Raw genomic sequence first — 461,373 nt, 5'->3', positions numbered from 1 at the left:
TATAGCTTGAGTGCTGGGGCTGTAGCATCGCTCCTACGTTGAGGCGCCATTTCGTGCGGTTCATGCGCAGCATGAGCTGGATGTTCTGCGTGTAATTCTTGTACTCGGAGTATCTGCTGAGGTCCTGGTCGAAATAGTTGTCAATCTGATTAGGGAGCAACGACAGATAATTGTTCCACGAACGGTAGGCCGGTGTGATTCCGGCGAATGTTCCCGCGGGCAGTTCCGAGAAGTCGTATGTGGCCCTGTCGCTCTTCGTGAAGGCATATTTCCACTGATAGGAGAACTGAAGATACGTCCTGAAGGCTATAGGCTCGCTGTAGGTAGCCTGCAAAGCGTAGTTCCACGACTTCGTAGGCATGGTGTTGAAGCGGTAGGCCCGGTATGTCGAGTCGTCGCCGAGGGCGTTGGCGAGCTGGAAGAACTGCAGGTCCTGGGTAGAGAATGTCTTTGAATCCTCGTCGTCATAACCTGCGTCGACGCGTGCCGTGATATTCCGTCCGCCATGTCCGAGCTTACGGTTTATCTGCAACATACCATTGAGTTTGGTCGCATCGCCGTATGTGATATTCGTTGTGCGCTGCGTGTTGACCATCAGTCCCTTCTCGTCGAGCTTTGCAATCTCCTCCTCGTCGAGCGGTGATGAGGTGTAATCGTACGGATCCTCATTGTACGATGCCGACGTGCTGACCGTGTTTCCGTCGCTTTTGGTGAGCGTGATGTTCGGTCGGAACATCACATCCCAGTTGCTGTCGGGAGTCCATTCCAGCCTGAACCGTCCGTCCCAGGAGTTCGACCGTGTGTAGGTCTGCGACAGACTGGCACCGTAGGAGCCCTGTGTGGCGACGAAATTCTCCGTCGACACCTTTGTGCGCTGGTCGCCGTCGGAGTGGTTCCAGCGTATGGAGCCATCCCACTGCAGCGTCTTGCCGTTATTGTAGTTGAGGTTCAGACCGAGCATCTTTGTGGCGTTGAGGCCCTGGCGCATAGCCCCGAAGCCTCCCCGCGGTCCGCCTCCGAATCCCATGTCGTTGACATTGTTGGCATTGCCGAACATCATCATCCTGAACTTGTCGTTGAAGTAGGCAGCCATACCCCTCTCGGCATACCTTCCGTGGGTGCCGATGCCGAGGTCGATGTTCGAGAAGAGTCCCTTGTTCATGCCTTTCTTCACTCCGAAATCGAGAACCGTCTGCTCCTCACCGTCGTCGATGCCCGTGACGCGGCTGAGATCGCTCTGCTGGTCGTAGGCCTTGACGGTGTTGACGATGGATGTCGGCAGGTTCTTCATGGCCGTTTTCGTGTCGCCGGTCATGAATTCCTTACCGTCGATGAGTATCTTCTTTACTTGTTTTCCATTGATTTTTATTGTTCCGTCGTCGCTGACCTCAGCACCGGGGAGCTTCTTCACGAGAGCCTCTAAGGTGGAGCCCTCCGGCACCCGGTAAGCCGCGGCATTGTACTGGAAGGTGTCGTTCTTCACGACAACCTTCGGGGGAGTGGCCGTAACGGTCACCTCCTTCAGTGTGTGGCTGTCGCTGACGAACTCCAACGTTCCGATTTTCACATTCTGATTGTTCGAAACGGTGACGTTCTGCACTATCGTCTTGTAGCCCACATAGCTCGCGCGGACGAGATAACGTCCGTTGGCCGGTGCTACGAGTGCAAACTGACCCTTCTCGTCGGTCGTCACTCCCGTGACATAAGTCGAGTCGGCGTTGTCCTTCAGGAGCTGTACCGCAGCATAAGGTACGGCCTCCTTCAACTCACCGTCGTAAAGACTTCCGCTGATGGTGCGCGTCTGGGCTTCCGCACCAATCATCACAGACAGCAGGAAGAATAAAAGTAGATATTTTCTCATTCGTTTATTGATTTTGTTGCAAAGGTACTGGTTTTTCGTGGCGTGGCCTATTTTTTTCAGCGAACACTCATTATTTTTCAATAAATATACCATTCGGGGGGCTGTCGGGTAAATTAATTTATCATAAAAAGTGTGGATTTGTTGTAAGTTAGGAAATAAATGCCTAAATTTGCCTATCGCAACGCTGAATAGTGGAAAAAGACTATAAACAATAGAACATAAACAATAAAAACACAGACTATGTTAGACGTAAAAGCAACACTGAAAGACGCTGAGACACGAATGGACAAGTCGGCAAACTATCTTGAGACTGAGCTCTCGCGTATCCGTGCCGGCAGGGCCAATGTGGCTATCCTCGACCAGGTCCGCGTCAACTCCTACGGACAGATGGTTCCACTGAACCAGGTAGCAACAATCAGCACTCCCGATGCACGTACCATTGCCATCCGCCCTTGGGACAAGAAGGCAATTCGCGACATCGAGAAGGGTATCATGGACAGCGATGTGGGCATCACGCCTGAGAACAACGGCGAAGTGGTCCGTCTGGCCATCCCTCAGCCTACCCAGGAGCGCCGTAAGGAACTCGTCAAGCAGTGTAACAAGATTGGCGAGAAGGTGAAGGTGGAGGTGCGCAACGCCCGTGCCGAGACCAAGGACAAACTCAAGAAAGCCATCAAGGACGGCCTCTCGGAGGACAACGAGAAGGACGCTGAGGCAGAGCTCCAGAAGATTCACGACAAGACAATAAAGAAAATCGACCTCCTCTTAGCCGACAAGCAGAAGGAGATTATGACTGTTTAAACGAACAATAATGGGTGGGGGAAGACGCCGTACCGTCAGCACAAAGGCTGCCGGAGGTGTCTGTCCTCACTTTTTTGTATCCATAATCTATGCACGGATTAGTAATCAAGAACACCGGAAGCTGGTACACCGTCAAGACCGACGACGGCGAGATGGTGGAATGCAAGATTAAAGGCAACTTCCGCCTCAAGGGCATCAGGAGCACAAACCCCGTGGCCGTCGGCGACAAGGTGAGCATTGTGCGCAACAACGAGGGTACGGCGCTCATCACCGACATCGACGACAGGAAGAACTACATCATCAGAAAGTCGCCGAACCTGTCGAAGCAGAGCAGCATCCTCGCTGCCAATATCGACCAGGCCTTTCTCATCGTCACCGTTGCCCATCCCGAAACCTCCACGACATTCATCGACCGCTTCCTTGCCGGAGCCGAGGCTTACCGGGTGCCGGTGACGCTGGTGTTCAACAAGACCGACCTCCTCGACGATGACGAGCTGAGATATCAGAAGATGATGATCAACCTCTATGACTCCATTGGCTATAAATGCATAGAGACAAGTCTTGCGCCCGCGACCACCGCAGGGCCGTCGGCGATCGCCGATGACGACCGCCTCAGGGCCTTCGAAGCAGGTATCGCTACGATAAGCAAGGACATTGAGGGCAAGGTGACGCTCCTCTCGGGCAACAGCGGGGTGGGGAAGTCGACACTCATCAACCGCCTTATACCCGGTGCCGGGCGCAAGACGGCCGAGATAAGCGACGCCCACGACACGGGAATGCACACGACAACCTTCAGCGAGATGCTCGAGTTGCCTTCAGGGGGATATATCATCGACACACCGGGAATAAAGGGTTTCGGAACCTTCGACATTGAGAGGACGGAGCTCACGAGCTACTTCCGTGAGATTTTCAAGTTCTCGGCCGACTGCCGTTTCTCCAACTGCACACATACCAACGAGCCCGGTTGTGCCGTAAAGAAAGCCGTGGCCGACCATTACATTGCCGAGAGCCGCTACAACTCCTATCTCTCCATGCTCGACGACAAAGACGAAAGCAAGTACCGCGAGGCCTTCTGACCCCCGTGGATTACTTAATCCTGTGTGCACCAAAATGGCAAGTGGCAATGGTCACACCTTGTAAAGAGGTGCGCGTAACACCTTGATAACTAATGTGTTGTGCGCATTTGTCGTAGGAACGAGGTCTATCCGTGTCCTCGCATTAGCATGTCATTTCTTTAAAAAACTTGTCAGTTGCTGGCAGGACGGGGATAAATCCCGTACCTACGGCGGTAGAATGCTGCAAGCGTTTAATTATCAATGGTTTGCATAAGATACTTTTCTTGCCAAGAGAGTAGTGACAGCCATGGTATTACGCAGTCCGACGGTTGCACTATCTCGTAACTTCAGCCATTGGATAATGACGATTCTCGATTATCCACTCCACAGTCTCAAATATGTGAAATATCTTTACACCATTTCAATACATGCCGTTTTGGCTTGCGAAACGGTCCATTTCGTCGTCTAAAACGGTCCGTTTTGCAAGCTGAAACGGGCTGTTTCGCAACGCAAAAAGGCATGATTTGTAAGTCGTTGATAATCAGATAGTAGCAGAGGGGAGTCCAAATTGTGTGATTGCTGAAATACTTTTACATTATGATAGCGGATTTATGCCCTTATTTGTTGCCCGCTTTACTCATCGTTTACGGCATAGCAACGTAAGCCAAAGGGCATTGCGGTCTCGGCAGTGCCTCTTTGCTAATACGGAAAAGGGTGGCAAAGAATTTCTCTTTACCACCCTTTGGCAGAATGAAAAATGTCCGTAAATGATTGATAATCAAACTCGATGACTAATTCAAATAGAGCTTGCCGATGTCAGAACTTATTCCGAAGGAAATGCAGCATAACCGTAGTCGACATTATTCTTCCTTGATTTCCTTGGCGTGGTTCCATCCGAAAGCAGCCTTATAAGCATCGCCCGAACCTTTGGGTACCCACAGCGTGATTTTGTCGGAGATGCGGAAGCGCGACAGAACTGGCGGCATAGGCCATTTGATGTGGATGTTCCTTGCCGCCACATTGCCAAGTATGCCGTTATTCTCGACTACCTCCAATGAGGCAGGAAAGGTGATGGTGTTGAGTTCTGAGCCCGTGGCGAGGGCATAAACGCCAAGGCTTTTCAGAGCCGAATTTTCCGGAATGCGTATTTCTTTCATGCCCGTGCAGTTTTGGAAGGCATAGCTTCCGATGGTTGTCACGGTCGCTGGAATGTCGATGTAAGACAGGTTCCCGCACATCCTGAAGGCATCGTGGCCAATTTCGGTGAGGCTCTTGGGCAGGACGATGCTGTCGAGCTTGCAACCAGCCACGAAGAACGCGCGGTCGCCCAAGACGTTCCGCCTCTGCACGTAGCTCCTGTCGACATCCTCAATGCACTCTTCGACGGCCGTGTCGCCATCCTCGACTAATTCGCAGTCGCCCATATCCAACTGCCGCAGGTTCATCGTCGAGGCCGTACTTATCTCCACCTTGCCGCCATTGGCATCGCGGTAGGTGGTCATCGACCTTACGCTGCGCTTGAGGAGGAGGCGCAGTGTGCGCATGTCGGCCGTGTTGAGCTGTCCCGTGAGCTTCAGCGATGTGAGGTTTGACCACGCTGCCACGTTCCCGCCCATGAGTACAGGCAGCTGACCGGGGTGCCCGACATTGATGGTCTCGGATGATTTGAGGTTGCGCGGCCACTGGTGCAGCGTGACCTTCACGGGCTTGCCCAAGTGCAGACCACCGTCCTTATAATAGTTAAAGGTGATGGTGGCCTCGCGACCCAATCCTTCGTTCTTGTCGACGTCGAGAACATAAACCATGTCGTAATAGCCTCTGTATACGGCCCTTGACCCTTTGGCATCAGCAAATTGCGGGCTCTCTCCCCTCATCTGATGGCTCTCCTCCTTCACCCACGCTGCGTCGACCGACAGCTTTGAACCTTGTGGTAAGCCGTAGAGCGTGGAATAGACTTTTATAAAGACGTAGGCTTTGCCTCCTTCGCCCTCGATGTCGACGTGGGGAGTTTCGGCTATCACCTTCTGGTCTACGGTATCGGTTTCCTCTGTTGGCTTGTCGGGTGTTACGGGCGTGTCCTCGCTGTCCTTGCATGAAGCCAATGACAGGAGTGTGAGGAGAGTGGCAAAAAGGCAGGCGGCAGTGCGGCCTTTGCTGAATACAGCGATATGTTTCATGTTTCCTTAATTATTAGTTTCAGCTTGTGCTTCGTTGTTAATGTTTTTTGTAAGTTTCTGAGGAATAAAGAGTTACTCAGGCCTCATCGATCTGTGGGCTTTGTGCTGACTTCATGGTGCCTGACCAAAAAGAAATACTATCCACAATGACAAGACAAAGGTAGCAATAAATGCTGATAATAGTATCGTCGATGCTGGATTTTTTTATTATTTGAATGGTGATTGCTCCAAACATGTTGCTATCTTGCGCCAACAGAACAGCGGTTGCGGCGCTGGAGGCTCGCCGCATGTGTGCCTTCGGCACTTTCTTGCGGGTGATACCGGTGTGGAAATCTGATTTCTCAGAATTCGTTTTGATATTTCCCCATCGACCGGTATCGTTCGGTGCAGATTTGCCTTTTATAAAAGAAGAAATGAAGATTTCTCCGGATTTTATCTTCTATAGAAGAAATTCTTTGTATATTTGCACGGTTTATTAATTATAGAAGATATGGGGAATATCATAAGGAAACCTTATCTTGACAAGATAGAGCAGGCTTTTGGTAAGGACACCATTATCGTCCTTGTAGGTCAGAGGCGTATTGGTAAGAGCTATCTGCTCAGACAACTGAGGGATGAAAAGGCCAAAGACGGTTCCAACAACATCATCTTTGTAGATAAGGAGAAGAAGGATTTTGACGCCATCAGAGACTATCGGGATCTGAACGCCTTCATTGATGAACATCGTGTGGAGGGTAAGACAAACTATATCCTTGTGGATGAAATTCAGGATATAGAGGAGTTTGAACGTACTGTGCGAAGCTATCGTGAGGAACCCGACACGGAAATTGTCATCACGGGTTCTAACAGCCTTATGCTCAGCAGTGAACTGACAACGTTGATAGGCGGCCGGTATAAAGAGATATATATTCAGGCGCTGAGTTATAACGAGTTTCTGACTTTCCATCAGCTGCCCGACAACGACGAGAGTCTGTCAGAGTACATCAATCTCGGCGGGCTGCCGGGATTGCAGAAGATAGGGCTCGACGAGAATGACGCACGGGAATATCAGCAGGATGTGCTGAACACGGTTTTGCTCAAGGATGTCATTATGCGCAACAATATCCGCAATCCTGTCTTTCTCGAGAATCTGGTGCGATTCCTTGCTGACAACACGGGGAAGATTATTTCGGCCAACAGCATCTCAAAGTTTATGAGAGGGCAGGGCCAGAAAATCACCTCTACGGCCGTCATCAACTATATCAAGGCTCTGTGTGAGACATACGTTATCCATAAAGTCAGCCGTTATGACATCCATGGCAAACGGCTCTTTGAGACTAACGACAAATACTACTTTGAGGATAACGGCATCCGTAACTGCTTGGGAGGCGGCAACCGTGAGGGCGATATTGAGAAGGTGATGGAAAATGTAGTCTATAACCATCTCGTACGCTTAGGCTATGAGGTGACCGTAGGACAGCTGCAGGCATCAGAGATAGATTTCGTCTGCTCGAAACCAACCGGAGAGCGCGTTTACGTGCAGGTGGCATATATCATCGCCGACGATGCTACACGGCAACGGGAGTTTGGCAATCTGCGTGCCATCAATGACAATTATCCCAAATACGTCATTTCCATGACACCACTTGTGAACCGTAACGACGATAACGGCATAATACATCTGAACCTGAGAAAGTTCCTGACGGAGGGACTGGTATAAGAGCAACAGCTCAGGTTGGGTGTCATGTATGGAATTGTTATTTCCAAGATGCCTTTCCCCTATGGCTGCGGAGTGGAGAAAGAGGACCGGAAGAGGTTGTCTGGGGTGGTTTCAGACCAAGGGCGTAGACGTGACAACGAATTATTTGCAGGCAAATTCAAGCATTAGAAAATAATTTCATACCTTTGCATATTGAACAATAAAAACGACGACTATGCGCCCGATCATCACTCATTTTACTGACGACGACCTTTATAAGTTTACTATGTGCTGCGCCGTGATAGACAACTATCCGCGTGCGCAAGTGAAGTATGTGTTCAACGACCGCGACAATACCGTCTATCCCGACGGCTTTGCAGCGATGGTTATGGAGCAGGTGGGCTATCTCGAAGAGCTGCGCATCACCGATGAGGAGGTGGCTTTCATGAAGCGGAAATGCTACTACCTGCCCGACTGGTTCTATATCTATCTGCGCGGATTCAGATACAAACGCGAGTGGGTAAAGGCCTGGCAGGACGACGAGGGTCACCTGCATATAGAATTTGAGGGCCAGTGGGCCGAGGTTATACTCCTCGAAGTGAAGGTGCTCGCCATCGTCTCCGAACTCTACTATATCGTTACCGGTCAGGACGGGAAATTCGACTACGACAGCTATTACGCCAAGGCGCAGAAGAAAGCCGAACGGCTCATCGCCGCCGGCTGCAAGTTCTCCGATTTTGGTACGCGCCGCCGTGCGTCATTCCGGACCGAGGATGTGGTGGTGAGGGCCATGAAGGACGCTCGCCAGGGACCGGGACTGTTTGTCGGGACGAGCAATGTCTACCTCGCCATGAAGCATGACCTCACTCCCGTCGGTACTATGGCCCACGAGTTCATTGCCGCCATCGGCGGAATGTATGGTCCCCAGATGGCCAACCATATAGCCATGAACGCATGGCGCCACACTTTCAGCGGGGCTCTCGGTACGTTTCTCTACGATACCTTCGGGTGGAGTATTTTCGCGCTGAATTTCTCGGAGGACTTTGCCAACCTGTTCAAAGGCCTGCGCGTCGACTCCGGTGACAATATGGACCAGCTGCGGAAAATCTGTGCCAAATATGAGTCGTTAGGTATCGATCCGAAAACTAAACAGGTGATATTCTCCAATGCCCTCGACACCGATTCGGTGATCGACCTGCAGAAGAAGGCCGAAACGATGGTGCAGCCGTCGTTCGGCATAGGAACGAATTTCACCAACGACTACGACGGCATCCACCCCATGAACATCGTTATCAAACTTGTGGCGGTGAAGATTACGGAGTCGTGGCCTTTCTACAACGATACGTGCAAGATTAGTGAGGACGACGGCAAGCACACGGGTAAGCCCGAGGTGATCCGCCGGTTTATGGATTCCATACACCTGAAATAACCTGGCGGAGCCGGAAAACGGCTGCGCTGGCAGCAGGAAAACAAAAAAACGGGATTCCTCCTCCGTGTGTTACCCGTCGGCGATGGATTTGCCGGCCGATACAGCACGGAGGGGGAATCCCGTTTTTAGGTGTTAATCAGAAGGTTTACTTCATCTGCAGGACGACGATCGACAGTGCCGGCAGAGTGGCAGTAACGCTGCCTCCTGACTTTAGCGTTGCGTCACCCAAAATCTCCTACATGTCAAATAAAGGCTTGATCTGCCCCTGCTCGTCGGTCAGAAATAAGGTTTTATTGATGATTTTACCATTGGGCAGCTTTACATATACAGTTGGAATCGTCTTGGCAATCTTTAGAACCTTGTCTACACTCATGTGTATGCCATATGATGGCAGCAGCCTCTGTAATTCCTTATATACTTTGTAAGCAATGAAGCAAATGCAGACATGCGCTTCGATACGTCTTTCGGTAAAATGGAACATAGGTCTCATCTCCAAATTGCCCTTGCTGATTCTAAAGGCACGTTCAACCACCCACAACCCGGTATACTGTTTTATGACATCCTCACCGCTTAAGTCTGTGTTGGTTATGTAGCCTTTCAGGCCATCCCACTTTGCATCCTCGTCAATTTTCTCTTGATTAATAGTGACTTCCACGCCCTTGCTTATTTCAAGGAATTTATTGTAGCCACGCTTGTTAATCTTGTCTTTTGTGATTTTTCCACTTTTGAATGACTTGCGCAGTCTTTCAACTCCTTTGTTGCGGTTGTAAGCATCTTTCTTGGCGCGCTTTTCGGAATAACTGACAACCAGTCTCTCGCCATCGCCGTGAGATGTCTCGTATACCTTCTTGTCCTCCTTTTCCAAGGCCAAAACCCAATCGCGTATTTTCACATTCTCATTCTTTATTCTCGCACCGATGACATATTTGTATTGGGCTGATTTAAGCAGTTCAATGTTTTTTGAGCTCATCAGACCAGCGTCTGCAACGACAACAAAATCCTTCAGGGAGAACTTCCTGACAAAATCGTCTATTACAGGTATCATGGTGAATCCTTCATACTGGCTTCCGTTGAATATGGAATATGACAAGGGGTAGCCATCTTCACTAACAAGCAGACCCAGTACAATTTGTGCCTCCTTACTCTTACCGTCCTTGGAGAATCCTGCCTGCCGCATGTCTGCCTCTGGGCCTGGCGATGCCTCGAAGTAAAGGGTGGTTACGTCGTAGAACATTATCTCTATCTTTCCACCGAGAATCTTCTTCGTATGTTCGACGCTTATCTGTTGTACAAGTTCCTGTCGGGTGTTGTAGAGCTTGTCCATATACCTGTATATTTGGAAATGGCTTATGTCTTCGTCGAAGTAAGACTTCAGGTAGGCAGAAGTAGCAAGCTTGCTTTGCGGCTCGCAACATCTGGCTATAACAAGATGCCTGAGAATGTCATCTCCCACCTTGTCAAAGCCTATGCTGTCATAGACACGTCCAAGTATAGTTTGAGGAGCGTTCAATAGGAATTTGCTTATGTGCGACAAGGCATAGTCAATATCGGCCTCTGTCTTGTCCGTCCCGTCAAAGTCCAAGTACTGCATACCTCCATAACGGCGGAGCCACAACTGTGCGTCCTTAACCAGCGCATCAGCTTCCTCATCAGTAGATGCCACACCAAACTTCTTTACTTCACGGAACTTGCCGCGGCTCTTGTCCACTACAATCACACTAATGGTGCCTGACCTATTCTTCTTTTTGCGTATAAACATGACGCAAAGGTAATCAAAATCGAGTTTGCGTCACCCTAAATTCAAGGGTAATTTTATAACTACTTCATTATCAAGTAGTTAAAAATGTAAATATTTTTTGCGCTAAAGTCAGGAAAAAAACGGGATTCCTCCTCCGTGTGTTACCCGTCGGCGATGGATTTGCCGGCCGATACAGCACGGAGGGGGAATCCCGTTTTTAGGTGTTAATCAGAAGGTTTACTTCATCTGCAGGACGACGATCGACAGTGCCGGCAGAGTGGCAGTAACGCTGCCTTTCTTCATCTTGAAGTTCTTGAAAGGAGTTTCCTTGATTCTGTCGGGATGCTGGAAGTCGTTGTAGGCGGTGAGTGCCGGTGTCGTCAACTGCGAACCGCTGACGCTGCGTACGCTGCCGTTGTCGAGGCTGACGGTGACCGTCTGCTTCTTGTCGAGCGAGGTGTTGGCCAGCGCTACGACGATGCTGCCGTCCTTGGCCTTTGCCGTCGATACCGATACGTCAGGAATCTTGCCGTCGACCATGCTGGCCATGTGGCCACCCTCAACAGTCATCGAGTCGGTATGGACATCGGCCGGGAGGTAGGTGGCATCCTGGAACGGACGGTACATGTGGAAGACGTGGTAGGTAGGTGTGAGTACCATGTGGCCTTTGCCGATGGTGTCGGTGAGAATCATCGACTGCAGGACGTTGACCACCTGAGCGATGTTCGCCATCTTGATGCGGTCGGTATGACGCTGGAAGATGTTCAGCGACAGTGCGGCGACCATGGCATCGCGCATGGTGTTCTGTTGATAGAGGTGGCCGCGGATGGTTCCCGGCTCCTCATCCCACCATGTACCCCACTCGTCGACCATCAGTCCGACCTTCTTCTGCGGGTCTTTCTGATCCATGATGGCGGTGTGCTTCTTTATTACGTCCTCTATCTGCATGCTCTTGCCGATGGTCCAGTAGTACTCCTGTGGTGTGAACTCGGTGGAGGCGCCCTTCGATCCGCTCCATCCCTTCACGGTGTAGTAGTGGAGCGAGATGCCGTTCATGCGGTTGCCGACACGGTCCATGAGCACTTTTGTCCAGTTGTAGTCGTAGTCGCTGGCACCGGAGGCAATCTTGAAGAGGTTGTGGTGGTCGTAGTTGCGGCAGTAGGTGGAATAGCGGCGGTAGAGGTCGGCATAGTATTCCGGCCGCATGTTGCCGCCACAGCCCCAGCTCTCGTTGCCCACACCGAGGTATTTGACGTTCCATGAGTGCTGGCGTCCGTTCTTTCTGCGGAGGTTGGCCATCGGTGTGTCGCCGTCGCTGGTCATATACTCTACCCATTTGGCCAGTTCCTCAACGGAGCCCGAGCCTACGTTGCCGCTGATGTAAGGCTCGCAGCCGAGGAGCTCGCAGAGGTTCAGAAATTCGTGTGTGCCGAAGGAGTTGTCCTCGATGGTGCCACCCCAGTTGTTGTTCTGCATCTTCGGACGTTGTGAGCGCGGTCCTATGCCGTCGCGCCAGTGATATTCGTCGGCGAAACATCCGCCGGGCCACCGCAGCACGGGCACCTTGAGGTCCTTGAGGGCGTTGAGCACGTCGGTGCGGTAGCCCTCGGTGTTGGGGATGTTGGAATGAGGTCCTACCCACAGTCCACCATAGATACACGAGCCTAAGTGCTCGGCGAACTGTCCGTAGATTTCCTTTGGAATGATTGTCTTGCCCTCACCGGTGTGAATGGTGACGGTGGTCTCTTGCGCCTGCAAGCCTGTTGCGGCCACAAGTGAAAGAAGTGTCAGTTTGAATTTCATCTGTCAGTAGTTATGTTTTTTATTAAAAAGTTTGGTTACATTATTCTTCAATGATTACGCCTCCCATAGCCGGGATGGTCACTCTGAGTTTTCCGCTTGCCGGTATGCGCACCTTGCGCATGTGGGTATGGCGTGCTCCGTCCTCATAGTAGAGTGCCGATTTCTTTCCGGCGAGCATCGGCAACTCGAGGGTTCGTGTCATACTCTTGTTGGTACCGTTGATACCTCCTACGAACCACCGTCCGGTATTGCCGTCCTTGCGTGCCACGACAGCGTAGCGGGTGGGGTAGCCGTCGATGAATTTCACGTCGGTCCACTCTACGGGTATGCGGTGGAGGAAGTCTTTCTCGAGGAAGTTCAGGTTGTCGACCACATTCGGCGTTATGGCCACGCAGTTCACGCTTGTCTGGTTGGTGATGGTCGTGGCGAGCTCGAAGAGCCGACTTGTATAACGGCGATGACGGCTCTTGTTGTCGCGGCTCATATAGTCGTTCATTATCACTCCGCCCCAGTCGAAGCTGCCCACGGCGTTGCGTGCGAAAGGATGCATTGACATCTCGAAGCCCTCCTGCTGTGCGTGGTGCTCATCGAAGAATATATTCTCACTGGCCAGGGCTGCCTCAGAGGCGATGTAGTTGGGGTACATCCGCTCCCATCCCCGTGGCAGCGTACAGCCGTGGAAGATTACAGCGAGTCCGTAGTCGTTGGCATCGCTGAGGATGGCCTCATAGAGCCGCATCGTTTCCTGCTTGTCGCCACCGAAGAAGTCAACCTTTATTCCGCTGACACCAATGTGCTGGAGCCATTTCATCTCCTGCTTGCGGGCTATGGGGTCGTTCATTATGCCGCGAGGAGTCTGGGGGGCATCGTTCTCGGCACCGTTGGAATTGTACCATAGCATGAGCCGGATGTTCTTATATTTGGCATAACGGGCGAGGCGCTCTATGCTGTCGCGGCCGATATTCTGGTCCCAGTTGTCGTCGACGAGCACGTACTCATAGCCGAAATGATTGGCGAGGTCGATGAACTGACGCTGGTCGTCGTAGTTGATAGAGGGGTCCTGCCATACGAGCCAACTCCAGGTGTAACGTCCTGGCTTATAGTCGGTCGTCGGCTCATATTTGGGTTCGAGAAGATCGAATGGAATGGTGGTCTCGACTATAGGGCTGAGGGTAGTGCCGAGGGTTATGGTGCGCCATGGCGTGACGGCGGGAAGGGCGACGGCAGCGTATGGCGATCCGTTGCCGTTGTTCTCGCCGGTCTGCGGAAAGGCGATGGTATAGCCGTTGTCGCGGCTGTAGTCGGATAGGCGTGAGCCTACATAATTGCCGTCGACACCTGTCTCGCTGACGAGAGCCCAGCCGCGGTCGCCGACATGGAATAGGCATGGGAAGGTGTAGCCTACACCGTAGAGCGATGTGGTGTCCATGGGAGCGTCGGCGGTATACTCCTCCTCATACGATGGCTTGGTGCGCTGCCATCCGCTCATGGGCTTGGCCTGCGGACAGAGGAAGGTTGTGGTGATGGAGTCGGGAAAGTTGAAACTGCTTGCCTCCGAGAAGATTGTTGCAGCCTTAGGGTTGTCGTTCTTCTGCCGTGGCAGTGAATAGCGGAAGGCAATGTCGTTGTTGGCTACGACGAAGGTAACGGTCATCGTGTTGCCCCGTGAGCTGACAACGCTGATGTCGGCAGCGTTGGCGTGGAAGTCGGCGTGTGCTTTCTTCGTCCGAGTCATGTCGTAACTACGGTCGACACGGTAGTCGCGTGAGGCTTTGATGGCGAGTCCAGTGGTGAGGTCGCCAAAGTCAGCCTTAAGACCGAGACGCGACGGCTTGAGCATGCGTTGTCCGTCGTAGTCGACGGAGTAGGTGAGGAGCCCTGCTGAGTCGCTGACGTTGACCGTGAGCTTGCCGTCGGGCGATGTTATTGTCTTGTTGCCCGCCCATGCTCCGGTAGCCGCGAGCATAATGGTGAGGGCAAATAGCGTTGTTCTTTTCATATTCTTTCTTGTTTATTATCCGGTATAAGTATTCTTACTGAATTCCAGATGTTTATTTCATTGGTTTGATGGTGAAGCTGAAGGTCTTGCTGCCGTAGTGCACACGGTACTTTTCGAGAGGCCATGCACCCCATGAGTTGGTACCGCCGACACCGTAGTGCTCGCCATCGAGGAAGAGGTTGGTGTACTTCGACTTCGGTACCTGATAGCTGTGGCGCTGGTGCTTCTCGAGTCCTTCGTCGAGGTCGCTGATATTATAGTGCAGTGCCGAAGCGTAGAATGGTCCATCGTACGATGATACAGTCAGTCCGTAGCCATTGCCGTTGGACTGCATCCACCACTGCATGTCGCTCTTTGTGCCTGTTTCCTGCGGACGGATGTAGGGGAAGAACTGCTCGTCGGCGGTCTGGCGGTAGAGTCCCATGCGCATGCAGGCCTTTCGGTCGGCATAGTTCTCTATCGGTCCGCGGCCGTAATACTCGCTGACATCCATATCGTATGGCAGGTTGACGACAACGCCGAAGCGGAACATATCGCTGACCTTTGCGGTGTCGTTAGCCTCGAGGCACTCGGTGATGTTCATTGCGCCCTCGGCATCGGTGATATCGTAGGTCATCGTGAGACGGGCACTGACCTGCGGCATGTCGTAAACGGCATTAACGGTGACGAGATGTGTGTTCTTGTCCTTGTCGTAGGTGAGGCTGACGAGTTTCATCTCGGGGTCTTTCCACACGCGGAAACGCTTGTGGAGACGGGCTCCCATGTCGTTGTCGGTCGGTGCACGCCAGAAGTTGGGCTTTAGGGTACCGCCCTCGGCGAGAAGGTTGCGGCCGTTAACCTTATATGCGGTGAGCAGTCCGGTGGCACGCGAGAATGAAATGACGGCATAGTCGTCGACCTTTCCCACCTTTGATGTTATGGTTATTTCGGGGTTGTTCTTCTTGTCGATGACGTTGATTTTGTATTTTGCCTCATAGTATGCTGAGTCGACGGCGCACTCTTCGCTGACTGGTATCTGCGCATAGGCCACGGTCTGCCCCTTGTCCATGAGAGGTTCTGGGTTCTTGAGCTTGAAGTCGATATTGAGATAGTCGCCCCACTCCCGTGAGACGATGCGGTAGGTGCCCACCTGCTGAGGCTTGACGTTGAGGTCGACGACGACGCCGCTGTCGACGGGCTCGCCTTCTCTGAGCACCGTCCAGTGCATGGCATAGTTGGACAGGTCGCGGAAGTAATATTCGTTCTTGACTTTCACGTTGGCACCCGTCCCATCGAAGTTGTCGGCTCCGGCCCAGATGTTCTGATACTGGTAGGCCAGTTCGTAAGCGTGGGGGTTGAGCTGGCGGTCGGGACCGATTATTCCATTGCAGTTGAAGTTGTTGTCGGACGGGTCGTAGCTGTTGTAGTCGCCGCCGTAGCAGTATTCCTCGCCGTTGCCAGTGCCCGGTTGCAGCGATGCCGCCTTTTTGTCGAGTGCAGCAATGATTTGTGGATTGGGGTCGAGATAACCATTGCCGCCAGCGTTGACGGCCGTAGTATTGATATTCTTATGCAGTGCCTGGTCGACGAAGTCCCAGTCGAAACCGCCCTGGAACTTGGCCAGTCCTCCCGTTCTTCCGGGTGTCGTGGGGTTGGTTCCGCGGATAAGATCCCAGTAGTCCTGAAGGTTGCCGCCTGAGTTGCCCATGGTGTGGTTGTATTCGCACTGGATGAGTGGTTTGGTGAACGATGTGTCGTTAGCGTATTTGGCGCAGTCCTTGACACTGAAGTACATTGGACAGAAAATGTCAGTGGCGTGGCCGCGCTTTCCGGCTTGCTCGTACTGGATTGGACGGCTGGTGTCCTGGGTGCGTATCCAGTCGTATGCGTCGTCGAAATTCTTCGAGTATTTGGTCTCGTTGCCCAAGCTCCATATTATCACGCTGGGGTGGTTATAGTTCAGGGCGACGTTATGCTGGTTGCGCTGCATAATCTGTTTGGCAAAGAGTGGAGTGCCGGAGATGGCTTTCGGACCGTAGCCTAAACCGTGGCTCTCCTGGTTGGCCTCGGCAACGAGGTAGAGACCGTACTTGTCGCAGAGGTCGTACCAGCGCGGATCATCGGGATAATGACTTGTGCGTACGGCATTGATATTGAGGCGCTTCATAATTTTAATGTCCTGAATCATACGCTCGAGGGATACGTTGTAACCACCGTCGGGATCCATTTCGTGGCGGTCGGCGCCCTTGATGAGTATTGGCTGTCCGTTGACAAGCAGTTGGGATTTTTTAATCTCGACTTTGCGGAATCCTACCTTCACGGGAACGGTCTCGTAGACGGGCACACGATAGTTGCCGCGACTGCGGTCGCGTGACGAGAGAATGCCGAGGACATTAATCTTGAGTGTGTAGAGATAGGGTGTTTCAGCTGTCCACTTGTTGACACTGGGGACGGTGATGGTCGTAGCTACGGTACCCTTGCTGTCTGGAACGCCACCCGCCTGTGCCACGAGTTTGCCGTTCTCGTCGGTAAGTTCCATTTCGAGGACCACATCGCCCTTGAGCTGTGTGATCACATTGAGTGTGCCGTTGGTATAGTCGTCGGTGAGGTCGGGGACTATTCTGACATCCTCTATCTGTGCTTTCTGAGGCTTGGCGTAGAGATAGCTCGGACGGGCCACACCCGAAAGACGCCAGAAATCCTGGTCCTCATCCCACGAGCCGTCGCACCAGCGGAATGTCTCGAAAGCGAAAGTGTTATGTCCCGGATGGACAAATTTTGTGATATCGAATTCGCCAGCGACCTTGGAATCTTCGGAATAGCCAACAAAATGGCCGTTGACCCAAAGATAGATATTCGACGTGACAGATCCGAAGTGAGCAATAATCTGCTTGCCAGTCCACGCCGTTGGAATGTCGATGATACGCCGGTAGGAGCCTACGTGGTTGTCTTTTACGGGCACTGCCGGTGGTTGCTCGTTAAAATGGCCGCGCCATGCAAACCCGATATTGACATATTCGGGCTGACCGTAGCCGTTGACTTCCCATATTCCGGGTACGGACATCGTCTTCCACGCTGAGTCGTCGTAGTCGACTGTCCAGAACTTATCTGGACGCTCGTCGGCATTGGCCACCCAGTGGAACTTCCATTTCCCGTCGAGACTGAGATAGTTTTTCGACTTGAAGCGGTTGCCGCTGTTTACGACCGTGGAGTCGTCGTCGGACGAAAAGGCGAAGAAATCGGTGTGCAGCCGGTATCGGTTGATATCGTTGACTTCGAGGTCGTGCCACTCGGTAAAGGTGGGGGCTGCGGTATGCACAGCCTGTTTCGGCTGTCCGCTGACCGACAGAGTCAGTCCGGCTAACAATGGTAGGAGCACTGTCCGCTTGCTCATAATCTTTGGAAATGGTAGTTTGTTGGTCATTTTAATGAGGTTTAAGTTGAGAAGATTCTCTTATTGTTCTTGCAAAATTACAAAAAAATATAATCTGTGCAGGAATCAATAAGAGAATTTTTGGGATAAAAACCGTTAAAGACGGCCTTTAGGATTTGTACTTCACTGCGGCTTTCTCGATTTCCAGGCCTTTCTTGTAGTTCTGGATATACTTCTCGAAGCCTTCCACATCGGCCGGATCAGGCTTTACTTCTGTTCCTGTGTTGCCGGCAAAGACGTTGTTGTCGAGATAATCGGCAAGATTCTCGCCCCTCCTGTTGACAAGGTAAGATGCGAGGATGGCCATTCCCCATGGCCCTCCTTCGCCTGCAGTCTTCATTACCGATATCGGCAGGTTGAGAGCTGCTGCCAACACGCGCTGTCCGACGACGGGGGTGGTGAAGAATCCGCCATGACCCGTAATCCTGTCGACACTCACTTTCTCGTCTTTCAGCAGGATGTCGTTGCCTATCTTCAGCACTGCCACGGCTCCATAAAGGCTTGCCCGCATGAAGTTGGCAAGTGTGAAGTTGTCGTTGGCACCGCGGACGACTATCGGACGGCCCTCGGCAAGACCCGTGACGGGCTCACCGGAGATGTAGTTATAGGTTACGAGACCACCACAGTCGGCGTCGCCTTTCAAGGCAACATTGAACAGACTGGTGAACAGTTGGTTGGCGTCGAGGTCCTTGCCGTTGATGCTTGCGAAGTCGCCGAAGAGCTTTGCCCATGCATTTATGTCGCTGGTACAGTTGTTACAGTGTACCATTGCTACAGGACTGCCGTCAGGAGTCGTGACGATATCGATGCTCTGATAAGGCTTTGACAGATTGTGCTCAAGGACAATCATCGAGAACGATGAAGTTCCGGCAGATACGTTTCCTGTGCGCTGTTTGACGGCGTTGGTGGCTGTCATGCCGGTACCGGCATCGCCTTCTGGCGGACATAGAGGTACACCGGCACGCAGATGCCCTGACGGGTCGATGCGGTGAGCACCTTCGTCGGTGAGAGTTCCGGCCTTTTCGCCTGCCATAAGGACGCGGGGAAGGATTTCCTCTATGTCCCAAGGGAAGTTATAGTGGGCGATGGTGTCACGGAATTTCCGCAGCATCATCTTGTCGTAATTCTTCGTTTCGGGGTCGATAGGCAGCATGCCTGACGCGTCGCCGATGCCAAGAACTTTCTCACCCGTCAGCTGCCAGTGGATGTATCCGGCGAGGGTGGTGATGAAGGTAATATCATTCACGTGTGGCTCACCGTTGAGAATGGCCTGATAGAGGTGGGAAATGCTCCAACGCAGTGGTATGTTGAAATTGAACAATTCTGAGAGTTCGGCAGCCGCTTTCCCGGTATTGGTGTTGCGCCAAGTGCGGAATGGTACGAGCAGGTTGCCGGCAGCATTGAACGGCATGTAGCCATGCATCATCGCACTCACGCCCATTGCCGCTAAGTTCTCTATCTCAACGCCGTACTTCGTCTGCACGTCAGCACGGAGATGAGCATAGCAGTCCTGAAGTCCTGACCATATATCGTCGATGCTGTATGTCCACAGACCGTCAACAAGCTGGTTCTCCCATGTGTGGCTGCCCTGTGCTATCGGGTTGTGGTCCTCGTCGATGAGGATACCCTTGATGCGGGTAGAGCCAAACTCGATGCCGAGGATGGCCTTGCCCGACTGTATAGTTTCTTTTGCTGTCATGATTATCTCAGTGATTTGTTGAGCATATAGTAGACCTCGTTCCAGCGGAGCTCCTTGCGGAACTGCTCATAGTCGGTGTCCTTGTTGATAATGCATGCCTCGACGTCGGCAATCTCGGCGAAGTCGCGCCAGTACTCGTCGCTGAGGGCAAAGGAGAAGCATGAGTGGTGTGTACCGCCGGCATTCATCCAGCAACCCACTCCCACTTCGAAGGTAGGCTCTGGAATCCACAGTGCGGATGCTACCGGAAGCTTTGGCAGAGGTTTCGACTTGATGAGGTTGACATCGTTGGCAATGAGACGGAAACGGTTGCCGAGGTCGACGACAGTGGCTGTGATGCCGCGTCCCTGCTTAGTGGTGAAGACGAGGCGTGCGGTTTGGCTCTTGCGGATTCCAATACCGAGGAAATGGACCTCAAGGCGGGGTTTTTCTTCCTCCGAGATGTCAGGATTGACCTCAAGCATGTGGCTCTCAAGGATGGATGTCTTGTCGCCGTCGAAATTCAAGGTGTAGTCCTCGAGGAACGAGGTGCCGCCCTCGATGCCCTGGCTCATAAACCACGTGGTGCGATAGAGGCAGGCGCTCTTCCAGTCGCCCTCAGCACCGAAACCGTAGCCGTCGTGCATAAGGCGCTGAGAGGCCAGACCTGGAATCTGGTCGAAACCGCGGCCTGTCTCCTCGACATTGGCATCGCCGAGATCGTCGAAGTTTGTGGTGAAGCCCTTGGCACCGAAGTCCTCAAGGACGGCACGGATGGTGAGCTCAGCCTTGGCCGAATTCCATATCTTACGGTAGCCTTCACTCTTCTCGTCCTTCAGGTCGTCCTTCACGGTGTACTGCTTGAAGTAGACATCGTGAACGAGGGCTGTGACATCCTCGTCCTTAACCTTGTCGAAATAGGTCATGACGGTGGAGAAAGGACAGTAGTCGACGTGATAGCCGAATACCTGCTCAAAGGCCACCTTGTCGCCATCGGTGACGGCAACATTGTTCATCTGATCGCCGAAACGCAGGATGAGACAGTCGTGGGCGTCGGCCCAACCGGCGCAGACGCGCTCCCATACGGCGATGTGCTCCTGGGTCTTGGCATCCTTCCAGTATCCGATGACTGTCTTGCGGGGCTTGCGCAGACGGGTGAGGATGTGCGCATATTCGCGGTCGCCGTGGGCACTCTGGTTCAGATTCATGAAGTCCATATCCATTGTGTCGTAAGGAATGGTCTTGTTGTACTGTGTGTGGAGGTGGAGCAGAGGCTTCTGGAGCTTCTGCAGGCCGTGTATCCACATCTTGGCAGGCGAGAAAGTATGCATCCATGTGATGACGCCGATACAGTGCTTGTCGGCGTTGGCAGCCACCATGATGTCCTCAACCTCATGGGTGTTGTTGGCTGTACCTTTATATATAACCTTCACGGGCAGGTTGCCGGAGTCGTTAAGTCCGTCGACCATCTCCTTGGAGTGACCGTCAACTTGCTTCACGGCGTCGCCTCCATAGAGGAGCTGTGCGCCCGTTACAAACCATACTTCGTAATTTTCGAATGCTTTAATCATAGTTTTAAGTTTATGAGTTTTGTTAGATTGTTATTATGTTGGGGGTGATGGCGGCTGAAAATTGCCGCCGCCACATTATTTTTTCTTTTGTCCGTAATAAGCGTTTGGTCCATGCTTGCGTGAGAAATGCTTCTCAACGAGCAGTGGATTCATCGTCGTGTTGGGATTGACGGAGAATGATATGAATGCCATCTTTGCTACCTGCTCGGCCACAACGGCATGATAGACAGCCTCGTCGGGGTCTTTTCCCCAGGTGAACGGCCCGTGGTTCTTCACGAGAACACCAGGTGTGTGTACGGGGTTGATATTGTCTTTTTTAAATCTGTTGATGATGACGACACCGGTATTGTACTCGTATTCGTCCATCATCTCGGCTGTCATGTCATCGGTGCAGGGGATGGCATCATGGAAATAATCGGCGTGAGTGGTTCCGATATTCGGGATGTCAAGCCCGGCCTGAGCCCATGCCGTGGCAAAGGTGGAATGGGTGTGGACCACTCCTCCTACCTCGGGGAAGTTGCGGTAGATGACAAGGTGGGTAGGGGTGTCGGACGAGGGGTTGAGGTCTCCCTCGACGACCTTGCCTGTCTGGAGGTCGACGACGACCATATCTTCCGGCCGCATAGTGTCGTAGCTCACTCCCGACGGCTTGATGATGACGAGTCCTTTCTCGCGGTCGATGCCGCTGACGTTACCCCATGTGAATATAACGAGATTGTGTTTTACCAGGTCGAGGTTGGCCTGCCATACTTTTTTTTTCAGTTCTTCAAGCATTGTTGATTGTCTTTTAGAGTTTGAATGTTGGGTCTTCTGCATACTTTTCGCGGTCGAAGCGATAGAGTCTGGCTCCGGAGCGCGATGTGGTGCGGTCGATTTTCTCTGTCTGCTGGATAAAGTCGATCTGCTTCACCCTCTTGCGGAAGTTGCGTTTGTCAATCTCCTCGCCTAAGACGGCCTCAAAGACGTGCTGCAACTGGGTTAGGGTGAAAAATTCAGGCAGCAGATTGAAGCTCAGCGGTTGGGTATTTATGCGCCTGCGCAACTGCATGATGGCGTTGTGGATCATCTTCCTGTGGTCGGAATAAAGGGCAGGCAGTTCGTCGAGGGTCACCCATTCGAGACCATATTTCTCGCGCAGACTGTCATAGTAGTCCTTTACATTGATAAGTGCGCAGTAGGCTATCGAGATGACACGGTCGCCGGGGTCGCGGTCGACGGCACCGAAGGCTCCCACCTGCCGCATGTAGAGGTTGTCCATACCCGTGAGGTCGTGGACGACGCGGCGGGCAGCATCATCAAGACTTTCGTTGTCCTCAACGAATCCGCCGTATAGCGACCATTCTCCACGTCCGGGGTCCATCTGGCGTCGGCCGATAAGAACTTCAAGTTTGTTGCTGTCGAAACCGAGGATGATACAGTCGACAGAGACGTAAAACTTGGAATGTTGGCTGTAGAATTCTGTCATTGATTCGCATTGTTAAAACCGGCCGGGCATTTATCCCAGCCGGTTCCGTGACCTAAGTTTAGAAGAAGTACCAATAGAAAGCACCGCAGAGGGCGATAACGCCAAGCGATCCTGCAACGTCGCGCCAGTCCCAGCTCTCGCGAATCTGGCTGCGGTAGTCGGACGTGAACGTGATTGCTGCAATCTGATCGGCACTCGCCTTCTTAGTAAATGCGGAGATGACGAACATCATTACAATGATGAACACGAGCAGCCAGCACTCGAAGACGAGCCAGTTGGTCTGCCAGAACCATGATGTGCAGTCCCAGAAAGCACCGCTCATAGGATCGTTGCCGTTCTTGGTAATGATATTTGTGAGCAGGCGGAGCATACCGATGACGAAACCGCCAATGAGTCCCCATTCACCAGCCTTCGGCGTAATGCGCTTCGAGAAGATTCCCAATGCGAACACGGCGACCATTGCCGGAGCCAAGAGCGACTGGATATTCTGCAGATAGCTGTAGAGGGTATCCATACTCATCATCACTGGCATCCAGAGAAGTCCGAGGATGACGACAGCCACTGTGGCCATTCGTCCGGCGAATACGTAGTGCTTCTCGCTCTTTCCCGGGCGCAGAGGCTTGTAGAAGTCCTCCGTGAAGAGGGTTGCGCAGGAGTTGAAAAATGCTGCGAGCGATGTGACGAGAGCGCATACGAAACCTACGGTGACAAGACCTTTGACACCTGCTGGCAGTACATCTTTCACCATCAGGGCAAAGGCGGCATCAGTCTGGTCGGCACCCATGTGGAATCCGTATTTGGCCGGGTCAGCGGCAAGTGCTGCGGCAATCATTCCCGGAATGAGGAACATAAATACCGGCAGGAGCTTGAAGTAGCCGGCGCAGATTGTTCCGCGGCGGGCACGCTTCATAACCTCACGGTTGTCCTCACCCTTGCGCTGTCCGAGGACACGCTGGACGATATGCTGGTCGGTGCACCAATACCAGAAACCGATGATGGAGGCACCGAGGAACACTACGAAACCTGGGTAGTCGTGATACATCGGGTCGCCTTCCTCCCAGTGGAACATGTGTGTCGTTCCGTAGCCGTTATGCAGCTTTCCGCAGAACTCCATCATGCTCGACCATCCCTGGGTGATGCTCCCGTCGCCGAGGGTGGCCAGTCCGAGGAAGAGGACAAGGAAAGAACCTATAATAAGAATAGGTGTCTGAATGGCCGACATGGTCATTACACCCTTCATGCCACCGAAAATGGTGAAGACAGCCGTGATGAGAATCAGACCTAAAGCACCATACCAGAATGGGATACCGAGCAGGAACTCAAAGAATATACCACCTGTGAATGCTGTGACACTGACCTTTGTCAGGATATAGGCTATTAGCGTGATGACCGACAGCCATGTTCCCGTGCGCTTGGTGTAGCGGAACTTCAGGAACTCCGGCATAGTGATGATGCGTCCGAGCTTATTGTTAAGCAACTGATAGAAAGGCACAAAGAGCCAGCCGAGGATAAGAATCATCCATCCTTGCATCTCCCAGTGAGCCATGCCTACACCGTCTTTCGCACCGGTACCTGCCAGGCCGACAAGGTGCTCGGAACCAATATTTGCGGCGAAGATGGCGGCTCCGATGACCCACCAAGGCTCACCTTTTCCAAAAAGATAATCCTGACTGTCGGCACCCTTCATCTTCCGCTTGTCGCGGACGATACTAATGTATACGGCACAGATGACGGCAATGATGCCAAGGGTCAGAACGGCCCAGTCGAGCCAGATAAATTCGTGTGATGACCAATTCATTTTAGTAATAAAGTTTTTATGAGGTTGTTATTAGATTTCTGTCTCTTTATGGTGACTTTACTTCTTTACGGAGAACTTGTAAGCTAAATGGCTATAGTATTTCTGGCCGGGCTTGACGTAAGGATTCGATACTTCCCAACCCGGAACCTTTGCCGTGAACTTCGTGGGTGAATCAGGATACTTCTGACTCTCGAAGCAAACGCTGACGTGCTTCGGATATTTTATTCCGTGCTTGCAGGCAATCCCCGTTCCCTGGAAGTTGCCGGTGTACATCTGTAAACCCGGCTCGTTGGTGTAAACCTCAAGCATGATGCCGGTTACGGGCGAATACAGACTTGCGGCGACGGTCTTGTCGTCGCCCTTACCGTTCTTGAATGTATTCAGGCACCAGTTGTGGTCATATCCTGTAGCATTCTTAATCTGGTCGTACGAGAAGTCGTTGATATGGTCGGCCAGAGCGTGTGGCTTGCGGAAATCCATCGGCGTGTCTTCGACAGACCTTATCTCGCCAGTCGGAATATACAGACTGTCGGCGGGAGTGAACTTGTCAGCGTTGATATATGCAACCATGTTGTCACCAGGTTTCGACGGATCGCCGTTGAGGTTGAAGTATGAATGGTTGGTCATATTGATGACAGTCTCCTTGTCGGTGGAACCCTCGAAGACGATGTCGAGAGTGTTGTCGCTTTTGACGGTGTACTTGGCTGTGGCCGAAACGGTACCAGGGAAACCATTGTCACCGTCGGGTGATGTGATGGCGAATACTACTGACGAATCTGTCAATTCCTTGATATCGTATACTTTATGCATCCATCCGGTGTTGCCGCCGCCGTGCAGGCAGTTGCCGTTGTCGTTGGCGCGGAGGTTGTAAGTCTTTCCGGCCACGGTGAGCTTGGCATTCTTGATGCGGTTGGCGTAGCGGCCGACCGATGAGCCGTAGTCCGACGGTGAGTTGAGGGTGTCGGCATACTGGTGGATATTGTCGTAACTGCATACCACATCAGTCATCTTCCCGTTCTTGTCGGGAACGCTGATCGACACCACACGGCCGCCATAGTTTGTCAGACACACCTCCATGCCCTTGCTGTTCTTGATGGTCACGAGCTGAGTCTGCTTGCCGTTGATTGTTGAATCGAAGTCGGCTGGATTGAGACCTGAAACGGTCTGCTGAGTCGAATTACCACTTCCGCATGCGGCCAACAGCATAGCTGCTGCGCCTGCGCACAAGATTTTAGTATTCAGGTTTTTCATTCGAGTTTTAGTTAGTTATGTTCTACGGGTGTAAAATTACACCATTAATTTGAGATACGTATAAATACACTCTTAAATTTTATTCTTATTGGTGTATTTTAACACTCCTAAAGAGTTCTCCTCCCCATGTTGTCAAGTCATGGCCCCACATGTTTCTCAAGGTATTGTTGTGCGTACAGCATTATGGCTGATGTCACTATCGAACCGGAAGTTGATGAGCAGCAACGCAATATAAAGTCATGCTCGGCGGCACATCAGTCCTATGGCTTGAAACAAGAATCACCCTGTCTGCAAATCAGCCATGAACTTGGTTGTAATAGCGTGGTGTGCATCTTTATGAACTGCCCACTACTTTCAGCGGATTTACGATTGATATTTTGTGTTTTTCAAGATTTCTTAATGCAAAGATACAAAATTTTTAAGCCGAATGCAAGTTTTTCGACGATTATTTTTTCTGTTTGTTTCTAACGGTCTGAGGCAATGATAGATACAGTCGAGCCAAAAATGTTGACGGATGGTCAAAACCGCGTTATTTTAATTTTATAAAAGTAATCGCCGCCATAGGTCATTGAATCAGAGAAAGAAAGGACTCCTTTCAACTCCTATGTGGAAATTGAAAGGAGCCGCCCTTATAGGTGTAAGTTTAGCGTATCGGGATTAGTAGGACTATTAAATTGATATTTTGCGAGTCGTATTACCAATACGAACAACATAGAATCCTTTTGGCAGTTGTATCTCCACGCTGTCAGTCATTCTGCCTGTCCATACCGCTGAACCGCTGATGCTGTAGACTCTGACTGTTATGAATTTGCCATTGCCGCTGCCGTCAGCCTCGATATGCAGTGTACCGTTTTCTCCGTAGACCTTGTACGAACCTGACGGCATCACCGTTTTATTGATTGCCGTTGGCCATTGCCATTCCTCCAACTCCACAATATTCTTGAACCCCGAGAACACCTCCGATGCCCGGTAGGCTTCGGCTGAACCTTCTAATCTTGTAAATTGAGATTCACGGGCCAATTCTATGGTTTGTTTTATCACTAATACTTATAAATTGAAAGCTCGCTGACTTTTTAAAGTGGACTCATGATTGTTTATTTAACCGTTTTTTTTCAAGGGGGTACTGCCAATGTGTCATCCCAAATCATCATAGATAAACCATAATGATCTGATAATCAAATTAGAGATTTATGTTTTATTGAAAAGTGATGAAGTTAGGTGTCGGTTTGATGAGCTAAAGGTATTAGTAGTGAGGAGGGTAGGGGGAATCCTTCCCGTTGTCCGCAGGTGTCACGGGCTTGGCCGTAACCGCCACAATGATGGCCTTGGGGGACAGCGGGAAGGGTTTTCAGTTATTGTGCTTTTGGCTAATTACTCCTTGCTCTCGGCAGGCTGTGCGGCCTCGTCGTCGCGGTCAGCGATATTGTCGCCTTCGGTCTGCGACATGCTTTCCTCGAAGTCGGTGATGCCGGCAGCAACGAGGATGTTGTACCACTGAAGGAGTTTCTTAATGTCGGAGTTGTGTACACGGTCGCGGTCGAAATCAGGAACCACACTTGCGAAATAGTCCTGGAGTTCCTTTGCCGATGCCTTGCGCCAGTTGATGGAGGCCTTCTTGGCACCTTCCTTGTCGCGGACGCGTGCGAGGATTGTTCCTAATGGCAGGTCCTCGCTTTCGGTGAACATTGTTATGTCGGCAAGCGATGTCACCCTATCGGTGGCGAATGCCGGTATGCGTTTGTGGGTATCGTCGAGAGCCTCGACGATGAGGTTCATCTTACCTCTGCTGACGAGCTTGTAAAGTCCTGGTTTCCCAGATATTGCTAAAATTGTCTGTTGCATTGATATATTAAAATGATAATTTTTCTTTTAATAAGGATATTAATTGTTGTCCTACATCGGCCTTACCGTCGTTGACTATCTCGTAGTCGGAACGTCTGACAACCTCATCTTGCGGCAGTTGGCGGCCGATCCATTCGAGGGCTCTCGCCCGTGATATGCCGTCGCGGTGCATAATCCGGGCTATTCTCACCTCCTGCGGTGCCGTGACGCACACGACCTTGTCGACATGCACGCGGCGGTCGAAGCCGCTGTCGAAGAATATCGCGCTCTCGAGCCAGTCGAGACCGCTGCGTTGGAAGTCGGCGGCTACAGCCGGATGGATGATGTCGTCAATGCGTTGGGCATTGTCGTTGCTAAGGAGAATATACTCGGCGAGAATGCGTTTCTGCAGTATACCATTATTATATAGGTCACGGCCGACGACAGCCATCAGCTTTTCCTGCAACTCCGTCGACGACCGCAGAAGGCGCTTGGCCCCGTCGTCGCAGTCGTAGACTTTGATGCCGAAATCGCGTAACTGCCTGCATACGAACGACTTTCCGCTTCCTATTCCTCCCGTGATGGCTACTTTCATCTCGTTTCAATAAGATAATCGACCTCGTCAGTCACTGGGCGTGCGTTACGTACGTTAGCCGGCGAGGCTCCAACATAGATATGGCAGCGGTCGCCACCCTTTGTTTCAATCTCCTTATAGTCGACTATCACCTTGAACCCCTTGGGCAGCAAGGCTTTAGTAACCTCATCCTTAGGCATGGCCCTCAGTTGGTTGACACCGACGACGAATTTCACTCCTATCTTCGGCGGGAATATCCGCAACACCTTGTCCTTAGGGACGTTGATGGGTTCGATGGGCACTTCCACCACCTCCTCGGTAAGCACATCGGGGAAGAGGCGTACCGTCACGACATCGGGCTCAAATTTTGCCCCCTTGATTTTGCGCAAAGCCATCCGCATGGTGCGCGGCGATGACAGGCCGTTGATATTCTGTCTGACGGTGTAGGCCGCCCGGATATTGTCGAGTTCGCCCGGCGCGGCATAAACAGTCACGCTGTCAGGGGTGAACTGCGTCTGCGCAAGGTAGTACGTGCTGCCGGGATTGACGTTTCCCAACAGCCGCACCGGAACCCTCTTCCGCTCACCATAGTTATAATAGAACTCTATGTTGTCCGACTTTACCGAGACGAGCTTTGTCGAGCCGTAGAGCTGTTGGTTGATATACTTCTGGATGTCGGCCACGGGAATCGTGCCGTGCCCCTTTCCGTCGGCGTACTGCTGGAAGTTCAACCTTATGGGTGTGAAGTGGTTACCGTATAGATAAGTGGCTATCATATAGCCCTTGTCGCGCACCACGGCGTGGATGGTGTCGCTCACATCGGTGGTGATGACAGCATTGCGCGGTACGTTGGTAAGCTCTATCCTTAATGTCACCTCACGCTCATAGGTCTCGTTGAGCGTTATTATCAGCCAGAAACTGCCGCTGAGGAACAGGAAAAACAAGAATACGAGGAACTCTCGACTGATTATTCTCCGTAAGAATCTCCTGCATGCATCATATACTTCCGACAGCCTGAAGCCCATAACTGATTACTTGTTAGCGGGCTGCACGTTGTCGGCCGGGCTCTGGAATACGTAGCCCTTGTCGACGGTGATGGTTACACCGCGTGCGATCTCGATGTCGATAGTATTGTCGGTGAGGTTGATGCGCTTCACTGTTCCGAATACGCCACCGCCGGTGACGACGCGGTCGCCTTCCTTCAGTGAGTTCTGGAACTTTCTGATTTCCTTCTGCTTTTTCTGCTGAGGACGAATCATGAAGAGCCACATGATGGCGAAAACAGCCACCATCATTATGATCATTGGCCATGCGCTGCCCTGCTGCTGAGCCTGCTGGGCTGCGAGTAAGAATGCTGTGTTCATTATTTACTACTGTTCTTAGTTTTTAAATTGTCTTTTGTTATTATCTTTGTTCGGTCCCTGCTTGCGCTGCGCCATGGGCTTGAAAATCTTGCCCGTCTCGTTGAGATAGCGTGCTATGGCATCGAGCATACCGTTGATGAAGCGTCCGCTCTTCGGTGTGCTGTAGAGCTTTGCCAGTTCCACAAACTCGTTGATGGTCACGTTCACCGGGATATTCGGGAAGTTGATCATCTCGGCAATGGCAATCTGCATGATGATGACATCCATGTAGGCCAGACGCGAAAAATCCCAGTTGCGGGCTGCGTCGCTCATATAGCGCTGGTAGGTATCGGCATTGAGGATAGTGGCACGGAAGAGCTTGATGGCAAACTCGCGGTCCTCCTCGTCCTTATATTCGGGCAGGAGTTCCTGATCGGCCCCTTCCTTGGGATCGAAACGCTTGATGGTCTTAATGGCGAATGTGTCGACAATCTCCTTGTCGTCGTTCCAGTACAGGCTCTTATCCTCCAGTACAGCGTCGAGATCGGCGTTCTCCTGAATGAGCGTGCGGTAAATCTTCCGCCAGATCTCGCGGTCGGCATCATAGCTGTCGTCGTCGGCATCCATATACTCCTTATAGAAGGTGCTCTGCTCTATCTGGTCGCAGATTTTCCTGACGGCCTCAATGTCGTTATCCCATGTCAGATTCTTATCTTCGATGAAACTGTTGAGCTGCTTGTTGTTCTCAAGCTGCAAGGCAAACTTGTTGTTGATGAATTTCTCTGAGGGAGCCTCCGTTCCCTCGCGCGCTGCCCTCTGCTTTGCGATTGCAATGCGGTGCCTCTCTTCGTTGGTGACAGCCACGATGAGCTCCAACAGGTAGTTGTAGAGGTCATAGGCCTTCGACAGGCTGAAGAGCAGTTCCTTCTCAGCCTTGTCAATGTTGCCGTCGCCGTTCTGATAGTATGCATAGGTTAACTGGACTATCTTGACGCGAATTAATTCTCTGTTGATCATTATAATTTACGTTGATGTATATTTTCTTTCGCTTAGAATATGCAAATGTATGAGTTTTTAGTCACATTTGCAAGAAATGGCCGGCATTTTTTTGTTTGTTCACAAAAAAACACTACCTTTGCACCCGCTTTATTGCTTAGCACTCTCGTGTGATGGTGAATTAAGGCACTAATTATTCAAATCTTAATTTTAGAGTAACACAAAATGAAAGAGATTACAGTTTCAGGTCAGAAGCGCACAGACCTTGGAAAGAAAGCTTCGAAGGCCCTCCGCAAGCAGGGCATGGTTCCTTGCAACATCTATGGTGAGAAGAAGGACGAGAACGGCAAGCCGGTAGCATTGGCTTTCGCCTCTCCTATGAGCGAGCTCCGCAAGCTTGTCTACACTCCCCACATCTACGTTGTGAACCTTAACATCGACGGTGAGAGCCATCCAGCCATCCTCAAGGAGCTGCAGTTCCACCCCGTTACCGATGCTCTGCTCCACGTCGACTTCTACGAGGTCAACGACGAGAAGCCTATCACCATCGGCGTTCCTGTTAAGCTCAACGGCCTTGCACAGGGTGTTCGCGACGGTGGTCGTATGAACCTCTCTATCCGTAAGATTGACGTTACCGCTCCTTATCAGAACATTCCTGAGCACCTCGACATCGATGTCACCTCTCTTCGCCTTGGCAAGAGCATCAAGGTCGGCGACCTGTCGTTCGAGGGTCTTGAGCTCTCTACTCCTAAGGAGGTTGTCGTTTGCTCCGTGAAGATGACTCGTCAGGCTGTCGATTCTTCAGCTGCCGCTGATGACACAGAGGCTGCTGACGGCGAGACCGCTGATGCAGCTGCTGAGGAGAGCAAGTAATTAATAAGCATTAAGAAGGTAAAAAAGTGGAAAAGTCCGCACCGGGGCAGTATGTGCCGGCAGGACTCTCCACTTTTTTACCTTTTTATTTTTTACCTTTATTCAAGTGGACAAGTATTTGATTTGTGGATTAGGCAATCCCGGCAGCGAGTACGCCGGAACGCGCCACAACACAGGATTTATGGTTCTCGATGCCTTTGCTGAGGCCTCCGGTGCCGTCTTCGACGACCGCCGCTATGGTTTCGTGGCCGAGACGTCGATAAAAGGACGGAAGGTATTTCTGCTGAAGCCCACCACCTTCATGAATCTCAGCGGCAATGCCGTGCGCTACTGGCTAAACAAGGAGAACATCGACCAGAAACGGCTGTTGGTCATCTCCGACGATGTGGCCCTGCCGTTGGGACAGTTCCGGCTCAAGGGCAGCGGTTCCAACGGTGGTCATAACGGCTTAGGGCATATCATCCAGCTTATTGGCCAGAATTTTTCACGGCTGCGCATAGGTATCGGCAACGACTATCCGCGTGGCGGACAAATCGACTGGGTGCTCGGTCACTACAGCCCCGAGGACATGAAAACGCTTCAGCCCACCATCGATACCGCTGTCGACATCATCCGCAGCTTTGTCCTTCAGGGCATCGACGTGACCATGAATCAGTTTAACGTCAAGGGCAAGAAGGTCAAATAGGGCCTGAGACCCTTAACTACAGAAAGGAGATTATATGGCAGAGAAAACACTGCGTATGCCCAAGGCCGGCGAATCGGCACGCCTCGACAAATGGCTGTGGGCAGCGCGCATATTCAAGACACGCAGCATGGCCGCCGATGCCTGTAAGAACGGACGTGTCACCATCGACGGCGTCACTTTGAAACCGAGCCACAATATCAAGGCCGGCGAGGTCGTCAACGTCCGCAAACCGCCGATAACGTATTCCTTCAAGGTGTTGGCATGCATCGAACAGCGTGTCGGTGCCAAGCTCATCCCGTCGGTCTACGAGAACGTTACGGACAAGAAACAGTATGAGATTTTAGAGATGAGCCGCATCAGCGGATTCGTCGACCGTGCCCGTGGCACCGGCCGTCCCACGAAGAAGGAGCGTCGGCAGATGGATGCTTTCGGCGAGGCCGCCATGTTCGGCTTTGACGATGATGACGATTGGGACGACGATATGTAGCACCGAGCCCCTCAGCAGCACTGCCGAGCAGTCCTGACTTAATAACTTGTCATTAATAGATTAAGACCAAAACCAATAAAACCCTGTTGTCAGCGCCAAGGGCTTTCGCCCTTTGCCAGGCAGATCCTACTCCGTCGGATCTTGGCGCTGACACAAAGGAAAACCTTCAAAACAGGCTAACGTCACAAAGATTCGGTCTTACGACCGACCGGACGGCCATAAAGGTCGCCCCTGCAACTGCACTGTGCCGCTTGTCCGAAGATAGAGGACGGCCATAAAGGCTGTTTCTGCAAGTGTTTAAGTGCAGTTCGTAATCTCTTTCTCGCTAAGCCGCCAAGACCGCAATGATTCCGCGAAGGATTTTTCATGTTCTTTGGCATATCCTTTGCGGTCTTTGCGGCTTTGCGAGGGTGTTCTTCTCTCTGGTCACTACCAGCCCCATCGGGGCTTTCCGTTGCAATGAGAAACCACAGAATATAATCAATGAACGGAAATGTGTCTGCATGTTGCAGATGGCTACAATGCCGCCCCATGCAAACGACCATCGCTCATGCCCGATGTTTTTCGATATATCGGTCATGTATTAATGATTCTTTTGGTTCATCCGACAAATCGTGTGATAAAGTGTGGATGATGTAAAGAAAATAGCTGGAAATCCATTACCTTTGTAAGTGATTAAAAAAAACAAGACAAATGGACACCAGCTATATCTATTATGCATACGGAATCAGGGACTTCGAATGCACTAAGACTGAGTACAAAGGTAATACTATTATTCATCATATCCAAAAAAGAGATGTAAAAACTCGATGTGAATGTTGCCATAGTCACGTTGTCGTACGCAACGGGTTCAAGATTCGTAAAATCCGCAGTGTCAACATTGGTACCAAGCAATCAATCTTACATGTAAAGGTGCGTCGTCTAAAGTGTAAGACATGTGGTGCTGATGTCTATGAGGATCTTCATTTCGTTACCGGCAAGCAGCGCTATACACATCGTTTGGCAAGGCTCGTGATAGAACTGCTTCATAGAATGACGATAAAAGATGTAGCCCACTATCTCGGTCTGAGTTGGGATACGGTGAAGGATATCCACAAGAACTATCTCAATCATAAGTTTTCTCATATAGATATCAAGGATGTCAAGCACATTGGTATTGATGAGTTCGCTTTGAGGAAGGGACACGTCTATCTGACTATTGTGGTCGACATGTTGAGTGGTGCCATTATACATGTCGGAGATGGCAAAGGAATCGATTCTTTGAAGAAGTTCTGGCCCAAATTGAAGAGAAGCGGCGCGAAGATAGAGTCCGTGTCTTCAGACATGTCCGCTGCGTTCATCTCTGCGATTAAGAAAAACCTACCTGATGCCATTCACGTTTTCGATCACTTCCATGTGCAGAAACTGGCAGGCGAAGCCTTGGACAAAGTCAGAAGAGAGGTCTATAATCAAGAGAAGGACTTAGAAAAAAGAAAAGTCATAAAGGGAACGCGCTGGCTGTTGTTGCGCCATGATAAGGATATTTTTACAGAGGATGAAAAGAAGAGATTGGATAACGTAATCAAGATGAACGAACCTCTGAGCAAAGCCTACATTCTCAATGAATACTTGCAAGAAGTATGGAAGCAGGACTCATATAAAGAAGGAGAAGCTGTGCTGGATGACTGGATAAAACAGGCTCGGGAATCAAAAGTTCCCACCCTTGAAAAGCTGGGTAATTCCATCGCCGCTTACAGAACTGGAATCCTGGCTTATTACAAATGTAGGACAAGCAATGCAAAAGTAGAAGGGATCAACAATAAAATAAAAGTCTTGAAGAGAAACGCCTATGGCTACCGGGACATTGACTATTTTAAGTTAAGACTTTTCAATTTGCATAATGACAAAATCACACGATTTGTCGGATGAACCATTCTTTTGCAGGGTGTGGGTAGACAGAGTTAGGTATCGTCCACTACCATATCGTATTTGTCAGTAGCGAGGCCGCGGTCAGTGTCTGTAGACCGCAGGATAGTGATTTAGATGTAAAGATAATTCAAATTACAACTTGGGAAGTACCACCTCTGTGACTAATTGATTATCAATGGATTACAAAGTTGGTCATTTTGGCTTCTAAAACGGTTCGTTTTGGAGTGCGAAACGGACCGTTTTAGGACACGAAATGGGCCGTTTCGCAAGGCCAAACGGTATGTATTGAAATCGTGTAAAGATTATTCTGAATTTTCAGGCGGTCGTGGCCTCTGCCAATCCTAACCTTGTGAACAGCCTTCGATATGTGTCCTGACTTCATCACTTTTTATTAAAACATAAATTTCTATTCTGATTGTCAGCTCATTATGGTTTATCTATGATGATTTTGGGGGTGACGCATTGGCAGTGTGGCCCCCTTGAACGAAGAACGGTTGAATAGACAATGATGATTTGGGGTAACGCATTGGCAGTGTACTGCCCTTGAACGAAGAACGGTTAAATAGACAATCATAATTTAGGGTGACGCATTGACAGTGTAACTCCCTTGAACGAAGAACGGTTAATGAATTAAGACCAAAACCAATAAAAACCCTGTTGCCAGCACCAAGGGCTTTCGCCCTTTGCCATTTGTGGTTTGAGTGCTTGTGAGAGGCTGAGCCTCTCACCGCCCTCAACCCCCAAATGGCAGATCCTCCTCCGTCGGATCTTGGCGCTGACACAAAGGAAAACCTTCAAAACAGGCTGACGCAACAGAGATTCGGTCTTACGACCGAATCTCTCTATTTTTTTTCTGACGGTCTTGATCGCGCATATCTTCTCCTGCAAAGGGATAACGTTGACAATGCGTTTGTGATTATATGATCACGTTGGCAACCCATTGGTAATTAATGTGTTGCACGCATCCACCGTAGGGGTGGGGTTTATCCCCATCCTACCAATAACGGACGGGAATTAAGGTAGCTACCCCGCAGCTGGTAGGATGGGGATAAACCCCACCCCTACGGTGCAGAGTGCTGCAAGCATCTTAATATCAGTGGTTTACGCGGGTATCCAGATTGGAAGATTGATCTTACGTAGATAATGCAGAGATTCGGTCTTGCGGCCGACCGAACGGCCCCTAACCCTGCCTACCCGCCCATGCAAAGGGATCATGAACGCGCTAATGGATTACGTTAATAATATGTTGGTAATCAATGTGTTGCATCGGGGTGTAAGATGGAATTGTGATTATAGTTTGCCGAGGGTGGTATAACATCGTATTCTGTGGCAAGAGAGGATGCCGGAGCGGCCCTCCGGCGATGGATTTTCCTATAGTGCGTTGAGGTATTGGGGGCTATAAACGGCGAATCGCAGCCCCAAACAATTGGAACTGCGATCCTTACTTAACCTTAATGTTATCTGAATGACTTAACCAATAATTTTACCCTTGTTTCACGCTTGAAACCAATAAATAGCTTAAACCTATGAAAAAACCTTTTCTTACCGAGCGCAAAGTTACAACGGTTTCGTTCAATATGGAACAATTTTTCTTCAAAAAGTAATTTTTTCCATAGCAAACGATTGCACAACTCGTGACCGCCTGTTACATCTTGTCGATGGTCTGGAGCACTGCCACGGCACTGTCAACACTCGTGATGTTGCCGACGAGCATCTGCCGCTTGCCGTTCTTCTCGCGCAGGGTGCAGTTGCGGACGTTGGTCTGTATGTAGTCGATAATCTTTCCGAAAGCCTTGCTCTTGTAGAACGCGCTGTTCGGGTTGCTGACAAACTGCATCTGCATGCGTCCCTGCCGCAGGATAATCTTCTCGCAGCCCAGTCGCCGTCCGAGACGGCGCAGCTCTACGACGTGCATGAGCTCCTCACCCTCGTGGGGCACCGGACCGAAACGGTCCTCGAGGCGGTGGCGGTAGGCTGTTAGGTCGTCGGCGTTGTCGATATTGTCGAGCTCGCGGTAGAGGAGCATACGCTCCGAGCTGCCGGGTACGTAAGTGTCGGGGAAGTACATCTCGAGGTCGCTGTCGATGGAGCAGTCGTCGACGAAGTCGTCGCCGGTGATTGTCTCTCCACTGTCCATCTGCTCCTGGTACATGTCCTGGAACTCGTCGTTCTTCAGTTCGGTGACGGCCTGCGAGAGGATTTTCTGATATGTCTCATAGCCGAGGTCCTCCATGAATCCGCTCTGCTCGGCACCCAAGAGGTTGCCGGCGCCACGGATGTCGAGGTCCTGCATGGCGAGGGTGAACCCGCTGCCGAGACCCGAGAATGTCTCGAGGGCTTCCAGACGACGGCGCGCGTCGGCGTTGAGGGTGGCCAGAGGCGGTACGAGGAGATAGCAGAAGGCCTTTTTGTTCGACCGTCCCACACGGCCCCGCATCTGATGGAGGTCGGAGAGGCCGAAACGGTGGGCATCGTTGATGATGATGGTATTGGCGTTGGAGATGTCGACACCATTCTCGACGATGGTCGTCGAGAGCAGCACGTCGTAGTCGTAGTTCATGAATCCCATGATGATCTTCTCCAGTTCGTCGGGGTCCATCTGCCCGTGACCGATGGCCACACGGCAGTCGGGCACATACTTATGTATGAGTTCGGCAATGGCCCCGAGGTTACTGATGCGGTCGTTGACGAAGAACACCTGTCCGTTGCGGCTCATCTCAAAGTTTATGGCATCGGCAATGACCTCATGGTTGAATGTCGAGATGGTGGTCTGGATGGGGTAGCGGTTGGGTGGGGGAGTGCGCATGATACTCATGTCGCGGGCTCCCATGAGCGAGAACTGCAGCGTACGCGGTATCGGGGTGGCACTCATCGTCAGCGTGTCGACATTTGTCTTCAGCTGCCGCAGCTTCTCCTTCGTCGACACTCCGAATTTCTGTTCCTCGTCGATGATAAGTAGTCCGAGGTCGTGCCATTTCACCCTCTTACCTATTAATATATGTGTGCCTACGATGATGTCCACCTTTCCGGCCTCGAGGTCGGCGAGCACCTCTCGCGTCTGCTTTGCCGTGCGGGCCCTCGAGAGGTATTCCACCCTCACGGGCATATCGCGCAGCCGGTCTTTAAATGTCTGATAGTGCTGGAAGGCGAGCACCGTCGTCGGTACGAGCACAGCCACCTGCTTACCGTCGCAGGCAGCCTTGAAGGCGGCGCGGATGGCCACCTCTGTCTTGCCGAAGCCCACATCACCGCAGACGAGGCGGTCCATGGGCTTGGCCATCTCCATGTCGTGCTTCACGTCCTGGGTGGCCTTGCTCTGGTCGGGGGTGTCCTCATATAGGAACGAGGCCTCGAGCTCATGCTGCATATAGCCGTCGGGACTGAAGGCGAACCCTTTCTCGCGGCGCCGTTTGGCATAGAGTTTTATGAGGTCGCGGGCAATGTCCTTGATGCGTTTCTTGGCTTTCTCCTTCATCCGGTCCCAGGCACCGCTGCCCAAGACCGACAGCTGCGGGGCCTCACCGGCACTGCCACTGCGGTATTTGCTTATCTTGTAGAGCGAGTGGATGCTCACGTCGACGATATCGCCGTGCTGATAGACGATACGTATCATCTCCTGATAGCCCTGACCGCCGTCGCCGGCCTTTGGCTGCGGTACGCGGACGAGTCCTGCAAACTTGCCGATGCCGTAGTCGACGTGTACGAGGTAGTCGCCGGGCTCGAGCTCCTGGAGCTCCTTCATCGTAAGGGCCATCTTGCCGGCACGGGCCTTGTCCGATTTCAGATTGTACTTATGATAGCGGTCGAAAATCTGATGGTCGGTGAAACAGCATATATGCAGCTCCTTGTCGACGAATCCTTCGTGGAGCGTTTTGTTCACCGGCTCGAAGGCGATGTCCTTGCCCTGGTCGCTGAAGATGTCGGCCAGACGCTTCGTCTGCTTGGCGCTGTCGGCGAGGATAAACAGCTTATACTGCTGCAGTAGGTAGTCCTCAAGACTGCGCTCGAGGAGTTCAAAATTCTTATGGTATAGAGGTTGTGGCTCAATATCGAAGGTCAGTTTCGCTGCCGGGGTGCCCGTGGGCTCACTGCCGAATTCTATGCGCGTGAACCGCGAGGCATCGTCGGTAAACTGGCTGCCGGTGATGAGCTGCGACTCGCGCCGGAGCTCGGAGCGTATCTCGGCCTGCTCCACCTCGGTGTGGCCCTCAAGCTGCTCGGTGATGGCCTGCGAGGAGAATCCGTCGTCGTAGACGCGCTGGATGGTGTCGTGGACGTAGAGGTAGTTTTTCATCACGAGGATGGAACCCTCGGGGAGAAACTGCAGGAACGGCACTTTCTCCTCGGTGAGCGTGGCGAGCTCGGGGACGACGGAGATGGCGTCGAGCTTGTCGTGCGACAACTGGCTCTCGACTTCGAAAGTGCGGATGGTGTCGATGTCATTGCCGAAAAAATCAACACGGAACGGCAGTTCGGAGCTGAACGAATAGACATCGAGGATGCTTCCGCGCACCGCAAACTGGCCCGGTTCGTATACGTAATCGGTCTGGGTGAAGCCGAAATCGCGCAGCGTCTTTTCTATGTCGATGATGTCGGCCGTTTGTCCCACCTTCAGCGTTAGGGTGCGTGAGTCGAGGCGTTTCTTGCTCACCACGAGCTCGGCGATGGCCGACGGCTCGCTGACAACGAACAGTGAGCCTTTCGGTCCGCGGCCGTCACGGCCGAAACTGCCCAGACGGGAGAGCGTCTCGGTGCGCAGAATCTCATTGGCAGCATCGCGCTGGCCGTACTTCACGGCGCGGCGGTAGCCCGAAGGGTAGAAGAGTACGTTGTCGTCGCCGGCAATCTGTGTGAGGTCGTGGTAGAAATAACCGGCCTCGTCGGCATCCTGGAGGATGAAAATCATAGGTGCCTTCACCTTACGTTGTATGGCGGCGAAGAACAGCGATGGTGAGGACGCAAAAAGTCCCTGCAGGAAAATGGTCGTCACCGACTTTTTCTCCAGGAACTTCGTCAATGCCTTCGCCTGAGGCGTTGAGGCATATATATCAACAATGTTTTTTATGTCCATAGACGGTTATTATAGACATGGCATCGCGGTGCTGCCGCGGTGGATTCCTGCGGCGGCACGACGCGGTCTGTCCTTAGTCTTTCGGCATGGCCGGATACTTCTTGAACCAGCCGTCCCAGCGCAGCCGCATAACCCCGAAGAGGGCCTCGGAGAAGATGCCGCCGCTCATCTTGCTCGTACCTTCGCGCCGGTTGACGAAGACCACCGGCACCTCCTTGATTTTGAAGCCAATCTTATAGGCGGTGAACTTCATCTCTATCTGGAAGGCATAGCCCTTGAAGCGGACGTCGTCGAGGTTGATGGTCTCCAACACGCGGCGTTTGTAGCACACGAAACCGGCCGTAGTGTCGCGTACGGGAATTCCCGTGACGAAGTTGACATAGCGGGAGGCGAAGTAGCTCATGAGCACACGGCCCATAGGCCAGTTCACTACGTTGACGCCGGTGAGATAGCGCGACCCTATGGCTACGTCGTTGCCCTCGTCGTGGGTGGCCGCATAGAGGCGCGGAAGGTCGTCGGGGTTGTGGCTGAAGTCGGCATCCATCTCGAAGATGTAGTCGTACTTATGCTCTAAAGCCCACTTGAAGCCGGTGATATAGGCCGTACCGAGCCCGAGTTTCCCACTGCGCTCAATGATAAAGAGGCGGCCTGCAAACTCATTGGCCATGAGGCCTTTGACAATATTCCCTGTGCCGTCGGGACTGCCGTCGTCGATGATAAGGATGTGGAAAGGCTTTGCGAGCCCAAGCACAGCCCGGATAATCTTCTCAACGTTCTCCTTCTCGTTGTAGGTCGGGATAATGACTATACTGTCGCTTTCGTTCATTAGTCTTGTCTTTTTCGTTTCTTTGTTGCAAAGGTATTACTTTTTTCCCAAAACGTGCAGAATACCGCCTTACATTATATTATTTTTTTTAGTTCTTACACTTTTCTTGCTTTTGGAGTGCCATTTTATGGCTTTTGGCTTTGGATGCTCCACGGCAGAGATAGCTTTCGGGAAAGTGAATTTCATGCGAAAAATAACTTTTCGATAAGTGATTTTCCGTCGTCCGCAGTCCTATACCCCTTTCTACCCCTCGTTCTACCCCTCTTTCTATACCCCTGAAATTTGGAATCGGGAAAAATAAGTTGTACCTTTGCACCGGAATAAAAACCAATCGCAGTCAGCATGATTATGACTGACCTTATATATATCCCGTTCAGCCGTTTCGGACAGTCACGCGTATTTGTTGTTGCCACTAAGGACGGCAGATGTCGTTTCGACGGATAAGAATCTCCGAGGCCGTCAGCGGCAAGGATTATCGCAGAGCCAAATACACAGTATAGGTAAGCCATTCGAAATGAGATGGTAACATAAAGGATACAATCGGGCAGCGGATTTGAATTATATTTACATCCAACGACATCAGCAATGGTTCTTCGTGAGCAAGAAGCAGAACGGTCTTTTCCTCACATAAAATGACCGAGAATACTGATTGATGAGTAATTTTTACCGTATATTGTGATTTTTTATGATATTTGCCGCAATTATTGCTATTAATTTCGTACTTTTGCGGCATTATTTGAGGATAATAATTTGATTCATATATCATTTTATAATATGTTTATAATTAACTGCATTCTTTTATGAAGAAAGTTTATCTCTTTGCGCTTACTGCGTTAGGCGTATTTCTTCCTTCGACGGGCAGCGCTCAGACGCTGACCCCGACGCTGAAGAATCACCGGGCGGTGAGTGCTAATGCTATCAAGAAGGACATTCCCCTCGCTGCCGGACATCTGCGGCATGGGGGTGGCAATGCGTCCTTCGGAGCACGTCAATCGTTGATGTCGGTGGCAAAACCGGGTGTTACTCGTCTGCCGGCGCGTATCGGAGCCGTCGATGCCGACCCTAATGCTCCTATCATCAATGGTTTCAACTACACTACCGGCGACTACCGCACACCGACCACTCTGCCGGCGGGTATCTACTCTTTCGCCGCCTCGTCGCCGATAAATCTCACGAAGATCAGCGGCAATGCCACGTTCCCCAATGAGCCGGTGGTGTCTTTCTACGCCAACGGTTACTACTACGTGATGACCACTACATATTCTTATGATGCCGACTACAACCCGTATGCCAGCACAAAGATGCTGAAATATGACGTCAACACGTGGCAGCAGGTTGGCGATACTATCGATTTGGGCGGACTGTACCCGATGACATACTCTACGGCGGCCTACAATCCGGTGGACAACGAGACGTATATGACGATGTACAACAATGAGCCCATCGACTGGGATTCAGGAACATTCCCTCCTTCGCGCCTCGTCCTGAAGATGAATATGGACACCTACAAGGTGGACACCATAGCCAAAACCGACGACTGGTACCTCCTCTACACTTTCGACAGTGAGGGCAACGTCTATGCCGGCAAGTACTCCGGCGACGGCAATAAGCTCACCAAGCTCAACCCCTCGACGAACGAGTTCACTGAGGTCGGAACACTGAACCTTCCTCTCACGACTCAGGGCGGAACATATACCGTTGTCGACAACGGCAATGTCTACGTGTCGATGCACGACGGCGAGTTCACCACATCGCTGTGGAAGGGCACCGTCGGCGGTTCCGACTACAGCCGTGTGGCCGCTTTCCCGGGCAACGAGAACATCCACGGAATGTATATCACTCCGGCCGATGACCCGAAGGCCCCGGCTCCGGCACAGGACATAGCCTACACATGGGATGAGAGCCGCACGAATATGACCCTCACCTACACCGTGCCGACAAAGGCCTACGACGGCTCAGCCGTCAGCGGACCGCTGACAGTGGTGCGCACCCTCGACGGAACCGACAAGACTTTCACCGCCGATGCGGGCTCGAAGCAGAGTGAGACGATGGCCCTCAGCGAGGGCGTCCACAACATCAAGATCGTCATCAGGAACGCCTCGGGAAACTCGCAGGCCCGTACCTTCAAGGTTGTAGCCGGTCAGGACGTTCCCGGTGAGGTCGACAGCCTCACTTATGCCGTCGACCCTTCGACGGGTAACGACTCACTGAGTTGGAAAGCTCCTAAGACATCGCTCCACGGTGGTGTCGTCGACGACAACGCAATCAGCTACCGTGTGGTGCGCCAGCCCGACAGTGTAGTGGTGGCCGAGAATCAAAAAGCCACATCTTTCGCCGAGAAACTGCCGACGAAACGTGCCTCCTACTACTATGAGGTGACATCGCTCGCCAACGGAAAGGCCGGTGCCACAGCCACCACCGACGCCATAGCATACGGCGACCACTATGAGGTGCCGTTCACGGAGAATTTCCGCGACGCGAATGCCTCATCCATCTGGCGCTTCGCCGATGCCAACGGCAACGGCCAGACATGGGGCCAGCTCGCCTCTGGATACTCGTGGGGGCTCACCCTCAGCACAAGCTGGGATGCACAGAACGATTACGCCATCACCCCGGCCATCACCAATCTCAAGGCCGACCGCGACTATGAGGTGAAATTCAAGGTCAGCGGCGGTACGGTGGAGTCACCAGTAGAGTACGGTCTCTACCTCGTTACCGACCTCCAGGATGTCAGCACATGGAAGCTGCTCCTCGATAAATTCTCGGAGACGGATGCCGAAACTGACAACTCCGTGATTGTGAGGGCTCCGAAGGACGGTTCCTACTACCTCGCTTTCCAGGGCTATTGTCCGACTTATACGAGCAACGACTTCGTGATCAGCGATATATCCATGGTCGAGGATGCACTCCACAGTGCTCCCGACACGGTCACAGCACTGACCGTCACCGCCGGAGCCGAGGGTGCTCTCAACGGAAAGCTCTCCTTCGCGGCTCCTGAGAAGAATGCCGACGGCACAGCACTGAAGTCACTGAGCAAGGTCGTCGTCTACGATGAGGGTCAGAACGAGGTGAAGACTTTCGACAGTGTCACTCCGGGTTCGTCCTATTCGTACGATTTTACCACCGACAAGAATGCCAACAAGACATTCTATGTACGTGCTTTTAGCGGCGATCAGAAAGGTGTCCGCGCTGAGGTGACGAAGTTCATCGGCGTCGACATCCCGGATTCCATCCGTGGGCTGAAAGTCAGCATGCCCCAGACAGGAAAGGCAACGCTGACGTGGAACGCAGCTTCAGCAGTTGGTAAGAACGGCGGCTACGTCAATCCCGCCGACGTCGTTTACCGTATCGTCCGCTGGAACGAGAACTCGTATTCGTGGGAGAGCGTCGCTAATGCTGTCAAGGGAACATCCTTCACCGACGAGACCCTTGACTACACCGCATCTCAGCAGGTTTATGCCCAGTACGGTGTCTATCCGTCCGACGCCACTGGTGAGGGCGCAGGCATCCGTGCAGCAGCCATCATCGGCACACCGTATGCACAGCCGTTCAAGGAGAGTTTTGCTCATGTGGGCCTGTCGTCGCTCCCCTGGGTTCTGCACAACGGCACCGGCAGCAACGGATGGAATGTCGTCGGAGCAGGTTCGGCATCGGTCGACCCGTTCGATAAGGACGGTGGTGAACTTACCTACGCCAACACCGGCACCACACCGACGGCAGGCTACATCCAGACTCCGCGCATCGACCTCACAGCCAGCGACTCATCGGCACTGTCGTTCTATATGTATCACGGCGCTGAGGCCGACGAGGGCGACGCTTATGTCAGCGTCTTTGCGTCCGTCGACGATGCCGATACTGTCTGCCTCGGCACATTCCAGTATAACGATGGCACCGACGGCTGGCACCGCCACGTTGTCGACCTCCATCAGTATGCCGGCAAGAACAACGTCACCTTCCAGTTCTATGGCTACACAGCCGACGGCTCGGCAGCACTGTATATTGACAATGTACGCCTCGACCAGTTTGCAGCCAAGGACCTCGCTGTCGAGACAGCCGGAATCCCATACCGCATGAGCACCGGCGACAAGACCAACACCGTCACGGCACGCATCATCAACGAGGGCAGTAAGGCCAGCGACAGCTATACCGTCGACGTTGTCAAGAACGGAACCGTGGTAGCAACGCAGGACGGTGAGCCATTAGCCGTCAACGCTACAAAGGACTTTGCCTTCGATGTCAAGAACGCTCTCACCGAGGCCGGCGACTCTGCCAACTTCCTCGTACGTGTCAACTACGACGGCGACGGAAAGCTACAGAACAACACTTCGGCCACGACGCGCGTATATCTCAACGGACCAAAGTATCCTAAGGCTACGGCGCTGACAGCCAACGAGTCGGAGGGAAGCGTCACACTGGCGTGGACAGCACCCGAGACCGTTGACGGCAACAAGGTCGAGATGACCGATCCCGTCACCGACGACTTCGACAGCTACAAGGCATTCATCATCGACTCTATCGGCGACTGGACAACCTACGACGCCGACAAGCAGATACCTATCTACTTTGGCGGTCCTGAGGTGCCTCATGAGTTTGAGCCTCAGGCTTTCCAAGTGTGGAACCGCGACGCTGCGGGATTCCAGAAGTTCCAAGTGCTCCTGCCCCATAGCGGATCGCAGTATCTCATGGCCTTCAGTGCTTCCGATGGTGAGACGACAACACTGCCTAACGACAACTGGCTGATTTCGCCGGAGATAACCGGCGGAAGCGACATAGACTTCTGGACGAAGACACCGCAGGCCTATGGCCGTGAGACTTACGAGATTCTTTATTCTACCGCTGCCATGCCGCAGGACAAGAGCGACGATAATGCAATGAAGAACTTCGTGGCCACCTTCCATAAGATTGCAGAGGGCACTGTCGACTTCACCGACTGGCAGAACCGCGGATACACGCTTCCGGAGGATGCATCCTACTTTGCCATCCGCCACACTACGCAGGAGAATGGATCCGAATTCATGATCGACGATGTCACCTACACTCCGCTGTATGGTGGAACAAGCGACCTGACCCTCAAAGGATATAACATCTACCGCGACGGTGAGCTCATAGCTGCCGGTGTGGCTGAGCCGACATTTGTCGACAAAGTTGCTGCTGACGGCAACTACACTTACCGCGTGTCGGTAGTGTATGCCGAGGGCGAGTCGATGCTCTCTGAGCCTGTCAGCGTGAGCGTTGCCGACGGTATAGCCACTATCACTGCCAACGCAGGTGCCAAATTCAACGTCTACGGTGCCGATGGAACTCTCGTCCGCAAGGATGCCACATCGCTCAGCGGACTGAAGAAAGGTGTCTACGTCGTTGGAAACAAGAAGGTTATAGTAAAATAACAGATTCATAACGAAAAGATAATGAACAGGAAAGCAATCATCGCGGTGGTTGCTCTCCTTATTGCAAACAACTCTGTCCGTGCCAACGACACAGATGGAGTTGTTTTGCGATATGGTGAGACAATCAGCGCAGGATATGGTTCGGACAATCAGATACTCACACCCTACGTCACTTTCCCGGCCAACCGCATCAAGGCTTTTGCCGATCGTGGCTGCTCCGTCAGCGCGGTGCGTATAGGCCTCGCGAAGGCGGCTGCCAACGTGACGGTCTATCTCAAGCATTATGCCACCGACCGCCGTCCGTTCTACTCACAGAAGGTGGGCAGTCTTGAGGCCGGATGGAACACCGTCGAGCTCTCATCGCCGCAGACTCTGACCGCCGGACCGCTGAGTGTGGGCTATAAAGCTACCTTCGCCGAGGCCGGAGGAGCCGCCTACGACAGCTATGTCTCGGCACAGGCCGACACGGTGTTCGTCAATACGAGTTCGCGGTGGACAACCATCGAGGGGTCGTTCTGCATACAGCCGGTGCTGTCGGGCGACAATCTGCCGGCAAACTATGTCGTCGTCGATGCGCTGCCGATGGACACCTACACCTACGACACGGTTCCGGCCATGCGCTGTCTTGTGCGCAATGTCGGCACAAACCGTGTGGAATCAGTAGATTACAGCATCAGCAACGGAAACGGAAACCGGCTGTCGACGACAGCAGCAACGTCGTTGGACGTGAATGCCACCGACACACTTGACCTTCGGATTGCCGCAGGAGACATGTTCTCAGCCTCCTCGCCATTGACGACAACGGTGGGAATAAACAATTATGATCTTAGTGTCGACAAGGTCAATGCCGACGATTCGGGTGTTAGTAAGGATGCCGGGGATGTTGTCGCCTTCACCTTTGAGCGTCGTGATCCGCGCTATATGCGACGCATCGTCATGGAGGACTTTACCGGAAACTGGTGTAAGTTCTGTGTGGCGGGTATCGAGGAGCTGCGCTATATGAAGAATGGCTACGAGCACCCCGAGGAGTCGGTCCCCATCTCCATACACGTCCCGACCGACCCTCTGGCCCTCGCCGACAACGAATACAGCTATGCGCCGCTGTTGAATAAATGTGAGGGATTCCCAACGGTGTTCTGCAACCGCTTGAGCGACTACACTACGACGCAGCCCTATGGCATGGTGCGGCGCGCGGCACGGGCTATACAGGCTGTTGCTGGAACCATTGGTCTTGATGGAAAGGCGCAGTTCAATGCCGACAGCACCGCCATCGATGTCACGACGAGTCTCATCTCGGCTGAGGATATAGCCTCCCCCGACTACAGAATCTCCTTCGTGCTCCTCGAGGACTCCATCGACGGACAGCAATACAATGGCTACTCGGGTGGCGAGAGCGGATCTTTCCTCGGCTGGGAGAACCTGCCGCAGGTCGTAAACATGAAGTATGACGACGTGGCGAGGGGAGTGTACAACTCCTTCAACGGCAAATCGTACACCGACAACGCTATAGCAGCCGGTAAGGCTGTGACTTACAGCTACACGATGGACCTTGCGAAGTGTCCGGTCGGCAACAAGCGCAACATCCATGTGGCGGCTTTGCTCATGAATGCCAACGGCGATATTGTCAACGCTGTAAATATCTATCCCACAGCGGGCTCGGCAACGGCAATCAGTCAGATTCCAACAGCAAAGCCATCTCCTTCCGAACGACTTCAGGTCTTTACCGCCGACGGCCGTAGGGTGGGGACGTTCGCGTCGCTCTCGGCCCTTATGGCTTCACCGCTCCGGGGACTTCTCATTGTGAAAACAGCCGACAACGTAACGAAAATAATTAAATAATGAAGAGAATATTTATTGCCCTTGCGGCTCTGGCATTTACCATTGTCGCCAACGCCGTTCCCGCTTATCAGCGGTGGATACAGCACCGTCAGCCCGACGGAACCTTCGTCACCGTCCGTCTCGTCGGCGATGAGCACTGCCATGCTTACTACGATGAGGCCGGAAACATGATGACAGAGGACGGCAACGGTTTTCTGCGGGCAACTGGAAGAGTCGACTTTGCGTCGTTCTACCGTCGGCAAGTGAGCCGGAACGTTCCACGCCACACACTGAACCTCGACAGTGAGGGTCGCTCCAACTTCCCCACCGTGGGCAACATGAACGGCATAATAATCCTCGTAGAGTTTGCTGACAACAGTTTTCAACCGGAATACAATCGCGAGTTGTTCGACAGCCTTGCCAATGCTGCCAATTTCAGCTACGATGGGGCTACGGGCAGCATAGCACAGTACTTCCGCGACCAGAGCTACGGACAGTTCCGTCCGCATTTCGATGTCGTAGGACCCGTGAAACTCGATAAGGACATCAATTTCTATGGTCAGAACGATGCCATGGGTAGCGACACCTACGCCCACTATATGATTTCGGAGGCATGCCGACAAGCGGACACTTTGTATAATGTAGACTTCGCGAAGTACGACAACGACGGCGACGGGCAGGTCGACTTCGTTTATGTCATCTATGCCGGATATGCCGAGTCTTATGGGGCTCCGTCGTATACTATATGGCCACACCAGTCGACTCTCGACAGCTATGGCTCCAGTTTCCAACTCGATGGGGTCACCATCAATCGCTACGCGTGCTCCGAGGAACTGAAAAACTCGTCGGGGACAACCCTTGAGGGCATAGGAACCTTCTGCCATGAGTTTGGACATGTAATCGGATTTCCCGACCTTTACCAGACCGGTGGGGGCAATGCCGTACCGCTCGGACAATGGGATATCATGGACCGGGGCTGCTACAACAACGGCTCGAAGACTCCCGCGGGATACTCGGCGTGGGAAAGATGGACGATGAGATGGATGGAACTGCCCGAGCTTGACACCGCTTCGACGGAAGTGCGGATTGCCGACATCCATCAGAAAGGACAGGCCTACAGACTGACGTCGCCCGTAAATCCTAACGAATACTATGTCGTCGAGAACCGGCAGCAGACCTCCTGGGACACTCCTCAGGCTGTCTCGGGTCTGATGATCCAGCATATCGACTACAATAAGACCAGCTGGGACAACAACAACATCAACAACGACGGTTCGCACATGAGGGTCTGCATCGTTCCTGCCGACAATAACCGTAGCACTGCCGACTATGACGGCGACCTCTTCCCGGGGGCCTCCCACAACACATCGTTCACCGACGAGAGTACACCGAGCTCGGTGCTCTACGACGGAACACCGTTGGGAAAGAGCCTCTCGAACATCCGCGAGAACGGCGACGGCACCGTGTCGTTTGCCTTCATGCAGAAAAAGCTCCTTGCTCCCGTCGTCGACGATGCCAATCTTGACAAGACCACCACATCGTTCACGGCCGCATGGAAAGGCGTCGACGGTGCAGGAAGTTACACGCTCCGGGCCCGTGCCGTCCTCCCCGACTCGGTGAAGCCCGCTCCCGTCGATGACGACTTCACGTCGTTCGACAGCACCATGTGGCGAGGTTCGGAACTTTATGCCTCCAACGGTGAGGTGCAGATAGGACGCTACGGACACAGCGGAACGCTCACGAGTCCGAAGCTGTTTCTCGCTACCGGCGACAGCACCTTCACGTTGAAGTTTGCCGCCCACGCTTTCCCTAACCGTTCGGTGAACTATACGCTTACCGTCACCGACTCGCTGACCGGTACCACGCTGTATAAAGAACGGCTGAAGGCCACTGCGGCCCAGGATACCATCTTCCGCACGTTCAACGGGGGCACGAGGACGACAGTAATCAGTCTGACAACCAATCACGAGCGGCTGTTCGTCGACTTCATGAAGGTTGTCCGCGGCACCGTCGATTCACTCGCCATCGACACGATAGTCAATCCGTCGTGGACTGTCACGGATATCGCCACGACCCACTACACGCTAACCGGACTTACCCCCGGCGGCACCTATTTGTGGACTGTACAGGCCATCAGCGGCGACCCGCTGTTCGACTCTCCACTGTCCGATGAGCAGACGGTGACCCTCCCCGCCGTCGCCGATGCCATCAGCAGCGTGTCGACCATCAGAAAAGCCGACGGAAAGATATATACTATCGACGGCCGCTATGTCGGAACCGATGTCGCGCGTCTCCCTCGTGGACTGTATATCCGCGACGGACGGAAAGTAGTTGTGAGATAGCGCCTCCCTCGTGGACTATATACCCGCGACGGACAGAAAGTAGTTGTGAGATAATCACTTATCTTCCGCCTTTTCATCAAGCGTCTCCGTCCAATCCTTCAATAATGGAGCAGGGCTCATCCCGGAATACAGCCGCAGGCTTCCATCGATTATCCCGGCGCAAAAACCGTGAATCATCCTCGCCGTCTGTATGCCCCAGCTCCCCCCACTTGAAGGATTGGACGTGAGACGAATTGTTATCTGAGGATTTCACCGGAAAAATAAACGTATTAATCAGCGCGAGGAATGATTCGCACGCAGATACCGCAGATTTCGCGGATCTTATTTGGCGCACGCTGATGAGCATTTGAAAGGAGAATCTATTTCATGAAAGCACATCCACAAGATTCAGAGTTGATTTGATCATCAACGATTTTCAGTCCGTTCAACAGATGCCAACGGGGTTAGGGCGCATGTAAGATGACCTGTTGCCCGAATAATGTGGGTCGTCTTACGATATGTTGTATAATAGGTTGAATGAATGTTAAAAGTGTAAGATAATTGATGAATAATTTGTAAGTAATGATTTTTTTTTAATTTTGCGCTTAGATTGTGAGAGAATAAAATCTACATTCAATAGAGAAACCCGTGAAGCTTGATAATAGATTATGAATTACAAGATATTTTCTATATTTGTTCTGTTGTGCTCTTTCTTGTCATGTAACGCGCAGGTCAGGCATATACGAGTGGTCGATGCATCAAGCCGTGAGGGTGTTGAATATGCATGCGTGTTGATGACATTTGCTGATTCAACACATATTTCTGCGCTGGCCGATTCTGCGGGGGATGTGGCATTTAATACGGCGAAGAACGTAATAAGGGTTGATGCCTCGGCTGTGGGTTATAGATCAGCTTCAAAATCACTGGTCTGTGCTAATGACTCCTCCTGTATTATTTTAATGTTGAAACCTAAAGCGATAGAGTTAGGCAATGTGGTCGTAAAGGGGAAAAGGAAACTGACTAAACTCACGGATGAGGGGTTGTCCTATAATATGAAAGCTGATGAAAAAGCCAAAGGCGAAAACTTGCTTACAGCTTTGGACAGGGTGCCTTTCGTTGAGTCAAAGCCTGATGGAACAGTATCGGTCAGAGGGACTTCCAACTATCAGATTTATCTTAACGGGAGACCGTATGAGATGGCAAATGTTTCCGCAAAGTCTGTACTGTCGTCGGTGAAGGCCACCGACATTGATCATGTGGACGTGATTACAAACGCAGCCGAGAAGTATGGCGTCAGGCCGGGAACGGTAATCCTCAATATTGTCACACGGGGGAAGGCAATCGATGGTCTGACGGTTTCGTCTTTCCTCGGAGGTACGACGCAGCCTTATTCTAATGACGGTCTGACGGTGCTTGTGAAGAAAGGAAATGTCGACTTCTCGCTTGATTACAACTATGTCATCAACGGTCAGCATCACCAGCCGTTCACGCAGGACTACTCGTTCCGTAATCCCGGTGATAGTCTCTCGAGGCAGATACACGTCGAGGGAAAGGGTAACGGCAACGTTCAGTCGCATACCTTACGGAGCATGCTGAAATGGAGAATAGACAGCATAAACAGTCTGTATGCCGACATCCACGGGAATATTGAGACTTTCAATACGTCGACAAATACGATGGAATCATCCGTAGAGGACGATATGACAAGTCGGTATAAAAGGAGTGACAGCAACAGCAGCGGTACCGTGGAAAGCAATATCATCTGGCGCAATTATTACAAGGCCAATCCTGACAGGGAACATTTTATGCTTGGATACCGCTATGCGTACAATCCAGACAAGAGACACTATTTCTCGACCAATCAAACCCCGGGCGGCCAGGATGCCCGCACCGTCCAGAGGACTGACGGAGGTGTTAACGAGCACTCGCTGACATCCTCCATCCTTATTGCTCTGGCCAGACGTCACATGCTGCGCCTTGAGGCCAAGGGAATTATAAGGTTAGGGAGAACATCGTCAGTCTACTCACAGGACAATAGTGAGGATGCCGAAGACAAGATGCGCTATAATCAGAACATTGAGCAGTTGTCGGCTTATTATTCCGGCGGCGCGAAGAAATTGTACTGGGGAGCCGGATTCTCTCTCGAGCAAAGCCGGATGAAGATGACCCTCCCCGAGGATCACGAACTTGATTACACACGGAACAACACCAATGTCTTGCCGTATGCATATCTCTACTGGACACCAAACAACAGCAGTCAATTCTCATTCTCCTATTCTAAGTCGCTGATGCGGCCAACAGTGAATATGCTCAATCCTTTCCGTAGCAACACAAATAACTTCATGGGCACAGTGGGCAATCCACTGCTGAAACCGCAAGGTACACAGATGGTTAGCATGGAACTCTATCAGACATTCAACAAGGGATTAGTGTCGTTATCGCCCGTATATCAGTACTGCAACAATATGATACTTTCTTATAGGAAGAGGGAGGGCGATATGATGATGAACACCTATGGCAATCTTGGTCACAGCAAAGATTTGTCGTGCTCGATATATTGTCAGTGGAAACCGCTCAACTGGTTCCGCTTTTCAGTGTCGGCAATGACCGGCATACGGCGTGTGAAAGCTGACAGCCCGGTACTGAACCAGCGCGACTGGTATCAGACGTGCGCCCCTTCGATAAGCTTCTATCTGCCTCATAATTGGGACATAAAGACAAGCTATGGATTCTTTAAGAACCTGCCCGACCCCTGGAGCACGTGCTCTACCCTTCAGCAGTATTCGCTAAGTGTGGTAAAGAGCTTCCTCAAAGGCCGTCTTACGGCTTCTGTAGAAGTGAAAACGCCATTCCAGAGGTATTATCATTCAAAGGCGACTACAACCTTGCCGTCGGGCGATTTTGTCAGACAGACAAACTTCATCACAGCGCGCTCGTTCGGGATAAACATCTTCTATTCGTTAAGCAAGGGCCGGAAAGTCAATATCCAACGCGATAAGACCCTTAGGGATTCTGACCAGCAAACTGGAGTGCAGTGATCTGCACAGCGCAGGAAATGGTCTGCCTTTTAGCGATGGTTTTCCTTAAGCCCTTTATAAGGCAGCAGTATTCTGTTAGGTCTTTTTACCTCTGAGCCGGGTGCGGAAAGGTAAGGTTACATGTTGTCCGCTTCGCCGTCACAAAAGCAATGAAGGTGTTTGCGGGGCACGAATAGGCAGGAACGGAATTGTCTTTATGTGATTAAATTTTCGTTAAAAGGGTAAAAGTGTCGTAAATTAATATAGTTAAGCGTTTTTTTTCTGTAATTTTGCAATGCTAATGCTATAGTCAGCGGTGCGGATTATAGCCTCGATAGTGCTGTGTGAGCGTTAGGACGAACTTTCTAACTGCTTAGGCAGAAAGAGCAGGAAAGAAAACTCGATGTGGGCTGCTAATACAGTTGTTGTGGTTAGCATGCATCAATGGGAATTCTTGATAGATGAAAGCAAATTTGAAGAATATCAATTAACAAATCCGGAAGTGGGAAAGATGAGATACTTGTTCGTATTCTTGTTTCAGATATGTACTTTGGTCAGTTTTGCCCAGACGGCAGTTTCTGGTGTCGTTAGCGACAAGAAAGGAGTGCCGTTAGCTTATGCCAATGTTATAGTTTATCGTTCTGCCGACACAACATATATCGATGGAGCCGTCACCGACGACGCCGGGCGGTTCAAGGTGAGTGTTCCTCCTACTCCTTGTCTGCTGAGGGTGTCGTGCTTGGGATATAATGATTGCTGGTCTTCAGCATTGTCCGACAATATGCATATCCAGCTTGACAGCGCAGCTTATATGATGGACGAGGCAGTGGTGTCGGCACGGCGTCCTACATTTTCCATGACCGGTGAGGGAATAGTTACCAATGTGGCTGGCACGCTGTTGGGAACGATGGGTACGGCCGAGACGGTGCTGAGCCGCATTCCGAGTGTCGTCGAGAAAGACGGTGCATGGGAAGTGTTCGGCAAGGGCACGCCGGTTATCTATCTTAATGGGCATGTGCTTCAGGATATGAATGAGCTGAAAAACATCAAGGCTTCTGATGTGAAGAATGTTGAGGTTGTCACTGCTCCCGGAGCCAAATATTCAGCCTCGGTGCGGGCTGTCATAAAGATCAAGACCATTCGGCCTCAGGGTGAGGGACTTAGTCTTGACACCTATACAAACTATCGCTACAACCGCTTCGGCAATTTCGCGCAGTCTGTTGTGGGTAATTACCGACATGGCAAGTTGGATGCTTTTGCCACTTATGAGTATAGCACATCGCGCGGCTACTCCGACCAGAGGTTTGAACAGACGGTAGCTGCCGACACCCTTTGGTGGATAAATACCGACAATTACTATTCGGGAAGGACAGCGTGGCATTATCTTCAGGGTGGACTATATTACGATTTTACCAGTGACCAGTCGGTGGGTGTGAAATATTCTACTACCATCAGCGGCAATGAATATATGAAAGGATGGCTGCGCAGCGATGCCCTCGCTGACGGTGATCCCTATGACCACACATCGACGGGGATGAGACAGCACAACAGCGACCGTCCGTCGCAATATCTGAACGTTTATTATGCCGGAAAGATTGGGGCTACATCGGTGGAATTTGACAATGACTATTATTTCGAGCATAGCATCTACGACACATATAACAAAGAGGTTAGTGAGACGCACGACTCACGTGAGGTGGACACGCGGAACTCAAGCAGAAGCTCTATGGCGGCATGGAAACTCGATATGGAAACTCCAATCCTTGACGGTGCATTGTCGTATGGTGCCGAATACATAAATACTCATCGTAAGGATGCCTACAGCAGTAATATGAAGAATGTCGTTGACGATGCTTCGAGCAAGATAGAGGAGTCGTCATTATGTCCTTATCTCGAATATGGATGGAGTGGAAAGATTGGCAACCTGAAGGGTGGACTGCGTTATGAATTCGTGAAGTTCAAATACTATGAGAATAATGTCTACATGCCGGGACAGAGTAAGGATTATCACAATTTCTTCCCCAGTCTGTCTTATGGAAAGAGTCTTGGCAATCTCTCGCTGCAGGTAGGCTATTCGGCAAAGACTACGCGCCCTAATTATACTCAGCTGAGCAATAATATAAGTTATGCCAACCGATTCCTCCGGCAGTCGGGCAACCCGCTGTTGCGTCACCAGACCGACCATACGGTCTCGCTTTCGGCCGTGTGGAAATTCGTCCAGATGGCATTGGAATATAAGGATGCCAGGAATGCGATAATCTATTGGACGGAGCAGTTGCCGGAGGACGAATCGGTGACAATGGTGCGATATAAGAATCAGAAGAGCATCAAGAGCATGACGGCTTTCATTAGTGTGGCTCCGACAGTGGGCTGGTGGTCGCCGCAATACAGTGCCGGGATGGTGAAACAATGGCTTAACCTGAGTACCGGGAATGAGGTTGTCAGACTGAACAAGCCGGTATTTGTGGTTACTTGCAACAATTCGTTCAAACTGCCTTGGGGAATGACCGGTGAACTGGATTATTCGTTCAGCAGTAAGGGCAACCAGCAGAACTATTATGCCGGACACACTTCCAATGTGCTGACGGTGGGATTGCGGAAGCCTTTCCTGCATGACAACCTCGCCGTTGAGGTCTTCGGCAATGATCTTCTGCATCAAAACTGGGATAATGCTGTACTCTACTCTCATGGCAACACCCTGTCGCAGGTGAAGCGCACCGCCTCCAGATCGCTATCGGTAACGTTGCGCTATACTTTCAACGGCACAAATGTTAAGTACAAAGGCTCCGGTGCGGGTCAGAACGAGATTAACAGGTTCTGAGGCCTAACCGTGATGCCGTCTCGCGGCTGAGCGAAAGGGGCGGTATAACAGTCTCGGCATAACCTATTTACTGTTTAACTTATAGCAAAAAAATAGTGCCGCCGTCGTAGATTCATGGTGCAGCGGACGGTGCGTTAATGATCCCTTTTCAGGGGGGGCTTCATGGCCGTCAGGTCGGGGCCAGGATAGAATCTTTTCAACCTTTTTCGGACGGCTTCTTACTTTGCTTGCCCTTAATCTGCAAACGACCATCGTTTATGACCGTTGCTGAATCTGCGCAGTCAAAGCGGATGCCTTTTGCTGTGATTAATATGGCTTGCTCAGCGGAATGTAATTTGAAGAGTTGAACAAACGTTAATTCCGCAAAATAAATATCAGAATATTTGCGAATAATAAAGTTTTTTTTACTTTTGCAACAAATTGATGATTTAAGTGCAACACATTAATTATCAACATGTTAATACGCGATTCACCCTGCATGGCACCGCTAATGTTGTAAGGGCTCTTTCATTTAAGCCGACATAGAAGACAATATGTCACAATGTAATCCGTTTAAATGAATGTGACGATAGGCACAAACGCCCGAAGGCGGTTTCTCAACCGCCAGGCTCTTAATACCTTTTGTCATATATTTTTATTTTTGAAGAGGGGGTTTATGGTATTTGTGCGATTAGTGCACTTTGTGCCCCCTCTTCTTTTTACACTGCAAAGATACAAAATAATTAGCTAATAACCAAACAATTACGCACTTTTATCATCTCGGATGCAACTTTTTCTTCCCTATAAGGGATTAAGAGTTTGGCGGTTGAAAAACCGCATTTGCTGAGCCGAGATTTGTTAAATTTTATCCACTCAGTACCAGATTATCGTAGGATGAACAAAGGCAACTGTAAACACAAGTTGTCCGACATGCTTCTGCTGGTTATTTTGGCCAGGGCATGCGGCTGCGAGACTCGCAAGGACATTGTGGCCTTTGGAACGATCCATTTGAGCTACTTGCAAGACCACCTCGGCATTCTTGCTAAGGGATGTCCGTCCGAGCCCACACTTTGCAGGATGGAAGGTGGAATCGACGACATTACTTTGGCCTCTTTGGTTTCGACATTATCACGAAAATACGTGTCGGAGCATGATGGAGCAAACAGACGGCACATTGCAATTGACGGCAAGTTCATGCTGGGTACGAAAATTGGCGACGGACGCTCTCCTGATGTTGTGACTGCTTTCAGCGTGACCGACCGGTTGCCGCTTGACACTGAAATGTGTGAGGTGAAAAGCAATGAGATAAAGGCTGTGCCCAAAATCATAGAGCGGGCTGACTACATGAATGGATGCGTTATAACTGCGGATGCCATGTCGTGCCAAAGTTCTATCATCAAAGGCATCGTCGGGAAGGGAGCTGACTATCTTATTGCGCTGAAAGCCAACCAGAAAGCAGCAAGATGGTCGGTAGAGGACGCTGTGCCTACGCTGCATCCTAACGACGAATGGAAGACGGAGTGGGAACTTGCCCACGGGAGGCTGTACCAACGCCGATGCCGTGTATATTCAGACATATCCGGTATCAAGGCGCTTGAAAAATTCCTCAATGTCAAGGCTGTGATTGCCATAGACACGCATACGATTGAAAAGAAAAGCGGAACGGAACAAAAACAGACGAGGTACTATATAACCAGTTTGGAAGAAAGGGCACAGACTTTGGATCGAATCAGCCGCATGCACTGGGGAATCGAGAACAATCTCCATTGGACGCTGGATGCAAGAATGCGCCAGGACCGCACAAAGAGAAAAGAAACAAAGTCGGCCAGAAACTTGGACTCGATCCAGAAGCTTGTTTATATCATCTACACCATAGCCTCCAAAAAGCACCTGCCAGAGACCATCAGAAAGAGGAAAGAACTCTTTAAAGTCAAGTTCTCAGCCATTGCATCTTACGCCAAGAACAGCTTGGCCTATGCTATTTCTCTTCTCAGTCTGTAGAGGTCGTTAATTTTGAGGGATATATAATAAGCCCTAAGCTACATCCAGCTTGGGTAGGGGATACTTTATCCATTGGTCATCAGACCTTTACTACAAATAGCATTTCTGCGGTAAAGCGGAGACTGAGCAACAATCATGCCATGTCAGTCTAAATTTAAATGAAAGAACCGTATAATGTTGTTGTCTGACGGTGGGGGCGGTTGATTACTGGTCGGGGTTCTCGACATAACCCTGGTATTCCTTTGTCAGTCCAGACATGACGGCATCGTACGACTCGGCCATCATCTCACGCTCGTGGTCGTCCTTGGGCTTGTAGGGGATTGGCTTGTGGATGGTGAGACTCATCGGATGCCAGAAGACCCAGAAGAAATCCTTTGTTCGCGGCTTGACATTGAACGATCCGTTGATGGTCAGCGGACATACGGGCAGCTGCAGTTCGCTGGCGAGCATGAAGGCTCCGCGGCGGAATTTGCCCATGTGACCGGTGAAGGTGCGTGCACCCTCGGGAAAGACGACGAGCGACATGCCCTCACGGAGAATCTCTCGCGCATTGTCGTAGGTCTTGCGAATCTTGCTGGCTCCACTGCGGTCGACGTATATGTGGTGGGCATACTCGCAGGCGACGCCGAGGAAGGGCACCTTGCGCAGCGACTTCTTCATCATCCACTTGAAGTTGCGGTTGAGGAAACCGTAGATGAGGAAGATGTCGAATGCTCCCTGGTGGTTGGCCACAAAGACATAGCTCTGCTTGGGGTCGAGATTCTCGCGTCCTTCAACGTGTACGGGCAGAAAAAGGAGATAGCAGGTGATGCGCGCCCATATCTTCCCGGGATAGTAGCCCCAGAAGTGTCCGTTGCCCAATCGGCATCCTACGACGGTCACGGTGGCCGTGATGATGCTCAGGACGATGAACAGTGGCAGGACGATGAACAGCTGGTAGAGACGGTAGAGAAAAGTCGCGATATACTTCATTTGTTGTCTTGTTTTGAGTTGTCGTGTTTCGTTATTATTTGTTCATTTATATTGCGGGCTGCGAGTGGTGGAGCTCTGTGGGGTAGCGTTTGAGCGGCTGACTTTGGCAGTGCTGTGCAGCGTGATGACGGTTATCTCGTTCGGCATGTTCAGCCGGAAGGGAACGAGGCCGCCAAGTCCGGCGTTGACATAGAGGTAGCGGTCGCCGCGGTGGTAGAGTCCGCAGTCCTCATGCTGCGTCAGCTGTGTCGGCCGGTGGCCGAGAATCTGGCATTGTCCGCCGTGGGTGTGTCCGCTGAGTGTCAGCTGAGCGTTGGTCTTGGGCAGTATTGCCCGTTCCCATGCCGACGGATCGTGCTGGAGAACAATGACGAACGCGTTGCCTGAGATGCCCCGGAAGGCTTTCGGCCAGTCGGCCCGCTGCGGAAACGGCGGGCGTCCGTCGTTCTCGGTGCCTACGAACACTATGCTGTCGGCAGGCTGACGGACGGATGCCACGGCTCCGCTATGCTCCGCCAGCGCCCCCTCGAAGGGCTGTGGCCTCCGCACCGCCAGATGCGCGTTGTTGAGGACGCGCCAGTGTAGCCGGTTGCTCTCGATGGCGATGAGCTCGCGCCGCATGTTCTCCTCGATTAGTGGCGTGTGCTTGACGTATTCGGCATAGTCGTGATTGCCGAGGACCGAGAGGACTGGAATCCTGCGGCCGTCCATGGCTGTGGTGAGCACTGGCACCATGACGGCAACCTCCTGCGGACGCATGTTCTGTAGGTCGCCCGTGAAGCAGATGATGTCGGCGCGCTGAGCCCTGATGCTGTCCATCTCGTCGACGAGAATCTTCTTCCGCCAGCCGTCGAAGGTGCCGAGGTGTATGTCGGAGACGTTGACGATGCGGTAGCCGTCGAACTGCTGTGGCAGGTCGGGGAAGCTGATGTCGACGTGGCTGACGCGAATCTGTCCGACCCCTATTGTCAGTCCGTAGATATACGCTCCTACGGCGATGAGTCCGGCAAGTAGTCCGAGGTAGTGGCCGTAGTTGCGGTGTGTGGGTATGATGGTCTTTCGCAGGACCCATCCCACGGAAGAGAATACGGTGAATACGGCCTTCGGTCCGACGAAGAGCCCCAGGAGCAGCATGTAGAGATTGAGCCACGTGAGGTCGGCCGGTGCAAAGTTCTCTATCGATGCCAATGCGCAGGTGTAGACGATCATCATCACGCAGGGCGCCCACCACAGCACGCGCTGCCACCGCTTGATGTGGTAGTGCTTATGGAAGTAGTGCATGTCGATATAGAGGTCGGACAGCACGATGACGATAATCAACTCTATTACTATGCGATGAATCATTTATCTTCGGCGCTCCTTTCGTTGCTTTTGTCAGTCTCGCGGCGGCATTTTCATGTGATTCTATCAGTTGTTCCGCCTGTATTCCGGTGGCATTATTGTCGATTCTGTCGGTTGCCGTGCCCGTCTTGTGGTGGCATTATTGTCGATTTTGGCGGTTGCTTAGCCCGTTTCGTGGTGGCTTTTACTACATTAATAATGTTTTGTATAGCCGATGAACCATTTTTATTCTATCTTCGGTCGATGCTCCTTTGCAGGAATTTACGCACTAAGGCTACGGGCAGCTTACGTCGTCGGGCATAGTCGCGGAGCTGGTCCTCGCCAATCTTCCCCAAGTCGAAGTAGTGGGCTTCGGGGTGTGCGAACATAAACCCGCATACGCTGGCATGTGGTGTCATCATTCCGCTCTCGGTCAGCCTCACTCCTATCGACTGCATGTCGAGGATTTCGGCAATGATGAAGTTTATGCTCGTGTCGGGCAGCGACGGATAGCCGATGGCGGGACGGATGCCCTGGTAGCGTTCGGCGTGGGTGTCTGCCATGGTCAGGTGCTCGTCGGGGGCGTATCCCCAGTAGTGGCGCCTCACCTCCTCGTGCATCTTCTCGGCCGTTCCCTCGGCGAGACGGTCGGCGAGGGTCTGCGATAGCATTCGGCTGTAGGGGTCGGAAAGGTAGTCGGCACTCAGCGAGGAGTCGACTGACGTGCAGAAGACACCGGCTTTATCGGCTACACCCGACTGTATCGGTCGCACGAAGTCGGACAGACAGAGACAGTAGTCGGAGCCCGGCGACGGGTGCTGCTGCCGGAGCAGGGGAATGCGCACTCCGTCGATGATGAGGTCATCGCCGTCGCTGTTGGCATCGTAAATGCCGAAGATGGCGTGAGTGTGATAGTGCTTGTCCATCTCGGCGAGCATCTGCTCGGCCTCGTGGCGCAGTTTCTGCTTCTCGTCCTGGGGCTTGTCGCTCATCGACCAGGCATAGTAGAAGTAGGCCCAGTTGATATATGGCTCAATGTCATGAACGGAATATGACAGCCTCACCGCGGTATGCTTCATCGAAATCTCCTTTATTGTATATTATGTGGCCGTTGCAGATGGTCTGCTGCACTCGCCACCGGTAGTTGTGGCCCTGCATGGGGCTCCACTTGCACTTGCTCTGAATGATGTTCTCGGTTACCGTCCACGGATTGCCGCGGCGCACTACGACGATGTCGGCCTTGTAGCCCTCGCGCAGGAAGCCCCGTCCGCTGACGCTGAAGATTCTTGCCGGATTGTGGGCCATGAGCTCCACGAGGCGCCGGATGGTCAGAACGCCGTCGTCGACAAGCTCGAGCATCGTCGGCAGCGAGAACTGCACCATTGGCATTCCGCTGGCAGCCTTGCGGCATCCGCCCTGCTTCTGCGACAACAGATGTGGTGCGTGGTCGGTACCTACGGTCGTGATTCGTCCGTCGGTGAGGGCTCTGCGCAGTGCGTCGCGGTCGGCGGCGCTTTTCACGGCGGGGTTGCATTTGATGAGGGCTCCCTTTGTCGAGTAGTCGTCGTCGCTGAAGTAGAGGTGGGCGATGACCGCCTCAAGGGTTATCAGCGGCTCCGCAGGACCGACGACATCGGGCTGCGGATCAGCAAGCGACAGTTCGCGGGCTGTCGTGACGTGTGCTATGTGCAGTCGGGTGCCATACTCTCTGGCCATCTTCGCAGCGAGGGAAGAGCTTCTCCAGCATGCTTCCTCCGACCGGATGACGGGATGAAGGGCTATCGCTGGGTCGTCGCCGTACTTCTCGCGGGCCTGTCGCATGTTGTCGTTGATGATGGTTGTGTCCTCACAGTGGGTCATCAGCGGCAGTCCGAGGCGTGCGCAGGTGCTGAAGATGCTGCTCAGGGTCTCGGCCCTGTCGACGAGCATATTGCCCGTTGAGGCTCCCATGAAGAGCTTGATGCCCGGTATGCGGTGGCTGTCGAGGCTGTCGAAGAGAGCAGTATTCGAGTTGGTGGCCCCGAAGAAGAAGCTGTAGTTGACGTGGCTGTCGGCGGCAGCGCGGTTGAATTTGTCGTCGAGGGCCTCCAGGGTTGTTGTCTGCGGATTGGTGTTCGGCATCTCGAAGTATGTCGTCACACCCCCGTAAGCGGCAGCACGGCTCTCGCTCTCGATGGTGGCTTTGTCGGTCATGCCCGGCTCACGGAAGTGGACATGCTCGTCGATAATCCCCGGCAAAACAAAACAACCCGTGGCATCGATTGTTTCATCGTATGTACCACGGGGTGCTTCGTTCCCTTCTATAATCTTGCTTATGCGGTCACCGTCGATGACGATGGAGCCTTTGAACTCCCGACCCTCATTGACGATGGTTCCGCCGAAGATGAGTTTCCTCATATTTCAATATTTTTTGTTTCTTTTTCACGCTGTTACTGCGCCGTACTGTCACCGGCCATCTGATTCGGTGTGGGCGGTGGAGGAACGGTACCACTCTGAGGCGCGCCCTGTGGCTGTCCCATTCCGTCGCTGGCATTCTGCAACTGCTGAGCCGCGTCCATATATTCCTTGACGTAATGGTTGCTCTTGAACTTGCTCGTCGCTTTGCTCATAACGTCCTCAACCCACGGTGTGAGCACCGGCTGCGGATAGAGCGACTGCGCCACCATGATGAACAGTCCCGGTCCGAGGACGTTGTCGAAGTTCTCGGTGACATATTTCATCACGAGGTCGTCGATGCGTTCGTCGAGGCGATTGTATGCTCCGGCCACGCGGCGGTTGGCCTCGTCCTCGCTCAGTCCGTTCATGATGTACTGCGAGTGGCGGCTGGTGAGAGCCTCGCGGTCGTTCTCAATTTGATAGTAGCTGCGCAGAAACTCGTTGAGCTTGTTGTTGAGCGGTGTCCCCGTGCATGTTGTCGTACTCGGGGTATCGTTGATTTTCACTGCGATGTCGCCATCTTCGAGGATTAGAGGGATGCCCGTGGGAGCATCGTCGTTGAGGTATATCCTTGCCCATTTAGCACTGTCGATGCGTCCGGCGAAAGCAAATTCACCGTGGACGACATCACATGAGTCAGTGTTTTTCCAGTTATCATCGTCGAGAACTTGCAGGTACAGTTTCTGCCCGTCCATCATTGATACGTTTGAAGTACCCGTGATGTTGTATGTGCTCCCGCAAGATCCACACGTGATTAAGGCTGCAATGGCTAAGAATGCGTTTAAAACTTTCATTGTTACTTTGTTGATGTACTGACAAAATTACAATGTAATAATGATGTGTGAAAATAAATTTATCCTATTTAAAACAAAAAGCTAATCTTTTATGTTTTTTTCAGTTTTACTTTCTTCTTTCTTCAGCTCATACGAAATGCGGTTTATGGAGTACATCTCGAGCATGGCAGCAATGATAAGTGCCACGACCCACTTGTTGTTGATGTAGTCCATGTAGTTGGTATGTGCCTGGAAATCAAACACATCGGGATTTCGCCACACCACCGTCTGGTAGAGTAGGTGCCACGCATTCTCGAACATCAGCAGTCCGGCAACGACAAAAGCCACGTCGGCCACGGTCATTATCGACTTCAGCCGCTTGATTGTCGTGCTCTGACCTTGATAAGTCTGCTTTATTTGCATGACGGCGAAGAGTACCGCCCCGACCAAGAACGCTATCGACACGGCCTTTACGGCAACGCCGAAGACATACAGTCCAACTCCGGCGACCATCATCAGGCCGCCGAAGATGAAGAGGAAAGTTTCAATTTTATTCAGTTGCTTCATCTGAAGAAGTGTTGTCAGAATCCTGCTCGTCGGTCGAAAGGACGAAGATGTCCTCGTTGTCCTTCTTCATGAAGTAGCGCTTGCGGGCTATTCGCGCCATCTCCTTAGGATCTTTCTGCAAGCGCTTCATCTCCTCGGAGTCGTTCTGATATTTGTTCTCATACTTCACAATCTCCTTCTTGAGGTCGGATATCTGATATTCGAGCTCGATATACTTCATTATGCTGTCCTCGTCGAAGAATCCGACGAGGAGCACACCGAGGATGATGGTTATCTGATACTTGAACCTCTTGATGAGATGCAGGATATTGGTTGCTACATTCTTGCCCACTTGTAGATATTTGTTTTACAGTGTCTGGAGGTATTCGTTGGCATCGAGAGCCGCCTCAGCACCCGTTGCTGCGGCTACTACGGCCTGCTGGTAGTGAGGGTCGGCACAGTCGCCGGCAGCGAACACGCCTTCGACGCTTGTGTGTGTGGTCTTTCCTTTGGTCACGATATAGCCCTGAGCGTCGAGTTCGAGCTGTCCGCTGAAGACCTCCGTGTTCGGCTTGTGACCAATGGCGAGGAAGAATCCGTCGATGGGAAGGTCGTATTTCTTCTCGTCGGGCTCACCCTTGCGGTATACCACGTGAGCGCCTTCGAGGCCATTCTCGCCGTAGAGTCCCACGGTGTTGGTCTCGAAGAGGATTTCGATGTTCTCGGCCTCGGCCACACGCTTCTTCATAATATCACTTGCACGCAGATAGGGCTTGCGCACAATCATATATACTTTCTTGCACAGTCCGGCGAGATAGCTTGCTTCCTCGCATGCTGTATCGCCACCGCCGACGACTGCTACGACCTTCTTGCGGTAGAAGAATCCGTCGCAGGTGGCACAGGCACTCACGCCTTCGCCCTTGTACTTCTCCTCATCGGCGAGTCCGAGGTATTTGGCACTGGCACCGGTGGCCACAATCACACTGTCGGCCTCAAGCTCCACACCACGGTCGGTGGTGAGCTTGAAAGGCCGCGAGCTGAAGTCGGCCTTGGTGATGATGCCGTCGCGGATGTCGGCACCGAAGCGCTTGGCCTGTTTCTGCAGGTCCATCATCATCTGGTTGGCATCGACACCATCGGGATAACCCGGGAAGTTCTCAACGATAGTTGTCGTGGTGAGCTGTCCGCCCGTCTGTAAGCCACAGTAGAGCACTGGGCTAAGGTTGGCCCGTCCGGCGTAGATGGCTGCTGTGTAGCCTGCGGGACCCGAGCCTATGATTAAGCATTTGATTCTGTCCATTACTTTAATAATTCTTCTTTGATTGCGGCTTCAACGTTCTCTATTTTCTCTGTCGGCTCGAAACGGCTGACAACCTGTCCCTTCTTGTTGATGAGGAACTTGGTGAAGTTCCACTTTATGTCGGGAGTGTCGCGCCAGTTCTTGTCCTCCTTGTCGAACATCTCGACGAGCACGGGCGCAATCTTGTTTGTCATGTCGAAGCCCGCGAATCCTTTCTGCTCCTTGAGGAACTTGAACAATGGGTCGGCATCGTCGCCATTGACTTTTATCTTCTTGAACTGGGGGAACTCAGTGCCGTAGGTGAGCTTGCAGAAGTTGTGGATGCTCTCATCGGTGCCAGGAGCTTGCTGGCCGAACTGATTGCACGGGAAGTCGAGGATCTCAAAGCCTTGTGAGTGATATGTCTCATAAAGACGCTCCAGCTCAGTGTACTGGGGAGTGAATCCGCAGCGTGTAGCGGTGTTGACAATCAGCAGAACCTCATTGGCGTATTCCTTAAGGCTTACGCCTTTCCCTTTTCTGTCCTTGACAGAGAATTCATAAACTGTTCTCATTTCTCTTTTTGTGTTACTCTTGATAGTTTTCTTTTTCTTTCTGCAAAAGTACGCATTTTTATTGAAATAGAAACAAATAACGCTTTTATTTTGATTTCTTCGCAAATTACATTAACTTTGCCAAAAAATTATAATCTGCGAACTAAAGTAAAGAAAATGAACAAGAAACTCACTCTGCTGTTGGTGGCACTCATCGCCGCCCTGACCTTCACGAGCTGTTCAACAGACGACGATGCCGACACCGCCGATTACTTCGTCGGCTACTGGGAGGGCAAGATGGGAACGTACTTCTACGACGAACTCGGCTACGGCACCGATTACTATTACTCCCAGCTCGACATCCAGCGTACGAGCAAGTACGGCGGATGGGGCCGTGAGCGCGACTACAACGGCTACCATTCCTTCGTGACCATCGACTTCCAGTGGACCGTTCAGGACGGTTACATCTACTTCCACTATTCTAACGGTGCAGAGGTAGCACTCGATTTCGAGATGGATGGAAGCTACGACGGCACGACGCGGATGCGGGCCATCGTCTACGATACCCACACCGGTAACGCCGTGGGCAATGCCGAGCTCTACCGCATCAACAGCTGGTACGACGACTGGTACGACAACTCGTTCTGGGCTAAGCCCGATGCCCTGCCTCAGAAGGAGGAAGAGTAGGGCAGCAGCCATCGGAACAACGTGGCATCGGCTCCGCTCAGGATAATTAAACGGATATTCTTAACTGCTATTTCCCGGCTCTCCGCAGTTGTGTTCAAACGGAATGCAACTGCGGAAGCCGGGATTTTTAGTGTAAAAATAATTCAAATCATTGCCGCTTTTGAATCGTCTCTGCAACCCATTGATTCACAATCGGTTGCCGGAACATGCCGTTTTGCGTTCTGAAAGTACATATAAAAAGTGTTTGAGAGAAGAATGAGGAAAGTTTACTGGTTATCAGTTACTTTCCTCATTTTGGTTAAAAGTGGTGAGGACAGACGAAGACGGGAATACGACAAGATGAGACAGAGAAACGTTACCTATCCGTAACCTATACCCCAAATGGGGAATGTTGAGGTTCGGAAGAATGAGGAAGGTTACGAATTGAATTTTAACACTCTGATTTATAATGAGTTACTGATGAGCAACGTAAGTTTTTTGGTTACGAACCAAATTTGCCGTGTTCTGCCGTGAAATGCGTAGCAAGAAAAGACTCTTCATGTATTAATTTTGAACGCAAAAAAGAATGACGTTATGAAGAGTACATTTTCAATTATCTTCTACCTCAAAAGACAGGTAGTAAAGAAAGATGGTACTGTTCCTGTTATGGGACGTATCACAGTGGACGGAACACAGGCGCAGTTCAGTTGCAAGACAACTGCCAATCCAGATTTGTGGGACACCAAGGGCGGACGCATGATAGGTAAGAGTATGCAGGCCTTGGAAGTGAACCGCAAATTGGACAAGATGCGTGTGAGTATCAGTAAGCATTATCAGGAGATTATGGACAGGGATAACTTTGTCACTGCCGACAAGGTGAAGAACGCCTTTCTTGGCTTGGAATATCGTTGCCATACACTGATGAAAGTCTATTCTCAAAGCCGTGATGAAATGGAAAAGCAATATAAGGCTGGCATGAAATCTTTGAGTACATACACGAAGTATAGAATCGGGTGTGCCTATGTAGGCGAGTTCTTGCAGACGCATTACCATGTGAAGGATATTGCTCTGAAAGAGTTATCGCTGCCTTTTATCACAGACTACGAGACTTTTCTCAGAACCGACAAGCACTTGAAGATAAACTCTGCGATGGTGTTTGTCCGTAATCTCCGTGCCATGATTTTTCGGGCGATTGATAACGAGTGGCTCGTCAAAGACCCTTTCAGACGATACGAGTACAAGAACGAGGAAACAACAAGGGAGATTCTGACAAAAGAAGAAATTCACCTGTTGATGGAAACTCCTATCACCAGAAAACATATGGGGTTGGTGCGTGACTTGTATCTATTCTGCTGTTTCACAGGTCTCGCATTCATTGACCTGTACAACTTGAAGGAAGAGAACATCAAGACATTTTTTGACGATGGCGAGTGGATTGTTATCCACCGACAGAAGACAGGAACGGAAGCCGACATCAAGTTGCTTGACTATCCCAAGCAGATAATGGAGAAATATCGTGGATTGTGCAAGGATGGCAGAGTCTTTCCTGTACCACCTTATAGAAGTTGTCTGCGTTCTCTCAAAAGATTGGGAAAGAAATGCGGTATCACCAAGCCACTTTCCTGGCACGTGGCAAGGCACTCGTTCGCAACCTCGGTTTGCCTCTCCAATGGCGTACCAATAGAAACAGTAAGTTCCATGCTTGGTCACAAAGACATCAAGACCACGCAAGTGTACGCCAAGATTACCAAGGAAAAGTTGAGCAAGGATGTAGAAAAGTTGTCTCAGCAGATTAATAACATTGAGGAATTCACGTTTGGAAATGTTTGCAACGATAATACTAACACTATAAATGGCAGAGTATGAAACGACAAGTGATAACAATACAAGAAGATATGGTCATCTACGCCCCACATCATGGTAAGGTGTGGATGACTGTTTGGGAGATTGCCGAACTGTTGAATGTAACAGGGACAGCAGTAAAGAATACCATCAAGCGCACTTGGAAACAAAGTGTGCTGAAAGACTTCCAGCATTCGCAATACGTCAAACTTGAAAATGGATATTCTGCGAATGTCTATGATATGGAAGTGATTATCGCCATAACACTTCAAATGGATACATACCAAGCCTTGTTGTTCAGACAATGGTTTATCAGTAAGGTAGTGAACCGCAAGGATTGCCAAGCAGAGCAAGTAAAACACGAGTATCCGATGATTATTGTGATGAACGGAACGATGCCGAGAGGTATCAGTTAAGCATTACACCTTAATTATATAATAGCGTACAGAGAAGAAATACCAAATGGTTGTATCACTCTGTGCGCTTTTTGTTTTCTATTTGTAGCGCAGTTTGCATATTTTAGAATGTTTGTCATCTATTACGGTGCGCTTTCTTACACAAAATAATCGAGATACTCAAGCAAATTGGCTTAAATAGTCTTAAATTTGCATGCCTGTATTGATATTTCCTGCTATTTCTTATCTTTTCTCAATATATTTTCGTACTTTTGCGGTCGGATTGTATAGCCAGACCGCAGTTGTCGCTGTAAGACGAGTTCTTTCATGATAACCGAGTCGGCAGCCTACGCCGTGCTGAGTGTAGTGAAGTCAACCATGACATATCTATACGAAAGCGGGCTTTGGGTGGGAAGACAATCCAGACATAATGGAAGGCGTTTATCGACGCTGTGTTTAAGACTTCCTGTAATCTAGCAAATTAACAGTTAATCATAGTCTTGAATATGGTCAACGGTAGATGTCCCGGGTGTGATTATTTCAATCCCGTGGAGACCTTGTAAGCATAGATTGTACCCTTTCGGGCGCAATCAAATGTATTATATAGGTCTCTTTACACGGACATGATTTTCATATCGGCGTGGGCTCTGACGTTGTCTGTTCAACTATGATAGGCAATTGCTAGAGCCTCAGGAAGTGGAATGGACAACAGGACGATTCCACGCTTTTTTTCTGTCGCAATTTAACGGATTTCTGTCTAGAAAAAAGTTAGCACCGATATGAAAGTCGATGAATGGACATCAGAAGATGTGCACACCCCAGGAGGTGGTGAATTCCCTCCTTGCGCTGGACTTACCTCCAACGCCCTCCCCGAAGCTCAAAGCACTGTTTCCGCTGAGAGTTCACAAACAGGGGTGTCCACCAGAAGTGTCCATATATTAAGTAAGTCTAAAGTACAAAAGGAGGAAGAGATTCCTCACTGGTATGCTTTACGCACCACCTATGGTAGAGAGAAAAAAGCATACGACTACATGACAGCCAAAGGTATCACGGCTTTCTATCCTACCACCGAGGTAGTGAAACTTATAAAAGGTAAGCGCAAAATTATTACCGAGTCACGTTTACCCAACATCTTCTTCGCCTATGGCACCGAAGAACAACTCAAATCTTTTGTTTACGACAACGTAAACCTCCCCTTCCTCCGTTTTTATTATCGTCACGTCCACAACGGTCGCAGAATCGAGAAAATTCCACTAATAGTTCCAGACTATCAGATGGAAAGTTTGAAGATTATCTGTGCTGCCGATGCAGACAATACCATTGTGTCTTTAGTCGAAGTGCCTAAGTTCGAAAAAGGCCAGTTGGTAAAGGTTACTGATGGTGTATTCAAAGGGGTGGTTGGAAGAGTTGCACGCTGGCAGGGGCAACAGAGAGTCGGTGTTGTCGTGGACGACTTGGTGACTGTTGTTACGGCGTATGTACCGAGTGCGTTTTTGGAATTAATACGATAAAATATTAGATGAAAAATTTTAAACTCTTAGTTTGTGCTTTTGTGTTTTTATGTTGCAACAATGCCATGGCTGGCATGTTGTTGATGCAGTATGAGAGTAATAAGGCAAAAAAGCAATATACACAACAAAGAAATATTCATTTGAATAGGCATTTTATAGTTGCAATAGATGGTGCAATGCCTAAATACACAAATGAATTGTTGAAGAATTCAACGAAGGAATATGTTGAGAATCTATTGAATGAATATTTTGAATACGACAAAAATGATTTTCTTTCATTGGTTACATATCAGGTAGACTTATCTAATCCTGACTTCAATAGATTTGCTTTTGCTCCACATATTTCCAATGGAACGTCTGCATTATGGAAACAGCAGGACAAAGTGGATTTCTCTGCATTGGGGAATTGGGCAGGAATGGTTATTCAGCAAAATCGTTTTGTTGGCATAAACAAAGCCTCTTTTCAGTCTGCCGCCAAACAATATATACTTCAAGCTGTCAAACAAAGTTCTAATCTTGGAGCTAATGACACATATATAATAATGTTAAGCGATGAAAAAGTAAACGGAGTTGATGATAACTACCAATTGGAGTGGAATAATATTTCAACTTCAAGAGGTTCACGCATCGCACCTTATAGAGAAGAAGTTTTTTCCAAACTAAAGAACATTAATCAGCGATACCAATTTGAACCTGTAAGATTTTATGGACAGTATAAACACGAATTCGCTCATATTGCCAAAGAACCGTTTGTTCTTGCAATATATAAGGTACGCCCAACAATTATACCATCCATACAATCTATAGCAAATATCCCTGCACAACTTCCATTCAAAAAAGTGCGTGGCGGTTACGCTTTCGACCTCGATTTGAGTACAACTGACCCTATGTACTTTGTAAGCAAGACTGAATTGATACTAAATGGTAAAAATAAAAAATATACAAGCAAAGAAAGTAAATTAAACCAAGTAATAGACAAAGAAGTTCTCTCGGAATGTGACACTGTAACAGTGAGAGTCTGGGTAAATTACAAAGATGGCATATATAATGGTCTTGTGATGAATCCCTATGATGAAGACTATAGGAAGGGATTGACGATAACTCAATCTGTTGTTTTCAAGGACGATGCTAAAATCTTTGGGAAAATAGCAATGCCAGACTTCCTATGGTGGTTTTGGGCAGATGATGTGCAGGCAATTGTGATTTTTTGGGACTTGGTGTTCATTCTTTTATTTGCCATAATAATTTGCGTGTTGACCTATAGAGGTTTTAAAAGGGTTACAGCCTATGTTCCTAATAATGATTCTATAAAAATAAGTCACATGTAGAGGGTAAGAAAATTACATAAAAAATTTGGGAAAGATAATACAAATAAGCATATATGGATATAATAATAGACTTAAAAAACGAGAAACGATCCAAAGTGAACGTTGAAATGTCCTGGAAAATATCGGTAGCAGAACGCAAAGATAACTTTTGGGACAAGCTACCTTGGATACGCAATAACCAAAATATAGAAAGACATGTATATGTTACCATACAGAACATATCCGTGCCTAAAGAAATTGTATATGACAAGGACAAACTGTTCTCTATAGTAAGCAAGCAACAAGAGTTTGGAATGGAAACTTTCCCCGTTGGGATTTGGCTGACACAGCAAGATACTCCTTTTCAATTATTTTTCAACCAACAAGCCATAAGCGACTGTAACGAAGCACAGCAACGTATTCCTAAGAAATACTCTATAAGTTTTGATGTTGTAGTATTGGACGAAGACAACAATAAGATTGACTCACACCAAGAGAGCATAAACATAACTTTTGCCTCTCTTGATGTAAAACCTTATTTTGCTATAAACATAGAAAAAACCACAATCCAATATAGCTCTCAACTTTCTGAAGTGAAGATAGGCGAGATTGTAGCTTGGATTGAGGAGGCATATAAATATACACCCAAGTTGAATATCGAGACAAAAATAGGAATCTTTAATGGAACAACCGACATGGGTGACGTGTTGTTCTTCAAGAACATGGATGGCTCAAGAACACAAGAGTGGAAAGACTTGCTAAAGCCATCAAGAAAGGAGTTGCAACGCTTTGAAATGTACATCGACCTATCAAGAATTAGCAACCCTATAGAAGAAACGGAATGCCTAACTATTGAAAACCACTCAAAATTCTCGGTAGAATACAGTCCAGAGATTATTCAGCCTTTAGCAGAATTAACAGAACAACTCACCATCAAACGTGATGGACAAAGTGCCGAATTAAAGGTAATGATTGGCGATGATGTGGATGATACACTGACTTTCATGGACGATGGCAAAAACATTCAAATCTCCGAGTTTTCGTTTACTCCCAATAGCAAAATGCAACGACAGTTGACTATAAGTCTTGCCAATGCAGCCACCGATGGAAGTGTAAAACAAGCAGGAGTAATAATACGTAATTTCAGTATAAGTGATAGCGTTTGTAATGACATCAAGGTACTTGATGCCAACGGCAAAACACAATCAATGTTTACGACCATAGATGGTGATAACTGGGAGGAACTCAACAGTCTTGGCGGCTTGTTCCTAAAAAACGGAAAGGATAGTTTCACAAGTCTTGACCTCACCTTCAACCCCTCACGGATTGCAGAGGTTGTAGGCACTGATAGCGAATGTACTTTTGTCGTTGACACGGTTGTCTCGTTTGACTATTATGAGAATAAGAAAGGGCAACCATATTCCGACGAGAGTTTCAAACATTTTACGATGACTCTGCGCTGGAACTTGCAGCTTGAACCTTATCCAGAATGGTTATGTGTTGACTATGGTTCTTCTGCTATAGTATGCAAATACGACAAGAAAATCATCAACCTAAAGAGGCAAAAAGACCAGGTGTTCTCCAATGAACGGAATGGCTATGATAAATTCACAGAAGACACGTTTGAGGACGGAACAAAATTTCTTTCTTCCGACATATTGTTCCATCAACTCAATCCTAATCAGACAGAAACATCACTTTGCATGGAACAGTCCCAAACCGAGCCATACAATACTCTTGCTGTCTGCTTGTCTCCAACATCAAGTTTGGTAGTAAACGAGGTACAAAGACAGTTGCCATGCCTTAAAATTCTCGTTGGAAATGAAAATCTGCCAGCCAACGCTTTTTATGACCAATTTCCGTATCTTCGTATTGATGAAGGAACAGGCAAAGTTAGCCATGTGAAACTGAAGGATGCAAAATCCGCAAATGAAAAGAACTGTCTGGCAAATGTGACCAACATATTTGAAGAGGCCTACAACGAATTGTTCAGATATTTTGTCTCACCAATTACTGGTGATAAGAGAAAACTGAACAAGGTGGTACTGACATATCCTAACACTTATACACCTACACATCTTGGAATATTAAGAGACATTGCCTACAAAACTTTCCCTTATCTGCGTGATGGTTACCTGAAGTTTGTGAGCGAATCTGATGCTGTTGCCGCATATTATCTTGCCAATTGGTCAAAATTCAACAAAGTGGGCAATATAAAGGAAAAAGAAACGGTACTTGTGTATGACATGGGAGCAGGAACGCTTGACATCACCGTATTAGACAAGTGTACGACAAAAACAAACACAATAGAAGTTGAAGTAAGAGGAAAAATTGGAACAGGTAAAGCCGGCAACTATCTTGACTATACGATAGCATGTATTTTACAGGAATTGGGCTTGATACCTATTCAATTAATCTCTACCGATTTTGTTGCAAATAGTGCTATCCGAGTGGATATGCTAAACTTAAAGAATGCAATAAAAACAGAGATCAAGCCTCATCTCGCTCCTGGCGAAACCATTTCCTACACTGTTGGACACAAATCATGGTCTGTAGAGGCTGACAAAATAATAAACCATCCTAAATTCCAAAGATACCTGCATGATGTGACAACTAAAATATTCAAGCAAATAGGAATGTATATCGGTAGTGATTTTGACATTACTACTGTTATCCTTTCTGGAAGAAGTTGTAGATTGCAAGTCTTGCGTGAATCCATAGAAGAAGCTATCAAAAGTTTAAGTAATAAAGATATTAGATTGGTGGAGTTTGACTCACAAAAAGATGAAGAAAAGACATTGGTAGCAGAAGGTGCCATTGCACAAGTTAGTAAATTCGACATCCCTACATCTAAAGTTAAAATCAAGTCTCGCCGTCTTTACGCTTCGTACGGTATCATGTTTCAAGAACTTGGTGGACACCTCCATTATGTTGAACTGTTGAATCATAACGACATTCCTTATGCTAAGACATCGGGAATATTCGACGGCAAGAATATCAATGTTAACGGAACATCTTCATCTGCTTATATCCGTCTTGTACAGACTTATATGTCACCCGAAGAAACAGAAGCCAACTATAACATGGGAAATACAGAGTTTATATCCGACATGGAGGAATTTGATATGGCAAATTTCAACAATGCCGACAAACTTAATGTAAGACTGAGACTTGACCGCAACAACAACGTTTCTCTTTACGTGAATGGTCTGAAATCAATAGCCAGTACTCCTAAGGGTGTTGACCTAACGAGTGACATTACAAAACAGAGCATTTGGCCTGTTACTATTTAACTATATGTCATAACTTTAACTTAAATACATAATGATATGATAAGAAGAATTATATTACTAATACTATCGGCTGTTATGGGTAGCATGCCCATGATTGCCCAAAATATCCTCGATTTATCTGGGAAAAATCCATCATTAAAGATTAAAGAATATAACATCAATTTTAAGGAATATAATAAAAATAACTTCATTATTGATGCCAAAGATAGCATAACTATCAGTAAAATAGTCTTTGCAAAAAATGGAAATGAAGCTAAACGTGCAGAAATTAAAGATGGCGGAAAGTTATTAACAAGGAAGGATAGTGTGAAAAAAGACATTTCTGGCACTATCAAAATTTCTCCAAAAAGCATCCTAACCATAACATATGGGCAAAAGACATGGACTTTCAAGATGAAAGGGAATGAAATGAATTCAAGCAACAATAAGACTAACCAAAATGTAAATACAAAAGAATTTCAAGATGGATCTATTTCTATTTGGGATATAATCATTGGGATTATTATCGGGGTTGTGATATCTGCTATCGGATTTTGCTGGTTAAAAAAATATAGAAAAACAAATTCAAAGTCAAAAGAGAGTACTCAAAAAATAACAGCAGAGGATAAGGCTTTAACTACAGAAGTAAAAAATGAAAAAGAAGATTCAAGTATCAATCAACCTGCAAAAGCCTCTGACGTTCAAGTTGAAGAAAAAAGCGAAGAAGCCAATAAAGAAAATCCTAACGATGAAACATGGGCAATAAATGATATTAACAAAATAGAGAATGCACTTGACGAGCAAATAGCAACAATTATAAAAGGATATGAAATAGACATCTTCAATGAGTATAGCAACCGCAATTCTAAAATAGAAAAACTACAAGAAATCTTGTCGATATACTTTAATTTGTCAAATGACAAAAAACATATATCCAAAGAACTCTGTGGCAGCGAGAATTCTGACACTCAACAAATTCTAACAAAAATCAAAGAACTAAAAACGAGTTCTGAGTCTAATTATAATCGTGTCATTGTAATTTCTGACATTGAACGTCTAATAAAAGCGAATGAAATCTCTAAGAGTATTTATACTAACGAGACAAATGGAGAGTTTGAAGCAAAAATCAAACAGCTTTTAGACAAACTGTGTAAAAAGGTAAAGGAGTCCATTGACACAAAATCAGTGGACGGTAGGCATGAGGCTCAAAAATATGTCATAGAACAATTAAAGATAAATGGATTTGATAGTTACTTCGCCTCTAATACTCCTCTGAAATCTGGACTTGAAAAGATAAAGGCTGATATTGAGAAAAGTAAGTCATCAATGGCTACAAGTAATCCTGGCAACACTGATGACGTTACAACAAATCATTCTTCAAATTTTGAAAGTTTTTTGGAAGAATTACACTCTCAATTGCCAGAAATATCTGACAATATAGGCACCTTTGATGATTTAGTAAACGTCATTAAAGACTTAATCAAGAATCATCTGAATGTAGAAAAGGACACTTCCATTTCTTCTGAGGATACAGAAGAAATAAGTATAGCCAACTTCTTAAAGGAAGTAGGTATGCAACCAACCGCCTCCCAAGAAGATGCCATAAAACAAATAAAGGATGCCCTTGTTAAGGTAAACGAACTTGACGAGATATGTAAACAATATGGAACAAACAAAGCAAAAGGACTAGTTGATGCCATAAAGGAACATATATACAAGAGCATAAAAGGACAATTAGAATCAAAAAATGAAACTAAAGAAATAATTGCCAGTTGTCATACAACAGAAGGTATTGTCAAAGAGCTCTCGGATGCATACATTGAAGTAGGTTTCGAAAAAAAGAAGCTTGAAGAGGAACAAAAGGAAATGACGACTAATCTTAAAGAGGCATGTGCCAATGAGGGCAATTCGGAATCTATGGAGGATTGCAACATGAATAAAATGTTCAAAGCTTACCAAGATGCTGTAGGTCAAAAGATAGCAACCGAAAAAGCGAATGTAGAAACTCTGCAAAAGAAAGTTTCTTCCAAACAGGAAATCATTGATTCTAACAACAAGACTTTTAGCAATATGCTATCAGAAATGAATGAAGTGATGAAAAAAGACATCCATGACATCCAAGCATCAGTAACTGGTTCATTTATCCGTCCATGTGATATGACATTAAAGCCACAATGTGACGAGAACCAATCATTACTTCGTGAAGCTTTCAAGAAATTCTCAAAGAATTTGCTAACAACAGATGCAATAGACAATTACGCAGAGTTGTATCGCAAAGTACAAGATATCATAGAGGAAGATATTACCAATGAGTATGGTTTAACAAATGTCCTCTCAAGATATTATTCCTATAGTTGCCTACCATTTATGACAGACCAAACACGTGAATATGGAATGCGCATAGACCATGAGAGCATGATGTGCGCTTATAATGCCCTCAGCCATTTAGCTAATCGATTTGGCTTGCAACTCATTGTTCCAAATCTCTTTGCCGACCGAATAAGCGACGGTGAGTATAAGGATTGTACTGGAGAGAATTATGGCGACTTAGAAAATTTATGCCCAGGTGTGGCAAATTATGTACTTGAAATTAGTAATTCGGACAAACAGAATTATATCACCGATCTTGTACGAGTTGGCTATAAGAAAGACTACAAAGTAAAACAAAAAGCAATGGTAATCGTTGCTCAATAAAAGATAAATTACTATGAATAAAAAAGTATTAATCGGTACATGTGTCATTATTTTGACAATTATAGCAATCGTAAATGGTTGTCCTGGGCCAACAACTGCCAATACACTTGACGCTTGTTTTGGAAATTTACCACAGCCCTCAAAGTCAATAAGTTCTGTGGAGATATACTTCGATGCCTCAACAAGTATGAAAGGGTATTTTGCAAGTGGTGACGGACAGATTTCAAACATTGTGAGCCGATTCGAAAAGATTGGCAACAATTCCAAGATATTTCTTGTACGTAAGAATGATAACGTAGATACTTATTCTGGTTATTCTACCGACCTTCAAAACAACCTGAATTTGTTTGATGGAGGAAGTACTCATTTCGAAAAATTAATACCGATGATGTGCGACAAATCAAGCAAAGGAAAACTTGCGATGTTGGTGACAGATGGAATTGTATATATCAACAAGAATGCCTCAACAGCTCTTGAGCAATTTCAGAACTTACTTGCAAAAGCCTTGAAGGGCAAAACGGCAGATAAAGCTGTAGCTGTATTGAAATACTCAGCCAAGTTTGCGAGCAAACAAGTAGGAAAAGGTGGAGCTTGCTATTATGACATGTTCGACACACCTAAGAAATTAGATACCAACAACCGCCCATTCTACATCATAGCCGTAGGTGCTCCAGAAGACATTCTTGCCTTGCAGGACAATACCGACCTAAAGCCAGAACTTCAATTATACTATGGATTTGATGAGAATAGTATTTTGCAGAAAGGTGAGCAAGAATCGCCCCAAAAAGGAACAGGCACAGATCTTGCCAAAGACATTGTGCTAAGAATGACACTTCCTAAAACAGTCAGTTACATGTATAATGCAGACAATGATTATTTCAACCATTCCGCAGCTAAGTTGACTTTAGGAGAAAAGCAATTGAAAGACACCACTCAATATACAACAAACAGCATAAAGACCGAGAGTGGCATTAATTTAACAATAACCATAAAAAGCCCAGCTTCAACAGGCATTGGTACTGGTACACTTACCTATTCGGTTGAGAACATTATTCCAGCTTCTTGGCTTGCTCTATCTGTCAATGATGACTCAAGCCCTAATGTACTGATGTATCGTGACAAAACTTTTGGTTTAGAGTATCTGCTAAAAGGCATCAGGGATGCATTTGACGGTAACAAGCCTTTGGTAAAAACAACATTTGAATATAAATAATCTAAAAATATTTAATTTATGGATAAACTATTTTTCTTTGTGACAAATTCACAAGCATGGAAGGACACACGTGAATTCCATGAGAATTTCTTTGTAACTCATAACGCATTCATGTATGGGGTTCTTACAGCTATTATAGTGGCTTTAGTGCTTGCTTTGGTATTCTATTTCGGATGCTGCAACAAGCGTAACGATGACTCCATGGCAAACACAGGTGTTTGGGCAGGATTCCTTCTGGTTACAGGATTGCTTGTTTTTCTGACAGCCAACTTTGCGTTTATAGGCAAATCGAATGTCGCAGACTCTCAATCGATATTCTACAAACACTCTTTCTACAAAGCCAACACTGAGTTTGTTATAGAAAAGACCCGTGACAACCAAAATCAACAACAGGTTGACGAATATACCACCGCACGACAGAAAATTGAAACGGATTTGAATAACGGAAAGGATGTGCGCTATTCCTACAGTTTGGGATGCACCGTATATTCATTGTTGTTCTTTTACATCTTCAGCCTTCTTTTTAAAGGATTCACCTATCAAGGAATTGCCATTCCTCACCCATGGCCTCACAAATCCAAATAAAGAAGAAAAATTTAAAAACTAACAAATATGAAGAAATTATTTCTATTTGCAATAGGAGGAACAGGCGAACGTGTGCTTCGTTCTACGACCATGCTTCTTGCAGCAGGTGTTCCTGCTTTCAACGGATACGACATCTACCCGATTATCATAGACTACGATGCTGCAAACAAAGATAAAGACCGTACAAGGGACATTCTTAAACAGTATCAGAAAATCAATCGTATAGCTTATGCTAACCACCCACTTTCCTCCATGCCACAAGATGACCAAAACATGGGTCAATTCTTTGGATGTACAATGAAGGAGATGAATGGTTTAAATGACTTCGTACTTGATTTCAATCCAGGCAAAACAAACCTAACATTTCGCAACAAGATAGGCTTTGATCAGATGAAAGGCAATCTTTTGTCGACACATTCACTTATAGAGTCTCTTTATGATACATCTGATGAACCTACGACAGAATTGAATCTTGACCTTACTGTTGGATTTAAAGGAAACCCAAACATCGGTAGTGTCATTTTCCACAAACTGAGCGATTATAATGAATATGATGCATTTGTCAGTACTTATAACGCAGAACAAGAAGATAAGGTTGTTATTATAGGGTCGCTATTTGGCGGAACAGGAGCGTCAGGCATACCAGTCCTTGCACAACAAATAAAGAAAGACATTCCAAATGTAGATATGGCAGCTTTGATGATACAGCCATATTTCGCCCCGGAAATAGTGAAAGGTGGTGCTATCAATGCCAAACTCTTCGACTCCAAGACCAAGGCGGCTTTGAATTTCTACGAACGTTCTGGCATCAAGAACAGCATGAGGGCGGTATATCATATCGGTGACCCTTATCCAACAATCATCAAATATTGCGAGGGAGGTGCTGGTCAACAGAACAATGCCAATCCGGTAGAGTTCATTAGTGCTCTAGCCATTGCCCATTATTGTGGAGATATGGTACCAACAGGAACATTTGGCAATGAATATATGTATGGTCTGTCACGTGACATCGTGAGCAAAGTTGACAAGACTGGCAAACAAGACAGTTGCCGTTTGTTCGCTGATGATTTCGACCAACAGACGAAAGACAATGTGTTGAAGTATCTCACGGCATTTGCTTACGCTCTTAAATATCATCACACAGATGTCGTTGGTGATAAGCTGAAGAAAGAAAAGACATTCCTCGCAATCCTTGATTATGAAAATATCAAAAGTGATGTACAGAATCATAAACTTTCAATCAACGGCAAGAACAAGCTACAAGATTTGCTTATATATTTGAATGACTATGTTGAAGTCTTTACAAGATGGTTGTCCGAACTTGACTATGAAGGTGACGACAATCTTCATATTCAACCCAACAGTCATCGCTTAGCTTTCTTTGATTTTGGCAAAGAAATCTCCGACATGATAGAAAAGCCACAGGAAAAGGCAAAAGAAAGCAAACTTAGCTGGAGCAAGGTCGGCAATTTTATCGGAGGTGGCTCTTCAAATGTGAACATTACACCTTTAATGAGTTCTAACCTCAAAGACCGCAAACATCTTGATGAGACAGGCAAGAAAATGAATACAAAAGAAAAAGAGTTTGTTTTCATGGACATTTTACGTGCTTCCTGCCTAGAAATAGTTAATAAGAAATAAACAATATCATTATGTCAGATTTGCATTTTTTTAGTATCGGCGATAATCTTAACGCTACAGGGCATTATGGTTTCGTTCAGAGAGGCCATGTTGATGGTTCCAAGATAGCCGATAAACTTTTTGAATACGGTGACTCCATCAACAAGATGGGAACATCCATCCCTACACCATACGCACGTCTTTACTTATTTGACTCTGCATTCAAACAACTCAATAGTTATTTTAATAGCCAAGAAGAAGATTTGAAGCAGGTTTCGTATGAAGGTGTCATCAACAATGAAGGAAATACTGTGCCAACAGCCTATCATTTCCTTGTAAGTGAATGTCTTGACATGCTTGAATTAATATTCAAGTATGGTGACATGAAAGAGTTTGATGTTGAAGAATGGGATGTTCAAGCTGAATGTAATGTATTGATGCAGGTAGGAAATGATGACCAAAAGGAACTTGGCGCAGCATTACTTGATGCACATGACACAACAGTGCTTAGCAACTTTTCAAAGATATATCTCTTCAAATGGAAGACAAGTAATGGAGAAGAGATTATTTTAGGAGGAACCTCACCTATTACTCTTGTATATACAAGTCCCAATGTAAGAAGACGCTTAAAAGAAGCAAAATTGGAGTTTTATGGGGGAGCAGGCAATCGTCTTTTTGACAATAGCCGCCATACACCGTTATATGAGCGCTCAAAGGATTTTAGAGAATTCTTATACACATATTGGCTTACCGACTTGTCAAAAATCGACAGCCTTACAGATACACAGATATATAGCTATATAAACAATTGTCATGTTCAGTTTGATAAGAAAATTATTATCGACAAAAAAGCCCCAGAGCTGAAAAAGGTAAAGCCTCTTTCTATAGAAAGCATTGGCTCTATTACAACTTCTGGCGTTTACCTGTATTGCTCACACAATGAGTTTGACCCAGCGGATTGTGATTATATAATCAAGCCTACAGTTAACTTGTGGAAACATGAGGATGTCAATGGCGAGGCACGTTCTGTGGATACTCCTCTCGCATTGACCTCTAATGGTGTTGATGGCTATAATTACATAGATAAAGACCGTAAATGGAACAGGGCCACAGACAACATACCTTCCATATTAGAAAAAGCATTGACAGAACGCATACTACCTGGAACAACTTTCAAATACCCATATATTACAGTTGATGATTTTCTTGAGCCTAAAATCATTGAGGTATCATATAATGTGCGAAAGGACAAGTTCTACACGGGTTCAAGCCAGAACATCAAATATATGTTGCCTTTGAAGAAAGAATTCTTCAAGTTCTTCAAAATAGAAGACATTGAAAGCATGGTGAATGTGAGTATTGACAAAGATACACTGGATGTAACTGTTACTATTGACATACCATTAGAGGATGGCAAGAAAATAATACTCAGCAAGTGCTATTGTGATGGTGACGAAGATGGTAAAGGGTGCGACAAGGTAAGATGTTTCGACAAAGAGATGTTTGACTTGGCTATATTCCCGTCCTATCGTTTGACACAAAATAATGCTTACAACATCATGCTTGGCACAAACAAGCTTGACAATTTGAAACTGAAATTCTATCGTCTTTCTGATTTAGAGAAAGGAAAACCTATTCAAGAAGTCTCAGACGAAATACGTACTTCCGACAACGGCTTCCAGACTCGCCACCTGCATGTTGATGGTGATTTTGATTTCATGGAACTTACTGTTCCTGATGAAAGTAATACTTGCAACACACTTATAATCCCAAAATTCAAACCATGTCCTAATACGATTTCAAAATTCACTTTTTGTGTAGATTTTGGAACAACTAACACCCATGTTGCCTATGTAAGTAAGATGTTGGGGGATGCCAGTGCCGTAACAGTAAATCAAATAGATAACTTTAGTATTCTACGCTCTGAAATCCCAGAAAATGACGATAGTCAGATTATGATACTCAATGATGACAGAGGCGCAGGATATTTCGTGAAATTTCCAACCTTCTTACAACGAGAGTTCGTGCCATTTGAAATAGACAGGAAAAAAGGCATACATTATCCTATGCGTACAACGACTTGGGAAAAGATACAACAAGAAGGAAACTTAAAATGCTTCAGTTCCATGAATATCGGTTTCAATTATGATAACGAACTTATCAAAGAAGGAAATGCCCAAGGGGTATATCGCACGAATATCAAATGGGCAAAGAACGACCTATTAGCCCCAACTCGCCTGCAAGAATATTTCAAGGAACAACTTTGGATGATGAAGGGCAAGTCGGCTCTCAATGGAGGTGGCGGCGATTTCAAGGTTGTCGCTACTTACCCATTGTCTATGAGTGTGCCTGAAGTGCAAGCTTTTAAGAATGCTTGGAAGAGTGCTGCACATTGGTTGAACATAGATGAAGCAAACATCAAATTTGAGATTGAAAGCGTCGCTCCTTATTATTCGTTCCTAGCCAGTTTGAAATTTGGTCAACCGTATATGAACCTTGACATCGGTGGAGGCACAACGGACATACTGCACGTCAATCCGAAACCAGGTGGCAAAGACGCATCCGCAGTATTCTCTGCTTTATTTGCTGCCAACGACATTTGGGGAGATGGCGTAAATGATGCCAATAACAAATTGGAAAATGGTTTCATTGATTTCTACATGCAGTCTGATGCATACAAGATTCTTCCCGACACAAAGAAACTTGAGTTGAAAGCCGTATTGGAAAAGGCTGGTTTATCATCATCCGACTTTATCAGCTATCTGTTCACACACGACAAGGACGCTAAAGACCCACTGAATTTCTCTCAGACCATCACGTCTTCTTCCGAGATGATGCGTGTGATAATAGTTCACTTTGCGAGTCTGATGTATTATACTGCTGTCATACTCGACCTTGCAGAGCTAAAGATTCCGAAGAAGATTACTTTCACAGGCATGGGAAGTAAGTACATAAAACTAATCACCGATGATGAAGCAACATTGAGTCTAATAGTGAGTCGTATTTTCGCATATTATGGCAAGCTTGTAGATAACAATGACTTGAGAACGGCTAATATTCAAATACAATTCTCCAAAGAGCCAAAGTTGGTTACTGCTCAAGGAGGACTCATCATGGAAAGCAAACCTCTGAAAGACCATTTGATTCCAGACAATTGCTTGTGCCACGGATATACCGACGAGGAATATGGCACTACGGTCACATACGGACAAATGTCATCTATGAAGAAAGATGTCCTTGACTCTTTCAACAAATTCTGCGGTCTTTTTGCGGAAGATAGTATGGTACAAGCTCTATCAAAATTGGGACTTGACATACCTACCAACTTTGTCAATACCATGAAGGAATATGCAGAAAGCAGTTTTGACATCGTACTCAATGACAATAGTGATGAGCAAAAAGCCCAGTTTGCCATTGGTGACCCAATGTTCTTTTGGCCGCTGAAAGAGACATTGTACCAAATGACCAAAGGGTGCAATCAAGAAGTGTTAAACAACAAAGAGAAAGAACATCAATGAAGAAGCCGTTTTTAGCATCTATAGTATTTCTGACACTTGGATTATCCCAAGTGTCAGAAAGCGTTGCCGTTGAAACAAATACACCTAAAGCTACTATTTTAACAGATTCTATTCTGAAAGTCAAAATTGATAGCAGTGAATCTGTGCAAAATCTGCAATCTCATGTTGAGACCATAGAAACAAGCATAGAGCTACAAAATGAAAAGATTGAGCATCTATCCTCACAAGAGATTCCATGGTGGTTATTGGGTCTTACTTTCATAAATACGATAGGGATTATTTGCTTTGCATTACCCAAATACAAAAAGAAGGGCAACACAAAGCAAGACCCCACCCCCCAACAAGATGGGAATACAATGACTGAGAATTCTGTGCTCACGAATATTCAAGGTGAGGCAAAAATAAGTCATAATCATGTAACAACAGCTAAAGTACATTCAACTGCAACATATCGCAAAGAAGATAAATCACGTAATGTTGCAGTAACAACATATGGGAAAGACGTACAACCCCTAAGCCAACAGCAGGCTGCAACGAAAAATAAAGAAAGAAGAAAAGTCAAACTGCATCGTTTTGCCAACTTTATGATAGACAATGGTAGAATATCAACACTTGAACGTACCATATCCGATGATAGCAGTGATAAACTCTTCACTATTGACTATGAAGAGGGGGCAAATGTTGCGACATACGCTATCAACCCAGAATGCAAAGCTCTCATTTTGTCTGACATTCAGACTTTCCAAAATTATGTAGCGAAATTCAACATCACAGGAAATCCTACAGATATTGTTGTAAAGCAAGAAGGTCACCTGAATAAGGTCGGAAAACAATGGGTAGTAACAGAAAAATTAGTTGTCGAATTTAAATAACTTTATTGCTATGGATACAAACAATAACGAATATCAGCAAGCCTTAATGGAATTGTATGCAGCAGTCTTAAAAGTACTGCGCTTGTCAGGGGCAAGTGTTTTCACTGAGAAAGAAAAGCACGACGAGATGCTTGCCAATGTGTTGGCTCTTATAAATTCATGTGGCTATAGTAGCTCGACAAATAGTTCATTCTCGGCATCAGACTATCTGCAAAAGGAAACAAAACCTGAGCCTTATAAACAACAGCCGAGCCCTGCTGGCACACCAGCAAACCAACCCGTATTATTAGTGAAAAATATGATAGGAAAGCGCTATGCAACCATGGCAGAGGACGATGGGGACGGTTATCGTTTTTGTAGGACTAAAGATCGTGTGGAAGAAGGCGACAACAATAGATTTTTCGTATTGACTATTTATGACGATGGGACAGGTACTTTTGAAATGACAGACGATATAGTCGGCGAGAAGCGTCAAATGCTTCTTGACAGCCAAAGCACATTATTAGCCTCAGGAGTCGTAAAATCGACAGGAACTATCAGTGGAACATGTTCCATTGTCACAAGAACTGTTGGCGAAGTCGTCAAAAACGGAAAATCTTGGCATATTGTTAAACCATTGGAAATAGAATTCAAATGAAAAAATTCTTAATCTTTGCCGCAATCGTCGGAATTATATTATATATACTGATAAGCCCTAGTGGTGGCAGTACTTCTATTAAAGACTATCAGAGTAGTATCAAGAGCGCATCTGGTAATGTGGTAGAACTCGTATCTGGACTGCATGTCAAGCTTATCGGCGTAGAGCCCAACCGCACAGATGTGGAAATGTTCATCAAAAATGGATTTCTTGGTAAAAGTGTAACCTTAATACCAGATTCAAAAGGTGACCAAGAGATAACCGATCCTAATGGCACTATTGGTGCATATGTTATTTTGAATGACACACATGAATGTCTTAACCATCTTGTTGTCATACAATACCCTCAAACATACCGTGCCATGGATTTGTCAGACAGCACAGGATGGGTAAAAGGGAAAATTCCACCAACCCCCAAACCAGACCTTGCCTTGTATATGAAACAACGTACTTTCCTTATAGAAGTAAATACAGAAGAAGGTTCGAGTATCGGGACAGGTTTCTTCATCAACGACCAAGGTCTTGCCATTACCAATTGGCACGTATTGCCTGCAGGAGCCGAAAAGTTCTCTACCGCTTATCTCTATAAGGAGAATCCTGATGATAGTAAGATTTATACAGACAAAAAGCGACGGATAAAAAATATACTTTGGACAGAAGATACTAATGGTATGGATATATCCATATTCTCAGTTGAACTTGAACAAGGTGAATCTGTTCCCTATTTTGAACTTGCATCGCAACGTGCCGCTGTTGGCATTGACTGTGCGACATTTGGCAACCCATTAGGCTTTACTGCCTCTTACTCTGCAGGACATATCAGTGCTTTTCGTGAAGAGGAACGTTCCAACCGTAAAGTGATGATGATGCAGTACGAGATGTCTACGAACGGAGGCAACAGTGGCGGTCCTGTCTGTGATAAAAACGGGCAAATTATTGCCGTACACGAACAAGGGGTAAAAGATGCCCAAGGCTTAAATTTCGGTATCGATATTCTACAGATTCGTAGTATTCTTGACGGACTGGAATTCAATTATGGTGGTAGATAAGACCCTTGACAAATACCTTGCCGACATCATACTCACAATGACATGCAATGGATTTGAGTATAACTCGGAAATTAAAAGATATCAACTAAGAATCAGCCATATTACAGAATCTATATTCAATAATATGGCTGACCGAGCTTCCGCTATTGGGAAAAAACTTACTGTAGAGATGGTCAATACCCTTTTAGAATGGACTCAAAAAGATGTTTTTTATTGTGAAGAGCTACTTTATACCTTACCTGTCAAGCTACTTGGCTATGGTGAAGCTATTCGAATAAAATTCCAATATGATGGTAGAACAATTTTTGCAGACCTAATGAAAATGACGGAATCTGAATTTCTTGTTCTACGAACAGACCTAAGGATTTTAAAAGAACAACAAGTTATGCAGATATACGCCAACGACAATATCGGAAAAGGTGAGTCTATCTACATTTCCTCGTATGGAAATGTAAAAGTCTTGCAATCGTGGATATTAATGCCTCTAGAATATCACTATTATGCAGATTGGCATTTTATGCGTGATTTATGGCGGTACAATGTCGTTGACAATCTTTGGTTTACATACAATGCGTTGACTGAATTCATCAATATGCATATTACTTGGGAAAAGTTCATTAACATCATGGATTTGTTCAAAAAGAATGGTCTTTCAACATTTGTTTTTAGAATGATGTTGAACTCTATGAAAAGATAAAAGTCTATGCGGTGTATCGAAGAACGTAAAAAATGGCTTGACTCACATTTCTTTATTAAATCTGAAGTTGTACAATGTCTGAAAAATTTAAAAATTGAAAGAAGAAAAGACTTTGTCGGATTGAGTTCTATAAATGACAAGGTTATTCTTCCTACAATTTTTGATGACATTACACTTGTTGACTCCACCTTGGTATGTGTATGTGTAGATGGAAAATTCGGTTTCTATGACATTCTTTTAGACAAATGGATTGTAGAACCACTCTGTGACTCATATTCGATTAATGATTTCTATGGGTCTATTGATATCATACAAAATGGTAAACATGGTCTTATAGATATAGAAGATCATCGGATATTAATCAGTGCATGCTACGACAAAATTTCTACAAATTCTAAATGCCGCTATATCTGGGTCAAGAAAGATGGATTTTATCATTATATCAAACGCTCTACAGCAGAGAAACTTATCATGCCTGGAGCTATGGAGGCTTATGATTCGAATATGGATGAAAATGTTATGTTTATCAGAAAAAATGGCATTGTTGAATGTGTTGATGAAAAAGGCTACTTGGCAACAAATACATTTAGAAGAATTATGAAAAGAAATCATGGCAGACTAAAGCTATTCAACTCCCAAGAGCATCGCTTTGTTGTTATTGACATTTATGGTCGAATTTTAAATTAAAAATATGATTGACGCTTTAATTCACACCGCCGTCCGCATTCTCATCGGATGGTTGCTAATAGACCGTGTCCCTGCATGGCTGAACATTCGTGGCATAGTTGCCACAATATTAAAAGTTATTGGAGTGCTGATTATTATCAGTGCCTTACTATACTGGATTTAAAAATACGCACAACTGGCTTTTTAACAATAAAAGACAGTTGCGTTTGTTTTATAGACAGCAAATCTATATGGCAACATATCCAATAATCCAAAAAACAAAAGGCTATGATATATTGTAATTATTGTGAACATCAAAACCAAGAGGGTGCTGCATTCTGTGGTAATTGCGGAAAGCCTCTTAACACAAATAAAAACCAACGAGCCACAAGTGAATCTTGTCAACAAAGTAGAAGCAAGGCTTCCGCAAATGGAAAGTCTTGGGTTGATTCTCTAAATGATTACGTAGGAAACGATCGCCCAGCCGATCTAAATTGGAAGGTGCTTTTTACAGATGTTTTCAAGAAACATTCTGTAGAAGAAGCTGAAGACATCTTTATCTGCGGTACACATAGTACCACCCCATCAGCATACGAAGTTTCCAAGGAATGGCCGCATCCATGGTTATATAGTCGAGTCTTTCTGATGTTTGGCATCGCCTTTGCCTTGTTGTGGGTTTGCTGTGATATGTTTGGCAATCCAAATGCTCTACCAGGAATGATTGTTGTCGGTGCCTTTACAGTTCCGCTTTCTACAATGATACTATTCTTAGAGGTGAATGCTTGGAAGAATGTGAGTTTGTATAAAGTTATTCAGACGTTTCTTGTTGGTGGGTGTGCGTCATTGGTAATTACTTTGTTCCTATTCTCTATTGTCGGTTCACACGAACTTGACTTCTTCGGAGCTTTCTTGACAGGAGTTGTTGAGGAAATAGGAAAAGTAGTTATTGTATATTGGTTTCTCAGAAGGCTTGGAAAATTGAGTATATTGAGTGGTTTGCTTATTGGCGCAAGTGTCGGGGCTGGTTTTGCTGCATTTGAATCAGCTGGCTATGCTTTGCAACCAGTTATCTCGTTCTTTCAAAACTCTGGATACTATGCTGCATATGGGCAACAACTTGATGCTTCTGCAATGATGGAGGCCATTAATCAGAGTATATTTTTAAGGGGTTTTCTTGCTCCTGGTGGTCATGTTACATGGGCGGCAATCTCAGGAACAGCTCTAGTAATAGCTGCTAAGGCAAAAGGAAAGATAGATACATCTTTGTTTACTGATAGTAAGTTTTTAAGATTGTTCCTTATTCCTGTTGTCTTGCATGGAATATGGGACTCACCTCTATCATCAATAGGTGCTGATATCTACATGGTGCCTGTTGCCTTGACCGTTGTTGTATGGGTAGTCGTGCTGATTCTGATAAATATGGGATTGACAGAAGTAAGTAGAATAACGAACAGATAAAATAAAAATACAAACGATGAAAGAATGTCCAAAATGTCATAAGCATTATGATGACTCCATGAATTTCTGTACGGATTGTGGAGTTGCTTTGAATAAAGTCAGCAATCAAGTTGCTGTATCACAGAGTTGCACTTCATCCAATAGAACTACAGAAACATCGACCGTAAGGCCAAGAAAAGGTGGTTGTCTGAAAAAGGTAATCATATGTATTGTCGTGTTAGCTGTTGCATTTGTAGGATTTATACATTATGTCAACAACGCTGCTACTTATCTACGTGTGGAACCTAATCAATTGGTTGCTTCAAAAGGTGGAGGTAAAATTAAAGTGGATGTTGATTATGACGGATATGTATGGACAATCAACCATGCTCCTGATTGGATTGATATAGATGAAAACGAGAATAGTTTTGAAGTATCTGTTGGAAAAAACCTAACAGGCAGTAGACGTGAAGGAACGATTACTGTGCAGAGCGGAAAATTATTGGCACAAGTAGCTATAGTTCAATCTGGTGTTGCAACTGTTGTTCGTGGTTCAAAAAGCAATTTGAAATTTGGAAAATCAGGTGGAAGCCAAACCGTAAGTGTTGAGACTGATGGATGCGAACTCAGTGCAGAAAGTTCTGATTTTATTCAAACTTCTTTTTCTGATGGCGGTGACTTAATTGTTCGTGTTAGCAGTAATTCTGACGAATATCGAGCAGGTCAAGTAAGGGTATATGAAGACAATCAATCTTGGACTATTAACGTAGAGCAAGGGGGAAAATGTAGCTCTTGTCATGGTACAGGTAAGATTTCTTGCACTTGGTGTTCAGGCATGGGAACTGTAGGATATGGAATGTTTACATCAACTTGTATGTCATGTGGTGGAAATGGTAGCTATCGGTGTGGGATGTGCCAAGGTACTGGAGTGAGAGAATAATTTTTTAATAGCTATAATTAGAACAGGGAAACAAGAAAAAGTTTGTTTTCTGTTCAAAGTTTTGCTATGGAGTGACATATGACACTTATAACACAGGCTTTCATAAAGTGCGTGGGTAAGAAACGTTATATAGATATCATATATCACAGGTGCGGAAGGATATGTATTCCACAATGGGCATTGCGTAATACATAACAACAAACGTGACAAATTTGGTTTGATAGACAAAAAAGGAAATTGGATGTTGAAAGCGGAATATGATGCTATTTCGCCCAAAGATTCTTTCTTTGTAGTAAGTAAAGGAGGTATGCAGAGTGTTCTTACAGAAAATCTGAAACCAATATTGCCTTTCATGGAAGCAGACCTCTGGATCTCTGGTAATAGCATTACAGCAACAATGAAAGACCATACTCTTCGCAAATACAATTTGCAAGGTGAGTTGATTGACGATTTCTTGATTAGTAATGTTGACAGATTATTGTATGATACCGATGAAATACGATATACTACTGCAAAGAACTATGATGATGAGGGTAATTTAACAGGTAGGCTGTCAAAAATTTAAGCCGTTTTTCGTTTCTTACTTTTGAGGTCCAACATTCTCCTTACTTGCCAATTGTCAAGCAGAGTCATTTCTTTCCAATCCTTTATATCAGCCATTCTCACGCATTCCATTTTCTCCTTGAAGTCAATCTTTCTTCTCTTTTTGCTGTCCGTAACTTTTCCGTACAGAGGCAAGGCCAGAACTATGGGCGTTATCCCACAGTGTTTGTTTTTCGGCTGTATGCTTTTATAAACGCCGAAAGTTGATTCTATGATATCCGACGTGATGTTGTGGCATTCGTCCTTTGATTTAAGAAGGGCGCACTCTTCATTTATGTAACGCCTTATGGCACGACCGACTCTTTTGCATCCTTCTGCTATTTCGTCCTTCCGCAACAGATTGATCCAGATGTAATCCTTGCAGTACTTTGCAGAGGTATGCGAAAGACCTTCTTTCTTTACTTTCGTGAATACAACGTCAACTGTTTCCATTACATGGTAGAGCTCTGTAACTAGCTCCTTATAGTCAAGCACAAACGTATAGGCAGCCTTCTGGCTTTCGCCAAGATCGTCATAGACTTGGAGTATGGCCCAAGCCCATTCCACCCACTTTGACATATTCATGAACCTCGATATGGTCCGTAACTTTGGCGGGAGCAGATATGCGTTAGCGGTAAGCTGATATGACAATCTCTTCTTGTTCATTATATCCATAAATTCCTTGAAATCAGTTCTTTCCTTGTATTCGTCCTCAAGAATAAGACCAATCGTGTGACTGATGTCTCGATGGCGCGGGACATCAGCTAACTCTGCTCCCTTCCTGAGATTATGCCCGTTGTCGCTGACAATATATTTTGGAGTCTTTCCGATTTTGTCCTTCAGTTTTATTATCTCCCTTTCTACGTCTCCGGCTTTCCATGATGACGATACAGCCATTGCCAGCACCTCGACATCCCCATGCTTCAATGTCTTGCCCTCGTGCTGTGCTGGAGCTGCGAGAATAACCAGCAACTTCTGACTTCCGACGGTGATACTCTCGTCTATAATGATAGAGTATTCCTTCCCTCTGAACTTATTACATGAGTCAAGATACTCTACGATACCAGCCTTGAGCAGCCAATTCTCAATTGTCTGGTGTGATGGTATTACACCGAGGGCACCGCCGAGAAAGTCATTGAATAACTCCAATCCGTTGACGATTGAACGAAATCCGCATCCCATGCGGATGTACATGCACACGGCCAAAGCTATCACTTCCGCCCAGAATGAGTGTCCTTTAACTGGCGTGAAAGCAAGTCGAACAATTCCTCCGTCGTGTTCAGACTCAAACGACGTTTTTTTTTGAGCTCTGTATCCTTGGCCTTGCTCTCCTTCTTCAACTCCTTGTACTTGTCTTTCCATTTTTTACTACTCTTGTCTTTAGCCATAATTGAAGCTTCTAATTTTTTAATCTTAGCCGATGCTGCCTTTTCCTTCTCGTTCTTCTTAGCGAGTAATGCTTCCAGTCTCTTTATTTTTGCACTTTCTTTTGTCATAATATTTTACTTTACATTGTTATATTTTCTATGTAAAGGTACTAATATTCAATGACTTATGCAAATTATTAAAGTTAATATATACTATGGAATATGTTTATATAAGTTAAGAATAAATCCTTGTAAATCAAAAGCAATTATGAGTATAAAAACTGACTAAATTTTTGACAGCCTATTTAACAGGTGAAACGGCAGAAGCAGAACCAACACCTTATCAAAAGACTGCAAATTGCAAAAAATATGAAGCAGAACTTGGTTGGTATGGATTGATGTCACCAAGTGGAAAAGTCATTACTCCTCCAAGATATTGCGATATTACAGCCATTGGCTACGACTTGTATTTATGTAAAACTGATGATATTAGAGGTGAAGTACTAAATGGAAAAGGTGTAAGAATTAGATAAGCCTTTTCTTTGGTTCATGGAGAACAACTGGTTGCCATAAGACTTCTCCATGAATTGTAAAAGGATGGTAGGATTAAAACTCTTGCCATCCTTTTTTATGTTCATACCAAAATGGAACAAGCGGTGCATATAGCTATGATGGAACCATACAACATATCGGCAGATTGGAACATGGGGAGCCCGACTTCGGAGAGGCTACCAACCTGGCAGGGCAAGGTCGGGAGGGAGTAACCCGAACGGTTTTGAGTAACTCAAAACATACCTTGCTATGTCTTTGAGGACATAAAAATCCGCTTAGGGTGGATTGAAGTTAGCCTTCGTAAGAAGCTATCCCATCCCGAATGGAAGCTGTTCGGGAAATCCTGTCCTTTGCGGAGCATCAAGCCTTGTTTTTGTCGGAACGATATGGATGCGCTATCCATTGCTTTGCCTTTCGGATGTAAAATTACGGCTAAAAATGCGCCCTTGTAACAATGCTACCCCAGACAACCACTGCAACTATCGGCAACATGCTGCCACAGGATTTGAAAACCATTGTTTTTCGGAAATTTCGTTGTTATTTTGCAGCCGAAACATTGAACCAATGATTTGAAAATATGATGAAACAAGCATTTGCAGCAACGAATAAGTCTGTCACTATTGCAGCGTCTCTTTGCATCCATGATGCTCCACTGACGTACAGACTTACTGATTCACTGTCGTTGTCGTATGGAAATGATGAAGCATTGCAACAGTTCAAGGTCTCCATAATGGAGCAATGACCGATAGACATGGACATCAAAGTGTTCATATCTTTGAATTGGCAGGAAATCATAGAAACGAGTAATCAACAATTTAAAAAGTTAACGATATGAGTAAGACAAGATTTGTTGCGTTCGCAACACAGAAAGGCGGAATAGGAAAGTCCACCATCACGGCTCTTGTAGCCAACTACTTTCACAATGTCAAGGGTTACAATGTGGCGGTCATAGACTGTGACGAGCCACAATACAACCTTGCAGACCTGCGAGACGAGGAACTGGAACTCATCAAAAGCAGCGACTATTTCAAGGCGCAAGCCTGTGAGCATTTCAAAAAGCTGGGCAAGAAGTCCTTCAGCGTAACGAGAAGCAATGCTGTCAATGCGCTTGACGACGCAGAGACAGTGTTGAATGAAACAGAGGTTAAGCTTGACTTCATCTTCTTTGACATGCCTGGGACTATCAAAAGTGAGGGCGTCATGAAGACCTTGTCTCAGATGGATTACATCTTTGTACCCGTCAGCGCAGACCGCTTTGTTGTAGAAAGCGCAATGAGCTTCATGCAGTTGTTCCACGATAACTTTTTGACACAGGGTTGGTCGGTCACCAAGAAACTTGCTTTCTTTTGGACAATGGTTGACAAACGAGAACGCACGAGTTTGTATGATGTATATGAAGGTATGTTCAAGTCTCTCGACTATTCGGTTCTCAACACACGACTGCCAGACAGCAAACGTTTCAGAAGAGAGCTGTCGGAGAACAGAAAGGCAGTGTTCCGTTCCACCATCTTTCCATCAGACCCAAACCTGTTGCGAGGGAGTGGCATCAAGGAGTTGTCCGACGAGATTTGTGAAATCATAAAGACATGAGCCTATGGTAAGCAGAAAAATCAACACTGACGCAATAGATGAAAATCTGCTCATTGCCTCTATTGGCAAGAGCAAGATTGGCACGACAACGGCATCCATTCTTGACGGAGCTTCCCAATCCCAAGTGAAAGATACCGAAGAGAAAGAAGAGGTTGGCTGGAAGTCCCATTGCTCGCAGACCGATAAGTCGCCAATTTCACGCAAGCCTCCCAAGGCTTCTTCGGAAAGTTACGATTCGGCATTCTTCAAGCGAAACGAGATAAAGACTCGTCAATGCGTTTATATCAGCCGTGAGATACACAGGAGAATTTCAAGAATAGTCAGTGTGCTCGCAAAGCATGAGTTGACAGTCGGTGGTTACATCGACCTTATTCTTGAGAGACATCTTGAAGAGAACCAAGAAGAAATCAACGGCTTGCTGAGAAAAGAGATTGACGATTGGAATGTGTAACAAAAAGGAACAAGCATGACAATGGAAACTATATTCTTGATAGTCTTGGCTGCATTCAATGTTTGGACTATCTATTTTTACAACAAGTTGCTTCTTGAAGTTGCGAACGACAAGGAAAAGGAGAAAAAACCGCCTATCGACCCGATGGCACTTGTAGGCAAAAGTCTTTTCAAAGTGTCCCAACTGCGGAAGAAAGAAGAAACGGAACAAAAACAAACAGAATCCATGTCCGTATCGGATAATGACGTGACATTTGACGATTCTCCAAAGAGTACGGCACGGATTTCTGACGAACAGCTTGATGACGTGTTTACGAATGTTCGCATAGAAGATATTGGTGTGAAATATTCTGACAATAAGAAAGATTCCGATGTACCACAAGCCAAAGGGTCAAGTTTTGAGGACATTGACGCAGCTGTGAATACCGTCAAGGCACCGAAAGCAACGGACAAGGAGAAAAGACATGCAGGCAAGGTTTTCCATGAGATGGATGGCAACCAATTCTATGAGAAATTCATGGAGAACAGCGAGGAGTGCAAGAAGAACATCCATGATTACGTCACCTTCTACTTGCAAACTCACAAGATTGTAGAGATTTCCAAGCCAAAGAAAGAGTTTAAGGTGCCAGACAGTATAGAGGACTTCAATATCCTCGACTTTGTATAACAATTTAATAAGGAGAATTATGGAAAGAACAGAAGAGAACAATGCAACAAAGGATAGATTTGCACATGTGGGCAAAATATTCTCGGAAATGGACAACGAAAAGCTACAAGCTGAAATCGCAGAACGCTCAAAGATTATTAAACGCAAAATAGATGCGTTGATGGAATTGCATATGTCAGGTATCTGACAAAAACTGTTGAGGTTGGATTTTCAATAGTCAACAAGTATTTCAATAGCAGAGAATTTGTATAACAATTAAAAAAATGATTATGGCAGACAAAACAAAAAACTGTGGTAAAGGACAACTCACTTCGACAGATGCCAAGGAGTTGTATGAGGCTTTCATGAGAAATTATGAAGAGACAATGGAGGAAGTTGGTAAACAGATTGACGCTTGTCTTGAAGAGACATTTCTAGACCGTACATCGTCAACTATTTCCGACAAGGAGGAGTGTTTTGATGAAGATGCAGCATATGAGAATTATGATGTGGGTGAATTTGAGCCAATCGACAGAATGGAGAAAGAGCGTGCTGAGCAGTATGTCGGTAAGTTCATGGCAAATGCAGGTTTTACCGCAATATATGGCAGACATGTTGGCATCAGCGAGGACATTCATGAGCGTGTGACTAAATTTGTCAGTGTCGTAGGCAAGGGAAAGATTTCCATTGCAAGTTATGTGGATAACATCATCAACGAACACTTCAATGCCTATGCAGCCGAAATCAAGGCTGCATTCGATGAAGGTCTCAAGTCGTATCGCCTCTGACAATAAATTAAGAGTACGCCAATGAAAAAGAAAGACTACGGCTAAAATCTCAGCTTGCCACTGAATCCATAGGACGGCATCATGCCGCATTAGTAAGCAAAAGTGTCAATCGCCAGATGGGACTATCTCCCAAGGAACAGAAAAAAACAATTTATGAATAAAGGACAGTCCTTTTGATTTGGGCTGTCCTTTGTTATTCTGCAAGCATCGCAGATAAGGAAAAAACGGTTCTTTGCCACTTTCTTTCCGCTCCTCGGCTCATGAAGAAAGTGGCGGAACGAATTTTCATCGCTCCGCCGATATGGATTTTATGTTGTTGCAACCATTCGTTGCTCTATAAGTCTTGCATTGCTGTTCACCAAGTTGATGATGTCGGCATGGTGCTCGGTGTCCTTGTTCTGTAGTCCGTGGCATTGTACGACTTTCATCTGTTCGAGTGAAAACTCCACGGTCTCAACCCTTTGTTCGGCTATTCTTGCAGAGAAGATGATGCAGTCGGGATTGAGCGAGTAGCTTGTACCGCTGCCTACGCAATGGTGCATCGCCTTACCCTCAAGAACGTGCTCCCTGACGCTTTCAAGCATTCTCACCACGATATTGCCGTCCGTGAACATCAAACCGAAGAAACGGCTCTTCATTTCCTTGAACTTGTCCTCGTTCTTCAATGCCTTGCGTATCTCCTCCTCGGTGCGCTCCTTTTCTTTCTTGGCTCTGATTTTCTCGGATATTCTGTCGTGCTCGGCTTCAAGGTTGTCGGGGCAAATGTAATGTGGACTTCTGATGTCCTTGCCCATTTCTACCAACATACAGATGTAGTCCGCCCATTTGCCGATGTCTGTAATAAGGTAATGGTTGCGGTTGGCTATCTTGTAGGCATTCCAACAAGTCTCCAAGTGCCGTGGGTGGTCTATGAAGTGGCGGACGTGTCCGTAACGACATTGCTTCATCATTGTTTCGATGCGGTGGTCTGTCAACATTGCCTTGAACAATGTAAGCGGTTCGATGCCGTGAAACGCTCCGTCAAAGCCGTTGCGCCATATCTGAGGAATGACTTTCATATCGGGGCAGACCGGAAATGAAGCAATATGCTGATAGGTGGTGTTGTCCTTGCGCAGTTCAATGTCGGAGTCGTAGCAGAACGTGTCCATATAGATACCCATTGTGCGCTTGCGTGCCATAACCTCCACCTTGCCTTTCTCGTTCATCCAATAGCGTGCCACCTCCCAACAATAGATGTCTGCCTTTTGTCCCTTGTGGTAATAGGCTTTCATCTGAAATGCTCGCATAAGTTGCAGTCCCTTGCGCTCGGTGAGTACACTGAAATAGGTAGAAGACATTGCCTTCTGTCGCTTGGTGCGCTGCACTTCCAACTTTGCCTTACACTTCGGGCAGACACATTTGTCCGCATCCTCGTCCGTAGTCCAAGTGTGTCCGCAGTCCATGCAGGTGGTCTGTCCGTGCTTCAACTGAAAGGCATAGTGGTCAAGACATTCACGGAATGCCCATTGCATTTGCGCTCCCTTGATAGGTCGTAACCCCTTGTTTGAGGTTACGACTTGCTTCTGATATTTCGTTCTTGGTTTCATAACGTGTCGAATAATGATGGTTGGTGTACTTCTGTTTCCGTTCTCTGTGAGGTGCGCTTGGCGGTATCTCTGTTACGCATCTTGTTCATCTGCTCTTGCTGATATTGGCGGATGGCTTCCTGTCTTGCCTGTGCCTTCTCCTCCTCTGTGAGTTCGATGTGGTGGTTAACAGACACTTGGCAGTTCAATGGTTTTCCTACCTCGATGTCATTCTCCTCGTAGTAGTGGATGGCTTGCCCATATATCTCGTCATCGCAAAAGCCGTTGCAACCGCTCTTCTGCACCCAATTAAGTATGTAGGTGACGCAATCGTCTATGTTCTTGTCGGGGTTGTCATACTTGGCTGCAAAGAGTTCGTCCTCCATAGCACGCTCCTCCAAATAGGCTTGTATGGTTCTCTTGAAATATTCTGTAGTGTTCATGTCTGATGTTGTTAAAGGGGTTGTTACTCGTGATAGACGATATCGCAGTCCTCAACTTCTGTAGGCAGTCCGAAGAACGGATAACGGCTGAAGTAAGGTTCTGTGCACATGTCCTCGTTGTATCTTGGACTTACTATCTCAATATTGTTCTTGCGTATGGCTTCGTCCACCATACGGCTTTCCTCGTCAGTCAGTCCGCTTGCATCGCCGTTGATGATGTAGCAGAGTGCCCATGTAGGTATCGCTTCAATGCTTCTGTTCATATCGCTTGTACTTTAAAGTGTTAATAACCAAATGAATGTTCCAATCAGTACCACCATAGAAAGAATGGAAATGATGATGCCGAAGATGAACTTCACAATTCCCAATATGACTTCACCGACCATGCAGAGAGCCATATATCCCAACCAAGCCACCAAAGTGATGAGGGTTGAGCCGACTGCGGAGAGTAATCTCCACCAAGTCTGTGTTATGTTGATGTTTGTTGTCATATAGCCTTGAATTAAATTTATTTGCGGTTCCAGGAACTGAAGGGAAGTTCTCGTTTCTTCACCTTTTTGTCGCTCCCTTTTCCGACATTTTTTTTTGCGTCTTCCTGTCGCATCGGTCGTTTCGTTTCAGGTGCCTTTCAAGGGCGGCGAGGCTGGAAATACAAGGTTTTTCGGAAAAATACTACCCAACGGTGTGGAGATTTTTTCGAAAACCGAAGGCTCGACCTTTTATTTCCAAAGCCCGCTGCCATACCTTTGCACCTGCACGATAACGGTTGATGCCAAAAGGAAAGACCATGTGGAGGAAAGAAAATCAGAGCGGCAAATGAAAATAGAAACTTCACGGAAGTTTTTGGACTGTACGATTATCGCATACTCATTTCTTAGAAATGGATACAATTACTGTCTTGCAAATGTTTTTAGGAAAATGGAAATCGCATACAAGAATGGCACAGCCTTCAGAGAAATTCCGGTGAAAGAAGAGTATGGCTTGTCCATACTTCTTGCATCGGGTTTTCTCCAAGGTTGTGCAGCCAAGCATGAAAGTGGTCGTTGGGGTTTACATCAATGACTTCTTTCTTGCGGTGGAGTATGCAAACAAAATGGTACGGCAAATCAAGGAATGGTGTTTCTTTTGATCGGTTAGCCTGCAACCGACAAAAAGAAGCACTTTTCCTCATGCCGTACTACTGAGACATGAAAGGGTGGCGTGCCACTGTTTCATGTCGTTTGGATTGTGCGATAAAAAATGGAACTGCGAGTTGTGGCTATAAAAGTCAGCCGTTGTCAGCACGGCAAACAAAGAAAAGTCCTTGGCAGTATAGTCTTGAAGTATTTCAAGGCATACTGCCAAGGATTTTTCTTGCCGTGCCATAGTCGGAGGAAGTTAGTCTGAGGTACGAGGACTGTCTTTCTGCGACGACGGCTGACTTTTATACAAAACACACGAAAGGATGAGAATATGCAAACGAAATAGACCATTCAAAAAACAGAAACCATTGCCACATATGTTTGAATGGATTGAAATGGAAACAGCAAAGAATAGAGAAGAATAGGGTTTAATGAAAACAGATTTATACAAGCAAAAAATCGAGGATAAAAAATCTTAAAACATTCTTTATCCCCGATTAAATATCGTACCTTTGCAACCGAAAGAGTTCTTTGGATGGTTATGCAAATCACAGCAGGATGCTACATTCTGTTTATTTCTAATTCGTAACCTCTTCTTTTTATGAGATAAAAACTTATCTCATTCTCAATCACTTATAAAAAATACGTACTTTCTATCTTTAAAACGGTCCATTTCACAACGCAAAACGGTCCATTTCGCAAGCTGAAATGGACCGTTTCGCATCATGAAAAGGCATGTATTGGAATGCCGTAAAGATTTTTCGTATTTTTCGTCGCGTCTCTCCGCTGCTGCATCAGCGTCTGTAGCCTTTACTTCTCAGCGTCTGCCGACGACATCAGTCGTTGTAGTTGGCGGTGAGCCGGCAGATGTTCACAATGACGTCCATGGCCTTCTCCATGACTTGGATGGACACGAACTCGTAAGGACCGTGGAAGTTCACGCCACCGGCGAAGATGTTGGGGCAGGGCAGTCCGCGGAACGACAGTTGGGCACCGTCGGTACCTCCGCGTATGGGTTCGACCTTCGGCTTCACGCCGCTCATCTCCATGGCCTTTACGACGAGGTCGACGACATGGATGTTCGGGTCGATTTTCTCCTTCATATTATAGTACTGGTCGGTGAGCTTTATCTCTACGACGCCGTCGCCGTATTTCTCATTGAGCTTCTTAGCTATGTCCTCCATGAACTTCTTGCGGTCGTTGAATTTCTCGCGCGAGTGGTCACGGATGATGTAGCTGAGCTTTGCCTCCTCGCAGGCACCCTCGATGCCGAGCAGATGGTAGAATCCCTGATAGCCCTCGGTGGTCTCGGGAATGTCGGTCACGGGAATCATGCTGTTGAATTCGCACGCTATCCTTGCGGCATTGATCATCTTTCCCTTGGCGTAACCTGTGTGGACGCTCACTCCGTGGATGGTAACCTTGGCCGCGGCAGCATTGAAGTTCTCGTATTCGAGGTCGCCGATGTCGCCGCCGTCCATCGTGTATGCCCACTGACAGCCGAACTTCTCGACGTCGAAATGGTGGGCACCCATACCTATTTCCTCATCGGGGTTGAAGCCGACACGAATCTTTCCGTGCTTGATTTCGTTGTGGTCGCGCAGGTAGCACATAGCCTGCACAATCTCGGCGATACCGGCCTTGTCGTCGGCACCGAGGAGGGTGGTGCCGTCGGTGACGATGATGTCCTCGCCCTTGTGCTCCAACAGTTCGGGGAACTTTGCCGTACTGGAGATTATTCCCTTCGACAGCTCGATGTCGTTGCCGTCGTAGTTGCGGATGATGCGTGCCTTGATGTTCGCTCCGCTGGCATCGAGGGCCGTGTCGTAGTGCGAAATGAAGCCGATGGTGGGGATGTCCTTGTCGGTGTTGGCAGGCAGGGTGGCGTAGATATAGCCCATGTTGTCCATCTCGACATCCTCGAGACCTTCCTTCTCCAACTCCTCCTTGAGGTACTTGGCAAAGATGAGCTGCTTTGACGTACTTGGCACTGTGCCGGTGTCCTCGGCCGACTGAGTGTCGAACTTGGTGTAGTTTATGAATCTTTCTTCTATCTTCATAGTCTTATTTTTGTGATAATCTTTTTCTTTCCAGATTACTTCCTTCGTGGCACAAAGTTACAATAAAACATCCTATTGGCAAAATATCCGACACTGAATCTTGCCTTTTCCTGCCTTTTTGATGTTTCGGCGTGTGCCATTGACGATTCGTACATCGTAAGGTTCATTCCGCACTCTCGAGCGTCTTGAGTGCGTCGGGCTCACCGACGACCCACAGAATGTCGCCCTTGCAGAGCTTTCGCGACGGCGAGATCATCGTGAGCTTTTCCTGACCTTCCTCAACGCCCACAACCATACAGTTGTATATGTCGCGGATGCCCGACTCGCTGAGGGTCTTGCCGATGAACGGACTGCTGCCCGAGAGTATGAGCTGCCGCAGTTTCATGTCGTGTTTTTCTATCTCCGGGTCCTCGTGGTTGATTTCGGCTTTCATCGTCTTGCCGAAGTTTGCGAGCTGTTCGTCGTCGCCGATGACCTGAATTTTGTCGTTGGGGAAGAGCACGCTGCTGCCCGTCGGGATGTTGATGTGCTGCACACCGCGGATGATGCTGCTGACGTGTATGCCGAAACGGTTTCTGAATTTCAGCTCCTTGAGTGTCTTGCCGGCCCATGTCGAATCCTCGGGAATGGTGAACATGCCGATGTGTATGTCGCGGTCGAGGAGATGCTGCTCAAAGAGCGGACGGCGGTCGCCGTGGACCCTCGCTGCCACGTCGCGCGACTGGAGGTTCTGTATGAAGCGACGCTCCAGCGAGATGCTCCGTTTCTTGATGTTCCGCGATAGAATCATATAGCCGATGACTGCCGCCACGATGGCGAAAATCAGTCCTGTGGTGAAGCGGGTGAGATAGGTGGCGATGTAGAAGACGAACGACGATGCTATGACAATCCTCACAATCATGGTGAAGAACAGCGGCAGCCGGTTCATGCGGTTCTCCGTCCAGAGGGCCTTGGCCTCCTCGCTGTGGTTCTTCTTCATTATTATCGCCCTCAGGAATGGCGCAATGATGAGCAGGGTGAGCACTCCGCAGACCGCGTTGCCGGCCCAGTGGCTGCCGGTGACGCTCGTGCTCAGCAAACGGAGTGGTGCCAGCGCAAAGTTGAACATGACCGCGATGACGGCCACCGAGAGGATGCTGTATATCAGCGTGTTCATGACCATGCTGCGGATGAGCCGTTTCCAGTTGGCTTTCGTCTCCGATGTCTCGGGCGTTCCCATCGTTCTGTGCTCTAACCGGCGCAGCCAGCTGTGGGGAATGACCTTTACGATGCCGTCGTAGCAGGGTGTGGCGGCGCGAATCATGTATGGCGTGAGGAATGTCGTCACCACCGAGACGGCCACGACGACGGGGTAGAGGAAGTCGCTGATGACCCCCAGGGAGAGGCCGAGCGACGCAATGATGAACGCAAACTCGCCAATCTGAGCCATGGAGAAACCGCAGCGCATGGCATTCTTCAGCGACTGGCCGCTCAGGAGGAATCCTATCGATCCGAAAACGGCCTGACCGATGAGGATGGTCATGACGATGACGACTATCGGCAGGGCATAGTCGACGAGAATCTTCGGTTCGACGAGCATGCCGACAGAGACGAAGAAGATGGCTCCGAAGAGGTTCTTCACCGGCTCAACTAATTTTATAATACGCTCAGCCTCAATGGTTTCGGCGAGGATGCTGCCCATGACGAAGGCTCCGAAGGCTGCCGAGAATCCCACTCGCGTCGACACTACAGCCATCAGACAGCATAGTCCGAGAGCCACAATCAGGAGGGTCTCGTCGTTGATGAGCTTACGAACGGCACGCAGGAAACTCGGTACGACGTACAGTCCGACGACAAACCACAGGACGAGGAAGAACACTATCTTCATTATGCTCTGCAACATCTGACCGCCGCTGAGCGCTCCGCCGCCGGCAATGGCGCTAAGCATGACCATCATAACGATGGCGAGGATGTCCTCAAGGATGAGAACGCTCATGACGCTCGAGGCAAACTTCTGCTGCGAGAGGCCCATGTCGTTGAATGCCTTATATATAATGGTAGTGGAACTCATGGCTAACATTCCACCGAGAAAGATGCAGTCCATCCGCGTCCAGCCAAAAGCGTGGCCCACACCGCCGCCGAGGGCCACCATGCTGAAGATTATCGTGACGGCGGCAACGGCCGGAGCCACACCCATCTTCAGGATTTTCTTTATCGAGAAATCGAGGCCGAGGGAGAAGAGAAGGAACATTACGCCGATGTCGGCCCAGGTGTGGATGTCGGCCTTGTCGACCACCGACATCGTCAGCGGCATATTCGGCGAGACGATAAATCCGGCTACGATATATCCGAGAACTAAGGGCTGCTTGAGCCTTTTGAACACAAGGGTGACGATACCGGCAACAATGAGGATGAGGGCCAGGTCGACAATGAGAGGTGATATATTATTCAAGATAAGCTATATATTAATGTTATATGTTGTGGAAAATAAAAAAAGTCGTGGACAAATTTACTCAAATTTGTCCACGACTCCAAGGATGACCGCTGAAAATTACAGTCTTTTAATAAACTATTTGATCTGCTTCGGACATTCCGGTGCCGCTTTTCGGCTCTACCGTCGGCTATCAATACCACTGCACGGCGTTGCTTATTCCGCTGCGCTTGTCGTATTTCAAGGCATCGGTCAGTGTTGAGGCGTTGCACCTGAAGGTGAAGTTGTAGCTCGTGTAGGGCCTGAGGACCACCGAACAGCTCATGTTGAAGCAGTGGAGATCGCGACTCAGACTGGCCGTTGTCATCGAGAGGTCGTGGCTGTCGAAATCGTAGCCGCTGGCGAAGGTGATGTTCCAGCCGTCGCTGATGCGTACGTTGCCGCTGACGTTGAGCGTCTGGGTGAACTGATAAGGATAGCGCATCGACTTGGTGTTGAACCTTCCGCCCGTATTTTCGCGCATCGTGATACCGTAACCGAAGGTCAGCGACCACGGCATCGAGAACCTCATGTATCCGTCCTCGTCGGTTTCGGCCATGCTGCCGCTCTTCTTCTTGGCCTTGTGCTTGCCTTTCTCGAGCACGTCGTCGACGTTCGACTCTATGTCGGTGTCCGTTCCCTCACCGTCGTCGTAGCCTTTCTGGTTGTCGTCGTCATCGTCGTCGCTGTGGCCGAAGAGCTTTTTCAGCTTTTCGGGGTTAAGGGTGAACGATATGTTCTGCGAGAATCCCTGGAACACCGGCAGCCGGTTGAAGTGGAACTGGGTGTGGTTGCCGAGGTAGTGGTGCCCGTTGTCGTCGTCCTCATAGGCGTACATGCGGAATCGTGCGTTCATGGAGAACGTGTAGCTCTTCCACCATCTGAGGCGCAGCCGCACCGAGGGGTCGCTCCATCGGTGAGTGGCTGCCGCGGCGTTGTACGACATGTTCAGTCCCAACTCGTCGATAATGCTGATTTTTTTCACGCCCGTCGAGTCCTTGTCGCTCTTGATTTTGGCCTCGATATTGTTGGCAATGTCAAAGCTGACGCTCTTTGTCTGTCCGTGGCCGGGCCCTCCGTAGAGCTCGTTCTGGTACGGCGAGTATTCCACATAGTGGAGTTTGCCGTCGGCATCGGTATACTGGTAGCTGTCGTAGTAGCCGTAGCGGCGGGCACTGAAGTCGGGCGAATAGCTGAAACTGACCTGCGGTGTGATGACGTGGCGGATGGCTTGCAGCTTGTCGCCGAAGATTTTGTGGTTCGGAATCCAGAATCCGTAAATCTTTGTGCTTGCCGATACCGACATATTCCAATTGTAGATGTTGTGGAAACCGTATGTCGTGTCGAGCACTTCCTTCTGTGCTAAATCGTCCCAGCCCCTGTTCACCTTCTTCAGATACATCCTGTCGGTGAAGTTGAACGACGGTGTGACGTTGATATAGTTGAAGAGCGTGAAGTTGGCCTGAACGGGAATATTGTGCTGGAATCCGTTTTTCCAGTCCTTGGCGAGGTTCGAGTGGAGAAGCATGTCCTCCTTCGTGTTTATCGAGTTGCTCAGTTGGCCGGTGTACGACATCGATATCTTCTCATACCAGCGCTCTTTTCCCACCGCATGCTTGCGCTTGAAGGGGTAGAAACGGCTGATATTGATGTTCAGGTCGGGCAGGGTCATGGCCAGCGACGAGTCGCGCATGTTCTGGCTGAGGTTCGTTGTGGCCGACAGCGACATGCCGATGCTCGAGAAAGTGGTGCTCCAGCTTACCGACGATGTACGTGTCGACTGGGTCATAGTCTGCGGATTGTACATCGAGGTGAGGTTATTTCTCTCGTAACTCGACGTTGCGAAGTTCACACTTGCCGACAGCGTGCTGAAAGGATTGGCCTTCGTGTCCTGCCGGTGACTCCACTGTATCTTGAAACTCGTCTGCTTGCTGTAGTCGGGCATACCCTTATCGCCGGTCCGTGTGTCCTGATAGCTGAAGAGGAACGAGCCGTTGTAGCGGTAGCGCTTGCGGTAGTTGCTGGCAGCACTGAGTCCCCATGAGCCCTGGGTATATATCTCTCCGAGGAGCTTGAGGTCCCATTTGTCGCTTATGGCGAAGTAGTATCCGCCGTCGCGAAGGTAGAATCCGCGGTCGTTCTCGTCGCCGTAGCTCGGCATGATGAATCCGGAGGAGTATTTCTTCGTGAACGGGAAGAATCCGTAGGGGATGGCCAACGGCAGCGGAACGTCGGCAACGACGAGATAAGCGGGTCCGAAGACAACATCTTTTCCCGGCCTTACCTTTGCGCGGCTGAGGGCGATGTAGAAGTCGGGATGGTCCTTGTCGCAGGTCGTATAGCGGCCGTGCTGCATGTAGATGATACCGGTGGAGTCACGTTTTGCCACTTCTCCACGCATGTAGCCGTCGTCCTGGGCGGTGTAAACCTGGCGGATGAGGCCTTTCTTCGTCTTGAAGTTGAAGGCCATGGTGTCGCTCTTGTATTCGTCGGCACCCATCTTGAATACCGGTGTGCCCTTGATGCTGTCGCCGTGGTTGTCGGCGAGGAAGGCCGCTGAGGTGTCCTTGGCTCCCGTTGCCCTCACGAGACTGCTGTCGAGGCTTAGGTAAATCTTCTCACTCTCGAGGTTCATGTTCTGGTAGTCGACCTTCGATGAGCCGTAGAGGTGGGCGATACCCGTTGTGGCGTCGTAGACGATGGAGTCGCCGGCCTCGTATTTTACTGGAGCCTCTATGCCGTTTTTCTTTGCTTTCTGGAGACTGTCGCGGTGCAGCGAGTCGTCGATCATCTTGTTGTGGGCCTCAATGGCCAGGTGCAGCGAGTCGGTAATGGTGCTGTCCTTCGACGTTCCGGCACCATTTTCGGCAGCTTTCATCTCTCCTAAAAGCTTGTGGGTATCGACGTTGACGGTGTCGCCGACAGACTGTCTGCCTGCGGCGAAATATCCATATACGTTGCCTTTGGCCACTACAATCATAGCGACTGAAATCAAAAGCAATATGATGGTTTTTGTGCGCATTGCTAATCAAACGACAAAGTTACGGAAAAAATATTGTATTTCCGTTCTTGCAATTCGCTTTTTATTCGTTATCCTTTGTTTTTAACGTTTCTGAATTCTCAAACATGTCGTGCCACTGCCTGAACCGCTCCAGTCCTTCCTTACCAAATTTGGCCAGACTGTGCTCGGCCTGCTCGTAGGTTTTCTCCCTCCGGGGGTGCGTCTTGCTGTAGAATTTATCGGCATAGCAGATGACCTTTTCCTCCATTGTCTCGGGCAGGAAATCCTGATGGGGCAGTGGAAGGTCCTGACTGACAATCTCTTCCTTCGTCAGTCCGGCTCCCGTATGCCTTTCGCAAACTCGTGCATGACGCGGAAATCCTTCGGCTCTGAGCATCTCTGCCCCGCAGCGACCGTGGCAGATGTAGGGCTCACTGCCGTAACACTCGATGCCGGGGGCGTTGCACCGGCATATGCCGATGTCGTGGAGCATGGCTGCTTCGATGATGAACTGCCTGTCCATAGCCAGTTCTGGATGTGCATCACAAATACTCACAGCACGCTTCATGACAAGCGTGCTGTGAGTGATGAGTATATCCCGAAGCTTATTGTCTTCGGGATAGTATTTGTCGATTATTGCTTTGTAGTCCACTTAGGCCTCTCTTTGAATATATCCGAGGACGTCGCCTTTGCGTACTTTGGCCCCCTGCTTGGCACCAATCTCCACGAGCTTGCCTCCGAGATCGGCCGGAACAGTGACGAACTCGCCCCAAGGAGCCTGGATGTAGCAGAAGACGTCGCCTTCCTTGTATTCCTTTCCGATGTACGGCTCGACGGCAGGAGCAGCCTCGCCGTCGCCCTGGAACTCCCAGAACACCTGACCCTTGACCGGAGCAACGATGGCATCGGCCTTGGCGTGCTTGAAAGCGGTAGCCTCCTCGATAGAGACCTTAGCGCCTTCACGGGCATCCTTGGCTTTCTGGAGGTCGGCAAGGAAGTTCTTCTTGGCCTGACCGCTCTTATAGTTGCGGTACTGCTCGGGATGCATGGCGAGCTCGAAGAGTTCCTCGTCGTCCTTTCCGAAATCCCATCCGTTCTTCTTCATCTCCTCGCGGAATTCCGGTAGCTTGTTCTCGAGCAGTGTGTGCGGGTCGACATCGGTGAACTCGAGGTTCTTCTCCTTTGCCAACTCCTTGATTTCCGGTGCGATTTCGCCTGGCACCTTACCGCTGCGGCCGAGGATCATGCCCCACATGGCATCGTCCATGTAGACGTAGCGCCCCTTGCCCTGCTCCATGGAGAGAAGGTTCATGAGCGAGATATTCTTTGTATACTGCGAGAACGGTGTCACGAGTGGTGGGTAACCCACACGCGGCCAGACATAAGCCACCTCGTTGAAGAGCTTGATGAGCAGGTCGTCGACGCTGAGCTCAGGCTCGCCCTTCTTCTTGCGCAGATTGTTGATGGTACCGCGTATGCCGCCGAGGTCGGACATCATCGATCCCATCATGCCGCCTGGCAGACCACAACCGAGGAGCAGTGACGACATAATCTTGTTCTGCGGGTTGATGAAGTAGCCGAGCCACTCGTCGATAAACTCCTGAGTGAGGGCGCGGGCCTGCATGTAAGCGTCCATATTGATTTCGGGAACGTCGAATCCGGCGTGCTTGAGCATGCTCTGAACCGAAATAACATCTGGATGCACCTTACCCCACGAGAGCGGCTCGATGGCTGTGTCGATGATGTCGGCACCATTCTGGCACACTTCCAGAACGCTTGCCATCGACAGTCCGGGGCCTGAGTGTCCGTGGTATTCGATAACGATTTCGGGGTGCTTGTCCTTGATCATCTTCGTCAGTTTGCCGAGGAATGCCGGCTGACCGATACCTGCCATATCCTTAAGACAGATTTCCTCAGCGCCGGCCTCTATCTCCTTGTCGGCGAGCTCGCTATAGTATTCGAGGGTGTGGACGGGCGAAGTGGTGATGCAAAGAGTGCCCTGCGGGGTCATGCCGGCTTCCTTTGCCCACTTGATAGAAGGCGCGATGTTGCGGATGTCGTTCAGACCGTCGAAGATACGCGGGATGTCGACACCCTGAGCGTGCTTCACCTGATACATCATCCGGCGCACATCGTCGGGCACGGGGTACATGCGCAGAGCGTTCAATCCACGGTCGAGCATGTGGGTTTTGATGCCGGCTTCGTTGAAAGGCTTGCAGAACGCACGGACGGCCTCGTTAGGATTCTCACCTGCAAGCAACTGAACCTGCTCGAAAGCACCGCCGTTGGTCTCGACGCGCGAGAAACATCCCATCTTGATGATTACCGGAGCTATACGCTCCAACTGGTCCTTGCGTGGCTGGAACTTTCCGGAGCTCTGCCACATGTCACGATAAACGAGACTGAACTGAATTTTCTTTCCCATTGATATATGTATGTTTTTTGTTTCCAAATACTTCCTACCGCGTTCATATAGCGGTACTGACTTGCAAAATTACCTAAAAAAATCCAATTAGTTGTCGAATGGTTTTATTTTTTGCAACTTTTGACTTGTATTTTGCCCATTTTGCATTAACTTTGCACGTTGATATATTATGTGAGCAAAAAAGTTTAAAGCATAAATGAGAAAACTTCCAGCATTCATTATCCTGCTTATAGCCATCTCCTTAGGAGCATGCACTTATCAGGCCGAAGGCGATAAAGGCGCCATCGACATCACCGAGCGGGTGAAGGGCGACAACACCCTTTACGGTCTGGCCTGCGACGGCACCAACGACTCCACCCTCGTATTCCTGCCCAACAGCGGTGGCGACCCTGTGAGCTACGACATCATCGATGCCACCCGCAATCACCAGATTTTTGGCAGTCTGGCGATTGGCGACTGGGTGGGAATGATGGTCGACCCCCACGACAAACGGAAAGCCAACCTCGTCGTCGACCTCGATGAGCTCAAGGGAACATGGACGTTTCAGGTCATTCCGAAGGTGAAACCTACCCCGACGATGAACGCCGAGGAGGCTGAGGCCGCCATGACCGACTCGATGAAAGCCCTGTACATGGTTCCCCGCGAATACGGTTTCACCCTCAAGCGCCACTATCAGGCCAGCCCCGTAGGCCTCATCGTCAAGGAGAACTCGCTCGACGACAATAGCCCTGTGGCTTATCCTAAGGTGACGGTCTATACCAGCTGGCACATCATCAACGGCCGCCTGTACCTCTATAAGGATACCGTCGACGAGCAGGGCAAGCGGATTCCACAGAGCCAAGTGGGATTCGACGATGGCACCTTCGTCTATCTCGGTACCGACTCCATGGCAGCCCTCTTCGGAAAGAAGGTCATGCAGTATCACCGCAAGGCCAACGCCATCGAGGCCAACGCCAAGGCTCAGGCTGCCGAAAAGAAGGTCAGCAGTGCCGACACGATAAAGAAATAACCGGGCTCAGGCCCACATTCCATTATTAACGAAAACGAACAAAGATGAAAAAGATTTTCCTTCTTCCCGTCCTTGCCCTCCAGATACTCTCGGCTTGCGGCCAGGGCAATAATCCACAACAACCGGTCAGCGACACCGCCGACCACGATACGGCCTGGTACGCCGCCCGCATGGACAGTTTCGACGCCGAGGAGAGCCGTCTCGAGGCTGAGTACCGCACCATAGCGGCATCGCCAGCGGCTCCCGACCACGATGCAAAGATAAAAGAGATATATGCCAAAGCCGACAGTCTCGGCGAGAAACAGAAGGCCACTATCCTCGAAATCGTCCGGAAATTCAAGTCGACAAAGTTCCCAGCCCGTTACCTTTCGGGTAACGTAGCCTACGCTTTCAACTACGATGAATTAAAGGAAATCTGTGACCCCAAGAGCGGCTACTACAACGATGAGGCCCTGAAGATGGCCAAGCATCTGCTGACCTCGTTAGAGAAACGCCACCCCGGACTGCAATATAAGGACCTTACGATGAGCGATATGGATGGCAAGAGCGTCCGCCTTTCCAACTGGGTAGGAAAAGGAAAATACGTCCTCGTCGACTTCTGGGCTTCATGGTGCGGTCCGTGCCGGCAGGAAATGCCAAACGTCGTTGAGGCTTACAGAAAATACAAGTCGAAGAACTTCGAGATTGTCGGTGTGAGCTTCGACGAGCGCAAGGGTGCCTGGACGGCAGCCGTCAAGCAACTCGGCATGACGTGGCCGCAGATGTCCGACCTCAGGGGCTGGCAGAGTGCGGCGGCATCGGTCTACGGCATTAACTCCATTCCGGCCAACGTCCTCCTCGATCCTAAGGGAAAGATTGTGGCTGTTGACCTCCGTGGCGATGCTCTTCAGACCACCCTCGCCAGTCTGTTGAAGTAGACTACGCGTTGACGATGAGCATTGTCATGTAGCCCGCGAACACTGCTATGAGCACGGCTCCCTCCCAACGCTCTATGCGCAGTTTGGTGTAGGAGAAGAGCCACAGCAGGACCATCGAGACAACTAACAGCGACAGGTCGACGGGGGTGATGCCCTGGATGTCGAGGGGAGAGATAACTCCCGTCACACCGAGGATGAAAAGGATGTTGAACACGTTCGAGCCCAGCACATTACCGATGGCTATGCCGCTGTTGCCCTTCGTTGCCGACACCACGCTCGTGGCCAACTCGGGCAGCGATGTGCCCATGGCGACGATGGTCAGACCGATGATTGTGGGGTCGACACCCAAGGCCGAGGCCAGCTCGGAGGCTCCGTTGACGAACACTGTGCTGCCGCCGATAAGGCAGGCAAGGCCCACCACTATCCACACCGCGGCCATCAGCCGGCTCATGGGCTTCGTCTGGCCCTCGGCCGACGGCTGTTCGGCACTGCCGGTCTTGGCCTCACGCAGGGTCATATACATGAAGATGGCGAAGAAAACCAACAGTATGGCGGCATCGTAGCGCTGAATCTTCCCGTCGAAACCGCAGAGAAGAACGAGCAGCATCGATGCGACGAGAGCAAAGGGAATGTCCTTCTTCACCGACGACCGGAGGATACTGATTGGTGCCACGACGGCCGCAGCACCCACGATGAGCAGGGCATTGAAGATGTTCGACCCGACGACGTTTCCCACGGCCATTCCAGGCTGATGGTGGAGGGCCGAGACGAGACTGGAGCAGAACTCCGGCATGCTCGTGCCCATGGCCACAATGGTCAGACCGATGACGATCTGCGGTATGCCCAACCGCTCGGCCACGGCCACCGAACCGTCGGTCAGACGGTCAGCGCCCCACAATACTAACACTATTCCAATAACAATTGATAAGATATTTATCAGCATATTCCTTCCTCCGGCCCCACATCTCAGTGGGGCTTTTTCGTTTTATTGATATTCCGTTTTGTCGCATCGTGGAAACAGCAAGGCCGTCAGCCAACAGCCAATCCATAGATGCGATGATTGATTGTTGCAAAGTTAATCAATTTAATCGGATTATATGAATCTTTTGGCGGGATTCTCCTGAAATTTGCTTCCGACCAAAATAAAATGTAAATATATTTGATTCATATCGAGCTTTAGATACGCCTTTGTTACTGATTGATACTCAATGAGTTACAGAACTGGCCATTTTGCGTTGCAAAACAGGCCGTTTCGTGCTCTAAAACGGACCGTTTCGCAAGCCGAAACAGGCCGTTTCGCAACGCAAAACGGCCTGTTTGATTTTCGTGTAAATATATTTCAGCATTTTCTGTTTGTCCGTCCGGTTTGATTGCGGAGTCTTGACCAGTGCCTGGAGTGCCGTTCTTCAACAACGAAAAAAGCCCGAGTGCTCACGCATTCGGGCTTTTCAGAATCTAACAATCACACAATTAATATCGAAATAACACCTATTTTCTATAACTAAAACTCTATTATTGCTTTTCCACTGTGTATATATGAGAAACTTTTCTTATTGCTTATGAGCGTGGGGCTTATCCCACCTCGATTGTCCTCGAGACCTTCTGCTCCTGACGGTTGATCTTTGGCAGGGTGACGGTGAGTACACCGTTGGCTACCTTAGCACCGATCTTGTCGCGGTCGACATCGTCGGGAAGGATGAGGGTCTGCTCATACTTCGAGTAAGAGAACTCGCGACGGAGATAGTGAGCGTTCTTCTCGCTCTCGTCCTCCTTCTTCTCCATCTTGATGGTCAGGTCGCCATCGGCGTTGATGTTAACGTCGAAATCCTCCTTCTGCATTCCTGGCGCTGCGAGTTCTACGGTGTAACCACCCTCACTCTCAAGTACGTTTATTGCGGGTGCCGTTGCGTTTGGCTTCGGCATGTTGCTATTATTGAAGAAGTCGTTGAAGACTTCGGGTAACCAATTGTCTCTGTACATATCTTTGTCTCCTATGTTTTGTTCGTTTACGCTATACTATATGCAACCCTCGTGCCACTCCGTTTCTGTGTCATTTTGTCTCGCTTGAGGCTGACAAGATGTCGGTCTGTGGCTAATAAGTCCGTGACTGTCCACTCGTTATGGGAAAATTTGTTACCTTTGCACATCGTTATATATAATAGGTATATGCTTACAGACGACATAAAGCTGTTGGCTTTCGATGCCGACGACACCCTCTGGGACTGCCAGAGCCATTTTGTGGCTGTGGAGGAGGCCTACTGCCGTCTCCTCTCCGACTATGGTTCGGCCGATGAGATATCGCAGGCTCTCTTCGCCACCGAGACTGCCGACATGCCGCTCTTAGGCTACGGCTGCAAGGCTTTCACCATCTCGCTCGTCGAGAATGCCATCGTGGTGAGCTCCGGAAAGGTCGATGCCGCCACGATAATGAAGGTCGTAGGCCTCGGACGATCGCTCCTTGAGCTTCCGGCGACGCCCCTGCCGGAGGTCGAAGCCACCCTGAAGCGGCTCCACGACAGCGGCCGCTACACAATGGTGGTGTTCACCAAGGGCGAGATTCTCGACCAGGAGAATAAGCTGCGACGCTCCGGACTCGGCCGTTTTTTCGACGATGCCGTCGTCGTTGCCGACAAGACCCACGACGAGTACAACCGTCTCTGCTCGCGCTACGGGGTGTCGATGCAGCAGATGATGATGATTGGCAACTCGTTCAAGTCCGACATCGAACCGGTGCTGCAGCTTGGCGGCACGGCTGCCCACATCCCCTTCCACGTTCTGTGGCAGTACGAAAAGACGGAGGAATACGACCATGAGCGGCTCTTCCGCTTGCAGCACTTCGGCGAACTGGCTCCTCTGCTGCTCTAAAAACGAAGATAAAGATTATGGAAACGATGATTTCAGATGAAATAAAAAGACTGTTGCGCAGCCTTGCCGACCGTTACGAGACTGCCGGCTTCATCGTCGGCGACCCCTCGTGGTTCATGCATCAGGTGAGCGATCCTGCCGACCAGGAGATGATTGCCTTCTTGGCTTCGGTGCTTAGCTACGGGCGCCGCGACCTCTTCCTGCCGAAGATTCAGCGTCTGCTCGACCTCAGCGGCAACCATCCCGCCCAGTGGATACGCAGCGGCGCCTATACGGCCGGCGTTCCCGACGATACGGCGTGCTACTACCGGCTCTATAACAACCACATGATGCGTGCGCTGATGGACGGTCTGCACGACATCGTGGTCCATTATCCCACGATTGGCGACTATGTCAGGGTCTCCGCCCCCGGTGGCAATGCCGTCGATGCCCTCGCGGCACTGTCGGGATTCTTCTACGCAAGGGGCGTGAAGGGCATGGTTCCGGCCCCGCGTACGTCGGTGGCCAAACGGCCGTGCATGTTTCTCCGGTGGATGGTGCGCAGCTCTTCGCCCGTCGACCTCGGCCTGTGGGCCTCGTTCGTCGACCGCCGCACGCTGCTCATACCCATGGATACCCACGTGCTGCAGGAGGCCCGCAACCTCGGTCTCATAGCCAGTAAGACGGCCAGCTGGTCGACGGTGGTCAGGCTCAGCGAGGCGATGCAGGAGGTATTCCCCGATGATCCGGCCCGTGGCGATTTTGCACTCTTCGGTTACGGGGTTAACAAATGATGCAAATTTCAGAAATAATAATATAGGTAAAAAGATATGTTTAAGGATTTCTTGCTTGTAAGTTTAGGCAGTTTCTTCGGTGGTGGCGCACGTTTCGCCCTCTCGAAGGTGGTGCAGTCGTTGACAGCCGTGGCCTTTCCGCTCGGCACGATGACGGTGAACGTCCTCGGATGTCTTCTCATCGGATTCCTGTCAGGTCTCAACTACGGCGGAACATGGTTAACCCCGTCGACAAAACTGATTCTGACGACGGGGTTCTGTGGTGGGTTCACGACGTTCTCGACGTTCATGAATGAGAGCGACTCGCTCCTCAAAGACGGCAATTACGCGTTTGCCGCCCTCTATATTTTCGGCAGCCTGGCCTTGGGTCTGGCGGCTACGGTTGTCGGCCACCAGCTTGCCAAGGCTTTCTGATGCCTTATCTGCGGCCCGGGAGCGACATCTTGCCGGTGAGGCTGATGCGGTCGACGACGTCGGCACCGAAGGTTGTTGTCTTCGGGCTGACGGCTTTCAGGCCCTTAGAGCCTTTGGCACCGCTCGTCTGACGTGTGAAGTCGAACTGGATGAGGTCGCTGTTGTTGGTCCCGATCATATAGCCGCGGAAGATTCCTGTGGCCTCGTCGAGATAGAATCCGTGCTGGCTGGCATTCATGTCCATGACGAATGTGGAGCCGCTGTCGTACTTCACGTAGATGTCGCCGTTGTTATTGATGTACCAGCTGAAGTGCAGGGTCTGGCTGTTGCCAACGCTGCCGTCGGCGTTACGGTAGTAGTCATACTCCGTGCCGGTGCCCTTGATGGCGTTGGAGTTGTTCTGGACGAAGGTCATAGTGGCGTAGAACTGGTCGGTAGTGCCGTTACTGCCGTTGGTGTAGACCATAGTGCCGTTCCATTCGCCGTTGAGCACCTGGGCCTCGTCGACGAGAGTGTTGCCCTGGTTGTTGTCGTCGTTGTAGTCGTTGTCGTAGCCCCATCGGCCACCGTCCTCGTGATAGTTGTACCACCAAGGATAGCTGTCGCCATACCAATAATCGTCGTCATCACAGCTTGTGAAGGCGAAAGGCAGTGCAGCCACTGCCAATACTGTCAGGATGCGTGTAATCTTTTTCATAATCGTATTCCTTTTATATTATGTTTCTTTTTCTTTTCGATGGCAAAGATAGTTATAATTATTGCTTCGGCAAGAATAATTTCCCTATTTTAACGTAGGTGTTTCCCTATTTCGAAAAAAAGAATTACCTTTGCACTAACACTAACGAAATCTTCATTTTATGGATGACTATATAGTATCGGCGCGCAAGTATCGTCCGATGACGTTCGACTCGGTGGTGGGGCAGAGTGCTCTCACGACAACACTGAAGAACGCCGTCAAGAGCCGCAAGCTTGCTCACGCCTATCTCTTCTGTGGTCCGCGCGGCGTGGGTAAGACCACCTGTGCCAGAATCTTCGCTAAGGCGATAAACTGTGAGAACCCTACGGCCGACGGTGAGGCCTGCAACGAGTGTGAGAGCTGCAAGGCCTTCAACGAGGGCCGGTCGCTGAATATCTTCGAGCTCGACGCTGCATCGAACAACTCGGTGGAGAATATCCGATCGCTCATGGAGCAGACACGAATTCCGCCGCAGATAGGCCGCTACAAGGTTTTCATCATCGACGAGGTGCACATGCTCTCGACGGCAGCGTTCAACGCCTTCCTCAAGACGCTCGAGGAACCGCCAGCACACGTGATTTTCATCCTCGCCACTACGGAAAAGAACAAGGTGCTGCCGACAATCCTATCGCGTTGCCAGATTTACGACTTCGAACGGATGACCGTAGCCAACACCGTGGCCCATCTGAAGATGGTGGCCGATAAGGAGGGGGTGACGTATGAGGACGCGGCTCTGGAGGTTATTGCCGAAAAAGCCGACGGCGGAATGCGCGACGCACTGTCGATTTTCGACCAGGCGGTGAGCTTCTCGCAGGGAAATATTACCTACGAAAAGGTTATCGAGGACCTCAATGTGCTCGACTCCGACAACTACTTTAACATCATCGACAAGGCTCTTGAGAATAAGGCTGCCGACATTATGGTCCTGCTTAACAACGTGATTAACAAGGGCTTCGACGGTGGAAACCTCATTAACGGGCTGGCCAGCCACGTGCGCAACGTGCTCATGGCTAAGGACGCGCAGACGCTTCCGCTCCTCGAGGTCAGCGAGCGCCAACGCCAGCGCTACCAGCAGCAGGCTCAGAAGTGTCCGACGAAATTCCTCTACAGGGCTCTACAGATCTTGAACCGCTGCGATGTGGAGTACCGTCAGTCGAGCAACAAGCGGCTGCTCGTGGAGCTTACGCTCATCGAGGTGGCGCAGATAACGCAGCCCGACGACGACAACCCGGCCGCGGGGCGTGGCCCTAAGCGACTGAAATCCCTGTTTAAGCTCTTAGCATCCAACAATCAGCCGAAACCGGCAGCGCAGGTGGCCGGGGCTGGTAAGTCGCTGTCGCCACGCGCCTCACAGAGGCAGGGTGGGGCGGAGGCCGTTGCCGGTGCTGAAACGAATGAACCGACCGCTACAACTGCTGCCCCCGCAGCTGCCACTACGGCTGACCAGCCGTCGGCAACAGCCGGCAAAGCGGTGAAAACTCCTAAGATAAGCCTCGGATCCCTCGGCATGTCGTTCAATAATCTGCTGAAAGAGAAGGAGAAGAAGAACGTGGCCGTTCAGGAATATGAGATAACGAACAAAGACGAAGAGACAAAATTCTCGCAGACCGACCTCGAAAGGGAGTGGCGCGCAATGTGCGTGAGAATGGAGAAGACGGCCCCGGGACAGGCTCAAAGGCTGAAGAATATCCGTCCGACGATTACGGATTATCCTAATATCGAGATTGTTTTCGACAATAAGATCTTTCTTGACGAGATAAAACCGATACAGGGACGGCTACGCGCCACGATGGCCAAATATCTGCATAACGGCAATATACAGTTCTCCATCCGTCTGGCGCGGCAGGAGGAGATAAAGCCGGTGCTCACCCCGCTTGAGAATTTTGAACGCATGAAAAGTGAGAATCCGGCCATCAAGAGCCTCGTTGAAAAATTGGGATTGGAATTGGCGTAAGCCTCTTACGGCAGGTCGCTGTCGGTGGCGGTAAACAAAAAGATGTCTGGCATTGTCCTTCGGCGCGTACTGAACGTCGACGAGCAATGCCAGACTTCTTTTTCTCCTGGTTGCCGGCGGTCGGGAATCTCTTTCCACAGAGCCCCGGGTTCTGTTCTACCAGCATCGGTCATTAGGTTCTGCGCCCCCGACTGTCATGAGAGGACGATGGGCGCCTTCGCTTGACTCATGATGAATGGTTGACTTTGCCACCGCCTTTCATAATGCCTCCGGCTATTGGTGAGATAACAGACAGGATGACTCTGTTCGCCGACTGGCAGATAACGGCTTGCAGCATTTCAATTGTTGTGCAACAAACACTCTTGATGAAAGCCTATTCATGAAAATTCTGCCGGCAAAAGAGATGGACGTCGGAATGTAAAAGTATTTCTCTCAGCATGCATTTCGTTTGCGTTCTCGCTTCCGTCTGACTATCAGTGAATTATATTTTGTGCAATTTTGCGTTCCCAAACGGACCGTTTGAACTTGCGAAACGGACCGTTTCGGGTGATGATAGGGACCGTTTGACAAGCCGAAACGGCATGTATCGGAATGGTGTAAAGATATTTCGCTCTGTCTTGGTAGTTTGTTTCCTCGCCGGCAATGTGCTGGCATGCGTCAACTTTGAAGAACATTAATAGAACCTTCTCAATAAAGTGACGACGACAGGGGGAGCCTTTTGACTTATAAATCTGGTGTGATAGTCGGACCCTTCCTTCGCTTCTGATGGAAGAGATGCTCTGAACCTTCTTTCAACAGACCACCAATGGGAAGTTCAAAGATAAATTTATCTGAAACTTTGACGAATGGTGTAACTATTGGACGGAATATCCATTGCCTGACAAAAGGATCGTAATACTTTTCCGCGCCAATGTGCGTGCCAAACTTTTTGCTTCTATAAGTAATATAGCCACCATAACGACTTGTGCTAATATAAGGAAAGGCTGCCATGTAGTACCATGGATTAACATTGTAATATTCTCCAAATGCAGTCATACTGATATTTTTAGAAAGACTATATGTGATTGCGCCATGTACTCCATATTGAGTAGTGATGCCTATAGCAAAATACCTATTTACATTTATGCCTGCCGTCAGAGTAAGATGATTGTCCTTATAGGTAGTTTCCATGTTAAGCCGCTGTGTAGTAAGCAAAAGAGGATATTCTTCCTTCTCTCGAACACCAGAAAGCCCGAAGTTGCCAATGGTGAAAGAGCCATCTGTTCTGCTTCCTACGGCATTCGACATGTCAAGTTGTTTTCCTGCTATTGCGTTTGCATTCTGAATAGTTGATGCCCTGTTATTAATATTTTGAAAGTAGGCTGTCAAAAATTTAAGCCGTTTTTCGTTTCTTACTTTTGAGGTCCAACATTCTCCTTACTTGCCAATTGTCAAGCAGAGTCATTTCTTTCCAATCCTTTATATCAGCCATTCTCACGCATTCCATTTTCTCCTTGAAGTCAATCTTTCTTCTCTTTTTGCTGTCCGTAACTTTTCCGTACAGAGGCAAGGCCAGAACTATGGGCGTTATCCCACAGTGTTTGTTTTTCGGCTGTATGCTTTTATAAACGCCGAAAGTTGATTCTATGATATCCGACGTGATGTTGTGGCATTCGTCCTTTGATTTAAGAAGGGCGCACTCTTCATTTATGTAACGCCTTATGGCACGACCGACTCTTTTGCATCCTTCTGCTATTTCGTCCTTCCGCAACAGATTGATCCAGATGTAATCCTTGCAGTACTTTGCAGAGGTATGCGAAAGACCTTCTTTCTTTACTTTCGTGAATACAACGTCAACTGTTTCCATTACATGGTAGAGCTCTGTAACTAGCTCCTTATAGTCAAGCACAAACGTATAGGCAGCCTTCTGGCTTTCGCCAAGATCGTCATAGACTTGGAGTATGGCCCAAGCCCATTCCACCCACTTTGACATATTCATGAACCTCGATATGGTCCGTAACTTTGGCGGGAGCAGATATGCGTTAGCGGTAAGCTGATATGACAATCTCTTCTTGTTCATTATATCCATAAATTCCTTGAAATCAGTTCTTTCCTTGTATTCGTCCTCAAGAATAAGACCAATCGTGTGACTGATGTCTCGATGGCGCGGGACATCAGCTAACTCTGCTCCCTTCCTGAGATTATGCCCGTTGTCGCTGACAATATATTTTGGAGTCTTTCCGATTTTGTCCTTCAGTTTTATTATCTCCCTTTCTACGTCTCCGGCTTTCCATGATGACGATACAGCCATTGCCAGCACCTCGACATCCCCATGCTTCAATGTCTTGCCCTCGTGCTGTGCTGGAGCTGCGAGAATAACCAGCAACTTCTGACTTCCGACGGTGATACTCTCGTCTATAATGATAGAGTATTCCGTCCCTCTGAACTTATTACATGAGTCAAGATACTCTACGATACCAGCCTTGAGCAGCCAATTCTCAATTGTCTGGTGTGATGGTATTACACCGAGGGCACCGCCGAGAAAGTCATTGAATAACTCCAATCCGTTGACGATTGAACGAAATCCGCATCCCATGCGGATGTACATGCACACGGCCAAAGCTATCACTTCCGCCCAGAATGAGTGTCCTTTAACTGGCGTGAAAGCAAGTCGAACAATTCCTCCGTCGTGTTCAGACTCAAACGACGTTTTTTTTTGAGCTCTGTATCCTTGGCCTTGCTCTCCTTCTTCAACTCCTTGTACTTGTCTTTCCATTTTTTACTACTCTTGTCTTTAGCCATAATTGAAGCTTCTAATTTTTTAATCTTAGCCGATGCTGCCTTTTCCTTCTCGTTCTTCTTAGCGAGTAATGCTTCCAGTCTCTTTATTTTTGCACTTTCTTTTGTCATAATATTTTACTTTACATTGTTATATTTTCTATGTAAAGGTACTAATATTCAATGACTTATGCAAATTATTAAAGTTAATATATACTATGAAATATGTTTATATAAGTTAAGAATAAATCCTTGTAAATCAAAAGCAATTATGAGTATAAAAACTGACTAAATTTTTGACAGCCTATTTTGAAAGACAATCCTGTAACGCATAGAAGAATCAGTTGCTGTGCTGACATCTTGTTTCAGAGACGCTGTCGCCGGTGGAAAGTTGTTGACAACCGATTCTTCACTTCTCTGCAAGTTATTGCTATCGTTAGGGATGATTCGTATTGCATTGTCATCCTTCTCTTGCTTTGTCTCCTTTGTGACCTTCTTTGGAGTTGACCTTTTCTTCCTTCTTCGGCTTGATTTAGGGCTCACTGGTTTCTTGGAACCATTAGCCATTTTGAATTGTGCAACCCTGTTGTCATGTATTATTGATTGTGACAACAGGTTTGCAGGGCTCATTAGAGCTGTAATTAGCATGACAATAATTATTCTATATCGCATAGCATAATATAATAACTTTTCATTTACTAATGAGAATTTTCTTTCTGCTGCTGGGCGCACAGATGTTAAACAACAATGGTGCGTGCAGTTAATTCCAATTTCTACAATAAGAGCCTGTGGATCTTTTCAAACTCCATCAAAATGTATGAAAGTCAATGGAACGATTCCACTGATCTTTCATACTGATTCTGTAAATACTAATCATCAGAATCTTATACCAGTCTTTATCCCAACATCTCCAATATCTCTGATTGATGGTTGAGAAAAAACCGTGGCACCACCGTAGGACTCAGTAGGTCCTGTGTTAGTCATCTCATCAAGACAATCTAACGACGAATCGCTAATAATGTTCATTTTATAAAATATTTTGAGTGTTAATAATTGAGACGCATTCTTCTGATTGCTTTCCAACATACAAAAGTCCGACATCTCTTAATTCTTTAATTTTGTTATTTACCGAATTTATGTCACACTCTAACTTTTTATAGAGTTCTTCTTTGGTTAAGATATTTTTGTTTGTCAATTTGAGGATCTTCCAAGCCAAATCACATTCGTTAAAATCAATCACTCTTATTGGTGCGGAATTGTAATATTCTTTGTATCTGATAACTTCATTAGGAAGCTCGATTAATTCATACGAATAATTATTCTCCGCATAATGGCTTTCAATACTAACGAAATAACCCCAAGCCGGAAGTTGAAATTTCCTTACAAACTGATAAATGCTCAAGCTGTCTTCGAATGGGAGGAAGTCATCTGGCAACATCTCCTTTACAGCATCAGAATATGACATTTCCAATTCTGATTTACTTACTTTATTGTAGTATTTAGAAGCATTATTGATTGCAAGTGAAGAAATCTCATGTCTATATTTAGTGCCTAATTGATAGAATCGCATAAAATAGAGGTTTTCTACTCCCTCTTTAATGTCTTCTAGATTCTCCTCAAGAAGTCCTCGCAAGACATTCATTCCCCCAACGTGTATATTAAATTCATGAGCCCACTTGATAAAAAATAGATTACTGGCAAAAGAATTCTTCTTGTCAATTTTATACAGCAAAGTGTCACTTGGAGACTCATACCCTATTTGGACATGAATAAAGCCTGCAACATGCATTTTCTTAATCATATCAAAATCTATACCACGTGTTATAATCTCTGCAAGCATTACTCGGAATTTAGGATACATGTTCTTGACATCAATGAGATTGTCTAAAAGTTCATTAAACTTATCTCTATCTCTTCCGATAACATCATTATCTAAGAAAGTATAATCGTATACTGAATACTTTCTTATATTTAGCAATATCTCTTCTTTAATAACTTTTGGGCTTTTACGACGATATCTATATCCTTGATTTAAGAAACAAAAATGACACCGATTCCAGTGACATCCCCTAGATCCTTCTACTGGTATCATAACATCCTGGAGCTTACCATTATAGCTTTTAAAAAAATCAGAAAAGTCATAATAAGGCAATCTGTCTAAGTCTATGTAATCCTTCTTTATTGTAGAGCTCCGGATTATTTTGTTTTCCTTACGAAGGTAACACTGAGACAGAGAACTCAAGTCTTTTTCATTAGAAAGTCTGCTAGCGATGTCAGACATTATTTTTTCTCCTTCTCCCCATGAAGCAAGGTCTATATATTTAAAATTACTGATATATGCTTTTGCTTGTTCAGGATTGCCGATGCCTCCAGCTACAATGAATATGTCTGGATGAAACTTTTTAATAATGGACCCTACAACATAAGCAGGAATCCATTGAAACAAGTTCATGGACATCCCTACGAGAAGGCTTTCTTCAACCTTAAACTCTTTGCATGCGCGAATAATCACAGATTTCAGTTCCTCAACGCACTGATAAATGTGTTTCTTAAAGTCATAATTTTTATTGGCGTATTGAGGCTTTAAGGCTCTCAAATAAAGTTCTTGCTTTATTAATGTATTGACATCATTGTGTTCTATAGCAATATAGGAGAAGAACGGTCCTAACATTGCTATCTCGTCATCTAAAGGCTTCTTTTCGTAAAAGAAATATCTTGACATAACTCTTTCCAACAGAATATTCAGATATAGAATTTGGGTATTGAAGCCGGCATCTTGTAAAAATTGTTTCAGCACTGTCATAGCTGGAGATGGTAAATATGACTTAGCAGGTGGCAACCAAAATAATGTTATTTTCCCTTTTTTCATAAATATTACTTGTAAAAGAATCTGTAATTTGCGTTAAAAACTTGTATTACACTGTGATCTTTATTTCCGGAATCTAGACGTGTCAATGGCTTTTTCCGGCGCAGTTTAATTCTTCCGTGTTTGGAGCATGGCTCCGTTAGCCGAATATGGTGCATAGACGGTACATGAAGAACGGGATGTCAGCCACTCCGTGCAGTTGAGCCTTAAAGCCTTTAATCTTGGAGTTGAATGATTCAGCCGAAGCGTTTGTATGCCGGTTTATAAAATAGTTGAGGACTTCTTCCTCCTTTGCCTTGATGCAGTCTCTGGCAGATTTGATTTCACGGATGGTACAATCGGCAACTTCCTTATACCAACTGTGCAGTTCCCCCTTAGCCTGCCCCTTTGTGATATTCTTCTGGAAGATGCTTCTTATCTTACATATTAGAGAGTAGCCCTCCCTGAGCTTCTCATAGTTGTCGAACAATATCTTTGCCCTTGTCTTCTGATTCTTGCCCCATTTCTCTCCAGACTTGTATAGTATGGTTCTTGCCCTTGTCAACAGCTCGACCCTCGTGTCGCCGTTGGAGAATGTCTGCGGTTTGAACTTCCGTTTGCGGATGCGCTTCCTTCCGCGCTTCTTGCCCTTGACGTTCTTGCTTGCCTTGTGGCTGGCATACCACTCCCTGTTGTACTTACGCTTCCTTGCCTTCTCGTCCTCACGCTGGTTGTGCTCTGCGGCCTCCTTCTTGGTCTTGGTTACGGCAAGGCGCTTGAACCTGAGCCGCATCTCGTCGAGTGCCTCACAAAGGCGTTGTACGATATGGAAACAGTCAATGACTATTGTGGCATTGGGGAAGCAGGTCTTTACGATACTGTACATTGAATCGCTGAAGTCCATCGTAACCTCCCTGACCTTCTCACGCTCCTCCTTGGGGATTTTTAGCAGGATTGCGCTGACCGTCTCAGCCTTCGTACCCTTTACCGAGGCTATAAGCGTCTTCTTCATGCCGTGGCCAGCCTTGCTGGTCAGGAACACATAGACCTCGCCGCAAATCTGAGTCTCGTCAATACTGCAATACTCGCTCAGATTCCCCGCCAGCAGCATCCAGTCAACGGCATGGTCTTTCTGCTCCCAGTCATTAAAACCGCTCAGGCTTTCCTTGTAGTACCTCCCAAGCGTACTTGGCTTTAGGTGGTAGTACTTCCCTACGGAACTGAACGTAACGGGATTGTTATCGAGGATCGTCTTTTAAAAAAACACCGAACTCTACAGAGAGTTCCGTGCCGTCCGACTTCAACGGATAATGGTTAAGGATTATACTCCTACCGTCAGCATCCTTGTAACGCCTGCGGCGGACATGGAGTATCACCTTGCGGTCGCGAATCGGATAATCCTTGATTGTTGTAGGCTCGGTAAAGCCGTTTGGAACAAGGCCAAGTGTCTCTCCCTCACGGTTGTCACGCTCATCTAGATATATGTGAAGTATGGTGCTGAAGAATCCGTCAAACTTCTTAGTACCGTCATTGGTTTCTTCTTCTATTCTCACTATATCAAACCAGTCCAACATACCATTGGGAAGGAAAAAACTGGCAAAAAACTCATACTTATTTGGAACTTCTTTATGCTTCATGATGCAAAGGTACAAAACTAATAGAGAAAATGTACCGTCTATGCACCATATTCTGGCTGGCGGAGCCATGCTCCAAACACGGAAGAATTAAACTGCGCCCTTTTTCCTTTTTTGCCTTATACCCACCGAGTTTTACAGTCAGGGATATACCGAACTGACGGTAGCAATTGAAGTTCATTCGAAGCCATTGACTCTTATAATCAATACGTGGATTGACGGTGGAAGTTTCAAAGATATCATTGCAGAACACATGGAGAATTGTCTGCTTCTTCCAGAACTGCCAGCTCAATCCCAAATCAAGAGTGCCTGAACCCGGTAGGTCGTAGATTGCCTGATGGTCCTTGCTGCGTATCATGCCATCAATCGTCATGGTCAGGCCATGCTTAGAGCTAATAGTAACAATATTGCTCATCTGGACCATTCCCATGATTATTGAACGGTTGAATGGTATGATATAGTAATCATCACACTTTTCGTGCATCCATACACCTGTGAGAGAAAGGCGGGCGTCGAGCAAAGATCCAAATTTGTGAGGCAAAACAGCCTGAATACCTGCCTGCTGTTGATAATTCAAATTCAGGACCTTGTAAGTCTTTACGAGTCTGTCGGGGCGAATGTATGGTGTCTGTGCGAAATAGTCGTCCACATGATTAAAGAAAGCCAAGAATTGATATTTGTTATTCAGAACCCATACTAGATTTGCAGAATATTCCTTGGCTGGTTTTAGGTAAGGATTACCTGTTATTTCATCGTATCCGCCATTGCTATATACTGTAAAGTTGTTCATAGCCCAATATTCAGGATACTTTCGGTCTGAAGTTAGACTAAGCACCCATACGTTTGTGGAATTTGGTACGTAAGTTAGGTTGAATGTTGGGTATAGATTCCACTTATGCCATTGTGGGGAATTATAGTATTCGGTAGCCAGTGAAGCATCAAGTATGAATCTGTTGTTCCAATTCTTACTAAATCCCGCATATACATTAACCACATTCTCGGTCTGACGTAGATAAATGGCGCTGTCTTGCCCTTCGTAATATTGTAGACTGTGGTTGACTGATTGTCTGTACCATATTCCATAGTTTAAACTCCAGTTGCTTTTCAACTGATGTTCTTGTGACAAATAGTAATGCCAAGTGTTCACTCGCTGATCATTATCAACTATAAAGTTGAGACTTCCATTCGGATTCGTACTGCTGAGATTCTGATTTTCAGGGTCATGGTAGTATGTAGTTTCTATTCCAACTTTAAGACCAAAAGGTGCCTGATAATCAAGACGGGCATTTTGAAGCCATGTCCGGTGGTTGGTGAAAGTACAGCCAAAAACGCTGCCAGTATACAATTGATTGATGTCTCTGTGGTTATAGCTGCCTTGATAAGAGAAAGATATATTGTGATTGTCTGCAAAATAGGCTGTCAAAAATTTAAGCCGTTTTTCGTTTCTTACTTTTGAGGTCCAACATTCTCCTTACTTGCCAATTGTCAAGCAGAGTCATTTCTTTCCAATCCTTTATATCAGCCATTCTCACGCATTCCATTTTCTCCTTGAAGTCAATCTTTCTTCTCTTTTTGCTGTCCGTAACTTTTCCGTACAGAGGCAAGGCCAGAACTATGGGCGTTATCCCACAGTGTTTGTTTTTCGGCTGTATGCTTTTATAAACGCCGAAAGTTGATTCTATGATATCCGACGTGATGTTGTGGCATTCGTCCTTTGATTTAAGAAGGGCGCACTCTTCATTTATGTAACGCCTTATGGCACGACCGACTCTTTTGCATCCTTCTGCTATTTCGTCCTTCCGCAACAGATTGATCCAGATGTAATCCTTGCAGTACTTTGCAGAGGTATGCGAAAGACCTTCTTTCTTTACTTTCGTGAATACAACGTCAACTGTTTCCATTACATGGTAGAGCTCTGTAACTAGCTCCTTATAGTCAAGCACAAACGTATAGGCAGCCTTCTGGCTTTCGCCAAGATCGTCATAGACTTGGAGTATGGCCCAAGCCCATTCCACCCACTTTGACATATTCATGAACCTCGATATGGTCCGTAACTTTGGCGGGAGCAGATATGCGTTAGCGGTAAGCTGATATGACAATCTCTTCTTGTTCATTATATCCATAAATTCCTTGAAATCAGTTCTTTCCTTGTATTCGTCCTCAAGAATAAGACCAATCGTGTGACTGATGTCTCGATGGCGCGGGACATCAGCTAACTCTGCTCCCTTCCTGAGATTATGCCCGTTGTCGCTGACAATATATTTTGGAGTCTTTCCGATTTTGTCCTTCAGTTTTATTATCTCCCTTTCTACGTCTCCGGCTTTCCATGATGACGATACAGCCATTGCCAGCACCTCGACATCCCCATGCTTCAATGTCTTGCCCTCGTGCTGTGCTGGAGCTGCGAGAATAACCAGCAACTTCTGACTTCCGACGGTGATACTCTCGTCTATAATGATAGAGTATTCCTTCCCTCTGAACTTATTACATGAGTCAAGATACTCTACGATACCAGCCTTGAGCAGCCAATTCTCAATTGTCTGGTGTGATGGTATTACACCGAGGGCACCGCCGAGAAAGTCATTGAATAACTCCAATCCGTTGACGATTGAACGAAATCCGCATCCCATGCGGATGTACATGCACACGGCCAAAGCTATCACTTCCGCCCAGAATGAGTGTCCTTTAACTGGCGTGAAAGCAAGTCGAACAATTCCTCCGTCGTGTTCAGACTCAAACGACGTTTTTTTTTGAGCTCTGTATCCTTGGCCTTGCTCTCCTTCTTCAACTCCTTGTACTTGTCTTTCCATTTTTTACTACTCTTGTCTTTAGCCATAATTGAAGCTTCTAATTTTTTAATCTTAGCCGATGCTGCCTTTTCCTTCTCGTTCTTCTTAGCGAGTAATGCTTCCAGTCTCTTTATTTTTGCACTTTCTTTTGTCATAATATTTTACTTTACATTGTTATATTTTCTATGTAAAGGTACTAATATTCAATGACTTATGCAAATTATTAAAGTTAATATATACTATGAAATATGTTTATATAAGTTAAGAATAAATCCTTGTAAATCAAAAGCAATTATGAGTATAAAAACTGACTAAATTTTTGACAGCCTATCTGCAAAATCATATTCTGCACCGACATGGTAGTCGTGACCAAACATCTTTACAGAGCGTTTTTCTTCATTGTTTATATCGTAAACATTGCCATCGTCGAGCTTATGATGAGTTTCTTGCTCAGTAACTTGATACTCCTTGCCATGACTGTGAAGAAACATGGCATCAAGGGAAAATTTGCCTTTATTATAAAGTATAGATGCACGCTCACCAAACTTGGCATTATGTTGTTGATTATAAGCAACAACTCCCTCACCTTCAAGAGGAGCGCCATTAGAGGTTTCTTTCCTCAGTCGAATATTTATCAAGGCTTCACGTACATGTGCCTTGGCTGGTGCAGAATACATTACATCGGCTTTATCTATTCGGCTTGCCGGCAAACTCTTCAAAAACTGGGTCATTTGCTCAGATGTAAGAGACAGAACTTTTCCATTCAGCGAGATAGTGACGTTACGATTAGCAAGCATGAAGTTTTCTCCGGCCTCTGTTACACCGGGCAATTCCTTAATGGCATCGTAAATGTTGGTTACACCTTTCTTCTCAATCATGCGATTTAAATCGTACGTTATAGCACTACCATGAACAACTGCAATCGGACGCTCACCCTTGACAAGTATCTCTGGCAAATTGTGAGCAATACTGTCAAACGTAATAGAATCGTTCTTGCTTTGAGCCAAACACTTCTTATGACATAAGAGCAAGAAGAAACAAACAATGTATAATGTACGATTGGTCATAATTATTTCTCATTATTATTGCTATATTCCAGAATGTCGCCAGGCTCACAATTAAGAGCACGGCATATTGCGTCAAGAGTAGAAAAACGTATTGCCTTAGCTTTTCCAGTCTTCAATATCGAAAGATTGGCCGTAGTAATACCTACGAGCTTAGAAAGCTCATTCAATGACATTTTCCGTTTTGCCATCATCACGTCCAAATTAACAATAATCATGTGGCGTACTTATATTGTTAGTTCATTTTCTTCAGATACACTTACCGCAACATCGTACAGCAATGTAATCACAAGAAAAATTAAAGGAGAAACTATCAGATTGCTCCCGAAATGTATTTCCCTGTCCCCAAAGAGAATAGAGAGATTGGAGGAGAATAACTCAAAAAAGAAACTGACAAATGTTATATTCCATAAAAGTTTTGCGCTCTTACGCGTAAATAACTTCCTGAATTTTATTCCTCTTAAACAAAAAACTATAAGCCTGGAAACTATAGCAATCATCAAAAGTGATGATAAAAGATAACCGGACATTTCTATATATTGAATCGCAAGCACTCTTCCTTCTTCGGACCAGGACACCTGATGAATCTGTGAGTCTGCTCCGATATTTATATCAATGACTCCTGTCCACCTTAAGAACTGGAGAACTAAGAGAAAAAGCCATCCTGTCAGTACTAAAAGCACTACATAGCATGCTTTAGTCATCATTTTATTTCTATCAAATTTCATCATTTCAGCAAGCTATTAATAATTAATTCGCAGCAAAACTAATTATAATTATCTTAATAAACGAATATTATTTATCGAATAACGATAAACTTAACACGAATTAACAATAAGACTTTCTGTGTGCCCCAATTCATACGGCCACAGTATGAGCGATGGTCTTATTGCTATGATTGCAAATACACATTTACCTGGTCCTCTTCATTTAAAAGCAAGCAGTACAAATAGTCAATTCCGATAAAGGTGCCACTATTGATAATCCGGGAGTTGTGACCGAGATCATCAAACGGCATTGTAAGAATCCGGATAGAATCTATGTCACTTCCATGATGCAAAGGTGGTGATTTTATGGCATGACGAAGAGGATTACACAATTCGTTACTGAGCCAATAAAACAGATTGCCGTTTCCTCGTGATTGAAACTTATAACAAGCCTGGAGTTCTTTCTTTTTACGGGCATATCTGAATATAAAAAATGGTCTGCCAAGATAAGGTTTGTTCCTGACAACAGTAAGAACAAGGTTGATATGGCAGACAGCGTGCTTGATGAGGTTACGTCCCGGAAAGACATCTCTGAGCATTCGACTATGAAAGCAGAGGAGCTGAAAAGCCGTGAAGTGGAAGAGCTGTGGACGCTTGAAAAGAAGGAGCGTGCGCAGGCCGACGCCGATGAGCAGTTGGCTAAGATTGCCAAGGGTGTGAAGTGTGAAGAGAGACCGGCTGCTCAATGATGTGAAGGCACACCGGTCCAATGCAGAGCTGGCAAAGAGAGTGAGGGAGGAGAAGGAGAAAGAATCGGAAGACATCTGGGGTTTCCATCGTGCTCCTTCACGTGCAGGCAGGCTGACTAAGCGTGAGATTGCGCTAAGGGACGCACTGAATGATGCCGTCAGAGAGACAGGCATTGAGGTGATTGAAGATACGGAGGAAGGACAACGCGTGCTGGATATGGCGAATGATGTCCAACTGAGCAAAAACAAAAAAAGAGCACTTGAAACTGCACTACTTTGGGATAAATCCCATTTCAAAGGCACAATCGTCTCAAGCGCTGACGGTGCAAAGATACTAAATGGTCTTGACAATCTTGTCAACAAATGCGAAAATTCTACAACACAGCCCAAAACTTTCATTGGTGATGTGGTTGACGCACTTGGCATACCACGAGAGAAGTTCAAGGACAAGAGCAGCCGCTATGCTACTTTCGAGACCAAGAATGGCAAGATTGTAACCATCCGTATCAGCGACCACAACGCCACTGCTTCAAATCTTGATGTGAACGGTCAGGAGGATGCCATCAGCATTGTGGTGACTAATAAGCCTAATGCAGGTATTACCAACGACGGCGATGCTCATATCGTGGAGTATTACTACAGACAATCAGACTTTCAGAGCAGGGACGTATGTGGCTGACCAAAAGGATTTAGGTGTAAGACATGCCAATATTGCTTATGACAACAACCACATTAAGCAGACTGAGCATTCTAATGCCGAACGATTAATAAAGAGGTTCCCGACGTTGGAGTCTTTCTTGAATGACCCGAAGACGAAGGAGACCATGGCAAAGAATGGTAAGACGGAAACTGAAGCAAGAGCATACTATGGGAGCCTGAAGGAACTTGCTGAGCCGACGCGCGTTACCTAAACCGTGGATATTCCAGATGATAATGGCAAGAATTACCTTGACTGGGAAGGCAAGCCGAGTGATGATTTAAAGCAAGCGGCTTATGATAAAATAATATGCTGAATGCCAAAAGAGAACATAAAAAGCACTAACCACATAGGTTGTGGAACTATTTGCAAAATAGTTCAAATTCTTCCGCTATCTTTTATGCTGTCTGGTAAACGAAGGAATCAATATATGGAAAAAAAACGAATCCCGCTGGATTCTTCCCCAATGTACGATCTTTTGTGTCACTGCTTTGTTCACAGCTGGCCATGCGATGTCGGCGGCTTTATTGTGCCGCCGACATCGCATGGCTCCTCACACATTAATTATATAAGAGGTATGCCGGCTTCGGCGCACTCCTTGCGCATTTCCTCCGGCCATATACTTGCCTGAATCTCACCAATATGGGCCTTATGGAGCATGACCATGCACAGACGGCTCTGGCCTATGCCACCGCCGATACTCAGGGGCAGCTTGCCGTCGAGGAGCTGACGGTGGAAGTAGAGCTTCTCGCGGTCCTCGGCACCTTCAATCTTCAGCTGTCGCAAGAGGCTCTCCTTGTCGACACGAATTCCCATGGAACTCAGCTCGAAACTGCGACCTAACACTGGATACCAGATGAGAATATCGCCGTTGAGGCCGGCTTTGCCGTTCTCGGCCACCGTCGACCAGTCGTCGTAGTCGGGCGAACGGCCGTCGTGTTTCTTGCCGTCGCTGAGCTTACCGCCTATTCCTTCAACGAAGACGGCACCATATTTCTTGCATATAGCGTCCTCGCGCTCCTTAGGTGTCTTGTCGGGATACATGTCGAGAAGGTCCTGACTGTGAACGAAATGGATGTCGGCGGGAAGGAACGGCTTCAGCTCGGGATAGCTCTCGCAGGCGAGAAATTCGGTGCGGAGAATGGCCTGGTAGATGCGTCGGACAACGCCCTCGAGGAAACTCAGCGTGCGGTCGCCACGGGTGATGACGGCCTCCCAGTCCCATTGGTCCACGTAGAGCGAATGGAGGTTGTCGAGTTCCTCGTCGGCACGAATGGCATTCATATCGGTATAGATGCCGTAGCCTGGCTTAATCTCATACTCGGCGAGGGTCATACGCTTCCACTTGGCAAGCGAATGGACGATTTCGGCGTTGGCTCCGTTCATGTCCTTGATCTTGAACGATACGGGCTTTTCGACACCATTGAGATTGTCGTTGATGCCCAGACCGCTAAGAACGAAGAGAGGGGCTGTGACGCGGCTCAGACGGAGCTCTGTGGCAAGATTCTCCTGGAAGAAGTCCTTAATGCGTTTGATACCTAATTCTGTCTGGTGCTTGTCAAGCAGTGGTTTGTATCCTGCTGGTTTAATAAGTTTGCTCATTTATGTTGTACGTTATTTGATTTGCGATAAAACGTTGCAAAGATAATGATAAAAAATGAAAATGAAAGGTATTTTGCAAAAATTTTATTCAAAATGATAGAAATTATTTCCGTTGTCGTCGTTTTTGACGGTGGAGAAGGTTACAGAATCGGCGGATAATTGTCTGTTGTGAGAAATAAAAATCGCAATTTATTTGGATTTCGCTAATTTTTTTGTACCTTTGCACATCGGTTATATTTGGTTGGTCGGTTGCAGACTGACGTTTTCACGGCTCCGTAGCTCAGTTGAATAGAGCATCAGATTCCGGTTCTGAGTGTCGCGGGTTTGAGTCCCGCCGGAGTCACAGCACGGAAAAAACAATCTCCGAAGCAATATTGAACTCCGGAGATTGTTGACCCGAAAATCAGATGATTTGATCTTATTTGGTTTAAAGCACGGTAATTGGGTGTTTGAATAATCGTCGGGCTACAGTTCGTCGAGGTCCTCGCTTGTGGTTTCCATGATGGCTGCAGCCAAGCTGTCGGCGCATTGTACGATGCTGCAAAGAGGATACTCCATTCGTGCCGTGTCGTAGCAGCGCTCGTCCTCGTACGAGTTGAGGTTCAGGCCGAAGGCTCCCATGTGCCAGCGGATGGCAAGCATCTCGTCGTCCTGGAGCGCAAGACCGGAGAGAAGGAGCTGGATGACAGACTTCTCGCCGTGTCCCATGGGGAATTTCTTGTAGCTGATGCCGTAGCCTTCGCTGTCTTCCCACATGCCGGTAACTTTGTTTTTCCGCTTTTTCACGGTGCGGTGGTAGATGTCGGTCTTGCAAACATCGTGAAGAAGGGATGCAATAATAACGCTTTCGCGCTTTACCTTGCCGGTGGAAGCGGGGTCGAGCTTCTCCATACCCTCGTAAATCATCAGGGCTGCGTGGCATACGTTCAGACTGTGCTGGCATAATCCGCCGGCAACATTAAGGTGATGGCCGGCTGAGGCCGGTGCCTCGAAGAAACCGTCGTGTTCCAAGTCGCCGATGACATAGTCGATGCCTTCGCGCTTTGTGGACCGAAGGAGGTCCTCGAATTCTTGTTTGTTCTTTTCTTTATCCATAGTTGTTATTGCTGTTCGTGGTGTGTTGGAATCGTAATTTAGTTGAATCCCCATGCCCGGAGGACATTCTCAAGGGGCAGACTTTCAACGTGATTCTCGATGGCATCGGGCAGATTGCAGAAAAAGTCGATGCCTGTGAACTTCTCGAGGGTGTCGATATTTACAACGTATTTGGCAAGATTGCTGTCGGAGCTGACCTTGTGCTCTATCTTGAATCCCATGGCTTTATAGCCTGTGGAGTTCTTCATCAGCAGTGCCATGAAATAGTATTCGGGGATAATCATGCCGTGGACTTTGTCGCTTTTAATTTGACTTGGATCGTCAATCGTTCCGCCTTTTACAACATAGAGGGTGTCGCGCGAGCCGATGTGGATCTGACTGCGCACCCATTTCTCCATATTGGCCCAGACACCTGCGTTGAATCCTTTGACCTGTGGCATCATATTGGTGAGGTAGAAGGTCTGATAGTTGGAGGTGAATGAGTTCAGGCGGTCGGCCGACGGACACAGATGACCGTGATCGTAGTTCGACCTGTAGAAGGGATCGTTGCTGACTGTCCATGCCGTGGAGCAGTGCAGGTCGGGGTCGGTGGGATATTGCGGGTCGTTGCCGTCGGGATAGTAGCGGCTTGTGTGGGTCTCACGGTTCGATGAGTACATCTCGTAAGCCGACCAACGGGCCGACCGCCGAACGGAATCCCACTCAACGGAGTAGTTGACCTCCCCTTTGTCGTAGTGGGTCACAACAAGGCTCTGTCCTCCTTTAAGCCTTGGGAACTCCAGTCGGTGAACGACGGGGTTCGGATTGGAGAGGTTTGAGTTGGTGTTGGTCTCTGCCGATGACGACGGACCGTTGTCGGAACCGGAGCATGCCGCAAGGCTAACGGCCGCAAATACTGCCAAAGAGAGACGGAGAAAAAGAGAATGAGATAGTGATACGAACTTGTTCATAGGACGATAAAGCTAAAAGAATGGTACCCCGGCAGTGGCCTTTGGCGGCAGGAGCGGACTGGTCAGAAATGGGATCTGGTGGCATTGCTCTGTGTGGGCAGCAGCCTTTGAAGGTCGGAGCAGACGGGGTGTACGTGTGTCAGTAAAACAAAAATGCGGGCAAGCGCATATGCAACTACGCTTGACCGCATTAATTGAAAATTAATATCTTCTAAATGGATAAGGTCTTTGTAACCCTTCCACGGGGAAGAGATTACTTCTTCAGCTTACCGTAACGGCTCATGAAGCGGTCGACGCGACCTGCTGTGTCGACAAGCTTGCTCTTACCGGTATAGAACGGGTGAGAGGTGCTTGAGATTTCGACCTTCACTACTGGGTAAGTCTCTCCTTCAAATTCTACAGTGTCTGTAGTCTTTGCTGTAGACTTTGTAAGGAACATATCGCCGTTGGACATATCCTTGAATACGACGGGACGATAGTTTTCTGGATGAATACCTTTTTTCATTTTGTTTTCTTGTTTATCGTTTAACGGGATGCAAAGGTACGAAGATTTTTGTTGTCAGCCAAATTTTTGACTTTTTTTATTTCACGACAACATCTTTGACCTCCCATGTCGGAGCTGCATCGGCAGTGCTGGTGTACTGGAAAGCGATGTAGACGGTCTTCTGTCCGGCAAACGCGCTCAGATCGCAGGTGCCCTCAACGAATGCCCAGTTCTCGTTGCCAGTAGGATAACCGTTAATGGTTACTTCCTTCCAGTTAACCCCATCAGTTGATGCGAGTACCTTAATTTCCTTGGCTATGTCGCCTTCGTTCTTTCCGAAGAACTTACCGGTGTGCTGGAATGTCAGTGTGGCCTTGGTGAGACCCTCAAGGGTGAAGGCAGGCGAGATGAGCAGACTCTGGCATGGGATATTTCCCTTGTTTTTAATATATGCCGAAGCTCTCATAAAACCGTTCATGTCGTCGTGCTTCCATACGTAGGTTGCTCCTTCGCCAAGGGTGACGTCCTTTATGGTGAAGTTGTCGAGGCCATCCTTGAATGTTGCGCTCAGGCCGGTGGCGGCAGTTGCACCTCCGTTGTTGAGACTTACGATTTGGCTGCCCTGCGTCATCTCTATTGTGTTGCCCATGAAGTTGACGAGGTCGCCCTTGACAACCACCTTGTCACCAACCTTTATCTGGTCGGCAGAGGTGAATTTCGCACCATTGAGATAATATCCGCGGTAGATTTCGAACTGGTTGCTCTTCGTTCCGTCGTCGGAGATGTAGTAAGTAGCGTTGCCGAAAGAGGTGTTTACCTCACCGACCTCAGAGATTATACCTGCTACATAGGCACCTGCAATCTTGCCGTTCTCGTCGAGCGCCGATGCTGCTTTGGCTGCAGCAGCCACATTGAACGGGTCGGCCTCGGTGCCTGTACCCTTAGGCTCTGCTGCCGGAGTGACAGGAGTGCCCTGCTTGCCGTTGAGACTGTAGAGGTAGTTACCGGATGTCATCTCGGCCGTTCCATTGTAAGATGTGAGCGCACCATAGACGACCACCTCGTCGCCAATCTTCAGATCGTCCTCTGATGTGAACTTAGCCTGGTTGAGACCCTTTCCGCGGTAGATCTCGAGCTGGTTGCTCGACGACTCCGTGTCGTTAATATAATATGTGTAGTTGCCGAAACTGGAGTTGAACTCGCTCAGACCGACGATGCGGCCTTTCACGTAAACCGGTTCTGTAGTGTACGTTCCGGCTTTGATAATCTCCATTGCCTTTGCAACGTTGTAAGGATCGTCGGCTGTTCCTGAGCCCGACGGCACAACAGTTTTCGTTGTGTCGGTGTTAGCTGTTGGTTGGTCGTAGGGCATTGGAACGTCCTCGCAACCGGTGAAAGCGAAGGCCATCGTTGCCAGCGCAATCAGTGAAAGAAATACCTTTTTCATATCTTAGTTATATTTTTTCAAGTTTTCTGTTCTTCGGTTTTATCTTAGATAAGATCCCCTTTTTGCTTTATTTGATTGTAACACTGCGGATTTCCCATGTCGGAGCGGTCGATTCGGTGCTGACATACTGGAAGGCCAAGTGTATTTTCTTGCCGGCAAACTTCGACAGTGATGTTGTTCCGTCGACCATATTCCACTTCGTTTCGGCTGTCGGAACATTGTCGAGGCTCAGCTCTGTCCACTTTGCCGTCGACGGAGCTCCAGTCTTGTAGTCGGTGCTGACGAGTATTTTGCAGTTTTCACCGAACGTAGAACCGATGAAGTTGGCTGCCTGCGAGATGGCAAGTGTGGCGTTCGAAGCCGCCGTGAGGTCGATTTCTGGTGATACGAGCCAGCTCTCGGCAGCGTGGTTGGCACCGCCGACGTAGGCCGATGCCTTTGCGCCGTAAGCCGAACCGCCCCAGACGTATTTTAGACCCTCTGGCAGAGTGACGTCGACGGCTGCCCATTCGCCTGTTCCTGTGGCGAATCCTTCCTCGTAGATTGCCGTTGCCGCTTTCTTGACATCATCGAGAGTACGGATGATAAGCTCCCAGGAGTTGTTGTACCGCTTCATTATTCCGGTCACGTCGACCTTATATTTCGGCACGACAGCGTTGGCAAAATCGGCGTAATTGCTGTTGTAGACCTGCACAGTGCGTCCGAGCTCCTTGAAATACCAGCTCTTCGATCCTGCTCCACCGTTGGCATCGGCATAAGTGGAGTCGATGGAAAGGTCGTGATTGAAGGTAACTTCATGCAGCACAGCGAGCTTTCCGCCGTCTTTGGCAAGATCCCACTTTGTAGCGTCGAATTCCTCCGGCTCTACAGCGTTGCCCGACGACAGAATCTTATAGTGCTGGTCGAAGGTGGCGCGGCTCATTCGTCCGACGTATGTGCCACCGTTGGCGTTCGTTGTCGGCACTCCTATCTCGGCCTGCAAGCCGTAGTTGCCCACGTAGAGGCCTTTGAGGTCGACGAGGACCTCAGTGCCCACGGGCAGGAACGAGTAGAGGCCGCCCTGTGCAACAGAAAGGAGTATGGCACCCGTAGAGTCCTGTATGGCAAGTTCGTTATAAATATTTCCCTGCTCATCGCTGCTTGTCACCACGCCCTTTATCTTCAGGTCGCCGGTCACTTGCTCGTAAGCCTTTCCGTCGCGGTAGTCGGTGTTAATGGCCGACTGATACTTATCCTTTAATGCCGCAATGGAAATGACATTGTCGTCGGTGAGGGCGTTGTTGCCAAAAGGAGTCTCATCGTATCGTGCCCCTGCGTAATCATCGCCCATGCACGATGCGAAGAGAACGCCCGCAAGTGCTAAAGCTATGTATGATAATTTCTTTTTCATTGTCATTTTTTATTGTATTGTCGTGTTGTCACTACCGTTTAGTGGCGCTACCGACTAAAATTTGTATGCTACGTTGAGCATTCCGTTGATGCCGTTGACGTAGTATTTCTTTACGTTGCGTGAGAACTTGTATGCGCGGTCCGAGCGTGTACCGTCGTTCTTGAGTGTATAATCGGAACGGCTCTGCTCATATCCACCGCTGACAATCTTCTGATTGTTGAGAATATTTGTTACCATCAGGTTGATGGACAGGCTTCCATGCTTCAGATAGATGCTCTTTCCGATTGATCCGTCGAGCATGAATCCGCCTTTACCCTTGGCCTGTGCCGGAACGACGTAGTTGCCGTCGTTGTCGACATCGCCCGCGTTGACGAGCGTCTGACCATAACGGCGTGAGGGAGCATAGGAGAGATAGATGCGGTCGTAGTAGTTGCCGTTGAGGTCGATGAACCATCCGCCCTTGTGGAAACTGAGAATAGCGCTGTATGCCGACAGCGGAGTTCCGCTCTCCCGCATATCCTTGTTGTAGACGATGTCGTCGGTATATGTGGCCTGAGTGGAGTTGAGATAGCGCACGTGAGCGTTATTGATATTCTTGGCATCGCTCCATGTGCCGATGGTCTTGAAGTTGAGGAAACTTGTAAGCTTAAAGTCAAGACCGAATTCCACACCATAATAATTCTTCTTCATGTCCGTCATAGAGACGTACGAGAACGAGTTGATATCGTCGAAATAGTAGTTCTGCCATTCGGTGACATTCGACAGATGACTGTAGTAGGCGCTGATGTTCGCATGGAGCCAGTGGTTGATGTACTGATAGTTGAACTCCGAGCTGAAAACATCCTCGTTTTTCAGGTTGTCGACGAAGTCGTTGTTCATCTCCGGCGATACGAATGCTGTCGTTGCCTGAGGCGCGCGCTTCTCATATCCTATTCCCAACGACACGGTGTTTCCTGCACCGAGGTCGAGATTACCGTTGAATTTTCCACCTCCCGAGATGAATTCCGCCGTACCACTCTTTCCGAACGAATTGTTGGCGAACATACCGTTCCGCATGTTCCCGTGGCGGTTCATGCCGTCATATCCTATCTTTGCTGCAACGGTGTAGTGGAGAATGCCGACAGTCTGGTCGAAGGAACTCCACAGCTTGCCCTGACGCACCTTGAGGTCGTAGTCGTAGCCGAAGCGGTCGCCCTCGTAGACGAGCTTTCCGAGACCCTGTGTGCCCATAGTGTTGAGGTCGTACTGCACCCTGGGGTCGTCGGTAGCGTATGTGCCGATGGCGTAAGTATTGATATTATGGAAACTCTTTGCTCCGAGCAGGTCGTCCATAGTCTTGTAGTGATGGCCAATATTCTGGCCGAGGATGATACCCGCGTTGAGCTGCTTATCCTTGCCGATGCGCTTGTTGAGCGTCGAGGCCATGTTCACCATCATATTGTTGTTGTGCTTGGCCTCGAGGTAGTAGAGGGCGTCGTTGCCGTTCTTGGCAGCCTCACGGTTAGCATAGTACAGACGGTCCCAGTTGATTTGGCGGTTGGCTTTCGTCTGCCACCAGTCGACGGCTGTCTGCCAGTCGGCGAGGGCCTGTGATGTGCGGTAGCGGCTGTCGGTAGCGTCCCACACGTCATAATAGCTCGACGGCAGATTCTTCCAGTAGTCGGGCTGCGGGTTGTCGGTGTTGTTGTAGTTCAGACGGGTACTCTTGTAGATGGAATACTTTGCGAACAGCGATGTGGTCAGCTTTGTATTGTCGTTGATATTCCAGTCCCATGTGAGTATTGCCGACGGTGCGAAGTCGTTGACTACGCGGCTGTTACGCTTGTGACCATTCTGGTAGCCCCAGTAGGGGTTGTACTGATAGTCGTTGGCGAGCCAGTAAGCCTCGTCGGTGCTTGCTCCCTGCGATGCCCTCTCGGTGGGGTTGCCCCATGTCGAGAAGCTCAGAGAGTGTCCGTTCTTCCATTTCTTCTGTACGCCGAAGAAGTAAGAGAGTGCGTTGTAGAACGTACCCTCGACATATCCGCGGTTAGCCCACCGGTATGTGAGGTTGGCAGCGAAGGCCCATCCGCGGCTGTTGAATCCCGAGCCGTAGGTGTACATTCCTCGAAGAGTATAGTTCCGGTTGGCAGCCGAGAGCGTTATGCGGTTGCCGGCGGCCATTGACCCTGCGCGGAAGTCGTAGTTGTTGCTTCCTGCCATTGCAGCCACACCGAAGTTGTTATCCTCGAAAGGCAGCGCGAAGTCGACATTCTTCGTTTGCTGGTTGAGACCGCCGACGAGCGAGTAGCGGAACTGTCCGCTCTCCATGTCGTTCATAGGAGCACCGTTGATGTAGATATCGTTGTATTTCTGGTTGAAAGCACGATACCTGAATCGCAACGGCGAGAAAAGATAACCTACCTCAGAGGCGTAGACGTTGCTGTTAGAGTTGAGGATCGTGATGTTGTCGCTCATGTCCTCGTCCTCTCCGAGCTGGGCCTCAGTGAATGTGAAAGCCTGCTCGTCAAGAGCATTGGCCGTTTGCTCCTGCTGGCTGGCACCGTTCTTTGGCTCCTGGGCCATGGCGGTCGACGCGCAGCAAAGGGCTATCACAGCTATTTTCAGCTTTTTCTGCATAAAGTGATTAAATTAATTGTGTATTTATAATGTGCAAAGTAACAAAATAAATTTTAAAAAGAAAAGGTTTTATCCATTAAAATTCAGTTACTGGTGCAAATAAATGAAATAAACATACAATTATTTGAAATTATTTCACGATATTTGCAGCGTGAAAGCATCAGCCCCCGAAAAACGGCCTTCAAACGGCTCGAAAAGAGGTTGGATGCGGGTAGCTAAGAAAACAAAATTTAAATATAGAAATGAGACGAATTTTATTAGTTTTATTGGGTGTGACACTCTTTAGTCTCGCATCCTCCGCACAGCAGAAACTCCAGGGCTATGCCGTTGGTTTCTACAATCTTGAGAACCTCTTCGACTATACCCATGATGAGGGTAAGAAAGACTATGATTTCCTTCCCGACGGCTCCTACCACTGGAACGAGATGAAGTACACTCATAAGCTCCACAACATGGCCCGTGTACTGTCGGAGATGGGCACCGACAAGATTCCCGACGGCTGTGCGTTCATCGGCGTGTCGGAGGTGGAGAACGACCACGTCCTCCGCGACCTTGTGGCTCAGCCCGCCCTTGCCGCCCGCAACTTCAAGTTCTGCCATATCGAAGGTCCCGACCGCCGCGGCATCGACTGCGCACTGCTCTACAATCCCAAGTACTTCAAGGTCAATGATGTGCGGCTCGTGCCCTACGTCCCCGACCTGCCCAAGGACAGCACCTTCAAGACCCGTGGCTTCCTCACCGTCAGCGGCGAGCTGGCCGGTGAGCCCGTGGCCGTGGTGGTGTGCCACTGGCCGAGCCGTTTCAGTGGTTCGTTCTATCGTGAGACTGCTGGTCGTGAGGTCCGTGCCGTCAAGGACTCTCTGCTGCGTGCCAATCCCGAGAGGAAAGTGTTTGTCATGGGCGATATGAACGACGACCCTACCAACAGCAGCATGTATGAGAAGCTTGGGGCAAAGGAGAACATCGACGAGGTGAAGGCCGACGAGATGTTCAACCCCTGGTATAATACCCTCGTGAAGGGCCATACGGGCACACTGAGGTACAACGGCAACTGGAATCTCTTCGACCAGATTGTCATGACGCCAAACCTACTCAACCAGAAGGGTAGGAGAGACTTCTCAACTCTGAAGTACATCTCGCACCAGATATTCCGTCGCGACTACCTCTTCCAGGACAGCGGCAAATATAAGGGCAACACCAAGCGCACCACTGCCGGTGGCGTATGGCTCGACGGCTACAGCGACCACCTGCCCGTAGTTGTCTATTTGGCCAAGGCTGTCGCCGGAAAATAACGCTTGCTTCACAACCCAATGCATCCGTTGCAGCAATCGGACAGCCGGTCCGGCAGTTGCAACGGAACGAGTTTTCCGCACCGGAAAAACCCTTTCCGGAACGGAAACAATAGGGGCGAATAATCGAAAAAATATTTACAGCGAATCAATACATGCCATTTCGGCTTGCAAAACGGTCCATTTCAGCTTGCGAAATGGACCGTTTTGCGTTGTGAAATGGGCCGTTTCGCAACGCCAAATGGGCCGAATTTGTAAGTCGTTGACATTCAGTGAGTAAGCGAGACGGTTCGACGAAAATTTTGTTTTGAATTATATTTACAGATGATGCGAAACATTTTCGCCCTCTGAATCTGCCAAAGACGTCATTCGCCGAGTACCTCCTCGAACATCTTTGAGTAGTATTCGGCCTTCTTCTCGACCTTCATGGGATAGGCACGACTGCTGCTCGGCTCACGGTATAGACGGAGCGTGCGTCCCTCGAAATCGAAGTTGACGAACGATCCCATCTTCATCTTCTTGGCATCGCGGATGCCGTAGTGCGATGTGAAGATGGTTGTGGCGAGCTGTCCGGCGCACAGTACGGCCCGACACTGCGATAGGTAGTGGAGCAGACCGTCGATGTCGGCCTGCTCGATGACCTCCAAGTCCTTGTCGGAGGCGGTGCCCTTAGTCCTGCGAATCTTCACGCAGGTGTCGAAGATGGCAATGCCCTTCTCGGCGAGGAAATCCTTCAGCTCGTCGAGGCGCCACGTCTTCTCGCCCGGTTTCACGAAGTGCTCCTTGTCGCCGAAGAAGCACAGTCCGATAATCCTCCACATATCGTTCATGAAGTTGGGGTAGTACCACTCCATGCACCACCGTTTTGGGGCCGGAGGAAAAGTGCCCAAGAGAATCAGTTTGGCATTCTTGGGCAGGAAAGGCTCAAAGGGATGAGTCTCTATATCCATTTCTTGTTTTAGTCTTTTTATGTGTTCTCGACTGCAGGATGGCTGACGCGTGGCATTAGTCTGATTGTCAGGTGTTTGCCTGTGCACTATTCTATGCTGTCAGTCCTTCTTTATCAGTCCCTCGATGTACTTGCAGAGAATTGAAATTCCGCGTTCGTTCTCGCCTCCCTGCGGGATTATGATGTCGGCATGTCGCTTGGTGGGCTCGATGAACTGCTCGTGCATCGGCTTGAGAACCTTCAGGTATCTGTCGACAACCATCGACACCGTGCGCCCGCGGTCGATGGTATCGCGCTGGATATTGCGTATGAGCCTCTCGTCGGGATCGCAGTCGACGAACACCTTCAGGTCCATCATGTCGCGCAGCTTGCGGTTGATGAGCGTCATGATTCCCTCGATTATTATCACCGGCTTGGGCTCCACATGTATGGTTTCGGGCAGGCGGTTGCTGATGAGGTAGCTGTAGGTGGGCTGCTCGACGGCACGGCCGTGCCTCAGCTCGTTGACCTGCTCGATGAGCAACTTCCAGTCGAAGGCGTCGGGATGGTCGAAGTTGATGGCCTTGCGCTCCTCGTCGGTGAGGCCGGTGGTGTCGTTATAGTATGAGTCAAGCGGGACAACGGCCACGTAGTTGGGCGGAAGGGCCTCTACAATTTTCTTTACTACTGTCGTCTTGCCCGACCCTGTTCCTCCTGCAATGCCAATGATGGTTATATGATGGTCTTTCATATTCGTTAGTTTGTAGTTTTCGTGTGAATTATGTTGTCAGATTTTCTCTCCCGTCTGATGACTGTTGCTGTCGTCGACGACCTCAGCGTCGGTGATGTCCTCAGGGTTCTGCATGCGGGCGCGGGCCTCGGCGGCAGCCTGGGCGTTGGCACTGTTCTTCTCGAAGGCCTTCCGCATACTGTAAATCTTCCACGCGTCGAGACCTTCCACGGCCCCGTAGAATATCATGCACCAGCCTATGAGTTTCATAACCAGGTCGATAGTCTCACCGGGACGGACGAGGATGAAGCCTCCGATGCCGAAGGTGACGAGCGGAAAAATCCAGAAGAGCACCGGCACGGAAGCGAATTTCGTTGCGCGGGCCAGCGATACGAGCTGGTTGATGGCACCGAGAACGAGGATGAGAGCCAGAACCACGACGATGCCTTTGACGAAACTGCCGGGAAGAAAGATGAGGATGCCACCGAGAATCATGCTTCCCACACCGACGATGGGGAAGGCGGGCGCGGGCCGCTGGATGCGGTAGCCGTCGCTGTCGGTAATCGATTCCGAGGCGCTAAGGCGCTTCTTCGTCGACAGGTAGATGATGAACGAAATAAGTCCGGTGGCGAAGAAGATTCCTCCAATGACTATCGTAAGCCATTGTATGGTCAGACTTCCGTACTGGAGGAGCAACATGCCGACAACGATTGAGCATAAGGCTCTAAAAACTGCACTCTGAAAAATTTTCATGACACATGTATTTTCGGCAAAGTTAGGATTTTCTTCCGACGTTTACAAATTTTTGGCTTATTATTTTATGGCTTTACAGTCGATTGTACTACCTTTGCACGCTGAATTATTCAAGATAACATAAATAATGACAAGACTATATCTGGTGCGGCATGGTCAGACCTTCGATAATGCCGCCAAAATCCTGCAAGGGCAGGTTCAGGGACAACTCGACCCCGAGGGAGTGGCTCAGGCTGAGGCCGTGCGCGAGAAGATGAAGGGCGCGCAGATTGATAATTTCGTTTCGAGCGACCTCAACCGTAGTATTCAGACGTGCAAGATAATCGCCGCTCCGCACGGTAAGGACGTCGAAACGACGGTGCTGCTGCGTGAGCGCGACTGGGGCTCGCTGACCGGGAAGTACATCCCCGACCTGCCGAAGGACCCTAAGGACTGGCCCAAGGACGTGGAACCAATCCCTCATCTCAAGGCCCGCGCCCGCAATTTCCTTACGTGGATAAAGGTGACTTACCCCGGGAAGACCGTGTTAGCCGTCGGTCACGGCATCGTCAACAAGGCCATCCAAAGCGTATATTTCAACAAACCGATGAACGAAATCCCGCGCATGGAGAACGCTGAAGTCCGCGTGCTCGACCTCTGAGGACCGTTGGCGGAAATTATTTTGCCGTTTCCGACAGCCGCATGTATTGCTGTGAATGGCTATATGCCGCGGAGAATACAATAAAAAGAGGGGCATCTGCAACATTCCCGGTATCTGATTTTCCGGTGCTGTTGCCGATGCCCCTTGTTGTTTAGCCGCTATAGCGCGGCAGTTATTGCTTGTCAGAAATTTGATTTAATGTCATTCCTTATCTGTGACCACCGAAACTTCTTGATCCTCCGTTTGAGAAGGAGCCACCGCTCGAGCGGGAACCTCCGAACGAACCGCTGTTGCTTGGTGAGCCGAAGCTGCGCGACGGTGAGCTGAAGCTGCGCGACGGTGCGCTGAAGCTGCGCGACGGTGCACTGAAACTGCGGCTTGGAGCTGTCTGTGGCTGGAAACTGCTGCGGTTCATCGTCCGGCTCTGGTTGTCGAAGAGGTTGCGGCTCTGCTGATGGGTGACCGTTGTGCGGGTGCTGCTCTGCGGCACGCTGTTGTAGTTGCGTCCTGAACCGAAGGTACCGAACTTGCGCGGACCTGTCGTATTGGTGTTTCTGTTCTGGGTGCTTGGAGCCATCGACGCGCCTGAACCGAAGGATCGTGAGCCTCTGTTGTTGAAGCTTCCGCGGTTGTTGAGGTTGCCGAAAGAACGGTTGCCGACGTTGCGGTAGTCGCCGCGGTTGAAACCGTCGCGCATTCCCACTGCCGGGCGGTTGCCTGGGCGTCCCCAGTCGCGGCCGCGGTACCAGCTGTGGCCTCCGTTCATGCGCCAGCTGTGTCCGCCACGGTATTCAACGTAGAAGCGTGGACAGCCAAAGTAGAAGTAGTCGCGGTATGGGTAGCGGGCGTAGATGCCGAAGTGCCAGTAGCCTCCCGACCAGTATATCGGGCGGTAGAAGTAAGCGGCGTCGCAGAATGCACGGTACTGCCAGTCGAAGAGTATGTAGCTCATGTCGAGATTACGGTAGCGCCAGTAGGTGCCGTAGAGGTCGTCGACAGTGTTTACCCGCATGAGGTAGTCGAGGTTTATCTCGTATGCCGCCTCGTATTGGTCCTCCGTCAAGTTCAGCTCGTAAGCCATCTTGTCGGTAAGGAACAGAGCTTCGTTGCGTGCCTCCTCATAACTCATTGCTGAGGCTGAGACTGCCATGGTGAACAGCATCACAAGGGCAAATATAAACTTCTTCATAGTCGTGTTCTTTAAATTTTCTGATGCAAAGGTAAGCAGAATTGTGGATAATTGGAAAGGAATTCCCCTATATGGTGGGGGGAAAATCCCTATTGTGTCAAATAATGTTTTTTGTGACGTAAATTTTATGTAGAAATATATGTAATTTCAAAAAAAAAGCGTAATTTTGTACCCAAATAGAGAGCCATCTATATATATAAATAAGGTGGAATGTTATGAAAGAGTGGTTTCTATAGGTTAGTATAATCAATAATTAATAATATTTTTTTTTAAATTCAAAGACGATGAATAGACGAAAACTTCTAAGTTTTATTCTTCTGATAGGTCTTGTTTTAGGCGTATCAGGATCGCTCTCGTCCTGTAAGGATTACGATGAGGATGGAGCGTGGAAGGAAAATGTCCAGAGCAACAAGACGCTTCTGGAGGCTCTCTATGGTCAGGTGGCTGAGCTCAAGACGGCACAGTCGAACTGCCGTCAGCAGTGTGACAAACTGAAAGAGCGTGTGGAAAAGCTCGAAGGCCAGGTCTCGACCAACACTCAGGATATTGCTGATCTGAAGGGAAAGATCAAGAACCTTGAGACTGCCGACTCCCTTCTGCAGAAGGCTATTAACGATGCCAATGCGCGTATCGACTCTACCAACCGTGTCGTCAACGACATTAAGAATGGAGTCAAGGAGAACAAGGATTCTATCGACGCTCTCCGCGCTCGCCTGGCCGACTGTATCAACATGTGTAACAACACGGCTCTCCGCGTAGACGGCCTTGCTGACAGCCTTGTCAACCTGAATAATACCGTCGTCGGTATGCAGGGCGACATCGTTGAGCTCTATCGTAAGGCTTATCAGGATTCTACCGCCGCTGCCGAGGCTATGAAGCTGGCTCATAAGGCTGACTCTATCGCTGAGGCTAACGTCCTCCGCCTCAATGATGCTGAGGATCGTCTCGATAAGGTTGAGGGCAGACTCGGAATAGTTGAGGACCTCGCCAACGCCAACAAGGACGCTATCTCGAAACTCCAGAGTCAGGTCAACGCTCTTCAGAGCCTTGTCAACCTCATTCAGGAGGCTATGAGAAAGCAGGTTACAGGTATCCTCGTCAATGGTACGCTGAACCCTGTCTTCGGTTACTATGCAGTGCCTTCAGGTGACATCCGCTCAACGGTGCTTGCTGCTTACTATGGCAATCCGGGTCAGTTCTACTTCCCGTCGAATGTGGCTTCTGACTATGCCGATCCTAACGGTCCTGTACTTTCGTACTCTGACCTCGAGATTACCGGTCAGGACAGAACAGCACGCAATACTGGGAATGGTACTATCGTCACTGCAAGCGGTACTCCTGAAAACGGCAGCTATATCGGCAATGCCGGTGATATGTGGCTCACTCTGAACCCGTTAGATGTCGATGAGACTGGTAAGGTATTTACTCTCGTCAACAGCCGTGGCGAGAAGGCTCCTATGGATCTCACTCCTGCTGAGGCTTCCAACGACCTCCTGTCGTTCGGTTACACCCGTGCAAGCGCTAACGGCCTTTATAAGGTCCGTGGCACCGTTACTCCTTCTGACGCTTCTTCGCTCACACCGAAGGTCGACATGCAGGAAATCAAGGATGAGGTCAAGACCCTCTATCACGATTGGAAGGACCGCGCACAGAACGGCGGACTCAAGGTTAACATCAGTCAGCTCGCCGGTGTAATCTATGACAACATCCATGATGTCCTCCCGGCTCTCGCTCTGAAGACTTCTTGGACCACCAAGACCGCCAATGGTCAGGATTCTGCTCATTCGGTCATCTCGCAGTATTGCGTTGCTGGTGCTGCCATCCATCCGTTCTCGTTCGGTACTCTTGCCGGCAAGACTTACACTCCGCTGCCAACATACTCTGGCATCGAGGATATCGACGGCAACATCGACCATATCTCTATCCGCGAAATCACTACCGGTTCTTACGTTGCTGACGTCTACGACGTTAACGGCCATAAGATCGGTACCTTCAGCATGACTGAGCTTCAGGACCTCGTCAACCAGATCAACGGTTCTCTCTCGGGTGCTCAGAGCCAGGTTAACAGCATGATCGACAATGTGAACAATACTATCAACGAGGCTAACGACAAGATTGACAAGCTCAATGAAGTCATCTCTCGTTACAACAAGTGGGCTAACCGTGTGAACGGTTGGTTCAGCCGTGACGGAAACAATGATATCAACCGCTCGCTCCAGCCGGTTCTCTTCTACGGCTCTGGCAACGAACTCGCAAAGCTTGGTAACACAAAGTATGGTACTGCCATCCTCCCCAGTGGTTCTAACCTGCTCGGTACAACCTACACTCTTGAAATGCTGGCTCCGGCTTACATGAAGTGGGTTGCTGTTACCAACGTGTGGAACGATAACAATGCTGCCCTCAAGGACGCTGTCAGTGCTCAGAAAGGCAATGCTGCTCTGAAGGCTGCTCTGCAGAAGGCTAACAACGGTACCAACATGAACACGGTTCTCTATGGTACTACTCGCAGCTTCACCCTTGGCACTCTCGAGTCGGGTAAGGTTTACGAGGTCACTTATGCTGCTGTCGACTACATGGGCAAGAATGTCGTACGTAAGTTCTACTTCAGCGGAAAGTAATCAAAATATAAAAAGGCGGATACCTCTGCGGTATCTGCCTTCAATAAAAAATCTATCACAATCATGAAACTAAATAAGATTCTTTTTTCAGCAGCCCTGCTCTCAGCAGCCATGACAGCTTCGGCACAGGAACAGCCTGCTGCAAAAACGGTTTACGACTTCAATCCGCACTGGTATGTCCAGGCTCAGATTGGCGGTCAGTACACCCTTGGTGAAGTGAAATTCAAGGAGCTCGTCAGCCCTAACGCACAGGTGGCTCTCGGCTATCAGGTCAACCCGGTATTCGGCATGCGTCTCGCTGTCGGCGGATGGCAGAGCCGCGCCGGATGGAAGGTAGCACCGTTCTCCACCCTTACCGCTGACGGCACTGAGCGCGCTTACGCTGGTGGAAACTATAAGTGGAAGTATAAATATGTGGCTCCGGCTCTCGACTTCACTTTCAACCTCAGCAACCTCTTCTGCGGATTCAATCCTAACCGTCTTGTCAACGTCAGCGCTTTCCTTGGCGCAGGTGCAAATATAGCATTCGACAACGACGAGGCTCAGGATGTGTCGAACTACCTTTCTTCGACCGTTTTCCCCAATACCGACCAGAATCTTGAATATCTCTGGGACGGCACCAAGACTCGTTTCGTGGGACGTGGCGGCGTGATGGTCGACTTCCGTCTCAGCGACCGCGTGTCGCTCGGCTGCGAGATTAACGCTAATTTCCTCAACGACAAGTACAACTCGAAGAAAGCCGGCAACCCCGACTGGTACTTCAACGGTCTCGTTGGCGTGAAGATTAATCTCGGCGGCAAGACCTATACAGCTCGTACCGTAGAGGCTCCAAAGCCTGTTGAGCGTATCGTGGAGCGCGTTGTGGAAAAGCAGGTACCGGCTCCGGCTCCTGAGAAGAAACCGGTCAAGCAGATCCAGCTCCGTCGCGACGTTTTCTTCCCAATCAATGTCACTAAGGTTCAGACCAGTGAGGAGAAGAAACTCCAGGATATCGTCGATTACATGAATGAGTATCCTGAGACAAATGTCCACATCGTCGGCTATGCTGACCGTGGCACCGGTACTCGTGCCATCAACAAGAAGCTTGCTGGTGAGCGTAGTAAGAATGTTGCTAAGGATCTCGAGGAGAAGGGTGTCGACCCGACACGTATCTCTTATGAGGAGAAGGGTGACATCGTTCAGCCGTTCCAGGAGAATGACAAGAACCGTGTAAGCATCTGTATCGTAAAGTAATATACTTACGAAAAGATAGATAACCTAAAAGCCTTGCCCAATGCTATGGATTAAAGAGTGTTGGACCGGGCTTTTTCTTTATTCAGTAAATATTCAATAGGAAGATGAAAAAGATTACTTTAATTGCCGCTTTGTCGCTCGCTGCTGCCTCGGCCAATGCTCAGGTGCTTGCCGACGGCTACTATCGCGTGCAGAACAGCAACACCAAGCGGTGGGCTGTCCTGGCCGACGACAAGGCGTATGTCGACGAGAATGTCGGCGGAGTGGGCGCTGTCAACCTTGAGGCCATACGCACTTATCTCCATTTTAATAAGATTGTATCCAATCCTGGTTCTATTATCAAGTTCACATATAGTAAAGCCGGCAAGGGCTATGTGCTCTCTGCCCAGGGTGCCAACACCCATACGATGCTCGCCAACTATGGCGACTACTATCTCACGCTGACCAAACAGGGCAAGACTTATGTGGCATCGGCTTATGCCAAGGGCTTTAATATCCACCTTGCCGATGAGCGTCTCAATGGCAATGAGACCGAGGATAGCCTCGGATATATGCAGCCGTCGGGCAACGACCGTCAGAACTGGTATATCACACCGCTCGACGCATCGTCGGCCGACAACTATTTTGGCTTCCAGCCCACACTGACAGCCAACGGCAAGGATTACCTTCCTTTCTATGCCGATTTCGCTTTCACGAAGTATTCCGACGGCATCAAGGCTTATTATGTCGATGGCGTGAAGGAGCGAGCCGGCGTTGCGCGTCTGCATGAGATAACAAGTGATGTCATTCCAGCAGGTTTTCCGATGATTATCGAGACCGCCTCAATGGAGCCTTCGTCCAATAAGGTGAACATTGTCAGCAGTAATGCCGCTGCACCCACCGACAATCTGCTTTCCGGTGTGTACTTCTGCTCAGCTATCGACCTGCTCAACTGGTGGGACGGAACGTCAAAGGACCACAATGTTTATACCCTTAACGACCCTACAACGATGCGCGTCCTTGCCGTCGAGAACGGTGATCTGGTACTGAAAAAGTCGACAGAGAAATACATCCCTGCCAATTCTTTCTATCTCAAGGTCAGTGCCGATTGCGCCGATGTCGTAAAATTTGTCGACTCTGCCACCTTTGATGCCACCACCGAGCCTGACCCACCAACGGGAATCGCCTCTGTGACGGCTGATAAGAATGCCGTTTCGGCCCTCGTCTATAACCTCAACGGACAGTGCGTGTCTGTTTCGGGTCTCGAGAGCCTTCCTAAGGGCGTTTATATAGTCAATGGAAAGAAAGTGGTAAAGCGCTGATATGTGTCCCTCAACGGGCTTGCTATCACATTATTAAGGCACCATTTAGATGTAAAGTCGCCTTGATTCAGTTAAGGATGACATTTAAATTGAATTTTGAAAACCGTGCATCACCGTCTCGTTGGCGTATGATGCACGGTTTTAGTTTGTTGGTTTGCGTCTTGTGCAAGGGCTTGTAGAGGAGGATTTTTGCATCGCTTGTCAATGCACAGATGCGCTTCCCGTTGTCCGATTTCGGTTTCCTGCCGTTGCTGCGGGCTAATTTTTCGTTGTTTTCAGCTCGAAACGGCATTACTAAAGGCATCGAACGCAATTCCTGAGCCGTATTTTCCGGTCTCACCGTCGGTTTAGAACGTGCGGGTAATCTTCAGGTTCAGAACCGGGTAGACAACGAGAGCTTTCAGCAATCCAATCTTGTGCTTGATGTTCTTAGGATAATCGTAGAGGTCACGGGCCATGTCCACCTGCTCCTTTGTGTACGAATAAGTCACTATTTCCGTCTCCGGGTCTACCGTCTTGTGCTCCACGGTCCTGTCGGTATATACCTTCGGCTTCCCTCCCCAGAACAGGAGTCCGGCGTCGAACCCAATCTTCCACTTTGGCTCCACCTTACTTATACGTCCCTGATAGCCAAAGCCGATGTACGGTTTGAATCTGTTTACCTTCGCTTTTACCTGTATCATTCCGTTCTCATCGGGATCGATATAGCATTTCTCGTCTGTTCCCTTGAACTTTCCGATGTAGTATTGCATGCGTCCGTAGGTCACTAACCGGTTGGCTATCTGATCGTTATATATCTCCTGATCGTTGTAGGTGTAGAAAGGTTTGTTGTTTATGGCCTTCTCGTACATCTTGTCGTACATTCCCACGGCGAGCATAGTGGTCATGTCGCCCTTCGAAACCTCAGCGTCGGCAAACCGGCTGTTGCCCCAGTAGAATCCCGCACTGACATACCAGTGCTTGTTCGTGAATGGCATCACATCGACAATAAGACTGGCATTCCAGAACTTCGGACGGCCCTCCATGACAAGTTTGTCGTCGACATCGTAGCCGGTGAGCTCCTTCATGTGGCCTTTCAGCTTGTCGAATTTCGTCTCTATGCGGTTGCCTTCCTTGTCGTACATCTTTGCCGGCTGGTCGCCGACACGCACCTCAAAGTTCATGTCGTGGACGAAATGAGGCATCGACGACAGTCCGGCACGCAGTCTGACGGTGTTGCTGACTTTCGTTCCTACTTCAAAACCGATACCCGTCGACCCTCCAGTCAGACTGACATCGACGTTGTGGAACGGCTTTTCGTCGGTGGTGATGGGCGGCAGAGTGCTGCTCTTGGGTTCCTGTGCGTTTGCCCATAGTGGCATCATAGTGGCCATCAGGGCTGATAGAATCATCTTATTCATTCCGTATTAATCTTTTGCATGGTGGATATTCCGTCGCAAAGTTACAAAAAAAATCGCTAATACTAATCAAAATGACATAATAAGCTAAGGTTTCGAAAAAAATGCTTAACTTTGTAGCTTTAAAGCGGATAGCATAACATAAATACTGATGAAATGTAAGACTATTATCCTTGGAGCACTTCTTACCTTTCTTCCTTCGTGCGCTATGGCACAGGGATGGACAGGTGTCGACAAGGAGATTGTAGAAAAGTGGAATCCTCTCGACAGCCTTTCGTATAGTGTTGAGATTCAGGGCAGTGTGTCGCGCGGCCGAACCCCATTGTGGCTCAATGCCAATAAGTATGGACTCAGCTCCCTCGACAAGACCAACGGTTACGTCCGTGGCAGCGTTTTCCGTCCCCTCTCTGTCGACGACGGACGCAAATTCGGCCTCGGCTATGCTGTCGATGTTGCCGTTCCCGTCAATTATACAAGCAAGGTTGTTCTCCAACAGGCTTATGTTGAGGGCCGTTGGCTTCACGGATTCCTCACCATCGGTGCCAAGGAGGAGCCCATGCAGCTCAAGAATGCCTTCCTGAGCAGTGGCTCGCAGACCAATGGCATCAACGCCCGACCCGTTCCGCAGGTGCGTTTGGCCCTTCCCGATTACTGGGCAGTGCCTCTCACGCGCGGCTGGCTCCATCTTAAAGGCCATTTTGCCTTCGGCATTCTCACCGACGGCAACTGGGAGGCCGATTTCACCAACCGCCAGCACCGGTATACCGACAAGGTTCTGTACCACTCTAAATCCGGATATCTGAAAATAGGAAACGAGGAGCGTTTCTGTCCCTGGTCGCTGGAACTCGGCCTCGAGATGGTTACCCTCTTTGGTGGAACAATCTATTCACCTGACTCCACCGGCACCATGCAGCAGATGAAGGCCGGCAGCGGCATCACCGACTACTGGCATGCCATCTTTGGTGGTGGCAGCGATGCCGGTGAGGTGATATACAAGAATATCGAGGGCGACATGCTCGGCTCGTGGGTTGCGCGGCTGAACTACGACGGCGACTGGAGCAGTTTCTCTCTGTATGCCGACAAGTTCTTCGAGGACCATTCGGCCATGTTCCTTATGGACTACGACGGCTACGGAACGGGCGATGAATGGCAGGTGAAGAAGAAACGCCGTTATCTCATCTACGATCTTAAAGACTGGATGCTCGGTTTCGAATATAACTACAAACCCGATTCGTGGCTCAACGATTTCGTTTTCGAGTATCTCTACACGAAATATCAGAGCGGCCCCATCTATCACGACCACACCGCAGCCATCGCCGACCACCTCGGCGGTAAGGATAACTTCTACAACCACAGCTTCTATGCCAGCTATCAGCATTGGGGGCAGGTAATGGGCAATCCTCTCTACCGTTCACCTATATATAATACCGACGGCACCCTCGATGTCAAGGACAACCGTTTCGTGGCCTTCCATCTCGGCCTCGGCGGTCATCCCAACGACTATCTCCGCTGGCGGATGCTCGCCACATGGCAGGAAGGGTGGGGCACCTACGATATTCCTTACACCAAAAAGCACCATAATGTCAGTCTGTTCGGCGAAACCTCTTATCGTCTGCACAACCTCCGGGCGAGCGCTCTCAACGGCGTTACCGTCAAGGCCGGTATCGGTGCCGACTTCGGAAGTATCCTCAACGGACCGAATTACGGATTCCAACTGACAATTACGAAGACAGGATTATTAAAATTTTAAGTTTACGATGAAACGATTATTCTTCCTTTCAATATTCTTTTCTGTTGTCGCCCTGTGCTTTTCGTCGTGCGAAACCGACACCATCGACGGCGACGGCCATGTCGAAGGATTCTGGTATTTAGAGCGTATCGAGACCCTTGCTGCCGACAGTGCGGGCACCGTGCGCACCGTTGCCGAGGCCGATGTGAGCGACAAGCTCGTTTTCTGGTCGTTCCAGCACCGTCTGCTCGAGCTCGACGACAAGGCCGATGCCACCGACAGAATTCTCTGCCGGTTTACGACCGACAACGGAACGCTGACCATTGGCGATACCTACGTCCCCACCTATGGTGCCGACTCCATCGTCAGTGATGCCTCTATCCTTGCGCGTTACGGCATGACGCATCTCCATCAGACCTTCAAGTACAACGTCAAGAACGGCAAGATGACCCTCACCGGCGACGACGTGCGCCTCCATTTACGGCAGTTCTGATCCCACGGAGCCGCCCCGGCCTTATACTAAGGAGTAAGGGCTGCTCCCGCGTTTCTTTACTATAAGGTCTATAGCGTAGTGAAAAACGGTATAAATGGCAGCATCAATGATGATTATCATTGTTGCTGTCAGTGTGTCATATAGTGCTGTGTTGAGTATGATGAACAGCAAAGCCAAGCATATAATCACCATAAGTGCCTGATGCTGAGTCAGTCCGGCGCGCATCAGCTTGTGGTGGATATGATTCTTGTCAGCCTTGAAGATAGGCTTGTGGTGCAGCAGACGGACGATGATAACTCTTACGACGTCAAATACGGGCACCATAAGCAGCGTCACTGCTATCAGCATCGACTCCCTGCGGTAGGGCATCACGTTAGGATTGTTCATCGAGAACTTCACAAGAATCGTGCCAAGAATGTATCCGAGGGTCAGACTGCCCGAATCTCCCATGAAAATCTTCCTGTTTTTCTCGGCATTTCCGAAGATATTGAAGAAGAGAAACGACACTATAACTCCTGCCAGTCCGGCTATGAGGATGCAGTAGACCGTCAGTCCCTCAAGGTAGAAGCAGTGGAAAAATCCCACAAGCGCTATCAGGCTCAGCGACCCCGACAGTCCGTCGATGCCGTCGATGAGGTTGAAGGCATTCATGATGAACACGAGCACGAACACCGTCAGCGGTGCCCCTATATAATAAGGTATAGCGTAGATGCCCATAAATCCGTAAAAGTTATTTATGTACAGCCACGACATCGGTGGCAACAGAGCTGCTATAATCTGTGCTACGAATTTAGTCATCGGCGAGAGTCCCACCACATCGTCGATGAGGCCTATGGAGTATATCAGCAGCATGCCGATGGCGAAAGCCACAGCCCAAGAGTTCACCTCGAGCTTTCCGCCACGGTAGTTGTAGCTCAGCACCACGAGGGCGATGATGGTAGCAATGACCATGCTTGGCAGAAAGCTGATGCCTCCAAGTCGCGGAATGGCATTCTTATGAACCTTTCGCTCATTGGGAATGTCGTATAGATTCCGTTTTTTGCAGAAGTTCAGTATCTGTGGTATGAAGATAAATCCACATGCTGTGCTCAGAATTAAAGCTAACAAAGATAGGAGTAATGTTCCTGTCATAATCTTTTCTTTTATGTTATAACTCCCTTTCTACCCTTTTATTGCCTCTCGGCGTTGCTTTTTTATAACATTAACTTGTAAATTTTTGCGTATTAGGGATTTTTGCGTATCTTTGCCGTTAAACTATGTAACTTACTGATAAAGGATATGGATTTAAAGAATATACGCATTGCTGTTGCCGGCACAGGTTATGTCGGTCTCAGCATCGCCACGCTGCTCAGCCAGCACCATCAGGTTGATGCCGTCGACGTTGTGAAGGAGAAAGTCGATATGATCAACCGCCGCCAGTCGCCCATTCAGGACGAGTATATCGAGAAGTATCTGGCCGAGAAGGACCTACACCTCATGGCCACTACCGACGGTGCTTCGGCCTATCGCGATGCCGACTTCGTGGTTGTCGCCACACCGACGAATTACGACACAAAACGCAACTTCTTCGATACGTCGCATGTCGAGGAGGTCATCGAGCTCGTCATGAAAGTCAACCCCAAGGCCATCATCGTCATCAAGTCGACGATACCTGTCGGCTATACCGAGAGCGTTCGCAAGAAGTACGGCAGCGACAACATCATCTTCGCACCTGAATTTCTACGCGAGAGTAAGGCCCTCTACGACAATCTCTATCCGAGCCGCATCATCGTAGGGCGTCCCGAGGGCGACGCCCGTCTTGACGCTGCTGCCCACACCTTTGCCGCCCTCTTGCAGGAGGGAGCCATCAAGGAAAATATCGACACGCTGTTCATGGGGCTCACCGAGGCCGAGGCCGTGAAGCTCTTTGCCAACACCTATCTCGCTCTCCGCGTGAGCTATTTCAACGAGCTCGACACCTATGCCGAGCTGAAAGGGCTTAACACTCAGAACATTATTAAAGGCGTATGCCTCGACCCACGCATCGGCAGCTTCTACAACAATCCGTCGTTCGGCTATGGCGGCTACTGTCTGCCTAAGGATACCAAGCAGCTCTTAGCCAACTATAAGGACGTGCCGGAGAACCTTATCCAGGCTATCGTCGAGAGCAACCGCACGCGTAAGGACTTCATAGCCAACCAGGTACTGCAGAAGGCCGGCTACTACGACTACTACAACCGTGGCGATTTCGACCCCATGGAGGAGAAGAAGTGTGTCATCGGCGTATTCCGCCTTACCATGAAGTCGAATTCCGATAATTTCCGCCAGTCGTCCATCCAGGGTGTCATGAAGCGTGTCAAGGCTAAGGGTGCCACGGTCATCATCTATGAGCCCACCCTTACCGACGGCACCACTTTCTTCGGCAGCCGTGTCGTCAACGACCTCGACGAATTCAAGCGTCAGAGTCAGGCCATCATCGCCAACCGCTACGACCACGTCCTCGACGATGTGAAGGAAAAGGTGTATACCCGCGATATCTTCCGCAGGGATTGAGGATTCAGCAGGTAATCATGAGAGCCATTGACAATCATAGGAACCATTAGAAACGACAGACGGCTTTCTTCTGAAAAATATTTACAGCTTTACGATATGGTCCGTTTGGCGTTGCGAAATGGCCCGTTTTGCAATGCGAAACGGGCCGAATGAGGCTGCGAAACGGGCCGTTTTAGAATGCGAAATGGCATGTGTTGGAAAGTGGTTGAGAATGAGGAAGTTAGCAAGGAAGATGGAATGACCTTGGAATGTGAAATATATTTACATACCGATGTGGCTCTTACTGCCGGCCGGTGAGGTGGTAGACGAGCCGGAAGAGGCGGCACAGATTGCGCATACCGAGGATATGAAGCAGTCGGAGCTTCGTATTCTGGCGGTAGGGAAGGGTAGGCAGTACGATGTCGGCATCGTCACCGCTGACCGTGTAGAGACTTATCTGGATGTTCAGCACGTTATAATAGTAGTCGGCAAAGCCTTTGTAAGCCCTAAGCCTGCTGTCGCCGATGAGCGGCCGGTGGGCATCGAGGAGCTGCCTCAGGGCTTTGGCATCGGCGCGCGCCGTAATTCCGTTGCGGTTGAAAGTGTAGTGGTAGAGTCCTGTGGTGACGGTCCTGACGGCCCGTGCGTGGCGGAGGAGGAGCGGCAGCGTGGCTGCGTCCTCGAATTTCCGGCCCCGTGGAAACCGCACCTCGTCGAAGAGGCGTCGGCGGTACACCTTGTTACAGGCGTAGGAGTGGGCGTAGGCGCGGCCGTCGGTCCAGTACTGCGCCATATCGGTGTAGACGGTGTCGGTGAGAGCGGTGCGGAAGAGCTCCGTCGTGCCGTCCTCCTTAACCACTGGAAACTCGATGATGTCGTAGTCGGGGTGCGCTGTGGCTATGTCGACGAGCCGTCCGTAGGTGTTGTCGGCGAGGTAGTCGTCGGAGTCGACGAAGGTTATCAGTTCGCCACGCGCCCTTTCGATGCCGTTGTTGCGAGCCACGGAGAGTCCGCCGTTGACGGTGTGGACGACGGTAACGGCCGGATTTGCGGTGTAGGCATCGCAGAGCGATGGTGTGGCATCTGTGGAGCCGTCGTCGACGATGATCAGCTCCATACCGGCAACGTCCTGCCTGAGCACGCTGTCGACGCAGCGCGCTATCGTGTCCTCGACGTTATAAGCGGGGATGATGACCGAGAGGAGAATCTTTTGTGACATTACCGGATGCAAAGGTACATAAAATAATTAGAATTGCCGGTTTTATTCTTAGTCCAATCGTTTGGTTTTGGCGAAAAAAATCCGTAACTTTGTGCAGAATCTTAAACCTGAAATAAAATAGCTTATGCGAAGACTATTGTTACTCTTAGTAACGGTGCTGTCGGCATTGTCGGCAAGTGCCATGAAACTGACCGTCGACTCAGTGTTGCGGTTAGGCCTTCCGGTAGTCGTTGTCGAGACTGTCGGCGGTGAGGAACCCACAGCAGATGTTGTCTATCCCCCTGAGGGCTGTATCGGTACGGGCATAAAGAACGCCACGAAGGTACCCGGCCGCGTTGTCGTTCTGTCGGCCGAGGGCGATACTATCTTCGACAGCGGCGACTATGTGGCCAAGAAGAGCGGCATGACCGTCAAGTTCCGCGGCAACTCGAGCAGCGCGGTGGACAAGAAAGCGTTCAAGATTAAACTGCAGAAGAAGGGCGACATGCTTGGCCGCGGCTCCACCTACGCCGACAAGAACTGGGCTCTGCTGAAGAACGACTGGTGCAACCTCAATACGCTCGTGAGCCTGGAGCTCTGCCGGCTGATGGGACAGCCGTGGACACCGGCCATGAAGTATGTCAACCTCGTATTCAACGGCGACTACCGAGGGCTGTATATGCTCTCGGAGACGGTGGAGCGGAACAAGGACTGCCGCATAAACGTGGGTAAGGAAGGGTACGTCATCGAGAGCGATCCTTACTGGTGGAACGAGGATTTGTCGTTCGACGGGGTCATCAACCAGTACTTCTATAAGTTTACTTTCAAGTATCCCGACCCTGAAGATATTACCGACGCGCAGTTAGCCTATATCAAAAGTGCCGTGGCCGACATGGAGAATTCCATCCTCAACGGTACCTATGAGAAAACCATCGAAGTTGAATCGTTCGTCAACTGGCTGCTCATCCATGATATTCTCGGGACGAGCGACAGCGCCGGATCAAACCGTTTCCTGACGAAGAAGGACAGTACGGGCTCCAGCCGGTTCCTGATGGGCCCGGCGTGGGATTTCGACGCCGAGTTCGGTAAGGATTATCGCGATAATTTTGCGCGCGTGCATAACGAGTTCTACTATCAGTATCTCTTCGCGAGCAGCAACAGAACGTTTGCCAATGCGTATGACGATAGGTGGAACTCGGTGAAGGACAGCGTTTTAGCCGCCATGCACGACTACCTCGAGAACTACCGCGCAAGCGATGAGGCAGTGGCCCTCGAGAAGTCGTGGACGGCCGATGATGCCCGCTGGGGCCATGGTTGGGCACGGAATTTCGGAAGTACTGTCAGCGAGAATATCGACTCTATAGAGGGCTGGCTCAGCAATCGGGAAACAGTCCTCGACAGCCTTATCGCCGCCACTACGAACGGCATTGAGGAATTGAATTTACGCCATGATACCGGCGACGGACGGACCTACAACCTTATGGGTCAGGAAGTGGCTCCCGACACCAAGGGTGTTGTCATCCGTCATGGCCGTAAGTATGTGAACAGATAACCGTTACAGTTTTTCAACGGATTAGTAGACCAGCTCCCTGTTGACACCGTCGGCACTGCCCATAGCGGCAAATCGCGCCACGGTGGCGGCGGGGAGCTGTGCTTTCTGCCGCCACGCCGCAGAGCCGTAGACACCGGCCTGCGAGTAGTCGAAGGGCTGGAAACCGATACGGCGGACATTCTCGGTACTGACAAAGTGGAAATCGCCACGGGCGGGAGCCACAAACAGCGGGTCGACGGTCAGCGAATGGGCATCGTGATGCTGCTGCCAGTCGCGCCACGACAGTCCCGCAAAGTCGTAGTGGCCGTTGGGATTGAAGTATATGTTGTTGTCCATGACGATGTTGCCTTTCAGCCAGTTGCCCGTGAGTGTGGTGCCGGAGGTGTAGTAGACAATATTATTCGTGAACGTGAACGACACGGTGCTCTCGATGCGCGAGTACTGCATCTGATAGTATGTGCCGTTGGCAAAGATGTTGTTTTTTATGATGTTTGCCTTGCCATAGTGGTGGTTGTAGCTCCCGTTCTTCGTGTTGTAGACGAGGTTGTCGGTGATGGTCAGGTAGCTTGAGCCCTCGTCGGTGTATATTCCCCATCCTCCGTAATCGTACGACAGTACGTCGTGGACGATGTTTCCCTTTATCGTTGAGCGCGGTTGCTCGCCGAGGGTGTAGATGCCGCCCATGTCCGATGTCTGCCGCCAGCCAATGTGGTGTATGTTGTTGTAGGCTATGGTGTTATCGGCTATGGCACTGTGCTGTGTGGCACTGTTGTATCCCCATGTCCATCCAGCAGAGATGCCCGAATAGTAGAGGTCGCCGATGTCGTTGTGGGTGATGCTGACGCCCCGGGCCTGGAGCAGAAGCACGCCGGCGGCGCACGGCATTTCCTGTCCGCAGTGGTGGATGATGTTGTTGTCGACGGTGATGGCGTAGGGCACGGTGGCCTCGTGGGCGTTGAACGTGGGTTCGCCAATCTTCACGGCACTGGCCCCGAGGTCGTAGAAGTAGCAGTGGACGACGCTGCTGCCGTGGGTGTTGTCGTGGAACCATATTGCCGATTCGCCGGTGTTCCTGATTACGCAGTCACGGAATACGATGCCGCTGGCACCGGCTATGTCGATGGCTGCGGGCCACGATGCCGCCGCCTGCGTGGGGCCGTCGCCGTCGGCGGGTGTGGTGTGGGCGGTACATTCGAAGTCGATATTCTCGAAGGTGATATTGCTTACGGGCTTGGTCTGTGAGCCGTGGATGGTGAGCAGACGTGAGAGTGTGGGCACGAAAGCCTCGCCGATGGTCTCGCCGTGGCGCGGTTTGTAGATTATGCGTCGGCGGCTCCTGTCGAAACTCCATTCGCCAGCGGAGTCGACGGCCTCGGGATAGTCGAGAAATACGCAGCGGCTGCCTTTCTGTATGGGGTTGAGGGGCGGCGTGAAGACTCCCGGTCCGCTGAACTGCATTGTCGATGACAATACGTTGACGGTAGTGGGGCGCCACGTGGTGACATCCCAGTTGTGGAAAAAGCGCACGCGCATGGCCTTAGTCTCATTAGCGGAGAGGACTGCGAGACGGCGTAAGTCGCTCTTGCTGAACATGATATCGATGTGGTTGACACCGTCGGCGGTGCGCTGCTGACGCATGTCGCTGACGGTTATCCATCCGTCGTTGGGTGTCCGCGCCGACTGTGCCCGCAGTCCGTCGACGTAGAGCTGACGGATGTCGCTGTCGGCGGTGTCCTTCGGACTATAGACCGTGGCCATGATGCCGTTGCCTATGGGCCTCCAGCCACTGAGAGGCCGCCCTCCGATGATTCGCGAGGGGCTGCTGCCGGTGCCTCGGACGGTGATGGCAGCTGCCGCGGAGGCCGTGATTTCGATTGGCGCGGTGAGGAGGTAGTTGCCCGGGAGGACATTGACGGTTACCTTACGGCCCTTGACCGCTGTGGCTTTGTGGATGGCCTCGGCTACCGACGAGAACGGACGGGCACGTGAACCGTCGCCACCGGCTGCGGCTGTCGGGGCTACATAAATCTGTGTCTGGGCCACCGCCGTGACGGCAACGCTGACGATTGTGGCTATGATGACGATGATGCGATGCATTATCTTGCCCTCCGGTAGCGCAGTTTCTGCCCGAAATTGGGGCTTATTTTGTTGAGAATGTGCTTGGCAACCTGTGTGAGTACGAGGTAGCGATAGTAGATTTGAGCTTGCAGCCACGACCCTCCGTTGCTCCTGACGATATGCAGATAGTCGGCCTTTTTCCGCCGGATGTCGTTCGATGTGAATCCTCCGGCCACAAAAACTGCCATGTCGTAGTCGATACGGCGGAAGGAGGCGTGGAGGCGATAGGCCCTCATGAGGAATTCGAGGTCCATGGGCCAGCGCACGCTCTCGTCGTAAAGGCCTATGCGCCGGTAGGCATGCGGGGTGACGAACATGCCCTGGTGGGCCACATGACAGAAGAATGGCATGACGGGAAAGCGCTCCGATGGCACCTCGCGGCACTCGTAGCCGGTGGCGGGGTCGCGCATGAGGATATTGCCCTGGTATATGTCGGTTGTGCCGTCGAAGGCCTCGTTGACCTTCTGCAAGGCCCCGGCGAGGAGGTAGTCGTCGGAGTTTATGATGCCTATAACGTCGCCCGTGGCCATCCTGATGCCTTTGTTGAAAGCCTCGCTGATGCCGTGGTCGGGTTCGCTTATGACGTGTGTGATCCTGTCGCCGTAGCTCCTGACGCGGTCGAGGGTGGCATCGGTCGACGCTCCGTCGACGATAATGTATTCGAGATTGGGATAGTTTTGCGACAATACGCTCGTTATGGTGCGGTCGATGGTGGCTGCACTGTTGAACGAGGGCGTTATCATTGTTATCTTTATTGGTTTCTCCATTGTCTTGACTTAGTAAATATTGAGCAGAACGGCGAGCTGGAAGAGGCGGTAGGTGCGGCTGTCGGCACATACGAAACGCTTGTCGCCGATGAGTCGCAGACGGGCAGCGAGGGATTGGCGCGCATTGACGAATGTCGACAGCGTGTCGAGTTCGTCGGAGCCCATGAACGGTGCGTAGCCCCGGAGCAGTTCGCAGGCCTGGCGGTAGCGCTCGTGGCTGTTGAGGCGTTTGAGGCGCCGGTGCCACTCGTGCATCTGTCCCTGTCCCTGTCCGATGGTGTTGTCGCCGTGCTGCCGGTAGAGGATGTGGGGCTGAGGGTCGAAGACGACTTTGGCCTTTACGGCCAGGGCGATGCTGTAAATCCAGATGTCGTGCATCGGTACGAAATCGGCTCTGAAGGTGTTTACGATGTCGCGTAACTCCTTGTTAAACACCATTGTACAGCCGGGAATGAACTTATAGACGAGCGACTCACCGAAGGTGAGCAGCGGATTGATTACCGGTCCGGAAATGGGGTTTAGGTTCTCGTCGGTGAGCTGGGTGCGGCTGAAGTACAAGGCTGGCTGTCCGGTGTAGGGCTCCAAGGCCTTGACGGCCGTTGCGAGCTTGTCGGGCTGCCAGTAGTCGTCCTCGTCGGCGAAGGCGTAGAATGGTGCCTCGTGGGCATCGGCAAGGAGCTGCATGAAGCTGTGGGCCGGACGGAGGTTTTCGCCCTGATACCACGTGAGCAGTCCCCGCTGCTGATAATCGTCGAGGATGCGCTGGGTGTCGCCGTCGGTGGACCCGTCGTCGCGGGCAAGGATATCGGTGCTCACCCCCTCTTGGGCTATGATGGAGTCGATGAGCTCGCGCATGTACCGCTTGCCGTTGTATGTTGATAGAAGAACGTTGACGTGTTGCATTTTATAGTTGGCTGAGAATGTGTCGTGCCACCTCTACAGAGCGGCTGTCGGTGAAATTATCCTGTATTCGCTTCCGGGCTGCCTCGGCGTATCGGCGCTGCAAGTCGGGGTCGGCGAGAATTCTGTCGACGGCAGCGGCATAGGCCCTGACATCGTTGAGGGGTACCTCTTCGCCGGTAACGCCCTTGACGTTCACCCAGTTGACTCCGGAGCCTTCGATGTGGAAAGTCACTGGCACGCATCCGCAGTACATGGCCTCGGCGAGGGCTATGCCGAAGGCTTCCTGCTTGGTGATGCTCGCAAATCCGAAGATGTCGGCAGCATGGTAGTAGCAGCGCAGGTCGTCGTTGCTGACCTTGCCGAGGAAGACTATCCTGTCGTTGCCGGCAGCGAGGGCTTTCAGCCGTTCGGTCTCGGGCCCGCGTCCGGCAATGAGTATGCGGCAGTCGCTGGTAATATATTGTGAGGCCTCGATGAGCTTGTCGATGCCTTTATATGGTATGTGGCGGCCAACGAATAGGATTAGCTTTCTGTTGCCGTAGGTGGCTCTTATTGCTGCTATGCGTTCGGCATCACCGTCGCGGATGTCGAAATCGGTGGCTATCATCCCGTTCTGGAGCACTTTCACCTTGTCGCGGTACCGGTATATAGGACTCGACGGGTCGATGTAGTTAGGACTCGTGGCGAGGATGAGGTCGGACTTCTTCAGAGCCGATGTCTCGAAGGGCTTTATGGCCTTGTAGAGAATGCCCTTGGTGAGGATATCGGAGTGCCAGAGCAGGATTTTCTTGCAGTGGGCTGGAAGAATGTTCATCGCTATGGGGTAGACGAAAGGGTTGGGACAGTGGATGATGGCAATGTCGGGGTCGTACTCGCGGCATACCTTCCGCAGATAGTGGCAGTAGCTGAAGCAGATGTCCTGCGACGCGATGTTCAGCGACGGGGCTACGCGCCATACTGTCGTGCCGTTGACGGTGTCGGTGCGGGTGGGTCCGCTGCCAGCGTAGCAGATGACAATATTACGATAGTCGGTGAGTCCCTCGGCGAGGTATTTGGCCACAGTCTCTATGCCGCCCTCGTCGGGGTAATAATATTTTGATATGTGAAGTATAGTTTTTGTCATTGTTCTGGTGATGTCGATGATGATTGATTATTGTCGGCGATTTCCTTGTTGCTTACGAAGAATTCGGCCCGGAAAACGTCCTGCGCTATAATAAAGGTGAAGAACGAGAACTGGATTACGGCCACGATACTTAGGAAGATATTCTCTTGATAGAACTGCAGTACGAGGGCGTAGACGATATACGAATAGATGCATTTGCCGAAACCGCTGCCGTTGGTGAAGGCGCGGTAGGACAGACCGGAGAAGAAACCATAGACGAGGGCGAAAAAGGCCACGCCCCTCTGTCCGAAATCCTGGTAAAAAGGCTGGAAAATGGTGTACACGTTGGTGGGAAGGGGTACCCAGACGAACTCCTGGAGCTTGTCGTTGACCTCCACCTGATAGCCGAAGCGGGCGAGGAAGAGATAAAGTGTTTCAAAGGTGTGGGAGCCAATCTGCGTGCTTATGTCGCGGGCCACCTTCTCGTAGGCCACGGCCGGCGAGAGGATGTAGATGGCGAAGAAGTCGACGAAGGTCATGCTTTCGGCGTTTTTGTCGGACTGTACCTCGCGGGCGGCGTTCATAAGATAGAAAAGTACGATAAGAACGGCCCCGGCGATGGCTATCGTCCGCGGCTTGATGACCTTTTTCTCGAAGAGGACAAAAATCGTGGAAAGGAACATGAAAAATATTCCGCCTTTCTCCATGATGGCGAAGGCGCACATGAAACTGGCCACGACGATACAGAGAAGTTTCCATAGTGGAATTTTCGGAAACTTCCATACGGCTACTATAAACAGCGACTGGTTGATGATGCTGGCATAGCTGAGGAATCCCAACTGCTGCGTTTTCGACACCGACAGAATTCGAAGATTGTAGAGAAGGTCCTGAGTGTCGAACATGGTGACAATCTTCAGAATCTGCCAAAGGTACAGCGGGGAAATGATCATCGATATATAAAAGAGTACATCGAAGATGGTCATATTGCACTTGAAGTCGCTGACGATGGCCGTTGCGGGGCGTGCCACACCCGGCAAGAAGTAGTATGTGACGAGCGAAGAGACGGTGAAAATGGGCACCCAGAGGCACAGACTGGTGTAGAATTTCGGCCCTAAGGGGTATAGAATGCCCGACTCAAACTGGAACATGACGAGAATGGCGAGCCATACTCCGATGGTCAGTGTCCAGGGAGAGAAGTAGTCGCCAACCTTCAGGGCTCTGAAGACTACCAACAATATGACGAATATGATGATTAATGCTATGTCCATTTTATATTTTTTTGCTCATTTCGCTTTCCGGCATCTGCTGCTCTGCATCATTTACGCTGAGCGATTGCGGTCCTGTGGCGGTGCGGCTTCGCGTCTTGCGGATGAGTATGAACCATGTGACGAGGATTACCGCTATGGTCAGGACAGCGAAAAAGTTGACGATTGGCGATGGGGTGTAGGGGTCGCGGGGCGTCGTCGAATAGTAGACTACAGCAAAAGCCGGTGAGGAACGGTGCAGAAAAGCCGACTGACGGTAGTATTCTATTGTATTCTTTTGATATTCGGCGAAGGCGTTGTCCCTCTTTTTCATCTTGTCCTCTATGGTCGACTGCTCCTTGACGAGGGTGGTGCTGTCGTGTGCATCGGCATATTTGGCATATTCGGCCTGGGCCTTGTAGTAAGCCTTACGGGCGCTGAGCATGAGGCTTTTAGCCTTGGCCACCTTCAGCTCGATGCCCTGAAGACGGTGATGGGCGAGATATTCCTGGAGGCGCAGGGTGACGGTGTCGGCGATGATGGCGGCTACGGTGGGGTCGTAGTCGTCGACGCGTATCTTGATAGTGCCCATCCGGCCCGACGCCTCGCTCACGATGTGGTCCTTGATGAGGGCTGTCTGGTATAGGCGCTTGTCGGCGGCGGTAGTGGGGGTTGCACCGTTGTCGTCGCTGAAAAGGCCCGGACGGCGGTTTTTATATAGGTAGTCCTTGTATGTGATGTGATATTTATCGAGATAGGTACTGCCAACGATATTGACAAAACTGTCGGAATGGATGACGTTGTTGTAGACTTCCGGGTTGCGCATGCCCTCCTCGTCGTCGGCTCCCGGCATCGTTTTCAGCCATGCCGAGATATTGCTCATTCCGAGCAGGAGGTCGGTTTCCTTATGCTCGTTGGACAGCTCGGTGAAGGCAGCGTAGCGTTTCGGCGTGGAGGCAGTGTAAATTACTGTCTCGACGACGGTGAAGGCAACAGCCAAGAGGTACAGAAGATAGTGTCTCCTGCACTCGTTGAACGCGCTCCATGGCGTGTGTTGGATTATAGTGTCGTTATGCTCGTTAGTCATTGAGTCATTGTTTGTTAGACGGTCGATGGGCTTTCGTCATTCGGGTTGTAGCCGCTATGCCGTTTGCAGCTGCCGACCGTCATCTTATCTTGTAAGTAAGCCCATCCCGGATGCCCTTGATGAGCATTTGCAGTCGGTGCCCTTTGTCGCCCTCAACCAATAGAATCCTAATCAGTTTATATATAATGTATTCCTTGATGAAGTACATCTTCTTTCGGAACGGCAAGCTTTTCTTCCGTTTTCGGATAAGGATGATGTGGTTGCGGCACATGCCGTAGGTTCTCGCCGCATTGTAATCGGGGGTTCCGATGTGGAGTATTTTTGAATATTTTCGGTTGCCGATATGGTGGTTCAGAACGTGACGGGTGAGGCATACGATGCGGAATCCTTTTTCGCGGATTGCTATTGAGCATTCGTTGTCGAGGGCGTCGATGGCGAAAGTCTCGTCGACGGGGGCTATTCCCCTTATTGCTTCCCTGGTGAGGACGGTGCCGGAGGTTATGAAAAAGTCCTTGTCGGCGATGTCGGTCGTTTGCGGTTCGAGTCCGCTGACGTTCGGGGTGAAGGCTCCAATGGTGGCATCGGTACCGTGAAGGCGGGCGACGGCTTGCATGAAACTGCCGCAGTCGGGCCAGTTGCTGTCCTGGTCCATCATCAGAAGCAGGTCGAAGTCACCGTCAAGAACCTTGTGTAAGGCATAGTTGAGGCCGCGGGCTATGCCTAAGTTCTGACCATTCTCCATCCAGATTAGTTTTTCGGCCTCGTCGGCCAAGAGCGCATCGAGACAACGGCGGTTGTCGTTCGCGCCGGGGGTATTGTCCCATACGACGAGCTGGTTAACCCAAGGAAGGTAGGTCCTCAGGTTGCTTGCCGTCAGAGCGGCATCGGGATGATATAATGTTACGAAACCTAATGTTCTCATACTTCTGTGCCTTTGTTATTTTTTGAGGAAGATGCCACTTGCCGTTCCGTTCACAACCTTGCGGAATTGGACAATGTTCATGCATAGTCCCGGTAGGTTGACAAGAATCAGTACCACAATGATACTGAGGATGTTATGTGAGACATAGTAGCCAAGATATGTGCATGGAATGTATATGATGGCCGAGATGGTCGTCGTAATCAGCTGAATGCGGAGAAGTCCCATGCCGTTGAGGAAATAGGAATAACCCAGGCTGAGAATGAGAACGAAAAAGTAGACCCCCATACCAATGGTCAGGTAGAGTGGGATTGTTGTGGAATTGCCGATCCATACGTGGTAAACGATTCCGGAAACGGCCGTCATGATACTTATAAGAACGAGCATAAGGAGGAAGATTATCCTCATTCTGCGCTCCGACTTTTTTATCCATTCAAAGTCATGACGCTCGTAAGCATCGGTTGTGGCGGTCCAATATGGCGTACAGATGATGGAAAAAGCCAGTAGGACAAGGCTGAAATAGCGGTACGAAATCTGATAGGGCGTGACGGCCGAAGGGGTGAAAAGCTTGGAAATGATGATATTTGAAGTCTGGAAAATCACTGCTCCGGCAATCTGCAAGATAAAGAATTTCACACCAATAGAGAACAGCCCCTTGAGACGGTCCTTATTGAAGAATCTGTAAGACGGACGAAGATTCTTATACTTATGATAGAAAGTATAGGGATAAGCGAGCAGGTAGACAGCCAATGGCGATGCCGTATTGATTATCGCAACGATAAGGAGCGAACGCTCGGTGGTGAGATAGAAAATGAATGTGGCTGCCAAAGCGAGGGTCTGACCGCACGTGACAAGAAGGTTGTTGGCCGCCGGCAATTGCAGTCCGAGGTAGAAATTGCCAATGAATTTGAATACGAACGTCGAGCAAATGAATATTATTGCAACGACGATAATCGTCTCCAAGTTGGGGACGAGAGACGGGTTTACATTGTTAAAGCGGTATACATCAATGCCTTGCGTGATGCCTATGAGGATCAGGGCTACCGGAACGATAACAATGATGAGCATGAAAAAGGTTGTAGAGACGGCCTCGCGGGCTTTCTCAATATTGCCGTGGGCAAGCTCCGTAGCAAGGGTATTGCGGAGGCCGTTGCCCAGACCGATATCCATATTGTCGATGAGAACGAGCATGGAACTGATGGTAAGCCAGACTCCGTTCTGATATTCTCCTAAATAATCGAGGGTCAGTCTTACCATCAGAAACATCACAAGACACGACCATCCCTTTATGAGGAATGAGAATATGATGTTCTTCCGGACTAAAGCAGTCCTTTTGTTGTCGCCTAAAACAGATATCATTGATTCTGAATCTCGACCTTTCTGAATATTTCCTTGTTGTAGCTGAAAAGAATATATGTGAAGCGGATGAAGAATCCTAAAGCGAAGGCGAAGATAACAATCACCGCTTTCGGGGTGTTGCTGTGCTTGATGGCCACGGTGGGCTGCTGTACAACGGTGAACACGGGGGTCTTCTCCTGAAGCTTCGCACGTGAGAGCTGGAGCTGCTGCACGCACTGAGTGTATATGTTATACTTCAGCTGCATCTCGTTTTCGAGGTCCTCCTGCTTCGACTGATACTCCTGAAGCGCCAGGTCCTGATGGGCATCGGAGTAAGCGGCATAGGCGCGACGCGCAGAGTCGTATTCGGCTTTGGCCTCCTTGTACAGGCGGTCGACGTAGGCAACGTCGTTGCGGGCCTTCTTAGTACGGTAGTCGATGATGAATTTCTGGAGCCTGACCTTGACGGAATCGCACATCGTGGCAGCGACAACGGGGTCCTGGTCGGTCACCTCAATGGAGATAACGTTGGTCTTCTTGTCAACGCTGCAGTTGATGTTGCCGGCGATGGCCTTGGCGATGCCGTCCTGTTTCTTCGTCAGACGGAAAGGATTGACCTGCCCATTGGCGGCGGAGCCGTTGCCGGCAAAGCCGTTTTCAGTGCTGTCGGGCTTGGCCAACTTCTCAATTAGCGACTCTTTCCAGTCGTCCCACGGTGTCGATTTCTGATGCTTGTTGAGATAATCGTAGTATGTTGTCGTGACTTTTCCGTCCTTGGTAGTGACCATGACATTGAACAGACTGCACACAAAATTGGTGGAGCTGACAACGTCGGGGTATATCTCGGGGTAGATAGCATCCTGACTGTCACCGACTTTCATGTCCATACCGACCATCGAGGCCAGTGAGGAAATGTTCGAGCTGAGGCTGTTGCCGGTCTCTTCAGGTGCAAGCATAAGGCTCGACTTGTAGATATCGGGAATCTTGAAAGAGGCTATGGCTGCCACAACGCCGAACACAAGTACGGTCAGTCCCATCCACCACTTATCCCTCTTCAGTACCCTGATGAGGCTGTAGGTGTCGAGAACAATCTTATAGAACTTGCCGTCGTCGGCTGTCTCGATGGTCTCTTCGGCCGAAGATTCGTCGTTATGGTTATGCTTGCGTCTGCGGAAAAGTCCTTTGAACTTGTCCCACAGACGTGTATATGTCTCTACTTCGTTAAGTTTCTGCCAGTTCATTTGTAGTTGATGTTTATCCTTTTACTTCACTAAGTTGGCAATTGTGGCTATGACGGCAGCGATAGAAGCTGCGCTGGAGCCGATGCTGAGGGTCTCGGCCATGCTGAGCTTGGAGTTGGCCTTTGTCGGAACAACAATCTCGCAGCCCGGACGAACCTTTGCATTATGGCCTACCTTTGCCACCATTCCGTTCATATAGAGGATATAAGTGTTCCGCTTCTTGGCATTGCTTGCAAATCCGCCAGCCTGGTCGATGTAGTAGCTGACGCTCTTTCCCTCGACATATCCTACGGAGTTAGGATACATCACAGCTCCGTTGATCTTTACTGTTCCATTGTATTGCGGGATAGTTATGCGGTCGCCCTCGCGGAGAATGATGTCGGCGCTGCTGCCGGGGTGGGCGAGGGCCTTGTCGAGCTCGATACCTACTGAGTAGTATTCAGGAATCTGGAACTTCTCCAAAGCCGCATTCTGGTTCTGCTGCATAACCTGGGTTACGGCACCGGCGTTCTGGCTTCGTGCCGCCATCTCGAGCATCGACTGCTGTTGCTGGTCGCGGGCCATCTTCAGAGCGTCCTCCATACGCTTACGCTCGCTGTCGTTGACCTTACGCTCGAGGCGTGCACCCTTTATGTAGGCCACGTTGTTGGGGCCTCCGGCGGCCTTGATGATGTCGCTCAGACGAGTGCTGATGGTCGGCAGGGCATAGGTGCCGGCAAAGGGTACCTCACCTTTGACCTCAACGTTCTCCTGACGGTTCGTGCCAGGACTCTTGTGGACATACACCTCATCGTAAGGCTCGAGGACAAATCCCTGCTCGCCGTCAACGACAAATCCGTCTTTCAGTGCGAAAGAATAGATGTGCGCGGTGATGGAGTCGCTCGTTGTAGCCTTCGGGTCGTATGTGCGGCGGCTGACATCGACCTTGGCGGTAGAGGCATTCTCCTTCAATCCTCCGGCCTGGAGGACAAAGTCCTCAAGTGTCTCATTGTCAGCGTATTTATATGTTCCCGGATACTGTACCTCACCATGGATAGAGATTGTCTGCTCCTGCATCACGTCGGCCTTGGTGGGAATGAAGAGCACATCCTCGTTCTGTAATGGAATGTCGGCTACTTTGCCCGACATTATTCCCTCTACATCGACGGAAATGACTTTCAGCGTGCGGTCGGCCTTGCGGCGGTGCATGACGGCGCGCGGCGTGAACGCGCTCTCGGTGAGGCCGTCGGCAGCCTCTATAAGGGTCTTGACGCTGTTGATGTCGCCGCCAACCTGGTATTTACCAGGACGGTAGACGGCTCCTTTAACCTCAACCATATTCTCGTAGCGCGGAAGAACGGAGTCGACAGAAACCGAATCGCCGTCGTGAAGGTTGAATGACGAGAAGTCAAACTCGTTGACATTATATATGGAGTACTCGCGTCCGGTCTTTCTGAAGACGCGTACCGACTTCGTGTAGGCATCGCCGGAGAATCCTGCCGCATAGCGCAGAAGGGTGCCAAGACTCTCGCGCCGGGTCATCTCGTAGTACATCGGGCGCTTTACCTTGCCGGAGATATTGACAAGACAGTCGTAGGCACCTACGACAATCACATCGCCGTCGGCCAACTTGATATTGCCAGAGATACGTCCGTTCTGCAGATAATCGTAAACATCGATGTGGCTGACGAGCCTGTTGTGGCGGTAGACTTTGATATTACGCAGTGTTCCCAAGTCGCTTGGGCCACCGGCGGCGTAGAGAGCGTTGAATGCTGTCGAGAATGCTGACAGCGTGTATGTTCCCGGTTTCTTCACCTCTCCCATGACATTGATGAGAATGGAGTGTGTGGAACCTACTGACAGACGGATTTTTGAACTGCTGTAGCGGCGTCCCAACCGGCTTCTGACGCGTGCGTTGGCCTGTTCTACGGTAAGTCCGTTGACATTAATGGGACCGAATCCCTCAATGGTGAGCATGCCGTCGGGGGCCACGGTGCCTTCTATTGACTTCTGCGATGCACCGTAGATGTCGATGAATACGGCATCGCCTGGGCCAAGACGATAGTTGCGCGGCATGGCAACATTCTCATTTGGCTCGAACGTGAGGCTTTTTTGGGAGAAGAGGTCATGGCCGTAAATCTTTTTCTTTGCTTTCTCTCTCTTCAGCCTTTTTACCAACTGGCGGTACATTGCAGCCGTATCAGCAGGCATCCAGTCGTTCATCTCGTCCTGCATCTCTACGTAGTCGGGATTATACTCGTCGTAGGTGTTGTCCTCATCATCGTCGTCGGGGCGGAGCCGCATGTTTGAGTATTTATTGGCTTTCACCTCATGCTCGTCGTAGATATCACGGGTTTCGTTGGTTATATCCTCTGAGTTGCGCCCTTTTGAGGAGCTCATCCCGATGTTGCGGCGTTGGCGGCTGCCAGTGGTCTCTCTCCGGCCCACACCCTCAGTGGTGCTTGCCTGCAGTTTCTCGGCCATTCGCCGAACGCGCCTGATCTGGCTGATGTCGACACCGCTCTGCATGAGTTTTGTGACGATCTGTGCCTGAGAGGTTCCTTTCTGGTGCTCTTTCATGACGAACTCCAGAACTTGATTGTCGGTCATTGACGACTGTGCGTAAGTGCCTAATGTCAGCAATGACAAGAGAACAATGAGGATGTATCTTTTCATATCGTTTGTTGGAATTTCTTAGAATTTTTTTCCGCTGATAATGTTTATAACTGTCTTTACGACTATAAGGAAGTCAGTCCACAGCGACCGGTGCTCAAGGTAGTGGATGTCCATTTCGAGTCGGCGGAGCATCTTTGCCATGGTATCGGTATATCCATTGTATAGTGTTGCCTCAGATGTCAGCCCCGGCCGCATTTCGTAGATGATCGGATAGCGGTCGGTGTGCTGCATTATCTTATCGATGAAGAATTGTCGTTCCGGCCGCGGCCCTACGAGCGACATGTCGCCTTTGAGAACATTCCACAATTGTGGCAGTTCGTCGAGATGATGGTCGCGCAGGAACCGCTCGAGGCGTGTGGAATTGCTGCTGTCGCTGGCGGCCACTAATTGTGGTCCTTCCTCCTCAACGAGGCTGCTCATGGTCCTGAACTTGAAAATGACGAACGGTTTCCCTTTATATCCTATTCTTGTCTGTCGGAATATTACGGGACCGTTGTTCTGTAATTTCATCATTATGGCGATGGTTAGGAACAGGGGCGAAAGGGTAATAATCCCCCCTAACGAGCATACTATGTCCGTTATTCTCTTTATTGTATGTTGAACTGGACCCATGGAGTCATGAGCTGTTTCCACTGTTCCTTTTGTCTTCATTTATTACAGATGTGTGTACCCATCATTACTAATACAACTCAATTTTTGCAAATTTGTTGCAAAGTTACTGCTTTTTATTGTCTTATAAGAATGTTCACGTGAAAAAAGGCCAAAAAGGTATGGCACTTTCATACGAGTTTCGACTGATATGGCATAATAATTGCAAGATTTCAGCTCCTTCGCAGAGGGCCTATTTGTAGTAGAGCTCTGATAAACAATAACTCTGGCACAACCGAACCAATGCGGATTCAGGTTAGGACCTTTTGCCTTTCCCTCAAATTAAAGTGTAGCCTATTGGTGCAGCGGTTAATCAATAGCGTTGCGCCTTCGCATGTATTCTTATGGTTCCGAAAGGGCGATGCAATAATAACTGATGTTGAAATATATTTACATCATTCCCAAACGTACCATTTCGGCCTTCAAAACGGCCCATTTCAGCTTGCGAAACGGCCCGTTTGGCGTCCTAAAACGGCCCGTTTTGCAACGCAAAATGGCATGTATTAGTAACCTGTTGATAATCAGTAAGGTACGAGGATGAGGCGAAACGTAAAATGATATGATTTATTTTTACATTCTGTTTCCAGTGTTTTTCTCGTCTCTTCGTATTTCTCCAGGATTATGCTTGCTGATGAACGAACCATAAAAAAGGGGATTCCCCCGAAAAAGGAAATCCCCCTTGCCATATAATGTTTCTTGGTTTATTGTTTCTGTATTTATTCTACGGTGACGCTCTTTGCCAGATTGCGTGGCTGGTCGACGTTCAGACCCTTGCATACGGCCACATGGTAAGCAAGAAGCTGCAGCGGGATAACCGTGAGCAGTGGAGCGAGAGGAGCGAGAGTCTGCGGAACCTCTATGCACTCATTTGCTATCTTAGGAATTTCCGTGTCGCCTTCGGTGATGATGGCGATGATATGTCCGCCCCGTGCCTTTACCTCTTCCATGTTCGACACGATCTTCTGATACTGCTTGTGGTGCGTTGCCACAAAGAGAACCGGCATGCGGTCGTCGACAAGGGCTATAGGACCGTGCTTCATTTCGGCAGCCGGGTATCCTTCGGCATGTATATAGCTTATTTCCTTTAGTTTCAGGGCACCTTCCAGGGCCACCGGATAGTTCCATCCTCGTCCGAGATACAGGAAGTTCGTGGCATAGGTGTATGTGCGGCTGATGGTCTTGATTGCATCGTTGAGTTTGAGCACCTGCTCCATCTTGTCGGGTATAACGGCAAGTTCTTGTATCATCTCGTCGTACTCATCTTTGCTGATAGTCCCCTTGCAGTGGCCGAGACAGAGCGCGAGGAGAGTCAGACAAGTAAGCTGTCCGGTAAACGCCTTCGTTGAGGCCACACCAATCTCCGGTCCCACGTGGATATAAATACCCGTGTCGGTCTGCCGTGCAATGCTTGAGCCTACCGCGTTAACGATACCGAATACGCACGCTCCCTTCGACTTTGCCAGTTCTATTGCCGCGAGTGTGTCGGCTGTCTCACCGCTCTGGCTTATGGCAATGACCACATCGGTAGGATAGATTATCGGGTCACGATAGCGGAACTCGCTGGCGTAGTCGACCTCTACGGGAATCTGACAGTAACGTTCAATGAGCTGTTTGCCAATCAGTCCGGCGTGCCAGCTCGTACCGCAAGCCACGATGATAAAGCGTTTTGCGCTCATGAGTCTGTCTTTGTTGTTCTTGACGGCGGAGAGAACGACATCGTTGTCGTTGACATCGTTGTTGCGGCCGGAACGTTTCTCCTCGTCGGAAGTCTTGGCGAAGAGACGGCCTCGCATGCAGTCGCGCAGCACTTTCGGCTGGTCGAAGATCTCTTTCAGCATGAAATGCGGGAATCCGCCCTTCGACAGCATGTCGATGTCCATATCCACCTCGTCAATCTTCACGTTGGCGCGTGTCTTGTCAAGGTTCCATATCTGTAGCTGCTTTCCTATTTCTGCCGTCACTACCTGCTCATCGTCGATATACACTACATTCTTTGTGTATTCCACGATTGGTGATGCGTCGCTTGCAACAAGGAATTCAGAGTTGTCCTTTCCTACGCCGATGACGAGCGGTGAGCCCTTTCTCGCAGCCACAATCTGCTTTGGGTTCCGGCGGTCGATTACTGCTATGGCATAGGCTCCGACGCATTTTCTCAGTGCATGACATACAGATTGTGTAAGGTTGGTATGATGCTTGTCCATAGCATACTCGATGAGCTGTACGAGGACTTCGGTGTCGGTGTCGCTTTTGAAGTGGAATCCCTTTGCCTTCAGCTGTTCGCGGAGCTCAGAGTAGTTCTCAATGATACCGTTGTGGACGATGGCAAGATTGCCCGACTCCGACACGTGCGGGTGAGCATTTCTCACCGATGGCTCTCCGTGAGTGGCCCAGCGGGTGTGGGCTATGCCGATAGTTCCTGTGAGATCCTGATTCTTTGCGGCATTCTCAAGGTCGGAAACCTTGCCTTTAGCCTTATATACGTTTAACTTTTCTTCTGGATTAATGAGTGCTACTCCTGCTGAGTCATAGCCGCGGTACTCCAGTCGGTGGAGACCTTTGATGAGAATGTCGTAAGCATTACGACTTCCGATGTAGCCAACAATTCCGCACATAAATATTTTCCTTTATATTATGAAATGTATAAGTTACTATGAATATTAACGTGACATCCGCTTATTTATTATATCCCTGCACCGCAAGTGGTTGGATTTCTGCTTAAAAACCTGCTTATAGCGGGCTTCCCGTCACTTTTTTACAGTTCATATTCTTCTTTTTACGAATGCGATTGCAAATGTACAATAATTATTTGAAACGCCCAACTTGATATGCAAATAATTCGAAAAGCTATGATAAGTCTACTTAAAATAAGCTAATAGCTTACAAAAAGACATGTAATCCTGCTAAAAATAAAATCCCGTAGCTCTATTGAACTACGGGTAACTTGGTAGGGTGGGGGGTGGGACTCGAACCCACGACATTCAGAACCACAATCTGACGCTCTAACCAACTGAACTACGCCCACCATATTGGCTTCTTTTGGAAAGCGAGTGCAAAGGTACGGAATTTATTTTTTATCTCCAAATAAATTCCGTACTTTTTTTAAAATTATTTTGCTGGTGCCGGTGCTGCAGGCTTCTGAGCCCCGTTGGCAGCTGGTGTTGCGCCTTTCTGGGCACCCTGTGCAGCGTTCTGCTTCTGCTGCTGGCTTGCGCCGAAGTTAGGAAGAGTAGACGGATTCGTCTTGCTGTCGCCAGCTGTCTTCTCGATGACGCTTTCGTCGGCAGTTGATGTTGGTGCCACGTGAGCGCAGATGATGCTGCAGATAACCATTACGATGGCCAGACCCCATGTAGCCTTCTCGATGAAGTCAGTGGTCTTGCGGACGCCCATAATCTGGTTGGACGATGAGAAATTGGATGCCAGTCCGCCACCTTTCGACTCCTGGATGAGGACGATGCCTATCATGAGTATGGAGGCGAGGACAATAAGAATTACAAATAGTACGTATGCTCCCATTTTAAAGTTTGTATGTTTTTATATGTTTTTTCTTGTTTATTGTTCTTTTGTATTGTTTTCGTTTATAATCAATTTCTCCAAGAAACGGATTTGGTCTGCAAAGTAACGACTTTTTTTTGGATAAATCAAATTTAATCGCCGAATTATTTCCAAAGCCTTTGAATATCGGCCCTGTTTTATGTAAATTCGTGCCAGAGTCTCGGTAAAGAAGCCCGAATCATCATCATCGTCGCTGTTATTATCTTCAATCTCGGGCTCGTATTCAGGGTCCTCTTTGAGCTCTATCTTTCCGTCGTCGTTGTTCAGGAAGTCATCGATGAGGTTCTGTCCCTTCAGCTGTGGCGAGTCTTTTGTCTCTTCCTCCTGCTCGTCCTCACTTTCCACCTCCATGAGGTAGGCCATATAGTCGCCGGTGGCATCGGCAATGGTCGGCTTGCGCCTTTTCTTGGGTTTTGGCGTTTTTCCACCGCTTTCGGTTGTGTCCTTTTCGGTGTCCTTTTTCTCTTCATCGTGCGGAATCTGCTCGAGAAAGTCGTCGATGAGTTTCGTTGTACGGTCTGCTGCCGGCTGCTTGTCGGTCTTTGCCGTTTCTTCCTCTTGCTTGCCGATGGTGGTACCTTCGCTGAGAACGTTCTTCTCCGATGTCTTTTCCTGGTCCTGTCTGAGCTGATAGTGCGCAGCCTCGACGAGCTCGAACAGTTTCCGTCTGTCGGCAACATAAATGGCAGCCCTTCTGAGCTCCTCGTCGAATGTGGAGTCGTGGAGCAGGTATAAATTCTTCAGCAAGAGCAGTCGTGCCGGCTGATAGTAAGGGTATCGGGCGGTAAGAGCCCTCAGTTCGTAGAGGGTTCCCCGGTCGAGTAGCTCTGGATGTAGTATATATTGCTGAAGATTCATTGTCGTTATTATGGAATCTGTTGCCGTATCCGTTCTTTCAGTGTTCTGGTTTTACCAGTTTGCCACCGTAGCGTTGAAAATCTGGTCCACGAGATCGTCAATCATCTGCTGTACAAGCTGTTGCTGTACTGCTGCCAGACTTTGCGTTGTCTCATACGACTGTGTAGCCGTGAACTGCCTTTCGAAGTCCTGATGATGATCCTTATTGTTTGTGAATCGCACGTTGACGGTCATAGCGAGCTCAGTCTGTGCCGCATAGCCCTCAGCGCTGACACTCTTGTTGCGTTGCGTGTAGGCCGTTATCTCACCTTCAATTTTCAAGTCGCCGTTACGTTTCACCTGTTGCAGCTTCGTGTGACTGGCAAACTGGTCCTTGAGCTGGTTGTTGAATGTAGGGGCCATCGGACCCCATACGTATGCGGCTCTGTTGGGGAAGTCGGCAATTTGGATTGTCTTTATCTTGGTGTAGTCGATACTTGCGCCGTTGAGCTTGTAACTCACTGAACATGCGGTGAGTAAAGCCAGACACAATACCGATACTATTCGTGATATTATTCTTGTTGACATTTTCGACGTTATGTTGATTTTTACCTCTCTTCTCCCGGCAGTTGAACCGTAAGTATTGAGCTAACAGCACATTATTCTGTTTGTTGCTCTTCCCCTTGCTGTCAGTTCTTTTCGAGTCCGTATTGCTTTATTCGTCTGTAGAGTGTACGGTCGCTGATTCCGAGTTCTTGGGCAGCTTTCTTCCGGTTGCCGTTGTTGCGCTCGAGAGCTTTCTCCACCATCTGCCTTCCGAGGTCGTTGAGGTTCAGGCTTTCCGGCTCGGCAATCTCCTCAGCCACAGCGTCTTCCACTTGATTTCCACCTGTCTGCTGTCTTGATCTGTCGCTCCAGGCATCGGCGCTGTTGCCCTGTCGCCCTGCATCGCCAAAGCCATTGTTGATAGCGGCAGGGAAGTTTCCTCCCTCCTGTGGTATGCGCTCGAATCCGGCTACGCCCTCCAACTGGCGTGCTTCGTTGAGTTGTTTCCTCACGGTGTTCAGGTCGCGGCGCAGGTCGGCAACGTTTCCGCGCAGTTCATAGAGGATTTTGTACAGCAGTTCGCGCTCACTCTCATAGCTGTGACGTCCGTTAGGGCTCTGGATAGTAGCCAGTTCGGTACTCTCCTCATCCTTTGGTATGAATTTTCCCAAGGCCTCAGCGTCGATCTCGCGTTTCTCGCTGAGAACCGACATCTGCTCGGTTATATTCTTCAGCTCGCGCACGTTGCCCGGCCATTTGTAGTGGAGCATAAGCTGCTTGGCGTCGTCGGTGAGCGTAATTTTCGGCAGCCTGTACTTTTCTGCCATCTGCATGGCGAAGAGCCTGAACAGCAGTATGATGTCGTTGCCGCGCTCGCGGAGGGGCGGTATGTGTATTGGAATGGTGTTCAACCGATAATAGAGGTCCTCGCGGAATTTCCCCTCGCTGACGGCTTTCCTCATATTCACGTTTGTGGCCGCCACGATTCGCACGTCGGTCTTGCGAATCTCTTGTCCGCCGACACGTATATATTCGCCCGTTTCGAGCACCCTCAGCAGCCGGGCCTGCGTCGCTAAAGGCAGTTCGCCGACCTCATCGAGGAAGATTGTTCCTTTGTTTGCCACGCCAAAATAGCCCTCGCTCTCGCCGATGGCCCCTGTGTAAGCACCTTTCTCGTGTCCGAAGAGTTCGCTGTCGATGGTACCTTCAGGAATCGATCCGCAGTTGATAGCGAAATATTTCTCGCGTCGCCGTGGCGAATTATCGTGTATGACGCGTGGAAAAATCTCCTTACCGACACCGCTCTCGCCCACAATGAGCACGCTGAGGTCGGTGGGGGCTACCTGCAAGGCAATGTCGAGGGCGTGGTTGAGGGCCTCGTCGTTGCCTACGATATTGTAGCGTTGCTTTATTCTTTGGAGTTCAGTTGTATTCATGCGAAATTGATTCCGTTTTTGATTGGCTGACAAAATTACACATTTTATTTCATATTTCTGCAAATTTGGCAGACTTTAACTATCTGCTTTCTGCATTATCACTTGTCGCCGGTGTATTTTATCAGTAGCAGGCCAATGGCTGTCCAGATTAGTTCTCTTATTCTTACAATCAGGGCAACGAATATTCCGGCCCCCGCTGTCAGCCCCACTCCTGTTGTCGACATAAGGAATCCTCCCTCACGTCCTCCGAGCTGTAACGGCATGAAAAAGAGCAAGTTGGCAAAAAGGGTGGTGAAGGCAACAATGAAAATACAGTCGAGATAGTTGACCGAAGGGTAGAGAACGAGCAGGCAGAAGAACACCTCCAAAGCCGACAGGAACCGGCACGTGAGCTCCAGTGCCACGATTGTGACGAAAGTTCGTGGATTCTGGTTGTGCAACGAGGCTATCTGACGGTCGATTGTTGCCAACTGCTCGCTGTGATTGCTTATGAATCGTGATGCCCGCTTGCGCAGTCCGGGGATATGACTGATGAGTTTCATGCCGCTGACAGCTAATCCGCGTTTGTATCCTTTCATGAAAAACCATATCGCCAACAGACAAATTCCGATGACGACGGCGAGCATAACGCCCGTCAGAAACGTCACGTGGCGCAATAAAATGAACAATACCGAGCAGATGAGCCAGAACCAGAAGTGGCTGAAAATGTGGGTCATAACGTACAGAATGACTGACGACGAGGCCCTCTCGGTACCTATCCTCGGCGACAGAGCCATGATTCTGTAGGGCTCACCGCCCATGAGTCCGCCGGGAGTGGCGTAGTTCAGCGCAAAGCCGGAGATTGTAACTTTGTACAGCCAGAAGAATGTAACGTTTTTTCTCCTGCCATCAGCCACTGTATCGCCATGCTTTGCGGTAGCAGCTGCCGTGGCTTCGGTCGTTGTCTCTTTCCCTGGTGAGTTTGTTGCTTGGCCGTTGCTGTTGTCCTGAGCCGTGGCCGTTGCAGGCTGTGAATGCTGTTTCTGCGCTTTGATGATGATATACCATGCGGCAGTATTGAACAGATAGAGGAAAAACCACAGTCCAACCACTGCAAAGAACCAGTAGCCAGCATGTAGCAAGCCATCCCACACCTGCTTGAATGGCAGCTGCGTAATCATCACGGCGAGCACTACAATGCCGAAGATGAAGAATGCGTTTTGGTATTTCTTTTTCAAAATATGCGCCTTTTATCAGTTTCGTTTTTACGCTTAATAGTTGCTTTGGCGATCCGTACGGTCAAGTTTTTTGCTATTGCGCCCTTCTCCGGCATCTCTGTCGTGGTGGGCAACAGGCTAATACTGAAACCGTCGGTCTCGCCATAGCAAATCAGTCTTTTGGCTGTTCCGACTTCTTCTCCTGCGCGTTGTTGTCGTGGCGCTGCTGATTGCGGCCGTCACGTTTCTTTGGTATGGCGTATCTCACCTTGTCGGAGTCGTCTTTTTTCTCGTGGTAGAGCTTTGGCAGCGGGTTTACGCCGGCCTCGTCGTACTCCTTGCGGTGACGGAAAATGTCGGTGGCGAGATATATAGCGTGGAGCATCGGCGTAGGATCAGCCTCGTTGCGTCCTGCAATCTCGAACGACGCTCCCACCTCCGGAGCCGTGCGGACGATAGGCAGTCCGGCTGTGTAGTTCACCCCGGCGTAGGGTGCGATGGCCCTGAAAGGTGCAAGGCCCTGGTCGTAGTACATCGCCAGGATACCGTCGAAGTAGTCGTAGTCGCCTGAGCCGAAGAGCTGATCGGTGGCGTATGGACCGAAAGCCTCTATGTCGTTCTTCACTAATTCGTCGATAGCGGGCCGTATAATGTCCTGCTCCTCGGTGCCGAGAAGTCCGTTGTCGCCGGCCTTGGGGTTAATGGAGAGCACGGCGATACGTGGTGTGGAGATTCGGAAATCACGGCGCAGACTCTCGTTCAGTTTTTTTGCCGTGGCAACGATGCTCTCTTTCGTTATGCTCTCCGTCACCTGATGGAGAGGCAGATTGCGGGTGACGAGGGCCACTCGCAGGTCGTCGGCGGTGAGCACCGACAGTCCCTGACCGTCACATTCCATGTGGTCCTCGATGTAGCGGCTTTGTCCGCTGAAGTGGAAAGAATCATTATTGTCGATAGGAGCCGTGACGAGCACGTCGAAAAGGCCCTGCCGGTAGTCGGCGATGGCACGGTCGACGGCACGCAGACCGGCGTTGCCCGACTCCTCCGTTGGTGTTCCGAGCTCCACCTTCACGTCGTCGTCAAACACCGTAAGGAGGTTCAGATGACCGTCGCGGGCCTCCGAAGCGTCCTTGATGATGGTGAACTTGGCACCGAGGTCGAGGACATCGTCATGGTATGTGGCAATCTTTGGCGAGCCATATATAATAGGTGTACACAGATCGAAGATCTCTGCATTGGCGAAAGCCTTGAAAATCAGCTCGTAGCCTATGCCGTTGGTGTCGCCCTGGGTGATTGCTATGTGTATTCTTTTGTTGTTCATAATTATTTTGTGTTTTTATTTTTATTCTCTTGTTTCTATTTCTTCCCGTCGCCTTCAGCCAATGCCGAGAGAATGGAAGCCTCGAGACGCCTTATCTTGTTCCGCTTTTTCGCCTCCGGTGCGTAGACGAATCCCTCTATATATATAATGTAGGGGCTGCGCCGGATGGCCATTGTCACGAACGGCCCTCCCATGATGTCATTCCTCATGTCCCACAGTCCGCGGTACATCATCGGCCTCCGCCCTCCGTCCTTGCCGTTGCCGAGACCTGCCGGCTCCACGCTTCTGATGGTTGCTGTCTCCATGAACATGCCGTCGCGCTCACCGGGAATATTCCTCCTCATGACGCTGTCGCGCACGCGAATGAACTGGTTCTCAGCCTGTTGCGATGCTGTCGGCATGCTGTTTCTGTCGTTTTCTCTTATTCGGTAGACGCAGATATTCTGTAGGCCCTCGTTGGTATTGTTAGATAACCATAGGAAATCCTTTCCGCGTTTCGATGCCAACATATCGGCGGGAATGAGCATTCTGATTCCGAATTCCGACCGTATCATATTCTCAGCCTTTTCGTTATGCTCCGTTCTCAGCACCTTTATGGCCGTCGCCATCTCGAAGGCTTCAATCGTCTTTCGGATTATTCCGCGGTGCGAACTCATGAAATTTCGCAGTTGGGCCTCCGATGCAGTCCTGACGGTGATTATTAATTGCGGCTTGGCATACACGTCGCGGCTGACCGTTATCTGCGGGTTGCCGCTCCGTTTTTCGCCTTTTTCAGCTGTCGTCTCCACTCGCACTATGGCCCTTGTGAGCTTCTGCCACTCGTTGTCAGCACTGTCGCGTGCAGTGATAACGTCGAGAGCCGGCTCAGGCTGGGGCAGTCCGCTGATGGTGTCGCTGAGCTCGTCGAACATGATATTGCCCATATCGCCGCTGAGCAGCACCTGATATGGCCGGTTGCTGCTTGCCGGTTTGTTGCCGGCAGTGGTGCACGCTGAGAGTATGGCACACAGCATCACTACCGTGACAAGGACATTGCCACAGGTGCCGACGATGGTGGATATGAGCCTTGAAGTCATTGATAGATAATGCGTTGTGGAGCTTTGCCGATCATGAGTGTACCCTGTTCGTCACTTCGTCGTCCGTCCGAGCTGCTTGGCTGTACTGAGCAGTCCGCAGGCAGCGAAGATGTCCTGTCCACGGCTGGCCCGGATGGTGGTGAAAATGCCATGATGGGTGAGATAGTCGCGGAAATTCTCCATCTTCTTCTCGTCGGAGCTGTGCAGCGGCACATTTGGAATCTGATGGAATCGGATGAGGTTTATGCGGCAGTTGAGGCCCTTGAGCAGATGCACAAGTTCCTTGGCGTGTGCCGTGGAGTCGTTGAGCCCGTCGAAGACGATGTACTCGAACGACAGCCGTCGCTGGTGCGTGAAGTCGTAGTTGCGCAGCAAGTCGACGACATCGGTTATCGACATACCCCTCTCGGCGGGCATGAGCTCGGATCGCTGCTCAGGGAACGGCGAGTGCAGACTGATGGCCACGTGGCACTCACTCTCGTCGAGGAAGCGCTGCAGCTTTCCTTTCACGCCAACGCTGCTGACGGTTATACGCTTAGGGCTCCACGCGTAGCCGTAAGAGGCTGTAAGGATGCCCGTTGCGCGCAGTACGTTGTCGAGGTTGTCCATCGGCTCGCCCTGGCCCATGAATACAATATTCGTTATCTTGTCGCGTTCCGGCAGCGAATACAGTTGGTTGAGGATGTCGGTGGCACTGAGACTGCCCTGAAATCCCTGCTTTCCCGTCTGACAGAAGAGACAGTTCATCTTACAGCCCACCTGCGACGATACGCACAGCGTTGCGCGGTCGTCCTCGGGTATGAACACCGTCTCGACGAATTTGCCGTCGTCGGTTGGGAAGAGGTATTTTATCGTACCATCCTTGGAGTGCTGCGCGTCGATGGGGCTCTTGGCGCCAATATCGTAGGTGGCTTTCAGGGTTTCGCGGTTCTTTTTCGATATGTTTGTCATCTCGTCGATACTGCCAACGTGCTGATCGTAAAGCCATTTGGCCATCTGCGCACCGGTGAATGCCGGCATGCCAGCCTCCTTAGCCACGGCACGAAGCTCGTCGAGAGTCAGTCCGAGAAGATGTCTTTTCAGTCCGTCCATTTCTTCTTATATATTTAAATGTAGTGCAAAGATAACACTTACACCACACAAATGCAAGAAATGTAGCTGTTAATGTTCCTTAACGAGCCGCTGGCGAGCCGTTGCAGCCTTGGAAATACGTCCCACATCGGAGGCGGATAGCCCCCTCATGCCATTCAATTCCGTGGCCAAAGGATAGCTCTTCCTATTGGAAATCGATGCGTACAATACGATGGAAGTTAGCCGTCTGAGTGTAAAAATATTTCGAATTGACTTTCCGTAAATATCGTCTTTCTAATTAGCTGATATTCACCGGCTTAGCAAAACGGCCTTTTTGGCGTTGCGAAATGGACCGTTTCAGGCTGCGAAATGCTTTGTTTGATTGTAGCTCGATGAAATATTTGATATAATACATTTATTATTAGATTGTTAGCGATTGACGGATATATGTGTGAGGGTGTAAAGATATTTTGATTTTTGGAGAAACGTAGCAGAAACGTTGCACTTTTAAGGGAAGTCCGCTAAGATAGGGGGATTTTAGCGGAGGAGGCGGCAAGTTGTAACTTGCCGAACAGAGCGATAGATAACCATAAGAATGAAGTATAGGCCTCAGATAGAGGGGGATGAGGTTGTACAGAAGCCGACGATAGATAACCATAGGGATGAAGTATAGGAGGATATAGGGAATCATAGGCGGGATATAGGAGGATATAGGGAATTATATGCAGATGGATATGGAATTGTCCGTCGGTAGAATGCGGACGGGAATTTGGTTTTCCCAGGAAGGACTAAAGGCCAAGGTCTTTGAGCTGGTCTTTTGCGAGATTGAGTTGTTTGCCGTCGTTGTCGTTATCGACGATGGTGAGGGACTTTATGGTAATTTCGGTTTCCTTCTTTGTGTATTCCTTGTCGAGTTCGTTGAGGCGGTCTTCCTCAGCGATGGGACGGTTGGCATCGGCCGTGATGGTCGTGGAGGAATATTTGGGTACGAGGAACGGAAGATACTTTGCGACAGCCTCAACGCGTGAGCCGGGTTCGAGTTTCATAAGATCTTTGCGTAAGGTGTTGTCAGGAGCGTCTGGATCGTTGTTGAGATATGGGAGAATGATGGACTTAACCCAAGTTTGACGCTCTAATGTTTTTTTTCAGAATTTTTTCCAGTGTTTATAGGGGTTTGCGTGGTCAAACTGCTCAAAATCGCAATGTAGAACACAGCAATGTCGTAGGGATTGCTTATCTTTGCGGCATGAGTTTTACGTCCCAAATACGTTACAACCCACAGACGTGTAAAGACGAGAAGTATTACCGTCTGAAGGAGTCCTATCGCGATGCCAGCGGTAGGGTATGTACTTTGATATTGCTCAATGTCGGGTTTATACATGACCTATCCCCAGAGCAGATAAGAGATGTTGCGCGTGGACTGACGTATCTGTACAATCACCAGAAGGATGTCCAACTTTGGGATGAGAAACTGCAAGGTTACTCGGAAGTGGTTCGTGACAGAGTGCATGCGTACTGGGCCAGACTTGTCGAGGAGGAAAAACTTGATATTGTGGGCAACGCCTACGAGAGAAGCAAGTCCAAGGCCAGGAAACGGATAGATGTTGACACTATGAGGCATACAGACGCAAGGGAAGTCGGCTGCGAATGGCTATGCCTGCAAACGATTCGTAAACTTGGTCTGGATACATTTCTCCGTTCTTTGGGATGGTCTGAGGACAAGGTGAAGGTCACTTTGGCCCATCTTATTACGAGGGCGGCCTATACTCCGTCCGAATTAAAGTCAATATCCATTATAAAAGAGAACTCTGCAGTGTGCGAACTCCTTGACCTTCCTATGGCCAAAATAACTCCAAGGAGGATATATCGAGTTGCCGATGACCTTTATTCCATAAAGGATAAGCTTGAGAAGTATCTTTGCCACAAGACCGACGACCTCTTCAAACCGACCAACCGCATTATGCTCTTCGATCTCACCAACTTTTATTTTGAGGGACGCAAGACCGGCAGCAAGAAGGCTGCCTTTGGCCGTTCAAAGGAGAAACGCAGCGACTGCAAGCTGCTTGTCCTCGCGCTATGCATCAATACTGACGGCTTCATACGTTACAGTGCGGTACTGGAAGGCAATACCGCCGATCCAAAGTCACTTCCCAACATGGTGGACGAGCTTATTGCTGAGAATCCGGCCAAATGTCCCGATAACGAGGGAGTGCTTGTAGTCATTGACGCAGGTATCTCAACTGAAGATAACCTCAAGACTATAAGGGACAAAGGATACAACTATCTTTGTGTATCCCGCAAAGCTCTTACCGAATACACCACCCCCGAGAATGCTCCCAAAGTCACAGTTTGCGATTGCTTGAAGCGCGAGATAACGCTTCAACGCGTAACAACGGCCAAGAATGACGACTGTTACCTCAAAATAGACTCTCCTGCAAAAGCGTTGAAGGAAGAATCCATGAACCGCAAATTCCGTGAGCGTTTTGAGGAAGGGTTGAAAAAAATCAGAAAGAGTACCCAATCAAAACACGGGATAAAAAACTACGGCAAGGTACAAAACAGGATCGGTGCCCTGCAAGGAAAATATCCCTCTATAAGCCGATATTACAATATAAAAGTTGAGGATGACGGACACGACAAAGTCGCTTCTATGACATGGGAGGTCAACATCCCGGACAAGGTGGAATACGGAACATACTTCCTCAGAACCAATGTGAAGAAATTAGATGAGGAAACGACCTGGAACTACTATAATCTTATACGTGAAATAGAATGCTCCAACCGGCAGCTCAAAACCGACCTCAGCCTCAGGCCCATATACCACCAGACTGACAATAGGGCAGACGCACACCTTTTCTTAGGGCTGCTGGCTTACTGGATAGTAAACACCGTGCGCCATCAGATGAAGGTTGCCCGGCGAAAGCAAGGCAAGGATGAGCATGGGCGGGAGCGTTCGACACCGTACTGGTCGGAGATCATGCGGATCATGAAGACTCAAAAAGCAGTTACTACCACAGCAGTAAATGCGCTTGGAGAGGCTGTCGAGACCAGACTGTGCAGTGTGCCTACAGATAGTGCAGCTGAAATCTACGAGTTGTTGAAAATCAGTAAAGTGCCATTTAAAAAAATAAAAATCTGTAGAACACAGTAGGACTTTTTAAAAACACTAAATTGCTGATACAGAACAACTAAGCAAAATACGATGTCAAAGTTGGGTTAAGACGGTCGCGGACGTTTCCGTACTTATTCTTTGTGCCTGGTTTGCGGCCTGATGTTGCGGGCTTGGGTGAGCCTTTGACGAACTGGCCTTTGGCATTGCGGGTTGGCGATGCGGTTTTTTCGGTGCGTGAGTCTGCCTTTGAGGAGGATTTTGTTATGGCAGACTTCGTTTTAGAGGATGATTTTGCGGCAGACTTGGGCTGAGAAGACTTTGATGAGGCCTTCTTAGATGCTGTTGTGGGTTTTTCGGTCACTTTATCGTTGATTGATTTTGTCATGTTGGTTTTGCTTTTTATGATTAGAGGTTAAAGGTAATAGATTATTTTTGTGGGTAAATCATAAAAAGTAGAACTATGGGAATGATAGGATCTTTGGCAGGCAGCGCAATCAGTATAGGTGGCGGGCTGCTGGGTGCCAAGGCCCTCAATAAGGGCTATCGTCAGCAGCAAGAGATATTCAACAGCAGAATGAATGACGTCAGGGCGCACAGAGACGTTGTATATTACCAGGACCCGTCGCAGAGTGCCGAGAACCAGGCAGCCGTTGCCAACGCTCAGCAGGTGATGGACGAGGCTAACAAGCGTGCGCAGGCTACAAGCATCGTTGCCGGTGGCACCGATGAGAGCGCAGCACTCGCCAAGGCGCAGTCGGCGGCTACCGTAGGTAATATGATGCAGCAGGCAGCCGTAAACGGGCAGTCGCGGAAAGACACGGCATGGAGCTCTGCTGACTCACAATTAGACACGTTCAGCAAGTATTTGGCGGACAGTAAGCTGGCACAGGCGGCTGGCAAGGCTAAGAGCATACAGGACGCGGCAGGAGAACTGGCAAGCGCAGCGAACAAGATGCCGTGGTAAGTATAGGGGCTATAGAAACTATAGGGAGCTATAGGTATCCATAGGGGCTATATGGGCTATAGGAAGCCATAGGAGGAGATAGGGCGACGGATTGTAATCCGTCGAACTGAACGGCAAGGATAGGGGGGAAAGAGAACGATAAAAAGCAAAGATATGAGCGTAGACGAAAACAAGAAAAAGATCGTGACGGACGACGGAGCCGGACAAGGAAAGGCTGCTGGCAGTGAAGGAACTACGGCTTCTGGTGGTAGCGAAGCTGCTGCAATGCAGCAGCCTACTCAACCGAGCGGAACGGCAAAAGGCACGGCTGGCAATGGTGGACTGGCGAACGGAACCGCTGATAACAGCGGGACGGTGGCACAGGACGGAGCAGATGTTACGGGGACGCATGGTAGTGATGCTCCAGTTGGGGCAGCAGCCACTGCCACACAGACCACGGGCAGTGGTCCGGATTCAGCCACACAGACTACAGGTAACACGGCGGCTACACAGACGGCAGGGGCAGCGACACAGAACGCGGACGCTCAGCAGGCAGCGGGAGGCGTGGGTAATATTGGTGTGAGTTCACCGCAGCAGACTGTTAGTGGACTACCGAATTTTCAGATACAATATTTTGCGCCTGGCAAAGATGGGGAACTGGTAGCACCAACGCTGAAGATGACACCAGGACAGCAAGCACCGATGGCAGGTCCGGGAGATATGCCACTACCACAGTCACAATCATCTGATGATGCAGCTGCATCGGCTATTGCTGACAAGAGCAGGCAGTTCACGATGAATAGCCGTGTTGTCGGTCAGCACTTAGCTGACTGGGCGAAAACACGGTTTCTTGACGCCGTCAAGAATGGAGACAAGAGTATCGCTGCATATATGGACGACTACAATAAGTGGGCGCGTGAGAATGGCAAAGAACCACTCGACGTGCTCACGATGTATGAGGCCATGAAGGACCGCGACATCACCAAGAGCTACGGCCAGAACACGAAAGAGAGCAAGAAACTGCAGCGTCAGCAACGATGGGAGCAGATAGGAAACCTGCTCATGCACCTTGGTAACTTTGTCGGTGCCGTAGCCGGAGGACCTACTGCTAAATACGAGTCGGGCGAAGATCTGACCAAGAGGCAGCAGGCAGTCAAAGACGCAGTGCTGAAACAGAACGGCGACCCGAAGAATATACTTGCCGAGATATGGAAGGAGCGTGCCGATAAGCGTAAGGAAGAGCTCAACGTCGCCAACCGCTTGCTCATAGGGACTAAGCAGGCTACAGAGGAAGCGAGAAAGGCGAAGATCGAAGGTGACACCGCGAATGCAAAGGCGCAGTCGGATGCTAATGTAGCGCTGAAAGGAGCGCAGAAAGAGCAGTCGGAGTCGGCGAAGAAACAGAATGATGCCAATACTAAGCTCATCAGTGAGAAGACGCAGACGGAGAGGACGTTGCGACCGTTTAGGAAGGCATATATACAAAGTGGGACGAGAGCACGTAATGCGAGTGCAAATGCAAGTAACGCAAGCGCAGAGAAGAGCCGTGCTACAGCTAATAAGGAACGGTCCGAGACATATCAGTTCCCTGCCATGGACGAAAATGGCAGATTGCACTATTTCTCAACGAAAGCAGCAGCTGATAATTACGCTCAGCAGCATGGCACATACGAATTTAACCCAAGTTTGACGCTCTAATGTTTTTTTTCAGAATTTTTTCCAGTGTTTATAGGGGTTTGCGTGGTCAAACTGCTCAAAATCGCAATGTAGAACACAGCAATGTCGTAGGGATTGCTTATCTTTGCGGCATGAATTTTACGTCCCAAATACGTTACAACCCACAGACGTGTAAAGACGAGAAGTATTACCGTCTGAAGGAGTCCTATCGCGATGCCAGCGGTAGGGTATGTACTTTGATATTGCTCAATGTCGGGTTTATACATGACCTATCCCCAGAGCAGATAAGAGATGTTGCGCGTGGACTGACGTATCTGTACAATCACCAGAAGGATGTCCAACTTTGGGATGAGAAACTGCAAGGTTACTCGGAAGTGGTTCGTGACAGAGTGCATGCGTACTGGGCCAGACTTGTCGAGGAGGAAAAACTTGATATTGTGGGCAACGCCTACGAGAGAAGCAAGTCCAAGGCCAGGAAACGGATAGATGTTGACACTATGAGGCATACAGACGCAAGGGAAGTCGGCTGCGAATGGCTATGCCTGCAAACGATTCGTAAACTTGGTCTGGATACATTTCTCCGTTCTTTGGGATGGTCTGAGGACAAGGTGAAGGTCACTTTGGCCCATCTTATTACGAGGGCGGCCTATACTCCGTCCGAATTAAAGTCAATATCCATTATAAAAGAGAACTCTGCAGTGTGCGAACTCCTTGACCTTCCTATGGCCAAAATAACTCCAAGGAGGATATATCGAGTTGCCGATGACCTTTATTCCATAAAGGATAAGCTTGAGAAGTATCTTTGCCACAAGACCGATGACCTCTTCAAACCGACCAACCGCATTATGCTCTTCGATCTCACCAACTTTTATTTTGAGGGACGCAAGACCGGCAGCAAGAAGGCTGCCTTTGGCCGTTCAAAGGAGAAACGCAGCGACTGCAAGCTGCTTGTCCTCGCGCTATGCATCAATACTGACGGCTTCATACGTTACAGTGCGGTACTGGAAGGCAATACCGCCGATCCAAAGTCACTTCCCAACATGGTGGACGAGCTTATTGCTGAGAATCCGGCCAAATGTCCCGATAACGAGGGAGTGCTTGTAGTCATTGACGCAGGTATCTCAACTGAAGATAACCTCAAGACTATAAGGGACAAAGGATACAACTATCTTTGTGTATCCCGCAAAGCTCTTACCGAATACACCACCCCCGAGAATGCTCCCAAAGTCACAGTTTGCGATTGCTTGAAGCGCGAGATAACGCTTCAACGCGTAACAACGGCCAAGAATGACGACTGTTACCTCAAAATAGACTCTCCTGCAAAAGCGTTGAAGGAAGAATCCATGAACCGCAAATTCCGTGAGCGTTTTGAGGAAGGGTTGAAAAAAATCAGAAAGAGTACCCAATCAAAACACGGGATAAAAAACTACGGCAAGGTACAAAACAGGATCGGTGCCCTGCAAGGAAAATATCCCTCTATAAGCCGATATTACAATATAAAAGTTGAGGATGACGGACACGACAAAGTCGCTTCTATGACATGGGAGGTCAACATCCCGGACAAGGTGGAATACGGAACATACTTCCTCAGAACCAATGTGAAGAAATTAGATGAGGAAACGACCTGGAACTACTATAATCTTATACGTGAAATAGAATGCTCCAACCGGCAGCTCAAAACCGACCTCAGCCTCAGGCCCATATACCACCAGACTGACAATAGGGCAGACGCACACCTTTTCTTAGGGCTGCTGGCTTACTGGATAGTAAACACCGTGCGCCATCAGATGAAGGTTGCCCGGCGAAAGCAAGGCAAGGATGAGCATGGGCGGGAGCGTTCGACACCGTACTGGTCGGAGATCATGCGGATCATGAAGACTCAAAAAGCAGTTACTACCACAGCAGTAAATGCGCTTGGAGAGGCTGTCGAGACCAGACTGTGCAGTGTGCCTACAGATAGTGCAGCTGAAATCTACGAGTTGTTGAAAATCAGTAAAGTGCCATTTAAAAAAATAAAAATCTGTAGAACACAGTAGGACTTTTTAAAAACACTAAATTGCTGATACAGAACAACTAAGCAAAATACGATGTCAAAGTTGGGTTAATTATGCCACTTCTGAGACCACGGATAATATGGGAGGTGAAAAATCAACGAGAGCTCCGCATGGCGGGCATGCTCGAATTGGCAGCAGCAAGAAGAAAATCAATGGTTTTGGTGGTAAGAAGAAGATTAAAGGCTTTGGCGGACATTAGTAGTAACAATTAGAAACTATAAAAGATGGCACAATCGGGAGACAACATAAAGAATCTATACGACGCTCTGAAAGACGAATACGACCTTGGCAGTGAGCAGGACTTCCGCACGTCGATGAGCGATAAGACAAACAGGCAGAACCTTTATATAAAGAAACCTCCATTTGAGACACTATACAATTTGGCCCTTGCTTTGCCGTTTCTGGCTTAGCAAGGGCTTTCTTTCGTAGAAAGCCCGTTTAAACTTCCCCTTGTTTTAGTCTCTGCATAATTATTTTTGCCAATATTATTGGTAATTTCTTGCAGATATGGCCATTTATTTGTACCTTTGTATAGTTCTTTTAATTATATAGATACTATACATATTTATGGCTATTCCAGAAGAGATAAAGTCAGTCGCCCGCCCCAAAAGTACGATAGTCCGACAGAGAGGCAGTCGTTTTGTCGTCATAAAAAGGACGAGCAAAAGAATTAACGGGAAACCTATCCCCGTAGACCAAGGAACGGTAGGAGAAATTGTAAACGGCAAGTTTGTCGAGGGCTCATATATGCGCAAGAAAAATCAAGTGGATATTAAAGATTATGGAGAGGTGGCTCTCTGTGACAAGTACGGCAGTGGACTTCTTCAAGAACTCGCCAAGGTTTGGAATCTCGACGATGCAAAGCGCCTCTATGTCATTGCCTTGCTCCGTGCTTCATATGGAGGCATCATGAACCGTGACTTGCAGATACAGTACCTCTGCTCATTTGCATCAGAGATGTATCCGGGAGTGCATTTGTCTGAGACGGCAGTGTCCGGGTTTCTTGTGAAGATAGGCAAGGCGTACTCCCTTATCTGTGAGTTCATGCGCAATAGGGTGAACACCTTTACCGGCGGTGACATGGTTATCGATGGCATGCTCAAGGACTACAATGCCAAGACGGGGAGTCTGTCGGAGTTCTCGCGCAAGGGAGCGAAGAAAGGCTCCAAAGATATCAGCTTGCTGTATGCTTTCAACCCATTGACGCGTGAGCCCATAGCGGCAAAGCCTTACGCAGGCAACATGCTGGATCAGACGGCGATAGACGACTTTGTAGCGGAGTATGAGATTAAGAATGGTCTGATGGTATTCGACAAGGGTTTCTACAACGACAAGCTTTTTGAGAAAGTCGACAAGATGGAAGGACTGGCATACCTGATACCGTTGAAGCAGAATTCGGCGTTCATAAAGAATTACAAGATGGATGAGCCGACAATGCCATTGAAAGACTATAAGGACGGAACGATTCTATACAAAAAGCAAAAAATGTCAAACGGCAAGTTCCTCTACTCTTTCCGCGACCCGAAGGCAGCCTCCGAACAGGAGATTGGATATGTGCAGAATGCCAACAAGAAAGATAACTTCAAGGCAGAAAGCTATGTCGAGAGGAAAGGTTTATTCGGTCTGATTGTCTTCAAGTCAAAAGCTGACCTTGACCCATTAACCGTCTATTTAGCCTATTCCCAGCGATGGTCTGTGGAGACTCTGTTCTGGCTATACAAGAATATCGTTGACCGTGACACGGTAAACGTGCATTCCGACTACAGCGTATATGCCACCGAACTGATTAATTTTCTCTCCGTCGTCATAACGACAAGGGTTAAAAATGAGTTTGTCAAGCTGGGGCTAAGCAAGAAATATTCTTACAAGGCTATATTCAGATACCTTTCAAAATACAAGAAGGTGAGAACCAAAGATGGTGGTAAATGGGGTACGGCAACCATGCTTAAATATATAGAAGAGCTAGTTGCTATGCTTGGTGTATAGTGTCTCAAATGGAGGTTTCTTTATTTATAACACTATCAAAGACGAATACGACCTCGGAACAGAGGCGGACTTTGACAAGGCAATGGGGTATGATGAAGCCGTGAAGCAGAATACGGCTGCGAAAGCAGCACCTGTAGCGCAGCAGACGACTCCAAAGACGGCGCAGTCTACTGCGACGAACGGAACGGCGATGGTTGCGGCAGCGACAAATAAGGGGCAAGATAAGCAAGGAGACGAAGGGCCCGGACTGTTGGAGACTGCTTTTGGTGGCGGTAAGGTTGCAGGGCCGGAGGCGCGCAAAACAACTGATGAACCAGAGAAGATTGATGAGCTTGCGATCAAATATCAGCGACTGATGAAAGAGCAGAACCGCAATATTGCTGACTACGGCCGTTACTACAACCAAGCGCTTGGCGAAATGGATAAGATGCCGCAGCAAGGTGGCACCATCTATGCCCCTGTGGCAAGATACCAGGAGCAGCTTATCGCCGACTGGCTACAGAAGGCGAGTCCGGCTGAGACAGAAAAATATAACTCGGATCCGAACTTCGCACAGCAAAAGAACTGGGAGATCTTCAATCAGGCACAGCAGGTGCAGGGCGAGTTCTATAAGCGCAAGGCGGCAGAAATGGCGCACAACCTTGTTAATAAAGTTGATGGCGGTACTCCCGATGAGATACAAGAGAACCTCCGAGAGGCATACTTCAATAAGAACAACGTCTACGACATCAATAAAGTGTCGAACTTCCTGAGAATGCAGGGTGATGAGAACGACAAGAACCCGTATCTGTATTATCGCCGTTTCATACAGAACTACTACATGCCGGCAATCCAGAACGCACTGAAAGAGAAATTCAAAGGTCTTACGCTGACAGCCCCCGGACTCAGTTGGGATATGAACGATTTGACCGGCAGCGAAGGCAAGAGCTACGACGAACGGTGGATGAACGCCGACGAGCGGGATGCGTATGACGCACTGTTGAAGCTGTTCCATAGTGATTTGGATAAACTCGACAAGGAAGGTGCAGCCGCTTTCACCAAGCAGTATGGTCAGGAGACCTCTGAGAATATGGTTCTCGGCGGCAGGGAAGGTCATGCCATGCAGGTAGGAGCCGGAGGCAACGCCTTACGTGCACGTAACTATGCCGCAGACCCGAAGAAAGCCGTAGACGACGTACTAAACAAACTATACGCTAACAGCGGTGGTGGAAACGGTGGTGGAAACGGTGGTGATGATATCGACCGTGAGGCTATCGGCAAGCTGCTGTACAGGAACATGATGAAGTATCTCGTTGATCGACGAGTGCCGCAGAGCAAATGGGGCTATGTGCTGCAGGGCTTTGCCGACAGTGATTTGGGTGAAGTGTTCAAGACGCTGATAAAGACGCAATATGATCGATATCTTGATAAGTTGGCAAACGACAAATATGTGAGAAACCTCAACGGCTTCACCGGCTTGCTGGCCGAAGGTGGCCATGAGGCGACGAAGTTCCTTGGTGATGCCTGGGAATACTGGCTTGGCGGCAAGGCTGGTAACGCCATTACCAAAGCGGTAAGGAAACGTGCCATTGCCGGTATCACTGCTGACCTCACAGCCAAAGGCATCATGGAGTCAGAGGCGAAGAACATTGCTGTCCGCATTGCCAACGCGAGGACCAAGACGGCCGCAGAGAAAGCGTTTATACACTCACTCAGCGGTGCCGCTACGCTCGGTTCGGCCGGAGCCATCAGCGGTGGTGTACAACAGATACTTACTCCGGCAGGAGGAGCGAAGAAAGCAGAGATACAGGAGCGTAGAGCCGGTGGCGAGAAGATCAGTCCAGAGCAGGAGAGGCAGGAGATAGCACAGGCCAATGCCTTGGCACATTCAGCAGGAGCTGTCGTCAAAAGTGCCGGTGGCGCAGCGGTGAGTGACGCAGCCAGCGGTGCGTTGTTCGGTACTGGTGCGTTAGCCGGTGATATGGCAAGTAAGGCCGCGAGCAAGTACTTTGGAGACCTTACGAGCGAGGCCGTGGGATACGCAGCTAAGCTCAACACGAACGCCGCAGCAGCTACGGCAATGGGACAGATGGAAGGAGCGATAAGCGGACAGCAGCCTGAGGGAAGCATTGCACAGCAGTTCGCACGCAACGTGGTAAACTTTGCAATGCTTGACGGTTTGAACTATGCTCCGAAGATGCTCAACAGACACCCCGTTAGAAACTATCGGCAGTGGAAGGAATACGAGCGGTCGACAGGTATCAGCGAGGAAGATGAGGCACGGATGCGCGATGCAGGCTACGGAGACCTTATAGACACCGTAGACGGACTCGTTAGCGACAGATTGAGGAATAGGGCGGCGCAGTCTACTGCGCCGAACGGAACGAAAGACAGAGCCGTTGCGAAGAGAGAGCCGGGAAATAGCGAGAAAGTGCAGCAGGAGACGAAGATCAACGAGGGCATGCTGAAACTTCTCGCAGATCCAAGGCTACCGGAGGAGCTGAAGAGGAAGTACTATATAGTCGTTACTGGTGACACGAGCAGGCAGTTGTCGCCTATCGTAGCATCAGAGGTCAGTACGGACGACGATGGCAAGACAAGACTCGTTACGTACAACAAGAATGGTGGTGTCGTCAGCGACAGAGAGTACCGCAACGAGAAAGCCGCCAAAGAGGCACAAGAGAAGATTGGCCATGAGCAGGACGAGAACCTGACACAAGCACTGCAACAGAATGTATATGCAAAGGATGCTGACAGTGTGATGAAGGAGGCCTACGATGCAGCCGCACAAGTGTACAACAACGGCGGAAGTCTCAATACCGGCCAACGAACGCTTATATACCTCTATCAGCACAAACCACAGCTCGATAAGGCACTACAGGCCATGGCAAGCGGTGAGCCGCTAAGCGATGAAGACCGCAAGCTCGTCAGCCTTCTCAACACTGTACAGGGAACACAGTATAAGATGAATGGTACCGTTCCACGCATAGCCAACGACGTAGAGGAGGACTACGGGCTTGGCACTGATGGGCTGAAAGCCGCGAGAGAAGGTCATACTGAGAAAGAAGCGAAGAAGATCAGCGCCGAGACCGGCGAGGAGATTGTACATGTCGGCGGAGATGTATGGCGCACCCGCAACGAGGATGCCGCTGTTAAGGAGTACCAGCGCAGACTGTTTGATTACTCAACAAACGTCGAGGAGGGCAAAGACGTAGAGATGCCAGAGCCGAAGGGACTGCCCGGGGAGGCAGAAGGCGAGGCGGCGCAGTCTACTGCGCCGAACGGAACGGAGCCACCTACAGACGGAGATCAGCCGCCTACTGACCAACTGCAGCAAGGTGAAGGTCAGCCGAGCAAGGTTCAGCAGATAAGGGCACAGGGCAGAGAACGCGGATCAGCGGTGATGGACGATGAGACCTTGCTGGACCAGTTGCAGTATGAGAGCGACTATGCCAACCAGCGGCTGGACAACGCTTTCCCTGATGGCGAATTGAGCGACTTCCGCGACGGGCTTGTTAAGGCCGTCGATGATGGCGACGATGATGCCATACAAACACTGCTCGATAAATACGACAGCAGACTCAGCCAAGAGCAGAAGGATGCTGCCATGAACTACGTAGAGAGTGCCGGTGCCATGGAAGGCATCGACGATACAATAGTGGCGAAGACGCAGCAGTACCAGACGCAGCGCAAGGAAGAGCTCGACCGCATCAGCGACCACAACGGCAATATCACCATGCTCACGCTCGCGGACGGCAGTAAGCTGTACTATATCAGCGGCGACCTGACGAACGAGTATGGCGGTGTTATTGCAACGGATGAATGGGGCAAGAGGCAGCAGATACCTGTAAGCAGCATCACCGGTGTAGGTGAAGTACAGAGCTCACAGGCTATCCTCGACAACGACACAAACAACTATGCCGCGGCCGTCGAGAAACACTTTATGGATATGGCCAACGGCCGCAAGATGTTGTCAGGACAGAGGACGACCATTAACATCGGCGGTGAGGATGTGAATGCTGTTTGCGATGGAACCCTCGACGATGGTACTGTGGTGTTAGCTCTTGACGACGGCAGTAAGATACAGATGAGCCCTGATGAGCTGAGTCAGACACGTGCGGCAGCGAGGAAAGCCAGTGTAGAGCGCAACCTCGCCGAAGCCGACAATTTCCGTGAGATGCAGGCACAGGAGGAGAGGTTCAAAAACGGCATCGACGACTATGGTACGTCGTCGCCAGATATCGGTGGCAAGGGCACCAAGCCAGAGGTAGCTGCTGAATATCTTCACGAGCAAGACAAGAAGAACGGCACCGACAGCAAAGCCACGCTTAAAGACATGGATCAGAGGCTGAAGACCACGCACTTCAACGAGCGACAGAGTAAACGCGAGATTGATCACATGCAAGACCTGCTGTCAGTCGCTGATGAAGGCAGCGAGAACTACGACCTCTATAAGCAGCGTATAGAGCAGTACACACAGCAACTTGCCGAGGATCAGCGCAGACAGCGGAAGATTGCCGAGGTGAGGAACGCCTACATGACTCCGAAAGAGAAGCAGCAGATGAAGATGGAGCGCATGGGTGCCATCGACAAAGCGAGAAAGGCCGCTGAGGAGGAACGGCGCAATGTATTGCGCCGCACGGGACAGAGTGAGGAAGAGCAAGTCAAGGTAGAAGGTATTGACAGCAAGAGCCTGTTGGGAAAATATAAGACCCAGGCGGAGGCCGACGCAGCCCTGCAGCAGCAACGCGACACCATTATGAAAGATTATCGTGATGGTGCCGGAACTGCTATTGCCGATATCCAGAATCAGCTGCGGGAATACGGTGACGGGCTGCGAGAACTCGACGATGATGAGCTGTCAGACCTTAGCAGCCGTTTGGTCGAGGCACAGCAGCAAGAAAAGCGTGCCATCGAACAGGCAAAGCAGATCAAGGCAGCCCAGCAGCGTTTGCCTCTCACATATAAGGACCGAAACAAAGAAGAAGTCGATAAATTGTCGCCGAGGGAGAAGCGTGCGCATATCTTGCAGGGGGCAAGAGATCCTCAGGACCTTCTCAGGAGGGCCAGGGAAGCCTATGCCGACAGTGATATGGTCGGCCGCCTCGACGATCTGGAGCCCGAAACCTTAGAAGAATACGTATCGCAGAACATCGGCTACGGGCAGTTCAACTGGGAAGGCAGCGGCACGGGCATTGCCCGCAAACGCGGCCTGAAAGAAGAACTTGGCCTGAAACGCGGCATCGGCCGCAACTACGACAGCAACGCCATCAATGCCTATCTTGCCCCTAAAGGACAGGGCGAGAGTGTTGATGAGGTCGCCCATGGGCTGTGGGAAGGCCGTCCGTCGAATATGGAGCAGTACGACACTCAGGACATGCGAAACATGGTACTGGAACTGTTAGGCAGCGGTGAGAGTGCACGCAGTATCAAGTACAAGACCATTCAGAACCGCATCGACGAGCTCGAGAGCTACGAACAGGCCCAGGAAGAGCAAGAGGAGTGGTACAGACTGCAGGCCGAGGAGGAAGAGCTCAAGCGTCAGATAGATGAAGATACATATAAAGACTATCTCGACACAATACATGCCGAGCTTGCTCCGTTATTTGATACAGTGAAGGACTTCCTCAACGGTCTTTATGCTGACGAGATAGCCATGGCCGAAGATGAGGCGCACGAGCAAGAAGAGGCATGGAACGAATACCTTGCCGAGAAAGAGAAACAGGAACAAGCCGCTGCCGAGCAGCGACGCACAAAAACTATAAACGATGGAACAGAAGAAACAGACGGTACAGGAGCAGTTGGCCGAGGCCGGACGCTGGATAAGCAGTCTGAGCCCGGAGGAGTTCAAACGCGAGGCAGTGAAGGCCAAGCACCTTTGCGAGGAGAAGAACCTGATAAGTCCCATGCTCCGTTGGAAGATCATGCACAACAGAGCGATGACCGAGGAACAACGGCTGCAGCGGCTGGCAATAGCTCAGCTGACAGAGGCATACTGGTACCGGAAGGAGCACAAGGAGTCCGTTTAAACAAAGACCAGGTTACAAGCCTCCTTAAAAACATGGAGGACAACGCGGAGACCTCTACAGAGTTAGAGCTTACTCCGGAAACATGGTCGGCCGTTTTTGACGAGAACAATTCCACTAACACCCCTTTGGGCCGTGTTAAGATGGGTGAAGGTCAGATTATGAAGTTCTTTATTAAAGGAAGGACGAAAGAATTTGGCATGGTTGGCCCTACCCTAAACGATCCTGATGTCATTATCGAAGAACCGAGCGAAGCTAAAGACGGCAATTCAGAGAGAGCGAGCAGCTATATATTCGTTAAGACATTCAATCGTAACGGTGAGAAGATAAAGTTCTATGCCTCGGTGACAGTTAAAAAGGACGGCATGGAAGTTTCTATAAGCAGCCATTACATGAACCCGAGTGCTGTTTCTCGCAGAATATTGGAGAATAACGTTATCTATATAAGAAAAGCGTTAATCCCCAACAGCTCTGACGGGCACTTAGCTGAACACCGTAATGGTGTGCCGGACCTCCTTCCTACGCAAGGGAATAACGCTTATTCTGATGCAAAGGTAGAAAAAACATCTGGAAGCATTGGCAAGAAATCGGAAAAAGTTGCTGAGGGGGAGAGAAATAGTGATAATAGCGCCGCTGCAGAGCAGCGTCCTACGGAACCGAGCGGAACTGGTAGCATAGGTACCACTGATAGTCCGGAGAAGGTAGAGTCAGAACGTCAGTCGGTGAACACTGAGCCTACCGAGGGTCAGAAAGAGGCCGGGAACTACAAGAAGGGGCATATTAAGGTTGATGGTTATGACATCACCATTGAAAACCCTAAAGGTAGTACCCGGAGCGGCAAGGACGCATCGGGTAAGGCTTGGAGTGTGCCTATGCACTATGACTACGGCTATATCAAGGGCACTGAGGGCGTTGACGGAGACCATATCGACGTGTACCTCAGCGACGATCCGACTAAGGGCAACGTGTATGTCGTTGACCAAGTAAACCAGAATGACGGCAGCTTTGACGAACATAAGGTGATGTATGGTTTCCCGAGTATGGAAGCCGCTATTGCCGCCTATAAGGGACAGTATGAAGATGGTTGGAAAGTCGGAACCGTTACCGAGGTGAGCCGTGAGGACTTTAAGAAATGGGTTGAGAGCAGTAAGCGCAAGACCAAGCCGTTTGCTGATTACAAGAGCATGGAGACCGCTGCCAAGCAGCAGCGTACAGAGCCGAGCGTCCCAGACATCAAGCCTATTGGCAGTGGAAATTTTGGACCTATCTATGACCAGTTCAAGGACAAGCCCAATGAGGCGATAAAGTTTCTTATGTCACAAAAAGACGGAGAGGCTTTAGGAGCGTTGCATCATAAAGAAATAGGTGCTATTTCAATTGTATGGGGTAACGCAAAAGCCGGTTTACAGAAGATAGCCCACAAGCATCCGGAGGTACTTGGCAATCTTCAAGAAATATTAGACGGAATGCATGTGGTACGGAGTTCTGATAACCGCGTTAAGTTGGAGTCAGGAACCCACTTCGCTGTCGTAAGCCGTGATTGGTTAGGTAAAGAACATACTCCGTGGTTGTTGACAGCTTTTGAGAAAAAAGAAAGCAGTGCCAACAACAATAGTATGGACACTGCTGAAACCTTGGATGGCAAGCGGAATGACACAGCTACTCCGCAAGACACTGCTTTCAATGGCAAAGATAGCAAAAAAAACAATACCAAGCAAGAGAAAGGTGAGAAAAATGGGACCACACAGCCGCTGACAGACATAAACAGCGTGATGAATGAGATTGAGACTCGTCAGTACATAGCGAAGTATGCAACGATGAAAGCTGCCGAGCTAAGGAAGCGTGAGCCAGACGAGTTGCTGACACTCGAAAGGAAAGAACTTGCCCAGGCAGATACAAACGAGCGGTTGGCTAAGATTGCCAAGGGAGAGAAGAGAGACAAGCTGCTCAACGATGTGAAGGCACACAGGGCCAACGCGGAGTTGGCGAAGAGAGTGAGAGAGGAAAAGGAGAAAGAAGCGGAGGACATCTGGGGTTTTCATCGTGCACCCTCACGTGTAGGCAGACTGACTAAACGTGAGATTGCGCTGAGAGACGCACTGAATGATGCCGTCAGAGAGACGGGCATTGAGGTGATTGAAGATGTGGAGGAAGGACAGCGTGTGCTGGATATGGCGAATGATGCTCTGTTGAGCAAGAGCAAAAAAAGAGCACTTGAAACCGCCTCCCCGAGCCTTAACGGAACGGATCATCAAACTGTCGTTTCAAGTACTCTTGGTGCAAAGGTATTAAAAGATTTGGATAATCTTGTAAATGAATATGAATTTAACAAAGGAAACAAGCCTAATACCTTCATAGGAGACCTCTCGAGGGCACTTGGGGCACAGAAACATGGGAGTAATAGTGAGTATGCAAACTTTGAAACAAAGAATGGCAGAGTGGTGACTATCCGCCTGTCCAATCACAATGCTAAGGTTTCCACCTTTGACAACCATAATGAAACTGATGGTATCAGTATTGTGATTACTGCCAACAGTAACGCTAAACTTACCAATGATGGCAATACTCATGTTACAGAATTCTACTACAATGCGCTTAAGCTTCGCCGTGCTGAAGGCAAGCCTTTGGCAGCTATTGTGCGTAGCATCAAGCAGGCATTGTACAGTGGTGAGTTTAATGACACGACAGGGCTTGCTGAGCGTCAGGAGGTGAACGCTGCTGATATTGTTAGGGAGCAGCGGGTGTATCATGGCAGCGGGGCAGACTTTGATGCGTTTGACAACAGCCACATGGGCGAGGGTGTTCAGGCTCATGGCTGGGGGACGTATGTAACAAAGAGCGAAAGTGTGGGGGAAAAATATGCCGTCAAGTCTGACAAGGCGACGGGATTGAAACGCTCGGAGCTCGAAAGTAACATCAGCCGTGCCGAAGAGCAGCTTTCCTACCTTCGTGGTGAGGTCAAGGCGGAAAAGGAGAAGGAAATCAAGGAATGGAAAGACGAGCTTGCCAATCTTGACGGGTCGAAATGGCTGTATACCGTGGAGATACCCGATGACACGGGCAATAATTACATTGAAGAGAAGCAATCACTTCAGGACCTGAAGCGTGGCGATATTTCGGAAAGAATAGACAAGGCGATGGACGAATACTTCGGCGTGAAGGACTCTTTTTACTCGTGGCGGCTGCCGGGCTGGGCGATGCGTGAAGAGTTCATACGCTTGGCGAAGGGCAGGCATCCTGAGATGAGCCGCGGAGAGGCTGATAGAAAATTCAGCGAGGTCCTTTCCTCGGCAGGTGTAGTGGGTGTCCACTACGACGGCCGCAAGGACGGTGACTGCTACGTTATCTTCAACGACAAGGACTTGAAGATTACGGGCAAGGTGAAGTTCTTCCGTACGCCGAACGGTGAGGCTTATGGATATACTGTAGGCGGGAAGATATACGAGGATCCGCGTATTGCTTCGAGTGACACGCCTATCCACGAGTACGCCCATCTGTGGGCAGCGATGCTGCGGAAAGTGAACCCGAAGGAGTGGGAAAACGTAATTAAGTTGATGAAAGACACCTGGGCGTGGGACTACGTGAAGAAGCTCTATCCTGACTTGAAGGCAGAAGATGAGATAGCTGATGAGGCCCTTGCCATGTTCTCCGGCAAGCGCGGAGCCGAGCAGGCGCGCAAGGCCATGGAAGAGTTCATGGAAGAGTCCATGGACGGCAAGGACGATCTGAAGACGGCAGCCAAGAAAGGCTTAATGCGGCTGAAAGAGGCCTTGTCGAAGTTCTGGAAGAATGTCTGCGATTTGCTGCATGTTCACTTCACAAGTGCTGAGGAGGTGGCAGGCAGAGTGATGTATGACATGCTGAGAGGATTCAAGTCGGATAATATTGATAGAGGCTATAGAGAGGATAGAGATTATAGCAAAGAAGAGGACAGTCAAAAAGACGCAGTCGTTCGATACCGTCTTGCTGATCCTGATGAGTCAGCGGTGCTTGATGACCAGCCGACGGTGAAGGTGTACAGAGCCATGCAGCTTATAGACGGCAAGCTTTATCCTCCTATGATGGCAGCCGTTAAAGGCAAGCTCGTTGAGCCAAGAGAGTTGGGACAATGGGAGATTGCTGATGAGCGCCCCGATATCATCGAGAATGTGAAGAAGAATAAGGCTGGTGAGGAAATAGGCTATGTGACGCTTGACAAAGGCAGCAAAGATTCCACTGGAAAGAAAGGCACACCCATTAAGGGTGTAGCCTATAACCCCTATTGGCATACATCGAGGAGCCCGTTGAATGACCAGTTCAAGAGCGCTTGGATCAGGCCGAATATTGTTACCGTAGAGGTGGAAGTTCCCGTGAGTGAGCTGAGAAGCGGTTACAGAGCTAAGTATGCCAAAGACCCCGTAGGCGAAACCGACTGGCACAGCGGAAGCGTTACCAAGCAGCTGACAGCCCAAGGGCATGCGCCGAGGAAGGTGATACTTAGCCGGTATGACAAGCCCGTAAAGGTGCTCAGTGCAGCAGAAACCGCCGAACGCATCATCGACTATATCGGCGACTATGACGTTACCATTCCTGAGAATGTTGTTACCCCACAGGTGAGAGTAGAGTTAGAGAAACGCGGTATCAAGATAGGCGCTCCGGAAAAGGGAGTGAAGAAAACTGAGCAGATACGTGAAGCCATCGAGCGCGGTCTGAGTGTGGACGCTGCTGCAATACAGCAGCCTACGGAACGAAGCGCAGAAACGGATTTCCATAATGTTGTCGATGCCATGTATACCGATCCTGACTTTGACAGGTCAAGCCACCTACGCGACCGTTATGATATAGGGCAGACTCCTGATTGGATGAAGAAGGTAGGCATTTCGGGTGATAACTTCTCGCTCTCATTCAAGAACATCAAGACGCATCAAGGCAAAGATGCTGATCATGACTTAACGCGAGAAGAATGGCATGAGATTCCTGGTGCTATTCAGCATCCATTCCTTGTCACCAAGTATAAAGGAGCTTCAGACCGCTTTCGCCTATACGTTAATATGTTACATAATGGACATTATGTTGCTGTAGGTATAGACGTGAAACGAGTGAATCAAGGAAAGGATAAGCCTATACTTGAAGTAAACAGTATCAAGACGGTTTTTGCAAAAGGAACAGAAAGAATAGCTGATGATGAAATCCCTGTAGCTGTAGACAAAAATATAACTCCCGAACAGCAGGCACTTCTGCGTGGACACAATTTCCACGAATATCCCACCATACAGGAGTTATCTATTGCAAAGTTAAGCAATAATTCTGAGAGTGATGTCAATAAAGGCGAAAATGTTTTAGGTAGTTCTGGAGAACGATATCGAAAAGGGAATGCTACGCACGAGTACAGCGAGAGCGAGCTGGAGGATATGCAGGATGCTGCTGAAGAGTTAGGAGAGGTCCTTGGCGATGTGCCGGTCAACGTAGAACATAACGGCAAGGACGGCATCAAGGGCAGTTTCAATAGCGAGGACAACAGTGTACATGTGAATATGGATGAGGCCGACGGCATAGAGGACGTAGAGGCAACCGTTTGTCATGAAGTGTTGGGACACTTCGGACTGAAAGCCCTTTTTGGCAGTAATGAGGCAGTTGATAAGTTCGGGCAGTTTATCTACGATAGTGCCAGCAAGGAGCTGAGGCGTAGGATTGTAGAACGTGCTGAGGAAGAGGGCTACGAGTGGACAGACCCGAAGAGATTTGCCAAAGCAGCTCAGGAAGTATTCTCCGATATCGCTGCTGATGGTCCTGCCACTGCCGACGAGTTCAGTCTTTGGCGCAAGGTGAAACACTATATCATCCAAGCGCTTAAACGCTTAGGCATCCGCGTTAGGGGACTGCTCAATGACCACGACCTGAGATACTATGTGCTAAAGACCGGTGAGGCCTTGAAGCGATGGAACGCGATGAGTGAAGAGGCACGTGCCGCTGCGGCAGATCCAGGCAGGATTATGTACCGTAGCGGCAAGCCACGGAAGCGCAAGGACGAAACCATGTCGCAGTACATACAGCGCTTGCAGAACTGGGAGCAGTGGCGTCAGGCCGAAGAGAGAGCCCGTGAGGCCAATGATCCGGCTCCGGAGAAGGACGACTACGACAAGAAGGCGCAAGAAGAATATAATGCCGCTGTCGACGCATGGCGCAAAGAGAATGGCATTGCCCCCGGTGACAAAGAGCCCGGTGCATTTCCAAAGCGCCGTGACGGCGAGAGCCCTCAGGACTATGCTATCAGAGTTGCCGACTACGAGTATGAGTTAGACAAATGGAAAGGCATCCCCGACGTCTTTATGTTCATGAAGAAGGCACAGGACGAGTACCATGCCGCTTATGAGGCATGGAAGATGCGCTACGACATTCACGAGATGGAGAGAGTCGACGAAAAACTGTACTCCGGAGACACCGGCAGTGACGAAGCTATCGATGAAGACGAGCACTACGACAAAATGGAAGTCGACACGGCCGTTGAGAAAGACATAGACCGTGAGATAGGTGAGGCCGTCGGTGTGGACACCAGTGCCGAAGGAGCACAGTATCACGCCAAACTTGCCGTTATAGAGCGCAGAAAGAACTTGGAGAGCGCCAGCGCTGAGGATGCTATCTTCATCCACGACCTTTGCAAGCAGATTGACGAGACCGCCAAAGAGATGGGTATGGACCCCAAGGACCTCCGTTGGAAACTTATCAATATCATCGAGCGTCCAATAGCTCAGGAAGCAGCAGAACAAGAAGTGACACGATGGGTGGACCTCCTTAACAAGATGCGACCATTCCAGGATGCCCACACTTTCATCACCGCTGATGGCGTTGAGGCAGCTAAAGCGGAACTCCGCGAGCTACAGAGGATGTACTACGTGTATGGTGAAAATCCGAACACAGATGAAGGTCGCAGGGCTGTCCATGATGCGGCTGTCGCCCTTGCCGACAAGCTCAACGACTACTACAGCAATGCCTCAGACTGCGAAACGGGCCGTTTGGGACTGCGAAACGGGCCGTTTGGCAACGCAAAACGATATGTATTAAAGAAACCTCCATTTGAGACACTATACAATTTGGCCCTTGCTTTGCCGTTTCTGGCTTAGCAAGGGCTTTCTTTCGTAGAAAGCCCGTTTAAACTTCCCCTTGTTTTAGTCTCTGCATAATTATTTTTGCCAATATTATTGGTAATTTCTTGCAGATATGGCCATTTATTTGTACCTTTGTATAGTTCTTTTAATTATATAGATACTATACATATTTATGGCTATTCCAGAAGAGATATTGTCAGTCGCCCGCCCCAAAAGTACGATAGTCCGACAGAGAGGCAGTCGTTTTGTCGTCATAAAAAGGACGAGCAAAAGAATTAACGGGAAGCCTGTCCCCGTAGACATAGGAACGGTAGGAGAAATTGTAAACGGAAAGTTTGTCGAGGGCTCGTATATGCGCAAGAAAAATCGAGTGGATATAAAAGATTATGGAGAGGTGGCTCTCTGTGACAAGTACGGCAGTGGACTTCTTCAAGAACTCGCCAAGGTTTGGAATCTCGACGATGCGAAGTGCCTCTATATCATAGCCTTGCTCCGTGCTTCATATGGAGACATCATGAACCGTGACTTGCAGGTACAGTACCTCTGCTCATTTGCATCAGAGATGTATCCGGGAGTGCATTTGTCTGAGACGGCAGTGTCCGGATTCCTTATGGAGATAGGCAAGGCATACTCCCTTATCTGTGAGTTCATGCGCAATAGAGTGAATACATTTACCGGCGGTAACATGGTCATTGACGGCATGCTCAAGGACTACAATGCCAAGACGGGGAGCCTCTCGGAGTTCTCGCGCAAGGGGGCTAAGAAGGGCTCCAAGGACATCAGCCTGCTGTATGCCTTCAACCCATTGACGCGTGAGCCCATCGCGGCAAAACCTTACGCAGGCAACATGCTGGATCAGACGGCGATAGACGACTTTGTAGCGGAGTATGAGATTAAGAACGGTCTGATGGTCTTCGACAAGGGCTTCTACAACAACAAGTTGTTTGAGAAAGTCGATAAGATGGAAGGACTGGCATACCTGATACCATTGAAGCAGAACTCGGCGTTCATAAAGAATTACAAGATGGATGAGCCGACAATGCCATTGAAAGACTATAAGGACGGCACGATTCTCTACAAGAAGCAAAAAATGTCAAATGGCAAGTACCTCTACTCTTTCCGCGACCCGAAAGCTGCTTCCGAACAGGAGATCGGATATGTGCAGAATGCCAACAAGAAAGATAATTTCAAGGCAGAAAGCTATGCCGAGAAGAAAGGCCTTTTCGGCCTGATTGTCTTCAAGTCAAAAGCTGACCTTGACCCATTGACCGTCTATTTGGCCTATTCCCAGCGATGGTCTGTGGAGACTCTGTTCTGGCTATACAAGAATATCGTTGACCGTGACACGGTAAACGTGCATTCCGACTACAGCGTATATGCCACTGAACTGATAAATTTCCTTTCCGTCGTCATAACGACAAGGGTTAAGAATGAGTTTGTCAAGCTGGGACTAAACAAGAAATATTCTTACAAGGCTATATTCAGATACCTTTCAAAATACAAGAAGGTGAGAACCAAAGATGGCGGAAAATGGGGTACGGCAACCATGCTTAAATATATAGAAGAGTTAGTGGCTATGCTTGGTGTATAGTGTCTCAAATGGAGGTTTCTTTAATGTATGGGAATGCTGTAAAGTTTCTTCTGAGTTTTGACCTTTTCCTGTCCGGTTCGTAAATGCCCCGCATCAGATGTACACCTGCGGCCATAATAATCCTCTCCGCCGTTGCCGTGATTCCAGTGCTGTGCCCACGAAGAATTGTCTTGTGGTGATGAGCGGGAACCAAACGGAGGAGAATCAGAATGCTTTCGATAGCCCACAGAAATGCTTATGAGCCGAGAATAGCCTTCAGCCTTTCGCTGTCGATGCCGGTAAGTGAGGCAATCTGTTGCAGAGACATGCCCTTGTCTTTCAGCGCCAAGGCCAAAGAGCGGATTTGAGAGTCCTTCTCCGAGAGCTTTTTATCTTTTTCTAATATTTCTTTTTCTTGCTCTTTAATTTTCTTGTCGCGGTTCATTATCGCCGTATCCCGATTCTCGATGGCCGAATAATACTCGTCCTCAACATTCATATTTTGGCGCATATCGCTGTCGGCGGCGGCCTCAGTGAGGCGGTGGACGATGTATTCCATATTGTCGTCACCGGCATAGGTGTTCTCGTCGAGGCTGAGAATATGCGGGTCGTCGGCATTGGCCTTGGTCTGATCGAAAACGCTGAGGACCCTCTCCAGCCTGTTGTTTATCTGTCCATGGAGCGGGGGAATCTGGACTATGATGCTGTTGTGTACAAGGCTCTCGATGAACGGGTCGGGTATGCCCTTCGTAATCATATTGCCGTCGTAGTCGTAGGAGTCGTGGTTGACATAAACAACGGGCTCCTCAATGTCGCCAACCCGGTGTCCGAGAAGATAGATGGTTACCATCGGTATGGCATAGCCCTCGTGGCTGTTCCTGTCGATATTGCGCTTGTCGCTGTACTGCGCGCCTAAGTACTGGCGGAATCTCAGGGTCTCGGTCTCAAGCCATGTCTTCTGCAATTCTACGAGTATAAAATGCTCCTTGCCGTCGGCCTCGCGGACGGTAGCGGCAAAGTCGATACTGAACATGGATATCTTATCGCGGTTTTCGTTGGCGTACTCGTGCGGACGCGCGGCAATGCTGACGACATCTTTCTTCAGCAGTGCCGACAAAATAGTCTTGGCTATTCTCTCGTCTTCCATCAGATACTTGAAGACGGAGTCGTAAATAGGATTTGCAATGTGAACTATCATAAGCCTGTCTTCCTTTTGTCCACAAAGATAAAGTTTTTTTTTATTTTCCAAAGGGATAAGCCGATATTTCGTTTCTGAACTCGGTGGTGGCACTGCTGATGTGGCTGCAAGACGCAAATAAATGAGTCGTTTGGGCAAAACGATTGCTTTTTATGGATAAATTTCTTGCATAAAAAATAAAATACGACTAAATTTGCACATAAATAATAACTCATGATGGGACAAAGAGAGAATATAGACTGCTTTCTGCCCTGTGACGACCTTGCCGTTGTCGAGCCGCTCGTCGACCAGATGCGGCAGAGCAGTGCAGTCCAACATATCAATTTATTGGTCACAACCGGCTTTGCCGGCAGCAACAAACCGCTTAAAGACACCTCGTTTATAATTGTCGACAGCATCTCGTCGAGCCGTGCCATGCTCAGCATCGCCGAGAATACCGATGCCGACTACGCCCTGCTGTATGCCAAGACCACACCGCTGACGCTGGGCTATTATGCTTTAGAGCGCCTGCAGCAGGTGGCCCGTGAGACCAAGGCTATGCTCGTCTACAGCGACCACTACTCGATGGAGAACGGAGAGCGCGTGGCTCATCCCGTTATCGACTACCAGCAGGGAAGCATCCGCGACGATTTCGACTTCGGATCGCTCGTCCTCATCGACGGCAATGCACTGCGCGACTATGCACGCAGCCACGACGATACCGACTGGACCTTCGCCGGAAACTATGAACTGCGGCTTTGGCTCAGCCGGAGAGGAGCGTTGGTGCACCTAAACGAATATCTCTACACAGAGCAGGAATTCGACACCCGCCGCAGCGGAGAGAAGCAGTTCGACTATGTCAACCCCTGCAACCGCGACGTGCAGGTGGAGATGGAGAAGGTGGCCACACGACATCTCGATGCCATCGGGGCTATTGTAGATACGACGAAGTACCGTGACCCCGACTTCGGCGAACAGCATTTCGATATAGAGGCATCGGTGATAATTCCCGTTTACAACCGTGAGAAAACCATCCGTGATGCCATTGTCTCCGCGCTCGGACAGCGGACGACATTCAAGTTTAACGTCATCGTCGTCGACAACCACAGCACCGACGCCACGGGACGTATCATCGACGAGGTGGCAGCGGCGCACCAGCCCTCGCACAACGATGCCGGACTCATCCACATCATTCCGCAACGCCACGACTTGGGCATTGGCGGATGCTGGAATCTCGCCGTCAGCGACGACCGCTGCGGCCGTTTCGCCGTACAGCTCGACAGCGACGACCTCTACTCGTCATCGTCGACGCTACAGACTATCGTCGATGCCTTCTACCGGCAGAAAGCTGCTATGATTGTGGGGTCATACCGCATGTGCGACTTCGACCTCAACACCCTCCCGCCGGGACTCATCAATCACGCTGAGTGGACGGCCGAGAATGGTGCCAACAACGCTCTGAGAATCAACGGCTTCGGGGCTCCGCGCGCTTTCTTCACCCCTCTGGTCCGACAGATAAAGTTCCCAAATACGAGCTATGGCGAGGACTATGCCATGGGGCTGGCTTTCAGCCGGCGCTACCGCATAGGCCGCATCTTCACTGAACTATACCTCTGTAGGCGCTGGGGCGGGAACTCCGACCATGCGCTGAGCATAGAAAAGGTGAACGCCAACAACCTCTATAAGGACCGGCTGCGGACAATGGAAATTATGGCTCGCCAGCAGATGAACCTCCATCACGACGACAGGGCCGACGACGGCAGTCTGCAACGGTTCTTCAACCGCCAGCTGGAGCGGTGGGACGATGCCCGTCAGCGCTTCCACGACCTTCAGGACGTGAAGGTGCGCGAGCTGCCGATAGGCGATTTCACGGCAAAGGTGCAGTTCAATCCCGCACGCATCGTCAGTACCGGAGCGAAGATAGACAAAGCGGCGATAGCCCGCCGCCCCTGTTTCCTGTGCGAGAAAAACCGCCCAAGCGTGCAGATGTCGAAGAATGTCGACGAGAAGTTTGAGCTCCTCGTCAATCCGTTCCCCATCCTGCCGATGCACTTCACGATTCCTGCCCGGCGCCATCAGCCACAGCGCATTCTCCCGAACTACCGTGAGATACATAAGCTGCTTGCGGCCTATTCCGAGCTGATGGTGTTCTACAACGGTCCGAAGTGTGGTGCCAGTGCCCCCGACCACATGCATTTTCAGGCCGGAACAAGCGGCGTTCTGCCCCTGCAGCAGGCCTGGCAACGGCTGTGCCGCAATCTCGAAGTCGTCTGTCGGCTCGACGACCATAACGATGTGTCGGTGGTCAGCGACTATCCCGTGCCGGCACTTCTCATCCGCAGCAATGCCGAGGATACCGACAGCGAGCTCTTCCACCACGTCTACGAGGCTCTTCCTGTCCACGACGATGACGAGGAGCCAATGATGAATATTGTGGCATGGCGCGATGGCGACATCTATCTCTCCGTTGTCATCCCTCGGCGCAAGCACCGTCCCGACTGCTATTCGGCCACCGACGGCAGCCAGATGCTCATTAGTCCCGGTGCTCTCGATATGGCGGGACTCGTCATCACGCCCCGCGGCGAGGATTATGAGGCCCTCACCGCCGATCGTCTGAGGGATATTCTGCAGGAAGTGGCCCTTACTGACGACGATTTCGCGGCCGTGGTAAGCAAGATAAAGGAGCATCCCGCCAACCACCGCCATCAGGTGTCGCTGAAGAAAATACGTGAGCCGGAGGTCACCGTGGGCATTGTCAGCGCACAGAAGATTCACTTCCGGCTGAACAAACCGTACACCGCCAAGGGCGAGGACATCACCGGCGATCAGGTAGTGGAATTCTCCGAAGGTGGCATACTGTGGAACGGAACCCAATATCGGGAGTTGAGATTTACGCAGAAGGAAGCCGATGCCTCCTTCTCGCTCTTCGATGTCACCATCGGTGTGAACTTCCACTGGGAGCGGAAGGAGACACAGACATTCCTCGGCACACTGCATCTCGTCGTCGAGGCCGACAAAATATGTGCCATCAACGAGTTGCCGGTGGAGACGTATCTCGTGAGCGTCATATCGAGCGAGATGAGTGCCACGTCGTCGATGGAGCTCCTCAAGGCCCATGCCGTCATCTCCCGCAGCTGGCTTTTGGCTCAGATGCAGAAGCGGCGCGCCATGGGGGAGGGCAGCAATAACTTCTTCTCGTTCATAAAGAAAGACGACGAGCTCATACGCTGGTACGACCGTGAGGACCACACCATCTTCGATGTCTGTGCCGACGACCACTGCCAGCGCTATCAGGGCATAACAATGGCCACGAACCGGCATGTGGAGGAAGCCGTGAGACAGACACGCGGACAGATTCTTACGTCGGACGGCGAAATCTGCGATGCCCGTTTCGGCAAGTGCTGTGGCGGTGTGACAGAGGAATTCCAGTATTGTTGGGAGAACAGCCCTAAGAGTTATCTCAAGTCGGTGAGCGATACCGCGGCTGCGGCGGCGGTCCCCGACCTCACCGTGGAGGCTGCGGCCCGCAAGTGGATACTCTCTGAGCCGGAGGCTTTCTGCAATACCCACGACAAGAAAATCCTCTCGCAGGTGCTCAACGACTACGACCAGGAGACCCGCGACTTCTACCGCTGGCACGTGGATTACACCCAGAGCGAACTTGCCGGAATCATCGACGAGAAACTGAATATGGACTTTGGCGACATTGTCGACCTCATACCCCTTGACCGCGGACGCAGCGGCAGAATATGGCGGCTGAAGATTGTTGGTACGAAGCGAACCTTCATCATCGGAAAGGAACTCGAAATTCGCAGGGTTCTGAGTAAGAGCCACTTATACAGCTCGGCCTTTGTCGTCGACCGTCAGGATATCGTCGATGGCGTTCCACAGCGGTTCCGCATCGACGGAGCGGGGTGGGGCCACGGCGTAGGGCTCTGTCAGATAGGTGCCGCCGTCATGGGTGAGCAAGGCTATAAATACGACCAGATTCTCCTCCACTACTACAGTGGGGCGGAGATTGAGAAAATTTACAAATGATCAGATTCAAATCACCATGGGCCTGGGTGCCCTCACTTTACTTTGCCGAGGGACTGCCTTATGTGGCAGTTACCTTGTTGAGCATTGAGATATATATGCAGATGGGGCTCAGCGATGCCCAGATAACGTTTTATACAGCCTGGCTATACCTGCCATGGGTGATAAAGCCGTTCTGGAGCCCGTTTCTTGACCTCTTCAAGACTAAGCGCTGGTGGATAGTGGCTATGGAGTTGCTCCTCGGCGCCGCCTTTGCCGGTGTGGCCTTCACCGTCCAGACCGATTTGTGGCTGCAGGGATCGCTGTGCTTCTTCTGGCTGATGGCGTTCTCGAGTGCCACCCACGACGTGGCTGCCGATGGATTCTACATGATGGGACTCAACCAGCACAACCAGGCTCTGTTCGTGGGCATAAGGTCGACTTTCTACCGGCTGTCGATGATTATAGGCAAAGGGGTGCTGATAATGTTGGCGGGGGTGTTGCAGGTGCTCTTCCGCAACCAGATTAGATTCTCCTGGGGACTGATTTTCTACGGGCTGACGGGACTGTTCATTGCTTTCTATCTCTATCACAGCTCCGTGCTGCCGCGTCCCGACGAGGATGTAAACCGCAAGACGGAAACAGCCAAGGACGTTCTCAACGGATTCCTGGAGACTTTCGTCTCGTTCTTCAAGAAGCCGCAGATTATCGTTGCCATCTTCTTTATGATGCTCTTCCGGTTGCCCGAAGCCCTGCTCACACCGGTGTCGCAGCTCTTCCTACAGGCCAAGCCGAGTAGGGGAGGACTGGGACTGTCGCCGCAGGAGTTCGGTCTTGTCAACGGTACCGTGGGGGTGATAGGACTGCTCGCGGGTGGAATAATCGGCGGATTGCTCGCCAGCCGCGACGGACTGAAGAAGTGGCTGTGGCCGATGACTTTCGCCATAACAATCCCGAACATCGCCTATGTGTATTTGGCTTACTTTATGCCGCAGAGTCTCATGGCAATAAATATAGCTGTATTCGTCGAGAATCTCGGCTATGGCTTTGGATTTACGGCCTATATGCTCTTCCTCATCTATTTCAGTCAGGGAGAGCACAAGACAAGCCATTATGCGCTGTGCACCGGATTTATGGCCCTGAGCATGATGATTCCGGGACTCTTCGCCGGGGCCTTGGCTCAGACGGTGGGCTACAGAGTGTTCTTCATCATAGTGATGGCAAGCTGCGTACTGCCGTTCGTCGTGTCGAGATTCCTCAAGATTGACGAGCACTTCGGCAAGGAGTGAGCATCGGCGGAGGAATAAAATCTATGCTAAAAAGAATGAGCCCTGACTGATTTTGGTAGGTTCAGGAGTATATTGAGAATCGTAAATTTAATAAGAAGGAGACGTAAAAATGACTGAAAAAGAAAGACTTACAGACCTTTGGAAGTATATCCAGGGCGGATTTACCTATATCGACGGTACTGGAGAGAACAAAGTGAAGAACACCGTGGCACTGTCGCTCGGCGATCTCAGTGCTTTCGTGGCCTCGCTGACCGATGCCGACGCGGCCGAACAAGCGGAGGTGACGGCACTCTTCGGGCTCGACGCAACGGCAGAGGCTCTGAACGGACTGCCAAAGTCTTTCCTCGTCATGCTCGATTGCGACAACGACTATCTCAAAACCGACCCCGGAGCGCGTCTCGACGATAAGTTCGGGTCGGTGGCCATAGCCCTGCTCTACCGCGATATTGCGGTCCTGATGGGGGCATCGACGCCACTGCCTGCGGCAATGCTTGCCGAAATAGAAAAGAAATGCGGCCGTAAGCCCATTGTCGGCTGACCGTAGCTTGACGGCGGACGGAGACGGAAGAAACTGAAAAACGGAGGAAAACGATGTACGCTATTTTCGACTGCGATAACTGCTATTGCTCCTGCGAGAGGGTGTTTCGCCCCGACCTCGTGGGGAAACCCGTTGTGGTGCTGAGCAACAACGACGGATGCGTCGTGGCGCGGTCGGCTGAGGCTAAGGCCTTGGGCATACCGGCAGGAATGCCATACTTCCAACTGAAGGAACAGTTTGGTGCTTATAACGTCACCGCTTTCTCAAGTAATTATGAGCTCTACGGCGAGATGACGGCCCGCGTGATGAGTTTGATTAGCAAGGCTTGTCCCTACTTCTACAGATACAGCATCGATGAGGCCTTCTGCGACCTCAGCAGAATGAGAATTGACGATCTGAAGAAGTGGGGCGAGGACCTGCATAAGAAAATTCTGAAGTGGACGGGGATCCCCGTGAGCATCGGTATTGCACCTACGAAAACCCTTGCCAAGTGTGCCGATCGCTTTGCCAAGGACTACAAAGGATATAACCACTGCTGCGTCATCGACAGTGATGAAAAACGCGAAAAGGCCCTGAAACTCTTCCCTATAGATAAGGTATGGGGCATAGGCCGCCGCTACGCCGACCGGCTGCTGCGCGACGATGTGCACACGGCGTGGGAATTTACGCAGCTCGGTGCCCACTGGGTGAGATCGACGTTCAATATCAACGCCCTGAGAACGTGGCAGGAGCTGCAGGGTATCGACTGTGTGCCAACGGAGCAGATGACGGCTAAGAAGAGCATCTGCACGAGTCGGTCGTTCCCGGGGATGATTGACGACTTCACGACTCTGCGGACGCATGTGAGCAACTATGCCGCACGGTGCTCGGAGAAACTGCGCAAGCAGCACTCGGTATGCAGTATGGTGATGGTGTTTATCGACACCAACCACTTCCGCCCCGACCTGCCGCAGTATGATAACGCATGCTCTAAGACCTTCCTCACACCCGTCAACACCACTCAGGAAGTGGTCAGCGGAGCCCTTGAATGTCTGAAACGCATATTCCGCACATCATATAAATACAAGCGCGCAGGGGTTATAGTCTCTGGAATCAGTGGGGATAACCCCGTGCAGACCGATTTTACCGACTACAACGCAACCGCCCGCGAAAAGTTGCGGCGCCTTACGGAGGCTGTCGACAATATCAACCGACGTAATGGGTCAGAGACCATTGTCCTTGGTAGCCAGCAATATACGGCCAAGGACGGCAAGGGAAAGGCCGACACCTTCCGCAACGCTATCAAGCATGACCTGCGCAGTCCAAATTATACTACGCGCTGGAGCGATATACTCATCGTGAGATAGCGGGGCGCTGGGGCAGTAAGAGCGGTGCTTATGACACTGGATTGATACCTTCATCGTGAGGTAACCATCCCGTCGACAGCAGCCGATGAGCCGGTGTATGAATCTTCTATCAGCCGAAGGACCTGCCCTTATGGCTGTCGGCGAAATCAATGTACGAATCTCTTAATAGCCCAAGAATCAGATTCTTAGGTAGGCAGAAAATAATTATGTGGCACTGCTGGCAGCCGCGGAATCACTCCCGCTGTCAGCCGAAAGAATCATTGTATGATGCTATTTGCTGTCGATGAACCGGCGGGTGATGTCGCCATAGCTCTCGATGCGGCGGTCGCGGAGGAACGGCCACCAACGGCGCACCTGCTCGCAACGCTCCATATCGACATCAATGATGGCTGTAGACTCCTCATCCTCAGGGGCTTTGAAGAGATATTCGCCCTGCGGTCCGCAGACGAAACTCGTGCCCCAGAACTGGCAGCGGCTGCCATCGTCCTCCTCCCATCCCACTCTGTTGACCGCCACCACGGGCAGTCCGTTGGCCACGGCATGGCCGCGCATAACCGTCTGCCACGCTTCGCGCTGGCGTTGCTGCTCGTCGGCAGTATCGTGGGCGTCGTAGCCGATGGCCGTGGGATAGATGAGCAGCTCGGCTCCTTGAAGAGCCATCAGCCGCGCTGCCTCAGGATACCACTGATCCCAGCAGACGAGCACTCCCAAGCGCCCCACGCTGGTGTCGATAGGGTGGAAACCAAGGTCGCCGGGGGTGAAATAGAACTTCTCGTAGTAGCCGGGGTCGTCGGGGATATGCATCTTACGGTATTTGCCAGCTATCGATCCGTCGCTGTCGAAGACTACGGCTGTGTTGTGGTACAGACCGGCGGAACGCTTCTCGAAGAGCGATGCCACCAGGACGATGCCGTTGTCGCGCGCTGCCGCACCATAGAAATCGGTCGACGGACCGGGAATCGTTTCGCCGAGGTCGAACTTGTCAACATTCTCTGTCTGACAGAAATATATTGTGTTGTGAAGCTCCTGGAGCACAATGAGATTCGCGCCGTCGGCAGCGAGCTTGTCGATTTTTTCGCGGAGCCGCGCTTTGTTGTCGGCTACGTCAGGTGTATTGTGTTGTTGGATGATTCCTATCTTCATTTTTCTCTGTTTTTACTATTATTTGCAAAGTTACGTCTTTTGTTTCTTTTCTTGCATGCTGCATGGGAAGGAATATCATGAACGCTCCCACCTTATATCGTCAGAAGACTTACGAGGCAGGACTGTTGCTGAATAATGTGCTCGGTACAAAGACCTGTGAGCAGCATTATTACACTAACAATCAACAGATTCATCAGTATAACGTACTGAGACCTCGGGAGTTACAGTTCTATGTGCCATTCGACATATAGCCTCTCGATAGTCGGTGACGTTATGTAAACATGTAGCTGTTTTCGGTGATGAGCAATCCCTTTGGCAGTTGCATTGTCAGACAGTGGAAGCTGCCATGCTGACGTACGGTCACGAGCGAGTTGATGCCGATGACGTTGCGGTCGGGGAATGCGCTGCCGATGATGTCCATGGCCTCACGGTCGCGGTCGGGTTGTCCGTAGGTGGGAACGATTACCGCTCCGTTGATAACCAGGAAGTTAGCGTAGGTTGCCGGCAGCCGCTCACCATCGTAGTAGACGGGGTCGGGTAGGGTGAGCCTCATTATATTATACAGTCGGCCGTCGGTGGTGCGCAGGTCCTTCAGTTGCTCCTCCATGAGCTTCAGTTCACCATACTGCGGGTCGCTCTCGTCGTCGGTACCGGCGTAGAGCAGCGTGTTGTTGGGAGCGCAACGCACGAGAGTATCGATGTGGCCGTCGGTGTCGTCGCCGATGAGCTCTCCATGCTCAATCCACACAATTCTGTCGGCAAAATCGAAGATAGAGCGCAGTCGGCTGTCAATTTCTGTCTCGGTCAGCGGCTGGTTGCGGTGGGGAGCCGTCTGGCTGTGGCGCGTGAGGAAGATAGTGCCCTGACCGTCGGTGTCGATGGCTCCTCCCTCAAAAACGAAGTCGGAATGATTCTCCAGGGCACCGTAAAAGATTCCGGAATAATAGAGTCGGACGTTGACGGCATCGTCGAGGTCGGCCTTGAACTTCTCGCCCCACCCGTTGAACTTAAAGTCGAGCATGTGGTTGGGTACGAAGAATCCACGCGTCTGATGATGTGAGCAGAGGGTTATAGGACCGTAGTCGCGCGTCCAGGTATCGTTGAATTCCATCTGCCTGAAGATTATACGGCGCATCTGCAAGTGCTTGAGGCGCTTACGCAGCTTGGCTTTCACGTCCTCGGGGTCGCGGGCCAGGAGCAAGACATACTCATACTGCGTGATGGCATCGACGAGCTCTGTGTAGGTTTGCTCAATTTCTTCGAGATATGGTGCCCAGTCGGTGCCCTCATGGGGCCACGCTATCATTATTCCGCTTTGCTCTTCCCACTCTGCTGGCAGCCGGAAGTCGCATTGTTTGTTCTTGTTCATCATGATGACAGATAGTTTTCGATAAGTAATGTTGTGCCCACAAAGGTAGTAAAAAAATGGATACCCACCGAATGCTGACTGACATTTTTTGCATCCCGATGACTTGATATATATCATTTTTCGTCATTGATTTTCGTCAACCCCACTGACCGAGGTCAATAAAACCGCCGCCCACCGGTGCTTTTCCGTCGCTCTGCTTGTCAGCTCCGCCAAATGGCACTACCTTTGCACCCGTTAAGAGTGAAGTACTTGGTATAAAAACAACAATATGGTCGTTGGACCATAGATAGGCCCACAAGGCTGACGACGGGAAAGACAGCAGTCGACCCGCGCCGGAGCCTGAGGGTCGCGATAAGAAAACTTGGTATAAACTAAAAAGAAAGGGAATTATTATGAAGAAGACTATTAAGAAGCTGTTTGCCAGCAAGAAACTGAATCACTATTGTGTGAATGTTCTGCGGATGTATAACATCGGTCGCGTGAACGTCCCAGTGTAAGGAGGAAAGAACCGGAAAATCGTTTCGAACACACGATTTCAAGCTGTAGTAATTAACATAATTTGGGGACTGGAATTCCGTTGCGGGGTTCCAGTCCCTTTTCTTTTTGCCGATCGCCAAGAGCCCGTCGGCTTACCCCGGTGCTGTGGTCGGAATACAAGTTGTCGGCGATGGCATGGACTTTCTTTCGATTGTGAGGAAAGCTATAAGCGCGTGGCGAGAGGAGAATGATGATAACAGAATGTAAAAGTAATTCGCATCTCGCCGTATTTCTTTCTGTCTTTGTATAGCATTGATTCTCAATGAGTTACTGATACATGCCATTTGGCGTTGCAAAACGGTCCGTTTTAGGACGCAAAACGGTCCGTTTCGCGAGCTGAAACGGACCGTTTCGCAAGCTGAAACGATATGTCTTAGAATCGTGTTAAAATATTTCTATGTCGTTTTATTGTTGCGGTGCCCTTTCCGTGTGATAAAGATGCATTATGAACCGCCGTCATATAGATTAATTCCTGCAACCGCGGAATTTAGCAAGAAGTTGGGTGAATTTCATGGCAAGCACCTTCGGAATGAATCGTTAAACTTAGGGATAGCCGGGGGCGAACGAAAGTAAAAAGACTTAAAAATAGTTAAAGTAATGGCGTGTCTTGACCGATAATGTCTTTTTATCTGTATCTTTGCATACTAAAATACATATTTAGCGTGAAAATAAAGGAAGTATTATGTGCCCTTGAACAATTTGCGCCTCTGCCCCTGCAGGAAGACTATGATAATGCCGGCTTGCAGATAGGATTAACAGATGCGGAAGTATCAGGGGCATTGTTGTGTCTGGACGTCACCGAGGCTGTGGTCGATGAGGCCATCGCTCTGGGCTTCAACCTCATCGTCAGCCACCATCCGCTCATCTTCCACCGCCTCGCCCATATCACCGGCGACGACTACGTGCAGCGCGTGGTGAGCAAGGCGATAAAGAGCGACATAGCCATTATCTCGATGCATACGAATATGGATGCTGCTGAGGGTGGGGTGAACTTCAGAATAGCCCGGAAGATGGGACTTGACGATGTGGCATTCTTCGGACACCGACAGACGGCCGCTGCCCCCGGCGGACAGCAGGTCAATGGCGGTGAAGGAGTAGTGGGGACACTCGCTGAGCCTCAGGCTGCCGACGACTTCATCATCAATCTTAAGCGCACGTTCGGGGTGGAGTGTGTGCAGGCCAACCAACTGCTGCGCCGACAGATAAAGCGCGTGGCCCTGTGCGGTGGGGCAGGATCGTTCCTCCTCGACAAAGCCATTGCTGAGGGTGCCGACGCATTCGTCACCGGTGAGATGCACTATCACGAGTTCTTCGGCCACGAACAGCAAATACAAATTTGCGTCATCGGCCACTACCAGAGCGAGCTGTTTACAGCCGAAATTTTCAAGGAGATTATCGAGGAGAAATGCCCCGGAGTGAAAACACAGTTCACAACCGTCAACACTAATCCGATACTGTATCTCTGAGAATAGCAAGCGGCGATGAAAATCGTTGAGCTATAAGCCTTTAGTGCATAGTTCCGACATAAATTTTTCATTTTGAATAACAATTAGCAAACAACAGATATGACTAAGAAAGACGTAAAAGAATTATCCGTTGAGGAGAAACTGAAACTCCTCTATCAGCTACAGACAACTCTCTCGGCTATCGACGAGAACCGTGCTCTGCGCGGTGAGCTGCCTAACGAGGTGCAGGACCTCGAGGATGAGCTCGCAGGACTCAACACACGTGTGGAGAGAATCGAGAACGAGACAAAGGAACTCCAGGATGCTGTCGCACAGAAGCAGAGCGAGATCAGCGAGGCTCAGGCAAGCGTGGAGCGCTACAAGGCTCAGCTCGACGACGTGAAGAACAACCGCGAATATGACACCCTGAGTAAGGAAATTGAGTTCCAGACCCTTGAAATTGAGCTCTGCAACAAGAAGATCCGTGAGGCCAACGACAAGGTTGAAAGCCACCGCAAGGAGCTCGAGCAGACTCAGGCCGACATCGAGGACCACAAGAAGGCTCTCGACGACAAGCGCGAGGAGCTCGACCGCATCCTCCAGGAGACACGCGAGGAGGAGGCACAGCTCAAGGAGAAGGCAAAGGCCATCGAGGAGCGCATAGAACCGCGCCTGCTCGAGTCTTTCCTGCGCATACGTAAAGGTGCACACAACGGTCTGGGAATCGTCTACGTGCAGCGTGACGCATGCGGTGGATGCTTCAACAAGATTCCGCCACAGCGCCAGCTCGACATCAAGATGCACAAGAAGATCATCGTCTGCGAATACTGCGGACGTATCCTCATCGATCCGGAACTCGCCGGAGTGAAAGTCGAGACCGAGGAAAAGCCAAAGCGCCGTCGTACTACACGCAGAAAGAAAACCGAAGAGGAATAATCGCCACACGGTCGTAGTGGGGGAAAACTGAAACAATGATGTTCCTCAAGCGATTGTAATTGTCATGCAAGCAATTGATACTTAGATGCTTGCATCATTTGATCATCGCGGCATTCGGCCATCGTCATCGCGGCATTTGGCCACCGTCATCGCGGCACTCGGCCACCGTCACTGCTGCATTCGGCCACCGTCACTGCTGCATTCGGCCACCGTCATTGCGGCATTCGGCCACCGTCATTGCGGCATTCGGCCACCGTCATCGTGGCATTCGGTCACCGTCACCGCGGCATTCGGTCACCGTCATCGCGGCATTCGGCCACCGTCATTGCGGCATTCGGCCACCGTAGGGGCGGGGTTTATCCCCGTCCTACCAGCAGCGAACAAGATTCAATACAAATGTCTCGCTGCTGATAGGGCAGGGATGAGCTCCGCCCCCTACTGTTTTTATGCAATATATTAACTATCAATGTTTTAACTTTCATCCGCACTATAACGCTAATGTCATTTGCGGACGGTCACCTTATAAAGGAATCATGATTATTTGCCGACAACCACATTATCAACTGTAAAGGAATCATGATTATTTGCCAGCAACCACATTGTCAGATGCAAAGGAAAGGAATCGTGATTATTTGCCAACAACCACATTATCAGCTGCATAGTGCGGTTGCAGCATAATGTCGGCATTGTGCCACGCCAATCCAATGTGCGCGGCTTATCCCCATCCTACGGCCACGAAAGACTTGCTGCCCTTTGCCACTACCAGCCCCAGCGGGGCTGAATCGTCAATAACCCCGGACTAAGCGAGCGATAGCGAGTGCAGTCCGGGGAATATATATGCCGACAGCCATACAATCAGTGCCTCGAAGACGCACAATAGCACGGAGTGCGCAAAAGTGCATGTGTTCCGGCGCAGTGGATAAACCCTGTGGTTTTAGTTTTTTACCAAAACCTTAAAAAACCTTTGTGCCAGCGTCAAGGGCCAAAGCCCTTTGCTGTTGCCGGGTGGTGGCTTGCGAGAGGTCTCGCCTCTGACCGCCATCAGCCGGTCAACGTCAAATCCTCCTCCGTCGGATGATGCTGCTGACACCAAGAAAAACCCCGCTCGTTCCTCGCTGGAAAACAATTTTGAGACAGTGGCATGCCTTGGTGGTAGTAGTGGCCAAGTACCCGTTTGACTATAGTCTGTCAACGCGTCAGCCTGTTTTTCAGCGAGGAACGAGCGGGGTTTTTCTTGCTGTGATGCAAGCCCGAGGAACGAAGGCTGGCGACGAGCCGCATCGGCCTGCCGAAGCTTGCTTCGGGCAAGACGGTGACGGCGAGGCACCAAAGGGCGAAGCCCTTGCAAGCGCAAGGGTTTTATTTGTTTTTGTAGAAAGTGTGGTATTCTTCTCCACCCACAGGATTTATCGGCTGTGCATGTGCTCCGCGCGTACCGCTATTCAACCTCTCCGAGGCTGGTCGTGGATGTCTTGCGTCTACGTTCTACCCCAGACTGCGGTCGCTGCGCTCGATATTGGCTGTCCGCGATCAACGAAAATTCCGCACTACCCTCCTTTCTACCCTCCTTTCTATACCCCTAAAATTTGGAATCGGATAAAATATTGTGTAACTTTGCAACGAAATAACAATTGCGGAGTATTTTGTTCTGTTTTTTCAGCTATTATTCTCAATCCTCAATGCTGCTAAAAAGGTGGATAACCTTCAGCAGATGGAGAAGAGGAGAGACCCGTTTATAAGTGAATCCAACTGAGGACAGTGATGGGTGAATAGCATTACAGCCCCCGCGCTTTCCAGATAAGCTCCTTGGCGGCATTGATCTCCTGGAATTTCTTCTCGGCAGCTTTGCGGATGTCGTCGCCGAGGGCCTCCACACGGTCGGGATGATTCTTCAGAGCCATACGGCGGTAGGCAGCCTTGACCTCTGCATCGGTGGCATCGGGGCTCACACCGAGCACCTTATAGGCATCGTCGAGACTAGCTTCGTCGCCAACGGTTTTATTAAGGTGGAGCATCGAGTCGATGTCTTCCCGGCTGATGTTGAGATAGATGCCCACCTCGCGTATTGCCGTCACCTCCTCCGGCGAGAGGGTGCCGTCGGCAAGAGCTATGAGCACAAGGAAATTAAGGAGCTGCAGACGCGTGGAGTAGTCCATGTGGAGGTTCATGTCGACGCATGCCTTGCGGATGGCCTCCTTGATTTGTGATGGTGATAGATGTTTCTGTTCGTCAAATAATTTCAGAAGAATCTCGTTGCCCTGATCCACAGCCTCACTGCCGAAATTCTGACGGAGAAACTGGCGCACGAACTCCATTTCGGAGTGCATTATCCTGCCGTCGGCCTTGATGATATAGCTGGCCAGGACCAGCATCGAGATGAGAAACGAGTTGCGGTTGCCCTGACGGGTGCGGAATTCATCATCAGAGCTGTAGCCGCCGCTAAACCCGCTGCTGAATCGGTCGCTGCTGCGATTTCCCCTGCTACGGTAGCTTCCGCTGTAGCCGCTGCGGCTCCCATCGCTTCTGTAGCTTCCGCTATAGCCGCCGTAGCCTTGACCGCTTCCATAGCCGCCATAGTCGCTACCGTCGTCTCCTCCTTGCTGATCCGAGTTTGCACCGGAAGCACTGTCGAGCATACTGCCGATGAAGAAACCAAGGAGACCGCCTAACATGCTCCCCGTGGTAATCCAACCAAGGAAACCACCTATCCATTTCGCTATTGCCATAGTCGTAATCGTTATCTGTTATTGTTCCGTTGTCGATATTATCGTTGCGTTGTAATCATCAAATAGTGTGCCAAAAATGGCACCGTCGTCATTGCGTTCTGTTCATTAAATGAGGTGGCTCCGCCGTCGTGGCTGATCCACGATTGATGAGCTTTCATTAGGGTGCAGAAAGGGCTTCTGCCACTATGATTCACTGCCGATTTATTATCGGCAGGAGCCATTCCGTGGATGGAAAACAGCGGGATGCGGTACCGCAATTGTCATAAGTTTTCGTAGTCAGGAATGTCCTGCAAGAATAAATATTTTTGATTGTCATAATCCATCCTACAGCAGTAGGTCTCGAGCCCGTTGCTGACGACGAGATAGTCGACGTGGAGCAGGAGATTGTAAACCGAAATCTGGTCGAAAACCTTCTGCGTGAGGGCTATCGACGGGGCCTTATACTCGACGATCATCAGCGGCCGGAGACTGGTGTCGTACAGCACGCTGTCGGCTCTCACCGTCTTGTCGCCAACGCGGAGCTGCACCTCGTTGGCAAGCAGCGACGCAGGGTAGCCCTTATGGTCGGCAAGGAAATGGATGAAATGTTGGCGCACCCACTCCTCAGGAGTAAGAGCCACAAACTTCCGGCGCAGAACATCGAAAATCTGGTCGCGGCCGCCGTGCTGACGGATGCTTATATTATAAGGTGGGAGATTGAGACGCTGAACTTTGAACATTGACTTTCTGACTTTTCGACGGAAAACATTTTGTTTTCATCTTCTTTTGTATTATCTTTGCAAATCATTAGATTCTGCAAAGATAATAATTATTTTGAGATATGCCAACAAAAAGCGGACCAACATACCAGCAAATAATGTCGGACCTCAAGGCCGGAAAATTCGCTCCCGTATATATCCTTATGGGGGAGGAGTCGTACTATATCGATAAAATTGCCGACTACATCGCCGACAATGCACTCCGCCCTGAAGAGCGCGATTTCAACCAGACTGTTATATATGGTGCCGACACGACAACGATGAAAATCGTCGACCAGGCTCATCAGTTTCCGATGATGGCCGAGAGGCAGGTGATTATCGTCAAGGAGGCACAAGCTCTGAGACAATTGGAGCCGCTCGAAAAGTATCTCAAAAATCCCGTAAAATCAACCATCCTTGTATGGTGTTACAAAAACGGCAAAATTGACGCACGTAAAAAGGTCATCGCATTGGCTCAGGCTACGGGGGTGGTGTTCGAAAGTAAGAAACTGCGCGACTATCAGCTGCCGGCTTTCATCGCCGACTACCTGAAAAAGAAAAATGTGAGCATCGACCAAAAGTCGGCTCAGATGATCGCCGAGCATATTGGCGCCGACCTCAACCGAATGACTTCCGAACTCGACAAGGTCATCATCAGTCTGCCAAACGACGACAAGAGGGTGACACCGGATATCGTCGAGAGGGAGATAGGGGTGAGCAAGGATTTCAACTCCTTCGAGCTGCGTGATGCCATCGTGCAGAAGAATGTTTTCAAGGCAAATCAGATTATCAAATATTTTGACACAAACCCGAAAGCGGGCTCCATCTATTCATTCCTACCGATGATCTTCAATTTCTTCCAGAATTTGATGATCGTCTACTATTCTCCGCAAAACAGAACGGAGAGTGACATCGCAAAAGCATTGGATATGAGGTCGCCGTGGGGAGCACGCGACTATGTCACCGGAAAGAGAAACTACTCGGCACGGAAGACAATGGACATCATTTCAAAGATTCGCGAGATCGACGCAAAGAGTAAAGGAATAGAAAACCCCGACACCAGTGCAGGCGATCTCATGAAGGAGCTCCTCTTCTTCATCCTCCATTAACAGCTGAAGCCCCGGTCTACAAAGGAATCGTCAATAAGGTATTGGCTACATAATAAGCATCATCTACATAGGTATCACCTACATAGGTATTGCCATTGTAGACCGATATCTTAATCTCTTTTTCATCCTTCATTAACAGCTGCCGTCTCGGCCATAGTGTTCCACTCGGGCACGGCAGCACTCCAGTCTCTCGGCATTTTCGTTTAGCTTCCGTTACTTCTGCTGCCCGTTCCCCCGCGGTTTCGTTCGGCTCCGACAGCTACTTCCGTTTTGCTTGCTGCTCTCGTCTGCCTCCCCGCAGCTCTTGCTTTTTGTTCCCGATACCCCGCCCAAAGGGGCTCAGGCACCCTCGTTCCCGCTTCGGCAACTACTGTTGTTCGGCGTTCGTGGGAGGGCTCTGACAGTGAATCGGATTTTCTGATTGGAGGGGCATGTGGCTGAACCGACTGAATTTCCCATCCGATAAGAGTCTGAAACGCTGGTTTCGCCATCTCACAATCACTGAATCTCACCCGAAAACAGCAGTAGAACAGCAGAAAAAAGTTCACTTTCGGTCGGATTTTTGCCGTTTTTGAGTCTCTTTCAACCTCTTTTTCGGCTTTCCGTGACATAGATTTTAGGGGTTAACTCGCTGTTTTTTAGTGGGGTTAATCCATTTTTACATAGCCCGAAAATCGCGTATTTGAAGGCTCCGTGGGCCGTCGCTCAGAATAAACGAGAAATGATAAAAGCGCTTGAATTTTAGGGCCTGATATTTACATTTCACAAATGTTTTCATTTAAGATTCTAATTTAGAGTTGTAAAAAGGTAAATCGGTACCCTATTATTTAGTATTGTAAACCTTAATGTTGTGATTTACAAACTGCACATAGACTTGTAAATTACGAAATCAAAATATAAATGTTAACATATAGAATATGTCTTTGTATATTTATACGTGCCGTTTATTCCCTATTAAATAGTTGGTAACCAACCTTTTATTAGATTTTATGCAAAATTATTAGTTGGGTTTAGAGTCCTTTATATGTTAAAAGCGTATATTTGCCCCGATAATCGGCTTGTATGCGTGTAAATACCTAAAGATACCCAGTTTATTGGAAAAATCCGCTTTAAAAACCCTTTGTAAAGGCTTTATCATACTAATTTAGGTTTGTAGTTATAAATCTAAATTGCTCACTCTGCGATTTAGATATGTAACAATCTTGCTTTTGATATTTAATTTCTTAAATTCTAAATTTCTTCTCATTTTATTTTGTACTCTAAAATATTCTCTTTACCTTTGTAAAATCATAGTATAATCGGTTTTGTGAACCATTTTCAGTCATAGAAGCAATGGAAGAACGTATAAAAGAGCTTATGGAGAGTCAGCACATGAACCAGCAGGTCTTCGCTGATTTTTTAGGAATTTCGTCGGCTACCCTTAGTAGCATCTTCTCTAAGCGCACTAAGGTCACCCTGAATACCATCAAGGCCATAAAGGATAAATACCCTACTCTTAACTACAGTTGGCTCATCGACGGTGTGGGTCCGATGTTCAACGATACGGGTTCATCGTCAGCTCCGGCTAAGAGTCAGGGTGAGGCTTTCATCGATTTTGGCGATGCTAATGATCCTTCCTACCCTTCTTCGTCTTCATCGGAGTCGACTGGTGATGTTCCTCCTGCTGATTCCGGTTCGTCACCGTCGCCGGCCGCTGCTCCGTCGGCATTGCGGTCTGCCTCTCCGACCTCTACAGGTTCTTCCGCTCGTGGTCAGCAACCAATGACCGCACAGGGCCGATACGGCCAAAATGGGGCTCAGAATCCGAATATAGTTACTACGAAATATATTAACAATATTCGTCGGTCTGTGCAGCAGATTTTAGTTATCTATGATGACCAGACATGTGAGACGTTCGTCCCCAAGAAGTAACTTGTTTTGAGGCTTTAGCATCTATGATATGGTCTCAGTGATGGTTGGGCTGTCAATCTTTCGTTGTCCTGCGAATGGCTCCCAGTGATGGTTAGTTAGTGAGGCTTTCATCGTTATTCGACGGCTCCCTTGATGGTTATGCGGTGAGGCTTTCATCTTTATTCGATGGCTCCCTTGATGGTTATGCGGTGAGGCTTTCATCGTTATTCGACGGCTCCCTTGATGGTTATGCGGTGAGGCTTTCATCGTTATTCGTCGGCTCCCTTGATGGTTATGCGGTGAGGCTTTCATCGTTATTCGTTGGCTCCCTTGATGGTTATGCGGTGAGGCTTTCATCGTTATTCGTTTGCTCCCTTGATGGTTATGCGGTGAGGCTTTCATCGTTATTCGTTTGCTCCCTTGATGGTTATGCGGTGGATTTTCGCCCCCTATGAAATGATTTCTATGATGGTTAGGGGTGGGTCTTCATTGTTATGGAATGGTTCTATTGATGATTATGTGTTGAGATTTTATCGAGATCAAGGGCGTCGGCTATTTGCCCGACCCATTACTGTTTTAAGTTTACGGTGATTTGCGGGGGTACCTGAGGCAAAGCATGGAGTCGCGAGTCGCGACATCCTTTATTGGTTGGCTCTGTTTTAGAGGATCCATATTTTCGAGACGATAGAAAGTTATCCCTCTTACTATGCCTTTTTCCATCCCCCTCGTGCGCAGAATGCACCTTATGTGGCGGTGTGGCGTTGTGGCGTTGTGGCGCAAGTGGCGAAACCAATCAGCAATGAACGTAACAGCATAACACCGTAACACCGTAACATAAGGTGTATTCCGATGTCGGCTAAATGATAAATGTAAACAAAGAAGAAATTATTAATCTTAATATAATATATTGATAATTAATATATTAATAATATTATAGTATTTTATAATATAAATATATTTCATTCTATAGTCTCATTTTTGGTCTTTATCGTGCCGCATGTCGGAATGCACCTTATGTTACGGTGTTACGCTGTTACGCTGTTACGCTGTTACGCAAGTGCCACACCGCCACGTTTATAGGTATCTGATGCACTGAAGAACAAAACGTAAATAAAAAGGAAGATATTTATATTAATATAAAATATTGATAATTAATATATTAAATAATATTTAGTATATATAATATAAATATATTTCATTCTATAGTCTCATTTTTAGCCTTCTTTCTGTTTCGTGACGGAAACGGCCTTACGCGACACCGCGACACCGCGACGCAAGTGGCGGAGCCAATTAGTAATGACCTTTCTCCACTTAGCAAATAGTGGTGCCTCGCAACTTGTTTATAGGTACCCTGTTTGCTCCTGCCAGTTGACTAAAGTTGTTTTGCTTTTGTGGTCGGAACCGCTACCCTGAATTAGGGTGGTGGTTTCGCTGTCCGCCCGGCAAGTGCATGTCATAATGGGTGTAAGTCTCTAAGTCGCCCTCATAGTGGGAAGGCTACAGCTAAAGCCGAGGCCCATAGATTAGTGGTTACCTCCTGCCCGATTGTTTGAAATAGCAGAAGTGATATTTATGCGCCTCATATGCGATAAATATGCCTCGCGTAAACGATAAATATGCCTCGTGTAAACGATAAATATGGAAAAGTGATGTTTATGGGTCGCAGTTAACTGATTTTAACGGCAATAAAAAGCCAAAATTTGGAATCGGGGATTATGTTTGCTACCTTTGCGCACGGAAGAGGAATCTTCTTACAACTTCTTTCACGGGCGGTCCGGCCGCTACGACAATCATAGAAGACTTGGGAGATAGGGGCCATAGGGGACGATAGGCAATCATAGGGGCCATAGGAGACGATAGGCAATAGGGAGCTATAGGCAGCGATAGGCAATCATAGGTGGAGATAGGCAATCATAGGAAGTGATAGGTATTCATAGGCAGCGGTAGGCAATCATAGGCAGCTATAGGCAATCAGATGGAGCCATAGACAGCTATAGGCAGCCATAGAAACAAGAGAAACTAAAGGAGCATAAGCACACTGGTGCGAAGATTAAGGGGAAAGATTAACGTAATCGGAAAAAAATGATTATTTTTGCATCGGAATTCGAAGACAGATAATCCGGTATCTTGCGGACAGATAATCCGCTATCTTGTGGATAGATAATCCGTTATCTCACGGACAGACGATCCGGTATCTTGTGGATAGATAATCCGCTATCTCGCGGAAAGACGATCCGGTATCTTGTGGATAGATAATCCGCTATCTCACGGACAGACGATTCGGTATCTTGCGGACAGATAATTCGGTATCTTGCGGACAGATAATTCGGTATCTGATAATTGAATTCTAGGAATTTAAAACAGATATTTAAGGTATTTCATAACAGATATTTAAGTTGAAAATGAAAAAGTATCTTCTCGATCTGACGGTTGTCTCAAATGAGCGATTGAGTGACCGCCACATTCTCCTCAAGCTTACTTCCCCGGCTGCTTTGCCAGAGATGATTCCGGGTCAGTTTGTGGAGGTGCGCATCGACCATTCGCCGTCGACATTCCTTCGCCGTCCAATCTCCATCAACTATGTTGACCGCTCGCGCAACGAGCTGTGGCTCCTTGTGGCTCTTGTGGGCGACGGCACCCGTACATTGGCGGGATTGGGCAGCGGCGATGTTGTCAACTGTCTTCTTCCATTGGGTAATGGTTTTACCCTTCCCAGCTCGTCAGACGAGAGTCTGCTGCTTGTCGGCGGCGGTGTGGGCATAGCGCCGTTGCTTTTCTTCGGTCGTGAAGCCAAGGATCGTGGTGCCCGCGTGTCGTTCCTCCTTGGTGCCCGCACGGCATCTGAGCTCTTGGAACTCGATCTGTTCAAGAACTTGGGCAACGTCTATGTAACCACTGAGGACGGCAGTGCCGGTGAGCGTGGCTTTGTTACCAATCACTCCGTTTTGAGCCGTGAGGTGTTCACCCGCATTTCGATGTGCGGTCCCACGCCGATGATGAAAGCCGTGGCTGCTTACGCCCGCAAGACCGGCACAGCCTGTGAGGCATCGTTGGAGAACATGATGGCCTGCGGTCTTGGTGCCTGTCTCTGCTGTGTGGAGAAGACCACCGAGGGCAATCTGCGGGTATGCCAGGACGGTCCAGTGTTCGACATTCAGAAACTGTTATGGTAGAAATATTGTAAAATTATTTTCTGTATTATGGCTGATTTAAATGTAAAGATAAATAACCTCCGACTGAAGAATCCGGTGATGACTGCCAGCGGTACATTTGGTTATGGCTTAGAGTTTGCCGACCTTGTTCCTCTCGACGGTATCGGCGGCATCATCGTCAAGGGCACCACCCTCCATCCCCGCGAGGGCAACGACTATCCGCGAATGGCCGAGACGGCCCAGGGCATGCTCAACTGTGTGGGTTTGCAGAATAAGGGTGTCGACTATTTCGTTAAGAATATCTATCCTCAGATTAAGGACATCGACACGAATATGATTGTGAACGTCAGTGGCAGCAGTCCAGCCGATTATGCCGAGTGTGCCCGCCGTATTGACGCTCTGGACCGTATTCCTGCCATCGAGGTGAACATCAGCTGTCCGAATGTTAAGGATGGTGGAATGGCTTTCGGTGTGACCTGTGAGGGTGCGTCGAGCGTTGTCCGTGCCGTCCGTGCTGCCTACCATAAGACGATGATTGTGAAGCTCTCGCCCAATGTCACCGATGTCAGCTCCATTGCCAAGGCTTGTGAGGCTGAGGGCGCCGACGCCGTATCGCTCATCAACACCCTTATGGGTATGGCCATCGACATTGAGCACCGCTGTCCCAAGCTGAGCATCCGCACCGGTGGCCTGAGTGGTCCTGCCGTGAAACCCGTTGCCGTCCGTATGGTCTACGATGTGGCCCATGCCGTGAATATTCCCGTGGTAGGCCTTGGCGGTATCATGACTGCTGAGGACGCTATAGAGTTCTTTATGGCCGGTGCTACGGCTATCGAGGTTGGTACGGCCAATTTCATAGATCCTACGGCTACAATAAAAATCCGTGACGGTATCAGCACTTGGCTTGACCGTCACGGATGTAAGAGTCTGTCGGAGATTATCGGTGTAGTGAGATAAGAGCGGGGTGGCTATGGCTACCGGTCCTACTACGGCCGCAGGTCTTGTTAACAAGTCTGCGGCCGTAATGCTTATTAACCGGCATTATCCGTCAGCTGGCTAATCGGCATTATCCGTCAGCTGGCCAATTATCATCACCCATCAGCTCTTATCATTCACGGATTATAGTCTCACGGTTTTATTCATGAGATAATTGTCGAGTATGACCATAGCGGCCATAGCCTCGACTATCGGTACGGCTCTGGGCACCACGCATGGATCGTGGCGCCCTCGTGCTTTCATTATTGTGGGATTGCCCTCGAGATCGACGGTGGGCTGTTCGCGCAGGATTGTAGCCACGGGCTTGAACGCCACTCGGAAGAAGATGTCCTCACCGTTGCTCAGTCCGCCCTGAATGCCGCCGCTGTGGTTCGTTTTGGTTGTTATTGTCGGTTGCTGTCCTTCGCCGTCAGCCGTGGCCACGAAGATGTCGTTCACCTCCGAGCCCCTCTTTCCGGCCATATTGAATCCGTCGCCATATTCGAAACCCTTCACGGCGTTTATTCCGAGCATTGCCGCTCCGAGCTGCGCGTGCAGTTTCCCGAATTCCGGTTCGCCGAGTCCCACTGGACATCCCTTAACGACGCAAGCCACGATACCGCCGATGGTGTCGCCCTCAGCTTTCACCTCCGCTATGAGCTCCTCCATTTCCTTTGCCTTAGCACTGTCGGGACATCTGACGATGTTTGTTTCCGTTTTCGTGAGGTCGAGACTGCGGTAGTCGCGGCCCACCGTCAGCGTTCCCACCTGCTCGGTGTAGGCCGTGATGGCTATATTCAGCTTTCTCAGTGCGAGTTTAGCCAGTGCTCCTCCCACTACTCTTGCTATCGTCACGCGTGCCGACGACCGTCCGCCGCCTCTGTGGTCGCGTATGTTGTACTTGCTATAGTAAGTGTAGTCGGCGTGCGACGGGCGGAAGAGACAGCGCAGGTTCTCGTAGTCCTGACTGTGCTGGTTGGTGTTGCGGACGATGAATCCTATCGGTGTCCCCGTCGATTTTCCCTCGAAGACCCCGCTGAGAATTTCTATTCTGTCGGGTTCCTTTCGTCCCGTCGTTATCCTGCTTTGCCCCGGCCGGCGCCTGTCGAGCTCGGTCTGAATAAAATCAATGTCGATGTCTATTCCCGCCGGCATTCCGTCGACGACACCGCCAACGGCCTCGCCGTGGCTTTCGCCGAATGTTGTCAGCCGGAATATGTTGCCAAATGTATTTCGCATTCTGTTTTCTGTTTATTATTATATCTTTCTGAGGCACACCTCGCCGTGGCAGCCGTCGGAGTCGCCTTTCGCCACGAATCCATAGCAGTTGGCATGCCTCCGGTTGAGCAGCGCGGCGTAGTATTCGCTCTGTGCCTCCACCTTTCCTCTTATATCGTCGTTACTGTCGTAGATGAGCAGTGTGCCGTCGTGCTGGGCATCGGGCCTCACATATCCCACGAAAGGCCCCGTGGTTCCGTCGCCGGCCTCGTAAGCCTCCGTGAGCGTGTAGTGCAGGTATCCGGCTTTTGTCGTGAGCTCACCGTCGGAGTACAGCTCTCCGGCCTCCTCCACGGTCATACGCTCGTCGGCAACGGGCTTCTTCTCGGGCTCGTAGTCTCTGGTGCGTATGCTGTGGACTATTGCCACTACGATGATCGCCGCGACGATTATTAATGTAGCAACCGTTGGAATCATACTCTTTTTTCTGCTCCTTTCCGTCGGTTCTACATCACCACCTCAACGATGTGCTCTCCCGGTGCGGCTGGAACGAGATTGCCCTCAACCGGTTTTCCGTCGACGGTAATGCTCTTTACGCCCTTCTCGGCGCCATGGGGGTTGGTGATATGAATCTTGTAGTTGGCGCCGCGGAATTTCCTCTCCACGGTGTATTCGCGGGCTGTCGACGGCAGACAGGGGTCGATGCGCAGACCGCGGTAGTCGGGTTTGATGCCGAGGATGAATTCCGACACCGTGTACCACATCCATGCCGCAGTACCCGTGAGCCACGAGTTCTTTCCCTCTCCCGGCCGTGGCGAGTCCTTTCCGGCCACCATCTGACAGTTGACGTACGGCTCCACCTTATGCAGGCTCTGGTATTTCTCCTCGACGTAGCTTGGCAGTATTTTCTTGTAGTGCTCCCATGCGTCGTTGCCGTGTCCGGCCACCGTCATTCCGATGATTACCCACGGGTTGTTGTGGCAGAAGATTCCCGCGTTCTCCTTGTATCCCTCCGGATAGCTCGATATTTCGCCGTATTCCACGTAGTAGTGGGTGTAAGCAGGGTTCTGCAGCACTATGCCGAACGGTGTGTCCATGCGCTCCTTGACCGATTCGAGAGCCTTGTCGCAGAGTCCCTCCTTGAGTCCGATTCCGGCCATGGTACACCATCCCTGGCTTTCGATGAAGATCTTTCCCTCGCGGTTTTCGTCCGACCCAATCTTCTTGCCGTAGAAGTCGTAAGCCCTGAGGAACCATTTTCCGTCCCATCCTGCCGTCTTCACGGCATCGCTCATGTTGTCGACGGCTTTCTGCATGCGCTGTCCCTCGGCCGCAAAGTCGAAACTGCTCAGAGTCTCACTCTTGAAGTCTGGCTTTGTATCCGCAAGCTCCTGACACAGAGCCATATAGTCGTTGCCGGTGCAGACGAAGAGCCCGGCAATCATCAGCGATTCGGCCTTTGTTCCCTCCGTCTTGTTCTCTGTTGTCTGGAAACTCTCGTTGGGGTCCCATGAGAAGCAGTTGAGATTCATGCAGTCGTTCCAGTCGGCTCTTCCTATGAGCGGCAGCTTGTGCGGACCGAGATTGTTTACGACGTGGTTCATCGATATTGTGAGATGCTCGAAGAGCGTTTTCTCCGTCCCCGGCTTATTGTCGAAGGGCACCATTTCGTCGAGAATCGAAAAGTCGCCCGTCTCCTTGATATATGCCACCGTTCCGAAGATGAGCCAGCAGGGGTCGTCGTTGAATCCCCCTCCGATGTCGTTGTTTCCCCGTTTTGTCAGCGGCTGGTACTGATGGTAGCATCCTCCGTCGGGGAACTGTGTCGATGCTATGTCTATAATCCTCTGCCGGGCCCTTTCAGGAATCTGATGTACGAATCCCACGAGATCCTGGTTAGAGTCGCGGAATCCCATTCCCCGTCCTATGCCGCTCTCGAAGAAGCTTGCCGACCGGCTCATGCAGAATGTTATCATGCACTGGTACTGGTTCCATACGTTCACCATTCTGTCGAGTTTGTCGTTGCCAGTGCTGACGTGGTATATTCCGAGCAGCCGGTCCCAGTATTCGCCGAGTTCCCGGAACGCCGCGTCGACTTTCTCTGTGGTGTCTAATTCGCTTATGAGCTGATGTGCCTTAGCTTTGTTTATAACCCTGTCGAGACCGTCCTCGCCGTAGGTTTCAGCCTTGTCGCCGCGTCCAGCTTTCTCGTCCGCCGCGTCAATCCATTTCTTTTCCTGCTCATTTTCGACGTATCCAAGTATGAAGATGAGATCCTTCTTCTCGCCCGGTTTCAGATCCACGTCGATGCAGTGGCTGGCTATGGGGCTCCATCCGTGGGCATGGCTGTTGCGCGGGAGCCCCTCTCTGACGGCATCGGGCATCGATTTCTCCGAGTACAGTCCCATGAACGTCTCGCGATCGGTGTCGAATCCGGCTATCGGCTGGTTGACGTGGTAGAAAGCGTAGTGGTTGCGGCGCTCGCGGTATTCCGTCTTGTGGTATATCGTAGAGCCCTCAATCTCGACTTCTCCCGTCGAGAAGTTGCGCTGGAAGTTCTCCATATCGGTGGCCGCGTTCCATAGGCACCACTCCTCGAAAGAGAACACCCTCAGGCTTTTCTGCTCGTTGCTGTTGTTCGTCAGCGTCATCTTCTGCACCTCGCACCACTTGTGGAGCGGCACGAAGAAGAGCACACTGGCCTCCACCCCGTTTTTCTGTCCGGTGATGCGTGTGTAGTTCATGCCGTGGCGACACTCGTAGAAGTCGAGCGGTGTGCGACAGGGCTTGAATCCCGGGTTCCACACCGTGTCGCCGTCCTTGATGTAGAAGTACCGGCCGTCGTTGTCCATCGGCACGTTGTTGTAGCGGTATCGTGTGATACGGCGGAATTTGGCATCCTTATAGAAGCTGTATCCTCCCGCCGTATTGCTGATGAGTGAGAAGAAGTCCTCATTGCCAAGGTAGTTTATCCATGGCCATGGGGTCAGCGGACTGGTTATAACGTACTCTCTGTGAAGGTCGTCGAAGTGGCCGTATCTTTCGTTGCTCATAATGAAGTTTTTTTTGGTTTATGCGCTAAGGTATGAATTTGGTTCAGTGCAAAGGTATTAATTTATTTTTATTCGGCGAAGGAAACGCTTGCAAAAAGTTGGTTTAACAACCATTAACCAATTGTGAGGCAATTTTTTCTTGTCCGTGCCATTTCTTTGTTGTAATTTTGTTGGGATAAAAATAAATTTCCCATTGAGTATCAACGAATAACAATAAGATAACGTATATGAAGCAATTGTTGTTTATCATCATTTCCGTTCTCTTCCCCTCACTGGCCTTTGCGCAGAGTTACGGCCAGCTGTGGAAGAGTGTCGGCGACGCCCAGGCCAAGGACTTGCCCCAGACCGAGATTTCGGCTCTCGACAAGATTGTGGCCAAGGCCAGCCGTGAGGGCAACTACGGTCAGCTCCTTGCCGCCGGCATGCGTCGCAGCTCCTGTCGTGTGACGGTCAGCCCCGACTCGCTGCAAGCTGAGATTCAGCGACTTTCGTCGGCTGCCGCAGCCACGTCGTCGCCCGTCCTGCGCTCAGTCTATTACGCCATCCTCGGCGATATCTACCGCGCCAACTACAGTCTTGGTGCCGACCGCCAACGCCTTCAGCGCGACTATTGGGCTAAGGCCATGGCCAATCCCGATGCCCTTGCCGCCGTCAAGGCCGGAACCTACGAGCCGTTGGTGACGGCTATGACACAGGTGTCGGGCTACGACAGCAAGTATTTTAACGACGACCTCCTCCATGTCGTCGGCATCCTCACCGACAACAGCCCGCTGCTTGAGCGTTACTATAAGGCCCACGGCAACAGGGCTGCCGCTTGTCTGTCGGCTCTGCTGTCGGCCACCGCCACGGGCAGGACTGACCGTGAGTCGATAGCCGCCCTCGACAGCGTCATTGCCGAGTATGGCGACGTCGATGTCTGCGCCGAGGCTGCTGTCCGCCGTTATTCGCTCATGCCCGAATCGACGAACGCCGATGCCGGAGCGAAATACGACTATGGTCAGACGGTCATCAGCCGGTGGCCGTCGTGGAAGAATATCAACACCGTTCGCAACGGCCAGCGTCAGCTCCTGCGCGCTGAGTTTCAGACCCTTGGCGGCTCACGGACAACCATTCCCGCTAAAGCCTCGACGTTGCGGTTCTCCTCGCGCAACATCAGTAAACTCACCCTCACCCTCACCCGTCTCAACACCGACGGGGCCACACAACTCGATGCCTCCAGCGATGCCGGACTGAAGAAGGTCCTCGCCATGGCCATTCCCTCCACGGCCGTAACCGTCGAGAAGTCAATAACTTTCGCCCATGGCTACGAGACCACTTCCGACAGCATCAGTGTTCCCGCCCTTCCCGTGGGAGTGTGGCTCATGAAGTTCACTTTCGGCTGCGACGCATCGACCCCCACACCCCACGCCGTATACCGTATATATAATGTAAGCAATGTGGCCTTCGTCAGCGAGAGCCTCCCCGGGGGCAAGACGCGGTTTGTCGTTGTCGATGCTACCACCGGTCAGCCCCTTGCTGGAGCCCACATCCGCGTCACCGAGAACCGTCATTATGGACAGAAGGGCACCGTCAGCAATCTCACTACAGACCGCAAGGGCGAAGTCATTTTCGCACGCAAGGAGAATGGCGGCATGAACGTGTGGGCCTATACCGATGCCGATAAGGCCGCACCCTCCACGGGCATCTACTCCGACTACTACAATTCGAGCACCCCGATGGCCACGGAGCGCATGTCGATGTTCACCGACCGCAGCCTCTACCGCCCCGGACAAACCGTCCACACCGCAGCCATCGTCTATCGTCAGGACGATGCCACGCGCCACCGCAGTGCTGCTGCCGACCGCCGTGTGACGTTCACCCTCCGCGACGCCAACTATAAGGAGGTGGCCACAACCACCGCCACCACCGACCGCTTCGGTACCGCTTCGACCGATTTTGCGCTGCCAGCCGCCGGTCTCACGGGCCAGTTCTCCGTCACGGCTCAAACCGCTGATGCCTCGGAATCAGTCTATTTCAACGTAGAGGAATATAAGCGCCCCACCTTCGAGGTGACTTTCGACGATTATACCGGGGCCTACACCGCCGGCGACACGATTACCGTCAGCGGCCGTGCCCGCACCTATTCGGGTGTGGCTGTGCAGAATGCTGATGTCGCTTACACCGTTGTGCGCCGTAATGTGTGGTGGTGGCGGTGGGTGTCCGGAACCTCCGACGGCACAACGCTCGCCCAGGGAACAGTCAGAACCGGTGCCGACGGCAGTTTCAGTCTGCGCGTGCCTGTGGTTCTCCCCGATGCCGACGCTGCCCTGATGAAAGAAGGCCGCCGTCTATACCATTATTATAATATATCCGTTGGAGCCAAGGTCACCGACGCGGGCGGTGAGAGCCACGAGGGCGAAATGACCCTTCCGCTCGGCACCAACGCCACGGTTCTCACCTGCGACCTGCCCGACAAGATTCTCATCGACTCGCTCTCCACTGTCACCTTCCGCCGCGTCAATATGGCTGGAAAGGAGATTCCCGGCGACGTGATGTGGCGTGTCGACGAACCGTCGCACGCTGCCGCCACCGCCAAGTGGCTCCCGGCCAAGGCCAATACGGCCGTGGCCATCGGTGCTAAGAACGGATGGAAAGCAGTGTCGGGGGCCTACGTGCTCACGGCTGTCTGCGGCACCGACACCCTGCGCAAGCCGTTCGTCGTATTCTCCGCCACCGACAAGCGTCCCGTCGTCACCACCCACGACTGGTTCTGGCAGAGTGCCGCGAAGTTTCCCGCCGACGGATCGCCCGTCAGTGTGCAGTTTGGCTCCAGCGACGACCGCCAGCATGTTGTCTACACGATTCTCTCAGCCCGCAACGAAATCATTGAGCAGGGAGCCATCGACCAGAGTAACGCCCTCACTACTCGCAAGTTAACGTATAAAGAGAGTTATGGCGACGGCCTCGTGATGAACGTTGCGTGGGTTCGTGATGGCATCACCTACATCCACAGAGCTGAAATCGTACGCCCCGACGTCGACAACCGTCTGCGTCTGTCGTGGAAGACGTTCCGCAACCGGCTGCTCCCCGGACAGAAAGAGGAGTGGACGCTCACCGTGCTCGCCCCTGCCGGTGGCCGGAAGGCTGAGCCACGTCCCGCCAACGCCCAGCTCATGGCCACGCTCTACGACAAGAGTCTTGACCAGCTGCTGAAACACGAATGGAGCTTTGAGCCCAGCTACAGCCAGTCGCTGCCGTCGGCTGAGTGGCTCGGTGTCTCGCGGCCCACTCTCTACGCCAATTCTTACGCCAATATCAGTCTTCTGAAGGACAGCCCTTTGTCGTTCCGCTCCATCGACGACTCTTATTATGCCGGTCTCAGCGACGGATGGCTGACATCGCCCGGTCGCAACTACAGGCTGACGCGGAGCAACATGCTCATGGGGACTGCTGCGGGGATGAAAGTCCGGATGAAGGTCAACGACTTTGCCGCGGCCGAACCGGCGCTTATGGAGGTGGCTGTCGTAAGAAAGAAAGAGGCTGCCGACGACGACGCCACAGACAAAAAGGATGTGAATATCCGTGAGAATCTCAACGCCACGGCCTTCTTCTATCCGCGTCTTACCACCGATAGCGAGGGTAATATCACGATGAAATTCACCCTCCCTGAGGCTGTCACCACTTGGCGTTTCATGGGTCTGGCCCACGATACCGACGTCAACTACGGCATGATAACAGCCGATGTCGTGGCTGCAAAGACCGTCATGGTGGAACCCAACGCACCGCGCTTCGTGCGTGTCGGCGACAAGACGCAGCTCAGTGCCCGCATCTCCAACACCTCCGACCACGGTGTCAGCGGCACAGCCACAATGGAACTCCTCGATGCCGCCACCGAGAAGGTGATCACCACCGAGCGACAGCAGTTCAGCGTCGACTCCGGCAGTACGGCTACAGCCTTCTTTGCCATTCCCGTCGACAAGTGTCCGGCAGTGGCCGACGGTGGCATGCTCATCGTCAGGGTGACGGCCGAGGGCGACGGATTTGCCGATGGCGAGCAGCAGTATCTCGCCGTTGTACCTAATCGTGAGCCGGTTGTCAACACCTATCCATTCACTCAGGTGGGACCGTCGACAACGAATATCCCCCTCAGCAGTCTGTTTCCTAAGGCTGCCGACAACGTAAGGGTAAAGCTCGAATACACCAACAACCCCGCGTGGCTCATGGTTCAGGCCCTTCCTTATGTTGCCAACGCCAACGACAAGGATGCGGTGTCGCTCTCGACGGCTTACTTCGCCAACAGCATTTCGCGGATGATTATTGGCTCAAACGCTCATATAAAAAATGTGTTCAGTCAGTGGCGCATGGCGGCAGCCAATGGTGGCTCGTCGCTCGAGAGCAGTCTGAAGCTCAACGACGACCTTAAGGCACTCGGTCTGGAATCGACACCATGGCTGAAAGCCTCCGACGACGATGCAGCGCGCAAGCGTGCGCTCGCGGCTTACTTCGATGAGAATAGTCTCGACAACAGTCTTGCCACCATCAAGGGTGAGCTCCGCAATCTGATTAATCCCGACGGCTCCTTCTCGTGGTGGCCGGGAATGTACGGCTCCTTCCCGATGACGGTGGCCGTGGCCAAGACTCTCGTCCGTCTCGATGCCATCACCGCTGTTGCGGGCCGTGGCGGTGACGGTCGGGAGAGTGCTGCGGCCCTACTCAACGACCGTAGCCGCGGAGCCACAGTGTGGTCGTTCCTCGACAAGAAAGCCGCCAAGGAGGTGGCCCAGATGCAGCGTCTCGATGCAAAGAAGATTGTGGTGTGGCCGTCGGATGCCCTCTGCGACTATGTTTACGCCTCTGCACTGGCTCATCGCCGGACCACTGCCGACATCCGTTATATCGTCGACAAACTCGCCAAGCAGCCGCGCGCACTTACCATCTACGGCAAAGCCAACGCCGCCGTCATCCTCGCGATGTACGGCCGCAACAAGACTGCCGACGAATACCTGCGCAGCATCAGCGAATACTCAGTCTATAAGGAACCTGTGGGCCGCTATTTCGACACACGGAAAGCAGCCTACAGCTGGTTCGACTATAAGATTCCTACTCAGACGGCAGCTATCGAGGCTTGGCTCCGCCTTCGCCCTAACGATACGGCAACGATAGCTGAGATGCGCCGTTGGCTCCTGCAGGAGAAGCGCACCCAGACGTGGGAGTCGCCGTTGGCATCGGCTAATGCTATTTACGCCTTCATGGCTCCCGTCGGAACAGAGGGATCGCTGTCGGCATCGGCAGCCGCAACCCTTGCCACGGCCGCGGCTCCGAGGGTCAGCGTAGGTGGAAAGGCCATCGCCCTGCCACAGGGTGAGGCAGGAACGGGCTACGTTATGAAGGACATAAGCACTGAGGCCACAGCTTCGGCAGCCGGTTCTGTCGACATCAGCAAGACCTCGGCAGGTGTCAGCTGGGGTGCTGTCTACGCACAGTTCCTACAGCCCGCAGCCGAAATAGGCACCCTCTCGAGTGGCATCAGCGTCAAGCGGGAGATCGTTGCCGCCGATGGAAAGCCGGCATCGCAGCTGAAAGTCGGCGACAGGGTGAGGGTTCGCATAACCGTAAAGGCCGACCGCGACTACGACTTCGTTGAGATTGTCGATAAGCGGGCTGCTTGTCTCGAGCCCGTTGCCCAGCTCTCGGGCTACAGGGACGGATGCTACGTCGCTCCGCGCGCGAGCTCCACGGCTTTCTTCTTCGACCGGATGGCAAAGGGAACGCATGTCGTTGAGTTCGACTACTTCATCGACCGCGCCGGCGACTACACTTCCGGGTCATGCACGGCGCAGTGTGCTTATGCCCCGGAGTTCATCGGACGGCAGGGAGGCAGCGCCGTGAGCGTCAGCCGAAAGTAATGTTCCGGCTATTGTAGACAGTCTGTGCTTGCACCTGCGGACGGTGCGGAAGACAGTAGAGATATTTCATCCAATCTTCAATTCACTGCCGTTTCCGTAATCTATTGAAAACCAACACGTTGCCAATACATGCCATTTCGCGTTGCGATTTGGTCCATATTGGAGTTCGAAACGGGCCGTTTCACACGCTGAAACGGCCCGTTTTGCATCTCTATGGCTGTCCACGGCCGATGATGATGCGCCGACATCCGAGGTCAGGACACTGCTGCCGGACGATGGACCTCGCATCGACTGCTGACCGCCGGGACGATTTCCGCCCCGGTATGTCGTTGTCAGTCAATCGATGACATATATCAAGGTCAGATGGAAACGATGCTTAAATGCTGTTAAAAGAGTCATATAATGTTTTGTATATGAAAAATAACATATAACTTTGCGCTGAAAACTTGATTTACTGTATCGGTTTCCTAAAAGGAACATAGTAGGTTACAAACCGGTCATAAAAGGGAGGAGATATGCTTGAGAAAGAACTTAGAAAATCATCATTTTCCAAAAAACTAAAATATTAATGAAACAAACGAACGTCAAACCAGCTGACGGAAAGCTGGGAATTATGGTTGTGGGTTGTGGCGCAGTAGCTACTACCTTCATGACCGGTGTGCTCATGGCACGCAAGGGTCTGGCCAAGCCTATTGGCTCGATGACCCAGTACGACAAGATCCGCGTGGGCCGCGGAAGTGAGAAGAAATATCTTCATTATAAGGACATTGTGCCCTTGGCCGACCTCAACGACATTGTCTTCGGCACATGGGATGTATATCCTCAGAATGCTTATCAGGCCGCTGTCTACGCTGAGGTGCTCAAGGCTAAGGACATTGAGCCCGTGCGCGATGAGCTCGAGGCTATCAAACCGCTGAAGGCTGCCTTCGACCGCAACTACGCTAAGCGTCTTGACGGTGATAACGTCAAGAACTGCAAGACCCGCTGGGAGATGGTTGAGGCCCTCCGGGAGGACATCCGCAACTTCAAGAAGGAGAACGGCTGTGCACGTGTGGTGGTCATCTGGGCTGCCTCGACGGAGATTTACGTTCCATACAACGAACAGTACCACGGCACCCTCGCCGCACTGGAGAAGGCCATGAAGGACGACGACCGCGAGCATGTGGCCCCGTCGATGTGCTATGCTTACGCAGCTCTCACCGAGGGCGCTCCTTTCATTATGGGTGCTCCTAATACTACCGTCGACATTCCAGCAATGTGGGAGTTGGCTGAAAAGACGAAGATGCCTATCGCCGGCAAGGACTTCAAGACGGGACAGACCCTCGTCAAGAGCGGTTTCGCGCCCATACTGAAGGTGCGCAACCTCGGTCTGGCGGGATGGTTCTCGACGAACATCCTCGGCAACCGCGACGGTCTCGTCCTCGACGAACCGGCAAACTTCCATACCAAGGAGGTGTCGAAGCTATCGACTCTCGAGACAATCCTGAGAAAGGAGGACCAGCCCGACCTCTACGGAAATATCTACCACAAGGTGCGTATCAACTATTATCCACCGCGCAACGATAATAAGGAGGGATGGGACAATCTCGACATATTCGGCTGGATGGGCTATCCGATGCAGATAAAGATAAACTTCCTCTGTCGCGACTCCATCCTCGCAGCACCTCTTCTGCTCGACCTCACGCTGCTCATGGACCTTGCTGCACGCGCCGGACGCTACGGTATACAGCGCTTCCTGAGCTTCTTCCTCAAGAGTCCGATGCACGACTATACCAAGGGCGAGGAGGCTGTAAACAACCTTTTCGACCAGTACGTCATGCTCAAGAACGCTATCCGCGAGATGGGAGGTTATGAGGCTGACGAAGAAATCGACTGACAACAATAGCCCCATTGACATGAAGGAGAAACAAAATCATATTTCTGGCGAGGCGATTTTCAAGGCTTCGATGTTCGTCGTCGGACTTGTGTCCATCGTCGTGATGGTATTCTCCTTCGATGTCAGCTGGGAAAAGTTGTCCGACATAATCTTCAAGACATGGTGGTTGCCCGCAGCCGTACTGACGATGTGGGCACCATTGTATCTTATGAGTGCCTATGCGTGGCTGACAATCCTTCGTGGTCAGGGTCCGTGCAATGTCGGTCTGGCTACTATTTACAAGTGGACGGTAACGGGGTTCGCTCTTAACAGTCTCACCCCGATGGGGCTCCTCGGCAGCGAGCCTTACAAGATAGTGGAGCTCAAGGAACGGGTTGGCACTCAGCGTGCTACCTCGTCGGTGCTGCTCCACAGCATGACGCACATCTACACCCACTTCTGGTTCTGGCTGACGGCAGTGGCTGTCTATCTGGTCTTAGCTGTCCTGGGATTGGCAAAGATTGACGCAGCACTGGCTGTGGTTCTCGTCTTCGGGGCGATATTCAGCTATGGAGGCGTTTACATATTTAAAAAAGGCTACCGCAACGGCTTTGTCATGAAGATGCTCCGCGGCATCGGCCGTCTGCCGGGGCTCCACCGCTGGTCGCAGAGGATGGAGGATAAATATGGTGAGGCCATTGGCAATATCGACAAGCAGATAAGCCAGCTCCGCCAACAGAACAAGAGCGTATTCAGAAAGAGTTTCACCATTGAGTATGTTGGCCGCATCCTTCAGAGTTTGGAGGTGTTCTTCATCCTTTTGTCGCTCGGGGTTGTGCCGCTGACGGGATTTGCCGATGGACTGGTGCTCTTCATTCAGAGTTTCCTGATTCTGGCTTTCACGTCGCTTTTTGCCAATATTCTTGGTTTCATTCCCATGCAGCTCGGAACCCGTGAGGGCGGATATGCCATGGCTGTCACGGTGTTTGGTCTGACTACGGGCATTGGCATGACCGTGAGCATCGTCTGTCGGCTGAGAGAAATAATATGGGATGCGATAGGAGTATTGTTGATGAGAATAAAAGGATAAACACTATTATATAGTAAAACTATGTCACTAAGGGAAAAGGTTGCTAAGACTTTCAAATCGGAGGATACTGAGGAGTGGCTCGACAAGGTGTGGACGCGCCCTGTGGGTTATCTCTTCGCCGTGTTTTTTAAGAAGCTACACGTCCATCCTAATGGTGTGACCGTGCTGTCGATGATTATCGGTGCCGCTTCGGCATGGTTCTTTGCCAGTGGCAGTTACCGCTATTGTGGACTCCATGGTCTGAAGATGAACATCATTGCCGTTGTGATGCTTGCAGTGGCCGACTTCCTCGACAGTGCCGACGGTCAGCTGGCACGGATGACAAACCAGAAAACTCGGTTGGGTCGGATCCTCGACGGTGCGGCCAGCGAGGTGTGGTTCATACCTATTTATTTAGCTCTCGTGGTGAGATTCTACTACCATCATTCAGTCGAATTCGGGTGGTTTGATATTGCCGACAACAACGGTAACACGCTGTTCTTCACTGGGTTGCTGCTCCTGCTGTGTCTCTTCTCCGGTTTCGTATGCCATAGCGGACAGTGCGGCATAGCCGATTACTACCGGCAGATTCATCTCTTTGTGGTGAACGGAAAGGATGGCAGCGAACTCGACACGTCGAAGAAGCAGCGCGGGATATACGATTCCACGCCGTGGAAGGGCAATGTGCTCTGGAAGGCTTTCCTCAAGACGTATGTCGGATATACTGCCCGACAAGAGCGGCTGACACCGAACTTCCAGATTCTCAGGGAGAAGGTTAACCGCAGGTACGGAAGTATGGCAGCCGTTCCCGACGATATCAAGCAGGAGTTTCGCAAGCGGTCGCTGCCACTGATGAAGATAGCTAACATCCTGACATTCAATGTCCGCGCCATGGTGATGTATGCACTGTGTCTGTTGGATTTGCCATGGGCTTACTTCTTGTTCGAGACCATAATCATGACAGGGTTGGCTGAATGGATGATTCGTCGCCATGAGAGCCTCTGCGCGGATATTCTGAAACGGATATAATTATTAATTTGCATCCCTCTGATTATGGGATTGCTATTCAGTGATAACAAATTGTATGAAAAGAATTATTTTACTTGTCTTGCTAACCATTGCCTTTATTCCGGTCTGGGCGCAGGCTACGGGCAAGGTAACAGATAAGAGTGATGGATTGGGGGTCCCCTATGCCAACATCTATCTGAAGGATATTAAGATGAATGTCAGCTGCGATGCTGAGGGAAATTTCACATTGCCTAAGAATCCGGGAAAGAAGATGATTATCAGCAGTGTGGGATACGAGAAGCGTACTATCGACATCCCTGCGGATTCTTATTTCGAGGTCACCCTGAAGTCGCAGGAAACTGGTCTTCAGGGGGTTACCGTTAAGGGACGTCGGGCTCGCTACCGTAAGAAGGACAATCCCGCAGTGGCTCTTATGCGGAGGGTTATAGAACACAAGAAAACCTCGCATCTTGAGCTCTTGCCGTTCTATGAATTCACTAAGTATCAGAAGATTACGCTCTCGCAGGATAATGTCGACACGATCAAGCATAAGCGGAAACCGTGGTATATAGAGCATATTGAGAAGTCGCCTATCGACTCCTCACGGCTAATCCTGCCGCTGACGGTTGACGAAACGGTCACGAAGCACATCTACAGGAAGTCGCCGCACCGCGAACTCGACATCCTCGACGGACAGCGGTCGGCTGGAGTGAACAAGATTTTCCAGACCGGTGAGATGGTGAACGTCATGCTCAAGGAAATTTTCCAGGATGTCAACATTTACGACGACTACGTTAGGGTGCTGCAATATCCGTTTCCGAGTCCTATCGGCCGGACCGCTATCTCGTTCTATCACTTCTATATCCAGGACTCTGTCGTCTACAAGGGCGACTCGTGCTGGCAGGTTCTGTTCTATCCGGCCAACCAACAGGACTTCGGATTCAAGGGACAGCTGCTCATCACCAAGGACAGTGCCGTCCAGGTGAAGTACTGTGAGCTGGTCATTCCTAAGAAGAGTGATGTCAACTTTGTTGATAATATGAATGTCGTTCAGTCGTTTGCCAAACTCCCCAATGGCATGTGGGTCCTCGACCGCGACGAGATGACGGCCGAGATGAAACTGTTGGCCTTTGCGCCAAAGCTCGTCGTCACACGAAAGACGACCATCGGCGACTATACCTTTACTGACGAGAACCCACCGCGGCTGCTGCGCGGCAGGGCACCAACAAAGGAGATGCCGAGCGCGCGGATCCGTGGCGATGAATACTGGGAAACGGCGCGGACGATGCCGTTGACGAAAGGCGAGAGCAATATGGACTACTTCGTCTATCGTCTCACCAAGAGCAAGAATTTCGGATGGGCACAGCTCGTATTGAAAATGTTCGCCGAGAACTTCGTCGAGACCAGCAAACCCGGCCATCGCAGTAAGTTCGATGTGGGACCGGTGAACACTATTGTGTCGCATAACTTCGTCGACGGCTACCGTCTGCGGCTTAGCGGCAGGACGATGGCGGCTCTCAATCCCCACTTCTTCCTCAAGGGATTCGGGGCCTACGGTACCGACAGCCATAAGTGGTACTACGGAACGGAGCTCACATGGTCGTTCAACAAGAAGGAGAACTCGCCCTTCGAGTTCCCCGTGCGCTCGCTGACGCTCTATGACACCTACGATCTCATGTCGCCGTCGGACAAGTATCTGCTCAACAATAAGGACAATATCTTCGAGTCGTTCCGCACCCAGAGCGTCCGTCAGATGTACTACTATTCCAGCCATAAGCTCGAGTTCAACTACGAGACGGAATGGGGTCTGAGCTACAAGGCATCGGTTAACATCGAGAACGACCGTCCTACGGGCGACCTGCACTTCATTCCCGTTGCCGGCATTCCAGACGCACAAGGGAATATTCCGGAGGTGACGAGGATACATACGTCGGAGTTCAGCGCCACCATCGGATACTGCCCCAACCAGTCGTATATCAATACGAAGCAACGCCGCTATCCTACCAACTTCGACAGTCCGGAGTTCTCGATAACCCACACAATGGGTGTGAAAGGATTCCTCGGCGGCGACTACAACTCGAACATGACTGAGGTGAGTGCTTACAAGCGTCAGTGGCTCGGCAGCTGGGGATACATCAATATGCATGTCATAGGGCGTGCGCAGTGGAACAAGGTGCCATTCCCGTTGCTGTGCATGCCGCCGGTGAGCCTTAACTACTTCACTGATGTCAACGATGTGACGTTCAACCTCATGCGGAATATGGAGTTCCTCAACGACAGATATGTCTACTGGAGTGCGCTGTGGGACCTCAACGGAAAGTTGTTCAACCGCATTCCGTTGATAAAGAAACTGAAGTGGCGTGAGTTTATCGGCGTGAAGGGAATGTGGGGTCACCTTACCGACAAGAACAACCCGACTCTCCACCCCGACGATCCGGTCCTCTTCCAGCTCCCGGCCAGCTCGCATATCATGTCGAACCAGCCTTACTGGGAAGGGATAGTGGGAGTACACAACATCTTTAAGTTCTTCGGTGTCGACTATGTCCGCCGTTTGACTTACAAGAATCTGCCCGATGTCGACAAGTGGGGCATCAGGTTTAATTTCATGATGACATTCTAAAAGCGATTATAAGTATAGTTACTGTCCGGCATTGCCAACAGTAGCTATACTTATTTTTTTTGTCTTCTGTCTTTCCGGAATATCCTTTGTGCGGACAATAATGGCTACGCTGAAATGTAAAAGTATTTTAGTAAGCATGCGTTTCAATTGCCCCTCTGCTACCGTCTGATTATCAATGACTTACAATTTATGCCATTTTGACTTGCGAAACGGTCCATTTCGCATTGCAAAACGGCCCGTTTTAGACGCTGAAACGGCCCGTTTCGCAAGCCCAAATGATATGTTTGGAAATGCTGTAAATATATTTCGCATGCTGGGAACAGACGGATGGATGACGGAAAAATGGTTTTATCCATCGGCTTTTCATTGTGTTGGAGTGGGGGATATTAAACGGAGAACAGCTTAGAAAATCCTTCTGATGCCAACAATTGGGGCATCAGATTTAAGTTTATCGTAGTCTTTCAGTAGAGCCAATAGCTTGGGATACAGACAGCGAGTAATGGCTGTGGTCATTGTCCGGCATAGCCTATAGTGGCTATACTTATCTTCACGTCACCGGCTTTCAGAATCTCCTTGGCACAGGCTGTGACCGTTGAGCCTGTGGTGAGAATATCGTCGACGATGAGGATGTGCTGTCCTTGGAATATGGAAGGGTCGGTGAGGTGGAACACATTCTTCACGTTCTCGTAGCGCTTGTCGTGAGGCAGCGATGATTGCGGGGCGTTGCCCTCGCTCCGCGTCATTCCTTTGGTTGTGATGGCGATACCGGTAATCTCGCTGATGCCGCGGCAAATCTCAAGACTCTGGTTATAACCGCGCTGACGTTGGCGCTTACGGGTGAGGGGAAGGGGAAAGAGAGTGGTGATGCCATCGAAGAATCCGGCCGACTGAAACTCCGAAGCCATTATCCGGCCGAGTTCTGTGCCGTATTCCGGATGGTTGAAGAATTTCAGCGAGAGGAGCAGCTTCGAAATGGCGGAGCCCGGACGATAGGATAGGAGTGAGGCGCACTTCTCGACGGGGAAATGCCACCTGAGTGTCTCGGCAATGGGATTGTCGCCGGGATTGGCCTCGAAACCGGTGAATGGCAATTGCAACAGGCATCCGGCACAGAGGAAACGCTCGTCGGCAGACAGCCGGTTGCCACAGATGGGGCAACTTGCCGGTGCCAGCACATCGATGAAACGTGAAAAGAATGAGCTACTCATCGTCGTAGTCGGCTGCAATATCGTCGATGCACTTGCGTATGAGGTCGATGGTGAAACCGCGGCCCATGGCCCATTTGATGGTCTTCATGGCCCTCTCGTAATCGCTTGCTCCGGTCACCGTCTTCTCTTTGGCCTTAATCATCGGACGCAGAATGCTGAGGTATTCGTCGTCGTCGACAGCATCAAGAGCCTCTGATGCCGTATCGGGGTCGACACCTTTCTGTCTCAGGGCAATCTCAATCTTACGGCGGCCCCAATGGTTGAATTGTATCTTGTCGTGGACAAAAAAGCGGGCAAAACGGCTGTCATCGATAAACTTAGCGTCGATGAGCTTGGCTATGACCTTCGACCGGCTTTGCGGGGAGAGTCCCCAGCGAATCATTTTCTCGTTGGCCTCACCCGATGAATGCTCGCTCTTGGCGCATAGCGACGATAGCCGTTTCAGCGCTTCCTCCTCGGTTATGATGCGGTTTATCATGTATCAAGCAATCTGTTAGGGGTTAGAAATATTCCTTGGCCGCGGCTGTCCACACCCGATAACCCTCCTCGGTGAGGTGAAGACCGTCGACGGTTAGCTCCTTGCGGAGCACGTTTGAGCCGGATTCTGTCATGTGGGAGAATACGTCAATGTAGGTCACTCCGTTCTTGGCGCACCAGGCTCGCATCATCTTGTTAATCAAAGGGATATCGTTTGTGCGGCCGGAAAGGGTCTTCCAGCGGTTGAAACTCTCGTTGATGGGGAAGAGGCTGAAGTAGTAGACCTTCGACTTCGGACTCTGCTGGCGGATGGCTCTGAGGAGCTTTTTCACTCTTTGGGCCACCTCAACGTTGGTGAGACGGTGGCTGACATCATTAATTCCGCATCCGACGAAAATCTTTTTCGGCTGTCCGCATGTAATTTGCCGTATGCGGTGGAGCATTCCCACGGCATCATCGCCGCGTATTCCTCGGTTTACGATGTTTGCGCCGGCATCGGGAAAGCGCTCGTTCCAGCTGCCTCCAAACTCGGTGAGGCTGTTGCCGAGCATGACGATATCATCAGATGTAATCATTGGTAAACTCTGGAAAAGGTGTACTCTGTGAGCATAATGCCCTGTCGAGCGGAATGTTACCCTTGGAGTCTGGGCCAAAGCATTCGGTGCGACAAGGCAAGCTAATAATATTAATTTTGCAGTATGTTTTAGTTTCATGTTTTTAATTGTCTCCATTGCGGAGAATGATGACCTCCACGAAGATGGAGAATGATGGCCGTCGGGACGGATGAATGCCCTTAACTGTCTGTGTTTGCTGTAGTTACGGCATCGGTCATACAGTTGAATCAGAACTGGCGGAGGACCTCTATTCTCTTTCTCGTGTCGGGATGAGTGCTGAACAATGAGTTCATGAATCCGAGAATGCCCTGACTCATCTTGTCGGGTTCGCAGATAAAGAGCTGAGATACGTCAGCGCGCTTTACGTTGTCGAGTCCCGGGTTAGCACTTATTTTCTCGAGTGCTGAGGCCAGTGCTAAGGGGTTGCGGGTGAGCTCAGCGCCACCGGCGTCAGCCATATACTCGCGTTTTCTCGAGATGGCAAAGCGTGTGAGCAACGTGAAGATGTAGGCAATGAAACAGCACACGGCTCCTATGGCGAGGATAGCGACTATGCCCGCTATGTTTCCCTTCCCGTCATCGTCGTCGGAATGGCCTCCGATGTGCCAGAAACTATTATACAGAAACTGCACCGTGAGGCTCATTATCGTGGATATTATACCGACAAAGACGATGCTCGTGATGAGAAGCTTGGTGTCGTGGTTGCGGATGTGGGTAAGCTCATGGCCCACAACGCCCGCAAGCTCATCATCGCTGAGGAGCGAGATGATGCCCGACGTTAGTGTCACGGCATAAGTGCGCTCGTTGATGCCGCTGGCGAAAGCGTTGAGTTGGGGGTCGTCGACGATGTAAAGCTTCGGCATCTTCATTCCGCAGGATATGCATAGGTTTTCCACAATATTATATACCCGTGGATTCTCCTTGCGCGACAGTGGTCGCGCTCCTACCGAATGCTCTATCATGCTGACATTGCCGAAGTAGGCAATGATGAACCACAGTCCTACGCCACCCACTACCCATGGCAGCACTTTGATGAAATAATGGTTCACTATAGCCGCATCGATATTGTGGACGATGTTACCCTCAGCGTCGTAAACACCGGCGCCAACGATATAATTGACAGCGGCGAGGAATACCCATACCGTGGCCAGGATAATAACAGGAAACATCAAGAGCAGGATGATGCTCTTGATGTTGTTTCGCCAAATTTGAGTCTGTATTCCGACGTATTGCATTCCAATGGGGCTGTTAGAACTTTACTTCGGGTGCTTTCTCGTACTGCGCGCGCTCCTCCTTAGGAACCTCGAACATCGGCTCTGTCTGGAAATGGAACATTCCGGCAAAAAGATTGTTCGGGAAAGCCTGGACGGCGTTGTTGAGCTCACGGGTTGCCGAGTTGAAGTAGCGGCGGGCTGCCGCAATCTTGTTCTCGATGTCGGCAATCTCGTCCTGAAGCTGAAGGAAGTTCTGGTTCGCCTTGAGGTCTGGATAAGCCTCTAACGATACTTTCAGCCCGGCGAGGGCACTCGTAAGTGCGTTGTCGGCCTTTATCTTGTCGTCAATGGTTGTTGCGCTCATGGCTGCCGCACGGGCATTGGTGACATTCTGCAGAACGGTGCTCTCGTGCTTGGCATAGCCTTTCACGGTCTCGACGAGCTGCGGAACGAGGTCGTAGCGCTGCTTGAGCTGGACATCAATGTCGGCGAAGGCGTTCTCCCTGTTGTTGCGCAAGCGCACAAGGCTGTTGTAGATACTAATGACCCACAAGACGATGATAACGGCTATAACTACAAATACTATCAATCCTGTCATAAAAATTATTGAGTTTTCTTTTATCTCTTCAGTTTGAACTTACGGTAGAGTTTCCATCCGAGAATGGCTGCATCGAGGACACTGCCTCCTGTCGATACCAGTGACGACAGCCGCCGTGACGGGGTCTGCTTACCGCTGTTCTGCTTATGGAAGAGACGGTTCCACAGTTTCTCCACGTGGTTGCTGTCCTTGGCAATGTCGGTCAGCAACTGTGCCTTGCGCAACCGTATCTCGTCGAGACTACGGTAAACGGGAACCTCATTAATATTTTTATTTTCCGACATAATCTATTTTGACATTAGCAGACCGGCGAGAAACTTTACAAGCGGACGCTCGACTAATCTGTGCCGGAAAATGATGAAAATGATGAGCAGCAAAATGTAGAATCCTCCTACGAGGGTGTAGGCCATACTCAAAGAGTTGAGTGCCGGAGCAAGAATGTTGACCATTGCGAAGGAGAAAAATATCAGCGCAAAGACAAGAAGAAGGCAGAATACCGCCACTACCGTCAGGGCAGTGATAAGGCGTACCACCTTCTCTATTACATCGAGCTTCACGTACTCTGACTGAAGCCCGATGTAATGTTTCAGCACCTCTACGAGTTGTGCTATCGTTTCAACATTGTTGTCGTTGGAGAACATGCGTGACTTTATTCAGCTGTTTCGGCAGAGTCCTTGATATCATCGACGAACTCGTCCATCTCCTTGCGCGATAACTTCAGGTCGTGCTTCTTGCAGAAGTCGTCGACAGCATCTGAAATCTTAGAACGTGTGTCAGAGCCCTTCTCCGGGGCCAGCAGTAAACCGAGTGCTGCACCGGCGATTGCACCGCCGAGGAATGCACCAATATAACCTAATGTCTTCATAAGCTTGTGGTTTTAAAAAGTTTTCAATCGCAAATTTATGAATTCTTTTTCTCTTCTGCAATCATTCTCGACTATTTATTGTTAAAAATGATGTAAAACATTTATTTAACAAACTTTATGTGTCCTGTCTGGCTCTTTTCTGAGTAATTTTTAGTATCTTCGCAAAATAAAAGTGTTCAAGAAAATAAACAACAATAAAAAGTAATACTGGATTATGAAGAAAATAATGGTTTTAGGAGCGGCAATGTGTATTGCCCTGTCTTTCACTGGTTGTAAATCAAGCGAGAGTGCTTACCGTAAGGCTTATGACAAGGCTCAGGCCCAGGATCAGGCTCTGAAGAACGACAATGCGCAGTCGCAGAATACGAATACCGACACTGACGTCCCTGTTGTATCGCCTCTCGAGCAGAAGTCGGCCGACCAGACTGCTGTTGTCGACAACAACGACAACATCCCCGTACGCCACGAGAACGTCAGCTATGCCGGTGGTGCGGCTCTTAAAGCTTACAGCGTAGTTATTGGCTCATATTCCATCAAGGCCAATGCCGATGACCTGCTCTCACGTCTGCAGCGCGCCGGCTATAACCCATCAATGGCTATAGCCGATATCAATGGAACAACGTTCTATCGTGTAATCTCTGCTACTGCCGACTCGAAGGGTGATGCTGCCCGCAGTCGTGACGCCATTAAGGGAACACAGTTCAACCCTAAGGGCGACGCTTGGATTCTGGCAAAGTAAATGGGAAGAATTCTTTCTATCGACTACGGTAAGAAACGTACAGGTTTAGCCGTCACCGATCCGTTGCAGATTATTGCCAACGGACTGGCGACGGTCGGTACGTCGACGCTCTTCGACTATCTCAAGGACTATGTATCCAAAGAGAATGTCGAGCGCATTGTCATCGGGCGTCCAACGCAGCCAAACGGCGCGCCGAGCGAGAATCTGGAGCGTGTCGTGCAGTTCGTCAACCGCTGGCGCAAGGCCATGCCCGCCATTCCCATAGATTTTTATGACGAGCGGTTTACGTCGGTCATTGCCCATCAGACGATGATTGCCGGGGGAGTGAAGAAGAAACGCCGCCGTGAGGACAAGGGACTCGTTGATGAGATTTCGGCCACGATAATCCTTCAGGATTACATGAAGTCAATAGGTAGATAAGGAATTCCGTCAGCAAAATACATTCATAATACAAGTCACATATTATATACATTAATTAATGACATTACCAATATATCTTTTCGGACAGCCGGTGCTCAGAAAGGTAGCACAGGATATTCCTACCGACTATCCAAATCTGAAGGAGTTGATTCAGGATATGTACGAGACCAATACAGCCAGTGATGGTGTCGGTCTTGCGGCACCTCAGATAGGCAAGAGCATCCGTGTGGTCATCATCGACCTCACACCGCTCAGCGATGAGTTTCCGGAGTATAAGGACTTCCGTCATGCTTTCATCAATGGCCATATCCTCGAGTTCGACGACAGCGAGACTGAGACCCTTGAGGAGGGCTGTCTGTCGCTGCCGGGCATCCACGAGCCGGTAAAGCGAGCTAAGCGTATACACGCCAAATGGCTCGACGAGAATCTTCAGGAACATGACGAATGGGTCGATGGCTATCTGGCCCGTGTCATGCAGCATGAGTTCGACCATCTCGAAGGAAAGATGTTTATCGACCATCTCAGTCCTTTCCGCAAGCAGATGATACGCAGCAAACTTAAGGCCCTGTCGGCAGGAAAGGTGCGTTGCGGCTATCGTGTCAAACCTTATAAGAAATAAGAAAGGCGGGAATATCTATGAATGGCAAGCGGGCGGCCCTTGCTCTTTTATTATTGTTGTTGGCTGCGCCAATGATGGCACAGTACAATATTAAGAAACTTATGGATGAGGGGCGTCGCTCGCTCGACCAGGGCTACTATGTGGTAGCCCTGCAGATATTCCAGCGTGTGGTCGGCTTGCGGCCCGACAAGAATGAAGCGTGGTACCTCAGCGCATTGTCGAAGTATCATCTTGAGGACTATAAGGGTGCCGAGAACGACTGCTCGCGAGCTATCAGCATAGACCCGTTTATCATTGATTACGTGGAACTTAGAGCCATGTCGCGCCTTCGTGAAGAGAAATACGACAGTGCTATCGTCGACTTCACGCATGCGTTGGAGATGAATCCCGACAACTGCGATTATTGGTTCAACCGGGCCTACTGCTACAGTCAGGAGCATGCGTTCGCGATAGCGTTGCAGCAACTCGACTATATAGAAAAGCGATGGCCCTCGTTTACTGCCGCAAAGGACCTGCGCCAGACGATTCTTGCCACACAACGGCTGAGAGGTTCTCACTGAGATTATTCTCGTGCTGTTGCCGCTTTGGTTCTTGCGCCCGCAATCTCATGGCATCTGAGGAGTATTCGCCGGTGTTTGCCACCGCAATTACTCTTTTTGTTCTTTAAGCCTTTTATCTTAGATACCTTATTCTGACCTCAGCACCGGTTCCCTGAAGTGCATGACGTATCTGGGCTGTGTCGGCATTGTAGAAGTGATAAGGATAGACGACTTTCGGCTTTATAGTCTCTACAGCCTTCCTCAGTTGTTTCAGGTCCATAGTGAATCGGCTCACCGGGAGGAATGCTATCGAGATATTCTTAAGGTCCTTCATCTCCGGGATATATTCCGTATCGCCGGCAATATATATTCTGAATCCGTCGAAATCGAGAACGTATCCGTTCCATCTTCCCTTAGGATGCCTCTTTGCGTTCTTCTTCGAGATGTTGTATGCTGGTACACAGTAGATTACACTCTTCTGTCCGATGTTCATATACATGTTGTTCTCCATGACATTGCCGATGCGCATCTGATACCAAATGTCCTTTGGAATAATCAGCTCAGTGTATTTATCAGTAAGCACATGGATGGCATAATCGTCGAAGTGGTCGAGCTGTTTGTTCGTCACGAGAATGAAATCGGCTTTCGGCTTATCGAGATACGACAGGACCGGTCCCACATGACTGCACACGGGGTCGATTTCAAACTCCCGTCCGTCGTAATTAATTTGCAGACTTGCGTGCTTTATCGGAGTGATGGTAATCTTCTTTCCGTTTTGAGTATAATACACGTCCGGCCCTTTCTTCTCCTGCGGCTGATTATCTCCGCAGGCAGCCATCATCACTGCCCCTAACAGTAGCAAAGCCAAAGTCTTTATCTTTCTCATAGTCTTTTCAGCCTTAAAAAATCCTTCATTCTTTAAGAGTCTTGCGGTATCTCTCCATGATTTCCTTCTCCACTTCATCTGCCGTCTTTGTCGATATGAACAGTGATCTTATCCAGAGTCCAACGACGATGACGATGATTCCGGCGGCAATGGCTAAAATCCATTTCAAGGGAGCACTCTGTATTGGCAGAAAGTCGGGTAGGGAAGAGCCTACAGCTGCTCCGCCAATGATTATTATCCAGTTGACGATGCTGCCCTGCTTATATCCGTTCTGTATGCGCTGGTACTCTTCGTCGTGCGAAAGGATAGCCTTTCTGTTCTTTTGCCAGATTTGCTGAAACTCTTTGTCCGTCATAAACTGATAGATAACTGATGAGATTTATATTTGCCTTCAACGATATTACAAGTTTTTTCTCATGATATTGACAGTCGTTTTAAACACTATCCCGGTCATAGATATAATGCTGTAAGTCGCTGATTTTAAGCTGTATTGACGATGACTGCACTGTCTAATGCGAGAGAATATAGTCGCGGCATTCCTCCATGAGCCATTTCGGAGTACTTGTGGCCCCACAGATACCTATTGTCCTGGCTCCGTCGAACCATGCCATGTCTATTTCATTGGCACTTTCTATCTGATGACTGCGGGCGTTCACCCTTTGGCATTCCTTGAACAGCACCTTGCCGTTAGAGCTCTTGCGTCCGGCCACAAAGAGAATGACATCATGGCGCGATGCAAAAGCGGCTATATTCGGCATTCGGTTGGCCACTTGACGGCAGATGGTGTCGAAACTCTGGAACGTAGCGCCTTCCGATAAGTTTGCCTGTATATAGTTGATGATACTGTGAAACTCATCAAGATTCTTCGTCGTCTGACTGTACAGATATATGTCGTGAGTGAGATCGAGCTTCTTCTTAGCATCCTCAAGATTCTCAATGACTATGGCGTGTCCGGCTGTCTGTCCCACGAGTCCGAGAACCTCAGCATGTCCATTCTTGCCGAAGATGACGATGGAGGCTTTCTTTTCCTTTGCCGGACAGCTGCTTCCGGTAGTGTCTGATTCTTTCTTTTTCCCGTCTGTTGGCTGCTCGTATTTGGTCTTTATCCTCCTTTGCAGAGCGAGCACTACGGGACATGTAGCATCAATAATCTCGATATTGTTGCGTTTGGCTATCTCGTAAGTCTCTGGTGGCTCACCGTGGGCACGCAGCAACACCTTCACCCCGTGGAGATTCTTCAGCTGCTCGTGGTCGATGGTTATTAGCCCCTTGTCCTCTAACCTCTTGACTTCCATGCCGTTGTGAACGATATCGCCAAGACAATAGAGCGTCTCGCCCTTCGATAGTTCCTCCTCAGCTTTCCTTATTGCTGTCGTCACGCCAAAGCAGAATCCGCTTCCCGAGTCGATTTCTATTGTCAGTGCCTTCTTGTTATTGTTGTCCATTATATTTATTTGTAGAAGATTAAAAAGGCTCTCATCCATTCTTTCGGTCAGAAGGGTGAGAGCCTTTGTTGTATTTCAGAGCTCTTTCCCGCCTCGGTTTCCGACTCTTTTGCTGGCGTCGGACTTTCTGTCGGCGGCTATCGAGTCTTACTTATCTTTCTGTGATTCCTTCCATGCTTCGACGGGAATCTTCGAAACCCTGCGTGCATGGCGTCCTCCCTCGAATGTTGCAGTAAAGAACTTATCGAGAATGCCCTCAGCCTCTTTGTTGCTGATGAATCGTCCCGGGAGTACGAGGACGTTGGCATCGTTGTGCTGGCGTATGAGCTCGGCAATGTCCTTGTTCCATGCCAGTCCGGCGCGCACACCCTGATGCTTGTTCAGCGTTATGGCCATTCCCTCTCCGCTACCGCAGATAGCGATGCCGGGATAGACATCACCACTCTCGACAGCCTCGGCAAGAGGGTGGGCATAATCAGGATAGTCGCAACTGAGGTCGCTGAAGCATCCAAAGTCCTCATACTCATAACCATGCTTGTCAAGGTAGTCCTTGACGAACTGCTTCATCGGGAAGCCTGCGTGATCGCAAGCGAGTCCCACTTTCTTTACTTCCATAGTCGTTTCTTTTTTTAAAGATTTACTTTCCCAGAAAGTCCTTCACCTGCTTGTAGACGTTATCGGCGGTGAATCCGAGTTTCTCGTCGAGCACCTTATATGGGGCACTGAATCCGAAACTTCTCATACCGAAGATGCGGCTGTTAGGACCGATACCGACAAGTCCCTCAAGGGTTACGGGCAGTCCGGCTGTCATACCGAATATCTTGCTTCCTGTAGGCAGGACACTCTCCTGATAGTCAGCTGGCTGACGGCGGAAGAGCCCCTCCGACGGTGCGCTGACCACGCGGCAACGTATGCCGTCCTTTTCGAGGAGCTCCTTACCTGCTTCGAGTGTGCTGACCTCTGATCCGCTTGCCAACAGGATGACATCGAACGGATCGTCGCTGCCTGCCACCACGTATGCACCCTTACGGGCCAATGTGTAGTCGTTGCCGGCTGGCAGGTCTGCGATGTTCTGACGCGAGAAGATAAGAGCCGTTGGAGTCTCGGTGTTCTCCATAGCCATCTCCCAGCAGACTGTTGTCTCCTGAGCGTCGGCAGGGCGGAATACGCGTACGCTGTCCTGTCCTTTATGGTTCTGCAACTTCTCGAGCAGACGAATCTGAGCCTCCTGTTCCACCGGCTCGTGGGTAGGACCATCCTCTCCTACGCGGAAGGCATCATGAGTCCAGATGAATTTCACTGGTGTGCCCATGAGGGCTGCAAGTCTTACTGCCGGTTTCATATAGTCGGAGAAGACGAAGAATGTTCCCATGGCAGCGATGACACCACCATGTAGCATCATACCGATGCACATGTCGGCCATTGTCAGCTCGCTGACTCCTGCCTGGAAGAAGGCACCGGTGAAGTCGTCGCGCATGAGCGAGTGTGTCTGCTTGAGGAATCCGTCGGTCTTGTCAGAATTTGACAGGTCGGCCGAAGCGCAGATCATATTTGGCACCTGCTTGGCGAGTTCAGCCAGACAAGCCGATGATGCGTTACGCGTAGCCGAGCCCGGCTTCTGCTCCACCTTCGACCAGTCCACCTTTGGAGCCTTACCCGAGAACCACTCCTTCATCTCAGCGGCCTTCTCAGGATTCTCCTCTGCCCACTTCTTCTCCTCAGCGTGGCGCTCAGCCACAATCTTGCGGAGCTCAGCCTGACGGTCAGCATATAATTTCTTGACCTCAGGGAAGATAACGAACGGATCGTCGGGATTGCCACCGAGGTTCTTGACGGTGTTGATATAAGCGCCGTCGCCGAGAGGAGCACCATGAGTCTTGATATTGTGTTCGTAGCTTGTGCCGTCGGCCTTCAGAGCGCCCTTACCCATCATCGTGTGACCGATGATTATTGTAGGATGTCCGTTAGGCTTCTGAGCAGCGTCGAGGGCTTTGCGAATCTCGTCGACATCGTTACCATTTATCTTTATTACGTTCCATCCCCACGCCTTATACTTGGCGGCGGTGTCCTCGCTCATGACCACTCCGCACTCTGTCGAGAGCTGGATGTCGTTGGCGTCGTAGAACATGATGAGGTTGTCGAGGCCGAGGTTGCCGGCGATGCGTCCGACACCCTGACTTATTTCCTCCTCAATGCCACCATCAGAGATGTAAGCATAAATCTTGTGCTGCATGACCGTCTTGCCAAGTCGTGCCTCGAGGAACTTCTCTGCCACGGCAGCACCGGCGGCGATAGCGTGTCCCTGTCCTAACGGGCCGCTCGAATTCTCGATACCTCTCTCCACGTTAAGCTCGGGGTGTCCAGGAGTCGGAGAGCCCCACTGGCGGAACTGCTGTATTTCGTCGAGAGTGAACTTTCCCGACAGACAGAGTGTCGAATAGAGCATCGGCGACATGTGTCCTGGGTCGAGGAAGAAACGGTCGCGGCCTGCCCATGTTGGCTGGTCGGGGTCGTAGACGAGATATTCAGAGAAAAGCACGTTGATGAAATCGGCACCTCCCATGGCGCCACCGGGATGGCCGGACTTGGCTTTCTCTACCATTGAGACGGCAAGGATTCTGATGTTGTCTGCCGCCTTCTGCATGATAGTGTTATCGTTCATAAATCAGTTATTTGGTTTTGATGAATAATTTAGTGCAAATATACTGCTTTTTCGACGGAGAACAAAACGGAATCTTATTTATTTTGTCTCAAAAACGTTTGTTAATGCTTTTTTTTCAATAATAGTGTATTATTGCCACTCTTTCAGCCCCTGATAGCAGTCATTTTAGCACTTTCGACTCTTTTTTTCGCATTGATTGCGGACGGTATCATCGCTTCTTCGCTGGTTGCTGAGGCACCCTAACTCAATCCGACAGTATCCCGTCGAATGACCTTATCGCCTGCTGACAGCTACCGAGATCTTTTAATCGGAGGAATCTGCGTGCCGGTTAACTTTACGCTGAGGCTTAATGAGTCGCTGTTTAAGTTGATTGTTGTTATTTGGATGCAAAGTTACAAAATATTTAACCCGATTCCAAATCTTAGGGGTATAGAAAGGAGGGTAGAATGGTGTATAGCCGTAACTATAAGCTCTACAGGCTTCTACGCGTATGAAGTTAGCCCATTTCGACAATTGGTTGATGGTTCTATTTATTTTGTCATCTTAATGCATGTCCGATTCATGGGGTTATGTTACATGTTTCTTCCATCAGCGGGAGCGAAAAGTCTTGCGTTGCAAAATATACGGTGCACGTCCGTTTATTGCAATCGTTATAGTTGTCTTTAGACGTAAAGAATTGTTAATCGTTTGGTGATGTTGTTGAATATCCGTAACTTTGCAACCTTATTTATATGGAGAGCGCATTGCCGTTTTTTATATTCTTTAAACAGAGAGAAACAAAGCATAACAAATGAAACCGATATTCATAGCAGGACCATGTGTCATCGAGTCGCAGGAGCTGCTCGATACAGTCGCCGCCGAACTCGTGCGTCTGAACAAGAAATATGGTATAGACATCATCTTCAAATCGTCGTTCGACAAGGCCAACCGCACGTCCATCCATTCTTTCCGTGGCCCCGGCCTCGACCGTGGCTTGCAGATGCTTGCCGACGTGAAGTCGAAATACGGTCTGCGCCTTCTCACCGACATCCACGAGAGCTGGCAGGCGGCTCCTGTCGGCGAAGTCGTTGATGTCATTCAGATTCCGGCTTTCCTTTGCCGTCAGACCGACCTCGTCGTCGCTGCCGCCAAGACGGGCAAGACCGTGAACATCAAGAAAGCCCAGTTTCTCTCCGGTTCCGACATGCGCTATCCTGTCGAGAAAGCCCGTGAGAGCGGTGCTGCCGATGTGTGGCTCACCGAGCGCGGCAACAGTTTCGGCTATAACAATCTTGTTGTCGACTTCCGCAATATCCCCGACATGCTCGGCATCGTCCCTACGGTCATCATGGACTGCACCCACAGCGTGCAGCGGCCGAGTGCCGGCAACGGCAAGACCGTCGGCGACCGCAAGTATGTGCCGATGATGGCCAAGGCTGCCAAGGCCTTCGGAGCCACGGGATGGTTCTTCGAGGTCCATCCCGACCCCGACCGTGGCCTCTCCGATGCTGCCAACATGCTGGAGCTCAGTAAGCTCGATGCCCTCATCGGCGAACTGCTGTAGGCTCTTGGGCATCATCATTCGGCAATGCAGAATAACAGATAATCCACATCCTTCCTTAGCGAAGGAACGGTCAATAACAATAATCCACAGCCTTTCTTTGTGAAGGGATAACAACATAATCCGCAGCCTTCCTTAGTGAAGGAGATAAAGCGAAGAAACAATATAATGATAAAAGACATAGCTACGGCAGAAGAGCGGCTGAAGAACGTCCGCCAGTATGCCATTCAATGTATTAAGGACGAGGCTCAGGCAGCCCTTGAGCTCATCCCCCAACTCGACGACAACTTCGACAAGGCGGTCCGCATGATGTACACCTGCAAAGGCAAGATTATCGTCACCGGTGTGGGCAAGAGCGGCAATATTGGAGCGAAGATTGCCGCCACGCTGGCATCGACGGGCACCCCAGCTTTCTTCATCAATCCCCTCGATGTCTATCATGGCGACTTAGGTGTGATGACGGCCGACGATGTGGTCCTCGCCCTCAGCAACAGCGGTCAGACCGATGAGCTGCTGCGGTTCATACCCATGGTCCTTCACATGAATATTCCGATTATCGGCATGACGGGGAATCCTAACTCCCTGTTGGCCAAATACTCTACGGCACATATCACCGTCAGCGTGGAGAAGGAGGCCTGTCCTCTGAACCTCGCCCCGACGAGCAGCACCACAGCGGCTCTGGTCATGGGCGACGCCTTGGCTATCGCCCTTATGGAGGTCCGCGACTTCAAGCCCCGCGACTTCGCGCAGTTCCATCCCGGTGGCGAACTCGGACGGAGGCTGCTGACAACAGCTCAGGACGTGATGCGCTCCGAGGACCTGCCAGTGATTCCGGAGCAGATGAGCCTCGGCGAGGCAATAATCCATGTGTCGAAAGGAAAACTCGGAATGGGCGTCAGCGTCGATGCCGACAACAAGGTCATCGGACTCATCACCGACGGCGATATCCGCCGGGCCATGGAGCGCTGGCAGGCCGAATTCTTCGACCATACCGTGAGCGACATCATGACGCGCACGCCGAAGATGGTATCTCCGAAAACAAAGATTACTGAGATTCAGCGCGTTATGCACCGGAACAAGATTCACAGTGTGCTCGTCACCGACAAGGACCACCATCTTCTCGGCATCGTCGACAGCTATGCTGCATCACTCATGGAGGACAAGAAATAGCGTGCGTACCGAATGAAGATACACTTACTTAACCATTTTGCTGCCACAGCCCTGACTGCGGCAGTACTCTCTGTGCCATCAGCGGTGTCGGCGCATAACGCTACTGTGCCCTCTGCTGACGGCAATACAGCACCGGAGGCCGTCACCGCCGACAGTCTGCTGGCCCGACAGCTGCGTGCCGAGGGCGTGACATTCTCCCACAACAACTCCGTTGCCCTGCTCATGAACGGACAGGAGAAGTTCGACGACCTCTTCAAGGCCATCGACCAGGCCCGCAGTACCATCCACATGGAGTACTTCAACTTCCGCAACGACTCGATAAACCGGGAGCTCATCAGCCACCTCGTTCCTAAAGTCAGGGAGGGGGTGAAGGTGCGGCTCATCTTCGACGGATTCGGCAATGCGAGCAACAACAGTCCGATGCGCAAGCGCGACCTGAGGTATATCCGCAGCAAGGGAATAGAAATCCGGGAGTTCAATCCCGTGCGATTCCCCTTCCTCGACGATGTTTTCAACCGCGACCACCGCAAGATTGTGGTCATCGACGGGCGTATAGCCTATACCGGCGGAATGAATATTGCCGACTATTATATAAAAGGTACGGAACGCGTGGGCTCATGGCACGATATGCACTGCCGCATCAGTGGTGAGGAGGTGAACACTCTCCAGCGTATCTTCGTGAGAATGTGGGAGTTGACGACAGGCCGCGGCATCGACGAGACTGGTCTCTACCACGGCGGACAGGACATCAGCTACTTCAATGGACTGAAACCCGACACCTGCGGCTCGGCCGGCCAAAAGATGGTGGGCATCATCAACCGCGAGCCCCACACGACAAACAAAATAATAAGACAGTTCTACCTCGACGCCATCAACGACGCCCACGACAGCATAAAGATTATCAATCCCTATTTCACCCTCTCGCCGAGGCTTATGAGAGCCTTGAAGAAAGCCGTCAAGCGTGGGGTGAAAGTCGAAATCCTACTGAGCGTGAAGAGCGACATTCCATTGACTCCCGACTGCGGTTTCTACAACGCCCATAAACTTATGAAGCACGGGTGCGAGGTGTGGATGTATGAGCCGGGATTCCACCACACCAAGATAATAATGGTCGACGGGCGCATCTGCACCGTCGGCTCGGCAAATCTCAATTCGCGCAGTCTGCGTTGGGATCGTGAGGAGAATGCCGTTATCCTCGACAAGTGCACCACGCGTGAGCTCAACAACTACTTTGAGCGTCAGAAGAAGGACTGCTTTTTCCTTACTGAGGAGAAGTGGGACGAGTGGCGCTCAGGATGGGATAAATTCAAGGGATGGGTAGGGCATCTGTTGTCGCCGTTCCTCTGATAACTGTCTGTGGTTCAATAGTATATCCTCTCTTCCCCAATAATCGTATTTTTCGTGTTTCCCGTGCCGAAGGAATCAATTTGTTTCTGCACAGGCAACACGGGGAATACAGTTTTTCTTTTCCATACCATCATCTGCGAAGATATAAGGATATGTTTCTGATTTTTATATCACCATCATGGTGTTGCATTTCGCCACCGTTGGAGCAGGGCTTATCTCTGACCTATCAGCTGCGATAATATAAATGTGTAAAATGTTATTTCCCGTGGCAGTAGGACAGGGATAAACCCCGCCCCAACGGTGGATGCGCGCTGCTACTGCCTCTCTATCAACTGGTTATACATCTATTTATGCGGAGAAAATGGGAGAGGCACCTCGCTGATATATTGTCTATGTACCGGGCCAGCGGGAACTTAGAAAATCTCTATGCGGTAGGATATTGTCTATGTAACGGGCCGGCGGACCTTAGAATATCTCTATCCGGTAGGCCAACGAGAACATCAGCGACATGTTGTGGGCACTGCCGATGACGTCCTTAGTGCGCTGGGCGCTGGCCAGACGGCGCGGCGAGATGAGGTAGCGGGCGTCGAACGACCACTGTTTCCACTCGTAGCTTGCACCGATAGGGAACGCAAACTCACCCGAAAAGACATCGTCCTTGACATCCATCTTCTTGCCGCCATGCTCCCTGATATTGGCGTTGACAACACGGCTGAACTGGAGTCCGGTGTAGAAACTAACGGGACGGTAGGGCCATGGATACCAGTGGATGCAGTACAACGTGTTGATATAGCCCACGTTGACGTTGTTCTTTATCTTCTCCGTTGTGTGGTAGGCTTTGCCCTGATTGTCGAGACCGTCAATGGTCCTTGTCGTCTTGATGTTGTTTCCACCTACATGGCTGTAGTTGAACTCGATGGAGAGACTCAGATTCTTAGCCACGAACACATCGAAGAAACCACCGGCCATCACTCCCGGCTCCGGCAGTCCGCCGGCACCCACAAGCATCGACGCGCCAAGGCCGAGGCGCGGACCGGCGTAGGCCTCCCACAATTCGTGCTCACCGGTGGGGTGAGCATCCTGCTGTATGGCGTTGAGGGCATCGTGGACACCCTCTTTAATGTCCTTACCAATCTTGTCCTTGTTGCTCTTGTTGATAATCTGCGCCTGCACATTGGCTAAGGGCAGGAGCATGAGCAATAACAGAAAAACGTTTTTCTTCATCTTGTCGGCTTAGTCGAATATTCTTTGCAAAGGTACGGCAATTAGAAGAAAATACAAAACAAAAACGGATTTTTTGCTTGTTTTTCTGATGTTTCCATTAACTTTGCATGTCGATATGAGAAAGTCAGTTCTATTATATATCCTACTATCGTTCGTCTCCCTGTGCGCCAGTGCCCAGGGCCGCTACCATTTCATGCGCACCGTACGGGCCACAACGCGGCCGGAGGACCGCCTTCGGATGCTCAGCGACTCGCTCACGGCCCTGCATAACCGCATCTTCGCTCCCGACAGCACCGGTAAGAGCGTCAGCCACCGTCTGCCGTCAGACTCCTGCGGCACGGAGGCAGCCCGTCTGCTGTTGCCGATGACGTTCTACGACGATATTGCAGGGCGAGCGTTCACACCCGGAAAGACCCTGACGTTTGCCGACGAACAGCTCCTCAACATATATATGAACAACCCATGGCTCGTCACAGGAGCCGAGAGCGACATCCGTGAGGCCGGAACACCGGTCTACAATGCTGAGGCACCGCTGCGACCAAAGACCGACCTCGTAGAGAAAGCTGGTCCCGAATTCGTAGAGCCCGAGGCAGGACCATTCACCCTCGTACTGAAAAAGCCCAATTTCTGGACTTACAAGGGCGATTTCGCCATGCAGTTCATGCAGAACTACATCTCCGGCAACTGGTATAAAGGCGGAGAGAGCAACTACTCGGCACTGTCGAATATGACCCTCGAGGCCAACTTCAACAACAAGCAGAAGATAAAGTGGGACAACAAGTTAGAGATTCGCTTCGGCATGCAGAACACCCGTTCCGACACCCTCCACACCTTCAAGACCACCGAGGATATGTACCGACTGACATCGAAATTCGGTCTACAGGCCCACAACAGCTGGTACTACACCGTGCAGCTCATAGCATACTCGCAGTTCACCCACAGCTACAAGTCGAACAGTCCCACACTCTATTCCGACTTCCTCGCGCCGCTGAACCTTAACCTCTCGCTCGGTATGGACTACAACGCCGACCTCTTCCGCCATCGCCTCAAGGGAACGGTTCACCTCGCTCCCTTCGCCTACAACATGAAATATACGCGGAAACTGTCGCTCTGCGACCGCCTCGGCATGGACCCCGACCATCACTTCAAGAACGACTTCGGTTCGGAGTTCACCGTCAACCTCACATGGCAGATTATGGACATGCTCCAGTGGAAGATGCGCCTCTACGGATACACCAGCTATGAGCGTGCCGAACTGGAATGGGAGAACACTTTCACCCTCCGCTTCAACAAGTGGATCAGTGCCCAGGTCTTTATCTATCCGCGTTTCGACGACGGCGTGAAGCGCGACGACCATCATGGCTACTGGCAGTTCAAGGAGTATCTCTCCGTTGGCTTCCAGTACACATTCTGATTCCCCCCAGCGCGCCTTCTGATTCCCCCCGGTCCGCATTCGTTTCCCCCGCCGGTCACATATCTGCCCGCCACTTCCGCGGAATATACCATTGTGTATCAATTCCTACGATAAACAGAATCGGCGTAGTCGGCGAGAGAATATTCTTCCCGCTGATTACGCTCATTATCAATATTAGCTGCATAGTGCGGTTGCAGGGGTGAACCTGTGGCCGTCCGTAAATAACGGAAACATAATAATGGGGGAACAGACGAATGAAAATGTGGATGTCCGCATGCAACAGTCAAACAACATTGTGGCAACGGTCAAATAATACCATGGTCGCGGACGACACCTAATCTTGCCTGTCCAGCACCCCGCAAACACATAATAATGTGGCCATTCGTTTGCCGAAAGGCAGATAAGAATATTCGGCCTAACGACCGACCGGACGGCCATAAAGGCCGCCCCTGCAAAGGGGTCATTAACGCGCTGACCGTTATCAATTGAATCTGCGATATCTGCGGAATCTGTGCCAGAAAAAAATCCACAATTAAATTAGCGTTAGGAGAGTAATTCGCACGTAGATTACGCAGATTTTTTCGGTATTGTAGCGGCACCATGCAGTGGATATGTGCTTCAACAATCCCATTATCAGCACATTAAAACGACTATAGCTCGCTGCCCATCACAGCATTATCATATTGCTCATTGCCTCAAGCTTATTATTTATGTTGCTCGTCGTCTGCAGTGATTTGAGGTGAATGTATTGTCAATATTTTTCAGATTTAATTTCATTTTTCTTCTCCTTGCTAACCTATTGATATTCAATGTGTTGGCAATAAGGGCCATTTGGCGTTGCGAAATGGACCGTTTGAGACTGCGAAACGGTCCGTTTGACATTGCGAAATGGACCGTTTGGCAACGCGAAATGGCATGTATGGTTTTCGTGTAAGGATTTTTCGTAATTTCCGTTTGCTTGCCGCCTCTCCCTTCTTGCTACCGTAACGGCGGGGCGAGTGGGGAGACTGCGGGGTCGGGGAGCCATTCGTGGATTATTATTTGAGGTCGGGAGCGAAAAGAAGTCTGGTTTTATTTTGTTTTGTGTCGGGTTTATGCTACCTTTGCAAACAGAAGAAATAAACCACTTATACCTACAGAACTATGAAACAGACAAAGATAGTATGCTCAGTCAGCGACCTCAGATGCGACGAGGAGTTCATCCGCAAGCTCTTCCTCGCCGGCATGAATGTCGTTCGTATGAACACCGCTCATGCCACTCCTGAAGGCATAAAGAAGATAATACGGAACGTGCGCGCCGTGTCGCCGCACATCGGAATACTCATCGACACCAAGGGCCCGGAGGTGCGCACCACGGGTACGCCGCAGCCCATACACTACAAGACGGGCGACATGGTGAAGATTTTCGGCCGTCCGGAGATGGACACCTCGAAGGACATCATCAACGTCAGCTACCCCGACATCACCAAGGACGTGAAGGAGGGCGACGACCTGCTCCTCGACGATGGTGCCATCGACATGAAGGTCGTGGAGAACACGGGCCCTATGCTCGTGGCGCAGGTGCAGAACGACGGTACCCTCGGATCGCACAAGAGCGTGAACGTACCGGGCGAGCACATCGACCTGCCGGCGCTGACGGAGAAGGACAAGCGCAACATACTGTTGGCCATCGACGAGGACATCGACTTCATTGCCCACTCGTTCGTGCGCTCGGCTGCCGACGTGAAGGCTGTGCAGGACATCCTCGACGAGCACCACAGCGACATAAAGATTATCTCGAAGATTGAGAACCAGGAGGGCGTCGACAATATCGACGAGATTATCGATGCCTCGTATGGTATCATGATTGCCCGTGGCGACCTTGGTATTGAGGTACCGATAGAGAAGATCCCGGGCATCCAGCGCATGATTATCAACAAGTGTATACGGAAGAAGAAACCCGTGATCGTGGCTACGCAGATGCTCCACACGATGATTGAGAACCCACGGCCTACGCGCGCTGAGGTTACCGACATCGCCAACGCTATCTACAGCCATACCGACGCGCTCATGCTCTCGGGCGAGACAGCCAGCGGAAAGTATCCCGTGGAGGCCGTCGAGACCATGGCCCGCATCGCTGAGCAGGCTGAGGCCGACGCCCATTCGAGCTACTCGGAGCAGCAGGCCGTGTTCGGACTCTTCGGCCATAATCCCACGCAGCGTGAGTTCCTCACCAAGGCGGCCATCGAGGCTACCGAGGAAATCGGTGTCAAGGGCATCATCACCGACTCGGCAACGGGTCAGACAGCCCGCAACTTGGCGGCCTACAGAGGACCGAACCCGGTGCTCGCCATCTGCTATAAGGAGAAGCTGCAACGCTGGCTCAACCTGTCGTACGGTATCATTCCGGTGTATCAGAAGAACAGGGTGTCGACGGAATTCCTCTTCCGCGCCGCCGTACGCATGCTCAGGCAGAAGTGCTTCATCGGCAACGATGACAAGATAGCCTATCTGTCGGGATCATTCTCGCACGGAACATCGTTCATGGAAATCAATACGGTGAAGGAGGTGCTCGACGGCGACGAGAACCTCACGCTTCCCGACGTAACAAACAACGGGAAATAACCGACGATGGACGAAAAGGAGAATATCGACTTGTCGAACCCTGAACTGCAGAACGCTCTGCAGATAGTGCAGTTCACCCGTAACAGCCTCTTCCTCACCGGAAAGGCAGGTACGGGAAAGTCGACGTTCCTCAGATATATCGCATCGACGACAAAGAAGAAGCACATCATCCTCGCGCCGACGGGCATCGCGGCCATCAACGCCGGAGGGTCGACGCTCCACTCGTTCTTCAAGCTGCCGTTCCATCCGCTGCTGCCCACCGACACGCGCTATTCGGTGCGCCATTTGCGCGACATGCTGAAATACAACAGTGAGAAGATAAAGCTCATCCGTGAGGTGGAGCTCATCATCATTGACGAGGTGAGCATGGTGAGGGCCGACATTATCGACTTCATCGACAAGGTGCTGCGCGTATACTGCCGCAATATGCGGGAGCCCTTCGGCGGAAAGCAGATGCTCTTCGTCGGCGATATCTATCAGCTCGAGCCCGTGCTGCGCGAGGACGACCGGGCGCTCCTCCATCCGTTCTACCCCAGTGCTTACTTCTTCGACGCTCATATCTTCCGGTCGTTTCAGCTCGTGAGCATCGAGCTGAAGAAGGTCTACCGCCAGTCGGACCCCGCTTTCATCTCCATTCTCGATGATATCCGGACGAACAACGCCACCGACGCCGACCTCCGCCGCCTCAATGAGCGGGTGGGGAAAGACGATGAGGCTGACGGAGGACTGCCCATCACGCTGTCGACACGCCGCGACACGGTCGACTACATCAACCAGAGGGAGCTCGACAAGCTCGAGGGCGATCCTTTCATCTCGAAAGGACAGGTGAAAGGGGAGTTCCCCGAGAGTTCGATGCCCACGCCCCTCGAACTGGAGCTGAAACCGGGCTGCCACGTGATGTTCATCAAGAACGACATGGCGCACCGGTGGGTCAACGGCACCCTCGGTGTGGTGTCGGCCATCGACGCTGAGGGTGGCATCGTGAGCGTGGTGGCTGAGAACGGCAACGAATATGACGTGGAGAGGGACATGTGGGAGAATGTGCGCTACCGCTTCAACGAGACCGAGAAGAAAATCGAGGAGGAGCAGGTGGGCACCTACGTGCAGTTTCCGCTGCGGCTGGCGTGGGCCATCACCGTCCATAAGAGTCAGGGACTGACGTTCCGCCGCGTGAAAATCGACTTCACCGGTGGTGCCTTTGCCGGTGGTCAGGCCTACGTGGCCCTGTCGCGGTGTACGTCGTTGGAGGGGATAACGCTGAAGGAGCCTATCCGTCGCACCGATATCTTCGTCCGTCAGGAGGTGGTGAGGTTCGCACGGCAGTATAACGACGGAACAATCATCAACAAAGCACTCCGCCAGAGCAAGGCCGACAAGGAGTATTACGATGCCGTGAAGGCTTTCGACCGTGGCGACTTCGAGGAGTGCCTGAGGAGTTTCTTTCTCGCCATCCACAGCCGCTACGATATTGAGAAACCTGCCGCGCGCCGCTTCATCCGCCGTAAGTTGCAGATAATCAATGACCTCCGCACCGAGAACGAACAGCTGCGGGAGCGTGAGGCCGAGCGGATGAAGTATCTGAAGAAACTGTCGACGGAGTATGTCGTGATGGGAAAGGAGTGTGAGAAAGCCGGAATGAACGACGCTGCCGTGGGCAACTACCGTAAGGCTCTGGACCTCTGCCCCGATAATCCGCAGGCCAAGCGCCGTCTGTCGCGGCTGGAGAAACCGTCCAAGAAGAAAAAGAAGTAAGCTGTTATCCGTGGCAGACAGTGTGATGCGGTCAACAGACGAATCTGATTTTTTTTTGCATCACCCGAACGACGAATATGCTGCAATTAACCGCGGATTGCGTTGGTATTGTGTTGATAATTAATGCGTTGCACGCTATTTGTGATTTATCCCCCGTACTACTGACAAAGGGATTGCGTTGGTGTAATACGTTGATAATAAATGCGTTGCACGCTAATTGTGATTTATCCCTGTCCTACTAACAACGGGGTGATTAGAATCCTCCTCAAATTGTATATTCTCCGTCATATCGGCAACGGATGAATAATAAGAAGGTGGGGTGGATAAAACGAGACGAGCCCATAGGATGTTCCTTCTGACTTCGTCAATGCGTCACCCTGAATCGAGAATAAGTTATTGGAAAATAGTCATGTACAGGCTTTAGCTCCCCATGGAGCTATGGTGCTGAGGTGATGAGGCAGCCTTACGAGCTTGCTCGTAAGGCTATCCCGCTGGTTGAGACTCAGAGCTCCTCATGGAGCGTAAGCCTGTACATGATTTTCTTTTCCTTTATCATCTGGAGATGGCAAGGCAATATGAGCCAGAACAAAGACATTGACTGTCTGCCGGGCTGTTAAGGAGGGATATATTCGTAATTGCGTCACCATCAATTGCTGAAATAAGCTTATAACTAATTGACAATCAATGATGACACTTCATCCAGCCAAAGATGTGATGAAGTCAGGAAATGATGGTGGGGTGGATAAAACGAGACGAGCCCATAGGATGTTCCTTCTCAAGTAGTCCTATGGGCTCGTTATATATAATAATGTAGTGTTTTTGCTTGTCAGCTTGCTGCGGCTAAAGCGGAATATCGGCCTCTGAGGAGTTGTTCCTGCCGGAGTGGCTCTTCCCCGTATGATGGCGTGTGGATGTCGGCTCTGGTTCATTGCCCTCTCCCTCGACGGCACTCTCATCATTGTTCATATCCTCATCGTTGAGATCTTCGTCAGCCTTGTTGGCCTCCGATGACCGGTCGACGTATATGGTGTCGAGCTTGCGCTTGGGCTTTGACCAGTAGCTCTGACACTCGTAGAGGCTCTTGTCGATGTCGTCGTCGGGCTGCCATTTGGCGTGGTACTTCATGAACCGCTTGTCTTTCCATACGGCCTTGATGAAGTTTCCGACGATAGGCAGTGCTGCTCGGCCTCCCTGTCCCATCTTTCCGTAGCGGAAGTGGATGCATCGGTATTCGCCGCCGACCCACGCTCCGCACACGAGATTCGGACTTACACCGATGTACCAGGCGTCGGAGTGGTTGTTCGATGTTCCGGTCTTTCCGCCCCAGTCGGTGTCCTTGGTGATGTAGCTGTTCAGAGGCTGCGATGTGCCGCCGGGTTCTACGAGTCCGGCCTTGAGCATCTGCTGCATGAGGAACGCCGTGCGGTGGCTGACAGCCTGTGTGTCGTCGTCATCGGCCTCATAGAGGACGTTGCCCTGGTCGTCGACAACCTTCGTGACGAGTATCGGATCATGGTGACGGCCGTCGTTGGCAATGGTGGTATAGGCTCCGGCAAGCTCCAAGAGATTGACATCGCTGGAGCCGAGGGCCAGTGCGGGCTTGTCCTTGAGCGGACTCTTGATGCCCATCTTCTGTGCCATCTTTATGATGTTCGACGTCCCTACTTCCTGCCCCAACCGTGCCGCTATGGAGTTGATACTCTGTGCGAAAGCACTGCGCAGGGGTATGGAGTCGCCGGTGAAGTAGCCGTTGGCATTCGTCGGTGCCCACGTCTTCATCTCGTGGGTCTCGTCGTCCTCGACCTGCATGCTGAAGTATTCGTCGCGGCGCTTGTCGCAGGGCGCAAGTCCCTGGTCGATGGCCTCAGTGTAGACGAAGAGCTTAAAGGTGGAACCGGGCTGTCGCTCAGCGGTCACCTTGTCGTAGTTCCAGGTGTCGTAGTCAATGTCGCCGACCCATGCTTTCACGGCACCGGTCTGGGGCTCTATGGCCACAAAGGCACTGTGCATGAACCGGACCATATATCGTATGGAGTCCATCGACGACATGTCGGCCGTGATATGACCTTTCTCGTAGTCGAAGAGGCGCACCTTATGCTTCTTGTTCATGTAGTAGTTGACGCTGTCGGGCTGATTGGGGTATTTGGCCTGCAGCGCTTTATAAACCGGGAGCCGTTGGGCTATGCCCTCGATGAAGTTAGGGATGACCTGTCCTTTCTCGTCGCGCCATGGGTCCTCATGATACCAGTTTCCCTCGAAAGCGCGCTGGACGACGCGCATCTGCTTTGTCACGGCCTGCTCGGCATACTTCTGCAGACGTGTGTCGATGGTGGTGTAGATGCGCAGTCCGCTGCTGTAGAGGTCGTAGCCGTCGAGTTCCGGCTGCTGCTTGAGGAACTTCGCCACGGCATCGCGGAAGTACTTTGCGCGTCCCGAATCGTCGTCCATCTGCTGTACGTCGAGCACGATGCGCTTCTTCATCAGTGAGTCGCAGGCCTCGGCTGTGAGGTCGTTGTGGTCGCGCATGTTGATAAGCACCTGGTTGCGCCGTTTCAGTGCGTTCTCAGGGCGGGTGATGGGGTTATAGTAGCTTGTGGCCTTGAGCATGCCCACAAGGAGGGCGCACTGGTCGGGAGTGAGCTTGTCGGGGGTGGTGTTGAAGTATGTCTTGGCGGCAGTTTTGATGCCAAAGGCATTGTTGCCGAAGTCGACGGTGTTGGCATACATCGTCAGGATGGCGTCCTTGCTGTATATGAGCTCGAGCTTGATGGCGATGATCCACTCCTTGCTCTTGTCGACAATAAGGCGCAGACCGGGTATGTGGCCGAAGAATCCCTGTGAGTTTCCGCGGCGGACTTGGAAGAGGTTCTTGGCCAACTGCTGTGTGATGGTCGACGCTCCACGGGCTCCGTTGTGGGTGACGGCATCCTTGACGGCACCGCCGATGCCCTCGAAGTCGATGCCGTGGTGCTCGTAGAAACGCTCATCCTCGGTGTCGATAAGTGCGCGCCAGAACGACGGCGAAATCTCATTGTAGCGGACGGGAATGCGGTTCTCCTTGAGATAACGGCCGAGGAGAACGCTGTCGGCACTGTAAACCTCGCTGCCGGCGTTCTTCGGTGGAGTCATAATCTCGTAGAAACCCGGCGACTTGCCGAAGAGCCAGAGGAAGTTGATGTCGACCATTCCAAGGTAAAGGAACAGGGCAACAATTGCTGACATTATTCCGACAGCGGTCTTTGTGTACCATTTATGTCCCTTGTAGAGACTGGCGTACCAAGGAAAGAATCCCTTGATTCCCCGCCAGAGGACTTTGAGTATGTTGATAATTTTCTTTAGCATCAATATTATGGTGTGGGTGTTATAACTATGCAAAGATAGTTATTTCGTTGGAATCTGTACTGAGGCAGTGATATAATTTAAGATTTCTTCAATGTTTTCGGGCGAAAACCATTTCATATCGCTGTCACGCTTGTACCATGTGAGCTGTTTGCGTGCATAGCGTCGGGTGTTGCTCTGGATGTGAAGGATTGTTTCGTCGAGGGTTGTGAGGCCGTCGAGATATTCGAACATCTCCTTGTAGCCGACGGTGTTCAGGGCGTTGGCGCCACGAAAGGGCAGTACGCTGAGAGCCTCGTCGACGAGGCCGTTGTCGATCATCCTTACTACGCGGTCGTTGATACGTTGGTAGAGCTCCTCGCGTGGTCGTGTGAGGCCAATCTTGATGATTCGGAATGGCCGCGGTTTTGCTTTGTTGGTGCGGAAGGAGGTGTAGGTGCGCCCGGTCTGATGACATATCTCCAGAGCGTGGACGACGCGGCGAGGATTGTTGCGGTCGACGATGGCCCAGTGTTCAGGGTCCAGTCGGCGCAGTTCGTCGACGAGAGCGGGAAGCCCTTCTGTAGCAAGGCGTTCCTTCATTGTGCGGCGGATGTCGTCACGGATGGTTGGAATGTCGTCGATGCCCTTGCACACGGCATCGATGTACATCATGCTGCCACCGGAGAGGAGGGCCACATCGGAGTCGGCGAAGAGGCGGTCGAGGAGACGGAGGACATCCTGCTCGTAGTTTGAGGCGCTGTAATAGTCGGAAACGCTCAGTGTACCCACAAAGTAGTGCTTGGCCTGAGCCTGCTCCTCAGCTGTCGGAGCCGCGGTGCCGATGGGAATCTCGCGGTATATCTGCCGCGAATCGGCGTTGATGATGGGTATACGAAAAGTGTTGGCAACACGGAGACAGAGCTCCGTCTTGCCAACACCTGTAGGACCTGTTATTACGATGAGGGATTTCACGCTTATTTGATGATGCCCCTCTTCGATGACTGCACGAAGTCGATGATGTACTGAATCTCCTTCGTGACTTGCAACTCGCTCTTTATGCGGTTGATATTCTCCTCACGTGTGCCGTCGCTGTAGAGGATTCGGTAGGCGTTATGGATGAGATCGATGAGATCGTTGGAGAATCCATGACGGCGCAAACCGATGATATTGATTCCTGCATAGCGGATTGGCTCCTTACCGGCGATAATGTATGGGGGAACGTCCATGGAGAAACGGCTGCCGCCTTGTATCATCACGTAGCTGCCAACGCGGCAGAACTGATGGCACAAAACCTCGGCTGAGACAACGGCATTGTCGTCGACGGTCACTTCACCGCCGAACTTTGTCGAGTTGCCGATGATGAGATTGGAACCGAAAACGCAGTCGTGGGCGATGTGCATATTCTCCATAAGGAGGTTGTTGCTGCCTACCTTAGTGGTGCCTTTCGAGGCTGTGCCGCGCGAAATGGTGACATTCTCACGGACGGAATTGTTGTCGCCGACCTCGCATATCGTGTCCTCGCCCTTGAACTTGAGGTCCTGGGGCTTCGTCGAGATGCTTGATCCGGGGAAGAATTCATTGCTGTTGCCGATGCGGGCTCCATAGTTTATCGTGACGCTGTTCTGCATGACATTGTTGTCGCCGATGACGGTGTTGCGGTCGATGAAGCAGAACGGGCCGATAATATTGTTGTCGCCTAATTTCGCTTCGGGGTGTACATAAGCTAAAGGACTTATCTGATTCATAGTCGTAATTATTGTTCTGTTGTGTGTGAACGATGAGTGAAATGTAGTAAAATGCTCAGTGGCAGTTACTTATTCTTGATAATCTGTGCGGTGAACGAAGCCTCTGAGACTACAGTGTCGCCCACAAAGATGTATCCTTTCATCGTGCTGATGCCGTGACGCACGGGCTGGAGGAGCTCGACGCGAAAGAGAAGGGTGTCGCCGGGAACTACTTTCTTTCGGAATTTCACGTCGTCAATCTTCAGGAAATAAGTTGACCAGCGCTCGGGTTCCTCGAGTTGTGAGAGGACGAGGAGGCCGCCGCACTGTGCCATGGCCTCAATCTGAAGTACTCCCGGCATCACCGGCTCCTGTGGGAAATGACCCTGGAAGAACGGCTCATTGGCTGTTACGTTCTTCACTCCGACAATGCTCGTAGGCCCAACTGCCGTCACTTTATCGATGAGCTGCATGGGATAGCGGTGCGGAAGGAGCTCGCGGATGCGGTTGTTGTCCATCACCGGCTCGTCGTTGGGGTTGTAGATAGGCGCCTGAATCTCATGTTTGCGAATCTCCTTGCGCATGAGCCGTGCGAACTTGTTATTCACGGTATGGCCCGGACGGGTAGCGATGATGCGGCCTTTGATTGGCTTTCCGATGAGCGCCATGTCGCCGATGATGTCGAGAAGCTTGTGACGGGTGCACTCGTTGTCCCACATCAGCGGCTTGTGCTGGATGTAGCCAATCTGTGTGGCGTCGATATGTGGAACGTGGAGGAGGTCGGCAAGCTGGTCGAGTTTCTCCTGTGGAACCTCACGCTCGTAGATGACGATGGCGTTGTCGAGGTCGCCGCCTTTGATGAGGTTGGCCTGAAGGAGTGGCATAATGTCGCGCACGAAGACGAATGTGCGGGCAGGAGCGATTTCGTCGGCGAACTTGTTGACGTCGTCGAGGGTCGCAAACTGACTGCTGATGAACTTCGACTGGAATGAGCACATGGCCGTAATAGAGAACTGATCGTCGGGAAGAATTGTTATAACCGACTCACCATCAGTGATTTCTATCTTGTGACGGATGATGTAGTAGTCCTTAGGAGCGTTCTGCTCTACTATTCCTACTTTCTTTATCTGCTCAACATATTTCTCGGCAGAACCGTCAAGAATCGGGAACTCAGGGCCATTGACTTGGACGAGACAGTTGTCGATGCCCATGGCGTAGAGTGCTGCCATGCCGTGCTCGATGGTTCCGACGCGCACATCGCCCTTGGCAATGACTGTACCGCGCTGGGTGTCAACGACGTACTCGGCAAGGGCATCGATTGTCGGCTGTCCTTCGAGGTCAATACGCTGTATCTTAAGTCCGGTGTTCTCAGGTGCCGGATTGAATGTTACTGTCAAACTCAAACCTGTGTGAAGGCCTTTCCCGAATAGCGAGAAACTGCCTTTCAGTGTCTTTTGTTTGGTTGCTTCCATTTCTTTTGTTTCAATATTATTGTTGTTGCGGCGTTGGCGTAATTTTGATGATAAACCCTCAGCCGCTTGAAATATTTTCTTTCAGAATCTATTCGTCTCTTCTCCGGATTTTATTCGACTCCTCCCAAGATTCTAATAGTCTCTTTATTAGGCTCTTACAGTTTCTTGGTTAGAGTCTGACAGCTTCCTTTCCAGAGTCAGATGATTCCTCTTTCAGAATTTATTTGCCTTTCTTCAGCTCCTCGACTTCTTTCTGTAAGTCGTTTATTTGCTTGTAAAGTTCGGGCAGACGGCGGAAGATAGCCTGCGACTTGAAGTAAGGACGCGACTCCATTGGCGGTGTGCCGATGAGGGTCTGGTTGCTCTTCAGACTTCCGGGGACACCACTTTGTGCACCGAGGAATACCTTGTCGCCGATGGTGATGTGGCCTGCAATTCCCACTTGACCGCCGAACATACACCACTGTCCCACCTTTGTTGAACCAGCGATGCCCACTTGCGCGCTCATGACGGTGTTCGAACCGATGTCGGTGTTGTGGGCTATCTGAACGAGATTATCGAGTTTTACGCCCTTGCGAACGTAAGTACTGCCCATCGTCGAACGGTCTATGCAAGTGTTGGCTCCTATCTCCACGTCGTCCTCAATGGTCACAATGCCAATCTGCGGAATCTTGTCGTATTGGCCGGTCTGTTCGTTAGGAGCAAAGCCAAAGCCGTCGGCACCGATTACGCTGCCGCTGTGGATGGTCACGTTGTTGCCCAAACGGCACTCGTGATAGATGCTTACGTTGGGGTAGATGATGCATCCCGTGCCGAGAACGACATTGTCCATGATCGTGGCATGGGGGTAAATCTGGCATCCGTCGCCAATAACTGCACCGTCGCCGATATAGGCGAAAGCCCCGATATAAACGTCTTTGCCAACCTTTGCCTTAGGGGAGATGAAGGCCAACGAGTCAATGCCTTGTTTCTTAGGCTTCATGCTCTCGTAGAGTTGCAGAAGTTTAGCCACGCAGTCGCGGGCGTTCTTCACGCGAATGAGTGTTGCCGTTGCCGGTTTCTCAAGTTCGATACTCTCGTCGACGAGAACGATTGTCGACTCTGTATTGTAAAGATAATGAGTGTATTTGGGATTGGCAAGGAATGAGATAGCACCCGGTTTGCCATCTTCTATTTTTGCAAACGTATTGACGGTAGCGTTCTCGTCACCTTCAACACGACCCTGAATGAACTGGGCTATCTGCTTTGCGGAAAACTCCATAATATTAGTTTCTGTTTAAATATTTGTTGCAAAGATACCAAATTTTTGTCACAAACGTTGATAACAAAGGTAATATTTGCGAATTTTTTTGGATAGTAGATCAACATTGAGCAGTTCGGAGGCCTCTGCGATGTCTTTTATAGTGCCATCCTTGTACAATATGGATATGTGATCATCGTTGATGTCGTACATGTCTTTCTGTATCGTGTTGACACTCAAAAGGTAGTCAGAATCGGCCTCGTCGATGCCCACTTTCTCGGCGATAGTCCTCCGGATATCGGCTATCTCGTCGTCGCTGACGGGCTCGTCGCGCACTTCCACGCGGAATATGCGGCGGTTTATCATGTCGGAGGCAAGCAAAGCGAGAATCTTATCTTTCGATGTTGCCCACACTTTCAGTGCCGACCAGATGTCGTTATCGTCGAGTTGGCTGTACATGTCGAGGGTTTCCTCGTGGCTTGCGAACCATTTGTCGTCGATGTGATTGTAGAGGAAGTAACGCAGTGCCGATGTTCCGAAGATGTCCCACCCCTGCTTTGCCAAGAACTCTGCGCGCCGGAGGGCGTTGATGAGCGTCTTTTCGTATGCCACGACTGTCTTGTGAAGATACACCGACCAGTACATCAGCCTCCTTGAGGTGAGGTAATTCTCGATGGAATAAATGGCTTTCGACTCTACGACGAGTGAGTCGTCGACAACGTTTAGCATCTTTATTATGCGTGCCGAGCCAATGTTTCCCTCGGTGACACCGGTGAAAAAGCTGTCGCGACGGAGGTAATCGAGCCTGTCAACATCGAGCTGACTGGAAATGAGCTGGTGGAGAAACTTCTTAGGATATTGGTCCTTGAAGATTTTTATTGCCAAATTCAGCTCCCCCTTCATGTCGTCGTTGATGCGCTGCATCATCATTACCGAGATTTCCTCATGGCTGATGCCGTGAATGAGTGTGCCCTCAAGGACATGGGAGAAAGGCGCATGCCCGATGTCGTGCATGAGGATTGCGGCCTCGACGGCCTCCGCCTCGCTGTCGAAAATGAACACTCCTTTCTGTTCGAGCGACAGAACAGCCTCACTCATAAGGTGGAAAGCACCAATGGAGTGGAGAAATCTCGTGTGCTGGGCACCCGGATATACAACATTGGCCATGCCCAACTGCTTGATGCGGGTGAGCCGTTGCATGAGCGGATGCTGTACGATGTTCAGCAGAAGACCGCGCGGAATCTTTATGAAACCGAACACCGGATCGTTGATTATCTTACTGTCGTTCAATATCTTATAGTCCTTTCGTTGTTGAATAATCCATTCCGAATGATGGCATTTCATTTCTTAAAAACGCCACCATTCCTTTTCCCTCTTGCTGCCGTTACGTTTCCCGATGATGTCATTTTCTTCGCCGTTGAAACCGGTTTTTACAGGAGAATGATGTCATCGGGAACGCTTCTGCCACTGCTTAGGAATCAGATTTTTGCCAGTTCGGCCTCCATCTGCTGTTGCAGTTCCTTGGCCTTGCTCGCCGCAACCTCGGCAAAGTCCTCACCGTTGGATGCGTAAATGATTCCACGAGAGGAGTTTACGAGCAGACCGCAGTCCTTGATGATTCCATAGCGGCATACTTCCTGCAGACTACCGCCTTGTGCTCCAACGCCCGGAACGAGGAGGAAGTGGTTGGGAGCCACCCGGCGGATGTCCTCAAACATCTTTCCCTGTGTTGCCCCAACGACATACATCATGTTGTCGGCGTCGGCCCAGTTCTGGCTTTTGCGTATAACCTTTTCGAAGAGCCGTTCGCCCGATTTGTCCTCAGTGAGCTGGAAATCGTGGCTTCCCTTATTGCTCGTCAGTGCAAGCAGAATGACCCATTTTCCCTCGTAGCCGAGGAAAGGTGTCACACTGTCCTCGCCCATATACGGAGCCACCGTCAGAGCGTCGATATCGTACTCCTCGAAGAACGTGCGGGCGTACATTGCCGAAGTATTGCCGATGTCGCCCCGTTTTGCGTCGGCAATGATAAAGTGGTTGGGATAGTTCTTCTTTAAGTACTCCACAGTCTGCTCGAAAGCAGCGATGCCCTTCACCCCGAGACTCTCGTAGAATGCGAGGTTGGGCTTGTAGGCCACGCAGTAGGGTGCAGTGGCATCGATAATGGCTTTGTTGAATGTGAGGACAGGGTTGTCGCCATTAAGGAGATGCTGTGGTATCTTCCTGATATCAGTGTCGAGTCCTACACAGAGGAACGATTTTTTTGTGAAGATTTGGTTTACGAGTTCTTTGCGGTTCATGACATTCGTGAGCTCCGTCTCACCTTCGATATGTAGCAATCGCGGGTGGAACGAATAAAATAACGGTTGTTTTTGACTATGTTTATTAACTCTATAGGGTAGTGAAAAGTGCGGAGGCCACATCCATGACGGTTGTCGCGAAGTGCAAAATCATATCGCGGTGCCCCCATCTTTCACCTTTACAGTTCCGATTCCTTGAGTTTCTCAGCGTTTTCGGCCACTGTCAGTGCGTCGATCATGTCCTGTATGTCGCCGCCGAGGAACCCCTGCAAGTCGTGGGTCGTATATCCGATACGGTGGTCGGTGACTCTTCCCTGCGGGAAGTTGTATGTCCGAATCTTTGCGCTGCGGTCGCCGGTAGAGACGAGCGAGCGTCTGCGGTTGGAAATGTCGTCGACATATTTCTGATGCTCGTGGTCATATATATAGGTATAGAGACGGCTCAGAGCACGCTCCTTGTTCTTAGGCTGGTCACGGGTTTCGGTACATTCGATAAGGATTTCCTCCACCTCACCGGTCTCCGGATTCTTCCAAGGGTAACGCAGGCGGACACCGGAGCTCACCTTGTTGACGTTCTGGCCTCCGGCACCTGACGAGCGGAAGGTATCCCACTTGATGTCACCCTCATTGATATGCACCTCAAACTTCTCAGCCTCAGGCAGTACGGCTACCGTCGCTGCCGACGTGTGCATACGTCCCTGGGTCTCGGTGGCCGGAACGCGCTGTACGCGGTGTACCCCCGACTCATACTTCAGGGTGCCGTAGACGTTGTCGCCCTCCACGGCGAAGTCTATCTCCTTGTATCCTCCCACGGTACCGGGGTTGGCATCGGTCACCGACAGTTTCCAGCCCTTCTTCTCGCAGTACCTCTTATACATATTAAAAAGGTCGCCTGCGAAGAGCGCAGCCTCGTCGCCACCGGTTCCGGCGCGTATCTCCATCTGCACGTTCTTGGCGTCCTCGGGGTCCTTAGGCACTAAGGCTATCTTTATTTCCTCCTCGAGTTTGGGTTGCAATTCCTCGTTTTCGGAGAGTTCCTCGCGCGCCAGCTCCTTCATGTCGGGGTCTTTTTCGTTGGCGAGCACGTCCTTAGCCTCCTTGATAGCGTCAAGACAAGCGACGTATTTCTTCTTCGCCTTCATGATGTCCTCAAGGTCCTTATACTCCTTCGTGAGCTTGACGTAGCGTTGCTGGTCGGCGATTACTGCCGGGTCGGTGATGAGCGTGCCCACCTCCTCGAACCTTGCCTCAAGTCCATCGAGTTTCTCTAAAATGTTGTTTGCCATATTGTTATGCCCTTGTCGTGAGCTCGCCGACGGTCGTCGGATGCCGTAATGAGCTCACGCAAAGGTTGTTATATTGTATTAATCAATTAATATTCGAATACACCGTACTCACTCTTGATAGTGAGACTGCGCTTGCCCTCCTCGATATGTCCTACCACCTGAGCATCGATATTGAAATGCTTGCTGATGGCAATGACCTTTTCGGCAACCTCCGGCCGCACGTATATCTCCATTCTGTGGCCCATATTGAACACCTGGTACATCTCTTTCCAGTCGGTACCGCTCTCGTCGTGGATGAGCTTGAACAGTGGAGGAACGGGGAACATGTTGTCCTTTACCACATGGCAGTTGTCGCCTACGAAGTGCAGAACCTTTGTCTGGGCTCCGCCGGTGCAGTGAACCATTCCGTGGATTTCGGGTCTGAGCTCGTCAAGCAGCATCTTTATCACCGGAGCGTAGGTGCGGGTGGGCGAGAGGACAAGCTCTCCGGCGTTGACGGGTACACCCTCAATCTTGTCGGTGAGATGCTTGTCGCCGCTGTAGACCAGCTCGTCGGGCACCTTATGGTCGTAGCTCTCAGGGAATTTCTCAGCCAGATATTTGGCGAAGACATCGTGCCTTGCGCTTGTCAAGCCGTTCGAGCCCATACCGCCGTTATAGCGGTGCTCGTACGTTGCCTGTCCTGTCGACGACAGTCCTACGATGACATCGCCGGGCCTGATATTGGCGTTGTTGATGACATTGGAGCGCTTCATGCGGCATGTAACGGTCGAATCGACGATTATTGTGCGGACAAGGTCGCCGACGTCAGCCGTCTCACCTCCTGTAGGCCAGATGCCTATACCCATCTCGCGCAGCTCAGCGAGCAGCTCGTCGGTGCCGTTGATGATGGCTGAGATGACCTCACCGGGAATGAGCATCTTGTTCCGGCCGATGGTGGAGCTGACAAGGATATTGTCGACGGCTCCCACGCAGAGCAGGTCGTCGGTGTTCATCACCACGGCATCCTGCGCAATGCCCTTCCAAACGCTCAGGTCGCCGGTTTCTTTCCAGTACATGTACGCAAGGCTCGACTTCGTTCCGGCTCCGTCGGCATGCATGATGTTGCAGTAGTCGGGGTCGCCGCCGAGGATATCGGGGATGATTTTGCAAAAAGCCATAGGGAAAATTCCCTTGTCGATGTTTTTTATTGCGTTGTGGACGTCTTCCTTAGCAGCGCTGACGCCGCGCATCATATATCTGTTGTTCATAAGCCTTTCTCTCGCTTCCTCCATGGTTGGGGGATTTGATGTTTTCTCTGTTAAACGATTGGTCTGTATTTCTTTTCTGTTGTTGTAGTCTTATTCCTGCTCCTTTCCGTTCCAGAAGTCCCAGCTGGCGAAGGCCTGCAGGAGCAGCATTTCGAGGCCGTTCTTCACGGTTGCTCCGTGTTCAGCCCCTTTCTGCATAAACAATGTCCTGTCGGGATTGTATATGAGGTCGTAGAGGAGAGTATGGTTGTCCATGGCCTCATAGGGCAGGAGCGGGCACTCCTCCACTTTCGGGTACATTCCCACCGGCGTGCAGTTGACGATGACGTTATAGTCCTTTATCACCTCCGGTGTGATATCCTCATACTGTATTGTCCCCGGCCGTTTGTAGCGGCTTACGAAAACCGTTTCCAGTCCGAGCGATTTCAGTCCGTAGTTGATGGCTTTCGATGCTCCCCCCGTACCGAGGATGAGTGCTTTCCGGTGGAATCTCTCCAACAGCGGCTCTATGCTCTTGGTGAACCCGATGACATCGGAGTTGTAGCCCCTGAGAATGAGCTTGTTGCCTTTATGTGTGACACGTATGACATTGACGGCTCCGATGGCGCGTGCCTCCGGACTGATGTAGTCGAGATAGCTTATCACCTTCTCCTTGTAGGGAATGGTGACGTTCAGCCCCCTCAGTTCAGGGTTCACGTCGAGAATTTCCACGAGTCCCTCGATATTCGGAATCTCGAAGTTTATGTATTCAGCGTCGATGTTCTCATTCTCGAATTTCTCGTTGAAGAAGTTCTTCGAGAACGAATGTCCCAGGGGGAAGCCTATCAGTCCGTATTTGTCCATTGTGTCGATATATTATAAATAATGTGTGATTATCGAATGTATTCCGTCCTGCCCGTGTCCTTTCCGTTTACTTCTCGGCAAAGAACATGGTGCAGATTCCGAATGTCAGCCGTTTGAATCCGGCCTTGGCGAATCCGGCCTTCAGCAGGATGTCGGTCATCTGCTCGCCCTGCGGAAAGGCCTCGATGGTCTTCGTGAGATACTCGTAGGCACTCCTGTCGCGCGATACTATCTTGCCGTAGGTGGGCAGAACGAGGTGGGAGTAGACCTTGAAGAGCTGTTTCATCGGGAATGTGACGGGTGTAGACAGTTCCACGATGCTCAGATGTCCGCCCTTTTTCATCACCCTGCACATCTCGGCCAGCCCCTTGTCGAGGTCCTGGAAGTTGCGGATGCCGAAAGCGGAGATTACCGCGTCGAAGGTGTTGTCGGCGAACGACATTGCCGTACAGTCCTCTTTTCTGAAGTCGACGGTGCCGCTGAGACCCTCTTCGTCGGCTTTCTTCCGTCCCACGTTCATCATTCCCTCCGATATATCGACGGCCGTTATGCTCTCTGGATGTAGCATCTTGGCTGCGAGAATGGCAAAGTCGCCCGTGCCGGTGGCTATGTCGAGTATCTTACCGTGAGGGTAGGGCATGAGCTGGCTGATGGCTTTCCGCCTCCATCCCTTGTCGATGTCGAACGACATGAGGTGGTTAAGCCGGTCGTAGGTAGGTGCGATGTTGTTGAACATCTCCTCGACGAGCTTAACCTTCTCACCTTTTTTCCCGTAGGGATTGATTTTTTCCTGTTTATACACTACTTTCTGCTTGCGAGATAGTTCTTGACGTTCTTCTCGATTCGTGCGGCGATATCACCCTCCTCGACAGCTTTGTCGAACTTCTCACCAGTGATATGCTCGTAGAGCTCGATATATCTGTCGCTGACGCTCTGGGCATATTCTTCGGTAATCTCCGGCATCTTCTGTCCTGGCTGGTTCATGAATCCCTGCTCGATGAGCCACTGTCTGACGAACTCCTTTGAGAGCTGGCGCTGCGGCTCACCCTTCTTGAACTTCTCCTCATAACCGTCGGCATAGAAGTAACGGCTTGAGTCGGGAGTGTGGATTTCGTCGATGAGATACAGCTTGCCGTCGCGCTTGCCGAACTCATATTTTGTATCGACGAGAATAAGGCCGCGCTTTGCAGCTATTTCCTGACCGCGTGCGAAGAGCTTGCGGGTCCAGTCCTCGATGACGGCGTAGTCCTCAGCACTGACGATGCCCTGCTTGATAATCTCCTCGCGTGAGATATTCATGTCGTGGCCCTCGTCGGCCTTTGTCGTCGGGGTGATAATTGGCTCTGGGAAGCGCTCGTTCTCGCGCATGCCGTCGGGCAGTTTCACTCCGCAGAGCTCTCGTGCACCCTCCTTATAAGCGCGCCAAGCGCTGCCGGTGAGGATGGAACGGATAATCATCTCCACGCGGAAACCCTCGCATTTCAGTCCGACGGTAACCATTGGATCGGGAGTGGCGAGTTTCCAGTTGGGGCAGATGTCGCTCGTCGAGTCGAGGAATTTGGCAGCAATCTGATTCAGCACCTGACCCTTGTATGGGATACCTACGGGCAGGACTACGTCGAATGCGGAAATCCTGTCGGTAGCTACCATGACGATGAGGTCGTCGTCGATGTCGTAGACGTCACGAACTTTGCCGTGGTAAACACTCTTCTGTCCGTCGAAATGGAAATCAGTCTTTGTTAATGCTTTCATTTTGCAATGCCCCTTTCCTGTCCGCTGCTCACTTGTCTTTGCTGAGTGTGGGCAGGTTGTTGAGGACTTAATTAAAATACGTTACTTATAATGTTGAATAATCTCTTCTCGTTTTTTGTCATCCTTTCTCTTCGGCCGCCTTAGCTTGCCGTACCCGTTCCCTCTCCTTGTCGTAGGCCTCGTAGGCGTTGACGATGCGCGTGACGAGCTTGTGCCTTACAATGTCCTTGTTGGTGAGGTTCACGATGCTAATGCCCTCGGTGCCCTTGAGCACCCTCAGGGCCTCCTTCAGACCGCTGGTCTGTGAGTGTGGCAGGTCTATCTGCGTCATGTCGCCGGTGATAATCATCTTCGTGTTCCATCCCATTCGCGTGAGGAACATCCTTATCTGGGCCGGGGTGGTGTTCTGTGCCTCGTCGAGGATGACGACGGCGTCGCTGAGCGTGCGGCCGCGCATAAAGGCCAATGGTGCTATCTGTATCACCTGCTTGTCCATGAGGTCCTGGAGCTTCACCGCCGGAAGCATGTCCTCGAGGGCATCGTAGAGCGGCTGTAGGTACGGGTCTATCTTGTCCTTCATGTCACCGGGGAGGAACCCGAGCTTCTCGCCGGCTTCTACGGCGGGGCGGCTGAGGATGATCTTCTTTGCCGTCTTCTCCTTCAGGGCCCTTACGGCGAGGGCAATGCCGAGGTATGTCTTTCCCGTTCCTGCCGGCCCCACGGCGAATATCATGTCGTCCTTCTCGAAGGCGTCGATGAGTTTCTGCTGATTCTCCGACCGGCTCTTTATGGGGCGTCCGGAGATTGAATAGACGATGACACCCTTGACGGCGTCCTCCTTGGTCTTCTTCCCCTTGACTATATCGAGGATGTCCTCCTCGGTTATGGTGTTATACTTGACGACATGCTTGCGCATCGTCTCAATGTCCTCCTCGGCCTTGGCCATTTCTTCCTCGTCGCCAAGGATGCGGATGACATTATCGCGCGCGACAATCCTCAGTTTCGGAAACAACGACTTCAGCATCTGCAGATGTCCGTTCCCGACACCGTAAAAAACAACAGGATCTATATCCTCAAGTACGATATGCTTTTCTATCAAATTCTTGTCTTTATGTTATATGTTGCAAAGGTACTGCAAATGAGTGGAATGGCAAAACAAAAACGCGAATTTTTGCTTTGTGCCTCACTGATGCCGCCTCCCTTGCATGGTGGTAACGCTGATGAAAGTAACCGTAGAGCCCGAAATCACTTTCTTTCTGACAATCTGAGGCCACTTGGCTGTAGATACCAGCACTCTTGCCCGGTACGTTAATACGGTAACTGCCACCGCATCCACACGGATTGCACCGCGGACTCCTCCGTTATTTAAGCCCTGTCCCCTCGGCATGACCTTTCGTTGCAGTTTAATGAAAGGGACATAAGCGTGAAAAAAGTAGGAGCAGTATGGCAGCCGAGCCGAAATCGGAACTACAATTTATTCCTGCTGCTTGGCCCTTGTGCTCCAGGAGTGTTCCTCCCAATCACTGACGGAACAAAAAAAGTTATAACGATGAAAAATCCTTACTGCTATTCTATATGTATCGTTTTGCGTTCCGAAACGGTCCGTTTGGGCTTGCGAAACGGTCCGTTTGGCGCTTCAAAACGGTCCGTTTTGCAATGTCAAACGATAGGTTTTGCTAAGCGGTTAATATTCAATGTGTTACAAACTTGATTTCGTGATCGTTTTGGTCTGAATTATTTTTACATTTATTCCTTCGGTTTCGGGGGCCACAACCAACTATCATACAATCATATTCCTCGTTATCCACATGCAAATAAAACCTCTTGTCGGGCACTTGCTGGTGCGGATATTCTATCGTCGTAATCTATTCAGGTTCAATACTTATCGACCAGGTGCGGATAGCTCTATGGCGAAGGCTGTCGGCTGTATGGCCGTAGTGCATGGCTGATGATTAACGACAATGGACATCGCAATTGAGGCTGTTCGGTGTGAGGGCTAAACCTGTAGGAGCGTATTGCGGAATCTTAAAATGGAGGGCGATATGGAGCAGAAGCGGAGGGCCAATAGGCCTATGCTTTTCTTCTGATGTCACGGCAGGCTTCTTTCGGGGGGTGGACAAAAAATCTTTCAAATAAAGAAAGTTTTGCGTTGGATAAATAAAAACTAATCTGTACCTTTGCACTTGCAATGAAGAAGAAAAAGAAGAAAATGTCGAAACGGAAGTATGTGCTTTCGTTTTTTATCATAGTAGCAGTACTTGCTTTGGTCAGGATAATTTTTCCGTCGGTAGCCGGCGATAGATTCAGCGACCAGAAAGTTGGGAAGGAGGCTGGCGCTAAGGATAACGGTGCTGATGTCGACTCGCTCGGCAATAACAAGCGTGCGCAGGCAAATATCGTAGCGGAGAAGGGCGTAGACTTCTTCAACGCCGACGGTTCCGAGGCTGAGCACCCGCTGAAGGGCGTGTGGAGCTATAAGGACTGTGCTCCCGACTCCAATGCGTCGCATCTCGTTGCTGCCAAGCAGTTTGGCGTTGTGCCGGTGCAGAATATTGCCGATGCCGAGAAACGCAAGCACGAACTGGTGTATATCGGCGCAAATCCCTACTATAAGGTTCGCAAGCTGCAGGCAAGCATTCCCTACCTCGTGCCGCGGGCGGCAGCCCTGCTTCAGGATATCAGCCGTAACTTTCTCGACAGTCTGGCTGTAAAGCACATACCCCTGCAAAAGCTTGTTGTCACGAGTGTGCTGCGGAGTAAGGAGGACGTAGTGAAATTGGGAAAACACAACAAGAACGTATCGCCAAACAGCTGTCACGTCTATGGCACCACCTTCGACATCAGTTATACCCACTTCGAGCCATTAGAGGCCAAGGTCGACGACGACAGGTATAAGAAAACGCTCAGTGAGGTGCTCAGGGACATGCGCGACCAGAACCGCTGCTACGTGAAGTATGAGCTCCATCAGGCCTGTTATCATGTGACTGTAAGATAGATACAGAAAAGATTTCCCCCGCCTTGACCCCTACACTGGGTACCTTCATTATATCACAAAAATCGCTAAAGTCTTATAAACAAAGACTTTAGCGATTTCTCTTTTCCGATTTGCTCCATATTTGCTCCATTTCAATTAGATAAGAGCAGATTTATTACCGTTTGGCACTGGTCGATTCCGTTTATTTCCATTCGTTTTGGTTTGAGTTTGTAATTTCCAGATTGTTTCGTTGCAAAGTTGGGAGGAAGTTGCTATCTTTGTACGCAAAACGGATTAATATGGAAATTGCTCATATCTCACAAGAATATATACAAGCTGTAAAAGACATCAAGAGTGCCATACTCAAGAGTCGCTATGCAGCCGCCAAGCAGGCCAACAAAGAGCTGTTGAAACTCTACTACTCAGTTGGCGGATATGTCTCAGCGCACAGCCGTGACGGATATTGGGGCAGCAACGCCATTGAGACCATCGCTAAAGGACTGCAACAGGAGTTGCCGGGGCTGAGAGGATTCTCTGCCCGCAACATTAAAAACATGCGCATGTTTTACGAGCAGTGGAGCCCGTACATAAATCGTCAGATGCTGCCTGACGATTTAATAAGCAGCTATACCTCAACGAATTATGAAATTCGGCAGATGCGATCTGCCGAATTTCCCATAGACGACTTCATGGCTGTTGGCTTTTCACTGCACATGGAGATTCTTACGAAGGTGAAGACATTAGAGGAGAGACTGTTTTATATTCACAGGAGTGCTAATGATTTTTGGAACTATACTACATTAAAGCGCCAACTGAAATCCAACCTCTACCACAAGCAAGGCTCCATCCGGCAAACAAACTTCAACCATACTATCAGCGACGATGATTTTAAGCGGAAGGCTTTACAGTCTTTCAAGGATGAATACCTGCTCGACTTCATCAACATTGAGGACCCTGAGGATGTTGACGAGCGGGTGATTGAGCAGAGTATCATTCAGAATATCAAGAACTTCATCATGGCATTCGGCAAGGATTTCGCTTTCATGGGCAACCAGTACCATCTTGAAGTTGAAGGCCATGACTATTACATAGACTTGCTTTTCTTCTCCCGCAAACTGCGGAGTCTTGTGGCCTTTGAATTGAAGCGTGGCGAGTTCAAGCCCGAATACACTGGTAAGTTGAACTTCTACCTCTCTGCTCTTGACGAGTATATCAAACTCCCCAACGAAAATCCGTCTATCGGCATCATCCTCTGCAAATCCAAGAGCGACAAGATCGTGGAGCTGTCTTTCCGTGACACCTCCAAGCCGATGGGCGTGGCCACCTATCGCACATCGAGCGAGCTGCCCAAAGAGCTGCGTGATGCACTGCCTGACATGGAGGATTTGAAAAAATTATTATAGTGATTAAGCGGACAACGAAAGACATTTGCCGTTCGCTCACCACAACCTTGCGATGGTCGGTGGTGCCGACAAGCTATGCAGTTATTTGGCTGACGGCAAACAGACCGTTCGTGTTGAAGTCATAGCAAGCAAACATCCTCTTCTCCTCTCGGTTCTGGTCTCCTGAACAAGATCTACAGCAATCTCTTCTATGGAACTGATTACGACACGACTGGTTTCGAGGACTTCCATCGAAACGTATAGATCTGTCCGTCACGCTGTTTGTGCTGGGGTGGTATCCGAAGTATATCTATTTGAAGAAGATATAAATGCCCTTATGCATCACCGTAGAGTTGTCTGACTATATCGAGGAAAGCGACATAGAGTACTGGATATATGGCCATTCTCACTATAACAAGAACTTGATGTTTTACCTTATCATCTCTTACGCAATTTTGTGCAGACAAGTTACCATTTGCTTAAGGTCCATCCCATGGATTTGCCCTTACTTTGCACCGCAAGATTCAAACTGTGAATAAGCCTTATGTTATCGTCAAGTCCGTAATCTTGGATTCTATTTTAACCATTGTCTGAGCCAAGGTTGATGTTGTTCCTACCATGAGGAAGAAGATCTATGATATATAGTAAAGTCGTTTCATAATAGACGCTAGTATATTATAGGTTGTTTATATAATCCCAAAGCAATTTTATATCATTACTATTTAGATATTGTTCTTGGGTGAGGACTCCATTTCCATGATACTTGTATTGTAGAAAGAACGTATTTGATTCTGGCAACTTTGATTGAAATCCATGTTGTAAAACGTCCTCTTTGCTTTTTATTCCCTTGATTCTATACAAATCACCTTTGTCAATTATATTCTTAACAGGCTCCATGTCATATCCCATCCAACTATATTTGTCGATAAGTCCCCAATATACACGGCTACCCATATTTGGATTGATTATCAGTTTTGGGCATATCTCTTCAATACTATTTTGGGTAATTCTCAAGAGTTCTGCTTTCAATTCCAATGGGACATTTTTATCATTCATGAAACCATCCTGCTTTGTCATTCTCAATGGAAACAAATCAATATAGGCTACAGGTAAACCTAAGCCTATAACCATATTCTTTTTTGTCTGCCAATAATCACTTCCATTAGCATCAACTGTCTCCCAAAATGAGCAATCAGCAGGTTCTTCATGATGTTCCTTATCAAAAGATGGATTGATTCCAGAAATGAGGATTCCATTACAAGATTCATTTGCTTTATTATTGCAACACCATATACCACGCTGAAGAATTGATTTCAATGTGGCATTAGCTTCTGTTGATGGCATATTTAGCCATTTCTCAATAACACTTTGGTATTGAGGACGTGGATTGATTATCATATTGTTGTCCATTGTTTTGCTCATGGTTATATCTTTTGCCGCAAAGATAATGTTTTTGTGTGTATCGACAAAGAAAATGGAGACAAAATCCTGTTCAAATGTGGAATTTTAACACGTGACCTTGATGCCTTGCGTGACAAGCTTGTGGAAGAGCAAGTCGGCGAGATTGCCATGGAGAGCACTAGCGTGTACTGGTGTCCTATCTGATGTGTGCTTGAGAGTTTGAGTTATAAAGCTCGAAGAGGAAATACAATACGAAAAAAAAGTCTTCCGAGGCCTTAATAAGTCTTGGAAGGCTTCTTGTGCTCGAAAAGATAGTATAGAATTGAATTTCGTATAGGAGGCGGCAAGCCGCCTAATGCTTTTTGGCGTGTCATGAACGGCACCGGCAGGTTCCGGTGCCGTCCACGGCTTTCCGTCGGTTTTAATAGGCAAAGAGAGGATAATTCTTCATTGTGGCATTGACCTTCTCCTTTACCTTCTTTATTACCTGGTCGTTCTCCGGGTCGGCGAGCACCTCGTCGATGAGGTCGGCGATGAGGTGCATCATATCCTCCTTGGCACCGCGTGTGGTCATGGCTGCTGTGCCGAGACGGATTCCTGATGTCTGGAATGCTGAGCGCTCATCGTATGGCACCTTGTTCTTGTTGACCGTAATATCGGCAGCGACGAGTGCGTTCTCTGCAACTTTTCCGGTGAGGTCGGGATACTTCTGACGCAGGTCGAGAAGCATGGAGTGGTTGTCGGTGCCACCGCTGACGATGCTGAAACCGCGGTCGATGAGGTCCTGGGCCAGTACGGCAGCATTCTTCTTCACCTGTGCGGCATACTCCTTCCAGCTCGGCTCGAGGTTCTCGCCGAAGCCCACTGCCTTAGCTGCGATGACGTGCTCGAGAGGGCCGCCCTGGTTGCCGGGGAATACTGCTGAGTTGAGCAGTGTCGACATCTTCTTCACAACACCCTTCTTCGTTGTCTTGCCCCATGGATTGTCGAAGTCCTTACCGAGGAGGATGACACCGCCGCGGGGACCGCGGAGAGTCTTGTGAGTAGTGGTTGTGACGATATGAGCGTACTTCACCGGGTTCTTCAGCAGTCCGGCAGCGATAAGTCCGGCAGGGTGAGCCATATCGATCATAAGCAGAGCGCCTACCTCGTCGGCAATCTTGCGCATGCGCTCGTAGTCCCACTCACGGCTGTAGGCCGAGCCACCTCCGATGATGAGCTTTGGCTTGTTCTCCAAAGCTAAGCGCTCCATCTCGTCGTAGTCGACGCGGCCTGTTTCGCGGTTAAGCGTGTAGCCGATGTGATGGTAGAGCATGCCCGACGTGTTGACGTCGCTGCCGTGTGAGAGGTGTCCGCCCTGGTCGAGGTCGAGACCCATGAATGTGTCGCCGGGTTTCAGCACACAGAGCAGAACGGCCTGGTTAGCCTGTGCACCGGAGTGGGGCTGAACGTTGGCATACTCGGCGCCGAAGAGCTTCTTAACTCTCTCGATAGCAAGTGTTTCCACCTTGTCGACGACCTGGCAGCCACCGTAGTAGCGCTTGCCGGGGTAACCCTCGGCGTACTTGTTCGTGAGGTATGAGCCCATGGCCTGCATTACCTCGTCACTAACGAAATTCTCTGAGGCGATGAGCTCCATGCCGCGCAGCTGGCGCTGGTGCTCTTCCTCAATAAGGTTGAAAATCTCTGGATCTTTTCTCATCTCTCAAAAATGGCCTCCCCGCGACTCCTCTCGGTGAGAGTGGAAACAGGGACAATGCCGTATTAAATGTTAATAATATGTTTCTTCAGTCTCAAATAAGCTCTACTTCGTCAATCTTCTGTTCCTTGTCGCAGTAGTGGCACTTTACGATGCCCTGCTCCTTGTCGATGACATTGAAGATCGTCTCCATAGGCTCGTTGTTGGTGATGCACTTGGGGTTGTTGCATTTGATGATGCCACGAAGCTCGTCGGGGGTCTCAACGCGTTTTTTCTCCACCACCTCGTAGTTGCGGATGGTGTTGAGGACGATGTTCGGGGCAACGACGCTCAGACGGTTTATCTCGTCGTCGGTGAAGAACTTGTCGCTGATCTTGATGATACCCTTGCGGTCCATGAGCCCGGACTTGAAGTTGTAGCCGATGGTTACTGGTGTGTCCATGTCCTGAAGGTGGAGCAGATTGACGACCTGGAAGGTCTTCTCCGTCGGTATGTGGTCGATGACAGTGCCGTTCTCGATGGCGCTGACTAATAATTCTTTCTTTGACATAGTGATTATTCTATTATGGTCTTGTCGTTAAGGACATCGTCGAGTGTTATCCCGAGGCAGTAGCAGAAAATGGCCTCACGGGCGTAGAGTCCGTTTTTGGCCTGCTGTATGTAGTAGGCGTGAGGATTATCGTCGACCTCGTAAGCTATCTCGTTGACGCGTGGCAGAGGGTGGAGAACCTTCATGTTGGGCTTGGCGTCGGCAAGCATATCATTGGTGAGGCGGTAGACGTTTTTCACACGCTCGTATTCCATGAGGTCGGAGAAACGCTCCTTCTGTACGCGCGTCATATATAGGATGTCGGCATCGGCAATCTCCTTGCTGTTGAATGCCGTGTGCTCTACATACTTGATATTGTGGCTCTTGCAGTAGAGTTTGTATTCGGTCGGCATGGCGAGCTCCTTGGGGGCTATGAAGTGGAAAGTGGGGTTGAAGTGGCGCATGGCCATAATCAGCGAGTGGACGGTGCGTCCGTACTTCAGGTCGCCGACAAGGTATATGTTAAGGTTGTTGAGAGTGCCCTGGGTCTGGTGAATAGTGTAGAGGTCGAGCAAGCACTGTGACGGATGTTGATGGGCTCCGTCGCCTGCATTGATGATTGGTATCGGCGCAACCTCGGATGCATACTGTGCCGCACCCTCGATATAATGGCGCATGGCAATGACGTCAGCGTAGTTGCTGACCATGAGGATGGTGTCCTTGAGGGTCTCGCCTTTTGATACACTCGACACCTTGGCGTCGGTAAACCCAATGACACGGGCGCCTAAGCGGTTGGCGGCAGTCTCAAAACTCAAACGTGTGCGGGTGGAGGGCTCATAGAACAGAGTTGCCACCACCTTGCCTTTAAGCAACTCTCTGTTTGGGTGTTTCTCGAACTCCTGAGCCATTCGGATGAGATAAAGAAGGGTGTCCTCCGATAGGTTCTGGATGTTCACAAAGTCTTGTTTACTCATTGGAAACTTTGGATATATAGTTTTTTCGACTGCTAAATTACAAAAACTTTTCAAGATAAGCGTCTCTATCTTTTCATACAGCTTGTGTTTTAGTATCAATTAACAGTCAAGACGGCGCCGACAAAAAAGACTGAGTAGTTACGGACGGAAATTTGGATTCGCTTTCGTTTTGCAGTACCTTTGCATCGTAAACGAAACGATAAGCCTGGTGCTGAAATCGTCTACGAAACGGAGGCCGACGCGCACCGGACAACGACTCCTAAATTAAAAATGGGGAGGACCGCATCTACGGATGGAGAATTCCCGACTGCGGTGCGGCATCCTGCTCTATATTCTCATGCTTTATCTTCCGGCCGAAGTCGAAGCTGTAGCTCAGTTTGAGATAGACCTGAGGGCCGAAACGGTCGGAGTAAGCCTGCTTGTCGTAGGCATAGCTGTTGAAGTCGAAGAATTCGTAGTAGGGTTTACTCTTAGTGAAGATATTTCTCACGCCAAGTTCCGATTTCCATCCGTTGTCCGACCACCCCGCTGCCATACCATAGGAAGGACAGGTCCTTACGAACTCCGGACTGCTGAAGAGATATTTCTGCGTCGGACGGAAGAAGGCATAGGCGTTGAACTTTCCGCGATAGTACATCATGTCGAGATTGTAGCTTACGATGTTGTTATGCGCCGCATAATCGCCCGTCAGCGACTGGTGGTGGTAGCCCGCCCCACCTTTCAGTTGCAGGCTACGGTCGAAGAGGAACAGAGCCGCGTTGATGCCGGCATCCACGCCACGATAGTTGCCGTCGGTGATGTAGCTGTGGATGAGTGTCTGTCCGTGAGCCTGATAGTCGTTCTTCATGACGTTTATCAGCTGTGAGTAGCCAACGTAGCTCGAAAGCTGGAAATGACTCTCCGTGAGGCTGTGCGCAATGACGGCATCGACAATCCTCGTCGTTCCCAACGCAGGATTACCCTGAAGGACCTCATAGAAATTGACGCGTTGCTGCGCCGCCGTGAAGGTGTTCATTGTGGGATACGACGACCCCATTCTCGCGTCGAACATCAGCGTATTGTGACTCGACATCCTCCAGTTGACCGTCACGACGGGCCGCGGCCATACCTTTGTCTGCCGTTTACAGTCTTTGGCCTTATAGCTGCTCACGTCGAATCCGGCCTGCATGTTCAGCGACAAGCTGCTGCCAATCATTGTCTGATACGTAGGATAGAGCTGAAACTCATTGCTCTCTAGATTCTGCATCATCCCATTCTCGGCATAGAGATAGCGGTCCTTGCTCTTAGTGTAGGTTTCCCAGACGAAGAGTCCCAGACTGCTTGCGCTGTTGAGCTTTATCCGGTAGTTCAGCCGCGTATCAACGTTGTTGAGGTATTCTTTTGTGTGGCTCAAGATAGGGTCGGCAGCATCCGTCTCGGAGTATCTTCTGTGGTAGTTGTTGTCGCTGTAGTTGTAGACGACGCGCCAGTCGAGAGAGTACACGTCATTGAAGTTATGCCGCAGGAAGGCCGTTGCGGTGAATGTGGAGCTGCGCTGCTTAGAGAAGTCGTCAGCCGTGGAGTTGGGATAAACGGCTGGAGAGTACTCCGTGGCCGATAGCTGTTCCAATCGCGGCACTCGTGACAACGAGAGCGCTGCCTGTCCCACGACCGTTGTACGCTTGGTATTATATGTTGTTCTGAAGAGCGAGTTGTAGTTTCTGCTTTTGTTGACGCCCGACAGCGACGACGATGTCTTGGCGAAAGGATTGTCGAGGGCAATCTTCTCTGTCTGGTCATTGCCAAGACCGTCGTCTTTCTGCATGCCGATGCCTCCCAAAAGAACGAAATTGACTTTCTTCGTGTCGAGGCTCACCTGCGCATTGTATTTTCCCGAGCGGTCGATAAGTCGCGTGTCGGTAGCCACATCGACGTATCCTCCGGCCTCATAATGATACAGCACATAGTTGAGCACCTTCTGTTCGCCGGGAAAGCGGTCGACGGCATTGTCGTAATATTCCACCGATTTTATGTCCTTGGCCCTGAGCTGTCCTATCTCTGTCAGCGTCACCTTTCTGTTCTCTATATAGAACGCCACATCCGACTTGTCCGCCGAGGCTACGCTCCCCGTCATTGGGTTTACCTCCAGCTGCGGGATGCCTAGCTGGAAGAGCAGGTCTATACCGTCGTGGCTCGCCTTAGTCTGATTCTCGTCGGGCAGATACGTTGTCTTATTGCCATTGGTTATCACGCGGCTACCCTTCACCGTCACCTCCTTCAAGTTCACCGTCTTCTCGTCCCTCTCTAAAGGAATGCTTATCGTCGTCAGCGGCTGTGGCTGAAAAGTGCCGCCTGACGGCTTGTAGCCCTCCTTCGAGAAACGTATGACACACGGATTCGCCGACTTGTATTTTATCGAGTAGTTGCCGTAATTATCTGTTGTGGTCTTCAGCTCCAGACTATCACATTTCAGCGTTACCAACACACCTTCCAACGGCTGCTGCGGCGACTCAAAGATAGTGCCGTTGACCTCATAGGGCCCAGCCGACTGTCCAAGGCTTACTAACGAATATAATAATAGAACTACAGTTAGAAGATGCTTCATAGTCAACTATTTGATGTGTGAACGATTTTGCTCAATCAAATTATAAATTTCAACTAATTTATCTTTAAGTAATTGATAGTCATGCTCTCTATATATACTACAGAGTTCATGATTCGCATTGTTGAATAAATTATCCAATCGGTCATTTGCACAATTGCTGTCACAAATGGGCATAATCGGACATTCCATGCAGGAACTATCATTCATATGAGAGCCATGCAACAGATAGCCATTAAGCAAATTATCATTTGAATATTCATCATCAAAGATGCTACCAACGATTCTATCATCCTTACCTAAGTCCTGCCAACACTTGTACAATTCACCCCTTGGCCCAATAACGTAAGATGACAGTTGATTTGCTCCACATCCAAAATAATTATACCTCGGATATGATATTAGATATCCATGACTCATATACCGCATGTATAAAGCACTTACTTCCGAATTACATAAGAAAGGAGCATTCTTTATAGAAGTACTACATGATTTTAGAACCCCTGGATAAATGAAGAGATTCTTTTTCCCCTTATATCTATTAGTTAAGAAATCGTTAAGATAAAGAAAATCGTCACCGTTGCTTTTATCTATATTTATTCGTATTTTAATATCAATAGATGGGAACAAAGATACAAATTCATCAAGATTACTTAGGATTATATTATATGTACCAGATCCATTAGCTGTTTTCCTCTTTTTATCATGGTTTAACTCTGAGCCATCAAATGTCACCTGAATAGCATTAAACTTGTAATCCTTAAACAATCGCAGGTTATAACCTCTAAGGAGTGTTCCGTTAGTAATAATTTCTTGATACTCTAAATCAGGAAAGTTCGTCTTAGAAAGTTCCTTCAATATGTAATCGATTTTTCCAACACAGAGCAACGGTTCGCCACCAAACCATGTTATTCTGATTTTTTTAGCGAAATTATGTTTTTTAACAAATTTAACTATCTTGTCACAGATGGCTTTATCCATAACAAATAAAGGTTTGTTCTCTTCAAAACAATATGGACAACAAAGATTACATTTTAAGGTCGGAGCAATCGTCAGATCTAAATGATCCTTAGAAAAAGAATTTGCCAAGAATCTCAATTTAAAATTATCCGCAATATTTCTATCTTCCTCATCAGTATTTATTATGGAAAGACGATGAAGAAAAGATGCTAGTTCTCTCTCAGAGGCATTCTGTATTTCTATAGAATCCAAATACTTGATAAATTCAAAGACATTATCATTAACTTTCCAGAAATTGTTCTTTGCAGAATTGTATACTAGATACTTTCCTCCTGCATCTAAAAGAAAGGTATATTTTGATTTTCTTAATTTCATATTATATTTATTCTTCTAAATAGATACAGATACGACATACAACGTTTTCATCCCAATTAATTTGGATGAAAGGGATCACACACTATTCCCATTATTTGAAATGAACTTAATTCACCTAAAGAAAAATTCCTTTGAGAGTATTTAATACCTACAAGGCAATAGTAAGAGCACAAACAGCATGCTTACATATGTCGTAACGGCAAAATCCGTATTGACAGAAATTATATGAACATGCCGAATAGTTGCACATTGTATAAACACAAGAATAGCTGCATTCACCAACAGCAGCACTATGCTTCGAACTAACTCCGCCTGTAACAATCTCCATCAAGCTTCCGTCAAGGATATCTCCTCTAACGAGTTCTTCAATTTCATATTTCTTATCCATAATCTACATATATTTTAAGTTAATTGCAAATTAAGTAAAAAATATTATAGATTCCAAACTTTTCGTCGAAAAATTCTTTATTTTAAACTTTATTAAACCTTGGCTGTAACATATTTTTAAACAAAGAATACAAATCGGTAACTACTCAGTCTTTTTGACATGATGGTTCGGAACGACTAAAATTAGTCGTTCTCTGATAAGAGTCTTCCGATAAAGTCATCCTTGGGAGCCATGTCCGAGATGAGTTGGAACAGAGCCTTGAATTTCGAAACACCATTTCTTTTCGCAGTCTCCACTATAGAATGAAAACAAGCGTACTCGTCTGCCCCGACTTCAGTTCTGAATCCTCCTGAGACCTTTGACTTTACTTTCAATATTCTTATGGCCCCCTCGCTAGAGTTGTTATGATGCGGGACACCCTCTTGCTCAAGGAATGTGAAGATATACTGCTCGCAGTTTATAAGTCCGTTTTGCAGAGCTTGAAAATCCTTGCACCCTTTTCTTTCGTAGGAGGACACATCCTGTTCCAGCAATTTGTGCAATTGTTTTTTGAGGCTTCCAATATCTATCTGCTCTCGCGGTTTGGTATTGCTCTCATGTATGGCCTGTCGTAGCAATTCTTGTATGTCCGAGGCCCAATGCTGTTCTTTGTTGAGGTCGCACAGATACTGAAGGTTTCTCAGTAAATGAACAAGGCACACCTGGTGTCCCCTGACCTTCAGCTTAAAATACGTACCATGAAGGTCAGTGTATAGGATGATGTCCTCCAGGTGCTTTAGTATACCATGCCGTTCCAAGGCCTTTAATCCTCTTGACTCGTCAGCGAAGACATAGCATAATTTCGGGCATTGCAGGCACCAGAACCAGCACAGTCTTTGATTGATGTATGCGCCAGTCTCGTCCATGCCTGCGGCTTTGAACTTCTCGATGTATGACAGTATGCTGTCATATACAGGGGTCGCCTTGTGCTTGTTCTTGCTCAGGATGTTTTTCACAGTACCCTCGGAAAAGGTCGGCACCATAAAAATATCCCTCATAATCTCCGCTATCCGGTTGTAGGGTACGGACTGCACTACAGAAAGGTACACGACCATGGTCTGAAGTACCGGGCCGTACATGACCTTCTTGCAGTCTCCTGTTACAGACTCTGCTCTTGCAGCCTTGTGGCAATGCGTGCAAACTGCAGAATAATACTTGTGCTCTGTGACAGAGCAAGGTTGCATTGGACCGGTTATTTCTATCTCCTGTATGGTTTTTACGCACACCTGTTCGGCGTCTTCCGGGATTGCATGTCCGCAAAAAGGGCATGTTTTCGCCTTATGTTCTATTGTCTTGTCCGGAGAGGTATTCTTGTCAAGGGAGTGCCCAGCATGACCCGGCTGTCCATCCGGATTCTTTCCGGACGGCTTCCGAAGTGAGCTTGTGTGCTGGATTATTTGCTTTGCAATGGACTGTTTTGTGGGAGGAATGCTCGAATTGGTGCTGTCTTTCTCGACGGGAGCTTCCTTTTTCAGCCTTGACAGTTCTTCCTTGGTTTGAGCCAGTTCCGCCTTAAGGTTGCGATTCTCTACTACAAGTTTTGTGTTGTTGCGGTTTAGGCGCGCCACATCGCTCTTGGTTGCCGAGAGCTCCTCTTTCATAGTGGTCATCTCGGCAAACAAAGACTTTACAGCCTCCAAAGGATCGGTAAGTGCGCCTAAATCTTTATATGTCATGGTGCAAATTTAGGCATAACTACTCAACCGGCCAAATAGTGTTAACGCGCTCTTAACATGGCTCCTGAAAACTGCAAAAAATGGAAAACGCCCACAACGTGTCTTCAACAACTTTGATAACTCCAATAACCTAATTGGTAAAACAAGACAGCTGTGGAAAATGCTTCCATAATACGGCATAGGTTGAACCGCTTGCCATGTAAATTTGTAACATCTCGGCGGAATATAACAATACTTGATTTCTGTCACGAACAACTTTAAAAGACTTTAACCTTAGAACTTAGCTGCGTAACTATTCAGCGAATGCCCGCCCAATTTCTCTTTCTGATGGTTATCTCAATTATGAGCCTTGTTTAAATGCCTATCAATCAGCAAAATAAGTATGAAAATAGTTCTGTTTTTGTTTGCTTATTTCAGACTTTTTTCGTACCTTTGTATCTGTGAAAGAGATAGTTACGGATATAGCAGATGTGCTGAAAAGCATGAATGAGAAGCTGGGGTCGATGCAGAAAACCATCGATTCGCAGCATGATACTATATGCAATCTTAACCGTAACATTAACAAACTGAACGTCGAGGTCAGCAAACGCAATGCGATAATAGAGGATCTTAGAAAGCGTCTTGCAAAGTACGAAACTCCAGACAAGAACTCCAACAACAGCAGCACGCCACCTTCCAAGGAGAAGATACAGGACGAAGTCGTCCGGCGTACTAAGACGCTGCGCAAAACGAGCGGTCGTAAGCCGGGTGGACAAGCAGGACACAAGGGCTGTACACTTTTGAAGACAGACAGTCCGGATTCCGTTGAAAACATAATTCCTAATTACTGTAACGAATGCGGCAACTCGCTCGAAGATAGTGAGCTTGTGATGGATTATGTTACACAGGTGATATCTCTTCCTGAAATGAAGCCTATAGTAAAAGAAATCAGACATTATGTTGCTATCTGTAGTAAGTGCGGAGCAAGAATACAATCCCACGTTGCAAGGAAACGCGGGGCAAATGCCGTTGTCTATGACGCTTCTGTCAAAAGCCTCGTCGTCTATCTTTCGGTAGTACAGTTCCTGCCTTATGGTCGCATTGCCGACTTCTTACTCGAAGTGTGTAATCTTTCGATAAGCGAGGGCTCCATGGTTAACTGGATAAACGAGGCCAAGACAAAAGCAAAGCCTGCTATTGACAAAATTAAGAAGCTCATTATGCAGTCAAAAGTTGTAGGCTTTGACGAGTCGGGCTGCTATTGCAACAAACGGCTGGACTGGGCTTGGATAGCACAGACAGTGTATTTTACACTCTTGTTCCGTGCTGGAGGAAGAAGTTCTAAGGAGCTTGAAAGTCGTTTTGGTGACAGCCTTGAGAGAATGATAGCAGTAACAGATCGCCATAGTGCCTATTTTGCCTTGCACTTCTTGAACCATCAGGTTTGTCTTGCGCATATACTTAGAGAGCTGCAATATCTGAACGAACTCGACACAACACAGCAATGGTCTGGAGAAGTTGAAAAACTTTTGAAGGAGGCAATCCACGAAATGAATACAAGGCCTAACGAGTATATTGAAAAAGAACCGTGGCTCGAAAAGCTTGATGCTCTGCTCAAGAAGAATTTGGAAGGATTTAAGGAACAGTTTCAGCGTCTCAAGAACGGTCTTATAAAATGCAGGGATTATATCTTCAACTTTCTGGAGGATCCTCTGATTCCTTCTGACAACAATGCAAGCGAACGAGGCATAAGAAAGTTGAAGATAAAACTGAAGAACTCTGGTACCTTTAGATCGGACTTAGGTGCAGATGCTTTCTTTGACCTGCATTCAATAATAGAAACTGCGAAGAAACATAAGCAGACACCATTTGAGGCAATCCGAGCACTGTTTGGTGCTACGGACAGCCCTGCCGTACCTATCGCTGAATAGTTACTTAGCTGCGCCGACAAAAAAAGACTGAGTAGTTACCACAAGAGACTCGACTTGTTAATAAACATTAATAGCGAAAACTTTTCTTATGCAATGTTTGGTCAATCGGAAGAAAACCTCTACCTTTGCACTCGCTAATCAAAAATCGGCTATACGAAGTAAAATGGTGCGTTAGTTCAGTTGGTTAGAATGCCTGCCTGTCACGCAGGAGGTCACGAGTCCGAATCTCGTACGCACCGCCAACTTCACCGATTATGGTGCGTTAGTTCAGTTGGTTAGAATGCCTGCCTGTCACGCAGGAGGTCACGAGTCCGAATCTCGTACGCACCGCGGAAACCTTGGAGATTATTTCTTCAGGGTTTTTTGTTGTTGGGTTTCTCTTGAGTCTTGGTTGTCATAGGGTTCGTCAGCGTGTGCGTATGCTTGCGTTGGACCTATTCACCAGTGTATTTTGTTGATAGAGCCCCTTATTGGTGTAGTGGGGGTGAATGTGTTCCTCCCTCCACGAATAAGCTATAGAGAAGAAGTTTGATATGATGCGGTGTATACAGAGACGGATGTCGACGTCGTCGACATGGTGCAGCAGTTATTGTTTTTCCTGGCTTGCGGCTTTGATGTTTCGCATGAGTCCCTCGTATTTGGCGCGCTTCACGGCAGAGCCTTTGAAGAGCCGCCTGTACTGCTCGATATCGAGGTTGCGCCAGTCTTCCTTTGTCATCTTCAGGAATTCCTCGCTCGGCTGCATGTCGGGGTCTGTGGTTGGTGTGGCAAAGCGGTTCCACGGACAGGCCTGCTGGCATCGGTCGCAGCCGTAGATGGTGTCGCCCATCGACTTCTTGGCCAGTGTTGACAGTTCGCCACGATTTTCTATAGTCTGGTAGCTCAGGCAGAGCGATGTGTCGAAAGGAATAGTGGAGAGGGCATGAGTGGGACAAGCGTCGATGCAGCGCCTGCACTGTCCGCAGAAGTTGCGTACAGGCTTATCGGCGTTGAGGCTGACGCTGACAAAAATTTCGCCGAGGAAGAACATCGTACCGGCATGGGGGATGATAAGCGAATGGTTGCGGCCTATCCATCCGAGTCCGGCTTTGACGGCCCAATAGCGTTCGAGCACAGGGGCACTGTCGACGAAACAACGATAGCGGACGGTATCGTTGTCGGGTGTAGGGGAGGACACCTCTGTATTACTGTCGCAGTGTGCTGTGCTTGCCGTGCTGCTGACCCTTGGCTGATTAGGAATCATCGTCCATCCGAATTTATTGGCAAGGAGCGTCATCTTCTTCTTCATGATGTCGTGATAGTCTTTGCCAAGGGCATAGGCGGCAAAATTGTAGTTGTCGGGCATGTGACCGGTGATCTCTTGTTTAGGAGCATAGTTGAGAGCCAGACTGATGATGCTCTTCGTTCCAGGGACGAGCAGGGTAGGGTCGAGGCGTTTCTCGAGGTTGTTGCTCATATATTCCATTGTGGCATAGTCTTTTTCGGCTACCCATGTGCGCACATGCTGCTGGGTGGCTGCATCGACGGGACCTGCCTGTGCTATGCCACAGGCAAAAAAGCCGAGACGCTTAGCCTCGGACTTTATCGATTCCTCCAGAGTCGCAGATCCGCTGAAGTCGTGTGCTGTTGTATTATTGGTATCGCTGTGTGGCATGTGGAATATTGTTATAGTGCAGACTGAAGAGATGCCACTGAGTAATGGTGGCACCAGTAATAAAGGCCATGATGCTGCAATAATAATACTGTTGTAGCGGGAGGATCAGGGTATCACCTTGAACTCATATCCCTGGTCTTTCAGCCATTGCAGACTCTGAGGCAGTGCTGTATGTAGTTTGTCGATGCTCTTCAGTGAGTCGTGGAACGTTATGATGGAGCCGTTGCGGGCATATCGCTTCACGTTGTTGAATACGTCGTCGGCATTGAGCCATTTTGAATAGTCGCGTGTGACGAGATCCCACATGACTATGGTGAACTTTCGTTTCAGCCACCAGTAGACGGCGTGCCGCATCCAACCATGTGGCGGGCGGAAGAGATGGGAGTGGATAAGCTCGTTGGCATCGTACACATCCATGGCGTAGGTTATCGTCCAGTGCTTGAAGGAACCAAGATGATGGAAGGTGTGGTTGCCTACCTGATGTCCGTCGGCAACGATCTGCTCGTAGAGCTTAGGATACTTGCGGACGTTGTCGCCGACCATGAAGAACGTGGCCTTGACGTTGAACTTGCGCAAGGTTTCGAGAATGAAGGGAGTGCTCTCAGGAATGGGACCGTCGTCGAAGGTGATGTAGACGGCATGCTCGTTGGTGTCCATTCGCCACAACGCGTGGGGATAAATCCATCTGAGCCATTTGGCTGGTTGTTCTATTATCAATGCTTATACGGATTATTGTTGTTCGTTAGTATAAAAGAAAGAAAAAACCAATAAAATCGGACCTTACCGACAGGCTTATGTCCGGTTTTATTGGTTCTTGTCAGAGTTCAGAGTTATTGAATCTGGCCACCCTTACTCTGGTAGCGCTGCATGAACTGTCCATAGGACGAACGATGACTGTTGCTCCATTGTGGATCGAGTTCAGAGGTCATTTGCAGAAGATTGGCCATTGTGTAGCCGAGTTGCATGCGGCATGTCTCCATACCCATGTTGAAGCCGCGGTCGTCAAGGCTGAGATAGAAATTGACGTACTGGCTTGCGGTCTTCCACAACTGGTCAGCGAGCTGACGGGCCTTGTCCTTGCGGCCAAGGAGATACCATGCCTGGGCGATGTCCATATCGCCGGCCATGACGTTCACCGGAACGTTATAATAAGGTATTTCCTTGTCGGACTTCTCGAGGACCTTCTGAGCGCGGGCCTTGTCGCCCTTACGGAGCAGGGCCATAGCTAACTGTGCCATCAGGCGACGGTGAGTGTAGCACATGCGCATGACGGTCTGGTCGATGTACAGTTCCTTGCGCGACAGTCCACCAAAGCGGAAGCGGTTCATGACGGCATCGTAGGTCTTGTTGACATCCATGTTGTCGTCAGGATCGACGGTGTAAGGAACAATGCGGTTGGCAAGGCCTTCCTGCAATTGGTTGTTGCCGAGACCTGCATAAGCATCAGAGCCCACAGTGGTGGCGATGTACAATGGACGTGTCCAGTCGGCGTTGGCAAGCATTTCCAGCATCATCAGGTTCGACTTGATGAGTGTAGACTTGCCGGCAAGCGAGATGACCATCTGGTTGGGGATGGAGTCCTTGTTAACCTGCATTCCACTCTTGAGAACGGCGTTCTTGTCGACAGTAAGATAGATAGTGTCGGTAGGAATCACGTTCAGAGCCTGACGCATCTCCTGGTCGGAGCCGAAGCCGTAGAGTTGCTTGAGCATGCTCTTCTGCTGAGCGGTGAAGTCGTTGCGCACCCAGTATTTAAGGATGTTCTTCAGCTCGTAAGGATTGTCACCGAAGATAGCCTTGGCCTGCTGAGGATAGTTCTTGTACAGGTCGTTGATATCATCTTTCATGTCCGGATTGACACGTATGTACTCGTTAGTTCCGGTGACATACTCCAGACGGCTCCATGTGATTGGCGCAGGTTTGGAATCGTAGGCCGGGCGCAGCATCTGGTCGATATACCAGTCGGTCGACAGGTAGCTGAGGTTGCAGACGCGGAACTCGGTGCCCTGGCCTTCTACCTCCTGGTTGTACCACAGAGGGAAGGTGTCGTTGTCGCCGTTGGTGAAGATGATAGCGTTGCTCTTAGGCTGCAGACTCATGAGGTAGTTGCGTCCGAAGTCGCGGCATGTGTAGCGGTTTGAACGGTCGTGGTCGTCCCAGTTCTGGCTGCCCATCTGAATAGGCACGAAGAGGGCGAGAAGCGACACTACTGCTGCTACGGCCACAGGCTGGAGCTTGAGCTTCTTCAGCCAGTCGATGATGGCGGCAACACCAAGTCCGCACCATATAGCGAAAGCATAGAACGAACCTGCGTATGCATAGTCGCGCTCACGAGGCTGGCTCGGAGTCTGGTTGAGGTAGAAGACTATGGCGAGTCCTGTCATGAGGAACAGGAAACCGACAACCCAAAACTGCTGTATGCCGCGTTTGCCACGGAATGCCTGCCAGAAGAATCCGATGAGACCGAGAAGCAACGGCAGTCCATAGTAGACGTTGTGACCTTTGTTTCCCGACGGGTTGGTGACAGGATCGTATGCCTTTAGCTCATCGGGAAGAAGACTCTGGTCGCCGTACATTGCATTATCGATGAATGGGATGCCGGTTATCCAGTTGCCATGCTCGAGCTCACCATTGCCCTGAATGTCGTTCTGACGGCCGCAGAAGTTCCACATGAAGTAACGCCAGTACATGAAGTTGCACTGGTAGGACATGAAGAAACGAAGGTTCTCACCCTGCGTTGGAATCTCTGTGCCATCACCGGCATCATGCTTTGTCACTCCGCCCATCCACGATTCATAATCCTGGGCGTGAGCCTGATCGTACATTCGTGGGAAGAGCATGTTCTCAGAGTAGATGTACTTATCCTTGTGGGTAGGTACGAAGTATGAGTCGGGCTCGTTAGGACTTGACTTTTCTTTCTTCTCATATATAGGTGCGCCATCCTGAACATCAGGAGCCTGCATGCCATCGCCTACTGGGTGGTAGGACAACTGAGAAGTGTAAGCCTGTCCATAGAACAATGGACGGTCGCCATACTGATCACGGCTCAGATAGTTTCCGAGTGTGAAGATATCCTCAGGCGAGTTCTGATCCATTGGGGGATTGGATGTAGAACGGATGATGATGAGGGCATAGGATGAGTAGCCGATCATCAGCATGAGCATACACAGTAAGGCTGTATTCTTGACACGGGAGGTAATAATGTTCTTGCATTTCTTGAGGACGAACCATAGGATGGCAAGGATTACTACTCCTGTGATGAATGCGCTCCAGCCAAATCCATAGAAAGGTATACCAAGAAGGGCTACTGCCACGAGGAAAGCAATGTTCTCGCGGGTGAGACTCTTGTTGGTGTAAGTTTCATAGATGGCCCATACAACTCCTGCAACGAGTACGAAGATGTAAATTATCGTTCCGGTGTTGAACGGCATACCGAGGGTATTGGTGAAGAATAGTTCGAACCAACCGCCTACAGTGATGATGCCTGGCACTACTCCATAAAGTACTGCTGCAACAATAATGAACGATAGAAGCAGGGCTAAAAGTGAGCCTTTGAGGTTGGCATCTGGCCATTTCTTGTAGTAGAACACCAGCACTATAGCTGGGATACACAGAAGGTTGAGCAGGTGCACGCCTATTGACAGTCCCGTCATATAGGTAATGAGCACGAGCCAACGGTCGCTGTGAGGCTCGTCGGCATGTTCTTCCCATTTCAGTATCAGCCAGAATACAACGGCAGTGAATGCCGATGAGTAGGCATATACCTCACCTTCTACTGCTGAGAACCAGAAAGTGTCGCTGAAGCAGTAGATTAGTGCGCCGACAAGTGCTGAGCCTTCAATGGCAATAGCCTTACTCAGCGTAGGTGCCTCGCCGTCGCGAACGATAAGGCGACGGGTCAGATGGCTGATGGTCCAGAAAAGGAAGAGGATACAGGTGGCACTCAGGAGAGCACTCATCGTATTGACCATCTTGGCAACTAATGTCGGGTCGTTGACAAACTGTGTGAATAGATTAGCTGTGAGCATGAAGAACGGTGCCCCAGGCGGGTGGCCGATCTCAAGCTTGTAAGCAGTTGTGATGAACTCAGGGCAGTCCCAGAAGGAGGCTGTCGGTTCAATGGTCGAGCAATAGACGAATGAGGCTATGGCAAACACAACCCATCCGACAATGCAGTCCACTAACTTAAACTTTTTCATTGTTATTAATTATAAACTCTGTTATTTCGATAGAATCGGTGCAAAGGTAATGATTTTAATTGAAAAAGGGAAAAGATGAAAGATTATTTTACTTAATGGCAAGTACGACGCTCCCTATTAATATAATGTAACGCAGAAGCTTCCCCGTTGTTATTGACAAGAGTGATATCGCCTTGTTGGCCCGGCTGTAGCCAAGGAGTATGGTAATGGCTGAGCCGATGAATGGCAGAAAGGCGAAGAACCCCATCCATGCCCCGCGTCCGTCCATGAACTTTTCGGCTTTCTCAAGTGATGATTTCTTGACGTGCAGATACTTTTCTATCCACTCTATCTTGCCGAGACTCCCAATATAATAATTGAACATTGAACCTCCAACATTACCAATCGTGCCATAGACAACGAGTGGAACAGGCTTCAGACCCATTGCCAATAGCCCGAGCATGACGGCCTCGGAAGAGAAAGGGAAGAAGCTCCCGGCGAGGAATGCTGCAACGAGCATTCCCCAATAGCCGTAGTCGAGCAGGAAATTTGTTATGGAATCCATATATTGTATGCGCAAATAGCCATTGCCATAATTATCAGAAGAATGAAATACCGGTTGGTCCACTTAGTGTGCGTCAGGGCAATGAAGTGGCCGATAAGCGGTGATGTGTTCACAGCAAGAATACCATAAAGGAACTTGAAGTGCTGAGGCTGGAGGATAATAAAGGCTATAGTGAGAAGATCGATGGTGATGAAAGTCTCATACAAAAGCCTTGTCCTGATGTTGTCGAGGTGCGCTTTGTTGACGAAGTGAATCATACCGGTGACAGCTAATAGAATCGTGAACGCCAAGGTGACAAGCTGATGGGAAGTAAGTACCTGCATACCAGCCACCTGACCGAAATTGGCCAACTCCTTAAAGTGGACTGCAAAAGCCGGAATGTCGTTCTTGAAAGCATACCACGCCAACAAGAACCAGTAAGGGGCTATGACTCCAAGGAGTGAGGCTATGAAGTTTCGGAAGTTCATCGCCAGCAGATTTGTCGAAGTAATAATCCACAGGAACGGCAAAAAAAACAAAACCTGAACCCAGAATACGCTTGCAAGACCGATGGCAAGATAAGCATAGAAGATCCATCCCGGCGAACTCTTGTCCTGATAACAGCGGAAAAGGAATGTGTAGAAGATTGTAAAACAAAGTGTTACCAAGGCCGGTGCATAGTCGGAAAAGAGGAATGTAGCTACCGATACGATGACCAGGAACGTGCACATTATCATCCGACTATATATCCGGATGAGTGCGTTGGCGCTGTTTAGCTGTCCCATCATCACCGAAGCCATTGCCATGCAGATGAATGACGTGACAATGTGAGGCTCAAAGGTCATCAGTCCTACAGCAAACCAAATGGCTAATGCTATGATCGTCATAGTGAGCGAAGACCATCGGCTCTCCGCTATTCTGTTTTGGAAACGCTTTTGTTTAATCACTGTTGTTACCTGATTTCAAATCTTTTTGTTCGTTGACAGAATCTGTTTGCAAACAGACTTGGCCGTTCTTATTCATCCGACCAAATCCATTTGCAAACCGGTTGAGTATGTTTCGCGTGCTGGTATAATCTGTACATTCAGCTGATTATATCCGCTTTACACACTGAAAAAAATTACTCAAAACCTAATTATAGGTCCTGACCGATGTCGCTGCGGAAGTACTTGTCCTTAAATTCTATCTTCTGCGCTTCCTTAAACGACTTGCGGAGAGCCTCCTCCTTGTTGCTACCGTATGATGAGACGGCTATTACACGTCCGCCATCGGTGACAACCTGTCCGTCTTTCATGGCTGTTCCGGAGTGGAAGACCACCGAGCCTTCGACCTTGTCGATGCCGTTGATGGTATAGCCTTTGACGTATTTCTGCGGATAGCCGCCGCTGACAAGCATCACGCACACAGCGGCTCTGTCGTCGAATTCAATCGGGCGTTTGTCGAGATCGCCCTTTGCCACACCCTCAAAGAGGTCTATGATATCGCTTTTGAGTCGCAGCATGACGCTTTCTGTCTCAGGATCGCCCATACGGCAGTTGTATTCTATTACCATTGGCTCGCCGTCGACGTTTATCAGTCCGAAGAAAATGAAGCCTTTGTAGTCGATACCCTCCTCCTTCAGTCCGTCGATAGTCGGTCTGATAATTCGGTCCTCGACTTTCTTCATCCATCCCTTTGTTGCGAACGGAACCGGTGACACTGAGCCCATTCCACCGGTGTTAAGACCGGTATCGTGCTCTCCGATGCGTTTGTAGTCCTTAGCCTCGGGCAGAATCTTATAGTGATCGCCGTCGGTAAGAACGAATACTGAGCACTCGATGCCGCTGAGGAACTGCTCAATGACCACCTTCGCTGATGCGTTACCGAACATACCGTCGAGCATCTCGCGGAATTCCTTCTTTGCTTCCTCCAGTGTGGGTACGATGAGAACGCCCTTTCCGGCAGCAAGACCGTCGGCTTTCAGCACGTAAGGAGGCTGAAGACTCTCAAGAAACTTGATACCTTCTTCTACGGTAGTGCCGTCGAAAGTCTCGTAGGCGGCTGTAGGGATATTGTGACGCTTCATGAATCCTTTTGCAAAGTCCTTTGAGCCCTCGAGTTCAGCTCCGGCTTTTGACGGTCCGATGACGGGAATGTCCTTTGTCCGCGGATCGTTGTGGAAATCATCCGTGATGCCGTTGACCAGAGGAACCTCCGGACCGACGACGAGCATGTCAATGTTGTGATTAGCGGCGAAATCCTTCAGCTTGTCAAATTCGTTGACACCGATAGGTACATTCTCTCCGATGTTGCATGTTCCGGCGTTGCCTGGAGCTATGTACAGTTTGTCACATTTGCTGCTTTGAGCAATCTTCCATCCTAAGGCATGTTCACGGCCGCCTGAGCCTAATAGTAATATGTTCATAACGTATTTCCCCAAATCATCCCCGAAGTGGGATTTTATTCTATGGCCTGTGGGGAAATGCAGGGTCTTGTTTATAGTTCTATATTTTTGGTATCGTATCTGTATGTTGTTGTAATGACTTGAAAACCAGTCTGTTCAGCGTGGAACCGACCTTTCGTGGGCCGGTTTCACGCTTTCTTTTTGTTGGATACACGCTTTTATCACTTCAAGTAATCCTCAAAGTATTGAGTTATTCTTTCGTGCAAGTGCACCGACTGATGTCCTCTCATGTTGTGTGGCTCACCGGGATAAACGAAGAAGTCGGGTTGCGTTCCGGCGGCGATGCATGCTTTTAAGAACGAGAACTCATGCTGCGGAACGACGACCGGGTCGTTGAGACCGATGATTATCTGCAGTTTTCCCTTCAGGTCCTTGGCTTTGTTGAGGAGCGATGTCTGGCGGTATCCCTCCGGATTAGTCTGCGGTGTGTCCATATATCTCTCGCCATACATCACCTCATACCATTTCCAGTCGATTACCGGTCCACCGGCAACGCCCACCTTGAATACGTCGGGATGGTTTGTCATGAGCGAGATGGTCATGAATCCGCCGAAACTCCATCCGTGAACGCCGATGCGAGTTGTATCGACATAGGATAGTGTGCGCAGGAAGTCGACACCTTTCATCTGGTCTTTCATCTCCTCCTGACCAAGATGGCGGAATGTGACCTGCTCAAAAGCTTTTCCGCGGTTCTCGCTGCCGCGGTTGTCGAGGATGAAGAGCACGTAGCCTTTCTGTGCCATATAAGTCTCCCACGAGCGACTTGCCCAGTGCCACCGTGCGTCAACATTGTGTGCATGAGGGCCTCCGTAGACGTAGACGACAGTAGGATACTTCTTCTTCGGGTCGAAGTTGACCGGTTTTACCAACCGATAATACAAGTCGGTGACACCGTCGGCAGCCTTTATCGTGCCGGTGCTGTATTCCGGGAGGTTATAGCCTTTCCATGGGTCGGGAGCCGTGAAATAGTTGAAGCACTTTGCGGTCTCCGAGTTGATGATGGAAATCTTCCTCGGCACCGTCGGCTCCTGATAGTTGTCGAGGATGTATCTTCCTGATGCACTGATGGTTCCGTTGTGCCATCCTTTCCCCGACTCATCGACAAGCTTTCGCTTTCCGTTGTCGACGTTGACCGTCCAGATATTCTGTTGTATTGGATTTGCCTCGTTGCTGGAGTAGATGATATCATGGCTCTTTGCGTCGAATCCGAGGAAATCCATCACTACCCATTTCCCGTTGGTTATCTGTTTTATTTCTTTCCCGTCCTTATTAAATAGGTATAGGTGGTTGTAGCCGTCCTTCTGACTTTGCATAATGAACTTACTGTTGTCCCACGGCAGAAATACGATAGGGTGGAGTGGCTCCACATATTTCTCGTCGGTCTCGCGATACAATTCCCCCTTCTTCTCGCCAGAGGCTGCATCGTAGCTTACAAGGCGGCAGTCGTTCTGGTCGCGGTTAAGCTCAAACATGTAGATAGTCGTCTCGTCGGGACTCCATGCGATGTTCGTAAAGTAGCGGTCGGTAGGATCGCCGGCCTGCAAATAGACCGTTTTCTTCGTCCGCAGGTCGTAAACTCCCACTGTTACCTTATGGCTCGTCTCTCCGGCCATCGGATATTTTATCGGCTCCGGAGTGTCAATTCTGCTCTGTCCCTCCTTTGGTGTCCAGTCGATTTCCGGAATATTAACGAGCGGATAGTCGGTCACCATACTCTGGTCCATCCTGTAGAATGCGAGCTTGTTGCCTTTCGGACTCCAGAAAAGTCCTCCGTTGATGCCGAACTCATCGCGGTGTACGCTTTGTCCGTATACGATGTCGCGCGAGCCGTCGGTTGTAAGCTTTGCGATATTGCCCTTAGCATCAGCGACATAGAGCTGGTTGCCGGCTACGAAAGCCGTGGCGCGTGAGGCACTGTTCCACTCCGAGCTCTGCTTCTCGTCGCCATAGACGTTGTGGCCGGGGTCGGTACTGAGAACTCCCGAGCGCCATTCCACCTTCTTCGTCTTGAAATTATATAGAAATCGCTCACCCGAGTTCTCCACGCTGATGACTGGTTTGTCGGCATAAGGGAAAGCGGCATAGTATAAACTCCTGACGAGCTCGGAGCCGCTTAGGCCGGCGACCTTGTTTATCTCGTCGAGACTTACAATCCGTTTCTCCTTCCCGCTGGTCTTGTCAACCTCGGCGCAGTAGTCGAGATTCAGTCTGATGAGGCGGTCGCCCCACCAGGTGGTGTATCTGTTCTCGGGGTAGAACTTCCGGTAGTTGACCCCGCCGAAGTTCAGGTCCTCAAGAGTGAATTGCTTATTTTGAGCCATTGCCGACATCGAACTTAGCAGGCCAATGGCCAGCATCAGTCCAATACATTTTAATTTGCCTTTCATATATCTTTTTCTCAGTGTCTGGATTGCGGGATTATTAATCCTCAAAATCGTCGTCCGCCGGCCTTCGTCCTTTTCCGCCGAAACGTTTTCCGCGTCCGCCGAAGTCCTTGTCCTTCCCGCGGAACCGCCGGTCCTTGCCACCGCGGTGCTCCTCGTTGTCGTCGTCGCGGTCGCGGAACTTGTTTTTGTATTTATCTTTCGACCGGCTGAAATGATGCTCGTCGTCGTGGCGGCCGATTCTCGGCTTTCTTGGGGACATGTCGCGGAAAGAGTGGAACTTGAAGTCGCGGATGTCGCTTTCCTCATTGTTCTCCTCCTCGTCGAGCAGCTGTTTGAACTCACGGTTCTTCTTGAACCGGTGCTTCTGAGCCATCTCGCGTTTCTCCTCCTCTGTCTTCACGATGCCACCCTCGTGGCGGAAGTCCTTCATATTGCCGTCGAACATGACATACTTGCGGAACTCGCACTCCAGCGAACCGTTGTAGAGCGGAATCTTGATGGACGGTTTCAGTCCGATGGCGCGGAAACACTCTTCCCGGTACGACAGAACCCAGGCCTCGTTGCCCTTGAAAGCATTCTTGAATCTCTCGCCGATCATGTGGTATGTGCCGAGCAGATTGTCGGTTGAGATGCGCTCGCCGTATGGCGGGTTCATCACGATGATGCTCTTCTCGGCCGGCTGCTGGAAGTTCTTGAAGTCCTGCTGGTCGATGGTGATGTCCTTCGAGAGTCCTGCTGCCTTGACGTTCAGCCTTGCAGTGTTGACTGCTTTCATGTCGGCATCGTAGCCGTAGATGTGATGTGTGAATTCGCGCTCCTGCGAGTCGTCGTTGTAAATCTCATCAAAAAGCTCCGAATCGAAATCTGGCCACTTCTCGAAGGCGAACTCTTTCCTGAAAACTCCGGGCGAGATGTTGCGGGCAATGAGCGCGGCCTCGATAGGAATGGTGCCCGAACCGCACATCGGGTCGATGAAATCGGTATCGCCTTTCCATCCGGTCATGAGAATCATTCCTGCTGCGAGGACCTCGTTGAGCGGTGCCTCCACCGATTCCTGTCGATAGCCGCGGCGGTGCAGGCTCTCGCCTGACGAGTCGAGCGACAGTGTGGCGTTGTCCTCAGCAATGTGAATGTTGAGTCTGATGTCGGGGTTCGACACCGAGATATTCGGGCGGCTGCCTGTTTTCTCGCGGAACTGGTCGACGATGGCATCCTTGACCTTGTAAGTGACGAACCGCGAGTTGCGGAAGTCGTCGGAGTAGACGACCGAGTCGACCGAGAATGTCTTTCCCGGGAGGATGTACTTGCTCCAGTCGATCTTTCTCACCTCATTGTACATATCGTCGGCCGAGCTGGCTTTGAACTCCGCTATCGGCTTTAGAATTCTGATGGCCGTGTGTAACTGGAAGTTGGCCCGGTACATCATCTCCTTGTCGCCGGTGAACGACACCATTCTGCGACCTATCTCAACATTGTTGGCACCCAGCTCTGTGAGTTCCTTGGCCAGCACCTGTTCCAGTCCCATGAAGGTCTTGGCAATAAGTTTGAACTCGGATGATGGCTTGATTTCTTTATCCATTTTATTTATTATGAAACTTTCTTGACTAATAATTTTTCTGTTATTATTGCTTCTTCCTGCGCTCCCGCGGATGTGCTCCGTCGCCGCCGGAATCGGCTTTTGGGGGGTGTTGTTCCCGCGGCAGGTTATATTCCTCCGCCTTCCTCGAAGAACATGTCGAGCTTGTCGGTTTTCTCCGTCTTGTACTTTTTGGTTCCGGCTCTCATGTCGCGGGTCACCCACACGTTGGCTCCCACCACGCATCCGTCACCGATGTGTATGCGCCCCAGTACTGTGGCGTTGGCGTAGATGATGACGTTGTTGCCGATGATGGGGTGGCGCGGTATGCCCTTGATGGGCTTCCCGTTCTCGTCGAGAGGGAAACTTTTGGCTCCGAGGGTGACACCCTGGTAGAGTTTGACGTTGTCGCCGATGATGCAGGTGGCTCCTATGACTACACCCGTACCGTGGTCGATGGTGAAATGCTTGCCGATGGTGGCTGCCGGATGTATGTCGATGCCCGTTTCCGAGTGGGCCAGCTCCGTCATCATGCGCGGTATGAGCGGCACCTCCTCGAGGTATAGCTCGTGGGCAATGCGGTAGTTGGTCAGAGCTTTTATCACGGGATAGCAACTGATGACCTCACCCTGGTTGATAGCCGCCGGGTCGCCCTCGAAGGCAGCCTCCACATCGGAGCTTAGTGTCCGGCGGATGTCAGGATAGCGTTGCAGCACCGTCAGGGCAATGGTCTCTGCGTTCTTACGGCACAGGTCCTGCTCCTCAAGTGGTTGGGCGCAGTGGCAGTCCTGGTTGAACAGCAGTCCGGCCATAATCTGCCGTGTGAGCAGCTTGTGCAGGCGCTCCATGTTCACCCCGATGTGATAGCGGATAGTGCTCTGGTTGACATTGGAGTCGCCGTAGTATCCGGGGAAGAGAATCGAACGCGACAGCGAGATGATTTCCTCCAGGTCGCGGCCAGAGGGCAACGGGTCGCCGTCGCGGTGCTCGTGGAATATTCCACGCATCGACTCCTCGGCCGACAATTCCTCTACTACCTCTGTCAGATGCTCTATTATCTGTGGACTGCTCATTAATTTATCACCTTTTTATATTATACTAACTTAATCAGCCCACAAAGTTACTACTTTTTTTCTCCATTGCCAATACAATTAGTTCCTTTTTTTAGTCGTTCATCTTTTATCGTTGGCAGAATGGTTAATATTTACGTCTGAGCGGGCTATCGTCCTGCTAAAGATACGGTTGGAATGACATTGATTGACAGTCCGGCATCTTGCTGAAGCCAACGAGTTGATTCCCGCTTATGACGGCAATATTATGAGAATACGAAGCGGGCTGATGAAAAAATGCGAAAAATCCTTACACCATTTCCAAACCTACCGTTTAGCATTCCCAAACGGTCCTTTTCGCATTCCCAAATGGCCCGTTTTGCAGCCTCAAACGGCCCGTTTCGCAATGTTAAATGATATGCTTCTGTAAGTTGCTGATAGTCAATGCATAATAGGATCGACTTTGATAGGACTTTTGTTTGAATTTTCTTTACTTCTCATCTCGCCTCACATGCGCTCTTTCTGCCTTTTTCGTCTGTATCGTTCGGCAACTTTTGGAGTCTAAGTGTAATAAATGCAAGATTGCTGGATGGTGGCATGAAAATATGGAATTGCCTGTCGAAGGATGGCAGGAAACAGAGGATGAACTACGCCTTTATGTCATTTCTGTCAGTCACCGTTTGCCACTTTTGTCACATTCATGCCTTAGAAAGCCCGAAAAAGTATGCCACTGCCATGTTGGCACGGTTTTCGTAGTATGTGGGGCGGAAAGTAAAATTTTAAAACGCTATAAATTATGAAAATTCAACCATTAGCAGACAGAGTACTGGTACTTCCTGCACCAGCTGAAGAAAAAGTAGGTGGAATCATCATTCCTGACACCGCGAAAGAGAAGCCACAGCGTGGCAAGGTCATCGCTGTTGGTGAGGGAACTAAGGACGACAAGATGGTTCTCAAGGAAGGCGATGAGGTGCTGTATGGCAAGTATGCCGGCACAGAGCTCGAGAACGAGGGCGAGAAATATCTTATCATGCGCCAGAGTGACGTATTGGCAGTACTGAAGTAATTTTTAACGTATAAACAACAGATTCAAAATGGCAAAGATAATTAAGTTCGATACAGAAGCACGTGAGTTGCTTAAGAGTGGCGTAGACCAGTTGGCTAACGCCGTGAAGGTTACACTCGGTCCTAAGGGCCGTAACGTCGTGATTGAGAAGAAGTTCGGTGCTCCTCAGATTACAAAGGACGGTGTAACGGTAGCTAAAGAGGTGGAGCTCGACGACAAGTTCGAGAACACCGGTGCGCAGCTCGTCAAGAGCGTAGCCAGCAAGACTGGCGATGATGCCGGCGACGGAACGACAACCGCCACAATCCTCACGCAGGCCATCGTCAACGAGGGCTTGAAGAACGTTACAGCAGGTGCCAATCCTATGGACCTCAAGCGCGGTATCGATAAGGCCGTGGCAAAGGTTGTCGACTATATCAAGACCAACGCTGAGGTTGTCGGCGACAACTACGACAAGATTGAGCAGGTGGCTACCGTCTCGGCCAACAACGACCCTGAGATTGGTAAACTCCTTGCCGACGCTATGCGTAAGGTATCGAAGGATGGTGTTATCACTATCGAGGAGAGCAAGAGCCGCGACACACATATCGACGTCGTCGAGGGTATGCAGTTCGACCGTGGCTATCTGTCGGGCTACTTCGTAACCGATACAGACAAGATGGAGTGCGTAATGGAGAATCCTTACATCCTCATCTACGATAAGAAGATTTCAAACATCAAGGACTTCCTGCCTATCCTGCAGCCTGCTGCTGAGAGCGGCCGTCCACTGTTGGTTATCGCTGAGGATGTTGATTCAGAGGCACTTACCACACTCGTTGTGAACCGTCTGCGTGCAGGTTTGAAGATCTGTGCTGTCAAGGCTCCTGGTTTCGGCGACCGTCGTAAGGCTATGCTTGAGGATATCGCTGTCCTGACCGGTGGTGTTGTCATCAGCGAGGACAAGGGTCTGACTCTCGACAAGGCTACTCTTGAGATGCTTGGTACTGCCGAGAAGGTCACTATCACCAAGGACAACACTACTATCGTCAACGGTGGCGGCGACAAGCAGAACATCAAGGACCGCGTAGCCCAGATCAAGAATGAGATTGCCAACACTACATCTTCTTACGACAAGGACAAGCTCAAGGAGCGTCTTGCTAAGCTCGCCGGCGGTGTCGCTGTGCTCTATGTAGGCGCCAACTCTGAGGTTGAGATGAAAGAGAAGAAGGACCGCGTCGATGATGCTCTCTGCGCTACGCGTGCAGCTACAGAGGAGGGCGTCGTCGTAGGTGGCGGCACAACTTACATCCGTGCTCAGAAGGAGCTCGCTGACCTGAAGGGCGAGAACGCTGACGAGCAGACTGGTATCAATATTGTATGCCGCGCCATCGAGGAGCCTCTGCGCCAGATTGTTACCAACGCCGGTGGCGAGGGCGCTGTCGTCGTCGATAAGGTTCGTGCCGGTGAGGGTGATTATGGCTACAACGCACGTGCCGAGAAGTATGAGGACCTGCGTGCTGCCGGTGTCATCGACCCTGCAAAGGTTGAGCGCGTAGCTCTTGAGAACGCTGCGTCAATCGCTGGCATGTTCCTCACAACTGAGTGCCTCATCGTCGACAAGCCGGAAGAGAAACCGGCAGCTCCGATGGCACAGCCCGGCATGATGTAAAACAAGGCAAAAAGGCAAGAAAGTATAAGTCGAACAGTGTATTTCGGCCACACTTGTATTTGCTAAGTGAACTTGACAAAAAAGAGGGACTCCAATAAAAGGAGCCCCTTTTTTGTTGATTTTTAGCGATTTTGGCGATTTTTTCTCGCTTTTTATTTGGATGATATTGCAGAAATGTATAATTTTGCAATGTCATTAAAAGAAAGATAGTAACACAGACATATAAAGATATTTTTTTGATTTGTTTTAGTAGATTAGTTTTTAAGTAGTTTGTTTTTGGAAATCGGACGTCGTGATGACATCCGATTTTTTAATGCTCTTATCTTTCTTTATCGATTGTCTCCCTTTTTTCATCGTCTTAGTCCATATCCCCGGCATCCTTACTTAGTATAGGCAGGGAGATGTGATACCTCACTGCAAGATAGCGGATAATGCAGACGGTGAGGAACGACACTACAATCGTCAGGGGTAGGGGAGCACCGAGATAGAAAAGGAGCCAGTAGACCAGTCCGCCCGCCACACAGGCCATGGCGTAAATCTCCTTGTGGAAAATCACTGGAATATTATTGAGCAGTACGTCGCGGATGACTCCTCCGGCGGCCCCTGTTATGCATCCCATGATTATTGCCACCCAGAAAGCGTGGCCCATCGTCAGCGTCTTCTGTATTCCGGCAATGTTGAACAGGGCCAGTCCGAGGGTGTCGAAGGCAAACCATGCATTGTCAAGTCTTTTCAGCAGTCTGCCGAAAAGGATTACGAAGATGAGGGCAACGGCCGTACAGAGAACGTACATAGGGCTCGTCATCCAGAATGGTGTTACTCCGAGCATGACATCGCGGATTGTTCCACCCCCTATGGCTACGGCGAATCCGCAGACATATCCTCCGAACCAGTCGAAATGGCGTGCCGCGGCATGCCTTATTCCGGAAATGGCAAAGGCGAAGGTTCCGAGAAACTCTATCACCTCCTGGAGGATATGTACTATATGTGGGTCGGCTGTTATCATCTGACGGTGTTTATGGGATTTCCTTCGATGAAGGCTTTTATGTTGGCTGTGGCAATGTTCATAAGGTGCTGGCGGGCCTCCTTCGTTGCCCAGGCGATGTGCGGCGTGATAAATGCGTTGTCGCAGGTCAGCAACGGATTGTCGGCCTTTGGCGGCTCTGAGCTCATTACGTCGGCGCAGTAAGCCCCGAGACGGCCTTCGCGGAGTGCGTCGGCTACGGCGGCCTCGTTGACGAGCGGTCCGCGGCCGGTATTGATGAGCACGGCACCGGGGTGCATAAGACCGAGTGTGTCGGCGTTGATCATGTGGCGGTTAGTGGCTGTCAGCGGACAGTGGAGGGTGACGAAATCGGCCGACGAGAGCATGCCCTCGAGAGTCGACTTGCTTATCCATGCCGGAAGGTCGCTAACATTCTTCGACGTTACCGCCGTGACGTGGAGGCCGAAACAATGGGCTATTTCGGCTACCCGCATACCGATGTGACCCAGACCGACAATTCCTATAGTCTTGTCGGCAAGTTCGATGAGCGGCGTGTCCCAATAACAAAAGTCGGGATTGCGGCTCCAGACTCCCTGCCGTGTGGCCTGGGCGTAGTGGTCGACGTGGTTGGCAACGTTGAGGATGTGGGCGAATACCATTTGAGCCACGCTGTCGGTGCTGTAGGCAGGAATGTTCGTCACCACGATACCACGCTCGGCTGCGGCCTTGAGGTCGATATTGTTATAGCCCGTGGCCAGTTCACCGATATACTTGAGTTTTGGCAGGGCTGCAATGACATCGGCTGTCATGGATATTTTGTTGATTAAAATGATGTCGGCATCCTTGGCGCGTTCTATGACTTCTTCCGGTGCTGTGCGCTCGTAAAGCGTCAGACTGCCTAAATCGCGGATGCTGTCCCAGGAAAGGTCGCCGGGGTTGACGCAGTGCGCGTCTAAATCTACTATTTTCATAAATATGTTTTTTCTTACGTTCTGAATGTTCTCAATTGTTGATTGTCCTAATCCTTGTATCTGTCACCCCAGCACTGCAACATTCTGTTGTAGAGTTTCTCCTCGGCCGGATTGTGTTGAGCGTGCCAGAGGCGCAGATCCTTCAGCGCGTTGGGCAGGTATTGCTGTGGCGTGAAGTTGCCGGGGTAGTCGTGGGGGTACTTGTAGCCGTCGTGATATCCGAGTTCCTGCATCAGTGCTGTGGGGGCGTTGCGTATGTGCAGGGGCACTGGCTGGTTACCGCTCTTTCGGACCTCCTCTAAGGCACTGTTGATACCCATGTAGGCCGAGTTCGATTTTGGCGATGTGGCGAGGTAAACTACTGCTTCGGCCAAGGGTATGCGCCCCTCGGGCCAGCCAATCTTGTCGACAGCGTCGAAGGCGGCATTGGCTAAGAGGAGGGCATTGGGATTGGCAAGACCGATATCCTCGGAGGCGGAAATGACTATCCGCCGGGCGATAAAACGTGGGTCCTCGCCGCCCTCGATCATCCGGGCGAGCCAGTAGAGGGCTGCGTCGGGGTCGCTGCCGCGTATGCTCTTGATGAAGGCGGAGATGATGTCGTAGTGCATTTCACCGTTCTTGTCGTAGGCAAGGGGGTTCTGCTGCAGGCGTTCGGTGACGAGCTTGTCGGTGATGACAAGGTGGCTACCGTCGGAACTGTCGGATAGTAACTCTAAGATGTTCAGTAACTTACGCGCGTCGCCACCGCTATAGCGTAGGATGGCACCAGTCTCCTTAACCTCAATGTTCATCTTGCTCAACACCGTGTCTGTAGTTATGGCACGGTGGAGAAGGTCGAGGAGATCGTCCTTGCCGAGAGGGTTCAGTACGTAGAGCTGGCAGCGGGAGAGCAGGGGACGGATGACCTCAAAAGATGGATTCTCCGTGGTGGCACCGATGAGTGTCACAATGCCTTTCTCCACGGCACCGAGGAGTGAATCCTGCTGCGACTTGGAGAAACGGTGGATCTCATCGATAAAGAGAATCGGCGATGCTGTGTTGAAGAAATTGTTGTCCTTGGCTTTCTGGATAACCTCCCTGACATCCTTCACTCCGCTCGTCACGGCCGAGAGGGTGTAGAACGGCACTTTCAGCTGGTTGGCAACGATATGCGCCAGTGTTGTCTTACCCACTCCCGGTGGTCCCCAGAGGATAAATGATGTTATACGTCCCGAGTCGAGCATCTTTCTTAGTACGGCCCCTTCGCCTACCAGATGTTTCTGCCCTATATAATCGTCAAGCGTCCTTGGACGCATTCTTTCTGCTAAAGGTTCCATAGTCTTTTGCCTTTCTTAATGATGCAAAATTACTCAAAATTCGGGATATATCCTTATTAAACTCGTTAAAAAGAAAAATCTATCTCCCTTTTAATCCTCTTCCTCCCTCTGATTCTGTGCGCAGAACAGCAGCAAAATCGAAATCTGCCGATATCACCTGTCACACTATTGCAAAATTGTATGATTCTTCCTCCTCAACTTAGCAAAGAACAATCTACCTTGGTTTGCTCTCGCTGCTCCGTCAGTTCATGGTGTTAGGTGTACCGTCGTTATTAAGAGTATTGAGCGTTGAAATATATTTACATCGTTCCAATATATATCATCTGGGCTTGCGAAACGGGCCGTTTTGCGCCCTGAAATGGGCTGTTTAGCAATGCGAAATGATACGTGTTGGTAACGCATTGATAATCAATGTTGTACGAAAACAGAAAGATGTATAAAGCAATACGAATTATTTTTTACACTCTGTTGCCGTTATTATCTTGTCGCTCCATGCTTCTCGGGGATGATGTCGGCTAATGAAAGAACAATAAGTTCAAGCATCAGTGGATCGAGAACTCTCTACATTGGGCATTGGATGCACGTATAAGTCGGGATTGCACAAAGAGAAAAGAAATGAAGTCTACAAGAAATTTGGACTCAGTCTATTGGTTCGTAAATAACATCTAAACCATCGCCTCAAAAAAGCATCTGCCGGGTTCAATCGATGCAACCATCATGCCATGACGGTCAGAAATGGAATGAAAGATCCGCATGAAATCTATCTGAATCTCACGCGGATCCGTTTATTTTTCAGCATAAGTTAGTGCAGCCATTGGCAGTGCGGGGTTGGGATAGCCCTGCCGCTGGGCGACAGGCTCCAATTCTTTTCTCGTTTCTGATGCAAGGATACACCACAGCTCACATGCATCGCACAAACAAGGGGCGTGGACGGAGGCACAGTGTGAGTTTATTCAACGCAGTACTCCAACAATGGTGGCAGAGTAATGCTCTGGCAGTCCATTCCATCGAGCTTTTCTTCTCCTGTCTTAGTGAGTCTGAAGTGCATGATGCGCTTGTCTGTTTTGTCAAGTGAGCGTTTCAGCAGTTCCTTTTTTTCAAGCGAGCGTATCACCTTCGAGGCGTTCGACTGCGTAAGGCCGAGACACTCGCCGACCTCTCCGGCTGTCATGCTGCCCTTGTCGCTTAGGTTGCAAAGCAGCATGGCCTCATTGAGGTTGAGGCCGTAAGCTGCTTCCATTTCATTCTCTAATTCCGTGATGGCGCGGTAGATGTCGCGAACACGGCACAATTTTTTTCTGTCAAACATTATCGGCTTAGATGAAAAGGTTCACATTCGCCTGCTCGGCACGCTGCATATATGTGGCAACGCCACCAACGGTGACACCGTCGATCAGCTCTTCCTTCGCTATTCCCATCATGTCCATCGTCATCTGACAGGCTATGAACTCCACACCGGCCTTCTGGGCTGCTCGTCGGAGGTCCTCGAGTTGCTCGATATTCTTTCGGCGCATGATGTGGCGTATCAGACGGTCGCCCAACCCGAAGAAGCTCATCCGGGAGAGATGGAGCTTGCGCGATGACGATGGCAGCATCCAACTGAACATCTTTCCGAAGAAGTCCTTTTTCAATCGTGGCTTATGCTCTTTCTTTATGACATTGAGTCCCCAGAAAGTGAAGAAGATGGACACCTTTGTGCCGGTTGCCGCAGCTCCGTTTGCCAGCACGAATGTGGCAATGGCCCGGTCAAGGTCGTCGCTGAACATGATAAGCGTCTTGTTGCGCTGCGGGGCAGTGGCTTGCGGTGGGGCAGGTGGGGTGCCGCCCTTGCTAATCACCACTTTGTGTAATCCGCCTTCTTCCGATGCACTGATAAAGCTGTTGCCAGTGCTCTTGCACCAGGCTTTGGCGTCGCGCGGGAAACCTGGGTCGGTGGCCGTCACCTCTACCTGACTACCCTCAGCCATGCTGTCAATGGTCTCTTTCAGTTTGATGATAGGTCCGGGACATGACAGTCCACAGGCATCGAGACGAAGCATGGTGGCAGGAGCAGCCTTGGCTTTAGGTTGGTCTTCAGTAGTAGAGGTTGACCACGACGTGCGCGTTGCTGAGGCATATAGCTTGTAGCCGCCCGAGAGGTTGCGCACATCGGTGAAACCATGGCCTAAGAGGATGCGCTGGGCAAGGTAACCACGCAGTCCGACAGCGCAATAGAGCACGATGGGCTTGTCATGTGGGATTTCTTCGATGCGCTCGCGCAAGTCGTCGAGAGGAATATTGATGGCTCCGTCAATGGCATCCAGGGCGTATTCCTCTTTGGTGCGCGTGTCGATGATGGTGATTGTCTTGCGGTCAGTATCGCGCAGCTCTCTCCAGTAAATCACCGGCATAGAGCCGTTGATGATGTTGCCGGCTACGTAGCCTGCAATGGCGATAGGGTCCTTGGCAGAGGAGAAGGGCGGCGCATAAGCCTGCTCCAAAGCTATGAGGTCGGCTATAGTCCCTTTTCTCTTGACGATGAGGGCCAATTGGTCGATGCGTTTGTCGGCTCCGTCGTGACCAATGCATTGTGCGCCGTAGAGTTGTCCGGTCTTGGGATCGAAGGTTAGTTTTGTCGTCAGCGGAAACGAACCGGGATAATAGCTGGCGTGTGATGCTGATGTCGTTGTTGACGAAGCATAGGCTATTCCTCGCTGTTTCAGTTGTTTGGCAGGTAGACCGGTGGAGGCGACGGTAAGGCTGAACACCTTGGCTACTGCCGTGCCGACACTGCCCTCATAGGTTTCTACATTGCCTTTCACCAAATTGTCAGCTGCCACGCGCGCCTGTCGGTTGGCTGGCCCGGCAAGCAGGTTGAGCCATGGCTCACCAGTGATGGGGTGCGCATATTCCACTGCGTCGCCGACGGCATAAATGTCCGCATCGGATGTCTGCATGTATTTGTTTACGCTGATGCCGCGCTTGCCCAAAGACAGCCCCGCGTCTTTGGCCAATTGTGTGTTGGGGCGGACACCGATGGACAGCAGAACCATGTCGGCTGTGAGCCTTTGCCCATCACTGAGCATAGCGTTGATGGCTTCCCCAATTTTCTCAAAGCTCTGGACGGCTTTCCCTAAATGAAGGCGCACGCCGTGGTCGGCCAACTCCTGATGAACAAAAGATGCCATGCTGTAATCGATGGGAGCCAAGACCTGCTCGCCCATCTCCACCACAGATACGCTCCACCCTGCGTGTACTAAGTTCTCTGCCATCTCCAGCCCGATGAATCCTCCACCGACAATGATAGCACGGCCTTTGGGATGGTTGTCGATGAAGTCCTTGATGCGATCGGTATCTGCCACATTGCGCAAGGTGAAGATGCCTTCGCTGTCAATGCCGGGCAATGGCGGCCGAACGGGTGAGGAACCGGGAGCAAGAAGCAGCTTGTCGTAAGATTCGCTGTAAGTGCCATGTTCCTTGTCCTTGATGATGACGACTTTAGCCTCGGTGTTGATACTCATGGCCTCATTCTCAGTGCGCACGTCAATGCGGAACCGACGCGAGAAGGCCTCCGGTTTTTGCACGAAAAGTCGGTCGCGGTCAGTAATGACCCCTCCTATATAATAAGGTAGCCCGCAGTTGGCGTATGAGATGTGCTTCCCCTTTTCGATGAGCACAATGTCGCAGTTCTCGTCCTGGCGACGCAGTCTCGCGGCAGCGGTGGCACCACCGGCCACACCTCCAATAATCACGTATTTCATATTAGTATTCCGTATTAATTATATTCCGGTGGCAAATATACGATAATTCCGTGATACAAACAAATTTCCAACGGAATATTTTTTAATAAAAAATATCAAGCCCTATTAGCTCACAGAGAAATACATTGATGCAAACAGTTGTCTGCCATAGGCAATTTCGCGGTTGAATAGGAGCCTTTGACTAAATTAATGTTAAGCGTACATCACTATATGTAAAGTACGCTTGTCTTTATGGAAACTATTTCTTGCCTTTGCGGCTGTGATATCAATCATTGTTTAACCATAAAGTAGGGATTATGAAAAAGAATTTTTCTTTTGTCCCACCGCTCCTATGGCGCAGGATGGGTGTAGGTGGGAGTAGCATTGTAGGTCAGCATTCTCGATCTTTTGGTGTGTTGCCGAGTTTATCGTCTAAGGTGTTCACCCTTTTTCCCGATTATCAGGTTTGGGGCAATGGAACTGACAATGGGATTAAAAGTCTCGGACTTTTTACTACCAGCGACTCTTGGTATGATGGGATAGAGATGATATCGGCATATTTAGGGCTGTACTCTGTTTCCATGTCGGCTTTGAACGAAGAAGACGAGATGACTCTGCTCTTAATCATTAATGTTGGCTTTCACTGTCAATACAGTCCTTTTCTTTGCTTTGGAATTGTTGGTTTATGGTATATACTGGGTCTACATTCTGGGTTATCAGGGATTATTTGTCTTTCTACTATTCATTCTGCGTTTACACTGGGAACTGCACAAAATGAAAATTTTAGCAAGCCGTGACAAAGGAGGCCGATTAGCTATCGGCATTACAGTCTATTAGGGGGACTGCTCGATTCAAGGGAGCAGCCTCCCTACTCATACGGCATAAGTAAACTGCGCACGACCACATCATATGTGCGAAAGATGATGGTGTCAGCCTCTTGGAAACCTGTTTCTTGTCGCCTTGGCGATTCTCACCAATGAGAGCATGATAGGTACTTCGGTGAGCACGCCGACGGTGGTGGCAAGAGCAGCCCCGCTCTGCAGTCCGAACAGACTGATGGCTACGGCGACAGCCAGCTCGAAGAAGTTGGACGCTCCAATCATTCCTGCCGGAGCTGCGATGTCGTAGGGCAAGTGCCAGGCTTTGGCCCAAACATAGGCGACGGCAAAGATGAGATAGGTTTGTAGGATTAGTGGCACGGCGATGAGCACGATATGGAGAGGATTGCGCAGAATGGTCTCGCCCTGGAATGAGAAGAGGATAACGAGTGTGAGCAGCAATCCGGCTGTGGTGTATCGGTCGAACTTGTGTACGAATACTTGCTCGAAATACTCCTTTCCCTTCCGTTTGATGACCATTGTGCGCGTGATGATACCGGCAATGAGCGGAAGCACCACAAAAAGCACTACACTCAGCAAAAGTGTATCGTAGGGAATCTCCACTCCGCTCACTCCTAAGAGCAGGGCCACTATGGGCGCGAAGGCCACGAGGATGATGAGGTCGTTGACAGCCACCTGTACGAGAGTGTAAGCAGGGTTGCCGTTGGAAAGGTAGCTCCAGATAAACACCATTGCCGTGCAGGGAGCGGCTCCTAAGAGCACGGCACCAGCCAGATATTCGTGGGCCAGTGTAGCAGGTATCCAGCGTTGGAATACCACGAATAGAAAGAACCATGCGATGGCGAACATTGTGAAAGGCTTGACGAGCCAGTTGACCACACACGTCACTACCAGCCCCTTGGGGTGCTTAGCCACATTTTTCACGCTTTGGAAATCCACTTTCATCATCATCGGGTAGATCATCACCCAAATGAGGATGGCCACGGGAATGCTTACATGGGCATATTCAAAACGCGAAAGCGCTTGTGGGATGGCGGGCAGAAACTTTCCCACCGCAATACCAACAACAATACATAATAGTACCCATAACGTAAGGTACTTGTCAAAGAATCCAATTTTTCTTTCTTCCATGATGAACGAAAACGATTTTATCTATCTTTGTGATACAGATGAAAAACTCTGTTGTTATTTGATCCAAGGCCGCAAAACCATGTGGTCATCGCTAATGCGTTTAACCTCTTTTATCCACTTGATCTCGTTATTTGCTTTTGCGCGCAGGAAACTGTCGCTGGAATGGTTGAGGATGAGGCATTGATTGACTACCCACCACTGCTGATGAATGCCGGCTCGCTCAAGGTCGGCGCGCAGTCGCTTTGCCTCCAGCACGGGTGTGGGCTCAGGCAAGGTGACGATGATAAATTCCGACTGGCCTTCGTCGCACAGCCTGGGTAGCAGTCGCTGAACGGCAACAGGTGCGTCGCCCTCGCTGTGGGCAATCTGTCGGTCGTAGCTCTGCGTGGAGTCGAGCAGTAGCAAGGCATGCCCTGTTGGTGCTGTGTCGATGACAACAGTCTTGTTGTCGGCCTGCATCACGATTTCGGCAAAACGGCGGAAAACTGCAATCTCTTGGGTACAAGGACTGCGCAGGTCCTCCTCGATATAGGAGAAGTCGGTCACGCCGGCCTCGCGGGCCTTTGCTCTGACCTCATCCTTGTATGTCTCCAGTACTTTTTGCTCGTCGATGATAGCCATCTCAATGCCGGCCTCCTCAGCTAAATGGGCGTTAAGGTGATTGGCGGGGTCAGTTGTGGTGAGCAATACATCGTCACCTAACTGCTTCAGTCCCAAGGCAATATGCATAGCAACGGTGGTTTTGCCAACACCTCCCTTGCCCATGGTAAAAACCACGCGCTTGCCTGTGTCGTGGATGGTGTGGATGAGATTGTCAAGGCTCTGGTAATCACTGATACTTTCCGACGACGATACTGTACCAGCAACGTTAGCACAGAGCATCTTGCGAATGTTGCCCACAGAGTCCATGTCGTAAGAGCGCAATGGCACATACAAGGTCTTCATTGTGGCCAACGTATCGGGCATCGCGCCTAAGGCCTGCTGTTGTGCGGCGTACATTTCTGCGGCCAGCTCATCGCTGTTGTCGGGAGACTTCATGAGTCCGTTGACCACGAGTAGTTGGTTAGCAATGCCTAACTGCCGAAGTTCACGCGCGGACCGGTCAGCCTCCTTGAGCGCAGCCCGTTGCGGTCTGCTGACCAGTATCAGCTTTGTCTTGCTGCCATCAGCTAAGTTGTCCACAGCCTGTCGGTAAACTTCCTTGCGTTGTTCGAGTCCCGACAGTTGACCGAGGCACGAGGCGCCGTGCTTGTTCGTCTTGATGAAAGATGTCCATGCTGTTGGCAACTGGAGCATGCGCAGGGTATGGCCGGTGGGTGCCGTGTCGAAGATGATGTGGTCATACTTGTGTGCATCCTCCGCATTGGTGAGGAAGTCGGAGAACTGGTTGAAAGCAGCTATTTCCACTGTACAGGAGCCCGACAGCTGTTCTTCCATGTTGGTGATGGCGGAGTCGGGCAGCACACCACGGTAGGGCCCAACCACGGATTCACGGTATTCGTTGGCAGCCTTGACGGGATCGAGGTTGACCACGGTTAATCCCGCTACGTCAGCGATAGGTGTGCCATGCTGCGAGATGTTCTGGTGGAAGACATCCTGAAGATTGGAAGCCGGGTCAGTACTGATGAGCAGCACCTGCTCGCCTTCGCCGGCCATGGCGATGGCTGTGGCGCAGGCCAGACTGGTCTTGCCCACGCCACCCTTACCGGTGAAGAACAGATATTGCTGCTGCTTCACCTCGTGTATAGCATATTTTTTCATCGCTACATCTATTTGCCACAGCAGCAACCGCCCTCGTGGCCGTCTTGGTGCTCTCCGCAGCAGCAGCCCTCGTGGGCATCCTTGGTCTTCTCTCCGCCGCAGCAGCAAGCACCCTCATGGTCGTCCTTAGGCTCACTGCCGCAGCAGCAACCGCCAGCATGTGTATTCTCTTCCTCTTCACAGCAGGCTCCTTGTCCGACAGAAATGAATGTCAGATCCTTGCCTGTCCACCCACTCATCTGTGCTGTTGTGGGATATTGTCCAATGGCGGCAATCTCTCCTCCGACAAGTGTTATGGGCAGCACGTCGGCACCTTTCTCCTGGAGCAGTTGCTTTACTTTTTCGTTGTGTATAAAGGCTTGTGGCTCACTGCTCAGATTATGGCGTTTCACCTCAATACCCATATTCTTCAGGGTATCAATGAGCGTGGCGATGCGTAGCAGGTTCTTGTCAACACTGGGGCCGCATACTCCTGTGGAGCAGCACATGGCTGGGTCGAAAATCTCAATCTCTTTCATAGTGTATATATTTTATTAGTTGTTTGTAAAACTACGAATATTGTTCCTATTATAATAGGCGGGGAGACGCACTACCCGCCTACGGTCTTTTTATTGTTTTTCGCAACTGCAGTTAGTGGCTTTGATTTCTTTCGAGAAGAAATTACAGAAAAGCTCGTGTGCATACTGCCAGTTGTCGCGGTTGATGCAGTACCTCACCTTTGGAGCCTCAATAGTGCCTTGGATGAGTCCGGCATCTTTGAGTTCCTTGAGGTGCTGACTGACGGTAGCCTTGGCTATGGGCAGTTCGTCATGGATGTCACCGAAGTAGCATTCTTGTCTGCTGGCGAGAAACTGCAATATCTGAATCCTTGCCGGATGGGCAAGGGCTTTGGCGAAGCGCGCTATCTGCTCTGCCTTGAGGCTATAATCTTTCTTCGTATTCATGGGCTTCTTCTATATACCTATGATGGAATTCTTTGAATGACAGTGCGATACGGTCTCTTGTCTGACGGAATACTGCCAATTGCTCCTCCTTTGTTCCTTTAGCTTGTGCAGGGTCGGGATAGGCCAAATGCAATTGGTGCTTCACCTTTCCCGTAAAGACGGGGCACGTCTCCCGTGCATGGTCACAGACGGTTATCACAAAGTCCCACTCTTCGTTGATGAAGTCCTTGACATCATGCGGCTGTAAGTCAGAAATTGGCATTCCAGCCTCCTTCATCACTTCTATAGCCAATGGATGCGTGTTGTGGGCAGGATGCGTGCCCGCCGACCTCACACAAAGCTCGGCATCCAAATGCAGCAGGCAGGCTTGTGCCATCTTGCTCCGGCATCTGTTGCCCGTACAGAGAATCAATATCTTCTTCATATTGTTCGCAAAGTTACGAATAATATTCTGTCGACAAACAAATATTTCTTGTTTTAACACTATTATGCATACGTTAACTGTTGCTCGGTTATATTATTTATGAAACAATTGTAAAAGACTTCAGGGCCTTTATAGATTACTCAATCTCCAATTCCATTTTCTCAAACAAGATTAACTCTTCGTCTTGGTCAAACTGCTCGGGCAAGCGAGAATCGTGGCGATAACGCAGAATTCCACAGCATGAGAATCACGGCTGCTTATGTAGAGGATAATGTTTCGGAAGTAGGACGTTCAATTTGTAGTGCCAGTTTCTTGAGATTTTGTGTCGTTTGCAGGGCACTGATTGATAGGGTAGGGACCGTCTGCAGTCTTTGCGTCCCATGCAAAGGAATCATTAATGCGAGTCTGTTGTTCAATAATAAAGCAGTAACATTATGATATTGAGTTACCCTACAAGCGATTGATTTACTTTCGAGTCTTTTGAATAGCCTAACATAATGGGGCGGGCAGAGAAGATTTTGGCTACATCATATTGGTCCCTATTTTGGATGTTTGTGGTGATTTCTGCGGGTGTGCGTAGATTTGTCAATAGTATGCCACTTTCTCAGATATTCCTGCGACTTGAAAACGTGACACGACAATAAACCAATATTGAAATATGTTTACACCATTCCAATACCTGTCATTTCGGCTTGCGAAACGGTCCATTTCAGCCTGCGAAATGGACCGTTTTGCGTCCTAAAACGGGCCGTTTTGCAACGCAAAAAGATGCCTGTTAGTAACCTGTTGATAATCAGTATTATACAAAGATGATGCGTTGTCTGAAATAATATGATTTATTTTTACATATCGTTGTCGGCATTCTCTTGTCGCTAAACTCCTCTCCATGATAATGGCGACTAATGTAATAACCATATTGTTTCTTTCAGCAAGGGAAAAGAATAAGCATCTTGAATGATCCAGCCAGCTTCATAAGTTATTGCTTATGATCACATCTGTTTGGGTAAAATGATATTTATTCGACAGACAAAACTAAAGTGTTGCGGCATTATTAAGCTGTAGGGTGTCTGTCAAGCTATAATAAAAAATGTCCGAAGTGTTGATGTTCAACGACTTCGGACGTTATAGTTGCGGAGGCAGGATAATACACAGATTCTAACTGTCGTATGAAATTATGTTGACTTCATCGATTGAGACAGCCGTTAAAGGCTGTTACATCCCCGTGTCCGAATTATGTCCGAGTTGGAGTACCAGGTCAAGCCGTTTTCCAAGCTGGTCGATGTACTTCTGCTGTTCTGCAAGCCGCTTGTCCTTTTCCTCAATCACCATCTTAAGAGCCTTGTTTTCAGCTCGCAAATCAACTAAATCGACTTTTGCGTTAGGTGAGTTATTCACAATTCCAATTCCGTTGATGGTCTGAATTTCCTTTTTATCAGTGTCCGAGTTTTGATACAGACTGTCCATAGATATTTCAAGCGCACGGCAAAGTTTTACCACCGTGCTGGCTCTCACATCCGGCTTGGTGGTGATCTCTTTAACTATGTCTCTGTGAGTACCTTCACCGAAGATTAGCTTTGACAGCTGGCGGGGTGTCAAGTTGCGTTCTTTAAGCACATCCTGGATGTACTCAAGATTTGGGTTGATGCGTTCCAATGCCATACCAAATGTTAAATTATAGCCAACGCAGGAAAATAATTCATTCTAACGTTGGAAGTTTCCAATTTTGTTTTTATCTTTGCAACAAATTTAATAAATAAAAACGAAATGGACAAGAAAATTACTGAAGATTTGTCGGCTGTCGACCTGCAGGATTACTACCATGCAATGAAGAAAAGGGACAAGGGTAAGCTACTCCATTATCTCATGGATAAGTATGGAATGGCATATACCACGATTATTAACAAGTTCGCAGGGAGGCTGGAGATGTCAAAGGCTGACATCGTCCTCTTCAACCTCGCGGTTAATGACGAAAGCTTATGGAAGAATTAGAGTTCTACACCAGTCCTGAAGGACAGGTCTATTACAAGAAAGATGGTCATGATCCGAAGCGGCTCACCAAGTTCTCAGAGGTCGTCGAACCGCTGATAACCATCATCCGTAACAGGTTCCCAGAATGCTATGCAAGGCTGGCCACACTATATAAGGAGCATGCCACACAGATGGTTGACCGCTTTGTGCGCTGCAACTTTGGCGAGCACGACCTGCTCACCAATGACATCGAGCATGACATCCTCAACTTTGAGGAAGTGCGCTGTCCCTTGCGTGGCATCTGCAAGGATGAGCATGTCATTTGTAAGCCCAAGAGCCTGGTCCGTCTCTCCAAAGGAGAGCAGGAAGTGGTAAAGCTCTACTTAAACGGCTGTACGCTTGACAATATATCTCAACAGCTGCATAAGAACCGCAACACAGTGAAGACGCAGCTGCTGCGTGTGCGAGACAAACTCGGCGTTAAAAACTGCCGGGAAATCATAAGAGTAATGCGGTTGGGAGGCTACATGCTATGAACGATAAATGCCGCAGCTGCCCTCATGGGCGCAACTGTATAAATGGCAGGTGGTGCGAGGAGATTAAAAAATATGTTCAATACGCCAATAAGCCCCTTTGCAAATATGGAAATCAAGATAAATAAGAAAGGAAACAAAATGCTTCTGAAGGCAGATGATGGTGAAGAATTGATTATTGCTCCCAGACATCTGCCAAGTATCAGAAGGACTCCTTACGAAATCGCTTGTGACGAGTTTGAATTAACAATAGAAACCTATAAATCAAAGAAGAAATGACAATCAAAGAAATGGAAGAGCAGATTGATAAACTCAATCTGGAGAAGTTGGAAGTTAAGATGCAGAAAGGCAGACAGGTGCACTTCTTCATCTGTGGAGATCCGGAAAGCTATGATGAAGATTGCGGTATAGGTAATCTCATAGTGTTTGACGAAGTTGGACATGCCTGGCTTCTGAAACAACAGAAATATGAGAAGGGTGATTCTTTCAATGTTCATTTTGGAAAGAAAGCAAGCATCTTTCTGAATGGTTTCGAAATGAACAGATATCCAAGTCTCGATCTGGTAGCAGAAGGAGGCAAATGATATGTCGTATCGAAAACTAAGAAAGGCCTATTGCCGTAGGTTTGGCATCTTCATTAAGTTAACATTCAAATTAAAGAAGACCGGCAGGATAGGCCGCAAAGAATCGAAAAAGGCAACGGCAATCATGCTAAAAGAAGCACTCTATAAGAACAAGCCTGTATTAGGCTTAATAGGAATGAAGAAGATATGAAAAAGGAATGGTCGGAGATTGTCACTGAGGTAGTAGATAAAGGCGAAGAGTGGAAACGGGATGGAAGAGCATACTTCATCATCGTCGACAATGGCAAAGATTCTAATGAAGTTACTGCAAACTATGGCGGCAATGTATGCGATATTTCGACTGCTATCGCATCGCTTATCCTCAATCAGCCACGCTTCGCAATTATTCTGAAAGCTGCTTTGGAGATAGCGGAACGCCACAATGATAATGGCTGATACAGCAGGCAGTATTTGCCACCAGATTATCTGCAAGCTATATTTGCAGCATTAAACGATAAGATTAGATTATGATTAAAGCTGAAGATATACTGAATGCCACCCACGGAGGGCTCGACATTATCCTCGACTGCTATCCACAGGCCAAGGGATGCGTGAACACGAAGAAGCACTTCGCCATCCGTGATGAGCGCACGCCGTCGGCCTCGCTTCGTGAGTACGACTCGAAGAGCTACGGCAAGATCTGGCAGGTGACAGACTTTGGCGGGGACGGCAAGGGCGAGAACGGCATCAGTGTTTATATGCACTACAAGGGCATGCGGCAGAGCCAGTTCAACGAGGCCCTGCTGCAGCTTGCCGCCAAATACGGCGTGAAAGACGAACTGAACCGCACCGTCAACAAGCCTGACATCCGCCAGCGTGATGCCAGGCAGGATGAGCCAGACGGCAGCCGTCCCTTTGAGTTGAATGAGAAATTCACGGCGGATGAGCTTCAGGTTCTTGGCCCGAAGGTGAAGCAAGCCGATGTCGATGCGCTGCACTGGCATTCGGTGAAATGGATTGCCAACGTCAAGAACCGGCGCGTGACGGTGAAATACTCAACGCCCCACTATCCCATCTTCATGCGCGAGTGCCTGATACACGAGGCCAGCGGCGAAGAAACCGAGGATAAGTTCTATAAAGTGTATGAGCCGCTGAACGTTGAGAAAGGTTTCCGCTTCTCATACACTCCTGCGGGTAAGAAACCCCAACGCTACATCAACGGCCTGTCAGAGCTGAAGGCTGCTTACCATAAGATGAACTCCGAGGAGGAAAAGGAATGGCAGCGCACCCACGACGATGACAAGCCCTATAAGGAGAAGAAACTGCCTGAAGCGTTCATCTGCTCCGGAGAGCGCGATTCACTCTGCTGCCAGTCGATGGGCTATCATCCGCTTTGGTTCAACTCAGAGACCTACAGTCTGTCGGCAGAGGAGTACCGCGAGATTATGAAATACGTCGAGGTACTATATAACATCCCCGATATCGATGAGACAGGCCGGCGCAAAGGTACCGAACTGGCCCTTACCTATATTGACATACACACCGTATTGCTACCCGACTGGCTGGCCAGCTACAAGGACAACCGCGGACATGGCCGCAAGGACCTGAGAGACTGGATGGCGCTGCGCTCGGAGAAGAAAGACTTCAAGAACCTCATGGCCAACGCACTGCCCGCAAGGTTCTGGGTGGAATGGCTCACCAAGGACGGGAAGAAGAAATATGAGATAGACACCGCATGCCTATACAATTTCCTTTCGCTGAATGGCTTCCATGCGCTGAAGGACGACAACAGCGACAATCCAGAATACATCTACATCGACGGCAATGTGGTGAAGAAAATCAAGGTGGGCGAGATAAGACAGTTTGTCATCAAGTGGGTGCTCGACCATCATAAGGGCCGCGATATCCTCAACCTGGTGCTCAACTCGCCCCGTCTGTCCGGGGCTGCACTGGAGAGCCTCGGCGAGGTGACGCTTGACTTCACCGACTTCACCTCACAGAGCCAGCTCTTCTTCTTTGCCAACGCCACTGTTGATGTACACAAGCCTGTGCCCGGCGACGACGGCATAAGGGCCTATGAGCACGGGCAGGGCGGCATCAACAACTACGTGTGGAAGGAGAATGTCATCGACCACCGCTTCAAGAAACTCGACCCAATGTTCGAGATAAAGAAGGTACAGGCCGAGGACGGCCATGAATACCTTGACATTGACATCCACAATGTCAACAGCTATTTCTTTGGCTATTTAATCAATACCAGCCGTCTCTTCTGGCGCAAGGAGACGGAATACAACTTCGAGGACGATCCGGAGGGCGCGAAGGCATACCTCGAAAAACATCCTTTCGACATCCAGGGCGATGGGCTCACTGCCGATGAGATACGTGAGCAAAAGCAAAACCTCATCAACAAGATATTCGTCATGGGATACATGCTCCACCGCTACAAGAGCGTGACACGTGCCTGGGCACCGCAGGCGATGGACAACAAGATTGGCGAGGACGGCCAGTGCAACGGACGGTCGGGCAAGAGCTTCTTCTTCAAGACCATCCAGAAGATGCGCAAGACGGTATCGCTCTCAGGGCGCAAGCGCAACCTCATGGACGACCCGCACGTGCTGGAGCAGGTGACACAGTTCACGGATATGGTGCTCGTCGATGACTGCGACCGTTATATGGATCTCGGCCAGTTCTATGACAGCATCACTTCAGATCTCACCGTCAACCCGAAGAACAACCACGTGTTTACCATCCCCTTTGACGAAAGTCCGAAGTTTGCCTTCACAACGAACTATGTGCCTTGCAACTTCGACCCGTCGAGTCAGGCACGCGCCCTCTACATGGTCTTCTCGGACTGGTACCACGAGCGGACGGAGGAGAACGACTATTTGGAGACCCGTTCCATCCGCGACGACTTCCATAAGACACTCTATGAGCACGATTACACCGAGGAGGAATGGAACAACGACATCAACTTCTGGCTGCAGTGTACCCGATTCTACCTGAGCATTGCCGACACCGGCTACAAGCCACAGCCGCCGATGGAGAACATCATCCAGCGCAAGTACAAGGCCGACATGGGCGCGAACTTCGAGGACTGGGCCGACGGCTACTTCTCACCTGAGGGTGACAACCTCGACAAGATGCTGGAGCGTGACAATGTGCTAAATGACTACATGCGCTTTGCTAATGTCAACCGTATCACCATGCAGAGCTTCAACAAGAAGCTGAAGGCATTCTGCGCCACTCGCTCCTGGATCGACTGTCTTAACCCGAAGGAGATGCAGAACGCATCCGGACGCATCCAGTCGCGCGTAACCGCTGCTGATGGTACCAGCAAGATAAAGGACATGATTTACGTAAAGAGCAAACCGGAGGAAATTCAAGAGGCTAAGCCGGAACCACAGCCGAAACAGCAAGACCTCTTCGACAAATCTAATGAGAAATCCGATGATGATTGCCCATTCTGATGAATGTAGCAGATTAATCCATCTGCTATGCAAAGGTAATTATTTTCAGCGAGATAGCCAAATTCCAAAGTAACTTTCTTGCATAATTTTTAATCTTATCGCTTGCCTGGGCGGAGTTGCTGAGTGATTCAGCAGCCCCGCCTTTTCCGTTGCTGAAACTCACGGTCTGGTTAAGGTAATATTTCTTGACATTCTTCCCAAGGCGCCCCACGGCAAGGTTTGCCGTTTCCCCGACCCCTTTCTAATTTTGTTCCAAAACTTTGTGACTTTGTAACAGAGAGTTTGAAAAAGAAGAAAAAGACTATAAATCAGAGATTTGCGCTGTCACAAAGTTGTCACAAAGTTGCGTTGCAAACTGTCACAAAAAAATCGGGTTTGTGACAAGACATCTTCCGAGGGGTGTCTGAAGCCTTTGTTGCACTTTTGATTTTTGCCAATATTTTCCGCAACAGACTATTGTGACAACAAATGCTATTGATAATCATACGGTTACAAATCTTGTCACAAATGAAACGTTGTCACAAAATTATTTCACGAAATCAGCGGAAGCCAAAGTTAGCGGAGAGAGAAGAAGGGGACGCAGACTTGCAATCTGTAAAATTATGTTTACATTATAAGGAAATTTCGACCTCTTTTCTACCTAATATTTGAAAATATCCCATTAATTTCCTACCTTTGTGAGAAATTTATAAAAAATAAAGAGTATATGAGCAAATTTGTCTTCTACCTAAAGGTCAAGCCGTTTATCAAGCAATGGCTGACTCATCACTACGGCAATCCGGTCACCTTTCCTTCTCGCAGTGCAGAGAACGCCTGCATCCGCCGCTTCGTCGGTCTGCGTCCCAAGGACTGGCTGCCTCAGAAGCCGGAGGAAGACACGGTGCCAGTCGCCATACCCTATGACAAAAAGAAAAACTGGCTTTACTATAACTATATGTCAAAGTCTGCCTGCCGTGCCCTTGATGAAATCATCGAGGACACCTTCAAGATACAGTTCTGGAACGATATGAACGAGATGACGCGTTGCGGGTGTACGCTGCTCAACTGCGTCAGGTCGTGGTGTGAGAACAACGGTATCTCGACCGACTATGACTATACGCTGAAGATGCGCTACCAGCGTATGCGCGACGCTCATCTCGAGCACGGCGTTGATCTTCGGAAGAGGGTGAAGGGAACCAACAAGAAAATCTGAGTTTTTTTTCAAAAAATCGCGTCTACTATAACCCCCGATTTGTTCGCCACCGTGCGATTGCCAAACTAAAAATAAACAAGATATGAACACGCTGAAAATTATCCGCAAGGTTGAACGAGCATTGTGCCAGGATCTCAACGGGATGCAAAGAACCTCGTTCGACACTGTTAAACTTCCCGATGGTATTCAATGGGAGAAAATTGCCGTCAGACCATATCCAACATTATCAATTGCTGAAAAAGTGGATGATAAGGTGTTAATGAGAACGGCTACGGTTAAATTCTATACCTGTCAGGAACTCGGACTTAGAAAAAACTATGTTTACCGACTGACCCTCATTGGCGGCAGGCAATTGCTCGTTGGATCAAATAAAAGACCGTTTCCAATTTTGACAACAGTAGAGTCTATGCCTGAGAAACCGACGGACAATTCTTGGACTGAGGCCTCAATTACCTACACTACGCCATTGTCTATACCGCAAATAGGCTAATGCAAAGTGTTTTTACTCACATCTTTTATATATTAACTTTGCGGAAAAAGAACAGATAATGGAATATCAGATAACGATAACGGGCACTATAGGCTGTTGGTGGAACTCCGCTTCCTTCGACTATGTGCAATATGTCCTTAACCAGAACAAGGGTAAGGAGGTGCATGTCGGCTTCAGCTCCTATGGCGGCTATGTCAAGGACGGATTGGAACTCTACCAGGCGTTCCGAAATCATGGCAATGTCCACGCTCATGCATTTGGCATGAACGCTTCCATTTCTACCATTGCCATGTTGGGCTGCAAGACTATCGACATCGTCAAAGGTTCTTTCTTCCTTATCCACAATACGAGCACGATGATTGAAACCTACTCGCAGAAGAATAAGGATGATCTTGATGCCTACATCAAGAACCTCACGAAGCAGAAAGATGATCTTGCCACCTTTGACGACGTTCTGGCACAGATGTACGCTGACAAGACCGGCAAGACAAAAGAAGAGTGCGCAGCTCAGATGAACAAAGGTAACTGGATGTCGGCTCAGGAAGCCGTTGACTTCGGTCTTGTGGATTCCATATACGAAGACGACAAGGACGAAAAGGCGACGGTTGAAATCACCAACCTTTTCATGAATAACTATAAAAACAACAAGGAGGCAGGCATACCGCCATTGCCGAAGCCACAGCAGCCGATGGCAGCAGTGGCTGACAGCGAAGGCAATCCAACTCCGACCTTCCTGCAGAAGACGTTGCAGGGAATCAAGAACCTGCTCCATAAATCTAACGTCGAGGATAACCAACAACAGATGAGTAAAACTAAAGAAAATGCGGTACTGCTTGCCGCTCTTGCCGTTGACTCTCTGCCTACCGATGACAAAGGGCAGTACATCCTGACTGCTGAGCAAACCGAGAAGCTCAATGAGATGCTTGGCAAACCAAAGGATGAGCATAAGGATGACAGCCCCGCTCCTAAGGCTCCTAAAGACCAGCCCAAGGATGAAGTGTCAGAGCTGAAGGCCGAGCTGCAAAAGGCAAAGAATGACATCGCCGCAAAGGACGAGCAGATTAAGAACCTCCAGAAGAACCCTTCGCCGGAGGACAAAACAAACGATAACCCTGCTGATGGCCAGGCTGCTTTCACGGCTTTTGACCTTGCAGAATCACTTAAAGACCTCTAAAAATGGCAGACACATCAACAAATGTATTGAAGGTGGGCAACATCACCTTCACTCCGGAGCAGCTCAGTAAGACTTTCATCACTTACCGTGAGCAGCTTATCGTTCAGCCGATGCTTGCAATGGACAAACTGCTGAAGCATTGTTCTGTACGCACAGGCATACGCTATAAGGAAGTGATTCCAGAAATGTCGGGTAACTTCGAGATGGGTAACTACAAGAAAGACAAACAGCACGATGCCGATGTAAACATCGACGGTCGCACACTGGAGACTTTCTTCGGTAACTGCATCGAGACCATTGACCCTAACGCCATCTACCAAAGCATCTGGGGTAGCAACATCACCAAGGGCGAGGGTCTTAAGAACGTGCCTATCGTTGTGCAGATTTGCGCATTCATCATGAAGAAGCTCGGTGAGCGTCTCTTCTTCAATGCGTTCACTGCCAAACACGATGGCACTGTCTTCGATAAGACGGCAGCTTTCTTTAATGGCTTCAAAACCATCATTGACAACGACATTGCCGGTACCAACGAGAATAAGAAAGTTTATATCTCTGAGGACCGGGGCAACCTTGTTTATTTTACAGACTCTATCGGAAGGGACAACGCCGAGGATGCGCTGAAGGACTTCTACTTCAACGAAAAGCTCAATGACAACCTCCGTGGGCAGGATCTGAAGATGTTCATCAGTGATAGGACCTATCACTTCTACACAGAAGCTTATCAGACACGCCACGGGGCTCTGCCTTACAACCAAAGCTATGATAAGCGTACGCTCGAAGGTGCTTCTAACGTAGAGCTGGTGCCCCTGCCAAACGTTCCTAAGGACTTCATCCTGCTCACACCGAAGAAGAATATTCTTCTCCTGTACAACCAGAAGTCAGACGATGAGACATACACCGTCGAGAAGTCTCTTAAGAACCACTACGATGTTGACTTTATCGCCAACATGTTCTTCGGAACCCAGTTCGAGAGTGTGTCGCCTGAGGTCTTCGCAGTGGCAGAGAAGAAGCCGACTGTCTAAAGTATAACGATGACCGCCGCTCATGGGCGACGGTCATCACATCATTTAACGATTTAAAGAACTCAAAGATATGGCAAAATGCACTAAAAATCCATCCGTCTATGCGGATTTGGAGAAATGCCCAGGACAAAAGAAACTGCCGGGCATACGTGATTGGGTGTATACCACTTCAAAAAGAGACATTCTCTCTTATCCTGCTGTAAGTGAAGCACCAGCCGACCTTAAAGAAGCTGCCCAGACTAAGGGGGATTTCGTTCTTGCCGCTGACAAATACTTCTATAAGATTGGTATAGTCAAGAACAACGGTAAGATTGAAGTTGAGAACCAGGGCACGGATGGCGCCAAGACTTTCCTCAATAAGGTAACAATAGCCATCCCCGGAACCGAGGAGGAGGCAACTGGTCTTATCAATCAGATGAACAACGATGAGATGGTCTTCCTTGTGCCACAGCGCAACGGAAAGTACCGCATCATTGGTAATGAAGACTTCGATGCCGAACTGTCGCTCAAACAGGATACCGGCGCTTCGCCGACAGATTCCAACACTACTACCGTGGAGGCATCTGCTACCGACTACTGCGCCGCTCCTTTCTATACGGGTAAGATCCATACCACTGATGGCGACATCGATGGTGCTACAGGTAAAATTGCGGCATCGACAGGTAAGGATGCGTCAGGCTCTGCCGGTACTGGCAGCTAAGGTGAGAAGATTGATTCAGGATAACAAAGACATCTCTTCTCATATATATATAGATGCGGGGGCGGTCCTCACGTGTGATCGTGAGACCGCCCCCTTTTAGTAACATTGAAAATATTTCTAAATCATGCCAATCGACAACTCAATTACACAGAGGCTTAATGATTTTTTGGATATGTCCGAAAGAACTAACGAGGACATTATCAGTGGTGCCACACTGCTCTTGCAGCTCAACCGGAACCGCCAGCTCTTTCAGACGGTGTTGACCAACCCAAAGCGTTTCGAGTCCACTGTCGTGTACGAGCTGAAGAAGTTCGTACCAATCAGACAGCGTGGACAGACTCTCGAAGACGTACAACGTCAGACGAAAGAACTGCTTGGTGAACTGCAGGCAGCCGTAGAATCTGAGCCAGAAGACAATGAGGATAAAACTGATGAAGAGCAGGACCTGCCTCTGCATAAAGGTAAGCGTGCTGACCACGATCAGCTGCCGGATAGCATCAAGGCTATCTGGGAACAAAACGCTGAGCGGTGGAAGAAAATCAAGGCTTTGTATTATACCTGTCAGGATATTAAGGAACCGTGCGACCGTGCGGAGTCGCTCAACGCACTCAAAGAGACGTGGTATAAGTACAAGTCGGAGTTCGCAAGATACGATGATTACGTCATAGAGAATAGCGATGAAACTGCACAAAAAGAGACCACGCCTGTTGACTACGCCAAAGCCATTACCAACGCTCGCAGCTATCTGAGCAAGGCTGTCAAAGATGATAAGCTTCTTAATAAAAGAAAGGCAGCTCTCGCAGACGATGCAGACGACAAAACCATCCTGGACTACAACACTTCACTCCAAAGTGTAATGGATCGGGTTCAGCTGCTGCTCAACAGTGGCGAGATTATCGGTGATGACCTCCGTCAGAAACTTACGGATGCCGGTGTCGTTTTCCCTGAGGGAAAACCATCTGAGACGGTTGAACCGTCAGAAAATGCCGATTCCACCGATGATAAGGATATAGACAATGAGCAGGGGCAGGAGAATTGATGACATATTGCAGCCGCTCACGCGCCAGTCGCACCAGTACTTCCTCGGTAACGGACTTCACACGCTCGGTCTGCTCGGATGGATTCTGTCGCAGACAGGACGTGCTGATGTCTGGGTCAGCACTTTCTCTACGTCGGATGCTTTCTGCTCCGGCTTCCTCAATCTGAGGAAGAAAGGACTTATCGAGAAAGCATCACTTGTGGCGGACCTGAAGGCATCGAGAAAGACAATGCAGTTGGCTAAGCTGATGAGCAGCTGCTTCGATAATGTCTATCTTGCGCAGAACCACTCGAAGATAGTACTGGTACAAAATGAACGTTGGACGGTATCTGTCATATCATCGCAGAACCAGACTTATGGTGACCGTGCTGAGTGTACCATGGTTACCACATCACAGCAGGCTTTCCTGGATCTCTATATTGGACTTGACAAAATCATTAAGAAATCAGTTGACCTCAATGGATTATTCGAAAGAGTTGCTTCAAAAGATAGAGGAAGAGGCGAGGCGCATGATGACTCCGGCGGAGATTTCCGCCCTTTTGGGTATTGATGAGACGGAACTGACCGATGATATCAATACGCTCGGCCATCCTGCGCGGATTGCCTTTTTCCATGGTGTGGCAATAACAGCAAGGGAAATTCGCGAGGACATCCGGGACGCTGCGCGTGCCGGCTCGCCGTTCTCGGTATCAGAATGCCTCAGTATGATAGAAAGACAACTATCCTCAGTGACAATGATATAAGTATGAGCTTACCAGTCAACATAGATGAATACTCGCGTCTGGTCGTCCTCGACGATAACGAACTTCAGGCGCAAAATGTGGCCGTTTCCGTCCGGGAACGGCTGCAGCGGCTTCGTGGCATCTACGCCTACTGGCTGCAGTTCCCGTCGAAGTTCGATAAGGAGATTGTGGATTACGACATGAAGAAGTTCAAGGTCGGCAGGGCTCAGGCATACGACGACCTGCATCTGACTCAGATTCTCATGGGTAATCTGCAACAGGCATCCAAGGAGTTCATGCGTTGGAAAATCAACCGCGACCTTGAAGAAGATCTTCGTCTGGCCAGGCAGCGAGGCGATCTGCGCGCCGCGGCCTCGATAGAGAAGAACCGCATCATGAACAACCGCACTGACAAGGACGATGAGCCGGAATTGGAGTTTGATAAGATTGTGCCGCAGCAGTTCGAGATGACCGATGATCCGACGGTCATCGGCATACAAAAGGTTCCCGGTCTGCGCGACCGCATACGGAAGTTGGAGAAGAAATACGGCGACACGAAGATTGAGGATGCAGACTATGAGGAGATAAAGGAAGAGCACGATGGAAACGGAACAGGTTCATAAGGAATATTTCAACGATCCGCAGCTCTACTCCCTTGCCATGAACACGCGCGACGAGGTAATCGTTGCCGGGCGTGGTATGGGTAAGGGAGCCATACAGGCGGGCCGTCTGATGACGTGTTTTCAGGGTATGCCGGGGTCTATGGGTGGTTTCGTCTCGCCGTCGGTCAAGCGGTGCCTGACCAACATCCTGCCCTCGATGCTCATACACTTGGAGCGATGGGGGTTCAAGCGCGACCTTCACTATGTTGTCGGCAAACGTCCATGGAAGGCCCTGCACTGGAAATCGCCCATCTTCACGCCCGCCAACTGGGAGAATACTATCTCATTCTACAATGGCTCGGTGTGTAACATCATCTCCCAGGACCGTGCCGGCACCAGCAACTCGATGTCGCTCGACTACATCATCATAGACGAGGCGAAATTCATCAACTTTGAGCAGCTGAAGGATGAAACTTTTCAGGCCAACCGAGGCAACGAGCAGTACTTCCACAACTTCCCGCTGCACCACGGCATGACCATCACCTCTGATATGCCGGTGACGAAAAAGGGCAGCTGGTTCCTCTCCTACAAGGATGACATGGATAAGGAACTTGTGGAAGCCATTGAGGGACTGGTCTATGCCAAGTGGCGGGCCAAGCGCCAGCAGAAGGCGATGCCCTCGCAGGCGGATGCCATACAGAAGAAAATAGATCGCATCGACGCGAAGCTGAGCTTCCTGCGGTCAAAGTGCCTTCTCTATAAGGAGTACACCAGTATCCAGAACCTCGCCCTCTTGGGTGAGGAGTTTATCCGCCGTGCCAAGCGCGACCTGCCGCCGCTGACCTTCGCCACGTCCATCATGTGCAAGCGCATTGAGATAAGTACAGACGGCTTCTACGGCGGCATGAGGGAGGATGTCAACCTCTACACTGCGCCTAATGAGAATGTGCTTAATCTCGAAGCGCTCAATGACGGTGCCATCCCCAACGACTGCCGTCAGGATAGCGACCTCGACGCTCAATTGCCGCTCATCATCGCCTTTGATGCCAACGCGAACATCAACTGGCTGGTCTGTGGCCAGGTGGGCAAGGATGGCAAGCTCCGTGTCCTGAAGTCCTTCTTCGTTAAGTACGAGCGGAAGATCCCGGAACTGCTTGATGATTTCAACGACTATTACCGCTATCACCGTCGCCATCAGGTAGTGTTCTACTACGATGCCACCTTCGTGGGCAACAGCTATGGCACCCATTCCGAGGCCTTCTATCGCATGATCATCACGGGACTGCGTCGCAAGGGGTGGAACGTGAAGTCCAAGTATATCGGTAAGCCGATGAACCACATCTTGAAGAATGACCTTATCAACCGCATGTTCCGTGGCCGTGCCCGCCACTTGGTGCTCATCAACAGGGACAACAATCCAGATTTGCTCATCTCCATCACCTCGGCCGGTGTCAAGAATGGCCAGAAAGATAAGAGCGGTGAAAAACTTGCGGAGACCGAAGAGGACAAGCTGGAGAGCCGTACCGACGGCTCCGACGCGTTTGACACGCTGTGCATCGGGGTAGAGCGGTTCCCAGTCATGCAGTATCGCAGTGTGTCCACCAATGGATATTCGAAATAGCAACCACTTTCTTTTGCCATTATATAATGTAAGGGGCGTTCCTGATGATGGGAGCGTCCTTTTTTTCTTGTTTTTGTCGCTGCAGCATCTTCACGAGGCTTGATAGTCTTAGGTAGGATGCGACCGCATACTGACTCGTATGTATTCTGTGAACCTCATAGTTGTCATTTATCGGTACTCTTGTTGTCCATAGCTGTTACCGCAATATACTTGAATGGCATCATTGTTTGTGCCATCGCATAGCTGCTGCCGTGGCCCCTGCTCTATTATTCGATTGCCGTTTCTCGATGAGTAGTCTCTTAACCGTCCTGCCGTAAACTTCTGCCTTGATGTTCTGATTATTTTGTAAGCTCATACGGATGCGCTTCAACCATTTGTCTGGTGGGTGCTGCTGAAAGTTGTGGCATGTTGTCATGATGAAATTTTCCGGGCATTGTCGGACTTTGAATTTTTCCTTTGCAAAGTTAGCGCAATCCCGGCCTCTGCAAGTTCAAGCCTACGGTTGTCTCGTAAAATTTTTCAGAAAGTTGGGGCAGGTTTGCCTTATCCAACTTTCCAAGTCTGAAGATGAAAAATTTTACGGCCAAAACTGGCATCTAAGGCCTTTCCGATTGCTGCTCCTTTTATGCACGTAAAAATTAATAAAAGTCCAACAATTAAAAATTTCAACATCATGACAACATCAACTTTCACACAGCAGCACCTCACCGCCAATGGTTTCACGAAGCGCAACCGCAAGAGCCATCTCTTCTCTCAGAACCTCTATCAGGTAGAAGTCAACGGCGAGGACGGAGACTACATCACATTCGAGGTAACGGCTGACTCTTGCGCAGAGGCCACGGCAGCAGCTGAGCGCATGGCAATGGATGTGATGGTTGACATTCAGTATATCACAGTAACAGCTTTGGATTAATCAACAAGAACGTTTCACAATTTAAATTATACAACTATGAAGTTCACAGAACACAACGAGATCGTAATGGAGAAGTTCGCATCAATGATTATCGAGCGCATCGAAAAGATGCAGGCAAGCGACTGGAAACAGGGCTGGATCGGTCGCACTATCGGGGGAAGCCCCGTTAACATCGAGGGCAACAGATATCAGGGTTGCAACGTTTTCTGGCTGATGATGGACTGCGCACTGAATAACTGGGAGCATCCTATCTACTGTACCCTCAAGCAGGCCAACCGCCTCGGTGCCCATGTCAACAAAGGCTCTAAGTCCATGCCTGTCATCTTCTGGGATTATTCCATCACCACTCCTGCCGGCAAGCGTATCTCTCTTGACACCTACCATAAGATGAGTAAGGATGAGCAGGAGAAGTGTACGAAGTTCCCTTTCCTGAAGAGCTACAGTGTCTTCAATGTGGCACAGACCAACTTAGAGGAGAAACAGCCTGATAAGGTCAATGCCCTGAAGGAGGGCTTCGGCTGTGAGATTGCTAAGGACTCACAGGGTATGTATGCCAACGCAGCCCTTGACAGAATGATAGAGGAACAGTCCTGGGTGTGCCCGATACAGGCCACGAATGATGCCGACGGTGCGTTCTACTCTCCGACGCGTGATATGATAATCGTCCCTCGTAAGGAGCAGTTCAAGCGCGGGGCCTCCGCCGAAGAGATATACAAGGACGGACAGGAGTTCTACTCATCCATGCTCCACGAGATGATACACTCCACTGGCACAGCCAGCCGTCTCAATCGCGAGAAAGGAAAGAAGTTCGGCGATACGCTCTACGCTAAAGAGGAACTGGTCGCTGAGCTTGGTGCGGCACGTGTTGGGCAGGTGCTTGGGTTCGATAAGCGTATCATCAACAACAACGCGGCTTATTGTAAAGGTTGGGTCAATGCCTTGCGTGAGCAGCCTAAGTATGTGCTCTCGCTCATGACCGACGTGGAGAAGGCCAGCAGGATGATACTGGACAAGCTCGCCTAATGCTTGGTACAACGGATAACTCATCCCTGAGGCTTCCGGGCTTCGGGGATTTTGTTTGTGTACTTCGAGAAGGCACGTACCCCCAGTGCTACAGTCTGCCTTCAGCTTACGCTACGTGGACCGCATGGCTGGTTCACTGCGCGACGCACCAGGCATACAGTAGCACTGGGGTGAGAGGATGGGACAGTGGCAGCACATGCCTTGCGCTGGGCATCGTCACACCCATGTGCCGCTGTCGCTTATGGCAAGTGCTGCTCTTTGCGTTCAGTTGCCACGCAGGCTAACCCACCAACATACAGTGTGCCGGTGGCAGGCCAATGGCACACCGTATGGCAGTGGAGATAGGTTAGGACATTCATTGGTAGCGCTGAACCGATGATGCTCATCCGTCCGGCGCATACCGCGGATGGCAATTGCCATACCTCTTGCAGCGACAAAAGAGTTAATTGCCGACGTTGCAGAATTGAAAGGTCTTTACATATTCCGCTATATCAAAGGGAGGCAATTGCCAAGGCGTTTTAGGGCGGTGGGTGGTGGTAAGGCAGGCATCGGCGGCAGAGCCGCCACACAAACCGCCAAATCGCTGATATTGGGCGGTTTGCGTTTTTTGACAGTGGAAAACTCGCGCAAAACCACCCAAATTGCCGCCTGAAAACGGTAACTTGGGACCCCTTTTGCGCGAAAAACGCCCACTTGCCGAGGTATTGACATCGTTTTAGTGGGCAGAGCGGTCAAATCCTGCATTTCGGATTGGCCCAAAATTGCCGGATTTGGTGATTTCTTTATTTTTTACAAGTAATTACTGCCAACAGATGTCCTTGAGCCGACATTTAGCATGTATTTTCTGCCATACATTATATAGACTATCTTTGCGGAAAAAGAACAGAGAATGGCAGACACACTCACACCGAATGAAGCGCTACTGCAGCTGCGGACACTTTACGAGGGCATACGCGATGAGCGTCACACGTATGCCAACACCGCAACGAGGATAGGCAACGCCTTCCTTGCGCTGCTGTCGTATATTGCCGGTGCTCCTTACCTTCGCAAGGATACGGCCGACACTGCCGCCGGAGTTCTCACGCTGCTCATGGGCTGCGTCATAGGCGAGAGCAAGCAGATAAGGCTCAACCCGGACGGTTCCATCGTCTGCGGCTCAATCCGCGTCGATGGCTCGGCCATCTTCAACGAACTGGTGTTCAACCATCAAAACGTGTTGGAGGGCGACACCTACTTCACCGACAAAGGCATCATCGAGCAGGTGGAGCACACCGATATCGGGCAGTACACCCTGACCTTCCGGAAAGAGTATGATGCCGACCACCATACCTTTCACGTCAACGACATACTTCTTGGCAAGGTGAACCGTCTCGACACGGGAAAGACTCATTACTCGTTCTGGCTGCGAGTCGATAAGGTAGATACCACGGCGAATACCGCCGTCTGCTCCCTCTACAGTGACAGCGACGTGCCGGGCGGTAAGAACTACGCCCCAGTGCCCACGGCACGCATCATCCGATGGGGCAACACGGTTGACACCTCACGGCAGAGCGTGTGGTTTGTCTCTTCTAACGATGGTCGCTGGCTCTTCCTGCAGGGCGTGGACAAACCCATCGTCGAGGACTCGGAACATGGCTCGAACTATGCTGCATTTGTGGGCCTGCCTCCCGACATACAGGTCGTGCACGACTTGCTGCAGAAAGGTGTCATCTCGAAGGAACAACCCTGTCTGTACTTCCACACCATCATCGCGCAGAATATCATCCTACTGGACTACCTCGGCAAGCCCATGTACCAAGCCCGCGACTGCGGGCAGTGGAACGCGTCGAGGAAGTACATCAAGGGATGGGACGATACGGCAAAGGGATACTATAAAGACCGCGTTTGGTGGAAAGGCTGCTACTGGGAGTGTTCCGTGGATGAGTGCTCAGGCAGCGAGCCGAGATACGGCAACACCAGTTGGACGTGCCTCATTGGCGGCTCAAACATGAGCATCAGCATCGTCAGTTCGGCGGGCAACTGGTTCCGTGCCGGAACTGACTGGACGACAACGCTAAAGGCCTCCGTTTGGAACGCTGAGATGCAGCTGAAAGCCGAGGAACTCACTGGGTGCACGGTCATTTGGACGCGCATCAGCGACGATGCCGACGGCGACACGGCATGGAACGCTCGCCATGAGAACTTTCATGAACTTTCGTTGTTCGTGGATTCAAAGATGGATCTGCCATCGGAGTGGGAGGCTGGCAGTAAGGTAGGTTACAAGGTCGTGGTGATATTCCCCGACGGCAGTAAATATGACCAGGATTATTCAATCGTGATATAAAGAGGATAAAATATGAAGATGAAAATTACGGGTGGCCGGGTTATCCACCCTGCGCTGAGCTTCGCATTCTCCATGGTGGAGTTTGGTGGCAGCAAGATTCAGAAATACAACACGCTGTTGGGAACATTCGTCCCAGACAGGACGATTACGCCGTACCAGATGAAGCCAAGTCTCATCATCAGCGACCCGGAAGGCAACATCCCGACAGGCGACTACGCCTCGTCGATGCGAAATGTCGTGTGGACGGTAAGACTCATTGACGGTAAGAATGTCATCCAGATGACAAAGGGCACGAGTGCTACGACTGGCGACTACTTCGTCGATACCGTCAATGCGCTGACCGTCAGACGAAATGTTGAGACCTCTCAGATGCTGAGCATAGACTTCTACGGCGAATACTATAATGCCATACGTAAGGAAACCACTCGCTTTGAGTGGCATAAGAACCTGATAACGGCGGATGAGACAGAAACGAACCTGAACCTGGAACTACGCTTCCCGTCGAAGATGAATTTCTCGCCGTTTAAAAATTACGGTAAGTTTCCCATCGAGGCTGCGCTGATGAACGGCGGTGTGCCTCTCGATAAGGATCATGCCGGGTATAAATGGCAGACATTCGAGACTACCAATAAGAGCTGGAGAGACATCGACGAAACATCAGATCTGTGGTATGTCACCGGTAAGGACGCTTCTCAGATCACCGTAGATGTGGACTTCATTCAGCATACTTTGCTGCGCGTCACGGCTTGGCCAAAGAGCGACCCGGCACAGCAGCTGGGGGCATCGACGCTGCTCCGCCGCTGGTATGGGCAGTGGGATGATACGTATGAATTCGCCTATGCCAAGTTTCTTAAATCCACCACACGGCAGACGAAGGCCGTGGCAAAGGTAACGAACCGGCAAGGGGACATCTCGAACCCACAACGGTACTTCGATATCCAACTCTTCTATCGTGAGAATGCAACGAGTGAGTGGAAATGCCTGGGCAACGGCACCGAGTTCACGATACAGCGCGAGCAGCTATCCGGCGAGCACCAGATTGGCGGCGTATGCCGTGAGCTGAGTGCCTACCGTCCTATCATACTGCCAGACGGCAGTTTCCTCGCAGACACCGATGGCAAGCCTCTCGTAGGCAGGTTCCCGACATCAGAGGTAGAAACAGAATAAAACGAATAGATATGGATTACTACATTATTCCGGCCGATCTTGCAAGGCAGCTCGGCCTAACTGATTTCCGTACCGGTGATGAGCAGCATGGCTATGTGGTGAACACCTCTGATTTGGAGGTGTTCGGCATAGAGGAAGCCAAACAGCTGGGTGCACGGTATGTAAGTGCGTGGGAAGCACAGAAAACTATCAAAGAGATTACGAACAAGTAAACAATACGATTATGAACTCAATATCAGCAATTGACAATCTCTATACCTTCGATGATGGTGATACCCTCACCCCTGGTATGGGTATCGTGTGGGTCAACGGTGAGACCAATGTCGGACTGGAGCAGTATTACAATCCCTCTACGGGTAAGGTGGTGGGCACCGACTTCACGAAACATCCTGCTTTGATGTATCCGCGTCCGTACAGCACGAAGCGCGGCGACATCATTGTGCCGGAGACGGCTGGCCAACAGTGGTATATCGGCAACATCACTGAGGAGGGTGGCATCCTCCAGAATGGTAAGGTGAAGGATATCTGGAAAAATTATTTCGAGTTGACCACTGTAGATTCCAATGGTAAAACATTCCCGGCATTGAAGATAAAGGGTAATCTTACAGATAAGTATAAGAGCGATAAGCACATCTACTACAAGAGCTCATACAACGGACTAAACTTCGTGTGCGACCAGCTCATTCCCATTCAGGCATCAGCTGGCGACAGCTTCAAGGTACTCGTCACCTGTACGGGAGCGGATGGCAGCGGCGACAACGTGCTGTCAAACGACAACGACTGGATCCAGTACACTGCCAACCTGCAGCGCAGCGGATTGAATGTGGATGGCGCACAATATCAATGGCAGCGCAATGAGAATGGAACATGGAAGAATATGACTACCATCGCCAGCATTCAGGAGGTGAACGGAAATGTCTTGAAGCTGTATAATGCCGGTGTTGAAGGCTCGGAGCTGTTCCGCTGTTTGGCAAACTACAACAACCAGACCTATATCGGTACTGCAGAGGCTACGGATATCCACGATCCGTTCTATATCGACATCGGACGCAGCATCCCCTCGCAGAGTGTGAATGTAGGACAGACGGTTACGTACAACCCCAAGGTTTATGAACGGGCAACCGGCAAACTCTCCGAGGGGTGGACGTTCGACTTTACGTTCACGGATAACGACGGTAACGAAATTACTGACTTGACGGAGAAAACGCTTACTTACGACAACATCGATAAGCACAAAGGTGTCGCCGTACGCATTCATGCTAAGAGATAACTATGATTGGAGTTACAGCATTAGATAAGCTCTATCCCGCTCCTAAGGATGGTAAACCAGGCAACGACGCGGTGGTATATTCCATAGTCTGCTCCAATACCAACCCGAATGTTACTGACAGTGACGTGAGTGTTACTCTCACGGCATACATGACTGTCGGCAGTGAGCGGGAAATGTGTACGTTTGATGGTCATCTGTGCTTTGGCAATGCAACGGAAGGTAAGTATATAAATGACAATCCAGCCACCATAGTTATGCCAAAGGGTAGTACCAAAGCCGTTATTATTGAACTAATAGACGAAGACGTGCTCGCTGTCTGTACCATCTCGCCCGTCGTAAACGGCGTGAATGGTACAAGTGTGCTGGCACAGTACTGTCCCAGTAGAGAAATTATCTTTATCGGAGGAACCTCGACGAAACCAGATGAGTCGAATATCCATGATAGCTACAATGATGGCGATGAGTGGATGCGCACAAAATCAAGCACCGACGCTGCATATGGCAGTTGGTTCCGCATTGTAGGTGAGAAAGGTACAGACGGTGAATATACCGACTATACCTTTAATCTGAGCAAGGATAAGACGACGAAAGACGCATACACCGTTCCTGGCAATCTGAAGTCTACAACTTGGACGGATGCTCCTCAGGTGCCTAATACGGACTACCCTTATCTCTGGATGCGGATGGAGCGTAAGAACCTGCCGACAGGGACGGCAATATTATATGGCCATGAATATTCCTACGTCCGCCTGACAGGTGAGGATGGCAAGACCGTGACGGCACAATACTCCGTTGACGGCAAGACGAACTGGCATTCGCCATTCGCCACCGGCGATATCTGGATGCGCACAAGTGAAGACGGCGGAAAGACCTGGGGCGTAGCAGTGCGGATCGTGGGTGAGAAGGGCAACGGAGGTGCATGGACGGACTACCGTTTCAACATCTCCTCGGCCTTGACAACATCCTCACCACTGGCAGCTCCTACCCCGTTAGGACGCAGCAGCTGGGCCGACGCGCCAATGGCGACCACGTCATCGTTCCCTTATCTGTGGATGCAAGTGCAGAAATACAGCGACACGACGACAAAGGACGGTCAGCCGACATATATGCGGCTGACTGGAGAGCAAGGCAAGCCTGGTCAGACAGGCGGAGTCGGTCCGATGATGTACTATGCAGGAGAGTGGCAATCTGGTGTGTCGTATGTCAGAACAGCCCAGGTCGTGCCGCTTGTGAGCCACGGCAGCGATCAGTTCTACTATTATCCTGCCAAGGAGGGTACATTGCTTAACAATGAACCGTCGAGCAGCAATACAGCATGGAAGCAACAACAGAAAGTGCCTTTGCTGCTGGCGGAACTTTTGATGGTTAAATTCGGGAAAATCGGTGATGCTGTCTTCGCCGATCATCTTATGATGTCTCAGCAGGGTGTTGATTCAGTCGGGAAAACAGCCAGTTATGAAGCTTATGACGGAAATCCTGATGGGGACGGGGACTTTAACCCTAACCTTTATCTGAATTTCCTTACCGGCAAAATGAGAGCTGTTGGTATGGAAGCCATTGGCGGCAAGTTTCATGACGTTGATGTCAGTGGTACAGTCTCGGCTAATTTGTTGTATGGGAGGACTAAGACTGTTGTCTTCACCTCGACAATGACAACGTATGTCATTGATCCCAAGAAAGAACCTGCTACCACGTTCTTCGTGGACGAGCCTGGCAGCATCCATGGCAATTTCTTTAAGTTACCAAAAGCCTCAGATTACGATGGTCTGGAAATCACCATTTTCTGCAAGCACATGATTGCAGACACACGAATGTCAGTTGAAGCACACAACGTGTATGTTCTTTGCGCAGAGGCAACAGATCATTTTTATGTCAAACAGAATGTGAGGAATGCATTGTTGTGCGGAGCTTCGAGTTTGAATGACACGAAGATGGTAACGACTGTCGAGGAGAAATGGATAAATTTTACAGACTTCATAGGTACATCTGTCAAGATACAAATGAACGACTTGGTGAAGTTCAAGAGTATTGGTGGCTCATGGTATGCAATAGAGGGCTTATTTACAGGTGAATAAAAGTAATATTAATTATGGACGGAACGAAAATTAATGAAATCGAGGATTTCGCCGACATCAACGCGAATATCCGAATGTTCGGCTACGATCCTGTGGCCAACAAGGTGGGCAGGGTGCCCATCTCAGCAGTACAGAGTAAGATACCCTATTGTGGCTGCCGATGGCGCAAGGACAGCTCATCGACGGAGGGTGAGCCGATAGGTGATCTGCAGATGCTGGCGCAGCTGCCAAGCATCTTAGGCCTTGGCGGCTATCTGGTACAGAACGACCACTCGCGGCGTAAGCTCGCCTCCGATACGCACTTCAAGTTCGACAACGGTGGCGCGGCTAAACTCGATGGCTCTATGGGGCACTACCAGTGGGGAACGGGCATCCCGTTCTATTATGCACAGTGGGAAGATGATGTGTTTGACTACGAGGCGGTATCTATGGCTCCAATGTCAGGACGATGGAACTATAAGATACCTGTCTTTAGTATCGCCTGTTCCGGAGCGTCCGCCCTCGACCGCACGAACAACATCCTCGTAAGTTACTGCAATCGGACGGCGCAGTACCGTGGCGGCAACAATGTGGCTGATAACGATGCTGCTTGGAATACGCTGCTTGGCAAACCAGTCGTCAATGTACCAGAGAACAACTTGCAGAAATACGCTGAGAAGAATGGAGACAGGTGGGGAGCGTCGATGTTCCCGGTTATCTATGTCATCGGCATGCTCTGCCGTATCATCTTCCATAACCGTAACATCCAGGCTCCATATAATGCCACACTGACAAAAGACGGACTGCGTCAGGGCGGTCTTGGAATGGGTATCGATAATGTGAATACATCGTTCGGCAATCAATATGCTACGCTTGACATCGATGCTCTTGCCGATAAGGGCGATGCCACAGGCGTATTCAGCTACGATGTCAAGGATGGCAGCACGGTGAAACTCACTATTAAGAATATCCCGTGCTTCTACGGACTAAAGAACTTCTATCATTACCTCTGGGTAATGTTGCACGGCTGCAACATCACATACAACGCCGACAAAACTATCAACGTCTTCGCTCAACGCATTTGGGATAAGACACCTGTCGTTACCGATACCACGTCGGGCATGCGTCAGATAGGAACAATACCGGCAATGGATGAAGGCTGGTATTTCGGGAAACGGATGAGTCAGGCTAAGCTGCTGATGTTCCCGACGCTGTTCGGCGGAAGTGAATCGACTTTCTTCGCTGACGGATTCTATCATAATGGCCTTACCTCCGGCCTTCGCGGCCTTTTTGCTCTCGGCCCTGCGGACGGTGGCGGCGTTGCGGGCGTTGGGTGTCTCGCTGGCTACAGTGGTCCCGGGCATGCCTGGGTGGACAGCGGGGCTGCCCTCTGCGAAGCAGCTGAGGACTGGGACACGGAGCCTTTCTGGCAAGCGTAAGCGGACCACAGCGGACAGCTGCGGACGAAAGGAAACAAAGCACACCAGCCGTGCCCCCAAAGGGCACGGCTCCGCCACGAGGAACGAGTGGCGGCGAAGCCGCAAGGGGTATCTTTGCTTTTCGTTAACTATAATATTTGCAACAACAGATAAAATAAAATCGTTCTTTGACATGCTGTTTCACGGAAAAGTTGTAATTTTGCAAACGCAAGTCGGAAATTCCACTTGCAGGCGGATTTCCTCAGCTCCGGCCTTCGCGGCCTTTTTGCTCTCGGCACTGCGAACAATGGCGGCAATGCGGGCGTTGGGTGTCTCAATGGCAACAATGGTCCCGGGAATGCCAGGGTGAACAACGGGGCTGCCCTCAACGATACTTATAACTTCGAGACGAGGAATGAGCCTTCCCCATTGGGAAAACACATAGAAAGATGGCGGCGAGACTCGTAGCCTATAGCGTGAGCGTCATACCCGTCGTGCAGGTATTGCAGACTGCACAGCAAACACAAGGTGCGTCCTGCACCGATAGACCCCGACACAAGATCCCGACAAACTTACAATTCAATCCAAAGAACCCATCATGAGACGTATCCATGACTTGGGAACGGATGCTACGCCTGCGAATGTCCGCGGCGCATGGGAAAGTTTCTCCGATGGTAAGAACCACCGCAAGAATATCAAGCGGTATGAAAAATGCCTTGAAGAGAATCTTAACCGTGTCCTGCACGAGTTGGATGATGAGTCGTGGCAACCGTCCCCGTATATAGAGAAAAGGGTCTTCGAGCGAAAGCCACGCAAACTTGCTAAGGCGCCCATCGAAGACCATGTGCTTGAAGCTGCCGCCGTGCGGCCCTACGAAACAAGCCTGTATGACTACATCGCCTGGCAGGTACCGGCCGTCCGCCCTAATATGGGACAGAAAGCCTTGCTTCGCTCTATACGCAACGAACTTTTTGCTAATACGCAGCAAGAATGCATGTATTATCTGTCGATGGACGCTCACCATTACTTCCCGCTTATGGACCATGCTATCCTCAAAAGGCAGATTTCACGCAAGGTGAAACCGGGAAGGCTACAGAGAGTTCTCTATAAGATTGTTGATAGTTACATGCACGGCGCACCGCTGGGCATCAAGGTAAGCCAGATTTTCGGACAACTCTACCTTGCCGACTTCGACAGGCTTGTCATGCGGTTCTTTGATATTGGCAGGGATCCTGACAAACTGGCTCTTTGGACGAGAAAGTACATCGAGGCAAGGATTGTGACGGCATCCACGCCAGATGATTATGCCGACCTGTGCAAGGGACCTGCCTTTCTTGCTGAGAAATTCAGGAGGTACGTCGAGGACGGTCTGCCGCATTATTCCCGATTCGTTGACAACATCATTATCAGGCACGCTGACAAGGCAGTGCTCGGCATTGTGAAGGTTCTTGCCATCATGATCCTGGCAAGGGACTATCACGTCATTGTCAACAGGGACTACAATGTCCGGCCTACATGGACGGGTATCCGTATTGTGGGGTATGTTTTCTATCACGACCGCGTAATGCTGGGCAAGCGCAATAAACAAGACCTCTGCCGGCATGTGGCCAGACTTTTCAAACAGGGTAAGTCGGAAGAGGAGGTGCGCGTGGCGCAAGCATCACGTTTCGGCTATGCAAAACATGCTGACTGTATTCATTTATTCAAAAGTATAGGAATGGAAAATAGCTTAGGAAAGATTATCAAACGACGTCGCATCAAGGCTCCTTTTCAGGGGATGGTGTCAACGCAGAAAGTAAAATTCTCATCAATCTGCAAAATGTTATTAAATGTTAACGGGGGGGGGTGAACCACATACGTGGAATAAGAAAATCTATCTCGTTGACTATCTCATCGAAGACTCGAAGATTGAGAAGACGCAGGTATCAGTGAAGGTACAAGATTCCAACGGTCAGATTCGGGATGTGCTGCAACAGCAGCCGGGCAAGGTGCTTGCCATCCGCTTCAAGAAGATTATCAAGACCGAGGAGCGGACCAGCGAGAGCGGTGAAGTCTATGAACACTATGAGTTTGAGAAGCTGCGCGACGCGCAGGGCAATCCTACGCTCGTCGATGCGGAATATTACAGCTACACCGGCTCGAAGATTCTCATCGACCAGGCGTTGAATGACTTCTCGAAAGAGGATTTGCCGAGTCCTACCGTGGTACAGCAGTTTCAGGGTAAGAACGGACAGACATTCTTTAAATTTACATAAATACAAGAGCTATGAGTGAACTACACAAGGCTGTTTACAGAGAGCAGCGCACAATTATGAAGTACGATGAGGGTAGAGTGATGCTCTATCCAAATGAGACGGTCATCGAGAACTATCAGCCAGAGAAACAGGAAGGAGCCGAGAACGCACCTGCACCGTTCAAGGCCTATCAGTACGAGGGCGAGGAGAACGACGGCGGCTATATTCGCGAGTGCCCGGACATCACCAACCTGCATGACGTGGCCAACGCCATCATGCGCACGAAGTATGAGCTAAGCGAGGAACTCGCACTGCAGCGCCACTACCAGACCTCCCCGGAGGAGTATGCAGAGAAGTGGAAGGAGTACTGCACCTTCGCCGACGCTGCGGCAGACAAGGCCCGCCAATGGCTGGGCATCAAGGGGTAGCTTTTCCATTCCATCTATATTCAGTACGGCATCATGGCCCAGACGGTGGCTGTGGTGCCGTATTTTTATGCCCGTACCATATTATATATCTTTGCCGTGTAATCAAAATAAACAGCAGTTATGACACCGGACACGAAAGAAAAGATACAGTACACCACGGCAGTGATAATGATTGTCTCCGCCGTCGTCCTCGCCTTTATATGCTTCTTCCTGAACCATTACAAGATTGAGGACTCCGTGCTATGGTACATCGCCCAGGCACTCGTCTATGCTGCCAGCATCTTCGGCATCTCGCTCGCCATCAATACAAAGATGGGACAGGTTAAGAACGATGTGAAGCAGTATGTGGATAAAGAACTTAACAAACATAGCAATGAGAAAAATTAATCTGATTGTAGTACACTGCACCGCCACACCCGAGGGGCGTGACGTGACCGTGGCCGACATTGACAGGATGCACCGGGCCCGCGGCTGGAAGAAGATAGGCTACCACTACGTGGTGTATCGTGACGGCAGCGTCCATGAGGGCCGTCCCGTTAACGAGGTGGGCGCTCATGTGTATGGTCACAACGCCAACAGCATCGGTGTGGTGTATGTCGGCGGTGTGGCCAAGGACGGCAAGACCGCTAAGGACACGCGCACGCCGGCCCAGCGCAGAGCCCTCACCGATCTGCTGCGGAAGCTCAAGAAGCAGTACCCCGGAGCCCGTATCTGCGGCCACCGAGACCTCTCGCCCGACTTGAACCACGACGGAAAGATAGAAACTGCTGAGTGGGTGAAGGCCTGCCCATGCTTTAATGCGGAGGAGGAATATGAAAAACTATAAGAACACGCTCTTGTCGCTCCTTGCAGTCATCCTGGCCGCCGTCGGCGTTATCCTTGCATGGAATGACTTGCACAGAAACAAGCAGAAGGTGGAAGCGCTGAGGACGCAGCTCGCCCATGCTCAGACAGAACCGCTTATCCAACGCGATACGATTCGCGACACAGTACCCGTGGCCACCTTTGCGGCCATCCCTATGGAACGCAGCACATATAAGAACGAGCTGGCGGACAAGCAGCTCATCAAGGAACTCCGGCTGAAGCTCGGACAGATAGAGGCGCAGCAGCTGAGCGGCACCGCCATCCATGACACCGTAAGACTGGAGGCGAAGACCTGCAGCCGCTATGAGTATGCAGACCGATGGGCACACTTCACGCTGAGCATGAAGCCGCCCGACACGACGCTCGTCTACACGGTCAGCGACTCTGTTTTAACCCTGGTCTATAGGGAATATAAGCACAAGTTTCTGTGGTGGCGATGGGGAACGAAAGGGTACAAGGTGAAAGTTGTGAACTTCAACCCCCATGCCACCATCAGATTCAACCAGTATATCAAGGTAGAGTGATATGGCTCAGGAAACGATATTCAATGCCTTCGACTATTTCGAGACGATGGCAAGGCAGAACAGGCTGGCCACGGAGCAGGGCTTCAAAGTGGGGCGCTGCTCCGGTCTCGGCGGCATGCAGGACATGATGAGCGACTTTCGTAAGACAGCCAAGTATATCCTCGTTGACGACACTACCTCGCAGAATACCTACTCCAACGGAGTGGGCTATTTCCGCAAGAGCGTCTATACCGTCTTCATCGTCGCCCCCTACCGCATCGACGACATGGCCGAGCGTGAGCAGCAGCTGAACCTCTGCCGCACCATCTTCCGGCAAATGCATTCCCGGCTCATCCACGACCGCGAGGAAATGACCTACGATGACGCGCTGGAATACATGCAGGTGGAGCGCATCTACAGCAACGAGTTCCCGGAATACCTCATGTCTGGCGTTACTGGACTCTACTTCATGGTAGAGAACGACGAACCAATCGACCTGACTTATGACAGCAGACAATGGACTGAGGGGTAGCCTCACGGATCAGGACCGCGAGCAGTACGAGCAGCGGTGGACCGACTTCATGGTGAAGTTCTGGCAGGAGAAGATGATGAAGTTCTCACCGCCCGTCTATGACACGGGCCGTCTTCACGACACCCTTGCCGGTGTAATCCATCCAGGCACACCCACCACCATCGAGCACCGCTTTCGCGAGTATGGTATCTATGTGGCCGCCGGTACCGGCAATGGCTACCGTCGAGGAAACAGCGGCAAGGATGATGAGAACGGACTGCAGTTCATGCGACACGGCAACTACAAAAAGGGGCAAGGACACCGCCAGCGACGCGACTGGTTCATGAGGAAATACCTCTATAGCATCCACCGCCTGAATGACTTCGAAGCTCAGTTCTACGGCGATGCCTACCAAGGCCTTATCTCAGATGCCCTCGCTGCCATGTTCGGCGACACCACAGCACTGGCCAAACACAACGGTGGCAACAACAATGCTGCCATGTCGTTGGGAAACCTGTAATTATTTTCCTTCCAACGTTGGAAAATTATAGAATTTTGCTTACCTTTGCAGCATAAGTCCAAGGACTTACAATACATGCTTCAGAGGTACTTGGCTTTAGGGGCGGTGCGCAGCGCACTTATTTACCGCCGCCCCTGTTTCTTTTGCAGCAAAGTGAATTTCATATGATAGATATTGATTAAACATGTAACAAAACGGCTGGTATCCGGGAGGATGCCGGCCGTTGTCATTAGGGAAATGTTAAATCTTTCGTTTACTATCAAAATAAATAGTATTATATTTGCACAGTATCTAAAAAGATAGTATCTTTGCAGTGTTCAAAAGAAATACAGTAACAATGAGGAAAAAACAGAAATTCAAGATGGAACTCTCCTTTGAGGAGAAAGAGCTGATTGAGTCAATCAGAAACTATTGCAACAGTTACCCTAACGGCTATCCACAATTACTGGAGTATGCGCAAGACCTCTTCGATAGAATAACGGATATGCCAAAAGACGATTAACAAACAACGGCTCTCCTTACGGGGAGAGCCTTAAAAAAGAAATAAATATGGAAGTACAAGTAAAGCAAGCAAACAAGATTACCGACATGAAGGCTCGGATGAGTGACATCTACCTTGCGGTTTCATGGAGGGAGATAGCACGCACATACTTTGATAAGTCGGTGCCATGGTTCCAGCATAAGATGTATGGCATCGACGGCAATGGCGGCAAGGGAGGCTTTACTGAGGATGAAGCCGGACAGCTAAAAGGCGCACTCCTCGACCTCAGTGACCGCATCCGTCGTGCTGCTGAAAGCATTCCAGCCCCGGCCACTGTATAGCCGTTTTGAACAAAAGCCGCCGCCGGGCTGGCGGCGCAACAATTATTGAATGCTTGATGAAGAAGTAGGCAATTACATGTAAAAGAACTTTTGGAGCCTCCTGCGCGTGATGCGTGGGAGGCTTTTTCAAACTCAAATCAGATTTTTTATGCAACTGACAGGAAAGAACGCGGAGTATGCCGATTTCATACTCTCAAAGATGAGTGATAATGGAGGTTGGATCAGTAGAGACGACATTCTGATGTACCTTCACGACACCTACGACTATGCCGCCGAGCCGGAGTTCGTGCTGCACGACCTCGTGGACAACTGGAAATTCATCATTGTGGATGATGAGATACTAAGATTGACGAAGGAAGGCGATAAGGCGGCGAAGAAAGGCGTGGTAAATTATGCTTCGAAAGAAAAATTCATGGAGAGGACCGTTAACATGAAGACGTTTCTCTCAATCATTAGCAGTCTGTTGGCCATTATTGGAGCACTTATAAGTTGGATTATCGAACTTATAAGCTGAGGAAAATAAGTCTGATGGCGATAACCAGCAAGGCTATGCCTTGGATGAGAACTACATTCTCCAATGTGACGATACGTCGTTTCAATTTTTCTAATTCCATGCCGCAAAGATAGCCTTTTATTTTCATTCCCGCAACTTCACCACCACTTCCAAATGTTAAAAATGGTGGTGAAACTCATTTTCTCCACCATTTTCCTTTGCCGTTCCGCTATTTATATTACTTTTGTATCTACTTAATCAATAAAACAAAAATATGGCAAAAAAATTATTTTTGGCATTGCTGCTCGCAATGCTTTCACTGGGCATCAATGCCCAGACCGTTACCAAAACTGAGGACGGGAAGTACAACGTCTATTGCACCGTTGTAGGTTACAACTCTTTCGGATTTGGCAAGCTCAAAGTCATTCTTGACATGGGCTATAGTTCCAAAAATGAGAACTCCCTTTACGGTGAGGACGGAAAGAAAATCAAGTTCAACTCTATGATGGAGGTGCTTGACTATATGGCGAAACGTGGATGGAAACTTGTGAATACTTACTACATCACCATGGTAGGTAAACAGAATGTTGTCAACTACGTAATGGAAAAGAGAATATCTAAAGACAGTGAAAAGACAGAAGGCTTAACCATCAAGCCTGAGGAATAAGGCTTGAAATGTTAAATTTGGCGGAGAACTCTCATTTTCTCCGCCTTTTTCTTTGCCGTTCCGCTTTTTCTCCTTATCTTTGCCACCGGTTATAAGACGATGGTAGTCCATCCCGGAGAGCAGCGGTCATTGCTCGGACATCACGGTCGGGCTTTTTTTATGCCCGGCAAAACGCGAGTAACTACTCGCAAATAAAAATATTGGCGGTTGCCATTCCGTAGATTTTGATAAGCCCTTCGGGTGAAGTCATCGTCTTATAACCAGCGGAATCGGCAGCCGCTTTTCCATTCTGCCAAACAAAGGCCCGGCTATCCGGGAAAGGTTATAAGACGATGCATTATGCAGCAAGCAACCATCAACTTCACCGCGCAACAGGTACGGGCGCGTGTGAGCCTTGCAGACAAGGTGAGAGGACTGTACCGCAGTGTTAATCTTTGGCTGGACGCCAAAAGCGCGTTCTACAGCCGTATCGCGGAGTTTGAGGTGACTCGGAGAGCTGCCATCCGCATCGGCGTAGTATTCCCGCTGACCATGGTCGTGGCGGCAGTGTGCGTGGAGCAGAATCCACTGGTGAGCATCACTGCCATGGGCGTGAGCGGATGGATTGTGTACAGGTTGAACAAAGGCGAGAAAGGAGGCCAGGCATGAAAGCTAAATATAAGCTATTGGTAGAGACAAGCGATGGAAAAGAGTTTGTCATCGTCATCCGCGAGTATAGCTTCAGCACCAAACCTGCCCGAATGTTCAAGGAGCAAGTAAGTGCTTTTGATGGCTCTAAGATGAACATCTCCAAATTGGCCATGATGAAAGTCTATCTGAGAGAGCTTGCTGAGTCCATCAATGCCGAAAGCCGTGGCAAGGGCTCTATTCAAATTGACTTCCATGATGAATGGTGCGACTTGAACGGCCACAGATGCATGGGGTTTGAGGTGTATTCATACGACGGCAAAGGTGGTCGTCCTATCTGCAGTATTTACTTGATTAGAATAGATGCCAGTGTAAGCTTCTACGATTTACTGGCCGCGAAAGGAGGTTCGCTATGAGTAAGTTGTTACTGGACAGCAAGGCCGTGGCCCTGCTTGGCGACTTCTGCGACACCGACACCCTGCAGAACCGCATCGAACTGATTGACGACGTGAAGGACCGCCTGCTCATGGAGCTCGGCGACAGCGAGAACGACGAAGAGCGCAAGACGCTCACCGACTGGATGATCAGCCTGTCGGACATGAAAGAGGACTTAAAGAAAATCAGGAGGGCACAACAATGAACAAGGACTTGAAGCAGTTCCTCGACTGGCTGAAGGAGAACGACCGCACCGAGGAAGAGAAGATGCAGTGCAAGCTGCTCGATGAATATATGAAGACACGCGACAACCTGCCCGGCAAGGGTGTGACGGGCACGGAGCTCGTCTTCGACCCGAAGTCGTCGGAGGAGATTGCCGAAGACCTGCAGCCGATGTACTATATGGACATACGTGTCATCGCCAACTATATGTTCATGCACGAGTTCGGCACCACAACTGTGGAGGACGGCACGGTGAAATGGGCCATCTGGCGCGACATTGACTTCCAACTTTAGGAGACATTTTTTTTACATATACATGATGAGGGGTGCTGACCGTGAGGCCGGTGCCCCTTTTTCTGTGCCTGTATGTGTATTTTTCAAGCCGGCAGTTATTTTCTATCTTTGCCGAAAAGAAACGACTATGGCAATCACAATCAAGCAAGGTCTCAGCGGCAAGTATTTCTCGATGGGCATCCCCGACATCGGGGTCACCATCGGCGGCTACCGCATGGGCGTGAAGCTTCAGGTAAGCCCTGATAACGCCACATGGTCCGAGATATACTCCGAGCACCTCTATCCCGTCGATGGTGCCATCACCATGAGCGACCTCGGCGAGTTGCTCACCCCCTACGCCCGCCAGAGCCTCGTGCTGTATGTCAAGGTCACGATGAGCGAGGAATATAAGGACAGCACACCGTCCACCTCGACGGAGATGGCCTTTACCATGGTATATTGCGAGAGCGACATCCCCACGACGTGTGAGGACTTCACCGCCAACCACTTCCTTTCTCTGCTGCTCGGCACGAAGACCACCGGACTTGGACGGCTCGAATACCTCCATTTCATCGGTACCGACACCCCCTCGTGCACCGCTTACTACAGCGACGGCAGCACGGCACAGTTCACCCCCGTGGCCGTCGGCGGCAATGGCAGCTACACCACCATCGACGTGTCACCCTCCAGGTTTACAAAAGTCGGCTACACCCTCACGGGCTATGTCGTCACCGCCGGGGCCCGCCGTCAGGAATACGAGATAGACCCCACCGAGCCCGACTGCGCTCCGATACTCATTTTTACCAACTCCTTTGGCTGCGATGAGCTGTTCTATTGCACCGGCGTGGCCACCAAAGCCCCCACCTTCAAGCGCGACTCCGCCTATATCGGCGGCCTGAAGAAGAACTACCGCATCCAGGAGACACGTACCTTCAAGGCCGACACCGGCCCGATGAACGAGGACATGGCCGACTGGTTCGGCGAGCTTATGCGGTCGCCCTACGTGCGCCTGGTGAAGTTCAAGAACGGCACGCCCAATATCGGTAAGGAAATCGTCATCGACGACAGCAAGACCGAGCAGACCAATGCCCTCGATGAGATACCGCGCTTCACCTTCAGCTACGAGTATGCCCAGCGCAACCACAACGTAGTGGAGCTGGAGCGTGAGGGACGAATCTTCGACAACACATTCGACTACACGTTTAATTAGTTAGGAGTTAGGAGTTACCAATGGCTGAACAGAAGAAACAGAGAAGCATCCATTTCAGCGAGATGCAGAGATACATCGACCTCGCCTATCAGCGCAGGCAGACGGTGAACATCAAGGCCTTCCGCAGCGACGGGCACCGGGTAGAGTACCGCGGATGGCTCGTCCATCATCAATACTGGAAAGGCGGCTACATGCGCATCGTCAACCCCATGAGCCACCAGCTGCGGTTGCTGCCAGAAATATTCATCTATGAAGTAAACGGAATGAAAGTATATCTATGAACAATAAAGACTTGGAACTCGTACAGACCGGGCAGAGCGGAGACGTGCAGCACTTCCGCATCATGCCCCAGGGCGTGACCCGTGCGTCGGCCTATAACTCCGTGGCCTCTGAGTATGGCTCGGACAGCAGTGATGTCTTCGATGAGGACGACGGGCTGGTGAACGTCAAGCCCCTTTTCATCGGCGGCAAGGGCTACCAGTATGTGCCCTTCGGCATCGACGACATGCTCCCCGATACCATCCGCAAGTATGTCCTCGACAACATGATCACCTCCCAGTGCCAGCAGTTCAACACCATCTGCTGCTACGGCCAGGGGCTGCGCTTCGTCGACAGGAAAGAGAAGAAGGATGTCGATGACCCCGACATCCGCGACTTCTGCCTGAGGAACTCCCTGCAGGAGTGCTTTGCCGAGCAGTGCACCGACATGCAGATGTACAACTTCTCCGTGACCTGCATCATCCTCACTCGAGACGGCTCGCAGATAGCCCAGGTGCGACACAAGGAGGCATGCTACTGCCGTTTTGAGTACGCCCCCTCCACCGTGTCGGGAAAGATAGAGCACGTCTTCTTCGGCGACTTCCGCGTCGGCCACTTCAACGAGAAGCGCATCGAGGCCATCCCACTGCTCGACTACTGGGACCCCCTCGGCGACCTTGAAGTGCGCATGGGCAAGCGTCCCGACCCCGCCACTGGACTTATCCATAACAAGCCCACCAAGGACCGCAAGTTCGCCATCCTCTCGCGTATGGCCACCCCCGGATACCAATACTATCCCGTGCCCTACTATTCGAGCATCTTCCGCGACTCGTGGTATGACATCTACCGTCTGATAGGCATCGGCAAGCGGTTCATGATTAAGAACACCAGTGCGCCGCGTGTACAGATTGAGGTACACGAGGAATACTGGGACAACGTATGTGACAACGAGAACATCGATGACCCGGTCAAGCGTGAGGAGCGCAAGAAGCAGGAGCGGCAAAACATCGTCGATTTCGTGTGCGGCGTGCAGAATGCCGGCAAGGCCCTCATCACCGGCTACTACATCGACCCCAACGGCAAGGAGAACCGCATGGTGCGCATCGTCAACCTCAACGACCCCTCGAAGAAAGAGGGCGGCAACTGGAGCGACGACATGCAGGAGGCCGCCAACGCCCTCTGCTTTGCCTACGGCGTGCACCCCAACCTCGTGGGAGCCACGCCCGGCAAGAGCCAGATGAACAACTCAGGCTCTGATAAGCGTGAGCTCTTCACCCTCAAACAAGCTTTGGAGAAACCTTATCACGACGTGATGACCAAGCCTTACCACGTCATCCTGCATTTCAACGGTTGGTCAGAGCGGTGTACCGTTGATGTGCCGATGCTCATGCTCACCACCCTTGACGAAAACAAGGATGCCAAGAAAGTAAGTGGAAACTCAAACTCAAACGACAATGGAGATAACAATAACCAAGACTGATTTTGAACAGGCGCTGCCCGTGGGTGCAGCTGCCAACGACAGCGTGTATGAGAGCGTGAAGCCCGCCATCGCCCGTCAGCTGTCTTTCAGTAACGATGCCCTGCTCGGTGTGGCCGGCATGCAGCGCATGGAAGAGCTTGGCGAGGGTTCGACACTCGTCAACTGGTACAAGCAGCTCGTGTGCCTGTCGGCTTTCCTCAGTGTGCTGCGACAGCTCGACCTCGTGCTCACCCCTACCGGCTTCGGCGTAGTGAGCAACGACAACCTCGCACCGGCGAGCAAGCAGCGCGTCGATGCCCTGGAAGGGGAGCTGCGCACCCAGTACCACAAGACATTAGCCATGACGCTCAACCTCCTGCGCAGTGAGAACTGGGGAGCCACTGAGCAGGCCCGCCACTTCATCGACCATCTCTATGATGAATACACCTTCTTCTTTGAGACCCACCAGAACGCCTCTGCCACCGACTGGGATGGCTACCAGCGGACCATCGAGGATGCCGATGAGATCCTGCGCACGAAGATGGGCGAGCGCCAGATGGACGACATCCTCGATGCCTTCCGCCGTGGCGACCCCAATAGGCTGGAGCCCTACCGCGAGATGATGAGTCTCATCGTGAAGTTCACCGACACCTGCGCAAGCTGCCTGCCGGCGCTCAAACAGCCAGTTTATCGCCGGCTGATGCGCATCCTCGACAGCGACGACAACAAAGAAACTTTCAAACTCTACCGCGAGAGCATCGCCTATAAAGTAAGACACTATGAGCCATACCAGAACAGCAAGGACAGCGCAGGCTACGTCTTCAACGGATAAGAAGAGCCGCACGGTGACCATCAACCTCACCGCGCCCACGTCGTGGCGGGAGATGAGCCAGGACCAGCTGCGTTATGTGCTGAAGCTGTTGACGATGTATGCTGATAGGACAGCGATAAAGACGATGATGTTCGTCAGGTTCTGCGGCCTGGAAATTCAGAAACGGACACGATTCGGTTGGAAATGCTATATCACTGTTAATGGGAAAAGACAAGTCGTGTATCTGCAGGGCTGGCAGATGCATAGCTTCATCCATCAGTTTGACTTTATCGACACGTACGAGGACATGGACTGTAGGTTGGATGCGGTCTGTGGCCTCGTGGCGGTCGACCCCTTACTCCACGAGGTGTCGTTCGGCGATTACCTCATGGCCGAGAAATATTACCAAATATACCTGGGCACGAAAGACGACGAGATGCTGGACAACCTCGCCTGCTGGCTCTATGTCGATGGCAACGGCCTTCATCCCGGTCAGGAACGCGGCAAACTCATAAACGACACAGAGATGGTATTGAAGCCCGAAGAGCGGTTGGGGACGTTCCTTTGGTACAGCCATGTGAAGAAAGTCATCTTCGACCATTTTCCCAACTTCTTCCAGAAGGTCGATGCTGAGGATGGCGACTTCACCGTTACGGGCAGGCAGATAGAGGAACAGTATAATATACAGCTCCGTGCCCTCACCGATGGCGACCCGACGAAAGAAGCCGCAGTCCTTGCCCTTGACTGCTGGCGCGCTCTCACCGAGCTGGACGCCAAGGCGATAGAGGCTCGGGAACTGGAAAAGATACGCAGCAAGAATTGATTGCCGTTTTTATTGCAAATACTGCAATGAAAATTTGTATAATTCAAATATTCTTCGTATATTTGCGATAGATAAAAACGAAAAGCTATGTTATTCGAACTTCTTCTTTCCGCAGCAGCCGTTTACGGTTCTACCGCAGCCTACAAGGCTGGTAAATCAGTCTTTGGTGGCTCGACAAGCAATGGTGGCTTCCCGATGAAGAACGGGAAGTATGTGTTTCACGGCAAGACTTACGATACGCTCGAAGAGTACAGTGCCGCCCAGTGGCGGCAGATGGAACGAGACAGGCTCGAAAGGGTGGATGCAATCAAGAGAAGAGGTGGAGACGGGCCATTGGATGAAGCAGAACTCCGGGCTAAGGTCAAGAAATGGGATGAGGAAGGACTGTAAAGCGTATTTTTCGATATACCTAAAGGGTGCTAACTTTGAAGAAAAATCAAGTTAGCACTCTTTTTTTTATGGCAAGTAATACACAAGAATTCAAGACCGTTGTTTCTCTCAATGCAAAGCAGGCTCAGGATGAGCTGCTGAAGTTGAAGAAACAGGTGGAAGACCTCAAGAAGAAAAAGGACGATGCCCTTAAAGGCAACGGCAGCTGGTCGAAGGAAGAATCCATAAATCTAAGACAGGCAAAGGCAGCTGCCAAGGCATACGAATCAACGGTCAGCAAGACTATCAGCACACTCTCCAACATGGGAACGGCCAGTGTTGGAGAAGTGAGAGATGCGGTAAAACAGCTGAAAAAATTAATGAATGACACTACCGACCCGAAGGACTATCAAAAGTTGGAAGAGTTCTTAGAGCAGTGCAAGTTCAGGATAAGCGGCATGACCGATGCCACCAAGCTCACGGCGAAAGAGATGCGTGAGCTGATGAACAACTCGCAACTCGTGGCCAAGGTATTGGGCAATATCAACACATCATCGCTCAAAGACCTGACCACAGCCCGGGATGCCATACAGAAGAGTATGAACAACGCCGACCCGTCTTCGTGGAAGTACAAGAGCCAGGAAGAGAATCTGAAAAAGGTTCAGAACAGAATAGCGCAAATCAAGGCAGAACAGCAGCAAATCAACTCGCTTGTCGATCAATATGATATCGAGTTGAGAAACTGCCAGAAATCTTCTGCTGAGATAAACAAAGAAAGCCAAATGATTGGTCAGACGATGAACAATCTGACCAAATCTTCCATCCGCGAGTTGGAGATGGCCAAAGACCTTGTGGAACAGCGGCTGAAATACACGAGGCAAGACTCTGAAGAATTCAAGACGCTCACACACCAGGCCAAGCAACTTAACAACCAGTTGGAAATAGTCAACAATAAGTCAAAAGACACCCGCGGCATCTGGTCGAAAATCTCCGGGTTCTTCAATACCAATTGGGGTTTCTTTACACAAGCTATTGGTGCCCTTACCGGCCTTACCGTCACCATCCGTAAGGCTACTACAGCTTATGCTGAGATGGAGGACACAATGGCCAATGTTCGCAAATATACAAATCAGACAGATGAACAGGTGCGGTTGATGAACGAGGACTTCAAGAAGATGAACACTCGGACCAGTCGTGAACAGCTCAACGAACTGGCTGGTGCCGCAGGACGACTTGGCAAACAATCTAAAAAGGATATCGAAGACTTTGTCGAAGCCGCGGACAAAATTAATGTGGCTCTTGGCGACGACCTTGGTAAGGGTGCTGTCGATAAGATAGGTAAACTTGCCAATGTCTTCGGTGAGGAAGGCCGTCTCGGATTGAAGCAAGCCATGCTCTCAACAGGTTCCGCCATCAACGAGTTGGCACAAAGCTCGTCGGCCAATGCAGGATATATCGTCGATTTTACCGCCGACCTTGCCGGTGTGGGCAGACAGGCCGGCATGACGCAGGCGCAAATCATGGGCCTCGCCTCGGCCCTTGACCAGAACATGCAGGAAGAGGCTACGGCTTCGACTGTGTTCTCACAGCTCATCACCAAGATGTACCAAGACCCGGCGAAGTTTGCCAACATAGCCGGTATAGAGGTGCAGAAATTCACGAAGCTCCTCAAGGAGAATGCCAATGGCGCGCTGCTGGAGTTCATGCAGAGTATGCAGAACAAAGGTGGCTTCGCTGAGATGGCACCCATGTTCGAGAGTATGAACCTCGACGGCACCCGTGCCGTGGGCGTGTTGTCATCCGTGGCCACACACCTTGACCAGGTAAGAGCTGCACAGAATACTGCAACGAAAGCCTACGAGGCTGGAACCTCAGTGCTGAATGAGTTCAACACCAATAATTCTACCGTCAATGCAGAACTTGATAAAGCAAAAAAGAAGTTCAACGACCTGACAATAGAGCTTGGTCAAAAGCTCATGCCTGTGGCAAGCATGGCTGTCACGTCAGGAAGCCTTCTGATAAAGACGCTGGAAGGCATAATGAGTTTCGTAGTCAGATTCCGCTCTACGCTTGCACTGTTGACCATCGCCATCACGATATTGACGATAGCTAAGGAAAAAGACCTTATTGTTACTAAGCTAATAGCTTTGTGGAATGAGAAACTTGTTCCTGGTTTTAAGAACCTATGGAAAATTATTAAGACTAATCCATACGCTGCGCTGGCACTTGTGGCTGTCACTGTTGTCGGAGTAATCATCGACTTGACAAGAAAGACTGACGCTTTGACACAGGCAGAGAAGAACCTGACCAAGATAAGGAATGATGCAATGGTCAATATGCAGGAGGAGAAGAGTAAGATTGATTTGCTCGTTAAAGCGGCAAAGAATGATAAGCTTTCTATGGATGACAGACAAAAAGCAATCAAGGAGCTTAATAATATCATACCAGGTTATAACGCTAAATTGGACGCTGAGACTAAAAGATACAGGGCAAATGAAAAAGCACTGAAAGACTACAATAAACAGCTTCAACGTAAATACGAGCTTGAGGGGGCCAAAGATATGCTTCGACAGCTTGGAAAACAAAAGGCAGAGGCCCAGATTGCCGTTGACCAGGCGCAGAAGGCTTTGGAAAACGCGTTAAATGCAGGCAGTGGTATGACTTACACCACATCATGGGGTATAGTAGGAAACACCACACAGGATCTTGTTGATCAGGCAAGACGGAGGCTCAACTCTGCTAAACTCGAATTGGAAAGTGTAAAAACGCAAATCAATGCGATTACGGACAGCTACGGTAATGAACTTCAGAAAGATGCAGTAAAAGGCTCTGGCGGTAATAACAGGCCGGATCCGGATGCAGGCGGAGGCGGAAATTCTTATGTTGACCCCAAGCAACAAAAGAAGATTGAGGCCGAAAGAAAGAAACGTGAAGCTGAGGAAAAACGTAGAGCTGCGGCGGCACTGAAAGCAAAGAAAGCAGAGGATAAGCAGATAGAGGCGGAGACTGACCTTCATCTTGCAAAATTGTTAAACTCTTATGCGCTCAATGAGATATCAAGGGAAGATTTTATCAAACAGCGTGAGAAAATAGAAAAAGAGGGTCTTGACAAACGGATGAAGATTTGGGACAAGGAGAGTAGTGAATATAAAGATCTTCAGACCAAGGAAGAAGATGCCACACGGGAGAAAGTCGAAGCAATTGATAAACTAAGGAAGCGCAATGTGGAATCCGACTACAAAAAAGAGGAACAGAAAATTTATCTTGAATATACAACAAAAGGCAGTTCCTTGTATATGGACGAGGATGCACGGGATGAACGTCTCTTCTACAACCAACAGGACTACATCAAGAAACGAATAGTACTGGCCAAAATAGGAAGCGAGGAATGGTTTGATCTGCGCGATGAACTCGAAGAGAATGACAATCAGCATCGAATTCAGCGAGAGCAAAAGCATCAGGAAAGACTCAATCAATATAGGGAGCAGTTCGGCAGACAGGATCTTGCAACTCAGGAAAAGTTGGCTATCGACGGACTTGATAAGATTGCCAAGATAGAACTGGCCAAATACAAGGACGGAACAGAGGAAAAGCTGAAGGCGGAGAAAGAGTTCCAGGTAATGCGCCAGCAGTTGGTTCTTTACTATGCCGAACAGAGGTCGGAACAGAACCTCTATAACTCCAAGGGTGAGCAGTTCAAGCGCAACGCCGACACGGCCTACAAAACGGCCTCGAACAACGCCAAGGCAGACTATGAGAACGACCATCCTACGGGTACCGGAGTGGGCGACTATTATACATCAGACGTGACAATCTATGCCTCGACGCTGGCCAACATCAAGAAGATGGAACAACAGGGCGTTGTGTCCCATCAAGAGGCTATGGCCGCCATGTCGCAGGCTACCGCTGATATGTGCAATGGCCTATCCGCGAAGATGCAGGCTGCCTACGATGCCATCTCACCAATTATGTCGGCCATGTCGTCGTACTACTCAGCACAGTCAGACTACGAGGTAACGGTCACGGAGAAGAAGTATGACAAGATGATAGAAAAGGCCGGAAACAACTCGGCAAAGAGCAAGAAACTCGAAGAGAAAAAGCAGAAGGAAATAGCGAAAATCAAAACCAAGTACAACCGTAAGCAGGTAAAAATTCAAATTGCGCAAGCAATTGCTCAAACAGCCGTAGCTGCTTTAAATGCTTATGCTTCGGCAGCAGCTACACCTGTAGTTGGTCATGTCCTTGCTCCTATAGCAGCAGGAATAGCAACAGCTGCAGGAATGATACAGGTTGCGACAGTTAAAAAACAAGCGCAGGCGCAGGAAGCCGGCTACTACGAGGGTGGCTTCACGGGTGGCAACCGCTACCGCCGCGAGGCTGGAGTGGTACACGAGGGTGAGTTTGTGGCCAACCACAATGCCGTCAACAACCCTCAGCTGCTGCCTGCCCTCCGTCTTATCGACGTGGCTCAGCGAAACAACACTGTCGGACGGCTCACCGCCACTGACGTGAGCCGCGCCATGGGCGTAGGCGGTGCCACGGTGGTGTCTGCGCCTACAGTCAACGTACAGACAGACAACAGCGAGCTTGCCGGCACGCTGCAACAGGCGCGGGACACCATCGACCGGCTCAGTACGATGCTGGCCAACGGCGATATCAACGTTAGAATGCCCGACTGGGATGACTTCGACCGCAGCCGAAGCCACTGGGATAAGATTAAAGGAAACAAGTAAGATATGATAGTATGCACATTAGACGGCAAGATGGCCTACCCGTCATCTTCCGACAAGATAAAGGTTACATATGAGAACCAGTATGTCAAAGACTCGGGCTCGTATACCTACGATATCACGTTCCCGATGGATATCGCGGCCAACCGCAAGATCTTCGGCAACGTGCAGCGCATCGACGTGATAAAGACCATTGCCGACTTCGAGACATGCCGACTGTATGCCGGCAACCGTCTCGTTATGTCAGGCAAGGGCACTGTAACTTCCATCACTCCGGAGAAAGTGAAGGTACAGATAGTAGGAGGCAAGAGCCGTATCAAGTACAACTCAAAGTTCGAGAAGCACTTCATCGATGAGATAGAGTATCCCACGGTCATCCTCGACAGCGGCGTTGACACGGACACTCTTCCAAAGTTCGGCTACGCCGTGCCTTTCTCGATGGATAACAAGAATGCGTTTCTTCCCATCGACCTCACTAAATCCAATTTCGTGGGGCAGAAGGGCGTGGCGGTACTTGCACCTGTCAATGATGAGACCAACGACGTACAAGCTAACCGCGTGATGGCCATGAAGGGCGTAACGTTGAAAAGGGATGGCCATAAGCTGAAGGGCAATTTCCACGTCATGATTAATCTTGCGCTGCAGCCATATCTCTTCTATATCCTCAAAAAGGTGATGGAATATGAAGGCTATGCCATCGTGAAGAATGACTTCGATAAGGAGCCGTGGAACCGCCTCGTCATTGTCTCTGCTTGCAAGTCGGGGAAGATTAAGGACGCTCTGCCCCACTGGACGGTGTATAAGTTCATCGATGAGCTGCGCAAGTTCTTCAATGCCTCTTTCGTATTCGACGAAGTGGCGAAGACCGTGAGCATCTCTGCCACCAACGAACTGCTGACCAACGATACGGTATCGTATGAGTGCGAGGATGACTTCTCCGTGGAGCATGATGATGATGGACTGGACAACCTCGCCACGTCGAACATAGAGTATAACTTCGACAGTGCCGCCAACCGCGACTGGCGTGAGTATATCTCTCAGTCGGTATTCAAACAATACAAGACGAAGGAATATTCTACCATTACGGAGCTCAATAATGCAGCTGAGAAGATGACGGACCGCGAGCGCCGGACAACCATCTTCAAAGTTGGCCATATCTACTTTGTCTGGGCCGAGCTGCCGAAAGACGGCAACCCTGACAACGAGGAGAAGGAATGGCGACGGACAACATGCGGCTACTTCAACCCTATCATCCGCGACATCAACAGCGACAGCTCACAACAGCTGAATATTTGCCCGGCGGCCATGTACCAGCGGCATAACCTTGACGGCGATGATAAAAAAAAGAAGTACATAGAGTCAATGTTAGACAGCATGGGCGATAGATGGATTGTCGTGCCATCGGTTACCAACGATAAAGAGGCATCCATCGAAGACATGGAGGAAGATGATTACGGCAACTATTACATCACCGTACAGGACGCGATGCAAGGGACATCGGATGACAGCACATCATCAGAGGAAAGCGACGACACACGAATGCCGGTAGCTTTTCAGGCCAATTGTGTGGTAAACAGGGCGAGTCATGCAGCCGTTAAGTGTGATGAGCAACTTGACAACGAGGACACCGATTATCGTGCGCCTGTGCTCTACACCGACTATAGGATGTACCCGGATTACATCGTGTCAGCGGAAAGAGCGTCATTGTCGCTCGAATACACGCCTGCTAATACCGGCCGGACGTTCGGTAACGGCAACCGGACGTTTGGGAACTTAGGCAGGGATGACAACAACAGCCGCTTTAAGACAACTCCTGTAGATGCACACGACCTCATATCATTCAAGTTCATCACAGACGACATCCCAGACCCTTCGAAGATCTTCATCTTCCACAATAAGCGGTATATCTGTAAGAAGATAGAGATGAACGTCACTGATGACGGTATCGACAAGGAAAAGACCGGCTACTTCTACGAAATACTTTGATCTCCTTTCATTATATATATTTTTCAATTTTGTTTTTCAAGGGGAGCGGTGAGTGATTCATAGCTCCCCTTTAAAGTGCTTGGTCTCCTCGTGTGCGACATTGGAATTTTTCAGATATTTGTTCGTCACACTAACGTCAGAATGGCGTGCCTGGTCGCGTGCCACGACGATACCCTCGGCATTGGCCAAATCTCGGATGCCGGAATCCTTCAGGCTGTAGAACTGGTACGACTTCGGCCAGCCCAGTGCCTTCCTCACCTTTGCCCACTCGATGCGGAACTGGTTTACATAAATTTTTTCGGGACCGGGAACGAGCTTGTGTCCGAATAAGAACTCATTTGAAGGGTGATCGAAAACTTTCTGCTTAATCATAATCTTTAACAGATTGTCATTGAGCGCAACCACCTGCCCCTTGCGGTTCTTGGCAAACTCAGGATGAACATAGACTGTCTGGTCTTTGATGCTGATGTCTCCGATGCGGACATAGCGCAGTTCATCGGGGCGGATGAAACAGTAGTACTCCATCATACAGGCAAGGTAGAAAGGCGGATTGTACTTCATCGTATAATCCCTCAGGCGCACAAGGTCAGCAGCCGTGAGTGGGTCACGGAACTTCTCTTCCTCTTTGAGCATGTGTATCTCGTCGATGGGATTATCGTCGATGTACAGACGGTCCTTCAGCCAAGTGCCAAAGGTAGAAAGCCATGTGCGGTAGTTGTTCCTCGTTTTTGGCGACACATCCTTGTCGAGGATAAGGTAGTCGAGGAAATCAACAGCGAAGCTCCTATCGAACTGATACACATACTTTATACCCGTATCCACCTCCTGAAGATAAATCTTCATCTGGTTCAACCGGCTGCGGTAGTCCACCGCCGTCTTCGCCCTCAATATTCCCTTTTGTTCTGCTACAACCGTGTAATCATGATAACGCTGCAGAACAGTGGAAAACTCAGTGAATTGCCGTGTCTTCCTTGCGTTGACGAATGGGTTCCATCCCACCTTCAGCTTCTCAAAAATGTTATGGATAAGGATGGCCGCAATGTTCTCGCGGTCCTGCTCGTTCTTATAGTGGTCGAGCATATATTTCTTCCGCCGCATCTTGCCACGTGCCGGGTCATAGGCAAAGAAATCTACATACCACTGCTTTCCCTTGTGCAGCCGCGGCAAGGTGAACTGAACTATACATTTGGAGGATATGAGCTCATTTTCTAAGTGAGACATTTTTTTTACATTGTTCGCCTACCGCAACCAATGCTACCGAAAATCTTCGTCCGAAAAGTGTCCGGCATAAAAACCGGAAAACGTCCGAAGTGTTGATTGTCAACGACTTCGGACGTTATAGTTGCGGAGGCAGGACTCGAACGTGCGACCTCCAGGTTATGAGCCTGGCGAGCTACCAACTGCTCCACTCCGCGATGTTTAATAGCTTTTCTTGTTTTGCGAGTGCAAAGGTACTGCTTATTTCTGACATGGCAAAATATTTATCCCAATAATATTCAATATTTAACATATCTTTAATAATTAGCAGTTGCACAACTAAAATATTTGTGCAGATATTTTGGAAAAAGTTTGTTTATAAGGAATAAAATAAGTATTTTTGCACACGAAATTATTACTGTGCATAAAAAGTAGGAGTGATTATGTCGATATCAAAGACAAGACAGAAGTTAGTTGACGTGGCCCGTCAGTTGTTTGCAAAAAACGGAATTGCCAATACGACGATGAACGATATTGCAAAAGCGAGCGGAAAGGGCCGCCGTACGCTATATACATATTTTAATAGCAAGGATGATGTTTACTATGCCGTTATAGAGGGTGAATTGGAACGTTTGAGCGACAAACTTGATGAGGTTGCCGAGAAGAAGATCCGTCCCCTTGATAAGGTCATAGAGTTGATTTATACCCATCTGAGTATGATTAAAGAGACGGTGATGCGCAACGGCAATTTGCGTGCTGAGTTCTTCCGTAATATTTGGATGGTGGAGAAGGTGAGAAAAAAGTTCGATGATGACGAGATACAGTTGTTCTGCAAGGTGTATTCCGACGGAAAGGCTGACGGCGAGTTTGATATTGATAATGTGGAACTTGTGGCCGAGATTACACATTATTGTATTAAAGGTCTTGAGGTGCCGTTCATCTATGGTCGCCTCGGGCATGGTCTGACGGAGGAATCGAGTAAGCCGCTTGTGGCTAAGGTCGTTTATGGAGCCTTAGGAAAAGGTAAATAGGATTTTTGCATTCGTGAATTGTTGTCAATATTTCAGATCAACATTCCGACGGAAAGCAAAAGAGCCCGGCGTAATTGTCGGGCTCTTTTAGTAGAATTTGAGGAAAATCTGTCTTAGCTAATTCTTGTCGTATTGTTAAGATTTTATTTCTTTATGTTAGCTTCCTGCAAACCGTAATGTTTCTTCTTGTCTATGATTATCAAAAGAATCGAGAGGATTATGGCTGCGACACCGAAAGCACAGAAGATGCTCATACTTGTAGTGTATGAAGGGTCGATGCCATTGACCTTACCAATGAGTACCGGAACGAGGCTAAGGCCTATATTCTGGATATAGAAGATGATGGAATAAGCCGAGCCGAGGGTCTTCAGTGGGATAATCTTTGCCACGCTTGGCCACATTGCTGATGGTACGAGCGAGAAAGCAACTCCCAATGTAATCATCACGATAACAGCGAACCACCATACGGGCATAATGTGAATGGCGAAGATGAAGTGGACGGCAGCGAGCATTGCAGAGCCGATGAGCATCAGTGTTGCACCCTTGCCGATGCGGTCGTAGAGGGAGCCGAAGAGCGGTGTGAGCAGGATTGTTCCGAACGGGATGAGGCCAGGAATGATACCTGCAAGATTCTCCGGAACATTGTAGTTGGCAATCATCAGCTTCGTTGCGAACTTCAGGAATGGGAATACGCCGCTGTAGAAAAGCAGACAGAGCAGGCAGATGCACCAGAAACCGGGATTGGTGAAGATATATTTGAGGTCGGAGAACTGGAATTTTTCATCCTCCTCAGCATCTTCTGTTTCCTTGATTTCCTCTTCCTCGGCAGTGCCTGCGGGTGTTCTGTCGGCAACCTTTGCCTCATCTATGCTCTTGTCGAGTTTCTTGTCCATTACGGTATATACGATGAAGGCCAGGAAACCGATGATAAGGAGTACAGTTCCGAGCAGTACCGGTGCACCTACTTTGCCACCGAAAGCTTTAGCCAAAGGCAGCGAGCCCATCATGGCTCCAGCCGTTCCCATACGGGCGAGAGCTACCTGAATGCCCATAGCGAGGGCGAGCTCATGTCCGGTAAACCACTTAGTGATGATTTTTGAGACCGTTATTCCGCAAATCTCGCAGCCGGTGCCGAAGACAGCAAATCCGAAGGAAGCAACGGCTGCCGACATTGGAAGGGAGAAGTTGATGAAGTCGAGGGTGAAACGTGCATCTCCAAAGTCGTGTGTCACGCCGAAATATTTGGTGCACACGCCGATGAGCATCAGTGAACAAGAAAGAATGCCGGTGAATCGGATTCCCATCTTGTCAAGAATGATGCCGCCGAAGAAGAGCATAAGGAGGAATACATTGATGTAGCCGTAACTACCTGAGAAGAATCCGTAATCGTCGGATGTCCATCCAAGGCCACCGCTGGCGACACTCTTTGTCAGCAGCACTTCAAGCGGCGACATGACATCAGTAATAAAATAACCCATCATCATTGTAAAGGCAACGATGATGAGTGCTGTCCAGCGGGCTCCTTTGCTGTCGCTGAGTATTGTTCTGATTTTTTCTACCATAATAAAAATGCCCCATGATTTCCAGCCTTGAAATGAATATGCTGGCTTTTGGGGGACGACATTAATGATTAATATTTAAAACTTCAAGTATATGAGCTTCGTTATGACCGAAAGGTAATATAGCCCCTCCCCGTGTTTGACGGGGGAGGGGTGAAAGTTTATTTCTTCAGCCAGCGGTCGAGCCATTCGAAGAATGTACGCTGCCAGAGGATACCGTTCTGTGGTTTCAGCACCCAGTGGTTCTCATCGGGGAAGAGCAGCAACTCGGCTGGAATGCCCTTCATTCTTGCAGCATTGAAAGCACCCATGCCCTGGTTGGCGTTGATACGGTAGTCTTTCTCGCCATGGATGCAGAGAATTGGCGTGTCCCAGTTGTTGACAGCTTTATGAGGACTGTTCTCGTAGGTCTTGCGGGCAGCAGCCGTCTGGTCTTTGTTCCAGTAAGCATCGTCATACTCCCAGTTTGAGAACCATGCCTCCTCGGTGTCGGTGTACATGCTCTCAAGGTTGAAGGCACCGTCGTGAGCAATGAAACACTTGAAGCGTTTGTTGTGATGACCTGCAAGATAGTATACAGAGAATCCTCCAAAAGAGGCACCGACAGCTCCGAGACGGTCTTTGTCGACGTAAGGCAGGTTCTTTACGGCGTCATCGATAGCCGAAAGATAATCGTCCATGCACTGTCCGGTCCAGTCGCGGCTAACCTCCTCGTTCCATTCTGATCCGAAACCTGGGAGACCGCGGCGGTTCGGTGCTATGATAACATATCCGTGAGCAGCCATAATGGAGAAGTTCCAACGGTAACTCCAGAACTGGCTGACGGGGCTCTGAGGACCGCCTTCGCAGTAAAGGAGGGTGGGGTATTTCTTCGTCTTGTCGAAGTGGGGCGGGAGGATTACCCATACGAGTTCTTCCTTTCCGTCAGTGGTCTTCACCCACCGCTGTTCTACGGTTGCAGATGCGAGCTGGTCGAAGATGTTCTTATTCTCGTCGGTAATCTGCTCAACCAGTGCTTTTTTCTCATTCTTGGATGGTGTGACGACGAATATATCATCAGGGTGAAGCATTGAATGGCGTGTGGTGAGAAGCTGTTTCCCGTTTAGCATCTGCACACTGCCGAAGTCGTAGTAGCCGTCATCGGTAATCTGCTTCACCTTTCCACCCTTTATGCTGACGTTCCAGATACGCTCTGTAGCATGCCATACACCTGTGATGTACAGGCTTTTGCTGTCAGGAGCCCAGCAGTAGTCGTCGACATTGGTGTCGAAGTTGCGGGCATCGGTAGCATAGAACTTGGTATGCTTAGTGAGGTCGTAGATGCAGAGACGGTTAAGGTCGCTCTCGTATCCGTTGTGAGCCATACTCTGCCATGCAACGTATTTGCCGTCGGGCGAGAATTTCGGGTTGACATCGTAGCCAACGTTAAGACTTTGAAATTTTTCTGAATCTATGGCCTGACCACGCATGCTCTTTGTGGCATCAATGGAGGAATCGGCTTTAGCCCACTCGGCAATTAATGTCTTGTCGGCATCATCCTTGCAGAGATTTTTTGTCTTGTGTGTCTCTGTATCGTAAAGATAGATGTCGGCATCCGTTGATATAGCGTATCTGACGCCTTCCTTCTTTCTGCAAGTGTAGGCTACCGATTTGGAGTCGCGGCTCCAGTCGATTTGCTCAATTCCTCCGAATGGAGCCATCGGACTCTCATAGGGCTCACCCTCAAGAATATCCGTGCCTGCATCAATATTGTCGCCGTTGACATTGGCCACAAAGGGGTGGGGGATGGTCTCAACATAGTGGTCCCAATGGCGGTAGTTCATATCGGTGATAAGCCGGCCTGTGGCCTTCGGGAGATCAGAAGGATTCTTTTTTATACTGCCATAATAAGGTAGACTCTTGATAATGACAACTTTCTTGCGGTCGGGGCTGAACTTGTAGCCTTCGATTTCGATCTTGTCGGATGTAAGCTTCTTACGGTTGGTGCCTTCGGCATTCATCTTCCAAATCTGACCGTCGCTGAGGAATGCAATCGTGTTGTTGTCGATCCATGAAGGGTCCGTCTCACTATTGTCGGAAACTGTCAGTTGTTTGACGTTCTTACCATTGGCGTCCATTACGAAGAGCATTTGATGACCCTTATTCTCTTCAACGCTGTAGTAGCCCACTTGATAAACAATTTTCTTACCGTCAGGGCTTGCAGCTGTTGTCCCAATGCGTCCCATGGCCCAAAGAGCCTCGGGGGTCATAGTGTCATGGGTGAGCTTGATATTGTTCTTGCCTATCTTCACTTGTTGTGCTTGCAAGACACTGCCGCCCATGAACAGGGCGGCAGCGATAGTTATTATAGTTTTTTTCATATTCTTATTTTGTTTGCCGCCTGCCGGCGACATGTCCACTATTTTATCAGAGCTTCCTGCGCTTGCGTTCGAGTTCGGCGCGTTTACGCTCAAGTTCCTGCTGCTCTTGCTGCATGCGCTGCAGACGGGCTGCCATACCGGACATCTTTTTGGGGTTCTTCTTGTTCTCTGCGCGGTTGGCCTCAAGGATGGCAAGGAGCTTTTCGTCATTGGTTGTCTTGCGTAGGACAAACATGATGATAGCTGAGAAGAGAAGTGAGATGAAATAGTAGAAGTTAAGACCTGACGAATAGTCGTTGAACATGAAGAAGAACATTAATGGCATTATATACATCATCCATTGCATCATCTTCATCTGCTCAGCCTGCTGTCCTATCATCTGATCCTTCTGAAGTTGCATTGTGAACCAGCTATAAAGGAGTTGTGAACCTACAAAGAGTATGCAGGTAAGACTCAGATGGTCGCCAATGAGCCACAAATTAGAGCCCCATTCGAGGATCGGGTCGTAGGTGCTGAGGTCATTCATCCACAAGAAACTCTGTCCGCGAAGCTGGATGGCATTAGGCACGAAGTTGAACATTGCAATCCAGATAGGCATCTGAATAAGCATTGGCAGACAGCCCGATAGTGGACTAACTCCATACTCGGAGTAAAGCTGCATCATGGCCTGCTGCTTCTGCATCTGGTCCTCGGGCTTGTCATACTGCTTTGTCGCTTCGTCGAGCTTCGGGCGCAGAACGCGCATCTTGGCTGAAGCCATATAACTCTTCTTCACCATTGGATAGGTGATGAGTTTCAGCAGCAGTGTGATGAGAATAAGCACGATACCCATTGGGATGCCAGCATTGGTGAGGAATGTGAATACAGGCAGTGTAAACCATCTGTTGATAATTCTGAACAGCGGCCATCCAAGGAATACTACGCGCTCAAGGTCGAGATCCTTGCCGAAAGTGCTCTGCTTCTGAACATCCTTTAAAATGTAGAAATCGTTTGGACCAATGTAGAACTCCAATTCTGTAGGTTTCTGTCCGCTTGGATCGAAGTTCGCCTTCATCTTTGCGTTCAGGTCCTTAAGGTATCTTACTTTGTTGTTCTCCTGGTCCTTCTTGTCGTAAGCTACGCTGTGGAGGTCAGCACCTTTGTCGAAACCGTCCTTGGAGATCATTACTGTAGAGAAGAACTGGTTTTTAAATGCGACCCACTCAAGCTGGTCATCCACGTTCTCTTCCTTGTTCGACGATTCGTTAAGGTGATCAAAGTCACCATCAGTTGTCTTCCAGTCAAGACGTGCGTAGCGGTTCTCGAAAGTGAATCCGCGCTCCTGTTCCTTTACTTTCTCATGCCAGTTGACATCGAGCTTTGTGGCATTGGGGTCGAAAAGCCCCGCCATTCCGTTGGCTCGCAGACTGACGTGAAGCAGATAGTCCTTGCCCAGTTTATAAGTGAGCGTGAGCGTCTTTCCTGGAGCAGCTTCGGCAGTCAGTGTCACTGTCGAGTCTGTCTGGTTGGACGGAGTGAAGTAGAGGTCTTTTGTGCTTATGTTGCTTTCCTTAGCTACGAGGGTGTAGCTGAGTTGCTGGTCATTGCCGTCGAAGAGTGTTACTCCATCTGGATCGTCACTCTTCCCGCTCTTGTCGGCAATGTTGTGCCCTACGTAGCGTGTACTTCCTTTCTCGTTCTTGATATAGGCTTTTGTGACCGTTCCTCCCTTGGTGCTCAGTGTGAGTTCCAGTTTGGAGTTTTTCAGAACGATATTCTGTGCTGTACCGGTGACAGCAGTATGGAAAAGGGCAGAGTCGTTGGTGGCAGCCGCAAGTTGCGCAGCTTTCTGTTTGGCCTGCGCTACTTTGGCTGCCGTGGCCTGTTTGGCTGCGGCTATGGAGTCCTTTTCGTATTGTTCGTGCTGTGCTTTCAGTTCTGCTTCAGAAGGCTGTTGCCACCAGGCAAAGCCAAAGAGAACTGCTGCTATCAGCACGAATCCTATAACAGTGTTTTTATCCATTTATTCCTGATTTTTCTTTTGATTTGCTATGGCTGTCTTTACGAAGTCGAGGAATAGAGGATGTGGCTTAAGCACCGTACTCTGGTACTCGGGATGGAACTGCGTTCCAATATACCACTTCAGAGTAGGTATTTCCACAATCTCGACAAGATTACTCTCGGGGTTGCGTCCTACGCATTTCATTCCGTTACGCTCAAATTCCTTCTCGTAATCGTTGTTGAACTCATAGCGGTGGCGATGACGCTCCTGGATGTGCTCCTTCTTATATATATCGAAGACTTTGGAACCTTGTTTCAGGTCGCACTCATATGCTCCCAGTCGCATTGTTCCGCCCATATTAGTAATGTTTTTCTGCTCCTCCATAATGTCGATGACATTGTGTGGAGTCTTCTCGTCAATCTCGCGGCTGTTGGCATCCTTGTAGCCGAGCACGTTGCGGGCGAACTCGATAACCATCATCTGCATGCCGAGGCAGATACCGAAAGTCGGAATGTCGTGTGTGCGTGTGTAGTGGGCTGCAACAATCTTGCCTTCAATACCACGTTGTCCGAATCCCGGGCAGATGACTATACCATCCTGTCCTTCAAGTTTTTCTGCGACGTTCTCCTCAGTGATGTCTTCGGAGTTGATGAAAGTAATTTTCGTCTTATGGTCGTTGTAAGTACCTGCCTGTGAGAGACTCTCACGAATGCTCTTGTATGCATCCTGCAAGTCGTACTTGCCGACGAGGCCAATCTTGACTACCTCGGTAGCGTTGCGCTGTTTGTCGAGGAATTTCTTCCACGGACCCAGTTCCGGTGTTGGGCCAACTTCCATACCACACTTTCTGAGTATGGCCGCATCAAGTCCCTGGTTCTGCATATTGACCGGAACTTCATAGATACTCGGCAGGTCCTCGCTCTGCACGACACAATCGAAATCGACATTACAGAAAGCAGCCACTTTCTTGCGGATGCCGTCGGGAAGATGTTTCTCTGTGCGGAGAACGAGTATATCTGGCTGGATACCTACGCTCTGGAGTTCCTTTACGCTGTGCTGAGTCGGTTTCGTCTTGAGCTCACCGGCAGCCTTCAGGTATGGAATATAAGTGAGGTGAACATTGACAGCCCGTTTCCCGAGTTCCCATTTCATTTGTCGGATAGCTTCCAGGAACGGTGCACTCTCAATGTCACCGATTGTTCCGCCAATCTCTGTGATGACGAAATCGTAGTGATACTTTTGCTCGAGTTGCTTTATATTGCGCTTTATCTCGTCTGTGATGTGCGGTACGACCTGAATGGTTTTGCCAAGATAATCGCCACGACGTTCCTTGTCGATAACCGACTTATAGATTCGGCCTGTCGTCATGGAGTTGGCCTTTGTGGTTTGGATGCCCGTAAACCGCTCATAGTGACCAAGGTCAAGGTCGGTCTCCATACCATCAACGGTTACGTAGCATTCTCCATGCTCGTAAGGATTAAGTGTTCCCGGGTCAATGTTGATGTACGGGTCGAATTTCTGGATAGTGATATTGTAGCCTCTGGCCTGCAGAAGCTTGCCTATTGAAGATGATATGATACCCTTTCCGAGAGAGGAAACCACACCACCGGTGACGAAGATATACTTTGTTTCTGACATAATCGAAATTAAGTGTTGAATGAATTACATGTCCTTTGGAGAATTATCCGTCAATAATTATCCATCAATCTTTTTACATTATATATTATGAATACACATCTGAGTTTCTCCTTCATTTTCGGCTCCACCAGTGCTTTCTCTTTGGTGCATCGTCGCTGAGCTGAGCACTTGCTGATGCTTCTGCAATCTTGTCGGCCCACGTCTCGTGGTTCGTTATCATGCGATAAATCTGTCCCCAGTCGGGTAGGCCGCCAATATTGCGGTCGTCGATGAAGATATCGGCTTTTATCTTGCGCGAGAAACTCTTGTTGCTCTCGGCACCGTTCTCTTCCGGATAGTCTTTGTTGACGGCATAGAAGTCGACTCCTCGCTCATGGCACCAGTCAACGGCATCCTGCAGGAGTTTGCCTTCACGCACACTCCACAGGATGACTTTGTGACCGTCCTTAATAAGTTGTCGTAGAGTATCGGTGGCGAAAATAATTTCGTCACCGATCTCCGGATATTTGTGTTCGACGATTGTTCCGTCGAAATCAACTGCAATTGTCATTTGATGATTGAATAGTCCTTTATTATCTCTTTAGGGAATTATCATCCTTCTTACCATAGTGGCTGTTGGTATAGTTGCCGTAGCCACCGTATGAGCTGTAACTGCCGTATGAACCATAATGGCCATAAGTGCCTTGCTTGCCATACTGCGAATGACTGCCGTAACGGGCATACTTTCCGTATCTTCCGTAGCCATAGTCATATCCGTACTTGCGCTTGCTCATGTCAATACCATTGATGATGATTGACATGTTAGGCAACTTGTTCTCCTCTGCAAGTGAGTTTATCAACTCGAAACTTGACTTCGGAGTGTAGTCGGCACGGCACATGAAACATGTAGCATCGGCAATACGGGCAATCTGCAGGGTATCGGTAACAAGTCCCACAGGGGCAGTATCTACGAGGATATAGTCGTAAACCTCTCTCAGGTGAGCGAAGATAGTCTCGAGACTGTTGCGCGATACGAGTTCGGCCGGGTTTGGAGGAATAGGTCCTGCCGGCAGAAGATTGAGGTTGCCGTTGATGCCTGAAGGAAGAATCTGCGACTGGATATCCTCCATTGTCGGGTTGTCCTTGATAAGCAATGGTGTGATACCATGCTTGAAGTCGTTTATCTGGAACAACTCTGCGATACGCGGCTTACGTACATCAAGTCCGACCATAAGTACCTTCTTACCCAACAGTGCGAACGAAACAGCTGTGTTGGCACATGTAAATGTCTTTCCTTCGCCCGATGTCGTTGACGTAAACATGATAACTTTCTGTTTCTCTTTGAGCATGAACTGCAGGTTGGTACGTATTGACCTGAAAATCTCCTCCATAAGGTTGTTCTCGTTGGCATGTACAACGATGTCGGCCTTTGTCTTTGCAGCATTGCTTGCGACAGCCACGTCGGCGATGATAGGCAGTTTTGTGAGTTTTGCCACATCAAAGTGACCTTCAATCTTGTAGCGGAAGAAGCTGACGAGGAAGATAATAAGTGCCGGCACACCGAAACCGAGCAAAAGTCCCGTAAGACCAATGACGGCAGTCTTTGGTGCCACCTTACCTGTAAGCTCCGGCATATCAATAAGTTTTCCTTTGTCGGCTGTTGCTGCAAGTGAGATGCTGTTCTCCTCACGTTTCTGCAGAAGCATGAGGTACAGTCCGGACTTCACTTCCTGCTGACGGCCAATCTGTGTGAGAATGCGCTCCTGCTGAGGGGTCTCAGCCACCTGAGTGTCGTACTTCTGATTCATTGACTCGAGGGCTCCTCTCTGAATCTCGAGGGCCTGTAGAGCCTGGTCAATAGCCTGACGGATATTATAGTACATATCGTTTATCTGGTCAGTGATGGGCTCCACAACTGGAGAGTTTGGAGCTGCACTGCGCAGAAGACGATTACGCTCGAGAACAAGTTCGTTATACTTATTTATAAGTGCAGTAGAACTCTGGTCAGACAGACCGACATTTGAAGGAATCACCTGGAAACGGTTGCCGCGCTGGTTCATGAAGCTGCGGATGCTGTGGAGGAGCTCCACCTGTGTGTCCATTTCGCGGAGCTGCTTGAACGACTCGTCCTGATTGCTGAGTGCTGATGTGGCATTGGCTTTGAGCTCTATCATCTTGTTGCGCTCCTTGAAGTTCTGCAGCTGACCCTCGGTCTGTCCGAGTTCGCTGTTGATCTTCTCCAAACGCGAATTGATGAACTTCTCTGTTTTCAAAGCTATCTGGTTCTTATCGTCATTGGCCTGGCGGTTGTAGTCAACAGCTAATTGGTTCAGAAAGTCTATGGCACGGCGTGGTACTGGGTCGACAACTGTCAACTGTGCAATGGTTGTAGTTTTCGAGGTCTGGCTGACACTCAACTCGCTAACCAATTGATTTGATGCCATTTGCGGCGACACAATGCTGACGAGCTCGACATCACCGTCTTTCATGTTGTTCATGCCGTTCTGCGAGAGGGTGATAAGTCCGGCTCGAGTTGAAATCTGTGCTGGCAGACTTGCGAACTTCTTGGTTATTGAGAATGGACCTTCGAAATCCTGTTCGTCGATTGGCACACAATAAGTCCCGTCCACCTCATAAGAGTTGCCGTTACGCTTCACGGTGAGCTGTATTGGCTGGTTGAGCTTCTCAAGGTGTTCCGGATCAATGTCGACGCTTACCGGCTGATCCTTATACAGAATCATGTTCTTTACGCGTCCTTTCCTCTGGTAACTGACGTACAACTTCAAGTCGCGGGCCACTTGGGCTGCCAGAGTGTGCGATTGAAGAATCTCAATCTCGTTGTCAATACCATTCGAGTTCGAGATAAGTCCAAGTGTAGAAGCACTTGCGTTGGCAAGGCTACTGCTCATGCCACCGTTCTTACTGTCGTCGTCCTTGACGAGCAGTTTCGTTTGAACTTGATATGTCGGTGTAGAGTATCTCAGGTAGATGTATGCACCACCCAAGAAAATGATCAGAGATAGGATGAACCAATACCAATTCAATACCAGAGCCTTGTAGATGGCCTGAAAATTGAAGGTAGAATTCTCTGCTTGCTCCTGCCGAATATCCTCAAGCGTTACGTTTGATGTTTCTTCTGCCATTGTTGTGTATTCTTAATTATTCTTATAGTTTACTCTTTGCCTTCGGCCAAACGCAGGAGATACTTCCCGTAATCGTTTTTTGCCATGGGCTTTGCCTCTTCGATGAGCTGCTCCTTTGTAATCCAGCCTTGTTTATAGGCAATCTCTTCGAGGCATGCAACCTTGAGCCCTTGACGTTTCTCTATGACCTCAATGAATGTACTTGCCTCCGAAAGACTGTCATGTGTGCCGGTATCAAGCCAAGCAAACCCTCTCTGAAGCGACTGAACTTTCAGATTTTTCTGCTTGAGATACTCTTGGTTCACGCTTGTGATTTCGAGCTCACCGCGTGCGCTTGGCTTGATGCTCTTCGCAATGCCGACAACACTGTTCGGATAGAAATAAAGACCCACGACAGCGTAGTTGCTCTTTGGGTGTTGCGGTTTTTCTTCTATGCTAAGGCAGTTGCCTTCAGCATCGAACTCAGCAACACCGTATCTCTCTGGGTCGTTAACATAGTAGCCGAACACTGTGGCCTTGCCGTCGACTTCGGCCGTACGGACGCTCTCCTTGAGGAGTCCTGTGAATCCGGATCCATAGAAGATGTTGTCGCCAAGAACCAGACACACGCTGTCATCGCCAATGAAGTCCTCACCTATTATAAATGCCTGCGCGAGACCATCGGGCGATGGCTGCTCGGCATACGACAGGTTAAGACCTAATCCATGACCGTCGCCAAGAAGGCGTTTGAATCCCGGAAGGTCATAGGGTGTAGAGATAATTAAAATGTCACGGATGCCAGCGAGCATCAGAGCCGATAATGGATAGTAAATCATCGGTTTGTCGAAAATTGGTATCAGCTGCTTGCTGATGCCTTTCGTAATGGGATAGAGACGTGTCCCTGATCCTCCTGCAAGTACAATGCCTTTCATCTTTATTTATGGTTTATATTTTCTTATTTTTACAGTCAACTTATTAATATGCATGGCTATCGTGTTTGAATATTGACACGAAAGTCATAATTATTATTCTTATGTCGAGCCAGAAACTCCAATGCTCAATATACCAGATGTCACGGCGCACCCTCTCTTCCATCTGCCACAGCTCCTTGGTCTCCCCGCGGAATCCCGTCACTTGTGCCAATCCTGTGATTCCTGGACGACAGAAATGTCTGACCATGTATTTACTGATGAGCGACGAATACTTATCTGTGTGATAGAGCATGTGCGGACGTGGTCCGACTATGCTCATATCGCCTTTGAGTACATTGAAGAATTGCGGCAGTTCGTCAATATTGGCCTTCCGCATGAAGTTGCCGAATGCAAACTTCCGCGGGTCGTCTTTCGTGGCCTGTGCCTTGTCAGCATTCTTGTTTACGTGCATAGAGCGAAACTTATAGCACATGAACGAATTGCCGTCGAGTCCTGTTCTTTTCTGTTTGAAGAATATCGGTCCTGGACTCTGAATCTTTATGATAATTGCAATGATAGGTATCAATGGGAGCAAGCAGATACATGCGAACGAGCTGAGTACGATGTCGAAACTCCGCTTGATGAACTTGTTCGTCGGATTGAGCAATGGCTCTGAATAATTCGACATTACAGTCAGGTCGCCAATCATCTCAGGTTTAAGCTGTAGACGATAGTAACCGAAGGTACGCGGCATATAGAAGAAGTGGATTCCTATTCTGTCGCAGTATTTCATGATTTTGATTATCCTCTCGTATTCGTTATGCGATAGCGAGCAGAATATATCGTCGCAAATGTGTCTTTTTGGATCCTCTTTATCGAGCAGTCCGAATAAATCATGGTCGATATCGCCAAGTTTTACAAGGTCTTCCGGTCCGTTCTCAAAGACACCGTTGCTGTAGTATCCTAATATCTTGTATCCTGTTGTGGGGTCAGAGACGAGCTCGTCGTATACTTGCAGGTTTGCCGGGTCGTTGCCTATGAGTATAACCGAGCGGCTGTTACCACCACGTGAGCGGTAGGATTTGAGGACCGCTCTCTCAAAGAGCCTCGAAATGAGCAATACCACAAATAGTGTTGTGGTATATATGACGAATGTCCTGAACAACCCCTGGTAGTTAAAAAATCCTTTTATGATGACAAATCCTAAAATCGATTGAGTGACAGTCAGTTTAGCAACGTTCTCAGCCACTTTGCCTATGTGCAACTTGCGGATGAGGATTATCGTGTGGTAGAAGTACTGTGCTATAAGCATCGAGAAGTTGAAAATCACTATCAGCAGCTTCTTGGTAAGGACTGTTGATGCAGCACTATCGTCGAACTTCAAAAGCAAATAGATTAGTACGTTCATTAGCAGGAAGTCGATTACTCCGACCGCCCACTGCACGATAAGGTTTGGGTTGTTGTTCTTCATATCAGTTCTTTTGTCTATAGCTTTTCAAAGGATTTGTATTTATAAGGTGCAAAGGTAGCAAATTTTTATTAATAGGACGAAATTGAATATGAAAAATTATTTCCAAAGTTTAATTTTCTTACAATTATTTTGTATTTTTGCATCAACAAAATTCAAAAAATAAGTTGTAAAACTGATAATAAATTTACAAAACTATGGGATTATTTCAGAAAATCTTCCATCGTAATGATGCCTCTGAAGAGAAGGTCGGAGGTATGGAAGATTATATGACACTGGTTAAAGTATATTTCCAGGCATCGTTGGCCAATAAGTTGGGAATCACTAATTTGGCAATGCTTCCTGATCTTCGCGTCTTCAAATCTACTCTTCATGTGCCGACTGTGAACAACAAACTGGGTGTAGGTGAGCGCAACCGTTGCAAGAAGATGATGAAAGAAATTTATAATACCGATGATGATTTTTTCGATGAGATAGACAAGAGCATAAAGCGCAACTGTCGTCGTATGCAGGATGCGCAGGCTTATCTCTACCAGTTCCAGGGTTTCACTCAGGATTTGATGATGCTCATCGGCAATCTGATGAAGTTCAAGCTCCGCGTTCCCGGATTCTTTAAGAAGGCACTTTACGCCATGACAGAGAAGACCGTCAGCGACATTTTCAATAAGAATGACTTCCGCGAGCCTGATGTCATCAAGACGGTACTTGCCGTCCGGCAGTTTAATACACGCCTCGGCTTTTCCCAGAAATGGGTGACCGATTTTATCTATCAGGTGGTCATGCTCGCCAAGAAAGAGCCCAAGAAGAAGGACGACGACAATACTAAAAAATAAAGTACGATATAAAAGGAGCTAAAAATTTGGTTAAATAAAAACTTTAATGTAAATTTGTAGCCAAAATTTAAAATCAATGTCTGTCTACGAGAAAACCATAAATACATTTTCGACGCGTGTCCGTCAGATGATCCTCCAATATCAGAAGTTGAAGAAGGAGAATGAAAGGCTGAATACGGTTGTCGGAGAACGTGATGCCGAGATAAAGAGGTTGCGCTTGCAACTGTCTCAGGCTCAGCGTGATTATGATTCGCTCAAGATGGCAAAGATGGTTGAGATCAGTGAGGGTGATATGGAAGGGGCTCAGAAACGAATTACTAAGCTCATTCGCGATGTCAACAAGTGCATCACGCTCCTCAGTGAGAAATAATTTGGGATTAAGGCATGTCAAACGAGAAACGACACATAACGCTACACCTGTACAACAGGGAAATGTCTGTAAATGCGCCTGTCGACGATGAGGAATACTACCGCAAGGCCGCGAAACGCATTACTGACACCGTAAACACCTATGCGAGCATCTTCCGCGAATCGGTTCTCCACGGCAAGAAAGACGAGAAAGACATATTATATATGGCTATGCTCGATATTGCCCTTCACTACGAAAAGGAATCATCGCGTAATGATACAGCCCCTTTTGTGGATATTCTCAATCATCTGACCTCGGAAATCGAGGAGGCATTGAACGATGAGTGAAACCTATGAATGAGAATATTCCAACAATAACACAATAATTATATGGTATATGCAATAATCGCGGTAGTCGCCCTGCTTGTTGGCGGTGGCGTCGGATTCGCAATTTTCCAGTATGTCATCACTGGGAAATATAAAAAAATGATGGAGCAGGCCGAAAAGGATGCTAACGTAATCAAACAGAAGAAACTCCTCGAAGTTAAGGAGAAATTCCTCAATCAGAAGAGTGAGCTCGAGAAAGAGGCCCAGCAGCGTAATCAGAAAATTCAGGCCAATGAGAACCGTCTGAAACAAAAGGAGATTGCTCTGAATCAGAAACATGAGGATCTTGTCCGCCGCAAGCAGGAGGTCGACAGTCAGCAGGAACATATCGACAACGATAAGAAAGTGCTCTTGCAGAAGCAGTCTGAACTTGTTAAGATGCAGGATCAGGAGCGTGTTAAGCTCGAGGAGATTTCTGGGCTCAGCGCTGACGAGGCAAAGAGCCGTCTTGTCGAAAGCCTCAAGGACCAGGCCAAACTCGATGCAGCTGCTTATGTCAATGAGATTATGGACGAAGCTAAGCTCAACGCCAATCAGCAGGCCAAGAAGATAGTTATTCAGACCATACAGCGTGTAGCCACCGAGACCGCCATCGAGAATAGCGTCAGCGTGTTCCATATCGACAATGACGAAGTCAAGGGCCGCATCATCGGACGTGAAGGCCGTAATATCCGTGCTCTTGAGGCAGCCACGGGCGTCGAGATTGTCGTCGACGACACCCCTGAGGCTATTGTCATCTCAGCTTTTGATCCTATTCGTCGTGAGGTCTGCCGTCTGGCTCTCCACCAGCTTGTTGCCGACGGGCGCATCCATCCTGCCCGTATTGAGGAAGTTGTGGCAAAAGTCAAGAAACAACTCGAAAACGAGATTATAGAAACCGGTAAGCGCACAGTCATCGATCTTGGCATCCATGGTATGCATCCGGAGCTCGTCCGTATCATCGGAAAGATGAAATACCGTTCGTCCTATGGTCAGAATCTCCTTCAGCACTCTCGTGAGACCGCTAACCTTTGTGCCATCATGGCTGCTGAACTCGGTCTTAATCCTAAGAAGGCAAAGCGTGCCGGACTTCTTCACGATATTGGAAAGGTGCCTGATGAGGAGACCGAGTTGCCGCATGCACTCTACGGTGCCAAGATAGCAGAGAAGTATAAGGAGAAACCCGATATCGTCAATGCCATTGCTGCTCACCACGACGAGGTAGAAATGACCTCACTCATAGCTCCTATCGTCCAGGTTTGCGATGCCATCTCCGGTGCCCGTCCAGGAGCCCGCCGTGAGATCGTCGAGGCCTACATCAAGCGTCTTAACGACCTTGAGGCCATCGCAATGTCATATCCCGGCGTCACGAAGACCTATGCCATTCAGGCTGGCCGTGAGTTGCGGGTGATTGTCGGTGCCGATAAGATGGACGATGCCGAAAGCCAGAAACTCTCTTCTGAGATAGCGACAAAGATTCAGAACGAGATGACGTATCCTGGTCAGGTGAAGATTACAGTCATTCGTGAGACACGTTCCATAGCATATGCTAAATAAATAATTGCCTCCTTCGGGTATCCGGAGGAGGCTTTATTTTTGTAAGCAACACAAAATAAAAGTGAAAAAATCATTTTTATTTTGCTTTTTCTCCGATTTGCACTATCTTTGTATCAATAATAATAATCAATAAAAAAAGTCTGAATTATGGAAAATAACGCAGAGCTTATTGCCCAGTGCGAGAAGAAGGCAAAACAGTGGCTTACCCCCGATTTCGATGAGCGTACCCGTCAGGAAGTGCAGGCTATGCTCGATGACCCCGACAAGACCAATCTTATCGAGTCGTTCTATAAGGATCTCGAGTTCGGTACCGGCGGTCTCCGTGGTATCATGGGTGCTGGTTCCAACCGCATGAACATCTATACCGTTGGTATGGCTACCCAGGGTTTTGCCAACTACCTGAAGAAGAACTTCAAGGACCGCGAGTCTATCAGTGTTGTTGTCTGCCACGACTGCCGCAACAACAGCCGTCTCTATGCTGAGACTGTTGCCAATATTTTCTCGGCCAATGGCATCAAGGCATATCTTTTCGACGATCTTCGTCCTACTCCTGAGTGCTCTTACGCCATCCGTTATCTCAAGGCCCAGGGCGGTGTCAACATCACAGCCAGCCACAACCCCCGCGAGTACAATGGCTACAAGGCTTACTGGGAGGATGGAGCCCAGGTGCTGGCACCTCACGACAAGGGCATCATCGATGAGGTTAACAAGTGCAACATCGAGGATGTGAAGTTCAAGGGCAACAAGGATCTTATTCAGATTATCGGTGAGGATATCGACGAGCCTTATCTTCGCCAGATTCGTACTATCTCCATCGACCGTGATGTCATCCGCCGTCAGCACGATCTGAAGATTGTCTATACTCCGCTTCATGGCGCTGGCCGCGTCATTATTCCGCGCTCACTGGCTTATTGGGGCTTCGACAATGTCTACTGCGTCCCGGAGCAGATGATCAAGGACGGTAACTTCCCGACTGTTGACCGCCCGAATCCGGAGTTTGCAGAGGCTCTTACCCTCGGTTTGAACCTCGCCAAGAAGATTGATGCCGACATTCTCATGGCCAGTGACCCTGATGCTGACCGTATCGGAATGGCCTGCAAGAACGACAAGGGTGAGTGGCAGCTCATCAATGGTAACCAGACCGCCCTCATCTTCCTCTGGTACATCATCACCAACCGTGAGGCTATGGGCCTGATGAAGCCTACAGACTTCATTGTCAAGACCATTGTCACGACAGAAGTTATCAAGAAGATTGCAGACAAGCATCATATTGAGATGCGTGATGTATACACAGGTTTCAAGTGGATTGCACGCGAGATCCGTCTCTCTGAGGGCAAGCAGCAGTACATCGGTGGCGGCGAGGAGAGCTATGGCTTCCTTGCTGAGGATTTCGTCCGCGATAAGGACTCTGTTTCCGCATGTTCTCTGCTTGCTGAGATTTGCGCTTACGCCAAGGACAAGGGCAAGACCCTCTACGATATCCTCATGGACATCTACATGGAATACGGCTTCTCTAAGGAGTTCACTGTCAATGTAGAACGTCCTGGAAAGGCTGGTGCCGACGAGATTCAGCAGATGATGAAGGACTTCCGCGCCAATCCTCCTAAGGAGCTCGGTGGCAGCAAGGTTGTTCTCTGGAAGGACTATCAGAGCCTTGAGGCGACCCACGCTGACGGTTCTAAGACCAAGCTCGAAATGCCTGAGACAAGCAATGTCCTACAGTGGTTCTGCGACGATGATACTAAGGTCAGCGTCCGTCCGTCGGGCACAGAGCCAAAGATTAAGTTCTACATTGAGGTTAAGGACACAATGAAGAGTCCGGCCGACTATGTTGAATGCGACAAACGCGGTGCCGCTAAGATTGAGGCCATCAAGAAGAGCCTTGGCTTGTAATATCTTGCGGCTTTAGGTTATATAGTGCAATAGGGGGGCATATCGATGAATGTTGGTATGTCCCTTTTTTCATTGCTTTGGCTTTGCCGTGTAATGAAGTGATAACAGCCTATATGCCGTTCTCACGTTACTATATCATAGCAAGTACTTCGTTGACGTGAATCTTTTGGCCGATTTATTTTGTTATATCCTCTTTTTGAACTATCTTTGTTGTTAATATGAGAATAGTTTTGATAGGCGCGGGCAATCTTGCCACCAATCTCGGCAAAGCCCTTCATGGCGCCGGACATGACATAGTGCAGGTTTACAGCCACACCTGGGACAACGCCCAGCGGCTGGCTACTATTGTCGGGGGTGCTGCCACCGACGATCTCTCGTCGATAGTGTCTTCCGCCGATGTGTATATTTTCTCCATCAAGGACAGCGCTTTGGGCGAGGTCATACCGCAGGTCGTCAGCGGCCGTGCCGACAAACTGATGATCCACACGGCAGGGTCTATGCCTATGAGCCTCTTCGAGGGCATGGCTCTGCATTATGGCGTTCTGTATCCTATGCAGACCTTTTCGAAGTCGCGTGAGGTCGATTTCAAGGTTATACCCTGTTTTGTCGAGGGCAATGACAGTTATGCGCTGTCAGCCATTGCGGAACTTGCAAGCTCCGTCAGCGACCGTGTCAGCGAGCTGTCGTCCGACGACCGTCGCTATCTCCATCTTGCGGCCGTATGGGCATGCAATTTCACTAACCACTGTTATGAGGTGAGTGCGGAGTTGCTCCGTAAGCACGGCATTCCCTTCGATGTCATGCTCCCGCTTATCGACGAGACAGCCGCAAAAGTTCACGATCTTGCACCCATTGATGCCCAGACAGGGCCCGCTGTCCGTTTCGACGAGAATGTCATCAGGGCTCAGTCGTTGCTTATGCGCGACAACCCACTGCTGAAGGACCTCTACGAACGCATGTCGATGTCGATACATAAGGTGGCTTTGTCGAAGGGGAAGAAGTAGTCAGTAATGTACGTTTTCATGGTTAAAATAGCAATACGATGATTAATTATGACCTTCGAAAAATACGGGCAGTCGTCTTCGATGTCGACGGCGTGCTGTCGTGTTCCACAGTCCTGATGAATGCCGATGGCGAGCCCGTCCGCACGTTGAATATCAAGGACGGCTATGCCATACAGCTTGCCGTGAAGATGGGGCTGCGCCTTGCCATCATGACCGGTGGCCGCAATGAAGAAATCCGGAAGCGCTACAACTACCTCGGTGTCGAGGATGTCTATCTCAGTTGTGCCGTCAAGGTCACCGTATGGGAAGAATTTCTCCATAAGTACGGCCTTACCGATGAAGAGGTTATCTATGTCGGTGATGATATTCCCGACTATCAGATTATGCAACGTGCCGGATGCCCCTGTTGTCCTAAGGACGCAGCCAGCGAGATTCGTGGCATTTCGGCCTATGTCAGCAGCTATGAGGGAGGCAAGGGCTGTGCCCGTGACATCATAGAACAGGTGCTGAAAGCTCAGGGAAAGTGGCTGAGCGACGCTAAAGCTTTTGGATGGTAGATAATGAAACTGAAAGATTATAATATTATTCTTGCCAGCAACTCCCCACGAAGAAAGGAATTGCTGCGCGGACTCGACCTCGACTTTGAGGTTCGTGTCCTGCCCGATGTGTCGGAGAATCACCCCGACAGTCTCGATGCTGCCGACATACCGTTGTACGTCAGTCGCGAGAAAGCCGAGGCATATAAGGATACTCTGCGTCCCCACGACTTGCTTCTCACTGCTGATACCATGGTTATCCTTGGCTCTGAGGCCCTCGGTAAGCCAAAGGACGATGACGATGCCCGCCGCATGCTCCATGCTCTGAGCGGAAAGAGTCACCAGGTCGTCACCGGCGTTACGATAACTTCCACTAAGGTTCAGCGCTCTTTTGCGGTGTCGACTGATGTTACCTTTAAACAGCTCAACGACAAAGAAATAGACTACTATGTTGACAACTATCATCCCCTCGACAAGGCCGGTGCTTATGGCATACAGGAATGGATAGGCTACGTCGGTGTCACGGGGTTGCGCGGAAGTTATTTCAACGTCATGGGACTCCCCGTACAGCGTATTTGGGACGAGTTGAATGCATTTGTAAATCAGTGACTTAGCTTATGAACAACTATCATGTAGAAACAATCAGGAGCAGCGACCGGCTGCCGGAACTTTCCAATAAGAATGTCTTCCATAGTGTTGAGATGTTTCGTGTCCTTGAGAAAGTCTCCGGTTGCACCCCCTACATGATTGTTGTTACCGACGACAAGCGTCGCGTTCATGCCCACATGCTTGCCATCTTATGGCGTCGCGGGTCGCTTCTTCCGCCATACCTGTTCTCTCAGGGCCGTGTCTATGGCGAGGGTGTCTATGCTGACGATGGCGAGCGTAAGGTGCTCTTCCCGATGATGCTCGATGCCGTTGCCAAGGCGTTTCAGCATAAGCTCTGTCTTTTTATCGAGTTTTCGCACATCTCCTCCAAGATGTTCGGCTACCGTGATTTCCGTCGTCATGGTTTCTTTCCTATCTCATGGCTTCACATCCGCAACTCACTTCACAGCATGGTGCCTGAGGAACGGCTGTCGGAACAGCTCCTTCGCACTATCGACAAGGGATACACTGCCGGCATAGTGACGCGTGAGGCCGAAACCGATGATGAGGTCAGAGCCTTCTGGAAGATGCTTAAGAACTACTACCGGTTCAAATTCCACCGTTACATCCCCTCTGAGTCGTTCTGCCTCTGTCTTGAGCGTAGTTCCATAGGTAAGGTCTTTGTCACCCTCAGCCACGATAAAGTCATCGGTGGCAGCATCGTTGTCTACTCGGATAAGGATGCTTATCTGTGGTTCGTGGCCTCGAAGAGGAAATCGCATCCTCTGCACCATCCCGATGTGATGACCGTCTGGCATGCCATCAAGTCGTCGTTCGATAGGGGCATGCGCCACATCTGTTTTATGAATGTAGGCTTACCGCTGCGCCGGAGCCGCTATCGTGACTTCATTCTCAGCTTTGGCGGCAAGCAGGTCAGTTCCTATCGTTGGTTCCATTTCACGATAGGGTGGATGAACAAACTCCTTTCTTGGATTTATCGGGAGTAGAAGTAAACGGCATGCCCGTCGGTATCGCATAGTTTTTCCCGTCGGTCATGCCGTTTTAGGGTTGTTTTTCTTCTCAGTTTAGATTCCCTGTGCCATCATCGCACGGGCCACTTTCATGAATCCGGCTACGTTAGCACCCTTGACGTAGTTGATGTAGCCGTCGGGCTCGGTACCGTATTTTACGCAGTTCTCGTGGATGTTGTCCATGATGGCGTGCAGACGGTCGTCGACTTCCTTTGCCGTCCACTTCAGACGCTCCGAGTTTTGCGACATCTCCAGACCAGATGTGGCCACGCCACCGGCGTTGCTGGCCTTTCCCGGGCAGTAGAGAATCTTCGCGTCCTGGAAGGCTTTGATAGCCTCCGGAGTACACGGCATGTTGGCACCCTCGCTGACAGCGATAACACCATTGGCCAACAGGGTCTTTGCAGCCTCACCGTCAATCTCGTTCTGTGTAGCGCATGGCGTGGCTATGTCGGCTTTCTCGCCCCATGGCTTTGCACCGTTGCCTACATATTTCACTCCGTATTTCTCGGCATATTCCTTAATACGCCCGCGCTCTACGTTCTTCAGTTCCATGATGTAAGCGAGCTTCTCCTCGTCGATGCCATCGGGATCGTAGATGTAACCGTCTGAGTCGGAGCAGGTCACAGGTTTGGCCCCAAGCTGAAGGAGCTTCTCTATGGTGTACTGGGCCACGTTGCCGGCACCCGAGACGAGCACGGTCTTGCCCTTGATGTCTATGTCGCGGGTGTGGAGCATGTCGTCGAGGAAGTATACGTTGCCGTAGCCTGTTGCCTCAGGACGGATGAGTGAGCCACCGAATTCCTGGCCCTTTCCGGTGAGAATGCCCACAAACTGGTGTGTGAGCCGCTTGTACTCGCCGAACATGTAGCCCACCTCGCGACCGCCAACACCGATGTCTCCTGCCGGCACGTCGGTGTCGGGACCAATGTAGCGCGACAGCTCGTCCATGAATGCATTACAGAAGCGCATGACCTCGTTGTTCGATTTTCCGCGTGGGGAGAAGTCGGAACCACCCTTGGCACCACCCATGGGCAGTGTTGTCAGCGAGTTCTTGAAAGTCTGCTCGAAAGCCAGGAACTTCAGAATCGACTCGTTGACAGATGCGTGGAAACGGATACCGCCTTTGTACGGGCCAATGGCGTTGTTGTGCTGGATGCGATAGCCCATATTGGTCTGCACCTTACCCTTGTCGTCAACCCAGTTGACTCTGAACTTGATGACGCGGTCAGGGATGCACAGACGCTCGATGAGGTTGTAGCGGTCGAACTCCGGGTGCTTGTTGTACTCTTCTTCAATTGTTCCCAACACCTGCGAAACGGCCTGGATATACTCCGGCTGTCCGGGGAACTGCAGTTTCAGTCTCTCTACGACTTCTGTTGCTTTCATAAGAAATCTTTCCTTTTATTGGTTGTTAATTGGTTGATTAGTTTGCGCTTGCAAAGTTAATAAAAAAAGCTTGCTAAAGCAAGTAATTATTCATTTTTATGCCCGAAAAGTTATTCTTTTGCTCAAATCCGATTCCGGGAGTGCTCAAGATGATGTGTCGCGTGATGGCATTTTCATGGTATTTGAAAGAGAAAACGGTGCGTCCGGATTATTTTCCGTTGATTTGTGGCAAGCGGAATCTTCTGTATCTCGCTCGCTAATTCTCGCTTCCTAACCCTGATTATTATGATATCCGGAGTGACTATACATATTATATAATGTCCAGTCAGAATTCTATCGGTTCGGATTGATTGTCTTCCGAGTGCAAAGTTACAAAATAATTTTCCCGAATCCAAATTTTAGCAGGGTAGAAAGGGGTATAGTTTGGGGTATAGAAAGGGGTATAGTAGTTGACTGTTGATCCTGTTATATTATATTCTTGATGATCTAAGCCATTGTGAATGTGGCCGTTAGATTGGATGATAATGGATTAGTAGCGAAGAAAAAACCTTATCCCTCGGGTGGGGGATAAGGTTCGATGTATACTTTAGTCGATGTTCTTCAGTATGGCGAGCAGGAAGTCCCAAACCTGCTTTACTGTCGGGATGTGCAGGCACTCGTCGGGGGTGTGGACGTTGCGGAGCGTAGGACCGAAGCTAATCATGTCGAGGTCAGGGTACTTCTCCGAGAACAGACCGCACTCGAGTCCGGCGTGGATGCCCTTGACAATCGGGTCCTTACCGAAGAGCTGGTTATATTCCTTCACTGCAATCTTCACCAATTCCGAGTTAGGATTCATCTTCCATGCGGGATATCCGTCGGTCTGGGTGACCTTGGCTCCGGCGAGTTGGAAAGCGGCCTTAACGGTGTTCGACATGTTCCGCAGGTTGCTCATGACGTTAGAGCGCTGGCTGGAAACGACTTCCACCTTCTCCTCAGAGCTCTGAACACTGGCGATATTGCTCGAAGTCTCAACCATCCACTCCAGGGCCTTGTCCTGGCACATGGCGAGGACACCGTTGTCGACGGCCTGCAGAGCGCGGATGAGATTCTCCGAAATCTGCTTTGGCAATACCTTCTCGGCATCGGCCGACGCGAGGTTCCACTTCATGGTGGTGTCGGTAACGTGATATTCGTCCTCCACGTCGCTTGAGAACAGATTCCAGTCGGCCTTCACATCTTCCTTCTTGTCGGCGGGAACGGCGAAGACAATCTTTCCGTCGCGTGGGATAGCGTTGTGCATTTTACCGCTGTTGAACTGTGCCAGACGCAGATCCATCTTCTCCTGCTCATTATAGAGGAACCGCGAGAGAATCTTTATGGCGTTGGCGCGTTTCTTCTCGATGTCGTCGCCCGAGTGTCCGCCGTTGAGGCCCTTGAGCGTTCCCTCCATGAAGAAGTAGCCCTCGGGAGCATCCTCGCGCTTGAAGTCGAACTCGGCGATGGTGCTCTTACCGCCGGCGCAGCTGACGAAGATCTGTCCTTCCTCCTCCGAGTCGAGGTTGATGAGGTACTTGCCGGTCATGAAACCGGGCTTCATGCCGAAGGCACCGGTGAGCTGGGTCTCCTCGTCGCGGGTGAAAACGCACTCTATAGGACCGTGCTCAATGTCGTCGGAATCGAGGATAGCGAGCTCTATGGCATCGCCGATACCGTCGTCGGCACCGAGGGTAGTGCCCTTGGCGTGCATCCACTCTCCGTCGACATAAGTCTGGATGGCATCCTTGGAGAAGTCGAAGTCGACATCGACGAGCTTATCGCAGACCATGTCCATGTGGCTCTGGAGGATAACGGTAGGCTTGTTCTCCATGCCCTTCGTGGCCGGCTTGCGGATAAGGACGTTGCCGGTCTCGTCGACTTTCGTCTCCAGACCGTGCTCCTTACCGAACTCCTTGAGATACTCAATCATCTTTTCCTCGTGCTTCGACGGACGGGGAATCTTGTTGATTTTTGAAAACTGCTCGAAAACGCGAGCTGGCGTTAGTTCATTGTTTGCCATTTTTCTATTGATTTCTTTTGATATTTCGTTCAATTGCATTACCTTTGCAACCAATTCTATTGCAAAATTACAAAAAATGGTCAAGATATTCCTTGTCAGCGTGTTAATAATTGCTATTGCGGTAGCATTGATGGCCGTACGTTCCTTTTTTATTAAGGGCGGCGAAATGAAATCGCAGCATATCAAGGACAATGAGTTCCTCAAGAGCAAGGGCATCCATTGCGTCCTCGATCAGGACCGCGAGGCGAGGAATGACGTCAGGAACAAATAATCAATATATAAAATGAAGAAGATTCTTTTAACTTTGTCTGTTGCAGCCATGCTCGGAATGGGTATGACCTCGTGCAACAATCAGCCACAGAAGAACGACACCCAGGACTCCTCGACGAAGGGTAGCATTGCCGACAGTCAGGCCGACATGAAGATTGCCTACGTCGAAGTTGATTCCATCATGAGCCAGTATCAGTACTGGAAGGATGTCATGAAGCTCATGCAGGGCAAGGAAGCCAACATCCAGAAGACCCTCCAGGGTAAGCAGCAGAGCCTGCAGCAGGCCGCAGCCAACTTCCAGCAGGGCATCCAGTCGAATAAGTTCAGCCGCGACGAGGCGCAGCAGATCCAGGCCAATCTGCAGATGCAGGCCCAAGAGGGCGATCAGTTGCAGCAGCGCCTGAGCAACGAGTACCAGAAAGAGGTAAGCAAGTATAATCAGGCTCTCTCCGACAGTATCCACCACTTCCTCGCCGAATACAACAAGGACAAGAAGTTCACGCTCATCCTTGCCAAGCAGGGTGACAATATTCTCTACGCCAACAATGCCCTCGACATCACCGATCAGGTGGTCGCCGGACTGAACAAGCGCTATAAGGGAATGGGAAATAAGAAATAAGACATATATTCCGGCAGACAACTGAAAACCCGCGCCAGATCGGTCTGGACGCGGGTTCTTCTTTGTCTGACCAGCATGGCCCGTGCTTGTGGGTGATGGACATGATAAAGATGTGTGTCTGTTGACTTCGATGGCAGCGACAAGCAATTTACAGCAGGGACGTTTGCTGAAACCATTTGAGAGCGCTTGTTCCGCAAGGGAGTTATGGGTTTTGTGCTTTTGCCGCTTAGTGATTGTTCGGCGGGTTTTGAGGGCACTTGTATTTTCCAACTTCTATCTCTTGGCAATTCCAAAAGGATGGATACACCAAAATCGTGCGGCGGTCGCTCCAAGAACGTTTCTCGTTTGTGAATTATTTTGACACCATTCCAATATGTATCGTTTGGCGTTCCAATATGGACCGTTTCGCGTACTCAAACGGTCCGTTTTAGAGTGCGAAACGGGCCGTTTGGGAACGCTAAATGATATGTTTCTGTATCTGTTTGATTATGAGGTGGTTGCAAGGTCAAGCTAATTTAATCATTACTGTGAAATATTCTTACATATCATACAGCTGTTTTCTTGTCTCGAAGAACCTATATTGAACTGTAGACGGTGCCGGTTTTGTATTTGGTATTTTGCGTCTTGTCATGGGATGGCACCGGCAATGCTGACGATATTCGGTAGATTACCGGATTACTATGGTCTGTGAGGCTGTTTCAGCGGCGACAAATTGCGGTGCAGGGCAGGGCGGTGGCCACAAACAGTTAAAGTATCTTTAAAAGCGATTCCTTTGTTCTCTGACGTTTCCGTGAGTCGTTTTTTTTTCGTAATTTTACACCTTGAATTTAGCCCTAAAATCGATTAGAAGGCAAATAAAGGGCAAATAAGGCGATTTTAACATAAAACTATATAATGGACGACAACAAGACAATTGATCAGGACAGGATTATGAAAATCAACATTGAGGAGGAGATGAAGACCTCTTACATCGACTATAGTATGTCGGTGATAGTGGCCCGTGCCCTCCCTGATGTAAGAGACGGTTTCAAACCTGTCCACCGCCGTATCCTCTTCGGAATGCGCGGTATAGGCAACTTCAGCAACCAACCTTATAAGAAATGTGCCCGCGTCGTGGGTGAGGTATTAGGAAAGTACCACCCTCACGGCGATAGCTCAGTCTACGGTGCACTCGTCCGTATGGGCCAGAGCTGGAATATGCGTTACACCCTCGTCGACGGTCAGGGTAACTTCGGTTCCGTCGACGGTGACTCTCCGGCTGCCATGCGTTATACCGAGTGCCGCCTGTCGAAGATGGGTGAGCACATCATGGACGATATTGAGAAGGATACCGTCGACATGGTGAACAACTTCGACGACACACTCAAGGAGCCGTCGGTGATGCCTACGAAGATTCCGAACCTCTTGGTCAACGGAGGCAACGGTATTGCCGTGGGCATGGCCACAAACATTCCTACCCATAACCTCAACGAGGTTATCGATGGCTGCTGCGCATATATTGACAATCCCGACATCGACCTCGACGGACTGATGAAGTATATTCCGGCTCCTGACTTCCCCACGGGAGCGTATATCTATGGTCTGAAGGGCGTTCGCGATGCTTATGCCACCGGTCGTGGACGTGTTGTGATGCGTGCTAAGGCCGAGATTGAGAGCGGCGACCAGCACGATAAGATTGTCGTCACGGAGATTCCTTATGGCGTCAACAAGCAGCAGCTTATCGAGTATATCGCCGATCTCGTCAAGGAAGGCAAGATCGACGGAATATCCAATGTCAACGACGAGACCGGCCGACAGGGTATGCGCATCGTCGTCGACGTGCGCCGCGATGCCAATGCCAATGTCATCCTCAACAAGCTGTTCAAGATGACAGCCCTCCAGAGCTCGTTCTCTGTCAACTGCATCGCCCTTGTCAACGGTCGCCCGCGGTTGCTGACGCTCAAGGACTGCATAAAGTACTTTGTTGAGCACCGGCATGAGGTGACCATCCGCCGCACGCAGTTCGACCTGAAGAAGGCTCAGGAGCGCGCTCACATCCTCGAGGGATTGATTATCGCCGTGAACAATATCGACGAGGTAGTAGAGATTATCAAAGGCAGTAAGACTCCGAGCGATGCCCAACGCAATCTCGAAAAGCGCTTCGAGCTCGATGAGGTGCAGTCGAAGGCTATCGTCGATATGCGTCTTGGCTCACTGACAAGTCTGCAGGTCGACAAGCTCCATGCTGAGTATGACGACTTGATGAAGACTATCGATGAGCTCCAGGAGATTCTCAACAACCCTGAACGCTGCAAGCAGGTGATGAAGGATGACTTGAATGAAGTCAAGGAAAAGTATGGTGATGAGCGCCGTACGGAGATTATCCCCGATGAGCATGAGTTCAATGCTGAGGACTTCTATCCCAACGATCCTGTTGTCATCACTATTAGCCATCTCGGCTACATCAAGCGCACACCGTTGTCCGACTTCCGTGAGCAGGCCCGCGGTGGAGTAGGGGCCAAGGGAGCACGTACCCGCGAGAAGGATTTCACCGAGTTTATCTACCCGGCAACAATGCATCAGACGATGCTCTTCTTCACACGCCAGGGCCGTTGCTACTGGATGAAGTGCTACGAGATTCCGGAAGGCGACAAGAACTCTAAGGGACGTGCCATCCAGAACCTCCTCGCTCTCGAGCCGGGCGACACCGTAAACGCTTGTCTGCGGCTGCGTGCCAATGTCTCCGACGAATTCCTCGATACTCATTTCGTTGTCTTTGCAACGAAGATGGGCCTCGTCAAGAAGACAAGTCTGAGGGCTTACTCGAATCCACGGTCTAAAGGTATCATCGCAATCAATATCAATGAGGGCGATGAGGTAGTTGACGTGCGCCTCACCAACGGCCATAACGAGCTTATTTTGGCCGACCGTAACGGACGTGCATGCCGTTTCGACGAGAGCAATGTGCGCACTATGGGACGTGTGTCGACAGGTGTCAGAGGAATGATGCTCGACGATGACGGTGAGGACGAGGTCGTAGGAATGATCGTCGTCAATAATCCTGAGAGTGAGACAGTTATGGTCGTGTCGCAGTCGGGATACGGAAAACGCTCGCAGGTGGAGGACTACCGCAAGACACACCGTGGCGGTAAGGGTGTGAAGACCCTCAATATCACCGACAAGACCGGAAAACTTGTGGCCATAAAGAATGTCACCGACGATAACGACCTGATGATTATCAACAAGAGCGGAATCGTTATCCGCCTCGCAGTGGCCGAGTGCCGTGTCATGGGACGCGCCACTCAAGGCGTACGACTTATCAATCTCGCTAAGAAGAATGATGTCATAGCAAGCGTTTGTAAGGTAATGAGCTCTAAGTTGGAGGCCTCGGTAGAGGAGGAAAGCCGCTCGGCATGGGCTAAAACCAACGAGGAGATAAAGAGTGATACCGCAAGTGCTGAACCCGCCGGAGACGAGGCAGAGACACTGCCCGACGACAATGACGGCAACGAAAGTGGCGAGGGCTCGGACGCTCCCGTGGACTTCGATTAGTAAAACCTAACATTAAATATTTAATATTTTCCAAGAATGAAAAAAACTATGATGATTGCGGTCCTGATGCTTCTCTCAGTGTCGGCCGCGTTCGCTGGAAACAGCGATGCTCTGAAGGCAATCCTCAAGGCGGATTCTTACACGGAGGCTGCTAAGCTCGTTGAGTCGAGTCTCGGACAGCTTGCCGACAACGCCGAGAAGGCTACTGCCTACAACAAGATCGTCGACCTGGCTCTCGCTAAGTACAACGAGGAAAGTGCTAAGGTCGCTATCAAGAAAGAAGCTGATGAGGCCGGAATGTACGACGCTCTCGATGCAGCTTACACTGCCGCCGCTGAGTGCTACAAGTACGACCAGCTCCCTAACGCAAAGGGAAAAGTAAAGCCAAAGTACAGCAAAGTTAACGCTGTGCGCCTCTATCAGCTCCGTCCAAACCTCATCAATGGCGGTGGATTCTTCCAAGGCAAGGACAACAAAAAGGCTTTCAAGCTGCTCAGCTACTATGTGACCAGCAACTCTGAGCCAATGTTCAATGAGGTAAAGACCGATGCTGCCAAGGATCCTAACTATCTCAACGCTGCTTTCTTTGCTGGTTACATGGCTTATATGGATCACGACTGGGCTAATGCAGAGAAGTATGCTGGCATGGCCGTCAACGATTCAGCCAATGGTGCCAACGCCCTGAACATCATGCTCACAGCTATGAAGGCACAGCTCAAGACTGCTGCCGACTCAGCTGAGTTCATCAACAAGTGCAAGGCTCTCTACGAGAAGAATCCTGACAACCAGATGATCTTTGCTAACCTCGTTGACGCTTACTCTCAGGCAGGTAAAGCTACTGAGGCTGAGCAGCTTGTCAACAGCCGTCTCGAGCGTGAGCCTAACGATTTCATCGCTCTGATGGTCAAGGGTCAGTTCCTCGAACAGCACGATAAGTTCCAGGAGGCTGCCGACGCTCTGAAGAAATCTTTAGCTAACGCACCTGAGCAGAATAAGCTCATGCTCAACGCAACCATCGGCGACTGCTATCTCTATCACGCTCAGAAGCGTCTGGAAAAGGTCAGTGGAGTCCTCTCGAAGGCCGCTAAGGAGCAGTTTGTCCCTGTCTATAACGAGGCTATCAAGTACTACGAGGCTGCCAAGGCTCTCGATAAGGACGGCTCGCAGAAAGCTAAGTACGCTGCACGTCTGTACAGCTGCTACTATTTTGTACTCGGTGAGAACGATCCTAAGACTCAGGAAGCAAAGTCTTACGCAGGTTATTAATAGTTAAACTAAATAATCCCTCCTCGTGTGGACATCGTTCCTGCACTTGGAGGGATTGTCATTTTCAAATTAAAACATGAAAAAGGCATTCGTTGTTTTATCACTCTTGATGATGGCTTTTGCCGCGTCGGCACAATCGGGAAATCCTAAGAAAAATGCGGAGAAGATGAGCCAGCGCGCACAGGGAATCTACTACGAGGTGGAGAATGAATCCGCCGCCGACTCGGTGCGCTATTTCCGCAACGTCATGGACTGCGTGGAGTATAGTCTGGAGAGCGATAATTACGACAGAATGCCCGACGGAGCAGGGGTTACAAAGCTCCGTCACGAGTCGGATAACTTCAAGCGTGTAGCCAAACTCCGGCCCTTGTTAATTGACGCAGGGCTCTATCTTGCAGGCCACCACTACCGACAGGACGGCATAAATGCTTGGAAACTATATATCAAGGCATCCGAAAGTCCGTTGATGAAAGCCGACAACAAGAACGACGAAACGGCGTTGGCGGCATTCTATATAGCCCAAACCTCACTTTTGGAACGTAACTACAAGGCCGCTGACAGGTATGCAGATATCGCCATGAGGGATGACGACATTGCCCAGGATGCCGCGGAGATAAAAGCGCGGTGTATGCACGACCAGATGGTTACGCACGAAGATTCGGCCAAGTATCTCTCCGTCGTAGCCGAGTTGTACCGTTCCGACCCGTCAAACTCCACTTATTTCGCATGGCTCATGCAGTTTTATGGGCGTGAGAACCGCAGTTTCAACCTTGAAAACTTCATCGACGACCAGCTGCAGCGTTTCCCCAAGTCGCCAATTCCATGGATACTGAAGGGCGAGACGGCCATGCACGCCAAACGGTGGAATGAGGCTGTCGATGCATATAAGCACGCTGATGAGCTCGATCCTAAGCAGGTGCCGGTGATATATAATATAGGTGTATGCCTCATGGACTGGGCTTTGGAAACCGGAAGGCAGGGGACAAAAGACCACGATCCCGATACGAAGGAGAAAGTGGCCAATCTCAATGCTCAGGCACGCAACTATCTTGAACGTGTTCAGGTTATGGACCCGCATCGGGATAAAGTCGACTGGGTAACACCACTTTACAGAATATACGTTATGCTCGGCGACGAGATAAAAGCCGAGGAACTGAAGCCACTTGTCCGACGATAAGCAGGCCGAATCATTATCCGCCATTTGTGACGGTAGGATGATATTATTTGATTGACTGATGGTAAGATTTTTTTATCATAAATATATTATTTCAGCGATGAGACTCATAGTGGTCGCATTGATGGTCCTTGTGTCCGTCAGTGCGGTGGCACAGAAAAAGCAGATTTCGCAGGCTCGCGATTACATTAAGAGCGGTAAGAACCTTGACAAGGCCGAGAGCATTCTGAGGACTCAGCTCGCCGACTCAGCTCAGAGAAACAACCTCAAGGTGTGGCAGTTGCTGATGGATGCCCTCACGGCACAGTACGAGCATGGCAACGAGCAGCTCTACTTGAAGCAGAAATACGATACTCTCACTTTCTTCACCACTGCCCGCAAGCTTTTTGAGGCGGGCGAATCGATGGATTCTGTCGACATGCAGCCCGACGATGAGGGCCGTGTGCACACGAAATACCGTGCCCGTAACGCAGCCTATCTTGTCAGAATACTTCCTAATCTCTACTATGGCGGAGTTTTTCTCGTCAATAAGAAAAATTATAAGCTGGCATACGACTATTTCGATCACTACCTTTCAGTGTCCCTAAAGCCGCTGTTCACCGGCATGCGCATCGATTCCACAAGCTCGATGGGTGTCAGTGCCGCTTACTGGACGATGTACTGTGGGTTCAAAATGGGCTCTGCACCTTTGATAATGCGGCATCATCAGCTTGCCGAAAAGGACACCTCACAGCTCGCTTTCGTCATGCAGTATGAGGCTGAGGCTTACGAGATTATGAACGACACACAAAAATATGTCGACTGTCTGCGGAAAGGATTCAACCGTTATCCCAAATTTCCGTTCTTCTTTCCGCGGCTTATGGAATATTATGACAAGACAATGCAGAACGATTCGGCCCTCGCCCTTGTCAACAGAGCCCTTTCCGTCGACTCGACAAGTCAGTTCTACCGTTATGCCAAGAGTTCCGTCTACCTTAATATGGGGCGCTACGAGGACTGCATAGACATCTGCGACAAGCTGATAAAAGAGAACGAGAACCTTGCCGATGCCTATTACAACGCAGGATTGTCATACTTCAACATGGCCATCGAACTCGATAAGATGCGCCAGGAGAGCCGCTACAACCGTCGCCGTATCCTCGAACTGTACAATAAGGCGCTCCCTTACCTTGAAACATACAGGAAATTGGCACCCGACCGTCAGGACAATTGGATATCACCCCTATACACAATATACTTGAATCTCAATATGGGAAAGAAGTTTGACGAGATAGACAATATACGAAATGAATACAAACGAAATCATAAATAAATTAGGTATCCGTCCCAACGACATGCAGAATGCGGTATTCGATGCCATGTCCGGCGGCACCGACGACATCGTAGTCCTGTCACCGACGGGCACCGGCAAGACCTATGCTTACCTCATTCCCCTTGCCTCACAACTCGATTCTCAGTCGGATGCGTTGCAGGCAGTAGTGCTATTGCCGGGGCGTGAGCTTGCCTTGCAGTCGGCTAACGTGCTGAAATCGATGGGCTCCGGTCTGCGGACTATGGCTCTTTACGGCGGACGACCAACGATGGACGAGCATCGTGAGCTACGTACTGTCCGACCGCAGATAGTCTTTGCCACCCCTGGCCGTCTCAACGACCATCTCGATAAGGGTAATATCAGTGCCGCATCGGTCAGGACCCTCGTCATTGATGAGTTCGACAAGATGCTCCAGATGGGCTTTCAGGACGAGATGACCGCAATTATCGGCAAGCTGCCGACAGCTATCCGGCGTGTCCTTCTCTCGGCCACCGATGCCGAGGAGATACCGTCCTATCTGCGCAGCGGCTTCAATCCCGTCCGTCTGAACTTCATTGCAGCTGATGAGGCTGCCGCTGAGCGGGTGAAAATATTTAAAGTGCAAAGCCCCGAAAAGGATAAACTCGAGACGCTGAAGCGACTGCTTATCGACCTTGGCGAGCAGAGCAGTGTCGTATTCCTCAACTATCGGGACTCCGTGGAGCGCACCGCCAGCTACCTTACCGAAGAAGGATTTACCGTCAGTCTCTTCCATGGCGGCCTCGACCAGCAGGACCGCGAAAGGGCCCTCTACCGGTTCAGCAACGGGACTGCCAACATTCTCGTCTGCACCGACCTCGCCAGTCGCGGTCTCGACATCCCGGACATCAAGAATATCATCCATTATCACATTCCTGAGAGCGAGGATGCCTACGTCCACCGCACCGGCCGCACGGCACGATGGGATAAGGACGGGCGCGCCTTCTTCATCCTTGCTCCCGGCGAGACCGTCCCCGACTATGTCGAGCAGGCTTCCGCCGATGCCGCGAAAGGGCAGGACAGAACTCCTCTTGCCGACTATAATCCCGTCGGTGACGGTCCCGTCCCCCAGCCCCTCATGACCACTATATATATAGGTAAGGGTAAGAAAGACAAAATTTCCAAGGGCGACATCGTCGGATTCCTGTGTAAGAAAGGCGGTCTGAAAGGCTCTGAGATTGGGCGCATCGATGTCTATCAGCGCTACGCCTACGCCGCTGTGCCACGCCGTAAGCTACGGCAGGTTTTGAGGGGAACACATGGCGAGAAAATCAAGGGTGTAAAGACAATTGTCGAAGAAGTGACGATATAAGACCACTTATTTGGCAAAATGTTGCGTTTTTATTTTGAATTCTGAAATAAAAAGTGTAATTTCGCACTCGTAACCGAACAGATTAAAACATTTCCGGTTTGTCACAGGCAATAACCGAACTGAAATATTGAACTTAAATAGACTTAAAAATGAAGAAGTACAATTTTAATGCAGGTCCCTCGATGCTTCCGCGTGAAGTTATCGAGAACACAGCAAAGCAGATTCTGGATTTCAATGGCAGCGGTCTCTCGCTGATGGAAATCAGTCACCGTGCCCCCGACTTCAAGCCGGTTGTCGACGAGGCTGTCTCCCTTATCAAGGAACTTCTCGACATCCCTGAAGGCTACTCAGTAATCTTCCTTGGTGGTGGTGCTTCTTTGCAGTTCATGCAGATTCCTGCCAACTTCCTCCTGAAGAAAGCTGGATATGTCAACTCCGGTACGTGGGCTAAGAAAGCCATGAAGGAGGCAAAGCATTTCGGTGAAGTGGTGGAAGTGGCTTCGTCGGCCGACGACAACTATACTCATCTGCCGGAGATAAAGGATATCCCTTCCGACCTTGACTATCTGCACATATGTACCAACAATACAATCTTCGGTACCGAGCTCCGCAAGGACCTCGACGCTCCGGTGCCACTGATTGCCGATATGTCGTCCGACATCATGAGCCGCCCTGTCGACGTCTCGAAGTACACAGCCATCTACGCCGGTGCGCAGAAGAACATGGCTATGGCCGGTGTAACGGTGATTATCGTTAAGGACGATATGCTCGGAAAGGCTCCGCGCGAGTTGCCTACAATGATTGACTACCGCACTCATGTGGAGAAAGGCTCAATGTTCAACACTCCTCCTGTGGTGCCTATCTACTCCCTGCTCGAGACCATGCGCTGGTGCAAGGCTCAGGGCGGTGTTAAGGAAATGGACCGTCGTGCACATGAGCGCGCCCGCATCCTCTACGACGAGATCGACCGCAACAAGCTCTTCCGCGGTACCGTCGAGGAGAGCAGCCGTTCGCTGATGAACATCTGCTTCGTCATGAACGACGAGTATAAAGACTTAGAGAAACCGTTCCTCGAGTTCGCTACGAGCCGTGGAATGGTCGGCGTCAAGGGTCACCGCTCTGTCGGCGGATTCCGCGCATCATGCTACAACGCACAGACAATCGAGGGCGTCAACGCTCTCGTTCAGGCAATGAAGGACTTCGAAAAGGAACATTAATTATGAAAGTATTAATAGCAACAGTGAAACCTTTCGCGCCAGCAGCCGTGGAGGGTATAAAGAAGGAACTTGAGGGCGCTGGCCATCAGGTAGTTCTATTGGAGAAATATGGCAGTGAGGCTGAGCTCCTCAGTGCTGTCAGCGATGCCGATGCCATGATTGTGCGCTCCGACAAGGTGACAAAGGACGTTCTCAACGCCGCCAAGAACCTGAAGATTGTTGTCAGAGCCGGCGCAGGTTACGACTCTATCGACACCGCTTACGCCAAGGAGAAGGGTGTCGTGGTCGAGAATACACCGGGCCAGAACTCCAATGCCGTGGCAGAGCTCGTCTTCGGACTCCTCGTCTACGCCGTCCGCAACTTCTACAACGGCAAGGCCGGTACCGAGCTGAAGGGCAAGCGCTTGGGAATCCTCGCCTTCGGTAATGTCGGTCGCAACGTTGCCCGCATCGCCAAGGGCTTCGGTATGGAGGTGAGTGCCTTCGACGAGTTCGTTCCCGCCGACAAGATTGAGGCTCAGGGCGTTCATGCCGCAAAGAGCCGCGATGACTTGTTCGAGACCAACGACATTGTTTCGCTGCACATCCCGGCTACCGCCGAGACCCGTCAGAGCATCAACTACGATGTTGTCAACAAGCTGCCGAAGAACGGTATTCTCATCAACACTGCCCGTAAGGAGGTTATCGACGAGCCCGGACTGCTGAAGCTGTTGGCTGAGCGCACCGACCTGAAATACATTACCGACATCAAACCCGATGCCGATGCTGACTTCCAGAAGTTCGAGGGCCGCTACTTCTCAACGCCGAAGAAGATGGGTGCACAGACTGCCGAGGCAAATATCAATGCCGGTATTGCTGCTGCACGCCAGATAAACGCGTTCTTCAAGGATGGCGACACGAAGTTCCAGGTGAACAAATAACCCGTTATGATATTACCGGGGAAAGCATATTATGATATGATATTTCCCCGCAGAGATATATTGAAAAGGCTTGCGGAGCATTGCTCTGCAAGCCTTTTTCAATCTTTTATGTATGCTTCAGCGATTCCAGCCGTTGCTGTTCGTGGGGCAGCTCAGCCATTTGGAAACTGATATTCCGCGCTGTAGTTATTCGTTCTCAACGTGAAGAGTCTTCTCCGAACGCTAATCAGCAGCAGCCTGCCCCTCATTTCTTAGCAGTTGATGATACCTTTTCTTTCTTCAACCGAATCGTGATGCTTTTGCTGAAGATAGCTCCGGTAAATCCGAATTTTCTTTACACGAAAACAATATGGTCCATTTGAGCTTGCGAAACGGTCCGTTTTAGGTTGCGAAACGGTCCGTTTTGCAGTCCGAAATGGCCCGTTTTGCAATGTTAAATGACCTACTTCTGTAACCCGTTGGTTATCAGTGGGTAAACAAGATGGTGTGAACGCATTCTTTGTTTGAATTATCTTTACATCTCATTTCGCTCTAATGAGCCGCCATTTCGTGTATTTCCCCTTCCAAACAAAAACCCTAACAGGGTGGTGCCTGTTAGGGTTTGCGTTGAAAATGTATTTCTGTCTTCGGTTAATCGAGAATCAGATGTTGGTGCTGTCGGCCGGTTCGTCCTCATCCTGCTGATCGCTTGAGCCTCCGGTGATGCCAATGTCCTGGATTATGTCGTTCATTGCTCCGTTGACCATCTCCTTGATGGCCTGGGCTGCCGGGTCGATGACGTTGTCGTTGATAATCTTCTCTGCCTTCTTCCTTATGTCCTCCTTAGTCTCGCGCTCTGCCTTGGTGTAATACTGTTCGGCAGCGGCCTTGATATCCTCCTTGTCGACGGTGAACACATGACCGAAGGCACCGACCGACACTGTGTGATCTTTGCCGTCGTAGCGCACCTTGCCGGTGGAGTAGAAGATGTGGTTGTCGACGTGGATTAGGTTGTCGACGGCTGTGGCGATGACCCTCTGCGTCCATGAGTCGCTAATCTGTCGGAACATCTTGTCGATGGCATCGTCGGAGCCCGACGCACTGTCGCTGCTGTTGGCCTCGTCGTTTACTGCCGCCGAGATGACGTTGGTGAGGGCAGCCTTGTGGCTGTCGGTGTCGGGACATGTGGCAATGGCCAGTCCGGCAATGGCAGCAATGACTATCAGGACGATGAGGAATGTGCTCACGCGGCTTCCTTTTTTCTCCTCCATCGGCGGCTGAGAGTAGGGTGGTGGAGTGGGAGTGACGGGACGTCCCTGCTGGAATCCGGGCTCGGGATTGTCCACCTCCACAAATCCGTCAATAGGTTGAGAGTCAGCGTTGTTCTGGCTCTGGCTCTCATTCGCTGTCTGCGGTGTGACGATGGTGCCCACGTCGCTTGTCGGCGGCTCCGGCACCGTGATGATTGGTCGTAGCTCCTCCACCTGCCAGGCTGGCATCCACTGGCTCGAGCCGTCGGCCATGACGAGGGTCTCCGATGTTATTCCGCGGGCCTTGAGCTCCTCAACGCTGTAGGGACCGCGCTTGTCGTTGTTGACACTGATAAAGTATTCCATAATAAGTATGTTTCGAACCTTTTACTATCGACTGCGAAATTAAGGATAAAAAATGAGGTGACAAAAAGTTTTCTGAATTTTTTGCACAATGTAGATATTATTGAGCACGTTTTTGTTTGTAGTGTTTTAAAATATTATAAATACAATCGCCAAGGTGAGATTTTTCATTCTTTTTGTGTTATCTTTGCAAATAAGTTTTTACGTTTAATTAGAACAGGATTAGTACTTTTAGCATACTATGTTTGAAAATTTAAGTGATCGTCTTGAACGCTCTTTCAAGATACTGAAGGGAGAGGGAAAGATAACCGAGATAAATGTGGCCGAGACAATGAAGGACGTACGCCGTGCTCTGCTCGATGCCGATGTCAACTACAAAGTTGCCAAGTCCTTCACTGATACGGTCAAGAAGAAAGCTCTTGGCATGAATGTGCTCACGGCTGTCAAGCCGGGCCAGCTCATGGTTAAGCTCGTCCACGATGAGCTCGCTGAGCTGATGGGTGGTGAGGCTGTCGGGCTGAAGCTCGAGCAGCATCCGGCCATCATCCTCATGAGCGGTCTTCAAGGCTCGGGTAAGACCACGTTCTCGGGCAAGCTTGCTAACATGCTCAAGAAGAAGCAGAACAAAAAGCCTCTTCTCGTTGCCTGCGATGTCTACCGTCCTGCTGCTATCGACCAGTTGAAGGTTGTTGGTCAGGCCATCGATGTACCTGTATACAATGAGCCGGAGAATAAGAATGTCAACGAGATTGCCGACCATGCCATTCAGGAGGCCAAAGCCAAGGGCAATGACGTTGTCATCATTGATACCGCTGGCCGTTTAGCCGTCGACGAGGAGATGATGAACGAGATTGAGTCACTGAAGAACCACGTCCATCCCGACGAAACCCTCTTCGTCGTCGACTCTATGACCGGTCAGGATGCCGTCAATACCGCCAAGGAATTCAACGACCGCCTCGACTTCAACGGCGTTGTGCTCACCAAGCTCGACGGCGACACCCGCGGTGGTGCGGCCCTCTCTATCCGTACCGTTGTCGACAAACCTATCATGTTCATCGGTACCGGCGAGAAGATGGAGGCTATCGACGTGTTCCACCCCGTCCGCATGGCTGACCGTATCCTCGGTATGGGTGATGTCGTCTCTCTCGTCGAGCGCGCTCAGGAGCAGTTCGACGAGGAGGAGGCACGCAAGCTCCAGAAGAAAATCCAGAAGAACAAGTTCGACTTCAACGATTTTTACAATCAGATACAGCAGATAAAGAAGATGGGTAACCTCAAGGACCTCGCCAGCATGATTCCTGGTGTGGGCAAAGCCATCCGCGATGTCGACATCGACGACAACGCTTTCAAGGGCATTGAGGCTATCATCCAGAGCATGACCCCGAAGGAAAGAACCAATCCGGAGATTCTCAATACCAGCCGCCGTCAGCGCATTGCCAAGGGCTCTGGCACCAGCTATCAGGAGGTGAACAGGCTCATCAAGCAGTTCGACCAGACCCGGAAGATGATGAAGATGGTCACCGGCAGCAAAATGGCTGGTATGATGTCGAGAATGAAGGGAATGAAGGGCATGCCAAAGATGCCACACTAAATAAGCAAAAGATATGACACTTATTGATGGAAAGGCTACTGCCACCGCTATTAAGCAGCAGATAGCCGAGGAAGTGAAGGATATTATGGCCAAAGGCGGTAAGCAACCGCATCTGGCTGCAGTCCTCGTCGGCCATGACGGAGGCAGTGAGACGTATGTCAAGAACAAGGTGATTGCCTGCGAGCAGTGCGGATTCAAGTCCACACTGATTCGCTATGAGGACGATGTCACTGAGGAAGAACTCTTGGCCTGTGTCGACAGACTGAACAAGGACGCTGATGTCGACGGATTCATCGTACAGCTGCCGCTGCCAAAGCACATCGACGAACAGAAAATCATCATGGCTATCGACTACCGCAAGGATGTCGACGGATTCCATCCCATCAATGTGGGCCGTATGTCGATAGGTCTGCCTTCGTTCATTTCGGCCACACCGCTCGGCATCATGACGCTGCTGCGCCATTACAATATTGAAACCAGCGGAAAGAAGTGTGTCGTCCTCGGCCGCAGCAATATCGTCGGAAAGCCAATGGCGCAGCTTATGATGCTGAAGAATTTTGGCGATGCCACGGTAACTGTCTGTCACTCACACACTAAGGATATTAAGAAGGAGTGCCTCGATGCCGACATTATCGTCGCCGCTATCGGCAAGCCCGACTTCCTCACCGCCGACATGGTGAAGGAGGGAGCCGTCGTCATCGACGTTGGTACGACGCGTGTGCCCGATGCCACCCGTAAGAAGGGATTCCGCCTTAATGGCGACGTGAAGTTCGACGAGGTGGCTCCAAAGTGCAGCTATATCACGCCGGTGCCGGGCGGAGTTGGTCCGATGACCATCTGCTCGCTGATGAAGAACACGTTGGCGGCTGCTAAAAAGGAATACTATAAATAGGAAATATCAACAATCAATAAAGGCTTTCGGGGGGCGTAAATCTTTCCGGAAGAAAAACAAATCTACTATGACGGCTGAAGAATGGTACAAGAAGGGTAATGACTATCGCCGCAAGAGCGATTGGCAGCATGCCATTGACTGCTATATGGAGGCCATTGACCTCGACCCTGAGTCTCCTGCCGTTGAGGCAAAGAAGATGCTTGAGGAAATCCTCAACTTCTACAATAAAGACGCATATAATCCATAAGATTAATTACAAAAGCGTATGAGCAAGATTAAAGGTGCAATCGTGGTGAACACGGACCGCTGCAAGGGATGCCAGCTGTGCATTGTGGCCTGCCCGCAGGATGTCATTGCCCTTGCACAGAAGAAAGTTAACGTGCATGGATATCCATACGTTGAACCGGCAAATGCCGATAAGTGCGTGGGATGTGCATCGTGTGCCATCGTCTGTCCGGACGGATGCATCACGGTTTATCGTAAAAAAGTGGAGGAATAGAATATGGCAGAAAAGCAAGTAACACTGATGAAAGGCAATGAGGCTATCGCTCATGCTGCCATCCGTTGTGGAGCGGATGCCTTTTTCGGCTATCCTATAACTCCGCAGAGTGAGATTATCGAGACCCTGGCTTTGCTCAAACCGTGGGAGACAACAGGAATGGTTGTCCTTCAGGCTGAGTCGGAGGTGGCTGCCATAAACATGGTCTATGGTGGTGCCGGAGCCGGAAAACGTGTGTTCACAACATCGTCGTCGCCGGGTGTGGCCCTTATGCAGGAGGGTATCAGCTATATGGCTGGTGCTGAGATTCCTGGAGTGTTTGTCGACGTGCAGCGCGGAGGTCCCGGTCTGGGAACCATCCAGCCGTCGCAGAGCGACTACTTCCAGGCTACCAGAGGCGGTGGCAACGGTGACTACTATGTCATTGTGCTCGCTCCTAACTCCGTGCAGGAAATGGCCGATTTCGTCGACCTGGCCTTCACACTGGCTTTCAAGTACCGCAATCCGGCAATGATTCTCTCCGATGGTGTCATCGGCCAGATGATGGAGAAAGTCGTTCTTCCGCCAATAAAACCGCGGCGCACCGAGGAACAGATAAAGAAGGAATGTCCGTGGGCTACCATTGGCCGTCCGGCCGACAGAGAACCGAATATCCTCACATCGCTGGAGCTGAAACCTGAGGTTATGGAGCAGCGAAACCTCCACATGCAGGAGAAGTATGAGCTGATACGGGAGAATGAGGTGAGATACGAGGCTACGAAGTGTGATGATGCCGATTACATCATAGTCAGTTTCGGAAGTGCTGCCCGCATAGGTGAGAAAGCCGTCGAACTGGCTCGTGAGCAGGGCATTAAGGTCGGACTCTTCCGTCCTATCACCCTCTGGCCGTTCCCAAGCAAGCAGATCGTTGAGGCCGCCAAGGGGAAGAAGGGCATTCTCGTCAGCGAGATCAACGCAGGACAGATGATCGAGGATGTCAAGCTCGCCGTCAACGGTCAGCTGCCTGTAGAGCACTTCGGACGTCTCGGAGGTATCGTACCTGAACCAGAGGAGATTGTCGAGGCCCTCAAGGAAAAGTTCATCAAATAAGTTCAGTCCTTCCGCTGCATGATGGCAGGGGAGAACAGGATGTCTTTTTAAAAACTGAAGAAAAAATGGCAAACGATATAATATCACCGGAGAATCTGGTATATAAGAAGCCGACACTGATGAATGACACGCCGATGCATTACTGCCCGGGGTGCTCGCATGGTGTTGTGCACAAACTGGTTGCTGAGATTATCGAGGAAATGGGCATGAGCGACAAGGCTGTAGGTGTTTGCCCTGTGGGCTGCGCCGTCTTCGCCTACCGCTACCTCGACATCGACTGGCAGGAGGCTGCCCACGGACGCGCACCAGCCGTGGCTACGGCCATCAAGCGGCTCTGGCCCGACAGGCTCGTCTTCACCTATCAGGGCGATGGCGACCTGGCCTGCATAGGAGCGTGCGAGACTATTCACGCCCTCAACCGTGGCGAGAATCTGCCTATCATCTTCATTAACAACGCTATATACGGAATGACGGGTGGACAGATGGCTCCAACAACGCTGATAGGCCAGAAGACAAGCACATGTCCTTACGGCCGCGACCCGAAAATTCATGGTTATCCGCTGAATATCACCGAGCTCGCAAGTCATCTCGACGGCACATGCTACGTCACACGGCAGAGCGTCGACACCGTAGCTTCCATCCGAAAAGCTAAGAAGGCCATCCGTAAGGCCTTTGAGGCAAGCATGAACGGACTGGGATCGTCGCTCGTAGAGATTGTCTCGACCTGCAACAGCGGTTGGAAATTGTCGCCTGTCAAGGCTAACGAGTGGATGCGTGAGAATATGTTCAAAAAGTATGTCAAGGGAGACCTTAAAGACACTACCGGCTTAAAATAGTATTGAGAAATGAAAACAGAAATAATTATCAGTGGTTTCGGAGGTCAGGGTGTTCTGTCAATGGGAAAGATTCTGGCATACTCCGGACTCATGGAGGACAAGGAAGTAACGTGGATGCCGGCCTACGGGCCTGAACAGCGCGGTGGTACAGCCAATGTCACGGTGATTGTCAGCGACGAGCGGATTTCTTCGCCGATACTCAGCAAGTATGACGTGGCTATAGTGCTCAACCAGCCGTCACTCGACAAGTTTGAACCTAAGGTAAAGCCCGGCGGCATACTCATCTACGACGGTTACGGAGTGATGAATCCTCCTACGAGAAAGGATATCAAGGTCTACCGCATTGATGCCATGGACAAGGCCGCCGAGATGAAAAATTCAAAAGTTTTCAATATGATTGTCCTTGGCGGACTGCTGAAGGTTTGTCCTGTAGTTTCGACCGACGGACTGAATAAAGCTCTATACAAGAGTCTTCCAGAGCGCCATCACAACATGATTCCACTCAACATGAAGGCTGTTGACGAAGGTATGAAGATTATACAAGAGCAGAAATAACATGAAACCTGATTTTTTATAACTCTCTAATTATGTGCGGAGTCTCCTGCGTGATGCAGAAGGCTCCGCTTTGCTTTATGTTGTTTGCATGCAAAAACGTGAGCGATAATCGATGTTTCTCAGTGCCGTTGTTTGGCTTTTTCCCGGGGCTGATTATGTTTTTTCGATATTTCAGTGTTCTATTTTTATATGGATTGAGGCCGTCGAAAAGACATAAAAATTCATGCAATGTCCTTTATAGATAGGTAAAACCGTTTAATAAAGACTTTTTTGTGGTCTTTTCCGACTCGTAAAGGCAAATTTCAGTGAAAATATTTGGCCGTTTCAATAATTTTTTATTACTTTGCACTCGAAATCTGAAGATAATATTATATTCATAAATTAAATAATTAATTCAGAGAGACATGAAAAAGTTAGTTTTAATGTTAGCTGCTGTTGCTATGACAGCATCTGCATCAGCTCAGGTTTTAGAGTCTGCTCCTGGTCAGGAGTATGGCCTTCGTCAGAGCAAGTTCTGCGACAACTGGTATGTTGGTGTTAATGGTGGCGTTGCCACAAAGTTGACTGGCCACAAGTGGCTCAGCGACCTCGATCCTAACGCAGGCATCCGTGTTGGTAAGCAGCTTACTCCGGTATTCGGACTCGCAGCAGAGAGCAACGCTTATTTCTCAAATAAGCCTTGGACTTCTACAAAGACAGTCGTTCGCGCTCTCAACACATCATTGCTCGGTACTTTCAACCTCAGCAACCTCTTCGCAGGTTACAAGGGTGATCCTCGTTTCTTCGAGGTAAGTGCTGTCTATGGTCTCGGTTGGGGTCACATGTTCAACGCTGACTACAAGCACGACATTAACCGCATGACTTCTAAGGCTGGTGTTGACTTCCAGTTCAACCTCGGCAAGAACAAGGAGTGGCAGGTTTATGTTGAGCCTTCTGTAACATGGGTGTTCAACGGTAAGGACGCTTTCAATCAGGAGTCTGCACCTCTCTTTGGCGCTAACGAGTTCAAGGCTGCAGCAAGCGCTGCACAGCCTAACTACAACATCCACAACGGCTATCTGCAGCTGAACGCTGGTGTTGTTTACAAGTTCAAGAACCACGACGGCCGTCACAACTTCTCTCTCGTTCGTTTCCGCGACCAGTCTGAGATTGACGGTCTGAACGACCAGATCAACAACCTGAAGGCTGAGCTCGCTAAGAAGCCTAAGGAGGTTGTCAAGGAGGTTGTCAAGGAGACTCCTGTTAAGGAGATTAACGTTTCTGACCTCGTATTCGTAACATTCGCTCAGGGCAAGTCTGCTCTCACTAAGGAGGCTAAGAAAGCTCTCGACGGTATCGCTTCTGGCAAGCACGTTAGTATCATTGGTACTGCTTCTCCTGAGGGTTCTAAGGCTATCAACGACAAGCTGTCGCAGGATCGTGCAAACAGCGTTGCTGAGTATCTGAAGTCTAAGGGCGTTTCTGTTGACGAGGCTACTGGTAAGGGTGTTCAGGGCAACACTTCAAACCGTCTGGCTGTCGTTTACGTAAAGTAATCGCTGCTAAGCTTTAACGAGTATTGATTTACTCGAAATACATTATCCCCGGTGCTTATGCATCGGGGATTTTGTGTTTTAGTGGTAATGGTCTTATTTAATTATTAATATAAGTCAGTTCGTCGTGATGAGACGGTGAGATAAGGCAATGGACAACGGGGTGTTTTCCATTCCTCGTGAGGACATATTTTTTGTAATCCATAGTTCGTTCGGTTTTTAGTATCATATAGCGAAATGGACATTTTCCTTCTTCTTGCCGGTAAAATGACGAAAAAAAATATTTTATGCTAAGTCTTTGATTATCTTTATTCTACGCTTTTACTCGTAAAAGATAAATAAAAAAAGTTCAAAAAAATTTGGAATCCGTTAAAAAATTTTGTATCTTTGCAAAGAAGATGAAAAACACGGACTTGAATCATCGATTGATTTTGGTGATTTCTGATGCTAATAAATTTCTTTATTATTTGTCGGATTCTCGCAATGATCTGCTGGTCGTAAGACTGTAGTTTGTCATTGTGGTTGTTTTACCTATGTAGTGATAGGGTGGGGATGATCCTACATTTTATTGCAGGTGATGAGCATGAACTTCTTCCGCTCTTTCATCTGTACATCGTATGTTGGAGTAGTTTCGACATTATTAATTGTGTTTCCGACGGTTATAGGAGTTTCTGTAGTACCAAATTTACCGGCTATCTCGTTTATGTCAGGGCAGATTTATAATAGTTTTGTCCAATATTGCGGGAAAGATTTTAATTCTTCAGTATTTATCGAAAGAAATGTTCTGATTTGTTTGTTTTTTAGCAAAAAGTCAGTAACTTTGCATCTCAATAAGTTGATAACATTCTTATCAACCGATAGAAGAAAGAATAGAAACAGATAAGGGTAATATTTTTTAAAGGGTAATTACGGGAATATGAAACATCAGTTGAGAAGTGCTGTCTGTACTGAAGGCAGAAAGATGGCGGGAGCACGGGCCTTGTGGGTCGCCGCCGGTATGAAACATGAGCAGTTTGGAAAGCCAATTATTGCCATTGTCAACTCGTTCACACAGTTCGTCCCAGGTCATACCCACCTGCACGAGATTGGTCAGATCGTGAAACGCGAGATAGAGAAAATGGGTTGTTATGCGGCAGAGTTCAATACTATTGCCATTGACGACGGTATCGCCATGGGGCATGATGGTATGTTGTACTCGTTGCCAAGCCGTGACATCATTGCTGATTCAGTGGAGTATATGGTCAACGCCCACAAGGCTGACGCAATGATATGTATATCCAATTGCGACAAGGTGACTCCGGGAATGCTTATGGCTGCTATGCGGTTGAACATCCCGACAGTATTCTGCTCTGGCGGTCCTATGGAGGCCGGACGATGGAAGGGCGAGAATGCCGACTTGATTACGGCTATGATTGCCGGTGCCGACAAGGAGGTCAGCGATGATGAGCTGCAGAAGATTGAGAGTTGTGCCTGTCCGGGTTGCGGTTGCTGCTCAGGAATGTTCACAGCCAACTCGATGAACTCGTTGACGGAGGCTATTGGTCTTGCCTTGCCGGGTAATGGTACTATCCTTGCCACACACAAGGACCGTATAGAGCTCTTCCGTGCTGCTGCACGACAGATAGTCAAGAACGCTTTCGCATACTATGAAGATGGCGACGACAGCGTGCTGCCAAGGAGTATTGCCACGCGTGACGCATTCCTCAACGCTATGACTCTCGATATAGCCATGGGCGGATCGACAAATACTGTGCTCCATCTGTTGGCTGTGGCTCAGGAGGGTGGTGTCGATTTCAAAATGTCTGACATCGATCAGCTTAGCCGCAAGGTGCCATGTCTGTGTAAGCTGGCACCGAATACTCAGAAATATTCTGTGCAGGAATGTAATCGCGCTGGCGGCATCCTCGGTATCCTCAATGAACTTCGCAAGGGCGGACTGATTCGTGAGGATGTTGGACGTGTTGACGGTCAGACTCTTGGCGATGCTCTGAATAAATATGACATTACACGTGACACTCCTGCCAAGAAACCTTTTGCTCCGGTTGACGACTGGAAAGAGTTCGGACGGCAGATTTACTATGCTGCTCCGGGACGCAAATTCTCTACTGAGATGGGCAGTCAGGATACGCTGTGGGACGAACTCGACACTGACAGAACATCCGGCTGCATAAGGGATATCGAACATGCCTACACCAAGGATGGTGGTCTGGCGGTGCTCTTCGGAAACATTGCCCAGGACGGGTGTGTCGTAAAGACTGCCGGTGTGGCATCGGAACTGTGGCATTTTGAGGGTCCGGCTGTGGTCTTCGACTCTCAGGAAGATGCCTGCGACGGTATCCTTGGTGGAAAGGTAAAGGCCGGCGACTGCGTCGTGATCACCCACGAGGGACCTAAAGGTGGTCCCGGTATGCAGGAGATGCTCTATCCTACATCTTATATTAAGAGCCGTCACCTCGGTAAGGAGTGTGCTCTGATTACCGACGGACGATTCTCTGGTGGTACCTCAGGATTGTCGATAGGCCATATTTCGCCTGAGGCAGCCAACGGTGGTAATATTGGTAAAGTAAAGGATGGGGACATCATTGAGATTGATATTCCTAACCGTAGCATCAACGTGAAGCTGTCGGACGAGGAACTTGATGCACGTCCGCAACAGCCACTGAAGCGCAAGCGTGTCGTGAGCAAGGCTCTCAGAGCGTATGCCCAGAGCGTGTCGAGTGCCGACAAGGGCGGTGTGAGAATCATCGACTGACGATATAATAATCGTTGTCAGTAGAGGCTTGGCTTTTTTGGTGTCGGAGTGATGATTATCGCTCCGGCGTCATAGAATCTAACTGCGGTCGATGAAGAGCCAACAGTTATATTATAAAATTCAATATTTTCATAGATGTCAGACAATACAAAAATCAAGATAGGGAAAGGCAGCGGAACGCAGTCGCCGATAGAAGTGCCATGGAGTGGTATTCGTATCGGCGAGGAATGTACTGGCGCCGAAATAATGATGCGTGCTTTATATCAAGAGGATGTGAAGACCATCTTCGGTTATCCCGGCGGAGCCATCATGCCTGTGTTCGACGCTCTGTATACTTATACTCAAAAGAAAGAGCCATGGTTCGACTTCGTGCTTGTGCGCCATGAGCAGGCTGCCGCACATTCGGCAGAGGGCTACTCGCGTGTGAGCGGTAATGTGGGAGTGGCAATAGTGACAAGCGGACCGGGAGCGACAAACACTCTGACTGGTGTCGCCGACGCAATGATGGACTCCACACCTATAGTGGTTGTGGCCGGACAGGTGGGTGTGAAAGCCCTTGGCACCGATGCCTTTCAGGAGGTTGACCTCGTAGGATTGGCACAACCGATATCAAAGTGGAGCTATCAGATCCGACGCCCCGAGGATGTGGCATGGGCTGTGAGCCGTGCGTTCTATATAGCTCGGAGCGGTCGTCCCGGACCTGTCGTTCTTGACTTCACGCGCAGTGCCCAGACGGGTAAGTGCAAGTGGGAGCCAAGTAAGGTCGACAGTGTCAGGTCATATCAGCCTTATCCCAAACTAAACATCAAGGCCGTGAAGGATGCTGCGCAGATAATTAACAACGCCAAAAAGCCGTTGGCTCTTGTGGGACAGGGCGTTGAACTCGGTGGCGCGCAGAAAGAGCTCCGCGAATTTCTTGAAAAGGGTGACATTCCGGCCGGAAGAACGCTCTTGGGACTGTCGGCGCTCCCCTCAGACCATCCTCTAGATGTGGGAATGCTCGGCATGCACGGCAACTATGCGCCTAACGTTAAGGAGCAGGAGTGCGATGTGCTCATAGCCATTGGCATGCGTTTCTCAGACCGAGTGACCGGTCGTCTCGACACGTATGCTAAGCAGGCCAAGGTCATCCATCTCGATATTGACCCGACAGAAATCGACAAGAACGTGAAGACAGATGTGGCTGTGCTTGCCGACTGCAAGGAGAGTCTGCCTGCTCTTACCAATCTTATCCGGAAGGCTGATCACAAGGAGTGGATTGACTCCTTTAAACCACTGTGGCAGAAGGAAACCGATCAGGTTATCGAACCAAGTATCCATCCAACAGAGGGACCCCTGCTGATGGGTGAGGTCGTTAATGCTGTGGCCGAAGCAACCAATGGTGAGGCTGTCCTGGTTAATGATGTCGGTGAGAATCAGATGTTCTCGGCACGATATTTCAAGTATAAACGCAGTAGAAGCATTGTCACAAGTGGTGGAGCTGGTACAATGGGATTCGGTCTGCCGGCAGCTATTGGCGCTACTTTCGGTGCTCCGGACAGAACAATATGTATGTTCTCCGGCGACGGAGGATTCCAGATGAGTATTCAGGAATTGGGAACAATCATGGAACGGCAGGCTCCCGTGAAGATGATTATACTCAACAACAACTATCTCGGTAACGTCAGACAGTGGCAGGACTTGATGTTCAACCACCGGAGGTCCTTCACGCGCATGCTCAATCCGCGCTATGAGGATATAGCCCGCGGCTATAACATTCCCTATGATGTGGCTACCGAACGCAAGGACCTTGCTGCAAAAATTGACAAGATGCTCAAGACAGATGGTCCTTTCCTACTTGAAGTAGCTGTGAAGGAGGACGAGAACATACAGCCAATGACACCTCCGGGAAAGAGTGTTGACGAGATGATGCTCCACCTGGATATATAAATAATGAAGAAACAATGAAGAAAGATATAGCTGATACATTTGCCGAGAATCACGACGGACAGACTCTTTATACGCTTTTGGTCTATTCGGAGAACATCGCTGGTGTGCTTAACCAAGTGACTGCCGTGTTCACCCGCCGACAAGTAAACATAGAGAGTCTTAACGTCAGTGCGTCAAGCATAAACGGAATACATAAGTACACGATAACATGCTGGAGTACAGAGGAGCAGATAGTGAAAATCACTAAGGCCATAGAAAAGAAGATTGATGTCGTCAAGGCTGACTTCTACACCGATGATGAACTGTTCATCCATGAGGAAGGACTGTTTAAGATCTCAACTCCGAGGCTGCTCGAGGACCCGGAGATAAGTCGTTGCATCCGTCATCATGATGGCAGGATGATGGAGGTGAACCCCACTTATACTACAGTACTCCTTGCCGGTCTTACCGATGAGGTGACTCATCTGTACAGCGAGTTCAAACGTTTCGGCTGTCTGTTGCAATATACGCGGTCGGGAAGAATAGCGCTGACGCGCAGTACTGAGGACCCAGTGGTGAAAATGCTTGAGGGAACGGACAACGGATAATATATATTAATGTACGAGAGAATGAAAGACGAATTATTATCTAAAATAGGACGCTACCCCTTTATGGCAGAGCCGTTTCATTGTGACTTCAATGACCGGTTGTTTGTCGGGAACCTCGGCAACGACATGCTCAACGCAGCCGACTTCCACAGCAATGAGCGCGGCTACGGCATGCATTATCTGAACACTATCCACCGGACATGGGTCTTGAGCCGTCTCGCTATCGAACTTGACGATATGCCTAAGGCTTACGATAAGTTCAATGTTGAGACATGGGTGGACGGTGTTATGCGCTATTTCACGAGCCGTAACTTTAAGGTCGCAGACGATGATGGTGCTGTGTATGGCTATGGACGTAGCATATGGGCAATGATTGATACTGAAAGCCGGCAACCAACAGATATCCTCTCTGTCAGGGATGGCCTCATAAAAGAGTATGTCGAGACTGATTATGAGTGTCCTGTCCGTAAGGCATCGCGTGTGCCGATGGATATTAATAAGGTTGTTGAGACCATCAAGCCGGTGACTATTGACACTCATTACAGTGATGTTGACGTCAACGGTCATATTAATTCCGTTAAGTACATAGAACATATACTTGACCTTTGGAATCTCGACTGGTATAAGGAATATCGGCTGAAACGGTTCGAGATCGCTTATGTCGCAGAGAGTCACGAAGGCGACAAGTTGAATTTCTATTTACAGGAAAATGATGACGAGAGCGATGAAAGAGTGAGATTATATAATATTTTGGTCACGAAGACGGCCGAAAACGGCGAAGATGGGGTTGAAGTTGTAAGAAGTAATGTTAAATTCGTAAAAGATTAGAAGAATTCTTTGTAGTTTCATAATAAATTCCTAACTTTGCAGCGTATAAGAGGAAGCAAAGATTGGAATGGACGCAAAACGAGGTTCTGTCGAGAGCTTATATGCGTTTCGTCTTAAAGCAACTCAAGTAAAGGGAATATTATTAACAAGTCGCGGTCGCTTATTGGCTGCATAATTAAAACAAAAAGCATTTATGGCAGAAATGAATTTTGGTGGCGTTATCGAGAACATCGTCACAAAAGATGAGTTTACATTGGAAAAAGCACGTGAAGTACTCAAGAATGAAACAATTGCCGTCATTGGTTATGGTATTCAGGGTCCTGGTCAGGCAGGCAACCTCCGCGATAATGGTTTCAATGTAATTGTCGGTCAGCGTAAGGGTAAGTCTTATGATAAGGCTGTTGCCGACGGATGGGTACCAGGCAAGACGCTGTTCTCTATTGAGGAGGCAGCCGAGAAGGGTACGATCATCGCCATGCTGCTTAGCGACGCTGGACAGATCTCGCAGTGGCCGACAATCAAGAAGAGTCTGACAGCTGGCAAGACACTGTACTACAGCCATGGTTTCGCTATCAACTGGCAGGACCGCACGGGTGTTGTACCTCCAAAGGATGTCGATGTCATCATGGTTGCCCCTAAGGGTTCCGGCACATCGCTGCGCTCTCTGTTCCTTGAGGGACGTGGTATTAACTCTTCTTATGCTGTCTATCAGGATGCATCGGGTAAGGCTAAGGAGAAGACTTTGGCTATGGGCGTAGGCATTGGCTCTGGCTATCTGTTTGAGACAACGTTCAATAAGGAGGCTACTTCCGACCTTACCGGTGAGCGTGGCGCTCTGATGGGTGCTATCGAGGGACTGTTCGAGGCTCAGTATCAGGTTCTTCGTGAGCATGGACACTCACCATCGGAGGCATTCAATGAGACTGTTGAGGAGTTCACTCAGAGTCTTTGCCCGCTGTTCGGTGAGAAGGGAATGGACTGGATGTATGCTAACTGCTCGACAACAGCTCAGCGTGGTGCCCTCGACTGGCGCCCACGTTTCAAGGCTGCCAACCTCCCTGTCATGGAGTGGCTTTACAGTTCAGTGGAGAGTGGCAACGAAGCCCAGATCTCTATCGACAAGAACTCGCAGCCAGACTATCGTGATAAGCTCAATGCTGAGTTGAAGGAGATGCATGACATGGAGATGTGGCGTGCTGGTGAAACAGTGCGTAAGCTCCGTCCAGAGAACAACTAATATTAATTTTTCTCGTACATAATGTTGGAAGGGGAGTGCTTTAGTGATAAAGTATTCCCCTCTTATTTTGCTGTTTTTTCTTGAGGATATTATCATCCTACACATTCAGTAGAGACTGAAATGCTGATTAAGTTCATACGTAAAATACGTGTGGAAATCGACAGAGCTAAAAGGCAAGTGTGAGCCATTGAAGATATATTCGTTAACCATTGAAGATATGTTCGTGGGCTGTTGAAGATATGTTCGTGGGCCTTTGAAGATATATTCGTGGACCTTTGAAGATATGTTCGCTGACGGCAGAGATGTTGTTCTTCGGCTGTGTATGAATCTTTCATTTATTTTTTTGACTGACATTGCATATAGTTGCTTTGATTGCCTCCAGCAGATGCTTATTGCATGCCATGGTTCAGATGCTATGGCTCTTTCCTGTCAAAATTTAAGAAAAATATTGTCATTCGATGCAACGTGCAGAGTTGGATTACCACTTGAATAGTATTCTCGAACAAAAAGGATATTATCATCCGATACGCAGAGCAGAGCCGAATAGCAATTCTTATTCGGCTATACGGATGAAAATATTTTCTATTTCTACCTTTTCTTCTTTCACAAGATAATCGAGTGCCTCGCTAAGAGCTGGATTTGGAACATTCAGATTGTAGAGTTCCTTTATCCAATGCTTCTTTCCGTCTGACAGAAAGCTGATTATTTCTTTCTGAGCATTTATAAAGACATCTTCCTTGGCTTTGCTGTTCTTATGACTTATGCAGACATCACACTGTCCGCAGTCGTCCGATTCTTTATCGCCAAAGTACCTGAGTAACTGTCTGCTCCGGCATACATCATCATTCTCCATATAGTCTATGACTGATTCAATGTGCTTTGCCAGTTCCTTTTTCCTCAGTTCATAGACATCCTCCGATATTTTTACATCCTTTCCATCAACGCGGTCAGTCTCATATCTGATTGTCGGTACATTCGAGCGTGGGATATAGCTGACTATCCTTTTCCGGCTAAGCGAAATCAGGGCGGAATAAGTCTCATCTCTATTCAGACCGCTCATTCTTGAAATCAGTTCCTCGTCGATGAATACGTAGCCGTTTCTGAACACACCGCCATATTCCCTGATGAGTGCAGTCAGCGTAATGTCCTCATTATGAGGGAAGTTAATCTTATACAGATCGTTCGGTGTTACGTTTATCATCAGCCTCGATTTCGTGTCCGGCATCTGGTCATAAGTAATGTATCCGGCCTGACTAAGAATGACGAGAGCCGAGTTCACCCTCAGTGACGGGAATCCATAAGTCCTTGAGAAGGCTGCGATATTGAATTCGAACTTTGCTCCTCTTCCGCTGTTTACGCCCACTTCGTAGAAATAAGCGAGATGTTCGTAAACGTCCTGGATAAAGTCTATCGGCGGGTAAGTGTCGGATATTCTCTTGTGCAGAGTCCGTTTGTCACCGGTGTTCCATAACAGTACAGCATAACTCTTTCCTCCGTCGCGTCCTGCTCTGCCCGCTTCCTGGAAGTATTCTTCAATTGATGAGGGTGGATCGGGATGGATGACCGTTCTGACATCTGGTTTGTCGATACCCATTCCGAAGGCGTTGGTGGCCACCATCACCCTCACCTTATCATTCTGCCAGTCCTCCTGTCGCTTGCTTTTCTCCTCCGGATTGATGCCGGCGTGGTACCACGTGGCCGGTATCTTGTTGTCATTAAGGAGCTTGGCGATCTCCTTAGTGCGTTTTCTGTATCTTACGTAGACTATTGCCGACCCACTTGTACATTTAAGTATATGAACGAGTTCCGACATCTTATCCTCCGTGTAGCGAACTACATACGCCAGATTCTTCCGCTCGAAACTCATCCTGAAGACATTATCGTCCTTAAACTGGAGCTGTTTCCTTATATCTTCTATTACCTCCTTCGTTGCCGTAGCCGTTAGTGCCAGTATTGGCGCGTCGGGGCAGAGCGTCCGCAGTTTGGCTATCTGCAGATACGCCGGTCGGAAGTCGTGACCCCACTGGCTGATGCAGTGCGCTTCGTCGACGGTAATGAAGCTTACCCTCATGTGGCTGAGCTTGGCTAAGAACAGTTCTGAGCCCAATCTCTCCGGTGCTACATACAAAATCTTTATTCCTCCGAAGATACTGTTTTCGAGAATGGTGACTATCTCGTCCTGTCTCATTCCCGAATATATTGCCGCAGCCGGAATATTTCTTTGCTTCAGGTGGTCTACCTGGTCCTTCATCAGCGATATCAGCGGTGTGATAACTACGCATACGCCTTTCTGTGCCAGTGCCGGCACCTGGAAAGTCAGTGACTTTCCCCCGCCGGTAGGCATCAGTCCTAAAGTATCCGTGCCGGAGCCAATGCTCTCGATTATCTCGCGTTGAATTCCGCGGAAGTCGGGATAACCCCAGTACCTGTGAAGGATTTCAAGGTATCTGTCCATAGAAATATTATAGATCCTCGGTATCCGTTGGCTTAATGTCCTCTATCTGCAGTTGCACGGCACCCCTTTTGAAGATATTATCCTCAATGGTGTACGCAATGTCGAAGCTGTGTTTCGATTTTATGTATCGTGCTGCTGCACTCTGTCCGAACGCTATTCCGTTCATGACATTGTTCGACTTTGAGTCGACGAGTTCCAATTTAATATGTTCCTGTTCCCGTCCGACCACCTTACTCGTGCCGAAGTCATAAACATTCTTTGTGCAGAATAGCGGCTTTTCGTTTCCCGGTCCGAATGGCGAGAATTTTTTCAGTTCGTTGTGGAATTTCTTTGTTATGTCCTTGAAGTCGATTATTGCATCGATGTTGAGCATAGCTTCAGTTTGTTCCGGCTGGATATGCTCATCGACATACTGCTGGAATCTGTCACGAAATTCCTTTACATCATCCCATTTCAGCGTCAGTCCGGCGGCATAGGTGTGTCCACCGAAGTTCAACAGCAGGTCGCGGCAGCTCTTTATCGCTGAGTAGATGTCGAATCCCGCCACAGATCGCGCTGAGCCCGTAGCCAAATTGCCGTCGCGCGTCAGTACAACTGTCGGCCGGAAGTAAATCTCCGTGAGTCTTGAAGCCACTATACCGATGACACCTTTCTTCCAGTGCTCATCATAGAGGACAATACTGTTCTGATGCTTCTGATTCTCAAGGCGTTCCACGATAGTATTTGCCTCTTCGGTCATGTGCCTGTCGACATCCTTTCGCTTCTCGTTATACTTGTCGATGTGCTTAGCCTCATGGAGCGCCTTGTTGTAGTCGCGCTCCACGAGCAGGTCGACGGTCTCCCTTCCGTTCTCCATTCTTCCGCTGGCATTGATTCGCGGCCCAATCTTGAAGATTATCTCGCTCATCGATATTTCGCGCCCGGTGAGTCCGCAGATGTCGAGAATAGCTTTCAGTCCGATACTTGGGTTCTGATTGATCTGTTTCAGTCCGTGGAAGGCAAGAATCCTGTTCTCCTCGACAACCGGCACCAAGTCGGCAGCAATGCTCACGGCGCAGAAGTCGAGTAGGGGGATGAGCCTTGAGAAAGGAATCCCATTGTTCTTGGCGAAGGCCTGCATGAACTTGAATCCCACACCGCACCCGCACAGATACTTGAAAGGATAGGAGTCGTCGGGACGCTTGGGATTTAGTATGGCCACAGCCGGCGGCAGCTCGTCGTCAGGCACATGATGGTCGCAAATGATGAAGTCGATGCCAAGGCTCTTGGCATACTCTATCTCCTTGACAGCCTTTATGCCGCAATCAAGGATGATTATCAGTTTCACTCCGGTGGCCTTGGCGTGGTCAATTCCTTTCTTGCTGACACCATATCCCTCGTCATATCTGTCGGGGATATAGTAGTCGATGTTTGAATAGAACTGACGCAGAAATTTGTAAACCAATGCCACGGCGGTGCATCCGTCTACATCGTAGTCGCCATAAACGAGAATGCGCTCCTTTCTACCCATAGCGTCATTGAGCCTGTCGACGGCAGCATCCATATCTTTCATCAAGAACGGATTGATGAGGTCGGCAAGCTGCGGCCGGAAGAATCTCTTGGCAGCACTCTCTGTGGTTATGCCGCGCCTCAGCAGCAGGAACGCAATGACAGGACTGACGCCCATCTTCTGCCCTAACTCCTCGGCGGCTTTTCGTTGATCAGATGTAGGTGGCTCGTAGTTCCATTTAAAATGCATTTTAATTGTTTTTTATTTCTGCGTGTAAAGTTACTAATAAAAAATGATAAAACGGAACAACTATATATTATTTAACAAAAACAAAACCCTCTTTCCATTCTTTCTTCCCCGGTCGCATCTGCGTCCTTTAGCAGCCGTTCAATGTCAACTTTCAGTTTTTCATGCTCTTTCTGGGCAATTCCTTTTCCCTTATTTGAAATTTCAATAGACCATTTAAGAATCTGCTTGTACAGCTTCCAATGACCTTTGCAACCTCTTTGAAATTATCTTCCATCCATTCTTTTCGTGTAAAGATAATTCACATTATTAACAACGAAATGCTACTCTTGTTATACTCTGATAGTCAGTGACTTACAAAAGCGGTCATTTTGCGTTGCGAAACGGGCCGTTTGACGATGCGAAATGGGCCGTTTGACGATGCGAAACAGGCCGTTTGGGAAGCCCAAATGATATGTATTGAAATGCTGTTAAGATTTTTCGTTGTTATTGTCCGTTTTCGTGGGCTTCGGAAATAAGGTCAGAATTATCAATCATACGATGGAAACGTTAGTGTGCTGCGATTGATTTTTGATGTTAATCATGGGAATGGCATTCATCCTTATCAGCTGAATACGATTTAAGTGTCAATGAAACGAAATGACAAAAAAAGCCCCTTCAAGCTTTTGTAGGTCTTGGACGATGACGGGAACGATTTGTTCCGCATTGCTATCTTCATCGTCCGACTCTCGGCTTGAAGGGGTTTTCAGTATCAGATACCTAATTTCTTTCTGATGTCCTTAGGGATAGCGTTCTTGTTGACGAGGAAGTCCATTGTGTTTGCGGCAATGAAATTCTTTGTCATATACCAGATACCGTGGTAGTCGCCGGTGTCACCCCAGGAGTTCTTTACCATGTAGTATTCCTTACCTTTCTGATCCTTAGCGACACCGTAGATAAGCATTCCGTGGTCGTCGGTGAGCTCCCAGTCGTCGAAACGCTCCTGGCGCTGCTTCTGAGTCGGTGTAACCTCCGGAACGTTCACGCCGAGTGAGTCGATGAGGTTGCGCTTCTCAGTGTTCGACAGACCGAGCCAGTGAGCCATGTCGCTACCTTTGTTGTCCTCAATTTTCTTAGCATCGACCATGTAAGCGAGGCCTTTGCGGGTGAATCCCGGCTCGCTGACATCACCGCCCCATGCTACAGTGTAGCCGTTGTCGATAGCGTTGTCGATGATGCGCATCATATCGTTCATTGGAACGTTGTAAGACTGAGGGTTACGCCAGTTGTCCTGCACCTCGACAGCGAACGAAGTCCAGAACGGATGGTGGGTGTAGGAAGTGATGCTGACGTAGTCGGACCAGTTGAGGCCGAGGCTCTCAGCAAACGACTTCGGTGTATAAGTTTTTCCTTCGTATGTGAACGACTCCGGAGCCTTGCCGAGATAAGAGTCGAGGATGCCCTGCAGACCCTGTTTCCAGTTAGGGCTTATGCGGCTGGCCTTGTTCTTTGCCACAGCCTCGACGTATGGAGTCATGACCGAGAAGAACTCGTTGAAGTTGAACAGCGAGTCGTCAGGATTCGTAGTAGGGTAGTCCTCAGCACTCTGCGGCACAATTCCGTAATGTTCGAGGCAGTAGAGTGGGTCGTAGGCCGAACCGCCCTCCGAGAACTGGCAGTCGCCATGGAGGCGTACCACCTGAATAGCGCGGTCCATATATGTCTTGTTGGCTACGAAGGCCTCGCTGAGGTCGTAGGTCTTTCCGCTCTTCTTGAGAATTTCAGCCTCGAAGAAACTGAGCGTGGAGTAGTCCCAGCACGTACCTGAGCGGTTCTGATCCTTGATGCTTGTGATAGGATTCTTCTTGATTACCGTGAAGACAGGCTTGTTAGGGTTGACACTGTCTTTCTTCTCTTCTGCTTTCGCGCCCGTGGCAATCACTGCCATCAGTGCAAGTGCGATTAATTTTTTCATACACAAATTAAGTCTACCATGTTCCCCTATTGGTGAGGGAATCAGGTTTGATACGTTTTGAATTGTTATTATCTTGAATATTTTTTGTCTTAATTATTCTTCATGAACTCCTCGACATCCTGAGGATGATAAGGTATGCGGTCCTTGCCGATGAAGCGGCATCCGTCCTTGGTTATGAGCACGTCGTCCTCGATGCGTATTCCACCGAAGTCCTTGTACTTGTCGAGTTCGTCGAAGTTCAGGAAGTCGGCGCAGTGGTTCTCGGCGCGCCATTTGTCGATGAGGTCCGGAATGAAGTATATTCCCGGCTCGTCGGTGACAACGAATCCCTCTTCGAGGCGGCGCCCCATGCGCAGGCAGTTGGTACCGAACTGTTCGAGGTTCGGCCTCGTCTCCTCGTCGAAACCTACGTTTATCTGGTCGAGCGACTCCATATCGTGTACGTCCATGCCCATCATGTGGCCCAATCCGTGGGGCAGGAACATTGCGTGTGCTCCCTCGGCTATTGCATCCTCGGTATTGCCCCTGGCCAGACCTAACTCCTTCATGCGGTTGAAGATAATGCGGCAGATGGCAAAGTGCACATCGGCATATTTCACACCCGGACGTGCAAGTTGCAGAACCTGGTCGTGGCATTCCTCCACTACCTTATATATAGACAGCTGTCGGTCGGTGAATTTTCCGTTGACAGGGTATGTGCGGGTGTTGTCGGAGCAGTAGTGGTTGATTGTCTCGGCACCGGCATCGCAGAGGACGAGCCTTCCACTCTGCAGTTCAGCCATCGACGGATTGCCGTGCATAATCTCGCCATGCTGCGAGAAAATCGTTGGGAATGAGACCATTGAGCCGTAAGAGTTGGCTATGCCGTCGACTTGTCCGCCGATGAACTTCTCGGTCACTCCCGGCTTTGTGAGCCTCATGGCCGTTGTGTGCATCTTGTAGCCTATGACAGCGGCCCGCTCGAGCTCGTCAATCTCTTCCTGCGTCTTCGTCGACCGCATCTTCACGACGGCCTTTATGAGGTCCATCGATGCGCTCTCCTTCTGCTGGTTGGGGTGAATGCCGAGCAGATCGAAGATTTGAATCATGATGTCGTGGCGGTAGGGCGGCAGGAAGTGTATCTTGCGGTGGTTGCGCATGGCATCGTTGCAGATTGTTTTCATCGTCTTCATCGGTGCCGAATTGGCTACGCCCACCTGCTCAGCCATGTCGTGGACGCTGTCGACGCTTCCGTACCAAACTATATCGTCGATGTCGATATCATCGCCCACGAGGGTTTCAATGTCGTTGTCGATGTCGATAACGCCGATGAGGCCATCGCGCTGTTGCCCGAAAAAGTATAGGAATGATGAGTCCTGCCGGAACGGATAGTAGCCGTTGGCCGGAAAATTGGCGGGACTCTCGTTGTTGCCGAAAAGAATCACAACCCCTGTTCCGACGAGCTTTTTCAGCTCCTGGCGGCGGTTGATGTAAGTCTGTTTACTGAACATTATTGTTGTTGTTTTAAATTCTGTTGCAAAGTTACTAATTTTAAAACAAAAAACGTTATCTTTGCATTTGATTTAACGAGTTTTTATGCATATTGATAGAAATACAGGTCTTGTCCTCGAGGGAGGCGGCATGCGCGGGGTGTTCACTTCGGGTGTTCTCGACGCGTTTATGAAGTATGAGGTTTATTTCCGCTATGTCGTGGCGGTGTCGGCCGGAGCTTGCAACGGATTGTCGTATGCCAGCCGTCAGCCCCGTCGCGCGCGTATCTCAAATATCGACATGCTGGCCCGCTATGACTATATTGGTGTGCGCCATCTTGTTACTCAGGGCTGCATTTTCGACCCCGATCTTCTTTACAACCGGTTTCCCAACGAACTGGTTCCCTACGACTATGATACTTATTTCGACAACTGCCGCCGTGGCTATGAGTTCGAGATGGTTACAACTAATTGCCAGACAGGGCTGTCGGAGTATCTGTCGGAGTATTCCGGCGACCGCCATCGTCTCCTTGCTATCGCCCGTGCGTCGTCGAGTTTGCCTTATGTGAGCAAGATTGTTACCGTCGACGGAAAGCCCATGCTAGACGGTGGCATCATCGACTCTATTCCTGTGGCTCATGCCATGGCTGCGGGTCATGAGTTCAACGTCATCGTCACTACCCACAGCAAGGGCTGGCGCGACCCCGGTAAGGATCGCAAACAGCCACCGTTCATCTACCGCAACTACCCTCGGCTGAGGGTTCTGCTGAGCCGTCGGTTGGCTGTCTACAATAAGCAAATGGATTTTGTCGACGAGTTGGAGGCAAGCGGAAAGGCCCTGGTCATCCGTCCGCAGGCCCCAGTTGTCGTGGGAAGGATGGAGAAGGACACTAAAAAACTCGAAGCGCTCTACGAGGAAGGATTCCTCAGTGGAGAGCGCTTCGTCTGTAAATATATAAAATAGGTATTGGCTACGGGCCAATACCATCTTCCCATTTGCCTATGGCTGGACGCTAAGTCAGACCGTTTTTCTTTTCTTTTCAGTCTTTGGGCCTGGCGGTTGTAGTGCCGTCAGGGCCGTTTCATGGTCAGTCTTTGTTTTTCAGCAGGTCGGGGCGCAAACGCTTTGTGCGTTCCATGGCCTGGTCGAATTCCCACTGCCGTATCTTTGCTTCGTTGCCACTGAGCAGTATGTCGGGCACCTTCCAACCTTTATATTCGCGCGGTCGGGTGTAGATGGGCGCTGCGAGCATGTCGTCCTGATAGCAGTCGGACAGCGCGCTCTGGTCGTCGCTGATGACACCGGGAACCAGTCGGACGATGGCATCGCTGATGATGGCTGCCGGCAGCTCGCCACCGGTGAGGACGTAGTCGCCGACGGATATCTCACGCGTGATGAGATGGTCGCGCACGCGCTGGTCCACGCCCTTGTAGTGGCCGGCGAGGATGATTATGTTCTTCTTCATCGATAAGTCGTTGGCTACGTGCTGGTTAAACTGCTCGCCGTCGGGACTGACGAAAATCACCTCGTCGTAGTCGCGTTCGGCTTTAAGCGCCGTAATGGCTCTGTCGATGGGCTCTATCTGCATGACCATGCCAGCCTGACCACCGAAGGGATAGTCGTCGACGCGACGCCACTTGTCGAGCGTATAGTCGCGGAGGTTGTGCAGACAAATCGTGGCCAGACCCTTCTTCTCGGCCCTGGCAAGGATACTCTCGTGCAGGAATCCCTCGAGCATCTCGGGGAGCACAGTGATAATGTCTATTCTCATAATTGACTGCAAAGTTAGCAAATCATTTTGGAATTTTGCTTTTTAATTATGTTTAAATTTTGCCGTCTCTATATTTTGCAGTACCTTTGTGCCATGTTAATAATTCACAATAAATACTGAAAATGAAGAAATTGTTTTCCCTCGCCATCGTTTTGGTGGCAGCTTTTTCAAGTGCTTCGGCACAAAACATCCAGTTTCACTACGATTTAGGCCACAGCCTTTACAGCGACCTGACTCCGCGTCAGAGCGTCACGACTACTGTCGAGATGTTCAAACCCGACGACTGGGGCTCTACGTTTCTGTTCATCGATCTCGATTATAAGAACGATGGAGTGAAAGGTGCTTACTGGGAAGTATCCCGCGAGTTCAACGTCACCAAGGACAAGCACTGGGCTGCCCATGTGGAATATAACGGTGGTGCCGAGACCGGTGAGACTCCGTCGAGCTATTATGGTAACCGCTATCAGCATGTGGCCTTGGCCGGAGGAGCCTGGAACTGGCATTCCAAGGATTTTGCCCGTACTTTCTCCGTCCAGCTTCTGTGGAAGTACTACTTTGCCAACCATCATCGTGACATGGGCGCTTTCAACAGCTGGCAGCTCACGGAGGTGTGGAGCACTACTTTCGCCCATGGCCTCTGCACCTTCGACGGCTATTGCGACCTTTGGTATAACAAGAGAGTCAATGGCAATCTCGTCCTACAGTCGGAGCCGCAGTTCTGGTTTAACCTCAACACCATCAAGGGATGGGAGAAGATAAAGCTCTCGCTCGGCTCTGAGGTCGAGGTCAGCAACAACTTCGTCTACAACGAGTATGGCAAGAATAATAAGTTCTACGCCATACCTACCGTTGCTGCGAAGTGGACTTTCTGATAACCCCTGTAGACAGCCATCGCCCCGGCTGTCTACTCATTGGCAAATTTGGCAAGGAAATCGTCCTCCGAAATAATCGGAATATTGAGCGATTTTGCCTTCTGATTCTTTCCCGATGTCGACGTTATATCGTTGTTGATTAGATATGACGTCGACTTCGATACAGAGCCGGTGACCTTTCCGCCCTGACTTTCGATGTAGGCTTTCAGTTCGTTGCGGTTCTTATAGTGGTGCACATCGCCCGTGACAACGAACGTAAGTCCTTTGCATCTGTCGCCGGCAGCCGTCGTATCCGCTTGCTTAATCCTCAATTCGGGGAGCAGACGGTCGATATGTGCCTGATTATCAGGATTCTTGAACCATCTCACGAACGATGCGCTCTTCTCGGGTCCAATACCCGAAATAGAGGCAAAAGTCTCCATATCGTCGGTAGTGCGGGCCTTTTCGATGAGGTCTTTGTAGTTGTAGGAGCTGAGGAGCCGTGTGCAGACATCCTGTCCTACGAGCGGAATTGTCAGGGCATAGAGGAACCGCCGGGCCTCAACATCGCGCGCCGCCTCCACAGCATGGAGGATATTGGCTGTGCTCTTGTCGCCGAAACCCTCGAGGACGCGGAGTTCCTGAGCATGCTCTGAGAGATGGAAGATGTCGGCATACTCCTTTATCCATCCCAAGTTGATGAATTTCTGTAGCGTCTGTTCCGACAGTCCGTCGACATTCATTCCCGGTTTGCTGACGAAACGCGCAAACTTTTTCAGCTGTTTTGCTGGACAAGCCGGATTCGAACAGTGTAGAGTGCGCGTCCCACTGGCCTCGCTCTCCCTGATGTTTGCTTTCGAGCCGCATACGGGACATACCTCGGGGATGTCGAAAGTTCCTACGGGCTTTAGCACTTTTATTACCTTTGGAATAATCTTGTTGGCCTTGATGACACTCAGTAGAGAACCTTTTCCACCGATTCCGAGTCGCTCACATTCTGAGATATTGCACAGTGAGGCCCGTTTCACCGTCGTTCCCTCTAACTCTACGGGCTTGAAGACGGCCACCGGTGATATTGTTGAGGCCGCGCACGACCATTCGATGTGGTCGAGTTCAGTCTCAGCGCTTTCATCCTTCCATTTGAATGCAAATCCCGCGCGAGTGGCATGGTGCCCCGTCACCGACCCCGTGGCAGCGTAGGCGGTGTCGTCGTAGCAGATGACGAGTCCGTCGACGGGGTAGGGGTTCTGCCGGTTTGTGACCCTTTCGGTCCATTTGTCTATCTCGGCATCGATGTTCGTAAGTGTCGGATTGCTGATAATCTCGTGGTCGACGACGTGGAATCCTTCTTCCGTCAGCCAGTCCATCCGTTTCCCCCAGCTCAGAATTTCCTTGTCGGTGTAGACGAGTGTGAACGGTATCCAGTGTATGTGGCGTTGTCTGACCTCGTCGACATTCTTCAGCGTCAGCGATCCGGAGGCCAGATTGCGGGGATTGGCATATTCCTCATCGCTCTCCATGTTGAACTTCTCGAAGTCGGCATAACTGATAACGGCCTCGCCACGCACTACTACATGCCCCTTGTGGCTTATTGTCGGCAGTATGCCCTCGATGGCGGGAGCAAGGTGGGTGATGTTTGTACCGATATGTCCGTCGCCGCGTGTCACTACTTTTGTGAGCCTGCCGTTATCATACGTGACGACGAGAGTTAGTCCATCGAGTTTCCACGACAGCCATATTGGACGTCCTTCGGCCCATTTAGCGAGCTCTTCCGGCTTTTTTGTTTTCGCCAACGACAGTGCCGGAAACTCGTGTTCCTCCTTTTGACCGGCCACACTGTCGGCACTGACGTTGTTGGTCGGCGAGTCGGGGAGAACCGTTCCGGTTTCTTGCTCGAGCTTCTTCAGACGGTCGAACATTGCGTCCCATTCGTAGTCGGTCATTGCCTCGCTACGTCCGTTGTAGTAAGCGTCGGAGGCCGCATTGAGTTTCTCGATGAGATTTCTCATCAGTTGTATTTTCTCTTCCATCTCTTTTATCTGTAAATGAAGTATGAACCACCGTCCGACTGACAGTATTTCACTATTAACTGCTGGATATATTCAGCATTCTGTCTGACGCGTTCCTCATTGCCGTCATAGCCATTGATGAGGACGACGAGGTGACGCGTGTTGAGGTCTATCTTCGTCCGCTCGTTGTCGGAAGTAGGTGTGCCCACACCGCCTTCCGCGTCGCGGTAGACGGGGAGCCCGGCAATGTTTATCATTCCGCGGCCGATACCCTCATAGGGCTCTCCCTCGCGCCCGACGCCCAAGCGAAGGGTGTCGCCGATAAACTTATCGGCATCGAATCCGCCGATGGAATAGCCGTAGGCGATGCTCGCTACGTTGATGAGGTCGACGAGGGTGTCTATCTGATAGAGTTCCTTGCCCTTGAGCATACGGCGGATGAGGGCCTCCGCAGCCGGTCTGTAGCGCGAGGGATCCTTACCGCAAGCGCGATAAACGCGGCGGGTAGCGGCGATGGATGGAATCTCCTTCAGCGTTTCAGTGGTCAGCGAGGCTTTGAACTTCTCACCGAGTTGATGAATCTCGTCCCACAACGGCTGACAGAATTTTGAGTTGACGACTTTCGCGTCGATGCATGCACCTACAAATCCCGGGCACACATTTTCTATCTCTTCCGATACTTCTATCTTCATTTTGTTTTCTCCATACTTTCAATTAATTCTCTGTCGGCCTCAGTCCACTGGAGCTTTGACAACTCCCCGACTGTCAGCCACTTGGCATCAATATGCTCGAGGAGCTTGTAATCGTAATCGCGGGCCATACAGTCGAAGGCTGTGAGGGTGATGTCGAAGTCGGGATAGCTGTGGTCGACCTTTGCCAACGGCCGCCCCACATAGATGTTCCAGTCCATCTCCTCCTTTATCTCCCTTATTAGTGCTTCCTCAGGGCTTTCGCCTTCTTCTATCTGTCCGCCGGGAAACTCCCAGTGCTCGCTGACGTAGTCCTTCGACGAACGGCAGCGTTGGGTGCAGAGAATCTTGTTGCCGTTGCGGACGACAGCGCAAACTACGTTTAAATGTTTTCTTGACATTTCCTTCTTATTGTGTCTTTTCGGTCTGTCCGTAATGATATTTAAACAAACATTACTGCAAAAATAGTTATTATTTTTAAAAAAGCAGTGTAATCGTTTTAATTTTATTTGGTAGTAACAAGAATTTAATGTAATTTTGCAAGCATAAAAAATATTTTTAGTATATTCTTGAGTAAATTTAGTTTTATACCAAAGTACTAGCATTCCTCGACGTCGTGAGACGGCGAGGTTTTCGTTTTTTATAGAGATATTGCAAAATTATAAAAAAGTAAACGTTTCCGTGGAATAAATGCAAAGTCGACTTTACAATTCAAATAGTTTTATTACCTTTGCACCCTGAAACAATAACCTATTTATAAAAAATGACATCTTTAACAATTGCAATTATCATTGTGTTCTGCTGTGGCTACGCGTTGATAGCCATGGAGAGCCTTACGAAGATTAACAAGGCTGCCATAGCTTTGCTGATGTTCGTGGCCTGCTGGACATTGTACATGTGCGACCCGTCAACATTCGTTGGCATTATGCACCCTGACTTCAAGGGTGCGGGCGATTCTGTAATTACTTTCGTCAACGGACTCATCACCAATCATCTTGGCGACACCTCCACAACCCTCTTCTTCCTCATGGGAGCGATGACCATCGTTGAGGTTGTCGATAAGAACGGCGGCTTCGACTGGGTAAAGAAAGTAATGAAAACCACCTCTAAGCGGGCTCTTCTGTGGCGTATAGCGTTCATGACATTCATACTCTCGGCTATCCTCGACAATATGACAACGAGTATTGTGATGATAATGATTCTCCGCAAGCTCGTTCCTGAGCATAAGGACCGCATCGTCTATGCGTCGCTCGTCATCATCGCTGCCAACTCGGGTGGTGCTTTCTCACCTATCGGCGATGTGACGACGATCATGCTTTGGAATGCCAATATGATTACTGCCGCCGGCGTGATCAGTGAGATTCTCATTCCATCAATTATCTCAATGGTTATACCCGCGTTCATCCTGCAGTTTATGTTGAAGGGTTCGCTGACGGATATTGCCGGCAACGACACAACTGGTGACACTGAGCTTCTCGATCTTTCATCGGCTCAGCGCAAGGCAATCTTCTTCGTTGGTGTGGGCGGTCTCGTGTTTGTGCCTATCTTCCGCTATCTCACAAATCTTCCACCGTTCGTCGGCATCCTTCTCGTTCTTGGCTGTCTGTGGACGCTCAGCGAGATTTTCTATCGTGAGGTCAACGGAACGAGTGAGGGAATGTCGTGCCGCGTCATCGACCTCATACGCAATATCGATATGGGAACGATCCTCTTCTTCCTCGGCATACTCATGGCTGTCGCATGTCTTGAGGAGGTAGGAGTGCTCCATAGCCTCGGCAGCGGACTCAATGTCGTCTTCAAGGGCAACCACTTTATGGTCACCGGTATCATCGGAGTGTTGAGCTCTATCGTCGACAATGTGCCTCTTGTGGCCGGATGTATGGGAATGTACCCAATTCAGGCGGCTACCGATTTCGCTACCGACGGCGTGTTCTGGCAGCTGTTGGCTTATTGCGCCGGTGTCGGCGGCTCGATGCTAATCATCGGTTCGGCGGCAGGTGTTGTTGTCATGGGACTGGAGAAGATTACCTTCGGCTGGTACATGAAACATATTACGTGGATAGCGTTCGTCGGCTACATTGCCGGAATCCTCTCATATTATGTTCTGCGTGAGTTCATCTTTACGACTCCGCTGTAAAAAGATTAATCGCAAACTACGACAAAAGGCCTGGGTGACAATGCCTTATCCAGGCCTTCTGTCATTTGTTTGAGCGTAAAATCTGTTGATGCAGGTTTAATGTATGTAAGCAATAATGTTAATTTGACGTCAGAAGGAATATTAAACCCTCTCCGACAGAAACAATAATAATGATGAAGAATATAAGAATAGCGACCATTAACGACATTCCGATCATCCGTCACATGGCTGAGCAGGTTTTTCCTGCGACATATAAAAACATTATCACAGCTGAGCAGTGCGACTATATGATGGACATGATGTACTCTGAGGTAAGTCTGCACCGGCAGATGACGGAGGAACATCACATCTACCAACTCCTTTTTGTCGATGGCGATGCAGCCGGTTACGTGTCGGTGCAGCCCATAGATGCCGACCTCTACGAACTCCAGAAGATTTATGTTCTCCCCCGTTATCAGGGCCTTCACTTGGGTCGTGAGCTCTTCGATGCTGCTGTCGCCCAAGTAAAGAAACAGCACCCCGGTCCCTGCCGCCTCTTTCTGCATGTCAACCGCTATAATAAGGCCAAGGCTTTCTATGAGCATCTCGGCTTGCGTGTTACCCGTCAGGGCGATTATGACATTGGCCACGGCTACTTCATGAACGACTACATAATGGAGAAAGAGATATAAGACAATACCGTCCGGTGCAGAGCGGCTAATCAATGGCATGTGCTTTCTCAAGCATCTTTTTGGCTCGGGGAGGGCAAAACAACAATAAGCAGATATTGAAATATATTTACATCATTCCGAAACATATCATTTCGGCTTGCAAAACGGTCCTTTTCAGCTCATGAAATGGACCGTTTCGCGTCCTAAAACGGACCGTTTCGCAACGCCAAATGGCATGTATTAGTAACTTGCAGATAATCAATGTTGTACGAAGATGGAACAGAACATGAAATAATTTGATTTATTTTTACATTTAGTTGCAGGCCTCTCTCTCTCGCTCGGTGCTTTTCCCAAAGTAGTGTTGGCTAATGGAAGAACCATTAATGTAGGCGCGGATCAATAGGTTTTCTCCGTGATTGTAAAAAGAAACAGCCCTGGACTGCATGTAGGAACTATGCTGTCCGGGGCTGTTGATGATAGATCGATTACTTTACTATGACTTTGCGGGTTGTGCCGTCGCTCATGCGGACGATGTTGATGCCCTTGCAAGGAGCCGTCAGACGGGTGCCGTTGAGGCTGTAGCGCGCTACCTCGACTGCATCGCGTGATTCGCCGACATTGCTGATGCCGTTGGTGACTGCTGCCGTGAGGTTGTCGAGACAAACGTAAGTGGCTGTGTTGAGACCCCAATTGCCCTTATCTGAACCGTCGAAGGCGAACTTTATGGCCCTTACCTCACCGAGCTCGCTGAGGTCTACCTTCTCCCATTTGTCGATATAATCGAGGGCTCCGTCGTGATAGTTTGCCAGAGTGACATCCTTCGTCACCGTTGTATTGTCGTCCTTCACACCGATTATCGTCACTTTGAAGAAGTCGCCGTCCTTGGTGAAGGCACTTGCTGGGCTGTCGCCAAAAGCAAAGTTATGGTGCGAGAAAGCCGAATTCGTGATGTAGACATACTCGAGCGTAGTGCCCTTGTCGACGGTTATGCTGTCGGATGAGCTATAAAGAACCGCATAGTTGGACCCCTCGTAAGCTCCTCCCGCAACATTGTGATACTGTCCGAGGACATAGCTCTTGTAGGTTGTGTCCTTGCAGGCCGAGATAGCGAATCCCGTCCATGAGCCCCATTCCGGGGTGATGCTCTGCGAGAAGGTGAACGGTCCCTGCTTGAAGTTGCAGTAGTAGGTTGTCACCGTTGAGCCGTACGACTCGTAAGTGACTGAGTCGGTGGCTTTTGCAGTAGAACCATTGTAGACGCTGTCGGCGTTGAGGGTCACTCCCTCAACATTGTCGAATGTTGCCACTGCTGTAGTTGTCTGTTGTGCCAAAGATGGCACTGCGGTCAGAGCCGCGAGGATGAAAGTGTAAAAGTGCTTCATATAAAACTTATTTTGGTTGTTGATAATTTATTTCGTGTGCAGGTCCATGGCTCCACAGACCTCTGTCGATGTCTCGCCAAGCCATCCGCAATACTGATTCTCAGCCGAATAGACGCGGACAAAGTCGATGGCCTCGAGCGATACCGGGCGCCGCTGGCTGTCGACGGCATTGCTGATGTCGAACGAGCAACCCTCGTCGGTGCCGGAGTTGTCGACATAGCCCCACGCAAAGCTGTCGAGAAACCAGTTGCGGACTCCGGCTCCGACATTCACCTGACGGCCGTTGTGTGGCAGAAGGGTGCCCGTGAAGGTCATGGAGCCGTGTACCCACAGCGGGAAATACTCCTGCTGATGACTGCTGTTGCGATAGACGAAGCCGTTCCCTCCGCGGTTATCAGTCCACGGAATATCAGCCATCGGTGACGGATTGTAAGTGATGCTGTAGCCGTAGACAACCTTCCCCACACTGTCGGCATCGGCACTGCCCCTGAGCTCATACCATTCGTCGTCGGGTTTGCCGTTGTGATTGGCATCGACCGACACCATGACGATGCCCGGTTCGCTGTTGCCGTTGAAGGCATTGCCCTTGATCATCAGGTCGTTGCCTTCGAGATTGCGCACCCGATGGTCGAAGTGAAAGGTGACGTAACCGCCATAGGCTCCGAGGGTTATGAGTCCATTCATGCTCCCGGCTATAGCCTTTGTGCACTTCGCTGCCGCAGAGTCGGCATTGTCGTCGGCATCTATTTGTGGCAGGACGTTGACAAACTGTCCCGGTGCAGGACGATACTCGTCGACGGCCGAAATATAGGCTGATGGCGTTGTCGGCTGCGGCCCCGTTGCCGTGGTGCTGCCCTCACTGGTGAAACAAGCGTGCCCCGGAATGTCGCCCGTCCATGTGCTCCACTTATACTTGCCGTCGCGGCTGAAACAGAAGAGCTTACCGCTCGACACGTAGTTGGTGGCATCCATGACGAAAACATCGCCGGTGACGGGTTGGACGATAATGCCATAAGGAGTGCGGATGGGGTCGGAAGGGCTCTGACGGATAAAATCGGAATTGACTATTCTTCCAGTTCTGAGGTCAATGACTCCATAGTGATGGTTGCCGTAGTAGACGAGGGAATCGCCGTGAATATCGAATCCATCGACGGACACATCGACCGAGTCGACAACCTCATCGTTGTATATTTCGTAGAGCCGTGACGGCACCGACGCATAATCGCCCCGTGAGCTGATCCACACCGACCCGTATCGATCGGCCTTCACACGGAAGAGATTCGGTGCCACACTGATGGTCTTCACCACGGAGAACGTGCTGAGGTCGATGACGCTCACCGTGCGGTCGTAGCCCATACCCTGCATGGCATTGTAGCCGCCGCTGTTGGCAACGTAGAGGCGGTTGCCCACAATAGCCATCTCCTCGGGCTGATAGCCTACGGTGCACGTTGCGACGATGCGGAGTGAGGCTGTGTCGACTTTATAAACTTGTCCGAGAACGCTCCGGCCATTGACTGGTCCCACATAGCTGCTGACGTAGGCAAAGCCTTTGTCGAAAGCTAAACTGCGGCAGTTGGGAATGTCGACGTGACCAATGCTCACGGCGTCGGCGGCGCGGGCCACCTCCACCTTGTTGCTCTGGTTGATGCTCATCCACAGCCGCTGGCCGTAGATTTTTATGTCGTTGCCGACGTCGCCGAGCTCCATCACCTCACCGGGGTTGCGTGAGGGATAGATGTTGCGGCTGTAGGTGCCGGTGGAAAAATCGAGATAGTCGAGAGTGGCCTTGTTCGATCCCATATTGCCCTCGTTGAGGACATACATCCCCTTTATGCTGCCTGACGATGCAGCACCCGTGTTCTGTTCGTCGGGGTAGATGACGGTGTCGTCCTGCCGACAGCCTGCCGCAGTGAGAACCAACAGCAACATCGGTGCGAGCCGTATGAGTGTATTGAAATATTTTTTCATTCTCTTGCTTCTTGATTAATTTTTTGGCTGCTCAGGGCCTTTCTTTCAATGTCCTTTAATCATCGTTCGGCTGATCAAATCTCATTTCACAGCTCGATGCTGAACCCCGCCGCACAGTTGATGCCCGGCATGGGGTAATTCTGTATTACGTCGTAGCGCTGATTGAGGAGATTATTTATCTCGAACGAGAGCCGGTAACCGGTCTTGCGGCTGTTGCGCCACTCGTATTGTATGCTGATGTCGTGGGTGTACCACGGCTCCATGTGATTCTGACGAATATTCTCCTGACCGTTGTAGCGTTCTCCGCTATATATAAAGCTGTAGTTCAGCGACATACCGCGCCACGATGCAGTCATCGTTGCCGACCCACTGTTGTAAGGAATGTACGGAATCTGGTCGCCGTAGAATGGCGTCGTAGGGTCGGTGACGTCGCGCGCGTCCTGATAAGTGTATTGCAGTCGGGTCGAAAGACTGAGCCCTGCTGACGTAGTCATCGACGCTGCTGCCGTGGCGTCGATACCACGGATATGCACGCGGCCGAGGTTCAGCATCGTCCAGCGGAACTGCTGTCCCTTGGGGTAGGCTATAATCTTGTCGTGGACGGTGTTGTAGTATATATCGGCTCCAATGCTGAGGGCTATGGCGTCAGCCTTATTAAGATTAACGCCGTAGTTGAATCCCGCGTCATACTGGTTGGCACTCTCCGGTCGCAGACGGCTGTTGCCGGCATCGGTATAATAGAGGTCGTTGAACGTGGGCATACGGAAACTGCGCTTGGCGAAAGCGTGAAGGGTCAGCCGCCCCAAGGGAACAGCGATGAAGAGCGATGGCGTCAGCCGTCGTATGTCGGCACCGTTGTCCGATGTTGATCGATTGCTGATATTGTCGTGGACGAATGCCGCAACGACGGAGGCCTGCGCCTTTATCCATCGTGTGTCGACGGCTGTGGCCATGCTGATGAGATTGTTCAGACGGGTGGGGTAGACGAAGCGGTAGGTGTCGGCGTTGAGCTTGTTCCACCTGAGGTCGTAGGCCACCGACAGACTCCAGTCCTTCACTATCTCGTAGACGTTGGCCGACGACACATAGAGCTCCTGCTGCCAGTAGCGGTTGTCGACGGGCAGCTGCGTGGTGTCCCTGTTTATATAATGTGTACGATAGAAGGCATACTTCGCCATGAGAAGGGTGGAGAACCGTGAGGTCACGTCCTTCTCGAACCGTCCCTGTAGGAAAGTGTTGAGGTCGTTCTGCCGTTCGCCGCGCCGCCATACGTTGTTGACAATAGCCCCGGGAATGCCGCGCTCCGAGTTGTAGATGTAGCCCTTCGCGTCCCAGTATCCGCGGTCTATGATGCCGTGGATGTTTACTTCGGCGCGCTCAGCATGGATGTCGCCGTTATGCCGTGTGGCGGTAGTGTCGTAGGCCGTGGCTCCCGATGGTGTCACTCGGCGGTAGCGGAAACGGTACTTGCCGTCGGAGTTGAGGAATCCCGCGCTCAGCGACGCGCTCACCGAACGGCTGAGCCGCTGCTCCCATAGCGATGTGATGCGGAGGGTGTTGCCCGGTCCTCCCTTTGTCGTGAAACGAAGATTGCGCCCCTTCGAGTCCTTGAACTGCGGGCGCCGCGTGCGGATGTAGATGCTGCCGGCATTGCAGAAGTCGGTGGCTGGCTGGAAGATGGAACTCTTCTGACCGTTGTAGAGGTTTATCTGTTCGACGTTGTCGAGCGAGAACTGTCCGAGGTCAATCTGTCCGTTCTGGGCATTGCCCAATTCGATACCGTCGTAGAATACACCGAGATGAGCCGACCCCATGCTGCGAATGTCGACAGTCTTCAGTCCGCCGACACCGCCATAGTCCTTCAGCTGTATGCCCGAGAAGTAGCGCATGGCATCGGCCACCGACAGCGAGCTCATGCGTCGCAGCTCGTCGCCGCTGAGAACCTGTGGGGATATAATCTCCCTTAGCGGCAACTTGTCGGTCACCACTACCTCCTGAATGTGGCGTATGCTGTCGGTGGCTGCCATGGTCGTGGCCGATGGTGCCTGGGCCATGACCCTCAGGGCCACTGCACAACATACGACTATTGTCAACAGTCGTCTCATTGCTGATAAGATTTGTCGTCTGTGTGCTCTCCTCGGAGCAGTGACAGCCCAATGGCAATGGCAGGTCTTCTGGCTTGTTGCGGATTAAGGCCGGCGCGACTTCCCGTCAGTGGGCATTATGAACGCGCTCCCCGTATTGGGGCCGTTCTCACTGATAGTGTCGGCAGGCGGGAGAGAAGCAACTCACAGCTGCGGGACAGCTTCGGATTCTCACCGTATTCCCTTTTTAATCACATGGTGGAGTGAACCTATTGCAAGTGCAAAAGTACAATAAAAATCTGAGATGACAAACGGATGCTCAGATTTTCTTGGTGCGGCTCTACGCTTCTTTTCATTCAAGTTTTGGCTGAAACGGTATCTGTCCTTCTGCACGAAAAACACGAATTTCACGATCGTTTGTCCCTCGACGAAAAAACGAATTGTTCCTTCGGCTTATCCGTAGATTTCGGACAGCTACAAGGGCCTCTCACGCAAAAGGATATAAACTCCCCAAAAAGTGGGTTCAGCAAATTGAATGCCTTATTTATGAGATTCAGATTCCTTTGGCTCGGCTCTTGTCGGAGCTGTCCTGGATATGCAGCTGCATGGGGACAACCTCCTTGTAGATTTTCTTGTCGCCGCGGATGGCACGGAACAGCAAATCGCACGACACCTTGCCTTGCTTTGAGGCTTGGTCGGCAACAACGGTGACCTTCGGAGTGACGAAGCTCGCCGTGTCGCTGTCGGTGAAGCCGATGATGGCCACATCGCCGGGTATCGACAGACCCCTCTCCTGGATGCGCTTGAAAGCACCGAAGGTGACGATGTCGTTGAAGGCAATGATGGCGTCGGGTGGATTACTCATGCCCATAAGCTCGTCGACGGCCTTCTCGGCAAAATCGTAGCTGATGTCGCCACACTTCACAAGATTGCGGTCGATGGGGATATTGTGCTCGCGCAACGCTTGCAGATAACCGTGCTTGCGGCGGCGGACCATGTCGAGATGATTAGGACCACCGATGAAAGCAATCCTGCGGCTGCCAGTAGCTATGAGGTGCTCGGCGGCACTGTGGGCAGCAACGTCGCCGTCGGCAACAACCTGGGAGAAGAGCTCGGGCAGACACGTGCGGGCAAAGAATACGAGCGGAATGCCCATATCATGGATCTCCTTGAAGTGGGAGTAGTCGGTGGTGTCCTGGGCCAGACATGCGATGATGCCCTCAACATGGAGGTTGATGAAGTTGTCGATGGCCTGCTCCTCACGCGTGTGGTCCTCATGCGAGTTGGAGCAGATGACGGTGTAGCCGAAAGAGCGGGCGAAGTCCTCTATGCCGTCGAGGACAGCGGCGTAATAATGAGTGACAAGATTGGGGACCACCACACCGATAATCCGCGGAGCTTCCTTGCGGAGGCTTTGGGCGAAAGGATTCGGACGATAGTTAAGCTCCTTGGCCAACTGCTGGACGCGCTGTTTCATCTCCTCGCCAACCTCGTGGCTGTTGCGAAGGGCACGGCTCACCGTGGCGATGCTAACGCCAAGGCGCTCGGCAAGATCCTTTAACGATGTTCGGTGTTGCTGCATTTTGATTTTTGATTTTTGAACTCTAATATTTGCAAAGGTACGAAAAAATATTTATAAAACAAGACTTTGAACGCCAAATTTGAAAACGTTTACGTTTTATTTTCGCAATTTTTATATACAACGCAGCATAAATTGTTGTACCTTTGCACCAGTTTTAAAAGAGTAATGAATAGTTGATAATAAGTTAGTTAGAAAAAATGAAGGTTCAAAGTTGTTGGGAAACAATTTTGAGCCTTTTTTCTTTGGTGATATAAAAAATATTGTTTAACTTTGCAAGCGCAAAATTAAGCAATCGTGTTTCAATCCCCGAAACACAATTATCATAGTAATTTCCTATACATTAAATATGTTAAGCAAAGAAGAACTATTAGCTAAGGATATTCCAGAGCTGGAGGCCATAGCACAAAGTGTCGGCGCAGAGTTCAGTAAGGATGACGACAAGGATACTCTCGTTTACGCCATTCTCGACAAGGACGCGGAGAACGAGGGAAAGGCTCATCCGCTCGGACAGAAAAGGCACAGAACAAGAATCAGCCGCACCGACACCGACCACGTCTACTCGGTCAACGGCAAGAATGGTGAGAACTTAGACACAAAGAAAGAGAAGAAAACAACCAAGAAACTCTTCAATGACAATCCTGCACCCGCAGAGGCTGTTGCCAACGATGCCCCCGTCGGGGACACACAGGAGAAGGAGATGACCCCCGAGGAGATTCTTGCGTCGATACCCAAGCACCGCGGACGCAAATCGAAGGCGGAACTCGAGATGATAGCAAGAGCCGAGGCCGCATTGAAGGCTAAGAAAGAACAAACGGACATGAAAGACGATAATATTAATAATGTGGAGCCGGAGACCAATGAGGCCGAAGAGAATGTCGCGCCGGTAGTGCCGGAGGCCGAATATCAGAGCAGCAGTGCCGACGACAAGGAAAGCAACGAGCTCATATCGCAGCTGCAGCAGAAGGTCAGCGAGCACAACGAGGCCAATGCACCCGAGACAGCGGCACCGGCCGACAGCAACGGCGTATGGGAAGGCGACCCGGGCGACGGTACCGACTTCATAACAGTTGTCGACCTGCCCATCGAGGACCAGGGAGCACTGCCAAACTACGATATGCTCGACCGTCCGACAGACGAGGAAACGGCAACATACGTTCAGAAACCCGAGACTCAGCAGGAATCCAATTATGACTTCTCGGATATCATCACTGCCAATGGCGTGCTCGAAATCATGCCCGACGGATATGGATTCCTCCGCTCGAGCGATTACAACTATCTCAGCTCACCCGACGATGTCTACGTGGCAAACAATATCATAAAGAAGTACGGACTCAAGACCGGCGACGTGGTGGAGTGCCATGTGCGGCCGCCGAAAGCAGGAGAACGCTATTTCCCACTGACATCCATCGACAGAATCAACGGCCGTAACCCGTCGGAGATTCGGGACCGCATTCCTTTCGAGCATCTCACACCGCTTTTCCCCGATGAGAAATTCAACCTCACCGGCGACCCTAAAACAACAAACCTCAGTACACGAATCGTCGATATGTTCTCGCCGATAGGTAAGGGACAGAGAGCTCTAATCGTCGCACAGCCAAAGACCGGTAAGACAATCCTCATGAAGGACATTGCCAACGCCATCGCAGCTAACCACCCTGAGGCTTATCTGATGATGCTCCTCATCGACGAGCGACCCGAGGAGGTCACCGACATGTCGAGAACGGTCAACGCAGAGGTCATAGCATCGACATTCGACGAACCTGCAGAGCGCCACGTCAAGATTGCCGGACTCGTACTCGAAAAAGCTAAACGAATGGTGGAGTGCGGACACGACGTAGTCATCTTCCTCGACTCCATAACCCGACTGGCAAGAGCCTACAACACCGTGGCACCGGCAAGCGGTAAGGTCCTCACCGGTGGTGTCGACGCCAACGCACTGCAAAAGCCAAAACGATTCTTCGGTGCAGCACGAAACATCGAGGGTGGAGGCTCGCTGACAATCATCGCCACAGCACTCATCGATACCGGAAGTAAGATGGATGAAGTCATCTTCGAGGAGTTCAAGGGTACGGGTAACATGGAGCTCCAGCTCGATCGCAGTCTGTCGAACAAGCGTATATTCCCGGCTGTCAACCTCGTGGCATCGAGCACACGCCGTGACGATCTGCTCCAGGATAAGACAACCCTCGACCGTATGTGGATTCTCCGAAAGAATATTGCCGACATGACCGCCATAGAGGCAATGAACGAGATTCACGACCGCGTGGCTCACACCAAGGACAACGAGGAGTTCCTCGTCTCGATGAACTCATAACCACCGCTCTGCAATTTATGATAAGCAGATATAGCATTGAGGCCGCATACAGTTTCTTCCATCAAAAGGGGAGAATATATGCGGCCTCTAATATTGAAAGGCAAAAAGACGACATCGAATTTGCCGTCGCTGAGTATGTGAACAGCATGAACCGTGACCTTTATGAGGCTATAGCCCATGGTCACCGCGACTTTCTACTTGCTCACGACCACTTTGCGACCGACATCCAGTCGGCTGTTGACAGCCTGGAGAAGATGATGGAGCCATAAGAGCGCCTTTCGCAGTGCCATGGCTCCATTATGATGCCACTAAAACAGCTATTAAGGGCTACTAAGCAGCCATTTTGTGCCACAATATTGCCTATAATTATCCTCCGAGAAAAATTTATGGCTACTAAGCAGCCATTTTGTGCCACATATTGCCACTTTGGTACCCTAATATCGGCTTTTTGGTGCCCTAATATCGCCTTTTTGGTCTCATGATATTGCCCCTTTGGTGCCCTAATATCGGCTTTTTGGTGCCATGATATTGTCCTGTGGTACCTGTTCGTGTCCTTTTGTCCGTCTGTTTAGTGTTTTCCTCTCTCTTATCCTCCTCCGCCGTATGGTGGAAAAATTGCAGCGAGGTGGAAAAACCGAATCACGAGGTGGAAAAACTGAATCACGAGGTGGAAAAACCGCTCATAGACCTTTATTCATTGCCTTAGAAGCGTCGCAGCGTCGCAACGTCGCAGTGTCGCAGTGTCGCATAAGGGCTCTCTGATGTCGGGAAAACGCAGAATGTAAATAAAGAAGAAAATATTAATTATATTTTAAAGTATTGATAATTAATATAATATAGTAATATATAATAATATAATATATTTTTACTCTATAGTCTCATTTCGGCCGACTTCCTCGCCGCATGTCGTTATCGGCCTTATGTGGCGGTGTGGCGCATAGGAATTTTTGGTTAGATTTTAGGAGCATAATTGCTAATTAGGCTGTCAAAAATTTAAGCCGTTTTTCGTTTCTTACTTTTGAGGTCCAACATTCTCCTTACTTGCCAATTGTCAAGCAGAGTCATTTCTTTCCAATCCTTTATATCAGCCATTCTCACGCATTCCATTTTCTCCTTGAAGTCAATCTTTCTTCTCTTTTTGCTGTCCGTAACTTTTCCGTACAGAGGCAAGGCCAGAACTATGGGCGTTATCCCACAGTGTTTGTTTTTCGGCTGTATGCTTTTATAAACGCCGAAAGTTGATTCTATGATAT

The 461,373-nt window shown here is 49.9% G+C and carries 364 protein-coding genes, 5 tRNA genes, 1 pseudogene and 1 riboswitch (1 of these 371 only partly in view); of the genes and pseudogenes, 190 read left to right on the top strand and 180 right to left on the bottom strand.

Features of this window, described 5'->3' with window-relative positions:
- Positions 1–1,861, bottom strand: partial view of a TonB-dependent receptor gene (locus LDN30_RS09205; RefSeq protein WP_223926354.1) — the 5' portion only. Its footprint begins 1,127 nt before the window's first position; the window shows 1,861 of its 2,988 coding nt (coding positions 1–1,861); it begins with the start codon at positions 1,859–1,861; the stop codon falls past the left edge of the window.
- A gap of 240 nt (positions 1,862–2,101) precedes the next feature.
- On the opposite strand from LDN30_RS09205, the gene frr reads away from it, so the two are divergent.
- Together frr and rsgA are read left to right on the top strand one after the other, a co-directional pair.
- A complete protein-coding gene (frr, locus tag LDN30_RS09200; RefSeq protein ID WP_223926353.1) occupies positions 2,102–2,662 on the top strand; it encodes a ribosome recycling factor in 561 nt (186 codons plus the stop codon).
- An 89-nt stretch (positions 2,663–2,751) separates the two neighbouring features.
- Entirely contained in the window at positions 2,752–3,738 is a 987-nt protein-coding gene (rsgA, locus tag LDN30_RS09195; protein WP_223926352.1) for a ribosome small subunit-dependent GTPase A, read from the top strand.
- Positions 3,739–4,577: 839 nt separating this feature from the next.
- Here the strand turns inward: rsgA and LDN30_RS09190 are convergent.
- Positions 4,578–5,894: a leucine-rich repeat domain-containing protein gene (locus tag LDN30_RS09190; RefSeq protein WP_223926351.1), complete on the bottom strand. Its 1,317-nt coding sequence runs from the start codon at positions 5,892–5,894 to the stop codon at positions 4,578–4,580.
- A gap of 490 nt (positions 5,895–6,384) precedes the next feature.
- On the opposite strand from LDN30_RS09190, the gene LDN30_RS09185 reads away from it, so the two are divergent.
- Entirely contained in the window at positions 6,385–7,593 is a 1,209-nt protein-coding gene (locus LDN30_RS09185; RefSeq protein WP_223926350.1) for an ATP-binding protein, read from the top strand.
- Between the two features lie 214 nt (positions 7,594–7,807).
- The gene (pncB, locus tag LDN30_RS09180) at positions 7,808–9,001 is read left to right on the top strand and encodes a nicotinate phosphoribosyltransferase (RefSeq protein WP_223926349.1); all 1,194 of its coding nucleotides are present in this window, start codon (positions 7,808–7,810) and stop codon (positions 8,999–9,001) included.
- Between the two features lie 235 nt (positions 9,002–9,236).
- On the opposite strand, the gene LDN30_RS09175 is transcribed toward pncB, so the two are convergent.
- From LDN30_RS09175 to LDN30_RS09130, 10 genes are all read right to left on the bottom strand, one after another.
- Positions 9,237–10,760, bottom strand: coding sequence for an IS1634 family transposase (locus LDN30_RS09175; RefSeq protein ID WP_306432741.1), 1,524 nt, complete (start codon positions 10,758–10,760; stop codon positions 9,237–9,239).
- A gap of 216 nt (positions 10,761–10,976) precedes the next feature.
- Positions 10,977–12,542, bottom strand: coding sequence for an alpha-N-arabinofuranosidase (locus LDN30_RS09170; protein WP_223926348.1), 1,566 nt, complete (start codon positions 12,540–12,542; stop codon positions 10,977–10,979).
- Positions 12,543–12,582: 40 nt separating this feature from the next.
- The gene (locus tag LDN30_RS09165; RefSeq protein WP_223926347.1) at positions 12,583–14,541 is read right to left on the bottom strand and encodes a glycoside hydrolase family 97 protein; all 1,959 of its coding nucleotides are present in this window, start codon (positions 14,539–14,541) and stop codon (positions 12,583–12,585) included.
- Between the two features lie 52 nt (positions 14,542–14,593).
- Positions 14,594–17,914, bottom strand: a complete 3,321-nt coding sequence (locus tag LDN30_RS09160; RefSeq protein WP_223930263.1) for a glycoside hydrolase family 2 TIM barrel-domain containing protein — start codon at positions 17,912–17,914, stop codon at positions 14,594–14,596.
- A gap of 148 nt (positions 17,915–18,062) precedes the next feature.
- Positions 18,063–19,652: a xylulokinase gene (locus LDN30_RS09155; protein ID WP_223926345.1), complete on the bottom strand. Its 1,590-nt coding sequence runs from the start codon at positions 19,650–19,652 to the stop codon at positions 18,063–18,065.
- A gap of 2 nt (positions 19,653–19,654) precedes the next feature.
- Positions 19,655–21,202 (bottom strand): L-arabinose isomerase, encoded by a 1,548-nt coding sequence (araA, locus tag LDN30_RS09150; RefSeq protein WP_223929322.1) that lies wholly within the window; start codon positions 21,200–21,202, stop codon positions 19,655–19,657.
- Between the two features lie 75 nt (positions 21,203–21,277).
- The gene (locus LDN30_RS09145; RefSeq protein WP_223926343.1) at positions 21,278–21,976 is read right to left on the bottom strand and encodes an L-ribulose-5-phosphate 4-epimerase; all 699 of its coding nucleotides are present in this window, start codon (positions 21,974–21,976) and stop codon (positions 21,278–21,280) included.
- 13 nt (positions 21,977–21,989) lie between these two features.
- Positions 21,990–22,667 (bottom strand): NUDIX hydrolase, encoded by a 678-nt coding sequence (locus tag LDN30_RS09140; protein WP_223926342.1) that lies wholly within the window; start codon positions 22,665–22,667, stop codon positions 21,990–21,992.
- Between the two features lie 58 nt (positions 22,668–22,725).
- Complete coding sequence (locus tag LDN30_RS09135; protein ID WP_223926341.1) at positions 22,726–24,465, bottom strand: sodium:solute symporter; 1,740 nt, start codon at positions 24,463–24,465, stop codon at positions 22,726–22,728.
- A 57-nt stretch (positions 24,466–24,522) separates the two neighbouring features.
- Positions 24,523–25,716 (bottom strand): aldose epimerase family protein, encoded by a 1,194-nt coding sequence (locus LDN30_RS09130; protein WP_223929321.1) that lies wholly within the window; start codon positions 25,714–25,716, stop codon positions 24,523–24,525.
- Between the two features lie 183 nt (positions 25,717–25,899).
- Here LDN30_RS09130 and LDN30_RS09125 point away from each other — a divergent pair, with 183 nt between their 5' ends.
- On the top strand, positions 25,900–26,184 hold the full coding sequence (locus LDN30_RS09125) for a hypothetical protein (protein ID WP_223929320.1): 285 nt from the start codon (positions 25,900–25,902) through the stop codon (positions 26,182–26,184).
- 201 nt (positions 26,185–26,385) lie between these two features.
- Here LDN30_RS09125 and LDN30_RS09120 read toward each other — a convergent pair whose 3' ends face one another.
- The 6 genes from LDN30_RS09120 to nusB all read right to left on the bottom strand — a co-directional run bounded on the left by LDN30_RS09120 (position 26,386) and on the right by nusB (position 30,471).
- The gene (locus LDN30_RS09120; protein ID WP_223929319.1) at positions 26,386–26,736 is read right to left on the bottom strand and encodes a T9SS type A sorting domain-containing protein; all 351 of its coding nucleotides are present in this window, start codon (positions 26,734–26,736) and stop codon (positions 26,386–26,388) included.
- Positions 26,737–27,087: 351 nt separating this feature from the next.
- Positions 27,088–27,558, bottom strand: coding sequence for a DUF5606 family protein (locus LDN30_RS09115; RefSeq protein WP_223929318.1), 471 nt, complete (start codon positions 27,556–27,558; stop codon positions 27,088–27,090).
- A gap of 7 nt (positions 27,559–27,565) precedes the next feature.
- On the bottom strand, positions 27,566–28,132 hold the full coding sequence (gene coaE, locus LDN30_RS09110; RefSeq protein ID WP_223929317.1) for a dephospho-CoA kinase: 567 nt from the start codon (positions 28,130–28,132) through the stop codon (positions 27,566–27,568).
- Positions 28,129–29,136, bottom strand: a complete 1,008-nt coding sequence (locus LDN30_RS09105) for a CdaR family protein (protein ID WP_223929316.1) — start codon at positions 29,134–29,136, stop codon at positions 28,129–28,131. The genes coaE and LDN30_RS09105 overlap by 4 nt, the downstream gene beginning before the upstream one ends.
- A 6-nt stretch (positions 29,137–29,142) precedes the next feature.
- Entirely contained in the window at positions 29,143–29,475 is a 333-nt protein-coding gene (gene yajC, locus LDN30_RS09100; protein ID WP_223926335.1) for a preprotein translocase subunit YajC, read from the bottom strand.
- 15 nt (positions 29,476–29,490) lie between these two features.
- Positions 29,491–30,471, bottom strand: a complete 981-nt coding sequence (nusB, locus tag LDN30_RS09095; protein WP_223926334.1) for a transcription antitermination factor NusB — start codon at positions 30,469–30,471, stop codon at positions 29,491–29,493.
- A gap of 204 nt (positions 30,472–30,675) precedes the next feature.
- Between nusB and LDN30_RS09090 the strand changes: the two genes are divergently transcribed.
- The 4 genes from LDN30_RS09090 to LDN30_RS09075 all read left to right on the top strand — a co-directional run bounded on the left by LDN30_RS09090 (position 30,676) and on the right by LDN30_RS09075 (position 34,403).
- On the top strand, positions 30,676–31,323 hold the full coding sequence (locus LDN30_RS09090) for a 50S ribosomal protein L25/general stress protein Ctc (RefSeq protein WP_223926333.1): 648 nt from the start codon (positions 30,676–30,678) through the stop codon (positions 31,321–31,323).
- A 106-nt stretch (positions 31,324–31,429) separates the two neighbouring features.
- On the top strand, positions 31,430–32,008 hold the full coding sequence (gene pth / locus LDN30_RS09085) for an aminoacyl-tRNA hydrolase (RefSeq protein WP_223926332.1): 579 nt from the start codon (positions 31,430–31,432) through the stop codon (positions 32,006–32,008).
- 34 nt (positions 32,009–32,042) lie between these two features.
- Entirely contained in the window at positions 32,043–32,495 is a 453-nt protein-coding gene (locus tag LDN30_RS09080) for an RNA-binding S4 domain-containing protein (RefSeq protein WP_223926331.1), read from the top strand.
- A gap of 693 nt (positions 32,496–33,188) precedes the next feature.
- Positions 33,189–34,403 carry an ISL3 family transposase gene (locus tag LDN30_RS09075; protein ID WP_223926253.1) on the top strand — a complete coding sequence of 405 codons (1,215 nt, stop codon included), beginning with the start codon at positions 33,189–33,191 and terminating at the stop codon, positions 34,401–34,403.
- A 1,645-nt stretch (positions 34,404–36,048) separates the two neighbouring features.
- Here LDN30_RS09075 and mfd read toward each other — a convergent pair.
- The gene (gene mfd / locus LDN30_RS09070) at positions 36,049–39,474 is read right to left on the bottom strand and encodes a transcription-repair coupling factor (RefSeq protein WP_223929315.1); all 3,426 of its coding nucleotides are present in this window, start codon (positions 39,472–39,474) and stop codon (positions 36,049–36,051) included.
- A 73-nt stretch (positions 39,475–39,547) separates the two neighbouring features.
- The gene (locus LDN30_RS09065) at positions 39,548–40,300 is read right to left on the bottom strand and encodes a polyprenol monophosphomannose synthase (protein WP_223926329.1); all 753 of its coding nucleotides are present in this window, start codon (positions 40,298–40,300) and stop codon (positions 39,548–39,550) included.
- An 800-nt stretch (positions 40,301–41,100) separates the two neighbouring features.
- On the opposite strand from LDN30_RS09065, the gene LDN30_RS09060 reads away from it, so the two are divergent.
- From LDN30_RS09060 to LDN30_RS09035, 6 genes are all read left to right on the top strand, one after another.
- Complete coding sequence (locus LDN30_RS09060) at positions 41,101–45,687, top strand: choice-of-anchor J domain-containing protein (protein ID WP_223929314.1); 4,587 nt, start codon at positions 41,101–41,103, stop codon at positions 45,685–45,687.
- Positions 45,688–45,708: 21 nt separating this feature from the next.
- Positions 45,709–47,526 (top strand): Omp28-related outer membrane protein, encoded by a 1,818-nt coding sequence (locus tag LDN30_RS09055; RefSeq protein WP_223929313.1) that lies wholly within the window; start codon positions 45,709–45,711, stop codon positions 47,524–47,526.
- Positions 47,526–49,847 carry a M6 family metalloprotease domain-containing protein gene (locus tag LDN30_RS09050; RefSeq protein ID WP_223929312.1) on the top strand — a complete coding sequence of 774 codons (2,322 nt, stop codon included), beginning with the start codon at positions 47,526–47,528 and terminating at the stop codon, positions 49,845–49,847. The genes LDN30_RS09055 and LDN30_RS09050 overlap by 1 nt, the downstream gene beginning before the upstream one ends.
- Before the next feature lie 1,031 nt (positions 49,848–50,878).
- On the top strand, positions 50,879–52,864 hold the full coding sequence (locus LDN30_RS09045; protein WP_223929311.1) for an outer membrane beta-barrel protein: 1,986 nt from the start codon (positions 50,879–50,881) through the stop codon (positions 52,862–52,864).
- A 490-nt stretch (positions 52,865–53,354) separates the two neighbouring features.
- Positions 53,355–55,664, top strand: coding sequence for an outer membrane beta-barrel family protein (locus LDN30_RS09040; protein ID WP_223929310.1), 2,310 nt, complete (start codon positions 53,355–53,357; stop codon positions 55,662–55,664).
- A gap of 798 nt (positions 55,665–56,462) precedes the next feature.
- Positions 56,463–57,644: an ISAs1 family transposase gene (locus LDN30_RS09035; protein ID WP_306421494.1), complete on the top strand. Its 1,182-nt coding sequence runs from the start codon at positions 56,463–56,465 to the stop codon at positions 57,642–57,644.
- A gap of 204 nt (positions 57,645–57,848) precedes the next feature.
- Here LDN30_RS09035 and LDN30_RS09030 read toward each other — a convergent pair whose 3' ends face one another.
- The 9 genes from LDN30_RS09030 to LDN30_RS08990 all read right to left on the bottom strand — a co-directional run bounded on the left by LDN30_RS09030 (position 57,849) and on the right by LDN30_RS08990 (position 65,545).
- Positions 57,849–58,616 (bottom strand): lysophospholipid acyltransferase family protein, encoded by a 768-nt coding sequence (locus LDN30_RS09030; protein ID WP_223926323.1) that lies wholly within the window; start codon positions 58,614–58,616, stop codon positions 57,849–57,851.
- 42 nt (positions 58,617–58,658) lie between these two features.
- Positions 58,659–59,960, bottom strand: coding sequence for a metallophosphoesterase (locus LDN30_RS09025; RefSeq protein ID WP_223929309.1), 1,302 nt, complete (start codon positions 59,958–59,960; stop codon positions 58,659–58,661).
- Positions 59,961–60,187: 227 nt separating this feature from the next.
- Entirely contained in the window at positions 60,188–61,015 is an 828-nt protein-coding gene (locus LDN30_RS09020; protein ID WP_373316492.1) for a vitamin B12 dependent-methionine synthase activation domain-containing protein, read from the bottom strand.
- Positions 60,975–62,333 (bottom strand): dihydroorotase, encoded by a 1,359-nt coding sequence (locus LDN30_RS09015; protein ID WP_223929308.1) that lies wholly within the window; start codon positions 62,331–62,333, stop codon positions 60,975–60,977. Before LDN30_RS09015 ends, LDN30_RS09020 begins: the two co-directional genes overlap by 41 nt.
- Positions 62,334–62,365: 32 nt before the next feature.
- Positions 62,366–63,166, bottom strand: coding sequence for a DUF4369 domain-containing protein (locus LDN30_RS09010; protein WP_223926320.1), 801 nt, complete (start codon positions 63,164–63,166; stop codon positions 62,366–62,368).
- A gap of 81 nt (positions 63,167–63,247) precedes the next feature.
- Entirely contained in the window at positions 63,248–63,712 is a 465-nt protein-coding gene (locus tag LDN30_RS09005; RefSeq protein WP_223929307.1) for a hypothetical protein, read from the bottom strand.
- A complete protein-coding gene (locus LDN30_RS09000; RefSeq protein WP_223926318.1) occupies positions 63,696–64,043 on the bottom strand; it encodes an FtsB family cell division protein in 348 nt (115 codons plus the stop codon). The genes LDN30_RS09005 and LDN30_RS09000 overlap by 17 nt, the downstream gene beginning before the upstream one ends.
- 15 nt (positions 64,044–64,058) lie before the next feature.
- Positions 64,059–64,991: a thioredoxin-disulfide reductase gene (gene trxB / locus LDN30_RS08995; RefSeq protein ID WP_223929306.1), complete on the bottom strand. Its 933-nt coding sequence runs from the start codon at positions 64,989–64,991 to the stop codon at positions 64,059–64,061.
- On the bottom strand, positions 64,991–65,545 hold the full coding sequence (locus tag LDN30_RS08990; protein WP_223926316.1) for a glutathione peroxidase: 555 nt from the start codon (positions 65,543–65,545) through the stop codon (positions 64,991–64,993). Before LDN30_RS08990 ends, trxB begins: the two co-directional genes overlap by 1 nt.
- Positions 65,546–65,701: 156 nt before the next feature.
- Here LDN30_RS08990 and LDN30_RS08985 point away from each other — a divergent pair, with 156 nt between their 5' ends.
- The 20 genes from LDN30_RS08985 to LDN30_RS08890 all read left to right on the top strand — a co-directional run bounded on the left by LDN30_RS08985 (position 65,702) and on the right by LDN30_RS08890 (position 91,010).
- Complete coding sequence (locus LDN30_RS08985; protein ID WP_223926315.1) at positions 65,702–66,211, top strand: hypothetical protein; 510 nt, start codon at positions 65,702–65,704, stop codon at positions 66,209–66,211.
- Between the two features lie 573 nt (positions 66,212–66,784).
- Positions 66,785–68,056: a site-specific integrase gene (locus LDN30_RS08980; RefSeq protein WP_223929305.1), complete on the top strand. Its 1,272-nt coding sequence runs from the start codon at positions 66,785–66,787 to the stop codon at positions 68,054–68,056.
- The gene (locus LDN30_RS08975; RefSeq protein ID WP_223929304.1) at positions 68,053–68,448 is read left to right on the top strand and encodes a virulence RhuM family protein; all 396 of its coding nucleotides are present in this window, start codon (positions 68,053–68,055) and stop codon (positions 68,446–68,448) included. Before LDN30_RS08980 ends, LDN30_RS08975 begins: the two co-directional genes overlap by 4 nt.
- Positions 68,449–69,206: 758 nt before the next feature.
- Complete coding sequence (locus tag LDN30_RS08970; RefSeq protein WP_223929303.1) at positions 69,207–69,938, top strand: UpxY family transcription antiterminator; 732 nt, start codon at positions 69,207–69,209, stop codon at positions 69,936–69,938.
- An 8-nt stretch (positions 69,939–69,946) separates the two neighbouring features.
- Positions 69,947–71,266: a hypothetical protein gene (locus LDN30_RS08965; RefSeq protein WP_223929302.1), complete on the top strand. Its 1,320-nt coding sequence runs from the start codon at positions 69,947–69,949 to the stop codon at positions 71,264–71,266.
- Positions 71,267–71,319: 53 nt separating this feature from the next.
- The gene (locus tag LDN30_RS08960; protein ID WP_223929301.1) at positions 71,320–74,538 is read left to right on the top strand and encodes an Hsp70 family protein; all 3,219 of its coding nucleotides are present in this window, start codon (positions 71,320–71,322) and stop codon (positions 74,536–74,538) included.
- A gap of 36 nt (positions 74,539–74,574) precedes the next feature.
- Positions 74,575–77,211: a hypothetical protein gene (locus LDN30_RS08955; protein WP_223929300.1), complete on the top strand. Its 2,637-nt coding sequence runs from the start codon at positions 74,575–74,577 to the stop codon at positions 77,209–77,211.
- Positions 77,212–77,224: 13 nt separating this feature from the next.
- A complete protein-coding gene (locus LDN30_RS08950; protein WP_223929299.1) occupies positions 77,225–78,424 on the top strand; it encodes an uL22 family ribosomal protein in 1,200 nt (399 codons plus the stop codon).
- Between the two features lie 18 nt (positions 78,425–78,442).
- A complete protein-coding gene (locus LDN30_RS08945; RefSeq protein ID WP_223929298.1) occupies positions 78,443–79,009 on the top strand; it encodes a hypothetical protein in 567 nt (188 codons plus the stop codon).
- A 27-nt stretch (positions 79,010–79,036) separates the two neighbouring features.
- Positions 79,037–80,650, top strand: coding sequence for a hypothetical protein (locus LDN30_RS08940; protein ID WP_223929297.1), 1,614 nt, complete (start codon positions 79,037–79,039; stop codon positions 80,648–80,650).
- A gap of 11 nt (positions 80,651–80,661) precedes the next feature.
- Positions 80,662–84,147, top strand: a complete 3,486-nt coding sequence (locus LDN30_RS08935; RefSeq protein WP_223929296.1) for a hypothetical protein — start codon at positions 80,662–80,664, stop codon at positions 84,145–84,147.
- Positions 84,144–85,019 (top strand): hypothetical protein, encoded by an 876-nt coding sequence (locus tag LDN30_RS08930; protein WP_223929295.1) that lies wholly within the window; start codon positions 84,144–84,146, stop codon positions 85,017–85,019. Before LDN30_RS08935 ends, LDN30_RS08930 begins: the two co-directional genes overlap by 4 nt.
- Before the next feature lie 10 nt (positions 85,020–85,029).
- A complete protein-coding gene (locus LDN30_RS08925; protein WP_223929294.1) occupies positions 85,030–85,656 on the top strand; it encodes a hypothetical protein in 627 nt (208 codons plus the stop codon).
- Positions 85,653–86,705: a S1 family peptidase gene (locus LDN30_RS08920; RefSeq protein ID WP_223929293.1), complete on the top strand. Its 1,053-nt coding sequence runs from the start codon at positions 85,653–85,655 to the stop codon at positions 86,703–86,705. Before LDN30_RS08925 ends, LDN30_RS08920 begins: the two co-directional genes overlap by 4 nt.
- Positions 86,692–87,402, top strand: a complete 711-nt coding sequence (locus LDN30_RS08915) for a hypothetical protein (RefSeq protein ID WP_223929292.1) — start codon at positions 86,692–86,694, stop codon at positions 87,400–87,402. Before LDN30_RS08920 ends, LDN30_RS08915 begins: the two co-directional genes overlap by 14 nt.
- Before the next feature lie 6 nt (positions 87,403–87,408).
- Positions 87,409–88,089, top strand: a complete 681-nt coding sequence (locus LDN30_RS08910; protein WP_223929291.1) for a hypothetical protein — start codon at positions 87,409–87,411, stop codon at positions 88,087–88,089.
- 4 nt (positions 88,090–88,093) lie between these two features.
- On the top strand, positions 88,094–88,252 hold the full coding sequence (locus tag LDN30_RS08905) for a hypothetical protein (RefSeq protein ID WP_223929290.1): 159 nt from the start codon (positions 88,094–88,096) through the stop codon (positions 88,250–88,252).
- Between the two features lie 104 nt (positions 88,253–88,356).
- Positions 88,357–89,526, top strand: a complete 1,170-nt coding sequence (locus LDN30_RS08900; RefSeq protein ID WP_223929289.1) for a PrsW family intramembrane metalloprotease — start codon at positions 88,357–88,359, stop codon at positions 89,524–89,526.
- 16 nt (positions 89,527–89,542) lie between these two features.
- Positions 89,543–90,445 carry a BACON domain-containing protein gene (locus LDN30_RS08895; RefSeq protein ID WP_223929288.1) on the top strand — a complete coding sequence of 301 codons (903 nt, stop codon included), beginning with the start codon at positions 89,543–89,545 and terminating at the stop codon, positions 90,443–90,445.
- A 217-nt stretch (positions 90,446–90,662) separates the two neighbouring features.
- The gene (locus LDN30_RS08890) at positions 90,663–91,010 is read left to right on the top strand and encodes a WG repeat-containing protein (protein ID WP_223952279.1); all 348 of its coding nucleotides are present in this window, start codon (positions 90,663–90,665) and stop codon (positions 91,008–91,010) included.
- Here LDN30_RS08890 and LDN30_RS08885 read toward each other — a convergent pair.
- Entirely contained in the window at positions 91,007–92,209 is a 1,203-nt protein-coding gene (locus LDN30_RS08885) for a hypothetical protein (RefSeq protein ID WP_223927116.1), read from the bottom strand. The two genes, LDN30_RS08890 and LDN30_RS08885, sit on opposite strands and share 4 nt — an antisense overlap.
- A 29-nt stretch (positions 92,210–92,238) precedes the next feature.
- On the bottom strand, positions 92,239–92,523 hold the full coding sequence (locus LDN30_RS08880) for a hypothetical protein (RefSeq protein WP_223925384.1): 285 nt from the start codon (positions 92,521–92,523) through the stop codon (positions 92,239–92,241).
- 164 nt (positions 92,524–92,687) lie between these two features.
- On the opposite strand from LDN30_RS08880, the gene LDN30_RS08875 reads away from it, so the two are divergent.
- From LDN30_RS08875 to LDN30_RS08850, 6 genes are all read left to right on the top strand, one after another.
- Positions 92,688–92,927 carry a hypothetical protein gene (locus LDN30_RS08875; protein ID WP_223929286.1) on the top strand — a complete coding sequence of 80 codons (240 nt, stop codon included), beginning with the start codon at positions 92,688–92,690 and terminating at the stop codon, positions 92,925–92,927.
- Between the two features lie 850 nt (positions 92,928–93,777).
- Complete coding sequence (locus LDN30_RS08870) at positions 93,778–94,536, top strand: ParA family protein (protein ID WP_032856280.1); 759 nt, start codon at positions 93,778–93,780, stop codon at positions 94,534–94,536.
- Positions 94,537–94,540: 4 nt separating this feature from the next.
- Complete coding sequence (locus tag LDN30_RS08865; RefSeq protein WP_119238661.1) at positions 94,541–94,987, top strand: DUF3408 domain-containing protein; 447 nt, start codon at positions 94,541–94,543, stop codon at positions 94,985–94,987.
- A 21-nt stretch (positions 94,988–95,008) separates the two neighbouring features.
- Positions 95,009–95,653, top strand: coding sequence for a hypothetical protein (locus tag LDN30_RS08860; protein ID WP_223929285.1), 645 nt, complete (start codon positions 95,009–95,011; stop codon positions 95,651–95,653).
- A gap of 19 nt (positions 95,654–95,672) precedes the next feature.
- Positions 95,673–95,840, top strand: a complete 168-nt coding sequence (locus LDN30_RS08855; RefSeq protein ID WP_217762185.1) for a hypothetical protein — start codon at positions 95,673–95,675, stop codon at positions 95,838–95,840.
- A gap of 82 nt (positions 95,841–95,922) precedes the next feature.
- Positions 95,923–96,420, top strand: a complete 498-nt coding sequence (locus LDN30_RS08850; RefSeq protein WP_223929284.1) for a DUF3408 domain-containing protein — start codon at positions 95,923–95,925, stop codon at positions 96,418–96,420.
- Between the two features lie 308 nt (positions 96,421–96,728).
- Here LDN30_RS08850 and LDN30_RS08845 read toward each other — a convergent pair whose 3' ends face one another.
- From LDN30_RS08845 to LDN30_RS08835, 3 genes are read right to left on the bottom strand one after another with little or no spacing between them, the layout of a single operon-like run.
- Complete coding sequence (locus LDN30_RS08845) at positions 96,729–98,006, bottom strand: PcfJ domain-containing protein (RefSeq protein ID WP_223929283.1); 1,278 nt, start codon at positions 98,004–98,006, stop codon at positions 96,729–96,731.
- Positions 98,003–98,428: a PcfK-like family protein gene (locus LDN30_RS08840; RefSeq protein ID WP_217744872.1), complete on the bottom strand. Its 426-nt coding sequence runs from the start codon at positions 98,426–98,428 to the stop codon at positions 98,003–98,005. Before LDN30_RS08840 ends, LDN30_RS08845 begins: the two co-directional genes overlap by 4 nt.
- A gap of 23 nt (positions 98,429–98,451) precedes the next feature.
- Positions 98,452–98,691, bottom strand: coding sequence for a DUF6926 domain-containing protein (locus LDN30_RS08835; protein ID WP_223929282.1), 240 nt, complete (start codon positions 98,689–98,691; stop codon positions 98,452–98,454).
- Positions 98,692–99,049: 358 nt separating this feature from the next.
- Here LDN30_RS08835 and LDN30_RS08830 point away from each other — a divergent pair, with 358 nt between their 5' ends.
- Entirely contained in the window at positions 99,050–99,490 is a 441-nt protein-coding gene (locus LDN30_RS08830) for a hypothetical protein (RefSeq protein WP_223929281.1), read from the top strand.
- 895 nt (positions 99,491–100,385) lie between these two features.
- Here the strand turns inward: LDN30_RS08830 and pepT are convergent.
- The 5 genes from pepT to LDN30_RS08805 form a co-directional block, all read right to left on the bottom strand.
- Positions 100,386–101,609, bottom strand: coding sequence for a peptidase T (pepT, locus tag LDN30_RS08825; RefSeq protein ID WP_223926314.1), 1,224 nt, complete (start codon positions 101,607–101,609; stop codon positions 100,386–100,388).
- A gap of 163 nt (positions 101,610–101,772) precedes the next feature.
- Positions 101,773–104,040: a cation:proton antiporter gene (locus LDN30_RS08820; RefSeq protein ID WP_223929280.1), complete on the bottom strand. Its 2,268-nt coding sequence runs from the start codon at positions 104,038–104,040 to the stop codon at positions 101,773–101,775.
- 172 nt (positions 104,041–104,212) lie between these two features.
- A complete protein-coding gene (locus LDN30_RS08815) occupies positions 104,213–106,936 on the bottom strand; it encodes a putative LPS assembly protein LptD (protein ID WP_373316529.1) in 2,724 nt (907 codons plus the stop codon).
- A gap of 205 nt (positions 106,937–107,141) precedes the next feature.
- Positions 107,142–107,711, bottom strand: coding sequence for an HDIG domain-containing metalloprotein (locus tag LDN30_RS08810; protein WP_223929278.1), 570 nt, complete (start codon positions 107,709–107,711; stop codon positions 107,142–107,144).
- A complete protein-coding gene (locus tag LDN30_RS08805; protein WP_223926310.1) occupies positions 107,712–109,484 on the bottom strand; it encodes a hydroxymethylglutaryl-CoA lyase-like TIM-barrel protein in 1,773 nt (590 codons plus the stop codon).
- A 196-nt stretch (positions 109,485–109,680) separates the two neighbouring features.
- On the opposite strand from LDN30_RS08805, the gene LDN30_RS08800 reads away from it, so the two are divergent.
- Both LDN30_RS08800 and LDN30_RS08795 read left to right on the top strand, forming a co-directional pair.
- On the top strand, positions 109,681–110,493 hold the full coding sequence (locus LDN30_RS08800; RefSeq protein ID WP_223926309.1) for a hypothetical protein: 813 nt from the start codon (positions 109,681–109,683) through the stop codon (positions 110,491–110,493).
- 44 nt (positions 110,494–110,537) lie between these two features.
- Positions 110,538–111,410, top strand: coding sequence for a TlpA disulfide reductase family protein (locus LDN30_RS08795; protein WP_223929277.1), 873 nt, complete (start codon positions 110,538–110,540; stop codon positions 111,408–111,410).
- A gap of 1 nt (position 111,411) precedes the next feature.
- Here the strand turns inward: LDN30_RS08795 and LDN30_RS08790 are convergent, their stop codons facing one another.
- Positions 111,412–112,353: a calcium/sodium antiporter gene (locus LDN30_RS08790; protein WP_223929276.1), complete on the bottom strand. Its 942-nt coding sequence runs from the start codon at positions 112,351–112,353 to the stop codon at positions 111,412–111,414.
- Positions 112,354–112,982: 629 nt separating this feature from the next.
- Entirely contained in the window at positions 112,983–113,390 is a 408-nt protein-coding gene (locus tag LDN30_RS08785) for an Hsp20/alpha crystallin family protein (protein ID WP_223929275.1), read from the bottom strand.
- Between the two features lie 186 nt (positions 113,391–113,576).
- Here LDN30_RS08785 and LDN30_RS08780 point away from each other — a divergent pair, with 186 nt between their 5' ends.
- From LDN30_RS08780 to crcB, 3 genes are read left to right on the top strand one after another with little or no spacing between them, the layout of a single operon-like run.
- Complete coding sequence (locus LDN30_RS08780) at positions 113,577–114,275, top strand: HAD family hydrolase (protein ID WP_223926305.1); 699 nt, start codon at positions 113,577–113,579, stop codon at positions 114,273–114,275.
- A 17-nt stretch (positions 114,276–114,292) separates the two neighbouring features.
- Positions 114,293–115,048, top strand: coding sequence for a TIGR02757 family protein (locus LDN30_RS08775; RefSeq protein ID WP_223929274.1), 756 nt, complete (start codon positions 114,293–114,295; stop codon positions 115,046–115,048).
- A 36-nt stretch (positions 115,049–115,084) separates the two neighbouring features.
- Entirely contained in the window at positions 115,085–115,462 is a 378-nt protein-coding gene (gene crcB, locus LDN30_RS08770) for a fluoride efflux transporter CrcB (protein ID WP_223926303.1), read from the top strand.
- 4 nt (positions 115,463–115,466) lie between these two features.
- Here crcB and LDN30_RS08765 read toward each other — a convergent pair whose 3' ends face one another.
- Positions 115,467–116,159, bottom strand: coding sequence for a lipocalin-like domain-containing protein (locus LDN30_RS08765; protein ID WP_223929273.1), 693 nt, complete (start codon positions 116,157–116,159; stop codon positions 115,467–115,469).
- A gap of 160 nt (positions 116,160–116,319) precedes the next feature.
- Between LDN30_RS08765 and LDN30_RS08760 the strand changes: the two genes are divergently transcribed.
- On the top strand, positions 116,320–118,152 hold the full coding sequence (locus LDN30_RS08760) for a DNA polymerase III subunit gamma/tau (protein WP_223929272.1): 1,833 nt from the start codon (positions 116,320–116,322) through the stop codon (positions 118,150–118,152).
- Between the two features lie 723 nt (positions 118,153–118,875).
- Here LDN30_RS08760 and LDN30_RS08755 read toward each other — a convergent pair.
- The 12 genes from LDN30_RS08755 to LDN30_RS08700 form a co-directional block, all read right to left on the bottom strand.
- Positions 118,876–119,520 (bottom strand): hypothetical protein, encoded by a 645-nt coding sequence (locus LDN30_RS08755; RefSeq protein ID WP_223929271.1) that lies wholly within the window; start codon positions 119,518–119,520, stop codon positions 118,876–118,878.
- A gap of 4 nt (positions 119,521–119,524) precedes the next feature.
- Complete coding sequence (locus tag LDN30_RS08750; RefSeq protein ID WP_223925382.1) at positions 119,525–120,727, bottom strand: hypothetical protein; 1,203 nt, start codon at positions 120,725–120,727, stop codon at positions 119,525–119,527.
- 29 nt (positions 120,728–120,756) lie between these two features.
- Positions 120,757–121,041 carry a hypothetical protein gene (locus LDN30_RS08745; RefSeq protein WP_223925384.1) on the bottom strand — a complete coding sequence of 95 codons (285 nt, stop codon included), beginning with the start codon at positions 121,039–121,041 and terminating at the stop codon, positions 120,757–120,759.
- Between the two features lie 895 nt (positions 121,042–121,936).
- On the bottom strand, positions 121,937–123,778 hold the full coding sequence (locus tag LDN30_RS08740; RefSeq protein ID WP_223929270.1) for a B12-binding domain-containing radical SAM protein: 1,842 nt from the start codon (positions 123,776–123,778) through the stop codon (positions 121,937–121,939).
- Between the two features lie 136 nt (positions 123,779–123,914).
- Positions 123,915–124,865, bottom strand: coding sequence for a transposase (locus tag LDN30_RS08735; RefSeq protein WP_223925535.1), 951 nt, complete (start codon positions 124,863–124,865; stop codon positions 123,915–123,917).
- A gap of 127 nt (positions 124,866–124,992) precedes the next feature.
- Entirely contained in the window at positions 124,993–125,391 is a 399-nt protein-coding gene (locus tag LDN30_RS08730) for an ISAon1 family transposase N-terminal region protein (protein WP_223925533.1), read from the bottom strand.
- Positions 125,381–126,811 (bottom strand): outer membrane beta-barrel protein, encoded by a 1,431-nt coding sequence (locus LDN30_RS08725; RefSeq protein WP_223929269.1) that lies wholly within the window; start codon positions 126,809–126,811, stop codon positions 125,381–125,383. The genes LDN30_RS08730 and LDN30_RS08725 overlap by 11 nt, the downstream gene beginning before the upstream one ends.
- Before the next feature lie 4 nt (positions 126,812–126,815).
- Positions 126,816–128,018, bottom strand: coding sequence for a hypothetical protein (locus LDN30_RS08720; protein WP_223927116.1), 1,203 nt, complete (start codon positions 128,016–128,018; stop codon positions 126,816–126,818).
- A 29-nt stretch (positions 128,019–128,047) separates the two neighbouring features.
- Complete coding sequence (locus LDN30_RS08715) at positions 128,048–128,332, bottom strand: hypothetical protein (RefSeq protein WP_223925384.1); 285 nt, start codon at positions 128,330–128,332, stop codon at positions 128,048–128,050.
- Between the two features lie 156 nt (positions 128,333–128,488).
- Positions 128,489–129,244 carry a TonB-dependent receptor gene (locus LDN30_RS08710; RefSeq protein ID WP_223929268.1) on the bottom strand — a complete coding sequence of 252 codons (756 nt, stop codon included), beginning with the start codon at positions 129,242–129,244 and terminating at the stop codon, positions 128,489–128,491.
- Between the two features lie 2 nt (positions 129,245–129,246).
- Positions 129,247–129,459 (bottom strand): helix-turn-helix domain-containing protein, encoded by a 213-nt coding sequence (locus LDN30_RS08705; protein WP_223929267.1) that lies wholly within the window; start codon positions 129,457–129,459, stop codon positions 129,247–129,249.
- A gap of 9 nt (positions 129,460–129,468) precedes the next feature.
- Positions 129,469–129,972, bottom strand: a complete 504-nt coding sequence (locus tag LDN30_RS08700) for a hypothetical protein (RefSeq protein WP_223929266.1) — start codon at positions 129,970–129,972, stop codon at positions 129,469–129,471.
- Positions 129,973–130,493: 521 nt separating this feature from the next.
- Between LDN30_RS08700 and LDN30_RS08695 the strand changes: the two genes are divergently transcribed.
- From LDN30_RS08695 to LDN30_RS08685, 3 genes are read left to right on the top strand one after another with little or no spacing between them, the layout of a single operon-like run.
- The gene (locus tag LDN30_RS08695) at positions 130,494–130,697 is read left to right on the top strand and encodes a hypothetical protein (RefSeq protein WP_223929265.1); all 204 of its coding nucleotides are present in this window, start codon (positions 130,494–130,496) and stop codon (positions 130,695–130,697) included.
- Positions 130,672–131,376 (top strand): hypothetical protein, encoded by a 705-nt coding sequence (locus LDN30_RS08690; protein ID WP_223929264.1) that lies wholly within the window; start codon positions 130,672–130,674, stop codon positions 131,374–131,376. The genes LDN30_RS08695 and LDN30_RS08690 overlap by 26 nt, the downstream gene beginning before the upstream one ends.
- On the top strand, positions 131,369–131,608 hold the full coding sequence (locus LDN30_RS08685; protein ID WP_223929263.1) for a hypothetical protein: 240 nt from the start codon (positions 131,369–131,371) through the stop codon (positions 131,606–131,608). Before LDN30_RS08690 ends, LDN30_RS08685 begins: the two co-directional genes overlap by 8 nt.
- A 350-nt stretch (positions 131,609–131,958) precedes the next feature.
- Here the strand turns inward: LDN30_RS08685 and asnA are convergent, their stop codons facing one another.
- On the bottom strand, positions 131,959–132,996 hold the full coding sequence (gene asnA, locus LDN30_RS08680; protein WP_223929262.1) for an aspartate--ammonia ligase: 1,038 nt from the start codon (positions 132,994–132,996) through the stop codon (positions 131,959–131,961).
- Between the two features lie 269 nt (positions 132,997–133,265).
- On the opposite strand from asnA, the gene LDN30_RS08675 reads away from it, so the two are divergent.
- Positions 133,266–133,339: transfer RNA gene (locus LDN30_RS08675), tRNA-Arg, on the top strand.
- Positions 133,340–133,461: 122 nt separating this feature from the next.
- Here LDN30_RS08675 and LDN30_RS08670 read toward each other — a convergent pair.
- The 6 genes from LDN30_RS08670 to LDN30_RS08645 all read right to left on the bottom strand — a co-directional run bounded on the left by LDN30_RS08670 (position 133,462) and on the right by LDN30_RS08645 (position 140,981).
- Positions 133,462–134,091, bottom strand: coding sequence for an HD domain-containing protein (locus LDN30_RS08670; protein ID WP_223929261.1), 630 nt, complete (start codon positions 134,089–134,091; stop codon positions 133,462–133,464).
- Positions 134,092–134,129: 38 nt separating this feature from the next.
- Entirely contained in the window at positions 134,130–135,041 is a 912-nt protein-coding gene (locus tag LDN30_RS08665; protein WP_223929260.1) for a DNA/RNA non-specific endonuclease, read from the bottom strand.
- Positions 135,042–135,294: 253 nt separating this feature from the next.
- A complete protein-coding gene (locus tag LDN30_RS08660; RefSeq protein WP_223926297.1) occupies positions 135,295–135,546 on the bottom strand; it encodes a type B 50S ribosomal protein L31 in 252 nt (83 codons plus the stop codon).
- A 76-nt stretch (positions 135,547–135,622) separates the two neighbouring features.
- Positions 135,623–136,972 carry a choice-of-anchor J domain-containing protein gene (locus LDN30_RS08655; RefSeq protein ID WP_223929259.1) on the bottom strand — a complete coding sequence of 450 codons (1,350 nt, stop codon included), beginning with the start codon at positions 136,970–136,972 and terminating at the stop codon, positions 135,623–135,625.
- 67 nt (positions 136,973–137,039) lie between these two features.
- Positions 137,040–138,362 (bottom strand): DUF5689 domain-containing protein, encoded by a 1,323-nt coding sequence (locus tag LDN30_RS08650; protein ID WP_223929258.1) that lies wholly within the window; start codon positions 138,360–138,362, stop codon positions 137,040–137,042.
- Positions 138,363–138,416: 54 nt separating this feature from the next.
- The gene (locus tag LDN30_RS08645; protein ID WP_223929257.1) at positions 138,417–140,981 is read right to left on the bottom strand and encodes a TonB-dependent receptor; all 2,565 of its coding nucleotides are present in this window, start codon (positions 140,979–140,981) and stop codon (positions 138,417–138,419) included.
- 242 nt (positions 140,982–141,223) lie between these two features.
- Here LDN30_RS08645 and LDN30_RS08640 point away from each other — a divergent pair, with 242 nt between their 5' ends.
- The gene (locus LDN30_RS08640) at positions 141,224–142,273 is read left to right on the top strand and encodes an endonuclease/exonuclease/phosphatase family protein (RefSeq protein WP_223926293.1); all 1,050 of its coding nucleotides are present in this window, start codon (positions 141,224–141,226) and stop codon (positions 142,271–142,273) included.
- Between the two features lie 362 nt (positions 142,274–142,635).
- Here LDN30_RS08640 and LDN30_RS08635 read toward each other — a convergent pair whose 3' ends face one another.
- The 3 genes from LDN30_RS08635 to LDN30_RS08625 form a co-directional block, all read right to left on the bottom strand.
- The gene (locus tag LDN30_RS08635) at positions 142,636–143,220 is read right to left on the bottom strand and encodes a uracil-DNA glycosylase family protein (RefSeq protein ID WP_223929256.1); all 585 of its coding nucleotides are present in this window, start codon (positions 143,218–143,220) and stop codon (positions 142,636–142,638) included.
- 99 nt (positions 143,221–143,319) lie between these two features.
- Positions 143,320–143,949 (bottom strand): uridine kinase, encoded by a 630-nt coding sequence (gene udk / locus LDN30_RS08630; RefSeq protein ID WP_223926291.1) that lies wholly within the window; start codon positions 143,947–143,949, stop codon positions 143,320–143,322.
- Between the two features lie 36 nt (positions 143,950–143,985).
- Positions 143,986–144,681 (bottom strand): DUF308 domain-containing protein, encoded by a 696-nt coding sequence (locus LDN30_RS08625; RefSeq protein WP_223929255.1) that lies wholly within the window; start codon positions 144,679–144,681, stop codon positions 143,986–143,988.
- Positions 144,682–144,808: 127 nt separating this feature from the next.
- On the opposite strand from LDN30_RS08625, the gene LDN30_RS08620 reads away from it, so the two are divergent.
- The gene (locus tag LDN30_RS08620) at positions 144,809–145,321 is read left to right on the top strand and encodes a histidine phosphatase family protein (protein WP_223926289.1); all 513 of its coding nucleotides are present in this window, start codon (positions 144,809–144,811) and stop codon (positions 145,319–145,321) included.
- Between the two features lie 208 nt (positions 145,322–145,529).
- Here LDN30_RS08620 and LDN30_RS08615 read toward each other — a convergent pair whose 3' ends face one another.
- Positions 145,530–146,510: a hypothetical protein gene (locus LDN30_RS08615; RefSeq protein ID WP_223929254.1), complete on the bottom strand. Its 981-nt coding sequence runs from the start codon at positions 146,508–146,510 to the stop codon at positions 145,530–145,532.
- A 284-nt stretch (positions 146,511–146,794) separates the two neighbouring features.
- Here LDN30_RS08615 and LDN30_RS08610 point away from each other — a divergent pair, with 284 nt between their 5' ends.
- The 3 genes from LDN30_RS08610 to LDN30_RS08600 all read left to right on the top strand — a co-directional run bounded on the left by LDN30_RS08610 (position 146,795) and on the right by LDN30_RS08600 (position 151,662).
- Positions 146,795–149,128: a coiled-coil domain-containing protein gene (locus LDN30_RS08610; RefSeq protein WP_223926287.1), complete on the top strand. Its 2,334-nt coding sequence runs from the start codon at positions 146,795–146,797 to the stop codon at positions 149,126–149,128.
- 63 nt (positions 149,129–149,191) lie between these two features.
- Positions 149,192–150,361: an OmpA family protein gene (locus LDN30_RS08605; protein WP_223929253.1), complete on the top strand. Its 1,170-nt coding sequence runs from the start codon at positions 149,192–149,194 to the stop codon at positions 150,359–150,361.
- Between the two features lie 104 nt (positions 150,362–150,465).
- Positions 150,466–151,662 carry a hypothetical protein gene (locus LDN30_RS08600; RefSeq protein ID WP_223929252.1) on the top strand — a complete coding sequence of 399 codons (1,197 nt, stop codon included), beginning with the start codon at positions 150,466–150,468 and terminating at the stop codon, positions 151,660–151,662.
- A 347-nt stretch (positions 151,663–152,009) separates the two neighbouring features.
- On the opposite strand, the gene LDN30_RS08595 is transcribed toward LDN30_RS08600, so the two are convergent.
- On the bottom strand, positions 152,010–153,062 hold the full coding sequence (locus LDN30_RS08595) for a hypothetical protein (protein ID WP_223929251.1): 1,053 nt from the start codon (positions 153,060–153,062) through the stop codon (positions 152,010–152,012).
- A 148-nt stretch (positions 153,063–153,210) separates the two neighbouring features.
- Between LDN30_RS08595 and LDN30_RS08590 the strand changes: the two genes are divergently transcribed.
- Both LDN30_RS08590 and LDN30_RS08585 read left to right on the top strand, forming a co-directional pair.
- A complete protein-coding gene (locus LDN30_RS08590) occupies positions 153,211–154,809 on the top strand; it encodes a capsule assembly Wzi family protein (protein ID WP_223929250.1) in 1,599 nt (532 codons plus the stop codon).
- 7 nt (positions 154,810–154,816) lie between these two features.
- A complete protein-coding gene (locus LDN30_RS08585) occupies positions 154,817–155,281 on the top strand; it encodes a lipocalin-like domain-containing protein (RefSeq protein ID WP_223929249.1) in 465 nt (154 codons plus the stop codon).
- A gap of 21 nt (positions 155,282–155,302) precedes the next feature.
- On the opposite strand, the gene LDN30_RS08580 is transcribed toward LDN30_RS08585, so the two are convergent.
- Positions 155,303–156,412: an MraY family glycosyltransferase gene (locus LDN30_RS08580; RefSeq protein ID WP_223926282.1), complete on the bottom strand. Its 1,110-nt coding sequence runs from the start codon at positions 156,410–156,412 to the stop codon at positions 155,303–155,305.
- A gap of 147 nt (positions 156,413–156,559) precedes the next feature.
- Here LDN30_RS08580 and LDN30_RS08575 point away from each other — a divergent pair, with 147 nt between their 5' ends.
- On the top strand, positions 156,560–157,813 hold the full coding sequence (locus LDN30_RS08575; RefSeq protein WP_223929248.1) for a nucleotide sugar dehydrogenase: 1,254 nt from the start codon (positions 156,560–156,562) through the stop codon (positions 157,811–157,813).
- A gap of 280 nt (positions 157,814–158,093) precedes the next feature.
- Here LDN30_RS08575 and LDN30_RS08570 read toward each other — a convergent pair whose 3' ends face one another.
- Positions 158,094–159,011, bottom strand: a complete 918-nt coding sequence (locus LDN30_RS08570) for a glycosyltransferase family 2 protein (RefSeq protein ID WP_223929247.1) — start codon at positions 159,009–159,011, stop codon at positions 158,094–158,096.
- Positions 159,012–159,135: 124 nt separating this feature from the next.
- On the opposite strand from LDN30_RS08570, the gene LDN30_RS08565 reads away from it, so the two are divergent.
- Entirely contained in the window at positions 159,136–160,542 is a 1,407-nt protein-coding gene (locus LDN30_RS08565; RefSeq protein WP_223929246.1) for a CotH kinase family protein, read from the top strand.
- A gap of 21 nt (positions 160,543–160,563) precedes the next feature.
- Here the strand turns inward: LDN30_RS08565 and LDN30_RS08560 are convergent, their stop codons facing one another.
- From LDN30_RS08560 to LDN30_RS08455, 22 genes are all read right to left on the bottom strand, one after another.
- Positions 160,564–162,639: a right-handed parallel beta-helix repeat-containing protein gene (locus tag LDN30_RS08560; protein ID WP_223929245.1), complete on the bottom strand. Its 2,076-nt coding sequence runs from the start codon at positions 162,637–162,639 to the stop codon at positions 160,564–160,566.
- A complete protein-coding gene (locus tag LDN30_RS08555; RefSeq protein WP_223929244.1) occupies positions 162,639–163,427 on the bottom strand; it encodes a glycosyltransferase family 2 protein in 789 nt (262 codons plus the stop codon). Before LDN30_RS08555 ends, LDN30_RS08560 begins: the two co-directional genes overlap by 1 nt.
- Before the next feature lie 9 nt (positions 163,428–163,436).
- Positions 163,437–164,330 carry a glycosyltransferase gene (locus LDN30_RS08550; RefSeq protein WP_223929243.1) on the bottom strand — a complete coding sequence of 298 codons (894 nt, stop codon included), beginning with the start codon at positions 164,328–164,330 and terminating at the stop codon, positions 163,437–163,439.
- A gap of 1 nt (position 164,331) precedes the next feature.
- Positions 164,332–165,453 carry a glycosyltransferase gene (locus tag LDN30_RS08545; RefSeq protein ID WP_223929242.1) on the bottom strand — a complete coding sequence of 374 codons (1,122 nt, stop codon included), beginning with the start codon at positions 165,451–165,453 and terminating at the stop codon, positions 164,332–164,334.
- Positions 165,450–166,700 carry an O-antigen polymerase gene (locus LDN30_RS08540; protein ID WP_223929241.1) on the bottom strand — a complete coding sequence of 417 codons (1,251 nt, stop codon included), beginning with the start codon at positions 166,698–166,700 and terminating at the stop codon, positions 165,450–165,452. The genes LDN30_RS08545 and LDN30_RS08540 overlap by 4 nt, the downstream gene beginning before the upstream one ends.
- Position 166,701: 1 nt before the next feature.
- Positions 166,702–167,763, bottom strand: a complete 1,062-nt coding sequence (locus LDN30_RS08535) for a GumC domain-containing protein (RefSeq protein WP_223929240.1) — start codon at positions 167,761–167,763, stop codon at positions 166,702–166,704.
- Between the two features lie 79 nt (positions 167,764–167,842).
- Positions 167,843–168,685 carry a glycosyltransferase family protein gene (locus LDN30_RS08530; RefSeq protein ID WP_223929239.1) on the bottom strand — a complete coding sequence of 281 codons (843 nt, stop codon included), beginning with the start codon at positions 168,683–168,685 and terminating at the stop codon, positions 167,843–167,845.
- A gap of 15 nt (positions 168,686–168,700) precedes the next feature.
- A complete protein-coding gene (locus LDN30_RS08525; RefSeq protein WP_223929238.1) occupies positions 168,701–170,041 on the bottom strand; it encodes an MATE family efflux transporter in 1,341 nt (446 codons plus the stop codon).
- Positions 170,038–171,261: a Wzz/FepE/Etk N-terminal domain-containing protein gene (locus tag LDN30_RS08520; protein WP_223929237.1), complete on the bottom strand. Its 1,224-nt coding sequence runs from the start codon at positions 171,259–171,261 to the stop codon at positions 170,038–170,040. Before LDN30_RS08520 ends, LDN30_RS08525 begins: the two co-directional genes overlap by 4 nt.
- A gap of 21 nt (positions 171,262–171,282) precedes the next feature.
- Complete coding sequence (locus tag LDN30_RS08515) at positions 171,283–173,916, bottom strand: polysaccharide biosynthesis/export family protein (protein WP_223929236.1); 2,634 nt, start codon at positions 173,914–173,916, stop codon at positions 171,283–171,285.
- 18 nt (positions 173,917–173,934) lie between these two features.
- A complete protein-coding gene (locus LDN30_RS08510; protein ID WP_223929235.1) occupies positions 173,935–174,567 on the bottom strand; it encodes a sugar transferase in 633 nt (210 codons plus the stop codon).
- A gap of 713 nt (positions 174,568–175,280) precedes the next feature.
- Positions 175,281–177,176, bottom strand: a complete 1,896-nt coding sequence (gene glmS / locus LDN30_RS08505) for a glutamine--fructose-6-phosphate transaminase (isomerizing) (protein ID WP_223929234.1) — start codon at positions 177,174–177,176, stop codon at positions 175,281–175,283.
- 335 nt (positions 177,177–177,511) lie between these two features.
- Positions 177,512–177,587 (bottom strand) — tRNA-His (locus tag LDN30_RS08500).
- Between the two features lie 82 nt (positions 177,588–177,669).
- Positions 177,670–178,080: a preprotein translocase subunit SecG gene (gene secG, locus LDN30_RS08495; protein WP_223926265.1), complete on the bottom strand. Its 411-nt coding sequence runs from the start codon at positions 178,078–178,080 to the stop codon at positions 177,670–177,672.
- A gap of 36 nt (positions 178,081–178,116) precedes the next feature.
- Complete coding sequence (locus tag LDN30_RS08490) at positions 178,117–178,977, bottom strand: DUF8458 domain-containing protein (protein ID WP_223929233.1); 861 nt, start codon at positions 178,975–178,977, stop codon at positions 178,117–178,119.
- 51 nt (positions 178,978–179,028) lie between these two features.
- Entirely contained in the window at positions 179,029–179,544 is a 516-nt protein-coding gene (locus LDN30_RS08485; RefSeq protein WP_223926263.1) for an LptE family protein, read from the bottom strand.
- Positions 179,545–179,645: 101 nt separating this feature from the next.
- The gene (locus LDN30_RS08480) at positions 179,646–180,938 is read right to left on the bottom strand and encodes a sigma-54 interaction domain-containing protein (protein ID WP_223926262.1); all 1,293 of its coding nucleotides are present in this window, start codon (positions 180,936–180,938) and stop codon (positions 179,646–179,648) included.
- A 98-nt stretch (positions 180,939–181,036) separates the two neighbouring features.
- A complete protein-coding gene (locus tag LDN30_RS08475; RefSeq protein ID WP_223926261.1) occupies positions 181,037–182,155 on the bottom strand; it encodes a lysylphosphatidylglycerol synthase transmembrane domain-containing protein in 1,119 nt (372 codons plus the stop codon).
- A 151-nt stretch (positions 182,156–182,306) separates the two neighbouring features.
- Positions 182,307–183,455: a PdxA family dehydrogenase gene (locus LDN30_RS08470; protein WP_223926260.1), complete on the bottom strand. Its 1,149-nt coding sequence runs from the start codon at positions 183,453–183,455 to the stop codon at positions 182,307–182,309.
- Between the two features lie 35 nt (positions 183,456–183,490).
- A complete protein-coding gene (locus tag LDN30_RS08465) occupies positions 183,491–184,531 on the bottom strand; it encodes a DUF4837 family protein (protein WP_223929232.1) in 1,041 nt (346 codons plus the stop codon).
- A gap of 51 nt (positions 184,532–184,582) precedes the next feature.
- Entirely contained in the window at positions 184,583–185,623 is a 1,041-nt protein-coding gene (rlmN, locus tag LDN30_RS08460; protein ID WP_223926258.1) for a dual-specificity RNA methyltransferase RlmN, read from the bottom strand.
- 767 nt (positions 185,624–186,390) lie between these two features.
- Positions 186,391–186,648: a hypothetical protein gene (locus LDN30_RS08455; RefSeq protein ID WP_223926257.1), complete on the bottom strand. Its 258-nt coding sequence runs from the start codon at positions 186,646–186,648 to the stop codon at positions 186,391–186,393.
- A 200-nt stretch (positions 186,649–186,848) separates the two neighbouring features.
- Between LDN30_RS08455 and LDN30_RS08450 the strand changes: the two genes are divergently transcribed.
- Entirely contained in the window at positions 186,849–188,753 is a 1,905-nt protein-coding gene (locus tag LDN30_RS08450) for an IS1634 family transposase (RefSeq protein ID WP_223929231.1), read from the top strand.
- A 37-nt stretch (positions 188,754–188,790) separates the two neighbouring features.
- Here LDN30_RS08450 and LDN30_RS08445 read toward each other — a convergent pair whose 3' ends face one another.
- On the bottom strand, positions 188,791–189,099 hold the full coding sequence (locus LDN30_RS08445) for a hypothetical protein (protein WP_223926256.1): 309 nt from the start codon (positions 189,097–189,099) through the stop codon (positions 188,791–188,793).
- Positions 189,100–189,174: 75 nt separating this feature from the next.
- Between LDN30_RS08445 and LDN30_RS08440 the strand changes: the two genes are divergently transcribed.
- The 7 genes from LDN30_RS08440 (at position 189,175) to LDN30_RS08410 (ending at position 210,055) form a co-directional block, all read left to right on the top strand.
- Positions 189,175–189,678 (top strand): hypothetical protein, encoded by a 504-nt coding sequence (locus LDN30_RS08440; RefSeq protein ID WP_223926255.1) that lies wholly within the window; start codon positions 189,175–189,177, stop codon positions 189,676–189,678.
- Positions 189,679–189,831: 153 nt separating this feature from the next.
- Positions 189,832–191,355, top strand: coding sequence for a hypothetical protein (locus LDN30_RS08435; RefSeq protein ID WP_223926254.1), 1,524 nt, complete (start codon positions 189,832–189,834; stop codon positions 191,353–191,355).
- Positions 191,356–191,465: 110 nt separating this feature from the next.
- On the top strand, positions 191,466–193,370 hold the full coding sequence (locus LDN30_RS08430) for an IS1634 family transposase (RefSeq protein WP_223925324.1): 1,905 nt from the start codon (positions 191,466–191,468) through the stop codon (positions 193,368–193,370).
- Positions 193,371–193,612: 242 nt separating this feature from the next.
- Positions 193,613–193,798 (top strand): hypothetical protein, encoded by a 186-nt coding sequence (locus LDN30_RS08425; protein WP_223929230.1) that lies wholly within the window; start codon positions 193,613–193,615, stop codon positions 193,796–193,798.
- 157 nt (positions 193,799–193,955) lie between these two features.
- Positions 193,956–195,374 carry a transposase gene (locus tag LDN30_RS08420; protein ID WP_223929004.1) on the top strand — a complete coding sequence of 473 codons (1,419 nt, stop codon included), beginning with the start codon at positions 193,956–193,958 and terminating at the stop codon, positions 195,372–195,374.
- 82 nt (positions 195,375–195,456) lie between these two features.
- Entirely contained in the window at positions 195,457–208,479 is a 13,023-nt protein-coding gene (locus LDN30_RS08415; RefSeq protein ID WP_223929229.1) for a pyrophosphatase-like OB fold-containing protein, read from the top strand.
- A 157-nt stretch (positions 208,480–208,636) separates the two neighbouring features.
- On the top strand, positions 208,637–210,055 hold the full coding sequence (locus LDN30_RS08410; protein WP_223925700.1) for a transposase: 1,419 nt from the start codon (positions 208,637–208,639) through the stop codon (positions 210,053–210,055).
- A gap of 235 nt (positions 210,056–210,290) precedes the next feature.
- Here LDN30_RS08410 and LDN30_RS08405 read toward each other — a convergent pair whose 3' ends face one another.
- Positions 210,291–211,232 (bottom strand): hypothetical protein, encoded by a 942-nt coding sequence (locus tag LDN30_RS08405; RefSeq protein ID WP_306421511.1) that lies wholly within the window; start codon positions 211,230–211,232, stop codon positions 210,291–210,293.
- 216 nt (positions 211,233–211,448) lie between these two features.
- On the opposite strand from LDN30_RS08405, the gene LDN30_RS08400 reads away from it, so the two are divergent.
- From LDN30_RS08400 to LDN30_RS08385, 4 genes are all read left to right on the top strand, one after another.
- Entirely contained in the window at positions 211,449–215,249 is a 3,801-nt protein-coding gene (locus tag LDN30_RS08400; protein ID WP_223929445.1) for a DUF4922 domain-containing protein, read from the top strand.
- Positions 215,246–216,514 carry an MFS transporter gene (locus LDN30_RS08395; RefSeq protein WP_223929228.1) on the top strand — a complete coding sequence of 423 codons (1,269 nt, stop codon included), beginning with the start codon at positions 215,246–215,248 and terminating at the stop codon, positions 216,512–216,514. The genes LDN30_RS08400 and LDN30_RS08395 overlap by 4 nt, the downstream gene beginning before the upstream one ends.
- A 109-nt stretch (positions 216,515–216,623) precedes the next feature.
- On the top strand, positions 216,624–217,052 hold the full coding sequence (locus LDN30_RS08390; protein WP_223929227.1) for a hypothetical protein: 429 nt from the start codon (positions 216,624–216,626) through the stop codon (positions 217,050–217,052).
- 53 nt (positions 217,053–217,105) lie between these two features.
- Entirely contained in the window at positions 217,106–218,398 is a 1,293-nt protein-coding gene (locus LDN30_RS08385; RefSeq protein ID WP_223929226.1) for a Y-family DNA polymerase, read from the top strand.
- 270 nt (positions 218,399–218,668) lie between these two features.
- Here LDN30_RS08385 and LDN30_RS08380 read toward each other — a convergent pair whose 3' ends face one another.
- Positions 218,669–219,541, bottom strand: coding sequence for a carbon-nitrogen hydrolase (locus LDN30_RS08380; RefSeq protein ID WP_223929225.1), 873 nt, complete (start codon positions 219,539–219,541; stop codon positions 218,669–218,671).
- A 62-nt stretch (positions 219,542–219,603) separates the two neighbouring features.
- Here LDN30_RS08380 and LDN30_RS08375 point away from each other — a divergent pair, with 62 nt between their 5' ends.
- Positions 219,604–219,792: a hypothetical protein gene (locus LDN30_RS08375; RefSeq protein ID WP_223926245.1), complete on the top strand. Its 189-nt coding sequence runs from the start codon at positions 219,604–219,606 to the stop codon at positions 219,790–219,792.
- Between the two features lie 20 nt (positions 219,793–219,812).
- On the opposite strand, the gene LDN30_RS08370 is transcribed toward LDN30_RS08375, so the two are convergent.
- Entirely contained in the window at positions 219,813–220,910 is a 1,098-nt protein-coding gene (locus LDN30_RS08370; RefSeq protein WP_223929444.1) for an agmatine deiminase family protein, read from the bottom strand.
- A 1,199-nt stretch (positions 220,911–222,109) separates the two neighbouring features.
- Between LDN30_RS08370 and LDN30_RS08365 the strand changes: the two genes are divergently transcribed.
- Both LDN30_RS08365 and LDN30_RS08360 read left to right on the top strand, forming a co-directional pair.
- The gene (locus tag LDN30_RS08365; RefSeq protein WP_223926244.1) at positions 222,110–222,913 is read left to right on the top strand and encodes a Nif3-like dinuclear metal center hexameric protein; all 804 of its coding nucleotides are present in this window, start codon (positions 222,110–222,112) and stop codon (positions 222,911–222,913) included.
- 99 nt (positions 222,914–223,012) lie between these two features.
- Positions 223,013–223,828, top strand: a complete 816-nt coding sequence (locus tag LDN30_RS08360; RefSeq protein ID WP_223926243.1) for a zinc ribbon domain-containing protein — start codon at positions 223,013–223,015, stop codon at positions 223,826–223,828.
- Positions 223,829–225,603: 1,775 nt separating this feature from the next.
- On the opposite strand, the gene LDN30_RS08355 is transcribed toward LDN30_RS08360, so the two are convergent.
- Both LDN30_RS08355 and LDN30_RS08350 read right to left on the bottom strand, forming a co-directional pair.
- Positions 225,604–226,554, bottom strand: a complete 951-nt coding sequence (locus tag LDN30_RS08355) for a DnaJ domain-containing protein (protein ID WP_223926242.1) — start codon at positions 226,552–226,554, stop codon at positions 225,604–225,606.
- A 260-nt stretch (positions 226,555–226,814) separates the two neighbouring features.
- Positions 226,815–227,273 (bottom strand): type I restriction enzyme HsdR N-terminal domain-containing protein, encoded by a 459-nt coding sequence (locus LDN30_RS08350; RefSeq protein WP_223926241.1) that lies wholly within the window; start codon positions 227,271–227,273, stop codon positions 226,815–226,817.
- A 101-nt stretch (positions 227,274–227,374) separates the two neighbouring features.
- Between LDN30_RS08350 and holA the strand changes: the two genes are divergently transcribed.
- The 5 genes from holA (at position 227,375) to LDN30_RS08325 (ending at position 234,399) form a co-directional block, all read left to right on the top strand.
- Positions 227,375–228,400: a DNA polymerase III subunit delta gene (gene holA / locus LDN30_RS08345; RefSeq protein ID WP_223926240.1), complete on the top strand. Its 1,026-nt coding sequence runs from the start codon at positions 227,375–227,377 to the stop codon at positions 228,398–228,400.
- 1,332 nt (positions 228,401–229,732) lie between these two features.
- Positions 229,733–230,311, top strand: a complete 579-nt coding sequence (locus tag LDN30_RS08340; protein ID WP_223926239.1) for a helix-turn-helix domain-containing protein — start codon at positions 229,733–229,735, stop codon at positions 230,309–230,311.
- A 98-nt stretch (positions 230,312–230,409) separates the two neighbouring features.
- Positions 230,410–230,745, top strand: coding sequence for a hypothetical protein (locus LDN30_RS08335; RefSeq protein WP_223929224.1), 336 nt, complete (start codon positions 230,410–230,412; stop codon positions 230,743–230,745).
- A gap of 1,947 nt (positions 230,746–232,692) precedes the next feature.
- Entirely contained in the window at positions 232,693–233,463 is a 771-nt protein-coding gene (locus LDN30_RS08330; protein WP_223929223.1) for a dihydroorotate dehydrogenase electron transfer subunit, read from the top strand.
- Between the two features lie 27 nt (positions 233,464–233,490).
- Positions 233,491–234,399 carry a dihydroorotate dehydrogenase gene (locus LDN30_RS08325; RefSeq protein WP_223929222.1) on the top strand — a complete coding sequence of 303 codons (909 nt, stop codon included), beginning with the start codon at positions 233,491–233,493 and terminating at the stop codon, positions 234,397–234,399.
- A gap of 162 nt (positions 234,400–234,561) precedes the next feature.
- On the opposite strand, the gene aroC is transcribed toward LDN30_RS08325, so the two are convergent.
- Genes aroC through LDN30_RS08310 form a run of 3 tightly spaced genes read right to left on the bottom strand, consistent with a single transcriptional unit; the run spans position 234,562 to position 238,688 of the window.
- Positions 234,562–235,656: a chorismate synthase gene (gene aroC, locus LDN30_RS08320; protein WP_223929221.1), complete on the bottom strand. Its 1,095-nt coding sequence runs from the start codon at positions 235,654–235,656 to the stop codon at positions 234,562–234,564.
- A gap of 18 nt (positions 235,657–235,674) precedes the next feature.
- On the bottom strand, positions 235,675–236,112 hold the full coding sequence (locus tag LDN30_RS08315; RefSeq protein ID WP_223929220.1) for a hypothetical protein: 438 nt from the start codon (positions 236,110–236,112) through the stop codon (positions 235,675–235,677).
- A 29-nt stretch (positions 236,113–236,141) separates the two neighbouring features.
- On the bottom strand, positions 236,142–238,688 hold the full coding sequence (locus tag LDN30_RS08310; RefSeq protein ID WP_223929219.1) for a glycoside hydrolase family 94 protein: 2,547 nt from the start codon (positions 238,686–238,688) through the stop codon (positions 236,142–236,144).
- A 227-nt stretch (positions 238,689–238,915) separates the two neighbouring features.
- Here LDN30_RS08310 and LDN30_RS08305 point away from each other — a divergent pair, with 227 nt between their 5' ends.
- The 5 genes from LDN30_RS08305 (at position 238,916) to LDN30_RS08285 (ending at position 251,125) form a co-directional block, all read left to right on the top strand.
- Positions 238,916–244,573, top strand: a complete 5,658-nt coding sequence (locus LDN30_RS08305) for an alpha-2-macroglobulin family protein (protein ID WP_223929218.1) — start codon at positions 238,916–238,918, stop codon at positions 244,571–244,573.
- A 568-nt stretch (positions 244,574–245,141) separates the two neighbouring features.
- Complete coding sequence (locus LDN30_RS08300; protein ID WP_223926230.1) at positions 245,142–246,449, top strand: inositol-3-phosphate synthase; 1,308 nt, start codon at positions 245,142–245,144, stop codon at positions 246,447–246,449.
- A complete protein-coding gene (locus tag LDN30_RS08295; RefSeq protein ID WP_223929217.1) occupies positions 246,424–247,518 on the top strand; it encodes a lysylphosphatidylglycerol synthase transmembrane domain-containing protein in 1,095 nt (364 codons plus the stop codon). Before LDN30_RS08300 ends, LDN30_RS08295 begins: the two co-directional genes overlap by 26 nt.
- A gap of 21 nt (positions 247,519–247,539) precedes the next feature.
- A complete protein-coding gene (locus LDN30_RS08290) occupies positions 247,540–248,526 on the top strand; it encodes a CDP-alcohol phosphatidyltransferase family protein (protein WP_223929216.1) in 987 nt (328 codons plus the stop codon).
- Between the two features lie 55 nt (positions 248,527–248,581).
- Positions 248,582–251,125, top strand: coding sequence for a DUF5686 and carboxypeptidase-like regulatory domain-containing protein (locus LDN30_RS08285; RefSeq protein WP_223929215.1), 2,544 nt, complete (start codon positions 248,582–248,584; stop codon positions 251,123–251,125).
- A gap of 509 nt (positions 251,126–251,634) precedes the next feature.
- Here the strand turns inward: LDN30_RS08285 and LDN30_RS08280 are convergent.
- From LDN30_RS08280 to LDN30_RS08245, 8 genes are all read right to left on the bottom strand, one after another.
- Entirely contained in the window at positions 251,635–252,333 is a 699-nt protein-coding gene (locus tag LDN30_RS08280) for a ComF family protein (RefSeq protein ID WP_223926227.1), read from the bottom strand.
- Positions 252,326–252,811 carry a regulatory protein RecX gene (locus LDN30_RS08275; protein WP_223929214.1) on the bottom strand — a complete coding sequence of 162 codons (486 nt, stop codon included), beginning with the start codon at positions 252,809–252,811 and terminating at the stop codon, positions 252,326–252,328. The genes LDN30_RS08280 and LDN30_RS08275 overlap by 8 nt, the downstream gene beginning before the upstream one ends.
- Before the next feature lie 22 nt (positions 252,812–252,833).
- Complete coding sequence (locus LDN30_RS08270; RefSeq protein ID WP_223929213.1) at positions 252,834–253,385, bottom strand: GDSL-type esterase/lipase family protein; 552 nt, start codon at positions 253,383–253,385, stop codon at positions 252,834–252,836.
- A 266-nt stretch (positions 253,386–253,651) separates the two neighbouring features.
- Positions 253,652–254,659 (bottom strand): M48 family metallopeptidase, encoded by a 1,008-nt coding sequence (locus LDN30_RS08265; RefSeq protein ID WP_223929212.1) that lies wholly within the window; start codon positions 254,657–254,659, stop codon positions 253,652–253,654.
- Between the two features lie 13 nt (positions 254,660–254,672).
- Positions 254,673–255,236 carry a LemA family protein gene (locus LDN30_RS08260; RefSeq protein ID WP_223929211.1) on the bottom strand — a complete coding sequence of 188 codons (564 nt, stop codon included), beginning with the start codon at positions 255,234–255,236 and terminating at the stop codon, positions 254,673–254,675.
- 20 nt (positions 255,237–255,256) lie between these two features.
- Complete coding sequence (locus LDN30_RS08255; protein WP_223929210.1) at positions 255,257–255,520, bottom strand: hypothetical protein; 264 nt, start codon at positions 255,518–255,520, stop codon at positions 255,257–255,259.
- 3 nt (positions 255,521–255,523) lie between these two features.
- Entirely contained in the window at positions 255,524–255,877 is a 354-nt protein-coding gene (locus LDN30_RS08250; RefSeq protein ID WP_223926221.1) for a phage holin family protein, read from the bottom strand.
- 8 nt (positions 255,878–255,885) lie between these two features.
- Positions 255,886–256,101 carry a YtxH domain-containing protein gene (locus LDN30_RS08245; RefSeq protein WP_223926220.1) on the bottom strand — a complete coding sequence of 72 codons (216 nt, stop codon included), beginning with the start codon at positions 256,099–256,101 and terminating at the stop codon, positions 255,886–255,888.
- Positions 256,102–256,315: 214 nt separating this feature from the next.
- Here LDN30_RS08245 and LDN30_RS08240 point away from each other — a divergent pair, with 214 nt between their 5' ends.
- Genes LDN30_RS08240 through LDN30_RS08225 form a run of 4 tightly spaced genes read left to right on the top strand, consistent with a single transcriptional unit; the run spans position 256,316 to position 258,439 of the window.
- Entirely contained in the window at positions 256,316–256,840 is a 525-nt protein-coding gene (locus LDN30_RS08240; protein WP_223926219.1) for an SPOR domain-containing protein, read from the top strand.
- The gene (gene ruvX / locus LDN30_RS08235) at positions 256,841–257,260 is read left to right on the top strand and encodes a Holliday junction resolvase RuvX (protein WP_223926218.1); all 420 of its coding nucleotides are present in this window, start codon (positions 256,841–256,843) and stop codon (positions 257,258–257,260) included.
- A gap of 58 nt (positions 257,261–257,318) precedes the next feature.
- The gene (def, locus tag LDN30_RS08230; protein WP_223926217.1) at positions 257,319–257,879 is read left to right on the top strand and encodes a peptide deformylase; all 561 of its coding nucleotides are present in this window, start codon (positions 257,319–257,321) and stop codon (positions 257,877–257,879) included.
- A gap of 17 nt (positions 257,880–257,896) precedes the next feature.
- On the top strand, positions 257,897–258,439 hold the full coding sequence (locus LDN30_RS08225) for a tetratricopeptide repeat protein (protein ID WP_223926216.1): 543 nt from the start codon (positions 257,897–257,899) through the stop codon (positions 258,437–258,439).
- Positions 258,440–258,551: 112 nt separating this feature from the next.
- Here LDN30_RS08225 and LDN30_RS08220 read toward each other — a convergent pair whose 3' ends face one another.
- From LDN30_RS08220 to LDN30_RS08200, 5 genes are all read right to left on the bottom strand, one after another.
- Positions 258,552–259,304, bottom strand: coding sequence for an MBL fold metallo-hydrolase (locus tag LDN30_RS08220; protein ID WP_223929209.1), 753 nt, complete (start codon positions 259,302–259,304; stop codon positions 258,552–258,554).
- A gap of 25 nt (positions 259,305–259,329) precedes the next feature.
- Positions 259,330–259,659, bottom strand: a complete 330-nt coding sequence (locus tag LDN30_RS08215; protein WP_223926214.1) for a hypothetical protein — start codon at positions 259,657–259,659, stop codon at positions 259,330–259,332.
- Between the two features lie 154 nt (positions 259,660–259,813).
- Positions 259,814–260,749 (bottom strand): 4-hydroxy-3-methylbut-2-enyl diphosphate reductase, encoded by a 936-nt coding sequence (locus LDN30_RS08210; RefSeq protein ID WP_223929208.1) that lies wholly within the window; start codon positions 260,747–260,749, stop codon positions 259,814–259,816.
- Positions 260,750–260,896: 147 nt separating this feature from the next.
- A complete protein-coding gene (gene rpiB, locus LDN30_RS08205; protein WP_223926212.1) occupies positions 260,897–261,364 on the bottom strand; it encodes a ribose 5-phosphate isomerase B in 468 nt (155 codons plus the stop codon).
- 22 nt (positions 261,365–261,386) lie between these two features.
- Entirely contained in the window at positions 261,387–263,411 is a 2,025-nt protein-coding gene (locus tag LDN30_RS08200; RefSeq protein ID WP_223929207.1) for a transketolase family protein, read from the bottom strand.
- 790 nt (positions 263,412–264,201) lie between these two features.
- On the opposite strand from LDN30_RS08200, the gene kdsA reads away from it, so the two are divergent.
- From kdsA to cls, 3 genes are all read left to right on the top strand, one after another.
- Positions 264,202–264,954 carry a 3-deoxy-8-phosphooctulonate synthase gene (kdsA, locus tag LDN30_RS08195; protein WP_223929206.1) on the top strand — a complete coding sequence of 251 codons (753 nt, stop codon included), beginning with the start codon at positions 264,202–264,204 and terminating at the stop codon, positions 264,952–264,954.
- A 165-nt stretch (positions 264,955–265,119) separates the two neighbouring features.
- Complete coding sequence (locus tag LDN30_RS08190; protein WP_223926209.1) at positions 265,120–266,121, top strand: KpsF/GutQ family sugar-phosphate isomerase; 1,002 nt, start codon at positions 265,120–265,122, stop codon at positions 266,119–266,121.
- A 12-nt stretch (positions 266,122–266,133) separates the two neighbouring features.
- Positions 266,134–267,468, top strand: a complete 1,335-nt coding sequence (gene cls, locus LDN30_RS08185) for a cardiolipin synthase (protein WP_223926208.1) — start codon at positions 266,134–266,136, stop codon at positions 267,466–267,468.
- Positions 267,469–267,933: 465 nt separating this feature from the next.
- Here cls and LDN30_RS08180 read toward each other — a convergent pair whose 3' ends face one another.
- Complete coding sequence (locus LDN30_RS08180; RefSeq protein ID WP_223926207.1) at positions 267,934–268,692, bottom strand: PorT family protein; 759 nt, start codon at positions 268,690–268,692, stop codon at positions 267,934–267,936.
- A 115-nt stretch (positions 268,693–268,807) separates the two neighbouring features.
- Between LDN30_RS08180 and LDN30_RS08175 the strand changes: the two genes are divergently transcribed.
- The 3 genes from LDN30_RS08175 to LDN30_RS08165 all read left to right on the top strand — a co-directional run bounded on the left by LDN30_RS08175 (position 268,808) and on the right by LDN30_RS08165 (position 274,462).
- A complete protein-coding gene (locus LDN30_RS08175; protein WP_223926206.1) occupies positions 268,808–270,106 on the top strand; it encodes a DUF3078 domain-containing protein in 1,299 nt (432 codons plus the stop codon).
- 1,143 nt (positions 270,107–271,249) lie between these two features.
- Positions 271,250–272,710 (top strand): pyruvate kinase, encoded by a 1,461-nt coding sequence (gene pyk / locus LDN30_RS08170; RefSeq protein WP_223926205.1) that lies wholly within the window; start codon positions 271,250–271,252, stop codon positions 272,708–272,710.
- Positions 272,711–272,716: 6 nt separating this feature from the next.
- Positions 272,717–274,462 (top strand): ATP-dependent DNA helicase, encoded by a 1,746-nt coding sequence (locus LDN30_RS08165; protein ID WP_223926204.1) that lies wholly within the window; start codon positions 272,717–272,719, stop codon positions 274,460–274,462.
- Between the two features lie 840 nt (positions 274,463–275,302).
- On the opposite strand, the gene LDN30_RS08160 is transcribed toward LDN30_RS08165, so the two are convergent.
- The 13 genes from LDN30_RS08160 to LDN30_RS08100 form a co-directional block, all read right to left on the bottom strand.
- Complete coding sequence (locus tag LDN30_RS08160; RefSeq protein ID WP_223929205.1) at positions 275,303–277,804, bottom strand: transglycosylase domain-containing protein; 2,502 nt, start codon at positions 277,802–277,804, stop codon at positions 275,303–275,305.
- 39 nt (positions 277,805–277,843) lie between these two features.
- Positions 277,844–278,761: a tRNA (adenosine(37)-N6)-dimethylallyltransferase MiaA gene (gene miaA / locus LDN30_RS08155; protein ID WP_223929443.1), complete on the bottom strand. Its 918-nt coding sequence runs from the start codon at positions 278,759–278,761 to the stop codon at positions 277,844–277,846.
- Positions 278,758–279,528 carry an acyl-ACP--UDP-N-acetylglucosamine O-acyltransferase gene (lpxA, locus tag LDN30_RS08150; RefSeq protein ID WP_223929204.1) on the bottom strand — a complete coding sequence of 257 codons (771 nt, stop codon included), beginning with the start codon at positions 279,526–279,528 and terminating at the stop codon, positions 278,758–278,760. The genes miaA and lpxA overlap by 4 nt, the downstream gene beginning before the upstream one ends.
- 65 nt (positions 279,529–279,593) lie before the next feature.
- Positions 279,594–280,979, bottom strand: a complete 1,386-nt coding sequence (locus tag LDN30_RS08145; protein WP_223929203.1) for a bifunctional UDP-3-O-[3-hydroxymyristoyl] N-acetylglucosamine deacetylase/3-hydroxyacyl-ACP dehydratase — start codon at positions 280,977–280,979, stop codon at positions 279,594–279,596.
- A gap of 220 nt (positions 280,980–281,199) precedes the next feature.
- Positions 281,200–282,240 carry a UDP-3-O-(3-hydroxymyristoyl)glucosamine N-acyltransferase gene (gene lpxD / locus LDN30_RS08140; RefSeq protein ID WP_223926200.1) on the bottom strand — a complete coding sequence of 347 codons (1,041 nt, stop codon included), beginning with the start codon at positions 282,238–282,240 and terminating at the stop codon, positions 281,200–281,202.
- Between the two features lie 48 nt (positions 282,241–282,288).
- Entirely contained in the window at positions 282,289–283,509 is a 1,221-nt protein-coding gene (locus LDN30_RS08135) for an HD domain-containing protein (protein ID WP_223929442.1), read from the bottom strand.
- A 188-nt stretch (positions 283,510–283,697) separates the two neighbouring features.
- Positions 283,698–284,519 (bottom strand): orotidine-5'-phosphate decarboxylase, encoded by an 822-nt coding sequence (gene pyrF, locus LDN30_RS08130; RefSeq protein WP_223929441.1) that lies wholly within the window; start codon positions 284,517–284,519, stop codon positions 283,698–283,700.
- 179 nt (positions 284,520–284,698) lie between these two features.
- The gene (gene prfA / locus LDN30_RS08125) at positions 284,699–285,805 is read right to left on the bottom strand and encodes a peptide chain release factor 1 (RefSeq protein ID WP_223926197.1); all 1,107 of its coding nucleotides are present in this window, start codon (positions 285,803–285,805) and stop codon (positions 284,699–284,701) included.
- A gap of 86 nt (positions 285,806–285,891) precedes the next feature.
- Positions 285,892–287,055, bottom strand: a complete 1,164-nt coding sequence (locus tag LDN30_RS08120; RefSeq protein ID WP_223929202.1) for an AIR synthase-related protein — start codon at positions 287,053–287,055, stop codon at positions 285,892–285,894.
- A 90-nt stretch (positions 287,056–287,145) separates the two neighbouring features.
- Entirely contained in the window at positions 287,146–287,898 is a 753-nt protein-coding gene (locus tag LDN30_RS08115) for a shikimate dehydrogenase family protein (protein ID WP_223929201.1), read from the bottom strand.
- 67 nt (positions 287,899–287,965) lie between these two features.
- On the bottom strand, positions 287,966–288,700 hold the full coding sequence (gene ubiE, locus LDN30_RS08110; RefSeq protein WP_223929200.1) for a bifunctional demethylmenaquinone methyltransferase/2-methoxy-6-polyprenyl-1,4-benzoquinol methylase UbiE: 735 nt from the start codon (positions 288,698–288,700) through the stop codon (positions 287,966–287,968).
- Positions 288,700–289,650, bottom strand: coding sequence for a phosphoribosylaminoimidazolesuccinocarboxamide synthase (locus LDN30_RS08105; RefSeq protein WP_223929199.1), 951 nt, complete (start codon positions 289,648–289,650; stop codon positions 288,700–288,702). The genes ubiE and LDN30_RS08105 overlap by 1 nt, the downstream gene beginning before the upstream one ends.
- Positions 289,651–289,768: 118 nt before the next feature.
- Entirely contained in the window at positions 289,769–290,749 is a 981-nt protein-coding gene (locus LDN30_RS08100; RefSeq protein ID WP_223929198.1) for a PhoH family protein, read from the bottom strand.
- Between the two features lie 1,089 nt (positions 290,750–291,838).
- Here LDN30_RS08100 and LDN30_RS08095 point away from each other — a divergent pair.
- Both LDN30_RS08095 and LDN30_RS08090 read left to right on the top strand, forming a co-directional pair.
- Positions 291,839–292,645, top strand: coding sequence for a DUF5715 family protein (locus LDN30_RS08095; RefSeq protein ID WP_223929197.1), 807 nt, complete (start codon positions 291,839–291,841; stop codon positions 292,643–292,645).
- A 278-nt stretch (positions 292,646–292,923) separates the two neighbouring features.
- Positions 292,924–294,027, top strand: a complete 1,104-nt coding sequence (locus tag LDN30_RS08090; protein WP_223926184.1) for a PDDEXK nuclease domain-containing protein — start codon at positions 292,924–292,926, stop codon at positions 294,025–294,027.
- A gap of 654 nt (positions 294,028–294,681) precedes the next feature.
- Here LDN30_RS08090 and LDN30_RS08085 read toward each other — a convergent pair.
- The 7 genes from LDN30_RS08085 to tnpC (LDN30_RS08055) all read right to left on the bottom strand — a co-directional run bounded on the left by LDN30_RS08085 (position 294,682) and on the right by tnpC (LDN30_RS08055) (position 304,628).
- Positions 294,682–295,416, bottom strand: a complete 735-nt coding sequence (locus LDN30_RS08085; protein WP_223929196.1) for a hypothetical protein — start codon at positions 295,414–295,416, stop codon at positions 294,682–294,684.
- Between the two features lie 412 nt (positions 295,417–295,828).
- Positions 295,829–297,109, bottom strand: a complete 1,281-nt coding sequence (gene glyA / locus LDN30_RS08080) for a serine hydroxymethyltransferase (RefSeq protein WP_223926181.1) — start codon at positions 297,107–297,109, stop codon at positions 295,829–295,831.
- A 91-nt stretch (positions 297,110–297,200) separates the two neighbouring features.
- Positions 297,201–297,656 (bottom strand): aspartate carbamoyltransferase regulatory subunit, encoded by a 456-nt coding sequence (gene pyrI, locus LDN30_RS08075; protein ID WP_223926180.1) that lies wholly within the window; start codon positions 297,654–297,656, stop codon positions 297,201–297,203.
- A 5-nt stretch (positions 297,657–297,661) separates the two neighbouring features.
- Positions 297,662–298,609 (bottom strand): aspartate carbamoyltransferase, encoded by a 948-nt coding sequence (gene pyrB / locus LDN30_RS08070; protein WP_223926179.1) that lies wholly within the window; start codon positions 298,607–298,609, stop codon positions 297,662–297,664.
- 286 nt (positions 298,610–298,895) lie between these two features.
- Positions 298,896–301,193: a TonB-dependent receptor gene (locus LDN30_RS08065; RefSeq protein WP_223926178.1), complete on the bottom strand. Its 2,298-nt coding sequence runs from the start codon at positions 301,191–301,193 to the stop codon at positions 298,896–298,898.
- A gap of 6 nt (positions 301,194–301,199) precedes the next feature.
- Positions 301,200–302,525 (bottom strand): radical SAM/SPASM domain-containing protein, encoded by a 1,326-nt coding sequence (locus tag LDN30_RS08060; protein ID WP_223926177.1) that lies wholly within the window; start codon positions 302,523–302,525, stop codon positions 301,200–301,202.
- Between the two features lie 570 nt (positions 302,526–303,095).
- Entirely contained in the window at positions 303,096–304,628 is a 1,533-nt protein-coding gene (tnpC, locus tag LDN30_RS08055; RefSeq protein WP_223926176.1) for an IS66 family transposase, read from the bottom strand.
- Positions 304,629–305,068: 440 nt separating this feature from the next.
- Between tnpC (LDN30_RS08055) and tnpC (LDN30_RS08050) the strand changes: the two genes are divergently transcribed.
- From tnpC (LDN30_RS08050) to LDN30_RS08040, 3 genes are all read left to right on the top strand, one after another.
- Positions 305,069–306,538: an IS66 family transposase gene (tnpC, locus tag LDN30_RS08050; protein WP_223926175.1), complete on the top strand. Its 1,470-nt coding sequence runs from the start codon at positions 305,069–305,071 to the stop codon at positions 306,536–306,538.
- Positions 306,539–306,703: 165 nt separating this feature from the next.
- Positions 306,704–306,780 (top strand) — tRNA-Asp (locus tag LDN30_RS08045).
- Between the two features lie 14 nt (positions 306,781–306,794).
- Positions 306,795–306,868, top strand: a tRNA-Asp gene (locus LDN30_RS08040).
- Positions 306,869–307,124: 256 nt separating this feature from the next.
- On the opposite strand, the gene queG is transcribed toward LDN30_RS08040, so the two are convergent.
- The 9 genes from queG to LDN30_RS07995 form a co-directional block, all read right to left on the bottom strand.
- Entirely contained in the window at positions 307,125–308,192 is a 1,068-nt protein-coding gene (gene queG / locus LDN30_RS08035; protein WP_223926174.1) for a tRNA epoxyqueuosine(34) reductase QueG, read from the bottom strand.
- Between the two features lie 105 nt (positions 308,193–308,297).
- Positions 308,298–308,909, bottom strand: a complete 612-nt coding sequence (locus LDN30_RS08030; protein ID WP_223926173.1) for a polysaccharide deacetylase family protein — start codon at positions 308,907–308,909, stop codon at positions 308,298–308,300.
- Positions 308,910–309,022: 113 nt separating this feature from the next.
- Positions 309,023–312,391, bottom strand: coding sequence for a glycosyltransferase family 117 protein (locus LDN30_RS08025; RefSeq protein ID WP_223926172.1), 3,369 nt, complete (start codon positions 312,389–312,391; stop codon positions 309,023–309,025).
- A gap of 88 nt (positions 312,392–312,479) precedes the next feature.
- Positions 312,480–312,935, bottom strand: coding sequence for a YqaA family protein (locus LDN30_RS08020; protein ID WP_223926171.1), 456 nt, complete (start codon positions 312,933–312,935; stop codon positions 312,480–312,482).
- Complete coding sequence (locus tag LDN30_RS08015) at positions 312,923–313,861, bottom strand: hypothetical protein (RefSeq protein ID WP_223926170.1); 939 nt, start codon at positions 313,859–313,861, stop codon at positions 312,923–312,925. The genes LDN30_RS08020 and LDN30_RS08015 overlap by 13 nt, the downstream gene beginning before the upstream one ends.
- A 188-nt stretch (positions 313,862–314,049) precedes the next feature.
- Complete coding sequence (gene purD, locus LDN30_RS08010) at positions 314,050–315,318, bottom strand: phosphoribosylamine--glycine ligase (protein ID WP_223926169.1); 1,269 nt, start codon at positions 315,316–315,318, stop codon at positions 314,050–314,052.
- Positions 315,319–315,518: 200 nt separating this feature from the next.
- Positions 315,519–317,744 carry a S9 family peptidase gene (locus LDN30_RS08005; protein ID WP_223929195.1) on the bottom strand — a complete coding sequence of 742 codons (2,226 nt, stop codon included), beginning with the start codon at positions 317,742–317,744 and terminating at the stop codon, positions 315,519–315,521.
- Between the two features lie 34 nt (positions 317,745–317,778).
- Positions 317,779–319,323 carry a THUMP domain-containing class I SAM-dependent RNA methyltransferase gene (locus tag LDN30_RS08000; protein WP_223929194.1) on the bottom strand — a complete coding sequence of 515 codons (1,545 nt, stop codon included), beginning with the start codon at positions 319,321–319,323 and terminating at the stop codon, positions 317,779–317,781.
- A gap of 125 nt (positions 319,324–319,448) precedes the next feature.
- A complete protein-coding gene (locus LDN30_RS07995; RefSeq protein WP_223926166.1) occupies positions 319,449–320,393 on the bottom strand; it encodes a serine O-acetyltransferase in 945 nt (314 codons plus the stop codon).
- Positions 320,394–321,165: 772 nt separating this feature from the next.
- Between LDN30_RS07995 and LDN30_RS07990 the strand changes: the two genes are divergently transcribed.
- Together LDN30_RS07990 and groL are read left to right on the top strand one after the other, a co-directional pair.
- A complete protein-coding gene (locus LDN30_RS07990) occupies positions 321,166–321,435 on the top strand; it encodes a co-chaperone GroES (protein ID WP_223926165.1) in 270 nt (89 codons plus the stop codon).
- A 28-nt stretch (positions 321,436–321,463) separates the two neighbouring features.
- Entirely contained in the window at positions 321,464–323,083 is a 1,620-nt protein-coding gene (gene groL, locus LDN30_RS07985; RefSeq protein WP_223926164.1) for a chaperonin GroEL, read from the top strand.
- A gap of 358 nt (positions 323,084–323,441) precedes the next feature.
- Here the strand turns inward: groL and LDN30_RS07980 are convergent, their stop codons facing one another.
- From LDN30_RS07980 to LDN30_RS07960, 5 genes are all read right to left on the bottom strand, one after another.
- The gene (locus LDN30_RS07980) at positions 323,442–324,089 is read right to left on the bottom strand and encodes a trimeric intracellular cation channel family protein (RefSeq protein ID WP_223926163.1); all 648 of its coding nucleotides are present in this window, start codon (positions 324,087–324,089) and stop codon (positions 323,442–323,444) included.
- Positions 324,086–325,039 (bottom strand): D-2-hydroxyacid dehydrogenase, encoded by a 954-nt coding sequence (locus LDN30_RS07975; RefSeq protein WP_223926162.1) that lies wholly within the window; start codon positions 325,037–325,039, stop codon positions 324,086–324,088. The genes LDN30_RS07980 and LDN30_RS07975 overlap by 4 nt, the downstream gene beginning before the upstream one ends.
- Before the next feature lie 47 nt (positions 325,040–325,086).
- Positions 325,087–326,358, bottom strand: a complete 1,272-nt coding sequence (locus LDN30_RS07970; RefSeq protein WP_223926161.1) for a replication-associated recombination protein A — start codon at positions 326,356–326,358, stop codon at positions 325,087–325,089.
- Positions 326,359–327,307: 949 nt separating this feature from the next.
- On the bottom strand, positions 327,308–327,667 hold the full coding sequence (locus LDN30_RS07965) for a MarR family winged helix-turn-helix transcriptional regulator (protein ID WP_223926160.1): 360 nt from the start codon (positions 327,665–327,667) through the stop codon (positions 327,308–327,310).
- 7 nt (positions 327,668–327,674) lie between these two features.
- Positions 327,675–330,098 carry an FAD-dependent oxidoreductase gene (locus LDN30_RS07960; RefSeq protein ID WP_223929193.1) on the bottom strand — a complete coding sequence of 808 codons (2,424 nt, stop codon included), beginning with the start codon at positions 330,096–330,098 and terminating at the stop codon, positions 327,675–327,677.
- 296 nt (positions 330,099–330,394) lie between these two features.
- Here LDN30_RS07960 and LDN30_RS07955 point away from each other — a divergent pair, with 296 nt between their 5' ends.
- On the top strand, positions 330,395–330,874 hold the full coding sequence (locus LDN30_RS07955) for a hypothetical protein (protein WP_223926158.1): 480 nt from the start codon (positions 330,395–330,397) through the stop codon (positions 330,872–330,874).
- 132 nt (positions 330,875–331,006) lie between these two features.
- Here the strand turns inward: LDN30_RS07955 and arsB are convergent, their stop codons facing one another.
- The 6 genes from arsB to LDN30_RS07925 form a co-directional block, all read right to left on the bottom strand.
- On the bottom strand, positions 331,007–332,047 hold the full coding sequence (arsB, locus tag LDN30_RS07950) for an ACR3 family arsenite efflux transporter (protein WP_223926157.1): 1,041 nt from the start codon (positions 332,045–332,047) through the stop codon (positions 331,007–331,009).
- A 54-nt stretch (positions 332,048–332,101) separates the two neighbouring features.
- Positions 332,102–333,808, bottom strand: coding sequence for an arsenical pump-driving ATPase (arsA, locus tag LDN30_RS07945; protein WP_223926156.1), 1,707 nt, complete (start codon positions 333,806–333,808; stop codon positions 332,102–332,104).
- 8 nt (positions 333,809–333,816) lie between these two features.
- Complete coding sequence (arsD, locus tag LDN30_RS16400) at positions 333,817–334,326, bottom strand: arsenite efflux transporter metallochaperone ArsD (RefSeq protein WP_262901594.1); 510 nt, start codon at positions 334,324–334,326, stop codon at positions 333,817–333,819.
- Positions 334,327–334,416: 90 nt separating this feature from the next.
- Positions 334,417–334,752, bottom strand: coding sequence for an ArsR/SmtB family transcription factor (locus LDN30_RS07935; RefSeq protein ID WP_223926155.1), 336 nt, complete (start codon positions 334,750–334,752; stop codon positions 334,417–334,419).
- Positions 334,730–335,176 (bottom strand): arsenate reductase ArsC, encoded by a 447-nt coding sequence (locus LDN30_RS07930; protein ID WP_223926154.1) that lies wholly within the window; start codon positions 335,174–335,176, stop codon positions 334,730–334,732. The genes LDN30_RS07935 and LDN30_RS07930 overlap by 23 nt, the downstream gene beginning before the upstream one ends.
- A 1,212-nt stretch (positions 335,177–336,388) precedes the next feature.
- The gene (locus LDN30_RS07925) at positions 336,389–336,835 is read right to left on the bottom strand and encodes a hypothetical protein (protein WP_223929192.1); all 447 of its coding nucleotides are present in this window, start codon (positions 336,833–336,835) and stop codon (positions 336,389–336,391) included.
- Positions 336,836–336,940: 105 nt separating this feature from the next.
- On the opposite strand from LDN30_RS07925, the gene LDN30_RS07920 reads away from it, so the two are divergent.
- The 17 genes from LDN30_RS07920 to LDN30_RS07840 all read left to right on the top strand — a co-directional run bounded on the left by LDN30_RS07920 (position 336,941) and on the right by LDN30_RS07840 (position 352,205).
- Entirely contained in the window at positions 336,941–337,165 is a 225-nt protein-coding gene (locus tag LDN30_RS07920) for a hypothetical protein (RefSeq protein ID WP_223929191.1), read from the top strand.
- Positions 337,153–337,680 (top strand): helix-turn-helix transcriptional regulator, encoded by a 528-nt coding sequence (locus tag LDN30_RS07915; RefSeq protein ID WP_223929190.1) that lies wholly within the window; start codon positions 337,153–337,155, stop codon positions 337,678–337,680. The genes LDN30_RS07920 and LDN30_RS07915 overlap by 13 nt, the downstream gene beginning before the upstream one ends.
- A gap of 72 nt (positions 337,681–337,752) precedes the next feature.
- Positions 337,753–337,956: a hypothetical protein gene (locus LDN30_RS07910; protein WP_223929189.1), complete on the top strand. Its 204-nt coding sequence runs from the start codon at positions 337,753–337,755 to the stop codon at positions 337,954–337,956.
- Complete coding sequence (locus tag LDN30_RS07905; protein ID WP_223929188.1) at positions 337,953–338,261, top strand: hypothetical protein; 309 nt, start codon at positions 337,953–337,955, stop codon at positions 338,259–338,261. The genes LDN30_RS07910 and LDN30_RS07905 overlap by 4 nt, the downstream gene beginning before the upstream one ends.
- A gap of 186 nt (positions 338,262–338,447) precedes the next feature.
- Positions 338,448–338,696 carry a hypothetical protein gene (locus tag LDN30_RS07900; RefSeq protein ID WP_223929187.1) on the top strand — a complete coding sequence of 83 codons (249 nt, stop codon included), beginning with the start codon at positions 338,448–338,450 and terminating at the stop codon, positions 338,694–338,696.
- Between the two features lie 71 nt (positions 338,697–338,767).
- On the top strand, positions 338,768–341,707 hold the full coding sequence (locus LDN30_RS07895) for a hypothetical protein (RefSeq protein WP_223929186.1): 2,940 nt from the start codon (positions 338,768–338,770) through the stop codon (positions 341,705–341,707).
- Between the two features lie 706 nt (positions 341,708–342,413).
- Complete coding sequence (locus tag LDN30_RS07890; RefSeq protein ID WP_223929185.1) at positions 342,414–342,899, top strand: hypothetical protein; 486 nt, start codon at positions 342,414–342,416, stop codon at positions 342,897–342,899.
- An 82-nt stretch (positions 342,900–342,981) separates the two neighbouring features.
- On the top strand, positions 342,982–343,389 hold the full coding sequence (locus LDN30_RS07885) for a hypothetical protein (protein WP_223929184.1): 408 nt from the start codon (positions 342,982–342,984) through the stop codon (positions 343,387–343,389).
- Between the two features lie 58 nt (positions 343,390–343,447).
- Positions 343,448–344,563, top strand: a complete 1,116-nt coding sequence (locus LDN30_RS07880) for a Clp protease ClpP (protein WP_223929183.1) — start codon at positions 343,448–343,450, stop codon at positions 344,561–344,563.
- A gap of 2 nt (positions 344,564–344,565) precedes the next feature.
- Complete coding sequence (locus tag LDN30_RS07875; RefSeq protein WP_223929182.1) at positions 344,566–345,585, top strand: hypothetical protein; 1,020 nt, start codon at positions 344,566–344,568, stop codon at positions 345,583–345,585.
- Positions 345,586–345,655: 70 nt separating this feature from the next.
- Positions 345,656–346,285 carry a hypothetical protein gene (locus tag LDN30_RS07870; protein ID WP_223929181.1) on the top strand — a complete coding sequence of 210 codons (630 nt, stop codon included), beginning with the start codon at positions 345,656–345,658 and terminating at the stop codon, positions 346,283–346,285.
- A 172-nt stretch (positions 346,286–346,457) separates the two neighbouring features.
- The gene (locus tag LDN30_RS07865) at positions 346,458–347,324 is read left to right on the top strand and encodes a hypothetical protein (protein WP_223929180.1); all 867 of its coding nucleotides are present in this window, start codon (positions 346,458–346,460) and stop codon (positions 347,322–347,324) included.
- The gene (locus LDN30_RS07860; protein ID WP_223929179.1) at positions 347,302–347,874 is read left to right on the top strand and encodes a C4-dicarboxylate ABC transporter; all 573 of its coding nucleotides are present in this window, start codon (positions 347,302–347,304) and stop codon (positions 347,872–347,874) included. The genes LDN30_RS07865 and LDN30_RS07860 overlap by 23 nt, the downstream gene beginning before the upstream one ends.
- Before the next feature lie 195 nt (positions 347,875–348,069).
- Positions 348,070–348,669: a hypothetical protein gene (locus LDN30_RS07855; protein WP_223929178.1), complete on the top strand. Its 600-nt coding sequence runs from the start codon at positions 348,070–348,072 to the stop codon at positions 348,667–348,669.
- Positions 348,647–350,269 (top strand): hypothetical protein, encoded by a 1,623-nt coding sequence (locus LDN30_RS07850; RefSeq protein WP_223929177.1) that lies wholly within the window; start codon positions 348,647–348,649, stop codon positions 350,267–350,269. The genes LDN30_RS07855 and LDN30_RS07850 overlap by 23 nt, the downstream gene beginning before the upstream one ends.
- 673 nt (positions 350,270–350,942) lie before the next feature.
- Entirely contained in the window at positions 350,943–351,182 is a 240-nt protein-coding gene (locus LDN30_RS07845) for a hypothetical protein (RefSeq protein ID WP_223929176.1), read from the top strand.
- Positions 351,183–351,218: 36 nt separating this feature from the next.
- Positions 351,219–352,205 carry an ArdC family protein gene (locus LDN30_RS07840; RefSeq protein ID WP_223929175.1) on the top strand — a complete coding sequence of 329 codons (987 nt, stop codon included), beginning with the start codon at positions 351,219–351,221 and terminating at the stop codon, positions 352,203–352,205.
- 264 nt (positions 352,206–352,469) lie between these two features.
- Here LDN30_RS07840 and LDN30_RS07835 read toward each other — a convergent pair whose 3' ends face one another.
- On the bottom strand, positions 352,470–352,625 hold the full coding sequence (locus LDN30_RS07835; RefSeq protein ID WP_223929174.1) for a hypothetical protein: 156 nt from the start codon (positions 352,623–352,625) through the stop codon (positions 352,470–352,472).
- Here LDN30_RS07835 and LDN30_RS07830 point away from each other — a divergent pair.
- The 31 genes from LDN30_RS07830 to LDN30_RS07680 all read left to right on the top strand — a co-directional run bounded on the left by LDN30_RS07830 (position 352,612) and on the right by LDN30_RS07680 (position 380,682).
- Positions 352,612–352,857 carry a hypothetical protein gene (locus LDN30_RS07830; protein ID WP_223929173.1) on the top strand — a complete coding sequence of 82 codons (246 nt, stop codon included), beginning with the start codon at positions 352,612–352,614 and terminating at the stop codon, positions 352,855–352,857. The genes LDN30_RS07835 and LDN30_RS07830 overlap by 14 nt on opposite strands.
- A gap of 237 nt (positions 352,858–353,094) precedes the next feature.
- On the top strand, positions 353,095–354,528 hold the full coding sequence (locus LDN30_RS07825) for a hypothetical protein (protein WP_223929172.1): 1,434 nt from the start codon (positions 353,095–353,097) through the stop codon (positions 354,526–354,528).
- 12 nt (positions 354,529–354,540) lie between these two features.
- Positions 354,541–355,695, top strand: coding sequence for a hypothetical protein (locus tag LDN30_RS07820; RefSeq protein ID WP_223929171.1), 1,155 nt, complete (start codon positions 354,541–354,543; stop codon positions 355,693–355,695).
- 11 nt (positions 355,696–355,706) lie between these two features.
- Complete coding sequence (locus tag LDN30_RS07815; protein WP_223929170.1) at positions 355,707–355,907, top strand: hypothetical protein; 201 nt, start codon at positions 355,707–355,709, stop codon at positions 355,905–355,907.
- Positions 355,908–355,918: 11 nt separating this feature from the next.
- On the top strand, positions 355,919–356,965 hold the full coding sequence (locus LDN30_RS07810; RefSeq protein WP_223929169.1) for a hypothetical protein: 1,047 nt from the start codon (positions 355,919–355,921) through the stop codon (positions 356,963–356,965).
- Between the two features lie 2 nt (positions 356,966–356,967).
- Positions 356,968–359,040 (top strand): hypothetical protein, encoded by a 2,073-nt coding sequence (locus LDN30_RS07805; protein ID WP_223929168.1) that lies wholly within the window; start codon positions 356,968–356,970, stop codon positions 359,038–359,040.
- A 14-nt stretch (positions 359,041–359,054) separates the two neighbouring features.
- Entirely contained in the window at positions 359,055–360,458 is a 1,404-nt protein-coding gene (locus LDN30_RS07800; RefSeq protein ID WP_223929167.1) for a hypothetical protein, read from the top strand.
- 577 nt (positions 360,459–361,035) lie between these two features.
- On the top strand, positions 361,036–362,286 hold the full coding sequence (locus tag LDN30_RS07795; RefSeq protein WP_223929166.1) for an RNA-dependent RNA polymerase family protein: 1,251 nt from the start codon (positions 361,036–361,038) through the stop codon (positions 362,284–362,286).
- Positions 362,267–362,692 carry a hypothetical protein gene (locus LDN30_RS07790; RefSeq protein WP_223929165.1) on the top strand — a complete coding sequence of 142 codons (426 nt, stop codon included), beginning with the start codon at positions 362,267–362,269 and terminating at the stop codon, positions 362,690–362,692. The genes LDN30_RS07795 and LDN30_RS07790 overlap by 20 nt, the downstream gene beginning before the upstream one ends.
- 11 nt (positions 362,693–362,703) lie before the next feature.
- Positions 362,704–363,099 carry a hypothetical protein gene (locus LDN30_RS07785; protein ID WP_223929164.1) on the top strand — a complete coding sequence of 132 codons (396 nt, stop codon included), beginning with the start codon at positions 362,704–362,706 and terminating at the stop codon, positions 363,097–363,099.
- Between the two features lie 120 nt (positions 363,100–363,219).
- Complete coding sequence (locus LDN30_RS07780) at positions 363,220–363,486, top strand: hypothetical protein (RefSeq protein WP_223929163.1); 267 nt, start codon at positions 363,220–363,222, stop codon at positions 363,484–363,486.
- Entirely contained in the window at positions 363,473–363,925 is a 453-nt protein-coding gene (locus LDN30_RS07775; RefSeq protein ID WP_223929162.1) for an N-acetylmuramoyl-L-alanine amidase, read from the top strand. The genes LDN30_RS07780 and LDN30_RS07775 overlap by 14 nt, the downstream gene beginning before the upstream one ends.
- Entirely contained in the window at positions 363,912–364,487 is a 576-nt protein-coding gene (locus LDN30_RS07770; protein ID WP_223929161.1) for a DUF6549 family protein, read from the top strand. The genes LDN30_RS07775 and LDN30_RS07770 overlap by 14 nt, the downstream gene beginning before the upstream one ends.
- Before the next feature lies 1 nt (position 364,488).
- The gene (locus LDN30_RS07765) at positions 364,489–364,998 is read left to right on the top strand and encodes a hypothetical protein (protein WP_007572661.1); all 510 of its coding nucleotides are present in this window, start codon (positions 364,489–364,491) and stop codon (positions 364,996–364,998) included.
- Positions 364,970–365,497: a hypothetical protein gene (locus LDN30_RS07760; protein ID WP_223929160.1), complete on the top strand. Its 528-nt coding sequence runs from the start codon at positions 364,970–364,972 to the stop codon at positions 365,495–365,497. Before LDN30_RS07765 ends, LDN30_RS07760 begins: the two co-directional genes overlap by 29 nt.
- A 337-nt stretch (positions 365,498–365,834) precedes the next feature.
- Positions 365,835–365,999: a hypothetical protein gene (locus tag LDN30_RS07755; protein WP_223929159.1), complete on the top strand. Its 165-nt coding sequence runs from the start codon at positions 365,835–365,837 to the stop codon at positions 365,997–365,999.
- Between the two features lie 47 nt (positions 366,000–366,046).
- A complete protein-coding gene (locus LDN30_RS07750) occupies positions 366,047–366,319 on the top strand; it encodes a DUF5053 domain-containing protein (protein WP_223929158.1) in 273 nt (90 codons plus the stop codon).
- A 148-nt stretch (positions 366,320–366,467) separates the two neighbouring features.
- Complete coding sequence (locus LDN30_RS07745; protein WP_223929157.1) at positions 366,468–366,833, top strand: hypothetical protein; 366 nt, start codon at positions 366,468–366,470, stop codon at positions 366,831–366,833.
- 253 nt (positions 366,834–367,086) lie between these two features.
- Positions 367,087–367,479, top strand: coding sequence for a hypothetical protein (locus LDN30_RS07740; RefSeq protein ID WP_223929156.1), 393 nt, complete (start codon positions 367,087–367,089; stop codon positions 367,477–367,479).
- 339 nt (positions 367,480–367,818) lie between these two features.
- Positions 367,819–368,127 carry a Tat pathway signal protein gene (locus LDN30_RS07735; RefSeq protein ID WP_223929155.1) on the top strand — a complete coding sequence of 103 codons (309 nt, stop codon included), beginning with the start codon at positions 367,819–367,821 and terminating at the stop codon, positions 368,125–368,127.
- Positions 368,124–368,522, top strand: coding sequence for a hypothetical protein (locus LDN30_RS07730; RefSeq protein WP_223929154.1), 399 nt, complete (start codon positions 368,124–368,126; stop codon positions 368,520–368,522). Before LDN30_RS07735 ends, LDN30_RS07730 begins: the two co-directional genes overlap by 4 nt.
- Positions 368,519–368,746, top strand: coding sequence for a hypothetical protein (locus tag LDN30_RS07725; protein WP_223929153.1), 228 nt, complete (start codon positions 368,519–368,521; stop codon positions 368,744–368,746). The genes LDN30_RS07730 and LDN30_RS07725 overlap by 4 nt, the downstream gene beginning before the upstream one ends.
- On the top strand, positions 368,743–369,057 hold the full coding sequence (locus LDN30_RS07720; protein ID WP_223929152.1) for a hypothetical protein: 315 nt from the start codon (positions 368,743–368,745) through the stop codon (positions 369,055–369,057). Before LDN30_RS07725 ends, LDN30_RS07720 begins: the two co-directional genes overlap by 4 nt.
- 127 nt (positions 369,058–369,184) lie before the next feature.
- A complete protein-coding gene (locus LDN30_RS07715; protein WP_223929151.1) occupies positions 369,185–370,246 on the top strand; it encodes a hypothetical protein in 1,062 nt (353 codons plus the stop codon).
- Between the two features lie 20 nt (positions 370,247–370,266).
- Positions 370,267–370,527 (top strand): hypothetical protein, encoded by a 261-nt coding sequence (locus LDN30_RS07710; RefSeq protein WP_223929150.1) that lies wholly within the window; start codon positions 370,267–370,269, stop codon positions 370,525–370,527.
- Complete coding sequence (locus LDN30_RS07705; RefSeq protein ID WP_223929149.1) at positions 370,524–371,984, top strand: hypothetical protein; 1,461 nt, start codon at positions 370,524–370,526, stop codon at positions 371,982–371,984. Before LDN30_RS07710 ends, LDN30_RS07705 begins: the two co-directional genes overlap by 4 nt.
- Positions 371,959–372,795, top strand: a complete 837-nt coding sequence (locus LDN30_RS07700; protein WP_223929148.1) for a DUF6712 family protein — start codon at positions 371,959–371,961, stop codon at positions 372,793–372,795. Before LDN30_RS07705 ends, LDN30_RS07700 begins: the two co-directional genes overlap by 26 nt.
- A complete protein-coding gene (locus tag LDN30_RS07695; protein WP_223929147.1) occupies positions 372,743–373,597 on the top strand; it encodes a hypothetical protein in 855 nt (284 codons plus the stop codon). Before LDN30_RS07700 ends, LDN30_RS07695 begins: the two co-directional genes overlap by 53 nt.
- An 87-nt stretch (positions 373,598–373,684) precedes the next feature.
- Positions 373,685–373,987, top strand: a complete 303-nt coding sequence (locus LDN30_RS07690; protein WP_223929146.1) for a hypothetical protein — start codon at positions 373,685–373,687, stop codon at positions 373,985–373,987.
- 68 nt (positions 373,988–374,055) lie between these two features.
- Positions 374,056–378,699, top strand: coding sequence for a phage tail tape measure protein (locus tag LDN30_RS07685; RefSeq protein ID WP_223929145.1), 4,644 nt, complete (start codon positions 374,056–374,058; stop codon positions 378,697–378,699).
- Positions 378,700–378,702: 3 nt separating this feature from the next.
- A complete protein-coding gene (locus LDN30_RS07680) occupies positions 378,703–380,682 on the top strand; it encodes a hypothetical protein (protein WP_223929144.1) in 1,980 nt (659 codons plus the stop codon).
- Positions 380,683–380,739: 57 nt separating this feature from the next.
- On the opposite strand, the gene LDN30_RS07675 is transcribed toward LDN30_RS07680, so the two are convergent.
- A complete protein-coding gene (locus LDN30_RS07675; RefSeq protein ID WP_223929143.1) occupies positions 380,740–381,903 on the bottom strand; it encodes a tyrosine-type recombinase/integrase in 1,164 nt (387 codons plus the stop codon).
- 121 nt (positions 381,904–382,024) lie between these two features.
- Positions 382,025–382,097: transfer RNA gene (locus LDN30_RS07670), tRNA-Met, on the bottom strand.
- A 225-nt stretch (positions 382,098–382,322) separates the two neighbouring features.
- Between LDN30_RS07670 and LDN30_RS07665 the strand changes: the two genes are divergently transcribed.
- Positions 382,323–382,910 carry a TetR/AcrR family transcriptional regulator gene (locus LDN30_RS07665; RefSeq protein WP_223926153.1) on the top strand — a complete coding sequence of 196 codons (588 nt, stop codon included), beginning with the start codon at positions 382,323–382,325 and terminating at the stop codon, positions 382,908–382,910.
- Between the two features lie 143 nt (positions 382,911–383,053).
- Here LDN30_RS07665 and LDN30_RS07660 read toward each other — a convergent pair whose 3' ends face one another.
- The 8 genes from LDN30_RS07660 to LDN30_RS07625 form a co-directional block, all read right to left on the bottom strand.
- Positions 383,054–384,472 (bottom strand): MFS transporter, encoded by a 1,419-nt coding sequence (locus LDN30_RS07660; RefSeq protein WP_223926152.1) that lies wholly within the window; start codon positions 384,470–384,472, stop codon positions 383,054–383,056.
- 158 nt (positions 384,473–384,630) lie between these two features.
- Positions 384,631–386,829: a dipeptidyl-peptidase Dpp5 gene (gene dpp5 / locus LDN30_RS07655; protein WP_223926151.1), complete on the bottom strand. Its 2,199-nt coding sequence runs from the start codon at positions 386,827–386,829 to the stop codon at positions 384,631–384,633.
- A gap of 46 nt (positions 386,830–386,875) precedes the next feature.
- Positions 386,876–388,831: a membrane protein insertase YidC gene (gene yidC, locus LDN30_RS07650; protein ID WP_223926150.1), complete on the bottom strand. Its 1,956-nt coding sequence runs from the start codon at positions 388,829–388,831 to the stop codon at positions 386,876–386,878.
- Positions 388,832–390,448 carry a CTP synthase gene (gene pyrG, locus LDN30_RS07645; RefSeq protein ID WP_223926149.1) on the bottom strand — a complete coding sequence of 539 codons (1,617 nt, stop codon included), beginning with the start codon at positions 390,446–390,448 and terminating at the stop codon, positions 388,832–388,834.
- A gap of 112 nt (positions 390,449–390,560) precedes the next feature.
- Positions 390,561–390,998 (bottom strand): BT0820 family HAD-type phosphatase, encoded by a 438-nt coding sequence (locus LDN30_RS07640; RefSeq protein ID WP_223926148.1) that lies wholly within the window; start codon positions 390,996–390,998, stop codon positions 390,561–390,563.
- Positions 390,999–391,020: 22 nt separating this feature from the next.
- Positions 391,021–393,570, bottom strand: coding sequence for a GumC family protein (locus tag LDN30_RS07635; protein ID WP_223929142.1), 2,550 nt, complete (start codon positions 393,568–393,570; stop codon positions 391,021–391,023).
- Between the two features lie 29 nt (positions 393,571–393,599).
- On the bottom strand, positions 393,600–394,481 hold the full coding sequence (gene rfbA, locus LDN30_RS07630) for a glucose-1-phosphate thymidylyltransferase RfbA (RefSeq protein WP_223926146.1): 882 nt from the start codon (positions 394,479–394,481) through the stop codon (positions 393,600–393,602).
- 43 nt (positions 394,482–394,524) lie between these two features.
- Positions 394,525–395,931: an undecaprenyl-phosphate glucose phosphotransferase gene (locus tag LDN30_RS07625; protein WP_223929141.1), complete on the bottom strand. Its 1,407-nt coding sequence runs from the start codon at positions 395,929–395,931 to the stop codon at positions 394,525–394,527.
- A gap of 194 nt (positions 395,932–396,125) precedes the next feature.
- Here LDN30_RS07625 and LDN30_RS07620 point away from each other — a divergent pair, with 194 nt between their 5' ends.
- From LDN30_RS07620 to LDN30_RS07580, 9 genes are all read left to right on the top strand, one after another.
- Positions 396,126–396,761, top strand: a complete 636-nt coding sequence (locus tag LDN30_RS07620; RefSeq protein WP_223929140.1) for a DUF8491 family protein — start codon at positions 396,126–396,128, stop codon at positions 396,759–396,761.
- A 76-nt stretch (positions 396,762–396,837) separates the two neighbouring features.
- On the top strand, positions 396,838–397,131 hold the full coding sequence (locus tag LDN30_RS07615) for a coiled-coil domain-containing protein (RefSeq protein WP_223926143.1): 294 nt from the start codon (positions 396,838–396,840) through the stop codon (positions 397,129–397,131).
- Positions 397,132–397,145: 14 nt separating this feature from the next.
- Positions 397,146–397,457, top strand: a complete 312-nt coding sequence (locus tag LDN30_RS07610) for a cell division protein ZapA (RefSeq protein WP_223926142.1) — start codon at positions 397,146–397,148, stop codon at positions 397,455–397,457.
- A 42-nt stretch (positions 397,458–397,499) separates the two neighbouring features.
- Positions 397,500–399,032, top strand: a complete 1,533-nt coding sequence (gene rny, locus LDN30_RS07605) for a ribonuclease Y (protein ID WP_223926141.1) — start codon at positions 397,500–397,502, stop codon at positions 399,030–399,032.
- 147 nt (positions 399,033–399,179) lie between these two features.
- Positions 399,180–400,925, top strand: coding sequence for a phospho-sugar mutase (locus LDN30_RS07600; RefSeq protein WP_223926140.1), 1,746 nt, complete (start codon positions 399,180–399,182; stop codon positions 400,923–400,925).
- 218 nt (positions 400,926–401,143) lie between these two features.
- The gene (locus tag LDN30_RS07595) at positions 401,144–401,929 is read left to right on the top strand and encodes a Rossmann-like and DUF2520 domain-containing protein (RefSeq protein ID WP_223926139.1); all 786 of its coding nucleotides are present in this window, start codon (positions 401,144–401,146) and stop codon (positions 401,927–401,929) included.
- Between the two features lie 38 nt (positions 401,930–401,967).
- Positions 401,968–402,486: a KdsC family phosphatase gene (locus tag LDN30_RS07590; protein WP_223926138.1), complete on the top strand. Its 519-nt coding sequence runs from the start codon at positions 401,968–401,970 to the stop codon at positions 402,484–402,486.
- Between the two features lie 3 nt (positions 402,487–402,489).
- Positions 402,490–403,074, top strand: coding sequence for a Maf-like protein (locus LDN30_RS07585; RefSeq protein WP_223929139.1), 585 nt, complete (start codon positions 402,490–402,492; stop codon positions 403,072–403,074).
- Positions 403,075–403,082: 8 nt separating this feature from the next.
- On the top strand, positions 403,083–404,060 hold the full coding sequence (locus tag LDN30_RS07580) for a GNAT family N-acetyltransferase (protein WP_223929138.1): 978 nt from the start codon (positions 403,083–403,085) through the stop codon (positions 404,058–404,060).
- 78 nt (positions 404,061–404,138) lie between these two features.
- Here the strand turns inward: LDN30_RS07580 and LDN30_RS07575 are convergent, their stop codons facing one another.
- Positions 404,139–405,473, bottom strand: coding sequence for an NADP-specific glutamate dehydrogenase (locus tag LDN30_RS07575; protein ID WP_223926135.1), 1,335 nt, complete (start codon positions 405,471–405,473; stop codon positions 404,139–404,141).
- A gap of 586 nt (positions 405,474–406,059) precedes the next feature.
- Positions 406,060–407,511, bottom strand: a complete 1,452-nt coding sequence (locus tag LDN30_RS07570; RefSeq protein ID WP_223926134.1) for an aminoacyl-histidine dipeptidase — start codon at positions 407,509–407,511, stop codon at positions 406,060–406,062.
- Positions 407,512–407,587: 76 nt separating this feature from the next.
- Here LDN30_RS07570 and LDN30_RS07565 point away from each other — a divergent pair, with 76 nt between their 5' ends.
- From LDN30_RS07565 to LDN30_RS07525, 9 genes are all read left to right on the top strand, one after another.
- Positions 407,588–407,782, top strand: coding sequence for a hypothetical protein (locus tag LDN30_RS07565; RefSeq protein WP_223926133.1), 195 nt, complete (start codon positions 407,588–407,590; stop codon positions 407,780–407,782).
- A gap of 12 nt (positions 407,783–407,794) precedes the next feature.
- Positions 407,795–408,400 carry an OmpH/Skp family outer membrane protein gene (locus LDN30_RS07560; RefSeq protein WP_223926132.1) on the top strand — a complete coding sequence of 202 codons (606 nt, stop codon included), beginning with the start codon at positions 407,795–407,797 and terminating at the stop codon, positions 408,398–408,400.
- An 894-nt stretch (positions 408,401–409,294) separates the two neighbouring features.
- Complete coding sequence (gene gyrA / locus LDN30_RS07555; RefSeq protein WP_223926131.1) at positions 409,295–411,931, top strand: DNA gyrase subunit A; 2,637 nt, start codon at positions 409,295–409,297, stop codon at positions 411,929–411,931.
- A 48-nt stretch (positions 411,932–411,979) separates the two neighbouring features.
- Positions 411,980–413,197, top strand: coding sequence for a tetratricopeptide repeat protein (locus LDN30_RS07550; protein WP_223926130.1), 1,218 nt, complete (start codon positions 411,980–411,982; stop codon positions 413,195–413,197).
- Between the two features lie 76 nt (positions 413,198–413,273).
- Positions 413,274–414,374: a tetratricopeptide repeat protein gene (locus LDN30_RS07545; RefSeq protein ID WP_223926129.1), complete on the top strand. Its 1,101-nt coding sequence runs from the start codon at positions 413,274–413,276 to the stop codon at positions 414,372–414,374.
- Between the two features lie 97 nt (positions 414,375–414,471).
- Complete coding sequence (locus LDN30_RS07540) at positions 414,472–415,683, top strand: tetratricopeptide repeat protein (protein WP_223926128.1); 1,212 nt, start codon at positions 414,472–414,474, stop codon at positions 415,681–415,683.
- The gene (locus tag LDN30_RS07535; RefSeq protein WP_223929137.1) at positions 415,658–417,013 is read left to right on the top strand and encodes a DEAD/DEAH box helicase; all 1,356 of its coding nucleotides are present in this window, start codon (positions 415,658–415,660) and stop codon (positions 417,011–417,013) included. The genes LDN30_RS07540 and LDN30_RS07535 overlap by 26 nt, the downstream gene beginning before the upstream one ends.
- A 149-nt stretch (positions 417,014–417,162) precedes the next feature.
- Positions 417,163–418,230: a 3-phosphoserine/phosphohydroxythreonine transaminase gene (gene serC / locus LDN30_RS07530; protein WP_223926126.1), complete on the top strand. Its 1,068-nt coding sequence runs from the start codon at positions 417,163–417,165 to the stop codon at positions 418,228–418,230.
- A 2-nt stretch (positions 418,231–418,232) separates the two neighbouring features.
- Positions 418,233–419,150, top strand: coding sequence for an NAD(P)-dependent oxidoreductase (locus LDN30_RS07525; RefSeq protein ID WP_223929136.1), 918 nt, complete (start codon positions 418,233–418,235; stop codon positions 419,148–419,150).
- A 641-nt stretch (positions 419,151–419,791) separates the two neighbouring features.
- Here LDN30_RS07525 and LDN30_RS07520 read toward each other — a convergent pair.
- Positions 419,792–420,745, bottom strand: a complete 954-nt coding sequence (locus LDN30_RS07520) for a DUF4339 domain-containing protein (RefSeq protein WP_223929135.1) — start codon at positions 420,743–420,745, stop codon at positions 419,792–419,794.
- A 238-nt stretch (positions 420,746–420,983) separates the two neighbouring features.
- Between LDN30_RS07520 and ffh the strand changes: the two genes are divergently transcribed.
- The 13 genes from ffh to ilvC all read left to right on the top strand — a co-directional run bounded on the left by ffh (position 420,984) and on the right by ilvC (position 435,069).
- A complete protein-coding gene (ffh, locus tag LDN30_RS07515) occupies positions 420,984–422,333 on the top strand; it encodes a signal recognition particle protein (RefSeq protein ID WP_223929134.1) in 1,350 nt (449 codons plus the stop codon).
- A 13-nt stretch (positions 422,334–422,346) separates the two neighbouring features.
- Complete coding sequence (gene folD / locus LDN30_RS07510) at positions 422,347–423,225, top strand: bifunctional methylenetetrahydrofolate dehydrogenase/methenyltetrahydrofolate cyclohydrolase FolD (RefSeq protein WP_223926122.1); 879 nt, start codon at positions 422,347–422,349, stop codon at positions 423,223–423,225.
- 67 nt (positions 423,226–423,292) lie between these two features.
- Positions 423,293–423,472: a tetratricopeptide repeat protein gene (locus LDN30_RS07505; protein WP_223926121.1), complete on the top strand. Its 180-nt coding sequence runs from the start codon at positions 423,293–423,295 to the stop codon at positions 423,470–423,472.
- Between the two features lie 18 nt (positions 423,473–423,490).
- Positions 423,491–423,724, top strand: a complete 234-nt coding sequence (locus tag LDN30_RS07500; RefSeq protein ID WP_223929133.1) for a 4Fe-4S dicluster domain-containing protein — start codon at positions 423,491–423,493, stop codon at positions 423,722–423,724.
- 3 nt (positions 423,725–423,727) lie between these two features.
- Positions 423,728–424,813, top strand: coding sequence for a 3-methyl-2-oxobutanoate dehydrogenase subunit VorB (locus tag LDN30_RS07495; RefSeq protein WP_223929132.1), 1,086 nt, complete (start codon positions 423,728–423,730; stop codon positions 424,811–424,813).
- Between the two features lie 65 nt (positions 424,814–424,878).
- Positions 424,879–425,649, top strand: a complete 771-nt coding sequence (locus tag LDN30_RS07490) for a thiamine pyrophosphate-dependent enzyme (RefSeq protein WP_223926118.1) — start codon at positions 424,879–424,881, stop codon at positions 425,647–425,649.
- A gap of 9 nt (positions 425,650–425,658) precedes the next feature.
- On the top strand, positions 425,659–426,204 hold the full coding sequence (locus tag LDN30_RS07485) for a 2-oxoacid:ferredoxin oxidoreductase subunit gamma family protein (protein ID WP_223929131.1): 546 nt from the start codon (positions 425,659–425,661) through the stop codon (positions 426,202–426,204).
- Between the two features lie 404 nt (positions 426,205–426,608).
- Positions 426,609–427,739 carry an OmpA family protein gene (locus tag LDN30_RS07480; protein ID WP_223929130.1) on the top strand — a complete coding sequence of 377 codons (1,131 nt, stop codon included), beginning with the start codon at positions 426,609–426,611 and terminating at the stop codon, positions 427,737–427,739.
- Positions 427,740–428,652: 913 nt separating this feature from the next.
- The gene (gene ilvD / locus LDN30_RS07475) at positions 428,653–430,488 is read left to right on the top strand and encodes a dihydroxy-acid dehydratase (RefSeq protein WP_223929129.1); all 1,836 of its coding nucleotides are present in this window, start codon (positions 428,653–428,655) and stop codon (positions 430,486–430,488) included.
- Positions 430,489–430,623: 135 nt separating this feature from the next.
- Positions 430,624–432,417 carry a biosynthetic-type acetolactate synthase large subunit gene (gene ilvB / locus LDN30_RS07470; protein ID WP_262902402.1) on the top strand — a complete coding sequence of 598 codons (1,794 nt, stop codon included), beginning with the start codon at positions 430,624–430,626 and terminating at the stop codon, positions 432,415–432,417.
- A gap of 14 nt (positions 432,418–432,431) precedes the next feature.
- The gene (gene ilvN, locus LDN30_RS07465) at positions 432,432–433,004 is read left to right on the top strand and encodes an acetolactate synthase small subunit (RefSeq protein WP_223926114.1); all 573 of its coding nucleotides are present in this window, start codon (positions 432,432–432,434) and stop codon (positions 433,002–433,004) included.
- Positions 433,005–433,025: 21 nt separating this feature from the next.
- Positions 433,026–433,832 (top strand): acyl-[acyl-carrier-protein] thioesterase, encoded by an 807-nt coding sequence (locus LDN30_RS07460; protein WP_223929128.1) that lies wholly within the window; start codon positions 433,026–433,028, stop codon positions 433,830–433,832.
- Positions 433,833–434,025: 193 nt separating this feature from the next.
- A complete protein-coding gene (gene ilvC, locus LDN30_RS07455) occupies positions 434,026–435,069 on the top strand; it encodes a ketol-acid reductoisomerase (RefSeq protein ID WP_223926112.1) in 1,044 nt (347 codons plus the stop codon).
- Positions 435,070–435,622: 553 nt separating this feature from the next.
- Here the strand turns inward: ilvC and LDN30_RS07450 are convergent.
- The 4 genes from LDN30_RS07450 to LDN30_RS07435 form a co-directional block, all read right to left on the bottom strand.
- Positions 435,623–437,524: a RecQ family ATP-dependent DNA helicase gene (locus LDN30_RS07450; RefSeq protein ID WP_223929127.1), complete on the bottom strand. Its 1,902-nt coding sequence runs from the start codon at positions 437,522–437,524 to the stop codon at positions 435,623–435,625.
- 7 nt (positions 437,525–437,531) lie between these two features.
- Positions 437,532–439,262 carry a single-stranded-DNA-specific exonuclease RecJ gene (recJ, locus tag LDN30_RS07445; protein WP_223926110.1) on the bottom strand — a complete coding sequence of 577 codons (1,731 nt, stop codon included), beginning with the start codon at positions 439,260–439,262 and terminating at the stop codon, positions 437,532–437,534.
- A 748-nt stretch (positions 439,263–440,010) separates the two neighbouring features.
- Positions 440,011–441,213, bottom strand: a complete 1,203-nt coding sequence (locus tag LDN30_RS07440; RefSeq protein ID WP_223929126.1) for a C1 family peptidase — start codon at positions 441,211–441,213, stop codon at positions 440,011–440,013.
- 89 nt (positions 441,214–441,302) lie between these two features.
- Positions 441,303–442,703 (bottom strand): aminopeptidase P family protein, encoded by a 1,401-nt coding sequence (locus LDN30_RS07435; protein ID WP_223929125.1) that lies wholly within the window; start codon positions 442,701–442,703, stop codon positions 441,303–441,305.
- Positions 442,704–442,788: 85 nt separating this feature from the next.
- Between LDN30_RS07435 and LDN30_RS07430 the strand changes: the two genes are divergently transcribed.
- On the top strand, positions 442,789–443,646 hold the full coding sequence (locus LDN30_RS07430) for a patatin-like phospholipase family protein (RefSeq protein ID WP_223926107.1): 858 nt from the start codon (positions 442,789–442,791) through the stop codon (positions 443,644–443,646).
- Between the two features lie 124 nt (positions 443,647–443,770).
- Here LDN30_RS07430 and trmD read toward each other — a convergent pair whose 3' ends face one another.
- A complete protein-coding gene (trmD, locus tag LDN30_RS07425; protein ID WP_223926106.1) occupies positions 443,771–444,454 on the bottom strand; it encodes a tRNA (guanosine(37)-N1)-methyltransferase TrmD in 684 nt (227 codons plus the stop codon).
- Positions 444,455–444,576: 122 nt separating this feature from the next.
- Between trmD and LDN30_RS07420 the strand changes: the two genes are divergently transcribed.
- Complete coding sequence (locus LDN30_RS07420; protein ID WP_223926105.1) at positions 444,577–445,326, top strand: nucleoside-specific channel-forming Tsx family protein; 750 nt, start codon at positions 444,577–444,579, stop codon at positions 445,324–445,326.
- Positions 445,327–445,358: 32 nt separating this feature from the next.
- On the opposite strand, the gene ligA is transcribed toward LDN30_RS07420, so the two are convergent.
- Genes ligA through LDN30_RS07405 form a run of 3 tightly spaced genes read right to left on the bottom strand, consistent with a single transcriptional unit; the run spans position 445,359 to position 448,404 of the window.
- A complete protein-coding gene (gene ligA, locus LDN30_RS07415) occupies positions 445,359–447,335 on the bottom strand; it encodes an NAD-dependent DNA ligase LigA (RefSeq protein WP_223929124.1) in 1,977 nt (658 codons plus the stop codon).
- Positions 447,336–447,340: 5 nt separating this feature from the next.
- On the bottom strand, positions 447,341–448,006 hold the full coding sequence (locus tag LDN30_RS07410) for a B3/B4 domain-containing protein (protein WP_223926103.1): 666 nt from the start codon (positions 448,004–448,006) through the stop codon (positions 447,341–447,343).
- Positions 448,003–448,404: a (deoxy)nucleoside triphosphate pyrophosphohydrolase gene (locus LDN30_RS07405; protein ID WP_223926102.1), complete on the bottom strand. Its 402-nt coding sequence runs from the start codon at positions 448,402–448,404 to the stop codon at positions 448,003–448,005. The genes LDN30_RS07410 and LDN30_RS07405 overlap by 4 nt, the downstream gene beginning before the upstream one ends.
- 362 nt (positions 448,405–448,766) lie before the next feature.
- On the opposite strand from LDN30_RS07405, the gene nhaD reads away from it, so the two are divergent.
- Both nhaD and LDN30_RS07395 read left to right on the top strand, forming a co-directional pair.
- On the top strand, positions 448,767–450,140 hold the full coding sequence (nhaD, locus tag LDN30_RS07400; RefSeq protein ID WP_223926101.1) for a sodium:proton antiporter NhaD: 1,374 nt from the start codon (positions 448,767–448,769) through the stop codon (positions 450,138–450,140).
- Positions 450,141–450,313: 173 nt separating this feature from the next.
- Entirely contained in the window at positions 450,314–450,811 is a 498-nt protein-coding gene (locus LDN30_RS07395; protein WP_223926950.1) for a GNAT family N-acetyltransferase, read from the top strand.
- 464 nt (positions 450,812–451,275) lie between these two features.
- Here LDN30_RS07395 and LDN30_RS07390 read toward each other — a convergent pair whose 3' ends face one another.
- The 4 genes from LDN30_RS07390 to LDN30_RS07375 form a co-directional block, all read right to left on the bottom strand.
- On the bottom strand, positions 451,276–452,172 hold the full coding sequence (locus LDN30_RS07390; RefSeq protein WP_223926100.1) for a DUF4465 domain-containing protein: 897 nt from the start codon (positions 452,170–452,172) through the stop codon (positions 451,276–451,278).
- Between the two features lie 27 nt (positions 452,173–452,199).
- Positions 452,200–454,140 carry a YncE family protein gene (locus LDN30_RS07385; RefSeq protein WP_223929123.1) on the bottom strand — a complete coding sequence of 647 codons (1,941 nt, stop codon included), beginning with the start codon at positions 454,138–454,140 and terminating at the stop codon, positions 452,200–452,202.
- An 86-nt stretch (positions 454,141–454,226) separates the two neighbouring features.
- Positions 454,227–456,245, bottom strand: coding sequence for a TonB-dependent receptor (locus LDN30_RS07380; protein ID WP_223929122.1), 2,019 nt, complete (start codon positions 456,243–456,245; stop codon positions 454,227–454,229).
- Positions 456,246–456,287: 42 nt separating this feature from the next.
- Positions 456,288–456,513, bottom strand: a riboswitch (cobalamin riboswitch).
- Positions 456,514–456,777: 264 nt separating this feature from the next.
- Positions 456,778–457,806: a LacI family DNA-binding transcriptional regulator gene (locus LDN30_RS07375; protein WP_223926097.1), complete on the bottom strand. Its 1,029-nt coding sequence runs from the start codon at positions 457,804–457,806 to the stop codon at positions 456,778–456,780.
- Positions 457,807–458,152: 346 nt separating this feature from the next.
- On the opposite strand from LDN30_RS07375, the gene rho reads away from it, so the two are divergent.
- Together rho and LDN30_RS07365 are read left to right on the top strand one after the other, a co-directional pair.
- Positions 458,153–460,120, top strand: a complete 1,968-nt coding sequence (gene rho / locus LDN30_RS07370; RefSeq protein ID WP_223929121.1) for a transcription termination factor Rho — start codon at positions 458,153–458,155, stop codon at positions 460,118–460,120.
- Between the two features lie 17 nt (positions 460,121–460,137).
- On the top strand, positions 460,138–460,389 hold the full coding sequence (locus LDN30_RS07365; RefSeq protein WP_223926095.1) for a hypothetical protein: 252 nt from the start codon (positions 460,138–460,140) through the stop codon (positions 460,387–460,389).
- 724 nt (positions 460,390–461,113) lie between these two features.
- Here LDN30_RS07365 and LDN30_RS07360 read toward each other — a convergent pair.
- Positions 461,114–461,373, bottom strand: a pseudogene (locus LDN30_RS07360) (hypothetical protein); the annotation flags it as partial.

This window comes from Prevotella lacticifex (genome assembly GCF_019973375.1).
Lineage (GTDB): Bacteria > Bacteroidota > Bacteroidia > Bacteroidales > Bacteroidaceae > Prevotella > Prevotella lacticifex.
Note: the sequence above shows the minus strand (reverse complement) of the source record. Positions and strands in the feature narration are given on the sequence as shown.

Bases quoted from the DNA above. Each gene is read 5' to 3' on its own strand.
- frr (WP_223926353.1), top strand. From the start codon at position 2,102: ATGTTAGACGTAAAAGCAACACTGAAAGACGCTGAGACACGAATGGAC.
- rsgA (WP_223926352.1), top strand. From the start codon at position 2,752: ATGCACGGATTAGTAATCAAGAACACCGGAAGCTGGTACACCGTCAAG.
- LDN30_RS09190 (WP_223926351.1), bottom strand. From the start codon at position 5,894: ATGAAACATATCGCTGTATTCAGCAAAGGCCGCACTGCCGCCTGCCTT.
- LDN30_RS09185 (WP_223926350.1), top strand. From the start codon at position 6,385: ATGGGGAATATCATAAGGAAACCTTATCTTGACAAGATAGAGCAGGCT.
- pncB (WP_223926349.1), top strand. From the start codon at position 7,808: ATGCGCCCGATCATCACTCATTTTACTGACGACGACCTTTATAAGTTT.
- LDN30_RS09175 (WP_306432741.1), bottom strand. From the start codon at position 10,760: ATGTTTATACGCAAAAAGAAGAATAGGTCAGGCACCATTAGTGTGATT.
- LDN30_RS09170 (WP_223926348.1), bottom strand. From the start codon at position 12,542: ATGAAATTCAAACTGACACTTCTTTCACTTGTGGCCGCAACAGGCTTG.
- LDN30_RS09165 (WP_223926347.1), bottom strand. From the start codon at position 14,541: ATGAAAAGAACAACGCTATTTGCCCTCACCATTATGCTCGCGGCTACC.
- LDN30_RS09160 (WP_223930263.1), bottom strand. From the start codon at position 17,914: ATGAGCAAGCGGACAGTGCTCCTACCATTGTTAGCCGGACTGACTCTG.
- LDN30_RS09155 (WP_223926345.1), bottom strand. From the start codon at position 19,652: ATGACAGCAAAAGAAACTATACAGTCGGGCAAGGCCATCCTCGGCATC.
- araA (WP_223929322.1), bottom strand. From the start codon at position 21,202: ATGATTAAAGCATTCGAAAATTACGAAGTATGGTTTGTAACGGGCGCA.
- LDN30_RS09145 (WP_223926343.1), bottom strand. From the start codon at position 21,976: ATGCTTGAAGAACTGAAAAAAAAAGTATGGCAGGCCAACCTCGACCTG.
- LDN30_RS09140 (WP_223926342.1), bottom strand. From the start codon at position 22,667: ATGACAGAATTCTACAGCCAACATTCCAAGTTTTACGTCTCTGTCGAC.
- LDN30_RS09135 (WP_223926341.1), bottom strand. From the start codon at position 24,465: ATGAATTGGTCATCACACGAATTTATCTGGCTCGACTGGGCCGTTCTG.
- LDN30_RS09130 (WP_223929321.1), bottom strand. From the start codon at position 25,716: ATGAAAAACCTGAATACTAAAATCTTGTGCGCAGGCGCAGCAGCTATG.
- LDN30_RS09125 (WP_223929320.1), top strand. From the start codon at position 25,900: ATGGCTGATGTCACTATCGAACCGGAAGTTGATGAGCAGCAACGCAAT.
- LDN30_RS09115 (WP_223929318.1), bottom strand. From the start codon at position 27,558: ATGCAACAGACAATTTTAGCAATATCTGGGAAACCAGGACTTTACAAG.
- coaE (WP_223929317.1), bottom strand. From the start codon at position 28,132: ATGAAAGTAGCCATCACGGGAGGAATAGGAAGCGGAAAGTCGTTCGTA.
- LDN30_RS09105 (WP_223929316.1), bottom strand. From the start codon at position 29,136: ATGGGCTTCAGGCTGTCGGAAGTATATGATGCATGCAGGAGATTCTTA.
- yajC (WP_223926335.1), bottom strand. From the start codon at position 29,475: ATGAACACAGCATTCTTACTCGCAGCCCAGCAGGCTCAGCAGCAGGGC.
- nusB (WP_223926334.1), bottom strand. From the start codon at position 30,471: ATGATCAACAGAGAATTAATTCGCGTCAAGATAGTCCAGTTAACCTAT.
- LDN30_RS09090 (WP_223926333.1), top strand. From the start codon at position 30,676: ATGAAAGAGATTACAGTTTCAGGTCAGAAGCGCACAGACCTTGGAAAG.
- LDN30_RS09080 (WP_223926331.1), top strand. From the start codon at position 32,043: ATGGCAGAGAAAACACTGCGTATGCCCAAGGCCGGCGAATCGGCACGC.
- LDN30_RS09075 (WP_223926253.1), top strand. From the start codon at position 33,189: ATGGACACCAGCTATATCTATTATGCATACGGAATCAGGGACTTCGAA.
- mfd (WP_223929315.1), bottom strand. From the start codon at position 39,474: ATGGACATAAAAAACATTGTTGATATATATGCCTCAACGCCTCAGGCG.
- LDN30_RS09065 (WP_223926329.1), bottom strand. From the start codon at position 40,300: ATGAACGAAAGCGACAGTATAGTCATTATCCCGACCTACAACGAGAAG.
- LDN30_RS09060 (WP_223929314.1), top strand. From the start codon at position 41,101: ATGAAGAAAGTTTATCTCTTTGCGCTTACTGCGTTAGGCGTATTTCTT.
- LDN30_RS09055 (WP_223929313.1), top strand. From the start codon at position 45,709: ATGAACAGGAAAGCAATCATCGCGGTGGTTGCTCTCCTTATTGCAAAC.
- LDN30_RS09050 (WP_223929312.1), top strand. From the start codon at position 47,526: ATGAAGAGAATATTTATTGCCCTTGCGGCTCTGGCATTTACCATTGTC.
- LDN30_RS09045 (WP_223929311.1), top strand. From the start codon at position 50,879: ATGAAAGCTGATGAAAAAGCCAAAGGCGAAAACTTGCTTACAGCTTTG.
- LDN30_RS09040 (WP_223929310.1), top strand. From the start codon at position 53,355: ATGAGATACTTGTTCGTATTCTTGTTTCAGATATGTACTTTGGTCAGT.
- LDN30_RS09030 (WP_223926323.1), bottom strand. From the start codon at position 58,616: ATGAAGTATATCGCGACTTTTCTCTACCGTCTCTACCAGCTGTTCATC.
- LDN30_RS09025 (WP_223929309.1), bottom strand. From the start codon at position 59,960: ATGATTCATCGCATAGTAATAGAGTTGATTATCGTCATCGTGCTGTCC.
- LDN30_RS09020 (WP_373316492.1), bottom strand. From the start codon at position 61,015: ATGAAGCATACCGCGGTGAGGCTGTCATATTCCGTTCATGACATTGAG.
- LDN30_RS09015 (WP_223929308.1), bottom strand. From the start codon at position 62,333: ATGAGGAAACTCATCTTCGGCGGAACCATCGTCAATGAGGGTCGGGAG.
- LDN30_RS09010 (WP_223926320.1), bottom strand. From the start codon at position 63,166: ATGAAAGTTTTAAACGCATTCTTAGCCATTGCAGCCTTAATCACGTGT.
- LDN30_RS09005 (WP_223929307.1), bottom strand. From the start codon at position 63,712: ATGAAGCAACTGAATAAAATTGAAACTTTCCTCTTCATCTTCGGCGGC.
- trxB (WP_223929306.1), bottom strand. From the start codon at position 64,991: ATGGACAGAATCAAATGCTTAATCATAGGCTCGGGTCCCGCAGGCTAC.
- LDN30_RS08990 (WP_223926316.1), bottom strand. From the start codon at position 65,545: ATGAGAACAGTTTATGAATTCTCTGTCAAGGACAGAAAAGGGAAAGGC.
- LDN30_RS08985 (WP_223926315.1), top strand. From the start codon at position 65,702: ATGAACAAGAAACTCACTCTGCTGTTGGTGGCACTCATCGCCGCCCTG.
- LDN30_RS08980 (WP_223929305.1), top strand. From the start codon at position 66,785: ATGAAGAGTACATTTTCAATTATCTTCTACCTCAAAAGACAGGTAGTA.
- LDN30_RS08975 (WP_223929304.1), top strand. From the start codon at position 68,053: ATGAAACGACAAGTGATAACAATACAAGAAGATATGGTCATCTACGCC.
- LDN30_RS08970 (WP_223929303.1), top strand. From the start codon at position 69,207: ATGAAAGTCGATGAATGGACATCAGAAGATGTGCACACCCCAGGAGGT.
- LDN30_RS08965 (WP_223929302.1), top strand. From the start codon at position 69,947: ATGAAAAATTTTAAACTCTTAGTTTGTGCTTTTGTGTTTTTATGTTGC.
- LDN30_RS08960 (WP_223929301.1), top strand. From the start codon at position 71,320: ATGGATATAATAATAGACTTAAAAAACGAGAAACGATCCAAAGTGAAC.
- LDN30_RS08955 (WP_223929300.1), top strand. From the start codon at position 74,575: ATGATAAGAAGAATTATATTACTAATACTATCGGCTGTTATGGGTAGC.
- LDN30_RS08950 (WP_223929299.1), top strand. From the start codon at position 77,225: ATGAATAAAAAAGTATTAATCGGTACATGTGTCATTATTTTGACAATT.
- LDN30_RS08945 (WP_223929298.1), top strand. From the start codon at position 78,443: ATGGATAAACTATTTTTCTTTGTGACAAATTCACAAGCATGGAAGGAC.
- LDN30_RS08940 (WP_223929297.1), top strand. From the start codon at position 79,037: ATGAAGAAATTATTTCTATTTGCAATAGGAGGAACAGGCGAACGTGTG.
- LDN30_RS08935 (WP_223929296.1), top strand. From the start codon at position 80,662: ATGTCAGATTTGCATTTTTTTAGTATCGGCGATAATCTTAACGCTACA.
- LDN30_RS08930 (WP_223929295.1), top strand. From the start codon at position 84,144: ATGAAGAAGCCGTTTTTAGCATCTATAGTATTTCTGACACTTGGATTA.
- LDN30_RS08925 (WP_223929294.1), top strand. From the start codon at position 85,030: ATGGATACAAACAATAACGAATATCAGCAAGCCTTAATGGAATTGTAT.
- LDN30_RS08920 (WP_223929293.1), top strand. From the start codon at position 85,653: ATGAAAAAATTCTTAATCTTTGCCGCAATCGTCGGAATTATATTATAT.
- LDN30_RS08915 (WP_223929292.1), top strand. From the start codon at position 86,692: ATGGTGGTAGATAAGACCCTTGACAAATACCTTGCCGACATCATACTC.
- LDN30_RS08910 (WP_223929291.1), top strand. From the start codon at position 87,409: ATGCGGTGTATCGAAGAACGTAAAAAATGGCTTGACTCACATTTCTTT.
- LDN30_RS08905 (WP_223929290.1), top strand. From the start codon at position 88,094: ATGATTGACGCTTTAATTCACACCGCCGTCCGCATTCTCATCGGATGG.
- LDN30_RS08900 (WP_223929289.1), top strand. From the start codon at position 88,357: ATGATATATTGTAATTATTGTGAACATCAAAACCAAGAGGGTGCTGCA.
- LDN30_RS08895 (WP_223929288.1), top strand. From the start codon at position 89,543: ATGAAAGAATGTCCAAAATGTCATAAGCATTATGATGACTCCATGAAT.
- LDN30_RS08885 (WP_223927116.1), bottom strand. From the start codon at position 92,209: ATGGGATGCGGATTTCGTTCAATCGTCAACGGATTGGAGTTATTCAAT.
- LDN30_RS08880 (WP_223925384.1), bottom strand. From the start codon at position 92,523: ATGACAAAAGAAAGTGCAAAAATAAAGAGACTGGAAGCATTACTCGCT.
- LDN30_RS08870 (WP_032856280.1), top strand. From the start codon at position 93,778: ATGAGTAAGACAAGATTTGTTGCGTTCGCAACACAGAAAGGCGGAATA.
- LDN30_RS08865 (WP_119238661.1), top strand. From the start codon at position 94,541: ATGGTAAGCAGAAAAATCAACACTGACGCAATAGATGAAAATCTGCTC.
- LDN30_RS08860 (WP_223929285.1), top strand. From the start codon at position 95,009: ATGGAAACTATATTCTTGATAGTCTTGGCTGCATTCAATGTTTGGACT.
- LDN30_RS08855 (WP_217762185.1), top strand. From the start codon at position 95,673: ATGGAAAGAACAGAAGAGAACAATGCAACAAAGGATAGATTTGCACAT.
- LDN30_RS08850 (WP_223929284.1), top strand. From the start codon at position 95,923: ATGGCAGACAAAACAAAAAACTGTGGTAAAGGACAACTCACTTCGACA.
- LDN30_RS08845 (WP_223929283.1), bottom strand. From the start codon at position 98,006: ATGAAACCAAGAACGAAATATCAGAAGCAAGTCGTAACCTCAAACAAG.
- LDN30_RS08840 (WP_217744872.1), bottom strand. From the start codon at position 98,428: ATGAACACTACAGAATATTTCAAGAGAACCATACAAGCCTATTTGGAG.
- LDN30_RS08835 (WP_223929282.1), bottom strand. From the start codon at position 98,691: ATGAACAGAAGCATTGAAGCGATACCTACATGGGCACTCTGCTACATC.
- pepT (WP_223926314.1), bottom strand. From the start codon at position 101,609: ATGAAGATAGAAGAAAGATTCATAAACTACACCAAGTTCGACACTCAG.
- LDN30_RS08815 (WP_373316529.1), bottom strand. From the start codon at position 106,936: ATGAAAGCTGCCGAAAATGGTGCCGGAACGTCGAAGGACAGCACCATT.
- LDN30_RS08805 (WP_223926310.1), bottom strand. From the start codon at position 109,484: ATGGGAAAGAAAATTCAGTTCAGTCTCGTTTATCGTGACATGTGGCAG.
- LDN30_RS08800 (WP_223926309.1), top strand. From the start codon at position 109,681: ATGAGAAAACTTCCAGCATTCATTATCCTGCTTATAGCCATCTCCTTA.
- LDN30_RS08795 (WP_223929277.1), top strand. From the start codon at position 110,538: ATGAAAAAGATTTTCCTTCTTCCCGTCCTTGCCCTCCAGATACTCTCG.
- LDN30_RS08790 (WP_223929276.1), bottom strand. From the start codon at position 112,353: ATGCTGATAAATATCTTATCAATTGTTATTGGAATAGTGTTAGTATTG.
- LDN30_RS08785 (WP_223929275.1), bottom strand. From the start codon at position 113,390: ATGTACAGAGACAATTGGTTACCCGAAGTCTTCAACGACTTCTTCAAT.
- LDN30_RS08780 (WP_223926305.1), top strand. From the start codon at position 113,577: ATGCTTACAGACGACATAAAGCTGTTGGCTTTCGATGCCGACGACACC.
- LDN30_RS08775 (WP_223929274.1), top strand. From the start codon at position 114,293: ATGGAAACGATGATTTCAGATGAAATAAAAAGACTGTTGCGCAGCCTT.
- crcB (WP_223926303.1), top strand. From the start codon at position 115,085: ATGTTTAAGGATTTCTTGCTTGTAAGTTTAGGCAGTTTCTTCGGTGGT.
- LDN30_RS08765 (WP_223929273.1), bottom strand. From the start codon at position 116,159: ATGAAAAAGATTACACGCATCCTGACAGTATTGGCAGTGGCTGCACTG.
- LDN30_RS08760 (WP_223929272.1), top strand. From the start codon at position 116,320: ATGGATGACTATATAGTATCGGCGCGCAAGTATCGTCCGATGACGTTC.
- LDN30_RS08750 (WP_223925382.1), bottom strand. From the start codon at position 120,727: ATGGGATGCGGATTTCGTTCAATCGTCAACGGATTGGAGTTATTCAAT.
- LDN30_RS08745 (WP_223925384.1), bottom strand. From the start codon at position 121,041: ATGACAAAAGAAAGTGCAAAAATAAAGAGACTGGAAGCATTACTCGCT.
- LDN30_RS08740 (WP_223929270.1), bottom strand. From the start codon at position 123,778: ATGAAAAAAGGGAAAATAACATTATTTTGGTTGCCACCTGCTAAGTCA.
- LDN30_RS08735 (WP_223925535.1), bottom strand. From the start codon at position 124,865: ATGCTGCTGGCGGGGAATCTGAGCGAGTATTGCAGTATTGACGAGACT.
- LDN30_RS08730 (WP_223925533.1), bottom strand. From the start codon at position 125,391: ATGAAGCATAAAGAAGTTCCAAATAAGTATGAGTTTTTTGCCAGTTTT.
- LDN30_RS08720 (WP_223927116.1), bottom strand. From the start codon at position 128,018: ATGGGATGCGGATTTCGTTCAATCGTCAACGGATTGGAGTTATTCAAT.
- LDN30_RS08715 (WP_223925384.1), bottom strand. From the start codon at position 128,332: ATGACAAAAGAAAGTGCAAAAATAAAGAGACTGGAAGCATTACTCGCT.
- LDN30_RS08710 (WP_223929268.1), bottom strand. From the start codon at position 129,244: ATGACCAATCGTACATTATACATTGTTTGTTTCTTCTTGCTCTTATGT.
- LDN30_RS08705 (WP_223929267.1), bottom strand. From the start codon at position 129,459: ATGATTATTGTTAATTTGGACGTGATGATGGCAAAACGGAAAATGTCA.
- LDN30_RS08700 (WP_223929266.1), bottom strand. From the start codon at position 129,972: ATGATGAAATTTGATAGAAATAAAATGATGACTAAAGCATGCTATGTA.
- LDN30_RS08695 (WP_223929265.1), top strand. From the start codon at position 130,494: ATGGCAGACAGCGTGCTTGATGAGGTTACGTCCCGGAAAGACATCTCT.
- asnA (WP_223929262.1), bottom strand. From the start codon at position 132,996: ATGAGCAAACTTATTAAACCAGCAGGATACAAACCACTGCTTGACAAG.
- LDN30_RS08670 (WP_223929261.1), bottom strand. From the start codon at position 134,091: ATGGATAAAGAAAAGAACAAACAAGAATTCGAGGACCTCCTTCGGTCC.
- LDN30_RS08665 (WP_223929260.1), bottom strand. From the start codon at position 135,041: ATGAACAAGTTCGTATCACTATCTCATTCTCTTTTTCTCCGTCTCTCT.
- LDN30_RS08660 (WP_223926297.1), bottom strand. From the start codon at position 135,546: ATGAAAAAAGGTATTCATCCAGAAAACTATCGTCCCGTCGTATTCAAG.
- LDN30_RS08655 (WP_223929259.1), bottom strand. From the start codon at position 136,972: ATGAAAAAGGTATTTCTTTCACTGATTGCGCTGGCAACGATGGCCTTC.
- LDN30_RS08650 (WP_223929258.1), bottom strand. From the start codon at position 138,362: ATGAAAAAGAAATTATCATACATAGCTTTAGCACTTGCGGGCGTTCTC.
- LDN30_RS08645 (WP_223929257.1), bottom strand. From the start codon at position 140,981: ATGCAGAAAAAGCTGAAAATAGCTGTGATAGCCCTTTGCTGCGCGTCG.
- LDN30_RS08640 (WP_223926293.1), top strand. From the start codon at position 141,224: ATGAGACGAATTTTATTAGTTTTATTGGGTGTGACACTCTTTAGTCTC.
- LDN30_RS08635 (WP_223929256.1), bottom strand. From the start codon at position 143,220: ATGGATATAGAGACTCATCCCTTTGAGCCTTTCCTGCCCAAGAATGCC.
- udk (WP_223926291.1), bottom strand. From the start codon at position 143,949: ATGAAAGACCATCATATAACCATCATTGGCATTGCAGGAGGAACAGGG.
- LDN30_RS08625 (WP_223929255.1), bottom strand. From the start codon at position 144,681: ATGAAAATTTTTCAGAGTGCAGTTTTTAGAGCCTTATGCTCAATCGTT.
- LDN30_RS08620 (WP_223926289.1), top strand. From the start codon at position 144,809: ATGACAAGACTATATCTGGTGCGGCATGGTCAGACCTTCGATAATGCC.
- LDN30_RS08615 (WP_223929254.1), bottom strand. From the start codon at position 146,510: ATGAAGAAGTTTATATTTGCCCTTGTGATGCTGTTCACCATGGCAGTC.
- LDN30_RS08610 (WP_223926287.1), top strand. From the start codon at position 146,795: ATGAATAGACGAAAACTTCTAAGTTTTATTCTTCTGATAGGTCTTGTT.
- LDN30_RS08605 (WP_223929253.1), top strand. From the start codon at position 149,192: ATGAAACTAAATAAGATTCTTTTTTCAGCAGCCCTGCTCTCAGCAGCC.
- LDN30_RS08600 (WP_223929252.1), top strand. From the start codon at position 150,466: ATGAAAAAGATTACTTTAATTGCCGCTTTGTCGCTCGCTGCTGCCTCG.
- LDN30_RS08595 (WP_223929251.1), bottom strand. From the start codon at position 153,062: ATGAATAAGATGATTCTATCAGCCCTGATGGCCACTATGATGCCACTA.
- LDN30_RS08590 (WP_223929250.1), top strand. From the start codon at position 153,211: ATGAAATGTAAGACTATTATCCTTGGAGCACTTCTTACCTTTCTTCCT.
- LDN30_RS08585 (WP_223929249.1), top strand. From the start codon at position 154,817: ATGAAACGATTATTCTTCCTTTCAATATTCTTTTCTGTTGTCGCCCTG.
- LDN30_RS08580 (WP_223926282.1), bottom strand. From the start codon at position 156,412: ATGACAGGAACATTACTCCTATCTTTGTTAGCTTTAATTCTGAGCACA.
- LDN30_RS08575 (WP_223929248.1), top strand. From the start codon at position 156,560: ATGGATTTAAAGAATATACGCATTGCTGTTGCCGGCACAGGTTATGTC.
- LDN30_RS08570 (WP_223929247.1), bottom strand. From the start codon at position 159,011: ATGTCACAAAAGATTCTCCTCTCGGTCATCATCCCCGCTTATAACGTC.
- LDN30_RS08565 (WP_223929246.1), top strand. From the start codon at position 159,136: ATGCGAAGACTATTGTTACTCTTAGTAACGGTGCTGTCGGCATTGTCG.
- LDN30_RS08560 (WP_223929245.1), bottom strand. From the start codon at position 162,639: ATGCATCGCATCATCGTCATCATAGCCACAATCGTCAGCGTTGCCGTC.
- LDN30_RS08555 (WP_223929244.1), bottom strand. From the start codon at position 163,427: ATGGAGAAACCAATAAAGATAACAATGATAACGCCCTCGTTCAACAGT.
- LDN30_RS08550 (WP_223929243.1), bottom strand. From the start codon at position 164,330: ATGCAACACGTCAACGTTCTTCTATCAACATACAACGGCAAGCGGTAC.
- LDN30_RS08545 (WP_223929242.1), bottom strand. From the start codon at position 165,453: ATGACAAAAACTATACTTCACATATCAAAATATTATTACCCCGACGAG.
- LDN30_RS08540 (WP_223929241.1), bottom strand. From the start codon at position 166,700: ATGGACATAGCATTAATCATCATATTCGTCATATTGTTGGTAGTCTTC.
- LDN30_RS08535 (WP_223929240.1), bottom strand. From the start codon at position 167,763: ATGACTAACGAGCATAACGACACTATAATCCAACACACGCCATGGAGC.
- LDN30_RS08530 (WP_223929239.1), bottom strand. From the start codon at position 168,685: ATGAGAACATTAGGTTTCGTAACATTATATCATCCCGATGCCGCTCTG.
- LDN30_RS08525 (WP_223929238.1), bottom strand. From the start codon at position 170,041: ATGATATCTGTTTTAGGCGACAACAAAAGGACTGCTTTAGTCCGGAAG.
- LDN30_RS08520 (WP_223929237.1), bottom strand. From the start codon at position 171,261: ATGAACTGGCAGAAACTTAACGAAGTAGAGACATATACACGTCTGTGG.
- LDN30_RS08515 (WP_223929236.1), bottom strand. From the start codon at position 173,916: ATGAAAAGATACATCCTCATTGTTCTCTTGTCATTGCTGACATTAGGC.
- LDN30_RS08510 (WP_223929235.1), bottom strand. From the start codon at position 174,567: ATGAAGACAAAAGGAACAGTGGAAACAGCTCATGACTCCATGGGTCCA.
- glmS (WP_223929234.1), bottom strand. From the start codon at position 177,176: ATGTGCGGAATTGTTGGCTACATCGGAAGTCGTAATGCTTACGACATT.
- secG (WP_223926265.1), bottom strand. From the start codon at position 178,080: ATGGGAGCATACGTACTATTTGTAATTCTTATTGTCCTCGCCTCCATA.
- LDN30_RS08490 (WP_223929233.1), bottom strand. From the start codon at position 178,977: ATGAATCTTCAGCAATATATACTACATCCAGAGCTACTCGACCGGGGA.
- LDN30_RS08485 (WP_223926263.1), bottom strand. From the start codon at position 179,544: ATGTCAACAAGAATAATATCACGAATAGTATCGGTATTGTGTCTGGCT.
- LDN30_RS08480 (WP_223926262.1), bottom strand. From the start codon at position 180,938: ATGAATACAACTGAACTCCAAAGAATAAAGCAACGCTACAATATCGTA.
- LDN30_RS08470 (WP_223926260.1), bottom strand. From the start codon at position 183,455: ATGAACAACAAAAGAATACACATAGCAATCACCCAGGGCGACACCAAC.
- LDN30_RS08465 (WP_223929232.1), bottom strand. From the start codon at position 184,531: ATGACTTCAAGGCTCATATCCACCATCGTCGGCACCTGTGGCAATGTC.
- rlmN (WP_223926258.1), bottom strand. From the start codon at position 185,623: ATGGACGGACTGAAAAGACATCTTCTCGGACTGACTCTCGACGAGCTT.
- LDN30_RS08455 (WP_223926257.1), bottom strand. From the start codon at position 186,648: ATGAAACTCGAACCCGGCTCACGCGTTGAGGCTGTCGCAAAGTATCTT.
- LDN30_RS08450 (WP_223929231.1), top strand. From the start codon at position 186,849: ATGAGTTTTACGTCCCAAATACGTTACAACCCACAGACGTGTAAAGAC.
- LDN30_RS08445 (WP_223926256.1), bottom strand. From the start codon at position 189,099: ATGACAAAATCAATCAACGATAAAGTGACCGAAAAACCCACAACAGCA.
- LDN30_RS08440 (WP_223926255.1), top strand. From the start codon at position 189,175: ATGGGAATGATAGGATCTTTGGCAGGCAGCGCAATCAGTATAGGTGGC.
- LDN30_RS08435 (WP_223926254.1), top strand. From the start codon at position 189,832: ATGAGCGTAGACGAAAACAAGAAAAAGATCGTGACGGACGACGGAGCC.
- LDN30_RS08430 (WP_223925324.1), top strand. From the start codon at position 191,466: ATGAATTTTACGTCCCAAATACGTTACAACCCACAGACGTGTAAAGAC.
- LDN30_RS08425 (WP_223929230.1), top strand. From the start codon at position 193,613: ATGGCACAATCGGGAGACAACATAAAGAATCTATACGACGCTCTGAAA.
- LDN30_RS08420 (WP_223929004.1), top strand. From the start codon at position 193,956: ATGGCTATTCCAGAAGAGATAAAGTCAGTCGCCCGCCCCAAAAGTACG.
- LDN30_RS08415 (WP_223929229.1), top strand. From the start codon at position 195,457: ATGGGGTATGATGAAGCCGTGAAGCAGAATACGGCTGCGAAAGCAGCA.
- LDN30_RS08410 (WP_223925700.1), top strand. From the start codon at position 208,637: ATGGCTATTCCAGAAGAGATATTGTCAGTCGCCCGCCCCAAAAGTACG.
- LDN30_RS08405 (WP_306421511.1), bottom strand. From the start codon at position 211,232: ATGATAGTTCACATTGCAAATCCTATTTACGACTCCGTCTTCAAGTAT.
- LDN30_RS08400 (WP_223929445.1), top strand. From the start codon at position 211,449: ATGGGACAAAGAGAGAATATAGACTGCTTTCTGCCCTGTGACGACCTT.
- LDN30_RS08395 (WP_223929228.1), top strand. From the start codon at position 215,246: ATGATCAGATTCAAATCACCATGGGCCTGGGTGCCCTCACTTTACTTT.
- LDN30_RS08390 (WP_223929227.1), top strand. From the start codon at position 216,624: ATGACTGAAAAAGAAAGACTTACAGACCTTTGGAAGTATATCCAGGGC.
- LDN30_RS08385 (WP_223929226.1), top strand. From the start codon at position 217,106: ATGTACGCTATTTTCGACTGCGATAACTGCTATTGCTCCTGCGAGAGG.
- LDN30_RS08380 (WP_223929225.1), bottom strand. From the start codon at position 219,541: ATGAAGATAGGAATCATCCAACAACACAATACACCTGACGTAGCCGAC.
- LDN30_RS08375 (WP_223926245.1), top strand. From the start codon at position 219,604: ATGGGAAGGAATATCATGAACGCTCCCACCTTATATCGTCAGAAGACT.
- LDN30_RS08370 (WP_223929444.1), bottom strand. From the start codon at position 220,910: ATGAACAAGAACAAACAATGCGACTTCCGGCTGCCAGCAGAGTGGGAA.
- LDN30_RS08360 (WP_223926243.1), top strand. From the start codon at position 223,013: ATGACTAAGAAAGACGTAAAAGAATTATCCGTTGAGGAGAAACTGAAA.
- LDN30_RS08355 (WP_223926242.1), bottom strand. From the start codon at position 226,554: ATGGCAATAGCGAAATGGATAGGTGGTTTCCTTGGTTGGATTACCACG.
- LDN30_RS08350 (WP_223926241.1), bottom strand. From the start codon at position 227,273: ATGTTCAAAGTTCAGCGTCTCAATCTCCCACCTTATAATATAAGCATC.
- holA (WP_223926240.1), top strand. From the start codon at position 227,375: ATGCCAACAAAAAGCGGACCAACATACCAGCAAATAATGTCGGACCTC.
- LDN30_RS08340 (WP_223926239.1), top strand. From the start codon at position 229,733: ATGGAAGAACGTATAAAAGAGCTTATGGAGAGTCAGCACATGAACCAG.
- LDN30_RS08330 (WP_223929223.1), top strand. From the start codon at position 232,693: ATGAAAAAGTATCTTCTCGATCTGACGGTTGTCTCAAATGAGCGATTG.
- LDN30_RS08325 (WP_223929222.1), top strand. From the start codon at position 233,491: ATGGCTGATTTAAATGTAAAGATAAATAACCTCCGACTGAAGAATCCG.
- aroC (WP_223929221.1), bottom strand. From the start codon at position 235,656: ATGCGAAATACATTTGGCAACATATTCCGGCTGACAACATTCGGCGAA.
- LDN30_RS08315 (WP_223929220.1), bottom strand. From the start codon at position 236,112: ATGATTCCAACGGTTGCTACATTAATAATCGTCGCGGCGATCATCGTA.
- LDN30_RS08310 (WP_223929219.1), bottom strand. From the start codon at position 238,688: ATGAGCAACGAAAGATACGGCCACTTCGACGACCTTCACAGAGAGTAC.
- LDN30_RS08305 (WP_223929218.1), top strand. From the start codon at position 238,916: ATGAAGCAATTGTTGTTTATCATCATTTCCGTTCTCTTCCCCTCACTG.
- LDN30_RS08300 (WP_223926230.1), top strand. From the start codon at position 245,142: ATGAAACAAACGAACGTCAAACCAGCTGACGGAAAGCTGGGAATTATG.
- LDN30_RS08295 (WP_223929217.1), top strand. From the start codon at position 246,424: ATGAGGCTGACGAAGAAATCGACTGACAACAATAGCCCCATTGACATG.
- LDN30_RS08290 (WP_223929216.1), top strand. From the start codon at position 247,540: ATGTCACTAAGGGAAAAGGTTGCTAAGACTTTCAAATCGGAGGATACT.
- LDN30_RS08285 (WP_223929215.1), top strand. From the start codon at position 248,582: ATGAAAAGAATTATTTTACTTGTCTTGCTAACCATTGCCTTTATTCCG.
- LDN30_RS08280 (WP_223926227.1), bottom strand. From the start codon at position 252,333: ATGAGTAGCTCATTCTTTTCACGTTTCATCGATGTGCTGGCACCGGCA.
- LDN30_RS08275 (WP_223929214.1), bottom strand. From the start codon at position 252,811: ATGATAAACCGCATCATAACCGAGGAGGAAGCGCTGAAACGGCTATCG.
- LDN30_RS08270 (WP_223929213.1), bottom strand. From the start codon at position 253,385: ATGATTACATCTGATGATATCGTCATGCTCGGCAACAGCCTCACCGAG.
- LDN30_RS08265 (WP_223929212.1), bottom strand. From the start codon at position 254,659: ATGCAATACGTCGGAATACAGACTCAAATTTGGCGAAACAACATCAAG.
- LDN30_RS08260 (WP_223929211.1), bottom strand. From the start codon at position 255,236: ATGACAGGATTGATAGTATTTGTAGTTATAGCCGTTATCATCGTCTTG.
- LDN30_RS08255 (WP_223929210.1), bottom strand. From the start codon at position 255,520: ATGTCGGAAAATAAAAATATTAATGAGGTTCCCGTTTACCGTAGTCTC.
- LDN30_RS08250 (WP_223926221.1), bottom strand. From the start codon at position 255,877: ATGTTCTCCAACGACAACAATGTTGAAACGATAGCACAACTCGTAGAG.
- LDN30_RS08245 (WP_223926220.1), bottom strand. From the start codon at position 256,101: ATGAAGACATTAGGTTATATTGGTGCATTCCTCGGCGGTGCAATCGCC.
- LDN30_RS08240 (WP_223926219.1), top strand. From the start codon at position 256,316: ATGAAGAAAATAATGGTTTTAGGAGCGGCAATGTGTATTGCCCTGTCT.
- ruvX (WP_223926218.1), top strand. From the start codon at position 256,841: ATGGGAAGAATTCTTTCTATCGACTACGGTAAGAAACGTACAGGTTTA.
- def (WP_223926217.1), top strand. From the start codon at position 257,319: ATGACATTACCAATATATCTTTTCGGACAGCCGGTGCTCAGAAAGGTA.
- LDN30_RS08225 (WP_223926216.1), top strand. From the start codon at position 257,897: ATGAATGGCAAGCGGGCGGCCCTTGCTCTTTTATTATTGTTGTTGGCT.
- LDN30_RS08220 (WP_223929209.1), bottom strand. From the start codon at position 259,304: ATGAGAAAGATAAAGACTTTGGCTTTGCTACTGTTAGGGGCAGTGATG.
- LDN30_RS08215 (WP_223926214.1), bottom strand. From the start codon at position 259,659: ATGACGGACAAAGAGTTTCAGCAAATCTGGCAAAAGAACAGAAAGGCT.
- LDN30_RS08210 (WP_223929208.1), bottom strand. From the start codon at position 260,749: ATGGACAACAATAACAAGAAGGCACTGACAATAGAAATCGACTCGGGA.
- rpiB (WP_223926212.1), bottom strand. From the start codon at position 261,364: ATGGAAGTAAAGAAAGTGGGACTCGCTTGCGATCACGCAGGCTTCCCG.
- LDN30_RS08200 (WP_223929207.1), bottom strand. From the start codon at position 263,411: ATGAACGATAACACTATCATGCAGAAGGCGGCAGACAACATCAGAATC.
- kdsA (WP_223929206.1), top strand. From the start codon at position 264,202: ATGAAACCGATATTCATAGCAGGACCATGTGTCATCGAGTCGCAGGAG.
- LDN30_RS08190 (WP_223926209.1), top strand. From the start codon at position 265,120: ATGATAAAAGACATAGCTACGGCAGAAGAGCGGCTGAAGAACGTCCGC.
- cls (WP_223926208.1), top strand. From the start codon at position 266,134: ATGAAGATACACTTACTTAACCATTTTGCTGCCACAGCCCTGACTGCG.
- LDN30_RS08180 (WP_223926207.1), bottom strand. From the start codon at position 268,692: ATGAAGAAAAACGTTTTTCTGTTATTGCTCATGCTCCTGCCCTTAGCC.
- LDN30_RS08175 (WP_223926206.1), top strand. From the start codon at position 268,808: ATGAGAAAGTCAGTTCTATTATATATCCTACTATCGTTCGTCTCCCTG.
- pyk (WP_223926205.1), top strand. From the start codon at position 271,250: ATGAAACAGACAAAGATAGTATGCTCAGTCAGCGACCTCAGATGCGAC.
- LDN30_RS08165 (WP_223926204.1), top strand. From the start codon at position 272,717: ATGGACGAAAAGGAGAATATCGACTTGTCGAACCCTGAACTGCAGAAC.
- LDN30_RS08160 (WP_223929205.1), bottom strand. From the start codon at position 277,804: ATGCTAAAGAAAATTATCAACATACTCAAAGTCCTCTGGCGGGGAATC.
- lpxA (WP_223929204.1), bottom strand. From the start codon at position 279,528: ATGAATCAGATAAGTCCTTTAGCTTATGTACACCCCGAAGCGAAATTA.
- LDN30_RS08145 (WP_223929203.1), bottom strand. From the start codon at position 280,979: ATGGAAGCAACCAAACAAAAGACACTGAAAGGCAGTTTCTCGCTATTC.
- lpxD (WP_223926200.1), bottom strand. From the start codon at position 282,240: ATGGAGTTTTCCGCAAAGCAGATAGCCCAGTTCATTCAGGGTCGTGTT.
- pyrF (WP_223929441.1), bottom strand. From the start codon at position 284,519: ATGAACCGCAAAGAACTCGTAAACCAAATCTTCACAAAAAAATCGTTC.
- prfA (WP_223926197.1), bottom strand. From the start codon at position 285,805: ATGGCAAACAACATTTTAGAGAAACTCGATGGACTTGAGGCAAGGTTC.
- LDN30_RS08120 (WP_223929202.1), bottom strand. From the start codon at position 287,055: ATGAACAACAGATATATGATGCGCGGCGTCAGCGCTGCTAAGGAAGAC.
- LDN30_RS08115 (WP_223929201.1), bottom strand. From the start codon at position 287,898: ATGGACAAATACGGACTGATAGGCTTCCCCCTGGGACATTCGTTCTCG.
- LDN30_RS08105 (WP_223929199.1), bottom strand. From the start codon at position 289,650: ATGAAAGCATTAACAAAGACTGATTTCCATTTCGACGGACAGAAGAGT.
- LDN30_RS08095 (WP_223929197.1), top strand. From the start codon at position 291,839: ATGAAGAAGAAAAAGAAGAAAATGTCGAAACGGAAGTATGTGCTTTCG.
- LDN30_RS08090 (WP_223926184.1), top strand. From the start codon at position 292,924: ATGGAAATTGCTCATATCTCACAAGAATATATACAAGCTGTAAAAGAC.
- LDN30_RS08085 (WP_223929196.1), bottom strand. From the start codon at position 295,416: ATGGACAACAATATGATAATCAATCCACGTCCTCAATACCAAAGTGTT.
- glyA (WP_223926181.1), bottom strand. From the start codon at position 297,109: ATGAGAAAAGATCCAGAGATTTTCAACCTTATTGAGGAAGAGCACCAG.
- pyrI (WP_223926180.1), bottom strand. From the start codon at position 297,656: ATGTCAAAGAAAGAATTATTAGTCAGCGCCATCGAGAACGGCACTGTC.
- pyrB (WP_223926179.1), bottom strand. From the start codon at position 298,609: ATGAGTAAACAAGACTTTGTGAACATCCAGAACCTATCGGAGGACACC.
- LDN30_RS08065 (WP_223926178.1), bottom strand. From the start codon at position 301,193: ATGAAGCATCTTCTAACTGTAGTTCTATTATTATATTCGTTAGTAAGC.
- LDN30_RS08060 (WP_223926177.1), bottom strand. From the start codon at position 302,525: ATGAAATTAAGAAAATCAAAATATACCTTTCTTTTAGATGCAGGAGGA.
- tnpC (WP_223926176.1), bottom strand. From the start codon at position 304,628: ATGACATATAAAGATTTAGGCGCACTTACCGATCCTTTGGAGGCTGTA.
- queG (WP_223926174.1), bottom strand. From the start codon at position 308,192: ATGCCACACAGCGATACCAATAATACAACAGCACACGACTTCAGCGGA.
- LDN30_RS08025 (WP_223926172.1), bottom strand. From the start codon at position 312,391: ATGAAAAAGTTTAAGTTAGTGGACTGCATTGTCGGATGGGTTGTGTTT.
- LDN30_RS08020 (WP_223926171.1), bottom strand. From the start codon at position 312,935: ATGGATTCCATAACAAATTTCCTGCTCGACTACGGCTATTGGGGAATG.
- purD (WP_223926169.1), bottom strand. From the start codon at position 315,318: ATGAACATATTACTATTAGGCTCAGGCGGCCGTGAACATGCCTTAGGA.
- LDN30_RS08005 (WP_223929195.1), bottom strand. From the start codon at position 317,744: ATGAAAGGCAAATTAAAATGTATTGGACTGATGCTGGCCATTGGCCTG.
- LDN30_RS08000 (WP_223929194.1), bottom strand. From the start codon at position 319,323: ATGGATAAAGAAATCAAGCCATCATCCGAGTTCAAACTTATTGCCAAG.
- LDN30_RS07995 (WP_223926166.1), bottom strand. From the start codon at position 320,393: ATGAGCAGTCCACAGATAATAGAGCATCTGACAGAGGTAGTAGAGGAA.
- LDN30_RS07990 (WP_223926165.1), top strand. From the start codon at position 321,166: ATGAAAATTCAACCATTAGCAGACAGAGTACTGGTACTTCCTGCACCA.
- groL (WP_223926164.1), top strand. From the start codon at position 321,464: ATGGCAAAGATAATTAAGTTCGATACAGAAGCACGTGAGTTGCTTAAG.
- LDN30_RS07980 (WP_223926163.1), bottom strand. From the start codon at position 324,089: ATGATAACAGCCGACCCACATATAGTACATATCCTCCAGGAGGTGATA.
- LDN30_RS07975 (WP_223926162.1), bottom strand. From the start codon at position 325,039: ATGAAAATAGTAGATTTAGACGCGCACTGCGTCAACCCCGGCGACCTT.
- LDN30_RS07970 (WP_223926161.1), bottom strand. From the start codon at position 326,358: ATGGAACCTTTAGCAGAAAGAATGCGTCCAAGGACGCTTGACGATTAT.
- LDN30_RS07965 (WP_223926160.1), bottom strand. From the start codon at position 327,667: ATGTTTGACAGAAAAAAATTGTGCCGTGTTCGCGACATCTACCGCGCC.
- LDN30_RS07960 (WP_223929193.1), bottom strand. From the start codon at position 330,098: ATGAAATACGTGATTATTGGAGGTGTGGCCGGTGGTGCCACCGCTGCC.
- LDN30_RS07955 (WP_223926158.1), top strand. From the start codon at position 330,395: ATGAAAAAGAATTTTTCTTTTGTCCCACCGCTCCTATGGCGCAGGATG.
- arsB (WP_223926157.1), bottom strand. From the start codon at position 332,047: ATGGAAGAAAGAAAAATTGGATTCTTTGACAAGTACCTTACGTTATGG.
- arsA (WP_223926156.1), bottom strand. From the start codon at position 333,808: ATGAAAAAATATGCTATACACGAGGTGAAGCAGCAGCAATATCTGTTC.
- arsD (WP_262901594.1), bottom strand. From the start codon at position 334,326: ATGAAAGAGATTGAGATTTTCGACCCAGCCATGTGCTGCTCCACAGGA.
- LDN30_RS07935 (WP_223926155.1), bottom strand. From the start codon at position 334,752: ATGAATACGAAGAAAGATTATAGCCTCAAGGCAGAGCAGATAGCGCGC.
- LDN30_RS07930 (WP_223926154.1), bottom strand. From the start codon at position 335,176: ATGAAGAAGATATTGATTCTCTGTACGGGCAACAGATGCCGGAGCAAG.
- LDN30_RS07925 (WP_223929192.1), bottom strand. From the start codon at position 336,835: ATGGCATTGGAACGCATCAACCCAAATCTTGAGTACATCCAGGATGTG.
- LDN30_RS07920 (WP_223929191.1), top strand. From the start codon at position 336,941: ATGGACAAGAAAATTACTGAAGATTTGTCGGCTGTCGACCTGCAGGAT.
- LDN30_RS07915 (WP_223929190.1), top strand. From the start codon at position 337,153: ATGGAAGAATTAGAGTTCTACACCAGTCCTGAAGGACAGGTCTATTAC.
- LDN30_RS07910 (WP_223929189.1), top strand. From the start codon at position 337,753: ATGTTCAATACGCCAATAAGCCCCTTTGCAAATATGGAAATCAAGATA.
- LDN30_RS07905 (WP_223929188.1), top strand. From the start codon at position 337,953: ATGACAATCAAAGAAATGGAAGAGCAGATTGATAAACTCAATCTGGAG.
- LDN30_RS07900 (WP_223929187.1), top strand. From the start codon at position 338,448: ATGAAAAAGGAATGGTCGGAGATTGTCACTGAGGTAGTAGATAAAGGC.
- LDN30_RS07895 (WP_223929186.1), top strand. From the start codon at position 338,768: ATGATTAAAGCTGAAGATATACTGAATGCCACCCACGGAGGGCTCGAC.
- LDN30_RS07890 (WP_223929185.1), top strand. From the start codon at position 342,414: ATGAGCAAATTTGTCTTCTACCTAAAGGTCAAGCCGTTTATCAAGCAA.
- LDN30_RS07885 (WP_223929184.1), top strand. From the start codon at position 342,982: ATGAACACGCTGAAAATTATCCGCAAGGTTGAACGAGCATTGTGCCAG.
- LDN30_RS07880 (WP_223929183.1), top strand. From the start codon at position 343,448: ATGGAATATCAGATAACGATAACGGGCACTATAGGCTGTTGGTGGAAC.
- LDN30_RS07875 (WP_223929182.1), top strand. From the start codon at position 344,566: ATGGCAGACACATCAACAAATGTATTGAAGGTGGGCAACATCACCTTC.
- LDN30_RS07870 (WP_223929181.1), top strand. From the start codon at position 345,656: ATGGCAAAATGCACTAAAAATCCATCCGTCTATGCGGATTTGGAGAAA.
- LDN30_RS07865 (WP_223929180.1), top strand. From the start codon at position 346,458: ATGTCCGAAAGAACTAACGAGGACATTATCAGTGGTGCCACACTGCTC.
- LDN30_RS07860 (WP_223929179.1), top strand. From the start codon at position 347,302: ATGAGCAGGGGCAGGAGAATTGATGACATATTGCAGCCGCTCACGCGC.
- LDN30_RS07855 (WP_223929178.1), top strand. From the start codon at position 348,070: ATGAGCTTACCAGTCAACATAGATGAATACTCGCGTCTGGTCGTCCTC.
- LDN30_RS07850 (WP_223929177.1), top strand. From the start codon at position 348,647: ATGGAAACGGAACAGGTTCATAAGGAATATTTCAACGATCCGCAGCTC.
- LDN30_RS07845 (WP_223929176.1), top strand. From the start codon at position 350,943: ATGACAACATCAACTTTCACACAGCAGCACCTCACCGCCAATGGTTTC.
- LDN30_RS07840 (WP_223929175.1), top strand. From the start codon at position 351,219: ATGAAGTTCACAGAACACAACGAGATCGTAATGGAGAAGTTCGCATCA.
- LDN30_RS07830 (WP_223929173.1), top strand. From the start codon at position 352,612: ATGGCAATTGCCATACCTCTTGCAGCGACAAAAGAGTTAATTGCCGAC.
- LDN30_RS07835 (WP_223929174.1), bottom strand. From the start codon at position 352,625: ATGGCAATTGCCATCCGCGGTATGCGCCGGACGGATGAGCATCATCGG.
- LDN30_RS07825 (WP_223929172.1), top strand. From the start codon at position 353,095: ATGGCAGACACACTCACACCGAATGAAGCGCTACTGCAGCTGCGGACA.
- LDN30_RS07820 (WP_223929171.1), top strand. From the start codon at position 354,541: ATGAAGATGAAAATTACGGGTGGCCGGGTTATCCACCCTGCGCTGAGC.
- LDN30_RS07815 (WP_223929170.1), top strand. From the start codon at position 355,707: ATGGATTACTACATTATTCCGGCCGATCTTGCAAGGCAGCTCGGCCTA.
- LDN30_RS07810 (WP_223929169.1), top strand. From the start codon at position 355,919: ATGAACTCAATATCAGCAATTGACAATCTCTATACCTTCGATGATGGT.
- LDN30_RS07805 (WP_223929168.1), top strand. From the start codon at position 356,968: ATGATTGGAGTTACAGCATTAGATAAGCTCTATCCCGCTCCTAAGGAT.
- LDN30_RS07800 (WP_223929167.1), top strand. From the start codon at position 359,055: ATGGACGGAACGAAAATTAATGAAATCGAGGATTTCGCCGACATCAAC.
- LDN30_RS07795 (WP_223929166.1), top strand. From the start codon at position 361,036: ATGAGACGTATCCATGACTTGGGAACGGATGCTACGCCTGCGAATGTC.
- LDN30_RS07790 (WP_223929165.1), top strand. From the start codon at position 362,267: ATGTTAACGGGGGGGGGTGAACCACATACGTGGAATAAGAAAATCTAT.
- LDN30_RS07785 (WP_223929164.1), top strand. From the start codon at position 362,704: ATGAGTGAACTACACAAGGCTGTTTACAGAGAGCAGCGCACAATTATG.
- LDN30_RS07780 (WP_223929163.1), top strand. From the start codon at position 363,220: ATGACACCGGACACGAAAGAAAAGATACAGTACACCACGGCAGTGATA.
- LDN30_RS07775 (WP_223929162.1), top strand. From the start codon at position 363,473: ATGAGAAAAATTAATCTGATTGTAGTACACTGCACCGCCACACCCGAG.
- LDN30_RS07770 (WP_223929161.1), top strand. From the start codon at position 363,912: ATGAAAAACTATAAGAACACGCTCTTGTCGCTCCTTGCAGTCATCCTG.
- LDN30_RS07765 (WP_007572661.1), top strand. From the start codon at position 364,489: ATGGCTCAGGAAACGATATTCAATGCCTTCGACTATTTCGAGACGATG.
- LDN30_RS07760 (WP_223929160.1), top strand. From the start codon at position 364,970: ATGACAGCAGACAATGGACTGAGGGGTAGCCTCACGGATCAGGACCGC.
- LDN30_RS07755 (WP_223929159.1), top strand. From the start codon at position 365,835: ATGAGGAAAAAACAGAAATTCAAGATGGAACTCTCCTTTGAGGAGAAA.
- LDN30_RS07750 (WP_223929158.1), top strand. From the start codon at position 366,047: ATGGAAGTACAAGTAAAGCAAGCAAACAAGATTACCGACATGAAGGCT.
- LDN30_RS07745 (WP_223929157.1), top strand. From the start codon at position 366,468: ATGCAACTGACAGGAAAGAACGCGGAGTATGCCGATTTCATACTCTCA.
- LDN30_RS07740 (WP_223929156.1), top strand. From the start codon at position 367,087: ATGGCAAAAAAATTATTTTTGGCATTGCTGCTCGCAATGCTTTCACTG.
- LDN30_RS07735 (WP_223929155.1), top strand. From the start codon at position 367,819: ATGCAGCAAGCAACCATCAACTTCACCGCGCAACAGGTACGGGCGCGT.
- LDN30_RS07730 (WP_223929154.1), top strand. From the start codon at position 368,124: ATGAAAGCTAAATATAAGCTATTGGTAGAGACAAGCGATGGAAAAGAG.
- LDN30_RS07725 (WP_223929153.1), top strand. From the start codon at position 368,519: ATGAGTAAGTTGTTACTGGACAGCAAGGCCGTGGCCCTGCTTGGCGAC.
- LDN30_RS07720 (WP_223929152.1), top strand. From the start codon at position 368,743: ATGAACAAGGACTTGAAGCAGTTCCTCGACTGGCTGAAGGAGAACGAC.
- LDN30_RS07715 (WP_223929151.1), top strand. From the start codon at position 369,185: ATGGCAATCACAATCAAGCAAGGTCTCAGCGGCAAGTATTTCTCGATG.
- LDN30_RS07710 (WP_223929150.1), top strand. From the start codon at position 370,267: ATGGCTGAACAGAAGAAACAGAGAAGCATCCATTTCAGCGAGATGCAG.
- LDN30_RS07705 (WP_223929149.1), top strand. From the start codon at position 370,524: ATGAACAATAAAGACTTGGAACTCGTACAGACCGGGCAGAGCGGAGAC.
- LDN30_RS07700 (WP_223929148.1), top strand. From the start codon at position 371,959: ATGGAGATAACAATAACCAAGACTGATTTTGAACAGGCGCTGCCCGTG.
- LDN30_RS07695 (WP_223929147.1), top strand. From the start codon at position 372,743: ATGAGCCATACCAGAACAGCAAGGACAGCGCAGGCTACGTCTTCAACG.
- LDN30_RS07690 (WP_223929146.1), top strand. From the start codon at position 373,685: ATGTTATTCGAACTTCTTCTTTCCGCAGCAGCCGTTTACGGTTCTACC.
- LDN30_RS07685 (WP_223929145.1), top strand. From the start codon at position 374,056: ATGGCAAGTAATACACAAGAATTCAAGACCGTTGTTTCTCTCAATGCA.
- LDN30_RS07680 (WP_223929144.1), top strand. From the start codon at position 378,703: ATGATAGTATGCACATTAGACGGCAAGATGGCCTACCCGTCATCTTCC.
- LDN30_RS07675 (WP_223929143.1), bottom strand. From the start codon at position 381,903: ATGTCTCACTTAGAAAATGAGCTCATATCCTCCAAATGTATAGTTCAG.
- LDN30_RS07665 (WP_223926153.1), top strand. From the start codon at position 382,323: ATGTCGATATCAAAGACAAGACAGAAGTTAGTTGACGTGGCCCGTCAG.
- LDN30_RS07660 (WP_223926152.1), bottom strand. From the start codon at position 384,472: ATGGTAGAAAAAATCAGAACAATACTCAGCGACAGCAAAGGAGCCCGC.
- dpp5 (WP_223926151.1), bottom strand. From the start codon at position 386,829: ATGAAAAAAACTATAATAACTATCGCTGCCGCCCTGTTCATGGGCGGC.
- yidC (WP_223926150.1), bottom strand. From the start codon at position 388,831: ATGGATAAAAACACTGTTATAGGATTCGTGCTGATAGCAGCAGTTCTC.
- pyrG (WP_223926149.1), bottom strand. From the start codon at position 390,448: ATGTCAGAAACAAAGTATATCTTCGTCACCGGTGGTGTGGTTTCCTCT.
- LDN30_RS07640 (WP_223926148.1), bottom strand. From the start codon at position 390,998: ATGACAATTGCAGTTGATTTCGACGGAACAATCGTCGAACACAAATAT.
- LDN30_RS07635 (WP_223929142.1), bottom strand. From the start codon at position 393,570: ATGGCAGAAGAAACATCAAACGTAACGCTTGAGGATATTCGGCAGGAG.
- rfbA (WP_223926146.1), bottom strand. From the start codon at position 394,481: ATGAAAGGCATTGTACTTGCAGGAGGATCAGGGACACGTCTCTATCCC.
- LDN30_RS07625 (WP_223929141.1), bottom strand. From the start codon at position 395,931: ATGAAGAACAACAACCCAAACCTTATCGTGCAGTGGGCGGTCGGAGTA.
- LDN30_RS07620 (WP_223929140.1), top strand. From the start codon at position 396,126: ATGGGATTATTTCAGAAAATCTTCCATCGTAATGATGCCTCTGAAGAG.
- LDN30_RS07615 (WP_223926143.1), top strand. From the start codon at position 396,838: ATGTCTGTCTACGAGAAAACCATAAATACATTTTCGACGCGTGTCCGT.
- LDN30_RS07610 (WP_223926142.1), top strand. From the start codon at position 397,146: ATGTCAAACGAGAAACGACACATAACGCTACACCTGTACAACAGGGAA.
- rny (WP_223926141.1), top strand. From the start codon at position 397,500: ATGGTATATGCAATAATCGCGGTAGTCGCCCTGCTTGTTGGCGGTGGC.
- LDN30_RS07600 (WP_223926140.1), top strand. From the start codon at position 399,180: ATGGAAAATAACGCAGAGCTTATTGCCCAGTGCGAGAAGAAGGCAAAA.
- LDN30_RS07595 (WP_223926139.1), top strand. From the start codon at position 401,144: ATGAGAATAGTTTTGATAGGCGCGGGCAATCTTGCCACCAATCTCGGC.
- LDN30_RS07590 (WP_223926138.1), top strand. From the start codon at position 401,968: ATGATTAATTATGACCTTCGAAAAATACGGGCAGTCGTCTTCGATGTC.
- LDN30_RS07585 (WP_223929139.1), top strand. From the start codon at position 402,490: ATGAAACTGAAAGATTATAATATTATTCTTGCCAGCAACTCCCCACGA.
- LDN30_RS07580 (WP_223929138.1), top strand. From the start codon at position 403,083: ATGAACAACTATCATGTAGAAACAATCAGGAGCAGCGACCGGCTGCCG.
- LDN30_RS07575 (WP_223926135.1), bottom strand. From the start codon at position 405,473: ATGAAAGCAACAGAAGTCGTAGAGAGACTGAAACTGCAGTTCCCCGGA.
- LDN30_RS07570 (WP_223926134.1), bottom strand. From the start codon at position 407,511: ATGGCAAACAATGAACTAACGCCAGCTCGCGTTTTCGAGCAGTTTTCA.
- LDN30_RS07565 (WP_223926133.1), top strand. From the start codon at position 407,588: ATGGTCAAGATATTCCTTGTCAGCGTGTTAATAATTGCTATTGCGGTA.
- LDN30_RS07560 (WP_223926132.1), top strand. From the start codon at position 407,795: ATGAAGAAGATTCTTTTAACTTTGTCTGTTGCAGCCATGCTCGGAATG.
- gyrA (WP_223926131.1), top strand. From the start codon at position 409,295: ATGGACGACAACAAGACAATTGATCAGGACAGGATTATGAAAATCAAC.
- LDN30_RS07550 (WP_223926130.1), top strand. From the start codon at position 411,980: ATGATGATTGCGGTCCTGATGCTTCTCTCAGTGTCGGCCGCGTTCGCT.
- LDN30_RS07545 (WP_223926129.1), top strand. From the start codon at position 413,274: ATGAAAAAGGCATTCGTTGTTTTATCACTCTTGATGATGGCTTTTGCC.
- LDN30_RS07540 (WP_223926128.1), top strand. From the start codon at position 414,472: ATGAGACTCATAGTGGTCGCATTGATGGTCCTTGTGTCCGTCAGTGCG.
- LDN30_RS07535 (WP_223929137.1), top strand. From the start codon at position 415,658: ATGAATACAAACGAAATCATAAATAAATTAGGTATCCGTCCCAACGAC.
- serC (WP_223926126.1), top strand. From the start codon at position 417,163: ATGAAGAAGTACAATTTTAATGCAGGTCCCTCGATGCTTCCGCGTGAA.
- LDN30_RS07525 (WP_223929136.1), top strand. From the start codon at position 418,233: ATGAAAGTATTAATAGCAACAGTGAAACCTTTCGCGCCAGCAGCCGTG.
- LDN30_RS07520 (WP_223929135.1), bottom strand. From the start codon at position 420,745: ATGGAATACTTTATCAGTGTCAACAACGACAAGCGCGGTCCCTACAGC.
- ffh (WP_223929134.1), top strand. From the start codon at position 420,984: ATGTTTGAAAATTTAAGTGATCGTCTTGAACGCTCTTTCAAGATACTG.
- folD (WP_223926122.1), top strand. From the start codon at position 422,347: ATGACACTTATTGATGGAAAGGCTACTGCCACCGCTATTAAGCAGCAG.
- LDN30_RS07505 (WP_223926121.1), top strand. From the start codon at position 423,293: ATGACGGCTGAAGAATGGTACAAGAAGGGTAATGACTATCGCCGCAAG.
- LDN30_RS07500 (WP_223929133.1), top strand. From the start codon at position 423,491: ATGAGCAAGATTAAAGGTGCAATCGTGGTGAACACGGACCGCTGCAAG.
- LDN30_RS07495 (WP_223929132.1), top strand. From the start codon at position 423,728: ATGGCAGAAAAGCAAGTAACACTGATGAAAGGCAATGAGGCTATCGCT.
- LDN30_RS07490 (WP_223926118.1), top strand. From the start codon at position 424,879: ATGGCAAACGATATAATATCACCGGAGAATCTGGTATATAAGAAGCCG.
- LDN30_RS07485 (WP_223929131.1), top strand. From the start codon at position 425,659: ATGAAAACAGAAATAATTATCAGTGGTTTCGGAGGTCAGGGTGTTCTG.
- LDN30_RS07480 (WP_223929130.1), top strand. From the start codon at position 426,609: ATGAAAAAGTTAGTTTTAATGTTAGCTGCTGTTGCTATGACAGCATCT.
- ilvD (WP_223929129.1), top strand. From the start codon at position 428,653: ATGAAACATCAGTTGAGAAGTGCTGTCTGTACTGAAGGCAGAAAGATG.
- ilvB (WP_262902402.1), top strand. From the start codon at position 430,624: ATGTCAGACAATACAAAAATCAAGATAGGGAAAGGCAGCGGAACGCAG.
- ilvN (WP_223926114.1), top strand. From the start codon at position 432,432: ATGAAGAAAGATATAGCTGATACATTTGCCGAGAATCACGACGGACAG.
- LDN30_RS07460 (WP_223929128.1), top strand. From the start codon at position 433,026: ATGAAAGACGAATTATTATCTAAAATAGGACGCTACCCCTTTATGGCA.
- ilvC (WP_223926112.1), top strand. From the start codon at position 434,026: ATGGCAGAAATGAATTTTGGTGGCGTTATCGAGAACATCGTCACAAAA.
- LDN30_RS07450 (WP_223929127.1), bottom strand. From the start codon at position 437,524: ATGGACAGATACCTTGAAATCCTTCACAGGTACTGGGGTTATCCCGAC.
- recJ (WP_223926110.1), bottom strand. From the start codon at position 439,262: ATGCATTTTAAATGGAACTACGAGCCACCTACATCTGATCAACGAAAA.
- LDN30_RS07440 (WP_223929126.1), bottom strand. From the start codon at position 441,213: ATGAAAAAATTAATCGCACTTGCACTGATGGCAGTGATTGCCACGGGC.
- LDN30_RS07435 (WP_223929125.1), bottom strand. From the start codon at position 442,703: ATGTTCAGTAAACAGACTTACATCAACCGCCGCCAGGAGCTGAAAAAG.
- LDN30_RS07430 (WP_223926107.1), top strand. From the start codon at position 442,789: ATGCATATTGATAGAAATACAGGTCTTGTCCTCGAGGGAGGCGGCATG.
- trmD (WP_223926106.1), bottom strand. From the start codon at position 444,454: ATGAGAATAGACATTATCACTGTGCTCCCCGAGATGCTCGAGGGATTC.
- LDN30_RS07420 (WP_223926105.1), top strand. From the start codon at position 444,577: ATGAAGAAATTGTTTTCCCTCGCCATCGTTTTGGTGGCAGCTTTTTCA.
- ligA (WP_223929124.1), bottom strand. From the start codon at position 447,335: ATGGAAGAGAAAATACAACTGATGAGAAATCTCATCGAGAAACTCAAT.
- LDN30_RS07410 (WP_223926103.1), bottom strand. From the start codon at position 448,006: ATGAAGATAGAAGTATCGGAAGAGATAGAAAATGTGTGCCCGGGATTT.
- LDN30_RS07405 (WP_223926102.1), bottom strand. From the start codon at position 448,404: ATGTCAAGAAAACATTTAAACGTAGTTTGCGCTGTCGTCCGCAACGGC.
- nhaD (WP_223926101.1), top strand. From the start codon at position 448,767: ATGACATCTTTAACAATTGCAATTATCATTGTGTTCTGCTGTGGCTAC.
- LDN30_RS07395 (WP_223926950.1), top strand. From the start codon at position 450,314: ATGAAGAATATAAGAATAGCGACCATTAACGACATTCCGATCATCCGT.
- LDN30_RS07390 (WP_223926100.1), bottom strand. From the start codon at position 452,172: ATGAAGCACTTTTACACTTTCATCCTCGCGGCTCTGACCGCAGTGCCA.
- LDN30_RS07385 (WP_223929123.1), bottom strand. From the start codon at position 454,140: ATGAAAAAATATTTCAATACACTCATACGGCTCGCACCGATGTTGCTG.
- LDN30_RS07380 (WP_223929122.1), bottom strand. From the start codon at position 456,245: ATGAGACGACTGTTGACAATAGTCGTATGTTGTGCAGTGGCCCTGAGG.
- LDN30_RS07375 (WP_223926097.1), bottom strand. From the start codon at position 457,806: ATGCAGCAACACCGAACATCGTTAAAGGATCTTGCCGAGCGCCTTGGC.
- rho (WP_223929121.1), top strand. From the start codon at position 458,153: ATGTTAAGCAAAGAAGAACTATTAGCTAAGGATATTCCAGAGCTGGAG.
- LDN30_RS07365 (WP_223926095.1), top strand. From the start codon at position 460,138: ATGATAAGCAGATATAGCATTGAGGCCGCATACAGTTTCTTCCATCAA.